Below are 454,458 nucleotides of genomic sequence, written 5' to 3'. Positions count from 1 at the left end.
ATATCGAAAAGCTTGGCCGGACCGCGCACGACGACCGGCACCGCCGCACCGTCGAGGATCGCCTCGCGCAGCAGAACGGCAAGATTTTCGGCAGCTTTCTTCGCGAGCGCCTCGGTCATCACAGGTGCGATTGCCGCCGCGGTCACTTCGCTGACGAGCGTAGCAATCTCTTCGGCCATGTCGCGGATGCGGGAGGCGATCACCGCAGCCGCTTCGATTTCGTAGCGAAGCCTCAGTTCCTCGATCTCACCGGCATGCGCCTCGGCGGCGGCCCGGGCCTCGCTTTCGTATTTTTCGGTCAGGTCCGCAGTGGCTGCCGCGAAGCCCTCGGAAAAGGCCTCGCGCCGCTCTGCCTCGACGTCGACCTCCGGCTCCTGCGGCAATTCCGCAAACGCGGAGGCGGTTTCGGTCGCGAAATCATCTACATCGATGATCGGTGCCGAGGGACTCGGCTCACCGAAATCCTTCAAATACCGGGAAAGCATAATGCTCATAAAAAACCGTCCAGTATTCGGGATGCACGCGGCATGCCCCCGCTTGAAAATGACCATGTCCTTGCCGGCATGCCGTTCCGGTTCGGAAGAGGCCTGGGGCCTGTTGCCGGCATGGATTCGGACGCTGCCTTCATGCCGGAAACTAGAAACCCAAACTTGCGCGAGGATGAATGGTACCGCCCTCGCGCCGATCGTTATTCGAGCAGGATCAGAATTTTGCTGGCGGACGTATTGAGGATGGAGATCGCTTCAACTGCCATCTGCTTCTGAGTTTCAATCGCCTTCTGGCGGGTCGAAGCCTCGTCCATATCGGTGTCGACGAGGGCACCGACACTCTTGTCGATAGCGTCGGACAGGTCGGCGGTGTAGTCGATCTGGTCGTCGATGCGAGCCTTCATGATACCAATCCCTGCCGCCGAATTCGTGAGCTGCTTGAGCATGGAGTCCGTAGCCGTCAGCATATCCATGAGCTGCGAGTCGGTCGTCGACTTGCTGATCGAGATTGCCGTGCCCGTCGCCGGCGTCCCGGAGTTCGCATTCAGGAGATAGTAGTTGCGCACCGGCGTGCCATCGACATTGCCGTTGACATCCTTGGTAAACAGGCCGCCACTGGCATTAGTCTTGTCGATCAGGATGGTCTGGGATGACGGAAAGTCGACGGTCTGGGCCTGATACTCGCCGGTCGGGGCGCGTACGAAGCTGCCGATGATCTTCCATTGCGGGGGCGCCGCAGGCTCGCCGTTCAACAGCCAGTTTTCGCCGGCGAAGGCCGTTCCCTCCACCATCGTCTGAAGCTGGTTCTTGTATTCCGTGATTTCCGCATTGATCTTGTCCTTGTCGGCGCCTGGCTCACGCGCGGCAACCAGCTTGGCTCTGAGATCGCCGAGAAGATCGATGGCGGAGTTCATCGCCGTATAGGTCGAATCGACCTTCGCCGCGCCGAGGCCGAGCGCATCGCCGATGGTGCCGAGATTGGTGCTGTCGCCGCGCATGACGCTCGCGATCGACCAATAGGTCGCATCGTCGGACGCGGTCGCGACCCGTTTTGCCGTGGAAATCTGCTGCTGTACGTCGCTTGATTCTTTATTGATGCTGCGCAGCACTGCAAGCGCACTCACCGCGGCCGCGTTGGTAATCTTGACGGTCATCGACATGGTCTCGGAAAGGTGAAGGGATCAGGCCGGTTTGCCGGCAGCGACTGAAATGGCATCATGCCGCCGGCGGGTCCCCCACGCCGGTGTGTCGCAAAACAAATCAACTCCCGGCAACGTTAACCTGATATCAACCACTTCCGCAAGAGCGGAAACGGGAATAAAGCAGCGTCGCCGAAGATCCCACAAGCCATTGAAAAAAAACGAAAACCGCGCCGTTTTGGCGCGGTTTCCAGGCTGCCGCGAAACGGCGGCACAAGGTTTGGTCCAGCTTCAGCCGCCGCCTTAGCTGCGGAAGAGCGTGAGGACGTTCTGAGCGCTGGAATTTGCGATCGAAAGCGACTGGATCGCCAGCTGTTGTTGCGTCTGCAGCGCCGTCAGCCTGCTCGATTCCTCTTCCATGTCGGCGTCGACGAGGCGGCCGACACCCGAGTCGATCGAGTCGCCGAGGGCCGCGACGAAGTTCTCCTGCAGCTCGATACGGTTGGAGATGGAGCCAAGCTGAGAGGCTGCCTTCGTCATTGCCTCCAGGCCTGCTTCGATTGCCGTCAGCGCCATGGCGATTTCCGGCTGACCGAAGGAGGTGATGTTCATGGTGTAGATCGAGCCGATCGTACCGTTGGAGGTACCGATAATGCCGGTGCTCGAGTCGATTGTGCCCGTCGTGGTCATGCCGAACAGGACGTTGCCGTTGGAAGACGAGTCCAGGACATAATCGGTCGTCTTGACCGAGACATTGCCGTTGCCGTCGCGGACGAAGGTGGAAACGACGCTCTTGGTCGTGTTGCCGGCAACCCAGTTTTCACCGGAGAAGGAAGCCGACTGGGAGATGCTCATGAGCTGAGCCTGGAGCTGGCTGATTTCTTCCTGGATCTTGGTCTTGTCGACACCCTTTTCAGTTGCCGCGACGATCTTGGACTTGATTTCGCTGACGACGTCGATGGCGTTGTCCATGGCCGTGTAGGCCGTGTCGACCTTTGCAGCGCCGAGACCGAGAGCGTCGGAGACTGCGGAAAGAGCCTTGTTGTCCGAACGCATGGTCGTTGCGATGGACCAATAAGCTGCGTTGTCTGCTGCCTTTTCAACGCGATAGCCGGAAGATACGCGATTTTGAGTATCCTGAAGATTATTGCTGATGCCGCGGAGTGTCTGGAGAGCGGCCATGGCCGCGACGTTGGTCAAAATGCTGGTCATGAAATGATTGCCCCTTGTTGGCAGACATTAATAAAAGGGACATTCGGGAATAGCGCCCGGGAACGACGATCAGCCTTCATGCCTGTTAACCCGTTCTTAAATTTGGTTAACTCGTCGTCTCGTTGAGACGCAGAAAATAGCAATATGGTTAATCAATCGTTAACGGAAATTAAAAAAAGCCGCGCTCCATCGAAGCGCGGCTCGATTTCGATAGGACCCGCCGGTTACCCGACGGGTTATATTTCGAGATCCTATTAGCCGCGGAAGAGCGACAGGATGTTCTGCGAAGAAGAGTTGGCGATCGAGAGAGACTGGATCGCGAGCTGCTGCTGCGTCTGGAGAGCAGAGAGCTTGGAGGACTCTTCTTCCATGTTGGCGTCGACGAGGCGGCCAACACCGGAGTCGATCGAGTCGGAGAGCGAGTTGACGAAATCGTCCTGCATGGTGATGCGGGTGGAGATCGAACCGAGCTTTGCACCGGCAGAGGTCATGGCCTTCAGAGCGTTTTCAACGGTCGTCAGAGCCGTGCCGAGGTCGCCGAGGGTCATGCTGGTGATGTCGAGGCCGTAGACCGAGCCGGTCGGGCCGTAGGAGGTGCCGAGGATACCCGTGGAGGTTTCGACCTGACCGTTGGTCATGCCGAACATGACGTTGCCGACCGAGCTGTTGTCCAGGACGTAATCGGTCATCTTGACGGATACGCCGTTCGAGCCATCGCGAACGAAGGAAGAAACAACGCTCTTCGTGCCGCTGGCGCCAGCAACCCAGTTTTCACCGGAGAAGGAAGCCGACTGAGCGATGCTTACCAGCTGGTCCTGCAGCTGGTCGATTTCTTCCTGAACCTTCTTCTTGTCGACGCCGTTTTCGGTAGCGGCAACGATCTTGGCCTTGATTTCGCCGACGACGTCGATAGCGCTGTCCATGGCGGTGTAGGCAGTGTCAACCTTTGCAGCGCCGAGGCCGAGGGCGTCGGAAACAGCCGAGAGCGCCTTATTGTCCGAACGCATGGTCGTTGCGATCGACCAGTAAGCAGCGTTGTCGGAAGCCTTGGCGATACGGTAACCAGAGGAAACGTGGTTCTGCGTCGTGTTGAGGCCCTGGTTGATGCCGCGCAGCGTCTGGAGAGCAGCCATTGCTGCGTTATTGGTGTTGATGCTGGTCATAGTTTTCTTGCCCCTTTTGGCAGATTTGAAGAAGGGACATTCCGGATTTGGGCCGGCCCACAGCGATCAGCTTCATGCCTGTTAACCATTCTCGTCAGGGTTAACTCGCCGTTTCGATGGGCTTAGAAAACACCAAGATGGTTAAAGAAAACTAAATTCAAAAATGGAATTTCGTAAAAATATCTGATAGTTAGAAAGGTTTTCATTAACCGAAAATTAAAACATTCGAGGCCGGGGGTTACCCGGCCTCGACGTTTTTGGCGATGTTGCTGGACCGCTCTTAGCGGAAGAGCGACAGGATGTTCTGCGAAGAAGAGTTGGCGATCGAGAGAGACTGGATCGCGAGCTGCTGCTGCGTCTGGAGAGCAGAGAGCCTGGAGGACTCTTCTTCCATGTTGGCGTCGACGAGGCGACCGATACCGGAGTCGAGCGACTTGCTGAGCGAGTTGACGAAATCGTCCTGCATGTTGATGCGGGTGGAGATCGAACCGAGCTTTGCACCGGCAGAGGTCATGGCCTTCAGAGCGTTTTCAACGGTCGTCAGAGCGTTGCCGAGGTCGCCGAGGGTCATGCTGGTGATGTCGAGGCCGTAGACCGAGCCGGTCGGGCCGTAGGAGGTGCCGAGGATACCCGTGGAGGTTTCGACCTGACCGTTGGTCATGCCGAACATGACGTTGCCGACCGAGCTGTTGTCCAGGACGTAATCGGTCATCTTGACGGATACGCCGTTCGAGCCATCGCGAACGAAGGAAGAAACAACGCTCTTCGTGCCGCTGGCGCCAGCAACCCAGTTTTCACCGGAGAAGGAAGCCGACTGAGCGATGCTTACCAGCTGGTCCTGCAGCTGGTCGATTTCTTCCTGAACCTTCTTCTTGTCGACGCCGTTTTCGGTAGCGGCAACGATCTTGGCCTTGATTTCGCCGACGACGTCGATAGCGCTGTCCATGGCGGTATAGGCAGTGTCAACCTTTGCAGCACCGAGGCCGAGGGCGTCCGAAACAGCGCCGAGAGCCTTGTTGTCCGAACGCATGGTCGTTGCGATCGACCAGTAAGCAGCGTTGTCGGAAGCCTTGCCAACGCGGTAACCCGTCGAAACGTGGTTCTGCGTGGTGTTGAGGCCCTGGTTGACGTTACGCAGCGTCTGGAGAGCGGCCTGGGCGGAAGTGTTCGTGTTAATGCTCGTCATAAGTGTGTCCCCTAGAAAAACTAGATACAAAAAGGAGGACATACCGGACTATAAATACCGGCGATGACGGACCAGCTTCATGCCACTCGGTGCCTTTATCTCTTGGCCCAAACCCGTCATGTCGAGGGCAATCTCGCAGCCAATACTTGCCAACTTCTTAAAAGCCGAGGGGTCGGCCAAGTCGCTTCAATTCCATGGTTAATGTTACTTGAATTTGTCTTCCAGGAAGCAGCTTTCCCGGAAAGCGGGTGTGCGACTGCACCGGTTTCAAGCAAGCTTCGAATGCCAGTATGGCAGAAGCCGGGATAGTATCGTCGGGCAACCTGCTTTTAGCGGGACGGTCCGATTGCGCGCCCGTCGATCACCATTTCATGCCGGAACATTTCCTCACGGAGTTAGGTTTTGAACAGCAAAGTTTCGTTCTCGGCGGCATCCCGCGACTATCAGGCGGGCCGCTATACACAATCTCTGGCGACGCTCAACCAGCTCATCGACACTCAGAAGGACGCCAAGACCTACGCCCTCCTGGCCAAGAACCTGTTGCAACTGGGCTTCAAGTCCGATGCAGCCAAGGCCTATGGCCTCGCAGCCGACTGCGCCGGGCAAGGCGGGTTCGAATTCCTGAAGACTGCCGCCAAACTCCACCTGGAAGCCGGCAACGACGACGACGCCCTGCTGATCGCGATGCGCAATCTCGGCAAGGCTCAGGAAGATGCCGAACTCGCATTCATTATCTCGACAATCTATGTACGCCGGCAGCGGCGGGATCTGCTGCGCCCGTTCAAGAAAATCCTGTCCGAGAGCATGAACCCGGATCATATGCGCCTTGCCGCGCTGCTGCTCAACGACGACCTCATGGACGAGACGAACCAGCAGCTCGCCCGCAACCTCTTCCGGCGCTTCCCGGGCAACCTCGCCTTCCGTTTTCTGTATCTCGTCTGCGTGCGCGAATTCAACGAATTCGATGAGGCGAACAAACATCAGGCGCCTATCGACGCTGCCCTTGCCAAGGGCGACATCGATACGCTGAGGAAGGACAATCCGTTCTATCATCTGCATTGGTGCGGCGACGAGGATTTCAATCGCTATGCGACGATCGGCACGCAGCCGCTAGACCCCGTGCGCGTGGGTTATCGACGCGGTCTGCCGCATACCTGGTCCGACAAGATCCGCATCGGCTACATGTCCTCGGACTTGTGGGACGGTCACGCGACGATGAAGCTGCTGCAGCGGGTTCTCGAGCTTCATGATCGCAACCGGTTCGAAATCACGCTCTTCGATCACACCCAGCCCGAGTTTCTGGAGAAGAACGTCGCCGATCGCAGCCGCTGGGGCAAGATCGTCAATACATACGGCCTGTCGGACGCCGCTGTCCTGAATGCCGTTCGCGCCGAGAACATCGACATCATGGTCGACCTCAAGGGCCACACCTCGGGAAGCCGCGCGTCGTCCTTCAATCAGCCGCTGGCGCCGATCCAGGTCGCCTGGCTGGGCTTCCCCGGCAGCACGGTCAATATCGACCTCGACTACGTCATTGGCGACCACTCGGTGCTGCCTGACGTCGCCAAGCCTTTCTATCACGAGAAATTCCTGCGCATGCCGGAAAGCTACCAGCCGAACGATCCGGCAAACCGCCCGCGGCCGCAGCCTGTCACGCGGGCAGAGCTGGGCCTCCCGGAAGATGCCTTCATTTTCGCCTCGTTCAACGGCAACCGAAAGATCACCTCCGAGGTCGTCGACAGCTGGTCCAGGATCCTCAAGCGTGCGCCCGACAGCGTGCTCTGGCTGATGGCAAATACGTCCCGCAACAAGGACAATCTGCTGGCGCGCTTCCAGGCCAATGGTATCTCGGCGAAACGGATCATCTTCTGCCCGCGTGCGCCCTATGAAGTGCATATCAGCCGTCAGCAGGCGGCCGATCTCGGCATCGATACATTCCCTGTCAATGGACACACGACCACTTCGGAACAGCTCTGGGGCGGTCTTCCTGTTCTGACGATGAAGGGCACGAACTTCGCCTCACGCGTCAGCGAAAGCCTGTTGAGGGCAATCGATCTGCCGGAACTCGTCGCCGACGATCTCGGTGCCTACGAGGATCTCGCCGTCGAGCTCGCGCTCAATCCGGAACGTGTCGCGGGCTACAAGAACCATCTGAAGGACAAGCGCTATATCGCGCCGCTCTTCGATGCGGAACGTTTCTGCCATCATCTCGAGCGCGGCTACGAGCTGATCATCGAGCGGCGGAAAAACGGCCTCACCCCTGACCACATCGACGTTCCCGCCCTACCGTCGCGCACCGAGCCTTTCGGCTCGAACGACTGAAGCCGTCGTCATTACAAACACGAAGCCCGCCGGAGCGATCCGGCGGGCTTCGTGTTTGTGAGAAAGGGAATGCGGCAAACTGACTGGGAGCCTGACCTTGCCCGTCAGCTGAAGGAGCGCACCAGACTTCCGACCAGAAGGTTCCAGCCGTCGATCAGCACGAAGAAGAGAATCTTGAATGGCAGCGAGATCGAGGTCGGCGGCAGCATCATCATACCCATGGCCATGGTGATCGTCGCAACGATCAGATCGATGACGAGGAAGGGCAGGACGATGAGGAAGCCGATTTCGAAACCGCGCCGAATCTCCGAGATCATGAAGGCAGGCAGCAGGATGCGGTAGTCGATCGGGTCTGTCGTCTGGATATTCTGGCCGCGCTCGCGGGCTAGGTCGGCAAAGAGCGCGAGATCCTTGTCACGCGTATTGGCAGACATGAACGTGCGGAACGGTTCGGCGATGCGTTGAACCGCCGTTGATTCATCGATCTGGTTTGCAAGCAGCGGCTGGACGCCGTCCTGCCAGGCCTTATCGAACGTGGGCGACATGACGTAGAAGGTCATGAACAGCGAGAGCGAGAGAAGGATCATGTTCGACGGGGTCGAAGACAGGCCCATGCCCGTACGCAGGATCGAAAAGGCGATGATGAAGCGCGGGAAGCTCGTCACCATGATGAGGATGCCCGGCGCGACCGAAAGCACGGTCAGAAGGCCAAATGTCCTGATGATCCAGGCGGCGGCAGAGCCGTCGACGGGGATATTCAACAGATCAGTCGGAAGCTGCTGTGCTACCGCCAGTTCCGGCACCGCCATCATGGCGGCAAGGAAAACTATGAGTCGAATCATTCGATGACAAAGGTCCTGAACATGACCTTCGATACGCGCCCTTGAGAGCGAAGGTCAACACGTTCCTGGATGTCATCCTTGAGATATTGAAAGCCCCGCGGCCCTTCGATCTGCTGAAGGGAAATGGTCCTGATATAAGCGAGGATATCCTGGTGAATATCCTCGGCGACCTTGACATCCGGCGGCCCGTTGAACATCAGCGCCACCTCGAGTCGGATCCAGTTTTCCGAGGGGTAAGCCAGGTTCGAGGTGACCGGGTCCAGCACGACGATGTTGTTGGCTTCCGTGGCGATTTTCGGAAGGCCGCCCTCGGCCTTCTTCTTGGCCTCGGCCTCCTTCGCCTGTTCGGCCTCGGTGGCGCTGCGGATGTTCGGCGCTACCATGTTGCCGACCGCCCAGCCGCCGCCGGCGCCGACAAGCGTCAGGACGGCAATGCCGATGATCGTCATCACCGTGCCCGACTTCTTCTTTTTGCCTTCGTCCGTTTCGTTGTCTGCCATTTTGGTTCAGCCTCAAAGCGGCGAGAAGAGATCGACGGCCTGCTGGCCGCGCGGCGGCTGCTGCACTTCCATCAGGCGGCCGCGGCCACCGTAGGAAATGCGGGCTTCGGCGATCTTGTCATACGAGATCTGGTTGTCGGAATTGACGTCCTGCGGACGTACGATACCGGCGACGTTGAGGATGCGCAGTTCCTGATTCAGGCGCACTTCCTGCGAGCCGCTGATGACCAGGTTGCCGTTTTCGAGGATGCCGGTAACGACCGCCGCCACCAACAGGTTGAGCTTGTCGGTGCGCTCGATCTTGCCCTTGCCGTCCGTGCTCGTGTCGGAACCGTAAGTCAGATCCGTCTTGGACTGTGGCGTCCAGCCGAAGACCTGCGCGTTGACGTCCCAGTTCATCCCGCTTGAATTCTTGCGGCTGCGGTTGGTCTCGTTGTCGAAGGAGCCCTTGTCGTTGATCTGGATATCGACCGTCAGGATATCGCCGACGTTGAGCGCGCGCGCGTCCTTGAAGAGCGCGGCCTGCGAATCGCTCCACAGCGAATAGCCCTGCGCAACCGCGCGCGGTTGCTTCGGATAAAGCGCCATCTGCGGCGTTTGGCCATAGGCAAGACCGCTGCCGATCGGGCTCATGGAAGGCGCGCGGCCGATCTCGTTGACTGCCGTGGATTGGCAGCCAGCAAGGAGGGCAACAGCGGCGATCACAGCCGGTAAACGCTTATTCATGAAGGATCCTTCGAGGTATTGGGATCAGATGCACTTGCGATGATGCTGGCGATGTTGGCAGCCTTGGTGGAATCCATCTCGTTCAGGATCAGGCTGGATTGGCGCGGCCCAAGCCGCATGATCACGGCTGCGGCCAGTTCTGGCTTGACGTCCTGCAGCTGAAGGGCTGCCGCATCCGGCTTCATCTTCTTATAGATGTCCGTCAGCCCGGCCTCGGCCTGCTTGAGGAAATCATCGCGCCGCTTCAGCCAGTCCTGGTATTCGGCCTTGCGCCTGTCCATTTCGGCAACGCGGCTGTCGATATCGGCGCGCAGCTTTTCGAGCTCCTGCTTCTGCAGGAGATAGCGCTGATCGCGAGCCGGATCGGCGATATTCGTGCAGAACTGCTTGACCTCGTCCGTCGAGGTGATGTCGCCTGCCGGCGCCACTTCCTGGGCGAAGGCGCCGGGAATGGAAAGTAGTACGAGGCCCGCGGCCGGCAAGGACAGCCGGCGCAACAGCTGGACGACAGGATTCTCGCTCTTGACCTTGATCATTGCAGCACAAGCTCCGCTTGCAGGGCGCCTGCAGACTTGATGCCCTGGAGAATGGCGATGATGCCATCCGGTTTGACGCCGATATTGTTGAGACCGGCAACGAGGGTGCGCAGGTCAGGACCGTCGATGATCGCAACCCGGCCGCCCGTTTTCTGGGCCTGGATATCCGTCTGCGGCTGGACAGCCGTCTCGCCGCGAGAGAACGGCTCCGGCTGGATGATCTGCGGCGTTTCGGTCACCTGCACGGTCAAAGTCCCATAGCTGACGGCGACCGGCGAGACGCGGACATCCGAGCCGATGACGATCGTGCCGGTGCGTTCGTTGATGACCACCTTGGCCGGCGTGTCGGTTTCGACCACGAGATTTTCGATATCGGCCATCAGGCGCGTGAGGTCTGCCTCACGCGGCTTCTCGATGACGACTTCCTGCGAATCCTTGGCTTCCGCGACCGGGCCGCCGAAGCGAGCCTTGGCATAACCATTGACGATATCGGCGATGCGGATCGCGGTGGAGAAGTCGGGGTTGCGCAGCTGCAGGACCAGATTGACCGAATCCTTGAAGCGGGATGGCAGCTCGCGTTCGATGATGGCACCGCCTGGCACGCGGCCGGCCGTCGTCACACCTTCGGTCACGGTCGCCGCCTGTCCCTGGGCCTGGAAGCCGTTGACGATTGCTGCACCCTGAGCGACGGCATAGATCTGGCCGTCGGCGCCTGAGAGCGACGTCATGACGAGCGTACCGCCGCGCAGCGACGTCGCGTCGCCGAGCGAGCTGACCGTCACGTCGATCCGGCTGCCGGGGCTTGCGAAAGGCGGCAGGTTGGCAGTGACCATGACAGCCGCCGTATTCTTGGCATTCGACTGGCTGCCCTGGGTGGAAATGCCGAGGTTCTGCAGCATCGCGCGCATGGACTGCTCGGTGAAGGGCGAAGCACGGAAGCCGTCGCCTGTTCCCTGCAGGCCAACGATAAGGCCATAACCGATAAGCTGGTTGTCACGGCCGGCCTGCAGCGAGGCAATATCCTTGATGCGGGACGTCAACGCCCAGGCAGGCGCGACATCGGTCAGGCTCATCGCCAGAACCGCAACCAGGCTCAGAATACGAAAGAAGAAACTCATTTTGCCCTCACATGGACCGTACCATCGGCGAGCACGGTGCCGCTGACGATGACGCCGGAGTCCATATTGCGTGCACGGATCATCTGGCCGGTCGCACCATCTTCAAGGGGCGAACCGGCAGCGGAAATGGTCATCTGGCCGAGCTGGAAGACCAGGCGGATGTTGGAACCGCGCGTCACGGTATAGGGTTCGCGCAGGGCGGAGATCGAAATCGTCCGGCCCGGCAGGAGCGTGCGCTTGGAAACGAACCCCTCGACCTGGGAAATGGACTTTGCGTAGTCTCCGGCGAGGTTGGGATTGGTGACCTCGACTTCCTGAAGCTGAGAGTTCGAAATCGTGTCGCCGGGGTAAATGATCGTCGTCGGGACGACGGCATAACCCATGCCGGCATCCGCTGCGACCGGCACGAACATGCCGGCGATTGCGATCGTGGCCGCAGCCACCCATCCCTGGACGTATCCTGCCCGGCGAAACATCATGTTCGGCCCTTCCCTCTTACTTCAGGTTCTTGCTGACGATGGATGCCATTTCGTCAGCGGTGGTGATCACCTTGGAGTTCATTTCATAGGCGCGCTGGGCCGAGATCAGTTCGGTGATTTCTTTCACCGGGTCGACGTTCGACGATTCCAGGTAGCCCTGCTTGAGGTAGCCCATGTTGTCTTCATCGGGATTGCCGATGACGGCATCGCCGGATGCCGGGGTTTCCTGGAAGAGGTTGTCTCCGATCGGCTTCAGGCCGGCCTCGTTGACGAAGTCGGCAAGCGTGATCTGACCGAGCGTCGTCGGATCGGTCTGGCCGGGCAGCTTGGCGGTCACTTCGCCGGATCGGCTGATCGTCAGTTCGGTGGAACCCTGCGGGATGGTGATGCCGGGGATGACCTCATAACCGTCGATGTTGACCAACTGGCCCTGGTCGTTCTTGTTCAGCGCACCGGCGCGGGAATAAAGCGTCGTGCCATCGGTCGACTGGATCTGGAAGAAACCCTTACCGACGATTGCGACGTCGAGGTCGTTACCGGTCTGGGTCAGCTCACCCTGGAGATGCAGATTGCGAACGGCAGAGGTCTGAACGCCGAGGCCGATATTGGCACCTTCCGGCACGATGGCCTGGTTGGCGCGGTTGGCGACACCCTTGGCGCGCTCCGTCTGGTAGAGAAGGTCGGTGAATTCTGCGCGGGCGCGCTTGAAACCGGTCGTATTGATGTTCGCGATGTTGTTCGCGATGACTTCCAGGTTGGTCTGCTGGGCATCCATGCCCGTTGCTGCGATGGCGAGCGCTCTCATGTGTTCGTCCTCAAATCAGTTACATCTGCATCTTGGTGACTTCGAGGAAGGCCGAAACGACCTTGTCGCGAATGGCGATTGCAGTCTGAAGGGTCTGCTCCGCCTGCAGCATCGAATCGACGACTTCGCGCGTGGAAGCCGTGCCCTTGATGCCGGCGAAGGACATGTTTTCCGCACCCTTCAGGCTGCTGACGGCTTGGGTCGCCATGTTGCCCATGACGGAAGCAAAGCTCAGGCCGCCGGATGCACCAGCCGCAGCAGACGAGGCCGCAGTCGCGGAGGAGGCAGAATTTTCGGTATCGATGGCGCCGAGGGCGCGGGTCATCGAAAGATTGCTGACATTCTGTACGCTGCTGATCATTATTGTCCGCTCTTCAGGAGATCGATCGTCGAGGAGATAAGGTCGCGAGTCTGCTTGATCGTCTGCAGATTGGCGTCATACGAGCGGTTGGCTTCACGCATGTCGGCCATCTCGATGAGGATATTGACGTTCGGCATCTTGACGATGCCCTTGTCATCCGCAGCAGGGTTGCTCGGGTCGTATTCCTTGGTGAAATCGCCTTCGTCGGTCCCGATCTTCTTGACGTTGACAGTCTCGACGCCGCTGGTGCGATCGAGCTGCTGGCCGAAGGTGATCGTCTTGCGGCGATAGGGATCGGCACCCGGCGTGTCGCCGGTCGAACGGGCGTTGGCGATGTTTTCCGAGACGATACGCAGACGTGTCGACTGCGATTCGAGCCCGGAGCCTGCGATTTTCATTGCTGCTGAAAGCGGATCCATCCGTCTACTTCCTTACCGTCATCAACATCATTCGATGAAAGGAACTGACGAGCGAGGTGTTCAGGTCATACTGACGCTTGATCTCGCCCGACTTGGAGAGTTCTTCGGCGATACCAACGGTGTTGCCGGATTCCTGGACACCGATTTCCTGATCGAGCGCGGCGTCCTTGACGTCGATATCGCCGCTCGTGCTGAAATCGTTGCCGCTCAGATGCATCGGATTGGTGCGCGCCATGGTCACGTCCGACTGGTCGAGCACGGCCTGGAAAGGCGTCACATCCTTTGCACGAAACTTCGGCGTGTTTGCATTCGCGATGTTGCCGGCAACAACCTCCTGACGGATCGTCAGCCATTCCGCCTGCTTTGAAGCCAAGTCGAAAAGTTGAATCGGTTGCATGAGAACTCTCCGTTTTTACTAGGCCGAACCTAGGGCGGTAATCTTGCGTGGGACTTACGGTAAATGCAGGATTTGCAGGCCATTGCTCGAGGCTACTTGCAGACATCGACCAACCGTCGCCCGACCGTTTCTCCGACACGGGCCTGCAGCGATTCACCTTCTGTCTGAACTGAAGCGCGTCACGATCCTCAGGGTTCGCCACCAACACTTCAGGCTTTGATTTCGCACGTCTTTGTCGCAGAACCGCTGCCCGGTTTTGCGCGGCATGCTTTAGTTGTTCTGGTAGATCTCACCCTTGGAGGTAACGATCACCCACTTGCCATCGCGCTGTTCCAATGTGGCAAGGCGGCTTTCGTCAGGCAGGATCGAGCCGACGCGCACGACATACATGCCGGAGGGATCCTCGATGAGGGCCCGGCCGTTGGCCACGTGCAGCAAACGGAAAGAACCCTTGCCGGGGAAAGGCTGGTCCTCCATCAAGGCGTCGCCGTTGCGCTCCTTGCCGAGCTCGGAAACGGTTGCCGTCGTCAAATTGTCGATCGGCGGGACTTTCTTGCCCTCATCGTTCTTGTTGACCATGGCGAGCGGCGACACGCTGAAGACGTTGCGCGCCGGCCAGTCCGGCAAATCGCGGGAGGCATTGCTGTCGGCGACGTTGATGCCGAACTTGTCCTCGTTGAAGAAGACGTACCAGGGGAAGAAGGCGGACGCACCGGCAAGTGCCAGACCCAAAAAGGTCAGCGCGCGATCGAGCAGCACGCCCTTGTTGCGCTCTTTCAGTGCGGCTATCCGTTCGTCTTCGAAATCGGCCATGATCAGGCCCTCCTTTGAATAGGCGCACTCGGAGTGGGCACGCCGGCCGCGGCCTTCAGAGCACCGGCAAGATCCGCAAAGGCATCGAGCGATTCTCGGTCTCCGGGAGACTGTTTCAGGACGTCATAGATGATCGGCACCTGTCTGACCGCCATGTCGAGATCGGCATCAGCGCCCGGACGGTAGCCGCCGATAAGGCGCAGGTCGCGCGTTTCCTCAAAGCGATGGATCAGCACCTTGAGGCGCGAAACCAGCTTCTCCTGATCCGGGGTCCAGGCCTTGCGGGCAAGACGCGAGATGGATGCGAGTGGATCGATCGGCGGGTAGCGCCCCTCCTCCGCCAGGCTTCGCTGCAGAACGATATGACCATCCAGAATACCGCGCGTGGAGTCGGCGATCGGATCGTTATGATTGTCGCCATCGACAAGGATGGAAATGATGGCGGTGATGGTGCCCGCACCTTCCGCACCGGGACCGGCGCGCTCCAGAAGGCGCGGCAGCTCGGTAAAGACGGAGGCCGGATAGCCGCGCGCAATCGGCGGCTCACCGGAGGCGGTCGCGACTTCGCGGATTGCATGGGCAAAGCGCGTAACGCTGTCGACGATGAACAGGACGTTTTCACCCTTGTCTCGGAAGTGCTCGGCGATGGTTACGGCCGTCAGCGGCGCCATCTTGCGCAGCATCGGGCTCTCGTCACTGGTGGCAACGACCGCAATCGCCTTCTTCATATCGCTGCCGAGCGTATCCTCGATGAATTCGCGGACTTCACGACCACGTTCGCCGACCAGCGCGATCACCACCTTGTCGAAAGCATCGGCACGAGCCAGCATCGATAGCAGCGTCGATTTGCCGACACCGGAGCCGGCGAAGATGCCGAGGCGCTGGCCGAGGCAGAGCGGCGAGAAAATATCGATCGCGCGCACACCGGTCTTGAACCCTTTTTCGACGCGCTGGCGCGTCATCGAAGGCGGCGCAGTATTCGAGATCGAACGGCGGTCCAGGCCTTCTGTGATCGGGCCGAGCCCATCGATCGGCTCACAGAGGGAATTGATGGTGCGACCACACCAACTGTCCGACGGGGAGATGCGGAAGGCACCCTTGCGGATGACGACGTCATGGATGCCGATCGGCTCGCCCGGTTCGATCGGGCAGACATAGATCAGATCCGGCTCTACCCGGACAACTTCGCCAAGATGGATACCCGTCGCGGATTTATGGGCGACGAACTCGCCAAGACGCACATACCTCGAAAGGCCGCGCACGGTATAGTGACCGGCTGCGATCGTATGAACGCGGCCGCCATGCGTCACAGAGAATTCTGGCGAGGCATAGCGTTCTGCAAGGGCGCCGAGATGCGTCAGCTTCGGCGAGAGTGCGTCTTCGGTCAACAGCGTGGTGTTCATGCTTCACGCCCTGCCTTAGCGGCTGCCGCCCAACGTCTGAACCGCTTCCTTGAAGGAATCTTCGCTGTCGCGCATCAGGGACGAGACGCTTTCGAAAGCGCGGTTCACTTCGATCAGCTGCGTCATCTCATGCATCGCATTGACGTTGGAATTCTCGAGGTAGCCCTGCTCGACACCGACATCGAAGCGATCGACGACGGCACGCGGCTGCTCTGTCGTCATGACGCCGCTATTTTCGTAGCGCAGGAAACCCTTGTTGAGATCCGCTTCGAAGAGGCCAAGCGAACCGACCTGGCGGTCGTTCTGGTAGATGATGCCGTCGGTGCCGACCTTCGGTTCGCCGCCGGCTGTGTTGAGGACGATGGGCGCACCACCCGCATCGAGAACCGGATAGCCGCGGGTGGAAACCAGTTCGCCGGTATCGCGCATCGTGAAGCGGCCGTCCCTTGTCAGAACGCGGCCCGCCGGTGTGTCGAGAGAGAACCAGGCATCGCCCTTGATGGCGAAATCGAGCATGTTGCCGGTGTGCTGCATCTCACCATGGGAAGTGTCCATGTAGTCGTTGCCCTGGGAGACGAAGGCGACCTTGGTGTTCGTCTTGTTCTCGTTGTTCGCCATCATTTCGTCGAACTTTACCTCGGTGCCGCGAAAACCGGTCGTGTTCACGTTGGCCATATTGTCGGCGATCGTCGTCAGGCGTTTTTCGAGAGCCATCTGGGACGACAGGGAAACGTAAAGACCGGATTGCATGTCGGTAAGCTCCACATTGGCGATAAACGGGACGAAACACCTGGCTCCTTTTCGTTCGGCCACGGGTTCCGCTGAGCGGCATCTCAGACATGGGCGCGCATAGGCCCACTCGTCACGTCCAATATGAAGGCAAATCCTTGCGCGAAACTGGCAGCGCAAATGCATACGCCAAAACGGCATTCATCAGCCTCACGCAAGGCACAAATCCTATCCGTCGCAAAGAAAAGCAACGTTCAGATTGGGCTGACGATGAATATTATTATCGGATTTGTAGTTGTCTGCGGCTGTATCGTCGGTAGCTTCATGGCCATGGGCGGCGAAGTCGATGCTCTTTTTCAGCCCTTCGAATTCCTGATCATCGGCGGCGCCGGCCTCGGCAGCTTCATCATGGCGAACCCCATGAAGGTGGTGAAGGACTCCGGCAAGGCGCTCGGCGAAGCCTTCAAGCACTCCGTTCCCAAGGAGCGCAACTACCTCGACACGCTCGGTGTGCTCTATTCGCTGATGCGCGACCTACGTACGAAATCGCGCAACGAAATCGAAGCGCATATCGACAACCCGGCCGAATCGACGATCTTCCAGCAGGCCCCGACAGTTCTGAAGAACAAGGAACTGACGGCCTTCATCTGCGACTACGTGCGCCTGATCATCATCGGCAATGCCCGCTCACACGAGATCGAGGCGCTGATGGACGAAGAAATCAACACCATCCTTCATGACAAGATGAAGCCTTACCACGCGATCCAGATCATGGGCGATTCGTTCCCCGCCATCGGTATCGTCGCGGCGGTTCTCGGCGTCATCAAGGCCATGGCGCATATCAATGACTCGCCGGAAGTGCTCGGCCACCTCATCGGTTCGGCACTCGTCGGCACATTCCTCGGCATTCTGCTTTCCTACTGCGTCTGCTCCCCGCTGGTCTCCCAGATCAAGGTCGTCCGCTCCAAGCAGCACCGCCTCTACGTCGTCGTCAAGCAGACCCTGCTTGCCTACATGAACGGCTCGGTGCCGCAGGTCGCCCTCGAATACGGCCGCAAGACCATCTCGGCGTATGAACGCCCGTCGATCGACGCAGTGGAACAGGAAATGATGAACCCAGGTGGCGAAAACAAGGCAGCTTAAATGACTATGAGCAATGCTTCGCATGACAACCAGACAATGGATCCCGCCCTTCTTGCCAAATTGACCGGCGGTCTCGGCGACAGGGGCAGGGTTGCCAAGCTCTGCAGTTCCTTCGGCGACATATACAGCGAATTCTTTCCCGACGTCCTGAAAAGCGAAACCGGCCTCGATGTGACAGTCGGCTATCTTGGCTGCGAGATCGGCTACAAGAATCACCTGATCGACGATCTCAGCACCAACATGACGCTGGTCGATGCGACGCTGCGCAATTGGTCGCAGAACATCACCATCGGCTGTGGCAACGGTTTCATCATCACCCTGATGGAGCACCTGCTTGGGGCCACTGCCGAAACGATCGAGGAGCCGGCCGACCGGCTTCTCTCCATTATCGAACTCGATCTCGCCGGCATGGTGTTCGACAAGATTTCCAAGGTGCTGCGCTCGGCCGTGAACGCGCCAGGCGGATTCGAGCCCAGCCTCTCGGCGCCCTTCGCGCATGAGGCCCGTGTGCGTCCGCCGGAGGATCGCACCGACGAATTTGCCGCTGCGATCAACATGTCGATCACGCTTGCCGGCATCGTTTCCGAATTCAGCCTGATCGTGCCGCAGACGGCACTGCTCAAGACGACGGTTTCGGCCCCGAAGCCGAAGAAGCAGCCCAGCAAATCGCCCGAGTTCACCGAGCAGATCGGCGACCAGGTTCGCCGCTCGCAGGTCACCCTCGAAGCGAAGATCCATCTCCAGGACCTGACATTGCGGACGATTTCCAAGCTAATGGCTGGCGATGTCATTCCTTTCCGGGACAGTGGCGACGTGCGCGTTGAAGTCAGCGCCAACAGCCGGGAATTGTATGTGTGCGAGTTCGGGCGTTCAGGCGACAACTACATGGTGCGCGTGAAAGACACCATGAATTCGGATGACGAGCTGATCCGGCACTTAATGAATTAATCGGTTCTCTCGCTCTCAGCGCCACAAAGGCAGTTTGAGGCAAGTTTCAACTGGAATAGTGATTTCATGGCTACGAAGAAGACACAGCAGAATAGTGACCTCTCCCTGGACATGCCGGGCAATGAAGCCGATCTGGATCAGGCTATCGACGATCTGCGCGGCGTGTTGAAGAAAGATACGGACGGCGACTTTCCGCAGTTCGGCGACGACCTGCAGAACGATGCTTTCGCAGCAGGAACGGATCTCTCGCCATTCGGCGGTGATGCCGGCGAAACATCCTTCGGCGGTGCCGATTTCGCAGGAAGCGATTTCGGGGGCGGCGATTTCGGCGACGATGCTGCCGGCAGCGGTGCAGCAGGCTTTCCCAGCCTCGAAGCTGCGCCGAGCTTCGGCGGCAATTCCTTCCAGTCCGCTCCGGCACCGCTCGGCAGCGCGCTGAACTCGAACTTCGACCTGATCATGGACATTCCTATCGATGTCCAGATCGTGCTCGGGACGAGCCGCATGCAGGTTTCCGGCCTGATGAACCTCACCGAGGGTGCCACTATCGCGCTCGACAAGAAGATCGGCGAGCCGGTCGAAATAATGGTGAACGGCCGCAGGATTGCACGCGGCGAGATTACGGTTCTTGATAACGACGACACGCGATTCGGTGTAAAACTGATAGAAGTTTTGAGCACGAAAAAAGCCTGATCCCTGTGTGGGACGGAGAGGTTAGACCATGATGGACTTTGACGATTTCGGCGGCGCACTTGCCGGGAAACCGTTGACCCAGGCTGAAAAGGCGGCGGCAGTTCTTCTCGCTATGGGGAAGGGGGTCGCCGGCCGGCTGCTGAAATATTTTACGCAGGCCGAGTTGCAGACCATTATCGGATCTGCCCAGGCGCTTCGTGCGATCCCGCCGGACGAGCTCCTCCAGCTCGTCAGCGAATTCGAAGATCTCTTCACCGAAGGCGCGGGTCTGATGGACAACGCCAAGGCGATCGAGGCCATCCTCGAGGAAGGGCTGACCCCTGACGAAGTCGACAGCCTTCTCGGCCGCCGCACCGCTTTCCAGGCCTACGAAACCTCCATCTGGGATCGTCTGGCCGAGGCGGAACCTGCTTTCGTCGCCCAGTTCCTGTTGCGCGAACACCCCCAGACCGTTGCGTATATCCTGTCCATGATGCCCTCGTCCTTCGGCGCGAAGGTATTGCTGCAGCTTCCCGACAACCGTCGTGCCGACATCATGAACCGTACGGTCAACATGAAGAGTGTCAGCCCGAAGGCTGCACAAATCATCGAAAACCAGGTGATGACGCTGCTTGCCGAGATCGACGCAGAACGCAACGCATCGGGCTCCACCAAGGTCGCCGACCTGATGAACGAGATGGACAAGCCGCAGGTCGATACGCTGCTCACCTCGCTCGAATCGATCAATCGCGAAGCGGTCAACAAGGTTCGTCCGAAGATCTTCCTTTTCGAAGATCTTATGTTCATGCCGCAGCGCAGCCGCGTCATGCTGCTCAACGACATCTCGACCGACGTCCTCACAGTCGCCTTGCGTGGCGCATCGGCGGAAATCCGCGAATCGGTTCTTTCCTCCATCAGTCCGCGCCAGCGCCGCATGATCGAATCGGATCTTCAAAGCGGCATGGCCGGCGTCAATCCGCGCGAGATCGCGATTGCACGGCGCGCCGTGGCGCAGGAAGCGATTCGCCTGGCCAATGCCGGCCAGATCGAGCTCAAGGAAAAGGAAGGCGGTCCGGCGGCCGCCTAAATCATCGCAGCTGTTGACAATTCGACTGGCCGGCAAGGCGGCGGTTGATCGACAAGACGCACACGTCTACCCTTCCTGGAAACGGGCCGCGCTTTAGCAGCGGCCTTTTTCTTTGACGGAGGGCCGCAGACTTGGCCGATGAAGACAAGGACAGCAAAACAGAAGCCCCTACCGCGAAAAAGCGGTCTGATGCTGCCGAAAAAGGTAATACCCCCCACTCGCGTGAAATTTCGATCTTCACGACGATTCTCGCGACCTTCATCTACCTCGTCTTCTTCCTTCCCAGCGCAACGTCGCACATGGCCGAGACCCTGCGCGACATCTTCGAGCAGCCAGACCAGTGGAAGATCGAAACCGGACCTGACGTCATCTCGCTCTTTGTGAAGCTCGGCTGGGCCGTTGCGGCGCTTCTTGCCCCGGCCTTCATCATGTTCATAGTGTTCGGTATCGCCTCATCCGTCTTCCAGAACCTGCCAACACCGGTTCTCGAACGCATCCGTCCTCAGGCTTCGCGTATTTCGCCCGTCAAGGGATGGTCGCGGCTCTTCAGCGTCCAGGGGCTCGTCGAATTCGGCAAGTCGCTGTTCAAGGTGGTCGTCGTCGGAGTGATTCTCTTCTTCGTCCTTAGAAGCGAATATTTCGGCTCGATCGATGCGATGTTCTCCGACCCGCAGACGATCATGGTTCGCATGATGACGGCCATGCGCAAGATCATCATCGTGATGCTGATCGCCACCGCCATCGTCGCCATCGCCGACGTGTTCTGGACGCGCTACCACTGGTTCACCGAACTGAAGATGACGAAGCACGAGGTGAAGGAAGAAAACAAGCAGTCGCAGGGCGACCCGTTCGTCAAGAGCAGACAGCGCTCCGTCATGCGTGACCGCGCCCGCCGGCGCATGATCGCCAGCGTTCAGCGCGCCACCCTCGTCATCGCCAACCCGACGCACTATGCCGTGGCGCTGCGCTACGTGCGCGAGGAAAACGATGCGCCGGTCGTCCTGGCCAAGGGCCAGGACCTTATTGCGTTGAAAATCAGAGAGATCGCCGAAGAGAACAGCATTCCCGTGTTCGAGGATCCACCTCTCGCACGCTCCATGTTTGCGCAAGTCTCGGTGGATAGTGTCATACCGTCAGTCTTCTATAAGGCCGTCGCGGAACTCATTCACCGGGTTTACGCCGCGGAGGCCAAGAACAAACGGGTAAGATAAGTCGAATGAAAAAATGCCCCTACTCTGCCCAGCGTGAAAAAATCCTTGCAGAAGCAATCAGCCCGGTCGCAAGCGAGCTCAGGCTCCTGGACGCATCCGATCTGATTTCTCTGCTGCGCTTCGAGTATTACGGCAATCTCGCCGACCTCGTCGCATCCGCAGCGGAACTGTTTTTCCATCCCGGCACCGTCAACTTCGGCCTGGGGGGAAATTATACGCTGGAATGGGGCGGCAAGCCCGAAGTCGTACTCGATCTGGAAATCAAGCCGCGCGGCGTGACCGTCTATGCGCAGCTGACGCTGGCCGAGGACCATGCCGGTATCGAGATCAATCATATTTCCTTCCAGAACGCTTCCAGCGATCCGGACGCAAACACGGCTTTTCTGCAAAGAAGCCTGCACGAAGCGCGCTATATCGTGGCAAAGCCACAGGCGCTCGCCGGCTAAAGCAGTTTACGCTTGGGAATATCAGGCCCGGCCCGCAAGGCGCCGGGCTTTGCCGTTCTTTAGCTGATGTAGCCGAGCCGGATCGCCTTGGCGATCGCCTGGATACGGTTGACCGAATCAAGCTTGATGGTGGCCGAGCCGAGATAGGCGTTCACCGTGTGGACGGAAAGGCCGAGCTTGTCGGCGATTTCTTCGCTGATACGGCCGTCGCCGGCAAGCTGAAGGCAGGCGATCTCACGCTCGCTCAGCGCTTCCGTTGCCGCCGCACGACGTTCGTCAAGCGACAGCAGGTCCATCATGACATTGCAGCATCGGCCGTGCAGCTCGATGATCGTGTCGCTCAGGGGATCGAGATCGTCGCCCGTGAAGAGCACGAAGCCGTTGCCGATAGCGCCGAGACGCACCGGAAAGGCAAGACCGGAGAAAGGAACCACCCCGTCTTTCAGCCTCACCATGAAAGGTGAGAAGTCGGCAGGACCCGGAGCCGCGCGATCATGGCTGCCCGCCCAGAACAGCGGCAGCAGCGAACGATCGATGTGATCGAGCAAAGCCTCGCCATGGGCATCGACGAAGGCCTTGCCGAAGCCGGCATTCGAGGGACCCCAGTTTTCCAGCTCGCAGATCAGTCGCTGCTTTGCCGGCACGCCGGAACCCGTGACACGAAAGACAGCGAAACCTTGCGCATCCGCGAGCTTCTGCATGGCAATCAGGCGCGGAAAAAGGTCAGACCGGCTGGAAATCCTGTTCACGCGCACCATGCGCATCTGGTCCGTATTGCCTATCGCCCTGCCTGGTTGATGCCCCATAATTCCCCTCAAACGAGATTGTTGCGAACGGCGAAGGCTATCGCCTCGGAACGCGTCTTCGTTGCAGTCTTGCGCATCACGCTGGTAATATAGTTATTGATGGTATTCCGGGAGATACCGAGGATCATGGCGATCTCGTCGCTTGTCTTGCCTTCCGCGATCCAGAAGAGACATTCCAGCTCCCGCTCCGTCAGCTCGAAATCGCGATCGACCTTCGTGCCCCCGCACCGAAGGAAGCTTGCGAAATAGCCTGCAAGAAGGCCCACGTCCCGGAGACGTTCCGGCGAAAGCACGAAACCTTCCCTGAACAGGAACATCAATGCCAGCCGAGATCGGCCGACATTGAAGGTCAGAGAACAATATTGCCGGCTTGCGCCGTGTGGCACTTCAACGCTGTCGGGCAAAAGCGCGAAGCCCGGCTGCAGCACCTGCATGCATTTTTCGAATTCGGTCGAGCGCGCATAGCCGGATACCAGGTCATTGGCGACCTCCTTCACCAGATCGAAAGGCCAGTCGGACGACACGATAAAGTCCAGACCGCTTTCCTGGATGAGGTCACAGCGCGCCATCAGATAATGCATGGCACCGACATATTCGGTCAGCGCCTGCAAGCCGGCTTGCAACTTGCCGGTTTCGGCGATGATGCGCAGACGATTGATCAGCTCGTGGCGCGGCAGAAGATCCGGCACATTGGCGCCGACGAAGTTCGCCATTTGCTTCTCGCCTCTATTCGCCTGAAATGTGTCCATATCCATTAGCAGTGACCTGCGGCTGAGAAACTATCGATTCTCGCAAAGAAGTTCTGTTTTAGGAAAAGGATTCAAACACATGCCCCACGCGAATCCCATTTCGAATCACTTAAGGGTAAGCCAACCACCGCAAATCACCATCTCCGACTTCTGGGGATTTACTTTTGTGGCCTTCCATGCGGTGATTCGACCACCACTCCACTCTCGCGAATATAGATAAAGTAGGATGATTCTGGCTTTGGCCGCAATGTTCCTCGCCTTATGCGCGAGTGGGGCTGCGCGGAATTATCGGTCTGAATGGCGTAATTATCACAGTTCTGGCTAGGGACGCGCCGAAACCGATCGCCCAACGGAAGCAAATATCAAACGCGTGAAAGCAACGACCTGTTGTTCTATTGGAAGCATACTTACGTCGTCCGCCTTATTCAGGGCTTCAGCGTCGCGAAGACGACGCCATCTCTTTGCCGCAGGATCTCTACATCCGAATTCTTCGTTACAAAGTAATCGGGTCCTTACGGGCCGGCTACCGGTGCCGATAACGTTTCCGTTACTGATCGGTCTATCCACAGCTGAAAAAGAAAAAGGCCGGTTTCCCGGCCTTTGTTATCATGCAGCTTCGTCGATGGCCCATTTTCTGAGGATCTTCGCAGCGCGTTCCTCGTTGATCTCCACCATACGGGCAAGCTTGCGTTCCGGACCTTCCTTGACGCGGCGGTTGAAGTTGCCGTCGTCGTCGCCGAGACTGAGCAGATCCTCGGTGCTGTCGAAGCCGAAGTCGGAGCCGAAGCCATCCATGAGAGCACCGCCCGCCGCAGCACCCGCCGGTGCGAAGTCGGGAAGTTCCAGGCCGGCCGATTCCGGAGTGGCGTCGCCGAAGACTGCGGCGGAGGATGTACCCGAGCCGCTGACGGTGCGGATGAGAGGACGCACGCCCAGCCAGATCACCACGAAGGCTACCGCAACGAAGGCCAGCGAGTTGATGATGCCGGCGAGGTTGCGGCTCAGCATATCCATGACATGGACACCGCCGTTGGCATCGTCGAGCAGCTGGTTTTCGAGGAAATCCATCGGGGTGACGGTGATGACGTCGCCGCGGTTCGGATCGATGCCGGCCGCCGAGGCGACGATCTTCTGCATCTCCGCAACATAGGCGTCAATCTTGGCCTGGTCGGCGGGCTCGCCTACCATTTTGGCGATACGGCCCTTGTTGACGACGACGGCGACCGAGAGCTTTTCGACCCGGTAGCTGTTGCGCGTGGTGGCCGTGGTCTTGCTGTTGATTTCGTAGTTGGTCTGTTCTTCCCGCTTGTCGGACTTGTCCTGCGATTGCGGACCATTTGCGCCGCCGGCCTGCGGGGCCGCCTGCGGAATGTTCTGCTCGACCGTCGTCGCATTGTCGGACTGATTCTGCTGCGACTGCTGTGCTTCCTTCGTGGAGCGAACGGAGCGCTCGACCTTGGATTCCGGGTCGTAGGTGGTTTCCTGGATCTGCTGGGCGTCGGTGTTGAGATTGGCCGTGACGCTGGAGCGGAAGTTGTCCATGCCGAGGAAAGGTGCGAGCGCCTTGTCGATGTTGGATTCGACTTCCTGCTGAACATTCTGGACGATGTTGAGCGAGCGGTTCAGCGTGCCATTGGCGGCATCATCGCCGGAAGCGAGAAGCTGGCCGGCCGAGTCGAGGATCGTCACGTCAGCGACGTCGAGCCCCGGCACGGCCGAGGCGACGAGATGGCGGATCGAGGTGGCCGCGTTTCGTCCCGTCGCCGCGCTGGCGCGAATCATGACGGAAGCCGTCGGCTTCTGTTCGGCCTTCCGAAAGTTGCCGACCTCGGGCATGACGATGTGGACGCGTGCGGCGGTAATGCCTGAGATCGACTGGATGGTGCGGGCGATTTCACCTTCGAGCGCACGGACGCGGGTCACTTCCTGCATGAAGGAGGTGAGGCCGAGCGAGCCGACATTGTCGAAGAGTTCGTAGCCGGCATTGGCGCTGTTCGGCAGGCCGCGCTCTGCAAGCAGCAGACGGGCCTTGCCGGTCATGCCGGCCGGTACGGTGATGCTGGAGCCATCGGTCCCAACCTGGAAGTCGACATTGCTTTCAGCGAGCGCCATGCTGATCTGATTGAGATCAGTCGTCTCCAGGCCGACATAAAGCGTTTCCTGGGCCGGTTTGTTGACGAAAATTGCGGCCGCCAGGATGATTGCGATGGAAGCGGCGCCGACCCCACCAAGGATCATCAAACGCGTCCGCCCAAGGGAACCAAAGTTCTTAATAATCTGAACTAATTGATTTAACAGATTCATTCTGTTCTCGCACGATCCGTCAAAGACAAAGCAGGCTTATTGCCTCATTTGACGAATAGACGCCGAAACTTGTGCGAGCGTTTCGTTCAGCGCATCTAGGAGAATTGCAGTATCAGAAGAAATCGAAGTCGCCGGCAGCCTTGCTGAGCGGCTGGGAGTGGCCGTGGCGCGTACCGCCGCCGAGCGCTTTCTGCATCTCGGCAAGCTTGACGAGGCTGAGTGCGGTCGCGACATCGATCGACCAGTTATGCGGAATTTCACCGGTGATGGTGTCGATGAACTCGGCGAGACCGCGCGATTTCTGCACTGCGAGATCGATACCCTGCATCACCTTCATGCTATCGGGAGAATTGAGGATTTCCGAGCCGCCCAGTTCGATCAGCTGAGGTTCGATCCGTTCGATCAGGTAGGCAACGTCGTGAAGCTCGGAGACAATGCGCATCAATACGTCGCTGAGCGCCTCAACCGGCGATGGCGGCTCGATCATCGGTGTAAAAGTCATATAAAAATCCTCGCCATTAAAAGAATTCGATACTGGTCTCGGCGGGCTTTTGCGGAGCGGCGGGGCGCTGCTCGAGAGCGACAGTTCTCTGGGTTTCGGCGCCGGTCAGGGGGTATTGCCGGGCACGGCCGGACACCGGCCAGTATTCGATCTTGCGTCCATGCTCACCGCCCGTGCTGGAGCTGACCACCGGAATGCCTTCATCTCGAAGGAACTGCATGGCGAAGGCTGCGTTCTGCTCGCCGACATTCGAGAATGTCGAGATCGTCTTCGCGCCTCCGAAGATCTTGGCCTCCAGCCGGTCGCGCCGCGCGCCCTTTTTCAGGAGGCCGTTAATCAGCAGTTCCATGAGATGCACGCCGTAGCGCGTGGCATCGCCGCCGGTCATCGGGGTGTTGCCTGTCCCCGGCAGCAGGAAGTGGTTCATGCCGCCGACACCTGCGACGGGATCTCTGAGGCAGGCTGCCACGCACGAGCCAAGGATGGTCGAAAGCACCGCATCCGGATCACTCAAGACCTTGTATTCACCCTGAATGATGTGCACGCGGCGGGCCGCACCCTCAGTGATCATTTCAGGGCTCCAAACACGGCTTCGATGGCCGCTTTCATCTTTTCGATGGTGAAGGGCTTTGCCAGAACGTTGTTTGCGCCAAGCTGCGCTGCCTTGGTCACCAGCGCACGGTCGCCCTGTGCGGTGAGGATGATGAAGGCCGCCTTCTTGGTGTTCGGGTTGCTGCGCACGGCCTGAAGGAAGCCGATGCCATCCATCTTCGGCATGTTGAAGTCGGAGATGACGAGATGATGGGGCTGCTCCGCCATGATCTTCATGCCCTGCTCGCCATCGCCGGCAGAGGTGATCTGCTTGAAGCCCAGCTGCGTCAGAGCGTCGCTGAGCAGCAAGCGGCTTGTAACCTGATCGTCAACGATCAGAACTTTGATTTTCTCCGCGATCGACATTATTCTGTCCCTTCCTTTCGGGCGGCTGTCATTTTCAGTATCTCTTCGCCGATAGCAGTCAGCGGTAGCTGCTGCTCAACTGCGCCAAGTTCGTAGGCAACTCTTGGCATTCCGTAAACAACGCAGGTTTTTTCGTTCTGACCGAGCGTTCTTGCCCCTGCGTGGCGCATTTTCAACAGCCCGGCGGCGCCATCGCGCCCCATGCCGGTAAGGATAACGCCGACGGCATTGCGCCCGGCGAGTTCAGCAACCGAATCGAAGAGCACGTCGACCGACGGGCGATGGCCATTGACCGGCGCCCGTTCCACTAGCCGGCAGCAGGGCGCCGATGCATTGGAGACCTGCAGATGACGTTCGCCACCGGGTGCCAGATAGACCTTGCCGATCTCGAGACGAGCGCCATCGGTCGCTTCTTCCACGACCGGCGCACAGAGGCGATTCAGCCGTTCGGAAAAGCTCTTGGTGAAGGTCGGCGGCATATGCTGAGTAATGACGGTCGGCGGGCAATTCGCAGGGAATTTCTGCAGCACGGCGATCAGGGCTTCCACGCCACCGGTCGAAGAACCGATCGCGACGATCTTGCGGCCGACGCGGAAATCGGCCACCGCTGTCGGCGTGACGGCGGCGGGCGTGGCGGGCTTGGCGAAATTGCGCTGTGTGCGGGCGGCGGCCTTCACCTTCTCGATGAGGTCTCCGAATGGGCGCGGTTCACCCGGTTGCGGTTTGCCGACGCAATCGAAGGCACCGATTTCGAGGGCGGCGAGTGTCGCCTCCGCGCCGCGATGCGTCATGGTCGAGACCATGATGACGGGCATGGGGCGCAGGCGCATGATTTTCTCGAGGAACTCGAGACCGTTCATGTTCGGCATCTCGATGTCGAGCGTCACCACATCCGGGTTCAGCCGCTTGATCGCCTCGCGCGCCTCCAGGGCATCGCCGGCCTGGCCGATGACGTCGACTTCGGGATCCGAGCTCAAAACGGCCGAGATCAGGCCGCGCATGGTCGGCGAGTCGTCAACGACGAGAACTCTTGCCGGAGCACTCATGCCTTCCTCCCGATACCCTTGGTCGTATAGCGATAGGTGGTGATGCCGATATTGTCGAAGACGTTCTTGGCTTCGCCCGAGACTCGCTCGGAGTGGCCGATGTAGAGATGCCCCCCTTCCGGCAGCAGGCCGGCGAAGCGCTGCCAGATCTTCATCTGCGTCGGCTCATCGAAGTAGATGACGACATTGCGGCAGAAGATGACGTCGAACTTGCCCTTGAACGGCCACTGGGCCATCAGGTTCAGCTCGTTGTAGGTGATGAGACGCTTCACGCGTTCGTCGACCTGGTACTTGCGGCGCCCCTGCATCTCCACCTCGGTAAACCATTGCTTACGCATGGCAGGTGAGACGGTTTCCAGCGCGTTTTCATCATAGGCACCGGTACGGGCGACAGCGAGGATCTTCGGGTCGATGTCGGTCGCGAGAATCTTGAAGTCATAGTCGGCGACATTCGGCATCATTGAGAGGACAGTCAGCGCGATAGAATAGGGCTCCTGCCCATCCGAGGAGGCAGCCGACCATATCCGCACACGGCCGCCGGCACGCGCCCGGTTCAGAAGATCGGGCAGCACGTGGTCGCGCAAGTGATCGAAATGATGGTTCTCGCGGAAGAAACGCGTGAAGTTTGTCGTCAGGTGCGACAGCATCTCGCGCCGGGCGGCAGCACCGGCCGGCGAGGCGACAAGATCGCAATATTCGCGAAAGCCCGAAAGGCCGAGATTGCGGATGTGCTTCGACAGACGAGAGTAGACCAGCGAAGCCTTCGTCTCATTGAGAAAAATGCCGGCATCCGCATAGATCATGGCGGCGATTTCCGAGAGATCGCGGCGCGTCAGCGGGTATTCGCCGCTCGCCAGAACCTCTTCGGCACCAGGCTGCCTCTGATCTTTTACGCCAAGTGCATTCATGCGGCTTCGCTTTCGGTATCTGGGAACAGGGCTTCGAGTTCGATCAGGCAGATCATTCGCTTTTCGATCGAGAGAATGCCGCGAGCGAACTGACGCTGAAGGTCCGAGGAGATCTCGGGTGTCGGCTGAATGTCATCGTCAGTGACGGTCAGGATGTCGGAAACAGCATCGACCAGCAGGCCCACCACCTTGTGGTGGACCTGGGCGACGATGATGACGTGACGGGCACTCGGATCGGTCGGCTTCATGCCGAGCCGGGCCGACAGATCGATGATCGGCAGCACTGCACCACGCAGATTGATGACGCCCACCATATAGGATGGCGAGTGTGGCATTCCGGTCGCCGGGGTCCAGCCCCGGATCTCGCGGACCGCCATGATGTTCACGCAGAATTCCTGATCGCCGATGCGGAATGCGATAAGCTCGTTTCCGCCGAGGGTCAGATTTTTCGCCGTGTACGACATTGCCTCTTATCCTACTGCCGCCAGAGACATTTCCGCCTTAAGGGACTGTCCGCGCGAGGCGCCGACCACCGCGTCCACGTCCAGGATGAGGGCCACGCGGCCGTCACCGAGGATGGTTGCGGCAGCGATGCCCGGAACGTGGGTGTAGTTCGCCTCGAGGCTCTTGATGACGACCTGACGCTGCCCCTGGATCGCATCGACCATGAGGGCGCGCTGACCGCCGCCTTCGGATTCGACGAGAAGGGCGACACCTTCGACCGGGTTTGCCTGGGTGGCGCGGAAGTTCAGGATGCGACCGACATCGACCAGCGGGCAGAAGGAATTGCGGATCGAGATCAGCCGGTGGCTCGCACCGAAGGAGTGGATCGCGGCGGCTTCCGGCTGCAGGGTTTCGACGATGGCCGTCAGCGGCACGACCAGCGTCTGGCCGGCGACCGTGACCACCATGCCGTCGAGGACGGCGAGCGTCAGCGGCAGGCTCATCGTGAAGACCGAGCCATGGCCCGGCTTCGAGGTGATGTTGATGCGACCGCCGAGCGCCTGGATCGAGCGCTTGACGACGTCCATGCCGACACCGCGGCCGGAAATGTCGGAGATCTTGTCGGCCGTAGAGAAGCCCGGCAGGAAGATCAGGTTATCGATTTCCTCATCCGACAGGTTGGCGTCAGGCGAAATCAGCTCGTTGGCGATCGCCTTCTGGCGGACCTTTTCGCGGTTGATGCCGGCGCCGTCGTCAGCCAGTTCGATCAGGATGCGGCCCGAACGATGTTTTGCCGTCAGGCGGACCGTGCCTTCGGTGTTCTTGCCGGCAGCAGCACGCTTTTCAGGCGTTTCGATACCGTGGTCGACGGCGTTGCGGATCATGTGCGTCAGCGGCTCGGCCAGCTTGTCGATGACCGTCTTGTCCACTTCGGTGTTTTCACCTTCAGTGATCAGGCGGATCGACTTGCCGGTCATGTCGGCGATTTCGCGGACGATACGCGACATGCGCTGGAAGACCGGCTTCACGGGCTGGGCGCGGATCGCCATGACCGAGTCCTGGATCTCGCGGGTGAGCTGCTGAAGCTCTTCGAGGCCCATATTGATCGAGGACGTGCCGGTCGTATCGTTTTCGATGACGCTCTGGGAGAGCATCGCCTGGTTGATGACAAGCTCGCCGACGAGGTTGATCAGGCGGTCGACGCGATCGAGATCGACGCGGATCGTCTGGCCGGCGCTGGCAGCGGCATTGTTCTGGGCGGCAGCACTTGCTGCTGCAGCCGCAGCGGCGGCAGCCGATTCCTTCTTCTCGACACGGGCGGCAGCAGCAGCCATCTGCGTGACGTTGGTCGCCGTTTCGGCAGCAGCAACGGCCGCAGCCGTATCGTCGGCCGTGGTCTCGGCAGCAGCCGGTGCCTCAGAGGCACCGCCATCATCCAGGATCGAGAGATCGAACGGGACCGGGATCATCGGCAGTTCTTCATTGGTGTCGCCGGGCTTGGTGTCCTCTGCCGGCCTCACGGTCAGATCGCAATCCCATTCGGCGAATTCGAAGACCGAGCGGATGGCGTCTTCGCCCTTGTCCGTCTTGATCGTGATGTTCCAGAAGAAATAGGCGCCTTCCGGATCGATCTCATCGAGGCCGGGCAGAGCATCGGTGTTGCAATAGATGCTCATCTCGCCGAGGCGGGAGAGATCACGCAGCAGAAGGGTGGCGTCATTACCCTTTGAATATAGTTCGAAGCGCGGCTTGAAGATGATTTCATAGGCCGGCAGATCGATCGGCTTCTCTTCACCGCCGAAATCGTCGAAGGAGAAGGGGATCGGCTGGAAGCCGCTATCGTCGGTCGGCTTCGGAGTCGGGGCTGCGGCGGCCGGAGCAGCAGCGGCCTTGGGAACCGGCTTCGGTGCGGGCGCCTCGGAAACTGCCGAAGGAGACGGCATCTCGCCGTGGGCAAGCGCTTCCAGTTCCTTGACCAGGCCGCGGCTTCTGCTTTCATCGACGCTGCCGCCATCGCGGGCAGCATTGGTCAGGTCGGCGAGCACGTCGGCCGACTTCAGCATGACCTTCAGGACGTCCTGGTTCGGCTCAAGCTTGTTGGAACGAACGCAATCAAGTGTGGTCTCGAAGACGTGGGCGAAGGCGACGAGGTCATCCAGACCGAAGGCACCGGCACCGCCCTTGATCGAATGGACCGCGCGGAAAACCGCATTGACGGTTTCCGGGTCGCGATCGCCATCATTCATTTTCAGGAGACCGGATTCCAGTTCGGCGAGCTGTTCCTCGCACTCCTGGAAAAAGATCTCTTTGATTTCGTTCATATCCATAGGAGCAAATCCTGGGCTTTTTAGGCGGTTACACGCTCGATGGCATCGATCAGCTTGGCGGGGTCGAAGGGCTTGACGATCCAGCCGGTGGCACCAGCCTGGCGGGCACGGTTCTTCTTTTCCGCGTCGCTTTCAGTGGTCAGCACCAGGATCGGGATCGCACGGTACTTCTCGTTGCGACGGACACCTTCGATGAAGCCGAAGCCGTCGAGGCGCGGCATGTTGATGTCGGTGACAATGACGTCAGGATTGGACTCTTCGAGAACCTCGAGGCCTTCAACGCCGTCTTCAGCCTGGATCGTCTCGAAACCCGCGTTGTTCAGGGTTACGAGAAGCATGTTCCGGATGGTACGGGAATCGTCCACCGTCAATACTTTCTTCTTCATTGCCGGATCTCCTTGGCAAGCAGATGGTCGATGTCGACGCCAACCAACTGCATGGTTTTCGTGAATGCGTCGGACACCTTCGAGAAGGTGATCGACTGCTTGTCCTGGTCCCAGGTCTTCTCGGCGGCCATCAGAACCTGGGCGCAAAGAGCGCCGATGCGTTCGACTGCCGAAGCATCGATCGCCAGAGGGTTTCCGCGCATGGAGAGAAGCTTGTCGCGCAATGCGGACGCCTCATTGAGATCAAGAACCGCTGGCAACTCCAGCGTCTTGGCACTCTTCTTTGCTGCCATCAGCTTTTCCTTGTCCCCTTGTCCCCAACCCGCGAAAGCGAGCCGGCGTCATAATCCGATAGGTTAGTAAACATTCCGCCCACCTCCCGCTCTCGCGACAGGCAACGGCATGGTAAAATCGTCGTTTTCGTATTCGTCTTCGACCGCTTCCGGACGCGCCGCGATCGCAACCTGCCGGGGCTGGGCGGCACGTGCCGGCTGCAGCCGCGTTGCATAAGTGTTTTCACGGGCAATGCGGAATTCACGGATCGTCTGGCCAAGCTCGAGAATGACCGTGTAGAGGTGATCGGCGCCTTCGGCAGAACGCTCGGCGAAGCTTGCATTGTCTGCCACTTCGCCGCCGAGACCCTTTACATCGGCAGTCGCGGCTTCGAGGCCGGCGGCATGTTCACCGGTCTCGCTGGCGATATTGGCGATCGCGGCGTTGATGTCAGTCACCTGGCGGACGATGCTGGCAATCGAATCCTGCGTGCGTCCGACCATCTGCACGCCGGCATCGACCTGCGTCTTGGTGGTGGTCACCAGCGTCTTGATTTCACGGGCCGCTTCCGCCGAGCGCTGGGCAAGTGCCCGCACTTCCTGCGCCACGACGGCAAAGCCGCGGCCAGATTCGCCGGCGCGTGCGGCTTCGATGCCAGCATTCAGGGCAAGCAGGTTCGTCTGGAAGGCGATCTCGTCGATCGCGCCGATAATCTGGCCGATCTTCTCCGCAGACTGTTCGATATCAGCCATGGCGTTGATTGCGCGGCCGACGACCTCGCCGCTTTCCTCGACGGCGGCACGCGTGGCTGCGGCCGCCTTTTCAGCAGCCCGGCTGCCCGCTGCACCCTCGCGGACCCGCTCGGCAATGCCGGCAAGGGCGGCAGCGGAAAGCTGCAGGCGTCCGGCCTGACCGGAGGCATTGCCGGCAAAGCTGCGGGATGCGCCGGCAAGCGATTGTGTTGCGGCTTCCGCCTTCGCATTGCGCTCGGCAATCGCGGCAAATTCCGCCTGGAGGTTGTCGAGGGCCGCGTTCAGCGCGGCAGCAATGTCGGCGTGAGCGCCATCGACCGGTGCGCGCTGCGTCAGGTCCCGGGCTGACAGGCTTTCTATGACGTCACTGAAGATACGGGCGATTTCCGCCTCACCTTCGGCACGCTGATCGGCGAGTGCGCGCTGCTGCGTGGCGCGCAGCGCATTGAAACGCAGTGAGACGGCGATTTCGACATCGACCATCACGATGCGGATGATCGATGTCATCAGGTCGGTGATCTCGCGAGCACGACGCTTGGCCGATGGCAGGACAGGGCGGCCGGCCAGTTCATCGGCGAGACCGGAAATCACATGCTCCAGCATGACGCCGTGGCCTGCCACGTGCCAGCGGGGATCCAGGCCGATCTTGCTTTCGGTATCGGAGAGAACCTTGACGCGTTCCGCGTAGAGGCTGTCGAAACGTGCATCCGTCAACACATCCCAGTGTGAGGATTGCAGGTCGTGAAGGCGCTCGATCTGACGCTCGCTTTCGAAATTGCGCGCGGCATCCGGGAAAGACTGGAAACGATGGAAGAGATCGCGCAGGCCGGCCTTCAGATGAGCTTCAAGGGCAGGCCGATTACGGCGGACCATCTCGCACTGGTCGGTGTCGAGACCTGCAAAGCGCAGGCGATCACGCAGGCTGCCTGCCTGTGCTCCCCGAGCCTGATCTGATGGCATATCCTGCCCCAACGCCTGTCCCCAACCACTTTCCGGGCTAACCCGGCCAAAAACTTTTGACGTTTCCGAAGAACGCTACGCACGGAGACCGTCTTCGCCATCGGTAACGACCGACGGACTGAAGCCTCCTGATCAGCAATTCTGTTTCGGAGCTGCCTGAAGAGATGGATACCGGATCGACCCGGTACGGCGGGGCGGCGTCATGCCTGGTGGGAACGAGTGCATCTTCCCATTCCGACGTGTAACCCAATGTTTATGGTTAATTCCTTGCTTGAAGGTTAATAAGCCCTTCGCGTCGATAGCTTTTGAAACAATTCGCCAGACTTGACCTAGTAAATACTGGCACAGAGTTGCATCGCTGCTACAAGGCACACGCAAGCTCTATGTTATAGAGCCGATTTGAAGAGCCTGACATGATGTCAACAAGGAAAGAGAAATGATAGTTCTCGGAATGGGTTCCTGCCTGATCGCGATTGCGATCGCCGCGGCCATCACCCTCCTCGATGTGATCGCGGCACACCGCGACAGCCGCACTCTTCGCGTCTTCTAAGACGCCGCCCTCCGACGCTCCTTACCTTTCCCGTTGGCAGCCCGATACCGTTGGTGTATCGACACGCGCTCCTGTGTCAGCGGAAGTAACCAATTAATGTCAGCTCGGACCGGCCTCTTCATCATTCTGGCGTTCACGATTTTCCGCCTCGTGACGCTTCATTTTGATACAACGGATCTGTTCGTCGATGAGGCGCAATACTGGTTCTGGTCTCAGAATCTCGATTTCGGCTATTATTCAAAACCGCCCATGATTGCCTGGGTGCTCAGGATCTTTACCGAGCTTGCCGGCTCCAGCGACATTTACTGGCTGCGGTTTCCCGGCCCTCTCTTCCACATGGCAACCGCGCTGGTGCTGATGAAAATGGCGAAGCGCTTCATCGGGCCGGAGATCGAAGGCTGGGTCGGCGCGACCTATATCACGCTGCCGGCGGTTGCGCTTTCCTCTGTCTTCTTTTCCACCGACGTCATCCTGCTCTTCTTCATAGGCATTGCGCTCATTGCCTATTTCGAGTTGATGCGGCGTCGCTCTGTCGGGCTGGCTCTCCTGATGGGTGTCGGCGTCGGGCTGGCGTTCCTGACGAAATATGCCGTGCTCTTCCTTGTGCCGGGCGGCGCGATCGCGATGCTGCTCATTCCGGCGGCGCGCATCTCGGTGCGCGATTTCATCATCGGGGTCGTTACATCGGCAGTCGTCGCCGTCCCGAACCTCTGGTGGAACCTCCAGAACAACAATACGACGGTGCGCCACACGCAGGATATCGCCCACTGGAGCGATCTCGGCATCAATATCCGCGGCGGGCTGGAATTCTTCTCTGCGCAGTTTGGCGTCGTCGGCCCGATCGTCTTCTTTGCCATGCTCTGGGCCGTCTGGAACATGATCCGCGGCCGCAGCGAGCCGCGCGAGAAGATACTCGTCTGGCTGTCGATCCCGGTCGTGCTGCTCATTACCTTGCAGGCGACAATTGCCAAAGCCTATGCCAACTGGGCCGTAACGGCCTATGTGGCAGGCATCGTGCTTGCCGTCTGGGTGCTTTATCGCCTGTGGCCGAAGGGGCTCAGAACATCGCTCACCATCAATGGCATTGCCTGCCTGCTCTTCCCTTTCGCAACGATCTTCTCGCATCAACTGGTGCTGCCCAACGGCAAGGAAGTCATGGAACGCTATCTCGGCCGGTCCGAAGTCAGCCGTGAAGCTGCCGATCTTGCCGCGCAGGCCGGCGCCGGCATCATCGTTACCGACAACAGGGACATGGTCGCCGACCTCTTCCACACTCTGCGGGATACGTCCTACAAAATCTATGCCCGTCCGCCGGCCGATCTGCCGGACAGCTATTATGAGCAGGAATTCGCCCTGCCGGCCGATACCAGCGGGCAAGTCCTATTCCTGACTTCCAAGCCGCTGACCTGCGCACACGAAACGCCGGAAATGCTGAAAAGCTGGCAGCCGGAAAAAGGTAACTACAAAGGCGATACGATCTATGTCTACAAGGTCGGCGCGGCCTGCCTGATGCGGCCCTGAGGAAGTTCAGTTCACGGAGCCGGGCAGGCAGAGACCGGTTCCGCAGCCTTCTATTTCAATAAATTTTACGCCGCCCTCCTCGAAGGCAAGGCGCAACTGTGCCTCCGTCGCGCGATGGATTTCGTGATGACGGCCTTCATAGTCGCGGATCGTGCTGCGGGAGACGGCTGCCTTGTCAGCAAGATCCGTCTGCGTCCAATCAAGCAGCCCACGAGCCGCTCGGCACAAAGCGGGCGTCAGAATTGTTTCTTTTGCACCTTGACCCATAATTCCAAGCCGCCCATATTGGTCGATATAAATCATATATGTCATGTTTTGAACAGGATTTCCAGACCGGGAGAGAGCGATGCCTCACGATACGCCTTTGATTTCGACAATCGTCGGCGGCCTCGTGCTGGCATTTATTCTAGGCGCGATCGCCAATCGCCTGCGCCTTCCTCCACTTGTGGGATATCTTGTCGCGGGCGTTCTCGTCGGCCCCCATACGCCGGGTTTCGTTGCCGATCAAAGCCTTGCGCCGGAGCTTGCGGAAATCGGCGTCATCCTGCTGATGTTCGGCGTCGGCCTGCACTTTTCCCTTAAGGACCTGCTCTCCGTGCGAGGCATCGCGGTGCCGGGTGCTGTCGTACAGATCGGCTTTGCCACGCTGCTCGGCTGGGGTCTCGGCGCCTTTCTCGGGTGGCCGACGGGGGGCAGCCTCGTCTTCGGCCTTGCGCTGTCCGTCGCCTCGACGGTGGTGCTGCTGAAAGCCCTGCAGGAGCGGCGTCTTGTCGAAACGGAACGCGGGCGTATCGCCGTCGGTTGGCTGATCGTCGAAGACCTAGCCATGGTGCTGGCTCTGGTGCTGATCCCGGCGGCGGCCAGTATCACCGGCGATGGTCATGGCCCGGTCGAACCTCTTTCGGCGGGCCTCAACCGGCTTCTCGGCCTCGATCTCGGCGTCGGCGGCATCATCGCCATGACGCTGGTCAAGGTCGCGCTGTTCGTCGCGCTCATGCTGGTCTTCGGCCGCAAGCTCATTCCCTGGACGATGCATCGCATCGCCCATACCGGCTCGCGCGAGCTTTTCCGCCTCGGCGTGCTGGCCATCGCACTCGGCGTCGCCTTTGGCGCATCCAAGCTTTTCGGCGTGTCGCTGGCACTCGGCGCCTTCTTTGCCGGCATGGTTCTCGCCGAAAGCGAACTCAGCCATCGCGCCGCCCAGGAAAGCCTGCCGCTTCGCGATGCCTTTGCAGTGCTCTTCTTTGTTTCCGTCGGCATGCTGTTCGATCCGAACATCCTGATCGAACGGCCGCTGCCGGTACTTGCGACCGTCTTCATCATCGTCATCGGCAAGTCCGTGGCGGCGTTCCTGATCGTCCTGCTTTTCAGGAAGCCGGTCGGCACGGCGCTGACGATCTCCGCGAGCCTCGGGCAGATCGGCGAATTTTCCTTCATCCTCGCCGCCCTCGGCGTCGATCTCGGCCTGCTGCCGGAGGAAGGCCGAGACCTGATCCTTGCCGGCGCGATCATCTCGATCATTCTCAACCCCCTGCTCTTCTTCGTCTGTGACCGCATGCGGCCGCTCCTCGAAGCCAAGCGCGAGGAGCCGGCGGAAGCTCCAGTTCCGGCAACGGATACCGTCACAGCACATGTGGAAGAACACGTTGACGCGGACGACGTTCACCCGACGGCACTGAGCGGCCACGCAATCCTCGTCGGCTATGGCCGCGTCGGCAGCATTGTCGGCCAGAACCTCAAGTCCGCAGGCACTCCTTTCCTTGTCATCGAGGATTCCGACAAGCGCATTGCAGAGCTGCTTGCGCAGGGAATCGAAGTGCTCTCCGGAAATGCCGTCAGCCGCGAAACACTCGGCCTCGCCAATATCGCCGGCGCCCGCAGCCTCGTCATCGCCATTCCGAATGCCTTCGAAGCCTGCAGCATTGCCGAGCAGGGCCGCACCATCAATCCATCGATCCTGATCGTCGCGCGCGCTCATTCCGACGCCGAGGTAGACGAACTGCGGCAATACGGCGCCGATACCGTGATCATGGGTGAGCGGGAAATTGCGCTTGGCATGGTTGACCGGCTCGCTCAAGTGCATCATGACAGTGCACCCTATGAAGACGGACCTTCGGCTGGTACAATCGTGCCGTCGGTGGAGCCTCCGCCGGAAAAAGAATGAGAGATTGGCGCGCCTTTGAGCCGATTTGGGAGTGAAATCGCTGAGACAGAGGAGACGGAGCTGGGTCAGCGCCGTCTGGCAAGTCGTATTGCCGCTTCCGTTGTCGTCGCGTTTCTCGCCTATCTCGGCCTGCTCTTCGGCGGCAATATCGTCATCAGCCCGTCGTCGGCGCCGAACAGCCTGTCGTCTTCCAGCCGGGATTCGCAGCAGACGCAGGTGACTGCGCGCGACGCCATTCGCGGCTTGCTGATCAGCGACCGCAAGATGGCACCGAAACAGCAGGTCCACGATGCCGGCCCGGCATCGCTGAACGCTGCGCCCGCACTGCATATTGCCGACTGGCGCCAGGCCGCCCCGGCACCTGAGTTCGAAGCCCCGCTGCGGCCTGCCACAGCCCGGGCTCACCAGCCCCGCGCACCGCCGCAGGCTGCCTGAATCACGTCGCCTTCGGGTGCTTCTGATCAAATAGACATGTAGACATGCCGCAGCGCGGTCGCGCGGGCCAAAGCATTATCCAAGGACTTAAAACATGCGCAATTCACCATGGCTGGTGTTCACCTATACGGTGATCATCGTGCTCGGCCTGTTGATCGCCCTTCCAAACGCGCTGCCGCCAAGCGTGCTCCAGCGCATTCCTGCCTGGCTGCCGCATAGCCAGGTCTCCCTCGGTCTCGACCTTCGCGGCGGTTCGCACCTCGTGCTCGAAGTCGATGAGGCCGATCTCACCAAGGAGCGCCTGAACTCGCTGCTGCAGGACGCGCGCCGCGTGCTGCGCGAAAAGAACATTCAGCCGAAGTCGATCGTCCGCAACAATAACAATATCGTTGTTTCGCTCGCCGATCCCCAGCAGAGCGATGCTGCCGTCACGCAACTTCGCACCCTTGGCAATGTGATCTCCAGCGGCATCAGCGCCGGCCAGTCCGACCTTGCGGTCACGGCCGATGGCGGCAATATCACCATTGGCTTCTCGCCGGCCGGTATTGCAACCAATGTCGACAATGCCGTCGCACAGAGCCTTGAAGTCATTCGCCAGCGCGTCGACCAGGTCGGCGTTGCCGAGCCGACGATCCAGCGCATCGGCTCCAACCGTATTCTCGTCCAGCTTCCGGGCGCACAGGATCCGTCCCGCCTTCGCGAACTTCTTGGCTCCACCGCCAAGATGTCCTTCCATATGCTCGCCCCGAACGGCCAGGCCGGCCCCGGCGTGACGATCATGAAGGACGACGAAGGCAACTCCTATCCGGTTCTCGACCGCGTCGAAATTTCCGGCGACCGCCTCTCGGATGCCCGCGTCAGCTTCGACCAGAACCAGCAGCCGGTCGTTACCTTCCGCTTCGACAGCGCCGGTGCTACCCGCTTTGCGGATATTACCCGTCAGAATGTCGGCAATCCCTTCGCCATCGTGCTTGACGACAAGGTGCTGAGCGCGCCTGTCATCCGCGAGCCGATCACCGGCGGTTCGGGGCAGATCTCCGGCAACTTCACGACTGAGAGCGCCAATACGCTCGCGGCCATGCTGCGCGCCGGCGCCCTGCCCGCCAAGCTGACCGTCATCGAAGAACGCACCGTCGGCGCCGACCTCGGCGCGGACGCGATCAAGATGGGCCTTTATGCCGGCGTCGTCGGCTTCGTGCTCGTCGCCGCCTTCATCTTCGTGCTCTACGGCACCTGGGGCATTCTCGCCAATATCGCGCTTCTGATCCACACGATCCTGACCTTCTCGGCACTGACGCTTGTCGGGGCGACGCTCACCCTGCCCGGCATCGCCGGCGTCGTGCTCGGCATCGGCCTTGCGGTCGACGCGAACGTCCTGATCAACGAACGCATCCGTGAAGAAACGCGCAAGGGCAAGAGTGCCTTTGCGGCTATCGACACCGGCTTCCGCCGTGCCTACTCGACCATTATCGACGGCAACATGACGGCGCTCATCGCTGCCGCCATCCTGTTCTGGTTCGGCTCCGGCCCGGTTCGCGGCTTTGCCGTGACCATGGCGCTCGGCCTGATCATCTCGATGTTCACCTCGGTCGCCTTCGTGCGTGTCACGATGATCGAGATCGCCCGTCGTCGGAAGTTGAAGGTCCTGAACATCAGGCCGCTGATCCCCTTCAGCCCCTACGACAAGCATATCCAGTTCATGAAAGCACGCTTCTTCGGCGTGACCGTCTCCGCGCTGCTGTCGATCGCTTCGATTGCCCTGTTCATCTATCCGGGCCTCAACTACGGCGTCGACTTCCGTGGCGGTATCCAGATGTCGGTGAAGACGCAGGACGCTGCCGATCTCGGCCGCTTCCGCGAAGGTCTGAACGGCCTTGGCCTCGGCGAAGTCGCGTTGCAGTCCTTCGGAGACAACAAGACCATGCTGGTGCGCGCGCAGCGCCAGGACGGTGGTGAGGAAGCACAGACGGCCGCGGTGACCAAACTGAAGGCCGAGATCGTCAAGATCGACCCGTCGGCGACCGTGACCGGTACCGACGTCATCGGTCCGAAGGTTTCCGGCGAGCTTGCCTGGGCCGGTATCCTGTCGGTCGTCGTCGCAAGCCTTGCGATGCTGTTCTACATCTGGTTCCGCTTCGAATGGCCGTTCGCGGTCGGCGCCATCGTCACTCTGGTGCTCGACGTGACCAAGGCGATCGGCTTCTTCGCGTTGACGGGACTGGACTTCAACCTGACGGCCATCGCAGCCATCCTGACGCTGGTCGGCTATTCGGTGAACGACAAGGTCGTCGTCTACGACCGCATGCGTGAAAACATGCGCCTCTACAAGTCGATGCCGCTGCGCGAAATCATCGACAAGTCGATCAACGAGACGCTGGCCCGAAGCCTCTATACCAATGCGACGGCCTTCCTCTCGCTGCTGCCGATGGCAATCTGGGGCGGCAGTGCCGTGGAAAGCTTCGCGATCCCAATGGCCTTCGGCATTCTCGTTGCCGCTGCATCGTCGATCTTCATCGCAGCGCCGATCCTGCTCTTCCTCGGCGACTGGCGCCGCCGCCATGCCAAGGCAGTCGCGGCTTCGAACGATGCAGCCGTGGAAATCATTCCGCCGGATGCAGGCCAGCCGCGCAAAACGGCAGGCTAAACCGCCGATATTTAAGGTGACTTGGAGAGGGCGCCGGTTGCACAGCCGGCGCCCTCTTTCTATGTTCGGTTCAAAGAGATCGGGAGCACCGCCACATGTCTTCCAACCCGACGGCGAAAAAGCCGGAAACCGGTTCCACTGACAATCAGGAGGAGCGTATCAAACGTTTCCTCGCGACCGCTTCGCACGACCTGCAATCACCGCTCCGCCATATCGCTATGTATGCGGAAATGCTGCTCGACGATCTTGAACCGACGCTCGACAGCGAACAGCTGCAGAGCTTGAGAACGATCATGGACAAGGCCCAGACGGCACAGCGGCTTACCAAGGCATTGATCAGCCTTGCAGGAACGACACCCCAGATCACCATCAGCGACGTGCGCCTCACCGATGTTGCGCAGGAGGCCTGGAAGCAATCCGTGGAGGAATTTCCCGTGAGCGGCGCTGCACTCGATGCCGACAATCTGCCCCTCATCCGCAGCGATGCGGCAGTTCTGACTATTGTTTTGAGACACCTCTTCTCCAATGCGCTGACATACCACGGCGCCGCCGCGCCGCATGTGATCGTGACGGCCGCACGGGAAGCTGCTGACTGGCGCATCGTCGTCACCGACAATGGCTGCGGCATCGAGCCTGCTTATCGGGAGAAGATCTTCGATGCCTTCTGGAAGCTGCCGAAAGCAGGCAGCGTGCCCGGCCCGGGGCTTGGCCTCACGACCACGCGGGATCTGCTGGCCGCATTCGGCGGCGACATCAGGCTCGACCATTCCGATGAGAGCGGCAGCCGCTTTGCGATCCGCCTGCCCGCATAGAGCTTCCTCGTCAGATGCTGTAATCATCCTTCCAGAAATCCGGGACATCATATGTCACGTATTCGCGGATGATGTGCTGCAGCGTCTGGACGTCGATCTCGTCTTTGCCGATACGGAAATCGACACCGTAATCGGGAAATTCCTGGAAATAATTGCCTGATATGTCGGTCGAGATGACGCCAATCGGGCCGGTATAGCCAATACCCCGGAGTTCAGGCACCGTCTCGCGAAAATCAGCGTTTGGCAGCAGGCGGTTGTCGAGAAGGACGAGATCGAAGCGAGCAGTCCTTATCTTGTCCAGCGCATCACCGATCGATTGAGAATATTCGACGTCGACGGGCGGTTCGGAGAGGTCTGCGATCTTCTTTTTGAGCGAACGGAACTCGATGAACTCGTCATCGACGAACAATACCTTCACCGCATTCCTGCGCGTTGCTTCCGCACTCATCGTTTCACCTTTCCCCGACGTGAAACCGGCTCACGAAACCAGACCGTTTCGCAACGCAATCGCCACCATATGAACGCGGTTGACGGCATCAAGCTTCCGGACTGCGGCCGTAATATGGGAATTGACCGTGTGTTCGGAAAGGCCGAGGATGATGGCGATCTCCGCGGAAGTCTTGCCTTCGCTCGTCCATTTGACGATTTCGGTTTCGCGCTGCGTGAGCCGACCGGACATTTCCTGCGTCAGGATTTCCTCATACAGCTTGTCGAAGATGCGCATGGCATCGAGCAGAATATCCGCCACCTCGCCCTGGTCCGGCTCCGGTCGCGGGCCGCTGAGCACCAGGCTGTAGCGACGTCCTTCCGGCGTAAACAGCGGGATGAAAAGAAATGTGCTGCCGCTGAATTCGTTGAAAACCAAGTCCGGAGGGTAGCCTTCTATCGCTGCACTTTTCCCATGTACCGGCGTCGTCAGGAACTGCGCCGTCCGCGCCTTGGCAGTTCCCAATGCTTCCTTGAGAGTCTTGACAAAGAGGCTCATGCGCCGTTCGGCGACATTGGTGATGACGACATCGCGTTCGCCGAAAGGCGCTGCAGCCTCCGAGATACGCGCCAGGGTAAAATTGTCGAAATTGTAATGCTGCGCGGCCGCCTTCAGCAGGCGAAAAAAATCCGTGCGATTGATCGCCCGGCTCAGTTCCGGACCCGCATGAAAGGGAACTGCGGCAGCACTGGTCATTCCGACTCTTCCTCCTCCCCAATTCTCATTCCGGCGATCCCGAAATCTTGGGATATACGTCTAAAACGCGAACAGCTACAAAAATTGCGAGACGGTTGATGATCGATAGCGAAATGGGGACTTTCAATATCGCAAGCGGAGACATCTCAACTACAGGTGATGCATAGGGCAGTTTACTCGAATAGTAGCTCTTACCTAGGTATCGCAATCTCTCTGCATTCAACATCCATGGATGCGGAAGACAGTGCCGGAAGTAAGCGCGGGAGAGCCGGTCGGGCCATTCAGCTAAGGGGTTGGCTGACGTTCGTGGCGGCGAACATGGATCGGGCGGCTCTCTCAGTGCTTTTTGATTTTCTTCTCTTGGGTTGCATTTTGAAATGCGCTGCCGGGCTTGTCAATTGTGCTTTGTCGCACAGATCGGGCACTTCAGGGATGCAGATCCGCCGCATTTCCGCAATCATCGATTGCCGGTGATGCTGGCAAAATCCAACGGTTTCTCAAGGTAGAAATCGGCACCAGCGGCAAGCGCCCGTTCCCGGTCCTCCGCTGCATCAGAACCACTGCAAACGCCGAGCCGCATGGCTGAAAAGCGGTCCTCTCCCCGCAGCCGCGCGATCAGCCCGCTGCCGCTGTCAAGAGGCATATAGAGGTCAGCGATGAGTATATCCGGGACGCCTTCGCCTCTTTCCAGCCGCTCCTCGAGCGCCTCGAATGCCGACTGTGCGGTGGAGAAGCAGAATAGATCAACATCCACCTTCTGTTTCTTTCGGATATAGTCGATATAGAAGAGATCATCCCTGCTATCGTCGACGTAAAACAAGATCGGCATCTGGCACCACAATCGGGATATTGTTTCGGCGGCTCTATACTGTCCTTGGCTGAGACTTTAACGCCACTTCGCTAAAATTCGATATCGACCTTTGATGATTTGTTGTCGAAAAAGCATGTTTTGCCCAACAATCTGGCTATTGAGTATTCGTCGATTTCGGAAAAGATGGCTTGCCAACAAGGACATGGCGGAAAGGTGGTGCAGGTGCGGGATGCTGGCAATGCGGGACGGGACGGGACGGAAAGCGGTCACTACCGCATGGTCGCGATCGTCATCGGCTACCTGCTGGTCCTGCTTGGCCTGACGGTGGTAGCCGGGTGGCTGCTCGAGATCGAAATCATCATATCGATCGTGCCCGGCTTTCCTTCCATGGCATTCAATACCGCCATCTGCTTCGTTCTGTCGGGTATCGGGCTCGCCGCTTCGATGGGAAAAAACAAGCCCACCCGCATCGTGCCCCTCATCGCTTGCGGCCTCGCCGCCCTGCTTTCCGCGGTGCGCCTGACAGAGATCATCACGCTCGGCCGCACGATACACAATGTCGATGTGTTCCTGACGCAATTTCTCGTCTCTCCAAGCTTTGCCGAACAGATCGGCGGCGGCATGGGGCCGAACACGGCGCTGATCTTCCTGATATCAAATCTTTCCATTCTCCTTGCGCTCTATGGGAAGGAGCGGCGCGGCCAGCTCGTACAGGAACTCACCAGCTATATCGTGATCACGCTCGGCATGATCGCGCTTGCCGGATATATCACCAATGCCGAACAGGGATATCGCTGGGGTCCCTATGCCGCGATGGCCCTGCCGACGGCTATCGGTCTGGTGGCTTTGGGTTGCGGGCTTCTCGCCAGATCCTGGTGGATGTTGCCAACCAACCGGGGACAGATCCCCCTCTGGATACCGGCGTCGATCTGCTTTACCGGCCTCATTGTCGATCTCTACACGCCGCTTGGCGTGGCAAGCGGCATTCTCTATGTCCCGCTTGTGCTGACAGCGCTCTGGTTCGGCAATCGTAACGCGCCGATCTTCTTCGCTTTCGTCTGCACTGTGCTGATCCTGCTCGGCTTTTTCGCCGTCAACCATGCTGAGAACGAATTCTGGCGCGAAGCCGCCAATCGGTCGATCACGGCAGCGACGCTCTGGCTGATTGCCATTTTCGTCTTCTATTTCATGCGCAACAACCAGCGTCTGGAAACCGAACGCATCCGGTTCAGCGCGCTCGTGCGCAATACGCCCGACGCGGTGATCGCCATCGACGAGGCGGGGCGGATCATGAGCTTCAATCCGGCCGCCGAGACCATGTTCGGCTATACATCGCAGGAAGCGATCGGCAACAACATCAAGATGCTGATGCCGGAACCCTATCATTCCGAACATGACGCCTATCTCGGCAACTATCGGCGCACCGGCGAGGAACGGATCATCGGTACGACGCGCATGGTCTCCGGCCGGCGCAGGAACGGCGTCGTCTTCCCGATCGACCTCTCGGTCAGCGCCGTCGTCGCCGGTTCGAGCAAGACCTTCGTCGGCATCGTGCGCGATATCAGCGAGCGTGTGCGGCAGGAAGAGCGGATGAAGACGACGCTTGCCCAACTTGAGGAATACACAGCCGATCTCGAACGTTCCAACCACGATCTCGACGAGTTCGCCTATATCGCCTCGCACGATCTCAAGGAGCCGCTGCGCGGCCTGCACAATCACTCGCGTTTCCTGCTGGAAGACTACGAAGAGAAGCTCGACGATGACGGTGTGCGCCGGCTCAACCGGCTGGTTCGACTCAGTCAGCGCATGGAAAAGCTCGTCAACGATCTTCTCTATTTCTCGCGCATCGGCCGCCAGCAGCTCGCGGTCAAAAGAACCGATATCGGTTCGATCGTCCGCGACGTAGCCGCCACGATGGAGCTTTTTCTCGAGGAACGGCATGCAAAGGTCGTCATCGACGGCCTGCTGCCGGAAGTCGTCTGCGATGCGCCGCGCCTGACCGAAGTGTTCCGCAATCTCGTCACAAATGCGGTCAAATACAACGACAAGCCCATGCCGCTCATCAGCGTAGGTTATCTGGAACGTTATGTCGGCAGGGACGGGACGACAGCCCGCAACGTCTTCTACGTGAAGGACAACGGCAAGGGCATACCCCAAGAATTCTACGAGGATATTTTCCGCATTTTCAAACGGCTTGAAAAATCGCAGGATTCCGAGGACGGCACCGGCGCAGGGCTCACCTTCGTGCGCAAGATCATTGGGCGTCACAATGGTGAGATATGGCTGGAGTCGGATATCGGCATCGGCACGACATTTTATTTTACCCTGGGAAGGAAGCGCGAGGGCCAGAATGCAGCAGCGTGACACGCAACCGATCCTCATCGTCGAGGATAGCGAGGATGATTTCGAAGCGACGATGCGCGCCTTCAAGCGCACCAATCTGCGCAACTCCATCCGCTGGGCCGCCTCCGGCCAGGAAGCACTCGGCGTGCTCGCCACCATGACGCCGAAGCCCGGCCTCATCCTGCTCGACCTCAATATGCCGGGCCTAGACGGGCGCAAGACCCTTGAGGCGATCAAGTCCAATCCGCATTGGCGCAAGATCCCCGTCGTGATCCTCACGACATCGGACGACGAGCGCGACATCGAGGGCTGCTATGCGCTCGGTGCCAACACCTATGTACAGAAGCCGGTCGATCTCGATGGACTATTCGCCGCTATCCAGCGGCTCAAGGAATACTGGTTCGAAATCGCAATCCTGCCTTTAGAGGACTGACGTTTGGCGGAAGACTGCTGCGTTCTCATCATCGATGACAACATAGACGACCGGGAAGTCTATCGCCGCATGCTGGCACGCGTCTCCGGCACGAATTATACCGTGATCGAGGCCGAGACCGGTGACGAGGGTCTGGCCCTCAGCAGCCAGAGGCACCCTCACTGCATCTTGCTCGACTATTCGCTTCCCGGCCGCGACGGCCTTGGCGTGCTCTCGGAAATCCTCGCCCAGGATGCCGCCGCCAATGTGGTCATGCTGACCGGCCAGGGTAACGAGACCGTCGCCGTTGAAGTGATGAAAAGCGGTGCGCGCGACTATCTCACCAAGGATGCGCTATCGCCCGAAACCCTGCACCGCTGCATCCAGAATGCGATGATGCATGGCGCGCTGGAAGCAAAGCTCGAGCAGAAGCGGCAGTCGCTCGAAATCTTCACCCGCGCCATGGCGCATGATCTCAAGGAGCCGCTGCGAACGATCAAGTCCTTCAGCCGCATCCTGCATGGCTCGGCCGAATTGCCGGCCGAAGACCGCGAGCTTCTCGATTATATACTGAGCGCCGCCGATCACATGGAAGACCTGATCGTCAAGGTCTCGGGCTTTACGAGGCTGGAGGTTTCGAGCGAACTCGAACTCAAGCCCGTCCCCTTGTCGGCAGTGCTCGATCAGGTGGAGCACAATCTGCACCAGCAGATCGAAAGCCGGCAGGCGATCCTTATCCGCGGCCATCTGCCGGAGGTGATGGGCGACGCGACGCTGCTGATCCAGCTTTTGCAGAACCTCGTCTCCAATGCGATCCGCTATTGTGAGGATACCGTTCCGGAAGTGCGCATTTCGGCCATCGCAGACAGGGGAGTCTGCCGCCTGACGATCGACGACAACGGGCCGGGTATCGACCCCGACCATCGTGAGCTGATCTTCCAACCCTTCAAGCGCCTCGTCGGCCGCGGCATCGAAGGCACGGGGCTCGGGCTTGCCATATGCCGCCGCATCGCGCAGCTGCATGGCGGCTCTATCTGGTGCGAGGCGAAGACCGGCAGAGGTGCGACCTTCCTGCTCGAAGTACCACTCGCGGAGACATCGGGCGGACAGCCGATCACTCGCAAACAGTCCCCGACGGCAAAAGCACCCGACCATGCGAGCGAAAGCCGCGGCAGGCTCGCCGAAGTGCTGCTGGTGGAAGACAGCCCGGCCGATATCCAGCTTCTGAAGATCAAGCTGATGCGCCGCGAGAAGGTGAACTTCAACCTGCATGTGGCGACCAACGGTCGTGAGGCGATGCGGCTTCTGGAGCAACGCGCAGGTATCCCCGACGAACCGCAGATCGACCTGATGCTGCTCGACATCAACATGCCGATCATGGACGGTTTCGAAGTGCTGAATGCGCTCTCATCCGATCAACGACTGAACCGGATTCCAGTCTGCGTGCTGAGCACATCAAGCGACGAAAGCGACATGCAACGGGCAAAGGATCTCGGCGCACTCGCCTACATGGTCAAGCCGCCGACACTGCAGCAACTCGAGGAAGCGTTAGAGGAAGTCGAGACGCTGGAGCTCCTGCCGCGTGGTGACGCACTTGTACTTTTTGCGGAACAAAATTAGAGAGAAGGCCATTGGCAACGGCATGACGCTAGCAACGACCCTCATACTCGCGCTCCTGGCCTCGCCTTTTCAATTCGGGCTTTCATTCATGGCTTCAGGCATACACCATATCACGCTGATCACCCGCAAGGTGCAGGCGAACGTGGATTTCTACGCCGGATTCCTTGGTATGCGGCTCGTCAAACAGACGGCCGGTTTCGAGGACGCCACACAGCTTCATCTCTTCTATGGTGATGCCGAAGGTACTCCGGGCTCGCTCGTGACTTTCCTCGTCTGGGAGGACGGAGCGCCCGGCCGCGCCGGCTACGGCCAGATCAGCGAAATGTCGCTGGCGATCGATCCCTCCAGCATCGGGTACTGGCTGACGCGCGCGATGCGCTTCGGCTTCCGCTCGGAAGGTCCGGCAGATGAATTCGGCGAGCCGGTTCTGCGGCTGAAGGATCCCGACAATGTCATCGTGAAGCTCGCCGGCGCCAAGGATCTGAAATCGCCAACCGTCTGGGATGGCGGCGAGGTGCCGATCGAGCATGCCGTGCAGCGCGTGCGTGGTGCGACCATGCTGACTGAAAAGCCGGCGGAGAGCCGCCATTTCATCGAAAGCCATTTCGGCTACAGGTTCCAGGCAAATCGGGGCACGATCGATCGCCTCGTCTCGCAGTCGGGCGACGTGATCGACGTGCGCGATGCGCGTGGCTTCTGGGGCGGCGCGCCGGGCACCGGCACGTTCGACCATGTGGCCTTCCGCGCCGATGACGACGAAGCCGTGCTTGCCGTTCACACGGCGCTCGAAAAGGAAAATGCTTCGGCGACCAACCTGCACGATCGCAAATACTTCCGCTCGCTCTATGCCCGTGAACCCGGCGGCACGCTCATCGAGCTTGCCACCAACCAGCCAGGCATGATGGTGGATGAGCCGAAGGCTACCCTCGGCAGCAAGCTTTTCATCCCACCGAAGGATTCGATTACCAGTCTCAGCGACCTCAAGGTCGTGCTGCCGCAATTTTCCATGCCCGGCCAGCCGCGTATCAATTACCGCGACCTGCCTTTCGTCCATCGTTTCTATACGCCACCGGATCCGGACGGCAGCGTCTTCGTGCTGCTGCACGGCTCCGGCGGCAATGAGACGACACTGATGCCGCTCCTGAACAAGGTCGCTCCACGCGCCACACTCCTCGGCGTGCGTGGTCGTGCGACCGAAGAAGGCTTCCCACGCTGGTACAAGCGCATCACGCCTTTCTCCTTTGACCAAGACGACATCAAGAACGAGGCCGAAGCCTTTGCCGCCTTCATCGAAGGCGCGGTCAAATCCTACGGCCTCGATCCGAAGAAGGTCGTCTATGTCGGCTATTCCAACGGCGCGAACCTTTTGAATTCGCTGCTCTACCTGCACCCGAACCTGGTGCACAAGGCTGTGCTCCTTCGCTCCATGCCGGTGCTCAGCACCTATCCTCATGCCGACCTGAAGGGCACGGACCTGCTCGTCATCAGCGGCAAGATGGATGCCTATGGCAAATATGCGAGCGAACTGGAAACCCGGCTGAAGACATCGGGGGCGACTGTCGATTCCGACGTCATCCCCGGCGGTCACGATCTCGGCGATGCCGACGTGCCGATCATTCAAAAATGGCTGCTGCAGGAAAACAAACTGCAGGAAACCCAGTAAGCTACCAATGGAAACTGTCTGGGCATGATGCCGGCACGGCCTCCAGTGCCGCCGGCGCCTTGCGATCGATCGCGTAAAGCCTCGCAAAGCCAGCGTCTCGCAGAAGGCGGGTGCCTGCCGGCATGACGTCGCCGACATTCTGATCGACGGTATCGGCATTGACGACCATGATGAAATCAAACTTGCTGCGCCAGTCGACGAGATAGGGCGTGAAGCTGGCAGCCTCCGCCATCAGGCCCGGACAAGACAGAACACCGGTTGAAAAGAGATTTCCTTCCGGTACCGAACGGTCCGACCAGGAGGGCAGGACGGCAAGAGGCTGCTTGCCCTGCGCGCTGAAGAGCGTCGGGACAAAAGCATGCGCCAGAGGCACCGCCAATGTCGGCAGATGCCGAAATGTATCCTCGGTGAATGCGTAATGCCGCTGATCGAGTTTTATCTCGGCAAAGGCCGGATCGTGCTGCAGCGGCAAGATCGCTGCGCCGGGAGGAACAGCTTCAAGCACCTTCTCAACGCTGGCAACATCGGCCTGCCCCTGCCACCAGTTGAAGCCGATCCAGGCGGTTCGGCCAAGGACAGCGATATTCAAGGCGATGAACAGGACGATGGCCTGACGCCGGCCGACTTTTTGGAAAGGGCAGATCATCACCATGCCGACAAGGGCAGCCATGATGGGAAAGCGCCAGCTTATCCAGCCGGTACCGAAGGCATGCCGTGGTGAAAGGATGGCTAGAACAAGAAGACCGGCCGCGGTGATCACAAGCCCCGCATGAACGCGCATGTCCTTTGCGGCAACCGCCCTGCTGCAGACGAGCAGAATCGGTACAAGCAAAATGACATCGACGATCGCAACATAGGTCCAGACGGCCGACAGCAGGTTGAAAATCAGCAGTACCGGCCCGTCGTTCCAGGCCGCCAGGATGCCGCCAGCATGACTGCCCGGGAGCTCTGCGGCGGTCAGTGCCAGCACAAGCGGCGGCAACAGGCAGGCAGCCATTGCAGCGGCAAGTCTGCCGGCGAGACGCAACACCGCCGTGCGCGATGTGAGAACGTCAAAGCGCCAGGAAAATTCCAGCCCGCAGACGATCGCCAGGAAGAAGCCTACCGAGAAGATATGCACGACGGTGAGAAACAGCGACGCGGCCACCCGCCAGAGGAAGCGCCTGACCGCAGAACCGGACTGCAGCCGGTGATCCATCGTTGAAAACAGTAACGCAAGGCCGAGGCCGATCTGGAAATTGATGAAACCGCCGATCAACGTGGCGCACCAGGCGAAATACAGCATGCCGATCTGCCAATAGTAGCTGCCGCCGAACAAGCGGCGATGCAGAGCGATTGCGCCAAGCGGCGGCAGAACAATCGCCAGGAACAGCAGGGTACGGGCGAGCAGCGAGACGCCGATGACAGGACCGATGAAACGGGCAAGCAGATCGATGCCGACATTGGTGAAGGTGCGGTTCCACTCGATCGCGTAGATCTCGGGGAATGGTGCTTCCCTTATGCCGCCGGCAAGCAGCCACATCCGGGCATAATGGTTGGCGTAATCGAGCAGCGGCGGAAATTTGAACAGGCCGACAAGGATGGCGACAAGCCCCATGAAGACGAGCAGAGGTGCCGTCGACGCCTGCCGGACAGTCACGTCCTGCAGCTTTGCCGCGTCGTGGACTTCAGCTGAAAATATCTGACCAAGGTTCGCCATAGCCAATCCTGTCCGAACTCCTGGACAGGTTTAGCAGCCAATGGTCAAACTTCCTTTAAGCGGGTCACCCTCGCCTGGCGATCATGATGCCTGCAAGCACGATCAGGCCCCCCAGGGCCTGCATTGCGGTGATCGACTCGTTGAGCAGCGCCCAGGCGAGAATGGCCGCCACGACCGGCTGGAGAAGCAGGGTCAGCGAGGAGAACGCGGCCGGCAGGTAAGCAAGCGCATAGGCGATCGCCACTTGCCCGCCCGCATGGCTGACGAAGGCAAGGCCTGATACCACCGCCCAGCCGTAAAGGCTTGCCGGCAGCATGTGGCCTTCGAAGAAGAACGCGAGCGGAAAGACGCCGACCGCGGCAGAGGCTGTGCTCCACAGCATGATGCGGATCGTATCGAAACGACTGCGCAGCGCGCCGATTGCCAGGATGTAGCAGGCGTAGAAGAAGGCGGCGATCATGGCGACCCCATCACCACGCAGATCGCCGTTTCCAAAGGCAGCAGGCCCGCCCTTCAGCACGATTACGCCGGCCAATGCCAGGACCAGACCGAGCACGAAGACGCGGGTAACCTTGGCGCCCAAGAATAGAAATCCGATAGCGGTGACGAAGACCGGAGCAAGGTTTGCAAGCAGTGTCGCATTGGCGACGGAGGTCATGGTGATCGACAGATGCCAGGCCGACAGATCAAGCGCCAGCACGGCGCCCGGCAGGATCAGCATACCGTAATCGGCAAGGCGCTTCGGCTTGGGACCGGTATCCTTGCGCAGAAGCGAGAAGATGAAGATCGGGATCAGCGCCAGCGCCACACGCCAGAAGGCCGTTGCCATCGGCCCGACCTCGGAAAGCCGTACGAAGATTGGCGATCCGCCGATCGCCGCACCACCGATAATGAGGGCGATGAGCGGGAGGCGGCTGGAAGACGGAGTTTCGGAAACGGGGGAAGCGGCCTGCGACATGATCTCGATGCTTTCTGCACGGCTGATCTCGCAAGCCGCGACTGACGCAGCGACTATCAGAAGTCGCGCCTCGATGACAGTCGGTGAACGACGGATCGATCAGAAATAGATCGTGATTATCCCTCGGCCGCGGCTTTCAGCTTTTCTGCGATCTCGCGGGCGACGAAGACCGCATGCTCGGTGATTTGCGGCAATCCCATCAATTCACCGAAGGTGCCGCGTGCAAGCGGACCGGAAATGAGCAAGGTGGGTATCACCTGACCATGCGCTCCGAGCGCTTCGGAATGCTCGGAACAAGCAAGCCCGAGACCGGCCGGGTCGAGGACGAGACAGCCTTCGCGCGCGAGTTCTCCCAGCCAGGGCTGTGTCTGCAAGATGCCGCCATGCGCCGGACCAGTCGTGACGACGACGGCGTCGAACGTCCGTTCCAATCTTTCGCGGGCGTGCCGCGGCTGCAGGGTGACACGGATCGTTTCACCCTCGACCTTGGCGTCGGCAACGGATGCCGCAAGTACTTCCAGCCGGCCGGCTTCGATTGCCGAATCGAGCACAGCCTCCACCTGCGGGGCGATGCGGAAACGATGAACATCCCAATATGGTCTGAGATGTCGGACGATGCGCCGCCGCTCGGCGACAGGCAGAGCACGCCAGAGATCGTGACCCTGGGAGCGCACCTGATCGATGACAGCATGCCAGCTCAAGCCCTGCTCAGCCGCCTGGCGAATGGTCAGCCGGATCCTGCGCAACAACGCGACTGCAGAGTATCCCGGATCGGCGATGAAATCGCCGAAGGGCTCCTGCGGAGCCGCAGCATGGCCGCGAGAGCGCAGGCCGCGGCGGGAAATCGCGACGACAGGACCTTCATGGCCGTTGCGTGCAAGCGAGGCGATCACATCTGCCGCCGTCAGACCGTTGCCAATAACGAGAACCCTGTCCTTCGGCCGCACGATCTCCAGAGAGCCGGGTTTCGTGGTATCGGCGACGAAACGAGGATGGCTTGAAAGAATAGCAGCGAGCCTGCCCGGTGCAACCGGGGGTGGATGGCTGGTGGCGATGGCAACGATATCGGCTTGCGTCCGACCACCCTTGGCGTCGAGGATCACCCAGCCATCACCCTTGCGGCGGATGGCCGTCACCAGGGCACGGCGATGCGTGATGGCACCCGACTTCAGGAAGGGTTGCAGAAGCGAGCCGACATAATCGCCAAAGACACGCCGGCGCGGGAACAGCTGGCCATTCTCGCGCGCGGCCTCGGGATCGTCGCGCACGGCATTGTTCATCTCGATCCAGCGCTGGAACTCTTCCACATCGTCCGGCTGCAGGCTCATCTTGGCGGCCGGAACATTGATGCGGTGCGCCGGATCGACAGTGTCATAGGCAAGACCGCGGCCCAGCATGGGGCGCGGCTCGAAGACCACAATCTCGGGCACATCGTTGCCGGCAAGCTTCAACAGATGATAGGCGACACCCGCTCCTGAAACACCGCCGCCGATAATGGCGACAAGCGGCCGCCGGGATTTCTGTTCGGTCGAAAGTTCTGTCTGAAACTGCATCTCAGCCGGCATCATTTCAATGGATACCAAAGCATATGTGGAGCACGACGGCCACGCAATGCTTCGGTCCCATTGTCTATAATTTTTATGCAGAAATCTGCGGCAATGCGATCATCCGGAAATCGTGGTTGCGAATTCCGGCGTGCCCCGGATGGTGTTGCTGACCGTGCAGATTTCGTCTTCGGCCATATGGGCGATCTTGCGACGCGTTTCCTCGTCAATATCGCCCTTGATGGAGAAAGCGATGTTGAATTTCGCAACGCGGGACAGCCCTTCCACAGCCTTCTCGCCGGTCACATCAGCGGTGATCTCCGTGACCTTGTCAAGGATGCCGAGCTGGCTTGCCGCCATGCGGGCGCTGAGCACGAGACAGGCCGAAAGCGAGGAATAGAGCAGATCGAGCGGATTGAAGCCCGGCTGCGACGGACTGGTGACGATATCGATCTCGCCGCCGGTAACCGAGGTGACATGCGGGAAACCGAGACGGCCGAGAACAGCCTTTGCACCGGTGGGACGGGGACGAGCCTTGAGATCGGCCATTTTGAAATCCTCTATCGAATATAGCTTTCAGATAGTGGTTCCGGTCCAGAGCCGCAATGCGATGATTTGATTTTCACTCAGCGCTGCCGAACGGAACTTTTCTACTTCTCAGCAGTTTTTTTCCAAAGCAACCTCATGAAGAGGCACGGTTTCTCCATGCCCAATGCTCGCCACATCGACCGCAAGCACAAAACTATGGATGCTCGCGACCGGCTGATCGTTGCGCTCTACGCCCAACTCAAGGCCGAGCGGGAAACACGCGAGATGTTGGAATGGGCAATCCGCAACGGTGCAGTATCCAAGGAAGTACTGGAGGCGATTGCCGGCGATCCGGTTCAGGTCGTGACCAGCGAGGATATCGCATCGCTCGAAAAGATCATCGCGCTTGACGAGCGGCGTAGCCGCCCGTCCCGGCAATGAATGACCCGAACGGTTGACAAGGAGGAAAGCATATGGCCGACATCACCTATCAGATCGTTCCCCACGACAATGGTTGGGCTTACAAGCTCGGCGACACATTGTCCGAACCCTACGCTACCGCTGAACAGGCAATGGATCGCGCGAGAAACGCCGCTGCTCGCCAGAAGATCGGCAACGGCGATGCGCTGCTCGCCTATCCAGCGCCAGATGGAAACGGCTGGAAATTCCAGCCGCTTGAAACCGACAAAGGCAACGGCAGGCTCTGAACGGAGGGGGCGATGGCAGCACGCGCAAGCTGGAAGGGCCATCTGAAGGTCGGCGATCTTGCTTGCGCCGTCGGCCTTTATACGGCCGTCTCCTCTTCAGATCGCGTCTCCTTCAACATCATCAACCGCAGGACCGGCCACCGCGTCGAGCGGCAGTTCGTCGACAGCGAAACCGGCAAGCCGGTGGAGCGGGACAACCAGGTCAAAGGCTACCGAATGGAGAGCGGCGACTACATTCTCATCGAAGGCGATGAGATTGCCGAGATCATGCCCGAAAGCGACAAAGTGCTGAATGTGCAGGGCTTCATTCCCTGCGATGGGATCGACAAACTCTATTTCGACCGCCCCTACCATCTTGCGCCGGTCGACGCGCACGATGCGGAAGCGCTGGCGCTGATTGCGAGGGTCATGCTTGACGGCAAAATGGCAGCCCTTGCCGAAGCCGTGCTCTTCCGCCGCAACCGCACGCTGCTCATCCGCGTACAGGACGACCACGTCATCGCGACCATGCTGAACTTTGACTATGAGGTGCGCTCGGCAAGCTCCGTCTTCAAGGACATTCCCGATATCAAGTTCGACAAGGAGATGCTGGAGCTTGCGGGGCACATCATTGCCACCAAGCAGGGCAGCTTCGACCCGAGCCAATATCACGACCGCTACGAGGCAGCACTCGTCGAGCTGGTAAAAGCCAAGATCGAAGGCCGTGCGCCGCCGAAACGCAAGCGCGAGCCCGAGCGCAAGGTGGTCGATCTCATGGAGGCATTGCGCCAAAGTGCGAAAATGGGCGGCAAGACGCCAACGAAGAAGCCCGCCGCCCGCAAGACCGCCGATAGAAGCAGCAGGAAGGCAAGCTGATCATGGCGCTCGAAACCTATCAGGCCAAACGGGATTTCAAGATCACGCCAGAGCCGCGCGGCAAACAAGGCCAGGCGAAGGGCAACAGCTTCGTAATCCAGAAGCATGACGCCACACGGCTGCATTACGACTTTCGGCTCGAGATGGACGGCGTGCTGAAAAGCTGGGCCGTTACCAAAGGGCCGAGCCTCAATCCCGAAGACAAGCGCCTGGCCGTTCATGTCGAAGACCATCCGCTCTCCTACGGCGATTTCGAGGGCATCATTCCGAAGGGCCAGTATGGCGGCGGTACCGTGATCGTCTGGGACCGCGGCACCTGGACACCGCTTGGCGACGCGCACAAGGCCTATCGCAAGGGCCACATGGAATTCGAGCTCGACGGTGAGAAGCTGAAGGGGCGCTGGCACCTGGTGCGCATGCATGGAAAACCCGGCGAGAAACGTGAGAACTGGCTGCTCATTAAAGGCGACGATGAAGAAGCCCGGCATGAGGGCGGACCCGATATCCTTGAAGAGCGTCCCGAATCCGCCAAAACCGGCCGGCAACTCGAAGAGGTGGCCGAAAATCCAGACGCAACCTGGCACTCCAGACCGGAGGGCGGCAAGGCTGTTGCCGCAAAAGCGAGGGCGCCGGCCAGAAAGGCCAAGCCTGCTGTCGCGCAGAAGCGGGATTGGCCGAAGGGAGCGAAAAAGACTGTCATGCCCGGCTTTACCGAGCCGGAGCTTGCCAAACTCAAACCGAAGCCGCCGACCGACGAGGGTTGGATTCATGAGATCAAGTTCGATGGCTACCGGCTGCAGGTTAAGATCGAGCACGGACGTGTGACGATGCTGACACGCAGCGGGCTGGACTGGACGGAAAAATTCGGCAGGGACATTGTCGATGCCTTTGGCTCCGCTGCGGTGGAAACGGCTGTTCTCGACGGCGAACTCGTGGTCGAGCGTGATACCGGCGCATCGGATTTCTCCGCCCTGCAGCACGACCTCAGCGAAGGCCGTTATGATCGCTTCGTCTTTTATGCTTTCGATCTGCTTTATCTCGATGGCTACAGCCTGCTGAACGTAAGCCTCCTCGAACGCAAACATTTGCTCGAAAGCCTGCTGCCTGATGATAGCGGCAAACTGCGCTACAGTGCGCATTTCAACGAGGATGGCGGGCTGGTGCTGAATCACGCCTGCCGGCTCAGCCTCGAAGGTGTCGTATCCAAGCAGCGCGACAGCAAATATGTCTCCGGTCGCAACGGCGAATGGATCAAATCGAAATGCTCACAACGGCAGGAATTCGTCATCGGCGGCTACGTGCCCTCGACCGCGATGAAAAATGCCATCGGCTCGCTCGCCATGGGCTTTTACGAGGACGGCGCACTGAAACATGTCGGCCGCGTCGGCACCGGCTATACGGTCGCGACGGCACAGATGCTTTACGAGCGGCTGTCGGCCATGGAGATGAAACAGAATTCCTTCGACGACAAACTGACCGCGGAGGAGCGGCGCGGCCTGCACTACGTCAAGCCGCAGCTTGTTGCCGAAGTGGAGTTCCGCGCGTGGTCGGCCGATGGTAACCTGCGCCACGCAGCCTTCCGGGGATTGCGGGAGGACAAGCCGGCAAAGGATGTTGTGCGCGAGATGGAAAAGACGACCGCAAAAAACCTGCCAACATCGGCAGTGCAGCTCACCCATCCCGACCGTATCTATTGGCCTGATGAGGGTGTCACCAAGGAGGGCCTTGCCAATTATTATGCGCAGGTCTGGCGTTTCATGGCGCCCTATGTCGTCAATCGGCCGCTGGCGCTCCTGCGTCTGCCCGATGGGATTTCCGGCCATCAGCGCTTTTTCCAGAAACATGCCTGGAAGGGCATGAATGACCATATCGAGCAGATTACCGACCCCAAGGACAAGGGTGGCGAGAAGCTGCTGCGTATTGGCGATTACGATGGCGTCGTGGCACTGGTGCAATCGGCAGTGCTGGAAATCCATCCGTGGGGCACGACGACGGACAACTGGGAAAAGCCGGACATGATCACCATGGATCTCGACCCCGGCGAGGACGTGCCATGGGAAAATGTGATAGCAGCCGCTTACGAACTAAAGGATCGCATCGAAGGCGAAGGCCTTGCAGCTTTCGTCAAGACTTCCGGCGGCAAGGGCCTGCATGTCGTGGCGCCGCTTGAGCCGAAGGCCAGCTGGGTGGACGTGAAGGGCTTTGCCAAATGGCTGGCGGACAGCATGTCGAAAGATGATCCCGACCACTACCTTGCGACCGCAACGAAGGCGAAGCGCAGCGGCAAGATCTTCATCGACTATCTCCGGAACGGCCGCGGCAACACCGCCGTTGCCGCCTATTCCACGCGTGCCCGGCCGGGTGCCGCCGTCTCCATGCCGCTGGAGTGGAGTGAGCTGACCACCGAAATGGGCCCCGCCTATTTTACCGTCGACAATGCGCCGGCGCGGCTCGATGCGCTTAACAAGGATCCCTGGGACGGGTTCTTTGCGGCTGCCAAGCCATTGCAGAAGCGAAAAAGATAGGCGCGAGCCTATGCACAGACCGACAGCCCTCCCCTTCCGGGGAACGGAATCCGAGAAGCCCTATCGCGACTTTCCGCGATCGCCCTCAGCGGCGAGGCTCTTCTTCAACGCATCCATGATGTTGATGACATTGCCCGTCGATTTCACCGGGGCCGGCTTGCGAGCTGGGGCTGCCTTCTTGAGGCTCTTTTCTTTACCGCGGATCAACGCCTTCAGCCGCTTCTGAACCGGATCCTGCACCATCGAAGGGCTCCATTCCTTCGTCTCTTCCTTGACCAGCTTCTTCATCAAGGTCAGCAACTCGCTGTCGACCTTCGCCTTCATATCGAGGTCGGCGGCCGGTTCGCGCACCTCGTCGCCATAACGCAATGTCCAGAGAACGATGCCCTTGTCCTGCGGCTCCAGCAGCACGGCCCGTTCGCGTCGGTAGAGCACCAGCCGCGCAATGCCGACCACATCATTGGCCCGCATCGCCTCGCGGATCACGCAGAAGGCTTCCATGCCGACCTTGTCTTCCGGCGCCAGGAAATGCGGCTTGTCATACCAGATCCAATCGATCGATCCACGCGGTACGAAACTGTCGATATCGATGGTGCGGGTGCTTTCCAGCCCTACCTCCTCGATCTCCTCGTCTTCGAGCAGGACGTAGCCGTCCTCGCCGCGCGGATAGCCCTTCACCTGATCTTTCTCAGAAACGGGCTTATGCGTGACGCTATCGACATAGCGGCTTTCGACGCGATTTTTCGTTGCGCGGTTCAACACATGAAACCGCACCTTGCTCGACTCCGTCGTCGCCGGCGTCAGTGAAACGGACGCTGTGACAAGCGAGAGCTTGAGGTAGCCTTTCCAGAAAGTTTGACGGGCCATGCGCCATAAACGGAAATTGTCCCGAGAGGTTCCGCCCGGGAGGGCTTTGGACGCGAAAAATTCCCTCCGCCGGCGAAGTTTCGACGTGACAGCCAAGGGTTCACGGCCGCAATCACATATTCGTTTCGACAATTTCCTGACACGATTTTCGTACCAATGGTTCGATGTCGTTATGAGCAGGCAAGCACATGCATAAAGAAGATGTCTCCCGAGCCAAGAAAGTCGCTTTCGTCCTCACGCTGTTCTTTGGTGTGATGATATCCTACGCGAAGTTTGCCGGACTTTTTCCGCCGCCTAATTTCAGCGACGAAAGCAAGTATGGCCCGGCGGGCTGGTTCTCAAGCTTCGACCTCGGACCGCCACCATTCTTTCACCCAAAGGATTTCCGTCCGATTGAAGAACCGCGCGACATTTCCGTTTGAGTGATGTGGTGCGGACTGTTGCAGTCCGCTCCCTCCAGCATGTTTACACGTTCTCCGCCGCCGCAACATGTTGCGATCTTCACTGCCTATGACGTGACGGGCGGGCCCCCGCTTTATCAATCAGCTTTGCAAAACGCGCCCGCCATATAGACCATATTCCTGGTCGCGAACTTAGGCGCCATTCTTAGGAGTTTTTGGCGAATTTGGTACTTCAGCCACCCCTTCGCCCGTCCGGCTAGGTACTGTTCGTATTGAATGTCATGAGCGAAAACCATTAGCCGTTCGACCTTTAGACCACACGTCTTCAGCAAGTTTTCGAAGGAGCCTGGCGTATAAAAGTTGATGTGACCGTAGGGGCCGGACTCGCGGATGGATTTCGGAAGATCGTTCGTCAGTTCGAGCGGAACTTCGACGTAGAGATTTCGGCTGACACGTTTGGCCTCCCGCAGAAACATTCGTTCATGCTCGACATGTTCAAGGACATGGATGGCAAGCCCGAGATCGAATGCCTTGTCAGGATGTGGGATTGAATAACCGTCGAATTGGTCCGCTGCCGCCAGGCTTTTAATTTGGCGTGCGCGTATGGCCTCGATGCCTGATCGAGATAGCTCTACTGCAGCGAAACGATTGGCAAAGCCGTTGCCGGCAAGTTCCGAAAGGACCGCCCCTTCTCCGGCGCCAATGTCGATTACCGACTGAAAGCTGTGATCCGCTGCAACTTTCTTAATGTGTCCCACAGACTGCTTTGCTGCGATCGCGCGTTTCTGAACGACTTCGCCATCAGCGTAGTAGTCTGAATACATTTCAACAATTTCGGCGCTACTGATCATCCCCGTTCCTCCCTAGGCGATTATGCGTATCAGCCACATATAAGCAAGTTAGAATCATCTAACTACACACAAAAGTTGTGCTTACTAGCGTGCGGGGACGTCTACACTTCTTGATTCTGGCCAGCAAAAGCGAGGCGTTCGAGCCTCATATTCCCGCTGGCGCCGGACGTTGAAGCTAATCTCGGCGAGTGTCCCGGGGGCTATGTCTACGACAGGCGACCCGATCCCGAGACCGATCATCTTTTTGCAGACATTCGGTTTTCTCCAAGGAAGGACGCTGGCGGCTGCTCAAGCAACCCCCACGGCGAGACCGAGACCAAACAGGATGCTAGGTGCCCCCAAGACGGACAGGCAAGGCGCATATTCTACGTGTAGCGGTGGCTTAAAGTGGGCGAGGCTATTGTCGACGAGGAGATGCGTCGAAGAATGCCTCGGGCGAAAGGTGGCCGCGGTACATCCAATGAAAAATGAAGGTGGACAGAAAGGTGGACTGGCTTGGCGCGCGTCTATCCAAGCAACCGAAAACAAAAAATAGTTTGAAATGCGATGGTGCCCAGGACCGGAATCGAACCAGTGACACGCGGATTTTCAATCCGCTGCTCTACCAACTGAGCTACCTGGGCTAACCACGCTTCTCGAAAAACATTCCGGCTTGGAATGTCAGGGCCTTGGTTCGCCCCGGAAGCGAGCGGGGTTATAGCATCTTGTTCGCCCATGGCAAGCATCAAATGATAGTTTTTTGACGGTCCAGCAGATTTTGGCAATTTGCGAGAAAAAATAAGGGCTTCGCGGTGGAAAACCTAGTTTTCCTCGTCGGGGTAGTCCGCCTTGGTCTCGTCGTCGGCCACGGGAATGGCGTAGGAACCCGTCAGCCAGCGCGACAGGTCCACCTCGCGGCAGCGGTTGGAACAGAAGGGATAGTGCTCGCGGTTCGACGGTTTGCCGCATTCCGGGCAGGGACGCGTCTTGCGCAGGGGCTCGACCTTGCCTCCGGTCTTCATTTCATCGGACATATTTTCCTCCTACAGCATGGGTCCGAAAATCGTTGCGATTTTCAGAAAGCCTGATGCGTAGATTCAAAACGCTAAAGCGTCCCCTGTGCGTCCGAAAGGACGCACGGCGCTCTAGCTGAAGATCAACCCTCGGGCCAACGGCTGTGGACATCGAAGCCCTCGCCGGTCAGAAGCAGGATGGTTTCATAAAGCGGCAGTCCCACGACATTGGTGTAGGAACCCACCATTTTCTGCACGAAGGTGCCCGCGAGCCCCTGGATGCCGTAGGCACCCGCCTTACCGCGCCATTGGCCTGACGCAATGTAGTTTTCGATCTCGAAACTCGACAGGCGCTTGAAGCGCACCTTGGTCTCGACGATCTTCTGGCGCACCTTGCGATCGGGTGTGATGAGGCAGATGCCCGTATAAACCACATGGTTGCGGCCGGAGAGCAGATGCAGCGAGTTTGAGGCTTCGTCGGCAAACTCTGCCTTGCCGAGGATGCGACGGCCGACGGCGACCACGGTATCGGCGGACAGGATATAGCTGCCCTTCCAGGTGATGTCACCCTTGATGGCGGCAAGTGCCGCTTCTGCCTTTTCGCCCGATAGGCGACGGGCCAGAGAGCGCGGATGCTCCGACTTCTTCGGCGCCTCGTCGATATCCATCGGCATCAGGCGCGAGGGCTCGATGCCGGCCTGATTGAGCAGGTCGACGCGGCGGGGCGAGCCCGAGGCCAGAATGAGCTTGTATTTCAGCGCCATGGAACCTCGACCATCGGCAGGCGGGAGCGAAAGCTCCGGGGAGCTTCGCAGACCAAGCTTACTTGAAGCGGTAGGTGATGCGGCCCTTCGTCAGGTCGTAGGGCGTCATTTCGACCAGAACCTTGTCGCCGGCGAGAACGCGGATGCGGTTCTTGCGCATGCGGCCGGCGGTGTGGGCAATGATCTCATGCTCGTTTTCGAGCTTCACGCGGAACGTCGCATTCGGCAGAAGTTCGGTCACGATGCCCGGGAATTCGAGGACTTCTTCTTTCGGCATATAAGGGTTTTCTTCCTGTGTGTTGGGTAAAAAGGCGCAAGGCGCCTGAAAATTTGCGCGGAAACTACACAATCAACGGGGATTTGTGAACCTCGTAGATCGGGCTTTCTGACTTTTGTTTCACGCCGATTGCGCGGCGATGCCATTTCTCTTGAGTAGCCGGCTTTCGATGAGGCCGGCGAGGTGATCGCGAACCTCGCGGTAACCGTCCAATATCTGCTCACGCGTGCCGGTCGCGACCGTCGGATCCATAGTCGGCCAGTAGACCACGTCGACAGCGCTGGAGCGGGTCAGCTCGAGGGCTGCGTGATGGGCCGGCGGCGAGAGCGTGATGATGAGGTCGAAATAATCGTCCTCAAGCTCCTCCAGCGTCTGCGGCTGCCGACGGCCGAGCGACAGGCCGATTTCCTCCAGCACGACATCGACGAAGGGATCGCGTTCGCCGGCGCGAACACCGGCAGATCGTATATAGGTATTGGCCGGCAGAATGCTACGGGCGATCGCTTCGGCCATCGGCGAACGGATAGCGTTCATGCCGCACATGAAGAGGATGGCGCCCGGCCGCTTTCCACCCTCGGTTTCAACATGCGGCTCCATCGCCGTCATCCACGCCAGTAGAGCACGCAGACCAGCGTGAAGAGGCGCCGAGCGGTGTCGAAATCGACGTCGATCTTGCCGGAGAGACGATCCTTCAGCGTCTGCGAACCCTCGTTGTGAATGCCGCGCCGGCCCATGTCGATCGCCTCGATACGGCTTGGAGACGCCGAACGGATAGCCTCATAATAGCTTTCGCAGATCATGAAGTAGTCCTTCACGATCCGCCGGAAGGGCGTCAGGGAGAGGATATGGGTTGCGACATCCTCACCCTTTTCCGTGGTGATCGCAAAGACCAGTTTGGAATCGACCAGCGAAATGTTCAGCCGGTAAGGCCCGCCGGCATGGCCTGACGGCGCAAACGAGTTCTCCTCGATCAGATCGAAGATCGCGACTGCCCGCTCATGCTCGACATCGGGCGTCGAACGGCCGATCGTATCGTCAAGGACAACGTCGCAGAGCCGGAAGTCGTCCTTCGCCATTCCCTCACCTTTCGAGGTTGAGGCGGATCGCGACCGATCGCGCATGGGCATCGAGGCCTTCGGAAACGGCGAGCGCAATCGCCGCCGGGCCGAGGTCGCGAAGCTGCTGGGGACCAAGGCGCAAGATCGAGGTGCGCTTGACGAAATCGAGAACCGAAAGGCCGGAGGAGAAGCGGGCCGAACGCGCCGTCGGCAGCACGTGGTTGGAGCCGCCGACATAATCGCCGATCACTTCGGGCGTATGGGCGCCGATGAAGATCGCGCCCGCATTGCGGATCTTCTCCACAAAGGCATCAGGATTGGCGACGGCGAGTTCCAGATGTTCCGCGGCGATGCGGTTTGCGAGCGGGATGGCATCCTTGAGGTCGGAGACAAGGATGATCGCGCCGAAATCGCGCCAGCTGGCAGCGGCAGTTTCCGCGCGGTTCAGCGTCTTCAGCTGCCGTTCGACGGCTGCTTCAACCGCCTTGCCGAATTCCTCGTCGTTCGTGATCAGGATCGCCTGAGAGCTCTCGTCATGCTCGGCCTGTGCGAGCAGATCGGCGGCGACCCAATCGGGATTGTTATCCTTGTCGGCGATGACGAGCACTTCCGAGGGGCCGGCGATCATATCGATGCCGACAGTGCCGAAGACATGGCGCTTGGCGGCGGCCACATAGGCATTGCCGGGGCCGGTGATCTTGGCGACCGGGGCGATCGTCTCCGTGCCGTAGGCAAGGGCAGCAATCGCCTGCGCGCCGCCGACGCGGTAGATCTCACTGACGCCTGCAAGCTTGGCTGCAGCCAGCACCGCCGGATTGACCGAACCGCCCGTGGCTGGCACCGCGATAACGATGCGATCGACCCCTGCGACCTTCGCCGGTACGGCGTTCATCAGCACCGAGCTCGGATAGCTCGCCGTGCCACCCGGCACGTAGAGGCCAACGGCTTCGATCGCCGTCCAGCGCGAACCGAGGCCGACCCCCATATTGTCTTCGTAGATATCGTCCTTGGGAAGCTGACGACGATGGTGGGATTCGATGCGGAGAGCCGCGACCTTCAAGGCGCCGAGCACTTCCGAGGGGACGACCTCGACGGCGTTCTCGATTTCTTCCTCGGTGACGCGCATCGGTACCGTCGCGTAATCGATGCTGTCGAACCTCTTCGAATATTCGGCGAGAGCGACATCACCACGGGCGCGCACATCATCGATGATGCCGCGCACCACGGCGTTGACGTCTTCGGAGACCTCGCGCTTGGTGGTCAGAAAGGCCGCGAAGCGCTGTTCGAAACCGTGGGATGTCTGATTAAGCCAGATTGCCAAGGCCGGAATTCCTTCTTGCTCGAACTGTTGGGCTCAGGTGCCGGGATGACGCGGCTTGGAACCCGTTTCCCAGGCGCCGCCGACATCGGCAAGCTGCATTTCAATGCATTCGACATCGAGAATGATGGAGGCCGCGCCGGACAGCGAGAGCTCGAGCGTGCCTTCCGGCCCTTCGCCCTTCTGCTCGAATTGCAGGGCAAGCAGCGACAGCACGTCATCGCGGCGGGCGCGGTCGATGCCGATCGAGCGGACGGATAGCACGCGCTTGAATACGAGGGCCGCACGACGGCGCTCAAAACCTTTGCGTTTTCGGGCCGCTTCTTCCCAGACGAACCGGTTGGCGGCAATTGCGAACTGCTTGTCGCGCGGCGACCAGTCTATATCGGCTACCTTGAAGACACTGTCCTGCACATGTGCGGAAATGACCACCAGGTCCTCGGCATCGAGCGCAACAAGTTTCAGGTCGGTCATCCAGCCTCTATCCCGTATCTTTCGGCCGCAGGTGCGGCGATCTGTCAGACAACGGAAATAAGGCGCGGCGGCCAAATACGCAACCGGGATAAAGGGCGCATGTGCGCCCTTTTCTTACTCGCTGACGCGTTCGACGATGGCGCCGCAGCGGGTCAGCTTTTCTTCCAGCCGCTCGAAGCCGCGATCGAGGTGATAGACGCGGGACACCGTGGTTTCGCCTTCGGCGGCAAGGCCGGCGATGACGAGGGAGACGGAAGCGCGAAGATCGGTCGCCATGACGGGGGCGCCCTTCAGCCGCTGGACACCTTCGATCTTGGCCGTCTGGCCGGAGAGCGAGATCTTCGCGCCAAGGCGGGCGAGTTCCTGCACATGCATGAAACGGTTTTCGAAGATGGTCTCCGTGACATGCGAGACACCGGAAGAGCGGGTCATCAGCGCCATGAACTGCGCCTGCAGGTCGGTCGGGAAGCCCGGGAAGGGATCGGTGACGATATCGACCGGCTGGATGCCGGCGCCGTTGCGCTTGATGCGCATGCCATTGTTCGTCGACGAAATCTCCGCTCCGGCGCGGCGAAGCGTTTCGAGAGCCGTTTCCAAGAGGCCAACATCGGTATTTTCAAGCACGACGTCGCCGCCGGCCATGGCGACTGCCATGGCGTAGGTGCCTGTCTCGATGCGGTCAGGCAGGACACGATGGCGGGCACCCGAGAGCGAGGTGACGCCTTCGATCGTAATGGTCGAGGTGCCGGCGCCGGAAACCTTGGCGCCCATGGCGTTCAGGCAGTTGGCAAGGTCGACGACCTCAGGCTCGCGTGCGGCATTGCCGATCACGGTCGTACCGCGGGCAAGTGTTGCCGCCATCATCAGCACATGCGTTGCGCCAACGGACACCTTGGGGAAGGTGTAATGCGTGCCGATGAGACCGCCCTGCGGCGCCTTGGCATTGATATAGCCGCCATCGATTTCCATCGTCGCGCCGAGCGCGGTCAGACCGTCGATGAAGAGATCGACCGGACGCGTGCCGATGGCGCAGCCGCCCGGCAGGGAAACACGGCAATGGCCTTCGCGGGCGAGAAGCGGACCGATGACCCAGAAGGAGGCGCGCATCTTCGAGACCAACTCATAGGGCGCGGTGGTATCAACGATGGTGCGGCAGGTAAAATGGATCGTGCGGGCGTAGGAATCTTCCTGGCGCTCGCGGCGGCCGTTGACGGCCACATCGACGCCGTGATTGCCAAGGATGCGCATCAGCAACTCGACATCGGCAAGATGCGGTACGTTTTCCAGCGTCAGCGTATCGCTCGTCAAAAGCGAGGCGATCATCAGCGGCAGCGCGGCATTCTTGGCGCCGGAGATCGGAATGATGCCATTGAGCTCATTACCGCCGACAATTCTGATACGATCCATGTGCACTTACGGGCGAGGCCCGCCTTTCCTCAAAAAGTTTTTGCCTGTGGGGGCAGGGCAAGAAGTCGGGGTCTTTAGAGCAAATCCCCGTACGCTTCAATTCGTCGCGGACCGAACATTACGATTCGTCCATTTTTGCGGCAGCAGTCTTTGCCGCGGGCAAGCCATCCGTCTCGTCCGCCTGGCCGGAGCGGCGAGCACGTACCTGCTGTTTGCGTCTGGAAAGATTTTCTCTCAGCTTTTCGGCAGCCCGCTCGCGCCGCAATGCCGCCTGGGCTTCCATGGCCGCTTTCCGGCTCTGCCGGGCCTTTTCAGTCTCTTCGTTCATGTCCCAGAAGTAACCGAATTCGCGCCATTCCAAAAGTGCTCCGCACGTTATTCCCAGAGAAGTTGGAATTTGCGGCTTGCACTCCTGCCGAACCTGTGGCAATAGCCGCCCCGTTCACGCGAGTTGAGCGTTTTCGCTTCACGCGTCTGGTCCTGCTGCCGTAGCTCAGTGGTAGAGCACACCCTTGGTAAGGGTGAGGTCGGTGGTTCAATCCCACTCGGCAGCACCAGTTTTCTCTAAGAGAATCAATCGGATACAGCGCAGATACTCGTGCGCCGGCTGCTTAAACCAGCATGAAAGCGCGGAACAGAACGCGAATTGCGCAGAAAATCCGTGCAAAATCCGTGCAGCATGTTCTCTTGTCGTTCCAAACGACTCGATGGAGAACCTGATGAATCGCTATATGATCTATCTGCCGGACGACAACACGTGGATGGAAGCGGTGGTAGCACTCCAGTCTCACGGCAAACCTCAATCGGACAGCTTGTATTTAGTCACCCTGGCGAGTGATAGCGGCATGTCGGAAATTGAGGCAGCACTTAAGGCGACCGGAAAGCACTTCGTTTTGACTAAGATCGAAGACAATTTTCTCTCCTACCACGTGACCGGCCAGACGCTGTCGGCAGTCCGCGCTCTCCGGTAGAACGCGGACCCCGTCGTCAGCGAAAAGTGCAGAGAGTTTTTTCGTTGGGAGCGACGATGATGCGTTCGCCGATCAAGCCCGTCACGATCGAGCGCATTGAGAGCGCTCTTGATCTGCTTGCTGAGTTCATCGTTCGGAAAGGCCGCGAGGGGTGGAAATGGGTGCCTGTCTACAAGAAGCTCGACGAAGAGCTCACGCGGCTCAAAACACTGGAAGACGATAGGCGCGCAATTCGCGAGCGCGCTCAACGTTCGAAAGAAAGACGAAAACTAGCTAAACCGGCCAGCACCACATGACCTCAAGGGACCAGTCAGATAAGCCGATTACTGCGAAGCGTATCGAACATGCTCTCGATCGCTTGGCAGAGGTGACGGTGCGCCTTGGTGCAGAAGGATACAAATGCATACCCATCTATGAACGGCTCGAGCGAGAACTTGCAGACCATCGAGCGCGCGAACAGAAGATGCTGGAGATACGCGAGCGCGCTAGGAAATCAAAGGCGGCCCGAACAAAGAAGGGGGGAAAGCCTATGAACGATTCTTATCTGGATTCAGCTCGAAAACAAATCGATGAGTGGATCAGCTTCCATGAGGCTGAGATCGACGCAATCGAGGCCGGTCGCCTGAGGCACCAGAGCAAAACTGGCGATGAGCCGTGGCGCGACACGACCGACCAAATATTGAATCATCATAAACGATCGAAAGAGATGCATGAGCGACACCGCAAGCTCTTAGATGAGTTGTAGTAGACGAGTAGGGACACCATGGTCACATCCGACACCGCCACCCGCCTCGAAGATGCCGCTGATCGGATCGGCGACATTTCCAGGGCCGACGTGCAGATATTGCTCCGCCGCGCCGCGTTGCTCTTACGCAACTCCGGATCGATCGCCTTCGACGACGAGATAGAAGAGGCTCTTCGGGATCTGTCTGACGAGTTCGGCAAGACGCGCAATGATACCGTTCGCATCATCGTCCGGGAGTGGATGGAAAAGAACACCTATCTGCCGGTGCATATGCTCGACGAAGATGGCGATGTTGATGGGAAAGCCTGATTGAACGAAGACAATATGTGGCTCTGGATCGGCCTATGTCTGGTGGGCAGCTTTTGCGCCTACACTTGGTACTGGTACGTTAGATCCATCATCTTCTACCGCAGGAACGGTTTCGATTTCAGCAAAGATTTCGGGCCTGACTATTTTTCGCGAGACGAAGGTCACCGGTTCTTCTCGTCGCCGAAAGCGAAGTTCTACTTCGGCATGCCTTTCGTGCTGGCCGTAACCTCCCTGCTGTCGATCCTGACGCTCTCAATGCTGTTGGGGATCGTCAAGCGATGCATTGAATGCGGAGGCGACGGGTTTCCTATTTAGGCCAATAATGCGCCGTGTTGCCTTTGCAATGTCGATGGGGAGACGTGATTGAGCGACAATGTTGTGCTTTGGATTCTCGCGTGCTTCGTGGGCGGATTTTGCGCCTATAGCTGGTATTGGTATATCCGGTCGTTCATATTCTATTTCAGAAATGGATTTGATTTCCGCGAAGATTTCGGCCCCAAGCTCCAGCGATCTGACTTTCCAGATCATGATGAGGACTGGGCAACGCCGAGACAGAAGTTCCTCATCGCCTGGCCTGTTTGGGTGGCAACGACGTCGTTCATCCTGCTCGGCATCGTGTTCGCCTTGATCGGCGTTCTCAAGCCTTGCGTCGATTGCGGATAATAGCGGCAGATGAAAGACGCCACCAAGAAAGCTCAGTGCCCCGGGATCTCCGCGTCCATGGCGGGTTGAACTGGCCTAGGGTGGACCGCACAGCCGACTTTAGTGGGGTCAGGGTCAGATCCCCGACTGCACGGCCCACGTATGAACCCGGGCGGCCGAGCAAAGTTCCGGCAATGTGCTCGGTTGGAGGAATCATCGTCTCCAAGATGTGAAGCTTCGCAGAAAGTGCCCCGATTCAGCACAAGCCATCGATGGCAGGTAAAACCTGGCCTGGGAGGGCAAGCAGGATAACACCGGCTATGATGGGGAAGAGAATGTGGGCCGTATTCAGGTCGATCAAACCACATCGGGCAAGGAAAACCAGTGGCGCTGGAACGGCGGCTTTGCTTCTTGGTGCGACAGTGGATCCTGCCGCAACAAGGGTGGGAGGCGACGGCGAGAGAGCATCGCGGCTGACCGAGGGGCATTGCGACAGGCTAAGAGAGCTTCACGGACGCGGTCGAGCTCTTCGCGTGGTACCTGCGCGTCGCGAAGGTCCTTCACCGCGGCGTCGGTCCGGGCTCTATCCTCCGCCGATCGAGCAGTACGCCATTCCAGTTCCTGTTGAGTGACCATCTTGTCAGCCAGGATATTGACGGACGCCTTCAGATCGCTGGTTGCCTCTCGGATCGGTAGGTATGCCAGACCGCCGAGCATTGCCGCGAATGTCAATGCCACACCAAGGGCCTGCCATTGCGGCTTGTTGCGCTCCGCAAGGTTCGTAGACAACGCCGCGATCGATGCACGCGTTTCGTTCGCAAGAGAGGTGACGGCAGTGTCGATGTTCTTGAAGCCGGATCGGACCTCGGTCTCGAGATCCGTTTGCCGGCGCCCGAGATTAGTGACCCTCTCGCCGAGCTGGGCGGTGATGGCATCGGTATAGACCCGATGGGCGTCATTGTTGTTGCTCATGTCGTCTGACATCCTTTTCGTTGCCCTGCCCTTTCAATGCGAATGCTATGCTCATGCGAAAAAGCCGTCCAAATGAATGGGCGGCGGGGTGATTGACGACCGGAGACCGGGATTGTACTCGACCCGCGCCACGCTCACCCTGACGAGGTGGCAAACGGGGAGGCCCGATCAACACGAGGGATCGGGCCTCTGCCTATCATATTAAAACCTGGGCGCGGGCACTTGAACGCCTATGATCGGACCAAATGCTAATGCTGCGTCGCATTTAACTTTTTAAATTGCCGGCCTGGACACGCGTACTAAAATAATCCCCGCGATAACAAATGGAGGGAATATATGAGCCAGGAGAAAAGCGACATCCACCTATCCATTTGGGACATACCGGTTTATGTCAGAATTGGTCGCGGGATGACCGAGACAATCGACGGCCCACAGGAAGCCTTGAATTATCTTTCCAACAGATGGCCAGCCGAACGTGGCCCGCACTACGAACGAGCTCGGAGTGCTTGTGACCTTGCCATCACGCGATTTGGCTCATTGGGAGAGGCCCGCGAGGCCTTCGTCGCGGCCGCAATCGAGGTCAATATATTGGCGCGATAGGATCGGCGCCCTCTTCCTGGAACTTTTGGCGGGGCATTGGCAGTTATGGGCTCATGGACCGTGCGGCTGATGCGCACGCCCACTAACCCTTCTACAGCATCGGTCGTGCGGTCCCTCCTTTCCACTTGGACCTGCCCGCTTCGGCGGGCATCTTTTTGCCCCCTCACATGTGCGACTAGATCGAAAGCCGCACGCCGTGATGTCCTCCTGTCGAACAAGAGGCTGTCATGAAGTCACTAGCTGTGCGAATTGGACGCGGGCTTTGGCTCGTCACCTTCATCAGCGAGCACGACTATCTCGTCACGAAAGACGAGGCCCATCGCGTGCGGTGAGGAGGAGCCGCTTACATCAAGCTAAAAACTTTAGTATTTACGAAAATAAAAAAATATTTTTCAGAAAACGGTGATACGGTACGTTTGTAGAATGAATTTTTAAGTAGGAAAAATCATGCGATATTATTTTCCAGACTTCACAGGACGGCAAATCACCGTCTTTCTCATCGAGACATCAGTGCTCACAGCCGCGCTCATTGGCATCCTCGTGGTTACCATACCTTTGATATGAGCCACGATGAGGAGCGTAATGGTGTCTAGGCATGAACCTCAGCTCCGGTCACCGTTCGCCCTGCCAAACAAACCTTATCGGACTGTAATGTGGACCCTCTGCCAGACAAAGAACTAGACCGGTTACTTTTTGACCGAATTTGGGCTCTCGGCGCCAGGGCTGTGAAAGACAATCGCATTTCTGCGCTCGCTGATGCCACCCTCACTACCCCTACCCTGGAAGAATATCAGAATAGCCGTGGCGAGCGGATGAGCGATTTTATCAAGGTCATCAAACTCGGAATCGCGCAACTCCGCTAACGCCCATTGCTGATCCGTCTGTTCAGAAATCGCCATTCGCCAACTCACACTTCAGGAAGTCTTTGAGATGAATGACCGCAGCAAAACGGCTTTCACGCGGATCAAGCAGGTGAAAAGTTACAGTTCTCGAAAGAAAGAACTAAGGTTCGCCGAAGACAGGGTCGACAAGATAACAAAGCTTCTTGTCAGTCAGACGGCGATTGTCAGAGCGCGCCGGGCCAGCCGCGCTTCAGCGGAAACGGATAACGCGTTTCTGGCGAGGATTTGTGATAGCAGGCGTCGCGCTATGGAATACCTGTTGCGTGTTCAGGCTTTTTGCTAAGCCACCATTCCATCGATGTCCGAAATGGTGATGGAGCTGGCGATTTCCCTTGCTGTTTGTTCTGAGTATACGCGCGGGGAGACGTCATGTCGAAACTCAATCGGGTATTGTTGGTCGCAATAGTCGCCGCCCAGCCCGTCAGCGCGCGAACCGAGCCGCTCGAAACCCTCCACCTCCATGATCGAATCGATGTCGTCGGGCAATCGTTGGGAACTAGTCGTTCCTACAAGATCACCACTGGCACATCGCGGACAATACTGTTCTCCGTTGTGATCGATGAATCCTGTCGCTACACGTTGCAGAAGGGAGGACATCGAAACATCCAGCCACGCGCCGAAAACGTTCCCATCGAATTTTCGGACAGAGCGTCAATTGCTGAATTTTATATTCTCTCCTTTTCTCAAACTCGCCCCGCCTGGCAGGCAAGCCGACCTTGCGGGTATTCATTTTCGCTCAAATGAGGTCGGCCTTTGAGGATCAGCCGAATTGATTCGCTAATACACGAGCTGTGTGAGCCTACTGTCTAGCTTGGCCGTTTGGTACCTGTTCCGGCATCTAAGCTTCTTGGAGCCCCCCACACTCGGAGGGCTCCTTTTGATGTGGGGCGGCGGGGTGCGCCGAGGTACTAAATCCAAAGGCTTGTAGCAACCAGCGAACGCCCTACTTGAATAACAAGCTCATCCGGAGAATGGTTGTCGCCACTTCTCGGTCATCTTTCGGACAGCCCCCTTTATGGAGCGTGCCATGTCCACCCCCAGATCGACCCTAGGGCGTATGAGCGCTGAACGGCGGGAGTCGGTCCTGCGTTCGCTCGCATCGATGCTGCAATACTCTGCGGGAGTAGCTAAGCTTCAACAGTATCCGAGTTGGAACGAGATGGAAGTTTTGGCTGCAGAGATATTGCAAGACGCGGCCGCCACTGCACGGGAGAACTCGGAGACCGGGGAAACGTTTGTCGCACGGGCCATCAGGCTCTTGAGTGATTTCGAGTTGTGTCAGCCCTCCGGTGATTTTAGGTATCACTAAAGGATTGAGTGGCGGGGTTAAGCCAGATTAGTAACTTGTCCTCGGCAGCGTGCCTCGATCATATTCCAACGCTTCGGCGTCATCACCTCGGGTGCTGAACGTTAATTCCAACTCCAATGCGACTGATGCCAATCGGCGCCAGGATAGGTACTCTCAACCTTTTTGTGCTGGAAAGAACTGTTGAAGCGCGCGTTCTGCCTTCGACATCAATGGGCTGCGTCGTCCCGCCGAAGAAGGTGTCACGGCCGATGATCCGTTCCGGATTCGGTCAGGTTCGAACGTGGCGGATGCGCGTTCCGATACAGGATCTCCAGGTGGAAAACCGGCTGCCCGCAATGCTCGCTCAGCCTTCGATAGTGGTTCGGCTTTCGGCGCTGGCACCCTCGACGCCGCGGAACTGCTTGCGGTCATGGTCTCTTCCTTTGGTGTGGTGAGGTAGGAGGCAGAAGTGTGTCCTGAGACAGGCCCACGAGGCGAAAAACCGGCATGCCGCAAGGCCAACTCGGCCTTTGAAAGCGGCGGGGCTTGCACCACAGGCGCAACGATAGCCGATCCGGTCTGCCCGTTTCCAATCATGGTGCCTTCCTCCGGAGTGGAAAGGTATGCCGCAAAGTTCACGGCAGCGTCGTCGATGGTCCCGATCTTGTCGGCCAGGCCCAATGCAAGCGCTTCATCGGCGCCAAATGTAAGCGCCTCAGTATCCCGAACCGCTTGCGCATCAAGCTTTCGATTCCGTGCCACCGTCGATACGAAAAGCTCACCAAAGCCATCGATGCGAGCCTGGATCCTGTCCCTGACGTCGGCCGGCAACGCCTGATAGCCATTCCCGTCGACCTTATGCTGGCCATAGTGGATGAAGGTCACCTTCAAACCCGCGTTATCCATGGCCTTGCTAACGTCCAGATGGATGGTGACGACGCCGATCGAGCCGACTCCTCCGGTCCTGGCGACCGTCACCGTCTTGCAGGCCGACGCGATCGAATAGGCGGCCGAGTAGGCATTTTCGGCAGCAAAAGCATGAATCGGCTTCTGAACGCGGGCGGCAAAAATCTTGTCAGCCAGATCGAAATTGCCGGCGACATGGCCGCCAGGAGAGTCAACTATGAGCGCGATACCTTTGACATTCGGGTCCGCTAGGCCGCGCTCAAGCGCCTTCGTGATGTAGACATAGCCAGTAGCGTAGTCCCCTATCGCGTAACCGACACCGAACAGAAGCACGCCTTTGACGGGGATCATCAGAATCCCGTCTTTCACGACATAGGGGCGATAGGCTGCAAGCCAGCTGTCCGGCGCCGGCCAGAAGTCATCCTGCATCGCGACTTTGCCTTTCGGCGTCTCTATCTGGGTGAGCGTGGTTTGCGCGGATCGGAGGAATGCTTCAAACATGGCTTGCATGCCGGGGTTCACCATGGCCGGCATATCATGGAAGGTCGCAAGCAAAGCGTTGGTATCCGTCATCAGGCGGCTTTCTGCTGGTTCGTGGAGTCGGTCGGGTTCTGAAGGATCTTGTAGAAGTCCTTCCACTCCATCTCGCGCTTCATCTGACGCATGCGCTTGCGCCAGTCGGCGCCGAGGCGGGCGTTCTCGGTTTCGAGATCGGACAGACCATTGTTGATGCGCAGGATCGCGGCCGGCGTTTCTTTCAGCTCGTCGACCTGGCCACGGCTCGCGCCAACCCAATCGCAGGCGGTGTAGGCATCCTTGAATTGCTTCTCGTAGAAACTCGGCATGTTGCGCCGGACGGACGTGATCTCACCCTTGTTGAGGGCTTCCTCGAGCCAGAGCGTGTAGACGCTCGACGCGAACCGGTCGGCGACCATGCGCTTGATCGACAGCATCGCCTTGTAAGTCTCGGTCATCGCGGCGCGAGCAGACGAGTAGTTCGTCTTGCTATAGTCCTTCGACAGCTGCTCGTAGGAAACACCGAGCGCAGCAGCGATATGGCGAAGGAGCGACTGCTCGAACTCACTGCCGAGCGGACCACCCTGCCCTGGTGCCTGCATTTTGAACTTGGTGCCGGGCGGCAGGTGCGGGATCTTCAGACCGTTCACGTGCAGGTTCTTTGCACCGGTCATGAACTGGTCGAGCGTCTGGTAATGACCGCCCATATAGCCTGAAAGCGCTGCCTGGATTCGCTCCGGTGTCACGTCACTGCCACCGAGCTGCGCGAAGATGGCTTCCGTCGGAAGCTCAGATTCGATCGTCGCGGCGTAGCTGGCGTACATGACCGCCTGCTGAAGAACCATCTGACGATAGTTCTTCGTCATCTTCATTTCGGAGAGCGCGGCGACCATGGCGGAAATACCGCGGCTCTGGTCGGGCCGAAGCTGCTCGAAGATATGGATCATCTGCAGGCGGCCCCACGGCTTGCGAATGTCGATCGGCTTCCACTTGTAGGAATCCGTCGTCATCCAGTCGCTCGGATGGGCCATGCGAACGTAATAGGTCTGGGGTGCGCCGTACTGATTGCGACGGATGCCGCCGCGCACCATGGGATCTCCCGTCAACTCGGGAGGCGTCGACAGGCGATCGGTGTCGATCATCTGGATCGCGGTGCTGAACATGCGCGGCTGATCACGCAGCCACTCGACCGAGGCCAGTGCTTCACCGTAGACGGTGTGCGTATCGACGGCCATGCGGACTAGGCCGGTCAACGTGTTGGTGCGAGCGGCGTCGGGCCAGTTGTCGAGGGACTCGGCCCACAGACCGAATTTCTCTTCAACCTCTTCCTGATACTCGTCTTCCCACTTGTCGTCTTCCTTGCCGAACAGAACGGTCGTCACCGGCTTGGCGTTCAGCATGTAATAGGAGCCGACGATGTTGTCCTTGCGCAGGGTGGCGCCGCCAGCGACATAGGCGTCATTGCGCGTGGTGTCGCGCGTGCGGGCATCGGCCAGTTGCTTCGCCGGAAGCAAGTCGGCATCGGCCGAGCGGACTGCCGGGCTGTAGGAGGCGAGCTCTTTCGAGAAGCGGGAGGCACCGTCGTAAGCATCCGAGGCCATAGCTTTGACGCTAAGACCAAGGAGTTCGGCGCTTTCGGAATCGTAGACTGCTGACATAGGGGCTCGATCGCTGAAGAGCGCCCATTATGCCAATTCACACATTAATGACAATACCAGGTTGAATGGTCAACATTCCATTCAACATCAAGTTGAACACTGCGGACCCAGTCAAAAAGGTCGGGACCTGTCAAATTTCGTTTTAATTTTCCGCGGGCGTGTGAGTAAAAAGCGCTTCGGTCTCGTCTGACTGGCAGCGGTTAGAAAATTTCACGCACGCTACAGATGGATTCGTGTACGTTGAATCTGTCGAAAACGGCAAACCAAATCCCGAAATAAACAGGGCGCGAATAATACAGCGAGGCCCGCATCAACGCTACAATTAGACGCAAATTTCGAGGGTCAAATTGGCAAGTTGCGCGCACTTTTTTTGTGTAGCGATGCCGGAATGTCGGCCATGTCTTATTTCCGCCGAGGAGGACCTTGATCTTTCGGCAGATTGGTCTCCCAATATACATAGCGACTAGACAAGACAGTGACTCCGTGGCTGCAGTCCGTGAATGTAATTGCACACTGAGAGGAATGAGTATTTTCCTACCTATGAGGAATACACAACTTGCCGCAATAGAGTTGGAGCGGCGTGAGAGCTTCGATCCAGGTGTCCTTCACCATCTCGGTCGGGGAAGAGACTGAAACAAGGAACGATTGTGAGGTAAATGACTTTGATCGCAGAAACATCCCTGGCCATCCTGCTGGTGGCCGCGCCGATAGTGATAGCACTGCCGGCATCCTTCTGGGCTACGCTCCAGATCTACGATCGGCTCCGACGAAAGAGAGAGCCGCCCGCTTGAGACGTTGACAAATAAAAGCCCGTCAGGCCTTCACACCTGACGGGCTTTCGAATTGAGATCAAATGACTTTGATCGCAGAAACAACTTATGTATCGGTCAGAATGACGACAGCGTCAAATTAATTCAACGAACACTCAGCCTAGGCCCGTTACAGTGGATAAGTCGGATAGCGCATCTAAGCAGACACTTTTATACGCCCTGCGCAATCGTTCTGGATCCGCCGAGAGCCCGCATGGATGGTGGCGAGTTCACGCGTCGACCGCTCTCGTGAAGATGCAGTGTCGATCGATCGACGACAGCGGATACTGAGGTCAACTGCGCCTAGTATCAAGGCTGAGGTAAGACTGCAGCTTGGCGATGGCTTGATCAAGAATTGGCCCATCTCTCTCCGCTTTGATTTTCATAAAGAGGAACCAAGCTGCGGTTGCGGCCGAAGCAACTCCAGCTGATGCAAGGCTGCCTCCCGCCAGTAAGAGCAATCGAGGTCCGATGCTAGCGGCGGCATCCGCCACAACTGCGGCAGCCAATCCAGATGCTAAGGAAATAATCGCAAGCAGAGATGCCCTCACCTCGGCGAATTTCTGTGAACGCTTGGTCTGTGCTTCAAGATCTCCGAGTGCACTTTCTAAGGAAGCCATCGCAGCGGTTAATGCTTCGCCGTCAATGTCTCTCAGAAGGTGCACTGCATCCGAAATCTCACTCCGAAGCACCTCATCTTCTTTCAGATGCGCCTCTAATCGGGAAAGTTCGTCAATCAACTCAATCCGAGAGGTTTCAACCACGTTTCGCCTCCTTCGTGTAGGTCGAAAGCAAACCCGACATCCCTAGACCAGCGACTATTGATTGCTTCGCCGTTGAAGGTTCAGCCAAAACTACTACTATAGCAGAGCCGAGCAATGTGGATAAAACAAGGTCAACAAAAATGGCGTGTGGCTTCCCGTTGTTACTTACATCGAAGTTCATGGCTCCGAGCACCGACAACGGAACTCGATCCTGAATTCGGGTCATTATCAAAAGACTAAACGCTCCAAGGCAACACATCGGGAAAGGAGTTATTGACCAAGCAAGAAGATCTTTGAGCATTATCTGATTCACCAAGTTGGATGGCGGTAATCGATTTAACTATTTCAATCTCTGATCGCAAGTGGGTATACTTATTCGATCTGGGGTCAAGGTAGGAGACAAATCCTGGCGCTCCTTTTAGGCTATTTCAAAATTTTGAAACCCGTGGAAACAGGTGCTCGTAGACCAACCGACCTTTGTCCGTAAATTGAACCATTGTCGGCATATTGGTTGGCCCGTCGACTGACATAGCTACCACTCCGGTCGGAGCGCCCCTCACCTCGGAAATCAATCCCATATTTATCAGGTCATCAATAAGCATCGCATTTATGCGAACGAGATACCCGTCGATGAAGCCGTCGTCACCGGAGACTACACGTTGTGGCTGTCTCATGTCGGTATCTGTTGGCAGCGTAGGAACGTCATACATTGTCAGTGACGATTTGCTTGGCCAGGCTGACTGATGATGTTGATTAAACTTATCGATCAAAGCTTGCAGCAAGTTGAGGTGGCCTTCCGTCAGACGGTCGAGCAACGAAAAGACCATTACAGACAGGTCGAACGCGTATCCTCTCTCAAAAATCCCTTGCGCTGCCGCATTCTTCAGAGCCTCAAGCTTTTTCTCGCCAACTGATTTGCTCGCAGCGTCAAATGCGTGCCGCAACAATGGCTGAGTTTCCGGCCGGGCCAACGCCTCGGCTACATCAATTTCGGCCTTGCTTTCAAGAGCCACAACTCGTTCAGCTAGTGCTTCGGCAAACCGCTTCAGCGCAGCGTTTCTAGGATCCTCCCATACTTCTGCAGTAATCAGCTGCGCGAAGCCCGCAAGGATCGGGATCGTACTGATAAATGCCATGGCAAGATCTCTGACCTTCGCCGATGGAGGATCATTGAGCGATGGAAGATTGGTCAAACTAGCCCCTCACGCTCCATCACTGCACGGACTTCTTCGAATGTCGCTTTAATGTTCCCTTTCGGAAAACGGATCTGTCCCAACCCATCGATGTTCGAGAACATTTTACATCCTTCCTCGACGAGCACGATGGCCCTTGAAAACCCTAGTCGTCCCTGAAATAGGCCGACCTCATGGATCACGTTCATTCTGGCCTGCAATTCACCATCGGCCAATTCGTCTTCGGCCGTCATGATGACCAAAGCAATTGCCGCGCTTTCAAGCATTTCCGAGAGCCTGGCAATGTTTGTCATTCCTGCAACAGGGATTCGATTGAATTCGTTCCAAGGGAGGTGCAGTCGATCGGAGACGAAATCCTTGAGCTCGCGCCACAAAAGCGAGCGACCGTGACCAATAAAGACGTCTGTGCCCACTCGGCTCTCCCTGCGCAGTTTGCGTTCGCGGCGTTCGATGTGCGACGCTGCCTTTTTGGCAATCGCAGCCGCCTTCTTGCAGATGTCAAAAGTGTTTTGAATGGATATCGCCTCGGCGCGAACGAGGACGTGTGGCGGCGCGATATTCCCTTGGCTTACGGCGGTTGAGTCGCGGGTCATTATCTGCCCCTTTGGCGCCCACTGATCAGCGACTTCGAGCGTAGTGAAGCGGCGCAGGCATTCGGCATCTTCCAATAGTTTGTCGATGAATCTGTCAGAAGGAAGGGCGTCATGCTCTTGATGCAGAATTGACGTCAACGTCGCTATCAATTCGTCGAAACTCTTACTTGCGTCACGCTCAGCCTCCCGCAGCCTATCTAGGTTCGGATTACCCGCTTTTTTCAGGACAGCTTCCGTCACGGTTTTAGCCGGCATTTCCTCCCAAGGGCTCCCACCCCTTGAAGCCCGCACTCTCATCAGCCCCCATTCTTGGCTGAAATGGCGTCCTGGTTGGGGCTCGCGAAATCCGTCATAGTAGACCTTGGAGTGGTAACCGAGCCACGACCCAGAAAACGACTTTCCGATTTCATCCGCAGCCTTTGTCAGTGCATCAAGTTTCTGTAGCTCAATTTCACTGTTAGGGAACTCAGAGCAATGCTCGAACTTCTCGCTCAAGTTAAGTAGTTCTTTCGTATTTTCCATCTGAATTCTGACTTCTGTAAAATGCTGCTGTCACTTCGAGCAGGCGGCTACAATCTTGTGAGCATACGTTCCTTGGATCGGCATATTCAGCCCGTCTATGGCACCCGAGAAAGATAGTTGACACGCTTGAGGGCACCGGCATCCATCACGACCGGCAAGCGCGTGTTGCGATCCATGAAGATATAGTAACGATCAGTCGCCAAAAGCGGGTACCAAGAGATCAACGGAAACTCCGCTCCATCGAACAGAAAGTCGGCTTGAACCGAATCCGGTGAGATGGGTTTATTGTATCGATCCACATAAGACGCCGCTATCGTTCCGGTATAAAGCCAAATGGCCGCGGCGCACACCATAGCTACTGACACGAGATTGAAACGTATCGGCACCAAAACGTGTGAGACGAAGACGAGTCCGAGAAACACAAACAGGCCAGAGAACGACCGAATAATTCCGAGCGGTTGAATGGTGTGCGTAGGCGTCGAAAAATACGTCGCACCAGCGATCAAAATGAGCACCAGCAAAACTACCGCTGCAGCAACGATGCTGATGCCGATCGCATGACTCAAGCCTTTCGGCTTCTCTCCTTCGAATTGAAGGGCGTGAGTGAGATTGCCGGCAAATGGTATTGCCAGAAAAAGCACGCCTGGAGATGCGCCATGGGCGACATAATCCGAGATCGTGAAGTACAAAGGCGTGGTGATGTCAGCCATGTACAAAATCACGTAAATCCAAATGTACCCGCTGACGATCGTAACAATCGAAAGCCAGGCGCAAAATTCGATAATTGTCGATAGGGTAATAGATGTTTTGGTATTGGCGCTTTCCACCACGAAATCCATCTCCGACTCAGTGTGAGTTGTAGCTTCGAATGTAATTCGCGTAAGATTTCGCCGCTATATCCTTTGGTTTTTCGTTGAAGATTTTAATGCTCGCTTGACGTGAAAATGATCGCTCACAAGACTAGGTGTATGAAGCAAAAGCAAACCGATTCACCGACATCCTCCTGGCCATTCTCTGAAGTGATCGAGTTGATGGGAGGCCTGACCGCCACCGTCGTCAGCATCGGTCTCTGTTTCGGCATCGCTCTCATATTTGGGAAATGCTTAGCGATCGGCCGATCAGCATTTTCTTACATTACTGTCGCAGACGTTGCCGCAAACGCGCTGATCATCTCGCCTGTGGTTTTTGCTCTCCTTGCCGCTATTACGCTGCACAGATTAAGCCGGCCAGATCCGGTAGTTCAGAGTACTGCAGACGATGGACTGAAGCCCACTTCGCGGCTCGTCATTATACCGCTCCTTGTCGTATGGGTTGTTGCCTGGCTTTTCCTACCGCCCTCGCGTTACTCAGTAGCGGAATTCGGCGTCGCTACCCTCCTGATCATTTTGATTTTTGATACTGTTCGTTTTCACGCGCGTAAGCATAGTCGAGCGCTGACTTTGGTACCATTTGCTGCGATATGCGCGTTCTTCGCGACGATCGCGCAAGCAAGCTACTTCCTCACCAGCTTCGCGCTTCTTTCAACTCCAGCACCAAGCGGTGATTGGACGGGTCAAGAAATCTGCCTCGACCCTTGTTTGGAGGCGAGAGTGGTTGCCCGATTCTCAGAAGTAACCGTCATCAAGTTGAGGCAGGATGGCAAAATCGCTTTTGTTTCGAATAGCGAGATCAAGAGCGTGACGGAATCCGCACCCCGGCACGACACGCCGCTGATCGACCTCGGATTTTGAGGTCAAAGCTTATCTTGCAAATGTCCCTTGGGAGACATCAACACTCTCCCCTGTCGGTGCTCTATGTGGTCTGCCTGTGCCCACCTCTTGGCCACGCCACGACCAATGCGCGCGAAACCTTTTCACCTTCTCGATCGACTCCTTTCGTGTGAACCTTGGCACGAGAGCATCGCTCTGAACGATAGAATGGGTTGGTGACTTTTTGGATCACTCGCACAATTCGCGCTGCACAACAGACAGTATGGCCGATCCTCTGCACGATGGGACCCCATAAACTGAATGTCTCCACAAGCGACAATGCAAAATAGGCGTCGACATTTGTAGGCCTGCACAACGCTTGCAGGACATCTTAAAGATGTGCCAACAATTTGCACGCTTCATCTGAAGCTGCATGGGGGAATTTGATGCTATTTCGGATTTTGTTACGACTGTTCGTCGGAAAGCGCGGATGGAAATCCCAGCCGCGACCGCCTGAAGCGCCCGTTATCATCGTAACGCCATCCAATCCCTCAGTTCCAGTGCCCCCGCCCGCAACAGTCTTGCAGGGCAAATGCTGGGTGGTCGATGGCGACACCATTGTCATTAATGACGTTCGCATTCGCTTGGCAGGAATAGACGCACCGGAGCTCGATCACCCTTTCGGCAAACAGGCCAAATGGGCGCTGGTCCAATTGTGCAAGGGGCAGATCGTGACGGCTCGGATCAGGCCAGAGCTCTCTTATGACCGCGTGGTAGCCGAGTGCTTTCTCGCGGATGGGAGCGATTTGTCAGCCGAACTCGTTCGCCGCGGCCTCGCCCTAGACTGGCCGAAGTTTTCGGGTGGGAAATATCGGCACCTTGAAACGGCAGATGCACGCCGAAAGCTATGGCGCGCCGACGCTCGCCAACGCGGTAAGCTGCGTATTCAGACCGATGATTAGTCCGCAGCAGAATGTTCGCCGAGCTTCTGCACAATAGACATCAACATCTGTAGGTCTGCACAAGAGACAGCGTTAACCGCTCATCCGCACAAGGGACATTGAGCCGGATCGCTACGGGTCCCATTCTGTGTAACAGTGCATGGCGAGGGGCGCTGAGCCCCGCTCCATAAAAATTTTTTGCCAGAATTTTTCTGGATTATGTCCCTTGTGTATTCAACCTTTTTCGAAAATCTAGGGACACTAGGGACAAAAAGGTATTCACTAGGGCCGGATTTTTCTTCTAAATATCAATATTATAACAATGGTTGTCCCTAGTGTCCCTAGTGTCCCTAGTGTCCCTAGTGAAATAATCACATGTAGAAATAACGAAATTCAATGAACACTGCACAATGGACATTCAACTTAACCACCGGCTGTTCACTTACGCATTATAAGCGATTGAGATTTCACTAGGGACTCTAGGGACACTAGGGACGGCACAAATTTTACTGAACGAAATTAGATAGATGAGCTGTCCCTAGATGGAAGGCCCACTCAATGCGTGTCCCTAGATGGTCTGGGGACAGTTGAATAAAATCCGCTGTGAAAGCTGTCGCGACCTTCTACTGGTCGGATTTTGAAAGACCCTCAGCAGCACGCCTTTCGATCTCGTTTTCCACTGCCTCGCGGATGAATTTCGCACGGCCATAGGTCCCGACCAGCGAGTCAATCTTGGCGATTGATTCCTCTGACAGGCGAATAAGTATCGGTTTGTTGTTTAGCGGCGGTCTACCCATGGTTATGGAATAAAATATATCGTTTATTGAGTCAACGCAGAGCCACCATTGAATAAACGATATAGTTAATTGACACATTAAACGATATCATTTAATGTCTTGCTTATGGTGCTCAGTTGGGAGCGCCGGCAAGAAAGGATCTTCCCATGAGCAAACTGACTACCACCCTCTCCTTCGCAAACCAGGCATGCGGCGAAATCAATCTCTGGGCTCCGACCGAAACCGGCGATTGGGCCACTGACAACGCTGCGGGCCGGGCATATGCTCTCGAACTGATTTCCGTCATGAAGGACAATGAGGCGCCGATGTTGCTTGGTCACGTGGTTAAATCGATCGCCGTTCGCCGTAAACATGGCGGTGTTGAGGTTGGCTTCTGCCAGCAGATCGCTGAGAGCTTGATCCGATAGGTCCACAGGGGGTCAAATCCATGCAACATGAGAAAGAAGTGGCGCCGGTCGTGCCGCTTCACCATATCGCCACCCTTGAACATCTCTCAGGAGAGGCACGCGAGGCTGTCCAGCAACTTCAGACGGAAGAAGGTTCGATCGAGATCGACGACACCATGACCGAGGCTTCGGCGTTGCTGGAAATAGCGACCATCCTTGTCGAAAACAGACTTTTCGATGCTCACAAATCGCTAATCAACCGCATGATTGCTGTAACGGCGAATGCCACACGTCTGAGCTTGCAAAAACAGAGGAGTGCGAAAGGCAAAAGGGGACCGCAAGATCCCTTTTGGACGGCGAAGCGTCACAGGTTGCTTGTCGCGATCCACGACAAAGTGGTCGAAAACTCTAGTAGCGACAAGCTGAAGGCGCCCAAATTTAACGAGCTCAAAGATCGACGTGACGTTGTGAAAACATTCTACCAAATGGAGGGTTATCCCATGGAAGAGTGTGAGAAGCGGGATTCTCGGGATCGTCAAGCTTGGGCAGAACAACAGATCGACAAGCGGTTGCGACGATTGTTGGCGTCACGCCGCAGTTTGGAGCTTCACCAGTCGCTCTTTGGGGATCTGTTGGGGGACCTTATGCCGTACTGAACGAACTAGGTTTTGTCACAGTTTTTACCGCTTGAAACTGTGACAAGAGATGGTTTGCCGAAGAGGCCCGTTTCGTATGTCATGTTGGCAACTGACATCGAAAGGCAGTCCCGATGGCGATTTCCGAAACATTCGTTGACCACCCCGCACCGCTTCCTAAGCCACAACCGTTTGCTCTGGCAAAGGAGCCGAACGAGATGCCGCGCAGTTTCGTACCGGCGCGCTTGCCGGATCTTGCGCCCATTCAAGCCCGCAGAGAGCAAATGATGCGGATGATCGCTAATCTCGACCACGAGCGCGATCAATATGGCGCAAAAATCGCGCGCGCCGCAAAAACGCTTCAGGATCGCGACAATCGGCTCGAAGAGATCGACGAGACCAAGGCGAAGATTACCGAGGCGGAAGCGCTAAATATTATCAACGCTAGCTCGTCAGTTGATTTGGATCAGCTCAAGGAAGCTCTCAGCGCACTGCAGGAGCAGGTTTCCGCCTCGGAGCGGGATTGTGCTGCGGCAAATCGGGCGATCGACATTATTCGTGAGAAAGTCGATGAAATCGAGTCGAAGAAAGCCACAATTAAGCTGCGGTTGAAGAGTGCGACCAGGGATTGGCTTATCGCGCGGCGTCTCCACCGATACGACGCGATCCGCTATCATTTTCACCAACTTTACGATGAAATGGCCGCACTTCTAGCTATCGAAAACCACTCGGGTTTCGATCATAACGACACTCCCATGGGTTTGAGATTTATCGAAAGCTTCAGGAGCGCGGTTCGGTTCGATTCTCCGATCCGTCCAACGTGGTTCAATGTTGTCACATCGAAAGAGTTCCCCGGCTTTGCTGAAGCTTGTCAGCAGCTTGCTTCCGAAATGGCAGGGGATTCACTATGAGTGGCCTGTCCCCCACATTTGAGCGTTTTCGGCGTCGGCGTAAGCGCGAGCTCATGGAGCTAGGCCTCAACAAGAATGAGGCTTATTCGGCTTCCAAGCGCGAGGCGCGCAGTCGTCAAGCTATGGTGTCTCTAGTAGGCAAGGAAGCCGCGCTGAACTCGGAAATCCTCACTAAGATCAGGTTGGATGGCACGTACTCGCAACTCCTCATGGTTCCGGAAACTGAAATAGCTCCGGATCTTCGCGACCGCGCCGAAGCTTGGGCGGATTCGTCCGACCGGCCGCAAGCGGGCTCGCCGATCCACTAACCGCGGATCTCAAAACCGAAAATCATCAGCGCGTCCTTGCGGCGCCACGGTCGAACTCGGCCTCCTGATCAACCGAATGTGGAATAGCAAATGACTGCAGCCCTTCCCCCGAAAATCGAGCGCCTGGCGAAAGCCGGATTCGCTCTGCAATGGCTGCACCCAAAATCAAAAAGGCCGATCGGAAACGATTGGGCTGCCAAGCCCGTCGCATCGCTCGCAGATCTCAAGCGCACATATCGCGACGGCAATAATGTCGGCGTCCGTCTCGGCAAATGGTCTGTGGTCTCAGGCCTCTACCTGCACATCATTGATTTCGACATCCGCGTGCCGTCCAAGGTCGACGAAGCGCGCGAAAAACTCCTTGAACTGCTCCCCGAACTCGATCTGGAATCAGTCCCGACCGTCATCTCGGGCTCGGGTGGTGAGAGCCGCCACTTCTATATCCTCACAGACAAGCCGTTCCCGCCCAAGAAGTTCGCTCACAGCGACGGTTTCGCCCTGGTGTGGGATGAAAGCAAGCAGCGCGACGTCAAGAAGTGGGATTGGGAGCTCCATCTCCTCGCGACCGGCGCGCAGGCGGCTATTCCACCCTCCATACATCCTGACACCGGACAGCCGTATCGCTGGCTGCGCGAGTTCGACTTTGATTTTCTGGATATGGGCATCGGGCCAATCCTGCCGTCAGGGGCAGTCGCCCGAATCGCCGAGGACAGGGAAGAGACCGAGGCCAATCCGGAGCGCCAGCAGCCTCTCGGCCTAGAAGATGATGAGATTATTGCCGTCCTCGACGACTTGCCGGCAGCGGAATGGTTTGAAGACCGCGACCAGTGGATGCGAGTCGGCATGGCTCTGCATCATGAGACCGATGGTTCGGATTTCGGCTTCGAGACGTGGTGCAAGTATTCCAAGATCAGCGAGAAGTTCGACGAGAAAGACCAAAAGCGTGTCTGGAAATCGTTCAGGAACCGGGCACAGGCGCCGTTCCGCATGGCCAGTCTCGTCGCGGTCGCGCGGGAAATCAGGGCAGAACGCGCGCTCGATTCGATCGAGGATGACTTTGACGATGTCGAGGAGATCGACGACAGCCGAACAGACATGTTCGACGATCTCCTTGGCGCCGGGAACGGTCCCGAGAAGTCAAAGCTGTCGAAATCACAGCTGAAGCTGAAGAAAGCTGAAGTCGAGTTCGAGCTCGGCCGCGGCGCACCGCCGAAGATCGCCAGGATGAACGAACGATTTGCTGTGGCACGTGTCAGCAGCAAAACCGTGATCCTGGACTTTCATGCTGACAACACCGTCACTTACGGCTCCGTCAACGACCTACATAATTACCACGAAAACGACCGCGTACCCAAAGACAAGACAACCGAGCCTCTGTCCAAGCAGTGGATGCGCTCGAAACATCGTCGATCATATCCGAACGGCATTGTTTTTGCACCGAACCGCGTAGTCGAAGGTGCCTATAACCATTGGCAGGGCTTCTCGGTCGAGCCCGACGGCAACAGATCCTGCGCGCTCTTCCTAGATCACCTGCTGACGATATTCTGCAATGGTAATGAGGAGCATTTCTGGTACCTGTTAGGCTGGCTTGCTCACATGGTCCAGAAGCCCGAGGAGAAGCCGGGCGTTGCGGTCATTGCGATCGGCAAGAAGGGCGCTGGCAAGGACACTGTCGCGGACTACGTGGGCAGTCTCTTCCAGAATCACTACATCACGATCGGCAATCAGGAGCAGATGACGGGCAAGTTCAACGCTCATCAGGAGCGCTGCTTGCTGCTTAGCGTTCAAGAAGGCTTCTGGGCCGGCGACAAGAAGGCTGAAGGCCAGCTTAAATATCTTATCACATCCAACAACGTGATGATCGAGCCGAAGGGCATGAATGCATTCCCGATCAAATCGGTCCTGCGCCTCTTCATCTCGTCGAATGAGCGGTGGGTGGTCCCGGCAACTCAGGATGAGAGGCGCTTCTTTGTCCTGAATGTCTCGTCTCAACGCTGTAACGACCACAAGTATTTCGACGCCCTGCACAACGAGATGAATAACGGCGGGCGCGAGGCGCTGCTGCACTATCTCCTAACCTACGATATTTCCGATTTCCAGGTCCGTGCCGTTCCGGACACCGAGGCTCTCGCAGAGCAGAAGGTGGAGGGCCTTAAGAACGTCGAGCGCTGGTGGCACGGGGTGCTTTACCAGGGTGCCTTCGATGGCATGGGCCACACAATGGCAGATGCGTGGCCGGCCGAGCCTATACGCGTAATCAAATCAGAGTTCCGAGATGCCTATGGCCGCTGGTTTCACAAACAGCGTTATCAGGGGCTGGAGGCCAGTGAGGTAGCATTCTCCAAAAGTTTGAAGGCGATGCTCCCACAATTCGAACCGGTGAGAGTCCGCGACGAAGGCAGACGACTCCGGCTTTGCGTAGTCCCTCCCCTTCCCGACTGCCGTGACGAGTTTGATCGCTGGATAGGCGCCGAAATCAACTGGCCGGATAACGCCATTGATCTTCCCATTGATTCCCGCAATACTTTCAATGATGACGATCTATTCAACTAAATGTTGAATAGACTAGACGAAGGTGACCGAGATGCTTGATATCCTTACAGCGTTCCTCGCTCCGAATACCAGAGCTCTAACTGAGATCGAGGTAAACGCGATCGTCGACGAACTCGGTCCCGGCAATATCGCGGATATCGTTGACGCATATGCCGCACAGGCGGCAGCAACCGGTCTTGATCCCATCGCCGATCATATTGCGGGCCGAGTTTTCGAGCGGTGCGGACCTGTCATCGACGCCATAGCTGCAGTCGGCACCGGAATCGCTCGTGAGAAGATCGCGAAATCAGGCCACCTGTTTCGGATCGCTTGCGCACATCAAACGATAATCGCCACCTTCCCTGGACGCTCGCTCGAAGAAATTCTCGCACACATCGTCAATTTGGCAGTCGCGAAAGCTCGTGAAACCTCGGTCTTCTCAACCGGCAGCGATCGGAGACACTGACAATGGCCGGTAAAGATATCGATCTTGTTATCAGGGCGAAAGACCGGGCTTCCGGCGAACTCGACAAAATCTCGAAGGCGCTGAAGAAGAACGTCGGTGATATGGACGACGTTGCCAAGGGAGCCGGGAAAACCTCGGATGCCCTTGGCAAGATCGCCTCCCAAGCTCAGAAATTTGAAGGCGAACTGAACAAACTTCAGGCGGCCGGGAAAGTCGCTGCCGAGCTCGACAAGGCAACGGCTGCCGTCACCCGCATGGAAGGCTCACTGCGCAGCAATGCCGGTGAACTCGCAAAGCTTGCGCGCGACAGTGATGCAGCAGCGCAGGCAGCCACGCGGCTGAAGGCCCAACTGGCTGCCGAAGAAAACTCGCTTGCCTCGAACAAGAATGCCCTTGCCGCCAGCCGCAAGGAATTGGCCGAGGTCAACAAGCAAGTTCGACAGGCGGAGCAGAACCAGGCCCGCTACAACAAGCAGCTTGGGTCGACTCCCGATCATTTCGTCAGACCGGCTGCAAAGTCTGCCGGTGCTTTCATCTCTGCCGATCTGCCGGCACAGAAAAATGCTCAAGCTCAGGTCATCAAGCAGGTCCAGGAATACCAGGACGCGATCAAGCAGTCCTCTGATGCTATCAAGAACCTGCGCCCGCAGGTGTCGGCCGCAACATCGTTGCAGAACCAACTTGGCAACGAGGTGGCACGAACTGCCATTGCGCTTAACGCCGAGCGCGACGATCTCGGAAAAGCACGCACCGAACTCGACTCCATCCGTGGCGTGTCGGCGAAAGCCGGTGAAGCGCTTGGCGGTGTCGCGATCTCGCAGGAAAATGTCAGCGCCGCGGCTCAGCGGATGGCAGCCAATCTTGCGGCAGCCAAGGCGCGCATTGAGGGTTTGTCGAACGTAAAGACGATCAGCGGCGCATCAGATACCGCGACGGCTGCAGGTGGCATCGATGTTCAGGCTCTTGCCACGCAGCGCCGAGCCGTCCTCGAGGCCCGTCGCGAATGGGTCGCCGCACAGACTGACGTCAAGGCACTGGCGCAACAGATGCGCGCTGCCGAAGCTCCGACCGAAGAGTTGGGTGCCGCCTTCGGTGCTGCCCAGGCGAAGGCACGTCTAGCCAAGCAAGAATATGAGTCGCAGCGCCAGGCGCTCGCAAGCCTTGGCGGGTCTGCAAATGCCACCTTCAAAGAGTTCAGTCGATCAGCCAGTGCCATCCGGCAGATCGCGCCAGCCGCACAACAGACCAGCGCGGCAATGGCGAGCGCGTCAGGCCAGACGTCTGCATTCGCACGAGCACTCGCGACCGTGGGCAAGGAAAATGCCCGCACTGTTTCGGTGCTTCAGTCGATCCGAAGCGAGATCCTTGGACTGACCGCGAGCTACATCGGATTCCAGGCAGCACTCGGACAGGTGTCCGGTGCCGTCGACTCTTTCCGCCAACTCGAAGCTGTCCAAAGCCGCCTTGGTTCAGTGTTCAATCAGGACACCGGAAAGGTTGCGACCGAAGTCGCCTTCTTGCGTGACCAGGCCGATAGGCTCGGTATTAGCTTCGGCACACTGGCAGACGAGTACGGCAAGTTCGCTGTTGCCGCGCGGGCTGCCAACTTCACCACCGAAGACACCCGCAAGATTTTCATTTCTCTTGCTGAAGCAGCGCGCGTCAATCAGCTGAGCGTTGCCGAAACGTCTGGCGTTTTCCTCGCCCTGACTCAAATGATCTCGAAGGGCAAGGTTTCCGCCGAAGAGTTGCGTGGTCAATTGGGCGAACGCCTACCGGGCGCCTTTAACATCTTCGCTACGGCAATCGGCAAATCAACGGCCGAACTCGATCAGATGATGCAGAAGGGTGACGTCCTTGCCGATCGCTCCACTCTTCTCCGGTTCGCCGACGAGCTGACGAGGCGTTTTGGCCCTCAGCTTGGCGCTTCGCTGCAAAGCTTGACGACGGATCTCGGCCGCTTTCAAAACGACGTTCAGTCCTCTCAGATCGCAGTGGCAAACGGCTTTGTCCCGGCGCTGCAATCAGCCCTTCAGTCCTTCCATTCTTTCGCTCAGTCGAGCGACGGCCAGAATACCTTTACTGCGATCGGCAAAGCTGTTGGCGAGGCAATTAAAGTCCTCGCTGAGGTACCGAAATATTTTGACCTCATCGCCGCGGCCCTGAAGGTATTTGCAGCGGCGAAAGTCGCCGAGCTCTTCGGAGGCCTTGCTGGCAAAATGCTGCAGGCAGTGTCGGCGATGCAGGCTTTCAATCGCGAGCTGACACTTGTCGGCCCTCGAACCCAAGCAGCAACGAACTCGCAAACTATGTTCGGGCGAGCTCTGGCGCAAAGTGTGAGCTCACTCGGCAGCTTCCGGCAAAACCTCCTCGCCTCGACGAGCCAGAGCGCCCTCGCCCGTACAGGCGTTGTCAGCTTGGCTAGTGCCGTTGGCGGTTTGCAGACTGCTCTTGTCGTGACGGCTACTGGCTTTCGCGCACTGCTGGCAGCGTTCGGCGGCCCGATCGGCATCGCCCTGACCGCGGTGACCTACGCGGTTGGCACCTGGCTGACCAGCATTGGCAATGCCACCTCGGCCGTTGAAGAGCACAAGCGCCAAATCGACATCGTTGTTGCCGCTTACAACGCGGCCGGCGATAAGGCAGGTGATTGGGCGAAAAAGATCAGCGGCGTCACCATGGCTCAGGCCATCGCGAGCGTCCAGGATCTCAAGAAGCAGTTCGATAAAACCGCGGCGTCCGCGGAAGAATCGAGCAGGAGGCTCACCTACGCATTTCAGGATTTCCCATCGGATTCTCCACAGGTGCGCCAACTTGCTCAGTTCCAGGACGCCCTAAAGGCCGCCCGCTCAGGCGCGATTTCCGTCAAAGAGCTTGAAAGCGCCCTCAACGATATCGCGCTGAATCCGGCCGATGAGCAGCTGAAGCAAATCGCGCTCGAGATCCTGAACATCGTCAACAATGCCGGCGAAGGCGAGACGAGTCTAAAGGATCTTGGTGATGCAATTGCCAGTGCGGAAGCGTTGGTTCGGCAGATGAACGGGGCCGCGACTGACGCCGACAAGGCGCTCCTTGGCCTCGGAAAATCTGCACAAGAGACATCGCAGAACCTCGACTATCAGGGCAAGGCAACAGCGTTCAACAAGCTATTGCTTGATATGCAGGAGAACATTCCCGGCGTCGGCGAAGAGCTTAAAAAGCTCGAGGCACTCAAAGGTCTCGAGAAACAGTACAAGGATGCGATGAATCTCGCGACCACGATGGGTCAGGTTCTCGACGCTACGAAGGCGTACAGTGATGCAGTCGCCGGCATCAATCAGTCGTTCATGCAGAAGCAGTTCGACTCTCTCCCCAATATCAGCGGCAACCTCATCGATCGCATCATCCGCCAGGAAGGCGGTCAGGACGGAACAGGACCGTCGACATCGAGCGCACGCGGGATCGGCCAGTTCACCGAAGGCACCTGGCTGCCGATCTTCAATCGTCTGTTTCCTGCACTTCAGCGGCTGACGGACGCTCAGAAGCTTGGTTATCGAAGCAGAGACGAATTTGCGCGGCCTGTTCTTCAAGAATTCACCAAGCAGAACCAGATGCAGCTCGCGAACGCGGGAGTGGCGCCGACGGACACCAACACCTACCTCGCGCACTTTCTCGGTGCCGGCGATGCGATCAAGGTTGTGCTCGCCAATCCCGACGAGCTAGCGAAGAACCTGGTTGATCCGGCGTCGGCAGCGGCCAATCCGACAGTAATCAAGTCTGACACCACTGCGCGCGACCTGATTAATTGGTCCTTCCAAAAAATCGGCAGCGGCTCGCCAATTATGGCTGGCGGCCAGACCAAGCAGGAATCTTTCGACCAGGGCATCACCGGCCGGGTGAAAGCCTGGAAGGACGAAGCCGACGCGCGCAAGGACTCCAACAAAGAAGCCAAGGTAGCGCGTGAACTCGCTCAGGCTGAGAACGAAGCAATCAAGGAAGGCGTCACCCTTAGCCAGGCGCAACGCGATGCGATCAAGGAAGCAGCCGCGGCGAAATACGACTCTGCGCATGCTGACGAGCAGCTGAAAGCCAATCAGCAGGAAGCCCGTGAGCAGCTTAACGACATCATCGGCCTCGACCAGCAGCGCAAGAACCTGCTGCAAGAGATCAACATGGCGCAGAACGCTGGTGACAGCGGGCGCACTCAGGAACTGGTAACGCAACTTCAAGGAGTCAACGACCAGCTGAGCGCAGCTGTTCCCAAGGCATTGGAGCTCGCGCGAGCGCTCGGCGACGAGAAAATGGTCGCGCAGCTTCAGAAGGTGCAGCTGAACACCGCTAAGGTTGGCAGCGGCCTGACCGCGTTCGGTCTCTCAGCATCGAACGTGCAGGAACTGGTCGGATCTTTCGCCAATGGTCTCGTCGGCGCCTTCGACAATTTCGCGCAGTCGGTTGCCAATGGCGCCAACGCTTTCCAGGCGCTCGGCCAGGCCTTCTTGCAGTTTGCCGCCGATTTCCTGCGCCAAATTGCGACGATGATCCTGCAGCAGATGATCCTCAATGCCCTGGCCGGTTTCGGAGGGCCAATTGGTCAAGCCGCTCAGGGTCTCGGCGGTGTTGCCAAAGTCATCACCGGACATACCGGAGGCCTGGTCGGATCGGCAGCGATCGGCGGCGGCAACATGTCGAGGCAGCTCAACTTCGATTGGGTCGGGAACATCATGCGCTATCACTCGGGCGGCATTGCGGGCTTGCGCCCTGATGAAGTGCCGGCCGTTTTGAAGAAGAATGAAGAGGTCCTAACGGAACAGGATCCACGTCATCGCTTCAATTCCGGCCAAGAAAAGCCATCAGAATCGAAGGGTGGCCAGCCGATTAAGCAGGTCTTGGTTCTCAACGAACGCGATCTTTCGAACGCTGTTGCCAGCTCGCACGGCGAGAAAGTCGTCATCACCCACATCAAGAACAACGCTCAAACCATTCGTAAAGTGTTGGGGGTCTGATGATGAGCCCCGTCGGCGATATCTACACCCTCCAGGAAGTAGCCGAGCGCCTGCGCATGACCACCAGGGCTGTTGCCAAGGTTGCCAGGACATATGGATTGTGCACCATTGTCGGCAGAGAGTTCCTTTTCTCCGAAACCGATATCCTCGCCATTTGGAATGTTTTGCGATGCCCCTCAAACTCATCCAGCGTCAAGGCTCCGAAAACTTCTACATCCGTGGCACGATCAGAGGACAGAGCGTTTTCGAATCTACTGGCACTAGCGACCGCAAGACAGCCGAAGAAATCCGGATCCAGACAGAAGCGCGCCTCCTGAAGGAGAGCGTGCACGGCAAGAAGGCGCTTATCAGCTTCACCGAAGGAGCTGAAAGCTATGTTGCCTCGGGCGGTTCGCCGAAATATTTGGTCAAGAAAAACAAGAAGACCGGCAAAGTGACAGGCGTTGTTACCCAACTGCGCGGCAAGTTGCTGAAGGACATTACGCAGAGCGACCTAGATCAGGGCGCCGCGGCTTTGTATCCCACCGCCAATGCGGACACCAAAAACCGACAATTTTTCACCCCGTTCATTGCCGTCTGGAACCACTGTGCTCTCAACCGGTGGGCTGAGGAGAGGAAATGGCGCCGCCCGCGTAAGCCAAAAGGCACTAACGTGGCCGTACTGAAGCGCAAACGTGCTGGCACGACTCCCACAAGCTACGATCGTGCCGCGACCTTCGTCGGCGAGATGTCGCCCGCAGCAGCGCAGATCATGACAGCGCTTTTTTATACGGGCATGCGGCCGATCGAGATGTTTACGTTGGAGGCCCCGCAGATCGATATTCCCGGCCGATGGATCACCCTGGACGCCTCGAAGACCGGTGAACCCCGTGGGGTGCCGATGCATGAATTTCTCGTGCCGCTATTCACCTCACTGCTCGAGAAGCGCAAAGGCATTGTGTTCCTATCCCACAAGGGTGAACCCTACCCGCCTTCTGACGACTTCGGTGGCCAGATCTCCGGAGCCATCGAGGGAGCACGCAAGCGCCTCGCCAAGCGCAAGATCGATATCGTTGATATCGCGGCTTATACCGGGCGCCATAGCGCCTCAACACAGCTGGTGGTCAACGGCGTGCATCCTTACATCAAAGATCAAATCCTCGGTCATGCTGCCGACGACATGAGCCGTCATTATACGAACGTGCCGCAGCCTGCTCTCATTGAGGCAATCAATACCCTGCCTGTACCGCAGATTTGGCGCGATTTATGGTGGTGGGAAGATCCCGCATATTGGTCCCGTCGGCTTATCCCTGCAAAGAAGAAAGTTGCCGTCGCCGGCAAATTGGCTTAGGCGGATCCGTGCAAAATCCGTGCAGTGCAATTCTCAAAAGGCAGAAAATGAAGATTTGCCATGAGGATACAGATACCCCCTTCCACCCTTGGTAAGGGTGAGGTCGGTGGTTCAATCCCACTCGGCAGCACCAGTTTTCTCCTTTAGCATTATCCACCGCGCCAATCGGCGCCATTGCTGCCGGCAAAAATCTCGCTAGAATATTAGCATTCTGAAGTCTTTGCGGAGGAACCGGGAGGCTTCAATCACTGTTTCTATCGAGACATGCTGGAGGAGCGTCGATGGCAACTGAACGATGGAATGGTCCGATCAAGGTAGGTTTCGAAGGGGCCGGAGCACGCACGGTTAACGGACCGTTCGACGCCTTGGCGTGCCTTGCCGAGCACTGGCCTGCCATGCGCGGACTGAAATACCTCAGGGCACGGAGCGTCTGCCGCGCGGCACTCGATGGAAGAAAGACCGTCGAAGAGGCTCGCGCGGAGTTTATGGCAGCGGCCGAGGAAGCAAAGCTTAAGGTGCATTAAGTCTTCAGCGGCGGTTCGGACAAATAAAGTCCAATCCGTTCCGAAACGGAGCAATGCTTTATTTTCACTTAACCCTGCACGGAGCTCGCGCAGGGCTTTGTTTCGAAAGATATTGCGCCGCTCGTCTGTTCATCAATAGAACGACGCCAGCCATCATGATGATGGTTAGAGGCTCGTCACCCTCTGTGGGAGACTGCAGACGAGCCTCGTCCGCAAGAAAAATGGAATATTCGATCAGCAGTCCGAAGTATTCTCATCCTGGACCTGAATATATCCCACACCGACGATTGTGCCATCTGCGACACGAATGAAGGACGGCAGGTAATGCGGCTCGGCGGGCTCGCAGACGGCAGCGCTGGTATATTCATTCAGCGCGATTTCGTCCTTCGGCAAGGCCGAATAATCCATATCGGTTTCGAGTGAGGCATAGGCGGAGCCGGCAAAGGCGCCGCACCCAATAAGAAGGCCCCAGGCCCAGAGGCGTATAGGCGTTTGCATTATTGTCTCCAGCATTGAAATCAGCTTTTCAACACCGAAGGCAGGGCGTTGGTTCCTTGAAAATCTTCAAGTGGACGGTGAATTATTTCACCAGCATGCGGCAATGGACGTAACCGCTTCCGACAATAGCCTCGGCAATCGCCCGAGCCCGCTCACTGTCGCTCCATTGGCGCACGAAACCTTCGAGAATGACGCAGGAACCGATGGTGGAGACGATGATTTCGGCTGCATCGAAATCGCCCGCAGCATGCAGGGCGCTTTCCACGGACGCGCGCATGGCGGCCGTGTTGCGGCTCTTCATCCAGGCTTCCTCGTCAGTCGGCGAGTTGTGAAATCGCAGCACCATGGTCGTTCCTGACATTGGCTAATAGGGATTTAACGCTGGAAGACGACGTTTGTTGCGGTGCGCGGTCGGCCCGATGCATAGTCATCACGATGGTGGTGCTGAAATCTTGCCGGAAGTGTCGGCAGCCGCCGCAAACAATTGCAGCCGAGGAAAAGACGATGAAAGCGCTGGTGCCTGCCCTTCTTGCGACGACCCTTTTGGCCACACCCGCTCTGGTCGGCTGCTCCGCCGCGGACGCGCCTGCGCTAGAGCCAATTCCCGGCAGCATCACCTATGGCGGGCAGCCGCGCACGAAGCTGACGAAGTCGCCGATCGGCAGCGCAGTGTACAACGACTTCTACGATCAGCAGGGCCAGCGCGTCTACGAAACCTATATTCTTCAGCCCGACCGCAGCCTGAAGCTGGTGCGGCGCCAGATCGTGCCGGATTTTCCGCAATAGTGCGTGGCAGCCCCTGCCTGCTTGACACCGGCGCCAATCGAGAACATCCAAGGAACATCTGATTTTATTCGCGGGTGCTGATTCTCCCGTTAAGCCCAACCGGACGGCTGGATGTATCTCGAGAGACTCAACCCCCAGCAACGCATGGCCGTTGAACACGGCACGCTCGCAGACGGCAGTCATGTGGCAGGTCCGCTGCTGGTCATCGCCGGGGCCGGCTCCGGCAAGACGAATACGCTTGCGCACCGCGTTGCCCATCTGATCCTCAAAGGCGCCGATCCGCGCCGAATCCTGCTCATGACCTTTTCCCGCCGGGCAGCAGCAGAAATGGGCCGCCGCGTCGAACGCATCTGCGGCGAGGTTCTCGGCAAGAATTCCGGCATCATGGCGGATGCACTTGCCTGGAGCGGCACGTTTCACGGCATCGGCGCACGCCTCTTGCGCGACTATGCCGAACAGATCGGCATCGATCCGGCCTTCTCCATCCATGACCGGGAAGACAGCGCCGACCTGATGAACCTCGTGCGTCATGATCTTGGTTTCTCGAAAACCGAGAGCCGGTTTCCGACAAAGGGAACCTGCCTGGCGATCTATTCGCGCGCGGTAAACTCGGAAATGGAACTGCCGCTCGTGCTGCGCGACGCCTTTCCCTGGTGCGCCACCTGGGAAAAGCAGCTTCGCGAGCTTTTCGCCTGTTACGTCGAGTCCAAGCAGAGCCAGAACGTGCTCGATTACGACGACCTGCTGCTCTACTGGGCGCAGATGGTGGCCGAGCCGATGATTGCCGAGGATATCGGCAGCCGCTTCGACCATGTGCTTGTCGATGAATATCAGGACACCAACAAGCTGCAGTCTTCCATACTTCTGGCGCTGAAGCCGACCGGCCAGGGCCTGACCGTCGTCGGCGACGATGCGCAGTCGATCTATTCCTTCCGCGCGGCGACGGTGCGCAACATCCTCGATTTTCCGGCCGCCTTCAGCCCGGCCGCCAACATCGTCACGCTTGACCGCAACTACCGCTCGACGCAGCCGATCCTGGCCGCCGCCAATGCCGTGATTGACCTTGCCTCCGAGCGTTTCACCAAGAACCTCTGGACGGAACGTGAATCGCCGGAACGGCCGCGACTGGTGACTGTGCGCGACGAGAATGATCAGGCACGTTACGTAGCCGACAAGGTTCTCGACAATCGCGAAGAGGGTGTGAAGCTGAAGAGCCAGGCCGTGCTCTTCCGCGCGTCGCATCACAGCGGCCCGCTGGAAGTGGAGCTGACCCGCCGCAACATTCCCTTCGTGAAGTTCGGCGGCCTGAAGTTCCTCGACAGCGCGCATGTGAAGGACATGCTGGCGGCACTGCGCTTTGCCCAGAATCCGCGCGACCGGGTGGCGGGCTTCCGGCTGATGCAGATCCTTCCGGGGGTCGGGCCTTCTACGGCGCAGAAGGTGCTGGACCATATGGCTGAGGACCCGAGCCCGGTTGCGGCGCTCGCCGCCATGCCTGCGCCGCCACGCTCGGGCGACGACTGGACCTCCTTCGTTTCGACCATGCAGGAGCTGAAGACCGGCAAGGCCGGCTGGCCCGCAGAGATCGAACTGGTGCGGCAATGGTATGAGCCGCATCTGGAACGGCTGCATGAAGATGCGAGCGCCCGGCTTGCCGATCTCATCCAGCTCGAACAAATCGCCGGCGGTTATGCTTCTCGCGAGCGCTTTCTGACCGAGCTTACGCTCGATCCGCCGGATGCAACCTCGGATCAGGCGGGCGTGCCGCTGCTCGATGAGGATTATCTCATCCTTTCGACCATCCATTCGGCCAAGGGACAGGAATGGACCAAGGTCTTCATGCTGAATGTCATCGACGGCTGCATTCCCTCCGATCTCGCGGTCGGGACGACGGCGGAAATCGAGGAAGAGCGGCGCCTCCTCTACGTGGCAATGACCCGCGCCAAGGACAATCTCGACCTCGTCGTGCCGCAGCGCTTCTTCACCTATGGTCAGAATTCGCAGGGCGATCGGCATGTCTATGCGTCGCGCAGCCGCTTCATTCCGGCCACGCTGCTGCAATTCTTCGAGGTTTGTGGCTGGCCTCAGGTCAAGACCGATACGGCAGCCGCCCAACAGGCGCGGCAGGTACGCATCGATGTCGGCGCGCGCATGCGGGGCATGTGGCGCTAGAGCCTTTCCCGATCAAACACTGTCAGAGCGAAAGCGGCGGCTTGGGCGATTCGAAGAAGCGGCCGATCATTTCATCATTGACCAGGGCGATCGTCGGCGGCGACCATTTCGGATTGCGGTCCTTGTCGATGACGGCTGCGCGAACGCCCTCGTAGAAATCCGGACCGTGCAGCACGTGCATGCAAGCCCCGAGTTCGCGGGCCAGGCATTCGCCAAGCGTGCGGCTCTGGCGGCCGGCTCTCAACAGCCGCAAGGCAAGCTTGAGACTGGTCGGCGAACGTGTGAGCATCACACGGCGGGTTTCTGCGGCGAATTCACCCTCCTCCGTAGCGAGTGCGGAAGCGATGTCCTCTACGCGGTTGAAATGGAAGGCACGGTCGATCATTGCGGCATTGGCCTGCAACCTGCCTTCGTCCACTTGCTCCGAGAGACCGCGCAGCACCGCATCCACATCGTCAGACGAACTTCCCGCAGACAGGTTCGTCAGATGATGGACTGCCTCTTCGAGGCGCGAGGAAGACATATAGACGTCAGCGAGGCCGGTATAGATTGCATCGGAGGCATTGATATCGAGCCCGGTCAGGGCCATCCAAGTACCGCTTTCACCCGGCGTGCGAGGCAACAGCCACGTAGCGCCGACATCTGGAAAATAGCCGATACCGGTTTCCGGCATGGCAAGGCGGGTACGCTCGGTGACGATCCGATGGCGGCCGTGGCTGGCAAGCCCGACGCCGCCGCCCATGGTGATGCCGTCCATCAGCGCCACATAGGGTTTCGGATAGCTGGCAATCCGGTGATTGAGGCGGAATTCCTCGCGCCAGAAGGTTTCCGCCAGGCCGTCGCCGGAACGCCCGCTCAGGTGAATGGCGCGGATATCGCCGCCGGCGCAGAAGCCGCGCTCGCCCTCCCCCATCACGACGACGCTGGCCACCGCTTGGTCACCGGCAAACTCGTCAAGTGCGGCGGCAATCGTACGCACCATCGGGATCGTCAGGCTGTTCAACGCCTTTGGGCGGTTCAGCCGGATAAGGCCCGCCGTGCCACGCCGTTCAACGATAACTTCGCTTTGATTGCTATTGTCCATGGTCCACCTCGCTCCTTCCCTAGGAATAAACGGGGTCGGGCCTAGGTTCCAGTGGCTGGCTGATCAATCAGGCCGAAAGGGGCTGAGAAACAGTGGCATCGCGCCTGACCGCGTAGTCGATCGCCAGTTCCAGCGGCAGCGGCCGGGAGAAATAATAGCCCTGCGCCAATCTTACGCCGATGCCTTTCAGCGACTCCGCCACATCCTCGCTTTCGACACCTTCGGCCACGGAAGCGATGCCGAGGTTCTGGCAAAGATTGGCGACGGAACGGGTGATGTTCATGCAGCGAGCATCGCGGTCGAAATTCATCACGAAGGCCTTGTCGATCTTCAGCTTGTCGAAGGCCAGGCGATGGATATGGCTCAAGCTTGAATAGCCCGTGCCGAAATCATCAAGCGCAATCGAGATGCCGGCGGCGCGCAGCATGCCGATCACCTGATCGGCAGTATCGAAGTCAGACAGCAGCGCCGTCTCGGTGATCTCGAATTCGATACGTTTTGGGTCGACGCCCGACCGGTTGATCATGGCGAGCAGGGCCATCGAGGTTTCGTGATCGCAGATGTCGCGGGCCGACAGGTTGAAGGAGACGCGCAGATGCGTCGGCATGATCTTCAGGGCGTCGAGCGCCTGGCCGAAGAGAATGCGCGTCACGCGGCCGATCACGGCGGTGCGTTCGGCAGCCGGAATGAAAGCATCGGGGCTGATGCGGCCGAAGCGGGCGCTGTCCCAACGCGCAAGCGCCTCAAAACCGACGACACGGCCGCTGCGCAGTTCGACGATCGGCTGATATTCGAGCTTCAGCTCGCTGGCGAAATTCTCGGTCTGCAGTTCGAGCTCGATCAGGTAGCGTTGTGTCAGGATCTTTTCGTGCTCCGGCGAGAAGAATTCCACACCGCCGACACGCTTGCTCTTGACCTGATAGAGCGCGAAGTCCGCTTTCTCGTAGAGGTCTTCGGCCGTGTACTCGCCCGCTTCAGGATAGACGATGCCGCAGGAGCCGGAAACACGGACCGAACCGTCGGGGATGTCATAGGGTTCGCGCACGGCCGCGCATAGCGCCAGGCCGAGATCGGAAATTGCCCTGAGCGTCATGTCAGCGGGGAAGATGATGCCGAACTCATCGCCACCAAGACGCGAGACGATGCCCTGATCGCCCAATAACGAGACGAAGCGGCGCGCCGTCTCCTTCAATACGACGTCGCCAGCCGCGTGGCCGAAGACGTCATTGACTGGTTTGAAGCCATCGAGATCGACGATGCCGATGACCGGTGGCGCGGCGGGATCCTTCAGCAGCATCTGTTCCAGCGACAGGAAGAAACTGCGACGATTGGCAAGGCCAGTCAGTTGGTCCTGCAAGGCATTGCGACTATTGACGCGATTCAGTTCCTCGGCTTCAGCCTGCTTCTGCTTGAGCTCTTCTGCAAGCCGCACGAGGTGCGCGAAATTCTGGAAGTAGCTGTTGATGACACGCAGGAAAGGCAGCACCAGGAACAGGCCGCTGACGGCCGTTGCAACGAAAACCGGGTTGCCGGAAAAGAGAAAGGTCACGATCATGGCCGTAAAGGTGATGACCGTGGTGATTGCCGCGGCGAGCGGCAGATGCATCAGGCAGAAAACGCAGGAAATGCCGGTTACAACCAGAAAATAGGCGATCTGCCCCTGCTGCGAGGCATCGCCATATCGATAGAGCGCGATAGCCCAACCGCCGAAGCCGATGGTGAGGATGACTGCGCCTGCTAGCGTTATCTTCATCAGCCGCAGCGCGCGCTCCGGCGTGACATTTTCCTTGCCTGATATTTCCCACCAGCAGAGGCGAAAGACGCAGACAATGCTGAGCCCGACGGGAATGTAGAGCGAAAGCCAGAGAGGCGCCGACCTAATGTGAGTGATGGCCACAGCCAGCGCATTGATGACAAGAAGAACGTAGAGAATCGGAATCTGTGACGACAAAGCCTTGAACTGTGCCACCAGAAACTTCGGATTATCTTTTTGCAGCCGCAACGAGGCTATGAAGTTCTTCATGATCCCTATTCCCTTGGCTGAAGTTGGCCAGAGAAAGCTTGATTATTCCTTATTCACGTAACGTCGGGCCACCCGTATCTACGCCGGAATGGCAAGTTGTTCGGCTGCATCTCAGAAAGAAGCTGCAGCCAGTGCGCGATGAATGCTGTGCAGATCGTCGACGCTCTTGTTCATCAGGAAGAGCTCCCAGTCGAGCGAGCTGCGGACGATGGTTTCCAGTGAGTCATATCTCGGCGCCCAATCCAGCACGCGGCGGGCAAGCGTCGCATCGGCGACGACGCTTGCGGCGTCACCCGGGCGACGTGCCGCCATGTTGATTTTGAACGAATGACCGTTCAAGCGGGTGACCATGTTCAATACGTCGAGTACGGAATAGCCGTTGCCATAGCCGCAGTTGGCGACAAGTGGCCCCCTGCCCTGGCGCAGATGCTCGAGTGCCTTCAAATGCGCCGCCGTCAAATCACTGACATGGATGTAGTCGCGCACACCGGTGCCATCATGGGTCGGGTAATCGAAACCGTAGACGGTAATGCTGCCACGCTTCCCGAGCGCAGCCTCACAGGCGACCTTGATGAGATGGGTCGCACCCGAGGTCGACTGGCCAGCGCGCAGCTGCGGGTCGGCGCCCGCGACGTTGAAATAGCGGAGCGCCACATAACCGAAGTCATAGGCGGCCGCGGCGTCACGAAGCATCATTTCGGTCATCAGCTTCGACTGGCCGTATGGATTTTCCGGATTGAGGGGTGCCGTTTCCTTCACGGGAGCGGAGCTCTTCTGCTGGCCGTAGACAGCGGCCGTCGAGGAGAAGACGAAGTTGCGGATACCGGCCTTGATCGAAGCGCTCAGCAGCGCGCGCGTTTTGCCTGAATTGTTATCGTAGTAGGAGAGCGGATCGGCAACCGAAACAGGGACGACGGCAGAGCCGGCGAAATGGATGATTGCCTCGATATCGTTCTCGATGAAGATCTTCTTCAGCACATCCGGATCGGAGACATCGCCAAGATAGAAGCGCGCCGCCGGCGCCACGGCCCAGCGAAAGCCGGTAGAGAGGTTGTCGAGCACGACGACGTCTTCACCGGCATCCAACAGCGTCCAAACCATGTGGCTGCCGATATATCCAGCCCCACCTGTCACCAGAACCGCCATGTCTGCATTCCCTGTTTTATGTTTTTTCGGGAACATCAGAACGGTGTTTTCCTTTCCGATTTTGTTATCAAACAGCCTCGGAAAGCCTTTGCGGCCGGTATGTTTCGACATGTGGTTAGAGGCGGATTTCCGGCTTTGCTACAATTTTAGCGACCGGCCGATTTCGAAACGAAAAGGCCTCCTGCCCCTCTCTTTCAGCGCTCATTGACATCACGCATGCGGCCGGGCAAACTCAGGCCATGAACAACTTCGCGTTTCAGGCTATGACGATGGGCATGACGACCACCCTTTGCGGTGGGGGCGTCGGCTTGTGACCTGAAACTATTCACATTACCCGATCCAACCCCGCCGGACGCGCGGGGTTTTTTGTTTCTGCCCCGATGTCCGCCCCATGCAAGGACTTCTCGTGGCACAATATCTTCTTTCCATATCTCGTGACCTGCCCCTCTCCAACAGGGAGCAGCAATGATGAGACTCTACCTGTCATCCTATCGGCTCGGAGCGAGCGCCTTCCGGCTCAAGAAGCTTCTCAATGGCGGGCGGCGCGCCGCAATTATCCAGAATGCGCTGGACTTCATCCCGTCCGAGGCGCGTCGCGCCTATGAGGCCAATGTCTATGATCCCAAGGAGGAGCTCGCCGATTGGGGGATCGAGGCGGAAGAACTGGATCTGAGGGATTATTTCGGGGAGCCGCGTGTTCTTGAAAAAGCGCTCGCCGGTTTTGATCTCGTCTGGGCCGTCGGCGGCAATGCCTTTCTTCTAAGGCGCGCCATGCGGCAGAGCGGTTTCGATCAGATCATAGGGGAGTTGGTGCGCGGCGATGCGATCGTCTATGGCGGGTTCAGCGCCGGGGCGGTCGTGGCGACGCCCTCGCTCAAGGGCATCGACATCATGGATGATCCGCGGCAGTGTGCGCCAGGCTATGACGAGAGCGTTCCTTGGGAAGGCCTTGGCCTCGTCGACTTCTCCATCGTTCCGCATTATCGCTCGGCTCATGATGAGGCAGAAGCGGCCGAAAAGGCAGCCAACTTCCTTGACGAAACCGGCATGCCCTTTCAGCCGCTCAGGGACGGCGAAGTTATCATCGTCGAGGGTCGGAACGTGACGCTGCTTCCGGTCTTGCCGGAAGCGATGCGCCGTTCCGCTTAAATCTTGAGGATGTAGTCGGCGAGCCGTTCGGCAGCGACCGCCACCTGTGCCGGATCGCGCAGAAAGCAGGCGCGCAGGAAAAGTGCGCCGCCCGGTCCGAAGGCTGTGCCGGGCGCAAGGCCGACGCCGGTTTTGTCGACGATATCGATCGCGGCCTTGCGGCTGTCGGTAACGCCGTCGATCTTGAGGAAGGCGTAAAGCGCACCGTCGGGCTTCAGCGTTTCAACGCGGTTGGTGGCGATCAGCGTCTCGCAGAGGATATCGCGGGAGCGGGTCGCCTTCTCGATATTCGACTGCACGAAGGCGTCACCTTCGTTAAGGGCCGCAACCGCACCCTTCTGCATGAATTGTGCTACGCCGGAGGTTGAATACTGGATGAGATTTTCCAGCACCTGTCCGGTCTCCGGCGGGGCGACGATCCAGCCGACGCGCCAGCCGGTCATCGACCAGTTCTTGGAGAAGGAGTTGACGAAGATGACCTTGTCGCCCGGCTCCATCACATCCAGGAAGGACGGCGCGCGACCGCCAGCGTAGAAATAACGCGCGTAGATCTCATCTGCCATGATCCAGAGATCATGTTTACGAGCAAGCGCCAGGATATCGGCCAGGTCCTTCTTCGTCGCGGTCCAGCCCGTGGGGTTCGACGGCGTGTTGATGAAGAGGCCGCGCGTCTTCGGCGTAATGGCTGTTTCAACGCGGTTGAGATCGACCGCCCATGTGCCGCCTTCAAACTGGAGCTCCACGCCAACCGACCGCGCGCCGGCGATTTCGAGGGCGGCGGCAATGTTCGGCCAGGCCGGGGTGAGGTAGACGAACTCATCGCCGGGTGAAGTCAGCGCCTGGACGGCGATCTGGATCGCCTGCATGCCGGAACCGGTCACATAGAAATGCTCAGGTGCCAAACGGATACCGAAATGCCTGAAATAGTAATCCGACAGGGCCTGGCGCAGCTCGGGGATCCCGCGCTGCCAGGTGTAGAAGGTCTCGCCGGCGGCGAGCGCCTGCATGGCCGCCTGATTGATGAAATCGGGGGTAGGAAGATCGCCTTCGCCAACCCAGAGCGGCAAAAGGCCTTCACGGCCGCGGGCATAATTGACGACTTCGACGATCCCGCTTTCTGGCGCTGCGACGGCGCGCGGGCTGAGGCTGCTTATAATCGACATGCATATCTCCGGTTCACGCCTTCATAACGGATTTGCAGGCGCAAATCCCATGACAAAGCGTGATGGCATATCGATTTTCGTGATGGATGAGCCCGGCCGGAATGGGCGGGCCCTCACCCGGATCAGACCGTCAGATCAGACGGCCGGGCGCTTGGCGAGAAGGTCGCGGATTTCGGTCAGCAATGCGACATCGGCCGGCGGCGGCGGGACCTCTGCCGGTGCGGCCTTTTCCTTGCGCTCGACCTGCTCGCGCAGGATGTTCACAGCCTTGATCATTAGGAAGATGATCCAAGCGAGGATCAGGAAATTGATCAGGACGGTGATGAAATTGCCGTATGCGAAAACGGCCCCACCTTTGCGGGCTTCGTCAAGGGTTGGCCCAACGGCTTTGTCCGACAGCGAAATGTAGTAGTTGGAAAAATCGAAACCGCCGAAGATCGCGCCGACGATCGGCATGATGATATCCTCGACCAGCGACTTGACGATCCCGCCGAACGCGCCGCCGATGATGACACCGACTGCGAGATCCATGACATTGCCGCGGGCGATGAACGCTTTGAACTCATTGAGCATCAGATCTGTCTCCCCTCGATGCATTTTTCAAAGACATGCCATTGTTTTCATTAGCTACACCTTCATCTCAATTAATCAATCGGCAATTGGAAATATTCGGACATCATCCCCTTCCGCGTAGAACTTAAGACCAAGACCGCGGGAATTTTCAAACCTGCTGAATTGCCCTAATCTTCAAACCGTTCCGGGAGGACGGCGGATAGTCCGCCGGCGGAGGGTCAATGCTTCCAGGCTGGGTCATATTTGCGTTTGCCTTGGGCTATCTTCTGCTGCTTTTTGCAGTGGCAAGCTATGGCGACCGCCGGAGCCGAAAATTCGGCGTGCCGGAGGGCGGCCGGCCTGTTGTGTATGCGCTCAGCCTTGCGATCTACTGCACGTCCTGGACCTATTTCGGCGGTGTCGGCCTTGCTGCGCATCACGGGCTGGAATTTGCCGGCATCTATATCGGGCCGATTCTCGTCTTCACACTCGGCATGCCGCTCTTGAAGCGCATTATCGAACTCGCCAAGGCCGAGAAGCTGACATCGGTGGCCGATTTCATTGCGGCGCGCTACGGCAAGAATTCCACTGTCGCAACCATCGTGGCGCTTATCTGCCTGATCGGCACCATTCCCTACATCGCGCTGCAGTTGAAATCCATCTCCGCGACTGTCACGGCCATGGTCAATCCGTCCGACTACGGTATCGGCAGCGGCAATCTCTATTTCCTCGACCTGCCGCTGATCGTGACGCTCGTGCTTGCCTGCTTCGCCATCATGTTCGGCACCCGCCACACCGATGCGACCGAGCATCAGGACGGGCTCATCCTCGCGGTATCGATGGAATCGATGGTGAAGCTCGTTGCCTTTCTGACGGCGGGCATATGTGTCATCTGGTTCCTGTTCGACGGACCGAGCGACCTGTGGCGGAAAGGATCGGAGAATGCCCTGGTCAGTGCCGCCCTCGACTATCAGACGCCGCTCAGCCGATGGATCACGCTGACACTGCTTTCGGCCTTCGCCATTATCATGCTGCCGCGCCAGTTCCACGTCACAGTGGTCGAAAACCGAACGGCAAAACAGCTCCGGCTCGCCGGCTTTCTCTTCCCGCTCTACCTGATCGCCATCAATCTCTTTGTGCTGCCCGTCGCCATCGGCGGGCTGCTCATCTTCGGCGGCAACGGTAATGCCGATCTCTATGTTCTTACCCTGCCGCTTGCAGGGCAGATGCCTGTCGTCTCGCTGATCACCTTCATCGGCGGCTTCTCGGCGGCGACCGCCATGGTGATCGTCGATTCCGTGGCGCTTTCCATCATGGTGTCGAACGACATCGTCATGCCGTTCTTCCTGCGCCGGAAGCTCGCGGGCCTTGCGAGCCAGCGTGACGACTTCGCAAAGAGCCTGCTCAATATCCGCCGCAGCGCCATCTTCGCCGTGCTGCTGCTCGGCTACGCCTATTATCGTTCGACCGACAGCACTGCGGGGCTTGCCTCGATCGGCCTGCTCTCCTTCGCCGCCATCGCGCAGATTGCACCTGCCCTCTTCGGCGGCATGATCTGGCGGCGGGCAAATGCGCGCGGCGCCATTCTCGGCCTGACCTCCGGTTTCACCATCTGGGTCTACCTGCTTTTCCTGCCCTCCTTCGGTGGGCCGGATTATTCCTATGTGGCAAGCAGTTTCCTCGGTTTCATCTTTCCCGGCACGACGCTCTTCACCGGTCCGGATGCCGATCCGCTGGTCAATGCGACGGCGATGAGCCTGCTCGTCAATACTGCCGCCTTCGTCGTGGGCTCGCTGACGCGCAATGCCAAGCCGCTGGAACGCATCCAGGCCGGCATTTTCGTCAAGCGACATTCGCGCTCGCAATTTGCCACGCGCGGCTGGAAGACCCGTATCAGCGTCGGCGATCTCAAAACGGCCATCGCCCGCTATCTCGGCGAAGAGCGCATGCAGCGCTCGCTTGCGACCTATGAACAGACCTCGGGGCGCAAACTGGAGGACGATCAGCCGGCCGATATGGCGCTCATCCATTTCACCGAGCAGTTGCTCGGCAGCGCTATCGGTTCTTCGTCCGCACGGCTGGTGCTGTCGCTGATCCTGCAGAAGATCGAGGATGCCTCTTCGGATACCGCATGGCTGCTCGACCAGGCGAGCGAAGCGCTGCAATATAATCAGGACATGCTGCAGACGGCACTGTCGCAGATGGATCAGGGCATTGCCGTCTTCGACAGTTCCAACCGGCTGACGATCTGGAACCGGCGTTTCCGTCAATTGCTGGACCTGCCTGAAAATGCGGGCCAGGTCGGCTTTCCGCTATCTGACATCGTCAGTATCCTTAGCCATCGCGGTGACATCGCGCCCGGTGACCAGGGCCAAGCGGTGCGGCATTTCCTGACGCTCGACAAGCCTTTCCCGCTGGTGCTTGCCGGCGGCGAGCGCATCATCGAAGTGCGTTCCAATGCCATGCCGGACAAGGGCATCGTCGCGACCTTCACCGACATTACCCAGCGTGTGGCCGCCGACCAGGCACTGAAACAGGCAAACGAGACGCTGGAACAGCGCGTCGCGGAGCGCACGGCGGAGCTGACGCGCGTCAACAAGGAATTGGCGGAGGCACGCGCGGCGGCGGACGAGGCCAATATCGGCAAGACCCGCTTCTTTGCCGCCGCCGGCCACGATATCCTGCAGCCGCTCAACGCAGCGCGGCTCTATTCTTCCGCACTGGTCGAACGCATGGCGCAATCGGAAAACAGCCCGATCGTGCGCAACATCGATTCCGCGCTGGAATCGGTTGAATCCATTCTCGGCGCCGTGCTCGATATTTCCAGGCTTGATACCGGCGCCATGCGCCCGCGGCTGGCATCCGTGCCGCTTTCCGACCTGCTCGAGCGTATCGAGACCGATTTTGCGCCGATCGCCCGCGAGAAGAAGCTGAAGCTCAAGGTCATGCCGACCTCGCTGCGGGTGCGCTCCGATCCGAACCTGTTGCGCCGCCTGGTACAGAACCTCGTTTCCAACGCCATCAAATATACGGTCAACGGCAAGGTGCTGATCGGGGTCAGGCGACGCGGCAATCAGGTGATGATCCAGGTGATGGATTCGGGCATCGGCATTCCGCCTTCGAAATTCCGGACGGTGTTCAAGGAATTCGCGCGGTTGGACGAAGGCGCCAAGACCGCATCGGGTCTCGGGCTCGGCCTCTCCATCGTCGACCGCATCGCCCGCGTGCTCGGCCACAAGGTCGAACTTCAGTCGACACATGGCAAGGGAACGGAATTCCGCGTACTCATGCCGCTCGACATCTCGAAGAGCGCCGAAACAAATGCTGCCGTGGTTCCGGTCGATCGCACAGCCGAGCCATTGAAGGGATTGCGCATCCTGTGCATCGACAATGAAACCAAGATCCTTGAAGGCATGCGGCTGCTGATCGATGGATGGGGCTGCAACACGCAGGCGGCGGATTCGCTTTCCGCTGTCCAGACGCTTTCGATGCGTCAGCCACCGGATCTTGTCATCGCCGATTATCATCTTGCCGACGGAACCGGGGTCGAAGCGATCCTGCATCTCCGCCAGCATTTCGGCGTTGAGATTCCCGCACTGCTCGTCACAGCCGACAGGACGCTGGAAGTGCGGGCAGAGGCAGAAAAGCACGGCATCGCGGTGCAGCACAAGCCGGTGCGCCCTGCGGCACTGCGCGCCTATATCACCCAGATTTCAGGGCTGAAGCGCGCCGCCGCCGAGTGAAGATCAGGCCACCTTGCGCCGGTCGAAAAGGTGGTCAACAAGCTCCCGTACGCGAGCAGAGTTCGGAGCATCGCCGAAGAGGGTGCGGTACATGATGGGTGCAACGACACTATCCATCACCGTATCGACATCGGGAAAGGCCTCGCCCCTCCCCTTCGCCCTTCCGGCGATCGCTTCAATCTGTTGACGGGTGAAGTTGCAGCACTTGTTGGCGTTATCACCGGTCTGGGCAGCGAGCACGTCGCGGATATATTCACGACCGGGGCCAGAGGACATTTCCTCTGCATATTGTTCGGCCCAGGCTTCCAGATCGCCGGCGCCGGTACCGGTATCAACCGGTTCCATGTCGGGACGCAGACGTTCGACGGCGACGTCGGCCAGTAATTCCTGCAGATCACCCCAGCGGCGATAGATGGTGGAAGGCGTGACACCCGCCCGCGTCGCGATCAGCGGAACCGTGATCTCCGTTCGGCTCATCTCCGCAAGAAGCTCACGCACTGCGGCATGCACCGAAGCCTGGACACGTGCACTTCTGCCACCCGGACGGATATTCTCTTTGACTGCCATTTCAACCCAACTTTCTCAGCCCTGAAGCGCGCCGCGACCTTTCGGTTGCCTAGCATGCTTCTGGTCCCGTTTTAACATGCCGTGGTCGCAGACCGCTCCCCACTTTTGCGGGACATGCTCTCTTTGCTTGCCCACAAGTCCGGGCGTTGCACACCTTGCTGGAATTGCTCCGGCCCTAATAGTTCAGAAACTTTCATCGATCCATTAACGCAAATTATTTGCTTTTATCTGCGGCTCCACCTAGATGGAGCTAACGCAACGATTTAGCTTTAATGGATCAATATATGGTCGCCGCTCCTGAATCCATCAAGAATTCGTCTCCCATGGGCTTCCATGCACTGACGCTGGCCATCTTCTTCGGTGCATCGGCTGCGCCGACGCCGCTTTATCGCATCTATCAGGAAGTCTTTGCCGTTTCGCCCATCCTCATCACCGTCATCTTCGCCGTCTATGCCTTCGCTTTGCTTGCCACTTTGCTGATCGCCGGTTCCATCTCCGATCATCTCGGACGGCGACCTGTCATTTTTGGCGCGCTCGTGCTGGAGATCATCGCCATGGCGTTATTTTCCATCGCCAGCGGACCGGAATGGCTGATCGCGGCGCGCATCGTGCAGGGTATCGCCACCGGTATTGCCGGCGCCTCCCTCGGTGCAGCTCTTGTCGATGTCGACCGGGCCAAGGGGCAAATCGTCAACTCCATTGCACCGCTTTCTGGCATGGCGATCGGCGCGATCGGAACCAGCGCGCTGATCCAGTTCGGGCCGGAACCACTGCATCTCGTCTACGCCCTTCTTCTCGTCGCCTTCACCGTGCAGGCCTTCGCGCTGTGGTTGACGCGAGAAACCGGCGGCACGCGCCCCGGCATCTTCACTTCGCTGAAGCCGACGATTTTCATCCCGCAACAGGTGAAGAAGCCGCTGTCGCTGGTGACGCCGATCAATATCGCCAACTGGACGCTCGGCGGTTTCTACCTGTCGCTCGTACCTTCGCTGGTCGTCTCCACTACCGGCAGTCGCGCACCGCTGACGGGTGGCACGGTCGTGGCAGCGTTGATGTTGTCCGGCGCAATCACCGTTTTCTTGCGCCGCAGCCGCAGCCCGAAGGGCAATCTCGTCTTCGGCGTCGCCTCCCAAACAGCGGGTATCGCAACGGTCGTCGCTGGCGTGCATCTTGCCAACGTGCCGCTGCTGCTCGTCGGCACGCTTTTGACCGGCGCCGGTTTCGGTACCAACTTCCTGGGCTCGATCGGCACGATCATGCCTCTCGCCAAGCCGGAAGAACGGGCCGGCCTGCTTTCGGCCTTTTATATCCAGAGCTATCTCGCCTTCAGCCTGCCAGCCATCCTTGCCGGCTTCCTCGTCAAGTCGATCGGCTACGGCATGACCACAGACATCTACGCAACCGGCATCGTCCTCGTCAGCCTTGCCGGGCTGGTGATGATGCGCTCGACAAGGGATACGGCGACGGCTTAAAGCGTGCCGCGATCTTTCGGATACGCCACGCTTTAAGCTCCTGTTTTCTCACGTCGTTATCGTAAAACCGCACGCACTTTTGCGCGACACGCTATGTGATCACCGCCAGCCGAGCGCCGGCGCGATATATTTCATGATCGATTCAATAACGTGGGCATTGTATTCCACGCCGAGCTGGTTGGGGACGGTGAGAAGCAGCGTATCTGCCTCGGCGATCGCCTCGTCCTTCTTCAGCTCCTCGATCAGAGCATCAGGCTCGGCGGCGTATGAACGGCCGAAGATCGCCCTCGTATTCTCGTCGATGAAGCCGATCTTGTCCTGCCCTTCATTGCCATAGCCGAAATAGGAGCGGTCGCGATCGTTCACCAGCGAGAAGATGCTGCGGCTGACGGAGACGCGTGGCTCACGCTGATGGCCGGCGTCCTTCCAGGCCTCGCGATAGGCTCGGATCTGTTTGGCCTGCTGGATATGGAAGGCCTCGCCCGTCTCATCATCCTTCAAGGTCGAGCTCTGCAGGTTCATGCCGAGCTTGGCGGCCCAGACGGCGGTAGCGTTCGAGCCGGCACCCCACCAGATGCGCTCACGCAAGCCGGCGGAATGCGGTTCGAGCCGCAAGAGGCCGGGCGGATTGGGGAACATCGGCCGCGGATTGGGCTCGGCGAAGCCTTCGCCCTTCAATACTTCGAGGAAAACCTCGGCGTGGCGGCGGCCCATATCGGCATCGCTCTGGCCTTCCGGCGGATTGTAGCCGAAATATCGCCAGCCATCGATGACCTGCTCCGGCGAACCGCGGCTGATGCCGAGCTGCAGGCGCCCGCGAGCAATCAGATCGGCGGAGCCGGCGTCTTCCGCCATGTAGAGCGGGTTCTCGTAGCGCATGTCGATGACCGCGGTGCCGATCTCGATGCGGCTGGTCCGGGCGCCGACAGCGGCCAAAAGCGGAAAGGGCGAGGCAAGCTGGCGGGCGAAATGGTGGACGCGGAAATAGGCGCCATCGGCACCGAGTTCTTCAGCTGCAACGGCAAGATCGATCGACTGCAGCAGCGTATCGCCGGCGGAGCGCGTCTGGGATTGCGGCGAGGGCGTCCAATGCCCGAACGAGAGAAAACCGATCTTCTTCATGATTCCATCGCTTAAACTGAAGTGTGCCTGCACGCTTCTTCTCATGATTCCTGACAGGCATATAGGCGCGCACGGGAGATTTCTGAACCTGGTGACTGATCAAATGCGAATTCGGCACCGGTCAATTGCAACACGGAGCCCTGCTTCTCCTGACACTTCCAAAAACATGAGGAAAAGTTTGTTCCCGGCCACACTCTTAAGACAATTCTTAATTAGTCATATAAATAGCCGCCGCAAGATTGTGAAGGGAATGCGATGAATACAGATAGTTTTGAAAAGAAAGCCGACCTGCTACTGGTGATGGCGAATGCCCATCGACTGCGGATGCTGAAGACGCTTGCCGAGCGCGAAGTGGCGGTCAACAATCTCGCCGATATTATCGGAATCAGCCAATCGGCCCTCTCCCAGCACCTCGCCAAGCTCCGCAGCAGGGATCTCGTCAAGACGCGGCGCGATGCGCAGACGATCTACTACTCGGTCAAATCCGAGAAGGTCCATGTGATCCTTGAAATGCTGAGCGAGATGTTCGACGAGGGCCAGACAACGGATCACCGACTGGCAGGTTAAGCGATCCGTGTCACCCGGCGTTCTCCCGCCGTTCCCAGTTATCGCCTTAGCCCGGCCGTTATACCGGGCATGAGTTTTCTTTATTTCTCCACCAGCTTTGCCAGCTGCGCGGCGACCGTGCCCCAACCGTCATGGAAGCCCAGTTCTTCATGCGTGCTGCGGGTCTCCTTGTCCTTGTGCATGACGACGGCACTGTAGTCGGTCCCTTCGGGATGATCGGCTAGGGTGATGATGGCTGTCATGAAGGGGGTTGGCGCAGGGCGCCAGCCGCCAAGGAGCGCATTGGTGAAGACGATGCGACGACCCTCCTGAACATCCAGATAGCAGGCACTGAGATGGTGTTGAAAGGGACCGCCATCCTCGCTCATTTCGGTTACAAGGGCGCCGCCGGGTTTGACGTCCATGGTGGCGACACGGCAGAGCGCCGGCGCGGGTATCCACCATTTTTCGAATTGTGCCGGGTTGGTCCAGGCGCTCCAGACGGCGGACGGTGGTGCTTTGATGACGCGCGAAATGGTCAGATCGAGATCGGGATTCACATTTGGCTTCATTGGGATTTCTCCTCCTTCGATTGCGTGGCAGTGACGAAAGCTTCGAGCCTGTCGGTGCGGGCCTCCCAGATGGCGCGCTGAGCCGAAAGCCAGCCTTCGACCATTGCGAAACGCTTCTTCTCCAGCGTGCAGGTGCGCACACGACCCTGCTTCTTCGTTTCGATAAGCCCTGTCTCTTCGAGCAGGTGGATGTGCTTCATGAAGGACGGCAAGGCCATGGCGAAAGGCTTTGCAAGATCGCTGATGCTCGCCGGACCGGTGCCGAGCCGGCCGATGACGGCACGGCGCGTGGGGTCGGCGAGCGCCAGGAAGATGCTGTCGAGCTGATGCGAATAGTAATCCATGAGGCTAAGTATCATGATGCGATACTTAGCGCAAGAGCTAAGTGTTTTTGGCCCAGAGTGTCCGGCATAATTGTGAGTAACTGAAATTGCGCGGTCGCCTGGAGCCCACTAACCCTCTCCCCGGTGGGTAGAGGGGACGTGGGCTACGACGCCTTTGAGAGCGCGAAAACAGTGTGGCAAAACCCCTTCTCCCTCTGGGAGAAGGTGGCCCGAAGGGTCGAATGAGGGGCTCCGGACGTTCCCGCCTCGTTTAAGCAGCCTTATCGGCTGCCGGATAGGGATCGAAACGACCGTAGAAGGTTTCGCCCTTGGCGGCCATGTCCTTCAAGAGCGGCGTGGGCTTGAAGTGGTCGCCGTAGCTGGAGGCCAGTTTTTCGGCGAGGTCCACGAAAGCATTCACGCCCATGCCGTCGATATAGCTCAGCGCACCGCCGGTATAGGGCGCGAAACCGAAACCGAGAATGGAGCCGACATCGGCTTCACGCGGATCGGTGACGATGCCTTCCTCCATGGTGCGGGCGGCTTCGAGAGCGATCGTCACCAGGAAGCGCTGCTTCAGGGTGTTGACGTCGACCTCAGCGGTCGGTTTTTGCGGATAGAGGGTCTTCAACTCGGGCCAGAGGAATTTCTTGGCGGGCTTGGCCGGATATTCGTAGAAGCCCTTGCCGTTCTTGCGGCCGCGGCGGTCGAGTTCGTCCACCAGCTTGTCGATGAGGGCGAGGTGGCGCTCGTCGACAGCCTTGGGGCCGAGATCGGCGACGGTGGCCTTGAGGATCTTCTGCGAGAGGTCGATTGCCACTTCATCATTCAGCGACAGCGGGCCGACCGGCATGCCGGCCATTTTGGCGGCATTTTCGATCATCGCCGCCGGCACGCCTTCGATCAGCATGTCATAGGCTTCGTGGATATAGCGGAAGACGCAGCGGTTGACGAAGAAGCCTCTGGTATCGTTGACGACAACAGGCGTCTTCTTGATGGCAGCGACATAATCGAGCGCCACGGCGAGCGCACGGTCACCGGTGCTCTTGCCGAGAATGACCTCGGTCAGCATCATCTTTTCGACCGGCGAGAAGAAGTGCACGCCAATAAACTGATCCGGGCGCTTCGAATTTTCTGCAAGGCCCGTGATCGGCAGGGTGGAGGTATTGGAGGCAAAGACGGTCGTCTCCGGGATGACGGCTTCGACCTGCTCGATGACCGCCTTCTTGACGGCGCGATCTTCGAAAACCGCTTCGATGACCAGATCAGCGTCTTTCAGGTCTGTATAGTCGGCAGACGGCGTGATGCGGGAAAGAAGGGCGGCGCCCTCCTCCTGCGTCAGCCGGCCCTTACCGACGGAATCCTTGACGAGGCCTTCGCCGACGCCCCTGCCCTTGGTGGCGGCTTCGATATCGCGGTCGATGAGAGTGACCTCGAAACCGGCGGCGGCGGTGACATAGGCGATGGAGGCGCCCATGAAGCCGGCGCCGACGACGCCGACCTTCTTCAGTTCGGTCTTCGGCACACCGGCCGGGCGGCGGGCTCCCTTGTTAAGCTCCTGCATGGAGATGAAGAGCGAGCGGATCATCGAGAAGGCTTCGGTCGTCTGCAGCACCTGGGTAAAATAGCGCTGCTCGATCTTCAGGGCCGTATCGAAGGGAACCTGCAGGCCTTCATAGACGCATTTCAGGATGGCGAGCGCGCCGGGATAGTTACCCGAGGTTTCGCGGCGCAGGATGGCGGGTGCAGCCGGCCAGAGCTGGGCCGCGGCCGGCGTCCAGATTCCGCCGCCGGGAACCTTGAAGCCCTTTTCGTCCCAGGGGGCGACGGGCTTCAGGCCGTCCTTGATCATCTGCTTGGCAGCCGGGATCAGCTGATCCGGCTCGACCACCTGGTGGAGGAGGTTCATGGCCTTGGCGCGCGAGGCGTTCAGCGACTGGCCCGTCGTCATCATCTGCAGGGCGGACTGGGCATCGGTGAGGCGCGAGATGCGCTGCGTGCCGCCGGCACCCGGGAAGATGCCGACCTTGACTTCCGGCAGGGCGATCTTGACGCTCTTCGCATTGGAGGCGACACGGCCATGGCAGGCGAGCGACATTTCCAGCGCGCCGCCCATGCAGGTGCCGTTGATGGCGGAGACCCAGGGCTTGCCGCAGGTTTCGAGCTTGCGGAAGAGGCCAGTCATAAGGCCGACGAGGTCGAAGAGCTTTTGTGCCGCGCCGTCAGGATTTGCGGCTTTCTCCTGCTGATAGAGTGTGAACATAGCCTTGATCATCGAGAGATCAGCGCCGCCGGAGAAGGAAGACTTGCCCGAGGTGATGACGACGCCCTTGACGGCACTGTCGGCAACGGTGGCATCGATGATCGCATCGAGTTCGCTCATCACCTCTTCGGTGAAGACGTTCATCGACTTGCCGGGCATGTCCCAGGTGACCAGGGCAATACCATCCGCATCGGTCTCGACGGTGAAGTTGATGTAGCTCATCGTCTCTCTCCCTTAGACGCGTTCGATGACGGTTGCCGTGCCCATGCCGGCGCCGATGCAGAGGGTGACCAGTGCGGTGTTGAGATCGCGGCGCTCCAGTTCGTCCAGCACAGTGCCGAGGATCATGGCGCCGGTCGCACCCAGCGGATGGCCCATGGCGATCGCGCCGCCATTGACGTTGATCTGGTCATGCGGGATGTCGAAAGCCTGCATGTAGCGCAGCACGACGGCGGCGAAGGCCTCGTTGAGCTCAAAGAGGTCGATATCGGCAAGCGTCATGCCCGTGCGCTTCAGCAGCTTTTCTGTGACATCAACGGGGCCGGTCAGCATCAGGGCCGGATCGGAGCCGATATTGGCGAAGGCCTTGATGCGAGCGCGCGGCTTGAGGCCCATGCTCTCACCACCCGCCTTGGAACCGAGCAGGACGGCGGCGGCGCCATCGACGATGCCGGAGGAATTGCCGGCGTGGTGGACATAGTTGACGCGCTCGACTTCCGGATGGGCCTGGATGGCGACGGCTTCGAAGCCGCCCATTTCGCCTGGCATCTGGAAGGACGGATTGAGGGAGGCGAGCGCCTGCATATCGGTGCCGGGGCGCATGTGTTCGTCATGGGCAAGGATCGTCAGGCCATTCTGGTCCTTGACCGGGATGACGGAATTCTTGAACCAGCCATTGTTCCAGGCGTTTGCCGCCCGCTTCTGGCTTTCGACAGCATAGGCGTCTACGTCGTCACGCGAAAAACCGTATTTGGTGGCGATGAGATCGGCCGACACGCCCTGCGGCATGAAATAGGCCGGGAAGTTCACCGAGGGGTCCATGAACCAGGCGCCGCCGGACATGCCGAGGCCGACGCGCGACATGCTTTCGACGCCGCCGGCGATGACGATATCGTCAGCGCCCTGCGCGATCTTGCCGGCGCCGAAATTCACGGCGTCGAGACCGGAAGCGCAGAAGCGTGAAATCTGCATGCCGGGCGCTCTGGTCGAATAACCGGCTTCGAAGGCAGCGGCCTTGGGGATGACGGCGCCGGCATCCATGACCGGGTCGACACAGCCCATGATGATATCGTCGACTGTTTCGGTGTCGAGACCGTTGCGGTCGCGGATCGCTTCCAGCGTCTTGGCCGCAAGGCGCACGGAGGGCACTTCGTGGAGCGAGCCATCCTTCTTGCCGCGGCCGCGGGGCGTGCGGACGTGATCGTAAATGAAAACCTCGGTCATTGTCTCGTCTCCCTGGCGGCGCAGACGCGCCGGTGAATTGTTCTTCCGGCAGGAAGGAGCCAGAGAGGGCCGCGCTTGCGGCCCCCTCATCCGGCCCTTCGGGCCACCTTCTCCCCGCGGGGAGAAGGGGTAGTGATCAAAACGCTTCGGCGGCCAGTTCCATCATCGTGTCGGCACCAGTTTCGATGCGGGCCTTGCGCAATGCGGTTTCGGGCATCACACGCTCCATGAAGAATTTCGCCGTGGTGAGCTTGTTCTTCAGATAGTCTTCTCTGGCATCGCCGGCGGCAAGACGTTCATTGGCGGCTTTGGCCATACGCGCCCACATATAGCCGAGAATAACAAGGCCAAAGAGGTGCATGTAATCGGTGGAGCCGGCACCGGCGTTATCGGGCTTTGCCATGGCATTCTGCATGAACCACATGGTCGCGCCCTGCACGTCGTTCAAACCCTTCTTGAGGTGCTTGGTGAAGAAGCCGAGCTCTCCGTCATTGCGGTTTTCCTCGCAGAAATCACCGATCTCCTTGAAGAGCGCCATGGCCGCGCGACCGCCATTCAGTGCCAATTTGCGGCCGACCAGATCGAGTGCCTGGATGCCGTTTGCGCCTTCATAAATCATGGCGATGCGGGCATCGCGCACATACTGGCTCATGCCATGCTCTTCGATATAGCCGTGGCCGCCGAAGACCTGCTGGGCCATGACGGCATGATCGAAGCCCCTGTCGGTCATCACGCCCTTGAGGATCGGGGTGACAAGGCCGAGAATGTCGTCGGCCGTCTGGCGTTCCTTCTCGTCGCTAGCGCGGTTGGCGATATCGGATTTTAGCGCGGTCCAGAGCAGGAAGGCGCGGCCGGCCTCGTTGAACGACCGGATGGTCATCAACGCGCGGCGGATATCTGGGTGGACGATGATCGGATCGGCCTTCTTGTCCGGCGCCTTGACGCCCGACAGGGAGCGACCCTGGATACGATCGCGGGCATAGTTTGCGGCGTTCTGATAAGCGATCTCTGAAATGGCGATGCCCTGCAGGCCGACCATCAGACGGGCCTCGTTCATCATCACGAACATAGCGTTGAGGCCGCGGTTTGCCTCGCCGATAAGATAGCCGGTCGCGTCGTCATAGTTCATGACGCAGGTGGCGTTCGCGTGAATGCCCATCTTGTGTTCGATCGCGCCACAGGTAACGCCGTTGCGCACCCCGGTACCGCTATCGTCAGCGGCCAGAAATTTCGGCACGATGAAGAGCGAAATGCCCTTGGTGCCTTCGGGGGCGCCCTCGATACGGGCGAGCACAAGATGGACGATATTGTCGGCCATGTCATGTTCACCGGCGGAGATGAAGATCTTCTGGCCCGAGATCCGATAGCTGCCGTCAGCCTGCGGCACAGCTCTGGTGCGCAACATGCCGAGATCTGTGCCGCAATGCGGCTCGGTGAGGTTCATCGTGCCGGTCCAGGCACCCTCGACCATCTTTGGCAAGTAGGTGCGCTTCTGCTCTTCGCTGCCGTGAACGAGGATGGCAGCAATCGCGCCCTGGGTCAGGCCCGGATACATCATCAGCGACATATTGGCGGCCGAGGTATATTCGCCGACGGCGACGTGCAGCGTATAGGGCAGGCCCTGGCCGCCGAATTCCTCCGGCACGGCGAGGCCGATCCAGCCGCCTTCGCGATAGGCCTTATAGGCTTCCTTGAAACCCTTCGGTGTCGAAACCGTGCCATCCTCTTGACGCTGGCAACCCTGCTGATCGCCGGAATAGTTCAGAGGAAACATAACCTCCTCGGCCACTTTCGCCGCTTCGCCCAGAATAGCCTCCACCATGTCAGGCGTGGCATCGGCAAAACCCGGGAGATTGTTGTAGCGCTCGAGACCCAGCACGTCGTTCAGCACGAAGAGCGTGTCGTTCACCGGGGCCTTGTAGACTGGCATCGTTCGAATTCCTCCAATTCGGCAACCGGATCGCTCCGGCGTTGACACTCTCTTACAAAATATTGACGTTTGCGTAAACGTCAAATCCGGAGTGCGCGCGATTTTGTGAGGTGGCGTGGAGAGAGGTGAACCATGCACGCGCATTGTCACAGAATGGTAATAGTCCGTTGCTTCTCCGGCCAAGCGCGCTACACTCCATCCTGCGACCTTGGAAAAGCCTGGGAGGAGCTGTTCATGAAAAGAGCGTGGCCTGCGGAGTTCAATTCCATCTTCGATACGGCGGAACTTGTGACCATCGAGCCTGTGACTGTGGAACCGGTCAATGGCGAAAGAGTGGTTGCGCATGACGAGCCGCCGGCTCCGCGCAGGGCGCTGAGGGTGCGCATTCCCATGGAAACCTATGAACGCATCTGGCCGCTTGCCGAAATGCGTTTCCGGCCGGCCGAGGGGCCTTATGCCGGCAAGGCGGTGACGCTGATCGCCACCAATCCACACTATCATCCGTGGCACCCCGCCGATGGCGGCTGCGAAGAAAAAGTCGGCGACAGCGGGCGCCATTACAAGACCGACTATCTGGTCGTGCATTTCCTGCTCGACGACGTGCGTGAATCCGTCGCCGCCTGAGCGGCAATCTTGAAGCCAAACGGCTTGAAGACACGGTCGCTCCCGGACTAGGCTTGTGCCAGCAATGTCTATTTCGGGAGCCTAGCCTTGAGCGATTTCGATATAATCCGTCTGCGCGCCGAGCAGAGAAAAGGCGGCGCCGACGCGCTGAAGGCGATGCTCCCGGCCATTCCTGACCATGAGGCGCTGCGTGCCCTGCCGGATGACCGCATCCTGTCGCAGATGACGAAGCGCGTCTTCTACAGTGGCTTCGTCCACAAGGTCATCGATAATAAATGGCCAGGCTTTGAAGAGGCTTTCGACGGCTTCGATCCTGCCGCCCTCAATATCGCTCCCGACGAATTTTGGCATGACCTGACGAGCGATGACCGCGTCGTCAAGAACGGCGCGAAGATCATGTCGGTGCGCGCAAACGCCGCCTTCGTACGCGAGATGGCGAACGAGGCGGGCAGCGCCGGCGCCTTTTTCGCAAACTGGCCACGTGAGGATCATATCGGCCTGCTCGACGTGCTTGCCAAACGCGGCAACCGGCTGGGCGGAGCCACCGGTCAATATTTCCTGCGCGGTATCGGTCGCGACGGCTTTATCATGACATCAGACGTGCTCGCGTGCCTGAGGGATGCGGGCGTGCCGCTCTCGGCATCCGGAACCGGCAAGAAGGATCAGCAACTGATCCAGCAGACTTTCAACCGCTGGGCCGAGGAGACGGGTCTGCCGCTCGCCCATCTCTCGCGCATCTGCGGGCTTTCGATCGACGCTCCCCAGGAATGAAATATTTCCGGCCGGCGGTTTTTTGACAGGCTGCGACTGCCTACCTCTCCGGAAGGTTCATCCGAAGGAGAAGATCATGGCCGAATTTCCCTATCGCAGCGCGCTCATCGTCGGTGCCGGTTCCGGCATCAGCGGCTCGCTTGCCCGCAAGCTTGCAGAGCGCGGCGTCAAAGTGAGCCTTGCGGCGCGCAATATCGGCAAGCTCGGGCCTCTGCTCGATGAAACCGGGGCGAAGGCTTTTGCGACCGACGCTTCACAGCCCGCGGCGGTTTCTGCCCTCTTCGAGCGCGTCGATGCCGAAATCGGCGAGCCCGATGTCGTCATCTATAATGCCAGCGGCCGGGTGCGAGGGCCGATTGCCGAACTCGATCCCGCAGAGGTGCAGCAGGCGATCGCCACCAGTGCCTTTGGCGGCTTCCTTGTGACCCAGCAGGCGGCCAAACGCATGATCGCGAAAGGTCGCGGGGCTATCCTGCTGACGGGGGCGACGGCCAGCATCAAGGGCTATGCGCAATCGGCGCCCTTTGCCATGGGAAAATTCGCGCTGCGGGGTTTGGCGCAAAGTGCTGCCCGCGAACTTGGGCCGCGCGGGATCCATGTGGCGCATTTTATCATCGACGGCGCCGTGCGTTCCGCCGCGAGGCCGGATAGCAAAGACAAACCCGACGGTACGCTTTCGCCTGATGCGATCGCACAGTCCTATATCGACGTGCTGCTGCAACACCGCAGCGCCTGGTCGCAGGAAGTGGAGTTGCGGCCCTGGACGGAAAACTTCTGATCCAGACGGTCTCGATCGCGCATAGATGCTTTCCCGAAGGCGTCGAAACCGGTAGGATCGGACCGGCTTCGAAAGCCTGGGAGGGAACGATGCTGCGTCTGGACCATGTGACGATCGATACCCGCGATGCGCCTGCCATGATCGCTTTTTTCGAAGACATTCTTGGCGTGAAGGAAGGCTATCGGCCGCCCTTTCCCTCGCGCGGTCACTGGCTTTATCTCGACGACAAGCCGGTGATCCATCTGAGCCTGACGGAGCGGGCGGGCGATTTTCCGCCCGGTATCTTCAATCATGTGGCCTTCAGCCTCTTCGAATTCGAACCGGCACTCGCCCGCATCAAGGCGAGCGGCTATCGCCATGAATATCTCGACATTCCGGATACCGATCTCGGCCAAGTCTTCATCTATGGGCCAGAAGGCGTGAAGATCGAGTTGCAGTACAAGCGACCGATCTGAAGATTTGCGCGCGCCAAATTAGCACGAAGAGCGCAAAAGTTAAAAAATTCTCATCCGGGTTAACGAGTTCTTTACCACGTTTCGTGAAAGGTGCGCGGTGAGCATTGGCGATCTGCATTCCTTTTCTTTGTCTCGCGTTTCAGGAGTGCCGCCAAAATCTGTCCAGCTTGAGGAAAGTCTAATTGATTATTTCCTCATGGATGGCGCTCTCCGCTGCGTGCCCCGGTACGCTTCGGAAAAGGCAATGATCGGGCCCGGACCGGGCAATCGAAGCGAGCAAGAACATGAACGGATCGCGATCACATTCTTCCCGGCATTCCGACAGAACCTCGCTCGACGCGTTGAACCGCACGATCGAAGGGCTGGAAGCGCGGATCGAAGGCTTGATGGGCAGCGGACGCGAACAGCGACCCAGCAATCCGACGCCAGACCGCGATCCCTACGTCAGTTCCTATACGCCGCGCGCTGCCGATCCGCTGGCGGAAATCCGCCAGCGCCAGCGCGCGCTTGACGCTACCAGAGAGAACCGCGAACGCGCCTATACGCGCGAAGCGGCACCGGCCCTTCTGCGTGAACCGGCACTTGCGCCTGCTCCGCAGCGCGCGCCGGCACCGCAGCCGCCCGCACCCGCTTTCCGCGCCTCCGGCGACACGATGACCGAAATCGCCCAGGCCCTCGTCAACCTGCGACAGGACCTGAAGCGCGACATTTCCGAAGGTGTCACGCGCGAGATGAATGCGCTGCGCACGGAACTGCGAGAGATCAAGGCGAGCGCGCAGGACAGGCATTTCGCCGACGACATCCGCGCCGACATGGGTCGCCTGTCGCAGAGCATCGCGCAGCTCACCAGCCGCTCGGCTGGTCCGGAGGCTACCGGCCTGCGCAACGAATTCGAAGAGCTGCGTTCGCTGATGGACGGGCTGGCGCGCGAGGATTCCATGCGCCATATGGAACAGCGCTGGGACAATGTGGAAAACCGCCTGGCGGAACTCGACACGGCCGGGCTGCAGGAAGAGCTGGTGTCGCTCGCCTACCGGCTTGACGACATCAAGCGGCATCTTGGCGGCATGGGCGAAAGCCCGGCCGTGCACGCACTGGAAGACAAGCTCATCACCATCGCCTCTGCGGTCGAGCAGTTCGGCAACCTCATCCAGCCGCACGACCGGATCATGTCCGAGCAGTTCGCCGCCATGGATACGCGGCTCGACGAGATCAGCCGCGCGATCGCCGCCAGCGGACGCAGTGCTGCAGGCGGTGATCCGGCACTGATGCAGCGGCTGGAAAATCGCCTTTCCGCGCTTGGCGAGCAGATCGAGCTGATGGGCCGGGCCGCCATAAACCGTCCCAACCCGACCGACGAGATGGCCGGCCGGCTGGAAGCATTGACGGCGCGCGTCGAGGACCTTGCCAAGGCCGAGGCGACTTCGCGTCTCGACGAGCGGCTGGAGCACCTTTCCTACTTGCTCGAGCGCACGCAGAAGGCCGCCCCGCAACAGGACCTGACCGGCGCGCTTTCCGACATTTCCCGCAAGATCGATGCGCTGGAAAGCGGCTCGGTCAATGATGCGCTCGCCCAGAGGCTCGACTATCTCGCACGCCGCATCGACGAGATGGAAATCCGCCCCGTCCCGGCGCCTGTTATCGACGACAGCGCCTTTCAGCGTATCGAAGGGCGGCTTAGCGACATCGCCGCAAGGCTGGAGGAAAGCACTGCAGCTGCGCCGACCGACACGCGCGCGCTGAAGAACCTCGAGGAGCAGATTGCAAATCTCTCCGAGCTCCTGAATACGCCGCGCGAAAATGCGGAAGTATCCGCGGATCTCGACCGTCGCATGGGTGCAATCGAAGATTATATCGCGACGAACGACGAATATATCATCGAGGCGGCACGGCAGGCAGCGGAAGCCGTGGTCGATGCCTATTCGCGCAACGGCGGAGCACAGGGCGCTGCACCCGCAGAGAGCGACATGTCAGCCCTCATCGCACTCGCCGATGATCTGCGGAACCTCGAAGATTTGAGCCGCGACAGCGAGGAGCGCACGCACAAGACCTTCCAGGCCCTCCACGAGACGCTGCTGCATATTGCCGACCGGCTGGATACGATGGAGGAGCGGGTTCGCCCGGCCGCCCGGATGCCGGCGGCGGAAGTCGATTTCGACGTCGACCCCTACGCACTCGTCGATGCGGGCAGCGAGCCAGCCAAGGCGCCGGTGATGCAGGCGCCGAAGGCCTCGCCTGTGCTGCGCACGACCGACATCGCCGAAGAGACGGCGGTGCGCATGCCGGAACCGGCTTTGGCCGACAGCACCAGCGCGATCGCCATCGAAGCCACGAACCAGTCGGAAAAGCCTGTCGTTCCTGCCAAGGGTAGCCTGCTTGCAAGCCTTGGCCGCAAGCTGATGCCATCGCGCAAGACGGAGGCAAAGGCCGCTGCCGAGCGCACGGTCATCGATCCCGCACCGTCAATCGATCCCGTCGATGTCGTGCCGGCAGAGGCGGCAAACGAATTGCTCGAACCGGGCTCTGGCGCACCTGATGTCAAGAAGATCCTGGAGCGCGTGCGCGCCAGCCAGAATGCCCAGCGCGGCAAGCCGGCCACCGAAAACGATCGGGCCGACTATATCGCCGCCGCGCGCCGCGCCGCGCAGGCCGCCGCCATGGAGATCGACAGCAACGCAAAGCCCGCGACCCGCGCCGAGCGTCGTGCTGCGAAGCCTGAAAAAGCCGGCAAGGGTGGCGCCTTCTCGCGCTTTCGCCGGCCGATCCTGCTCGCGGTCGGGGCCGTGCTGCTGGCCATCATGGCTTTCCCGCTTGCCCGCACGTTGACCACGGGCGAAAAGGCCCCGCCTCCGGCTGAAGTCTCGGTTCTGACCGACGCGACCGAAACGCCGCAGGCCAATATGGCAGCCCCGGCACCGGTTGCGCCGGAAGCAGCCGCGCCCGAAACCAGCGCTCCGGCGCCGATGATGACGCCGGACGCAGCACCTTCCGAGCCGACCGCGCCCGCAGAGTCGCAGGCAGCGACACCCGATCACCTCACCGATGCCACGCCGCTTGACGGCGAAGGCGCAGAGGATTTCAGCCAGGCGCCCGCGCAGAATACGTCCGGCTTTGTTCCGAACGCTCCCGCGGCGCCGACGACGATACCTGCCGCATCCGCTGCCGCTTCGATCATCGTTCCCGATACGATCCAGCCGCAGCCGCTTGCCGATGCAGCGCGCAATGGCGACGCGCTGGCGCTCTTCGAGATCGGTGCGCGTTATACCGAAGGCCGCAATGGCCTTGCCGCCGACCAGAAGCAGGCCGCGAGCTGGTATCAACTCTCGGCCGACAACGGCTTCGCACCGGCACAGTACCGTCTCGGCAGCATGTATGAGAAGGGCAACGGCGTCGACCGCGACGTGCAGAAGGCCAAGAGCCTCTACGAGCAGGCTGCGGGCCAGGGCAATGCCAGCGCCATGCACAATCTCGCAGTGCTCTATGCCTCAGGCGCTCTCGGCCAGCAGGATTATGCGACGGCCGCAACGTGGTTCCAGAAGGCTGCCGACCTCGGCATCACCGACAGCCAGTTCAACCTCGCCATCCTGTGCGCCCGCGGCAATGGCGTACCGGCGGATCTGGAAGAATCCTACAAGTGGTTTTCGATCGCCGCCAAGTCGGGCGACAAGGATGCTGCCCAGAAGCGTGACGAAGTCGCAAATGCCATGAAGCCGGACCAACTCGAGCGCGCCCGCGCCAAGGCCGAGCTCTGGAAGCCGCAGCCGCTCGACAACAAGGCGAACGGCATCGAGGTTCCCGATGCATGGGCAAGTGCCGCCGCACCGAAGACGGCCACCGTCGACATGAAGAAAGCGATCCGCAACATCCAGGCGATCCTCAACAATAACGGATTCGACGCTGGCCCAGCGGATGGAGAAATGGGCGCCAAGACGGTGACTGCCATCAAGAACTTCCAGAAGTCGATCGGACAGGAGCCGACCGGCAAGGTCAACGACGATACGGTGAAGGCGCTTCTGGAACGCAACAAACCGGGCGCCAAGGCTATCTGAGATCGCCCGGCGGCGCTCTGCCGCGGGGCTTTTCGCCTTTTCGAGCCACCTGTCACAAAACCTGAAAAAAGCCGGATTATGCGGGACATATCGAGACCCGCATCCGGCTGATCGCGCTTTTTTCCTTCGAAAGCCTCTGGCAACGATTTCACAGTAGGATGCGCCATTCGAACGGGGACGTGAGACAGGCCGCCGCGGCGGGCGCGGCGATAATCGGGGTCGGCTGTGACAATCTATCTGCCCATCGCAGAATTGTCGGTGAACATCTTCATCATTCTCGGCATGGGGGCCGCCGTTGGCTTCCTGTCGGGCATGTTCGGCGTTGGCGGCGGCTTTCTGATCACGCCTCTCCTGATCTTCTATAACATTCCGCCGGTCGTCGCCGTCGCAACCGGGGCCAACCAGGTGGTCGCTTCCTCGATCTCGGGGGCGATCACGCATTTCCGGCGCGGCACGCTGGATGTGAAGCTCGGATCGGTGCTGCTTGTCGGCGGTCTTTCGGGCGCGACTGTTGGTATCTGGATCTTCTCGCTGCTGCGCGCGATCGGTCAGCTCGACCTCTTCATCTCGCTGCTTTACGTCGTCTTCCTCGGTACAGTCGGCGGACTGATGCTTTGGGAAAGCGTCAATGCCATGCGCCGGGCGGCCCGCAACGAGGCACCGGCGCCCCGCAAGCCCGGCCATCAGCACTGGGTTCACAAGCTGCCGCTCAAGGTGCGGTTCAAGAAATCGAAGATCTATCTGTCGGTTATTCCGATCGTGACGCTCGGCTTTGCGATCGGCATCCTGACCTCCGTCATGGGTGTCGGCGGCGGCTTCATCATGGTTCCGGCCATGATCTACCTGCTGCGCATCCCGACCAATGTCGTCGTCGGTACCTCACTCTTCCAGATCATCTTCGTGACCGCCTATACGACGATCGTGCAGGCGGCGACCAACTATTCCGTCGATATCGTGCTCGCCTTTTTCCTCATGCTTGCCGGGGTCATCGGTGCGCAATATGGCGTGCGTGTCGGCCAGCGGCTGCGCGGCGAGCAGTTGCGCGCGCTTCTCGGTCTGCTGGTTCTAGCCGTCGGCCTGCGCCTTGCCGTCGCGCTGATCGTAACACCGCAGGATATCTATTCGGTGGTCATGGGATTGGGGAACTGATGTTTCGGCTCCTCCTGCTTCTTGTCCTTCTCATGCCTGTGACCGCGTCGGCGCAGATGATGCTGCCCGGACAGGGAACGACGCAGGCCGAACGCGAATTGCTGGAAATTGGCACTTCGACCAGCGAGATCGCCATCACCTCGGATTTCCGCGGCGCGGACCTGACGATTTTCGGTGCAGTGACCAATACGGACGACCTGCTGCTCGCCATCGGCCAGTATGATATCATCGTGGTTCTGGAAGGACCGCGCGAGGATGCCACCGTGCGCAAGAAGGAGCGGGTCTTCGGCATCTGGATCAACACCTCGTCGATGACCTTTGCCGACGTGCCGCATTCCTATTCAATGTCGAGTTCGCGTTCCATCGACGACATCACGACGCCGCTGGACCTCACGGGCGAGGGGATCGGCATCGACCATATTCCGCTGCGGCCGATCGATTTTGCCGGTAATTTCAACAGTCTCAACGAATTCCGCACCGCCTTCCGGCGGATACAGCAGGTGGGCGGGCTCTACGAGCGCGATCCGAGCGGCGTGCGCTTCGTCTCCTCCAACCTCTTCAAGGCAAGCCTGCGGCTGCCAGCCAACATTCCGAACGGCGTGCATACGGTGCGCGCCTATCTGTTCAAGAGCGGCAAGTTCGTGACGCAGAAATCGCAGCCGCTGCGTGTCATCAAGACGGGTATCGAGCAGACGATTACCGATGCTGCGCACGAGCAACCGATTTTCTACGGCTGTTTTGCGGTGCTGCTGGCCGTGCTGACGGGATGGGGCGCCAGTCTGATCTTCCGCAAGGATTGATCCGCGGATCTCCGCCACCGGTCGACAAGTTTCAGATAGGTTTTCGTCAAACATTCGACGGCCATCACGTAGCGGACGGCAGAAGCGTGTCCCGATGCCCGCTGCTGCCGCCTTTCAAACTCCCCCATTTTTAACCGCTTGCATTTTGCTATCAGTTGGACTAGTTTCAAAACTAGTTGTTATTAGCAACTGGTTTTGAAGAGGACACAGTCCAAGGAGGATGAGATGAGGAAGCTTGTTGTCTGGAACCTGATGACGCTGGATGGCTACTTCGAAGGGACGAAACCGTGGGACATCGAGTTCCACAACCTGGCCTGGGGGCCGGAGCTCGAAAAATATGCCGAGCAGTTCGGCGAGGAAGGCGACCTTCTGGTCTTCGGACGCAAGACCTATGAGGGCATGGCGGCCTATTGGCCAACCGCGGAGAGCGAGGACAAGATCAAGGCCTATATGAACGGCATCGCCAAGATTGCCGTCTCGCGGAGCATGGCAAAGGCGGACTGGAACAATACGCGCGTCGTCAACGACCCGGTACCCGAACTGAAGCGGCTGAAGGAGGAGCGCGGCAAGACGATCTTCATCTTCGGCAGCGCCGAGCTTGCCGATGTCCTCTTGAAGGCTGGACTGGTGGATGAAATCCGTATCTGCCTCGTGCCGGTCATCCTCGGCGGTGGCAATCCGCACTTCAAGCCCGCGGAAAACCAGAGGGCGCTGAAGCTGCTCGATTCCTCGGTGACCAAGAGCGGTGCGGTGATCCTGCGCTATGAACCCGGCACCGCAGAATGATCATTTTCCGGCTGCAGCCACGAGGGCTGCAGCCGCTTCGCCGGCCGTTTCCATATAGGTCGGATCACGATGCAGGAGCACGGCGGCAAAGGAGCCGTCGAGCAGCAGTACGATCTGGCGGGCGAGTTTATCCGCGTCAGCACCATGCTCAGCCGCGAAGAGCGTCACCAGCCACTGCTCGACATTCTTCTTATGCGCGGCGCCGACCTTGATCGCGGGATGGCCGGGCATGTTTGCAAGTTCCGCCGAAGTTCTGAGATATCCGCAGCCCTTCCATTTCGGGTGCCGTGCAGAACGGGCGAGATTGTCGAAAATGCCTTTTACCTTCGCCGCGAGATCGCCGTCCGTTTCCGCAAACCAGCGCCTGTAGACAGCGAGATTGGGCTGATCCCGGCTTTCCAGATAGGCGGCGATCAGATCGTCCTTGCTGTCGAAATGATAGTAGAGGGTGCGCTTGGTGACATCTGCCTTCTCCGCAACGGCATCGACGCTCACGGCGCGGATGCCGTCGCTGTAGAAGAGTTTCGCGGCGGCTGCGACGATGCGCTCCCGCGTGTCTGATGCGGATCTGACCATGACAGCAATGTATACCGACTAGTGAGTGTCATCAACACGGCTTGACGGCTAATGTCCTGCAGGGTCAGGGACGAAGGGGACGACAGATGCCGGCTGCAGGCAAACGCAGGGAGAGTGATCTTATCAAGGAGGCGGAAGCCGTCGTGATCGAGTGCTCCGATGGTGTTGCGCTTCACGGCCACATCTGGAGTGCGACCAGCAAACGCAGCAATGGCAACGTCGTCATCAATCCGGCAACCGGCGTTGCGGCGCGCTATTATCACTATTATGCGCGCTTTCTCGCCGAACACGGTTTCGATGTACTGACCTATGACTATCGCGGCATCGGCCTCTCGCGACCGGAGCGGTTGCGTGGCTGCGGCTATCGCTGGCGGGACTGGGGCGAGCGGGATTTCGACGCAGCGCTTGGCTTCATGGAGGCCCAAAGGCCCGGTCGAGAGCTCTTTGTCGTTGGGCATAGTATCGGCGGCTTCCTGCCGGGCCTTTCGGCGCATGGCGACCGCGTTACCCGGATGCTGGCGGTCGGGGCACAATATGGGAATTGGCGGGACTATGCGCCTGATCATCGCGGGCGGCTGTTCGCGAAATGGCATCTTCTGATGCCGGCGATAACGTTGATTGCCGGCTATTTTCCCGGACGGCGTCTCGGCTGGCTCGAAGATCTGCCGAAGGGCGTGGCTCTCGACTGGGCATTCCAGCGGGGATGGGACAATCCTCGGTCGGCGGCAAAAAAAGACGCCTCAAAATCCTTCGAAAATTTCCATGCGCCGATCCTCGGCCTGACCGTCACCGATGACGAGATTGGCACGGTGCGGGCCATTCGCCGCGGGCTTTCCCACTATCGCAATGCCAGACTGGAGGAGGTGCTGCTGGCGCCAGACGATCTCGGATTTCCGAGGATCGGACATTTCGATCTTTTTCATGCACGCCATGCCGCCGGCTTCTGGCTGGATACGCTGCTCTGGCTGCGGGACGGCACCAATCCCTGGCCTCACAAAAAGCCGCCAGAACATCTCGTATTCGCATAAAAACCGCTCTTTAACGTTTACGAGTTAGTAATCTCTCGGAAACGAGAGGTTTGTATCATGCGTACTCGTATCGTGCTTGCGGCCATCGGGCTGGCCCTGCTTGCCGGCTGCGCGACAGCGCCCCGCCAGACGAGAAATATCTGCGCCGTCTTCGATCAGAAGGACGGTCTCTTCACCAGCTGGCAGGGCGCCGCAGAGCGTGCCGAGAAAAAATACGGCGTGCCGGTGCCGATCCTGATGGCGACCATGTATGTCGAATCCGGGTTCCAGCCCTATGCGCGTCCGCCGCGCACAAAACTCTTCGGTTTCATTCCCTGGACGAGACCGTCGACGGCCTATGGCTACTCACAGGCGCTGAACGGAACCTGGGATCACTACCAGTCCGAAACCGGCAACTGGTCCGCGCGTCGCACGAACTTTGGCGACGCGATCGATTTCATCGCTTGGTACCACTACAGCAACGCGCAAACGACGGGCATTCCGCTCAACGACGCCTATAACCTTTACCTGGCCTATTACTCCGGCCCGACCGGCTACAAGCGCGGCGACTGGCGCAGCAATGGTCAGCTGCAGCAGACGGCACAGAAGTTTGCACGGATGGCCGGCACCTATCAGCAGCAGTTGCAGGGATGTAATTAAGCCTGTTCAGCCGCGCAGATTGCCGTAGCGGACCGAATAGATCCGGTCGCGACCGAGCAGATGGGCAATCAGCGAAGCCTTGTCGAAGAGGCCTTTCATCGCCTTGTGGCCAAGGTCGAGGCCACCGCTCATGACGCCGAAGGCTGGCATCAGCAGACGCGCGCCGTCGGTCGCAAAGCAGGGACGGCGGACGGATTTTTCGCGGCGGCGGACGGTGGCCGCCGGATGCAGATGGCCGGCGATCTCGCCCTTCTGCAGACCCTCGCGCGGCTCGTGGCGGAAGGTCAGGCCGGCGTAAAAAAGTTCATCCGAACAGGTGCCGGGCAAGTCGACGGTACCGTCAGGGTCGTGGTTACCGTTGATCCAGATCCATTCGCGGCCGCGGGCCATTTCGACGATCAGGGTGCGGAAGGCATCCGGCAGGTGCTGCGAGCCGACGCGGTCGTGGAAATTGTCACCAAGGGATATGACGAGTTTCGGATCGTAGCGGGAAATGACGGCGGCGAGCACGGTCAGTGTCGCCAGCGTATCGTAGGGCGGCAGCATCATGCCGCGGCGGGCATAGGCTGCGCCTTTTTCCAGATGGAGGTCGGAAACGACGAGAATGCCGGCATCCGGCAGGTAGAGCGCACCAAGCGGATCGCAGACGGCGGCAACACCGTGAATGGCGGTTTCGACGCCCGGTATTGCAGCAAGGCTGATCATGTCGCGCGCGAGCGCCAGGCGGTTCATCACTCTCGTATTCCCAATAATTCAGGCCCGATTTCTCAGGACATGGCCTCGGCGATCAGATCGTCGGCGGCTTCGGCAAGCAGCGCATCATGGGCCTGACCCGGCACCGATTCCCGGCCGATTTCCAGCATGACCGGCACGGCGAGCGGCGAAATATGGTCCAGCGCCCGGTGGGTGATATGGCCCTTGATTCGCCTCAGCATATCGCCAAGGCGGGAAATATCCAAAAGTCCGGTCGAAGCATCCTGCCGTGTTGCCTGCAGCAGGATGTGATCGGGCTCGTGGGTGCGCAGCACATCATAGATCAGATCGGCGGAGACGGTGATCTGCCGGCCGGTCTTTTCCTTGCCCGGATGGCGTCGCTCGATCAAGCCTGCAATCACGGCGCAATTGCGGAAGGTGCGCTTCAGAAGGAAGGATTCGTTCAGCCAGGATTCCAGATCGTCACCCAGCATGTCCTCGTCGAAGAGATCTGAGAGGCTGAGGCGCCCATTGGCGATCATCAGGCCGAGGTCTTCCAGACCCCATATGGCAAGGGAATAATCCGTCGCGACAAAGCCGAGCGGTTTTGCCCCTGCCCTGTCCAGTCGGCGGGTGAGCAGCATGCCGAGCGTCTGGTGCGCAAGCCGGCCCTCGAATGGATAGATGACCATATAGCCGCGGCTGCCGCGCGGGAAGGTTTCGATCAGCAGCTCGTCGCGCTTCGGCAACAGCGATTTTTCCTTCTGCAACGACAGCCAGTCGCGCACCTGATCCGGCAGACGATGCCAGCGGTCGGGATCATCGAGCATCGAGCGGACCTGATCGGCGAGATAGGTCGAAAGCGGGAATTTGCCGCCGGCATAGGAGGGGATTTTCGGATCGAAGGAATAGGCCTGGCTGACCAGCGCCTCGTTTTCCCGGATACCTTCGAAGCGAAGAACCTTGCCTGAGAAGATGAATGTGTCGCCAGGGGCGAGCTGTTCGAGGAAATATTCCTCGACCTTTCCGAGCACGGCGCCGGGACGGCCGAGCCTGCCGCTCTCACCGCGCTTGGCCATGCGGATATTCAGCATCGGATCTTCGACGATGGTGCCGAGGTTTAATCGATATTGCTGGGCGACCTGCGGATTGGAGACGCGCCAACGGCCTTCCTTGGTCTTGCGGATGCGGGCATAGCGCTCATAGGTGCGCAGGGCGTAACCGCCGGTCGCGACGAAATCGACAACGCGCTCGAAGGTCTCCCAGGCAAGATCGGCATAAGGCGAGGCGCTGGTGATCTCGTCATAGAGTTCCAGCATGTCGAAGGGTTCGGCACAGGCCATGCCGAGCACGTGCTGGGCCAGCACATCGAGCCCACCTCGGCCTACGGGCGGCGTATCCTGCGCGCCGATGTAATTCGCATCGAGGGCAGCCTGACACTCCATGACCTCGAAGCGGTTGGCGGGAACGAGGATTGCCTTCGACGGCTCGTCCATGCGGTGATTGGCCCGGCCGATGCGCTGCGCAAGGCGCGAGGCGCCCTTCGGCGCACCGACATGAATGACCAGATCGACATCACCCCAGTCGATGCCGAGGTCGAGGGTCGATGTGGCGACGACGGCCCGCAGCCGATTGGCGGCCATTGCGGCTTCGACCTTGCGGCGCTGCGCAACATCCAGCGAGCCATGGTGGAGCGCGATCGGCAGGTTCTCCTCGTTAACCGTCCAGAGCTCCTGAAAGAGCATCTCGGCCTGCGAGCGGGTATTGACGAAGAGCAGCGTCGTCTGATGGTCGATGAGCTGGCGGTAGACATCCGGGATGGCGTATTTGGCGGCGTGGCCGGACCAAGGGATGCGCTCTTCCGTATCGAGAATGGAAATATCGGGCTTGGCGCCACCTTCGACGAGTACGAGGCCAGCGTGATTCTCCCTGCCCTCCTGCTGCGCCACCAACCATCTCTGCAAATCCAGGGGTTCGGCGACGGTAGCGGAGAGGCCGATGGTCTTCAGATCGGGCGCCAGCCGACGCAGGCGGGCAAGGCCAAGCGAGAGCATATGGCCACGCTTTGACGTGACGAGCGAGTGGAGCTCGTCGAAGATGACGTATTTCAAATCCCCAAAGAAACGCTCGGCTTCGCGGTTTGCAAGCAGCAGCGCCACCTGTTCCGGCGTCGTCAGCAGGATATCCGGCGGGTTCAGCTTCTGGCGCTGGCGCTTGGCGTTCGGCGTATCGCCGGTGCGGTTCTCGATCGAGATCGGCAAGCCCATCTCGGTAACGGGCTTCATGAGATTGCGCTCGATGTCGACAGCCAGCGCCTTCAGCGGCGAGACATAGAGTGTATGGATGCCTGTGAAGGCCGAGCCCGGCGGGATTTTGCCGCGGCGTGTGAGGTCGGTCAGCGACGGAAGAAAGCCGGCGAGCGTTTTGCCGGCGCCGGTTGGCGCGATGAGTAACGTGTTTTCGCCGGCTTCGGCGCGGGCCAGCAATTCAAGCTGATGCGCGCGCGGGCGCCATCCCTTTTCCGCAAACCAGCGGAGGAAGGGTGGGGGCAAGGCAAGGCTGGTTTCGGCATCGATCTGATCCACGGGGCAAATGTAGTTCAAACATCGGCGAATAGAAGCGCTATTGACTCCTTGTCATAATCATGGATAAATTATATCCACGATAGAGGAGATTGGCCATGAAGCTTGGTGACGGCGTCGAACAGGGCATTCATTGCACGGCATTGCTGGCCGGGCTCTCCGAAGGCGGCGTGTTATCGGCTGCGGCCCTTGCCGAATATCACGGTGTCTCCACGAGCTACCTGCTGAAGCATCTGCAGGCGCTTTCAGGGAGCGGAATTCTGGAAACAGTGCCCGGTCCCAAAGGCGGGTATCGACTGGCGAAGAAGCCGGAGGATATTTCGCTGCTCGATATCGTGCTCGCGGTCGAAGGGCCGGCACCGGCCTTCCGCTGTTCGGAGATCCGCCAGCGGGGGCCGAACCCGCTGCCGCAGCGCTATTTCACGAAACCCTGCCAGATCACGGCGGCAATGCTCAGAGCAGAGCGCGCCTATCGCGCCGAACTCGCAAACACAAGTATCGCCGAAATCCTGGCCGAACTTTCCGCAGATGATGACGGCGGGATTGCTGCCAGAGGCTGCGCCTTCATGGAAATGCACGAGAGAAAAGCGGCTCGCTGAGCCGCAACAACAAACCCCAACCCAAGGAGAATACCATGCAAGCACGTTTCAACTTCGGCAAAGCCGCCCCGGATGCCTACAAGGCCGTCGCGGCGCTGGAGCAATATGTCCAGGAATCCGGACTGGATAAGCGCTTCATTCACCTGATCAAGCTTCGCGCCTCGCAGATCAACGGCTGCGCCTATTGCGTCGACATGCATTCGAAGGAAGCGCGCCACCACGGCCTTTCCGAACAGTGGATCAACCTCATGTGCGTATGGCGGGAATCGCCGGTCTATGACGCCCGCGAACGCGCTCTGCTCGCCTGGGTCGATGCGGTGACGAAGATTGCCGAGACCGGTGCACCGGATGCAGATTACGAGGCGCTGAAGGCGCATTTTTCAGAGGAAGAAATGACCAAGATCACGGTTGCGATCGGCACGATCAATATCTGGAACCGGCTTGCCGTTGGCTTCCGCAGCCAGCATCCGATCGATGCGCCGCAGAAGGCAGCCTGATAGATTCTGTCTGTAGGGAATTCATCCTGTGACCGACCCGAAGTATCGGGTCGGTTAACTATTTGGTCACTTGTGACCCGTCATTGCCCGTGCGGCAACGGCTGCAGGCCATTTGCCCGACAGGTCGACGCTGTTGAATATGTCGCGAATGACCTTCGTTATTTCCTCTGCGGAAGAACCCTTGGTGTATTCTTCCTGCATGCGGCGTCTGACAAGCTTTTCCAGATCTGACATAGCTCACCTCATCAATTCCGGCGCGGGGGAAAGTTTCACGCCGGGATCCATCACAGGCAAGTTACGTTTTGTTTATAACGGATTACCAATTTGTAAGGTTGAGTTTCCGGTTAGATCAGCTGGGAGAATGTTATAGCGCGATGTAGCGGTCGGCGCGATGATTGATCGCGACGAAGAGGTTGAGCACGACCGCGCCGAGCACGGAATAGAAGACGACCGGCGGCGTGGTGACGAAGAAGGCGGCTGCCAGCACGCACATGTCGATCGCGAGCTGTACGATGCCGGCGCGAATGCCGAAACGCTCCTGCATATAGATGCCGAGGATGCCGACGCCGCCGAGGCTGGCGCGATGGCGGTAGAGAGCAAGAAGCCCGTAGCCAAGCAGCAGACCACCGAGAAGGGCTGCCCATGCCGGATGGATGGCGGCGATTTCCATGACCTTCGGCTGCAGGCTGGTGAGCAGCGACGTCAGGCCGATGGCGATGAAGGTCTTCATCGTAAAGGCTGTGCCGAGGCGTTTCCACGAGAGGTAGAAGAAGGGCAGGTTGAGCAGGAAGAAGGCGAGGCCGAAGTTCACGCCGAAGGCGTAGTGAAGCAGGAAGGCAACGCCTGCGGTGCTGCCTGTCAGGAGTCCGGCGCTAGCGAGCACATAGAGGCCGAGCGCGGAGACGAGGCTGCCGGAAAATATGCCCTGCACATCCTCGACCGGCGTGTGGCGCGTCGCGGTGGTATTCCAGAAACCGAGGGCACTGATGATCTGGCTCATGTCGCGATCTCCAATAGCGGCTGTTCCGGACCGGCCGGAGGTAGGGGCAATGTAGGGATAGATGCGGCGCGTGCTGCGCTTTTGGAGCGCGTCGCTGTCTCGCGGGATGGCCGGATTATCAGGCCTTGCCCGGTTGTGCGCAAGCGAAATACGTAAGCAATGCTGACCTATTTTAAAATCGCAAGAAATATGCGCTTAAGCCGCCTTGCGCGTAAGGAACAGAATGCCGGATATCGGTTTGCCGCCATCTTTGCGAATGGTGGTTTTGACGATATCGAGAATTTCGAGACCGTGGGCTGACGCCAGTCCCTCGATGTAGGTTTGCGAGTGGGCATAACGCAGCGACGGCGCCAGGCTGAAGCCGTCGCCCTCGCCGCCATCCTCGACCGAAAAGACGATGTCAGCACCTGTTGCGGCGAGGTCATCGACGATCGCAAAGACGCTTTCGAGATTGCCGAGATACATCAGCACATCGGCGGCCGTGACGAGATCGGCACGGTGCCGCGCGCCATCGGAGAAGATGCCGGAAGCTTCAGGCGCCAGCGACAGGTCCGCCTGGGCAAGATGATCATAGACCTGTTTTTCGGCAGCCTTCGCGAGCATGTTCTGCGACAGGTCGAAGCCCTCAAGGCTGACCACATGGGAACGGATCTCAGGGCCGAGCAGGCCCGTGCCACAGCCGAGATCGACGGCAAGCTGGTAGTGCCTGCCGGTGGATGCGACGAGGGCGGCAAGCTTCTGCGGGACGGAATAGTCCAGCTTCTCCACCAGCGATGTTTCGAAGCGATCGGCATAATCGTCGAAAAGGCGTTCGACGTAGCGGCTCGACGGCTGGGCCGGTGTCTCCGCATCACCAAGCAGCGCGAGCTTAAGGCCCGCGCCGAAAATATCGTCGGGATCAAGCTCCAGCGTGCGGCGATAGGCTTCGATGGCGGCCTCCGTCTTGCCCGCCTTCTCGTGATAGGTGGCGAGGCGATACCAGCCGGCGGCCCAGGCCGGAGCAAGTTCCAGCGCCTGCTCCATCAGCTCGGCCGCCGCTTCCGCTTCGCCGCCCTCGTCGAGCATCTTCGCATAGTCGGCACGGCGGTCGGCGATGACGTCGCCGGAAGAAAGCTGGCTTGGCTGCATGATCGGACCCTTTGGCTGGCGGCATTTGGCTGCGGCCACAAAAAAACTCAAGTCCTATTTCAGAGGCGGTGCTGCCTTGGCGGAAAAGGCTTGCGGCCGGTCCGCCGTGACCGTATCTCAAGGCAAACAGGAGATGGCGCATGTCCGATCAGGTAAACAGATTCCTCGGCGATTCCATTGGCCGCACGATCATCAAGCTTCTGGTGGTCTCGCTGATCGTCGGCTTCGTCATGGCCATATTCGGGCTTACCCCTTGGGAGCTCATCTACAATTTCCGCGATTTCGTGGTGCATCTGTGGCGGCAGGGTTTTTCGGCGCTCGGACGCGTCGGCGACTATCTGATGCTGGGTGCGACCATCGTCATCCCGATCTTCATCATCATCCGTCTTTTCAGCTATCGCAAATAACATGAGCTCAATCATCCTTTCACGCCGCGGCATTCTTCAGCTTTCGGGCCTCGCACTGGCCGCCGGCATTGCCGGCTGCACGACCACGCCGAAAATGGCGAGCACTCCATCCGACGGCGTCGATCAGACCGCTTCGGCGCTGCCGCTCGTCAACCAGCTGCGCGCCAAGAACGGCCTGCCGCCGCTCAGCGTCGATCCGCATGCAAGTGCCGCCGCGATCTTCCAGGCCAAGCGCATGGCAAGTGCGGGCAAGATGAAGCATCTGATGGGCATGACGGACAGTTTCGGCGCCCGCGTGAAGGCGAGCGGCGTTTCCCTTCCGGCCGCCGAAAACATCGCAGCGGGCCAGCAGAGCGTCGATGCGGTCGTCACTGCCTGGATCAATTCCCCCCACCATCTGGAAAATATGCTCGGACGCTATAGCGGTCTCGGTGTTGCCGTTGCACATAATACGTCTTCGAAGAATCTGCCCTATTGGGCGATGGTGCTTTCCAACTGAGGCGACACCGCCTCTCTCCCCAAGAGGCGGATATGGATACAGGCGGCAGCAGAAATATATCGGCCTTCGACGTGACGCACCGGCTGGTGCTGTCGATCGCCATTCCGATGACGCTCGGTTTCATGACCACGCCGCTGCTCGGCATCACCAATACTGCCGTCGTTGGCCACATGGGCGATCCGGAAGCGCTGGCGGGGCTTGCCATCGGTGCCATGCTGTTCGACCTCATCATGGGCAGCTTCAACTTCCTGCGGGCGTCCACGACCGGATTGACGGCGCAAGCGCTCGGGCGACGTGATCAACACGAGCAGCAGGCCGTCTTCTGGCGAGCGATGGTCTCCGCACTCGGCTCCGGCCTGGCGCTTCTGGTGCTGTCGCCGCTGCTGATTGTTGTCGGGCTGAAGCTGATGGGGGCGGAAGGCCGGATTGCCGAGGCAACCAGCACCTATTTCTCGATCCGCATCCTCGCGGCCCCGGCAGCCCTTGCCAATTACGCGCTGCTCGGCTTCGTGCTTGGCCGCGGACAAGGCCGGACGGGACTGCTGCTGCAGGCGGTGATCAACGGCATCAACATCCTGCTCTCCATCTATCTCGGCCTGTCGCTCGATTGGGGTGTTTCGGGTGTCGCCTGGGGCACGATGGCGGGCGAAACGGTGGGCGCGCTTGCCGGTCTCTTCATCGTGCTGCGCAGCTTCGATCGGGCACATCGGCCAAATCGGATGGAGATCTTTTCGCGCAGCAAGCTTGCCGAGCTTTTCGCGCTGAACCGCGATATCCTGATCCGCACCTTCGTGCTGATCGGCTCCTTTGCGATCATGACCCGCATCGGCACCAGCTTCGGGGCCATCACCCTTGCAGCCAATGCGGTGCTGATGAATTTCTTCCTCTTGTCGGGCTATTATCTCGACGGTCTTGCCAATGCCGCCGAACAGATCACCGGGCGGGCGATCGGAGCGCAATATAAGCCCGCCTTCGATCGTGGCCTGAAGCTCACGACGCTCTGGTCCTTCGGGCTTGCGGCAATCATTTCCGCCTTCTTCTATTTTGCCGGTCCTGCCCTCATCTCCGGACTGACGAGTTCGCCGGAAGTACAGGCAGCCGCCGAGACCTACCTGCCCTGGGCGGCGGTGACGGGACTGACAGGCGCACTCGCCTTCCTGATGGATGGCGTCTTCATCGGCGCGACATGGTCCGTCGACATGCGCAACCGCATGCTGATGTCCTTTGCGGGCTATCTTGCCATGCTTGCCGTCTTCGTGCCGCTCTTCGGCAATCACGGCCTGTGGCTGGCGATGAATGCCTTCCTGCTGTTTCGCGGTTTCTTCCTGGTCGTGCTGGTCAAGCCGCGCGCGGCTCAGACCTTTCGCGCTGCCCAGTAGTCGAGCCTGCTATCCCTGAGATCGCGGATCGAGGCGACCTTTTCGCGGTCGAGCAGCTTTGAGAGGCCGCGTACAACGGTGCCGGGCAGGCCCGGACCTTCATAAACCATGCAGGAATAGAGCTGCACGAGATCGGCCCCTGCCCTGACCTTTTCCAGCGCAGTCTCGGCAGAAGAGACGCCGCCGACGCCGATGATCGGCAGAGCGGGACCGACGCGCTTGCGCATCCTGGCGAGTACGGCCGTCGATTTTTCGAACAGCGGCGCGCCGGAAAGGCCACCGGTCTCCTTCGCCTGGACCTGATCCTTCAGGCCGTCGCGCGAGAGCGTCGTGTTAGAAACGATGAGACCATCGAGTGCATGTGACAGCGCCTCTGCAGCAATGTCATCCATGCCTTCTTCTGTGAGATCGGGGGCGATCTTCAGGAAGACCGGGATTTTCCGTCCGGCCTTTTCCGCTTCCTCGTCACGCGCCGTCAAAACAGCCGACAGAAGGGCCGCGAGGCTTTCGCGCGCCTGCAGGTCGCGCAGGCCCGGCGTGTTGGGCGAAGAAATATTGGCGGTGAAATAGCGGGCGACCGAATAGAAGCGGCGGATTCCGGCAACATAGTCGGCAATGCGGTCCTCGCTATCCTTGTTGGCACCGATATTGACGCCAACGACACCGGCGCAACTGATCTGCTGAAGGCGGCGGAAAGCTGCATCATGGCCCTCATTATTGAAGCCGAGGCGGTTGATGACCGCATCGTCTTCCACCAGACGGAAGATGCGCGGGCGCGGATTGCCTGATTGCGGCTTCGGGGTGACGGTGCCGATTTCGGTAAAGCCGAAGCCGAGCTTCAAGAGCGCTTCCGGCACCTCGGCATTCTTGTCATAACCCGCCGCCATGCCGAGCGGATTGGGAAAATCGAGCCCGGCGACGGTCTGGCGCAGGCGCGGGTCCGGCGCAATGCGACAGGCGGGCACGACGCCTGACTTCAGCGCCGCAATCGACATGCCATGCGCGGTCTCCGGATCGAAGAGGAAGAGGCCGCGGCGGGCGATGCGCTTGAAGGGGTCGATCACGCTGAGAGCTCCGGAAAGATGTGAAGGCCGGCATTATCGAGCGGCAGGGCGGCCTCCCAGAGCACGGCCGAAAGCGACAGGTCGGCATAGAGATGCGGGAAGAGCGCGCCGCCGCGTGAGGGTTCGAAGACCAGCTTGTCGCCAAAACCGCTCCCATCGATCGCGACGAGGACGAGACCGGCCTGGCCGGCGAAATGCAGGGCCGCGGTCTGCCTGACCTGGTCCGCGGTCGAGAAATGGATGAAGCCATCCTTGATATCAATGCCGGCGCCATGAAAAATGCCGGTTTGTCTGGCCTCCTTCCAGAGTGCCTCCGGCACGATCTTGTAAAGGGTCGGTGTCGCGGTCATGATGATCCCGTTGGCTGGCCTTGTTAATGAGGGCTTTGCCCCAAAGAGACGGCGATGTCCACGCCTGCGGGCGCAAAAACGGACGGGTATCACGCTTTGCGGAGGATGAGACGATGAAGGCATTTGCAGTACTGCTTGCCGCCGGTCTTCTGCCATGTGCGGCACTGGCGGCCGAGCCGGATACCGCCCGCTTCCAGCTCGAACGCAGCGGCGACCATTTCGTGCGCCTCGACAGGCAGACGGGGGCGATGTCGCTCTGCACCGAGAAGGATGGTGCCCTGGTCTGCCGCATGGCCGCCGATGAACGCGCGGCTTACGAGGACGAACTCGATCGGCTCGCTGATCGCGTAAGCGCGCTGGAAAGGAATTCAGGCGCCCGGCCCGCCTTGCCGACGGATGCGGAAGTCGACCGATCGATCGGCATCATGGAGCGGATGATGCGCAGTTTCATGGGTATAGTTCGGGAATTCCGGGCGGAAGACGAGGCCAATCCTCTTCCGCAGCGGAGTTGATCTGGTTATATTCATATAAGTAGGGAGTCATGTTCGCGCGGGGGAGCCGGACAGGGCTGACGGGATCGAGCTCTTGGGAGGGAGTTTTCGATGCAGGAACAGACCATCATCATCGCTGACGATCACCCGCTTTTCCGCGACGCGTTGCGGCAGGCGGTGACCGGGATGGACGGACACCAGGCAATCGTCGAAGCCGGTGATTTTGCTGCTGCGCGAACAGCGGCATCGGAGCATCCCGATGCGGACCTGATGCTGCTCGATCTTGCCATGCCAGGGGTCAGTGGTTTTTCCGGCCTAATGGCGCTGCGCTCCGAATTCATCAGCCTGCCGATCGTCATCATATCCGCGACCGACGACACCACGACAATCCGCCGGGCGCTGGAACTTGGCGCTTCCGGCTTCATTTCGAAATCTTCAGGCATCGAGGATATCCGCCGCGGCATCCTGACAGTGCTCGCGGGCGACATTGCGACACCCGAGAGCTATCGCGACGGACAGGAACAGGACCCCGATGTCGCCGACCTCATCCATCGCCTGCACACGCTGACACCGCAGCAGAGCCGGGTGCTGACCATGCTCGGCGAAGGCCTTTTGAACAAGCAGATCGCCTACGAGCTCGGCGTTTCCGAAGCAACGATCAAGGCACATGTCTCGGCAATCCTGCTGAAGCTCAATGTCGACAGCCGCACGCAGGCGGTCATCCAGCTCGGCAAGATCAACATGGCCATGGTCGCCTAAAGCGTGTCGCGATCTTCGGACTCGCTTGCCACGCTTCAGGCTTTTGTTTTCGCATGTTCGTTATCGCAAAACCGCTGCGCACTTTTGCGCGACATGCTTTAGCCTGCGACAGACGAGACAGGATTTTATTCCTCATTTTCGCTTTACTCGGAGAAATGCCTCGGTTAATCTGCCGGCGATAGAAAGCGGCCGGATGGACCGCGGAACCGGACGCATATGCTGTCACATGACCAGATCTGGGGAGCGATCGACAGGCTTGCCGAACGGCATGACCTGACGCCGTCTGGTCTTGCGCGGCGAGCGGGTCTCGATCCGACCTCCTTCAACAAATCCAAGCGGCTATCGGCAGACGGGCGCCTGCGCTGGCCTTCGACGGAATCCATCGCGAAGGTGCTGGAGGCGACGGGGGCGAGCATGGAGCAGTTCCTCGGCTTCATGCGGCCGGCGGGGGCTGCGGCCGCAAGCCTGCCGGAGGGAATTTTTGCCTCACAGGGGAACTCATTTCCGCTGCTCGGCTTTGCACAGGCGGGCGCCGGCGGCTTTTTCGACGATGGCGGCTTTCCTGCCGGCCAGGGCTGGGATGTTGTGGAATTCCCGGCCGGCCCCTCGCAGAAGGCCGGCGTCTATGCGCTCGAGATACAGGGCGAAAGCATGATGCCGCTCTACCGCGACGGCGATGTGCTGATCGTGGAGCCCGGCGCGCAAGTGCGCCGCAACGACCGTGTCGTCGTCAAGACACGCGAGGGCGAGGTCATGGCCAAGGTGCTTCTGCGGCAGAGCCCGCGCTCCATCGAACTTTTGTCGCTCAATCCTGAACATCCCAACCGGACGATCGAGCTTTCCGACGTCGAATGGATTGCCCGTATCATCTGGGCCAGCCAATAGGAAAATAATCATGCGCCCTGCAGCCTTGATCACAGGTATCGCGGGGATGGCGGTCGTGGTCGGCCTGCTCTTGGCCGGGCAAGCGCGGCTCAATGGCGGCGGGGGGCTGGCATCTGACGCCGATGCCGGAAATGTCGCCGCAGCGCTGCCCGATGCGACCGCCGATGTGGCAAAGCCGCCTGCATCGCTCACGGATGAAGATGCCGAATTGATCGCCCGGGCAACGGAGCCTGCGCCAACCGAACCGGCAGCGGCTCCATCCGAAACCCCAGCAAGAGCTTCCTCCGAGAATGCGCCAGCGGGGGCAACCGCGCAAAGCGCTCCAGCGCCGACGGAGACGCCATCACCTATCCCTGCCGGAAAGGACAGCGTGGAACTGCTGCGACCGACGGTGGAGAGCGCCGGTATTCTCTCCTTCGGTAAACGCAGGCTGCAGATTGCCAATATCATCGAGACGCCCGCCGACAAGAGCTGCGGCTCGGATGGCAAGCAGTGGCCGTGCGGCATGATGGCGAAGACGGCGCTGCGGCTCTACCTACGCAACCGCACGATCGATTGCGACCTGCCTTCCGACGCATGGGAGGACATGGCAAGTGCTGCCTGCCGGCTGGGGCAGCAGGATATCGGCACGTGGCTGGTTGAAAACGGCTGGGTGGAGGCGCAGTCGGGTTCACCGCTTGCTGCTGCCGGCGAAAAGGCAAAGCAGGCAAAACAGGGCATTCACGGCGAGGATCCGCGCCGCAGGCCGGCGGCTGCAGTCCGGCCCGAAACCGCCGCTCCCTTGTAATAGAGACCGCCAATTCCTAATCTCCGCTCATCGAAGAGGGAATCAGACATGAACAAGCCGCTTTCCGCCCATGACGCGCTGATCTATGTGATGGTGATGGCATCCGCCGTCGACAGCACCATGAACGACCGGGAAATGGAGAGGATCGGTCAGCTCATCGGTTTCCTGCCGGTTTTCCGCGATTTCGACGACGACAATCTGATTTCCATCGCCCGCGATTGCGCCTCGCTGCTCGCCGGCCCTGAAGGGCTGGATGTGGTACTGGAAACCGTTCGCGATACACTGCCTGCCCGTCTCTATGACACGGCCTATGCACTGGCAGTCGAAGTCGCCTCGGCCGACCTTTCCGTCAAGGCAGAAGAACTGCGGCTGCTCAGCCTGCTGCGCGACCGTCTCGGCCTCGACAAGCTGACCTGTGCCGCCATCGAGCGCAGCGCGATCGCCCGCTTCCGCAAGGGCTAAAGCTTTCTGCTTTTTAACGCAATTCCGGACGCAAAACCGCTGCACACTTTGCTGGAATTGCTCTAGTAGAGCCCGTAAGGGAAATAGCGCAGATAGATTTCCTGCAGGCGGCCATTGCGCGAGAGCGTTGCGAGCGCATGGTCGATTGCTGCCGTCAGCACGCTGTCGTTCTGGCGCAGCATGATCGTCATTCCCTCGCCCAGGAAATGCTCGGACATATAGGGTCCGTCGAACAGAGCGCAGCATTTGTCCGAAGCTGACGAAGCGACCCAGAAGGAAAGCTGCAGTGCATCGGCAAAGGCAGCATCGATCTTGCGCTCCTTCAAGGCCGTCAGCAGCGCTTCCTTGTTGTCGAAGGGCTGAGCCTTGATGGCGGGGAAGAAGGCAGCGAGCATCGCCTCATGCACGGTGCCCTTGACGACGCCGACGGAGTGGCCGGCGAGGCCGGTGGCCGTCGTTCCGGTCACGGACGCGGTCGTGTTGCGGACGAAGCGGGCCGGCAGCATCAGATAAGGGCGGGAGAAGAGAAACTCGCGGCGCAACTCGGGCGTGACGGCAAGGCCGGCAATGACGGCGTCACCCTGTAGGCCGGCGAGCGCCTTCTGCAGGTCGGCAAAGGGCAGCGCCTGGATCTGGCACTTATCGGCGATCTCCAGCTCGGTGCAGATCTCGCGGGCGAGATCGACGTTGAAGCCGGCGAGCTTGCCGTTCTGGTCGGTGAAATTGAAAGGCGGGAAGTCCACCGAGGTCAGGAAGCGCAGGCGCACGAGCGAGGAAAGGTCAGGCTTTGCCAACCGTTCGCGGGAATCGAAGAGCAGAGGCACGGACAGGCCCGGTTGCTGCGCAAAAGCGGAAAAAACCGACAGCACGACAGCCGAAAAAAGGCAGAGGATGAAAATCCCTGCGCGAGCCATAAACGCCGGTTTAGATTGCACCATTATGACCTGCCTCGAGATTACATGCGGGTTTGCCGCTTCCCCGAGCTGTAACAGAATCATCCTTTGTGGGGAATATGGCCGAGCCGTTCTGCCAGCTGCTAGAGGCGTAAACAGAAGGTCTGTTCTGCCTTCAAAGCTGACTATTCAAGAGCGCCATCCAATACAGGTCACTCCGGCATTCTGCGCGGAGCGGTTTTGCGATCTCGGCGACGAGGGCGGCCCGCCCCCCTGAAATTAACAGCAATCGCATGCCCTCGTTAGCGCGGAATTAAGCAATATCCGGTCTTATTTGGCGCGACGACACCGACCTCACCGGCCGACCGCATGATGCGCATGTCGAACCTCTCAAGGTATCTCCCGCCACCGAAATACCGAAGAATTGTTCTGCAACAAATGATTTCAAAAGCGCCGGGTTCGCAACACACCCGGCCAATCGGGTGACATTCCATGCTGAAACATCTGAAAATCCGTACAAAAGTCATATCGGTCGTGGCGCTCCTGGGGCTGATCACCATGGCCGGACTGGTCTATGTCATGTCGGAGTTCCGCCAGGCGGACGCGACCTACAGCGCCTTCATCGATCATGAGGCGCTGGCCTCGATGCAGAGCGCTCGCGCGAGCGCATCGGTCGTCGCCTCGGTGCTGCAAGTGAGCCTGCTTGCCGACATGAAGCCCGATACGCCAGCATTCCAAACGGCACTCGCCACTCCGAGCAAGCTGCCGCAGGCACGCGACCGCATGAAGCAGGCGCTGGAGCTTGTGCCCAGCCGCAAGGCCGCGATCGATGAAATCCAGGCTGGTATCGATGAAATCGAAACGCTGGCGAACAAGATCATCGAACAGAGCAAGGCCAAGGACAGCGCCGGCGCCCTGGCAAATGTCGCTCTGATCAACGCCAAGCTCAACGCATTGACGCCGAAGATGATCGCCAACAACGATGCGATGATGACAATGCTCAACGACGGCGGGGACGCGCTTTCGGCTTCCGTCAATGAGCGGATCTTCTTCTGCTTCATTCTAATCGGCATTGCGGTTCTTGCAGCCGTCGGCATCAGCGTGGCCGTGGCGCAGATCGGTATCGCCGGCCCGATGATGCAGCTTCGCCTGCGCATGACGCGGCTTGCCGAAGGCGATACCGCAAGCGACATCAGCGGGCTCGACCGCGGCGACGAGGTCGGCCAGATGGCCAAGGCCGTCTCGATCTTCCGCGACAACGCGATCGAACGCGCCCAGATCGAGGCACGCGCCGAAGCCGACCGCAGCCTCGGCGACAACGAGCGCCGGGAACGCGAAGCGCAGAGAGCTGCGGAAGCCGCCGATCTCGAGCGCGCGGTCAACGCGCTCGGAGACGGCCTGCGCCGACTCTCTGCCGGCGATGTCGCATCGCATATCGAAAGGCCTTTCGTCGCGCATCTCGACGCGCTGCGCCAGGACTTCAACAATTCGATCGAGAAGCTCAACGAGACCCTGCACACGGTCGGCTCCAATGCCCGCGCGATCAGCGCCGGCGCTAACGAGATCCGGTCGTCTGCCGACGAGCTCTCGAAGCGCACCGAACAGCAAGCCGCCTCAGTCGAAGAAACGGCAGCAGCGCTCGAAGAGATCACCACGACGGTAAGGGACGCGGCAAAGCGGGCCGAAGAGGCAAGCCAGCTCGTCGCCCGCACCCGCCTCGGTGCCGAAAAATCCGGCGACGTCGTCCGCAAGGCGGTCGCCGCCATGCAGCAAATCGAGCAATCCTCCGTCGAGATCGGCAATATCATCGGTGTTATCGACGATATCGCCTTCCAGACGAACCTGCTGGCACTGAATGCCGGTGTTGAAGCAGCGCGCGCCGGTGAGGCCGGCAAGGGCTTTGCGGTCGTCGCACAAGAGGTGCGTGAACTCGCACAGCGTTCGGCAAACGCCGCCAAGGAAATCAAAGCGCTGATCACCACGTCAGGCACGCATGTGCAGACCGGCGTCAGCCTTGTCGGCGAAACGGGCAAGGCGCTCGACGCAATCGTCCACGAGGTGCAGGAAATCAACCAGCACGTCCACGCGATTGCAGAAGCAGCCCGCGAGCAATCGACCGGCCTGCAGGAGATCAACACAGCCGTCAACACCATGGACCAGGGCACGCAGCAGAATGCCGCCATGGTCGAGGAATCCACTGCAGCCAGCCATGGCCTTGCCACGGAAGCGGCGGCACTCAACAATCTGCTCGGCCAGTTCCGCCTGACGGGCACCGGCGGCTTCGTTGCAAGCGCGTCGATCCCGACGGCACCGGCCGCGCCACGCGCCGCCACACGCCCAGCCGCCAGAGCGCCGGTCCGCGTTGCCGAAAGCACGACACGCCCGAAGGCTTCGCCTGCCCGCGCGCTCGGCCAGAAGCTCGCCAGCGCCTTCGGCGTGAGCAATGCCGCTGCCCCGTCCAGCAGCCAGGAAGCCGACTGGACAGAGTTCTGAGCAAGCGACAGATTGAATGAGGATGGGCGGCTTCGGCCGCCCATTTTCGTTACAAGTCTCTGTTCAGACTGGTGGACGCCAGCCGACTTCGACAAGAATGTTACCGGGCGCGGTGCAATAGAAGAGCCAGCCGCCGCGAATGGCGGCAGGCGGCCCTGATACAGCGGCGCCGTCCACTGCCAGGCGGCCATGAAGCACATCGACATCCGACCTTTCAGCAAGAATAAAGCCGATATGATAGGTTTGTCGCTGCAGTTCGACCTGATCGGCACCGCCGAATTTTGGCAACGGGCGACTGAGAACGACCTCCGTGCCTTGGTCGTCGTAGAGGATCGCCCGGCCGATCCGTTCGCTCATCTCCCGCAATTCGAGAGCGAAATACCGCAGGAAGAAATCCGTCGTAGCGGCAATATCGGGCACGTAGAAATCAAGATGGTTCAAACGCATGATTGTCTCCTTTGAGAATAAATCCCGGAGGAGTGCGTCTTCCAACGCTCCGCATGCCGCCGGGACCCCGCATTCGCATGCGGGCCACGTCGCGGGTTCTCGTGTGAAACACGGAGCAGAGCTTCCCATGATGGGAGGGACCGGGCTTACCTTATCCGGTCCTGCCTTTTTCGACATTGCCGCTCTAGCAGATCGGCCCAAGAGCGGCAACATCGCCGGGCGAGTCACTTTCGCCAAGCAGCAGGCTGTTGGTCGTAAGCCTCTTCCCGAAGGGTTGAAGACACCGGTGCCGTTTGTGTCGTGAGCTTTCGGCGATTTGAGGTAGAATGGCGCCGTGCTGCGGAAAGAAAGGCATCCAACATGAAACTGATCGCACTTGGCCTGATCAGCGCCCTGGCGCTCGCCGGCTGCACCACTGTCGAGTATAACGGTCCCGGCCTCGAACCCATTCCCGGCAGCATCACCTATAGCGGTCAGCCGCGTTCGAAGCTTACCAAGTCGCCAATCGGCTCGACCTTCCCGCACGATTTCATCGACCAGTACGGCCGGCAGGTCGAGGAAACCTATATCATTCGCCCGGATCGCTCGCTTGCGATCGCGCATCGTCGATATCGGCCAATCACAATTTTCGGAAGAGATTGAGGAGGGAAGCTGGAGCGGGTGAAGGGAATCGAACCCTCGTATTCAGCTTGGGAAGCTGCTGCTCTACCATTGAGCTACACCCGCCAACCGCTTGAGACTTCCAACAGATGGCCGCCGCTGTCAAGTCGCGGCGTCACCGCATATCAGATGCGGAAATGCTTCGAGAGCTTCAGGCCCTGGGCCTGATAGTTGGAGCCAAGACCCGAGCCGTAGAGGCTCGAGGGCTGTTCCTGCATGTGTTCGTAGATCAGGCGGCCGACGATCTGGCCGTCTTCGAGGATGAAGGGCACTTCGTGGCTGCGCACTTCGAGCACCGCGCGGCTGCCGCGTCCGCCTGCCGGAGCGTGGCCGAAGCCCGGATCGAAGAAGCCGGCATAGTGGACGCGGAATTCGCCGACGAGTGGGTCGAAGGGCGTCATTTCCGCCGCGTAGTGCGGGGGAACGTGTACGGCCTCGCGCGAGACCAGGATATAGAATTCATCGGGATCGAGGATCAGTTCGTTGCGGCCGCGGCTGTAGAGCGGCTCCCAGAAATCGTAGATATCGTGCTGGGCCTTCTTGTCGACATCGACGACGGCGGTGTGATGTTTGCCGCGGTAGCCGATCAGGCCGTCCTTGTCGCCCGTCAGGTCGATCGACAACGCGATGCCGCCGCCGGAAATGTTCGGCTGCTTGGCTGCGACCAGGGTTTCCGATTCATGCAGTTTCAGAAGGTCCGGCTCACCGAGTACCGATTGGCCGACGCGGAAGCGGATCTGCGAGAGACGCGAGCCGCGGCGCACGACGATCGGGAAGGTGCGCGGGCTAATTTCGAGATAGAGCGGCCCGGAATAGCCTGATGGGATCTTGTCGAATTCCTGCGCGTAATCGGTGATGACACGCGTGAAGATATCAAGGCGACCGGTCGAGCTCTTCGGATTGGCCGAGGCAGACATATTGGCCGGCAGATCGAGATGTTCCATCAGCGGCACGATATAGACGCAGCCGGTTTCCAGTACCGCGCCCTCGCTGAGGTCGATGACGTGCAGGCTCAGCCGATCGAGCTTGTCGGAAACGAGATGGGACGGGCCAGGCATGAAGCTGGCGCGCACCCGGAAAGCCTTGGCGCCCAGCCGCAGATCCAAGCTTGCCGGCTGGATCTGGTCGCGATCCAGCTCGCGTTCGCTTTGAAGGCGCCCGGTTTCAAACAGCGCGGCAATTGCGCGGTCAGCCAAAATTCCAGTTTCGCGAGCCATCATGCTCCATCCATATACTCGCGGAGACAAAACCAAAGTCGGGGAATTGACGCAAGCTTAGAACGGCAGTATTGCAAATTTATCCCGTGGTGATTTGGCCGGTCGGCTTGCAGCCACGTTAAACAAGTGGCTAAAAAGACCGGGTTGAAAACCGGTCTGCATTTGCGGCCGGTTTTTTTGTTGTTTGAAAGTGGTGATGGCATGAGCAAGACCTGGCGCCCAGCAACCCAACTCGTCCACGGCGGAACGCTCCGTTCGCAGTATGGCGAGACTTCAGAGGCAATCTATCTCACGCAGGGTTTCGTCTACGATACGTCCGAAGCAGCCGAAGCGCGCTTCAAGGGCGAGACGGACGGTTTCATCTATGCGCGATACGGCAGCCCCACCAATGACATGTTCGAAAAGCGCATGTGCATGCTGGAAGGCGCTGAAGACGCCCGCGCCACCGCTTCCGGCATGGCCGCTGTTACTGCTGCCATCCTCTGCCAGCTGAAGGCCGGCGATCATATCGTTGCTGCGCGCGCCCTCTTCGGCTCCTGCCGCTGGGTAGTTGAGACGCTTGCGCCGAAATACGGGATCGACTGCACGCTGATCGACGGTCGCGACCTCGAAAACTGGGAAAAGGCTATTACCCCAAAGACCAAGGTCTTCTTCCTGGAAAGCCCGACCAATCCGACGCTGGAAGTTGTCGACATCGCAGGTGTCGCCAAGCTCGCCAACCAGATCGGCGCAAAGGTCGTGGTCGACAACGTGTTTGCAACGCCGCTCTTCCAGAAGCCGCTGGAGCTCGGCGCCCATATCGTCGTCTATTCCGCGACCAAGCACATCGACGGCCAGGGCCGCTGCCTCGGCGGCGTCGTTCTCTCCGACAAGGAATGGATCGACGAGAACCTGCACGACTATTTCCGCCATACCGGCCCGGCCATGTCGCCGTTCAATGCGTGGACACTCCTGAAGGGCATCGAGACGCTGCCGCTCCGCGTCAAGCAGCAGACCCAGAATGCCGCGAAGATCGCCGATTTCCTCGCCGATCAGGGCAAGGTCGCCAAGGTCATCTATCCCGGCCGCAAGGACCATCCACAGGCCGATATCATCGCCAAGCAGATGTCGGGCGGCTCGACACTCGTCTGCTTCGAGCTGAAGGGTGGCAAGGAAGCTGCCTTCGCGCTGCAGAACGCGCTTGATATCGTCAAGATCTCCAACAATCTCGGGGACTCCAAGAGCCTGATCACGCATCCGGCCACGACCACGCACAAGAACCTGACGGACGAGGCTCGCGCCGAACTCGGCATCTCGCCGGGCACGGTACGCCTCTCGGCCGGTATCGAGGACACGGACGATCTCATCGAAGATTTCGCCCGCGCGCTGGCCAAGGTTTCGGCCTGACATCAAGGCACGGCCGCCGGCAAACGCCGCGGCCGTCGCATTTGCCTTGAAATTAACACTGAGAGTTAGGCTTAATGAACGAAAGGCGGCCCAACTGAAGGTAGTGAGGCCGCGATCACTGTACCGTTTCTTGACGGAAGAGGCCTCGTATAAGATACGGGTAACGTATCCTGACTAAGGTGTAAGGCATGTACCGCGCCCTCACACGAGATATCGAAGTCGTTGTCGAGCCGTTTTATCTGGAGGAGCAATCCGATCCGGAAGACGATCGCTATGTCTGGGGTTATCGTGTGGTGATCAGCAACAACTCCGATATCGCCGTCCGTCTCGTCAACCGCTACTGGAACATTACCGACCAGAACGGGCAGATCGACGAGGTCAGCGGCCCCGGCGTCGTCGGCGAGCAGCCGCGGTTGCAGCCGGGCGATACCTATGAATATTCCTCCGGCTGCCCGCTGGATACGCCATCCGGCCTGATGTTTGGCCACTACCAGATGGAGACGGACGAAGGCGAGATGTTCGATGTCGACATACCCGCCTTCTCGCTCGATTCACCCGGCCTGCTCAGGGTGCTGAACTAAAGCGTAGCCTCGCTGTTCGCGACGATGCGTCAATCTTGAGCTTTCAGTCGTCAATCTCTGTTAAAGTTCAAACGGATCCGAGGCGGTCTGAGCATCCGGTTTTGCATCGAATGGATCCTTTGATTGTGGCGGTTTCGGCTGTTTGGCCAGGACAGCGTCAACGGCCTTCTGACAGGCGATCATCTCATCAATAGCCTTGACGGAGTTTTTCAGACTAAGGGCGACTATTCGCTTGCCGTTAAAATCGGCGCGAAAACCCAACTTGACGGCAAACTCGCTAACCAAGTTAGTATCTTTAAAATCAATGCGTAGTCCCTTTTCACCGTTAAAGACCACAGCGCTTGCATCGACAGTCCATTTGGAGCGGTCCAGATAGAGTTCGATCGGGTATTGCTTGCCTTCCTCCAACGATTTCCAATTGTCATTGACCATCAGAATATAAAAGGGATGGTCCTTATCGAGGAAATTGAAGCCAAGACGGAAAAGTGTACGATCCTCAAAGGCCGTCGCAACAAAGCAGGCGCTGCCCAAAGTCAGGTCGGCAGCCACCGTCCAGCCGCCGACTTCTTTCCATAGCATTGTCTCGTCACTGGCGAAGCTCGTTTGCGGCACCGCAGCTATCAGCGCGAGAAGCAAACACAACAGCTTCATTGGCACCCATCCCGTTTTCATAGCCCAACCAATGAAACGCATAGGCACACAGTGACTACCAAAAGTCGAGTCACTGTGCTGCACCATCGCCTGTTTATTGCTTCTCGTCTCTTCCAGTCAGGAAGACTAGATAAGCTGAGGCGTCAGTTCCTGCACCGGGAAGCGATAGGTCGTGGAGCAAAATTCGCAGGTCACCGCGATCTCGCCGTTTTCCTGGCTCGCCTCGATTTCCTCCGCGCTGAATCCCTTCAGCACGCCGCCGATCTTTTCGCGCGAACAGCTGCAACGATCGAAGACCGCCCGCGGATCGTAGACACGCACGCCGCGTTCGTGGAAGAGGCGGAAGAGCAGGCGTTCCGTGCCGACCTGCGGATCGGTCAGTTCATCGGCATCGACCGTTTCAACGAGCGAGCGGGCCTCCGTCCAGGCATCATCCTCAACGTGGGCGCGCGTAGCCGTGTCGCCATCGCCGCCATGAAGATCGGGCTGGCGCATACGCTCCGGCGCTTCCGGCAGGAACTGGGCGACGAGGCCCCCTGCCCGCCAGCGGTGACGCGGCTTACCGTTTTCGTCGCGGTCGAAGAGTTCGGCAGCGGCAAGGCGCACACGTGTCGGGATCTGTTCCGACTGGCGGAAATAGACACCGGCAATGTCTTCCAGCGAAGTACCGTCAAGCGCGACGATGCCCTGATAGGGCTGGCTGAACTTGCCTTGGTCGATGGTGAAGGCGAGCACGCCCTTGCCGAGCAGCTGTTCCGGCTCCGTTTCGCCTGCCGCAATCGCCTTGTCGAGCAAGGCCTGATCGAAGCGGGCGTAGGCCCGGACATTCTCCGGCGTCGAAAAATCGGCGACCAGTAGATCGACGGGACCGTCGCTTTTGGTCTGGACCGTGAATTTGCCCTCGAACTTCAGCGAGGTGCCGAGCAGCACCGTGAGCACCACCACTTCCGCCAGAAGGCGGGCGACGGGCATGGGATAGTGATGGCGCTCGAGGATCGAATCCAGCATCGGGCCGAGCTGGACGGCGCGACCGCGCACATCCAGCCCTTCCACCTGGAAGGGGACGACATGATCATCGCCGGCGAAATCGAACTCGCCGAGGGCGGCGGCAGCTTCTGCCATGGCTTTCACTCCTGTTTTGTCAGAGCAGCCGGCTAGCGCACCGGCTGCTTGCGCAGCCGCGAGTTTTGGACTCGCGACATCCGATTATGGTTCAGATCGCGCCCAGGCACCAAGCAAGAATCGACTTCTGCGCATGAAGACGGTTTTCCGCCTCATCGAAGACCACGGACTGCGGGCCATCGATCACCTCATCCGTTACCTCCTCGCCGCGGTGGGCGGGAAGGCAATGCATGAACAATGCATCTTTGCCGGCCTGCGCCATCAAATGCGCATTGACCTGATAAGGCTGGAAGACATTGTGACCACGGGCCCGATGTTCCTGATTCATGGAGACCCAGGTATCGGTCACCACGCAATCGACGCCGGCGACCGCACGGTCAGCATCATGGTAAAGCATGATTTCGGCGCCCTCATTGCGGGCCCAGTTCAGATAGTGATCCTTCGGCTCGGAACCAAGGGGTACGGCCATGTTCATGCGGTAGCCGAAACGGGCAGCCCCTTCCACGAGGGAATGCAGCACGTTGTTGCCGTCGCCGGTCCAGGCGATCGTCTTGCCCTTGATCGGGCCGCGATGCTCTTCGAAGGTCATGATATCGGCCATGATCTGGCAGGGATGGGTGTCATCGGTCAGAGCGTTGATGACGGGCACCGTTGCATGCTCGGCAAGCTCCAGCATCCGGCTGTGCTCGGTCGTGCGGATCATGATGGCATCGACATAGCGCGACAGGACCTTGGCCGTGTCGCCGATGGTCTCGGCGCGGCCGAGCTGCATTTCAGTACCCGACAGGAACAGCGTCTCGCCGCCGAGCTGGCGCATGCCGACGTCGAAGGAGACGCGGGTGCGGGTCGACGGTTTCTCGAAGATCATGGCCAGCATCTTGCCGGCGAGCGGCTTGTCGGCGGAACCGGCCTTGAATGCCTGCTTTCGCACCTTGGCATCGTCCATGATGGTTCTGAGGTCGGATGCGGTGACTGCGGAGAGATCGAGAAAGTGTTTGGGGGAAGCCATTGTTCGTTACCTGCTACGCCCGCCAGCGGGCGGGGCAATGTCCTATCAAGCGGTCTTCTTGACCTTGGCGGCACGGATGCTTTCGGCAGCGCGTTCGAGACGGGAAAGCCCCTCGCGCGCCTCCTCGGCGGTTACGACCAGCGGCGGCAGCAGGCGGATGACATTGTCGCCCGCCGGGATCGCCAGAAGGTGTGCTGCGCGAATTTCCTTCAGCAGTTCTGCCGAGGGGATGGCAGCCTTGACGCCGAGCAGTAGACCTTCGCCCCTGATATCTTCGATCACATCGGGATAACGATCCTTGAGCGAGGCAAGGCCCTGACGGAAGACGAGGGTCACATCTCGCACGTGCTGCAGGAAGCCCTCGGCCAGGATGACATCGAGGACCGCGTTGCCGACGGCCATGGCCAGCGGATTGCCGCCATAGGTCGAACCATGCGTGCCGGCCTTCATGCCCGAGGCTGCTTCTGCGGTCGCAAGGCAGGCGCCGAGCGGGAAGCCGCCGCCGATGCCCTTGGCAACAGCCATGATATCGGGCGTGACACCCGACCATTCATGGGCGAAGAGCTTGCCGGTGCGGCCGACGCCGGTCTGAACTTCATCGAGAATGAGGAGCAGGCCATGCTCATCGCAGAGCTGGCGGAGCGCCTTCATGAATTCAGGCGTCACCGGGCGCACGCCACCTTCACCCTGCACGGGTTCGATAAGGATGCCGGCCGTCTTGTCGGTAATCGCGGCACGTACCGCCTCGACATCGCCGAAAGGAACCTGGTCGAAACCGGGGGTCTTGGGGCCGAAACCTTCGAGATATTTCTCCTGGCCGCCGGCAGCGATCGTCGCCAGCGTGCGACCGTGGAAGGCGCCTTCGAAGGTGATGATATGGAAACGCTCGGGATGACCCTTGGAGAACTGGTAGCGGCGCGCTGTCTTGATGGCGCATTCGAGCGCCTCGGCGCCGGAATTGGTGAAGAACACCTTGTCGGCGAAGGTGGCCTCGGTCAGGCGGTTGGCAAGCTTCTCCTGGCCGGGGATCTCATAGACGTTGGAGAGGTGCCAGACCTTGTCGGCCTGATCCTTGAGAGCGGCCACGACATGCGGATTGCCGTGTCCGACAGAGGTAACGGCAACGCCCGCGCCAAAATCCAGATATCGCTCGCCGGTTTCGGTGATCAGCCATACGCCTTCACCTCGCTCGAACCGCAGCGGGGCACGAGAATAGGTGTCATAAAGCGGCGAGGCTTCAGCCATGGCGCGATCTCCTTCAATCAGGCTCAGAGGCAACGGACTCCGGCTAAGAAAACCAGGTCCGAAAAATTAAAAATGCCGCCTTTCGGCGGCCTGAAGCACTATTTACTTTTCGCACTGCAATGTCAACAAAACTGAGGATTTAGCGCATGCGTCAAGCCTGCAATCCGCATTACAGGTCTATCAACAGCTAATGTTGCAGAAATGACTCTCTCGGGAAGCAAGTTGGGGAAAACTACGAATTCGGATTCATCGGATTCCTGCGACTCTTGTCACAGAGTCAGGCTCACACTAGGTTAAAGTTCAATTACTAGACTGCATGCGGCGGAACTAGTCACCAAAATTGATCAGGCGTTTCTTGCTTCGGAGGCTTCCGAGGCAACGGTGAGGGATTCTGCCATCACCAACGCGAAAGGTGGAGACAGGGCATGAACTGGACAGACGAGCGTGTCGAAAAGCTCAAGAAGCTTTGGTCGGAGGGGCTGAGTGCCAGCCAGATCGCTGCGCAACTTGGCGGAGTAAGTAGAAACGCTGTTATCGGCAAGGTTCACCGGCTCAGTCTTCCCGGCCGCGCCAAGGCCGGCGGCACCGCAACCACGGCGCGTGCGCCCAAGCGCAACACCTCTGCGCCCCGCGCCCCGAACTATGCATCTCGCATCGCCACCCGCACCGTGACGCGCCAGCAGGGCGCAACGATGCTGAAGGAAGAGATCGAGATCGAAACGGTCGAGGAAATGGAATACGTGCCGGCCAAAAACGTGGTCGTGCCTATTTCGCGTCGCCTCGGCCTGACGGAACTGACGGAGCGCACCTGCAAGTGGCCGGTCGGCGATCCGCTGAAGGACGATTTCTACTTCTGCGGCTGCGACTCCCCGGATTCATCGCCCTATTGCAACTACCACCAGCGTCTCGCCTATCAGCCGGTGAGCGAACGCCGCAAGGCCGTCCGCGTCGCCTGATCCGCGATCTTCCAACAGATGCAACGTATCATCACCCCTCCTCGCCTCGCGCGGAGGGGTGATTTTTTAGCCGGCACAGGAACGGCGGAAAACGGCTCCTGACCGCGATCTGCGGAAGGCCGATCTCGGCCTGCATCCACCTGCCTGACAATGCGAACTTATTTGGCCATGACCATCGATGCGTTTCAGCCCCAAGGCTGGCATAGACCGATGGTCATGGCGCTGTAGCGCGATTTTCTGATACAGATGCGGTATTCTGGTCGAGTAGCACGGCGCACATAGTCGCTTGGGGGTGCCAATGGAGATCGATCCAAAGCGGATGACAATGGGGTTCGTCGGGGCGGGCACGATTACCGAGGCTGTCGTCACCGGATTGGGCAAGACAGCGTTTCGCGACACACCCATCGCGCTGTCACCTCGTAACGCAGGCGTCGCCTCTCGGCTCGCGGCGGCAAACGGGAATGTGTCTATCGCTGTGGGCAACCAGGATGTTCTCGACCGCTCCGATCTCGTATTTTTGGCAGTGAGGCCGCAAATTGCCGAGGAGGTCATCCGCTCGCTCCAATTTCGGCCGGGCCACCATGTCATCAGCTTTGTCGCGGCTACGCCAATGGATCAACTGCTGGCCTGGATCGATCGGCCGGTTCGCCTGAGCCTGGCAATTCCACTTCCGTTCGTCGCCGATCTCCAGGGAGCGACTGCGATCTACCCGCCCGACGAGGTCTCCCACACCCTCTTTTCGGCGCTCGGAACGGCGATCCAGGTTGAAGACAAGCAGGAGTTCGAACTTCTCGCCGTAGCGAGCTGCCTGATGGCCAGCTATTTCGGCATCCTGGACGCGACGTCGACCTGGCTGCAGAGCAAGGGGCTCTCGGGAACGGCTGGCGATGCCTACCTCCGTCAATTGTTTTCCGGCCTCGCCCATGCCGCCCGTTCGAAACCTGTCGCGAGTTTCGATGAACTCATCGGCGAGCATTCGACCAAGGGCGGATTGAATGAACAGGTGCTCGAAGACTTTCGCGCGTTTGGCGGGACTGCGGCTCTGCAAAAGGCTCTTGATCGAATTCTTGTGCGCATCCGTCTGTAGAAAGCAGATCCTCTCGAGGTTCGCTTTCGGCGCCTCGCGTCGGTTTTCATAAGGAGCTAGGGGTGCCAGATAGACAAACGGGCCGCCCGGCAAGCGAGCGACCCGTCTGGACCTCCGATCACTCGGATTAAGCTTAAGCTTCCATGGAATATCCCGCGCCGCGCACGGTGCGGATGACATCCTGCATGTTGGAGAAATTCAGCGCCTTGCGCAGGCGGCCGACATGGACGTCGACGGTGCGCTCGTCCACGTAGATATCATGGCCCCAGACGCCGTCGAGAAGCTGCGAGCGGGAGAAGACGCGGCCCGGCGAGGACATCAGGAATTCCAGCAGGCGGAATTCGGTCGGGCCAAGGCGGACTTCGCGGCTCTTGCGATGGACGCGGTGCGTTTCGCGATCGAGCTCGATATCACCACATTTAAGAACGGTGGAGAGCACCTCGGGACGGGCGCGTCGGAGCATCGCCTTGACGCGGGCGACGAGTTCCGGCGTGGAGAAGGGCTTGACGACATAGTCGTCCGCGCCGGTCGAAAGACCTCGAACGCGCTCGCTCTCTTCGCCGCGCGCCGTCAGCATGATGATCGGCAGGCGCTCGGTTTCCGGCCTCATTCGCAGCCGGCGGCAGAGCTCGATGCCGGAAACGCCCGGCAGCATCCAGTCAAGGATGAGCAGGTCCGGCGTGCGCTCCTGAAGCCGGATTTCGGCTTCGTCGCCACGAAGGATCGTATCCACCTCGAAACCTTCGGCTTCGAGGTTGTAGCGGAGAAGCACGCTCAGCGCCTCTTCATCTTCAACAACTGCAACTCTTGGGATCATGCGTGTCAGTCTCCTAATGCATGATCCTTAAACCGGGGGTGATTTAAGCAAGGGACCATGCAAGAACTCGGAATTGGCTGCGACCCTTGCGCGCCCCCGACGGGCGCGCACGCAATCGGCAGGTCCGGATTACTCCGTGACCGCACCAACGGTATTGGAGCTGTCGTCCTTCGGACGCTCGCCCTCCGGCTGGGCGCCGGTTGCCATGTAGTAGATCGTCTCGGCGATGTTGGTCGCGTGGTCGCCGATGCGCTCGATGTTCTTGGCGCAGAAGAGAAGATGCGTGCAGCTCGTGATGTTGCGCGGATCTTCCATCATGTAGGTGAGGAGTTCGCGGAACAGCGAGGTGTACATCGCGTCGATCTCGTCGTCGCGCTCGCGGATGGACTTGGCCTTGTCGGCCGAGCGATTGGTGTAGACGTCGAGCACTTCCTTGAGCTGGACCAGAGCCAGTTCGGAGAGATGCTCGAGACCGCGGGCGAGCTTGCGCGGAACGCCGGTGCTCTGCACCGCAATGACGCGCTTTGCCGTGTTCTTGCCGAGATCGCCGACGCGCTCGAGGTCGGCGGCAATGCGGATCGAACCCATGATCTCGCGAAGGTCGGAGGCCATCGGCTGGCGGCGGGCGATCGTGACGATCGCCTTGTCGTTGATTTCGCGTTCAGCGTGATCGAGGATCACGTCGTCGGAAATGACCTTCTGAGCGAGTGCGGTGTCACCGTTGACCAGCGCGCGAACTGCGTCGGCGCCCATCTGTTCGGCAAGACCACCCATCTCGGAAATGCGCCGGGACAGGAACTTCAGATCGTCGTCATAGGCGGAAAAAATATGTGTCGATGCCATGGGGCTTTGTCCTCGAAAATCGGGAAGGCTTCACATCGCCAAAATCAGCCAAACCGGCCCATGATATAGTCCTGGGTGCGCGGATCGTCCGGATTGGTGAACATCTTGTCAGTATCGTTTTCCTCGACCAGGTTGCCGAGGTGGAACATGGCCGTACGCTGTGATACGCGGGCGGCCTGCTGCATGGAATGCGTCACAATGACGATGGTGTAGTTTTCACGCAGCTCGTGGATCAGCTCCTCGACCTTTGCAGTCGCGATCGGGTCGAGCGCTGAGCAGGGTTCGTCCATCAGGATGACTTCCGGGCTGACGGCGACAGCGCGTGCGATGCACAGACGCTGCTGCTGACCACCGGAGAGGCCGGTGCCGGATTCATGCACGCGGTCCTTGACCTCGTTCCAGAGGCCGGCGCGCTGCAGGCTGGTCTCGACGATCTGGTCGAGGTCGGCCTTGGACTTTGCCAGACCGTGAATGCGCGGGCCGTAGGAGACGTTTTCATAGATCGTCTTCGGGAACGGGTTCGGCTTCTGGAATACCATGCCGACGCGGGCACGCAGTTCGACGACGTCGATATCGGGATCGTAGATATCATCCGTGTCGAGCGTGATCTTGCCGGTGACGCGGCAGCCGTCGATCGTGTCGTTCATGCGGTTCAGCGAACGCAGGAAGGTGGACTTGCCGCAGCCCGAGGGGCCGATCAGCGCGGTCACGGTGTTTTCGCGGATGTTCAGATTGACATCGAAAAGCGCACGCTTCTCGCCGTAATAAACGGAGACATCCTGACCGATCATCTTATACGGGACGTTGCTCATTTTCTGGTCCAGCGCCTTCTCGACTGCGGCTTCCGTCAACATGTTCATGATCTTTACTCCGTTTACCAGCGGCGCTCAAAGCGACGACGCAAGAGGATAGCTCCGATGTTCATGACGATCAGGAACAGGAGCAGGACGATGATGGCACCCGAGGTTCTTTCCACGAATGCGCGCTCGGCTTCGTTGGCCCACATGTAGACCTGAACCGGAAGTGCCGTGGAGGGATCGAGCGGAGTGGCCGGCGCCTGGGCGACGAAGGCGACCATGCCGATCAGGAGCAGCGGCGCAGTTTCGCCGAGTGCGTGGGCAAGACCGATGATCGTGCCAGTCAGGATGCCGGGCATTGCAAGCGGCAGCACATGGTGGAACACCATCTGCATCTTCGAGGCGCCGAGGCCGAGGGCTGCCGAGCGGATCGACGGCGGTACGGCGCGCAGTGCCGCACGCGTCGCGATGATGATCGTCGGCAGTGTCATCAAGGTCAGCACCAGGCCGCCGACCAGCGACGCCGAACGCGGCAGGCCTGCGAAGTTGATGAAGACCGACAAGCCGAGCAGACCGTAGACGATCGACGGAACGGCGGCGAGGTTGTTGATGTTGACCTCGATCAGATCCGTCAGCCTGTTCTTCGGCGCGAATTCCTCGAGGTAGATCGAGGCTGCGACGCCGATCGGCAGCGAAAGGGCAAGCACGATGAGCATCAGGTAGAGCGAGCCGATGAGGGCGACGCCGAGACCAGCGGCCTCCGGACGGCTGGAATTGCCGTTGACGAAGAGGCCGGTGTTGAACGTCTTGTGGAGAGCACCGCTCGCCTTCAGCTCGTTCATCCAGGCAACCTGCTTGTCGTTGACCTTGCGGTTCTTCTCATCGACCGAAAGGTTGATCTGGCCTTTGTTGGCGCTGTCGATATTGGCATCTGCAAGCACCGTGACATTAACGGTCTTGCCGATGATCGAGGGGTCGGCAACGACCATGTCGCGCAACTGGATCGGCGCGCCCTTTGACAGCATGGCGGATGCGTCGCGCACGTCAGGACGGCTCGATGCATTGATGCCCAGCTGCTTGACGATCGCGTCGCGCAGCAGAACCGGATAGTTGGCAGCAACCAGCACCGAGGGGTCGGTTGCACGCTTGTTGTCCGGGTCGAGCGTCTTCTCGGCGAACTCGATCGGCAGCGTGATCGACGTTTGCTGGAAGGCCGTATAGCCGTTGCTGATGACCGTCCAGAGCAGGATGAAGAGGAAGATGAGGCCGAACGCTATGGCTGCGATGCCATAGGCCTGGAACCGGCGCTCGGCGGCATAGCGGCGCTTGATGCCGATATCGCGACGCGCGGGCGCCTTGGAAACGGTGACGCCAGCGACGGGGGAAACAATATTCGTCATTCGTACTGCTCCCGGTATTTGCGCACGATGTAGAGCGCGTAAATGTTGAGGCAAAGCGTGATGCAGAACAGCGTGATGCCAAGTGCGAAGGCGACCAGCGTCTGCGGCGAGGTGAACTCAAGGTCGCCGGTCAACTGGTTGACGATCTTGACGGTCACGGTCGTCATCGGCTCGAAGGGATTGATCTGGATACGGGCGGCGACGCCGGCGGCCAGAACCACGATCATGGTTTCGCCGATGGCGCGGGAAGCCGTCATCAGCAGCGCGCCGACGATACCGGGAAGAGCTGCGGGCAGGACGACCTTCTTGATGGTTTCGGAGCGCGTGGCGCCGAGGCCGAGCGAACCGTCGCGCAGGGCACGCGGAACGGCGGTGATGATGTCATCCGACAGCGAGGAAACGTAAGGGATCAGCATGATGCCCATGACGATGCCGGCGGTGATGACGCTCTGCGCCTGGATGAAGTTCGTATAGTTACCGGTCAGGAGACCGCTGATCTGCGACGAGAAATCACGCAGGAACGGCCCGACGGTGACGAGCGCGAAGAAGCCGTAAACGATGGTCGGAATGCCGGCGAGCACTTCGAGAAGTGGCTTGGCGATCGAGCGGACCTTCGGAGAGGCGTATTCGGCCATATAGATGGCGGCAAAGAGGCCAACCGGCACGGCGACCAGCATGGCGACCAAGCCGATATAGAGCGTGCCGAGCAGGAGCGGGATGAGTCCGAACTGGCCGAAGGAGGAGCTGCCCGCACCGGCAAAGCGCGGATCCCAGACCGTTCCGAAGAAGAAGTCGACGAAGGGAACGACGGAGAAGAAACGTGCCGCTTCTGACAGCATCGAGAGAACGATGCCGATCGTCGTCAGAATGGCGATGGAGGATGCAACGAGCAGCGCCCAGAGCATGACACGCTCGACACGATTGCGGGCGCGGAAGCGCGGAGCAACCGAGCGCAACGCATAGAAGGCGCCTGCGACGGAAATGAGCAGAACGATCGCCGTCATGATGGTGCGGCTCGTCATGCTCTCAGAGTTCAGGGTCTTTGCGGCATCGATCATGTAAGGCTGCGGCTCGCCGGCGAGCGGCACACCCTTTTCACTGAGCTTTGCCTGCAAGCCCGCGGGATTGCCCGAGAGGGAGGAAACCTCATCCGAGGTCAGCAGGTTCATGCCGCGGGCAATGGTGGCGACCATGCTGTAGGCGAGATCCTGCTGGACGGCCGGCTGCGCCTTCACGTCGTCAGGAAAGGCGCCGCGAACAGAAGAAGAGATGATGCCCGGGCTGACAGCCAGCCAGACACACAGAACGATCAGGGACGGCAGAGCAGCCCAGATCGCGGCATAGGAGCCATAATAGGCCGGCCGCGAATGCAGGGCAGCAGATCTGCCTCCGGAAAGTGCGCTAGCGCGGCTGCGCGCAGCCACATAGGCAACGGCGCCGATCACCACCAGGCACAAGAGTATGATGGATGTGCTCATTCGTTACGTCCCCAGGCCCACAGCCCCCAAAGAGCCCGGCAGCTCCAGGAGCGTGCCATCGGCTTCATTATCATGGAGAAGAAGTTCACCCGTCCGGCGCCCCATTGGAGCCGGATGGATAAGGCGATGCCGGCGCGACGCCCCCGAGCGTCGCGCCGGCAAAGTTCATTACATGGTCTTGCCAGCCTCTACGTCCTTGCGGATCGCGTCGCGCTCTGCGTCCGGAGCAGCAACGAGGCCGTATTCGACGAGCGGGCTGTCAGGGCCGATCATCTGGTCGGATACGAAGAAGTTGACATATTCCTTCAGGCCGGGAACGGCGCCGAGATGTGCCTTCTTGACGTAGAAGAACAGCGGGCGGGAAACCGGGTACGTGCCGTTAGCGATCGTTTCCGTGGACGGAACGATGCCGCTCATGGAAGCAACCTTGAGCTTGTCGGCATTGTTTTCGTAGAAGGAGAGGCCGAATACACCAACGCCGGTCTTGTTGGCAGCGATGCGTGCCAGCGTTTCCGGATAGTCGCCGTCGATGTCAACAGCAGCGCCGTCCTTGCGAACTGCGACGCATGCCTTGGCCTGGGCAGCCTTGTCGGTGATTTCCTTGGCGATGACGTCCTGAGCGCCGGAAGCCTTGCAGCCAGCAGCGAGAACGTTCAGTTCGAAGACTTCGCGGGTGCCGTGCTTTTCGCCCGGGATGTAGGCAGCGATATCAACAGCCGGAAGCTTCGGGTTGACTTCGGACCACTTCTTGTAGGGGTTGGCAACGAGCTTGCCGTCAACAACGACCTGTGCTGCGAGAGCCTTGTAGATGTCCTGCGGAACGTAGGCAACGTCAGGGTTGGACGAGTCGGTTGCGAAGACGATGCCGTCATAACCGATCTTGACTTCCTGGATGTCGGTCACGCCGGCAGCCTTGCAGGCTTCAGCTTCGTTCTTGTTGATCGGACGCGAAGCATTGGCAACGTCGATCGTGTCTTCGCCAACGCCCTTGCAGAATTCCTTCAGGCCAGCGCCCGTACCGCCGGACTCGACGACCGGAGTCTTGAAGTTGGTGAAGGTTTCACCAAAGGACTCGGCAACGATCTTTGCGTACGGCAGGACGGTGGACGAACCAGCAACCTGGATCTGGTCGCGGGCGACAGCAACGCCAGCGAAAGCGGCGGTTGCAGCGAGCGCGGCAACAGTAAGTTTAAAGGTGTTCATTTGAATCTCCCGGCATTTGGGCTTGTGTGAGTGCGGCCTCAAAGAGGCCCTCGCATTGCCTTTTTTCATCGGCAGGACTCTCTTAGCGCCTTAAGCACCGTCCTTTTATGTCAAATCGGTGAAACATTTATGACAGATTAAGTCATTGATTATTAAATCAAAAATATGACACTTCAAAATAGTGTGCGACATATTGCGTCAGAAGCGCACCGTGAACTCGGTTCCCTTGCCCACCTCGGATTTAACGATCAGCCGTGCACGATGGCGCGTCAGAATATGCTTGACGATGGCAAGCCCGAGGCCGGTGCCCTTCTTCGAACGGCTGTCTTCAATGCTGACGCGATAGAAGCGCTCCGTCAGGCGCGGCACGTGTTCGGCGGGAATGCCAGGCCCCTTGTCGACAACGCTGACCTCGACGGGCTGGCCCGACCCGTTCTTCAGCCAGACATCGACGATCTCGCCCTCCTGGCCGTATTTACAGGCGTTTTCCATCAGGTTTTCAAAGACCTGAACGAGCTCGTCGCGATCGCCCAGCACCTCGACCTTGCCCTCGGGCAGATGCAGGTTGATCGAGACGCCGACATCCCTTGCAAGCGGCAGAAGCGAGTCCCTGACGTGGCCGAGAAGCGGCACGAGATCCACCTTCTCGTCGGGGGCGATGTGCGATTTGAGTTCAAGCCTGGAGAGGGACAGGAGATCGTCGACAAGCCTGCTCATGCGTGTCGTCTGATCGAACATGATGCCGAGGAAGCGAGCCTGCGCCTTCTGATCGTTCTTTGCCGGACCCTGGATGGTTTCGATGAAGCCGCGCAGCGAGGCAAGCGGCGTGCGCAGCTCGTGGCTGGCATTGGCGACGAAATCCGAGCGCATGCGATCGATGCGGCGAACCTCGGAAATATCGCGGAAGGAAAGGATATAAAAGCGCTCGTTGCGGCCGTCATCATCCTTGAATTCGACAGGAGCGCTGCGAACGATATAGACGCGCTCCGAAGGCAGCCGCTCGGAATGCTCGATCTGGTTCGGGGCGTTGGTGGCGATGGTCTCGCGCACCATGTCCAGCACGCCAGGCGAACGCAACCGTGCCGATATATGGGAGCCGAGCGTCGCCTCGCCGAAGGCTTTTTCGGCCGCCCGGTTCTGGAACAGCACCGAGGCATCTTCCGAGAGCACCATGACCGGGATATCGAGGCCGGCGAGCGTAGCGGAGACTTCAGGCAGGCGGCTCGGAAGCACTTCAGGCTCGGGTTCGACCGGTTCGACGACATCGGGCCTGATGACCGGGGCCTCGTTGAAGAGCGAGGTGACGATCATGACCAGCAGCAGGGCGAGTACGATCCATTTGTTCATGCCCGCAGCAAGCGCGACAAGCGCGCTCATCAGCGTCGCCAGCAAAACCGGACGTTCGCGCCGGATGCGCGCCAACAGGCTTTTTGTCCACGGCATTTGGTCTTCCAAACGGCCCCTCACGGCATCGATTCGTTTTTCTTCACATTCAAACTCTGCCTGATAGCCGCGTTTCATGACAGAAGTTTTCCGTTTCCGAAACTTGTACGAAAAGCCGCAGCACTCAGCACCGGATTATGCTCTGCTCACGCATCGGATTTGATTTTCAACGATAAATATGTTCGCCTGCCGAAAGGCGAAAGCATCAAGCGCCGGAGGAGATGATGGCCGAAGACGTCGAAAGCAGAGCCGTGGAGCTGGAGATCAGGGGCAAGAAACGCGTCTTCGATATCGATGATCCCGTGCTGCCCGACTGGGTGGACGAGCATGCGCTGGAATCCGGCGACTATCCCTACAAGAAGAAGCTCAAGGAAGACGAATATTTCGAGGAGCTGAGGAAGCTGCAGGTCGAGCTCGTGAAAGTGCAGTTCTGGCTACAGGCGACCGGCAAACGGGTGATGGCGCTCTTCGAAGGACGTGATGCGGCCGGCAAGGGCGGCGCGATCCAGGCGTCCTCGGCTCACATGAACCCGCGCCTTGCCCGCGTCGTGGCGCTCGCCAAGCCCACGGAGCGGGAACAGGGCCAATGGTACTTCCAGCGCTATATCGCGCAGTTTCCGACCTCTGGCGAATTCGTGCTCTTCGACCGCTCGTGGTACAACCGTGCCGGCGTGGAGCCGGTCATGGGCTTCTGCACGCCGAAACAATACGAGGACTTTCTCAACCAGGCGCCGCAGGTGGAGAAGGTCATTGCCCATGAAGGCATCTTCTTCTTCAAGTTCTATCTGGATATCGGCCGGGAAATGCAGATCAAGCGGTTCCATGACCGGCGCCACGATCCGCTCGCCGTCTGGAAGCTTTCCTCGATGGATATAGCCGCCCTGACCAAATGGGACGACTACAGTGAGAAGCGCGACCGCATGCTGAAGGAAACCCACACCGAATTTGCGCCCTGGACCGTGATCCACGCCAACGACAAACGTCGGGCACGGCTCAACCTCCTGCGCCACATGCTGAAAACCATCGACTATGACGGCAAGGACAAGAACGCTATCGGCACAATCGACGACATGATCATCGGCTCCGGCCGAGGCTTCCTGAAATAGAGGTCGCTACAGCCTCGGACGCACGGCGCTCTGGCAAACCCTGCCGCTTATTGGCCGGGCAGAATCCGTACGGCGAAGAGATTGATGCCGCGAGCCTTGCCATCGACATCACTGTTGATCATCAGCCGGCCCGCGGAATTCGGGGCCAGCGAACGGTCGAAGCGCACCTGAAGCAGCGCGTCCGATTTTTCACGCGTGACGTTGAAGCGGTGGCGGGCGCAATTGCCGAGTGACTGGAAATCGCATTCGACGGTGATCTGCGTGGGCTCGTCCGTGGTGGACTGCAAGGTCAGCGCGATGGTCGAGGATTTGCCGGCGAGCTGCTGCAGGACATTGGCCGGGATGGTGATGGAGACGTTGCCATCCGTATTGCCGCTCTGGGACGTCAGGCGAACGGCCTGACCTTCCGTTTCGGTGACATTTTCCGTGCGGGCACGCGCACCGCTCTCGATCTTGTCAGCATCGGAGGGCTTGAAGACCTCGATCCAGTCTGCCGAGAAGCTGTTTTGCGGGTCGATCGTCACAGGCTGGTCGTCATGCGAGGGGGGGCTGTTGGCGGCACTATCCTCGCCATCGAAATCTTCCGGCTGGGTGCTCGCGGGCGGATTGGCGACGCTCGTGTCACGCTCGGCCGCCGTCAGCAGCAGGCCGGAACTATAGGCCCACCAGGCACCGGTGCCGATGAAAGCGAGCAGCACGCACCAGACGAGCAGACGCGAGAAGAACTTGCGCGGCTTGCGGCGGACAGCTGCCCGCTCGGGGCGAAAATCCATGCCGCCGCGCTTTTCCGGCGCTGCGCGCATTTCGCCGCGCATCTCTCCGTGGGGTGCCGCCCCCAGCTGATCAACGCTGCTCGCGTGAACGTCATCCAGGCTCGCATCATCCGAGGTCCGGGAGGCGGCATGGTGGCCGCGCGTTTCACCGGCGACGACCGGATCGTGATCTTCCTGCGCAGGGTAAGCGGGCTCTGCCGCGTGATGGACGGGCTCGGGCATTTCTACGACAGGGGGAACCGGAACCTCCGGAGGCCCCTGCCGCGGGTGAAGGCGGGCGCGCTCTTCGCTCTCGATGGTGTGGATCGTCGTTTCGAGACGGTGGCGATGATGGGCGACCACATCGGCATCGGTGATATCCTGCTTGCGCAGGCCGGCTTCCAGCGCCTGACGCGCGGACTGATAGATGCGTGCACGAACTTCCGCACTGTCGCGGTCTGAATTATCCAACGCAGTTCTGATAGCCGTTTCTAGTCCGCTCACATCAGGCCCTTCACGTTTCCTGCCGGCATCGAGCTCAAAGATCACATGCCTGTCAAAATTCGGTAGCGGCAAGTGCGGCAAACCGCAAGCCTTGCAACCTTACCGGAGCGCATCGGCGGGGGATAAGCGACGCCGCGCTGTGCTTCAAATCTCCATTAGATATTCTGAAACTAGACGGGATTACGGAAAAGAGCACGCGTTCCCTCTCTTGCCCTTTTCCTCAGGCACCGGCTCTGATAATCAATTGACGTTTTCGTAAACGTCAAAATCGGTGAAAGCATGGCCCTGCCCGCGATACTCAGAGATAATCTGCGACTGCCGGTCATCGGCTCTCCGCTTTTCATCATTTCCCATCCGGCGCTGACGCTGGCGCAATGCAAGGCCGGCGTGATCGGCGCCTTTCCGGCCTTGAACGCGCGGCCGGAAAGCCAGCTCGACGAGTGGCTGGCCATTATCACTGAAGATCTTGCCGATTATAATGCCAGGCATCCGGAGCGGCCGGCAGCCCCCTTCGCGGTCAACCAGATCGTCCATATGTCGAACAAGCGGCTGGAGCACGATCTGATGCTCTGCGTGAAATACAAGGTGCCAATCGTCATTTCCTCGCTGGGCGCCGTGCCGGAAGTGAATGCGGCGGTGCATTCCTATGGCGGCATCGTGCTGCACGACATCATCAACAACCGCCATGCCAATTCCGCGATCCGCAAGGGCGCGGACGGGCTGATCGCCGTTGCCGCGGGTGCCGGCGGACATGCGGGCACGCTTTCGCCCTTCGCGCTGGTGCAGGAAATCCGCGCATGGTTCGACGGCCCGCTTCTGCTTGCCGGCTCGATTGCAACCGGCGGCGCCATTCTGGCCGCAGAGGCCATGGGCGCCGACATGGCCTATATCGGCACCCCCTTCATCGCGACGGAGGAGGCGCGCGCCTCCGATGCCTACAAGCAGGCGATCGTCGAGGGCGCCGCCGCCGATATCGTCTACTCGAACTATTTCACCGGCGTACACGGCAACTACCTGAAACCCTCCATCCGCGCCGCCGGCCTCGACCCCGACAACCTGCCTGATGCCGACCCCTCGAAGATGGATTTCGAACAGGCGACCGGCGGCGCAAAGGCCTGGAAGGACATCTGGGGCAGCGGCCAGGGCATCGGCGCGATCAAGGCCGTGGAGCCGGTCGCCAAGCTGGTAGACCGGCTGGAAGTGGAATATCGGGCCGCCCGCACGCGGCTGGCGCTGTGAAGTGCGGGCCTTTCCATTGAAAGGGGGCCTTTCCACAGGCTTCAGCTTTTTTGCCATGGGGCATAAGAGGGTGCTTGAAATCTTCAGACAATGCCTGTATCAGCCCCATGCAAATCGCGGGCGACAAGCTTCGCCCGCCGGATTGCCGCTTTAGCTCAGTCGGTAGAGCACATCATTCGTAATGATGGGGTCACGTGTTCGAGTCACGTAAGCGGCACCATTAGCCTCTTGATTGTAGGCATAAATTCTCGACGTCTTCAGATACTACCTGCCGACGACGCGCTCAAGTTGCCGCGCGTGTAGCGCCTAGGTGTACCGCGCTCCAAGCTCGCAGGTCTTCCATCACGGCCCGAAATCACAAAGGCGGGAGTGTACTTTCTGCTTGGCCCCAATCCGGACGCCGATGGTCAGACGTTCGTTGGCCATATAGCGCCTTGGCACCCCGCCGAAACAGCCTAAGTCGGCGAAGGCCCTCGTGTCAAAAGGACCACGACGACTGCGAGCGACAGGAGCACTCCGAGTACATAGAATGTGTCGGAAAACGCCATGACGAAGGATTGTTGCTGGACGAGCGTGCCGAGCAAGATCTCGGCCTCATGATGCGCATGACCGACATCACCGGCGCCATGCGCCATAAAATACTGCTGCATGTTCGTCAGAAACTGCCCGACGTTGCTTCCATAGGGCGTGACCGACTGGCCGATGATGTTGGAATGGAATTGTTCACGTTTGGTGATGATCGTTGCCAGTGTGGCCGTTCCCACTGCGCCACCGAGGCTTCGCATCATGTTGAACAGCCCGGATGCCGCTCCTGATTGCTCTCTGGGGATCCCAACAGTTGCGATACCGATCAACGGCGCGATCACCACGGCCTGACCAATTGCACGCACGATGTTGGTAATCATGAACTGGGGACCACCGTCGTCGAAGCTCAAATGCGTGTTCAGAAAGCAGCTTGCTGCGAAGATAGCCAAACCGACAGAGACGATGGCACGCCGATCGAAGTGTTTTTGCAGCAAAGGTACGAAGGGGATGATCAGAAGCTGGGGCAGGCCGGCCCAGGCCAGCACCAAGCCGGTTTGCTCGGCATTGTAGCCTTGAACGCCGTTCAGGTACGCAGGCAGCACGTACACCGAGCCATAGAGAGCAAAGCCAACGAGGATATTGGCGAGCGTACCCAATCCAAAATTTCGGTGCGCGAGCAGACGTAATTGGACAGCAGGTTTCTCGACGACCAACTCGATAATGATGAAAATCGTCAGTGCAATGGCTGCCAGGATGGCCAAGTGCACTATGTAGGGTGACCCGAACCAGTCGTCCTTGTTGCCTTCATCGAGCACTGTTTGCAGCGACGCCAAGCCAACCGCCATGAATGCGATGCCGAGCCAATCGCCGTCGCGGAGCAATGCGAGGTTCATCTTGGATCGTTCCAGCGTCGGATAGAGCAAGCCAAACATCAACGCCCCGGGGATAAGATTGATGAAGAAAATATACTGCCATCCGTAGTTTTCGGTCAGGTAGCCGCCGATGGTCGGCCCGATTGCTGGTCCGAAGGTCGCAGTCAGCGCGAAAGCCGCTAACCCCGTCGGCTGCTGGCGCAGCGGGATCGTCGTCAACACGCGAGTGAAGGCCATCGGAATCATCACCCCGCCCGTGAGGCCCTGCAATCCACGGAACATGATCATTTCCGATAGGTTCGTGGCAAAGGCGCAGCAGATGGAAAACAACAGGAACAGGCCGAGATTGCCGAGCAAGGCGCGGCGGAAGGTGAAGACGCGGCTGAGATAGTCCGTCAGCGGGATCATGATGATTTCGCCGATCAGATAGGCGGTCGAGATCCAGGTGCCGTTGTCGGAACCGGTACCGATACCGCCTTCGATCTGTGGTAGCGAGGAATTGGTGATCTGAATGTCGAGGACGGCAATCAGTGCCCCCACCATACAGCCGCCAACCGCGATCCAAGTGCGTACGCTGGCGCCCGCCTCGCGCTCAACGCCGGATGTTTCCATGCCCGCCATCGCCGTAACCTCCCAAGGATTACTTGCCTGTGTTCCCGGGAGGGTTGCCATCAACGGCCGGTCCAACCTTGATTGTGGTCGTTACCGACATCCCCGGAAGCAGGCGACCGGCAAGTGGATCCGACTTGTCGATGGTGATCTTGACCGGAACACGCTGGACGATCTTGGTAAAGTTGCCGGTCGCGTTGTCGGGCGGCAGCAAGGCGAACTCCTGACCGCTTGCCGGCGCTAGGCTGTTGACGATGCCGCGCACGGTGATACCTGAAAATGTATCCACGTCGATCCTGACCGATTGGCCTGGCTTGACGTTGGCGAGCTGAGTCTCCTTGTAATTGGCGACGACATAGGCCGCCTGGAGCGGCACTACGGCCAGCAACAGTTGACCAGGCTGGGCGTAGAGGCCAACCCGGACTGCCCGCGCGCCGACTACTCCGTCGACGGGTGCTCGCAGCACCGTGTATCCGAGATTGAGTTCGGCCTGAGCCAGCGCGGCACGATTGTGACCAAGAGTCGCTTTTGCTTCGGACTCTTGAGCATCGAGCGTAGCGATCTGCTTCTGCGCGGCGACCAGTGCAGCCTTGTCCTTGACTACGACGGCCTTCGCCGAATCGGCCTGCGACGATGCCTGTTGGGCCTCTTCCACTGTTGCCGAACCCGTTTTTGACAGGGTCATGAAGCGCTGGTTGTTCTGTTCAGCGAACACTTCCGATGCCTGATCGGTATTGATCGTCGCTTGCGCTTCATCGATCAGGGCCTTTTGTTCGCTGAGTTGGGCGGCAATACTGACGATGGCCGCTTCGGCCTCGGCGACATCCGCCTTGGCCTGATCGACCGCCGCCTGAAAGTCGCGCGGATCAATCGTAGCGAGAATGTCACCGGCTTTGACCGGCTGATTGTCATTGACAAGAAGCGTCTGGATATAGCCCGCCACCTGTGGCGCTATCGCGACCACGTCGGCCTGCACATATGCATCGTCCGTCGATTGTTCGAATTGCCACACCGTCCAGTATTTCCAGCCGCCATAGGCCGCTGCACCAAGCGCCACCATCCCTATCGTACCCAGCACCAGCATTCGCCATTTCGGCTTTCGCGTCGGCGGAACAGGTGTCCCTGTCTCCGCTTGATCGCTCTCATCTGAAGTTTTCAGGTTTGTGTTCGCAGGATGATTGGTGACATTCATGGTCATGGGGGCTCCTGCCCCTGAAGCGCCAACTGGCGGTTTGGGCTGCACCGGGATTTAGCGATTCCAGCAAAGTTAGGTTCAGCCAGCCGGCCGACCCGACCGGGGAAGGCAGTGATGCGATGGATGAAAATTATCCCGTTAGTGTGTGTTTCATAACCATACGTTGGTGTAGGCTATGTCGTGCTTTCTGGTCACGGATTTGAATTCGGGCTTGCGACGTAGACCCACTGCAGCACGTCGTTGATCTGGCTGTTTGGATGCCCGCTTACCGTAAGCGGCGGGCCGCCCCCCTTGACCGAGATCGTCGGGAGATTTGCTACTCGCCGCATGAGCTACACTCTGGTATCGCGGCACACGCTGACATTTCGAGTTTCGCGCCCCCTGACGGCCATAATCTTACCGGCAGCGCAGCCGTTCGAGGCGATGAGACGCGGCCGTCCCCGACACCCGTATCGGACCGGGAAACTTGCGATCCCTGACTCGTGCTCGACAGTGTGCAGGTGATTGCGCTGCCAGTCATGGTCGTTCCGCTGCGACCGATCAGAGGCAGAATGCGCGACGACGGCTGTTCATAACAAATGCGATGCAGTTCGACGCAGGGCGACGTTCACTCTATCGGCGGCTCGCCGCACCGAAGGCAATGTGGGCCGGCCCGGCACGGCAGCCGTCGTCCGTGGAGGTCCTTAAGCGGGCTGAACCTATGGCCCATTCCGGAACAGGCGTTTTGAGTCAAGGTTCCTGATCATGCTGAACTGCAGCACGTTATCAGCTTCGAGCTGGGCTGCCGGCGCCGGCCTTCCTATGAAATAGCCTTGAATCTGGTTGATCCCGTACTGCTGCATCAGCCGCTGATGTTCGATGGTCTCGACGCCTTCAATCAGGATCTGCACGCCGCGATTGCGCAGCAGGCTGATGATGTCGAGCAACATCCTCTTGCCTCTTTCCGTATTGCAGTCATGGAGGAACGATCGATCGATCTTGACGGTGTCGAACTCTATGAGACGGAGCCACGAGAGACCTGCGAAGCCTGTGCCGAAATCGTCAAGCCAGACCTGAGCGCCGAGCTTTCTCAGGTCGCTGATGCAACGAACGACGTCCTGGTCGATTTCCAACTCCACGCCCTCGGTAATCTCGAAAGCAAGCCGGGCACCCGTCACACCGAATTCTGCCAGCGTTGCCGCCACATAGGTGGCGAAACCCGGCGTCTTGAGTTCGATCGGGGAAACGTTGACGCTCGCGACCTGCACGAGGTCGGCCGCCAGCAAGTCCCGGCAAACAGTGCGGATTGCCCACCGGCCGAGTTCGACGATTGAACCCGTTCTTTCGGCGACCGGGATGAATTTGACAGGCGGTACGGACGTTCCATCCAGCATGCTCAAACGCATCAAGGCTTCGACAGCGTCCGTCTTGCCCGTCTGGACGTTGCGGATCGGCTGGTACACGAGAGAGACAAGGCCATGATCGAGCGCGATCTTCAGGGTCGCAGCTATATCCTCGCTGTCATCGCTGCTCTCGGGATCTTCCGGATCGAAGACCACCAGGGTATTGCGGCCCGCAGCCTTGGCGGCGTAAAGCGCGCGATCCGCTTCGTGAATGACCTTCTCGACCTGCTTGCTCTCTTCCCGCGTATAGGACACGCCGACGCTCACCGTGATGACAGTGGTCCCGTCCCGCCTGTGTTCGTGTGGCCAGGCCAAGGCCCTAACGGCAGCACACATCGCTTCTGCAAGCTCGACCATTCGTTCTGGATTCGGCATCGGTGTGATGACGATGAATTCCTCACCGCCGTATCGCCCGATGATCGAGCCCCAGGACTCGGCCACGCTTCGAAGAAGCTCGGAGACAGCGATGAGACAGCGGTCACCTTCCTGATGGCCGTAGCAGTCGTTATAGCGTTTGAAATAATCCACATCGATCAGGAGGACGGCAAAGGGCGCGCTGTCGTCCTGCCAGTGTTGCCAATGATCACGCAGACGTTGATCGACGGCCCGCCGATTTTCGAGGCCGGTCAGCGAGTCCGTGTTCGAGAGATGCAAGAGAGCCTTGCCTCTTTCGTCCGCGGCAGCTTGCTGCAAACTGGCTTCAAGAGCATTCAGGAAGACTTTGTAGCGTTCCCTATTGAGCTGAAGATTCACGTAGGACGTGAAAACAAAGCAGGAAAAACAGAACGCGCCGAGAATGAGCTTGTGCAGCAGCAACATCGGCGCGAACAGATAGAGGGCGCCAGTGAATATGAGCACGTTCGATGCGGAGGCGGCAAGAGCAACCGGAAACCGGAAACTGAAGAACAGATTGACGCTCATCATGAAGATCGCGCCAAACACCATATAATAGGAGAACGCATCCCTGACCGCAGTCATCTGGCCAGTGAGAAGCCAGACGAGATAGGCTGCGAGCACCGACAACGCCGCAGCCATGTCGACCGTATCGGCTTTTGCCTTGCGATAGAGCAGGAATTCCAGCACGCATAGTGCAGCGATGCCGACCACGAGCCGGCCGGCGACCGTGTACTGGACGACATCGCCGATAAAAAGATAATCCGTGAAGGAATATGCAAGGTAGGCAGCGACCGCCGTCCAGAGGCCTTTGCGCGTCGCGTTCTTTCGGCTGCTCTCGCTATTCTGCTTGTATAGGCAACGCAACTGTTCTGGCGACAGCGTCGGCCGCACGGTAGCAGCTGCGGTCTCGGCTAACACGTGCATCATGCCCCTGCCACCCAACATCTTGCAGCAGTTGCCCTTCGCAGACTGCCAAGTGACGCTGGATAGCCGTAGGCAGACTCCACATCAACCGATAATGCCCAAACGGTCCCGAAGCGGGCGGGCTATCGCTCGGTTTCACTAATATTTTCTAAAGCCAGACGTGCATTTGCCCCGCAGTCCAACCTTAACGCTTGACCTCCGTGTAAATGATGAGGATTTTACCCAATGTTTTAAATCCTTGTTTACCAGTGAGGTTTCCGTGGCCCAGCCGCTCTTTTCTCTTGATGGCCAAAGCTTGATTACGCCGCAGTCCTTCAGCAATACGCTTCCCTCACCGAACCGAGATAACGAGACAGACCATCTGCGAACTGCGGAGGCAGAGTTTGCGATCGTCATCAACATTGCCATGCAACGGTTCTCCGCGGGCAGGAACCTGCCTGATGCCGTCAGGTGGTTGATCGGCCAGCTCCATGAGGTCCGTCATAAGTTCGGCGCTGCCGTGTGGCAGAAGCTCATCCCGATCATTCAGGCCCATCCCTCGGCAAAGATCCTCCAGCAATGCCCGTTCACCCGTTGGTCCTTTGACAAACCTCGCGGCTATTCCGGCGATGCCAGTCTCATAGACTTCATTTATGGGCATCCGGCAGTGGCCGAAGAAGTGGCCAGATCCACCCGTCTGGGCCTCGATATCTTCGACTACACGATAAATGCCCCCGGCCCGGTCGCCGTCAGGGAACGCCGCGACATCCTGACCCTCTATGTCGACGAGACCGCTGCGCGAACAGGTCCGGATACCGAGGTGCTGGCCATCGCTGCCGGTCACCTGCGGGAAGCGGAGGCATCGAAGGCCCTTGCGGAAGGCCGCCTGAAACGCTGGGTAGCCCTTGATCAGGATCCGGAAAGCATCGACTCCGTCTCGAGCCAATTCCATGGAACGTCCGTCGAGCCCATCAATGGATCCGTGCGCGGCTTGCTTGCACGAAAGCACCGGATCGGCACGTTCGATCTGATCTACGCGGCAGGATTATACGATTATCTCACGGACAAAGTGGCAATCCGGCTCACGCAGATCTGCATGGAAATGCTGAAGCCCGGCGGCGTCTTCCTATTTGCCAACTTTTCCGACGAGATGGCCGATGACGGCTACATGGAATCCTACATGAACTGGGAGCTTCTCCAGCGCTCCGAAGCCGACATGTGGCGTATTTCCCATCGCAGTGCGCCGGGAGACACTGACAAGACAGTCTGGTTCGGTGCCAACCGCAACATCATCTACGCCACCATCAGGAAGCAGTGATAGGTTCCGACTGGCGGGCGCATCACAAAATCCGGGCATGCTCACCGCCGCTGCAGATCGATCCTGCTTGTCACCACCGATCGGCCCGAGGCAAGGTCGCGATCAACGGTCTGCAGGCGAAGCCCGTTCTGGCCCACCTTCTCAATCATCATGTTTGCGCTCCGATCGCCGTTGGTGACGCGCGCCCAGGTGACATTGAAGTTGAGAGCATCGCCTTTCCTGCTGCCGACAAGCCTGGAGGGCTGGCCCGATGGGCCCGTATAGTTGCCGGTATAACGTTGACCGACAGCCTTTACATTTGCCGAGAAGCTTCTTGTGACGACGGCGAGACCGCGGCAGTTGCCGTTCATGGCCACTGTCGTGGCGCTGGCGTCGGATTTCAGATTGCAGGACACGTTGACCTTCATGCCGCCGATCCTGGTCAGGACCATGCCGCTTCCACTCCAGTTACCCTCGAGCGAATTGAGGAAATCCGCCTCGGACGCGTTTGCGCCGGCGGCAAGGCCTGTGAGCGAGAGAAATGCTGCGTATAGAAGAGGACGCATGGGAACACCCGGAAGTTTTCCTCAGCCGACAACAGTCAAGGCGAGAAATAGTTCCGTTCTGCTGCCGAACTTGCGCTCTTATTCATGCCAGTGATCCGCTACCCACGGCGTCGGGAGAATATAGTGGCGCAGATAGCGGAAGGGTTTCTTGTTGCCGCGCTTGCCGGCGTCGAAGACGCCCCTGATATGATCGATCCTCGTTTCGGCCCGGCCTTTCGGGCCGAATTTCCCGTCGATGGCATTCTGCGGGTGGAAGCCGCGCGGGAAGAGGACGACGCGGGCACTGGAGGGCAAGCGCGGCGTCAGGAAATAGTTCAGCGGAAAGGCCCAGTGGCAATCCTGCCGGAAATGCAAGACCCAGCTCCGCGGGAAGAACTTCACGCCACCCGGCGCATTGCGGGTGACGAAGCGCTGTTCATACTGATATTCATCGGCCACTTTCTGCGGGTTGGCCCTGAACTCCTCCTGCAGCGGCAGGAGCTTGCCGACCGGGAAGCGAAAAAAGCGAGCTCTGGCCGAGCTTTTCGAAAGGCGTCGTCTGGTTGCGGGCCATGACGACATCCTCAGGCTCTCCAACCTCGAAAAACGCATCGAGGGAGGCGACGATCACCAGGTCGAGGTCCAGATAGAGGACCGGCCCGCTCAGGCTTCCAAGCTTCGGTCCCCAAAGCCTTGCCTTCGGCCAGATGCCTCTCGTATTGACAGGCATTTCGACATCCAGAGGCGGCAGATCCTCACACAGGATGCCGGAATGCAGGTCGTCCCGGCAGTCGGTGAAACAGGTGAAGGTAAAGGGCGGCGTGATGTTGCGTTTCACCATCGCAAAGAGACGGTTGATGAAGGTCGGCCCGTATCTCGTGCCCCAATTGATGCAAATTACCTGTCTAACCCCGCCGCTCGCAGCCAAAACATGCGTCATCATAGCTCGCCATTTCCCTGCCCGGATCCGAACCCCTCGCATCCGATGGAGCGGTTCGCAGGCCTGCATCAGATTTTCAGTTGGGAATAACCTGGCGGAAATGCAATCCTGACATCCGAGAGCCCTGGCCTGCCAGACCTCGTGTTTCGGCGAAAACCCACCGAAACCTGCTTTGTAAAATGCCTTGTATTTGAATTTTGCCGGGGTCGGAAGCGGTTTAAAGCGTCGACACAAAAGAAAGCATATCACTTGCGCTTTACCTGCTATCAGCGGGAGCATAAAAGACTGCCGACACTCCGCGTTGCACTTGCCCCGCCAAGCCGAGAGCAGTTTTCTCGCCACGGAGAAAGCTCCGAAAGGTTCATCATGTCCGCCACCGCTCAGCAATCCAACCGCACGCTCGTGGTTGCCACGATCATGCTCGCAACCTTCATGGTGGCGATCGAGGCCACCATCGTGGCGACCGCCATGCCGCGGATCGTCGGCCAGCTCGGCGGCTTCACCTATTACAGCTGGGTCTTTTCAGCATTCCTGCTAGCGCAGTCGACGACCACCGTCATCTACGGCAAGCTTTCGGATATTTTCGGCCGCAAGCCGGTCTTGATCGGCGGCATCATCGTCTTCCTCATCGGCTCGCTCTTCTGCGGACTTGCGTGGTCGATGGCCTCGCTGATCGTCTTCCGCCTGGTGCAGGGGCTGGGTGCCGGCGCGATCCAACCGGTGACGATGACAATCATCGGCGACCTCTTCAAGCTGGAGGAACGCGGCAAGGTGCAGGGCGTGATGGCGACGGTCTGGGCGACTTCGGCCGTCGTCGGGCCGCTCGCCGGCGGCATCATCGTCGATACGATCTCCTGGGCCTGGATCTTCTGGATCAACCTGCCGATCGGCATCTTCTCGATCATCGCCTTTCTGCTCTTCCTCAAGGAGGACGTGGCGCACAAGGATGCGAAGATCGACTATCTCGGCGCCATCCTGTTTTCGATCGCCATCATCGCGTTTTTGACGATCCTGACGGAGACGGATGCGCCGGCCTGGGTGCTCATTTCGCTTGCCGCCGTTTTCGTCGTGACCGGCATCCTATTCGTGCTGCAGGAGAAGCGCACGCCGGAACCGATCATTTCGATCGCGCTCTGGAGCCGGCGGCTGGTCGCCACCAGCAATGCCTGCATGCTGCTTGCCGGCATGGCGCTGATCGGGCTTTCGACGATCCTGCCGATGTATGTGCAGGGCGTGCTTGGCCGCTCGCCGATCGTCGCCGGTTTTACGCTCACCATGCTCGTCGTCGGCTGGCCGCTGTCGGTGATGCTGTCCAGCCGGTTCTTCAAGGCATTCGGCATCCGCAATACGTTGCGGGTCGGCAGCTTCATGTTTCCCTTCGGTGCCTTCTTCCTCCTGTTCCTGACACCGGAAAGCCATCCGGCCGTCGCCGGCGCCGGCTCCTTCTTCATGGGCTTCGGCATGGGGCTGATCAACCTCACCAGCATCGCGCTGGTGCAGGACAGCGTCGAATGGTCGATGCGCGGCAGTGCGACGGCCTCGATCATCTTTGCCCGCAGCCTCGGCAATACGCTCGGCGCCACCGTACTCGGCGCGATCCTCAATGCCGGCATCGACCATTATGCAACGGGGGATGCGGCAGACAGCCTGCACAATGTCCTGAACGAGCCGACCGGCCTTTCGGCACTTGCAGGTGATCCGGCAGTGCGCGGCATCTTCGATGCGGCGCTGCACTGGAGCTTCTGGGGTGTCGTTGTCGTGGCGGTACTGACCTTTGCTACCACCTGGCTCATTCCGATCGGCCGCGGTGTGAAGACCGGGGGCGCTGGCAGCGCTGCGAGCGAGGCTGCGTCGCACTAGAGATCATGCTGATCGGCTGGGATCACTGAGTGTGGGCTCCTAATCCGCCCTTCGGGCACCGACGTCTCCGCTCAGGCGCTTTCCGCAACACTCTGCGGGGTGGACTGCAGCAGCGTCTGGCGGGCCGAGCGGAGGTGGATGCGACAGGCGGCCTGGATCCTGGCCTGATCGCGGGCTTCGAGTGCTGCGATATAATCGAGATGCTCGTGTATCGCCCGCTCGTTGCGTTCGCGGGCCGCCGTCTTGTTCCACTGATAGTGATAGTGAAAGATGATGGCGATCGCGTCATAGAAATCGGCGATGAAACGGTTCTTCGAGGCGCGGTGGATCAAGAGGTGGAAGCGCTCGTCGAGGACTGAGAATTCCTTGAAGCGGTTGTTGATGTCCGAGAGCATGGAGAGGTGCTCTTCCTTGATGGTCGCAAGGGCAGCCCAGGCCTGATGGTCGGCAGGAAGCTTGCCGAACTCGGCGGCCGAATGCAGCTCGAACATTTCGCGCACATCGGCAAGTTCCAGCGCAAATTCACGGGTAAAGCCCTTCAGCGTCCAATGGCTGTTCGGCCGTTTTTCGATCAGGCCGAAGCGCGAGAAGCGGATCAGGAATTCGCGCACGCTGGTCGTGCCCGTGCCGATCTCGCGGGCAAGCTCCAGCTCGTTGATCTGCATGCCCGGGGCAGCCTCATCGGAGAGGATGCGCTGCATGAAGCTGCGCTCGATGATGTCGTGCAGCGAATCCGTTTCCTCCGAGGGGAAGAAGTCGCGGTCGACAGGCTGGCGCAGCACGATCTTCTGGCGCTTGTTCCAGCGGATGATGCCCTCATCGCTGAGGCGGGTCAGGATGGCGCGCGCGGTGCTGCGGCTGACGCCGAGCTGGGCGGCGATTTCCGGCTCCGAAGGCAGCGCCGTGTCCATGCGCAATGCTGCCGCATATCGGTTATAGGCTTCCTTGAAGACTGTATTCTGCCGTGCCATCAGACCCCGCTTTCCGCTCAAACCCGACGGCTCTGGCGACACGGCGATAGTGCCCGCCGCCAAGAACGGGCACAGCCGGACCAGGAGCCTCTTCAGGCGACCTTTATCTTATTTTCGGTCGCATGCGGCTGTTTGCCTCCCTCGTCCACAGGATCAATATTCCCGTTGACTTGAAAATGTTTATTGTAGATAAAAAACAAAATCAATGCGCATTCGTCGATGTAACGGGCGCAGAAGCGAACGTTTCGTCAGGGAGATGAAATTGGACAGACAGCCTTGGATCATCCTGTCGGCCGGAGACAATGTCGCGGTCGCAACGGCCCCGATTGCCGAAGGAGCGACCGTTGCCGGCGTTACGACGCGCCAGAAGATCGACCCCGGCCACAAGGTCGCCATATCGGACATTCCGATCGGCACAGCGGTCGTGAAATACGGCCAGGCGATCGGCCGCACCACGGCTGATGTGAAAGCCGGCGACCACGTTCACAGCCACAATCTGCATTTCGAAAACGACCGCCTCGCGGCGACCGCCAATTCAGCGCCTGAAGAAGCAAGTGCTGAGGACAGGGCGCGGACCTTCATGGGTTACCGCCGCGCCGACGGCCGGGCGGCGACGCGCAACTATATCGGCATCATTGCCAGCGTGAACTGTTCCACCACGGTCTGCCGGGCAATTGCCGACGAGGCCAACCGCACCATCCTGCCGCACTATGACGGCATCGACGGCTTCGTGCCGATCGTCCACGACCAGGGCTGCGGCATGAGCTCGACGGGTGACGGCATGAACGTGCTGCACCGGACACTTGCCGGCTATACGCGCCATGTGAATTTCGGCGGCGTGCTGATGATCGGCCTCGGCTGCGAGGTCAACCAGCTCACCCTTTACGGCCAGAGTGGCGCGGGCGCCTCCAAGCGGCATTTCAACATTCAGGACGCAGGCGGGTCCCGCCGCGCGGTCGAGCGCGCCATGGGTGTGCTACGCGAAATCGCCGCCGATGTCGGCCGTGAGAAACGCGTGCCGATGTCGATCGGCGAGATCATCATCGGTCTGCAATGCGGTGGCTCGGACGGTTTTTCGGGCATCACCGCCAATCCGGCGCTTGGTGTTGCTGCCGACCTCCTGGCGGCTGCCGGCGGTACGGCGATCCTTTCGGAAACCTCCGAGATCTACGGTGCCGAGCATTTGCTGCGCAGCCGCGCCGTCAGCGACGATGTCGCTAAAAAGCTCGATGAGAAGATTGCCTGGTGGGAAGACTATGTCGCCCTCCACGGTGCCTCGCTCGACAACAATCCGTCTCCGGGCAACAAGCGCGGCGGCCTGACGACCATTCTCGAAAAGTCGCTCGGCGCCGTCGCCAAGGGCGGCCGCTCGCCGCTGACCGCCGTCTATGGTTATGCCGAGCGCGTCACCGCCCCCGGCCTCGTCTTCATGGACACGCCCGGCTACGATCCGGTTTCAGCCACCGGCCAGGTTGCCGGCGGCGCGAACATGATCGCGTTCACGACCGGTCGCGGCAGCTGCTTCGGCTGTCGTCCCGCGCCCTCGCTGAAGCTCGCCAGCAATTCCGCGCTCTATACCTCGATGGAAGAGGATATGGATATCGACTGCGGCTCGATCGTTACAGGTGACGCGACGATCAGCGGCAAAGGCCGCGAGATCTTTGAACTGATCGTCGATACGGCCTCCGGCAAGAAGACGAAAAGTGAGATTTTCGGCTACGGCGACAACGAATTCGTCCCGTGGCATCTCGGAGCCACGCTCTGAATAATATTTATTGAATTTCAGGTCTTCACGAGGAGGAATGATGAAGACGAGGAGAATTGGCAAGACGGCGCTCGAGGTAACCGAAATCAGCTTCGGCGCCGCTGCCCTCGGCGGCCTTTACCGCGCCTGCCCGCGTGAGCAGGCAATGGAAACGCTGGAAACGGCATGGGATCACGGTATCCGCTATTATGATGTGGCGCCATGGTATGGCCTCGGACTTGCCGAACGACGCGTCGGCGATTTCCTGCGTGACAAGCCGGAAAACGATTATGTTCTGTCCACCAAGGTCGGCCGTCTGTTGCGCCCGGTGCCGACAGGCACGGTTCCCGACTACAGCTATGTCGATCCGCTCTCCTTCGATGCCGATTACGATTATTCCTATGACGGCATCATGCGCTCGGTCGAATTCAGCTATGCGCGCCTCGGCCTGAACCGCATCGATATCCTCTTCGTTCATGACATCGGCGCCTATACGCATGGTGCGGCCAGGAATGCCGTGCATCTGAAGAATTTCCTCGATAGCGGCGTCAAGGCGCTGGAGCAGCTGAAATCCTCGGGCGCGATCAAGGCTTTCGGCCTCGGCGTCAACGAGGTGCCTGTCTGCCTCGACGTGATGCGCAACGCCGATATCGACACGATCCTGATGGCCGGCCGCTACACCCTGCTCGACCGTTCGGCCGTTGCCGAACTGATCCCGCTCTGCCGGCAGAAGGGAACCTCGTTCGTCGTCGGCGGCGTCTTCAATTCCGGCATCCTCGCGACCGGCCCGGTGCCGGGCTCGCATTTCGACTATATGCCGGCGAGCGAGGAAGTCCTCGCCAAGGTGGGCGCAATGGAAGAGGTGGCCAAGCGCCACGGCGTACCGCTGGCGGCCCCTGCCCTGCAGTTTCCGCTGCACGACCCGGTGGTCTCCTCGGTGCTGATCGGCACCGCGCGTCCGTCGAGCCTGACGCGCAACATGGAAAATTTCGAACCGCGGCTTCCTGCCGACATCTATCCCGAATTCGAACCCTATACGCTTGTCGCCGCGCCGCTCGGCGAAGAGGCCGTGCGGGTCTGAGGAGACACCATGCTTAAAGGTATTCACCCGCTTCTCGGCCCCGATCTGCTCTATGCGCTGAAGAGCATGGGGCATGGCGACGATATCGTCATTGTCGATGCCAATTTCCCTGCAAGCAGCATGGGGCCCGACGTCATCCGGGCTGATGGCGTCAGCGCCACTGCCATGGCCGAGGCGATCCTCACCCATATGCCGCTCGATACGTTCGTGCCGCAATCGGCATGGCGGATGGAGGTGGTCGGCGATCCCAAGGCGGTGCCGGAGGTTTGCGCCGAATTCCAGGAGATCGTCACCCGGCGCGCCGGCGATTTTTCCATCGCATCCGTCGAACGCTTCGCCTTCTACGAGATGGCACGGAAGGCGGCCTATATTGTCGCGACCACCGAGTTCCGGCTCTACGGCAACCTGATTTTGAAGAAGGGCGTCGTGCACCCGCACGAGGTGCAATTCGACTGAGGACCGTATTTTAGGTTCTTATGTATTGGAAACGAAAACAATTGCTTGGCAGACAATTTAGCGGGTAAAAAAGCGAAATCGGCACACTTGCAATTTGCTTTCGCCTCGGCTAGCTTCACATCGTAAATGTTTTTTATCGATAAAAATCGTCCGCCTGCGTTCAGCGGTCCGGTTTCATTGGAGGAGAACGCACCCTGAGAGGAGAACCCTTATGAATATCGTGAAATCCATTCTGTCTCGCCGCGCCTTTACGGCACTTGCAGGCGCCGCTGTCATTGCAACGGCAATGCCGGCCGCGTCCTTTGCCGCCGAGGTAACGATCCCGATCATCGTCAAGGACACGACGTCCTTCTACTGGCAGATCGTTCTGGCCGGCGCACGCAAGGCCGGCAAGGATCTCGGCGTCAACGTGCCGGAACTCGGCGCCCAGGCTGAATCCGACATCAACGGTCAGATCAGCATTCTCGAGAATGCCGTTGCCGGCAAGCCGGCCGCCATCGTCATCTCGCCGACCGAGTTCAAGGCACTCGGCAAGCCGATCGATGAAGCCGCCAAGTCGGTTCCGATCATCGGCATCGACTCCGGCGCCGACTCCAAGGCATTCAAGTCGTTCCTGACGACCGACAACGTCCAGGGCGGCCGTATCGCCGCTGACGGCCTTGCCGCCGCCATCAAAGGCGCCACCGGCAAGGAAGAGGGCGAAATCGTCATCCTGACGAACCTTCCGGGCGTCGGCTCGCTGGAACAGCGCCGCGAAGGCTTCCTGGATCAGATCAAGACCAAGCATCCCGGCCTGAAGGTGATTGCCGACAAGTACGGCGATGGCCAGGCAACGACCGGTCTCAACATGATGACCGACCTGATCACGGCAAACCCGAAGCTCGTCGGCGTCTTCGCCTCGAACCTGATCATGGCGCAGGGTGTGGGCCAGGCGATCGCTGAAAACAAGCTCGGCGACAAGATCAAGGTCATCGGCTTCGACAGCGACGACAAGACGGTCGGCTTCCTCAAGGATGGTGCGATCGCCGGCCTCGTCGTTCAGGACCCCTATCGCATGGGCTATGACGGCGTGAAGACCGCTCTTGCCGTCTCCAAGGGCGAGAAGGTCGAGCAGAACGTCGACACCGGCGCAAACCTCGTCACCAAGGCGAACATGGCCGAGCCGAAGATCGACGCGCTCCTGAACCCGAAGATCAAGTAAAAACAACAGGCGGCCGCGCCGGCTTCAAAAGCCGGCGCGGCCTTTCTCATCCGTGGTATGGTTCACCAGGGATGGAGCAGACGTGACAAGAGGAGGAGAGGTCCATGGTCGGACTGGAAGAGGTCAGTCATCGCCACGATGACAGCGCCACGCTGAAAGAAGCCAATCGAATTCCCGCCGGATCGCCTATCCTCGAACTGAAAGGCCTGCAGAAGAATTACGGTCACGTGCAGGCGCTGAAACCGGCGACGCTGACCTTCCTTGCCGGTGAAATCCACGCCATCGTCGGCGAAAACGGCGCCGGCAAATCCACCCTCATCAAGTTGCTCACCGGCGTCATCACCCGCACGGCAGGCGAAGTGCTGTGGTGCGGCCATCCGGTGGGGCTGTCGACGCCGAACGAGGCAATTGCCCGCGGCATCAACGCCGTTCACCAGGAAGTCGTGCTCTGCCGGCACCTGACCGTGGCCGCCAATCTCTTCCTCGGCGACGAGGTCAACCGCTACGGGCTGATGCGCAGGAAGCAGATGGAGAAGATGGCGCAGTCCGTCCTCGACGATCTCGGCTTCGGCCTGCCGGCCGGTGCGCTTCTGAGCTCGTTGACGATCGGTCAGCAGCAGCTCGTCGCCACCGCGCGGGCGGCCATGCGCGGCACGCAGTTCCTGATCTTCGATGAGCCGACCGCCTACCTCACCCGCCAGGAATCCGCACAGCTCTTCAAGCTGATCCGCCGCCTGCAGAGTGAAGGCGTCACCATCGTTTATATCAGCCACCGCATGGAAGAGGTTTTCGAGCTCGCCGACCGTGTCTCGGTGCTTCGCGACGGCACGCATGTCGGTACGCGCCTGATCGGCGAGACCAACGAGGCCGAGCTGATCGCGCTGATGATCAACCGTTCAATCGAGCAGATCTACCACAAGGAAGACATTCCGACCGGCGAGACGATCCTCGACGTCAGGGGACTTACAGGCCCGGGCTTCGAGGACGTGACGCTCTCCGTCAAGGCAGGACAGATCGTCGGGCTCTACGGCCTGATCGGCGCCGGGCGCAGCGAATTCGCGCTCGGGCTTTATGGTCGCCAACCGACAAGTGCGGGCGAAATCCACTGGATGGGCAAGCGCGTCGACATCAAGAACGAACGCACCGCGATGGAGCTCGGTATTGCGCTGGCGCCCGAAAGCCGGCGCGACCAGGGGCTTTGCCTCAACCTGCCGATCGGCCTCAATATCAACCTGCCGGTGTTCGGACGCCTCAGCAACGGCCCGGTTATCAATCACGCACGCGAATCGACGAATGCCGACAAGCAGATCCGCGATCTCAGCATCAAGACGCCGAGCCGGCGCGTTCCGGCGTCCAGCATGTCGGGCGGCAACCAGCAGAAGATCGTCATCGGCAAGTGGCTGAGCCACGGCGCCCGGCTTTTCATTTTCGACGAGCCGACCGTCGGCGTCGACGTCGGCACCAAGGCGGAAATCTACCGGCTCTTCGCCAAGCTGCTGAAGGAGGGGGCAGGCATCATCCTGATCTCCTCCTACCTGCCCGAGGTCTACGAACTGGCCGACCGGCTGCACGTCTTCCGCAGCGGCAAGCTCGTTGCAAGCCATGATTTCCACGCGGCGACGCATGAAGAAGTGCTCAGCGAAGCGATCGGCGTCTGAGCCAAAAGAATAAGAGGGAGAAAATTCATGACTGTCACCCCCACCGAAATCGTCGCGCCGCCGCCGCGCCGGAAGATGAACATCCTGTTCGGCCTGACGCTGATCGGGCTGCTGATCTTCCTCTGGGTCGTGCTCGGCTTCGTCACCGAGAGCTTCTGGACGCCGCTCAACATTTCCAACCTGCTGCGCCAAGGTGCGATGACGGCGATCCTGGCGCTCGGCCAGACCTTCGTCATCATCACCGCCGGCATCGACCTTTCTGTCGGCGCAATCGTCGGCTTCTGCACCGTCATCATCGCCTGGCTCTTACAGGCGGGTGTGCCGCTCTGGGCGGCAATCCTGCTGACGCTGGCTATCGGTGTCGCGATCGGCTCCTTCCATGGCTTCGGCATCGTGCATATGGGCCTGCCGCCCTTCATCATCACGCTTGCGACGCTGACGTCGCTGCGCGGCATCGGCCTCTTGATCACCAACGGCTCGACGATCAGCATCACCGACGAGGGCTTCAGCAATTTCGCCCGCGCCGATTTCCTTGGCGTTCCAAGCCTGTTCTGGATGGTCATCCTGGTGGCGATCCCCTCCTTCGTCTTCCTGCATCTGAGCCGCTGGGGCCGCTACCTCTTCGCCGTCGGCTCTAATGCCGAAGCGGCGCGCCTTTCCGGCGTCAACGTCAAGGGGATGATCTACCTCGCCTATATCCTTTCGGCTTCCTTTGCGGCTTTCGTCGGCGTGCTGCTCGCCTCGCGTATCGCAATCGGCAACGCGACACAGGCCGACGGCTGGGAACTGCAGGCGATCGCCTCTTCGGTCATCGGCGGCACGTCTCTCTTCGGAGCTGTCGGCTCCGTGCATGGCCCGCTGATCGGCGCGTTCATTCTGGCGACAATCAACAACGGCGCAAACCTTCTGAACGTCAACTCGTTCTGGCAGCGCATCATCACCGGCCTGCTGATCATCGTCATCGTCTACTTCGATCAGCTTCGCCGGCGCCGGGCGGGCTGAGCGAAATACAAAACAAAGCCGGCCCGCGGGCCGGCTTTCTTCATTTCAGCAATGCGAGAACCGTCATGAGAGCAGTCCTTTGCCGCGAACCCGGCGTCCTCGATCTCGTCGAGCGCCCCTCCCCCGAAAAACCGGCACCCGGCTGGGTGCGGCTCGCCGTCAGCCATGTCGGCATTTGCGGCACGGATTACCACATCTTCGAAGGCAAGCACCCGTTCCTCGAATATCCGCGCGTGATGGGACACGAGATCTCGGCGACCGTGCTGGAAGCAGGCGACGGCGTGGCTATGGCGACGGGCACACCTGTGATCGTCAATCCTTACCTTTCCTGCGGTAGCTGTGTCGCCTGCCGGCAGGGCAAGCCGAACTGCTGCACCAATATCAAGGTTCTCGGAGTTCATACCGACGGCGCCTTCTGCGAGGAGATCGTGGTGCCTGCGGGCAATCTCTATGCCGCCAAGGGCCTCAGCCTGGAGGCTGCCGCGACCGTCGAATTCCTGGCGATCGGGGCGCATGCTGTACGCCGCTCCATGGCGGCTGCAGGTTCCCGCTCGCTCGTTATCGGCGCAGGCCCGATCGGCCTTGGTGCGGCAATCTTCTCGCGTATTGCCGGTCATGATGTGACATTGCTCGATACGAGTGCGGAACGGCTGCAGATGGCCTCCGAGCGCTTCGGCTTCACGTCAGGCATCGTCGCCAATGATGGGACCACAGATGCCGTGAAAGCCAGGACGGACGGCGATGGTTTTGATGTCGTCTTCGACGCGACAGGCTTCGGGCCGTCGATAGAGAAGGCTTTCAGCTTTGTCGCCCATGGCGGCGCGCTGGTGCTCGTCAGTGTCGTGAAAGACGATATCCGCTTCTCCGACCCGGAGTTTCACAAGCGGGAGATGATGGTCATCGGCAGCCGCAATGCAACGCGCGCCGACTTCGAACATGTCGCGGATTCGATCGCCAAGGGCCTCGTTCCGGTCGACAAGCTGATCACGCATCGCACGACGCTTGCCGACGCGCCGCGTGATCTTGCCCGCTGGGCGCATGAGAAGAGCGGCCTCATCAAGGCCGTCATCAAGGTTGCTGATTAAAGCGTTGCGATCGCGGCGCGCATCTGCCTGACGACCGCGGCATCGGTCCGGTTCGAGCTCGGCACATCGAAGCCGAAAGAGACGGCGCGCGGATCGGCGCTGGCAACGGGTGAGCTGCAGGAACCGTGGATTTCGTGAGCACCCGTCACCCGCAGGATTTCGACGGCATTGGTCGGGCGCACGCCGCTGCCTGGCATGATCGAGATACGACCGGCTGCCTTGGCGGAGATGCGCTTCAGCGTTTCCAGTCCATCGAGCGCCTTCGGCACACAGCCTGAAGTGAGGATGCGCTCGCAGCCGAGTTCGACCGCCTGCTCCAGTGCCACATCCGGGTCCGGCACGAGATCGAAAGCGCGATGCAGGGTCGAGCCGAGGCCGGCGGCATGCGCCTTCAAGCGATGAATGAGCGGCATGTCGAGCGTGCCGTCCGACCGGTTGGCGCCGATGACGACGCCGGCGAGGCCGGCGGCCCTGACGGCATCGATATCGGCCAGCATCGCCTTTTCATCCGTGGCATCGAAGATGAAGGGACCGGCGTGAGGGCGGATCATCGCATAGACCGGGATCGGTGCTTCGGCGGCAATTCGCATCAGGCTCGGCAGCGGCGTCAGCCCGCCAAGTTCCAGCGCCGAGCAGAGCTCGATGCGGCCGGCACCACCCTCGATCGCCGCCGCAAGGCCTTGAGCGCTATCGACGCATACTTCCAGCAAAACCGTCATCGTCCGAATCCCTCTTCTTCCGCCGCAGCTTATTTATGCGAAGGCGGCATCTTTCGCGACAGGTCTTGGGACGATTTTTGCAGCAGTCGCGATCAGCAGGTCGCAAGCGTCAGCGGCCGCTTTCCGATGATTGAAGGCCACGTGGTAGGACATGGGCATCGGCTCGGCGAGTTCGACGATGCGCACCCGGTCGGCAATCGGCATGGCGCTGACGCGGCCGAGGAAGGAGACGTAGCCGTGATTGGCGACGAGATCGACGATGACAGGCAGCGAATCCGCCGCGGTGATATCCCGGTCGCGGAGGCGGCGATGCAGGGTACGGTCATAGCCGAATGTCATGGCGGCATGGCCGATGCCGGTGCGCGGGCTCGGCGTGCAGATCGGATGACTGGCGACAAGCTCCGTGGCAGTTGCTCCCATGCTGTCGAGCGGAGCGATCGCCACCATGTCGGTGCGCAGCAATTCGCGATGACGGAAGCTTTCCAGGCCGAAGACGGAATCGAGGATCGCGACATCGATACGCCCGGATTTCAGCGCCTCGCGCAGATCGTCCGCAGTCATCGAGACCAGCGATAAGGCATTCTTGTTGCGGCCGGTATTCCACTCGGCGACGAGGCTCCCCAGGCAACGTGCGACCCAGCTTTCCGAGCCGGTAGGGATGATGGCGCCGATGCGCAGCGAGCGGGCGGTGCGCTGGTAGCGTTCGTCCGCAGCGGATTTCAGTTCGTTCCAGGCAAGGCTGATGGTCGAAAAGACCGCATAAGCAAAGCGGCCCTCCTCCGTCAGCGCAGAGCCTTGTGCCTGACGTTCGAAGAGCCGGTCTCCGAAGAATTTCTCAAGATTGGCAATCTGCAAGGAAAGCTGCGGCTGACCAAGACGAAGGCGGCGTGCTGCCCTGTTGATACTGCCTTGATCGGCAACCTCCAGATAACGCTCCATGGTGACGAGCTTGACAGGGATGCGGGCGGCCCATTGTCCGTAAGCTTCCGGTTCACGATGAGCGAGCCGGTCTCCAAGCTGCCCTGTTGCAGCAAGGATCGGCGCCAATCCCTCCAGGACTCTGCCTCCGGCAAGCAGAATGACCAGTTCGCCTGAGGAACGCTCGGCGAGCTTCAAGGCAAGCTCCGTCTCCAGATTGTCGATCGCTGCCGACACGGTCGAGACGGAGACGTTGAAGCGGCGCGCCGTCTCGCGCATGGAGCCGGAAGAGAGAACGTGACTTGCGATGAAGAGGGCGCCGAGATGCAAGGCTTTCTCCGGAAACTACTGAAAAGGCGGAGGATATGACGTGTTCGTGAAAAAAGATATCCCTGCTCGCGAAGGTGCAGGCTATCGTTCATCCCATAGAAATCCGGGCGGCGAAAGAACCGATCAAAAGCACCGGAACATCGTGGAAACACGCAAGGGGACAAAAACAAATCGCGCCGGCCTTGGAAAAGGGAATGCAATTCCGCGCAACGGTCTGCATTCGCCGCCATAATCGCGCCGCGACAGCGGATACTGGAGGGGGGCTGCTTCGATTTTCGGGCATCGATTTTTCGGGCATGCACACTATTTCCATGACGCACGTATTTCCGGCATGATGGCCTGATGGCTGACCATGCCGGCTGGTTTTATGCGCGCAGGCTTCTCGTCCGGGGCTTTCGCGACGTTTAACGGTGTTCAACCAAGGGGATAATCATGCTGAAGAAATTCGCACTTGCCGTTTCGCTTGCCGCCTTTGCGGCCGGCGCGGCCCACGCCGCAGACGTCGTCGTTTCATCGAAGATCGACACCGAAGGCACGCTGCTCGGCAACGTCATCGCGCTCGCGCTCAATGCCAACGGAATCAAGACGCAGGACCGCATCGCGCTCGGCGCGACGCCCGTCGTCCGCAAGGCGATCACTGCTGGCGAAATCGACATCTACCCGGAATATACCGGCAATGCCGGCTTCTTCTTCAACAAGGCCGATGACGCAGCCTGGAAGAACCTCGAGCAGGGTTACCAGGAAGCCAAGAAGCTCGACTACGACGCCAACAAGATCGTCTGGCTGACGCCTTCGCCGGCCAACAACACCTGGGCGCTTGCCGTGCGCAACGATGTTGCCGGCCCGAACAACCTCAAGAGCATGTCCGATTTCGGCAAGTGGGTTTCGGGCGGCGGGGCCGCCAAGCTTGCAGCTTCGGCTGAATTCGTGAATTCGGCCGGCGCCCTGCCCGCCTTCCAGACCACCTATGGCTTCACGCTGAAGCCGGATCAGGAAGTCGTGCTTTCGGGTGGCGATACGGCCGCTACGATCAAGGCGGCGGCCGACCAGACCAACGGCGTCAACACCGCCATGGTCTACGGTACGGATGGTGCTATCCAGGCCGCCGAGCTGACGGTTCTCGAAGACGACAAGGGCGTGCAGCAGGTCTATGCCCCGACCCCGATCATCCGCGAGGCCGTGCTGCAGGCAAACCCGAAGATCCAGGAAATTCTTGCTCCGATCTTCCAGAGCCTGACGGCAGACGAGTTGCGCAAGCTCAATGCCAAGATCCAGGTCGATGGCGAACCGGCGAAGTCCGTTGCCGAAGCCTACCTGAAGGAAAAAGGCTTCCTGAAATAATTGGCTGATGCGCCCCGCCCGTTCAGGGCGGGGCTTTCTCCCACAGGGTAGGATCGATGGAAGAAACCTTAGCGGTCCGCAAACTGGACCGGCTCGGCGTGGTACTCGTGGCAGGCGGCATTCTGGCAACGGCGCTTCTGCCCTTCATCTATGTGAAGGCAAACCGTATCGCCGCCGGCAAGCCGATGCTCTTGACGCAACTTCTTCCGCAACCTTCCGTCGTCATCCTGCTGGTGCTGCTGGTTGCCACAGCATTGGCAACTCTCTTCCTGCACAATGCTTTCATCCGGCTCGCCCTCGGCACGCTCTGCCTTGCGGCGCTGATCGCCGCCATTGGTCTCACCGCAACGGCTGCCACCCCGCCCGGCAGTACGGTGGCGCGCATGACGCCAGGTGGCAGTTTCTGGGTGCTCTTCGGGGTGATCGGCCTCATCATCTCCGACGCGCTAGTGAAGATCCGGCTGACGCCCTGGACGCGTGTCGCTGTGCTTGCCGCCTATACGGCGCTTCTCGGCCTCTGCCTCTCCTCCGGCCTGCTCGATAGCCTGTCGATCCTCCGGGAATTCTCCACGCGCTCGGCGCAGTTCTGGACGGAGGCCTATTCCCATCTGCTTCTGGCCTTCGGATCGCTTGCGGTGGCGATCGTGCTTGGACTGCCGCTCGGCATCCTCTGTTTCTGGGTGCCCAAGCTGCGCGCCATCGTGCTGCAGACGCTAAGTCTGATCCAGACCATTCCAAGCCTTGCGCTATTCGGCATATTGATGCTGCCGCTCGGCTATCTCGCGACGCATGTGCCGCTCGCGGCCGAAATCGGCATTCGCGGTATCGGCACGGCGCCGGCGCTGATCGCGCTCGTGCTCTATTCGCTGCTGCCGATCGTCGCCAATACGGTCGTCGGCCTTGAAGGCGTCGACCCCTCGGTGCGCGATGCGGCGGCCGGCATGGGGCTGACGCGCCGGCAGATCCTCACCGGCATCGACCTGCCGCTTGCCTTCCCCGTCATCCTCACCGGTATCCGTATCGTGCTGGTGCAGGCAATCGGCATGGTGACGATCGCCGCCCTGATCGGTGGTGGCGGCTTCGGCATCTTCATCTTCCAGGGGCTTGGCCAGACGGCCATGGACCTCGTTCTGCTCGGCGCCGTGCCGACCGTTTTCTTCGCCTTCTCCTCGGCCGTCATCCTCGATGCGGTCATCGAAAGCATCCAGGGGCCAGCTGCATGAGCAAGATCGAGATCAGGAACGTCACGAAGCGCTACGGCGCGGCCACCGTCGTCGATGATGTCTCCATGAGCGTCGAGAAGGGCTCGATCACCGTCATCGTCGGCACATCGGGCTCCGGCAAATCGACGCTGATGCGGATGATCAACCGGCTGGTGCCGATCACCGAAGGTGAGATTCTGGTCAATGGGCAGAATATCATGGACGTGCCGGCGACAGAGCTTCGCCGCAAGATCGGCTATGCGATCCAGGGACACGGCCTCTTTCCGCACCGGACGGTGGCGCAGAATATCGCGACCGTGCCGCAACTGCTCGGCTGGGACGCAACCCGGACCGACAAACGCGTGAGGGAACTGCTCGGCCTCTTCAATCTCGATCCGGCAGCCTTCGCGGAGAAATATCCGCATCAGCTGTCTGGCGGTCAGCAGCAGCGCGTCGGCGTTGCCCGGGCGCTCGCGGCCGAACCGGAACTGCTGCTGATGGACGAGCCCTTCGGCGCGCTCGATCCCGTCATTCGCGGCAAGGCGCAGGACGATCTGCTGGCGATCCAGAAGCAGTTCGGCACGACGGTCGTGCTCGTCACCCATGACATGGACGAGGCCTTCCATCTCGGCAACCAGATCGCCGTGATGAGCGGCGGCAAACTCCTGCAGTGCTCGACGCCGGAGAAGATCCTGACAGAGCCTGCAGACCCCTTCGTGCAGCAATTGACCGGCACATCCGACCGGGCGCTGAAGCTGATGTCGCTGACACCGCTGAAGGACAGTATGGAGCCAGCCAAGCCGGGCCTGCCCTATTCGCTGGCGCAGTCGCTCAGCCTTCGCGACGCGCTTGCCGAAATGATCTGGCAGGGCGTGGATGAGGCAGCCGTGCAGAATGCCGACAAGACGGCTGTCGGTTCGATTTCGATGGAGCGGCTCATCGAACTGGGCCGCAAGGCATGAAGTTTCTCCTCGCCAATCTGTTTCGCGCGCTGGCGCTGGTGATCCTGCTCATCCTGATCTTCAGGACGGAGTGGCTCTCCTTCATGCTGGTGCCGCTGACCAACAACAATGCGCCGCCGGTCTATATGCAGAACAGCCTCGCTTCACTGGCGCTCGGCCATCTGGAGCTGGTCTTCGTTTCGATTATCGGCAGCGCGGTGCTTGCCGTTCTCGGCGGTATTTTCGTTACCCGGCCAAGCGGCGCCGACTTCTTGCCTTTGTCACGCGCCATCGCCAATGCCGGCCAGACCTTTCCGCCTGTCGCGGTGCTGGCGCTTGCCGTTCCCGCTACCGGCTTCGGTGCTGCGCCGACGCTGATCGCACTCTTTCTCTACGGCCTGCTGCCGATCTTCGAAAATACGGTCGCAGGCCTCAAGCAAGTGTCACCGCAGGTACTGGATGCAGCAGACGGAATGGGCATGAACGGGACGCAGCGCCTCTTCCAGGTCGAGCTGCCCCTCGCCCTTCCGCTGATCCTCGAGGGGCTGAAGGTCGCAACCGTCATCAATATCGGCACGGCGACGATCGGCTCGACGGTTGCGGCAAAGGGTCTCGGCGAAGTGATCATTGCCGGTCTGATTTCCGACAATACCGCCTTCATTCTGCAGGGCGGCCTGATCGTCGGCCTGATGGCGGTGCTGATCTATGATGTCGTCGGCATGCTCGAAGGCGCGATCACGCGCAGAATGGGCTTGCGTCCGGCTTGAGAGGACGGCTACCAAGGCTGCCTAGGGCACGTTCGTTTTCTTCGAATCACGAAAGTGCTCTATCTGCTCGTTTTTACGCAATTCCGAACGCATAACCGCTGCACGCTTCTGCTGGAATTGCTCTGGATATCAGCGATTGGGAGACCGCCTTGGCCAAGATGATCCATTCCATGATCCGCGTTCTGGACGAGGCGCGCTCGGTCGAATTCTACAGCAAGGTCTTCGGGCTCAAGATTGCCGACCGTGTCGATTTCGAGACTTTCACGCTGATCTACATGAGCAATGACGAGAGCGGTTTCGAGCTGGAACTGACGGTCAACAAGGGCCGTATCGAGCCCTACAATCTCGGCGATGCCTACGGCCATCTCGCCGTCTCCGTTCAGGAAGTGGAGGTCGAGCACAAGCGGCTGACCGATCTCGGCCTCAATCCCGGCAAGCTCGTGGAACTCAACCGCGACGGCAAGCTCTTCGGGCTGTTCTTCTTCATCGCCGATCCCGACGGCTACAAGATCGAAGTGCTTCAGCGCCACGGTCGTTTTCAATAAAATACAAGAGGCTGACATGATTGGGAGGAGAGACCTTCATAACGGCTGGACGCTTTCCTGTAACGATACAGGAAGAACCAGTCTGCCGGCGTCCATTCCGGCAACGGTGCCTGGCTGCGTGCATCTCGACCTGCTGACAAACCGGCTTATCCCCGATCCCTATCTCGATATCAACGAGATCACCAATGACTGGATCGGCAAGACGGAATGGGTCTACCGGCTCAATTTCGAAGCCGCGGCCGATGCCATCAAGATGCAGGAACTGGTCTTCGACGGCATCGATACGATCGCGACGATCCGACTGAACGGCGAGGAGATCGGCCGCACCTTCAACATGCACCGCACCTATCGCTTCGACGTTTCGTCTCTCCTGCGGTCGGGCACGAACGAACTCAGCGTCACCTTCCATTCCGCCTATGCCTACGGTGCGGAAATGGAGAAGCACTACGGCTACCGCCCAAACAACTATCCGGGGCCGGGCAACCTGATGCGCAAGATGGCCTGCAATTTCGGCTGGGACTGGGGCCCGACGCTTGTGACGGCTGGCCTCTGGAAGCCGGTGCGGCTGGAGAGCTGGGATCGGGTGCGGCTTGGCGAAACCCGCGTCTCGGCAACGCTTGCCGGCGGCGATGGGCTGATCAAGGTTCATGCGCGGCTGGCAAGACATGGCGAGACCGGACCGGCGAAGCTGACGGCCGAGATCGGCGGCGTGACGCAGACGGTCACGATCGACGCAGATGCGGATGAGGTTTCGCTCGAGATGCGCGTGCCCTCGCCGCAGCTATGGTGGCCGCACCATCTCGGCGCGCAGCCACTCTATCCGCTGGAGATCCGGCTGGAGGACGAGAGCGGCGATATCCTCGACAGCTATTACAAGCAGATCGGCTTCCGCTCGCTGCGGCTCGATACTTCACCGGACGCACATGGCTCTGCCTTCACCTTCATCATCAACGACGTGCCGATCTTTGCCTGCGGCGCCAACTGGATTCCGGACGATTGTTTCCCGTCCCGCGTGACGGCGGAGCGCTATGCGGCGCGGATCGACGAGGCGAAGGCCGCCAATATCAATCTGCTGCGCGTCTGGGGCGGCGGCATCTTCGAGCGGGACGAGTTCTACGAGGCCTGCGACCGGGCCGGCATGCTCGTCTGGCAGGATTTCCTCTTTGCCTGCGCCTCTTATCCGGAGGAAGAGCCGTTGCGCAGCGAGGTGATTGCCGAGGTTCGCGACAATGTCGTGCGGCTGATGCCGCATGCTTCGCTCATCATCTGGAACGGCAATAACGAGAATATCTGGGGTTTTGACGAGTGGGGCTGGCGGCCGATCATCAAGGACGGTGTCAGCTGGGGACTCGGCTATTATCTCGATGTGCTGCCGAAGCTTTGTGCTGAACTCGATCCCGACCGGCCCTACTATCCCGGCAGCCCCTATTCGGGCTCCATGGATATCGAGCCGAATGACGACAGGCATGGCTGCAAGCATATCTGGGACGTGTGGAACGACGTCGGTTACGAGGTCTACCGCAATTACATCCCGCGCTTCTGCTCGGAATTCGGCTGGCAGGCCCCGCCGAACTGGGCGACGTTGCAGGAGAGCGTGCATGACGACCCGCTGACGCCGGAATCGCGCGGCGTCTTCCATCATCAGAAGGCGACGCAGGGCAATGACAAGCTGATCAAAGGCCTTGCCGGACATCTGCCTGTGCCGCAGACGATGGATGACTGGCATTTTGCCACCCAGCTCAATCAGGCCCGCGCGATCCGTTTTGCCGTTGAGCACATGCGCTCGCATCGCGACATCTGCAAGGGCGCTGTCGTCTGGCAGTTCAACGATTGCTGGCCGGTGACGTCCTGGGCAGCGCTCGATTCCGCCGGCCGGCGAAAGCCGCTCTGGTATGCGATGCAGCAGGCATTCCACCCTCGCCTGCTAACGATCCAGCCACGCGGCGAAGGCCTTTCGGCAGTGGCGGTCAACGAGCAGACGCTGTTCTGGCGCTCGAAGATCAGCGGCAAGCGGGTGCGGCTCGATGGTACCGTGCTGGCGGAGTTCGAATTCTGGCGGCTGCTCTGCGACCGGTTCGAAGCGAAGGAATTTCCTCTGCCTGCGGATATCGCAAAAGCCGGTGCAGCGGATGAGGAAGTCATCGTCGTCCAGATGCTGGACAAGCGGGCCTTCCACTATTTCGTCGAGGATATCGACCTTAAGCTTCCGGCACCTGATCTCAGCATATCGTTGGCAAAATCGGCCGGCGGCTACGATGTCACGGTGACGGCGCGGAATTTCCTGAAGGATCTCTGCCTGATGGCGGACCGGCTCGACCCCTCGGCTGTGGTCGACTCGATGCTGGTGACGCTGCTGCCTGGTGAAAGCCACGTCTTCCGTTTAACGACCGAGAAGTCCTTGTCGGCCGAACAAATCGTCGTTGGAACGGTGCTTCGGACCGCCAATGACCTTGTGAACAAAAACTGAAAGGCCCCGCTCTCGCGGGGCCTCTACCGGCTCATCTGCGCGGGCGACGTTACATCCAGTAGGGCGGCACGCCGTAATAATCATACACGCGGCGGCCATTATCGTTGTACCAGGTGTCGTCATCATCCGCGTAGCTCGGCGCGCCTTCGATCTGCTCCTTGGTGAGATCGATGCGGTAGCCGTCCAGCTGGGTATCATAGCTCAGCTTTGCCCAGGGCAGCGGATAGTGGTCGTGGCCGATGCCGAGGAAGCCGCCAAAGCTCAGGACAGCGTAGGCAACGCGGCCATCCTGCTTCCCGAGGATGAGACGTTCGATGGAGCCGATATGTTTGCCATCGGCGCCATAGACGCGGGTGCCTTCAACGCGGTCACTGGCGATCAGCGTCGGCGTATCCTTCACATTCGGGTCGCGGCGTGTGGCGTCGGTATCCTGATTGAGCATTGTGCACCTCCTTTATCGTTTCCTCGTGGTTCATCCACACCGACAAAACGTACCCTATGCTTCAAAGTTCCCGGCCACATGATGTTCGCAGGCACCGGCTGCGATATTGACGTTTACGTCAAGGTTATTGTAGCCTCAAGTTGCTTGAACCGTTCAAGCAATGGCATAAGCTGCCTTGACGGAGGATGGAGGAATCTTCCGATCGATCCCGGCGCAAATCCGGTTTCGGCGGCCGAATGGGAGAGAGAAAATGAACAGCATTTCCGTCCACCCAAGCGGTGAGAAACCGGAAAAACCATGGCTTGCCACCTATCCGGACATCGTTCCGGCCGAGATTCCCCCACTGGAATTCACATCGCTTCCCAACCTCCTGGAAAAAAACTGTGCCCGCTTTGCCGATCGCAAGGCTTTTTCCAGCATGGGCAAAACGATGACCTATCGCGAACTCGAGGCCCAGACCCGAAAGGTGGCTGCGTGGCTGCAAGGTGCGGGTCTGCAAAAGGGCGATCGTGTCGCCGTGATGATGCCGAATGTGCTGCAGAACCCGGTCGCGGTCTATGGCATCCTGCGCGCCGGGCTCGTCGTCGTGAACGTCAACCCGCTCTATACGCCGCGCGAGCTTGAGCACCAGCTCAACGATTCCGGCGCCAAGGCAATCTTCGTTCTGGAAAATTTCGCGCGCACCGTCGAACAGGTCATCAACAAGACGGACCTGCGCCATGTCGTCGTCACCTCTCTCGGCGAAATGCTCGGGCCCAAGGGGCATATCGTCAATTTCGTCGTTCGCCGGGTAAAGAAGCTCGTTCCTTCCTGGTCCATCCCGCAACACAAAAGTTTCAGACAGGTCCTGGCCGAAGGCGCGCACAAGACCCTTGCTCCCGTTGCGCTCACCGGCAGCGACATCGCCTTCCTGCAATATACGGGTGGGACGACAGGCATTGCGAAGGGCGCGGTGCTGACGCATCAGAACCTGCTCGCCAACAAGCTGCAGCTGCAACTCTGGCTGAAATCCGCCTTCGACAAGAAGAGGCAGCCTGATGTCCTGAACTTCCTCTGCGCGCTGCCGCTTTATCACATCTTCGCACTGACGGTGAATTCGCTGATGGGCATGTCGCTCGGCGCCCATAATGTGCTGATCGCCAATCCACGCGACATTCCGGGGCTGGTCAAGGAATTCCAGAAGTCGAACATCCATATTTTTCCGGGCCTCAACACGCTGTTCAACGCGCTGCTCAACAATGCCGACTTCGCCAAGCTCGATTTTTCCTCGCTCGTCATGTCGCTCGGCGGCGGTATGGCAGTGCAAAGACCGGTCGCGGAGCGCTGGCTGAAGGTGACCGGCTCGCACATTACGGAAGGCTACGGGCTTTCCGAGACATCGCCTGTCGCGACGGCCAACCGTTTTGATTCCCCTGAATTCACAGGATCGATCGGCCTTCCCATTCCTTCGACGGAACTCGATATCAGAGACGAAGACGGCAATTCGCTGTCGCTCGGCGAGATCGGCGAGATCTGCATCCGCGGGCCGCAGGTCATGGCCGGCTATTGGAACAAGCCGGAGGAAACGGCGAAGGTGATGACGCCGGACGGCTATTTCCGGACCGGCGACATGGGCTTCATGGACGGGCGCGGCTATACCAAGATCGTCGATCGCAAGAAGGACATGATCCTCGTCTCCGGCTTCAACGTCTATCCGAACGAGATCGAGGAAGTGGCGGCCATGCATCCCGGCATCCTGGAGGCGGCGGCCATCGGCGTGCCGGACGTGCATTCCGGCGAGGCGGTGAAGCTCTTCATCGTACGCAAGGACCCTGGGCTGACAGAGGCCGATGTGAAGGCGCATTGCGCCGCCAATCTCACCAACTACAAACGACCGCGTTTCATCGAATTCCGTACCGAGCTGCCGAAGACGCCCGTCGGCAAGATTCTGCGCAAAGACCTGCGCGGCTGAATTTGACGGTCTCATGAAATTGAGAGCCATCCGCTTGTCGCGGGTGGCTTTTTTCATATTTCGACAGATGGCTGAACTTGATTTGACCAGGAGAAAGGGAATAGTTTCCGCAGCCCTCTCCGCCTCCAAAGGAGCCTTCCATGAATGCCATCGTCGAACAATTGAAGAGCACCGCTGCAGCCACCAAGGCCACCGACCTGCGCGCCGCCTTCGCCGCCGATCCGCAGCGCTTCCAGCACTTTTCCGTATCGCTTGACGACCTGCTGATGGATTTTTCCAAAACGGCCGTCAACGACGAGATCCTCAAGCTTCTGGTGAAGCTCGCCGAAGAAGGCGGTGTCGAAAAGAAGCGCGAGGAGATGTTCTCCGGCAAGGCGATCAACTTCACAGAAAACCGTGCCGTTCTACACACGGCGCTGCGCAACCGCTCCAACACGCCCGTGCTGGTCGATGGCAAGGACGTCATGCCTGACGTCAATGCCGTTCTCGCCGCCATGGGCAAGTTCGCAGACGGCGTGCGCTCCGGCGCGCTGAAGGGCGCGACCGGCAAGAAGATCACCGATGTCATCAATATCGGCATCGGCGGCTCGGATCTCGGCCCGGTCATGGCGACGCTGGCGCTTGCCCCCTTCCATGACGGCCCGCGCGCCCATTTCGTCTCCAACATCGATGGCGCGCATATTGCCGATATCCTGAAGCTGGTGCAGCCGGAAACAACGCTTTTCATCGTCGCCTCCAAGACCTTCACCACCGTCGAGACGATGACCAACGCCCAGACGGCGCGCAAGTTCATCGCCAGCGCACTTGGCGAAGCTGCTGTTCAGCACCACTTCGCCGCCGTTTCGACGGCGCTCGACAAGGTCTCGGCCTTCGGCATCGAAAGCGAACGCGTCTTCGGCTTCTGGGACTGGGTCGGCGGCCGCTACTCGATCTGGTCGGCAATCGGCCTGCCGCTGATGATCGCCGTCGGTCCGGAGAATTTCGGCAAGTTCCTCGACGGCGCGCATGCCATCGACAATCATTTCCGCAAGGCGCCGATTACCGAAAACCTGCCGATGCTGCTCGGCCTTATCGGTTTCTATCACCGCAATGTCCTGGGTTACCCGACCCGCGCCATCCTGCCTTACGACCAGCGCCTGTCGCGCTTTCCGGCCTATCTGCAGCAGCTCGATATGGAATCGAACGGCAAGGGTGTCACCATCGACGGCACGCCGGTCGAGGGCAATTCCGGCCCTGTTGCCTGGGGTGAGCCCGGCACCAACGGCCAGCACGCCTTCTACCAGCTCATCCATCAGGGCACGAGCATCATCCCGGCCGAATTCATGATCGCCGCGAACGGCTTCGAGCCGGAGCTGCGCCACCAGCACCAGCTCTTGATGTCCAACGTTCTCGCCCAGTCGGAAGCGCTGATGAAGGGCCGCACCTTCGCGGAAGCCAAGAAGCAGCTGACCGACAAGGGCATGGACGACAAGAAGGCCGATTTCATCGCCCCACACCGCGTCTTTACCGGCAACCGCCCGTCGATCACCTTCGTGTACGACAAGCTGACGCCCTATGCGCTCGGTCGCCTGATCGCGCTCTACGAGCACCGCGTCTTCGTCGAAGGCGTGCTCTTCCGCATCAACTCTTTCGACCAGTGGGGCGTGGAACTCGGCAAGGAACTGGCGACCGGCTTGTTGCCCGTCGTCGAAGGCAAGGAAAGCGCTGCCGGCCACGATTCCTCGACGCAGGGGTTGGTTGCCGCGCTGGCAAAGCTCGCCAAGTAAGTTTGGCGATCCGCAAACGGTCGCCGGGTTCAGTTCTCGAGCAGATTTTTATCGAACCAAACGTCCTGATAATCATCTGCAATCAAGAATCGCCAACCCGGCGCCAAAGCAAGATAAGGTTCAATTGCAGGCGCCCAGCTGCCTATATGACTTACATGCAGCGGTCTGAAAAAATCATCCGCCGCATTATATTCACCAGCCCAAATATACCATCCCGATGTTCCTGCCCCCGGTGGATGGCGAAGACCATTCAACGGCATGACTCCGGACTTTACATTTAGCGCTGCCCCGACAATTTCGCTGGCAGAAGGAGCGAATACAGGGGATCCAAAGCGGTTGCAGATCTCTTGTTGGCTTACCTGGAGGCTACTCACCAAACCCATTTTCCTTCTTCAACCGACGAGAAAATGCTGAGGGAGCGACTTTTCTCAGCTGTGGGCTGGACAACGTCTACATCACGCGTGCGAGATTTGTCGATTGATACGCTCATGGAAAGCCCGCACAAGTGAGATCTAAGCCCATCCGTGATGCGGGTGGGCTTTTTTATTTGACGCTGTCGAAATGCAGGGCATCTCCTCGTCTATAGAGAAAGCGCTGGAGGAGCCGATGACTGCAACGGATGACGAGCTGGTGAAATTCGAAGCCGAGGGGGCACTGCCATTGCCGCCCGCGAACGATGAGGGTTTCGTCGAGAATGAAGGCGCGCGCATTTGGTATGCGAGTTATGGAGCCGGCCCCGCCGTCATCCTGCTGCATGGCGGGCTCGGCAATAGTGGCAACTGGGGCTATCAGGTTCCCGATCTCGTCGAGGCCGGCCACCGGGTCGTGGTGATTGACAGCCGCGGACATGGCCGCAGCACGCGTGACGACCGTCCCTATACCTATCACCTGATGGCATCGGATGTGCTGGCCGTGATGGATCATGCCGGGATTCGGGAAGCTGCCTTCGTTGGCTGGAGCGATGGCGCCTGCACATCGCTGATCCTCGCCGACCAGAATCCGGAGCGCGTCTGCGGCGTCTTCTTCTTCGCCTGCAACATGGACCCCGGCGGCACCAAGGAATTCAAGATGACGCCCGTTATCGATCGCTGCTTCAGCCGCCACAGGCAGGACTATCAGGCCCTATCGGTAACGCCCGACCAGTTCGAGGCCTTTGTCGGCGATGTCTCGAAGATGATGGCGACGGAGCCCAACTACTCGGCGGAGCAGTTGGTTGGCATCAAAGTTCCAGTTTCCATCGTGCTCGGCGAGCATGACGAATTCATCAAGCCCGAACATGCCGACTATCTGACAAGGACGATCCCAGATGCGGAATTCGTGCTCATGCCAGATGTCAGCCATTTCGCGCCGCTGCAGCAACCGGACCTCTTCAATCGCGAGGTCCGAGCCTTTCTCGACCGGATCGAATAAGGTTCAGAGGCCAATTTCGTCTACCCAGGGCGGATTGGCACCGTTACAAGGGGCTTCGGATAGGGTGACGCGCTTCAACCCTCGTCTTGGCGCAATCATATGGGGGAGCCTGATCGCCGTGGCCAGACCGAGCCGTTCCAGCAGCCGGATGAAATACCAGCCCAGATCCAGCTGGCCCGGTTCGATGCCGAGCCGCGCGGATTCCGGAAAGGCGTGATGGTTGCCGTGGAAACTCTCGCCGAAGGTCACCAACCCGAAATGCGGCAGGTTATACCCCTGCACCGCGACATCATCGATACTCCAGCCCTGATGGCCATCCCGATGGGCAAAATGACCGACCAGCCAGTGTCCGGTCAGCGACACCGCTATCCGCACGGCAATGCCCCAGACTAGCCACGGCAATCCGCCGAGCATGAAGAGCATGAGGACTAGGGGGATTTGCTGTGCCATCCACGTCGTCTCCACGAAGCGATAGAAGCGATCGTGCCGCTCCCGCTCCCCGATGACGAAATGCGGCGGATGATCCAGCACCACTGCACAATGCATCTGCCAGAAGGCGTCGATGAAAAACGACCGCCTGTGTGCAAAAAGGTCATGGCACTCTCGCTGTCGCTGAGCCCAATCGCGAATATCGTGCGCATAGATCATGCCGAAGGGGCCGGCCATTCCAACCAGCGTACCAATATAGACGAGAAAATGTTCGATCCAGATATGGGTGCTGAACGACCGGTGGATCAGCAGCCGGTGCATGCCGACCGAATGACCGAGGCAGATCGTGACCGCGGTCAACAGGATGAAGACGGCAAAGGCACTCCAGGTGAAAGTCAGCGGTCCGCCAATAATGGCAATCAAGGTCATCGTGGTAATCCAGATCGACTTCGCGGGCATCCAGACCACCCTGCCCTTCACTGGATCGCTTTTGTCATCAATCATCCGTCCGGTGGAAATGCTGCTCATGGCAAACTCCCTCCCTTCGGGCGCATTCAACACTTGAACACCGCCCGTCAATTCATTATTTAAGGAATTACCTAATTACTTTGCGGCAAGAGTAACAATTAAGCAATGCATTAATTGCTTAATTATTTAATGGATCGATGCAGCGATGCCTCGGGCACGGAGACAGGACTTGGAAGAAGAGATGTTCGATGACGCTGCGGAAGACGGTTCCGTCAGCGCCGCTCAGCGGGTATTCCACGCACTTTCCAGCGCGCCACGTCGGAAGATACTCGCCTATCTCTCGGCATCGGGCCTGACCGCCGGCGAGATCGCCGACCGCTTCAGCATGTCCAAGCCGGCCGTATCGCAGCATCTTTCCGTCCTTGAGACAGCGGGTTTGATCCGGCGAGAGAAGCAGGGTCAGTTCGTCCATTACTCCCTGATCGAGAACAATCTCGTCAACACACTCAACGGCTTCGTGCAGGAAGTCTGTCCGGTCGGTCGGCCGATCAAGAAGGAAAGCCAGGCGCGCGCCCGCGCGAAAGACGCGAAGGAATTGCCTTGAGTTTCAAGGCAGCGGTCAAGCCTGGCTGAAAGTCTTATAGTCCAATCTCATTTGCCCAGGGCGGATTGGCGCCGGCGCGGGAGACGGTGACAGCCGCAGCCTTGGCGCCAAGTGCCAGGGCGTTGCGGAGCGCCTGTTCATCAAGGTTGGCGACCTGCTCCTTGGTCAGCAGGTTATCCATCTTCAGCGAGGCGAGGACGCCGGCGTCGAATGTGTCGCCGGCGCCGACAGTATCGACGACGGTGACACGCTCGCTCGGTACGGTGACCTTGCGCGCGCTTGTGTAGCCGGTTGCGCCTTCAGCACCCTTGGTGATGACCACGAGCTTGGCGCCGTGGTTCAGCCAGTGAGCAGCCAGTGCGTCATGGTCGCCGTCCAGGCCGAACCATTCGAGATCCTCGTCGGAGAATTTCACGATGTCGGACTTGGCGGCCATGCGCTTGATGCGGGCCATGTGCGCAGGCTTATCCTTGATGAAGCCCGGGCGGATGTTCGGGTCGAGCGAGATGACGCGCTTTGCGGCTTCGCGATCGAGAAGCGCTTCGTAGGTTTCGCCGCAGGGGCTCGGGATCAGGCTGATCGCGCCGAAATGCAGCGCTTCGCAATCATCGCCGAGAACAGGCAGATCATCCGTGGTGATCATGCGGCCGGCAGTGCCTTCGTCGTAGAAGGCATAGGTCGCCTGACCGTTGACGAGCTTGACAAAGGCGATCGTCGAAGGGCGCGAGGTGATGGCGCACGGGCTGTAATCTACATTGCTCGCCTTCAGCGTTTCGAGCAGGATTTCGCCCATCATGTCATCGGCAATGCCGGTGAAGAAGGCCGTCGGGATGCCCAGACGACCGAGCGCAATCGCCGTGTTGAAGATCGCGCCGCCGGCATAGGGCGCAAAGCCCTTTTCGCCAAGGGTCGTATCCCTCGGCAGCATGTCGATCAGGGCCTCGCCGCAGCACAAAATCATCGAATTCCTCCCAACAGGACTTACGCGTTTCTCAATCGATTAAGCGAGCTTTTGTCAAAAGGCTAGAGCGAAAGCTCACTCACGCCACCATTCCTTGCCGACCAGGCCAGCGGCGCATCGAGGAAGGCCTCGACTTCCTGCAGCGTCTTTTCATCGAAGAGCTTCTGCTCTTTGGCGATCGCCAGAACCTCACGCCAGGTGGCGATATGATGGAACTGGACCTTGCCATTGGCAAAGCGCTGATGCGCCTCCTGGAAGATGCCGTAGAAGAAGAGCGCCATGCCGTGATCGACGATGCCGCCGGCGGCCCTTATGGCATCGATGAAGGTGAACATACTGCCGCCGGCAGTGGTCAGATCCTCGATGATGAGAACGCGGGCGCCTTCCTTCATGTCGCCTTCGATCTGCGCATTGCGACCGTGGCCCTTCGGCTTCTTGCGGACATAGATCATCGGCAAGCCGAGACGATCGGCAAGCAGTGCGGCAAAGGGAATGCCTGCGGTTTCGCCGCCGGCGATGCAATCGAACTGTTCGAAGCCGGCATCGCGCAGCAGCGTGCTGGCGGCAAAGTCCATCACCGTCGAGCGGACGCGTGGGAAGGAGAGAAGCTTGCGGCAGTCGATATAGACCGGGCTCATGATGCCGGAAGCATATTTGTAGGGCGTCTCGGCATTGAAATGAACAGCCTTGATCTCCCAGAGCATCTTTGCCAGCAGCTCTGCCATGACGGCGCGGTCAGGAAATGTGGTCTGGATCATGCGGCTTCTCCTTCGGCTGACGTTCCAGCGGCAATAGCAGCAAGAGCGGTCGGTTTCCAGACGGAAGACGGCCGTCAACCGAGCAGGCGGCCAATATCCGCAACCTGCATCTTCCTGAAGAGCGCGATTGCCTGCGCGCCCTCTATCTCATCCAGCGAAACAGCGTAGCGGACAGCCGCCGCCAGGAGCTGCATGGTCAGTCGGGCAATGGCCAGAAGCTCCGCCCCGGCACGCTTTGGCCATAGTTGTTTTAACACCGAAAACAGGGCCTGCGCGTGGAATTCCATATCTTCGGCATCGACCTGCTGAAGAAGCTTGTCCGTATGGGTCGCGTGCCAGATATCGCGCATGACAGGCTCGCGGCGGAAGAAGGCATAATATTCATCGGCGATGACGCCGAGGGCTGTCTGCAGATTTTCCGCGTCCGTCACCTTCGCCAGTTCGTCTGCCACGCATTGCCGGCCCTGCTCATTGAAGCGCTCGGCAAGTGTGCGGATGATCGAGGTCTTGTCCGGGAAATATTGATAGAGGGCGCCGAAGGAAATCTCGGCCTTTTCAACGATTTCACTCATCTTCAGTGCATCGCTGCCGTTCTTTTCGATCAGCGCGGAGGCGACCGTCAAGATCCTTTCGAAGCGTTCGCGGCCGCGCTGCTGGCTCGGGATACGGCGCGGCTGGCCGGTCGGCTCCTGCTGGCGCCTGCGTCGTGCGATCACCTCTTCTGCCATCTTCCGCTTCCCTCGACTGTTGACAAAGAAAATAAGAGAGTTTATCTCATTTTGCAAATGAGAGAGTTTCTCTTATTTTTGAACCGAAGAGGAGTTTCGATATGCAGAATTCCGAAATCGTTCTGATCGGCGGATCGGGGAAAACCGGCGGCCGCATTGCCAACAGGCTGGAAGAGCTCGGACTTGACGTTCGCAAAGCATCCCGCTCCACGGTACCGGCCTTCGACTGGGAGGATCGCACGACCTGGCGCAATGCACTCACGGGTGCGACGAGCGCCTATGTCGCTTTCCAACCGGACCTTTCCGTCTCCTGGGCGGCAGAGGCTATCGAGGCGCTTTCAAGACTCGCAACGGAGTGCAGGCTGCAGCATATCGTGCTGCTGTCCGGCCGTGGCGAAGACGGGGCGCAGCGGAGTGAGGAAGCGCTGCGGGCGACCGGGATCGACTACACGATCCTGCGCGCCTCGTGGTTCTGCCAGAATTTCAGCGAGGGCGCTTTCGTAGAGTCGCTCATTGCCGGCAGGCTGGAACTGCCGGCCGGCGATATCAAGGAGCCCTTCATCGATGCCGATGACATTGCCGACGCGGCAGTGGCGGCGCTGACCGATATCAGGCATCGCAACAGGATCTACGAGCTGACCGGTCCTCGCGCGCTGAGCTTCCGCGAAGCCGTGGCCGAGATTGCGGCTGCCTCGGGCCGGTCTATCGACTACGAACAGGTATCGATGGCGGACTTCCAGGAGAGCCTCTCCGTAGCGGGAACACCGGAGCCTGTCATCGCGCTGCTGGAAGAGCTCTTCGGCCAAATCCTCGACGGGCGCAATTCCGAGGTGATGGGTGGTGTGACAGAGATACTCGGCCGCCCGGCAAAGGATTTCAGCCAATATGCGCGGGAGACCGCGGCGACCGGATTGTGGAGCGCCTGACCATGCAGATCGTTCTCGTCATTTCCCTTATTGCCGCCGCGATCGGCAGCGGCCTTGTCGCCGGCATCTTCTTTGCTTTCTCCACCTTCATCATGACTGCTTTTTCGCGCATCCCGGCCGAACAGGGCATCGCGGCGATGAATTCCATCAACGTGACCATCGTCCGCTCGCCTTTCATGCTGCTCTTCGTGCCGACGGCGATCCTCTGCGTCGTCATCGCAGTGCTGGCCTTCGTGAACTGGCGCGGCGGCGCCTCTTCGATGATGCTGGCCGGCGCGGCACTCTATGTCATCGCGTCCTTCCTCTCGACCATCGTCTTCAACGTGCCGATGAATGATGCGCTGGCGAAAGTCAGCGGCAACGGGCCAGACGCGGTGCAGCTCTGGACGACCTACCTCAGGGACTGGACGTGGTGGAACCATGTGCGCACGATCGCCTCGCTGTTGGCCTCGGTCGCTTTCGTGCGGGCGCTCATGATCATTTGAAAAGGGCGGAGGGAATAGCCCTCCGCCCTTCGCTGTTCCGCGCAATTCCGGACGCAGAACCGCGGCACACCTTTGCTGGAATGCTTTAGCTCTGCTGGCAGAAGGTGATGCGGTTGTTGAAGGGGTCGATGACGCCCATTTCGAGGCCCCAGGGCGCTTCTTCGACACCCGGGTTCATATAACGATAGCGTTTGGCGGCGAGTTCTGCCTGATAGGCTCGGACATCCCTCACCCGTACGAAGGCTCGCGCGCCTGGGCTGGCATCGCCGGAATGTTCGCTCAGGTGCAACTGCATATTCTCGCGCGAGACCTGGCAATAGAGCGGGGAGTTTTCGCCGAAACGATGCTCCCAGTCGAGCGTGAAACCCAGGAAGCCGCAGTAGAATTCCATGGCTTTCTCGACCGAGAAGATGCGGAAGATCGGCACAGGTGGTTCGATACCGATAGCAGATTTCGCTCCTTCGGCCTCATCCAGCTTTGCCGAGAGAATATTCCACTGGTCGAGGCCGAATTGTCTGGCGACAATCTCCAGGGTTTCGCTATGGGTGAGGGAAATATCGCGGTCGGCAAGCGCCTGCCGCAGGGTTTTTGCCATAAGCTTGGCATCGCGAAAATCACGCATGGTTCATCCTTCTCCGTTGGCGGCAAACAGGGAGATCAGTGCCCGCGTCTGCTGACCCGTTCGCCATCGATTGCCAGAGCAAGGATGTGAAGGTGGAGTTGGACGCATTCACCATAATGCTTGCGCATCGCGGGGCGGCTGGCTGCATCCGGCCGATCTCAGATTACGAAAGGTCAGGAGACGGATCAAGAGGCCGAGCGCGCAACACCTGCCGGCACCGAATGAAGGTGGCTGGCGAGTTCAACGCGGTTGCGGCCGGCGCGTTTTGCAGCATAGAGCGCCTTATCCGCCTCGTTCAGCATGGCATCGAAATCCAGCGGCTCGGATCGTCCGGGCGCGACGCCGACGCTGACAGTGCATTTCAGCACTTCGTCCTCGATATAGATGTCGCGCTCCTCGAAAGCCTTGCGAATGCGCTCGGCGGCAAGCTCGGCGCGGCCGGGCATGATTTCCTTCAGCACCAGCGCGAATTCCTCACCACCGAGGCGGGCGGCCGTATCGCCGCCGCGGCAATTGGCGGAGAGTTCGCCGGCAAAGACTTTCAGGACGTGATCACCGGCCGCATGGCCGTAGCGGTCGTTGACCGATTTGAAATAATCGATGTCGAAGACGATGACGGCGGTCGAAGCATCCATGGAGCGGACGCCATATTGGTCGAACAGAGCGCGGCGGTTCACTAACCCGGTCAGCGGATCGGTGATCGCATCCATGCGGTGACGGGCGGCAAGCCGCCATTGATGCAGTGCCAGCGACAAGGCGCCGATGCCGGTCATCCCGGCGATGCACACGGCGATACTGAGGTCTTCGGCCCAATTGCTGGGTGCGGCCCCGAGCACCAGCTTGCCGTCCCAGATCAAGACTGCGGCGCAGAGGACGAAGGAAATCGCCGTCAATGTGTAGAGGGCGGTAATGCCTGATATCGGCGCAGGTGCTTCTGCGCGGTCAAGCCAATATTGCCGGGCAGTGGTGAAGAGCAGGAAGGCGATGGCGAGATTATCCGCCATGAAGGCCAGACCATCCAGCCCGGCGATCATCGGCGGAATGGATGCGGCCATGGCGACAAGTGCACGCACGACGATGCCCGATTTCGGGAGCCGACCGGTGCGGAACTGATAGCCCGCGCCCCAGATCGTGGCAAAACCGGCATGAAACAGCACGAAACAACCCGCACCAAGCAGGCGCTCGGGCTGTTCCACATAGTGGGCATAGGCTAAGATGCCGGCGACAACGAGAACGAGGCCGAATGCTCCGGTGAGAAGAAAGGTTTCAGCCCGGCGCGCGAGCCAGCTTCCCATGAGCGTCACGGCAAGGCAGGTTGCTGAAACGCCAAGCGCCAGCAGCAATGAATTATAGTCAAGCATCATGCTTTAAATCTCCGCGGCTCTTGCCGCGCCGATAACGTTTTTAAAATCTATCTCGTCATTGCTGACGAATGTCTTACGCATTCCGTTAAAAAACATAGGTTTCGCAGCCGAGCGTTACAAAATCAACGTTCGACAGCAACTATAAGAAGAAAAATATTTAAGCCTGTACAGCTTCTCAGGCTTTGATCTGCCAATGCAATGCAAACATCGGATCGAAGACGGTAACCGGCCCGACGCCGGTTTCGATCCTGGCGGGGAAGACCACGGGGTCGGCCTGCCGCTCCAGCGTGATACGTTCCTCGTTCGGCTCGAGCCCATACCAGGCCGGACCATTCAAGGAGGCAAAGGCCTCCAGCCTGTCGAGCGCGCCATCCTGCTCGAACACATGGGCAAGGCAGCTCATCGTGTTGATCGAGGTATAGATCCCCGCGCAGCCGCAAGCACATTCCTTCAACGGGTCGACATGAGGCGCGGAATCCGTGCCGAGGAAGAACCTGGCATCGCCGCTGGTCGCCGCCGCCCTCAATGCCAGCCGGTGATTTTCGCGTTTCGCGACGGGCAGGCAGTAATAATGCGGGCGAATGCCGCCGACGAGGATGGCGTTGCGGTTGATGATCAGGTGATGGGTGGTAATGGAGCCGGCAAGATTGGCCCTGGCCGACTTGATATAGTCGATGCCATCTGATGTCGTGACATGTTCCATCGTCACCTTCAGTTCCGGCAGGCGCTTGCGAAGCGGGTCGAGCACCGTTTCGATGAAGACGGCTTCGCGGTCGAAAATATCGACGTCGGGCGTCGTCACCTCGCCGTGGACGCAGAGCGGCAGGCCGATCTTCGCCATGCGCTCCAGTACCGGCATCGCCTTTTCCATATCGCGCACGCCGCCGTGCGAGTTGGTCGTGGCGCCGGCCGGATAGAGTTTTACGGCGGTAATGAGGCCGCTCTTCTTGCCCTCTTCCACATCGTCGGCGCTCGTGTGCTCGGTGAGATAAAGCGTCATCAGCGGCTGGAAGCGATGGCCGGCCGGAAGCGCCTTCATGATACGCTGGCGATAAGCGGCCGCATCCGCGGTCGTGACGACCGGCGGGACCAGGTTCGGCATGATGATGGCGCGGGCGAAGGTGCGGCTCGTATCTCCAATCACACCTTCCAGCATGGCGCCGTCGCGCAGATGCAGATGCCAGTCGTCAGGACGGCGGATAGTGATCGATTGCATGGGAGCCTCCGAAGCGATGCGGGTTTCGCCTCGATAGCATCAAGACCGGTGCAGAAACAACTGCTCAGGCCAGCGCGATTTCCAATGTGATGTCGGCGGGCCGACGATTTTCGAGAATGAGCCGGCCGTTCGGCAGGTCGTTGCCGTAGACTTTGGCGCTCGCTTCCTCCTCGGTCAGTCTATAGCCGCGCCAGCGATCCCAGAGGCGCTCTTCCAGAACTTCCATCGGCGGGGCGAGCATGATCGTGTAATCGAAGATGCCGTCGAGCTCGGCCCATTTGCCCTGCGTGAAGAGCAGATAGTTGCCCTCGATGATGATGAAGCGGTCCTGCGGATCGATCGGCCTGGCCGACGCGATCGCAAGCTCGCGCGAACGATCAAAGACGGGAACGAGGACTTCCTGATCGGCGGGCCGCACGGCTCGGACGATATCGAGGAAGCCGCGTACATCGAAGGTTTCCGGAATGCCCTTGCGAGCCAGCAGACCACGCTCGATGAGAACCGTATTGTCCATATGGAAGCCATCCATGGGCAAAACGGCAGCACTCTCGCCCAGCACCTTCAAGGCGTCGGCGATATTGTCGGCCATGGTGGATTTGCCGGCGCCGGGTGGCCCCGCAATCGCAATCAGGAAGCGCCTGGAATCGCCGGCGCGGTTCAGGACCTCGCCGACGATTTCGCCTATTCTCGCATTCATGCCGCAACGGGCTCCGCAGGGGCTGCCTTGGCGCCGGTCATGAAGGCGACGGCATCGGACATCGTGTATTCCTTCGGATTGATGACCGTCAGGCGGCGTCCGAGACGGTGGATGTGAACGCGGTCCGCGACCTCGAAGACATGCGGCATGTTGTGCGAGATGAGCACGATCGGAATGCCACGGGCGCGCACGTCGAGGATCAGCTCCAGCACGCGGCGGCTTTCCTTGACGCCGAGGGCGGCAGTCGGCTCGTCCATGATGATGACCTTGGAACCGAAGGCCGCCGCACGGGCAACGGCGACGCCTTGGCGTTGGCCGCCGGAGAGCGTTTCCACCGCCTGGTTGATGTTCTGGATAGTCATCAAACCGAGTTCGGACAGCTTGTTGCGTGCCTGCTTTTCCATCGTCGGCCGGTCGAGCATACGGAACCACGAGCCCAACGGACCTGGCTTACGGATCTCGCGGCCGAGGAACATGTTGTCGGCAATCGACAGCGCCGGCGAAAGGGCGAGGTTTTGATAGACGGTTTCGATGCCTGCTTCGCGCGCTTCCATCGGTGATCTGAACTGTACCTGCCGGCCTTCCAGGGTGATCACTCCGTCATCGGGCGTGATTGCGCCCGATATCGCCTTGATGAGCGAGGATTTGCCGGCGCCGTTATCGCCGATGACAGCGAGGATTTCGCCCGGATAGAGGTCGAAATCGGCATTGTCGAGCGCAGTCACGCGTCCATAACGCTTGACGAGGCCACGGGCAGTGAGAATGGGTTCGCCAGCCATGGTCACACCGAAACCTTTCTGATCCATTGATCGATCGCGACGGCGGCAATGATCAGCACGCCTGTCAGCAGGACTTTCCATTGCGGGTCGGCACCGAGCATGTTGAGCCCCATGGAGACGACACCGACGATCATGGTGCCGAAGAGCGTGCCGAGAATGGAGCCTCGGCCGCCGAAGAGCGAGATGCCGCCGATGACGGTCGCGGTGATCGCTTGCAGATTGTAGTCCGTGACGGCCGAGGACGGGGAAATCGAGCCATTGCGGCCGATCGAGACCCAAGCGGCGAAGGCAGCGATGACACCCGATATGGTGTAGACGGTCAGCAGCACCTTCTTGGTCTGGATGCCGGAGAGCTTGGCAGCTTCCGGATCATCGCCGACAGCATAGACATGCCGGCCCCAGGCGGTGTGATTGAGGACATACCAGAGCAGCACGACGAGCAGGACCATGGCGATAACGCCGAGGGTCAGCACCGCGCTGCCGAGCTTGAAGCTCGTGGCGAAGAGATGGAGCAGCGGCGCCTGTTCATCGACATCGGTATCGCGGATCGTCTCATTGGCGGAATAGATGAAATTCGTCGCCATGACGATGTTCCAGGTGCCGAGTGTCACGATGAACGGCGGCAGCTTCATGAAGGCGACGAGGAAACCGTTCAGCAATCCGCAGAGACCACCGACGACGAGGCCGGCTGCGACCGCGATCGGTGTCGGTATGCCATAGGTGATGGCGACATTGCCCATGATGACGGCCGAAATGACCATGATGACGCCGATCGAAAGATCGATGCCGGCGGTCAGGATAACCAGCGTCTGGCCGGCGCCGAGAATGCCGACGATGGCGATCTGCTGCAGGATCAGCGTCAGCGTATAGGACGAGAAGAACCGTCCGCCGATCGCTATTCCGAAGATCACGATCGACAGTATCAGCACGATCAGCGGCACGGCGGCCGGTGTCGAGTGCAGAAAATGCTGCGCGCGTTTGATCAGCGAGACATTCTCGTGCTCGAACGAGGCGACACTCTTGTCGCTTTCGTCGAGGACGCGTTCAAATTCCTGTGCTCCGGTCATTGTTCCTCCTTCGCAGCCGCGCGCCGAACTCACGCGAAAGCCGTCGCCGATAGTCTTCCGGTCTTTGTTCAGCCGGTTTGTCGGGCGACGGCATATGGTCCGCCCAAAACGGCCGGGGATCAAGCCCCGGCCACTTCTCACACTTATTCAGGCAGGGCTTAGCCCCAGCACTTGTCCGTGCCTTCCTTCGTGTCGATCGACTTGACGCCGGAAACCGGCTTGTCGGTGACGAGGGAAACGCCGGTGTCGAAGAACGACTTGCCTTCGGTCGGCTTCGGCTTTTCACCGCCGTCAGCGAACTTCTTGATCGCCTCGACGCCGAGCGATGCCATCATCAGCGGATATTGCTGCGAGGTCGCACCGATGACACCTTCCTTGACCGACTTCACGCCCGGGCAACCACCGTCGACCGATACGATCAGTACGTTCTTCTCCATGCCGACGGCCTTCAGGGCCTGATAGGCGCCGACCGCAGCCGGCTCATTGATCGTGTGGATGACGTTGATGCTCGGATCCTTCTGGAGAAGGTTTTCCATGGCCTTGCGGCCGCCTTCCTCGTTGCCGTTCGTCACGTCATGGCCGACGATGCGCTTGTCGTCTTCGTCGCCGATCTTGTTCGGGTCCTTCGGGTCGATGCCGAAGCCCATCATGAAGCCCTGGTCGCGCAGGACGTCGACAGTCGGCTGCGACGGCGTCAGGTCGAGGAAGCCGACCTTGGCGTCCGTTGCCTTGTCGCCCAGCGTTTCCTTGGCCCACTGACCGATCAGCTTGCCGGCGAGCAGGTTGTCGGTTGCAAACGTAGCGTCTGCGGCATCGGCCGGCTCAAGCGGCGTATCGAGTGCGATGACCAGCAGGCCGGCGTCGCGAGCCTTCTTGACCGAGGGCACGATGCCCTTAGTGTCCGAAGCGGCGATCAGAATGCCCTTTGCGCCATCGGCAATGCAGCTTTCGATTGCTGCGACCTGGCTTTCGCTGTCACCGTCGATCTTGCCCGCATAGGACTTCAGCGTGACGCCGAGTTCCTTGGCCTTGGCTGTCGCACCTTCCTTCATCTTCACGAAGAAGGGGTTGGTGTCGGTCTTGGTGATCAGGCATGCGGAAACATCCGCCGCCATTGCCGGAGCGGAAAAGGCGACGCCGAGCGCGAGCGCGCCGAAAGCGAGAACTGATTTCTTCATGAACTCCTCCCAGATTAGCCGGCCCGCCCCCAAGGCGGCACCGGAATTCATGCACGGCGAGACTTGCGGAATGTGACATGAGCCCCTCCCAAAGCCGTCCCGTGCCGTTGACGCTGGCAATTAAGAGCGAAAGAAAACCGCTTGTCAATAAATAAATCCAATTGAATTATTAATTCGATGTGGCATGCTGGCGAGAAATCGGGCATAGGCCGTTAAACGGGAGGAGTGGCCAATGTCGTCCTTGGATGGTCCGGATTCCATGCCGGCCCCACCACCAATTCTAAATCCGTCGGGAGGTGCGAACCAGATCAGGGTGCGCGCCTATAACGAACGGCTCGTGCTGTCGCTGGTGCGCCTATACGGCGCGTTATCGAAGGCCGATATCGCACGCCGCAGCGGGCTTTCGGCCCAAACCGTCTCCGTCATCATGCGCGCACTGGAAAAGGAAGGCCTGCTTTCGCGCGGCGAACCGATCCGCGGTCGCGTCGGCCAGCCATCCATTCCGATGCGGCTTAATCCGGATGCCGTCTATTCCTTCGGCGTGAAGATCGGTCGGCGAAGTGCCGACCTCGTGCTGATGGATTTCGTCGGCAACATCCGGCTGCAATTGCACAGGATCTACGCCTACCCCCTGCCGCACGAAATCCTGTCCTTTGTCACCAAAGGGATCAGGGAGCTGGAAGGGAGGCTCGACGAACGCGAGCGCAGCCGTATAGCCGGGCTCGGCATCGCGGCTCCTTTTGAGCTTTGGAACTGGGCGGACGAAGTGGGTGCGCCCGAGGGTGCCATGGAAGTCTGGCGCGACTTCGACCTGCAGGCAGAGATTGCCGAACAGGTCGCCTATCAGGTCTTCCTGCAGAACGACGCCACCAGCGCCTGCGGTGCGGAACTGGTCTTCGGGATTGGTCCGTCCTATCCGGATTTCGTCTATTTCTTCATCGGTTCCTTCATCGGCGGCGGGATCGTGCTCAATTCGGCGATCTTTTCCGGCAAAACCGGCACAGCAGGCGCCATCGGCCCACTGCCCGTGCGCGGCAAGAATGGCGAAACGCTGCAGCTCCTGGAAATCGCTTCCATCTTCGTACTGGAAAACATGCTGCGCGAGCGCGGCATAGATCCGCAACCGCTCTGGTATTCGGCCGACGACTGGGTGGATTTCGGCGAACCAATGGAAACCTGGATCCAGGATACGGCCAAGGCGTTGGCACAGGCGATCGTGGCAGCCGCCTCCATCATCGACTTCAGCGCCGCCGTCATCGATGGCGGCTTTCCGGACTGGGTGCGCCGGCGCATCGTTTACGCGACGATCCACGAAGCTGAAAAGCTCGACCTGCAGGGCGTCGTCATGCCCGACATCGTGGAGGGCCTGGTCGGCGCGCAGGCACGTGCCATCGGAGGCGCCAGCCTGCCGATCTTTGCGCGCTATCTTACTGACCAGAATGTACTCTTCAAGGAGATCGACAATGCTGAAAGGGCTTGACCCGCTCTTGAGCCCGGATCTGCTCGCGACATTGCGCGGCATGGGCCATGGCGATGAAATTGCCATCGTCGATGGCAACTATCCGGGTATCGAGCATGCGCGGCGGCTGATCCGGCTCGACGGACATCATCTCATTCCGGTCCTTGATGCCGTTTTGAGCGTGCTGCCAATTGACGACTTCGTGGCAGAAGCAATTTTCCGCTCAACGGTGAAGGCCGAACGCGACAAGCTCGACCCCGTTCATGAGGAAATGATCGCCTGCTGCGCCAGGCATGAGCCGGATCGAGAGGTCGTTCCACTTATCGGCCAGGATTTCTATGGCCGCGTGCGCGCGGCCCATGCGGTCATCCAGACCAGCGAACCGCGGCTCTATGCCAATATCATCCTGCGCAAGGGCGTGATCTATCCCACGGCCGCCGACGAACCCGTCAAGGCCGAAGTCGATCCCTTCGTTTATTGATAGCTGTGACGCGAAATCAGATCTCGCCGGCCGAAGGCCCCCAGACATCCGTCAGCGCAAAGCCGAGAGGATGCGGGTCGAAGGGGTCGAGTGCGACCTGCGACAGGCCGAAGGTGAAACCGCGGCCAGTGATCGTCGGGATGACGGCAGGCTTGCCGGCGACCTCCGTCACCGCCTGGAGGCCGACTTCGAATTCCGAGCCGATGATCGACTTCGACTTGAATGTGTCGCCGACTTTCGCTTTTCCGCGGGCGTAAAGGGTTGCCAGATTGGCCGAATTGCCGGTGCCGCAGGGCGAACGGTCAGCACGTCCAGGCCACATGGTCGTGCAGGTGCGCACCGTGCCATCGGCCTCGATATCGCGAAACATGACATAGGCGACGCCCGAGATTGCCGGAATTTCCGGATGGACGACGGGCATCTGCCGGTTGATGAGGTCCTTCAGCACCATGCCTGCCTGGACGAGTGCTGCGGCATTGGCCTTTTCGATCTTCGAATTGATCTGGCCGACATCGACCAGCGCATAGAAGATGCCGCCATAACAGATGTCGGCCTTGATCGTTCCCCAGTGCGGCGTGTCGATCTCGACATCCAGCTCGTGGACGAAGGACGGCACCATCGTCAGTTTCACCTTCTCGCAGCGACCGTCGCGGCAAGTGGCGGTCGCCTTGACGAGACCGGCTGCAGTTTCCAGTGTGACGATGGTTTCGGGCTCCTTCATCTCGACGATGCCGGATTCCAGGAGAGCGGTCGTTACGCAGATGGAGTTCGAGCCGGAGCTCGCATGCGCCTGATCAGGCTGTAGGATGATGAAGGCCGCATCCGCGTCCGGATGCTTTGGCGGCAGCAACAGGTTGACCGACCCGATCGGTGCACCACGCGGCTCGAGGCAGAGGAAACGACGAAGCTCCTGCCCCTTGGGGTCGGTGTTCAGCCAGTGAAGCTGGGCGGCGACCGTCTCGCCCGGAATTTTGGGCACGCCACCGATTGCGACCTTGCCGATCTCACCTTCGGCGTGAACATCCAGAAGCTGGATCGTGCGCTTCCATCTCATCTCTCAAGCTCCCAATCAGATATGATGCGCGATGGCGCCATCGACGCGGACATTATTACGGGTGACGAAGGTTCCGGCCATGACCAATGCTAGTATCGGTTGATGCGGAATGGCTTGATATCAACTGATGTTTTGACACCTGCCACCATATCCGCGATCAACCGCGCCGTCGTTGCCGAATAGGTCAGACCGAGATGGCCGTGGCCGGTGGCATAAAAGACGCCAGGCATTTTCGACGAAGGCGAAACGATCGGGATCGTATCCGGCAATGCCGGGCGATGGCCCATCCATTCGCTGGTGTCCTGGACCTTGAGACCGGGAAGGATGCGTTGCGCGTGGCGCACCAGCACGCGCGGACGGCGGAAATCGGGGGCGGCCGTAAGCCCCGCCAGCTCGACATTGCCGCCGACACGGATACCGCCTGCGGTCGGCGTCACCATGAAGGCGCGATGCGGCCAGATCACCGAATAGCGCATGGAAATGCCGGGCTGCATGATCTGCGTATGATAGCCACGTTCGGTTTCGAGCGGGATCGGCTCACCGAGGGCCTCGGCAAGGAACCGCGTGTGGACGCCGGCTGCCAGGACGACCTTGTCGGCTTCGATGCGATTGCCGTTTTCGAGAAGAACGGCGGTCCTGCCATCGCTCTTGCGTTCGACGGTTTTCACTTGCCCGGACACGAAGTTGGCGCCGGCGGCCTTTGCCGCATCTGCAAGCTTTACAACCAGCTTATAGGGATCGCGGATCGACTTGTTGTCCGGCAGCAGCACGGCCTTGGCGATTTTCGGCGAGAGGGTCGGCTCGTAATACTGGATCGCACCGTTGCTCAGCACCTCGAATTCCATGCCGTAGCGCCGCATCAGGTCAAGGTGGCCACGGTCCGCATCAAATTCGGCCTCGGTCTCGTAGATCGCAAGGCAGCCCTCTTCGGTCATCAGGTCGGGCGCGCCGATCGCGTCGAGCATGGCGCTGATATCGCCGAGAGCGATCCTGGAGAGACTCATGCCCGCATCCTCGATCTCTCTCAGACGTGCCGGACGGCCGGCCGCGAGAAACCGCAGGAACCAGGGCAGGATTTTTGGTGCATAGCCTGGCCGCAGCCAGACCGGACCTTCCGGATCGATCAGCCAGCGCGGCAGCTTCTTCCAGGTCGAGGGACCGGAACCGGCCGCGAAGTCGAGCGCGATGCTCGCCATATTGCCGTAGGAGGTTCCCCTGCCCGGCTCGCCCTTGTCGATCAACGTGACTTGAAAGCCGCGCCGTTGCAGTTCGAAAGCAATCGAAGCACCGATCACACCGGCGCCGACGACGGCCACCGTCTCATTCGTTTCATTCGCCATATCTTGTCCACCGCACGGCAGAGTCGGTGCCGTCGGAGATGTGATATATCACCGCGAGGCGAATGCCTATGATTTTTTACTGCGCATCTTCCGGCAGGCCGGCACCGACGCTATCGCCCACGGACCCCACCGTATTGTTCATTGACTGGCCGAGGCGGCGAACCTGGCTGTCATAGTTGCGGCGAGTGCGAGGATCGAAAATGGCGATCGGTGTGCTGACTGCGAGACTGACTGCGCTGCCCGCCGTCTGTGCAGCACCCATAGCGACTGCGCCAACGGCCTCGCCGAGCCCGACTTCGGAATCGGTGATGGTCTGGCCGGCAATCAGACGGTCGCCGATGAGCTTCACGACTTCAGGGCTTTCGGCAAACTTGCCGTGGTTCAGGCGATCGCCGGTCTTCAGCTTGGTCAGGTCAAGCACGGTGATACCGGCAGCTTCCAGCTTGCTGCGATAAGGCTCGGCCGAGGGATCGATCTGGCCGAGACGATCGACATTGCCGGAGATGCGGCGCGAGAGCGCCAGTGCCCGGTCGTCCTGGGATACGAAGATGGTGAAATGCGGCTTGTCCTTGCCGAGGCTCTGGAACTGACGACCGAACACGTCGACATCGAGATCCGGCGAGGCAAGAATGATGTTGTTGATCTTGGAGGCGACGCGGCCGTCGCGGATCGCCATCTGACGCAGCGCCTCCACCGTCAGCCATGTGCCCATGGAGTGGGCCATGACGGTGATATCGCCAACAGCCGGATTGTTGGCCGTGCGCCGCAGCAACTCTTCCAGCGCATCACGCGAATAGTTGGTGCTTTCCTTGTCGTAATTGTAGTCGAAAATGCTGGCGCGCGAGGGCCAGGTGAAAACGACGGGCGCAACGTCGGCATGCGAATCATGGACGATCTGCGCAAAACGATAGACCGCATCCTCATAGCGATTGTTGAAGCCATGCACGAAGATGAGCACGCGCTTGCTCTTCGGCATGTGCGTCCTCAACCAGTTCTCGCCCGCCTTCTCGCCATCGAGCGGGTCGACTGCGACGGTGACGAAATCCTTGAGAGGATCGGCAGGCAGGCGACGCGGCCATTGCACTTGGCCAGCCTTGCGGTTGGCTTCCGGCGGAATGGAGACATCGACGGCATCAACCATCAACCCGGTGCCGCGCTCGCCGGAGAAGAGCACCGCCGGATTTTCATCCGCGGCACGCGTGGTTGCCACCAGAAGGTCGACGCGCGAAGTACCCGGCGGAACGGTGCCGGCTGCCTGCATGACGCCGATCGGCCGCCCGCAGGAAACAAGACCAAAACACAGGACAAGCAGGGCTGCGAGGGCTTTGCGAGAAACGCCGCATCCGCCGATCATGACATCTCCGCAGGTTCAGGCGTCATCGCGCCAAGCCACCGATATGCGCTTGCGGCGCGCTTCCAGATAGTCCGAGCCCGCGAGCCGAGTCAATTTCACGAAGGTTTTACGAGAGATTTGATCCGGAAAAGAAAAGAGCCCGACGCGGGAGGAGGTGCGTCGGGCTCTTGATCCTGACTGACAACTGGGAGGAGGAGTGTTGTCAGTCCGATGAAAGGGAGCGCTGGGAGGAGGAGTGCGCTGCCTTCGGGATTATTAATACCCAATTCATTTGATGGAGAATAGCGAAATTACCGCAATGCAGCAATGCATTGGGCGCAATGCTTGCCTAGTTAGCGTCACACACGCGCCTCATTTTGCGGCATCTTTTATCAACTGATCAAAATTATTCCGCACATTGCGGCGGATAGGACCAGATGCCGCCGCCCTTCCCCTTGTCCCTTGCCTTTATTATTGGCGAAAGGCACGCATCATCAAAGCTGCGCGTCTTTCTGGGCACTCTCCGGGAAACAGCGGCGCAAGGCGGAAAACGAAAACGGCCGCGACTGAGATCGCGACCGTTCAAATGCCGGTCCTATTCCAATCAGGCAGCCTTGAAGAGCTTCTTGCCTTCGGCGTCGAGAGCGGTGAACTCGTCGTCGGACAGAGTAATGTTCACGGCCGCAACGTTTTCTTCGAGATGCTTGACCTTCGACGTGCCGGGGATCGGCAGCATCACGGGGCTGCGCTTCAGTACCCAGTCCAGCGCGATCTGGCTGGGGGCAGCATTGTGTTTTTTGGCAATCGTATCGAGCAGCGAGCCGGGCTTGGCGAGATCGCCGGCTGCCAGCGGATACCACGGGATGAAGCCGATATTATGCTTGGCGCAATAGTCGAGCACATCTTCGCTGGTGCGGTCGACGAGATTGTAGCGGTTCTGGACCGTCGCGACCTTGAAGACCTTAGAGGCCGCCTCGATATCGGCGACCGAGACTTCGCTGAGACCCGCATGGCGAATCAGGCCGGAATCGAGCAGCGACTTGATCGCGTCGAACTGTTCCTTGGCCGGGACCTTCGGGTCGATACGGTGCAATTGCCAGAGATCGATCTGCTCGACGCCGAGATTGCGCAGGCTCTTGTGCACCTGCTGGATCAGATATTCCGGGCGGCCGAGCGGCAGCCAGATATTGGGACCGTGGCGCGTGAGGCCGCCCTTGGTGGCGACGACGAGGCCCTTCTTATAGGGATGGAGCGCTTCCTTGATGAGCCACTCGGAAACATCAGGACCATAGGAATCCGCGGTATCGATGAAGTTGACGCCCAATTCCGGCAGGCGCTTCAGCGTGCGGATCGATTCATCGTGATCGGCAGGATTGCCCCAGATACCGTCGCCGGTAATGCGCATGGCGCCGAAGCCAAGGCGGTTAACCTCCAGATCGCCACCGATCTTGAAGGTGCCGGATTTCGCTGCATTGTAATCAGTCATCGTCTCTTCCTCTCTTGGTCAATAAAATCACTCAAAATCGGCGGAGCCGGAGACCTGCCCTCGAGTGTCGAATATGGTCTTGAGAGACTCCAGCCTTTCGCGAACGGAGCTAATCGCCTCACGCCCAAGCAACAGATGGGCCGGCGGATCGTCGGATGCAATGAGCGTCAGCATTGCAGACGCTGCCTTTTTTGGTCGCGCAGCTCGACGACCATCACCTGGATGACAAAGCTCCCGCCCCATTTGCCGAAGTTCTCGGAAATGCCTTCGCGGGCGAACTTGCTGCCATGATGAAAAGCGATGCCCGGCATGGTGATGATCCCGTCCATCGAGATGACATTGAGGATGTGGCCGCTGCTGCGTTTGCAGCATATAGGGCAGCACTGCTTGCATGACAGCCACCGGCCAAGAACATTCATCTTGAACTGGCGGCAGAGCTCACGCGTCACCAACATCCAGAAACGGCATCGATCCGAAGCACCGCGACGACAAGAAGGGTCATCGTCCAGGCGTGAAACTGCCTAGAACCCGGACTTTGCTTCTTCACCGAATTCGGCCAGCATCTTCCAGAGGTCGCCAAGGATCTCGCGTGCGAAGGCTTCCATCGCGACACTTTCGGTCGAAGTACCTGGCACGCGCCGCTCCCAGAGCTCACCGCCAACGCGCAGCGCGCCGATGACAACAGCCGAAAGCAAGCGCATGTGTGTCCGCACATCAGGATCGCCGCCCTTGCGGGCGATCAGCGCCTCTGTCAGCTTCTGCTCCAACTTGGCATATTTAAGCTGATCGCGGGCCTTGAGGGTCGGCGTGCAATGGATCAGCTCACCGAGCGCCAGAGCGCGCTCGTCAGCCGAGGCGGTTACGGTGACGATAAGGGCCTCTTCTACAGCCTTGACGGAGGATTCGGCAGCCGGACGTGCGGCAATCGCCGCCATCAGGCGGTCAGCAAAAGAATCCTGCCAAGCGAAGACGACCTCTTCCTTCGACGGGAAGTAATCAAAGAAACTACGCTTCGAGACATCTGCGGCTTCGGTGATTTCCTCAATCGTCGTGGCGTCGAAGCCGCGCTCCAGAAAGAGGGTCATCGCTGCCTGCTCGATGCGCTCGCGGGTCTGGCGCCGCTTGCGCTCGCGTCTGCCCTCTACGGCTTCTGGCTGTTTCTTCGCTGTCATTTCCATCAGGTGTCATTCAGTCATCCGCTTCGGGGAAAGCAGAGATCTCCATATCCGCTCCGCTACTGCGATATTTGAAACGCTCACGCGAAAGCTCCAGCGGCTTTCGGCGCGAGATCCGGTAGACGGAGGCCGGCGGCAGATTGCGTACCGTGCCGCCGATGCGCGTGGCCTTCAGGCCCAGGCGGTCAAGGATCGGGCGCGGCACGGGACAGCGCGGCCCATAGGTGAACTGATAGAAGGCGCCGCCGGCCCGCATATAGACGAAGGCACCGGCTAGGATCGAGGCGATCTTGCGCGGCGACATGGAAAGCAGCGGCAAGCCGCTGACGACTGCGCCGACAGGTTCACCCTCGAATATATCGGCCTGCGCCAGCTGAGCGGCATCCATCTGCAGGATGCGTGCATCGGGAAAACGCTTCTGAAGCGACCCGATGAATTCCGGACCATACTCGATCAGCGTCAGATCGGATTCGCTGATACCACGCGCAAGCAGCGCGCGGGTGAAGACGCCGGTGCCCGGCCCAAGCTCGATAATCGGACCATCCAGGGCCGCGATCTCGCTGGTCATGATCCGCGCGAGCGAATCGCCGGAGGGCGCAATGGCCGCAACCCTCAGCGGGTTGCTCAGCCAGGAGCGGAAAAAATGCAGGAAATCCGAGCATGCAGTTCTAGCGATCATGATTATCCCACCTGTCTGAAATGCGATTGACCATTGATGCGACGATCTCTCGCAGCATGGCAATTCCAAGGCAGGCCCGTCAATCCATCGTCTTTGCGCACGTCCTTCTCCATAAACATCTTGTGTATTCTTGTATTTATTGCATTTTTGCACTTAGTGCAATATATCATATCAAAACAGCAACTCGGCACGTGCCGCACCGCAAAGGGAACTTCCATGACAGACTGGATGACGAAGGACATACCGGACCAGACGGGCTGCATCGCGGTCATCACCGGCGCGACGAGCGGTATCGGATATGAAACGGCCAAGGCGCTTGCCGGGGCGGGTGCCCGCGTCATTATCGCATCGCGCAATGTGGAAAAGGGCAAGCAAACGCTCGCGGATATCCGTGCGGCGCATGCCGGCGCCGAGGTGAGTTTCGAAACGCTCGATCTAGCGAGCCTGACATCGGTGGCAAACTGCGCCACCCGTCTCTCCGCCTCGCTTCCACGCATCGACCTGCTCATCAACAATGCCGGCATAATGGCAATCCCGACGCGCCATGTCACCGAAGACGGGTTTGAAATGCAGCTCGGTGCCAATTACATCGGCCATTTCGCCCTGAACCTGCGGCTATTGCCCAAAGTATTGTCGGGCAGCGCCCCGCGCATCGTTACGGTCAGCAGCCTGGCCCACCGCTCCGGCAGGATCAACTTCGACGACCTGCAATGCGAGCAACGTTACGGATACTGGTCAGCCTACGCGCAGTCCAAGCTTGCAACGCTGATGTTCAGCCTGGAACTCGATCGTATGGCCAGAGCGCAGGGCTGGAATCTGAGGAGCAACGCGGCACATCCGGGCTACGCGGTGACCGGATTGCAGAGCACTGGTCCGCGCATGGGACGTACTGGCCCGAGCTGGCAGGAGCGTTTCAGCAAGTTGCTGGAACCCCTGCTCTCCCAATCGGCTGCCGCCGGCGCATTGCCGACGCTGTTTGCCGCGACTTCGCCGGATGCGAAAGGTGGCGTCATGTACGGTCCCGATGGATTTTATGAGCTGAACGGCTCACCTGCGCTCGCAAAGATCGTTCCTGCTGCGCAGGACAAGGCGGTCTGGCGCAGGCTGTGGCAGGTCTCGGAATATCTGACCGGCCTTTCCCTCGACGGCGTGGCCGAAGCGTCTGCGGAACGAAAAAGGCAGCCGTAGCGGCTGCCTTTTTCGGGGTGGAGACCTCAGTCCCTCCCCTTCGCCCATGCCATCAACTGCTTTTAGTAGTTGCAGCCCGAGCTACTGGTCGGGTTGAAGCGCAGGCCGCAGGCCATGTTGAGCGACTTCTTCCGACCGTACTGGTAAGGGTCGGAGCTGTTGGACGCACCATTGACGGATCCGGTGGTGCGCGGCTCGTTGCGAGCGTTCGTGTTCTTCTGCTGCTTTACGACCTGCTGCTGCTGTTGCGCCGGGGCCGCGTTGGCAGATGCGAAAGCCGAAACGCTGACGATTGCGCCAAAGGCTACGGCGACGAGGACATTCTTCACGATATTGATCATTTCTTGTCTCCTTGGGAGGATGTTTGGGATTTACGCCAAGGAGCTAGGGAGCAGATCTGTCACATTCCACTGCACCAGATAGCAATCACGACGACGTGAGATCCAATTGCGGGCAAGAAAAAGGCGGCTTTTGGCCGCCTCTCTCTTTGCCGGCTCAATAGCCGTTGTCGCATGGCATGCTGCCGGGGCCGATCGTTCCACTAAATGCTGGGTTGCACATAGTCTTAGGCTCGGTCCGATTGAGGGGTTGGCGGACAATCGCGCCCGTGGTGCGGGCTTCAACGCCGAACGCAGCAAGCGGATACCAGTAGCCATCGGAGTGACGGCGGGTACCGGGGCGTTCCGTGCGGAAACCATGGTAGCCATGCCAATAGCCGGCATGTACCTTATATTGCACCATTTCTTGGTTTGAGGCGACCGGATTCCGGGCCTGCTGAACGGGCGCCGCCAGCGCGGGAACGATAGACGAGAGGGCGAGAAGAGCGCTGAGCGCAATGGCGGACGGGACTAGAGTGAACATTTTCATGATAAACCCTCCTTCCTGGATTTATCTATGAAAAATGCGTTCTACGCGCGTGAAGTTCCATCATCACACGCAGCTTCCTACACTTGTGATTGCAGGCGATCCGCCGCGACTGAAAGACACAAAAAATCAAAATTTGCGATTTTGCGGAAGCCGCTCGAGCGGGCTCCTGGGACATTTATCGAATGTGTGAATTCACCGTTCTTGATATGCGTACAAAGGACGGTAGCCTTGGCCAGCGATGCAGGAGACATATTGCCGATGAGCGGCACTGCTCGCATTCGTCTCCCGCTCCACCGGATCGCGGTGGCCGGTCAACTGCGCCCGCAAGTCGTACTGTTTGTTGGATTCGTCATACATGGCATTGGCATCGGACATGCAGAGGCTGTGAGCGACGCCAGGCGGATTGACGGGCGAAGCGACAGCCACGAGCACTGGCGCATTGGCACGATCGACGCATCCCGCAAGGGCCGCCATCATCGCGACGAGACCTACGACACCAACAGTTCCCGTCTTCATGCAATCCTCCGGCTTCTCGCCTGCCATAATCCATCGCTTCCGCAGATAGACGTCGAAGGTTGCGCGAAACTAGGCTTGGATGGGGGAACTTCACCGCCGACCAGGAAGCGCGGTCTTATATGGGCTTTCTCGGCATCGGCGGCAGCGTGCAGAAGACCTGAACCGCTTCCTTGCCAGCACGGCGAAATACTCGATGGCGTCAAAGAGCCCAGGAAGTCACATCATCCGGTCGGCTCGGCAACGGCTACTAGGAGATCGAAAAACTCAAATAGCCGCCTGCTCCATAGTCATAGAGCTGCGCACTAGACCCATTGACAGTGCATTCGAATGCGAGCCGGCATCATAGTCGGGCTTCGGCAACAACCGACCACGAAGCAGCTCAATAACTGATCATCGGAATTTGGAGAGGAAATGGCGCACCCGAAGAGATTCGAACTCCTGACCCCCAGATTCGTAGTCTGGTGCTCTATCCAGCTGAGCTACGGGTGCGTCTGCAGTGGCGGCCGTGCCGCTTGCGTGGGCGGTTCTCTAAAGGGTCTTTTCGGGCAATGCAAGAGCAATTCGAAAAAAATCGCGACTTTGGTTCAGGAAGGCTCCATTGCAGAAATTGCATCACTTTTCGGCGTGCGACCGGCTGCGATAATCTTCCAGTGAAACCGGGCGATCCGGAATTTCGATACGGAACTGAGTGCCGACCGAGGGCTTTTCCACAAGTGCGATGGTGCCGCCATGGGCCAGCACCAGCTCACGGGCAATGGTGAGGCCGAGACCGGTGCCGCCGGAGCGGGCCGAGCCGCGGAAGGCGGCAAAGAGGTTCTGCCGCGCCTTAAGCGGCATGCCTGGGCCGGTATCATCCACGGTGATGCTGACGACGCTCCCGACGCGCTGGGCGGCAACGGTGATGCGCCTGACGATCCCTGCCCCCTCTTCTCCCGGAGAGGTCAGCGCCTGCAGGGCATTGCGGCATAGATTGTGGATGATCCGGAACAATTGCTCACTATCGGCATCCACTTCCAGATCCGGCCCCATCTGCTCGACGAATTCGACGCCGGTCTGAGGGTCGATGGCAAGGATGTCCTTCACGTCCTGTATCAGCTCATAGAGGCGGAGGCGGCGGCGGCGGGGCGCCGATTCGGTCGCCTTGCCATAGGAGAGCACTTCGGTCGTGTAGCCCACGGCGCGGTCGATGGTGCGCAACAGCTTCGGCGCGAAGCTCTTCACCATGGGATCATCGACATCGACGAGGCGGTCGGACATGAGCTGGGCGGATGCCAGGATATTGCGCATGTCGTGATTGATCTTCGACACCGCGAGACCGAGTGCCGCGAGATTTCTCTGCTGCTTCAATGTCTTCTGCAGTTCGAGCTGCATGGATGTCAGGTTGCGGCCGGCAACAGCCAGTTCGTCGCGGCCGCCGTCTCCGACATAGACATGGAGCGGATTTTCGGGGTCGGAGGCAAATTGCTGCATGCTGCCCGTGAGCTTGCGGATGGGGCGAATGAGGATGCGATTGATGGAGAAGAAAATCAGTGTCGCGGTAAAGAGCGAAATCAGGATCGACAGCAGCAGAACGTTGCGGGCATAGACGAACATTGCCTTGCGTAGCGGCCTGTCCTTCATCACCACTTCGACGCCGGTATTCGTCTCGCCCACCGGTCCGTAGACGCGGATCATGCGGTTGCCGCCGAAGATCAGAGTGTCCAGCGCATCGCGCATGGCGGTCAATGGCGGGATATCCGTGAGGTCGTATGATTCGTCGACCGAGGTTGGCATCTCGCTCATGGCAAGCAGGCGGGAGGTGCCATCCTTGCGCAGCACGATCGCCTTGGTGCCGGTCGCCTCCAGCGTCTCTTTCTGCAGCGCCCGCGGCAGCTCCACGGGCTGCAGCCCGTCGATGACGATTGCGGCAGCGGCGGCCGTATTCAGGCGATCCTCGAGCCAGCGGACACGCATGCTTGCGATCGAGGGAAAGAAGATCAGGATTTCCGCCAGCATGATGAAGAAGACGGTGAGCCAGAGCAGCTTGCCGGACAGTCGGCTGAACATGCCGGCACGCGGATAGGAGCCCTTTGCAGCCTCGCCGGCCGCGATGTTTTCCGCCTTGGAAGTCTCGCCCTGGTCTTGAACCGGCATCTCATCTTGTCCGTGCGGCGAAAGGCCGCCATCAGAATGAGCTTCTATATTAGAGCAGAATGCTCCGCTTTCAAATCTTTGCGAGGAGCGGCAAGTCGTCACAAACAAAAACGCCGCCCGCAGGCGGCGTTCCGATCCTGATTACAGAGGCTGTCAGAACTCTTCCCAGCTCTGCTCCGCAGCGGCTGCATTGCCGCCGAAGGCCCGGGCGACGCGGCCGATAGCGCGGCGCGCCGGAGAGGCGACTGGCTGGTGATGCTGCTGGCGCGCAACAGCAACCGACGCCTCGCTGGAAAGCTTGAAGCGGGAGATGAGGCGCACGAGACCATCGGCTTCGGCCGAGAGCTTGTGGGTCGCAGCCGAGGTCTCTTCCACCATCGCGGCGTTCTGCTGAGTGACCTGATCCATCTGGTTGACGGCGGTGTTGACTTCCTTGAGGCCGGTCGACTGTTCCTTTGCCGCTGTCGCGATCGAATGGATATGATCGTTGATGGCGATGACCCGCGTCTCGATCTCGGACAAGGCCTCACCCGTCGCCTGAACCAGCTTCACGCCGACCTGCACCTCGTCGCCCGACTTGGTGATGAGCGCCTTGATATCCTTGGCGGCGGTTGCCGAGCGCTGGGCGAGTTCGCGCACTTCCTGCGCGACGACAGCAAATCCCTTACCGGCTTCACCGGCACGGGCAGCCTCGACGCCGGCGTTCAGCGCCAGCAGGTTTGTCTGGAAGGCGATCTCATCGATGACGTTGATGATCTGGCTGATTTCGCGAGACGCCTGTTCGATGCGGCCCATCGCATCGACCGCGTTGCGAACCACGACGCCGGAGCGGCCAGCATTTTCCTTTGCCTCGGAGACCATGACGGTCGCTTCCTGCGCACGTTCGGTCGAATTCATAACAACAGCCGTGATCTCGTCGAGAGCAGCGGAGGTTTCCTCCAGTGCGGCGGCCTGCTGTTCCGTACGCTTGGAGAGATCGTCGCTGGCGTTCCGAAGTTCGTTGGTATTGCCGTTGATCGCTTCAGTCGTTTCGCGCACTTCGCGCATGGTCGTCTGCAGCGTCACGAATGTGCTGTTGACGTTATTCTGCAGTTCGGCAAAGGCGCCCTGGAATTTGCCGCGCATGGTCTGCGTCAGGTCGCCTTCGGCAAGGCTTGCAATGACCCGGCGGGTTTCATCGACGCCGGCATCGACGCTCGACAGGAGCAAGTTGATGTTGCCGGCGAACTGGTTGAGGCTTTCGTCCTCATAGTCCTTGTCAATGCGATGGCTGAAATCGCCGGCGGCTGCGGCAGCGACGACGACCGACATGCTGGACTGCAGGTCGTCGCTCTTTGCGCGCATCGCCGCTTCCTGGGCATTCATGCGCTGGATAACGAGGCCGTTTTCCTTGAAAACTGCGACGGCTGCGGCCATTTCGCCGATTTCGTCCTTGCGGCCGGCAAAGGGCACTTCGACCTGGAAATTGCCGTCTGCGACCTCCTTGATCGCATCCGTCACCTTCTTGATCGGCCGGCTCAGGTGGCTGGTACCGATGTAAAAGCCCATGCCGACGCCTGCCGCGATGCCGATGCCGGTAATGCTGAGCACCAGCATCAGGATCCAGCTGCGGAAGTCTTCGATCTCGTCATTGACTGCCGTCAACTCCGCCTTGTCGGTGGTGACGATCGCGTCGATCTCGGCCTGGAACGCCTTGCGGTTGGCGCGGTTGGCGTCGTTGTTGCCCTGCTCGTTGGCCGCCTGCGGGCTGACCTGCGTACCGAGACGGGCCGTCTCGCTGCGGAAGGTGCGGAATTCCTTGGCGCGGTCAACGAGCTTGGTGAAGGAATCTTTCTGGCTGTCAGGCACAAGCGTCGCCCAACCGGCGATGACCTTGTCGATCTCATCCAGATCGGCCATCAGCCCCTTGGCGAAAGCCGGCGTCTGGTCGAGGCTCTTTGCAGCATAGATGCCGCGCGATTCCATGACGACGGCGGTGACAAAGCGGTTCAAGCGTTCGCCTGCATAGGCACGGGCCGCGGCGTGTTCATACGCCGTCAGGTTCGCGTTATACTTGGCCATCGCCGACAGCGCGGTGGCACCAATCAAAAGCGCAACGCCGCCCATGACAGACACAAGAAGATTGATTTTGCCGCGAATTTTCAACGAACGCTCCTCGCCTCACAATGCCTGGAAAACACACTCCCAGCCGATGCATTGGAAGATCGGGTAAATTCGTTAATGTTGTATTTCGAATATTAACAATATCGACTACAGGAAATTACCCATATTTACTGTTAGCCGCGTTATGTTTCGTCCAGAACCGAGCATCTTCAAGAAAGAAAAACTCCGGCTGAAAGCTTTCCGAAGCCTCCAGACGAAATATACAACCATATATTGAACCGCCGCATTCGTTAACACCGAAGTGCGAAATCTTGCCATCCGCCGTGTGTATTCAGGAATCTGCCTGCCATAATTGACTTTGAGAGGCTTCATCCGTATAAGCCGCCGCACGTCCGGTCGTTTCAGGTCTTTTGCGACCTCGTCCGTTCGAAAAACCACGCTCCTTGCATTATGCAAATTCAAGAAGGGCCGCACTCCGCGGTGTTTAAATAAATGAAGCGTACCTATCAGCCCTCGAAGCTTGTTCGCAAGCGCCGCCACGGTTTCCGTGCGCGTATGGCCACTAAGGGCGGCCGCAAGGTCATCGTTGCTCGCCGCGCACGCGGCCGCAAGCGTCTTTCGGCCTAAGGCCGGAATTGCCCGATAGAAAATGACGGGCGAATTGAAGACCGAAGAAGACAAACAGATTGTCGGGCGGCTCTTGAGCCGCCCGCAATTTCTTGCAGTCCGCGAAGGCGAAAAGCGCCGCGGCCCTCTCTTCCTTCTCGAGGTCCTGAACCGCAAGGAAGAAGAAAGCGAAGCCCGCGTCGGCTTCACAGTCACCAAAAAACATGGCAACGCGGTCGAAAGAAACCGCATGCGGCGGCGCCTTAAAGAGGCGGTGCGGCTTCATGCAGGGTTTGCAATGCAGCCCGGACACGACTATGTGGTTGTCGCCCGCAGGGACGTTTTGACGGCGTCCTTCGATGAACTGGCCGCGGAACTGAAAGCCCGCGTGGAAACCAGGCCGAAACACCGGCGCCCGAAAGACGAGCGCCCCAGGAACGTATGATGCAAAACAACCGCAATTACTTCATTGCGATCGCTCTCTCGGTGCTGATCGTCCTTGGCTGGCAGTTCCTCTACATGAACCCGCGCATCGAAGCTCAGCGCAAGGCTCAGGAAGCGCAGAAGGCACAGCAGCAGACCGAGCAGACGCAGCAGCCTGCCGCAAGCAGCAGCCCGAGCGCCCAGACGAATGGCGCCGCCCCGACAGGCCAGGCAGTTGCGACCGCTACCCGCGAAGAAGCGCTTGCAAAGACGCCGCGTGTTGCCATCGACACCGCCGCGCTCTCCGGCTCCATCAACCTCGTCGGCGCTCGCCTCGATGACCTGAAGCTCAAGGCCTATCACGAGACGGTCGATGACTCGAGCCCGATCATCACGCTGTTCTCGCCAGCTGAAACCAAGGATGGTTACTTCACCGAACTCGGTTATGTTGGCAGTGACACGACAGGCGCCGTTCCGGGCCCATCCACCGTGTGGACCGCACCGGAGGGCGCAAAGCTCACCGAAAAGACGCCGGTCACTCTTACCTATACAAATGACAAGGGCATCACTTTCGCCCGCACGATCTCCGTCGACGAGCATTACATGTTCACGGTCACGGACAAGATCCAGAACGCCGGCCAGGCACCTGTCTCGCTTTCCTCTTACGGCCGCGTGACGCGCTACAACAAGCCGACGACGCCGTCCGTCTACGTTCTGCATGAAGGCTTCATCGGCGTCATCGGCGACGACGGTCTCATCGAGAGCAAATATACGGCGGTCGAGAAGGAAGCCGTTACCCCGCCAAAATCCACCGGCGGCTGGCTCGGGATTACTGACAAGTATTGGGCCGCGACAATCATCCCGCCGCAGCAGGCACCCTACGACGCGCGTTTCTCGCACTTCACCGACGGGCAGCCGCGCTACCAGGCGGACTATAAGGAAGATGCCTTTACAATTGCGCCGGGTCAGTCGGTCGAACTCAAGAATCTTGTCTTTGCCGGTGCGAAGGAAGTTCCCGTCATCGACGGCTACGAACAGAGCTACAACATCCCGCGCTTCGACCGCCTGATCGACTGGGGCTGGTTCTATTTCATCACCAAGCCGATGTTCAAGCTGATGGATTTCTTCTTCCGCTACTTCGGCAATTTCGGCGTGGCGATCCTCTGCACGACCATCGTTGTCAAGGCGCTGTTCTTCCCACTCGCCAGCAAGCAGTATGCTTCGATGGCGAACATGAAGCGCATGCAGCCGAAGATGGAAGAGCTGAAGGCCAAGTTCGGCGACGACCGTATGGGCCTGCAGCAGGCGACGATGCAGCTCTACAAGGAAGAAAAGATCAACCCGATCGCCGGCTGCTGGCCGGTGGCGCTGCAAATTCCAATCTTCTTCTCGCTCTACAAGGTGATCTACATCACCATCGAAATGCGCCATGCGCCGTTCTTCGGCTGGATCAAGGACCTTTCGGCACCCGATCCGACGTCGATCGTCAACCTGTTCGGCCTGCTGCCGTTCGAGGCCCCGACCCTGCTGCATCTCGGCGTCTGGCCGCTGATCATGGGTATTACCATGTTCTTCCAGATGCGCATGAACCCGACCCCGCCGGATCCGACGCAGGCCATGATCTTCAACTGGATGCCGCTGGTGTTCATGTTCATGCTGGCGAGCTTCCCGGCAGGTCTGGTGATCTACTGGGCCTGGAACAACACGCTCTCGGTCATCCAGCAGTCGGTCATCATGAAGCGCCACGGCGTGAAGATCGAGCTCTTCGACAATCTGAAGGGCCTGTTCAAACGAAAACCGGCACCATCGAAATAGTCGAAAAGCCCTGCTTCGGCAGGGCTTTTTGTTTCCGGCCGCCGAAGCGCTCAACCGCGCGAAGCTTGACAACACGCCTTAAAAACATGAAGCCGGTTTCATTACCGAACCCGGAGATTGCAGAATTCATATGACTGAAATCGCAAAGCCGCTCTTCGGCCACCCCTGGATCTTCATCCGCGGCGTGCCTTCCCTGAAATTCCTTCCGCCGGAAGGTCCCCTGGAAGTCGCCTTCGCCGGTCGATCGAATGTCGGCAAATCGTCGCTGATCAATGCGCTGGTCGGCCAGAAGGGTCTGGCGCGCACCTCCAATACGCCGGGACGCACGCAGGAGCTCAACTACTTCGTTCCGGATGGCTATTCCGGCGAGGGCAGCGACCTGCCGCCGATGGCGCTTGTCGACATGCCTGGCTATGGCTATGCGCAGGCGCCGAAGGAGCAGGTGGATAACTGGACGAAGCTCGTCTTCGACTACCTGCGCGGCCGCGCGACGCTGAAGCGCGTCTATGTGCTGATCGACAGCCGCCACGGCATCAAGAAGAACGACGAAGACGTGCTGACGCTGCTCGACAAGGCGGCCGTCTCCTATCAGATCGTTCTGACCAAGACGGACAAGATCAAGGCGCCGGCCGTGCCGAAGCTGCTTGCCGAAACATCGGAAAAGATCCGCAAGCGGCCGGCCGCCTATCCGGCCGTGCTTTCAACGTCTTCGGAAAAGAACGAAGGACTGGACGAACTACGCCAGGCGATCGCCGAAACAGTCGGCATCAACCACTGGAAATAAAGAGGCGCCCCGAAAGGCGCCTCTGACAGCCGATACCTGGAGTTACATCTTCGGCAGCAGCACCTCGTCGACGACGTGAATCACGCCGTTCGACTGCTTGACGTCAGCGATGGTGACGTGGGCGACATCGCCATTTTCGTCCGTCAGCGTGATCTTGCCCATGCTTTCCTTTGCCTTGAGCACGCAGCCGCCGACCGTCTTGATATCGTGCTCGCCGCCATCGTCCTTGATCATCTTTGCGACGGTCTTCGACATCGCGTCTGCGGCAACGACATGGCACGTCAGGATCTTGACGAGCTTAGCCTTGTTTTCCGGCTTCAGCAGCGTATCGACAGTGCCTTCCGGCAGGGCAGCAAAGGCTTCGTTGGTCGGCGCGAAAACGGTGAAGGGCCCTTTGCCTTCCAGCGTGCCGACGAGGCCGGCGGCCTTCACGGCAGCAACAAGGGTCGTATGATCCTTGGAGTTGACGGCATTCTCGACGATGTTCTTGTTCGCATACATCGCGGCACCGCCGACGATCGGGTTCTTTGCCTGAGCAGCGAAAGCGATAGCGGAAAAGGCGGCGGCGACAGCTGCAACGCGCAATGCGGACTTGATCATGATTTTTCTCCTCTGCATCCGGTCGCAGCCGCCGGCTTTATGCCCTGCGCCGCCCGGATATCAGGAACTACGGAAGGCGCTGCAGAAGAGTTTCAGGAAAATGATCCGATTTTCACGGTCTGTGGATCGAACCGCTGGCGATGACGGGGCCTGACGGCTGATGTGTAGGCGAGCCGCCGAATGGCTCCAGGCTGACGGCCAGCGTCGCGCCATCGGAAATCTGGCCGCGCATATCCGTCGGTATCTGCAATTCGCCGTTCATACCGCGCTGGAAGACGCCGAGAGAACGGGGCGTGCCGCTGCCCGGCACCAACCAGAGCTCCAGAGATTTCTCCTCCGGCTTGCCGGCAGCGACCGGCACGATCTTCAACCGGCCTGTCTGGATCTCGTAGGAGGCGGTCAGATTGACCTGATTGTTCTGCCCGGAGAGATCGGCCACCAGCGGCGGCGATACAGGGGGCTGAGGCACGAGACCGGAGGTAAATGCGATGACGCCCAGGGTGACCGCAAGGGAGGCAAATGTCAGCGAGCGCCAGAAACCGGCGGAATTCCAGAGGCCGTGCGAAAAGCGCGGCGCACTTTCTGTATCGGCGAAGAGACGCGCCTCGATCTGCTTGAAGGTCTCGTGGCTCGGAGAAGCCGTGCCATATTCGTCGTTGAAGCCGGAGAGGTTGACCTCCCAGCGGCTGACGATCGCGGCAAACTGCCGGTCGCGGCGCATGCGTTCCTCAACGATCTTGCGATCCTGAAGAGAGAGGACGCCCAGCACATATTCGCCGGCGAGAACCTCATCCCGGGAGCGGTCTCCCTTGCTTTTGTCGGGCGATGTCATCGTTCCATGCACTCTCTCAGTTTCAGCAGGCTGCGTCTAAGCCATGTCCGCATCGTATTCAGCGGGACACCAAACTGATCGGCCAGTTCCTGATAGCTCAGCCCTTCGACATAAGCCCGTTTCACTGCGACCGCACGATCAGCTTCCAACTCTTCCATGCAGGTGTCAATCCGCCTTCCTTCATCCTTAATCACGACTTGCGCTTCAGGATCGGGACCGGCATCGGCAAGATCAAGCGCTTTGTCGATTTCGTCGGCTACAGGCTTGCGCGAACGCAAGGCATCGATCGACTGATTGCGGGCAATTGCCGCAAGCCACGCGGCCGACGTCGCGGAGCCCGCCGTAAAGGCGCCGGCGCGCTGCCATATCTTGATATAGACCTCCTGCAACACCTCTTCGGCCTCGTTCCTGTTTCCAAGAATACGAAGGCAGATCGCCAGAAGTTTCGGGCCGGTCTGGTTATAGAGCGCGGCGAAGGCCCTGCGGTCACCCAACGCGACACGGCCGATTAAATCTGCAAAATCCCCAGTCATGTCGCCCTCGAATGAACGATTTCCGGTTCAATAGTTTCAATATGAGCTGGCCGGCTTCCAGGTCGGCCTTAGATACGAAAAACTATTGCGTGCCGGATTATTCCCTCTGTTAAAAACTTGAGATAAAAGGCCGCGATCAATTCCGCGGGGTCCCCCATGAACGAGTCCGAAAGCGAAATCCAGGCACGTCTTCTCGCACAGGCGCTGCCCTTCATGCAGCGCTATGAAAACAAGACGATCGTCGTGAAATACGGCGGCCATGCCATGGGCAATCCCGAGCTCGGCAAGGCTTTCGCCAGCGATATCGCGCTTCTGAAACAGTCCGGCGTCAACCCGATCGTCGTTCACGGCGGCGGCCCGCAGATCGGCGCCATGCTGACGAAGATGGGCATCGAATCGAAGTTCGAAGGCGGGTTGCGCGTCACCGACCAGAAGACGGTCGAGATCGTCGAAATGGTTCTCGCCGGCTCGATCAACAAGGAAATCGTCGCACTGATCAACCAGACCGGCGAATGGGCGATCGGCCTCTGCGGCAAAGACGGCAACATGGTCTTCGCCGAAAAGGCCCGCAAGACCGTCAAGGATCCAGATTCCAACATCGAGCGTGTGCTCGATCTCGGTTTCGTCGGCGAAGTCGTCGAAGTCGACCGCACGCTGCTCGACCTTCTCGCGCGCTCCGAGATGATCCCGGTCATCGCCCCGGTTGCCCCGGGCCGCGATGGCGCGACCTACAACATCAACGCTGATACGTTTGCCGGCGCGATTGCCGGAGCGCTGAACGCCACCCGCCTGCTTTTCCTGACGGATGTGCCCGGTGTTCTCGACAAGCAGGGCAAGCTCATCAAGGAGCTTTCCGTTGCCGAAGCGCATGCGCTGATTGCCGACGGCACGATTTCCGGCGGCATGATCCCGAAGGTCGAGACCTGCATCGATGCCATCAAGGCCGGCGTGCAGGGCGTCGTTATCCTCAACGGCAAGACGGCCCATTCGGTGCTGCTCGAAATCTTCACCGAGCACGGCGTCGGCACACTGATCGTTCCCTGATCGAAAAAGACGCCCTTGCGGGCGCCTTTCTCATGCTCCGGCAAAGTTTGTCGAGAGCGTCAGATCTTCCCAGGCATCAATTTCCGAACTCATGCTCTTGAGCTTGTCGCGGACGAGCGTCAGCGCATCGGCGCCGAGCAGCAGATGGACCGGCGGATCTTCAGCCTCGACCAGTGCCAGCACAGCGGCCGCCGCTTTGCGAGGATCGCCTGACTGTCTGCCGCTCTTTTCCTCGCGTGCCCTGCGGATGGGATCGAAGAGCGCATCGTAATCAGAAATGCTCCTGTCGGTGCGGATCATCGATCGTCCGGCCCAGTCGGTGCGAAATGAGCCAGGAGCCACAGCAGTGACTGCAACATTAAATGGCTTCACTTCCTTCGCCAAAACCTCGCTGATGCCTTCGAGCGCAAATTTGCTGCCGCAATAATAGGCGATGCCCGGCATGGTGATGAACCCGCCCATCGATGTGATGTTGATGATATGGCCCGCCCGCCGCCGGCGCATGAACGGCAGAACGGCCTTCATCATTCCGACGGCGCCGAAGACATTGACCTCGAATTGCCGGCGCATTTCCTCGATCGGCGATTCCTCCAAAGTTCCTTCATGTCCATAGCCGGCATTGTTGATGAGAACGTCCACCGGACCAACGGTTCCCTCGATGCCGGCAACGGCCGGTTCGATTGCCTCTATATTGGTAACGTCGAGGCGGACTGCCGTCGCCCGACCCGGCGCCAGACTCTCGAACGACGCTATTGCATCATCGTTTCTCACCGTTCCCACCACGCGGTGGCCCTTTTCCAATGCGGCCTGCGCAAAGGCGCGGCCAAAGCCAGAGCTGACACCGGTAATGAGAAACTGCTTTTCGATTGAACTCATCGTGAACTCCTTTCCTGGCGCACCCGTCATATGAAGGCTGCGCGTTCCGTCATGTGGCGGCGCAGGTGAGATAGTTCCAATATATTGCAGAGGTGAATGTGATATCTTAAACGTATAGCATGGAACTTCGTCATCTTCGTTATTTCATCGCCGTCGCAGAAGAACTCAATTTCACACGCGCCGCACGGAAGGTCGGTATCGGCCAGCCGCCACTCAGCAATCAGATACGCGATCTTGAAAACGAGATTGGAGCGGCTCTTTTCCGCCGCCTCTCGAACGGCGCGGAACTGACGGAGGCGGGCAAGGCCTTCCTGCCGGAGGCGCAGGCGATTTTGCTTCAGGCGGAGCAGGCCAAACAATCTGCGCTGCGGGCGGCGCGCGGAGGGAGCGGGCGGCTGCGGGTTGGCTTCACCAGCTCTGCGGTGTTCAATCCGGTCGTGCCCGGTATCGTGAACGCCTTTCGCGAGAAATATGCGGCCGTCGAACTCGGCCTGGGGGAAGCGCCGACGGCGCAACTGCTGCAGCGTCTCGACGGGGACGAACTCGACGCCGTCTTTATCCGCCCGGGCAGCAGTGATGTGCTGCAGGCCCGATGTCAGCTGCTGGCCGAAGATCCCATGGTCATCGTGCTTCCAGCAAGGCATCCGCTGTCACAGGCGCAGACTTTACCCCTCGGCGCCCTGGCCGAAGAGAGCTTCGTCCTCTTTCCACGCGAGGCGGGTGTCGGCTTCTTCGACGACATCATCGCCGCATGCCGGCGAGTGGGATTTGAACCGCGGCTCGGCCAATCAGCGCCGCAGATCAATTCGATTGCCAGCCTGGTCGCAGTCGGTCTCGGCGTTTCGATCGTGCCGGCGGAAATGGTGAAGATCAAAGTTCCCGGTGTTTGCTACATCGCATTTGACGGCGAAGCGCCAGCGGCACGGCTGGCACTCGCCACCCGGCGTGACGAGCGCTCCCCCACCGTTCGCAATTTCATTGCTCAGGCCATCGCCATGCAGCGAAACTCCACCGGCAACGATCAGTTGGCCGAATAGATCGCAGCTGCTGCTTCCTTCAGCTTTTCCATCATCGCCCGATAAGGCCCCGGACCATAGCTGATGCGCGAAACACCGAGCCTTCCAAGATCGGCCGGTTCGGGCGCACCGGCCTTCATCATGATATTGACCGGCAGCGAGGATGCGGCGCAGACCTTTTCGATCAGGGCCGGCTCGATCAGACCCGGCACGAAGAAGCCGCTGGCGCCTGCCGCTGCATAGGCCTTGCCACGCTCGATCGCTGCATCCACCAGTCCTGCGTGCCTGGAGCCGTCACCTTCCTGAAGGAAGAGATCAGTGCGGGCATTGAGGAATAAATTGATGCCTCGCGCCTTCGCCATTTCCCTGATGGCGCGGATGCGAGCCGCCTGCACTTCGATAGAATGAAGGCCGGCCTCGCCGACGCGCTGGTCCTCGAAGTTGATCCCTATAGCGCCAGCCTCGATGAGCTTTGCGACATTGGCCGCGGCGCCGGCGGGTTCGGTGGAATAGCCGCCTTCGAAATCGACCGAGAGCGGCAGGTCGTTGACGGCGGTGATCGTGCGCGCCGTCTCGATCAGCACATCCATCGGCAGCTTCTGGCCGTCGCCATAACCATTGGCAGCCGCGACCGACCAGCTTCCGGTCGCGAGCGCCTTCGCGCCCGCCTCCGTCACGGCCTTGGCCGTTCCGGCATCCCAGATGTTGTATAAAATGACGGGCGTGCCCTTGCGATGCAGCGTACCGAAATACTCGGCTTTCTCAGTCTGATTCATGCTGTCCTCTCCATTTTATATCCGCTGATCTTTTCCTCGTGCCGCAGCAGCCATTGCTTGCGCCACAGCCCGCCGCCGTAGCCGGTGAGTGAACCATCCGCACCGAGGATACGATGACAGGGCACGATGATGGCGAGCTGGTTGGCGCCGTTGGCACGGCCGACGGCACGCACCACCTCCGGCCTTTCCATCTCTCTTGCGAGATCGCCATAGGCGCGCGTCTGGCCAACTGGGATTTCGATGAGCTTTGCCCAGACATGTTTTTCGAAAGGCGTGCCGCCAAGCGCCAGCGGCGTCTTGAATGTGGTCAGCCGCCCTTCGAAATAGTCCCTGATCTCCATCTCGATCTGGTCGATAGCAGGCGTGCGGCCGATCGCGACCGAGGAACGGACACGCTTCTGCAGGGCTTCGAGTTCGGTCGGCAAAGCCTTGCGATCGTGAAATTCGAGGAGATGCAGATGCGTCTTGTCGGCGACTGCTATCATCGGTCCGAGCGGTGTATCGAACCAGTCGGCAAAGAGCAGTTCGCGGTTTTGCGAAAGCGCCGGCGCCTTGCCGACCAGCCGCTGAAAAGCGGCGCGAAAGCCGCTCGGGGATTCATATCCTGCATCGAGCTGCACATCGATCACCCGCGCACCATCGGCAAGCTGCCGTGCTGCTTCGCCAAGCCGACGATAGCGGACGATATCGTGGAAGGTCATGCCGAGCGCCCGCTTGAAGGCGCGGCGCACGGTCGAAGGATCATAGCCCCGGCGTACGAGCTCATCTTCGGTCCAGCGCACCTCCGGTTCGCTGTCGAGCCGCGTCAGCAGCGTGTCGACGATCGGCTCGCGGCCCGGCTGCTCCAGCGGCCTACAGCGCTGGCATGGGCGGAAGCCCGAATGCATGCAGGCGGCGATCGTGTCGAAGAAGATGGTGTTTTCCCGCTTCGGCTTGCGCGCCGGACAGGTCAGACGGCAGAAGATGCCTGTCGTCTTCACGCAGACATAGGCCTGGCCCTCATAATCGGCGCTGCGGGCGATCAGGGCATCATAGAGAGTGTCATCGTCGGGGCGTTCGAAAAGCATGTCGGCTTTCTAGCACTCCGCGCCTCAGCCGTCCGCCGAAAATCGGGCGTCTATTTTATTCCGCAGCGTCGAGGCTCTTCACATGCCGCGGCGGACGCAGCATCGATTCCTCCTCTGCATCCTGGGGAGCGCCCCAGAATGTCTCAAGGGTCGGGCCTTCCTTGAGATGGCGGCGGCGGAAGAAGAATTCGAGTATCTCGTGAAACCAGACGCGGCGGCCCATCTGCGTATACCAGCGCATGGAATGGCGCTGCTGCGGATCGCGGTGGAAGAGAATACGCAGCAGCGCCTTCGGGCGCGCCTGGACTGCGACCTCGATCAGCTTGACGCAGGCGACCAGCACGATCGGGTTGAGATAGCGCATCTTCAGGACCTGATGCTTATAGTCCCATTTGCGGATATCGGCCTCGATCACCTGCCGCTCGCGAGCGATGCGGAAGAAGGGCGTCCAGCGATGCGGCGTCACATAGAGCGCCTGGATCTGGTCGGGATCATAGGAGAGCAACTGCCGGAAGCCGCGCCAGAGATCGCTCAGCTTCTCCTCCTCGAAACCGACGACCCAAGTCGCCATGGAGAGGATATCGTGCCGGCGCAGGTGGCGGATCGCTTCCCGGTCGGTTGTCTTGGCACCGCCCTTCTTGATCAAGGCAAGCGTCGCCTCATCGGTGTTTTCCATACCGAGCAGCCAGCGGACGATGCCAGCCCTGCGATAAAGGTGCAGGATATCGGCATCGCGAACGATATCGTCGGCCCGCGTCGAGCCGACGATCTGCACGGGCACATTCTCGGCGATCATCGCTTCGAGGAAAGCCAGCCAGGCTTTTCGCGAGGATGTCGGGTTTTCATCGGCGAGGTTGATGAGTTCGACGCCCTTTTCGCGATAGAGCCTGGCAATCTCTCGGGCGAAAAGCTCCGGCGAGCGATGACGCCAGCGGGTCCAGAAACCACGCTGGCCGCAATAGTTGCAAAGATGCGGGCACCCCCTGGAAAACTGCATGACGACGGCACGCTTGCCGCCCCAGTAGCTATAGTTGCGATGGTCGATCAGTTCCCAGCCGACGCGATAGGCATCGAGATCGGCGATCGCCTGTGCTGGCTGCGTTGCCAGGATTTCGTCATGGCCATCGCGAAAGGCAATTCCGGGGATCGTGGCGAACGGACGGTTCGTCGCTAGCGCATCCGCAAGACGCCGCATGGTTTCCTCACCCTCGCCGCGCACGAGGACGTCGAATGCCTCGGTCTCGGCCAGCACCTCCCGCCAGTGATAGGTTGGAAATACGCCGCCATAGATGATGGAGATTTTCGGATTGCTGCTCTTGATAGCCTCTGCAATCACTCGAGCAGTCGGATGGGCCGACGTCGAGCCCGAATGGCCGATCAGCACCAGATCGGGACTGTCAGCCACCACCCGGCTGACGATGTCCGCAACCGTCATCGGCCCGAATTCGGCATCGATGAGGCTTACGGCATGACCATCGTCGATCAGAGGACCTCCAACCGAAAGAAGGCCGAGCGGCGGAAGATGATCATCGGGAATACGGCTGCCGATCGCGGTATGCGGCGGGTTTATCAGAACGATCTTCATGCGACTTTACCCTTGCGGGTCCCCCTGTCTGACGCAGGCAGAGATCACCAGTTATCGATGGCGAAAGTCGGCCAAAATCTCTCTAAAGTTGTGAAAATCCGGTGTCTTTTTTGGGAGGACCTCGCTGGGCCGGACCTGCTAGCGAAAGCCTTTGGTTTCCCGCCGCGGCCATGCGATAAGAGCGGCTATGACAAAGATCGACCGCACGCCTACCAAAAATGATTTCGAGCACGTGACCGAATGGGTCTTCGACCTCGACAACACGCTCTATCCGCATCATGTCAATCTCTTCGCGCAGATCGACAAGAACATGACGGCTTATGTCTCCGCGCTCCTGCAGATGGAGCACGACGAGGCGCGCAGGCTGCAGAAGCAATATTATCTCGATCATGGCACGACGCTACAGGGGCTGATGATCCATCACGGGGTCGATCCCAACGATTTCCTCGAAAAGGCGCATGCGATCGACTATTCATCGCTGACCCCGCATCCGGACCTTGCCGACGCAATCAAGGCCCTGCCGGGCCGTAAGTTCATCTTCACCAATGGCAGCGTCCCGCATGCACAGGCAGCTGCCGGCGCACTCGGCATTCTCGATCATTTCGACGATATCTTCGACATCGTCGCGGCAGACTACCTGCCGAAACCGGCGCAGGCGACCTATGACAAGTTCATGGCGCTGAAGAAGATCGAGACGAACAAGGCTGCGATGTTCGAAGACCTGCCTCGCAATCTCACCGTGCCGAAGGCACTCGGCATGCAGACCGTTCTGCTGGTGCCGCGCAACCTGGAAGAGACCGTCGTCGAATGGTGGGAAAAGACCAGCGGCGAAGATGACCACATCGATTTCGTCACCGACGATCTTGCTGATTTCCTTAAGAAGATTACGGCCTAGCTTACCAAAGTTTCATCCATCTTACAGATGTTTAACTGGGTCCGGGCGCGGTTCGGACCTACCTTTCGTGGTCGAGGGACACCCTACGAAAGGATGCAATCATGCACCGCAACAAGCTTATTCTGACGGCTCTTTCCTCTGTTCTTCTCCTCGGCGCCGCTGCCGGGGTGAGCTTCGCCGCACCAAGAGACCGGCCGGATCGACCCGACCGTCCGGGACATCATGGCCAGATGGGCTGGGGCATGATGGGTGGTCCGCGTGGTGCTGCCTTCCGCGACATCGTCTTCGTGCGCATGCTGAAACAGTTCGACACCAACAAGGACGGAAAGATTACCAAGCAGGAGGCGACCGATGGCATGGAGAAGATCTTCGCCGCCATCGATACCAACCATGACGGCTCGCTGACGCCAGGCGAAATCCGCGCGTACCGCGAAGCACAGTTCAAGGCGCGTCGTGAAGCGGTCTCAGCCAAGCAGGGCGATGGGGATCAGAATGCGGCGCCGCAGGCCGGCGACGACAAAAACCATGGCCGTCATGGCCGCGACGGTCACCACTGGATGCATGGCAATGACCGCTTCATGGCAATGATGATGGGCCGCATCGACACCGACCAGAACGGCCAGATCAGCAAGCAGGAAGCGGAAACCGCCTTCAACAAGTTCTTCGATCGCATGGACCGCAACAAAGACGGCGTGATCTCGATCGACGACATGCCGGACCAGCCCTTCCTCTGAAGGGATGACCGAACCGCAAGCAGTTCATCGCGAGGGGTTTGCCCCTCATCAGGAGCCCTCTTCCCACCTTATGGGAAGAGGGTTTTTCGTTGCCAGGAGTCAGAGCCTAGTGGCCTTCCCGGTGCTCGTAGAATTCCTGGACGATCTTCCAGGCCTCGTCGGCAGTATCGACGAAACTGATCAGGTTCACGTCCTCGGGGGCGATCGTTCCGAATTCGGCGAGCGCATCGAAATTGATGATGCTGTGCCAGAATTTCGAGCCGAAGAGCAGCAGCGGGATGCGCTCCATGCGGCCTGTCTGGATCAGCGTCAGGCATTCGAAGAATTCGTCCATCGTGCCGAAGCCGCCCGGGAAGACTGCAATTGCCTTGGCGCGCACCATGAAATGCATTTTGCGGATTGCAAAATAGTGGAAATTGAAGCTGAGTTCGGGCGTCACATAGGCATTCGGCGCCTGTTCGTGCGGCAGCACGATATTGAGGCCGATCGAAGGTGCTCCTTCATCCGCCGCGCCCCGATTTCCCGCCTCCATGACGCCGGGACCGCCACCGGTGACGACGACATATTCGTGGAAATCGAAGCCGGCAGCATAGCGTGAGCAAAGGCGGGCGAACTTGCGGGCCTCATCATAATAGACCGATGCGGCTTCGAGGCTTGCGCGCTGGGTTTCGTTGCGGGCGGCCCAGGCGCTCTGGCCGGGGGCCGGAATGCGCGCGCCGCCGAACAGGACGACCGTCGACTTGATGCCGCGCTCGGCCATCATCATCTCGACCTTGAGGAGCTCGAGCTGCAGGCGGATCGGGCGCAGCTCCTCGCGGCAGAGGAAATCCTCGTCCACATATGCAAGGCGATAGGCCGGCGAGAGCGTCTGTGGCGTCTTCGGAACCGCTTCCGCACGCTGCCTGTCGCTCGAACTGCTCTTCAACGGGTCCCAGACGCCATCCTTGCGCCGTCCGCCGCCGTTTCTTGCCTTTGCCATATCGAAATGCCTTTCAGTATCACCGGCCATAAGTGACCGGATATGTCGCTATAACGCCTTGAATCCAGATATGATCTTGTCCGAAAAATCATTCCATTTTACGGGCGCATGCTATAGATCGGGTGAAAACCCGCCAACCGCAATTCCGGAGACTCCGTCGTCTCCACGATAAAGATCGAAGTTTAAGGAATTCTCATGAGCGCCACCGACCTCGCATCCCTCGAAAAGACCCTCGAAACTGCCTTCGACAATCGCGACAATGTGAACACGTCGACGAAGGGTGAAGTGCGCGATGCGGTCGAGGCGGCTCTCAACCTGCTCGACGAGGGCAAGGTGCGCGTGGCCGAGCGCGGCGCCGACGGCGCCTGGAAAGTCAATCAGTGGCTGAAGAAGGCCGTGCTGCTTTCCTTCCGCCTCAACGACATGGAAGTCGTCAAGGGCGGTCCTGGTCAGGCAACCTGGTGGGACAAGGTTCCCTCGAAGTTCGAAGGCTGGGGCGAGAACCAGTTCCGCGCCGCCGGCTTCCGGGCCGTGCCGAACGCGGTCGTGCGCCGCTCGGCCTATATCGCCCCGAACGCCATCCTGATGCCGTCCTTCGTCAATCTCGGCGCCTATATCGGCGAAGGAACGATGGTCGACACCTGGGCGACTGTCGGCTCCTGTGCACAGATCGGCAAGCATGTGCATCTTTCCGGCGGCGTCGGCATCGGCGGTGTTCTGGAGCCGATGCAGGCCGGCCCGACGATCATCGAAGACAATTGCTTCATCGGCGCCCGTTCGGAAGTGGTCGAAGGCTGCATCGTGCGTGAAGGCTCGGTGCTCGGCATGGGCGTCTTCATCGGCAAGTCCACCAAGATCGTCGATCGGGCCAGCGGCGAGATCACCTATGGCGAAGTGCCGCCCTATTCGGTCGTTGTTGCGGGCTCGCTGCCATCCGACAAGACGATGGCGAACGGCCAGCCGGCGCCGAACCTCTATTGCGCCGTGATCGTCAAGCGCGTCGACGAGCAGACCCGTTCCAAGACCGGCATCAACGAACTGCTCAGAGATTGATGACAGCCCGATATTGATTCGGTAAACAATCGGCGTCTTTTTGGGCAAGGCGAGCTCACGCCTTGCCACGTCTTTGCCATTCCCACCGGATAATTCCACCGCCATGACCGCTACGAATCCTGTTGCCAACCTTCAGACATTGATCCGCTGCCCGTCCGTGACGCCGGCGGAAGGCGGAGCGCTATCTGCGCTGGAAGCCATGCTTTCGCCGCTCGGTTTCAAAGTCGACCGGATGGTTGCGAAAGAGGCCGGCACGCCCGACGTTGAGAATCTCTATGCCCGCCTCGGAACCGAGGGGCCGCATCTGATGTTTGCGGGGCATACAGACGTCGTGCCGGTGGGAGATGAAGGCGCATGGACCCACCCGCCCTTTGCCGCCGAGATCGCCGATGGCGAGCTTTTCGGCCGTGGCGCAGTGGACATGAAGGGAGGCGTTGCCTGCTTTGCAGCAGCCGTTGCCCGCCATGTCGAAAGACATGGCCCGCCGAAGGGCTCGATTTCCTTCCTGATCACAGGCGACGAGGAAGGCCCGTCGATCAACGGTACGATCAAGCTTCTGCAATGGGCAGCCGAACGCGGCGAGACCTGGGATGCCTGCGTGGTCGGCGAGCCGACCAATCCCAACAAACTTGGCGACATGATCAAGATCGGCCGACGCGGCTCCCTCTCCGGCAAGATCATCGTGCATGGCGTGCAGGGCCATGCCGCCTATCCACATCTTGCTGACAATCCGGTGCGAGGGATGCTGCAGCTGACGCAGGCGCTGATGGACCCACCGTTCGACGCCGGGACCGACGATTTCCAGCCGTCCAACCTCGAAGTGACGACCATCGATGTCGGCAATCCGGCGACCAACGTCATTCCGGCCAAGGCTTCCGCGAGCTTCAATATCCGCTTCAACGATACGTGGACGGCCGATACGCTGCAGGCCGAGATCATCAGGCGGCTCAATGTGGCAGCCGCAGACGGTGCATTGCGGCCGGGCCGCGAGCCGGTGAAATACGAGATCATATGGGCGGATCGCCCGAGCCATGTCTTCCTGACACGCAACAATGCGCTGATCGCCTCGCTTTCCTCCGCAGTCGAAGCCATCACCGGCGCATCGCCGGCGCTCTCGACAACGGGCGGCACTTCGGACGCGCGCTTCATCAAGGACTATTGCCCGGTCGTGGAATTCGGCCTTGTCGGCCAGACCATGCACATGGTCGACGAACGCGTCGCCGTTGCAGATCTGGAGACGCTGACGGCGATCTACGAGACCTTCATCGAACGATGGTTTGCGAATGCCGGGCTTTAGAGAGGTTCAATATTATCTCGCCGGCATCTGGCTGCTGATCAAGCTCGATCCGCGCGGATTCCGCTTCCTCGACATATCGGATCGCGGTGTCAACCGTTCCTTCTGGGCGATCCTCTGGTGCCTGCCGCCAACGGGAATCACCTGGCTTACGTTGCGCGACGGCTATCTCAGATCGATGCCGCCAGAGGCTGATGTCGGTTTTACCTTCTATTTCCGCCTAGGGCTGATCGAACTCAGCAGCTGGATCGTGCCGCTGATCATTGCTGGCCTGCTATTGTATGCCTTGCGCATGGGGGAGCGTTTCGCGCCTCTCATCGTGGGTGTCAATTGGCTCAACGTGCCACTCGCTTACATCAACGGATTGCTGCTGGCGCTTGTCTTTTTCATGCCAGGTTCAATCGACATCGTACGATTGCTGCTCCTAGTTAGTGCACTCGCACAAATCTTCGCGCTGGCGCGTGTTCTGCGGATGATCTGCCCCGGACAAGTTCTAACGGTCGGCGGTCTCACCTTGGCGCTTATGGTGCCGCCGATGATAGTGTCAGAATATCTGTTCAGCTTCCTCGGCATCTCTGCGGGGTAATCAGCACGGGTTGACGAGTCCACCGTCTTCTTTGACGAAGGTCCCGATGCGCGCCACAGGCCGGATCATGATAGATCGTCGTCGTTATCGTTTTCATCCGCGTGTTTGCGCCGGTCGATGATCACTTCCGGATAGTCCACCTGCATGAAATAGAGCCCATCGGGCGGGGCCACGGGGCCACAAGCCTTGCGATCACGCGCCTCAAGTGCTGCCCGCACGTCCTCAGGCGTCCACTTGCCCTCGCCTGCAAGCTTCAGCGTTCCAGCGAATGAGCGGATCTGGTTGTGCAGGAAGCTCTGGGCCGTGGCGCGGATTTCGATCAGCTCGCCATTGCGGGTCACATCCAGTCGGTCGAGCGTGCGCACAGGGCTGTTTGCCTGGCAGTGTGCCGAACGAAAGGTGGAAAAATCATGTTTGCCGACAAGCGTCTGGGCGGCCGCATGCATGAGCTCGTGATCGAGCAGCTTCGGCACCCACCATGCCTTGCCCGCCTCCAGCGCCAGCGGCGCGCGCCGGCTGATGATGCGGTAGAGATAGTGCCGGCGCAGCGCCGAGAAGCGGGCATCGAAGAATTCGCTCGTGGCCTCCACGTCGAGGATCGCCACTTTCTCGCCGGCGAGCCTCAGATGGGCGTTCAGCGCATTCTGCAGCTTGAAGGGGGACCAGTCCTTCGAAAGGTCAGCATGGACGACCTGCCCCATAGCGTGGACGCCGGAATCGGTGCGTCCCGCGCCGCGGATGGATACGGCATCGCCCGATGCCGAGAAGATCGCCTTTTCGATTGCGCCCTGAACCGATGGTCCGTTGTCCTGCCTCTGCCAGCCGACATAGGGGCCGCCGTCATATTCGACGATCATACGGTATCGCGGCATCAGGCGAGCCTTGTGCCGGCAACAAGAGGCGTGCCGCGCAGGAAGTCGGACGCGGCGAGCGGTTTGCCCCCGGCCTTCTGAAGTTTCGTGAGGCGAACCGCACCGATACCGCAGGCGACGACGAGATCATCCGTCACAAGCGTTCCAACCATACCCTCGCCCGTCGCAAGTTCCGAGCCCAGCACCTTCACGCGCTCCGCCTTGCCTTGGCTGACGAGCTCGAACCAGGCGCCTGGGAAAGGTGCGAGGCCGCGGATATGGTTGTGAACGTCCTTGGCATCGCGGGCGAAATCGATGCGCGTTTCCGCCTTGTCGATCTTGGCGGCATAGAGCACGCCTTCGGCCGGCTGCGGCGTAAGTGGTAAATCGTCCATCTCCAGCTTGACCATGGCCTCGGCCATCGCTTTGGCGCCGACATGCATCAGGCGGTCGTGCAATACGCCTGCCGTCATGTTCGGGCCGATTTCAACTTCACGGGTCAGCGCCACATCGCCGGTATCGAGGCCCTTATCCATCTTCATGACCATCATGCCGGTCTTGGCATCGCCAGCCATAATCGCCCGCTGGATGGGAGCAGCACCCCGCCAGCGCGGCAGCAGCGAGGCATGGCCATTGTAGCAGCCATAAAGCGTGCCGGTCAGGATAGCCTCGGGCAGCAGCAAGCCATAGGCAACGACGACGCCGACATCGGCACCCAAGGCGCGGAAGCGCTCACGTTCTTCGGGATCCTTAAAATTGATCGGTGTGAAGACCGGCAGACCGAGCAGCTCGGCCGCCTGGTGCACCGGCGACTTCTGAAGATCAAGCCCGCGCCGTCCGCCCGGCCGTGGCGGCTGGGTATAGACGGCGATGATCTGATGGCCAGCCTCGACGAGCAGGCGCAGCGTCGGGACGGAAAAGTCGGGCGTTCCCATGAAAACGATACGAAGAGACATTCTATCTCGCCAAATGAGGATCAACCGTCTTCAAACGGGTTTGCGGGCTCACCAGCAAGCCCGCTCGAATCTTTCGTTTGTCGCTGCTGTCGGTCCTCTCAGAGCACCTTCGACTTTGCAGCCTTGGTGAACTTCTTGATCACCATTTCGCGCTTCAACCGCGAAATATGATCGATGAAGAGCACCCCATTCAAGTGATCGATCTCGTGCTGGAGGCATGTCGCCAAAAGACCATCAGCCTCGACGCTCTGCTCCTTGCCTTCGCGATCAAGATACTTGACCGTGACATTCGCGGGGCGCTCGACTTCCGCATAATAGTCGGGAATGGAAAGGCAACCTTCCTCATAGACGGAGCGTTCGTCCGAAGAGCGGACGATCTCCGGATTGATGAAGATGAGCGGCTGCTTTTCCTCGCCTTCCTTCGACAGATCGATAACGAGCATGCGGCGCGGCACGCCGATCTGGATCGCGGCAAGGCCGATGCCCGGCGCATCATACATGGTTTCCAACATGTCGTCGGAAAGGCGCTGCAGGTCGGCGTCGACCCGCTCGATCGGCTGGGAAACCTGACGGAGAAGGGGGTCGGGAAGAATGATGAGTGGCTTGATGGTCATGGCGTTCCCATAACGCATCTTTTCACACTAGGGAATCATCCGCCGGGCAGGGATTGCGTTTTTTGCAGCGCCTGCCCGGTTTTCGTCGAGATTATCAGGCTGCGCGGCGAGCGGCAGGGGCAGCCTGACGGCCTTCGGCACGTGCACGGAAACGCTGCAGAAGCTCGATGAGGTTCTCGACCTCATCCTTCAGCCTGCGGGTTTCGGCAGACGTACGCTCCACCATGCCGGAATTCTGCTGCGTGATCGTGTCCATATTGCGGATTGCGATGCTCACCTCATTGACGCCGGTTGCCTGATCGCGGGCGGCGGCGGCGATATCGGCGACGAAACTGTTGATGATGTCGATGCGGCTGATCATGTCGCTCAGCGCTTCACCGGTGCTGCTGACAATGTTGACGCCCTCGTTCACCTGCGTCGAGCTTTCGGAGATCAGGTTCTTGATCTCCTTGGCGGCATCGGCCGTGCGCTGGGCAAGCTGACGGACTTCCTGAGCGACGACCGCGAAGCCCTTGCCGGCATCACCGGCACGCGCAGCCTCGACGCCGGCATTCAGTGCCAGCAGGTTGGTCTGGAAAGCGATCTCGTCGATGACGCCGATAATCTTGGCGATTTCGGTAGAGGACTTCTCGATACCTGCCATGGCCGAAACGGCGCTGGTGACGAGTTCGCCGGAATTCTTGGCCTTCTGCTGCGTTTCGCGCACGGCGCCAGATGCCTTTTCGGCATTGGCGGCGGTCTGGCTGACGCTGACGGAGAGCTGCTGGAGGGCGGCCGAGCTTTCCTCAACACCTGCGGCCTGCTGAGCAGTGCGCAGGGCGAGGTCGTCGCCCGCCCTGGAGATCACATCGGCGCCTTCGAGAATGTGGCGGGACGTCGTGCGAACGGAGGTGAAGGAATCGCGCAGTGCGCTGACGGCCCTGTTGTAATCCTCGGCCATCCCGCGAAAATTGCCGGGCAGATCGGAAGGAAGCGTCGCTTCAAGGTCACCACGCGAAAGAGCTTCGAGGCCACGACGCAAATGCTCCAGCGCCAGTGCCTGATCGGCTTCGGCCCGGGCGCGTTCTTCTTCCAGAACACGGCGCTTCTCATCAAGCGCTTCCAGATAGACCGAAATCGAATAGTCCATATCGAGCATCGCCGCCTTGATGACGGCGGTCAGTTTTTCGGCGAGCGTCTTTCCCTGCTGGCGGGCAAAGAGCGAAGGCCACTGCTTTTCCATCAGACCACGGACGAGCTCGGACATGACAAGCGCATAGCCGCCTATATACCAGCGCGGCTCGAGGCCGATGCGGGCATGGGTGCGGCCGACGGCTGTGACGCCATTCACATAGCTCTGGTCGAAATTGCCGCCGGAGAGATTGCCCCAATGTTCCTGCTGGCGCTTCTTGGCATGACCCATGTGGGCCTTGTCAGAAAAGAAGCTCGCGACGGCCGGGGTCTTGGCGAGCTTGCCATAGAACTTGTCCAGCGCGCCGCCGAGCAGCTCCGAGATTGCCGGGCGCAGTTCCCGCAGGTTCTTGCGTGCCTCATCGTCGAGCTCAATGAAGTCAAGGCGCTGCCTGAGGGCATTATCGGTCTGCTGGGAAGTCATGGGGATCTCTATCTGGCGGGGATGCGGAGGGAAATTGCCGCGCCAGATTTGGCGAATATGGTTTAGCAATGGTTAAGTGTAGTCGCTAATTTTTCTTCCATTCCAGTGGGGTAGCCCGACAACATCCCAGAGGACAACGGGGATTGTTCACGTTTTGATCTAGATATCGACGGTTATTTTGTTATGGTGCGGCATGACCATGACATCCGACTCACTCACCATTTCCCTGCCCGTGCTGAGCCCTGGCGTGCTTGCGTTTGCCGGTGGCACGCTCGCCGTCTTCATTCTCGTGACGATCGTGTTTGCGTTGCGCAATGCCGGCATACGCCGCGAAGAGGCCGAAGAGGCCAATCTTCGTGCTGCCGAAAGCGACGCCCGTATGGCCGAGCTTCTGAAAATCCAGGCGGAGATGCAGGGACGCATTTCGACGATGGCCGAGGTTTTCGGTTCAAGGCAGGCAGAGCTCAACCATGCGATCAACCAGCGGCTCGATGGCATGACGCAGCGCATGAGCTCGACGCTGACCGAGCAGACGAAATCGACGCATGACAACCTGCAGAAACTACAGGAACGGCTGGCTGTCATCGATGCCGCCCAAAGCAATATCCAGACACTCGCCAAGGATGTCGTCGGGCTGCAGGCCATTCTTTCCAACAAGCAGACGCGTGGAGCCTTCGGCCAGTCGCGCATGGAGACGATCGTCGCCGACGGCCTGCCCATGGGCGCCTATGCTTTCCAGCAGACGCTTTCGAATGGCTCGCGACCGGACTGCACGATCCGGATGCCGAACGGTGCACCGCCGCTGGTGATCGACGCGAAATTTCCGCTCGAAGCCTGGAATGCGATTCGCGATGCCGGCGGGCCGGATGCGGGCAAGCTCGCCGCACAGCAGTTTCGCCGCGACATGGAAGTCCATATCAAGGATATTTCCGAGAAATATCTGATTCAGGGGGAAACACAGGATACGGCTTTCCTCTTCGTTCCCTCGGAATCGATCTTTGCCGAAATTCACGAAAATTTCGAGGCAATCGTGCAGAAGGCTCACCGCGCGCGGGTCGTCATCGTCTCGCCCTCGCTCCTGATGCTGTCAATCCAGGTCATTCAGGCCGTACTGAAAGACCAGCGCATGCGGGCGCAGGCGCATGTCATCCAGGGAGAAGTGGCCCTCCTCATGGACGATCTCGGCCGGCTCGACGAACGCGTACGCAAGCTGCAGGGACATTTTTCCCAGACGCAGCGCGACGTGGACCAGATCATCACCTCGGCGGACAAGCTCACCAAGCGGGGTGCGAAGATCGAAGCGCTGGAATTTGAGGCAGGCGGCGACGGCAAGCCGGCGCGCGAGAACGAGGTGCCGGCCAAATCTGTCGAAAGCCGTACTGGACTGCTCAAGCTCAGGGTAGTTGACGAGGAATGATCGCTTCGGCAGTGTCGCGGCCCGAAGCAAGGGACGGACATGCCATGATTACAGTTTTCGGCTCCATCAACATGGACCTCATCGCCACGACCGAACGCCTGCCGAAGCCCGGCGAAACGGTTGCCGGCAACAGTTTTGCAACGGCTGCCGGCGGCAAGGGCGCCAACCAGGCGCTCGCCGCCCGGCGGGCAGGACGTTATGTCCATATGGCGGGTGCTGTCGGCAAGGACGCGTTTGCCGAAGGTGCGCTTGAACTTCTCGACGGCGCCGGCACCGATCTTACCCGCGTCAGGCGTGTCGAGGGACCGACTGGCACTGCCCTCATTCTCGTCGGCGGCGATGGTGAGAACATGATTGCCGTTATTCCCGGCGCAAATGGCAAGGTCGACGGCGCCAATGCCGAGGCTGCCGTCAATGCCATGAATGAGGGCGATATCCTGATGCTGCAGCTCGAGATTCCGGTTGAAGCGGTCGAGCGTGCGCTTGCTACCTCTCGCGCCAAAGGCGTCACGAGCATTCTCAATCTCGCTCCACTCATTCCAGATGCACCGCGCCTTGGGCGGCTCGCCGATATCGTCATTGCCAACGAGACCGAATTCGAGCGGCTGGCGGGACGGGAAAACATGAGTGCCGGGGACCGTGAGGCTGCTTTGGAGCGTCTTCACGCGGAGACCGGCCAGACCCTGATCGTCACACTCGGCGGTGATGGCGTCATCGCGATCCGGGATGGTCAGATCGCCCGCGCGCAAGGCCTCGTCATCGAACCCGTCGATACTGTCGGCGCCGGCGATACGTTCTGCGGTTACTTCGCCGCAAGCCTTGATGAAGGGCTGGATTTCAACTCGGCGCTCCGCCGCGCAGCGGTCGCCGGCTCGCTCGCCTGCCTGAAGCCGGGTGCACAACCGTCTATACCGCTCGCGGCCGAAGTCGCAGACAGAATATAGTCCAGTCCAACTGCGAATAACTCTTGAAACGCCACCCCTAGTTTTGGGGCGGCGTTCCGGTTTTGCGGCCGAAACATAGCAAATTTCATTCAAATTTAAGAGGTTTCTGGCGATCTTTCTCGAGATCGCACCTCGTCCATCTTCGAGGCGGTTCAACCCCTGTGGCTGCTCCATGACGAAGCATGCCTTACCCGCTGTGCCGAAGAATGGCCCTTCGGCGCGTCCTGCCCGAGGAACACATGTTCATTTTCAGAATGAAATCGCTTGCGGCGAAACTCATTGTCATTACCGGTGCCGCCATCGCACTGGTGCTCGTCGTTTCAAACCTCTTCCTCATCGACCAGACCCGTAGCCGCGTTCAGACCCTCACGCTGGATCAGGCCAATTCGGAAGCCAAGTCGATCGCCAACGAGATTGCCGCCAATGTCGGCGAGCTTGCGAGTGCTGCCCGTACCATGTCGGGCGTCGTCGGGCGCGGACACGAGGGCAAGATCCTCGACCGCAAGGGCATCATCAATATTCTGAAAGCCAACCTCGAACAGAATGCTTTCGCCTTTGGCAGCTGGTTCTGCGAGCAGCTCGGCGCATTCGACGGCAAGACCACTGAGATCGCCAACAACAACGACCAAGGCACCAACAAAGTCGGCGCCTTTACGCCCTACTGGTCGAAGACCAGGACCGGTGACATCCAGTTCTCGACCTTCGACAACGATTATACTGCCGAATGGTGGAAACTTGCTGCCGATAGCGGCAAGGGCGCGATCACTGCGCCGTACCTCGCCGAGGGTACCGACGTTCCGACCTTGCTGACGTCGATTGCCTATCCCGTCATGTCCGGTGGCAAGATGATCGGTGTGGAAGGCGTCGATATTTCGTTGAAGTCGCTCACCGACAAGGTGCAGGCATTGCGCCCCTTCGGCTCCGGTCGCGTGACGCTGATTGCCCAGAACGGCAATTGGATCGTTGCCCCGAGCCCCGAGCTCATGTCCAAACCCTACGGCGACAATCCTGGCTCGGCTGACGTAAAGGCTGCGCTTTCGTCCATGAAGGTCGGCCTCGTCAAGAATCTCAGCTTCGATGGGCTCGATCCGTTCGACCGCGTCGTCTATCCCTTCCCAGTTCCTGGCCTGAATGCCAACTGGGTCGTGCTGGTCGACGTTCCGCATGCGGCGATGAATGCGCCGGTTCAGGACCAGACCTTCATGATGATCGTCAACGGCATCATCGTGCTCGGCGCTGTACTGCTCGCCCTCTACTTCGCCGTCCGCTCGTTCGTTCAGCGTCCGCTCGCTGGCCTTGTCTCCAGCGTCAAGGCGCTGAGCGACGGTAAATACGACGAAACGGTCGCCGGCCAGAACCGCGCCGACGAAATCGGATCGGTCGCCAAGGCTCTCGAAGGTTTCCGCTTTGCCCTTGCCGATACACGGCGTCTCGAAGCCGAGGCGGACAATCAGCGCCTCGCCGCCGAAACCGAACGCGGCCGCTCGGAATCGGAACGCCAGCAATCGGTCAACCTGCAGCGTCATATCGTGTCGATCGTCGGCGCGGGCCTTTCCGAACTGTCGCAGGGCAATCTCGGCCACCGCATTACGGAGGAATTCCCCGGCGAATACGGCAAGCTGAAGCAGGACTTCAATGCCGCTCTGGCGAGCCTCGAGGAAACCATCAATACGATGAGCCTCAGCGTCGTCAATATCGGCTCTGGCACCGGCGAAATCAGCAACAGCGCGTCCGACCTTGCCAAGCGCACCGAGCAGCAGGCGGCGAGCCTGGAAGAGACGGCAGCGGCACTCAACGAGCTGACTGCCCAGGTCAATTCCAGCGCCGAGAATGCCCGTACGGCGGCTGACAACGTCAATCTCGCCTGCGAAGACGCCGAGAAATCAGGTGAAGTGGTGCAGAAGGCGATTGCCTCCATGCACGGCATCGAACAGTCTTCGACGGAAGTGTCGCGCATCATCGGCGTCATCGACGAGATCGCCTTCCAGACGAACCTTCTCGCTCTGAACGCCGGTGTCGAAGCGGCCCGTGCCGGGGAAGCAGGCAAGGGCTTTGCGGTCGTCGCGCAGGAAGTGCGCGAACTCGCCCAGCGTTCGGCAAATGCCGCCAAGGAAATCAAGACGCTCATCAACACATCGGCCGTCCAGGTCAAGGAAGGCGTCGATCTCGTCGGTCGGGCCGGCGAGACGCTGCACAAGATTGCCGAGCAGGTGATGGGCATCAACGGCCTCATCCGTCAGATCTCAGCTTCTGCGAGCGAACAGGCTATTGGCCTGAAGGAAATCAACCAGGCCGTGAACCAGATGGATCAGGTCACGCAGCAGAACGCAGCGATGGTCGAAGAAACCACCGCCGCCAGCGTGACGCTGAACGACGAGGCCCAGACGCTGAAGACACTGGTCAGCCGCTTCCGCGTCGCGGGCCAGGGAAATGCCGCGGCAGCACTGCGAGCCACCGGGCAACAGATGCGCGCACCGGCCGCTCAGACACCACGCGCAGCCGCTCCGGCACCACGTGCGGCTGCTCCTGCACCGCGACGGGCCGTTACTCAGTCTCGCGGCTCAGCGGCTGTTGCCCAGGACAATTGGGAAGAGTTCTGATTGCTTATCGCCGAACAGGAAAGGCGCCTGATCGATCAGGCGCCTTTTTGCATTCGGACGGACAGTCAGGCGTCAGGCAGCGTTCGACGTCTGCTCTTCATTGAGGAAGGCATAAATCGCCGAAGCGGAATCGGTCGCGCGCAGCTTGGCGACCAGATCGTGGTCGCGCAGGACGCGGGCGATGCGTGAAAGCGCCTTAAGGTGATCAGCGCCGGCGCCTTCCGGCGCCAGAAGCAGAAACACCAGATCGACCGGCTGGTCATCCAGCGCTTCGAAATCAACGGGCTGTTCCAACCGAGCGAAAATACCGACGATGGAGTGGATATTGACGAGCTTGCCGTGGGGAATGGCGATGCCGTTGCCGACACCGGTCGAGCCCAGGCGTTCACGCTGCAGGATCACATCGAAGATTTCCCGCTCGGAAAGCCCCGTGGTCCTGGAGGCTTTTGCTGCCAATTCCTGAAGCAACTGTTTCTTGGAATTTACCCTGAGGGCGGGAATGATCGCATCCTGGTGCAGCAAATCTGCCAATGCCATTTCTTTTTCCTTCTGTCACCGAGATCACGCGTCCGAAGGAGCGGTACATCGCATCGCTCCTTCGTCCGGATCTCAGCTTTTGATATTGGCTGAATCGATCCAGCCAATATTTCCGTCGTGACGACGGTAAACGATGTTGAGCTGTTCCTTGCCGGGGCTGCGGAACAGGAGAAGTGGCTCATCGGTCATGTCGAGTGCCATGACGGCGGTTGCGACAGACATCGTCTTGAGCTGCTTGGTGCTTTCAGCGACGATGGCCGGAGCGAAATCGTCCGGGACCTCGTCTTCGTGATCGGGAACCGCGTCCATGACGGTGTAGGCGACTTCCGCGAAACCGTTCAGGTGATTACCAGCGTGGTGATCCTTGAGCTTTCGCTTGTAGCGGCGCAGGCGCTTCTCGATACGCTCGGATGCCGCATCAAAGGCAATCTGCGGGTCCATCGCCTCACCTGCCGCATGCAGCACGACGCCGCTGTCGAGATGAAGCTTGCAATCGGCGGAAAACCGAGAGTTCGATTTTTCCACGATCACCTGCCCGGAATATCCCCCGTCGAAGTATTTCGTGACGGCCACACCAATTTGGTCCTCGATCTTTTGACGGAAGGAGTCACCAATTTCCATATGTTTACCGGATACACGCACACTCATGGAGTTTCCCTTCTTATGGTAGTTTGCGAGTATCAGTTTACGCCAAGCCTCAAGCTCATCCAAGCACTTCGCGCAATCTCAAGCAAGATGAGGCTCAAGTCTGCGTGTCCCTGGTGCCGTAAGGATGATGGGGATAATGCCCGGATGCCCTTCGCTGCTCCGATTGCGGCGGGCTTCTAGCGACAGGCTCCCGGAAAGTCAATAGCCCGGCACAGCGAGGCCTAGTATACGCGGAAAACGTGCAGTGAAAATCCCATGAAATGGGGAGGCATCCGCGATCTGCGGTTCGTAACGACGAGCGTTTGCTCGCCCTTGCGTTGCAACTCAGAAGCCGGCGACCTTGGCTAGTGCACGCTTTTCCCTGCGGCGCTGGACCGAAGAGGCAATGTTCATCGCCTCCCGGTATTTGGCCACCGTTCGACGCGCAAGATCGATACCGCCTTTCTTGAGCATATCGACGATGTCGTCGTCGGAGAGCACCGCGTCGGGGCTTTCCTGCATGATCAGCGTGCGGATCTTGTGGCGAACCGCCTCAGCCGAATGGCTGTCCCCGCCCGCGACGGCGCTGATCGAAACCGTGAAGAAATATTTGAGTTCGAAAAGACCGCGCGGCGTCAGCATATATTTATTCGAGGTGACGCGGCTGACCGTCGATTCATGCATCTTGATCGCTTCGGCAACCGTCTTGAGGTTCAGCGGCCGCAGATGATCGACGCCATGTACGAGAAAGGCATCCTGCTGGCGTACGATCTCGCTTGCCACCTTCATGATGGTCTTGGCGCGCTGATCCAGACTGCGCGTCAGCCAGTTGGCGCTCTGAAGACATTCGGAGAGGAAGGCGTAATCCTCTCCGTTCTTCGTAATGTGCGAAAAATAGGACTGGTTGACGAGGACCCGCGGGAGCGTATCCGGATTGAGTTCGACCAGCCAGGCGCCGTCCGACGAAGGGCGGACCACGACGTCGGGCGTGATGGCCTCTGAAACGCCGGCCTCGAACCCGCTGCCGGGTTTCGGATTGAGCTGGCGGATTTCGGCGAGCATGTCGAGCAAGTCTTCCTCATCGACGCCGCAGAGGCGCTTCAGGCTGACGAAGTCACGCCGTGCAAGCAATTCGAGATTTTCGACCAGTGCCTGCATGGCAGGGTCGAAACGATCCTTCTGGCGCAGTTGAATAGCCAGGCATTCGGCAAGGGTACGGGCAAAGACGCCGGGCGGATCGAGCGTCTGCAACGCTGCGAGCACGCGCTCGATATCTTCTGCATCTGTACCGAGACGCTCACCGGCTTCGGCGACATCTGCCTGCAAGTAGCCGGCATCGTCGAGCTGATCGACCAGGTTCTGGGCAATCAGGCGATCGGCCATATCGGGCAATATGAAGGGTATCTGCTGAGCAAGATGATCGCGCAACGAGACCTGGCCGGCAACGAAATCATCGAGATCATAATTGTCAGCACCTTCGGCGCTGCCCGGCATCGATTTCCACTGGCTGACGAGTTCCGGTGCGTCGAGACGCTGCGGCGCCCCATCATCGGGGAAAACATTGCTGTAATTGGCGTCCAGCTCGTCACTCAGCCGGCTTGGGCTGCCGTTGTCGTACCAGTCGCCGGACAGCGTTTCGCCACGGGCCTCATAATCGCCGTCGCCCGCGTCCTCTGTCTGCTGGGAGTATGGTTCGTCCGCGGCCTCACCACGTTCGCCGGCGTCGCCATCGCCATCGCTCGACGGGATTTCGAGCAGTGGATTCTTCTCCACTTCCTGAGCGATGAACTGGGTGAGTTCGACATGCGTCATCTGCAGCAACTGGATGGATTGCATCAGTTGCGGTGTCATCACCAGGGACTGGTTCTGTCTTAGAAAAAGGTTTGCAGACAGGGCCATGGCGGACGCTAAACTCCCTCGACTCCTCCTGGAAACCGCGTCCGATCAAGGCTTCAGGCCACGGAAATCCGAGTTGGCCCAAAAATTGCTTTTTTATCCTATTTGGTCAAGCGGAACCTATGCCGCAACGATAATTTTCTGTCGTCCAGGACTGGTTCAGAGACTGAAATTGTCGCCCAAATAAAGCCGGCGCACTTCGGGATTGTTGACGATATCGTTTGCGCGCCCGTGGGTCAGCACTTCGCCTGCATGGATGATATAGGCCCGGTCGATCAATCCCAGCGTCTCGCGCACATTGTGGTCGGTGATCAAGACACCGATGCCGCGTGCCGTCAAATGATGCACGAGGTTCTGAATATCGGCAACCGAGATCGGGTCGACACCGGCAAAGGGCTCGTCGAGCAGCATGAAGGTCGGGTCGGTCGCAAGCGCGCGGGCGATTTCCAGGCGTCGGCGCTCACCGCCCGAGAGTGCCACGGCGGCACTCTTGCGGAGCTTCGCGATGTGAAATTCCTCAAGCAGTTCGTCGAGCTTGCGCTCGCGCGCCGCCTTGTCTTTTTCATGCACCTCGAGAACGGCTCGGATATTCTCCTCCACCGTCAGTCCACGAAAAATCGAGGCTTCCTGCGGCAGGTAGCCGACGCCGAGGCGGGAGCGACGGTACATCGGCATCGTCGTCACGTCATTGCCGTCGATTTCAATCGTTCCCTCGTCAACCGGCACAAGACCGGTGATCATGTAGAAACAGGTGGTCTTGCCGGCGCCGTTCGGGCCTAGCAGGCCCACGGCCTCGCCGCGTCGCACGACCAGCGAGACGCCGTTGACGACACGCCGCGTCGCATAGGTCTTGGTTAGACCGCGTGCAATCAGCGTTCCCTGATAACGGGCCTTATCGACGGGAGCAGCTGCGGCTTCCGTCGCAGCTCTGCCGGACTTGGTGGATAAGGAGAATAGCTTCACGTGAAAGGCCGACTCTCAGTTCTGCTTTGGCTGCTGGCTCGGCTGCGATTTCGGATCGAGCTGAATTTGGACACGGCCGCCACAGCTTTCAAGCTCTGCCTGGCCTGTCGTCATGTGAACGGTGAGCTGGCAACCGGTAAAAACGTTCGGGCCATCCGTCAGCACGACCTTCTTGCCGGTGAGGATGAAGACCTGCGAGGTCATATCGAAATTGCCATCGTCGGCTGTCGCCGTCTGCGTCCCCGAGGTGAGGTAGACCTTGTCGGTCACCAGGATCTTGTCGATGTCTGCGCTGCCCGAGGCAAGGGAATTGGACTGCTCAGCGGCTGCCTGCGCCGGCTGGGCTGCAGGTGCTGCTGCGCCGCCTGCCTGGGGCTGCTTTGCCTTGTCCTTGTAATAGACGGTCATTTTGCCGGCCTGCAGGGTCGTCGTACCCTGAACGACCTTGACGTCACCGGTGAAGAGCGCCGTGTGTTCCTGATCATGGATTTCCAGCTTGTTGCTTTCGATCTGGATCGGCTGATCGCTTGAAAGCTTCATGCCAGGCATCGTCGTCGACTGAGCGGCCGCCCCCGCGACCGACAGAACGAAGGCAAGCGCGCCAGTGATGAAAGCTACGCCAGTCTTGCAAGTTGAAATGCGACAATCTTTAGTCATGTGACCCGGCTCTTTAGGTACCCTGTTTGTGGATAGCGGATGATTCAACATTCATGCGAACATTCCCCTCGAATGTGATCACGCGCCCCTTATCGGTTATATTGAGGGTCTGCGCAACAATCGAAGCGTTGTCCTTGGTAATTCTGACGGGATCGTCGGTCGTCAAGTTTCCGCCCTTGATATCAAGGTGGGCGGACTGAAAATTCGCAACGAGACCGCTGCTCAGGACAAGGGTGAACGGTGCGGTCATATGCAGGTTGTCGGTGGCGCGGTTGAAATCCGCGGTCGCCGCCGTCACGCGAGCCATCAGGCCGTCATTCATCGGCACGGCCGCCTTGATTGTCTCCAGCGTGATGAAGTCGGGATTGCGAATATCCTGCAGCGCGCGTTCGGCCAGCATCGAATAATTGATGCCGTCGGAGTTACGACCGGCAATGGCCGGCTTTTCCATCACGACTTTGCCGTTCTCGATCTTGGCGCCCTCGATCTTGATGGTTTCAGGCAGGTAAGTGCGGATCACAGAGACGGCAATGAAGGTGAGGGAAACGACGAGAGCTGCGACCGGGAGCAAAAATTTCAGGCGGCGGACACGTACGGAATGAAACCGGGCAACGCCATAGGCGCTGTCCTTTGGCCCTGCGTATGCGGGCTTCCCGTTATTCCTGAGGGTATCGAGCATATGCCTGGTCCGTGTGTGATGATCGTGCCGCTTATATAGCAATACCGGGCGCCAATCACAGTTCGTTTCGCATTATTACATTGGCTTGCCAATATGGATTTTTTTCTGCAACAAGCAACTAAACCGAAAATAGCAGGTTTCCGGGCATTTTCTCGAAGGAGCTTGCGCCTTATTTCCCAGCGGCGGAAACCGCTGTTGGGTTTCGTTTCTGGAGGTTGGAATGGACAGCTCGATCATCGCAGACCGCCGGCTGCTCCGCCGCAGGCTTGGTTTCTGGCGCCTTGCTGCGGTCGTGCTGCTCGTTGCGCTGGGCTTCGCGCTTTATAATTTTGCCTTCAGCGAAAGCAGCACGGCGCGGCCGCATATCGCCCATGTGACGATCTCCGGCCTCATCACCGATGATGACGAACTGCTCGAGCGACTGAAAAAGATCAAGGACAACGATCAAGTCAAGGCAGTCGTGGTCTCGATCTCCTCGCCCGGCGGCACGACCTATGGCGGCGAAAAGATCTTCAAGGCGATCCGGGCGATTGCGGAGAAGAAGCCCGTCGTCTCCGACGTCAGGACGCTCGCAGCTTCCGCCGGCTACATGATTGCAACGGCCGGCGATACGATCATCGCCGGCGAAAGCTCGATCACCGGCTCGATCGGTGTCATCTTCCAGTACCCGCAGATCCAGCCACTGCTCGACAAGCTCGGCGTCTCGCTGCAGGAGATCAAATCTTCGCCGCTCAAGGCCGAGCCGTCGCCGTTCCACGACACGAGTGAAGAAGCCAAGGCCATGATCCGCAACATGGTTCTCGACAGCTACGACTGGTTCGTCAACCTTGTTGCCGACAGGCGCAAATTGCCGCATGACGAGGTGCTCAAACTGGCCGACGGCACGATCTATACGGGCCGCCAGGCGCTCAAGGTGAAGCTCATCGACGCCGTCGGTGGAGAAGCGGAAATCAAGGCCTATCTGACCTCCCGAAACGTTAGCGACAAGCTCCCGGTCGTCGACTGGGACAAGAAGAGCAACACGCCCTTTTTGCTCGCTGGAGCTGTTTCGCGATTGATTACGATCTTTGGTTATGGTGATCTGGTCAAAGGTCAGGATATGAACAGCATCCTACCCCCAAAGTTGCTCCTTGACGGGCTGCTTTCAGTTTGGCAGGTTGGCCAGGATTGAATAAGAAATCAATAATTTAAGGGGGCAATCGTGATCAAGTCCGAACTGGTGCAGATCGTTGCGGCACGCAATCCGCATCTCTACCACCGCGATGTTGAAAATATCGTCAATGCGGTCCTCGACGAGATCACGGATGCGCTTGCTGCCGGCAACCGCGTCGAACTGCGCGGCTTCGGCGCATTTTCCGTCAAGAACCGCCCATCCCGCTCCGGCCGCAACCCGCGCACCGGCGATACGGTATTCGTCGAAGAGAAGTGGGTCCCCTTCTTCAAGACCGGCAAGGAACTGCGCGAGCGCCTGAACCCCGGACAGGCCGACGAAGAGGATTGATCCTCGGCATCGCGCATCAAGCCACACTTGAACTTCGCCGCCGCCCTTCTATTCTGGCGTCCATGAAGCTTGCCTTTGGAAGACCGGCGCGGAGAACCATATGACCAAGAAGATCATCAACCTTTTGATTTTGCTGCCACTCGGCGTCATCCTGATCATCTTCTGCGTCGCCAACCGACAGAATGTGACGCTTGCCTTCAATCCGTTTCGCCCGGAAGATCAGGTTCTTTCCCTCGCCGCGCCTTTCTTCGTCTTCCTGCTGATCGCCTTCATCATTGGCATGCTGGTGGGTTCTGCTGCGACCTGGTTCAATCAGGGCAAACATCGCAAGCGCGCACGCGTCGAAGCCAAGGAAGCAATCCGCTGGCAAGGCGAAGCTGGCCGCCACAAAACACGGGCGGAGGAAATCGCCGGACAGTTACCCTCGCGGTGATTGCAGCTATCCCGTCGTGGCGGGAATGAAACTCAGTTCTTCATAGTCGCCTTCCGTCGAGGCGCCCCTGCCGGTGACCTGAAAGCCATGCGCCAGATAGAAGGCTTTGGCCCTGCTGTTGTTGACCAGGCATTTCAGCCGATACCTGTGCTCGGGCCAGGCAGGAAGCGATTGCAGCAAGGCAGTTCCCGCGCCTTTGCCCTGGAATTCGGGCAGGATGTAGAGCATGTGGATAAAATCATCCGCCGCCCAGATCGATATGAAGCCAGCTATCTTCCCAGCGGGTCCCTCGCAGACGGAGATCATTTCGCCGTTGGTATGGGCGGCAAAATCCTCCCGATGAAATTTGCCGGGGTCCACCCATGTGAAGGTTCGGCGTCGGACGGAGAGGTAGATCTCAGCGAGCTGCATCGCATCTTCGGGACGGTTCGGTCGGATTTTCCAGCTCGTCGATCCTGCTTGGAAGGGATTGTGCATGATGCCTAACCTGCAGCCTTTTCGACGACGGCCGCATTGAAGCTGCCCCAGAAGCGTCGCGCGAGCTTTTCCAGCGTCGTTCGGATCAGCCTGCCGCCGAGTTCGGCGACCCGGCCACCCGTATCACCGTCCGCCTTATAACACAGCAAGGTATGCAGGCCCTCGTCCACCAGGGTCACATCGGCTTCGCCTCTTGCAAAGCCGGCAATCCCGCCCCGCCCTTCCGCGGCGATGGTGTAACTGCGCGGCACATTGACATTCGAAAGCCTGATCTCGCCGTTGAACGTGACGGAAAACAGTCCGAAACCGACTTTGACCGTTGCCAGGAATTGTGTCGGCGACAGCTTTTCGACGCTCTGGCAGCCGGGAATGCATTGCCTGATGATATCGGGATCGTTCATGGCCGCCCATACGACATCCCGCGGCGCGGCGATGCGTTCCTCCCCGATCAGTTCCATCAGCAATTCCCCATTTCCATGAGCGAACCATATCATAACGGGAAAGCGCTTTGCCAAGGTCGGACAGGATGCTATTTGCACTGGCTCAATTGATTTTTGGACGCGGAAGACCACGTTGAAACAGAGAGAACGCCGGCCCGGCGCGAAGACGTCGGCAGGCCCTTCGGGCGGACGCCGCACCGATGCGCGACCTGCAATGCCGGAGAAGACGGCCGCAAAACCTGCACCTCAGCGCGAACAGCGCCCACCGGCAGCTATTCCGGCAGCAATCGACCGCCCGCTCATGGTGCGCAATGGCGAGCGGCCGGCTGAACGCGTCCCCGTCATCCTCGATTCGACGGGCGCCGGCGATTTCCATCTGATCGACAGCGGCAACGGTCAAAAGCTGGAGCAGTACGGCCCCTACCGTATCGTGCGCCCTGAGGGACAGGCACTGTGGCAGCCAACGCTGCCCGCCCATGCCTGGGAGAAGGTCGACGCTGTCTTCACCGGCGATACGGATGAGGAAGGCACCGGCCGCTGGCGTTTTCCGAAGGAGGCGCATGGCGAGACCTGGCCCCTCAACCTGCTCGGCGTCGATTTCTTCGGTCGCTTCACCTCCTTCCGGCACGTCGGCGTTTTTCCCGAGCAGATCGTGCATTGGAGCTGGATGAAAGAACAGGTGGAACGGGCTGGGCGACCTCTGAAGGTGCTGAACCTCTTCGGTTATACCGGCGTCGCCTCACTGGTCGCCGCCGCCGCCGGTGCGGAGGTCACGCATGTGGACGCGTCGAAGAAGGCGATCGGTTGGGCCCGCGAAAACCAGGCGCTGGGACGCATGGAGAAATTGCCGATCCGCTGGATCTGCGAGGACGCCATGAAATTCATCCTGCGCGAAGAGCGCCGCGGCAGCCAATACGACATCATTCTCACCGACCCGCCGAAATTCGGCCGCGGGCCGAACGGCGAGGTCTGGCATCTCTTCGAACACCTGCCGCTGATGCTGGATATCTGCCGCGAGATCCTATCGCCTAGAGCCGTCGGCCTGGTGCTGACCGCCTATTCGATCCGGGCGAGCTTCTATTCGATCCACGAATTGATGCGCGAGACAATGCGCGGGGCCGGCGGCGTGGTCGAATCCGGCGAACTCGTCATCCGCGAGGCAGGCCTCGACGGCAAGACGCCGGGTCGGGCGCTCTCCACTTCCCTCTTTTCCCGCTGGGTGCCGAAATGAACGAATTCCACGATCGCGGCCCCCGCAGGGTTGGGCAGGTGAAGGAAGTCACCTCGCTTGCCAATCCGATCATTAAAGACATCAAGGCGCTGACCAACAAGAAGTCGCGTGAAGAGAGCGGCACCTTCATGGCTGAAGGGCTGAAGCTCGTCATCGACGCGATCGAGCTCGGCTGGACAATCCGCACGCTCGTCTACGCCAAGGCAGCCAAGGGCAAGCCGCTGGTCGAGCAGATGGCGGCAAAGACCGTAGCGTCCGGCGGCCTGGTGCTCGAAGTCAGCGAGAAGGTGATCTCCTCGATCACGCGTCGCGACAATCCGCAGATGGTGGTCGGCATATTCGAAACGCGCTGGGCAAAGCTCAGGGATATCCGGCCGAAGGATGGAGAGACGTGGGTGGCGCTCGACCGCGTGCGCGATCCGGGCAATCTTGGAACGATCATCCGGACGGCTGACGCGGCCGGCGCCTCCGGCGTCATTCTTGTCGGCGAAACGACCGATCCTTTCTCGCTAGAAACGGTGCGGGCCACCATGGGCTCGGTCTTTGCCGTTCAGGTCGCCCATGCAACTGCGGAGGAATTCATCGCCTGGAAGAAGCAGGCGGGCGTTTCCGTCGTCGCGACCCATCTTGCCGGCTCGGTCGACTATCGCACGATCGACTACAAGAAGAAGCCGGTCGTGCTTCTGATGGGCAACGAACAATCCGGCCTGCCGGACCAGCTTGCCAGGGAAGCGGACGCGCTTGCCCGCATTCCGCAGCAGGGCCGCGCCGATTCCCTCAATCTCGGCGTTGCCACCGCCGTCATGCTTTTCGAGGCACGCCGCCATCTCCTCTCACTATCCGAGGGCAAATGACCGATCTTGCGACCGCACGCCCGGCGCTCTTTTCACGACCGCTGCCGATCTTGATCTTCATCGTGATCGCCGTCATCCTCGACCAGATCGTCAAGATCGCCGTCGACCATTATCTTCCGCTGCAGGAAGCCGTGCCCGTCATTCCGATGCTGGCGCTCTACCGCACTTACAATCTGGGCGTCGCGTTCTCGATGCTATCAGGCATGGATGGCTGGTTCATCGTCGGCATGCGCCTGATCATCGTCGCTTTCGTTCTTTATCTCTGGCATCGCACGGCCAAGGACCGCTGGCTGGCGCATCTCGGTTACGCGCTGATCATTGCAGGAGCGATCGGCAATCTCATCGACCGTTTCGCCTATGGCCATGTGATCGACTATATCCTCTTCCACACGGAAACCTGGTCCTTCGCCGTGTTCAATCTCGCCGACAGTTTTATCACCGTTGGCGCAGGCTGCGTCATTGTCGATGAGATGCTGCAGAAGCCGAAAAAGACGGATCATTAAATTTTTAGCGGATTCCTGAAAACATTCGGAACGGGCAATATGTTAGCTGGACTGCATGCAGAGTCTGGCGCAGTTACAGGACCGATTGTCCGCCGCATTCGGCGGTACCGCCGTCAGGGCCTACCGAGGCCGGACGGCGGGTGAATTATCGTCGCCGCCTCCCCTGCGCTCTCTGTATCCTCTGCTCTTTTACTGGCTCGGCGGAGCAGGTCTCATTTCGGCGATCCTGCTGCTGTTGCTTTCTCACTGGGGCGGGCCACTCGTTGCAGGCCTCGGCCTTGTCCTGATCGCCGCGATTGCAGGCTATCTTGCCACGCTTTTGAAGAACGGCGTCAGGCCCGGCGGGCGAAGCCCGGATATATCTGAACGTGTCGATACTACCGGCCTGCTCGGTGAGGTCCATGACGTGCTCGGCGACATCGTCGTCACCCGGACGATGGACCGCCGCATCATCGGCGCCAATGAGACGTTCCGCCGGCTGACCGGGCGCGTCAAACCCGAAGGCCAGACTTGCGAGGAGATCGGCCTTGCCTTCCGCCCCGGCCCTCAGCCGCACCGCTATGATGTCGAAATCTCGACATCGACCGGCCAGCGCATCTTTCTCTGGCAAGATGTGGTGACCCGCGATCCGGCAAATGGACGCCTGCTTCTGCAGAGCATCGCGCGCGACGTGACCGACGAGCGGCTTGCCGCCGAAAGCCGTGAGGAGGCTCGGCAGAAGGCCGAATATAACAGCGCCGCCAAATCGCGGCTGCTTGCCACGGTCAGCCACGAAATCCGCACGCCTCTGTCAGGCATTCTCGGCATGGCGCATCTGATCGCAGAAACGAAGCTCACGCAGGAGCAGCAGAACTACCTCACCAGTATCCGCCAGTCCGGTCAGGCGCTGACGCAGCTGGTTGAGGATTTGCTCGACTTTTCCACTATCGAGGTCGGCCGCTTCCAGCTTCATCCGCGCTCGGAATCCCTGCGCAAGCTGGTCGAAAGCGTTGTCGAGATGCTCGCCCATCGCGCCCATGAGAAGGGTATCGAGATCGGCGCGACAGTTTCCTCCGACGTACCGGAGCTCATGAACTTCGATCCGGCGCGACTGCGGCAGGTGCTCTTCAATGTCATCGGCAATGCCGTCAAGTTCACCCAGGCCGGCGGTGTCTTCATCCGCGTCTCCCGAGCTGCCGGTGAACTGGTGATATCGGTGACCGATACCGGGCCCGGCATGACGGCGGAGGAGCAGGCGCGCATATTTGGGGAATTCGAACAGGGCGGTTCGCTTGCCCAGAAGAGCAACGGCACGGGCCTCGGCCTTGCAATCTCCGCCCGTATCATGCGCGAATTCGGCGGTTCGCTGACAGTCGCAAGCGAGAGGGGCAAAGGCAGCCAGTTCACCATCCGCTTTCCTGTCGAATTTTCGGAAGAGGATACAGCCACCCGGAATGCATTGCTGGCAGGAAACAGCATCGTGCTGCTCGCCCCGGCGGGCGCAGCACGCACGGCGATCGCCGAAACGATCACGACGCTTGGCGGACGCTGCCACCTTGTCGCCGGTGGCGAGGCGGCGCGCGAAAGTCTGCTGTCGCTAGCCCGCAGCGGCGACCGACCGACCGATATTATCGTCGATCACCGCATGTCCGACGATTTCTCGCTGCACATCGCTGATCGCACGGAGATCGCGGCACTGGGCCTGCGCAAGGTGCTGCTCGTCAATCCGGAAGAGCGCAACTCCTATTCGCTCGACCTCTTCGATGCGTGGCTGATCCGGCCGCTGCGCGAGCAGTCGCTGATCGACGTGCTGCGTGGACGTATGCGCGGCATGGAAAAGCGCGATGCGCTGAACGACAACCAGCCCGGGCTCGGCCCGTCCATTGCAGAACGGACGGCGATGGGTGGCGGTCTTTCTGTCCTCCTCGGCGAGGACGATCCGATCAACGCCATGCTGGTGCGCGTCATGCTGGAAAAAGGCGGCCATTCCGTCAGGCACGTGGATGATTTCGAAACCCTGCTCGATTATGCGCTGGGTGACGACAGGCCAGATATCATCATCAGCGATCTCTCCATGCCCGGCGGCAATGGCATCGACATGCTCGGACGCCTGCGCGGACACGAACGACGGCTCGATCTTCAGCCCGTCCCGGTCATTGTCCTGACTGCCGACAAGAGTGACGAATCGCGGCGACAGGTCTTGCTCAACGGCGCCAATCGCGTCATGGTGAAGCCGGTGGATCCAGTCAGGCTGTTGACCGAAGTACAGGCGGTTGTTGCGCTTTCGGCACGCCGGGCTGAGGCGCGCTGAAGGTGGGGAAATCGGCACGTTTCTTGCGTGCACAAATTCGATATGTCACTTTCCTGTCGTACATAAGTGTTTTATGGCGTGTGGTAGGCCGGAGACGGGAGAATCGCCATGTCTGTTGACATCCTTAATTGTGACGCTGTTGCCGAGGCCGCTCGGCCGTCGACGGCTGCCGCCCCGAAGGAAGACGATGTTCTCGGTCGCATCGGCAATCTGGAGACTCGCCTTGCCCGCAGCGCGCGTGAAATCGATGCCGCGCAGGCTGTGCGTTACCGCGTTTTCGTCGAGGAAATGAAGGCCCAGCTACCGGCAGACGCCATGCGCCGCGAGCGGGACTTCGACGCCTACGATGCCTTCTGCGATCATCTTCTCGTTCTCGACCGCTCGATCGAGGGAGACGCTGAAGACCAGATCGTCGGGACCTACCGCCTGCTGAGGCAGGATGTCGCCATGGCCAATGGCGGTTTTTACTCGGCTTCGGAATTTGCGATCGACGAGCTCATTGCCCGTCATCCTGACAAGCGCTTCATGGAACTCGGCCGCTCCTGCGTGCTGCCGGAGTACCGTACCAAGCGTACGGTGGAACTGCTCTGGCAGGGCAATTGGGCCTATGCGCTGAAGCACGGCATGAGCGCCATGTTCGGCTGCGCCTCCTTCCCCGGCGTTCACCCGGAAAGCCATGCGCTGGCACTCTCCTTCCTCTATCACAGCGTGCTCGCCAAGAACGAATGGGCCGTTGGCGCCCTGCCGCATCTCGCGCGCGACATGGACCTGATGCCGGCTGAAGGCGTCAATCCGAAAAAGGCGCTGATGGCGTTGCCGCCGCTCATCAAGGGTTACCTGCGCCTCGGCGCGATGGTCGGTTCCAGCGCGGTCGTCGATCAGGCGTTCAATACGACCGACGTACTGATCGTGCTACCGATATCGAGCATTTCCGACCGGTATCTCAATTATTACGGTGCAGACGCAGGTCGCTTCGCAAGCTGACGGCCATCGCTTGACGGCGATGTCTCATGCATCCATTCTTATTCGGCGTTTTCAGTAGGGCGCATCGGCAATGGTGCCGGCTGGGCTATGCCCGCCTACAAGATCAAACCTTGCGCCATGCCGAATCTCGAAAATCTCCGGAAGAAAGCCAAGCAATTCAAGCGCTGGCATCAGGATCGTTATTATCCTGTCGCCGCAGAGATTCGCCATTGGCTTGCCCGCTACCGCCATCTCAATGACCGGCAAATCCTCGAGCTTGAGTTCAAGCTTGCGGATGCACAGGAACTGGTGGCCGCACAGGAGGGATTTGAAAGCTGGGAGGCGCTGAAAAAAGGGCTCACGGAGGTGAGTGCAACCGACCAACAGAAAGCCGCTTGCCAACCGACATTGCTGGACGCTCAGCCGCAGCTTTTTGTGGACGATATCCAGGCCGCCTGCGATTTCTACTCACAGAAACTCGGCTTCACGATTGCCTTTACCTACGGCGAACCGCCCTTTTATGCGCAAGTCGTTCGCGATGCAGCCAGGCTCAATCTTCGCCACGTCGACATGCCTGCCTTTCATCCCGAACTTCGTCAGCGCGAGAGGGATATCCTGTCAGCAACGATCACACTTGATGATGTGAAGGCGCTTTTTCTCGAATACACCGCAAATGGCGTGTCGTTTCATCAGCCGCTGAGGCTGGAACCCTGGGGCGCCAGAACATTCATCGTATGCGATCCATATGGAAACCTGATCGCCTTCGCGGGCTAGGCTGCGTGAGGCCGGACCGCAGTGATCCGGCCTCTTTTATCTATCAGGAGCCGGCAGCGTAGGCCGCGATGGCAGCCATGTTGACGATATCGCTGTCCTTGGCGCCCATCGAGGTGATCTGCACCGCCTTGTCTAGGCCGACGAGGATAGGGCCAATGACTGTCGAGCCGCCGAGTTCCTGGAGCATCTTGGTCGAGATCGATGCCGAGTGGAATGCCGGCATCACGAGGACGTTGGCCGGGCCGGAGAGGCGGCAGAAGGGATATTGCTCCATCACCTTGCGGTTCAGGGCAACATCGGCGGCCATTTCGCCATCATACTCGAAATCGACGCGACGCTTGTCGAGGATCTTTACTGCTTCGCGGACACGCTCGGAACGCTCCCCCGAGGGATGGCCGAAGGTGGAATAGGCGAGCAACGCGACGCGCGGCTGGTAGCCCATGCGGCGCGCCAGACCTGCGGCCTCCTCGGCAATATCGGCAAGCTCCTCTGCCGTCGGCATGTCGTGGACCGCAGTGTCGGCAACGAAGACCGTGCGGCCGCGACAAAGCGCGATCGACACGCCGATCACGCGATGGCCCGGCTTATGGTCGATGCAGCGGCGCACATCTTCGAGTGCCGTCGAATAGTTGCGGGTGATGCCCGTCACCATGCCATCGGCATCGCCAAGCGCCACCATGGTGGCCGCGAAATGGTTGCGGTCATTATGGATCAGGCGCTGCGCGTCGCGGTGCAGGTAGCCTTTGCGCTGAAGGCGGGCATAGAGATAGTCAATATAGGCCTCGACGCGGGTCGAGATACGGGCGTTGACGATCTCGAGGCCTGGGCGATTGAGGTCAATCCCGGCGCGTTCGGCCGTTGCATGGATCAGGTCCTCGCGGCCGAGCAGTATGGCGGTGCCAAGCTGCTGATTGGCGTATGACATGGCGGCGCGCAGCACCTGCTCCTCTTCGGCCTCGGCGAAAACCACCCGCTTCGGGTGACGGCGCACACGCTCATAAAGGCTGGCGAGCGTGGAGGCGATCGGATCGCGGCGGGCCGACAGCTCTCGCTTGTAGCCAGCCATGTCGGTGATGATCTTGCGGGCGACGCCGCTTTCGATCGCCGCCTCGGCAACGGCGGCCGGAATGGCGGAGATCAGGCGCGGATCGAAGGGAACCGGGATGATGTATTGCGCGCCGAAACGCGGACGATTGCCCTGATAGGCAGCCGCAACATCGTCGGGCACATCTTCACGGGCGAGGCTGGCGAGTGCGTTTACAGCGGCAATCTTCATTGCATCGTTGATGGTCGTAGCACGAACGTCGAGGGCGCCGCGGAAGATATAGGGGAAGCCCAGCACGTTGTTGACCTGGTTCGCATAGTCCGAACGGCCGGTCGCCATGATGGCGTCATCACGGATACGGGCGACTTCCTCCGGCGTGATTTCCGGATCGGGATTGGCCATGGCGAAGATGATCGGCCGGTCGGCCATGGAGTGGATCATCTCTTCGGAGAAGGCACCCTTCTGCGACAGGCCGAAAACCACATCGGCGCCCTGCATGGCTTCTTCCAGCGTGCGGGTATCGGTCTTTGCCGCATGCGCCGACTTCCACTGGTTCATGCCTTCGGTGCGGCCCTGATAGATGACACCCTTGGTATCACAGAGGATGATATTTTCCGGCGCAAATCCCATCGACTTGATGAGTTCGACGCACGCGATGGCGGCAGCACCCGCACCGTTGCAGACAAGTTTGGTGGTCTTGAGATCACGCCCGGTGAGTTCCAGCGCATTGATGAGGCCGGCGGCAGCGATGATTGCCGTGCCGTGCTGATCATCATGGAATACGGGAATATCCATCAGCTCGCGCAGGCGGCTTTCGATGACGAAACAGTCCGGCGCCTTGATGTCTTCCAGATTGATGCCGCCGAAGGACGGGCCGAGGAAGCGCACGCAATTGATGAATTCGTCAATGTTTTCGGTGTCTACCTCGAGGTCGATGGAATCGACATCAGCGAAACGCTTGAAGAGAACCGATTTGCCTTCCATGACCGGCTTGGAAGCCAATGCTCCGAGATTGCCAAGGCCAAGGATGGCGGTTCCGTTGGAGATGACGGCGACCATATTGCCGCGGGTCGTATAGTCGTAGGCAGTGGCAGGATCGGTGGCGATGGCTTTGACGGGCACCGCGACGCCGGGAGAATAGGCAAGCGAGAGGTCGCGCTGTGTCGCCATCGGCTTGGTCGGGTTGATCTCCAGCTTGCCTGGCCGACCCATCGCGTGAAATTCGAGCGCTTCCTTGTCGGTAACAGAGGTCACCGGCCGTTCTTTCTTCTCCATCTGGGACATGCCTCCTCCAAACGTCTGTGGGTGACGTTTTCCTCTTTCCCAATTGCTGTTGTCATCTATAGCGGCGCGCGGATAGGGTTGGCACCTGTTTTTTTGGGAAAAACTGCACCTCCGTGAACGCACGAATAGACAGCAGAAACGAAGCCTTCTCGGCAGCCGAGCTCGCGACTGAGGAAAGTCGCGCCTCGGCGACGCCGATGATGGAACAGTATATCGAGATCAAGGCGAACAATCCGGATTCGCTGCTCTTCTATCGCATGGGCGATTTCTACGAGCTGTTCTTCGAGGACGCGCTCGAAGCTTCGCGCGCGCTCGGCATCACGCTCACCAAGCGTGGCCAGCACATGGGGCAGGACATTGCCATGTGCGGCGTGCCTGTGCATGCGGCCGACGACTACCTGCAGAAGCTGATCGGGCTCGGCTACCGCGTTGCCGTCTGCGAGCAGGTGGAAGATCCGGCAGAAGCCAAAAAGCGTGGCTCGAAATCCGTCGTCAAGCGCGATGTCGTCCGTCTTGTCACCCCAGGCACGATTACCGAGGAGAAGCTGCTTTCCCCCTCGGAATCGAACTATCTGATGACGCTGTCGCGCATCCGCGGTTCTTCCGAGCCGGCACTGGCGCTTGCCTGGATCGATATTTCCACCGGCGTCTTCCGCTTGGCGGAAACCGAAGCATCGCGACTGCTCGCCGATATCCTGCGCATTGATCCGCGCGAACTCATCGTTCCCGATACGATGTTTTATGACGGCGAACTGAAGCCGGTCTTCGACATACTCGGTCGCACTGCCGTTCCGCAGCCGGCCGTGCTTTTCGACAGCGCGACAGCAGAAACGCGTATAGCGCGCTATTTCGAGGTTTCGACGCTCGACGGTTTTGGAAGTTTTTCGCGCGCCGAGCTGGCGGCCGCCGCCGCAGCCGTCGCTTATGTGGAAAAGACACAGATTGCCGAGCGGCCGCCGCTCGGGCGGCCCGAGCGGGAAAGCGGCGCGTCGACGCTGTTCATCGATCCGGCAACACGCGCCAATCTGGAACTTGTGCGCACGCTCTCTGGCGATCGCAATGGCGCCCTGCTCAGAGCGATCGACCGCACGACCACCGGCGGCGGGGCGCGACTGCTTGCCGAGCGGCTGATGTCACCGCTGACCGATCCCATCCGGGTCAACCAGCGCCTGGATTCGATCGGCTTCCTGATGCAGGAACCGTCGCTCTGCGGCGACTTACGCGACGCGCTGAAACACGTTCCGGACATGCCGCGGGCACTCTCCCGCCTGGCGCTCGACCGCGGCGGTCCGCGGGATCTCTGGGCTATCAGGCAGGGGCTTGGTGCTGCGGCTCAAATCGCCGATCTGCTGGGAAGCGCGATGCTGCCGGAGGAGCTGGAGCAGGCGCGCATGGGGCTGCAGGCTCTTCCGTCCGAGCTGGAAACACTCCTCGCCGAAAACCTCGCCGAAGAATTGCCGCTCCTGAAACGCGACGGCGGCTTCCTGCGTGACGGCGCCAATGCCGATCTCGACGAGGTTCGGGCGCTGCGCGACCAGTCGCGTCGGGTCATTGCCGGCCTGCAACTGCAATATGCCGAAGAGACCGGCATCAAATCGCTGAAGATCAAGCACAACAATATTCTCGGCTATTTCATCGAGGTCACCGCTGGCAATGCCGGGCCGATGACCGATACATCAGAGGCGAAGGCCCGCTTCATCCATCGCCAGACGATGGCGAATGCCATGCGGTTCACTACGACCGAGCTTGCCGATCTCGAAAGCCGGATTGCCAACGCCGCAGACCGCGCGCTGCAGATCGAGCTCGAAGGTTTCGACCGAATGACGGAAGCGACCGTGGCCGAGGCCGAAGCGATCAAGGCCGGGGCGCGCGCACTTGCCGTCATCGATGTCGCGGCAGGGTTGGCACTGCTTGCTGAAGAGCAAGCCTATTGCCGACCGCTGGTCGACGGCTCGAAGATGTTTGCAATCGAGGGCGGGCGCCACCCCGTCGTCGAACAGGCGCTGCGGCGGCAGTCCACCGGCCCCTTCGTCGCCAATAATTGCGATCTCTCGCCCGTTTCCGATGGGAAGGATGGGGCGATCTGGCTGCTGACCGGCCCGAACATGGGCGGCAAGTCGACCTTCCTGCGGCAGAACGCGCTGATCTCGATTCTCGCCCAGATGGGTTCCTTCGTGCCGGCAACATCAGCGCATATAGGCATCGTCGACCGGCTGTTTTCGCGCGTCGGCGCTTCCGATGATCTGGCGCGCGGGCGTTCCACTTTCATGGTGGAAATGGTCGAGACGGCTGCAATCCTCAACCAGGCAACCGATCGTTCCCTCGTCATTCTCGACGAGATCGGCCGCGGTACTGCAACCTTCGACGGCCTTTCCATCGCCTGGGCGGCTGTCGAGCATCTGCATGAAGCCAATCGCTGCCGCGGGCTTTTCGCCACGCATTTCCATGAGCTGACCGTGCTTTCGGAAAAGCTTGCTCGGCTATCGAATGCGACGATGCGCGTGAAGGAATGGGACGGCGATGTCATCTTCCTGCACGAGGTCGGTCCAGGTGCGGCCGACCGCTCCTATGGTATTCAGGTCGCGCGGCTCGCCGGTCTGCCCGCCTCTGTCGTGGCCCGCGCGCGCGATGTGCTGACCCGGCTTGAAGATGCCGATCGCAAGAACCCGGCGAGCCAGCTGATCGATGACCTCCCGCTTTTCCAGGTCGCAGTGCGCCGCGAGGAAACATCGCGCGGGCCTTCCAAGGTCGAAGAAGCCCTCAAGGCAATGAGCCTCGACGACATGACGCCGCGCGAGGCGCTCGATGCGCTTTACGACCTTAAAAAGAAGATGAAATAGGAGCAGCACCCCGTGTTCATGGAAAAACTGCTTCAGGAAACCCAGCGACTCTCCGTCATCGTTTCGATGCTCGAAGTCATGAAGCAATCTGATGGTAATCTGGAGGCGCGTGGCTGGAACACGCCGATCGGCATGGCGAAGATCACCGGTTCCTGCCTGAAGATCGGCGAACTCAGCGGCGCGATCGTCGATGCCGGCTACCGCGAATGTGACAAGGCGACGCTTAACGGCATCATGAGCGAGACGCGGCAGGTTCTCGATACGCTGCTGACGCAGACATCAGCCTGAGGGCTTGCGGCAAAGCGTCCGTCACCTGCGGCTTGCCAACACCATTTCGCCAAATTTAAAGGTTCATGGAATATGAAGACCCGTGTCAATCCGCGGGCAAAGAGGCTATAGCGCATGCAGATCAAACAAGAGGCGCGCCATGAGCAAGCGGCTCGGACCGAAGAGACAACCGCCCGGCCGATGGTGACGCACGACATCGATTTTTCCGAAATCCTCGATGTAGAACTGCTGCAGGGGCAATGTAACGCCATTGCCGAAGCCAACCGCAACCGTCCGGACGTGCTGCGGAACGATCTTCTTGCCGTTCTGAAGAAAGCCAGCGTCGAAGGGCGCAGGAAGGCGCGCGAACTGCTCGATGCCCAAGGTGGCGGACTTGATTGCGCCCACCGCATTTCCTGGCTGCAGGACCAGATCATCGCCGTTCTCTATAATTTCGCCACCGAGCATGTTTTCCCGAAGCAGAAGGACAAGTTTTCGGTGACCGCCGTCGGCGGCTATGGCCGTGACACGCTCGCGCCAGGCTCCGATATCGACCTGCTCTTCCTCTTCCTGCCGAAGCCGGCGGAAGAGACGCATAAAGCCGTCGAGTTCATGCTCTACATGCTCTGGGACATGGGCTTCAAGGTCGGGCACGCGACGCGTACCGTCGAGGAATGCATCGCGCTTTCCAAATCCGACATGACCATCCGCACCGCCATTCTCGAGATGCGCTACATTTGCGGCCTGAAGTCGCTGGAGGCGGATCTGGAAGGCCGCTTCGACAAGGAAATCGTCACCGGCACGGGGCCGGAATTCATCGCCGCCAAACTTGCCGAACGTGACGAACGCCACCGCAAGGCCGGCGATACGCGCTACCTCGTCGAACCCAACGTGAAGGAAGGCAAGGGCGGCCTTCGCGACCTGCATACGCTCTTCTGGATTTCGAAATATTACTACCACGTCCGCGACCCGGCCGATCTGGTGCCGCTCGGCGTGCTGTCGAAGCAGGAGTACCGGCTTCTCAAAAAGGCCGACGATTTTCTCTGGGCCGTGCGCTGCCACATGCATTTCCTGACCGGCAAAGCGGAGGAGCGTCTTTCCTTCGACATCCAGCGCGAGATCGCCGAGGCGCTCGGCTATCATTCCCGCCCCGGCCTCTCGGCCGTCGAGCGCTTCATGAAGCACTATTTCCTGGTCGCGAAAGATGTGGGCGATCTCACTCGCATCCTCTGCGCGGCACTCGAAGACCAGCAGGCGAAATCGATCCCGGGACTGACGGGGGTCATCAGCCGCTTTACCCACCGTAATCGCAAGATCCCCGGCAGCGTCGAGTTCGTGGAGGACCGCGGCCGCATCACGCTCGCCAACCCCGATGTCTTCAAGCGCGATCCGGTCAGCATCATCCGTCTGTTCCATGTGGCCGATATCAACGGACTGGAATTCCATCCCGATGCGCTGAAGCGCGTCACCCGTTCGCTCGCCCTCATCAACAACGACCTGCGTGAGAATGACGAGGCCAACCGGCTTTTCCTGTCGATCCTGACGTCCAAGCGCGATCCGGCGCTGATCCTGCGGCGCATGAACGAGGCTGGCGTGCTCGGCCGCTTCATTCCCGAATTCGGCAAGATCGTCGCGATGATGCAGTTCAATATGTATCATCACTATACGGTCGACGAGCATCTGATCCGCGCGATCGATGTTCTCTCCGAGATCGACAAGGGCAAGGCGGAGGAATTGCATCCTCTCGCCAACAAGCTCATGCCGCATATCGAAGATCGCGAGGCCCTCTACGTCGCCGTGTTGCTGCACGATATCGCCAAGGGCCGGCAGGAAGACCATTCGATTGCCGGCGCACGCGTCGCCCGCAAGCTTTGCGCCCGATTTGGCCTGTCACAGAAGCAGACCGAGATCGTCGTCTGGCTGATCGAGGAACATCTGACCATGTCGATGGTCGCACAGACGCGCGACCTGACCGACCGCAAGACGATCACCGATTTCGCCGACCGCGTTCAGTCTCTCGACCGCCTGAAAATGCTGATCATCCTGACGATCTGCGACATCCGCGCTGTCGGACCAGGTGTCTGGAACGGCTGGAAAGGCCAGCTTCTGCGCACGCTCTATTACGAGACGGAACTGCTGCTTGCCGGCGGCTTCTCGGAAGTGTCGCGCAAGGAGCGCGCGCAGGCCGCGGCCGAAGCGCTCTACGCCGCGCTTTCCGACTGGAGCCAGAAGGACCGCCGCACCTATACCAAGCTGCATTACCAGCCTTACCTGCTCTCCGTGCCGTTGGAAGACCAGATCCGCCATGCGCATTTTATCCGCCAGGCAGACAAGGCGGGGCAGGCGTTGGCGACGTCAGTGCGCACGGACAGCTTCCATGCCATCACTGAAATCACCGTTCTCTCCCCCGACCACCCTCGCCTGCTCGCCGTCATTGCCGGCGCTTGCGCTGCGGCCGGGGCCAATATCGTCGATGCGCAGATCTTCACCACCTCCGACGGACGGGCACTCGACACGATCCATGTCAGCCGGGAGTTTCCGAACGATGAGGACGAGCTTCGACGCGCCGGCACCATCGGCCGCATGATCGAGGACGTGCTTTCCGGCCGCAAACGCCTGCCCGAAGTGATCGCGACCCGCACGAAGAACCGGAAGAAGAGCAAGGCCTTCGTCATTCCACCGTCGGTGACCATCACCAACAGCCTGTCGAACAAGTTCACCGTCATCGAGGTAGAATGCCTCGACCGGCCGGGCCTGCTGTCGGAAATGACTGCCGTTCTGTCCGATCTGTCGCTCGACATCCAGTCGGCGCGCATCACCACCTTCGGTGAGAAGGTCATCGATACCTTCTACGTCACCGATCTCGTCGGCCAGAAGATCTCCGGCGACAGCAAGCGTTCCAATATCACTGCCCGCATGAAAGCGGTCATGGCCGAGGAGCAGGACGAACTGCGCGAACGCATGCCGTCAGGCATCATCGCCCCTGCCGCTACTGCCGCCGAAAAGAAAGCCGGTTCCCCCGTATGAGCCTCGTCAAGAAATTCGCCACGGTCGGCGGCGCCACGCTCGGAAGCCGCATCTTTGGTTTTGCCCGCGAAACGCTGATGGCAGCGGCGCTCGGCACCGGACCGATGGCCGACGTCTTCTATGCCGCCTTCCGTTTCCCGAACCTGTTTCGCCGGCTGTTTGCCGAGGGCGCGTTCAATGCGGCCTTCGTGCCGCTCTTTGCCAAGGAGATCGAGGCGAACGGCATTGATGGCGCAAAGCGCTTTTCGGAAGAAGTCTTCGGCGTTCTGTTCTCCGTACTGCTGCTCATCACCATCGTGATGGAGCTTTGCATGCCATTGCTGGTGCGCTTCGTGATCGCACCGGGCTTTGCAGACGATCCGGAGAAGTTCGACATTACCATCCGCATGGCGGCGGTGATGTTCCCCTATCTCATGTGCATGTCGCTCACGGCGATGATGAGCGGCATGCTGAATTCGCTGCATCATTTCTTCGCGGCAGCGGTGGCGCCCGTCTTCCTCAACGTGGTGATGATCGGCGCGCTCTTTTATGCGCTCTATACCGGCGCCGAACCGCTCGCGACCGCCTGGTATCTGTCATGGGGCGTGCTGGCAGCGGGCGTCCTGCAGCTCGCCGTCGTCTATCTGGGCGTGCTGCATGCCGGCATCAGCATCGGCTTCCGCTTTCCGAAGATGACACCCAACGTCAAGCGGCTGCTGATCCTTGCCGTTCCGGCGGCCGTGACCGGCGGCATTACGCAAATCAACCAGCTGATCGGCCAGGCGATCGCCTCCTCGCGCGAGGGCGCCATCGCCGCCCTGCAATATGCCGACCGTATCTACCAGCTTCCACTCGGCGTCGTCGGCGTCGCCGTCGGTGTGGTTCTGCTGCCCGAGCTTGCCCGCGCGCTGAAGGGCGGCGCGTTACGCGAGGCCGCCTTCCTGCAGAACAGATCGATCGAATTCGTGATGTTCCTGACGATCCCCGCCGGTTTCGCGCTGTGGATCCTGTCGGACGAAATTATCCGCGTGCTCTATGAGCGCGGCGCCTTCCATGAGCAAAATACCCTGATCGTCGGCTCGATCCTTGCGATCTACGGCATCGGGCTGCCGGCCTTCGTGCTCATCAAGGCGCTGCAGCCGGGCTTCTATGCCCGCGAAGATACCAAGACGCCGATGCGGTTTTCGGCAATCGCGGTCGCCACCAACTGCGCGACCGCGCTGACGCTCTTTCCCTATATGGGCGCACCCGGCATTGCAGTGGCGGAAGCGACCGCAGGCTGGATCAGCACCGTGCTGCTCTTCACCACGCTTCTGCGCCGCGGCCACCTGACATGGGAATGGGCACTTGCCAAGCGCACCGCGCTGCTGATCGTCGCCTCTGCCGTAATGGGCGTTGCGATCATGTATCTCAAACATTACTGGGCGCCTTCGCTCGCCTCGGGCGCGCCGCTTCTGACCAAGGTCAGCACGCTTGGCCTGCTGATTGCGATTTCGATAGTCATCTATTTCGCGACCGCCTTCCTGATCGGCGGCGCGGATCTCGGCATGATACGGCGCAATCTCAATCGCAAACCGGCACCCGCGAAGGACGTATAAGGCTCTCTTTACGCAATTACTGACGCAAGCCGCTGCGCATGTTCGCTGGAATTGCTTCAGCAATCCACCCATCGTCGCTGCGGGCCGACATCGACATGGACGATGCCATTGCAATAGGTGCCGATCCCACCGATGCCGGGAGCGCTTTTCGCAGCGGCGATGATCGTGCGTTCCGGCACACCGGGGATCCGGATATCCGCCGCCAGGCATTTTCCATGCATCGACCCATGGCGACGGGGGTGCGGGCGAAAGCCCGAGGTTATCATCAGCCGTCGCCCGGTCTTTGCCGCGATATACGACAAGACCGCTCGCAATCGCTCAGGGAAACAGCTGGCACGAACGCTGACGGTCTGAACCGTATAGGCAACGCGCAGTTCGTGTTTTGGAAGATTGTTGGTCTGCCGTCGGCCATCTTGACCGACGGCGGTGGTTGCTGATTGTAGGGCAAAGAGGCCCGCCACAGCGAGCAAACTGGCGTTTTGCATAGTCCCTCCGATCGGTTACACAGACGGCTCAATGCGGCCGTCACGCCAGTCGAGGGATTTTCAGTTCAAAAAAAGCTTTTCTGTGAAATTTTATACTCAATTTTAGCTAAGTCTTCTGATCAATTTGGCGTAAAATAGGACGTTTAGCAGCACCAAAAGAGAACAAATTCCCAAAAATCGGAGATCTTATGGCCCAATCCCTGTTCCTCGTCACCCTCGTCATCAATGACTATGATCGCGCCAAAGCCTTCTATTGTGAGGCGCTTGGCTTTGAATGCCTGCAAGACGAAGTGCAGCCCGAAGGCAAGCGCTGGGTGGTCGTGAAGCCAAAGGGCGGAGATGGGGCGGCCTTTCTGCTCGCGCAAGCGGCCAGCGAAAGCCAGCAAGCCGCCATCGGCAACCAGACCGGTGGGCGCGTCGGCTTTTTCCTCAGGACCGACGATTTCGCACGTGATCATGCGGCGATGCGTGCCGCCGGCGTGCGCTTTCTGGAAGAGCCGCGCCATGAGGTTTACGGCACTGTGGCCGTGTTTTCGGATCCTTACGGCAACACCTTCGATCTCATTCAACATGCCGCGCCCGAGGCCTCTTGATTGCGACCGGGAGCCCGTGCATAAGCGCCCGCGTTAGCAACATGGGCCTTTGGCCCTGGGGCCCTCCACCAGCCTAATCGAGGACAGCATCATGGGTGAATTCAAGCCGCTCGTATTCTCCGGCGTTCAGCCGACGGGCAATCTGCATCTCGGCAATTATCTCGGCGCGATCCGCCGCTTCGTGCAGCTTCAGGACGGTAACGATTGCATCTATTGTGTCGTCGACCTGCATGCACTGACCGCGCAGCTCGTCCACGAGGACATGCTGTCGCAGACGCGCTCCATCGCAGCCGCCTTCATCGCTTCCGGCATCGACGCTGAAAAGCATATCGTCTTCAACCAGTCCGCCGTACCGCAGCACGCCGAGCTCGCCTGGATCTTCAATTGCGTCGCCCGCATCGGCTGGATGAACCGCATGACGCAGTTCAAGGACAAGGCCGGCAAGGACCGCGAGCAGGCCTCGCTCGGTCTCTACGCCTATCCGAGCCTGATGGCTGCCGACATTCTCGTCTACCGCGCCACGCATGTGCCCGTCGGCGAGGACCAGAAGCAGCACCTTGAGCTGACACGCGACATCGCGATGAAGTTCAACCTCGATTACGCCTCGCATATTGGCAAGACGGATTATGGGATCGACATCACCGTCGGCAACGAGCCGGTGCATGCCTATTTCCCGATGGTTGAACCGCTGATCGGCGGACCGGCGCCGCGCGTCATGTCGCTGCGTGACGGCACGAAGAAGATGTCGAAGTCCGACCCGTCGGACCTTTCGCGCATCAACCTGATGGACGACGAGGACGCGATCTCCAAGAAGATCCGCAAGGCCAAGACCGATCCGGACGGCTTGCCGAGCGAAGTGGCCGGCCTCGAAAGCCGACCGGAAGCCGAAAACCTCGTCTCGATCTATGCTGCACTCGCCGACAAGACGAAGGAGCAGGTGCTCTCGGAATTCGGAGGCCAGCAGTTCTCCGTCTTCAAGCCGGCGCTGATCGATCTGGCCGTTCAGGTGCTATCGCCGATAACGGGCGAAATGCGCCGCCTGATGAACGATACGAGCCATATCGATGCGATCCTGCGTAACGGCAACGAACGCGCAAGGGCACGCGCCGACGTGACGATGCGCGAACTTCGCGAGATCATCGGCTTCCTCTACTAATCCCATCGACATGCAGAGCTCCCGTGCAAAACGGGGGCTTGCAAATTTTCGGTCACAGGTGTCAGAGTCCGCGCCATGGTATCAAAGCGACTCTCACGGCTCGAAGGTCATCGCCGCAAATTCATGGCGGTGATAGACGGGACACCCGAATGCCAACGTGCCGTCCATTATGCCGGGCGGCGCGCCAAGAATTCCAATGGCGGCCTCATTCTTCTCTACGTGATCCCGGAAGGCGATTTCCAGCAATGGCTTGGCGTCGAGGAGATCATGCGGGCGGAAGCTCGAGAGGAGGCGGAAGCCACAGTTGCCAAGGCTGCGCAGATCGTGCGCGAGACGATAGGCATCGAGCCTGAGATCGTCATCCGTGAAGGCAATTCGGCCGAGCAGATCAACGCCGTGATCGAGGAAGACCGGGACGTTGCCATCCTCGTGCTTGCGGCAAGCTCGGCCAAGGAAGGACCAGGACCGCTGGTTTCTTCTGTCGCAGGACGCGGCGCGGCCTTTCCAATTCCAGTTACCGTGCTTCCCGACACGCTGACCAACGAGGAAATAGACGCCCTCTGCTAAGGCATTTCTTGAGTATCAGTCTCTTGAATCGGCCGGGCAATAGGCTTATTTTCTTTTGAAGAATTCTAAAGACGGTAGAGGCTGAAGCCCGCCGCATGGAGAGCGAGATGTTCATTCAGACCGAAGCCACGCCGAACCCCGCCACGCAGAAGTTCCTTCCCGGCAAGGTCGTGATGGAAAACGGTACGGCCGAATTCCGCAATGCCGATGAAGCCCAGGCTTCGCCGCTCGCTGCCCGCCTCTTCGAGATTCCGGGCGTGACCGGCGTCTATTTCGGCTACGACTTCATTTCCGTTTCCAAAGACAATGCCGAATGGCAGCATCTGAAGCCAGCCATTCTCGGCTCGATCATGGAGCATTTCATGTCCGGCAAGCCGGTCATGGGTGACGCCTCGATCCTGTCGGAAGATGTCGATGCCGGCGATGAATTCTTCGATGAAGGCGACGAATCGATCGTGCTGACCATCAAGGAACTGCTGGAGACCCGCGTGCGTCCGGCCGTTGCTCAGGATGGCGGCGACATCACTTTCCGTGGGTTCAAGGACGGCAAGGTTTACCTGAACATGAAGGGTTCCTGCTCCGGTTGCCCGTCTTCGACGGCAACGCTGAAGCACGGCGTCCAGAACCTGTTGCGCCATTTCGTTCCAGAAGTGCAGGAAGTGATTGCCGCTTAAAAAAGCCGGATACGCCGGGCCGTTCATCCGAGGTTCGGCCAGACGGATTTATGGATAGGCGACAATAGTTTATTCGGATATTGATGGCATGATCGTTCTGGCGCTCGACACGGCAGGTGTGGATTGCGCTGCCGCTATTTATGACAGCGGCAGGAATACGGTGCTGGGGGAGGCATCGGACATGATCGGCAAGGGGCATGCTGAACATCTGATGGGTATCGTCGACCGCGCGCTGGATCAGGCGGGCGTCGCACTCTCGGTTGTCGACCGCCTTGCCGTCACCATCGGTCCCGGCTCCTTTACCGGCATCCGTGTCGGCGTTGCAGCCGCCCGCGGCTTTGCGCTTTCCCTCGATATTCCGGCCGTCGGCATAACCACGCTCGAAGTCATGGCAGCCGCCCAGCATGAAAAGACGCCCGGCCGCGCAGTGCTCGCGGCGATGGATGCCAAGAGGGAAGAAATCTATCTCCAGTCTTTTGCGGCCGACGGCGTCGCGCTCGACGAGGCACGCGCGGTTAGCATCGCCGAGGCTCAGGCTTTTGCTGCCGGTTTCAACGGCGAGATCACCGGTTCGGCGACCCCGATCCTGAAACCGGATGCAACGGGCGAATACGCCAACTCCTTCCCGATCTCCATCGTGGCGCGTCTCGGTGCTGCCGCGAACCCGAATACCGGAAAGCCGAAGCCACTTTATCTGCGCGGACCCGATGCCAAACCGCAGGCCGGATACGCGATTGCAAGAGTATGACGATGCTGGAAGCCTATCTGACGCTGAAACCGGAATTCGAAATCGTCACCATGCAGCCGGAGGATTGCCTCGACGTTTCCGTCCTGCACGGCGAGCGCTTTGCCCGCCCCTGGGGTGACGGCGAATTCCACAGCCTCTTGTCACAGAACACTGTGTTCGGCTTCGTCGCCCGCCAGACCAATGCGATCCTGAAAAAGACCCTGCCGGGCTTCATCCTTGCGCGCCAGGTGGCGGGCGAGGCGGAAATCCTGACGGTTGCCGTACAGGCTAAGGTCGCGCGTTCCGGCCTCGGGTGGCGGCTGATGCAGGCCGCCATACGCGAAGCACGGCTCCGTGGCGGCGAGAGCATGTTCCTGGAAGTCGATAACGGCAATACCGCCGCCCTCGGCCTTTACCGCAAGCTTGGCTTCGAGCAGGCCGGCGAGCGCAAGGGCTATTATAAGGATGCCAACGGAGCTACCTCCACGGCGCTTGTCATGAAGCGCGTTCTTCGGTAGTTCCCTTCTCGGCAGGAATAGCGAGAAGGCAGCCATGACTGAGGTAGCCAAAACCCTTGAGGAGCTTTGCGCTGAACGCGGCATGCGCATGACCGAGCAGCGCCGGGTAATCGCGCGCATCCTCGAGGACTCCGAAGATCATCCGGATGTCGAGGAGCTCTATCGCCGCTCCGTGAAGGTCGACGCCAAGATTTCGATTTCGACGGTCTATCGTACGGTTAAGCTGTTCGAAGATGCGGGGATCATCGCCCGACACGATTTTCGCGACGGCCGCTCGCGCTACGAGACGGTGCCCGAAGAACATCATGACCATCTGATCGACCTGAAGAGCGGCGTCGTCATCGAGTTCCGGTCGCCGGAAATCGAGGCGCTGCAGGAGCGGATCGCCCGCGAGCATGGCTTCAAGCTCGTCGATCACCGGCTGGAACTCTATGGCATCCCGCTGAAGAAAGACGAACTCTGACATCATGGCAGTCCGGGAGCGCCACATTTGATCGTCCGGCTGCGCATCTTCTTCGCGCTTACCATCATCGTAGTCGTCAGCATCCTTCTCATGCCGCTGCAGATCCTGGCGCTGCATTTCGACTGGAAACTCCGGCGTACCCTGCCCCGCCGCTGGCACCGTATCGTCTGCTATTGTCTCGGCATCCGCATCCGCGTGCGCGGCGAACTCGAGGGCCGCCGGCCGCTGATGCTCTGCTCCAACCATTCCTCGTGGATGGATATCATGGTCATGTCGGCGGTAGCCGACGTTGCCTTCATCGCCAAGATCGAGGTTCGCGACTGGCCGATCTTCGGGATGCTTGCCAAGCTGCAGAAGAGTGTCTTCGTGGTGCGGGAGGAAAAACGGCGCACCGGCGATCAGGCGAGCGAGATCGCAGGCCGCATGGCCGACGGTGAAATCGTCGTGCTGTTTCCCGAGGGAACGACGTCGGACGGTAACCGCCTGCTGGAGGTCAAGTCGTCGCTCTTCGGTGCAGCCGCCATGGCCGTGCCCCATTCCCCGACCGGCGCGGTGATGGTGCAGCCGGTGGCGATTGCCTATACTCAGGTGCACGGCATCGCCATGGGCCGCTACCATCGTCCACTTGCAGCCTGGCCCGGCGATATAGAGCTTCTGCCGCATCTGAGCGACATCCTGAAATGCGGTGCTATCGATGTCGAAGTCTCGTTTGGCGAGGCGGTCGAATATGGCGAGAAGACCAATCGCAAGACAGTCAGCACCACGATCTCCGCCCGCATCCGCAACCTGCTGAACAGCAGCTTGCGCGGCCGTAATATCGGCTGAACCGAGAGTCCCTTTTCTCGCGCGGTAAAAACCACTAAATAGCCGCCATGACCCAGGACAACGCCCTTCTTCAGGCCCCGGAGACCTCTCTCCGCGATGGCTCCAACAGCCGCAAGGTTTTCATCAAGACCTATGGCTGTCAGATGAACGTCTACGACTCGACCCGCATGAGCGATGCTCTTGCCCGCGACGGCTATGAGCCGACCGAGGACATGGAAGAGGCCGACCTCGTCCTGCTCAATACCTGCCATATCCGCGAGAAGGCGGCCGAGAAGGTCTATTCCGCGCTTGGGCGCCTTCGGGAGATGAAAAAGCGCAAGGCTGCCGACGGCCGCGAGATGATGATTGGTGTCGCCGGCTGCGTCGCGCAGGCCGAAGGCGAAGAGATTCTTCGGCGTGCGCCGGCGGTCGATGTCGTCATTGGCCCGCAGACCTATCATCGCCTGCCGGAAGCGCTCCGCCGCGCCAAGGAAGGCCACCGCGTCGTCGATACGGAATATGCGATCGAAGACAAGTTCGAGCATCTGCCGATCGCCGAGGCACCGAAAATCCGCGCCCGCGGCGTAACAGCCTTCCTGACCGTTCAGGAAGGCTGCGACAAGTTCTGCACCTTCTGCGTCGTGCCTTATACGCGCGGGTCGGAAGTGTCGCGGCCGGTGTCGCAGATCGTCGAGGAGGCGATGAAGCTTGTCGAAGCCGGCGTGCGCGAAATCACACTGCTCGGTCAGAACGTCAATGCCTGGCACGGCGTCGGCCCCAAGGGCGAAGAGTGGAGCCTCGGCGACCTGCTCTATCGGCTTGCCGATATCCCCGGCCTTGCGCGGCTTCGCTACACGACGAGCCACCCGCGGGACATGGACGATCGGCTGATCGAGGCGCATCGCGACCTTCGGACGCTGATGCCCTATCTGCACCTTCCGGTTCAGGCCGGATCGGACCGAATTCTGAAAGCCATGAACCGTCGCCACACGGCAGCGGAATATCTTTCGCTCATCGAGCGCATCCGCAAGGCCCGCCCTGACATTGCGCTTTCAGGCGACTTCATAACCGGCTTTCCGGGGGAGACAGACCGGGAATTTGAGGATACACTAAAACTCGTTGAGGAGGTTCGTTATGCACAGGCCTTCTCGTTCAAATATTCGACGCGGCCGGGTACGCCCGGTGCGGAATTGAAGGACCAGGTGCCGGAAGATATCAAGGCAGAACGGCTGGAACGCCTGCAGGCGCTGCTTCTCAAGCAGACGCAGGATTTCAACGAATCCTGCATCGGCAAGGAAATCGATCTTCTCCTGGAAAAGCCGGGCCGCATGCCTGGTCAGCTTATCGGCAGATCGCCGTGGCTGCAGTCCGTGAATGTTGATGCAAAAGCATCGCAAATCGGTGACATTATTAAAGTGCGAATCACAGGAACCGGAACCAACAGCCTGTTTGCCGAACGCGCAGAGGCTGAGGTTTAACCCAGGGAGCTCGACCGCTTGAACGGACAGGAATTGGTTTCTTCTTCACCGCGCCACCCACGCATTGCGAGCGACGCCAATCACTTCGTCCTGACGTTCGAGAACAACCGGTTCGCCAGCGAACTCTTCGGGCAGTTCGATCAGAACCTGAAGCTTCTGGAACAGCGGCTCAATATCGATGCGCGAGCGCGAGGCAACTCCGTCGTGATCACCGGCGATGTGCTGGCCACCAATCAGGCGCGACGCACACTCGATTACCTCTATGAAAAACTCCAGAAAGGCGGCAGTGTGGAGCGTTCAGACGTTGAAGGGGCAATTCGCATGGCGGTTGCCGCCGACGACCAGCTCACGCTGCCGACGATGGAGAAAAAAGCCAAATTGACGATGGCGCAGATTTCGACGCGCAAAAAGACGATCATCGCGCGCACGCCGACACAGGATGCCTATATGCGGGCGCTCGAGCGCTCGGAGATGGTGTTCGGCGTCGGCCCAGCCGGTACCGGCAAAACCTATCTCGCCGTCGCCCAGGCCGCCCAGCTTCTGGAACGCGGCGCGGTCGAAAAGATCATCCTTTCGAGACCGGCCGTCGAAGCCGGGGAACGTCTGGGCTTCCTGCCTGGCGATATGAAGGAAAAGGTCGATCCCTATCTGCGCCCGCTTTATGACGCACTCTACGACATGATCCCGGGTGACAAGGTCGAACGGGCGATCACTGCCGGCGTCATCGAAATCGCGCCGCTCGCCTTCATGCGTGGCCGTACGCTTGCCAATGCCGCCATCATCCTCGACGAGGCACAGAATACCACCTCGATGCAGATGAAGATGTTCCTGACGCGTCTCGGCGAAAACTCCCGCATGATCATCACCGGCGACCCCAGCCAGATCGACCTGCCACGCGGCGTCAAATCCGGCCTTGTGGAAGCCCTTCATCTGTTGAACGATGTCGAGGGTATCTCGATCACGCGGTTCAAGGATGTCGACGTCGTTCGCCATCCGCTCGTCGGTCGCATCGTCAAGGCCTATGACGCGACCTATACTGCGGCAAACGAAGAGGCCAGCCGGCAGGACTGATGGCCGAGCTCGACATACAGATCAGCATCGAGGACACGGGCTGGCCCGCCGAAGATGTATTGCATGCCCTTGCCGAACGCGTGTTGGGCGCGGCTGTCACTTATCTGAGGGAAGAGGAAAAACAACCCTTCCCGAAGATGCCGCCGGAAGTTTCGCTCGTCTTCACCGACGATGCCTCGATCCAGGACATCAATGCGGAATGGCGCGGCAAGGACAAGCCGACCAACGTGCTGTCGTTTCCGGCTTTTCCGGTCAAACCCGGCAAAATGCCGGGCCCGATGCTCGGCGATATCATCATCGCCCTGGAAACGGTGGAGCGCGAAGCGCAAGAGCTCGAAAAGAGCTTTGACGATCATCTGACCCACCTTATGGTGCATGGTTTCTTGCATCTGCTCGGCTACGACCATATGAATAATGACGAAGCCGAAATTATGGAGGGGCTGGAGACTCGCATTTTGGCAGTACTCGGCCTATCTGACCCCTACGAGGGTCAAGACCTTAAAATGGAACCATGAGCGACTTTTCAACGAAGCCGGCGTCAGACGCCAAGGACTCCGACCAATCCTCCTCTTCCGACGAGGGTGGAAGTAGTCGACACCGACCGCAATCCTTCTGGTCACGCGCCGCGCGCATCTTGAGACCACAACAGGGCTCGCGTCTGCGCGAAGATATTGCCGACGCGCTGATGACCGACCCGGCTGCAGCGGACGCGTTTTCGCCCGACGAACGGGCAATGCTCCACAATATCCTGCGCTTCCGTGAGGTGCGCGTTGCCGACGTCATGGTGCCGCGCGCCGATATCGAGGCGGTCGACCAGAACATCACGATCGGCGAACTGATGATCCTCTTCGAGGAAAGCGGTCGCTCGCGCATGCCGGTTTATGCCGAAACGCTCGATGACCCGCGCGGCATGGTGCATATCCGCGACCTTCTTTCCTATGTCGCCAAGCAGGCGCGTAACAAGCGCCGCGGCGGCACGAAGCCGGCGGCGGGCGCGCCGACGATCGAAGTCTCTCTGGAGAACCTCCAGAAGGTGGCGCGCTCGGCCAAGCCGAATTTCGATCTCGGACGCGTCGACCTGCAGAAGACGCTCGCCGAGACGGGCATTATCAGACAGATCCTTTTCGTGCCGCCTTCCATGCTGGCATCCGATCTCCTGCGTCGCATGCAGGTGAACCGCACACAGATGGCGCTGGTCATCGACGAATATGGCGGCACGGACGGCCTTGCCTCGCATGAAGACATCGTCGAGATGGTGATCGGCGATATCGATGACGAGCATGACGATGAGGAAGTCATGTTCAAACGTGTTTCGGAAGACATGTTCGTTGCCGATGCCCGCGTCGAGCTCGAGGAGATTGCCGAGGCCATCGGGCCGGATTTCGACATCAGCGAGCAGATTGATGAAGTCGATACGCTGGGCGGCCTGATCTTCTCCGCACTGGGGCGTATCCCCGTGCGTGGAGAAGTCGTCCAGGCCTTGCCGGATTTCGAATTCCACATCCTCGACGCGGATCCGCGGCGCATCAAGCGGGTGCGCATCACCCGCAAGCGCCAGGCAATCCGCCGTCGCGCCAAGGCAGATGGTGACGGACCGTCCATCGGCGACGGCAACGACGACCGGCCTGCGGAATCGACTGCAAACTGACCCTTCCCAAGAACGCAGTGTCGGGCTTTCCGAAAGCGGATTTCGATTTTCTGTCCGATCCCGCAAGACGACAAGCGCGCGCTTTTTTGAAAGACTGCGATTGGATTGATTCGCGGCTTTGATGGGAGTGCGCATGGAGCGGCTTGCGGACAGGATTATCCTCGTCTGGGGGTTCAAACGGTCATTGCTTGCGATCGCCGCCGGCGCCTTCGGTGTCCTGGCGCTGCCTCCGATCGGCTTCTTCGCCGCGATGTTCGTCTCCTTCACGCTGCTCGTCTGGCTGATCGACGGGGCGGCCGCCTCGCCCGAAAGCAGCCTTGCCGGCAGGCTCTGGCCGGCATTCGCCACGGGCTGGCTGTTCGGCTTCGGCTATTTCGTTGCCGGGCTCTGGTGGCTCGGGCATGCCCTGCTGATCGATTCAGATGAATTTGCCTGGGCGTTGCCGCTCGCGATCCTCGGGCTTCCGGCCTGTCTTGCCGTCTTCTACGGCTTGGCCGCGGCTCTTGCGCGTATCTTCTGGTCCGACGGCATGGAGCGGATTGCAGCACTTGCTGCCAGCTTCGGCTTGCTTGAGTGGGCGCGCAGCTTCATCTTCACAGGCTTTCCATGGAACGCCATCGGCTATGCCATGATGCCGATGCCTATCATGATGCAGTCGGCGCATGTGATCGGCACCATGGGGGTGACCGCGCTCTCGGTCTTCGTCTTTGCTGCCCCTGCCCTCATCGGAACCCGACAGGGAGCGAAACTCGGCGTCAGCCTCGCGGTGATCCTCTTTGCAGTGCATCTCGGTTACGGCGCCTGCATTCTCTATCTAGCGCCGAAGCCCGAAGCATTACCCGAGGACAAGCGGCCTGTGGTACGCCTGGTCCAGCCGGCAATCGACCAGACGGCCAAGATGGACAATGATGCGGATCGCGAGGCTATCTTCGAGACCCATCTCAAGCTCTCAAGTGAGCCTCCCAAGGACGGTGGCAAGAAGCCCGACATCATCGTCTGGCCGGAAACCTCGATCCCCTTCATCCTCACGGACAACCAGGATGCATTGACCCGGATTGCCGACACGCTCGATGACGACCAGATCCTGATCGCGGGCGCCGTCCGCGCTGAAGAACTCGGCCCCGGCTATCCTACCCGCTACTATAATTCGATCTATGTGATCGACGGGCGGGGGCAGATCGTCGCCGCCTCCGACAAGGTGCATCTCGTTCCTTTCGGTGAATATCTTCCCTTCGAAGACATGCTCAACGAACTCGGCATCCAGAATGTGGTGGAGATGCCGGGCGGCTTTTCGGCAGCCGCCAGCCGTCATCTGCTCGAACTTCCGAGCGGGCTGAAATTCTATCCGCTCGTCTGCTACGAGATCATCTTCCCGGACGAAATGACCGGCGACATCGGCCAAGCGAACGCCATTCTCAACATCACGAATGACAGCTGGTTCGGCTCGACGCCGGGTCCTTACCAGCATTTTCAGCAGGCACGCGTACGGGCGGTCGAGACCGGTCTGCCGCTGATTCGCGATGCGAATAGCGGAATTTCGGCGGTTGTAGACGCACGCGGCGAAATCGTTGCAGGTCTTAAATTGGACGAAATGGGCTTTATTGATGCAACTCTCGATGGATTGCAAAAAAACACCGGAAGCCCATATCCCCGCCAAACGTACTTCTGGTTGACTGAAACGTTACTGATGGCCATTGCGCTAATTTCACGCAGGGGTTTTATTTCCAGGTTGAATTGACCAAAAACCCCTAAAATTGCATAGTGGTCGCAATCGGCGTTAGTAACGTATGCTTCAAGGTGGGTTATCGCGACTTGCAACGTGGCGTTACGGAATGAGGTCAGGGCATGCCGGTTAGAACAGGGTTGAATTTTTCTTTGCTAGGGCACGACCATGATTGAAAATAAGAAGAAGCCGAATCCTATCGACATCCATGTCGGTAGCCGCATTCGACTTCGCCGTACCATGTTGGGCATGAGCCAGGAGAAGCTCGGCGAAAGCCTCGGCATCACCTTTCAGCAAATCCAGAAATACGAGAAGGGCACCAACCGCGTTGGCGCCAGCCGCCTGCAGAACATTTCGAGCATCCTCAACGTTCCGGTTTCCTTCTTCTTCGAAGACGCTCCCGGTGAACATTCCGGTGCCTTGACCGGCATGGCGGAAACCTCGAGCTCGAACTATGTCGTGGATTTCCTCTCCTCTTCGGAAGGACTCCAGCTCAACCGCGCATTTGTGAAGATCACCGATCCCAAGGTTCGTCGCAAAGTCGTCGAACTGGTGAAGGCACTTGCGGCGGAAGCCGATTCCGACTGAGCGTCTCCACGCTCGGAAAGCTTAAGGCGGCTCAAAAGGCCGCCTTTTTGCGTTTTTGGGGCAAAATTTGTCATTTCGCCGCAGATATAAAGATATATTTATGTCCTTCTGTGCTTGTCATCAGAGCACGAAGTGAGTACCTACTAGACCGCTTTTATTCTTTGAGGGGAATCCCGGAATGCGCGCGAACTATTTCTTTACCAGCGAATCTGTTGCCGAAGGTCACCCGGACAAGGTGTGTGACCGCATCTCCGACGAGATCGTCGATCTGGTCTACCGCGAAGCGGCAAAGACCGGCATCAATCCGTGGGGCGTGCGCATTGCCTGCGAAACTCTGGCGACCACCAACCGCGTCGTTATCGCCGGTGAAGTTCGCCTGCCGCCGAGCCTGATGAAGAAGGACAAGGACGGCAACGACGTTATCAACCCTTCGAAGTTCAAGGCTGCGGCCCGTCGCGCCATCAAGGACATCGGTTACGAGCAGGACGGCTTCCACTGGAAGAAGGCCAAGATCGACGTGCTCCTGCATTCGCAGTCGGCCGACATTGCCCAGGGCGTGGACAGCGCCGCCGACCAGCAGGGCGATGAAGGTGCCGGCGACCAGGGCATCATGTTCGGCTACGCCTGCAAGGAAACGCCTGACCTCATGCCTGCGCCGATCTACTATTCCCACAAGATCCTGCAGCTGCTTGCGGCCGCGCGCAAGAAGGGCGAAGGCGAAGTTGCCAAGCTCGGCCCCGATGCCAAGAGCCAGGTGACCGTGCGCTATGTCGACGGCAAGCCGGCAGAAGCCACTTCGATCGTTCTTTCCACCCAGCATCTCGACGACAGCTGGGACTCGCAGAAGGTTCGCAGCGTCGTCGAGCCCTATATCCGCGAAGCCCTCGGCGACCTGAAGATCGCCGACGATTGCAAGTGGTACATCAACCCCACCGGCAAGTTCGTCATCGGCGGCCCGGACGGTGACGCCGGCCTCACCGGCCGCAAGATCATCGTCGACACCTACGGCGGTGCGGCTCCCCACGGCGGTGGCGCATTCTCCGGCAAGGACACGACGAAGGTCGACCGTTCGGCTGCCTATGCTGCCCGCTATCTCGCCAAGAACGTCGTTGCCGCCGGTCTCGCCGACCGCTGCACGATCCAGCTCTCCTACGCCATCGGCGTCGCGCAGCCGCTGTCGATCTATGTCGACCTGCACGGCACGGGCAAGGGCGTTTCCGAGGATCAGGTCGAAGCGGCGATCCGCCAGAACATGGACCTGTCGCCGTCGGGCATCCGCCGTCACCTTGACCTCAACAAGCCGATCTATGCGAAGACGTCGGCTTATGGTCACTTCGGCCGCAAGGCCGGTCGCGACGGCTCGTTCTCCTGGGAGCGCACGGACCTCGTGAAGGCGCTCAAGGAAGCCGTCAAGACCAAGGCTGCTGCATGACGGACATGGAACGCCGGGGTCGGGCGACCGAAGCCTTTTTCGGTCGCCGCAAGGGAAAGGCTCTGCGCGAGCAGCAGGCCGAAAGGCTCTCTACCCTGCTCCCGGCATTCATCGTCGATCTCTCGGCGGCTCCGCCGGAGCCGCTGAAGGCGCTTTTCCCCGATGGGGTCGAAAGATTGCGGCTGGAGATCGGCTTCGGCGGTGGCGAGCATTTGATCCACCGCGCGCTGGAAACGCCTTCGACGGGCTTTATCGGCGTCGAGCCATTCATCAATTCCATGCAGAAGCTGCTTGCACGCGTCGATGAGACCGGTGCCCGCAACGTGCGCGTCTACAACGACGACGCCACACAGCTCCTCGACTGGCTTCCCGATCATTGCCTCGACCAGATCGACCTGCTCTATCCGGACCCTTGGCCGAAACGGAAACACTGGAAGCGACGCTTCGTCTCCAAGACCAATCTCGACCGTTTTCATCGCGTGCTGAAGCCGGGCGGGCTATTTTGCTTCGCCTCCGACATCGACACCTATGTGAACTGGACGCTCCTGAAATGCCGCGACCATGGCGGCTTCGAATGGATGGCGCAGAATGCGGCTGACTGGCTGACGCCCTATGAGGGCTGGCCGAGCACCCGCTATGAAGCCAAGGCCCGTCGTGAGGGCCGCTCTTCGGCCTATCTCACCTTCAAGCGCGTCTAACCCGCGTAGACGGATCAATTTCGACGGCGTTGTCGCTGAGTGGAATTTTTCGAGAATAGGGAAATGCTGCAAAGCAGCTAGCGTATGGGCAAGGGACTGACGTCAGTCCCTTGCATCGCCCATTACGATCTTCACACATCCATTCGGCGGCCGGCCGTGCTCGGCAGGCCGGTTTCGATCAATGCAGGCTGACCGTTTTCAGTTCGTCTTCAGCTGCCTTGAAGAAGGTGCTGGACCGATTGTCGGTCAGCAGGATCGGCGTACCATCGGCGCCAAACAGTGCCCAGAGATCAACGCTCGGATCGATATCCGGCGCCTCGGGGAAGCATTTGGAGACCTCTTCATTGCGAATTTTGCGGATATAGGCGACCTCGCCATTGCCGATACCGGCAAGTTCAGACTTGGTCAGACGCGACGTGGCTTCTTTCATCAACATTCCTGTTCCTCCGAGAGAAGGGACCAACGGTTCAACAAACCGTTGTGCTACTGTGAAACCGAAATGTTAATTTTCTTGACCATACGCGCCGGTTCCGGGCGAATTAGATCAACCGAAAGCAGGCCGTTCTTAAGGATTGCGCCCAAGACCTGCATGCCATCGGCGAGAACGAAGGTGCGCTGGAACTGTCTGGCGGCAATGCCGCGATAGAGGTAATCGCGCTCGCCCTGATCGACCTGGCGGCCGCGGATCAGAAGCTGGTTTTCCTCGATTGACACATCAAGCTCTTCTTCGCTGAAACCAGCGACTGCAAGCGTGATGCGAAGCCGCTCGGGCGCGTCGTGACCGGCGGCGATGCGTTCGATATTGTAGGGCGGATAACCGTCGCTGGCCTTGGAAATCCGCTCGAGCGTCTTTTCCATGGCATCGAAGCCCAAAAGCAGCGGGCTGGCGAAAGGGGTAATGCGGCTCATCTTCCAAAGTCCTTGATGCAAGCGACCTTCCCGGACCTCACATGCAGCATCCGGGTATCGCTAATATGGGGACGACGCTTGCCTGCTGCAAGGCATGATGGCCGCCGGCCGGGCCTCCCGCATTTTGATCGCTTCCTTGACAAAGGGCGCAGCGCCCCGCATCAAAACATGCTCCGGCGCGCTGTGTTGATTTGCGACGGGAGCGTAAAGACAATGAAAAGGTGCATGCCAGGCGTCGCGCACCAGAGGATGGAACGATTCGGATGGCAGAACCGAGAAAAATCATTATCGACACCGACCCCGGCCAGGACGATGCCGCCGCGATCATGCTGGCCTTCGGTAGCCCTGAAGAGCTTGAGGTGTTGGGCATCACCACCGTTGCCGGCAATGTGCCGCTGTCGTTCACCAGCCGCAACGCGCGCATCATCTGCGAATTGTGCGAGCGGACCGATATCAAGGTCTTTGCCGGCGCCGACCGACCGATCGCCCGCAAGCTCGTCACCGCCGAGCACGTGCATGGCAAGACAGGCCTCGATGGCCCGACGCTTCCAGAGCCCACGATGCCGCTGCAGGCGCAGCATTCGGTCGACTTCATCATCGAAACGCTGCGACGCGAGCCGGGAGGCACCGTCACGCTCTGTACGCTCGGTCCGCTGACCAATATCGGCCTGGCCTTCCAGAAGGCGCCGGATATCGTCCCGCGCATCCGCGAACTCGTCATGATGGGGGGCGGCTTCTTCGAAGGCGGCAACATCACGCCGGCTGCCGAATTCAACATCTATGTCGATCCGGAAGCCGCCGATATCGTGTTCCGCTCGGGCGTGCCGGTCGTCATGATGCCGCTCGATGTGACGCACCAGTTGCTGACCCGCAAGGACCGGGTGAAGCGCATGGCCGATATCGGCACCGCGCCGGCCAAGGCGATGGTCGAGATGCTGGAATTCTTCGAGCGCTTCGACATCGAAAAATACGGCTCGGACGGCGGTCCGCTGCATGATCCGACGACCGTCGCCTATCTGCTGAAACCGGACCTCTTCAAGGGCCGGGACTGCAATGTCGAGATCGAGGTGACATCGGAACTGACGGTCGGCATGACCGTCGTTGACTGGTGGCATGTGACCGACCGAAAGCGTAATGCAAAGGTCATGCGCTATGTGGATTCCGACGGTTTCTTCGATCTTCTGATCGAGCGTTTCGCGCGGATCTGATCCGTTACTCTCCAACGGACACAAAAAGGCCGCTGACGCGGCCTTTTTAATTGTTAGATGTCCTGGCCTCTCAGGCGTCTTTCTCGTCCAGCACCGAGTTGGCCTCGGCTTCGACGAGTTTCGGACCACCCTTGGCGACGCCGACCATGGCCGGGCGCAAGACGCGTTCACCAATGCTGAAGCCGGCCTGTACGACCTGTACGACCGTATTGTTCGGCACTTCGGTATTCGGCACTTCGAACATCGCCTGATGGAAATTCGGGTCGAACTTCTGGCCGACCGGCTCCAACTTGCGAACGCCGTGACGCTCGAGAGCCGAGAGCATGGAGCGTTCGGTCATCTCGACACCTTCGATCAATGTCGTCAGGCCAGCGTCGGCGGCAGCCCTGGCTTCCGGCGGAATGGCATCGATCGCACGGCGCAGATTGTCCGAGACGGCCAGCATGTCGCGGGCGAAGCCTGCGACGGAATAGGACTTGGCGTCCTTGACCTCGCGCTCCGTGCGGCGGCGCAGATTATCCATTTCGGCAGCGAGCCGCAGGTAGCGGTCGCGCAATTCCGTATTCTCGGCCTTCAGAAGCTCAAGCGCATCCGGTTCGCCTGCGGCTGCTTCCTTCACGGCTTCATTCTCGACGTTTGCGGCGGCGTCGGCTGTGGCTTCCGCCGCAGCCGCGTCAGGTCCGTTCTTCGTCGTTTCATCAGTCATGACGGTCTCCGGTTCGTGTATTCTCAGATGCGCCCGATATCGATGTTTGGCCGGAAAAAATCAAGTCTGCGTTACGAAGAAGCTAAAATTCCGCCTGTTTTGCGCAAGGGATCAGAGAGATCCGCGCGAAAGGCGCGACACGAGCTGCGCCGTATAGTCCACCATCGGCACGATGCGGGAATAATTGAGCCGCGTGGGACCGATCACTCCTACCGCGCCAACGATGCGGTCGTCGTCATCGCGATAGGGCGCCACAATGAGCGAGGAGCCGGAAAGTGAGAAAAGCTTGTTTTCCGAACCGATGAAGATGCGTACGCCCGGCCCGCTTTCGGCAAGGTTCAGGAGCTCGATCAAGCTGTCCTTCTTCTCCAGATCATCGAATAGCAGACGCAGCCGGTCGAGGTCTTCCGCCCCGCCTACGCCTTCCAGCAGGTTTGCTCGGCCGCGGATGATGAGCTGTGCCGGCTTGGTCTCGTCCGAGTTGCCGGCCCACACGGCGACGCCGCGCTCCACGAGGTCGCGCGACAGTGCGTCGAGCTCATGGCGAACTTCATCTTTCAGCCGGCTCAATTGCAAGCGCAATTCCGGCAGCGTCTGCCCGGTCATGTGTGCATTGAGGAAATTGGCAGCCTCGGTGAGCTGCGACGAGGTAACACCTGCGGGCAGTTCTATAATGCGGTTTTCGACCTGATCGTGATCACCGACAAGAACAGCCAGCGCCTTGGTAGGTTCCAGGCGGATGAACTCGACATGCTTCAGAACCGGGTCGCTCTTTGAGGTGATGACAAGGCCGGCGCCGCGCGAAATGCCCGAGAGCATGCGACTCGCCTCATTCATCATCGATTCCACCGGATTGTCGCGGCTTCCGGCCCGCACCTGGCGGTCGATGCTGGCACGTTCTTCTGCCGAGAGGTCACCGACCTGCATGAAGGCATCGACGAAGAAGCGCAGCCCGATCTGGGTCGGCAGGCGCCCGGCGCTGACATGCGGCGAATAGATCAGACCAAGCTCTTCCAGATCGCTCATGACATTGCGAACGGAGGCAGGCGACAGAGACATCGGCAGAAGACGCGAAAGATTGCGGGAGCCGAGCGGCTCGCCGTGCTCCAGATAGCCTTCGACGATGCGCCGGAAGATTTCCTTCGATCGTTCATCCAGCGCAGCCACGGCATCCGAAATTGATGTCGACCTGTAGCTCATGAACTTTTCGCACCCGCACTGAATGATATCAGGGAAATATAGCCAATCTGCCCCCCGTGGCAAAAGGGAATTTGCAAATGCACGCAGCCAATCGTAGAAGCGGGCGACGATACAATGCATGCAAAGACATTGCCTGAAAGCGCTCACGTTTTCGGCATCATGTTTCAGGAGAAGAGAATGCGGCCTTCAGGCAGAAAAACCGACCAGATGCGCAAGGTCTCCTTCGAGCGCAATTTTTCCAAGCATGCGGAAGGCTCCTGCCTGGTGAAGTTCGGCGATACGCACGTACTCTGTACGGCGAGCCTGGAAGACAAGACGCCGCCGTGGCTGCGCAACACCGGCAAGGGCTGGGTCACAGCCGAATATGGCATGCTGCCGCGCGCGACAGGCGAGCGCATGAAGCGCGAAGCTGCCGCCGGCAAACAGGGCGGCCGCACGCAGGAAATCCAGCGCCTGATCGGCCGCTCGCTGCGTGCCGTGGTCGATCTTACTGCCCTCGGCGAACGGCAGATCACGCTCGACTGCGACGTCATCCAGGCCGACGGCGGCACGCGCACGGCCTCGATCACCGGCGGCTGGATTGCGCTTTACGATTGCCTGCGCTGGATGGAAACCCGCAACATGATCAAGGCCGACCGCGTGCTGAAGGACCATGTCGCGGCGATCTCTTGCGGCATCTTCGCCAACCAGCCGGTCATCGATCTAGACTATCTCGAGGATTCCTCGGCCGAGACCGACGCCAATTTCGTCATGACGGGCGCCGGCGGCATCGTCGAGATCCAGGGCACGGCGGAAGGCACGCCTTTCAGCGAAGAGGAGTTCTCCTCGCTGATGGGTCTCGCCAAGGCGGGCATTGCCGGGCTGGTGGACCTGCAGAAGCAAGCCATCGCCTAGGCTTTCATTCAAGCCTCGCCAGTGAATTTCCTTGTCCCTGCCTACGGGGGCAAGGCCTAGAAAGGGCGGGCAATGGCACAACCCATCGAAGGCATTCTTGAAACTGCGCTCTACGCAACCGATCTCGATGCGGCAGAAGCCTTTTACGGGAGTGTACTGGGCCTCGAGAAGATCGCACGGTCTGGCAACCGCCATGTATTCTTCCGCTGCGGACCGGGCGTGCTCCTGATCTTCAACCCGGAGGAAACCGTGAAGCCGCCCGCACCGGACAGCCTGCAGGTTCCGCCGCATGGCACTATCGGAAGGGGCCATGCCTGCTTCAGGGTTTCGGGAGACAATCTCGATGCGATGGTGCAAAAGCTGAAAGCTGCCGGCATCGGCATCGAATCCGAGGTTCAATGGCCGCAGGGCGGCCGATCGATTTATTTCCGCGACCCTTCAGGCAATAGCCTGGAATGCGCGGAGGCCAAAATCTGGGGCATGGGGTAAGGATATTTTATGCGTAAGCTCGAAACCAAAACTATTGTCGTCGCCAGCCACAACCAAGGCAAGATCCGCGAGATCCAGGATCTGATCGGTCCGCTTGGTTTCACCGCCAAATCGGCCGCCGAACTCAATTTCATCGAACCCGAGGAAACCGGGACGACCTTCGAGGAAAATGCCACGATCAAGGCACTTGCCTCGGCTCAAGCCTCCGGCATGCCGGCGCTTTCCGACGATTCCGGCCTCGTCGTCGATGCGCTCGGCGGCGATCCCGGCGTCTACACCGCCGACTGGGCGGAGACCGGCAACGGTACCCGCGATTTCTTCATGGCCATGGAGAAGGTCGAGAAGGCATTGGAAAAGGCCGGCGCCACCAAGCCCGAGCAGCGCTCTGCCCGTTTTGTCAGCGTGCTCTGCCTTGCATGGCCGGATGGTCACACGGAGCTTTTCCGCGGCGAAGTGGAAGGTAAAGTCGTCTGGCCGCCGCGCGGGACGCAAGGTTTCGGCTATGATCCGATCTTCCAGCCTGAAGATTATGATGTGACCTTCGGCGAGATGAGTGCGGAAGAAAAACATGGCTGGAACATCGGCAAGCCGCAGGCTCTCTCGCATCGCGCCCGCGCCTTCAAGCTCTTCGTCGAAACCTGCCTGGAAGCATAGGCCGAGCCTTGAACATGATCGAACCGTCTGCGCTGACGCGCGATGCAAAGCTTCTGCCCGATACCGGCGAGCCCGGTTTCGGGGTCTATGTGCATTGGCCTTTCTGCGCGGCGAAGTGCCCCTATTGCGATTTCAACAGCCATGTCCGGCATCAGCCAGTCGATCAGGAGCGCTATGTCGCCGCTTTCCTGAAAGAGATCACCAATGCCCGCCTGATGAGCGGGCCGAAGACGGTAACCAGCATCTTCCTCGGCGGCGGCACGCCGTCGCTGATGAAGCCGGAAACAGTCGATGCGATCCTCGACGGCATTGCGCGGCATTGGAATGTGCCTGACGGTATCGAGATCACGATGGAGGCCAATCCTTCCAGCGTCGAAGCAGACCGTTTCCGTGGCTACCGCGCCGCCGGTGTGAACCGTGTCTCGCTCGGCGTACAGGCACTGAATGATCGCGACCTCAAATTCCTTGGGCGGCTGCATGACGTCGCCGATGCGCTGAAGGCGATCAGGCTCGCGCGTGACATCTTCCCGCGCATGTCTTTCGACCTGATCTATGCGCGGCCGAACCAGACGGTCGAGGAGTGGGATCGCGAGCTCAAGGAAGCCATCTCCTATGCCGTGGACCATCTCTCGCTCTATCAGCTCACCATCGAGGAAGGCACGCCCTTCTACGGGCTGCATAAGGCCGGAAAGCTGATCGTGCCGGATGGGGACCAGTCCGCTGCCCTCTATGAAGCCACGCAGGAGATCACCGAGCGCGAAGGATTGCCGGCCTATGAGGTATCCAATCATGCCCGGCCGGGTGCGGAGAGCCGCCATAACCTCACCTACTGGCGCTATGGCGACTATGCCGGCATCGGCCCCGGCGCGCATGGTCGCCTGACGCGGGGCGCAGAGAAAGTCGCGACCGCTACGGAGCGCAAGCCTGAAGCCTGGCTGGACCTCGTCGAACGCGACGGCCATGGTATCACCGAGCACGAGCGCCTCGGTTTCGATGAGCAGGCCGATGAATTGCTGCTGATGGGACTGCGCCTGAAGGAAGGTGTCGATCTTGCCCGCTGGCAGCAGCTTTCCGGCCGCGATCCCGATCCGAAACGCGAGGAATTTTTACTGGAACACGGCTTCATTGAGCGGATCGGCAATTCCCGCCTGCGCTGCACGCCGGCAGGCATGCTGATCCTTGATTCCGTCGTGGCGGACCTCGCCTGCTAGAGTATTCCCATTGTTCTTCGAAACAAGGCTAAGCTCTATCTCCCTTGTTTCACTCAGTTCCGGGCGCAAACCTGCCGCTCACACTTTTTCCTGAATCGCTTCAGGTCCGCCTCAAGCAGCCCGTCTTCTTGCAAAATTGACGAGCCTTCCATCGATTGCCGCAAGGCCGACCGCGATCAAAGCCATGCCGACCAGATGTTTGAGCTGCAACTGCTCACCGAGTGCTCCGGCGCCAAGCAGGATCGCGCTGACGGGGATCAGGAAGGTCACCAGCATCAGATTGGTGGCACCTGCCGTCGCCAGTATGCGGAAGAAGAGCACATAGGCCACGGCCGTCGAGAGGATCGCGAGGCCTGATAGCGCCAGCCAGGTCTCGACGGAGGGCATCGCGAGCGTCCAGGGCTGGTCGACAATCAGCGCGATTGGCAGCATCAGAAGGGTGGATGCCGTCACCTGCCCGGCGGCAGGAATAAGCGGGGCAAGGCCCATCCGGCGGAATCGCCGTCCCCAGATGCCGGCCAGCGAATAGGAGAAGGCAGCACCGAGAACTGCGAGTTGGGCAAGCACGTTCGAGCCAAGATCCTTCAACGCGTCAAAGCCGATCATGTAAGCAACGCCTGCAAAGCCAACGATCACGCCGAAGAGACGGTTTGCCGTCAGCTTTTCATCCGCCGTCAGGACATGAGCAACCACCACAGCAAAGAGTGGCGTCGTGGCGTTGAGGATCGAGGCAAGACCGCTCGCAATATGTGTCTGGCCCCAGACGATGAGGCAGAAGGGGATCATGTTGTTGAGAAGCCCCATGCCGAAAAAGGCGATCCAGCTCTGCCTGTCACGCGGCATGGTATGGCCCATGGCGCGCACGATCAGATTAAGCGCGATGGCGGCAAGCAGGACACGCCCGGTCACGATTGTGAACGGCGGCAGCGCCTTCACGAGAATGCCGTTGAAGAAGAAGGAGCCACCCCAGAGAAGCGACAGCACGATCAGCATACCCCATTCTGCGGCTCCCATGGTCTTCTGGATGGACATGACAATCTCCTCGCCGAGTTCTGCTAAAGTGTTTCCTCCGGCTCACCTGCGTGGATTTGCCAGATCTACCTGTTTCTATTAGTATTCCTTACCGCCTGACAAACGAGCATTTCTGCTCGCATGATTGAGCTGAGCTAAAGCATGACAGATCCTTTGCCGTCATTGTCGGCCCTGCGCGCCTTTGAGGCCACGGCGCGTCATCTGAGTATGACGCAAGCGGCGCGCGAGCTGCACGTCACGCCTGGCGCTGTCAGCCTCCAGATCCGCGATCTCGAAGCCTCGCTCGGCGTATCGCTGTTCGAGCGGCGCACGCGGCAAATTCTGTTGACGCCGGAAGGCCGGGACTATTTCGCGACATTGCGCACGGCCTTCCAGCTCGTGCGGGAAGCGACGGCATCACTGACGGCACGGCGGCGGGGCAATGCGCTGGCGCTGACCTGTACGGCAGGTTTTGCAACACATTGGCTTTTGCCGCGCCTGCAGCGCTTCGAGGACATGCATCCTGATATCGATGTCCGCATCAGCGCGTCCCATCGCATGTTCGATTTCGAGCGCGATGGGATCGATCTCGCCATCCGCCACGGGCTTGGCGGTTATGAGGGATTGATCAGCGAGCGGCTGGTGGATGACGAACTGGTGCCGGTCTGCACGCCGGCGATCGCCGCGATCCTCGGCGAAAATCCCTCGCCTGATCAGCTTGCGGGATATCAGCTCATCCACGACGTCTACCGCCGCGACTGGCAGCTCTGGTTGGCCGCGGCGGGCGCCACCAAGGTGGATGCCTCCCGCGGCCCGATCTTCAGCGACGGCAATGGCGCCTTCGATGCGATGAAATCAGGCTTCGGCGTGGCGCTGATGCGCCGCTCCTTCATTGAGAAGGAACTTGCCGAGGGAAGACTCATCGCGCCGTTTCCACTGGGGCTGACAAGCAAACTAGCCTACCATCTCGTCTATCCGGGCACAGCGCTGGAACGGCCGGCGGTCGCGGCCTTCCGGCGCTGGTTGCTTTCAGAAGCGAAAACCTAGTCGTGGCTGGTAGCACCTGCCTTGAAAAGGCTGCCTGTCGGCGTCTTCAGGAACATCTCGAGCGGAATATGCTCCTGATGCAGAAAGCCGCTCACCGGCAGCAGACCGTCGCGGACCATTTCGATGACGGCAACCACAGAGGCCGACGTCGTCCAGGCGATCGCGGTACGCCGGGCTCCTGCAATCTCGATCGGATAGTAGGCGCGGACAAATTCCTTCCGGCGCAAGGAGCCGTTGATCGTGCCTTCGGCCGCGACATGGACGTAGACGACGTCGTCATCGACAGGCGGCTTGGCGTTGGTCAGGATTTCGCCGGCGAGATGGCGCTTCTCACGCATCAGAAGCTCATGGAAGAAGAAGTTCATCAGCTCCATATGGCCGGGATAACGCATCGTCTTGTAATCGAGGTTATCGACCTTGCCGAGCATGGTGTCGCACATGGTCCCGAGGCCGCCGGAGGTGGTGAAGGCCTCCAGCTTGACGCCGCCGACATAGATCGTTTCGTGCCATTCCATCGGCGAGACGAGCTTACGCACGCCGCCCTCGATGACTTCGCAATCGTTCAGATATTCATTGACCACGCCTTCCGGCGACCAGTTGAAGGCATAGCCCAGAAGTCCGGTCGGGTGCTGCGGCAGGGCGCCGACACGCATGCGGATCGAGCGGCAGCGATCAAAGCCATCGGCAAGGCTTGAGCCGACGATGCCGACGAAGCCGGGCGCCAGGCCGCATTGCGGCGCCATCAGGCCGCGGGCGGTCTTGGATAGCTCGATAATGAAATTGGTGGTCGGCACATCCTCGGTCAGATCGAAGTAGTGGATGCCGGCGAGATGGGCCGCCCGTGCCAGCTCGATGTTCAAATGATATGGCAGGCAGGACAGCACCGCCTCGACGCTCGACAGCAGCTCTCCGATGACGGAGACGTCGGTGATATCGCCAGCCCGGCATTGGAAGGGCAATTCGTCCGTGGGCAGTTGTGCATCGACACCGACAACCTCAAAGCCACCCTCATGCAAAAGCGTTGCCGCCAGCCGCCCGACCTTGCCAAGGCCGATCACGGCAATCCGTTCAAAACTCATTGATGTCCTCCCGAACGCCGACGTTCGTCACCGGCGTATTTTTCTCACTTGCGGGTGTATAGAATAAAATGCTCATAAAAGAAAACAGCCGGGATTGCTCCCGGCTGTTGAAACGTGGTGGCTGTGCACCGCTTATTCGTTGATGAGACGCTTCAAAAGCTCGATCTCATGCGACAGCTTCGTGTCTCCCGAGATCAGTTCCTCGATCTTGCGCACGGCGTGCAAAACCGTCGTGTGATCGCGTCCGCCGAAGCGGCGACCGATCTCCGGGAAAGAGCGTGGCGTCAGCGTCTTCGACAGATACATGGCGATCTGGCGCGGTTTGACGATGACGCGCGTGCGACGGTTCGAGACCAGTTCCTGGCGCGAGACGTTGTAGTGACGTGCGACGATGCGCTGGATATCCTCGATACGCACACGACGCGGCTCGCCGGAACCGACGAGATGGGCCAGCAGCTCATCCACGCGCTCGATCGACAGGTTCGGCTCGAAGGAGCGACGGAAGATCAACTGGTTGAACGCGCCTTCCAGTTCGCGGCCGCTTGCCGTGATGTTGCGGGCAACGTGCTGCAACAGGTCGGTCGGGATCTCCAGTGACGGATCCTCCAGACGGGCCGCCGCGAGACGACGATTCAGGATTTCGAGACGCATCTCGTAGTCGGGACCATCAAGTTCGATCGCAACGCCGCCCTGCAGACGCGAACGGACGCGCGGATCGAGCGATTCCAGTTCCCACGGCGCTCGGTCGGCTGCGACGACGACCTGCTTGGCGCTGTCGAGCAGCATGTTCAGCAGGTGGCAGAACTCGTGCTGGATCATCTTGCCCTGCAGGAACTGCATGTCGTCGATGATCAGAAGGTCGATGTTGCGCAGCGAATCCTTCAACGTCAGCGCGTCATTGTCACGGATCGCCGTCGCGAAACGCCACATGAAGTATTCGGCCGTCAGATAGACGACGCGCAGGCCACGTGGGTTCTGCACCGCAGCATTCGCGATCGCCTGCAGGAGATGGGTCTTGCCGAGACCGACGGTCGCATGGACGAAGAGCGGGTTGAAGCGCACAGCGCCCTGACCTGCTTCCGCAATGGTTTTCGCGGCGGCAAGCGCCACGCGGTTGGAGCTGCCCTCAACGAAGGTGTCGAAGGTGAAGCGAGAATCCAGCGGCGAGCCAAAGAGCGGCGAACCGACACTAGCCGGGCGCGCCGCAGCGGCGGCCGAAACGGCCTGCTGGACGATATGCCCCGCCGGCTGGGCAGATGCCGGACGACGAAGCTGGGTGGGCTGGGCAGCCGGCTCGATAGCGACCGCCTCGTCGACCGCCTTCACGCCGGTGCGCGTTGCCGTGCGCACAAGGATCTCGACCTTCAGGATTTCAGGATCTTCGGCCTGAAACAGCCCGACAATGAGATCGAGATACCGGTTGTTGATCCACGACTTCAGAAAGGTCGTGGGAACGGTGAGACGGACGACACTCTTGGAAACCGAATGAAGCTTGAGCCGTGCAAACCAGCTTGCATAGACGTCAGGACCAACTTGCGCCTTCAGACGCGCGCTGACGCGGTCGAAGAGAACGCCATGCTTCATATCGCCCTTTTCTTCCGTTGCACTCAGGTGAATGGAACCGAAAGACTGCGGTGCAGCTTCCCCGTTATCCAGCGCACCCGTCGTCATCGAATTCATCTGCATAATGCCGCCTTTCATTTCCTCGGGCGGTCATTCGTTGACAGCCGCCCGATCATTCCCCGCTCTGGCAAAACCAGCGACATCCTCATGAGCCGCCTGCATGCCGGTTCACTCAAACACTGCCCCTTTCGGGACTGACACAGAGACCCTGCGGTGGTCGCGATCATGCGACAACCGTCTCAACGGCTCTGTGTCAGGCTGGCGGCCGATCCTCGTTTTTCGCCCGCAAGCCCGCACGCAATGTTACACTTTCCCCTGCCCTTTTCCGGGCCTCGCGCAAAGCGTGTGGCCGCGGAGCGCACAAAACGTCCCCGTCCCGTGACAGCCACGTCACGGTACAATGCCGTCGAGTGCGTGAGAAAACGGAAGCTGTCCGCTCCGTTGCAAGCGACACAGAGCCATCATCCTGCCGACGTGGCAGTTTGGACTGACTTCTGCAGGTGATGTCCGCGCCCTTTGCTGGACGCCATTTAGGCAGGATCAAATGGCAAGATCAACGATGAATTTTACGCAAAATTAAGATGCGGCCATTGACTCCCGCTGCCCTTTTAGGGCGTCACACCACCGTCAAAAAAGAATCGCTTTTGAATCAAGGAGATTCCCCGAGTGGGCTATTTTGGACACGCATAAAAAGAAAAAAGAAAAAATGTTCTTGACTCATTTGGTGCCCCGGGCTGGGTGACCAGAGTCGCAAGTCTTAAAAAGATCCTTGCGTAAGTTATTGTTTTAAAACAATTTTTCCTGTCATGCCTCTGACACGAAATCGTCGTTAGATTAACCATAGCCGGAGCGGGCGACGGAATCGAAAAAGCCCGGTAAAATTACCGGGCTAATCATAACGAGCAATTCGTTAATGAGATATTTACGCTGTCGCAGAAGCCGACAGGGCCTTCACACGAGCGGCAAGGCGCGAGACCTTGCGGGATGCTGTGTTGGCGTGCAGGACGCCCTTGCTTGCGGCACGCGCCAGCTCGGGTTCAGCTGCGATGAAGGCTTCCTTTGCCTTGGCGGCATCACCAGCGGCGAGTGCCTCTTCGACCTGGCGAACGTAAGTGCGAACGCGCGAACGGCGAGCCTTGTTGACTGCGGTACGGCGAGCGATCTTGCGGGTCGCCTTTTTCGCCGAAGTTGTATTGGCCATGGATGCCTCTCTCAAGAATTCGAACAAACTCCGCCATTGCCGCGCTGGCCCTGCGGCCACTCAATTCAGCAATACGGGAGCATTTGCGGAAAACCTGAGCGGCTTTCCGAACCGTGGGCGGGCATATAACGCTAAACCTCACCCGCGTCAACGCGCATTTTCAAGGAAAAGCGCCTTTCCCGGCCGCATCCGCTCACCTGTTCTTGAAGGCAGGTTTGCGCTTTTCGATGAAGGCGGCCATGCCCTCTTTCTGATCCTCGGTCGCAAAGAGGCTCTGGAAGAGGCGGCGTTCGAAACGCAAGCCCTCCTCCAGCGTCGTCTCGAAGGCGCGGCTGACCGCCTCCTTTGCCATCAGAACCGACGGCCGAGACAATGATGCGATCTTGGTTGCCGCCTCCAGCGCTTCATCCAGCAGCCTTTCCGGTGCCACCACACGCGAAACGAGTCCCGCGCGCTCGGCTTCGGCTGCGTCCATCATCCGGCCGGTCAGGATCAGATCCATCGCCTTGGCCTTTCCGACCGCGCGCGTCAGGCGCTGCGAGCCGCCAATGCCTGGAATGACGCCCAGCGTGATCTCCGGCTGGCCGAACTTTGCCGTCTCCGAGGCGATGATGAAATCGCAAAGCATGGCAAGCTCGCATCCGCCGCCGAGCGCAAAGCCGCTGACAGCTGCGATGATCGGCTTACGGGCCTTGGCGATCTCGTCCCAGCCGCTGATGAAATCGCTCTTGTAGACTTCGGCGAAATCGAGCGGCTGCATTTCCTTGATGTCGGCACCGGCGGCGAATGCGCGCTCCGAGCCGGTCAACACGATCGCGCCTATGGTCTCATCGGCATGAAAAGCCGCATAGGCTTGCTTCAGCTCCTTGAGCACGGTCGAATTCAGCGCGTTCAGCGCCTGCGGCCGGTTCAGCGTAATGAGGCCGACATTGCCGCGGGTTTCAACAAGAAGTGTTTCATAGGCCATGGCGCTCTCCTATTTCTGGCAGGTGGCGCAATAGAAGGTGGACCGGCCAGCCTGCACGATGCGCGAGACCGTACCGCCACAGCCCGGCGTGCGGCAAGTTAGACCTTCGCGATCATAGACGGAAAAGGAATGCTGGAAGTAGCCGAGCGAGCCGTCCGTCTGGATATGGTCGCGCAGCGACGATCCGCCCGCAGCGATCGCATCGGCGATGACATCGCGAATAGAGTTGACCAGCAGGTTCAGCGCTTCCTTCGGCTTACCCACCTTGGTCACCAGCGTGCCGGCTGCGCGCGTCGGCAACAGATGCGCCCGCCAGAGCGCCTCGCAGACATATATATTGCCGAGCCCGGCGATGTTCTTCTGATCGAGCAACGCGCTCTTCAGCGGCTGTGCCTTGCGTTGGAAACGTTCGGCCAGATAGGCGGCCGACAGCTCGTTGCCAGTCGGTTCCGGCCCCAGACCGAACAGAAAGGGGTTGGCGTCGAGTTCAGAGCGGTCCGCAATGTCCATGAAGCCGAAGCGGCGCGGATCATTGTAGATGACGCGGCGCGGTCCGCCTTCGCCATCCAGATGAAAGATGGCGTGATCATGCTTCTCATCCTTGGAACGCTCGTGATGGAAGTCGCCAGGCGTGCCGCTGACGGCGCCCTGTTCGATCCGGAAGGAGCCGGACATGCCGAGATGGGAAATGATCGTCTTGCCGCTGTCGAGGTCGATCAACAAGTACTTGGCCCGCCGTCCAAGGCCGATGATCTTGCGGCCGGATACCTGCTGCTCGAAGCCCTGAGGAAAGGGAAATCGCAGATCGCCGCGGCGCAATTCCAGCCTCTCGATGCGCGCGCCCTCCATTGCCGGCGTCAGACCGCGCTTCACCGTTTCGACTTCTGGCAATTCCGGCATCTTAACCCATCTATATCTAACGTGTTTCAACCGCCCGCGATGTGCGCTATAGCGCCAACGTGCCGCGGGCAGACCGTGGCCCACAGATAGCGCCGCTCCCTCGCTTTCGCTATGGTCGCCGCGCCGAATTCTTGATGTGAACGGAGTAGCTTGATGTCAGACAGCCGGACCTCCGCCGATGGCGGCATGGAAACGTCCTACGGCTTCCGTGAGGTGCCGACCGGTGAAAAGCAAGGCCTCGTCAACGAGGTCTTCCACAAGGTCGCCAAGCGCTACGACATCATGAACGACGTCATGTCGATGGGCATGCACAGGGCCTGGAAGGACGCCATGATCGCGGCACTCAACCCGCGCAAGGAGCCGGGCTACAAGGTGCTCGATGTTGCCGGCGGCACGGGCGACATTGCCTTCCGCATCATCGAAGCTTCCAACCGCCAGGCGCATGCGACCGTGCTCGACATCAACGGTTCGATGCTTGGCGTCGGCGCCGAGCGAGCGGAAAAGAAAAAGCTTTCCGACAATCTGACCTTTGTCGAGGCCAATGCCGAAGACCTTCCCTTCGAGGCAAACAGCTTCGATGCCTATACCATCGCTTTCGGCATCCGCAACGTGCCGCGGATCGAGGTAGCACTCTCGGAAGCCTATCGCGTCCTGAAGCGCGGCGGGCGGCTGCTGGTGCTGGAATTTTCCGAAGTGGACTTGCCGCTGCTCGACAAGGTCTACGATGCCTGGTCCTTCAACGCCATTCCGAAATTCGGCAAGGCGATCACCGGTGACGCAGAGCCCTATCAGTATCTCGTGGAATCGATCCGCAAGTTCCCGAACCAGGAGAATTTCGCGGCGATGATCCGCACGGTCGGCTTCTCGCGCGTGACCTATACCAATTATACCGGCGGCATCGCAGCGCTGCATTCCGGCTGGAAGCTCTGATCCGCATGAGTGCTTTCGGGGCATATTTCAGGCTCGCAAGAGTCGGCTGGATTCTGGTGCGTGAGGGCGTCATCTCGGCACTGCCTTCGGAAGGCCTGCCGCCATCGGTCAGCCTGGCGAAATCCTTTGTCGGCATGTTTGCGCGCAAGCGCAGCAAATATCAGAAGCGCAGCGACCGGCTGGCACAGGCTGTCGAGCGGCTAGGGCCATCCTATGTGAAGATCGGCCAGTTCCTTGCAACGCGTCCTGACGTCGTTGGTGTCGAGTTTGCCGACGATCTGTCCCAACTCCAGGACCGGATGGCCTTTTTCCCGGCGGCTGCCGCCAAGGCCAATATCGAGGGTTCGCTCGGGCGGCCGATCACGGATCTCTATGCGAGCTTCGGTGATCCGATTGCCGCAGCCTCCATCGCGCAGGTGCATGCAGCAGAGGTCGGCACACCTGATGGACCCAAGAAGGTTGCGGTCAAGGTTGTGCGGCCCGGCGTGAGAGCGCGGTTTGCCCATGATATCGAGGCGATGTATCTCGTCGCCCATATGCAGGAACGCTTCATGCCGGCCAGCCGGCGCCTGCGGCCGGTCGAGGTGACGAAGACGCTGGAGCAGACCACCAAGGTGGAGATGGACCTGCGTCTTGAGGCGGCTGCGCTTTCCGAGATTGCCGAGAATACCGAAAAGGACCCTGGCTTCCGCGTCCCGAAGGTGGACTGGGAGCGCACCGGCCGTGACGTCATCACCATGGAGTGGATCGACGGCGTCAAGATGTCCGATGTGGAGGGGCTGCGGGCTGCCGGCCACGACCTCAACATGCTTGCCGATACACTGATCCAGTCATTCCTGCGCCATACGCTGCGCGACGGTTTCTTCCATGCCGACATGCACCCGGGCAACCTCTTCGTCGATTCCGACGGCATGATCGTTGCCGTCGACATGGGCATCGTCGGACGTCTCGGGAAGAAGGAGCGTCGCTTCCTCGCCGAAATCCTCTACGGTTTCATCACACGCGATTATATCCGGGTGGCGGAAGTGCATTTCGAGGCGGGCTATGTACCCGGCCACCACAATGTCGAGAGTTTTGCCCAGGCGATCCGGGCGATCGGCGAGCCGATCCACGGACAGCCGGCCGAGACGATCTCGATGGGCAAGCTCTTGACGCTGCTTTTCGAAGTCACCGAACTTTTCGACATGCAAACGCGTCCCGAGCTCGTCATGCTGCAGAAGACGATGGTCGTCGTCGAAGGCGTCTCGCGCATGCTCAATCCGCGCTTCAACATGTGGAAGGCGTCCGAGCCTGTCGTCGGCGACTGGATCAAGAACAATCTCGGCCCCAAACGCATCGTCACCGATCTCAAGGACGGGCTGAAGGCCGCCGTGAAGCTTGCCGAAGCCGCGCCGGAGATCGCCGCCCAGACCGAGAAATTCCACCATCAGCTTCTGCATATGAGCGAACACGGATTGCGCTTTGACGAGCAGACAGCAGAAGCCATCGGCAAGGCGGAAGCCCGTCATAACCGTTCGGCAAAAGTGGCCCTCTGGATCATTGCGCTCACGCTTCTCTATATTGCCTGGATGGTGAGCTGATCGGAAAGCAACAAAAGCATGATGTGTTCGGCATTTGGGATATCCCGCCAGACGTGAGGCTCGCTTAGTCTCGCCTCCATGGAGATGAGCACATGAAGCATGAACGCCCCGGAATCGAACTGAGCGGCCAGCCCTTCAGCTTTGCCGAAATGGTGAGGATCGGCTCCGGCAGGGTTACGCTTTCGGCCTCGGAGATCGGTATGCAGCGCGTGAGGATCGCGCGTTCGATCGTCGAGGATGCCATCGAATCCGGCATGCCGGTTTACGGCGCGACCACGGGTGTGGGCGCCATGAAGGATGTCGAATGGTCGCCCGAAGATCTCGACGCCTTCAATCTCGGTCTGGTACGCGCCCACCACTTCGGCACCGGCACGCCTTTTTCCTGCAATGTCGTGCGCAATGCCATGGCGATGCGCGTCAACACGGCGCTGACCGGCCAGGTCGGCTGTACGCCCGATCTCATCGACGCCTATATGCGCATGCTGAGGGCTGACCTCATCCCGGTCGTGCGCCGCACCGGCTCGATCGGTTGCGCTGATATCGGCCTGATGGGCCAGATCGGCGCGGTGCTGACCGGCGTTGGCGAAGCGATTTATCGTGGTGAGCGCATGCAGGCTGCCGACGCCTTCCAGGCCGCCGGCATGGAGCCGGTGAAGATGGCGCCGCGCGACAGCCTCGCCTCGCTCAGCGTCAATGCCGTCAGCTTTGCCGCCGCTGCGGAGACGACGCGCAATGCCGCTGCCTCAATTCGTGTGCTGCTGGCGACCGGCATGATGGCCTCAGGTGCGCTCGGCGGGTCGCGCGATCCCTGGCGGGCTGTGCGCCATGTCGGCACCGCGCGGGAAGCGCTGATCGGCGCCTGGCTGTGCAATGCCTCCGACGAATGGGAATGGCCGGTCGCGACCCATGTGCAGGATGCGCTCAGCTTGCGCATGATCGCCCAGGTCTTTGGTGCCGTTATCGAGAACCTGCTTTCGACGGGCCACAAGATTCTCGCCGCTACCGGGCGTTCCGATGACAATCCCGTCGTCGTCGAGGGACGGGTGATGACATCGGGCGGTTCCCTGCCGCTCGACGTGACCATTCTGCTGGAATCGGCAGCGCTCTGCATGGCGCATGCAGCGCGCAACGCCTTCAACCGCTGCGTCCTGCTCGGCAACGGCCAGCGGCGCGGCCTGCCGGTCAATCTCGTGCCTCCCGGCCGCATCGCGACCGGTTTCGGCCCGATCATCAAGCTTGCAGGCGAAATCTTTTCGCGCGTACTCTCCATGTCGAACCCTGTTTCGGCGCAATCGCTCGTCGTAGCGGCGGGGCTTGAGGACGAGGCGGCCTTCCTGCCGCTCGTTATCGAGCGTTTCGACCGGCAGATGCGGGCGCTGAAGCGTCTCGCCGCACTGGAAGCCCTGCTTTCGGCACAGGCGATCGATATTATCGGCGACACGCCGAAGGGTGTTGCGGGTATGCTCTATGAGGTCGTGCGCAAACATGCGGCCTTCTACACGGTGGACCGGCCGCTTTCGGCCGAGGTCGAGGCAATCGAAGAGGAACTCGGCTCGGATGCATTCCTCTCCAGGCTGATCGAGCAGGTGCCGATCGCCTCCTTCGACGATTTCTTTGCACTCGGTTCGCTCGAGCGCATCGAAGAACGGCTGACGCGGGAACCGGCTATCATCTGATTTTCGACCTATCGAGGGAGACGCGGCATGGATTTCGATCTCGTTCTGCAGGGCACTGTGGTGCTGCCGGAGCGCATTGTCGAGGGCGGCTATGTCGCCGTTTACGATGGAAAGATCGCCGAAGTCGGTATTGGCGTGCCGCCGGCGGCCAAAGAACGGCACCTGCTTGGCAAGGCACTGATCCTGCCGGGCGCGATCGATGCGCAGGTCCATTCACTCTCCCAGAAGGACCAGGAGGACTTCGTCTGGTCGACGCGCTCGGCTGCGGCCGGTGGTGTCACGACCATCGTCGACATGCCCTATGACGAAGGCAATCTCGTCTGCTCGGCGGCAGCCGTGAAGAAGAAGGTCGATCATGCCGGTCCGCAGGCCCGCGTCGATTTTGCGGTCTATGGTACGGTCGATCCCGAGGAAGGCGCGACACGCATCGCGGAAATGGTGGAAGCGGGTGTCGCCGCCTTCAAATTCTCCACGTTCGGCACCGATCCCAAACGCTTCCCGCGCATCCCACCGGCCCTGCTCGACGCCTGTTTTGCGGCGATTGCGCCGACCGGGCTGACGGCCGGCGTGCACAACGAGGATGACGAGGCGGTCCGCACCTATATGGAACAGGTGAAGGCAAGCGGCATCACCGACTGGCGGGCGCATGGCCTGTCACGCCCGCCGATAACCGAACTGCTTGCCATGCACACGATCTTCGAAACAGGCGCCAATACCGGCTGTCCGTCGCATGTCGTGCATTGCTCGCTCGGGCGCGGTTACGACATCGCGCGGGCCTATCGCCGCGACGGTTTCGAGGCGACGGTGGAATGCTGCATTCACTACCTGACGCTCGACGAGGAAACCGATGTGAAGCGGCTGGGCGGCAAGGCGAAGATCAATCCGCCAGTGCGGCCGCGCGCCGAAGTCGAGACGCTGTGGCGCAAGGTTGCCGAAGGCAACGTCTGGCTGGTGTCGACGGACCATGTGAGCTGGTCCGAAAACCGCAAGACCAATCCCGACATGCTGGCGAATGCGTCAGGTGTTCCAGGTCTGGAAGTGATGGTGCCGCTTTTCGTCAAGGGCGCGCTGGAACGCGGCGTACCGCTGACCTGGGCGGCTAAGCTGATGGCCGAAAACCCGGCCAGGCATTTCCGCCTCGACCATATCAAGGGAGCGCTCACACCGGGCAAGGATGCCGATATCGTCGTGCTGGAGCCGAAGGAAATGGTCTACGACGCTTCGTCCAGCGGCAACAATGTCGTCGGCTGGAGCCCTTATAACGGTATCCGCCTGCCGTGGACGGTTTCAGCCGCATGGCTGCGCGGAGAGAAGATCACCGAGGGGTCGAAGGTTCTGGCCGAACCCGGTACCGGCCGCTTCGTGCGACCGCTTGCCAGACAGGTGCTGGCATGAGCCGCAACCTGCCCGTCAATCCCGGCCGGATATCCGCGGACATCGAAGCTCTCTCCAATATTACCGAGCCGGGGCATCCGTGGACACGGCGGGCTTTTTCGCCGCTTTTCCTTGAGGGCCGCGCCTATTTGGAGGCCCGCATGCAGGCGATCGGCCTGGATACCCGTATCGACGCATCCGGCAATCTTATCGGCCGGCGCGAAGGCGCAAAACCCGGTTCAGGCATCATCATGCTGGGCTCGCATTCCGACACGGTACCCGATGGCGGGCGTTTCGACGGCATTGCCGGTGTTGCCGCAGCTCTGGAGGTTGCGCGGGCGTTGCGGGAACAGGAGATTCACCTCGATCATGATCTGGAGATCGTCGACTTCCTGGCCGAGGAGGTCAGCATTTTCGGCGTTTCCTGCATCGGCAGTCGCGGCATGACGGGCCAGTTGCCGCAGGCATGGCTTTCCCGCACGGTCGACGGCCGCGATCTTGGCGAAGCGATTGCCGAGGTCGGTGGATCGCCAGGGGTTCTGACCCACGAGAACAAGCCCGATATTGCCGGCTTTCTGGAACTGCATATCGAACAAGGCCCCATCCTTCAAAACGAGCGCAAGGATATCGGCATCGTCACCGCGATTTCAGGCATTACCCGCATCGAGATCACCGTCGAAGGCCGCGCCGACCATGCAGGGACTACGCCGATGGATCTGCGCTCAGATGCGCTGGTTGCCGCTTCGCAGCTGGTGCTCGATATCCGCAATGCGGCGAGCGAACTTGCCAAGACACCCGGTCATTTTGCGGCCACCGTCGGCGAATTCCGCATCGAGCCGAATGCCGCCAATGTCGTGCCGTCGCGGGTCGTGCTGCTGATCGATGGACGGGCCGAAATCCGGGCCGACATGGAAGCGTTCTGCCGCTGGCTGGATGGCCATGCTGAAAAGCTCGCTCTGGCATTCGGCGTGACGATTGCTTCTCCGAACCGCATTTCCGACAATTTCCCGACACCGAGCGACAAAGGCCTGCTCTCGACCCTGGAACGGGCCTGCGAGACAGTCGGCGCCAAACACCGCTTCATGGCGTCGGGCGCCGGCCACGATACGGCCTGGATTGCCCGCGTCGCGCCGGCTGCGATGATCTTCGTGCCTTGCAAGGAGGGCCGAAGCCATTCCCCGGATGAATGGGCCGAAAATGATGACATAGCGCTCGGCGCCGCCGTGCTTTTCGAGGCAGTGCGCGAGATGGACAGGACACTTACGACGGAGAAGGATAATGGGACGCATACTGGTTGAGAAGGACGTGGAAGCCGCCGTCAAGGGCGGTTCCGTCTATGCCGCCGGCGGCGGTGGCTGGGCCGATCATGGCCGCATGCTCGGTTATGCCGCCGTCAACGTCGGCAAGCCTGAACTCGTCTCCATCGAGGAACTCGGCGATAACGACTGGGTCGCGACGGCGGCGGCGATCGGGGCGCCTGCCTCCACCACGCCCTGGGAGATGCAGGGCATCGATTATGTGAAAGCCGTGCAGCTGCTGCAGGAGTCGCTCGGCGAAAAGCTCTCCGGTCTCATCATCGGCCAGAACGGCAAGTCCTCGACGCTGAACGGCTGGCTGCCTTCAGCGATCCTCGGCACCAAAGTCGTCGATGCCGTCGGCGATATACGCGCACATCCGACCGGCGACATGGGCTCGATCGGCATGGCAGGATCGCCGGAACAGATGATCCAGACGGCTGTCGGCGGCAACCGGGCCGAAAACCGCTATATCGAGCTGGTCGTGAAGGGTGCTACGGCGAAGATCTCGCCGGTGCTGCGGGCGGCCGCCGACCAGTCCGGTGGCTTCATCGCCAGCTGCCGCAACCCGCTGCGCGCCTCCTATGTCCGCAAGAATGCCGCGCTTGGCGGGATCTCGATGGCACTGAAGCTCGGCGAAGCCATCATCGAGGCGGAAAAACGCGGCGGATCGGCGATCATCGATGCGATCTGCAAGACGACGGGCGGCCATATCCTGGCCGAAGGTACGATTACCAGGAAGGACGTCGTCTATACGAAGGAAGCCTTCGACATCGGAACGATCACCGTCGGCGCCGGCGACAAAGCCGTCACCCTGCATGTGATGAACGAATATATGGCAGTCGAAGATGCCGGCGGCACGCGCCTAGCGACCTTCCCGGCCGTCATCACGACGCTTTCCGAGGAGGGCGAGCCGCTTTCGGTCGGCCAGCTAAAGGGTGGCATGCATGTCTTCATCCTGCATGTACCGAAGGAGATCATACCGCTATCCGCCAGCGTGCTCGATCCAACCGTCTATCCGTTCGTCGAAAAGGCGATGGGCATCGAGATAGCACGCTATGCACTGGAGACGAGGGCCTGAGCCATGGCGCGCGATCCCGGCCTGGAAGAACTGATGCGCGAAGAACTCGGCGACCGGACGGGCCTGAGCGAAAAATCCATGTTCGGCGGCTGGGCCTTCATGCTCAATGGTAACCTGCTCTGCTGCGCACGCCATGACGGCATGTTGCTGCGCTTGGGCAAGGGCAATGATGGCTGGGCGCTGGCGCAGCCCGGCGTGATCCAGATGCTGTCAGGCGAGCGGATCATGCATGGCTGGGTGCGGGCCAATGCCGATGTCTATGGCGACGACACCATGCGCCGTCGCCTCATCGACGCCGCGCTTGCGTATGTGGAACCGCTGCCTGCCAAGTGAATGAACCGGTGCTGCATGTGCCGACGACGAAAGACGAGGAACCCAAGATGCCGAAGGCCAATCCACGCCATCCGAAATTTCCGATTCCCGGCGGACCGGAGCTACGTGCCAGGGGCTGGCGGCAAGAGGCGTTGCTGCGGCTTCTGGAAAACGTTCTCTCGGTCGGCGAAGACCCTGACAATCTCGTCGTCTATGCAGCTCTCGGTAAGGCGGCGCGCAACTGGGCAGCGCATCGGGGCATCGTCAAGGCGCTCACCGAAATGGACGAGGATCAGACGTTGCTCATTCAGTCCGGCAAGCCGATTGGCCTCGTGAAGACCCATGCCAAGGCGCCGCTCGTCATCATGGCAAATTGCAACATTGTCGGCCAGTGGGCGAAGGCCGAGGTCTTCTACGAGCTGCAACGCAAGGGGCTGATCTGCTGGGGCGGGCTGACGGCCGGCGCTTGGCAATATATCGGCAGCCAGGGCGTCATTCAGGGCACCTACGAAATCTTCATGCGCATTGCCGAGCGTCGATTCGGCGGTGATCTCCAGGGGCGCTTCGTGTTGACGGCAGGGCTTGGCGGCATGGGTGGGGCGCAGCCGCTGGCGGGCCGCATGGCCGGCGCTGCCATCCTCTGCATCGACATCGATCCGGAACGCGCCCGCAAGCGCCAGCAGATCGGTTATCTGCAGGAGATCGCGCCCGATCTCGACAGCGCGCTCGCGATGATCGATGCCGCGGTCAAGGACAAGCGGGCGCTTTCCGTCGGGCTCGTTGGCAACGCCGCTGAGATCTATCCGGAAATTGCCCGGCGTGGCATCGTGCCCGATATCGTCACCGACCAGACCTCGGCGCATGACCTTGTCTATGGCTATGTGCCGAAGGGCATGAGCATCGATCAGGTGAAGGGACTGCGCGACGATGGCCAGGGCCAGTTGATGGCTGCCAGCCGTGCCTCGATCGTCGAGCACGTCACCGCTATGCTGGAATTCCAGAAGCGCGGCGCTGAAGTCTTCGACAATGGCAATCTCATCCGTACGCAGGCCCGCGAGGGTGGCGTTGCCAATGCTTTCGACATCCCGATCTTTACCGAAGCCTATCTGCGCCCGCTCTTTGCCCGCGCCATCGGCCCGTTCCGTTGGATGGCCCTTTCCGGTGAGGAGAGCGATATCGCCCGCATCGACGACCTGCTCCTGGAGATGTTTCCCGACAACAAGATCATCACCAACTGGATCCGCCTGGCGCGCGAGCATATTCCCTTCGAGGGGCTGCCGGCGCGTATTGCCTGGCTCGGCCATGGCGAGCGCACGGCGCTGGCGCGCCGCGTCAACGAACTGGTCGCCAATGGCGAACTCAAGGGACCGATCGCCTTCTCGCGCGACCATCTCGATGCCGGCGCCATGGCGCATCCGAACATCATGACGGAACGCATGAAGGATGGCTCCGATGCCATCGCCGACTGGCCGCTCATCGACGCGATGATGCTCTGCTCCTCGATGGCCGATCTCGTCGTCGTCCATTCCGGTGGCGGCGGTTATGCCGGTTACATGACGAGCTGCGGCGTGACCGTCGTTGCCGATGGCTCTGATGCCGCCGATGAACGGCTCGACCATTCGCTGACCAACGATACGGCACTCGGCGTCATGCGTTATGCCGATGCCGGTTATGAAGAGGCGCTGGACGAGGTGGCGAAGAAGGACGTGCCCTATATCCGGCTTGGCTGACAGCCGCCGTCAAAGATGCCGCGTTTCGGCAGGTGCTGCGTCATAACGATCATGCATGCCGTCGAAATAGGCGATCGGGGCGGCGGCAAGCTCTTCTGCGCTGGCGTCGTCAAGGCAGCTGACGGCGACGGCGATGAAGGGGCCGATCGTCTCATTGTCATTGCGGGCAAAGGAAGCCACGCCGCAATTTTCGCAGAAGAGATGCTGGATCGAGCCGGAAGCGAACTGATATTTGCGCAGCCGGTCACCGCCCGAAACCAGCCGGAAGTCATCGGTCTGCACAACAGCCAGCCAGCTGCGCTTCTTGCGGCAGATCGAACAATTGCACTTGAAAGTGCCTGCCGAAAGATCGAGCCCGGCTTCATAGGCAACGGCGCCGCAATGGCAGCTTCCATGATAGATTTTCTTCAAGGTGGTCCTCCGACTCGTATTTAACCTAGAAGTTAAATTAGTCGTCGCAGGGCGGAAGTCAAGGGAGGAGACGGGCGAGACGGCGCGCGGTCAGCGCGGACAGAAACGCGAGCGCCATCATCGTCAGCGTGAAAATCACGATCGCAGACCATCCCTCCACCGCCCAGAACCATCCGCCGGCAGAGCCCATGACGCTCGAGCCGATGTAATAGGCGAGCATGTAGAGCGAGGAGGCGTGACCCTTGGTGCCGGCAGCAAGTTTGCCCACCAGACCGCTTGCTACCGAATGCGTCATGAAGAAGCCGCTGGTCAGTACGATGATGCCGGTGATGATCAGCGGCAGCGAGGCCGAAAGCGTCAGAGCACAGCCTGCTGCAGTGATGACGATACCCGCCAGCAGCACCGTAGAATGGCCGAGCCTGTCGCCAAGGATGCCGCCGACCGAGGACGCGCCGATACCGAAGAGGTAGACCGTGAAGATCAAGCCGAGTTCGGTCTGGTTGAGATCATAGGGAGGTGCCACGAGGCGGAAGCCGGCATAGTTGTAGATCGTTACGAAGGAACCCATCGCGAAAAAGGCGATCATGAAGATGAAGGGTAGCGCCGGGTTGCTGAGGTGTCCGGACCACGCCTTCAGATGAAATTGCGGATCGAAGCCGGCGCGGCGCACGAAATTGCGCGAGGGCGGCAGTAGAGCAATGAAGCCGATCGCGGCGGCCAGGCCGATGGCGCCGATCAGGAACAGGGCCGGTCGCCAGGAAAGATATTCGGCGAAGATACCCGTCAGCACCCGGCCCGACATGCCGCCGAAGGCCGTGCCGCCGACATAGAGACCCATGGTGGCGCCGAGACCGCGCGGGTCGATCTCCTCCGCGAGATAGGCCATGGCAACGGCCGGAACCCCGCCCAGAACGAAGCCCTGCAGCGCGCGGATAATCAGCATCAGATGCCAGTTCGGTGCAAAGGCGGTGGCGATCGTCAGCACGGCGGCCCCAACCAGCGAAATCGACATGAGGCTGCGCCGGCCAAGCCCTTCGGAGACGGCAGCGGCACAGACGATGGCGATCGCCAGGAAGCCGGTGGAGAGGGACAGCGACAGCGAACTTTCAGCCGGGCTGACGGCAAATTCCTGCGAGAAGATCGGCAGGAGCGGCTGCACGCAGTAGAGCAGCGAGAAGGTGGCGAAACCCGAGAGGAAGAGTGCCAGGCTGGCGCGGCGATAAGCGCCGGTGCCACGCGTGAGATAGTGTTTCCGGTGGTTTTCTTCGGTCGTTTCAAGGCCGGCGACGTCTTGGATTGCAGAGTCGGACATTATCATTCCTTCCTGCCTCCCGATCTAGTCAGATCGCCTCCATTTGTCCAATATATGAGACAGGCGTTCTTGATAGCTTTTGGAGATAGCAATGGAGCTGCGGCATCTCAGGTATTTTCTGGCGGTGGCGGAAGAGGGCAATTTCACGAGGGCGGCTGCGCGCCTCGGCATCGGCCAGCCGCCGCTCAGCCAGCAGATCCGGGATCTTGAAACCGAAATCGGCGCCATGCTCTTCCATCGCGTGCCGCACGGGGCGGAATTGACCGCAGCCGGCGCCGCCTTTCTGCCGGAAGCGAAAGCGTCGCTCGCGGCAGCCGAGAAAGCACGGCTGGCGGCGCAAAGCGCCAATCGCGGCGAGACTGGCCGGTTGTCGCTCGGCTTCACCGCCTCCTCCGCCTTTAACCCCGTGGTCAGCACGACGATCCGCCGCTTTCAGGCCCGCTGGCCGGATGTGCAGTTGTCACTGACGGAAATGAACACGCTAGGCCTGATGCAGAAGCTGCAACATGGCGAACTGGATGCGACCTTCTTCCGCCCCGGCCGCGACGATCCCGATGGCATCAGGCTGAAGCGCCTGCCGGATGAACCAATGGTCGTCGCCCTGCCGGCAAGCCACGCGCTGGCAAAACGAAAGACGTTACCGCTGGCTCTGCTGGCGAAGGAGCCATTCATTCTTTTCCCGCGTCTCGTTGGCCTCAGCCTATATGATGACGTGGTGCGGGCCTGCCGCGAGGCGGGATTTGAGTTGAAGGTCGCTCAGGAGGCACCGCAAATTTCCTCGGTCGTCAACCTCGTTGCAGCCGATCTCGGTGTATCGATCGTTCCAGCGTCGATTTCACAGATCAAACTTGCCGGTGTTGCGTACCGGCCGATCGAAGGCCCGCCCGCCGTGGCGCGGCTGGCGCTTGCGGTGCTGCGCAGCCAGCGTTCTCCCGTGACCGAAAACCTGATGAGCCTTCTGAACTAGCAATCCGGATCCCAATAGGGCGGATCACCAAACGTCTTTTTCAGATGATCGGCGATGGCGCGCAGCTTGGCGGAAGGATTTCGGCCTTCGGGATGAGCCATGTAGATGAATTCCGGTTCGGGCTTGGCGCCGACGTCGATTTCCATGAGTCGTCCCTCGCGTATGGCGGGACCAGCGATGAAGGTCGGCAGCAGCGCGATGCCGAGGCCCTCGATCGCAGCATCATGCAGCATATCGCCGTTATTGATGCCGAGACCGAGCATCGCGCGGATGACGACGGTGCCCTCCTCTGTCTGGAAGCGCCAATCCGCAGCGCCGCGATTGGTATAGAAAATACCGCGATGGCCGTTGAGATCGGACAACGAAGCCGGCGTTCCGTGGTGTTCGACATAGTCGGGTGAGGCGACCAGCAGCCGGCGGCTGCGGGCAAGCTTCCAGGCGACCAGCCGTGAATCGGCGATGGCACCGTGGCGGATGATGGCGTCATAGCCGTCCGAGGCGGGATCGACGCGCCTGTCGTCCATATCGAGCGTGAGAGCGATCCGCGGATGCGCCTTCAAAAATGGGTAGAGCGCAGGACCGAGATGCAGGCGGCCGAAGCTCACGGGTGCTGCGATGCGCAGCGGACCGGAGAGTGTGCCGCGACGTTCGGCCATATCTGCCTCGGCATCCTCCATCTCGCGGACGATGCGCCCGGCGCGCTCCATAAAGGCTGCCCCATCCTCGGTCACGGTAAGCTTGCGCGTTGTGCGGTGGACGAGCATGGCGCCCAGCGTCTTTTCCAGCTCGGCCAGCCGTTCGCTGACAACCGACTTCGACAGGCGCAACCGCCGCGCGGCTTCGCTGACAGAACCTGCCTCCACTACGGCGACGAAAGCCGCTATCCCCTCAATCTTCATCATCGTTTGGCTCTATCATCGTTCGGCTTTTCCGAATTCGAACTCCGTGATCGGGAGACTAATCCGAACGAAAGAAGAATGCCATCTTCCAGTCATCGAAACGGGACGGCGTCGCCGATCCAACCCAGACTCAGGAGATGGAACTATGAATCGTCTGATCAACAAAGTGGCAATCGTTACCGGCGCAAGCTCGGGCATCGGTCGTGTGACTGCCAAGCTTTTTGCCGCCGAAGGCGCCAAGGTCGTCGTCGGTGCCCGCCGCCAGGCCGAGCTTGAAAGCCTGGTTGCGGAAATCAAGGCTGCCGGTGGCGATGCTGTTGCCGTGGCCGGCGACGTCCGCTCGGAAGACTATCACAAGGCGCTGGTCGCAGCCGCCGTCCAGAACTACGGCAAGCTCGATATCGCCTTCAACAATGCCGGCACGCTCGGCGAAGCAGGCCCGAGCACCGACGTCTCCGGAGCGGGCTTCAGCGATGCGCTGGCGATCAACCTGACGGCTTCGTTCCTTGCTGCCAAGCACCAGATCGCCGAAATGGTCAAGCACGGTGGCGGCTCGGTCGTCTTCACTTCGACCTTCGTCGGCTACAGCTTCGCTTTCCCCGGCGTTGCGGCCTATGCCGCCAGCAAGTCCGGCCTCATCGGCCTCACACAGGCGCTCGCCGCCGAATACGGCCCGCAGAACATTCGCGTCAACGCGATCCTGCCGGGTGCCGTCGATACGGACATGTATCGCGAGATGAACGATACGTCGGACAAGCAGGCCTTCATCACCAACCTGCATGCGCTGAAACGCGTTGCAGCGCCGGAAGAACTGGCCCGGTCGGTGCTGTATCTCGCATCCGACGATGCAAGCTTCGTCACCGGCACCGCGACGCTGGTTGATGGCGGCGCCTCGATCACCCGCACCTGACGGCTATGGTGCGATTATCCGCTGCAGTTGATGATTTCTGCCGAAAACAGCGGGTTATCGCGCCGGCCTTCCTCCCGCATGATCCCATCATCATCCCAGATATCCAGGGGAATAGGACAATGACTCGCCTTGCAAACAAGACAGCCCTGATTACCGGCGGCACCAGCGGTATCGGCCTTGAAACCGCCCGCCAGTTCATCGCCGAAGGCGCTCGCGTCGCCATTACCGGCAGCAGCGCCAAAAGCGTCGACGCCGCCCGCGCGGAATTCGGCGACAAGGTTCTCGCCATCCAGGCCGATGCCGGCAATGTCGCCCGTCAGGCTGGGGTTGCCGAAACGGTAAAGAACGCTTTCGGCACGCTCGACATTCTCTTCGTCAATGCCGGTATCGCGGAGTTCGGCCCGGTCGAGAGCTGGAGCGAAGCGGCTTTCGACAAGTCCTTCGCGATCAATGTCAAAGGCCCCTACTTCCTGATCCAGGCTCTGCTGCCGATTTTCTCGAAGAAGGCTTCGATCGTGCTGAACACCTCGATCAACGCCCATATCGGCATGCCGAATTCGAGTGTCTACTCGCTGACGAAGGGCGCGCTGCTGACGCTGGCCAAGACGCTGTCAGGTGAATTGATCGGTCGCGGCATCCGCGTCAATGCCATCAGTCCCGGCCCCATCTCTACACCGCTCTATGACAAGCTCGGCATGTCGGAAGCCGATTCCAAGGCGATGGCTTCCCATATCCAGTCGCAGATCCCGGCCGGCCGCTTCGGCGATGTCAGCGAAGTCGCCAAGACCATCGTGTTCTTCGCCTCTGACGAGGCTGCATATATCGTCGGCAGCGAACTCATCATCGACGGCGGCATGAGCAACCTCTGAGATTTCTCCTGCACATCAGAGGTATCGAGCAAAGGCCGCGGTGACGAGACGGCGGATCGCCGTTTCGATCGTCGTCGTGCCCTTCAGCGATTTCTCGCGGCCGCCCTCGAAATCGATCCAGCCCTCGTTGAAACCATCGAGCATGCGCATCCGTGGCTCTGGGTTCATCATGCCCTGGGTCCGGAACAGTTCCTCCCAGCTCTCACGCGGCACGATTTGCGCGGATACCGGTTTGCCAAGCGCCTTGGCAAAGGCTGCCGCGATCATGGCCGGGCTGACGCGCTCGCGGGCTTCCAGCTCTTCAACGCGTACGCCCTGCCAGTCTTCACGCAGCATCTTCGCACCGAGCGCGCCGATATCATCAACTGCAATCATCGGCACGGTGCGGTCGAGAGGCTGAAGGAAGCTTGGAATGATGCCGCTTTCGCGGGCTGGTGCCACATCCCAGGCAGCGTTTTCCATGAACCAGGCAGCGCGCAGGAAAGCGACCGGGATGGAGAGCGTCGAAAGCTCCTTCTCCACGATGCCCAGCTGGCTCAACAGGTTCGGCTGTTTCGCCTGTGCGCCGACGGTCGACAAGCAGACAAGTTTTTCTGGCCGCGCCGCCTCGAGCGCGGTCTTCAAGGTTGCCAGCATGCCTTTCACCTCCGGAAAACCCGGTGTGGGATCGAAAAGCGGTGGGATGACGAGAAAGACGCCTTCGGCGCCTCTGAACGCCGATGTCAGAGATATCGCGTCATTCATGTCGGCGACAGCAATATCGCAGTCCCGTTCCTTCCAGCCGGCGGCCTTTTCGGGGTTTCTTACGACCGCGCGAACCTCGGCGCCATCCTTCAGCAGATGATCGGCAACAGCGGCGCCGACCTGACCTGTCATTCCTGTTACAGCAAACATGGGGCAACTCCTTTACTGGGGTTGGCCCACTATGCCGATGCGCCATCTTTGACTGAAGTGCGCTTACGTCACATGATTAGTGACACCAGCGCAGCAATTCGCGATCTGCGTTCCGACTATCATCCGGATGTCGCAGACAGGCCTTGTTTCGACGCCCGATAGGGCATATCGGCTAGGAACATCTTTCCGCGTGACCGCTCCCTACCCCTTTCCTGTCGGAGCCTCGCCTCGTCTCTTCGGAGTTTTACATGCTGATCGGCATCCTGTGCGGTCTTGCCACCTGTGCGCTACGGGGGCTCAGCTTCGTTGCCCCGCGCGTCGTCGCACCCTATACGGCGATCGACCTGACGGTGGCGCGCTACGGGCTCTTTGCCGTCGTCAGCCTTATCCTGATGATCAATCCGCGTTTTCGCCCAGCGGGCTTGCGACGCTCGCTTGTTCTGACCGGCATCGCGCTCGGCAGCGTCGGCTATGTCGGTTATTTCATGAGTATTTCCTATGCCGTGCGCTACGCGGGCACGGCCATCCCCCCGCTCGTCATCGGCACCATGCCCGTACTGCTTGCCATCATCGCCAATCTCAGGGAGAAGGTCATTGGCTGGAGAGCGCTGGCCATACCGCTGATCCTGATAGCCATCGGCATCGGCTGGGTGAATGTCTCGATCTTTGCCACGACATCCGCCGGCGATCAGACCGAGATCCTGCTCGGCATCGCCGCCGCTCTGATCGGACTGGCGCTCTGGGTCACCTATGGCATGATGAGCGCTGCGGTCATGCAGTCGCAGGATGCGCCAAGCGCCATGCATTGGACCGCTCTGCAGGGGATCGGCGCCGGCATCGGCTCAGTCGTCCTCCTGCCCTTCACCTCGCTCGGGGAGGCAATCAGCTTCACCGGCGCGCAGACCTTTCACTTCGTGCTCTGGGCGGCCGTCATGGGCATTGCCGGATCGTGGCTTGCCACGCTGTGCTGGATGATTGCCTCGCGTATTCTGCCGCTGGCACTCGCCGCCCAGCTTATTGTTGCGGAGACGGTCTTCGGCCTGTTCTATGGCTTCCTGTTCGAGCAGCGCATGCCGACAGTGCCCGAAGCCGGCGGCGCGATCCTCCAGCTGATCGGCGTCGGAATGGCGATTGCGATCTTTACCCCGAAGCGGCCCAAGCCGGCCTGAGCATCGGCGATTGCATGTTTTCCGCCAAAGGCTTAGGGTTTTGCCCAATCAAAGAAGCGGCGGGAAAAACCATGGCTCTCAGCGGCAAACGCATCCTTCTCATCATCACAGGCGGCATCGCGGCCTACAAGAGTCTTGATCTCATCCGCCGCCTGCGGGAACGCGGCGCTTCCGTGCGTCCGATCATGACGAAGGGTGCGCAGGAGTTCGTGACCTCGCTTGCCGTCGGTGCGCTTGCGGCAGACCATGTCTTCACCGATCTCTTTTCCAGGCAGGATGAGCAGGATGTCGGGCATATCCGGCTGGCGCGCGATTGCGATCTGGTGCTGATCGCGCCCGCCACCGCCGACCTGATGGCCAAGATGGCGCATGGGCTTGCCGATGATCTCGCTTCCACGGTGCTGCTTGCCACCGATAGGCCGGTGCTTGCCGCACCCGCGATGAACCCTAAAATGTGGACGCATCCGGCGACGAAACGCAATATCGAGACCCTGCGGCGCGACGGTATCCGCTTCATCGGCCCGGTCGCCGGCGAGATGGCGGAGAGCCGCGAGGCCGGCACGGGCCGGATGGCGGAGCCGCTGGAGATCGTTGCGGCTGCCGAAGCACTGCTAGACGACGGGCCGAAGCCGCTCGCCGGCAGGAAGGCGATCGTCACATCAGGTCCGACGCATGAGCCAATCGATCCGGTGCGGTACATCGCCAACCGTTCCTCCGGCCGGCAGGGTCATGCCATTGCCGCGGCCCTGGCGCGGCTCGGCGCGGATGTGACGCTGGTGTCCGGCCCGGTGACGATCCCCGATCCGGCCGGTGTCAGGATGGTGCATGTCGAGCGCGCGGAAGAGATGCGCGACGCCGTGCTTGCCGCCCTTCCCGCCGATGTCGCGGTCATGGTGGCAGCCGTCGCCGACTGGCGGGTGGCTTCGGCCGCCGACCAGAAGCTTAAGAAGCATCCGGGTGAATCCATTCCGACACTGGCGTTGACCGAGAACCCGGATATCCTCAAGACCGTCGGCCATCACACGACGCGACCGAAACTCGTGATCGGGTTTGCGGCAGAGACACAGGATGTCGAGGCCAATGCCAAGCTGAAACTGGATCGCAAAGGCGCGGATCTGATCGTCGCCAACGACGTCTCGCCATCCACCGGCATCATGGGGGGTACGCGCAACAGCGTGAAGCTCATCCGGCGCGACGGCATCGAGCAATGGCCGGATCTATCCAAGGACGAGGTGGCGGTACGGCTGGCCGCGCTGATCGCCGAACAGCTTATGCGGGGATAGAAAAAGGTTCCGGCCTCGCAGCCGCAGGCTTTTCCGGCCGGAAAGACGTGATCTCAAGACCCTCGGCGCTGACGATCACAGCACTCCCATCAGGGATTTCCCGCCAGGCATCACCGTCATCGTTCAGCGGCTCGGAAACGAGGCAGTACCCCTTGGCAAGCGGCGAGGCATAGAGGGTGGGTGCCTTGCGGTCAGTGGCATAGCGAACCGCGTAAAGAGACTTTCCATCCGAGAAGGCCGCGGTGAAGCGCAGCAGCACGGATCCCAGAATATTCTCCGCCAGGCCTTCGACGAACGCGATTGTCTGCGCCATCGCAGCGATCGGTGCATCCCGAAGACCGAACTGCAGAGCGAGCAGGAACAGGAGTTCGGAATCCGTCGTGCCGCTGCGGGCATTGAAGAGTTCGTCATCCAGCATGGTTTCCATCGGCCGACGCAGACGCTCGAAACCGGAGATCTGGCCGTTGTGCATGAAAGACCAGGTTTCATGCGTGAAGGGATGGCAGTTGTCGCGGCGCGTGCCGCCGCCGGTCGCGGCCCTGACATGCGCGAGGAACAGTGGCGAGCGGATCTGCCGGGCCAGGCTCTTCAGATTGCAGTCGGACCATGCCGGCAGGATATCGCGGTAGCGGCCCGGCTCGGCCCGGTCACCATACCAGGCAATGCCGAAACCATCGCCATTCGTCGCCGTCTTGGCGCGGGTGGCGCAATGGGATTGCTCTATCAGGGAATGGGCGGGAGAGGATACCAGCTCCTCCAGATAGAGAGGGTCTCCGCGATAGGCTGCCCAGCGACACATGCTCTTGCTCCGGCCCGCCGCCTGCGCGGCAGGAATGCTGAAAACGTCTTCGATTGTCTGACGCTACGGCTAACAACAACTTAATGACTATCCGATTTGCCAGGCCAAGTTGACGAATTCTTGACGCTGATCGAGATCACTTTCCGCAAAAACAATAGGGATTTGCGTGATCGCAGCCATGGAAAATCAGACAGTTGCGCGACATAACCCAACGCCGGCTAAAAAACAGCCATGCGATTTTTTCTTGCATCTCCGGGGAATCGGCTTACGTTTAGATCATTATCAACGTAACGAAAGGAAGGTGATCCAATGTCTAATGAGTTTTCGGACCTCGTAACGGGCATGGAAGTGGTGATGGAAGCGAGGCAGCCCTCGCACTAAACCCCACCTTCCAGGGACCGCATAAGACGGTCCGGCCAATTACAGGCCAAACCTCATGGAAAGGGTCGCGAAAGCGGCCCTTTTTTATTGCCGCGGTGGCAATTGACGCTGGAACGAAAGCAACCTATTCATAAAGTCATCCGATGACTTTATGAATAGTGCCATGCAACCACTCAACAAAACAAACCTTGCCGATACGGCAACCGAAGCAATCCGCAGCGAGATATTCGCCAAGCGCTGGGCTGTCGGCGAGAAGCTGCCGAACGAGGCCACGCTTTCGGCCATGCTTTCGGTCAGCCGCGGCACGGTGCGCGAGGCTGTGCGCGTTCTCGTCTCGCAGGGTCTTCTGGAAACGCGGCAGGGCTCCGGCACTTATGTGCTTTCGACCACCGACAACAGCCGACCGCTCACAATGGCACGGCGCGCCAGCCTGCGCGACCAGTTCGAGGCGCGCTGTGCGCTTGATGTCGAGGGCGCACGGCTTGTCGCCATCCGCAAGACGCCTGATATCATCGCTGGGCTTCGCAGGCTGCTTGCCGAGCGCGGCAACTATGAAGGCGGCGATCCCGCAGGCTTTATCGAACGCGATCTTGCCTTCCACAAGGCCGTCATCGCCGCTTCGGGCAACCGGGCGATGATTGAAATCTACGATTTCTTCTCCATCTCCATCGCGGAAACCATCGCCGCCACGCTCGACAGGACCATTCCTGAGCCTGACATGCAAGCGCATCAGGCGATCGTCGACGCCATTGAGACGGGCAGCCCTGACAAGGCCGATGCTGCCGTGCGCGCCTTCATGGCACCCATCCTTTCCGCTCTCGACCGGATGCTTCTTTCATGACCATGACCGTACAGAATGTCACGTCCTCGTTTGACGCCGCCGACGAGACAATGATCGATGCCGAAATTGACAGCGTGCCTTCACCGCTGCCTCCGCAGAAGCAGAGCACAACAGCCCGCTTCCTGCTTGGCGCCAGCCTCGTGCTGATCGCCTTCAATCTGCGCCCGGTCTTTTCCAGTGCTTCCGCCCTGTTGCCGGAAATCCGTGGGGAACTCGGCCTGTCGCCACTCGGCGCCAGCCTGCTAACGACCTTGCCTGTCGTTTGCCTCGGCGCCTTTTCTCCGCTTGCTCCGCGGCTTGCCCAGCGCATCGGCTCGGAGCGAACGCTGCTCGGTGTGCTCCTGCTGCTGACGCTCGGTACGGCACTGCGTGGCTTTTCCTCTGTGCCTCTGCTCTTTTTCGGTACCGCTCTTGCCGGTGCTGCGATCGCCGTCGGCAACGTGCTGCTGCCCGGACTGGTGAAACGCGATTTCGCCGCGAATACGGCTCTGATGACCGGCCTTTATACGATGGCGCTCTGCGCGGGGGCCGCCAGTGCCGCCGGCCTGACGCTACCGATCGAACATGCGCTCGGCGGTTCGCTGGACGGCGCGCTCTCCGTCTGGGCGCTGCCTGCGCTCTTGGTCGGGCTCATATGGCTGCCGCAGGTCTTTGCGAGCAGCCGACAGGCCCGGCGCAGCGGTTTTCGCGTCGAAGGTCTGTGGCGGGATAAGCTTGCCTGGCAGGTCACGCTCTTCATGGGCCTGCAGTCGGCGCTCGCCTATTGCGTCTTCGGCTGGCTGGTGCCGATCCTGCGTGAGCGTGGTCTCGACGGCATTGTGGCCGGCGGCATAGTCTCGGTCTCCGTGATGGTGCAGGCCGCCGCCTGCCTCTTCGTGCCGCACATCGCCGTCCGAGGCAAGGATCAGCGACTCATCAACGTGACGCTCTGCGCTTTCGCTGTCGTCGCACTGCTCGGCCTGCTCTTTGCCCCGCTTTCCACCGTCTGGATCTGGGCCGTGCTGCAGGGCATCGGTCAGGGCGGGCTGATCGCAGCGGCGATGACCGCCATCGTGCTGCGTTCGCGCGACCCGCATGTCGCCGCTCACCTTTCCGGCATGGCACAATGCGTAGGCTATCTGCTTGCCGCCGTCGGCCCGTTCATCGTCGGCCTGATCCGCGGCTGGACTGGAAGTTTCGCATGGTGCGCCGTGCTGTTCGTCGCGCTAGGCCTTGGCGCCGCCTTCAACGGGTGGCGGGCCGGCCGGGCGCTGCATGTGAATGCGCGCACGGTCGAGAAAGGCGAATGAGCCAGCTTCACCTTCGCATCACCATCTCTTGATCTCCATCGAAGGGGTTCGGCTGCTACCCTATCTCAGCCGCATTCCGACCCGCCGGAGGAAAAATCCTTGCACTTCCGATCCCTGCTTCTGTTCGCCGCGCTGACCGCTACGCTCGCACCCGCGTTCTCCTTTGCGCAAGAGGCCGGTGAACGACGGGCTGCGTCAGCTCAGGGTTCCTCTCGCGAAGGCGTGCTCAAGCTGCTGCCGGGAGATTCCGTAACCGAGCACGAGATGACAACGGTCGACGGACGCAACATCGCCTACACGGCCACGGCTGGTACGCTCGATCTTTTCGGCCAGGATGGCGCGCAGAACGCCGCGATCTTCTACACCGCTTATATCGCCAAGGATGCCGGGCCGAACCGGCCGCTGACGTTCGCCTTCAATGGAGGCCCGGGCGCGGCTTCCGCCTTCCTGCATCTTGGACTTGTCGGCCCGCGCATACTCGATTTCGGGCCCGATGGCCGTGACGGCGCAAACGCGAAGCTCGTCGACAATCCCCACAGCTGGCTCGATTTCACCGATCTCGTGCTGATCGATCCTATCGGCACCGGATGGAGCCGTACGGTAAAGGCGGACGACGCCTCGAACTATTACAATGTCGGCAGCGACGCGCAGACGATGGCGAAGGCAATCGCCCTCTATGTCGCGCACAATAATCGTGCCAATTCGCCGAAATATCTGCTCGGCGAGAGCTATGGCGGCTTCCGCGCCGCAAAGGTCGCCTCGGCGCTGCAGCAAAACCAAGGCATCATCATTGCCGGCACCGTCATGCTTTCGCCGCTGCTCGAAGGCCAGCTGATGTTCAATGCCGACCAGTTCGCTTTGGGGGCTGCGCTGGAATTCCCCTCATTGGCAGCCGCCGAAGCCGACCGGCGCAAGAGCTTCAGCGAATCCGGCCAGCGCGATGCGGAGAAGTTTGCGCTTGGCGACTACCTCACCACGCTCGCCGGCCCGGCACCGACAGGGGACGCGGCAGCAAGCTTCTATAGCAGGATCTCCGGTCTTACAGGCATCCCTCAGGATATCGTCACCCGCAATCGCGGCTTCCTCGGCAATGCCTACGCCAAGCATTCCGGCAAGCAGGCGGGCGAGGTGATGAGCCCATACGACGCGGCCTTCGCAACGCCCGACCCCTATCCGGAATCCGATTACGACCGAGGCGACGATGCGATCCTCGACGGCTTTACCAGAGCCTATGGCGGCGCCTTCGCCGACTACGCCCGCAACGAGCTCGGCTTCAAGACAGAGATGACCTACACGCTGCTCGAAAACGATATCAGCCAGCGCTGGGAGTGGGGCGGCGGCCGCGGCGGCGGTTCACGTTTCCAGGCGAGCGCAACTGATGATATCAGGCAGATGCTTGCCTCCAACCCGTCCTTCCACCTGCTGATAGCCCACGGCTACAGCGATCTCGTAACACCCTACGGCGTCAGCCGCTATGTGGTCGATCACCTGCCGCCGTCCCTGGCGGGAAATCGCGTGTCGCTGAAACTCTATCGCGGAGGCCACATGTTCTATACGACAGCTGGCCAGCGCGCCGCATTCACGACGGATGCAAAAGCCTTTTATGCCGAGCATCCGGTGAGCCCGCCAGCGGATTGAACGACGATCGAGGGTTGCCGGAGGGCTGTGCTGACCTAGTTTCCCCGGCATGGCAAACAGCAATCAGCTATCAGAAGCTCCGCCGTCCGGCAGCGCTTCCCGGCAGGATGAAACCCTCTCCACACTCTCTTCCTATCTTCAAAACGGTGCATTCTTCCTCGATATAGACGGCACGCTCCTCGATCTCGCGCCGACGCCGGATGAGATATTCGTGCCGCCGTCGCTTCCCGCGCAGCTCGATACGCTCTCGCAGAGGTTCGGCGGGGCACTAGCTCTGGTGACCGGACGAGGCCTTACCTATGCCGACCGGCTCTTCGCTCCCTTCCAGTTTCCAATCGCCGGATTGCATGGAGCCGAGCGCCGCAGCCCTGACGGCAGCATCTTCAAAGTAGAGCCCACGGGCGAGTTCGAGAGACTGAAGATCGAGCTTCGGGCAGAAACGGCCAGCTGGACCGGCATCCTGATCGAGGACAAGGGCGCAGCCGTAGCCGCCCACTATCGCCTGGCGCCCGAGCGGTTGGCGGAACTTACCGTGCTGATCGAGCGTTTCGTGAACCGCGCAGGTCCGGACTGGACCCTCCAGCGCGGCAAGATGGTTCTGGAAATCCGGCCCGCCAGAGCCAACAAGGGCGATGCACTGGAGAGTTTTATCGCAACCCCGCCCTTCCTTGGCCGTCGTCCGATCGCCATTGGCGACGACATTACCGATGAGTCAATGTTCCGCGCCGCAAACAGGCTTGGCGGTTACTCCATCCGCGTCGGTGCACCTTCGCACGAGACAGACGCGCGCGGCATCCTGCCCTCCGCAGCGGTGGTCCGCGAGATCGTCGCGCGTTTTGCCGGCTGATTGCGTTTTGCAATTATTTCTAATGAAAGGAATTTGCCATGAGCCGCCTTGTCGTCGTTTCGAACCGCGTGCCCGTTCCGGAGAAGAAAGGGGCGGCATCTGCCGGCGGGCTCGCAGTGGCACTGGAGGCCGCCCTTGAAAAACGGGGGGGCGTCTGGATGGGCTGGTCGGGCAAAATCAACGACGCGGGCGAACCCGGACCGCTTGCGATCGAGCAGCGCGGCAACATCACCTATGCGCTAACCGATCTGACATCCAAAGATGTCGACGAATATTACTTCGGCTTTGCCAATCGCATGCTCTGGCCAATCTGTCATTATCGACTCGACCTCGCAGAATATGGGCGCACGGAAATGGCCGGCTATTTCCGTGTCAATCGCTTCTTCGCCCATCGGCTGGCGCCACTGATCAAGCCTGACGATATCATCTGGGTGCACGACTATCACCTGATCCCGCTTGCCGCCGAACTTCGACAGATGGGCATCAGGAACAAGATCGGCTTTTTCCTGCATATCCCCTGGCCGCCCGCCGACGTCCTCTTCGCCATGCCTGTCCATGACGAGATAATGCGGGGGCTCGCCGCCTACGATCTCGTCGGCTTCCAGACTGATCACGATCTGGAGAACTTCGCAGGCTGCCTGCGTCGGGAAGAGATGGGTGACATGATCAGCGAAGGGCTTTTCGTCGCCGGCGAGCGCAGGTTCCGCGGCGGAGCCTATCCGATTGCCATCGAGACGGCTGCCTTCGCGGAATTCGCGAGGAAAGCCGGCACTCACAGCATGGTCCTGAAGGCACAGCAGAGCATCGAAAACCGCAGCCTCATCATCGGCGTCGACCGGCTGGATTACTCCAAGGGCATCACCCAGCGCATCGACGCGTTTGAAAATTTCGTCACCAACAACCCGGCGCATCAGCGCAAGGTCACTTACCTGCAGATCACACCGAAATCCCGCTCCGAGGTGCCCGAATACGAGGCGATGCAGCGCATGGTCGCCGAACAGGCGGGCCGTGTGAACGGTGCACTCGGTACGGTCGATTGGGTGCCCATCCGCTACATCAACCGCTCCGTGAGCCGGCCGGTGCTTGCCGGCCTCTATCGGCTTGCCAAAGTCGGGCTTGTTACCCCATTGCGCGACGGCATGAACCTTGTCGCCAAGGAATATGTTGCCGCCCAGAACCCCGATGATCCTGGCGTTCTGGTCCTCTCCCGGTTCGCCGGTGCGGCGCGCGAGCTGAACGGCGCTCTGCTTGTGAACCCCTACGACATTGTCGGCACATCCAATGCGCTGGCGCGGGGGCTCAACATGCCGCTTCAGGAGCGCCAGGATCGCTGGCGGCGGATGATGGACCATCTGCTGGAACGCGACGTCTCGCGCTGGTGCAATGACTTTCTTGGTGATCTTGCCGCCTGAACGGTTTGACGGGCGCATCTGCCAGAAGATAATCTCGCTGACAACACGCGGAGGATTCCATGAAGATCAGTGCACGCAACCGCCTGAAGGGTAAGGTCGTGGAAGTGGTGAAGGGTGCGACGACGGCACATGTTCGCATCGATATCGGCAATGGCACCATCGTCACGGCCTCGATTACCAATGAAGCCGTGGACGAACTCGATCTCAAGGTCGGCGCCGAAGCCTATGCGGTCGTCAAGGCCTCCGACGTGATGGTGGCTGTCGACTGAGCTTCATGCCTCGGACATATCGCCGGTCTGAAAGTCGCCCGGCTGCGGCGGCGCAATGGGCGTGAAGAGCGTCCGATCCGGCTTCAGATCGAGGAGCGGCGTGCCATCGAGGCAATCCATGCCGCGCACAAGCAATGTATTACCTTCGACAGCTTCCAGCTTGACGATGGAGGTGCCGATCGGGTTCGGCCGAACGGGTGACCGCAGTGAGAAAGTACCATGCGTCTTGCCGTTGCGAGCCGGGCTCTGCAGCAAGAGGTCGCGCCGTGACTGGTGCAGCCAGTAAAGCACTTCGAGCCGCTCGAAACCCGCAACGCCCTGCAAAGCCGGCACCCAGGGGTCGAAGATCTCAATGCGGCAGAGCGGCCCGTCATGCCGGCCCTGACGCGGCGTCTCCATGCGCGAGGTCCACGGTGTGAAAATCCGACCGATGAAGACGAGGCCGGCGTCGGTTGCATCAGGCGGATTGTCCAGCAGCAGCTCGTTTTCGCGGATCTCGTTTTCTCGAACCATCATATGCTCTCCTTGCAAGACGGCACTATGCATGACGATGTGGTGGCTGGACTACACCGCATACCTTCAGGCCGGCAACGGATTTTCTGGCCAGTCCGCCGTCATATCCGCCTGAACGGGCCGCTCCATATAGGTGGAAAGTGCCACATAGCTTTTGGTAGAGGTCACGCCGGGAACGGAATGGACCTGGGACAGAAAAGCTTCCAGCGCGCGCGGGCTCTCGGTGCGCACCTTGAAGATGACGCTGGCGTCGCCGGCAACCGAATGCATTTCCTCCACTTCGGGAAAGCGGCAGAGCTGCATCAGCCTTTCACTTTTGCCCCAGCCTGCGGCCTCGACATGCACGAAGGCCAGCAATGGCTTGCCGAGCGCGGCGCCATCAAGTGCAGCATGCGCACCTTTCATGACGCCGGACCGGCGCAGCCGCTTGACGCGCTCGTGCACTGCAGGCGGCGACAGGTTGACGGTTTTTCCCAGGGCCGCATAGCTCTGCAGGGCATCCTCCGCCAGGGCGCCTAATATCCTTCGGTCGAAGAGGTCCAGTTGTTCGGGCCTTTGCCTGCTGCTTCGAATACCATTCGTTTCTTTCGTCATTCGGAAAATCTGCCTTATCGCCGAAGAATATTCGGCAATAATAGCGCCAAGCTTTCAGATATTCGAGGAGATCTTGAAATGGAACTGGTGAAGCACAGTCCTAGCGCCGGCATCTATGCGGCAACATCGGATTATATTCACGCGATGGAGGTCAGGAACCCCACCCGCTTTCTGTTCGTGAGCGGCACAATGGGCCTCGAGGCGGAGGGCGCGCCGGGCAAGGATCTATCGGTCCAGCTCGACCTTATCTGGTCGAACCTGCGGGCGATCCTTGCGGATGCCGGCATGGGGGTTCGCAATATCGTACGGTTGACCAGCTATCTCGGGGATGCTGGCCATGCCGAAGCAAACCAGGATGCACGGCTGGCCGCACTCGGTGATCATATCGTGCCGACCACCGCTATCGTTGTTCAAACGCTCCAGAAAGACTGGCTGGTGGAAATCGAAATCATCGCAGCCGCATGAGAGAATACCGCCCAGCATGGGAGAATGCCGCCCCGCGGGACAGGGCGGCAAAGGACGATCAGGCAGCCTGGCGGAGCAGGCCAAGGGCTTGGTCCAGGTCGATCTCTCCCATGAAGCTGCCGGTGCTTTCGGCCTTCTCCTGATGCTCGATCGCAAGCGCGAAACGAACAGCGGGCTCTTGCAGCATGCGCTGATAGAGATCATTTACCGCCGGAAACCGTCCGATATCGACGGTCTTGTGGAAGTCGTTCCAGCGGGCGATGCCGGTGAAATAGGCGTCGGCGAGGCCAGGCCGGTCGCCCAGCAACCATTTCCGGCCGGCAAGCAGGCGCTCCAGCGTCCGGTGAGCCTTCTCCACCTTGGCCTTGCCATAGGCAACGAGAATCTCCTTCTCCGCAGGCTCCAATTCATGCTCTACCGAGTGCCAGAGCGGGCTGAACGCGTTGAAGAAGCTCGTGTTCAGATAGGCGAGCATCTGGTTCAGACGATCGAAACCCACGGTGCCCTGCGCAAAGCCCAGTCCTTTGTCGATCGACTGCGCGCCTATATTGTTCAGGATTGCCATGCTTTCGCTGATCAGCCGGCCGTCCGGCAAGAGCAGCGACGGCGTTTCGCCGACCGTATTGATATGCCGGTATTCGTCCCCGGAGACGACCTCGGGCATCTGGATGCGGCAGAGGCGATACGGCAGGCCGGACCATTCCAATGCAACGATCGAACCGAAGGAGCAGCCTTCCGGCACGCCATAAAACAGTATGAGGGACATTATCGGGTCCTTTCCATGAGGATTTATTGACCCGCGCAATATGATTTCGTGGACGATGAAGCAGCAGACGACGATAATGCATCTTAAAGTCCACAGGCATGGAAGATGATATGGCGGCCTTCAATCTCAACGATCTTCAGCTATTTGTGCAGGCGGTTGAAAGCGGCAGCTTTACGGCTGCAGGGCGCCATCTCGGCATTCCGAAATCAACGATCAGCAAACGCGTGGCGGAACTGGAAGAAAGGCTTGGCGTGCGGCTGATCCAGCGCACATCACGAAGCTTCGCACTAACGGATATTGGCGGGGAGTTCTTCGAGCACGCGCAGGCCTCGATCATCGAAGCAGAAATGGCCGAGGGCATCGTCCGCAGCCGCCTTGCGGAGCCGAGCGGCACTGTCAGGCTGACGGCTGCCGTGCCGACCGCGCAGTTCATGCTCTCCAAACATCTGGCCGAGCTGACGGCGCGCTATCCAAAACTGAAATTATCGCTGCATGTGACGGACCGCTTCGTCGATATCGTTCAGGAGGGCTTCGATATTGCGCTGCGCAGCCACCGCTCGCCACTCGACGATTCCACGCTCGTACAGCGCCGGATCACCACCCACCCGTTCCTGCTCGTAGCCTCGCCCGATTATATCGCGAAATATGGAAAGCCCGAGCGACCCCAGGACATCGCCACCCACAAGGGGATCATGCCGAGCCTCTCCGGGGAGCAATGGCGACTTATTTCAGATGACGGCGCGGAAGTCGTGATAGGGCCCCAGCCTGTCATGGCCGCGGACGAACCGATGGTGCTGCTGAAAGCCGCTGCCGCCGGGATCGGGATAACCATCCTGCCTACCTCGGTCTGCGACGACGCGCTGCAAGATGGCCGGCTGATACGCCTGCTATCCGGCTGGACAGCAGGCAGCATCACGACGACGGCACTGATGCCGCACAGGCGCGGGCAGTTGCCATCCGTGCGCGCGGTTGTCGAGTTCCTCGTCGAGCGGCTGGCAGGATGATCAGGCGGCTTTGGCCGCGTGATACTCCTTGATCGCCACCATCCTGATGGCCGGATAGCGCTCCGCCTCATAACGGAGCGAGAAACCGTCCTGCGCCAGGAAGACCGGGTCACCGTCCAGGTCACGGGCGATATCGCCGCGCTTGACGGTCAGGAACTTGTCGAGTTCCGCAGCCTGGTCGGACGAAATCCAGCGGCAGACGGAGAAGCGCGACATTTCGAAGGAGACGGGCAGACCGTATTCGGCCATTAGCCGCTCCTTCAAGACATCGAGCTGCAGCGCTCCGACGACACCGACGATGGCCGGCGAGCCGTCTTCCGGCTGGAAGAGCTGGACCACGCCTTCTTCCGCCATTTGCTGCAGGGCCTCCTTCAGCTTCTTGGCCTTCATGGCGTCTTCCAGGCGGACACGGCGCAGGATTTCAGGCGAGAAGTTCGGCACACCCTGGAATACCAGGCTTTCGCCCTCCGTCAGCGTGTCGCCGATGCGCAGCGTGCCGTGGTTCGGGATACCGACCACATCGCCGGCGAAGGCCGTATCGGCCAGCTGGCGCTGCGAGGCGAAGAAGAACTGCGGCGCCGTCAGGCCGAGCTGCTTTCCTGTACGTGCCAGGCGGGCTTTCATGCCGCGCTCCAGCTTCCCGGAGCAGATTCGGGCAAAGGCGATGCGGTCGCGATGGTTCGGGTCCATGTTTGCCTGAATCTTGAAGACGAAGGCCGTCATCTTGTCTTCGGCGGCATGCACGGTTCTGATATCGGCGACCTGGTCGCGCGGCGGCGGCGCGAAATCGCCGAGCGCATTGATGAGATCGCGGACACCGAAATTGCGCAGCGCCGAGCCAAAGAAAACCGGCGTCATGTGGCCTTCGAGGAAGGACTCCCGGTCGAAGGGACGGCAGGCTTCGATTGCGAGCCCCACTTCTTCGATAAAGGCATCGCGCTCGTTTTCCGGCAGCCGGTCGGCGACACTCTGCGGTCCGTTGACCGGCGTAACGGCGACTTCCGTATCGGAGCCGCGCACGGTGTTTTCCTTCAGGTGGTAAGAGCCGCAGAAGGTCTTGGAGCGACCGATCGGCCAGGTGATCGGGGCTGTGTCGAGCGCCAGCTTCTCTTCGACTTCATCGAGGATTTCGAAGGGATCGCGGCTTTCGCGGTCCATCTTGTTGATGAACGTGATGATCGGAATGTCGCGCATGCGGCAGACTTCGAACAGTTTCAGCGTACGCGGCTCGATACCCTTGGCGGCGTCGATGACCATCACCGCGGCGTCCACCGCCGTCAGCGTGCGGTAGGTATCGTCGGCGAAGTCTTCGTGACCGGGTGTGTCGAGAATGTTGAAGACATTGCCTTCATATTCGAAGGTCATGACCGAGGTCACGACGGAGATGCCGCGCTCGCGCTCGATCTTCATCCAGTCCGAGCGGGTCTGCATGCGGTCCTTCTTCGCCTTCACCTCACCGGCGAGCTGAATGGCGCCGCCGAACAGCAGCAGCTTTTCGGTGAGCGTCGTCTTACCCGCGTCCGGGTGCGCGATAATAGCGAATGTGCGGCGGCGGGAGACCGCCTCGGCGAGACTTTCGGCCATAGTGTGAATCCTGTGGAATTGCGGCGTATCTAGCGATTAAAGCGCGCCATTGCAATTGACCTTGCTGCTTGCGGCGCGAAGTAATGCCGCATGACCATTCACACAGACACCCGCCCCACCCTCAATCTGATCCGCCTGCCGAATGGCCAGGGCCTGGATCTGCCCGCCTATGAAACGCGTGGTGCAGCCGGCATGGACCTGCGCGCGGCCATCGACGAGGACAAGCCCCTGGTGCTGGCGCCTGGCAGACGCGCGCTTGTTCCGACGGGCTTCGTCTTTGAAATCCCCGAGGGTTTCGAGGGCCAGGTACGCCCGCGTTCCGGCCTCGCCGCCAAGAATGGCGTCACCTGCCTCAACGCGCCCGGCACGGTCGACTGCGATTATCGCGGCGAAGTGAAGGTCATTCTCGTCAATCATGGCGAAGAGGATTTTACCATCACGCGCGGCATGCGCATCGCGCAGATGGTAATTGCACCCTTCACCCAAACCTTCATCGCCGAAGTCTCGGAGACCACCGAAACCGCGCGCGGGGCCGGCGGCTTCGGCTCGACTGGGGTATGAGCGCCGCGAATACGACCGGTCTCAATTTCCGACAGGACTATTTCAGCGACCCGGCAGCCTGGGCCGCCCTCGTCTCGCTTCTCGACGATACATTCGGCATCGATATCGATCCGTTGCGCGATCTCGGCGGTCCGGACCCGACAAGCATGCCCTTCGGCTGGTTTACCGATGAGGGTGTGCTTGCGGCCAATCTTTCCGCCTTCGCCATGCCCTTCGTCCTCAATGGCCGGCTCGTCAACGCGGCCGGGCTTCAATCCGGCGCAGTCCGTCCGTCGTGGCGCGGCCGAGGCCTCTATCGCGATGTGACGCAGAAGGCACTTGCCTGGTGCGAGGCACAAGGCTTCGAGGCAGTGATCCTCTATACGGACAAGCCCGCACTCTACGAGAAATATGGTTTCCGTCCGCTGCCGCTTCACAAATATGTCGGACAGGCGCCCATCGCCATGGATCATAGCGGATCACGGTCGCTTCAGCCTCGCGATACCGAGGATCTTGCCCTGCTCCAGGGTCTGCTTGCGACCCGCAAACCGGTATCCGAAACGCTTGCCGTCGCCAGCAGCCCGGCCATGTTTCTGATCAATACGCTTCTCGATACCGACGTCCGGCTGAGTTATCTCGAAGAGTACAAGGCAGCCGTCGCGTGGAAAATGCCGGCGGATGGCCATTTCGCTCTTCTCGATGTGGTCGCGGCAGAAATCCCCTCATTTGCCGCAATCCTTGCCGGCCTCGGCATTCTGGCGACGACAGTCGAAACGCACTTCCGCCCGGACAGGCTTCAATGGTCCGGCAAAGCAGTGCCTTACGAAAGCGGAACGCGGCTGATGGTGCGCGGGCTGAAAGAGATAGGTCTCGACCATCCCGCCATGCTCTCTCCACTGGCGGATTTCTGAGGCTATTTTTTCCGTATCAGGGGCGGCAGGCGACGCTTGACCGGCGAGGATTTGATCATCGACGTATTGGTCTCCGCCCGCTCGGCGACCTTGTCGAGAATGCTGTCCAGCTCTCCCATAGAGCGGACCACGAGCCGGGCGATAAAACAATCGTCTCCGGTCACCTTGTCGCACTCGATGAATTCGGGCGTGTCCTGGATAATACGCTCGACGATGTGAAGCTGGCCGGGCAGCGGACGCACCCGGACGATCGCCTGAAGCGGGTAGCCTATCGCCGCCGGATCGAGATCGATGGTGAAAAGCGTCACCACGCCGCGATCCTCAAGACGTCGCAGACGTTCCGCCGCACTCGGCGAAGAAAGTCCGACAGCCTGGGCGAGCTCTTTTAGGGAAATTCGCGAATTTCCGGCCAGTGCCTCTATCATTGCACGGTCAATATCGTCGACTGCCTGCATCTCGTTAGCCAACATGGCAAAACTCCTAACAAGATTAGGTTCATCCAGCCTTTCCCCTCTTTCAACTTATAGAAAATGCTGCGATGCCGCAATACAATTTCCCGCTAACGAACGGAGATGGCGATGCAGGATGAAATCAGAAGGGGTACAGCGGAGATGACGGGGGCGATGCTGATCTCGGGAACGATCGGCTGGTTCGTCGTCATGTCGGGTCAGCCGGTTAGCGGCGTGGTCTTCTGGCGCTGCTTCTTCGGGGCGCTGACACTGCTCGTGATCTGCACCGCGCTTGGCCTGCTGAGGCCTGGTATCATCAGCCTGCGGTCGCTCGCTATTGCCGTCTTCGGCGGCGTCGCGATCGTCTCCAACTGGCTGCTGCTGTTCGCCTCCTATTCGCACGCGTCAATCTCGATTGCGACGACGGTCTACAATACTCAGCCTTTCATGCTGCTTGCGCTCGGCGCACTCTTTCTGGGTGAGAAGATCACAGGCACCAAGCTGTTCTGGCTCGGGCTTTCCTTTGCCGGCATGGCGGCAATTGTCGAGGCGAAGCCGCAGGCCGATGCCGCCTCCGGCAGTTACGGTGTCGGCATTCTGTTGGCGCTCGGCGCGGCCTTCTTCTATGCGCTGGCCGCGCTTGCCGCCAAATGGCTGCGAGGCACGCCACCGCATCTAATCGCGCTGATCCAGGTTTCGACCGGCATCGTCATGCTGGCACCCATGACCGATTTTACCAACCTGCCGGCCGATAGCGGATCATGGCTGATCCTGATCACCGTCGGCGTTATCCACACCGGTCTCATGTATGTGCTGCTCTATGGTGCGATTCAGAAGCTGCCGACACATCTGACCGGCGCTCTGTCCTTCATCTATCCGGTCGCCGCGATCCTGGTCGACCGTTTGGCCTTCGGCCACGCATTGCAGCCGATGCAGATTGCCGGCGCGGTCGTCATTCTGCTTGCTGCGGCCGGCATGAACCTCGGCTGGTCGCCGGGCAGGCTTATCCGCCTGCCGGCGACCAGAAGCTGAGCTGTAACTTCAGCTTGTCTATTACTTCGCCTGACGCGTCGTTTCGAACAGGAACCAGGTGCGGCGTTCGCTCTGGTCGATCCAGTTCTCGATGAGGCTTGCGGTCGCCACGTCATTGTGCTCGTCGCAGACCTCATGCACTTCGCGCAGGATGGAGACGAGGTGAAGGTTGTCTTCGCGCAGTTCGGAGAGCATGTCTTCGGGGGTGACATAGTCTGCGTCATTGTCCGGGATGCGCTGCTGGCGGGCGATCTGGCCGATCGAGCGCAGCGTCGTGCCGCCGATCTTGCGAGCGCGTTCGGCAACCTCGTCCGTCATGTCGAAGATCTGTTCCGCCTGCTCGTCGAGCAGCAGATGGTAATCGCGAAAATGCGGGCCGGACATATGCCAGTGAAAATTCTTGGTCTTCACATAGAGCGCGAAGACATCAGCGAGCAACGCGGTCAACGCGGCCGAAATATCGGTGATCGCATTGGTCGGAAGGTCCGAGGGGGTCTTGAGCGGCGAACGTCTGCGGGCTTCGGCTGAGGTAGGCGACATGCATTCTCTCCTTGGTGATGAAAACCTTCTGCGCCGACGACTGGGGAAAGCCTCGGCGGGCCGTGTCTGCGGCCGCTTGCAAGGGGAAAATAGCAAGGCGGATTTCGTTTCCAAGTAGATCATGGTTCAGCCGACCTATTCTTTATGGTTATGGACAGATCAGCGCCCGGCGATTGATGGAGCATGCCTCATGCGCCTATAGAAAGACGACGCAATCTCCTGGATCCAAAGATGAGCCTTACCGCCCTGATCGCCTATGCTGGCGCCTTGTTCATCGCCGCCGCCATTCCCGGCCCGGGGATCACGGCAATCGTGGCGCGCGCCCTTGGTTCGAACTTCCGCGAAACCTTCTTCATGGGTCTCGGTCTCGTGCTCGGCGATATGAGCTACCTGACCGCCGTTATCCTTGGCCTTGCCTTCGTGGCGCAGACCTTCACCGAGATCTTCCTCGTCATCAAGATCGCTGGCGCGCTCTATCTTGGCTATATCGCATGGAAGCTCTGGACCGCCGGCCTGCTGCCGCAGGATATTGCCGCGAAAAAATCCAGCAGCGCCGGCATGTCGTTCCTGTCTGGTCTGCTGGTGACACTCGGCAATCCGAAGACCATGCTCTTCTATGTGGCGCTGGTGCCGACCCTCATCGATCTCAACAGTATCGGAATGCGCGATTATCTCATGCTGCTTGCCGTCACCTTCGTCGTACTGATGATCGTGCTCATTCCCTACATGCTTCTCGCATCGCGCGCCCGCACGATGCTGAAGCAGCCGCGCGCGTTGCAGGCCCTGAACCGCGTCGCAGCCAGCATCCTGGCGGGCACGGCAGCCTTCATCGCAACGCGTGCCGCCTGAAATAAACATTCGACAACGAACGGTTTTCAAAGGATTTTTTCTCTGGCTTGCACGGCCGACGGGTGAAGCCACTCTGGTCTCACCGCCACTTTGACCCTATTCTCTCCCCAGATTTCAATATGGATTTCAAAGGGAGAGCACCATGTCGCACAAACCGGGCCGCGGCCGCATCTATTCCTCCATTACCGATACAATCGGCGACACGCCGCTCGTTCGCCTCGACAAGATCGCCAAGGAGAAGGGCGTCGTGGCGAACATTCTGGCAAAGCTCGAGTTCTTCAATCCGATCGCCTCGGTGAAGGATCGTATTGGCGTCGCCATGATCGAGAGCCTGGAAACGCAGGGCAAGATCTCGCCCGGCAAGACCGTGCTGATCGAGCCGACTTCGGGCAATACCGGTATCGCGCTCGCTTTTGCTGCCGCTGCCAAGGGTTACCGGCTGATCCTGACCATGCCGGAAACCATGTCCGTCGAGCGCCGAAAGATGCTGGCGCTGCTCGGCGCGGAGCTGGTGCTGACCGAGGGGGCGAAGGGAATGAAGGGGGCGATCGCCAAGGCCGAGGAGCTCGCCGCCTCGCTGCCCGACGCTGTTATTCCGCAACAATTCGAAAATCCCGCCAACCCGGAAATCCACCGCAAGACGACGGCGGAGGAAATCTGGAACGACACCGACGGCAACGTCGATATCTTCGTGGCCGGTATCGGCACCGGTGGCACGATCACTGGCGTTGGCCAGGTGCTGAAGAGCCGCAAGCCGGATATTCGGGTCGTGGCCGTCGAGCCGACCGATTCACCGATCCTTTCAGGCGGCACGCCTGGCCCGCACAAGATCCAGGGCATCGGAGCCGGTTTCGCGCCCAAAATCCTCGACACCAGCATCTATGACGAGGTGGTTACCGTCAGCAATGACGACGCTTTTCAGCAGGCTCGGCTCGTCGCCAGGCTCGAAGGCGTGCCGGTCGGCATCTCCTCGGGTGCGGCATTGACGGCGGCGATCGAAGTGGGTCGTCGTCCGGAAAATGCCGGAAAGAACATAGTCGTGATCATTCCATCCTTCGCTGAGCGCTATCTTTCGACGGCGTTGTTCGAAGGTCTTGGAAGCTGATTGGATTTCGGCACTTCGTGTCTCCGTTCGTGGGGCGCTTCGGCGCCCCTTTTATCATGCTGCCGGTGTCAGCCTTACATTACCGACGCGATGTGCGGTCGCGGATACATCCTCACGACACCCAGCCGATGATCAGTGGTGATCGCCGCAATGCCAGCTTCATATGCTGCACGGACAATCGCCTGGTGCAGCTTTTCGGGTTCGGTCTTTCCGGTAATGACGTCCAAACAGGTTTTCACCGCCACCAGGAATTCCTCTCCCTCCTCGGTCGGCCATTCCCTCAGCAATACTTCGGCCGCCTCGCGAGCTGTACGGACGACCCTGCGCTCTCTCCTTTCTGCAAAAACGAGAACTATCGGCTCGAATCTTTTTGACGTGTCCCACTTCATTGCGTCTGAACTCCACAGGAGAGGCTATGATGGTATCTGACAATTCTACGTTCAATTCATAGGGCAAGAACGGCGCGTGGTTTCCGGACGTGGTCCGGATCGAGAATGACCAAACATGATCATCAAACATCTGCCGTGCCAATGAGGGAAACGGCGTCCCCCGTTCGTTGCAAAGGGGTATGCATTTCCGTTGACCAGCCCCTCGCACCTGTATTCAGACAATTATCCAGCTTAGACTGCCAGTTGCGGGCCGCCGCCTCAAGCAATTGCCTGAAGTCTTCTAGTTTCACGCCGTCGGCATGCATCAGCACGGCAATAAGAGGATCGCGAAGGCATTCGGATATTGTCAGATCAGTGCTCTTAATCAAGGCCAGCCCCTTTCATTGACAACCGCCTGTATTCCGCCGGTTCCTCGGTTGTCCGTCCTTGCGGCTATTACCGCCCGCAGGCCTTCGAACTCTTCGCAAGCACCAGCGCAAAGCTGTTTCAGCGCGGACACCTGCTCCTCGGCCTTGGCTGCATTATCCGGCCGCGACACAGAACTCGCCGAGATATTCGCCTGCTCAGATGCCCTCATAGATCGCCGTGACCTCGATACATTTTTGTAGAAACCAGCCGTTGGTTCCCCGATTGTCCCAGCAAGTGCCGGGGTAACGAATTCAGGCTTCGGCGACAGGCTAAACGCGGCCACAGCAGCCGATCCCGGGACGACGCGAAGTGACATGGCATACCTCCCCTCCTTGATGGCGTTTCGAGTGGCGAAAGCAGTAAATCATCCACGCTCTCGCTGACGAACTAGATCGTGGGCGAAGCACAGTTATTCCCAACTCGATCAGGATTTTCGACAAGCATATGGAAACGCTTGCTTATTTCATACACCGCAACCTGGCTGCTCTTGAGGCGGGAAGAAGCTGCGAGCCTATTCTTTCAGGTTATGCCAACTGCCTCGGCACTGCATCTGACCTCGCCAACATCTTGAATTGCGTCGTTCGCTGCTACGGTTTTGGCTTGCCGCATCTCTGCGGTTCCCAAGGCCAGATCACATCGTGCGGATGTGTCCAGCGTAAAACAGATCGCACCAGCAATGGCGAGCTCGAGCCTGGCCCTGTCTTCATCCACACCGGGATCTTGTCTCTCACATACCGGTCATTTTATGCAGCGGCGGTCAGCCTTTCGCCCGCGACGCGATAGGAGATCGCCTCTGCCAGATGGATACGGCCAACCGTATCCTTGCCGTCGAGATCTGCGAGCGTGCGAGCGACCTTCAGGACGCGATGATAACCCCGCGCCGAGAACTTCATCTTGTCCGCGGCATCGCGCAACAGCTGCAATCCGGCCGCATCCGGCTCAGCAAATTTCTCGATCATCGAAGTAGAGCAGCCGGCATTGGTCGAAATACCTCTTGCGCCTGCAGAAGCATACCGTTCGCGCTGGATATCACGGGCGCGGGCCACGCGCCGGACAACATCGGCGCTCGCTTCGGCTGCCGTCGGCCGGATAAGATCGGCCGCAGAGACCGCCGGCACGTCGATGCGGATATCGATACGGTCCATCAGCGGACCGGAAATGCGGGCTTGATAGTCCGTCATGCAGCGCGGCCCGCGGGCGCAGGTATGGCCGGGTTCACCCGCCATACCGCAACGGCACGGATTCATGGCCGCGACGAGCTGGATCCGCGCGGGATAGGAGACGCGGTGATTGGCCCGCGCGATGACGCATTCGCCGCTTTCCAGCGGCTGGCGCAGGGCATCGAGCACCTGTGGTGCAAATTCCGGGAATTCATCGAGGAAAAGCACGCCGTGATGGGCAAGCGAGGCTTCGCCCGGCCGGGCGCGCAGGCCGCCGCCAATGAGGGCTGCCATCGTCGCCGAATGATGCGGCGTGCGAAATGGCCGCCGGTCGGAGAGCTTGCCCCCGGAGAGCTGACCGGCGATGGAGTGGATCATCGAGACTTCCAGCAATTCGGCCGCCGAGAGCGGCGGCAGGATGGACGGCAGCCTGGACGCCAGCATCGACTTGCCGGAACCGGGCGGCCCGACCATGATGAGGTTATGGCCGCCGGCAGCGGCCACTTCCAGGGCCCGCTTGGCGCTTTCCTGGCCCTTGATTTCGGCGAGATCGGGCAGATTAGCGGCATTCGGACGAATGGATGGTTCCGGGCGCGACAGGATCTGCGTACCGCGGAAATGATTGGCGAGTGCTATCAGGCTGCGCGGCGCCAGGATATCGACGTCCGAACCGGCCCAGGCGGCTTCCGCTCCGCTTTCGGCAGGGCAGATCAGCCCTTTGCCCGTCGCGTTGGCGCCGATGGCGGCCGGCAGAGCGCCGGCGATCGCGGCGATCGTACCGTCGAGGTTGAGTTCGCCGACGACGACGTAATCGGACAAGGCATCCGCAGGAATTGCGCCGAGTGCAGCCATTAGTCCAAGTGCGATGGGGAGATCGAAATGGCTGCCCTCCTTGGGAAGGTCGGCAGGCGCAAGGTTGACCGTCACGCGCTTGGACGGCAACGCCAGGCCAGAAGCGTGCAGGGCTGCCTGTACCCGCTCGCGGCTTTCTGCCACCGCCTTGTCAGGAAGCCCGACGATCTGGATCCCCATCTTGCCGGGAGCGACCATGACCTGGACCTCGACCGGAACACCTTCAATGCCCTGAAATGCAACCGTACTGACGCGCGCGACCATGCCCCTGCCTCGTGACCCCGATACCCAACCTATGAAGGCGGTCACAATCTGGCATGGAAGCCGGAATAAAACAAGAACGATAAGCGAACGAATTCAGCTATCCGCTGCAATCGAATTGCAGCGGGTTGCAATCCTGGAACGGAGGCGATCAAAGGCGGAACGACAAGAACACTTTTTGTAGTCCGGAAGTATTCCTGGCTTTGCTTTAGCCGCGCTTGCGCTCGATAGCATCCCACAAAAGGCTTGCGATATCGGCGCCGCCGAACTTCTTTACTTCGCGAATGCCAGTTGGCGAGGTCACGTTGATTTCGGTCATGTAGTCGCCGATGACATCTATGCCGACGAGCAGGAAGCCGCGTTCGCGCAGGGCCGGGCCGATGCGGTCGCAGATTTCCTTTTCGCGCGTCGTCAGTTCTGCCGGCTCAGCACGGCCGCCGACATGCATGTTGGAGCGGCTGTCATGCTCGGCGGGAACACGATTGATGGCGCCGGCAAATTCACCATCGACGAGGATGATGCGCTTGTCGCCCTTGCGCACGTCGGGCAGGTACTGCTGGGCGATGAAGGGCTCGCGGAAGAGCTGGCCGAACATTTCGAGCAGCGAGGACAGGTTGCGGTCATCCTTGGTGGAATGGAAGACGCCTGCGCCGCCATTGCCGTAGAGCGGCTTCAGGATGATATCGCCCAACTCGTCGCGGAAGCGGCGGATCTCAGCGGGATCCTTGGTAATCAGCGTCTTCGGCATGAGGTCGGAAAATTCCGTGACGAAGATCTTTTCGGGTGAGTTGCGCACCCAGGCCGGATCATTGACGACAAGCGTCTTCGGATGGATGCGCTCCAAAAGATGCGTCGAGGTGATGTAGGCCATGTCGAAAGGCGGATCCTGGCGCAGCAGGACGACATCCATGGTCGAGAGGTCGACGCGTTCGGGCGCACCAAGCTCATAATGGTCACCCTTGACGTCGCGCAACACCATCGGCTCGACGGAGGCATAAAGCTTGCCGTCGCGGAAGCTCAGTCGATCAGGCGTGTAATGAAAGAGCTTGTAGCCACGCGCCTGCGCCTCGATGCTCATGGCGAAGGTGGAATCGCCCGCGATGTTGATGCCGGAGACATGGTCCATCTGGACCGCTACGTTCTTGATCTTGGCCATTTCGGTCCCTTGAGCTGATGCCGCCCAGATGTAGGTCGGTCAGGCATCAAACGCAACGGCAATCAATGGCTTCGGACGTTTCGGAATGCGCAATATTCAGGCCGCGATACCGGTGCCACCGCTGTTGCGCAACAGGTTGCGCAGGCGGTAGGCGATGGCAAGCGGCTTCGGGAAGGGCTTGCGCAGGAAGGCGACCTTGCGGACGTAGTTGTCGACCCTCCAGTTGGCCCAGGTGCCACCGGCAAAGAAGGCGACGTCACCGGCCTTCAGCGTGCGTTCCGTTCCGTCTTCGGTGGTGACATGCACCTCGCCTTCGAGGATCATGACCGTTTCGTCCCAGCCGAAACGCCAGCGGAATTCACCCGATGTGCAATCCCAGATCGCCGTCAGCGACGCCTCGTCATGGCCGCGGGAGTGTTCTGCCGTGCGTGCCTGCGGGTTTCCGCTGATGATCCAGTCCGGATTGATCGGCGTCGGTTTCAGAACCAAGCCATCGCTTGCGTGAGCGATGAATATTTTCCCCGATGGTTTCAGCGCCGCATAAGGCACGGACCGCGCCGCCATGGCGACGGCTGTCGCAAGCATCATCTTCCAGGCCATGCATAACCCCCAATTTGCTACCCCTAGCTCAGCCGTGGATAACAAAAGAGTCGTAAAGGGCCGTTCAAGCAGGCGCTAAAATTTTAATGAAAGCTTGCTCGTCGCCGACGACTTGCGGATACCGTCACTGCCGCCAGAACAAACTCGGCGAGAGATCAGAAGGCATCCGGGAAATGACGAGGCAGTTTCCCGGGCACTATCGCAACGATATCGTACCGCTGCGATAGCCGCGCGTAATCGCGCTGACGGGCCAGCCAGAGATCGCTTGCAGCCCGGATCCGATTTTGTGACGTGTAGGAGACGGCATCTATCGCACCTGTTTCGTCGGCGCGCGCCTTGACCTCGACGAAGACGGCCAGGTCCCTCTTTCGGGCAATGATGTCGATCTCGCCGAGCTTCGTTTTGTAGCGCATGGCAAGGATGCGATAGCCTTTCAGCATCAGGAAAACGGCGGCAATATATTCCGCGGCCGAGCCCCGGCGCAGCGCCTTTCTCCTGCGGAGCGTCGCTTCGCCGTCAGCCATTCGCCGCCTTCATATCGAGAAGCTTCTGGTAGAGCACCTTGCGTGGCAGGCCGGTCAAGCGGGCAGCCTCAGTCGCGGCCTTGGCCGTTGGTAGGGATTTCGCGAGATCGGTGAGAATCGCGTCGACATCGGCTTCGGTGGCGGGCTGCTCTTTCGGCGGGCCGATCACCAGCACGATCTCGCCCTTCACATTGTCATGCTCTTCATAGTGGACCGCAAGATCGGAAAGCGTGCCGCGGCGGAACTCCTCGTAGGTCTTCGTCAGTTCGCGGCATACAGACGCCTGACGCGCACCGCCAAGCACATCGGCTGCGGCAAACAGCGTCGCACCGATGCGGTGGGGCGATTCAAAAAAGATCAGTGTCGCCGGTGCGTTTGCGAATTCCGCGAGACGGTCTCGGCGAGCCTTGTCCTTGGTCGGCAGGAAGCCCGCAAAAAGAAAGGCGTCGTTTGGCAGGCCTGAACCGACGAGGGCAGCAAGCGGCGCCGAAGCGCCGGGAATGGGGATAACGCGGTAACCTGCCTCGATCGCCTGCTGCGCAAGACGATAACCGGGATCAGATACAAGCGGCGTGCCGGCATCGGAAACAAGCGCCACCGACTTGCCCGCGTCGAGCGCCTGAAGGAGCCTCGGCCCTGCCTCATCGGCATTATGTTCATGATAAGCGAAAGGCCGGTTCTGGATGCCGTAGCGATCAAGCAGGACGCGGGTAACGCGTGTGTCCTCGCAGGCCAGGACGTCGGCACCGGCAAGCGTTTCCAGTGCCCGCAGCGTAATGTCGCCCAGATTGCCGATCGGCGTGGCGACAAGATAGAGGGCCGGTTCGAGCGGGCGTGCCGGCACCGCAATATTATGCAGGCGAAAGCCGCGTCGGGCGCCGGTTTCCGCTCTCACCTCTTCCGTCATGTCACTCGCTTTCGTCCCGCCAGCCTCTTGCCTTTATGGGCGAGCGGTGCTGCTTCGACAAGAGCAGCAATTTCTGTGAGCATTGCGCTGCAAAACGGCATTTGCGAGCTAGTGGACGGCCATGCCTCTTGCAATCGCTGGCAAAGTTCTGCCATTTTGCCCGTCCACTCCCCTCTCCCGAAGGGGAAACAGTGACGCGGCGCTTTTTGCGCCCGGGCAATAAAGGTCGAAAGCGGTAGCATCCCATGCGTATTACTATTGAGCGGTCAAACCTTTTGAAGTCGCTGAACCACGTCCACCGCGTGGTCGAACGCCGCAACACGATCCCGATCCTGTCCAACGTGCTGCTGAAAGCAGATGGTCAGAGCCTCGACATGAAGGCAACCGATCTCGATCTGGAAATTACCGAAGCCACACCTGCCAATGTCGAGCAGGCGGGTGCCACCACCGTTCCGGCCCATCTTCTTTACGACATCGTCCGCAAGCTTCCCGATGGCGCAGAGGTCCTGCTTGCCACCACCCAGGATGGCGGCTCGATGAACGTTCAGTCTGGCCGCTCGAAATTCTCGCTGCAGTGCCTGCCGGAATCCGACTTCCCCGACCTGACCGCCGGCACTTTCACGCATTCCTTCAAGCTGAAGGCAAGCGACCTGAAGATGCTGATCGACCGCACGCAGTTTGCGATCTCGACCGAAGAAACACGCTACTATCTGAACGGCATCTTCTTCCACACGATCGAGAGCGGCGGCGATCTGAAGCTCCGTGCTGTCGCCACCGACGGTCATCGTCTGGCGCGCGCCGATGTCGATGCGCCCTCGGGCTCTGAAGGCATGCCGGGCATCATCATTCCGCGCAAGACGGTCGGCGAACTGCAGAAGCTCGTCGACTCGCCTGATGCGGTCGTCACCGTGGAAGTTTCCGACGCCAAGATCCGCATCACTATCGGCGGTATCGTCATGACCTCGAAGCTCATCGACGGAACTTTCCCAGACTATCAGCGCGTTATTCCCACCAATAACGACAAGGAAATGCGCGTCGATTGCACGAGCTTCGCCCAGGCCGTCGATCGCGTTTCGACCATTTCCTCCGAGCGCGGACGCGCCGTAAAGCTTGCCCTTTCCGACGGCCAGCTTCTGCTCACCGTCAACAATCCGGATTCCGGCAGTGCGACGGAAGAAGTCGCAGTCGGTTATGATACCGACCCAATGGAAATCGGCTTCAACGCCAAATATCTGCTCGATATCACCGCGCAGCTTTCCGGAGACGAGGCAATCTTCCTTCTGGCCGATGCGGGCTCGCCGACACTTGTGCGTGACACCGCAGGTGACGACGCTCTCTATGTGCTGATGCCGATGCGCGTTTAATCTCGCGTCGCTTTTGTCGTCGAAACTTTCCTGATCGCGACATCGCCTCTTGTTTTTGCTTCATCCTCCTGCAATTAAGGGAGGGTTTAACGGCAGGCATGGGAGGACGGCATGGCACTGCGGCTCAAGGAACGGCTCGGCAGGAAGTTTGACGAGGAAATCCGCTTCTTCAAGGGCATGATGCAGGGGCCGAAAACCGTCGGCTCCATCGTTCCGACTTCCTCGATTACCGCCCGCAAGATGGCGAGTGTCGCAAATCCGCATTCGGACCTGCCGGTGCTCGAACTCGGGCCTGGCACGGGCGCCATCACCAAGGCGATCCTCGCGCATGGCATAAAGCCGGAAAAGCTCGTCGCCATCGAATATTCGACGGATTTCTACGAACATCTCGTACGCCTCTATCCAGGCGTGAACTTCATCAACGGCGATGCCTTCGATCTCGACCGGACGCTCGGCGTGTTCAAGGACCAGACGTTCGATTCTGTGATCTCAGGCATACCGCTTCTGAATTTTCCCATGCAAGCGCGCATCGCGCTCCTGGAAAGCCTGCTCGATCGCATGCCGGCGGGCCGGCCGGTAGTGCAGATCTCCTATGGCGCGGTCTCGCCGATCGTTGCCAATGCCGATCGCTACAGCATTCATCATTTTGATTTCATCGTGCGCAATATTCCTCCAGCTCAACTCTGGATCTATCGGCGCGGATAAATGTTTGGACTTTATATTACTCATCCCCAGGTCAAGATCGACCCTGAGGTTCCCGTTCCCAAGTGGGGGCTTTCCGACATTGGCGCAGAACGCGCCCGCAAGGCTGCTTCAAGCGACTGGGCGAAACGGCTGACCCGTATCGTCTCCAGCGACGAGACGAAAGCGATCGAGACGGCGGAAATCCTTGCAGCGGCGTCAGGCGTGAAAATCGAGATCGTGCATGGCATGCATGAGAACGACCGCTCCGCCACCGGTTTCCTGCCACCGGACAAGTTCGAAGAGGCCGCCAACTGGTTTTTCGCACACCCGGAAGAGAGCTTCAGGGGCTGGGAACGGGCCACTGATGCGCAGGCCCGCATCGTTTCTGCCGTCGAAACCATCCTATCCTCTCATGACCGGACCGCGCCGATCGCCTTCATCGGCCATGGCGGCGTTGGAACGCTGCTCAAATGCCATCTGGCCGGAGCCCCCATTGCGCGTGATCGCGACCAGCCGGCCGGCGGCGGCAATCTCTATGCTTTCGGCCTTGCGGATCGGCGCTTATCATGCGACTGGACACCCATTGAAGACTGGCGGGGATGATTTGAGATGGACGCACGCGAGCGGTTGATCGTCGGACTGGATGTTCCAACGATCGGCGAAGCGGAAAGATTGGTTTCCACGCTCGGCGACGACGTTCTCTTCTACAAGATCGGCTACCAGCTCGTTTTTGCCGGCGGGCTGGAATTCGCCCGCGACCTTGCCGCTAGCGGCAAGAAGATCTTCCTCGACATGAAACTGCTCGACATCGACAACACGGTCGCATCCGGCGTCGAAAACATCGCCAAGATGGGCATGTCGATGCTGACGCTGCATGCCTATCCGAAAGCGATGAAGGCCGCAGTCGAGGCGGCAAAAGGCTCCGGTCTCTGCCTGCTCGGCGTGACCGTGCTGACTTCGATGGATGCCGAAGACCTCGTCGAGGCCGGGTATCAATATGATCCGCAGGCACTGGTCGCGCGCCGCGCCGAACAGGCGCGTGCTGCGGGTATGGGCGGCATCGTCTGCTCCGCCGAAGAATCCGCTGCCGTCAGCGAGATCGTTGGACCTGATATGGCGATCGTTACGCCAGGCATCCGCCCGACGGGCGTCGAAAAGGGCGACCAGAAGCGGGTGATGACGCCTAGGGATGCACTGAAGGCCGGGTCCACGCATCTCGTCGTCGCGCGCCCGATCGTCAAGGCACCGGAGCCGCGGGAAGCTGCGCGTGCAATCCTCAATGAAATGGTCGCCGCGCTCTGGCCGGCGAACCGCTGAACCGGGAGACAGGAATGGCCAAGGGATACTGGATCGCCCGCGTCGATGTACGCGACCTCGAGCGCTACAAGGATTACGTCGCGACCGCAAAGCCGGCCTTCGAGAAATACGGCGCGAATTTCCTCGCCCGCGGCGGTGCAATTACCGAGCTTGAAGGCAAGGCGCGCGCCCGCAACGTGGTCATCGAATTTCCCTCGATGCAACATGCCGTCGACTGCTATAATTCGCCCGAATACCAGGCTGCCGCAAAAATCCGCCATGAGGTGGCTGACGCGGAAATGGTCGTGGTCGAAGGCGTCTGAGCCAGTTTTGAACGGGTAAGAACTGCGGCGCGATGGCCCTTTTCGTCGCGTCGGTATTGGGCTAAGACGAAAACAATCACAGCATTCCAAAGCCTTTCGAGGAGCCTGCCATGACCCTTGCCAACCTGCCGCCGCTCGTCACCGTGTTCGGAGGGTCCGGCTTCATCGGCAGACATGTCGTGCGGGCGCTCGCCAAGCGCGGTTACCGCATACGCGTTGCGGTGCGCCGCCCCGATCTCGCAGGCTTCCTGCAGCCACTCGGCAATGTCGGCCAGATTTCTTTCGTCCAGGCCAACCTGCGCTACCGCAATTCGATCGACCGGGCCGTCGAAGGTGCCGACCATGTCATCAACTGCGTCGGCATTCTCCACGAGAGCGGCCGCAACACGTTCGATGCGGTGCAGGAATTCGGCGGTCGCGCCGTTGCCGAAGCTGCCCGCAACGCAGGTGCGACGCTCACCCACCTCTCGGCTATCGGTGCAAATTCCGGCTCCCAGTCCAGTTACGGCCGCACCAAGGGCCGGGCGGAAGCCGCCATCCTGTCGATCAAGCCGGACGCGGTGATCTTCCGCCCGTCTGTCGTCTTCGGTCCCGAAGACAGCTTCTTCAACAAGTTCGCCGACATGGCGCGCATGTTTCCTGTTCTGCCGCTCGTGGGCGGCGGCAAGACAAAATTCCAGCCCGTCTATGTTGAAGATGTTGCCGAGGCTGTTGCCCGCGCTGTCGACGGCAAGGTCGAAACTGGCAAGATCTATGAACTTGGCGGTCCTGAAGTGCTTACCTTCCGCGAATGTCTCGAGACCATGCTCAAGGTCACGGTCCGCAAGAATCCGTTCGTTTCCATGCCGTTCGGCATCGCATCCATGATCGGCAGCATCGCCTCGCTGGTGCCTTTCATCGCGCCGCCGATCACGCCGGACCAGGTCAAGCTGCTGAAGCACGACAACGTCGTTTCAAAGGAAGCCGAAGCTGAAGGCCGCACGCTGAAGGGCCTTGGCATCAAGCCGACGATGGCGACTTCCGTGCTCGACTCCTATCTGGTGCATTACCGCCCGCACGGTCAATATACCGGCTCCGGCAAGGCTGCCTGATAATCGACAGACGGTCGTTCAAGCGCCACTCGTGAACATTCACGGGCGGCGCTTTGTTTATGTGCGATGCAAATCCGGCGCAAGCCTGGCGAGTTATGAGGCGTTTCATAATGTGTGACGTTGCATAAAAGACGCATAGGAAATTTAGTGGAATTAACACCAAATTTAGCAGGAACATTTATTGCTATTTGCCATTCCACTGACTAAACACCCCCGCGCGTCTTCAGACAGACTCAAGCGCCTCGCAGGCGTGCGGCAATCACTGTGAAAGGCTATTTCTAATGGGTAAGTCAATCGCGCTTCTTTTTGCGTGTGCGGCACTGGTCATCCTCGCAGGCTCCTTCATTGCGCCGGGCTCCGTCGCAGCGGTGAAGGGCGGTTGCTCGCCGGCCTATGGCGTCGATCCCTGCTCGACGGCCTCCATCACCCACTAATAAAGAAGCCGGTCCTTTCGAACCGGCTTTTATTTTTGCCTTGATGCGAGCGACCAATGTTCGATCGCTCACCTTTTCAGCCTATCAGCTGATCATGCCGGCCATCGCCATGCCGAGCAGGACGACACCCAAAATGATGCGATAGATCGCAAAGACCGTGAAGCGGTTGCTCCTGATATAGGCCAGCAACCATTTGACGGCGACGAAGGCGACGATCGTGGAGACGACGAAGGCGATGCCGAGCGCTGTCCAGTCTTCATTGGCCGCGCCGCCATCCTTGAAGGTCTTCAGCAGCGAGAAGGCGCTTGCGGCATACATGGTCGGAATGCCGACGAGGAACGCAAATTCGGTTGCCGCTGCGCGATTGGCCGTACCGGCCAGCATGGCGACGAAGATCGTGGCGCCGGAGCGGGACGTGCCCGGGAAGACACCGGCGACGACCTGGGCGATACCGACCAGAATGGCAACGAGCCAGGTGATGTGGGCGCTCGGCGGGCGGCGGGCGGCGGCCCATTCGGCAAAGATCATCCAGATACCGCCGATGATCAGGGCCCAGGCAACCGGCGTCGCGGTCTCAGGCAACTCGAAACCCATCTTCTTGACGAGAAGGCCGAGCACTGCCGTGATCAGAAAGGCGACAATCAGTTTAAAGGCATAATCGCGGTTCTGAGGATCGCGCCAGCCAAGCAGCAGATCAAGCAGGCGACGCCAGTAGATAATGGTGACGGCGAGGATCGCTCCCGCCTGAATGACGATGTTGAATGTATCGCTGCGGGCACCAAGCCACTGTTCGGCAATGATCAGATGGCCGGTGCTCGAAATCGGCAGGAACTCTGTGATCCCTTCTATAATGCCCAGAATTATAGAGTTTATGTAGTCCATAAAGTGTCTCCGGTTTGGGGTTCGGTCGGACTGGAGTGGCGGTCAGGCTTATATTGCACTGCACAATCATCATTCGCCAGAGCGGGAGGCAAGAAAAGGCGAGCGGGGAGTTGCGATCGTTCAGGCAGCCATGTTTTGTCCCTTGTCAGGCAGATGAGCCCGATTCGCTTGTATTGGCGGGGGCAAGCTCCTATAGCTTCAACTAATGAGTCATGACTAGGGCGGTATAAGTGGCGAGCCCTTGAGCCCATGCACCACAATCAAAAGTCCGAGTATCGATGCCCACGCTCTATCATCATCCCATGTCGTCCGCATCCCGCTTCGTCAGGCTCATTCTGGCGGAATACGGCTATCAGGCGGAGCTGATCGAGGAACAGACCTGGGAGAAGCGCCGCGACTTCCTGGCGCTCAACCCGGCCGGCACGCTGCCTGTTTATGTCGACGACAGCATGCGGGCGCTCTGTGGCGCGACCGTCATTTCAGAATATCTCGACGAGACGCATGGCGTGCTGAAGCGCGACCGTCGGTTGCTCGCCGAAGATCCATTCCAGCGTGCGGAAATCCGCCGGCTGACGGAATGGTTCATGCAGAAGATGGAAAACGACGTCACCAAGCCGCTGGCGCGCGAGCGCGTCTATAAGCTTCAGATGACGGCCGACCAGGGCGGAGGCGCCCCGGATTCCAAGATATTGCGCACTGCGCGTGCGAATATCCGCCAGCACATGCGTTATCTCACCTGGCTTGCAGGCTCGCGTCAGTGGCTTGCCGGCGACCGGATGAGTTACGCCGATCTGGCCGCCGCAGCCTCCATTTCCATCCTCGATTATCTCGGGGAAATCGACTGGTCGGAATCGCCACTCGCCAAAGACTGGTACCAGCGGCTGAAATCGCGCCCCTCCTTCCGGCCGATGCTCACCGAGCGCGTGCGCGGACTGACGCCGGTTTCCCATTATGCCGATCTGGATTTCTGACGAGGGCTTTTGATGCCCGAAGCGAAAACCGACGATACCAGGGAGCAGAAGCGCCGCGACAATTTGACCGCCTTCCTGAAGGCGGAATCGGCTGCCCTTGGCTTCGATCTCTGCCGCGTCACCCGTCCCGATTCGATCCCGGAAGCAAAGGTACGGCTTGGACAGTTCATCGATGCCAACAGGCACGGGACGATGGAATGGATGGCGGAAACGCGTGAACGCCGCAGTGATCCGCGCACGCTCTGGAGCGATGTACGCTCGGTTGCCGTCTTCGGTCTGAACTACGGGCCTGACGAAGACCCGCGTGGCATCCTTGGCAAGGCGGAAAAGGCGGCAATTTCCGTTTATGCACGAAACCGCGACTATCACGATGTCATCAAGGGCCGGCTGAAAGAGATTGCGACCCGCTTCGCCGCCAGGGCAGGCGCGGATGTAAAAGTCTTCGTCGACACTGCACCCGTCATGGAAAAGCCGCTCGCGGCAGCCGCCGGTCTCGGCTGGCAGGGCAAACACACCAATCTTGTCAGCCGCGAACATGGCTCCTGGCTTTTCCTCGGTTCGATGTTCACGACGGCCGATCTCAATATGGATGCGCCAGAGACCGACCATTGCGGCTCCTGCCGTGCATGCCTCGACGCCTGCCCGACGGCTGCCTTTCCTGCCCCCTACCAGATCGACGCGCGCCGCTGCATCTCGTATCTGACGATCGAACATAAGGGGCCGATCGATCCCGAATTCCGGCCGCTGATCGGCAACCGCATCTATGGCTGCGACGATTGTCTTGCCGCGTGCCCCTGGAACAAGTTCGCAAACGAAGCGTCGGAAATGAAGCTGAAGGCAAGGGAGGATCTGAAGGAGCCTTCGATCGCCGTCCTCTTGTCGCTCGACGACCCAAGCTTCCGCACGTTCTTCAGCGGTTCGCCGGTCAAGCGCATCGGGCGTGACCGCTTCATTCGCAATGTGCTGATCGCCGCTGGCAATTCCGGCGAGCGGAGCCTGATCGAGCGATGTCGTGCGCTTGCCGCCGATGCCTCGCCGGTCGTGCGCGGCATGGCGGTTTGGGCGCTGTCGCGGCTCATGGAGGCTGGCGAATTCAAAGCCTTTGCCGCACAAAAGGAAAATGAGTCGGACGATGACGTCCTCAACGAATGGCGATTGGCAGGGGTGAGCTGATGCATGTGATGATCTTTGGCTGCGGTTATTCCGGCACGGCTATCGCCAAGGCGTTCGGCGACAGCGGCATTCGCGTCTCCGGTACGACCCGTTCGGGAGAGAAAGCCGATGAGTTGCGCAAGATCGGGATCGAAGCCTTTATCTTCAACGGAGAGGACTTGAGCGACGACCTGCGTGCGGCGATGGCCACTGTCACGCATCTCGTTCAGTCGATCGCTCCGCGCGATGCCGACCCGCTGCTTGCATTACTTGGGAAGGACGGCACGGTGCTTCTGCCTGACCTGCAATGGATCGGCTATCTCTCCACAGTCGGCGTCTATGGTGACCACAAGGGTTCCTGGGTGACCGAGGAAACGCCCTGTATACCGGTCTCGGGCCGCTCGAAGGAACGTCTCGACGCCGAGGATGCCTGGCTTGCGCTCGGCCGTTCCCGCGAAACGCCGGCCGCCATATTGCGACTTTCCGGCATCTATGGACCGGGACGCAACGCCTTCGTCAATCTGGACCGCGGCACAGCGCGCCGCATCATCAAGAAGGACCAGGTGTTCAATCGTATCCGCGTGGAAGACATCGGCGCTTCCACCCGGTTTCTGTCAGAACATGCGCTCGGCGGCATCTATAATGTCACCGACGACCAACCCGGTCCGCCGCAGGATGTCATAGTCGAGGCAGCCAACCTGATGGGCGTCACGCCGCCGCCGGAGCAGCCTTTCGAGACCGCCGAGATGACGCCGATGGCGCGTTCCTTCTATGGAGAGAACAAGCGCGTTTCCAATGCCAAGCTGAAGGCTGCAGGCTTCCGGTTTGCCTTCCCGAACTATCCGATGTCGCTCGCCCAGTTATGGCAAAATGACGGTTGGCGCGGCTGACGAACCCCTCTCATTCGGGTGATAGGGTTATAATCCATAAAGAGTAGGAATTTCCTACTTTCTGATTTTTGCGAACTGAATTTCGCTCCGTATTATGGTTAACGGCCTCTAAATTTGCGCAAATGTGGCGACAAATATGGCGCCCTGAGAAAAAAATTTTTGTGATTTCCAACGGCCATCAATTGTTTACCGTTTATGCGAAAAAATCGTTCGGATTTTAACTGATTTCATTAGGCTTTTTCCAAGAATTGCCAAAGCGGTGTCCTGCTACCGCAATGTTATCGGAATCACAAATATTACAGACTGTAATGTTCCGTGATCGTGTTCGGCACTTTTTCGCCACTTTTCCCCGGATTTAAGCCCCGCCGCCTGTGAAGGCGCAAGTTCAATAGTTGAGGGACAATCCGTTTTGAAGAAAATTTGCCGTTCTCTAATCACTACCGCAGCCATTGCAGCCTGCTCTTTCATCCTTCCGGCTGAAGCATTTGCTGCCAACGGATGTGGCGGTGCTTCGTGGTACGCACTTCGCTCCAAAACTGCTTCCGGGGAACGCATGAACCCTGCCGTCTACACTGCCGCACATCGCTCTCTGGCGTTCGGCACAAAGGTGAAGGTCACCAACCGCAACAACGGCCGCAGCGTCGTCGTTCGCATCAATGACCGTGGTCCGTTCATCCGCGGGCGCGTGCTCGATCTGTCGCGCGCTGCCGCACAGAATATCGGCATGGTCTCCTCGGGCACTGCGAAGGTCTGCTACGAAGTCATCAGCTGAGGCCAAGTCCTCCGCACAATCCCTGCGCCGGATGCGGCGCTTGCTCTTGCCGTCAATCGCGGGTACCACGCGGTTGAGACTTGTGAACAATCCGCCCGGCCGAACAGCTTTGCTGGGGGTTCTTTCTTGCGCGGATCGTTCACCAGCCAAGGCAACAGGAGAAGTTTGAATGCGTTTGGGCGGCCGCCTCGAAGGGGCGATCTCGGTTCTGGCTGATATCGATGCCCGTAAAAGGCCTGTCGCCGATGCGCTGAAGGACTGGGGCCTCGCTCACCGCTTTGCCGGCTCCGGCGACCGGGCGGCGATCGGCAACATTGTCTACGACGCGCTGCGCATGCGATTGTCCCATGCCTATCTGATGGACGATGACAGTGCAGTTGCCATTGCGCACGCCGTCATGTTCCGCCAGTGGGGTTTTACGTCGGAAACACTGGCTGCGGAACTTGCAGGCGACAAGTTCGCGCCGACGCCGCTTTCCGCAGAAGCGCTCGCAGCCTTTGCGAGCCGCTCTCTTTCCGATGCCTCCCCACATGTGCAGGGCGATATTCCGGAATGGGTACAGCCCTCCTTCGAACAGGCTTTCGGCGGCGCGTGGCTTTCCGAGGCGCAGGCACTTGCCGGGCGCCCGACCCTTGATCTGCGCGCCAATATCCTGAAGGCCACCCGTGAAAAGGCCTTCAAGGCGCTGGAACGCGCCGGCGCGAACGAGGCGAAGATCGCACGCTACGGCATCCGGATTCCCGCCGGCGAAGGCGCCTCACGTCTTCCTAACGTCACGGCCGAGCTTTCGTTCCAGAAGGGCTGGTTCGAGGTTCAGGACGAGGGATCGCAGATCGTCGCCGATCTTGTCCTGCCTGGGGATGGCGAGCAGGTGCTGGATTATTGCGCCGGCGGCGGCGGCAAGACCCTCGCGATGGCGGCCGCCATGCACAATAAGGGTCAGGTTCACGCCTATGACGCCGATCGCAAGCGGCTTGCGCCGATCATCGAGCGTCTGAAGCGCGCCGGGACGCGCAACGTCCAGGTCCATGACGATGCCAAGGGCTTGTCCAACCTGCGCAACCGCTGCGACAAGGTTCTGGTCGATGCCCCCTGCACCGGCACCGGCACATGGCGCCGCCGCCCGGACACGAAATGGCGGCTGACGGCAAAGAACCTCGACGAGCGCACCGCCCAGCAGCAGGACGCCCTGAAGCAGGCAAGCAGCTTCGTGCGCCCTGGTGGCGACCTCATCTACGTCACCTGTTCGGTGCTGCCGCAGGAGAACGAAGAGCAGGTGCGGCGCTTTGCTGCCGAGAATGGCGATTTCAAGATTGAAAGCGCGCTGCCGGCCTGGGACAGCCTGTTCGGCAAGGACAGCGCGCGCCCACGCTCTTCCGATGGCAAGACGATCACGCTGACGCCGGCGTCGACGGATACGGATGGCTTCTTCTTCTGCCGCCTGAGAAGGGACGGCTGAGAAGCGCTCTGCAGAGGAAATCGAAAACCCTGCATGATCCGCGTTGATCACGAGACCCAGAGGTGGCAAGGGCGATCCGTCGTGCAGGTGATCCTAGAATTTGCGGTCAGATAGTCTTCAAACGACCAGTTAAATACAGTCATCCATCCTTAAAACCATTCCAAACTAGAGTGTTTGACACCAGTTTGCTTTTGCGCGAAGAGACGATTGCCGGATTCAGACGGAAATCCGTCACAGGAGAGGATTATGAAGCTCAACCGCACATTCCGCGCAGCCGCGCTGGCGATCGCCCCCGCCGCCCTGCTCGCCCTTCCCGCCTATGCGGCGCCCGATGCTGCTCAAGTCGTGAAACACTATGCCGAAGTCGCCCATGCGAAGTACGAGGACTCGCTGACGACTGCGAAGGCGCTCGACGCGGCCATCGATATATTCCTGAAGACGCCCAACGATACGACGTTGAAGGCTGCCCGGGATGCCTGGATCAAGGCGCGCGTCCCCTATCAGCAGACGGAAGTCTACCGCTTCGGCAACCCTGTTGTCGATGACTGGGAAGGCAAGGTCAACGCATGGCCGCTGGATGAAGGCCTGATCGACTATGTCGATCCTTCTTACGGTACGGAAAGCGACGAGAACTCGCTCTATGTCGCTAATGTCATTGCCAACAAGACGATCAAGATCGATGGCAAGGATATCGACGCCTCCAAGCTGACGCCGGAATTCCTCTCGGGCACGCTGGCCGAAGCCGGCGGTATCGAGGCCAATGTCGCGACCGGCTATCACGCCATCGAATTCCTGCTCTGGGGCCAGGATCTGCATGGCACGGGACCGGGTGCCGGCGAGCGCCCCGCAACCGACTATGACCTGAAGAATTGCACACACGGCAATTGCGACCGCCGCGCCGAGTATCTGAAGTCCGCCTCCACGCTGCTCGTTTCCGACCTGCAGGAAATGACCGACAACTGGGCGCCCGACGGTGAAGCCACCAAGCATGTCGAAGCTGATCCGAAGGCCGGTCTCGCCGCCATCCTGACAGGCATGGGTTCGCTCTCTTATGGTGAACTGGCCGGAGAGCGCATGAAGCTCGGCCTGCTGCTGCACGATCCGGAAGAAGAGCATGACTGCTTCTCCGACAATACTTACAACTCGCATCTGAACGACGCGATCGGCATCGCCGCCGGCTATACGGGCGAATATACCCGCGTCGACGGCACAAAGATGACCGGCCCTTCGCTGCACGACCTCGTTGCCGCCAAGGACAAGGCACTGGACGCCGAGATGACCGGCAAGCTCAATACGACGCTGGATGCCATGCACGCCATGGCCAAGCGCGGCGAGACAGTCGAGAAATACGACCAGATGATTGGCGAGGGCAACAAGGAAGGCAACGCCGTCGTCCAGGCTGCTATCGATGGTCTCATCGACCAGACAAAGTCGGTCCAGCGTGTTATTGCCGCACTTGACCTCGGCACCGTGGAGCTTGAAGGTTCCGACAGCCTGGATAATCCTAACGCTGTCTTCAAATAAGCAAAAAGGCGGGCCGTTCCGATCGCGGAACGGCCCGGACCCTTGAAATGTCGCATGACCCTGCCCGTCACCTTCTTGTCAGCGCAGCTTTCTGCGCCTTGCTTGCCGGGCTTCCCGTCGCCATCGCCGGCGCTTTCGATCTTCCCACCAGACGGATCGATCTTTCCGATGCAGACCTGAAGCGCGTCGCCGATATCACAAGGCCGACCAGCGATTTCAGCAAGGCGGAGCCTTACGAGGCCATGCAAGCGGGTGCGGCGACCTCCGTCGATCCGGTTACCGAAGACAGTTTCTCGCATATCTCGGCCAATATCCCCTTCGAGGAAGAGCAGAATTTCCGGCTTGGCAATGCGCTCTTCCGCAAGCTTTGGGTTTCGGCGCCATCCTCGACGCAAGCTTCCGACGGGCTCGGCCCGCTCTTCAACGCCCGTTCCTGCATGAGCTGCCACGCCAATGACGGTCGCGGCAAACCGCCGGAGGGTGGTCCGAGCACTACCTCGACGGTCTTGCGTATTGCCCGTGCAGCGAAGACAGCGGAGGAAGAAAAAGCAATCGCCGGCGCCGATGTCGTCAACTTCCCCGATCCGGTTTATGGGCACCAGCTTCAGGACCTCGCGGTTCCGGGGCTTGCCGCGGAAGGCAAGGTTGCTGTCACCTATACCGAGGAGACTGTCACGCTTGCGGGCGGGGAGACGGTTAGCCTGCGCAAACCCGCCTATTCCGCCAAGGACCTCGCCTACGGCCCGCTCGATCCGGCAACAACGATCTCAGCGCGGGTCGCCCCGGCGATGATCGGCCTCGGCCTGATCCAGGCGATCCCCGAGGCGGATATTCTTGCCCATGCCGATCCTGATGATCTCGATCATGATGGTATCTCCGGCAAGGCGGCGATCGTACGCGACCACCGCAGCGGCAATATTGCACTGGGGCGCTTCGGCTGGAAGGCGCAGAATGCCAATATACGCGACCAGAGCGCTGACGCCTTTTCCACCGATATCGGCATTTCGACGCCGGACGCGCCAAATGCCTACGGCGACTGCACCGGCGCTGAGACAAAGTGCCTCGCCATGCGTGATGGCGTGCAGAAACGCCTCGGCGAGCAGGAAGCTCCTGGCCCGGTGCTCGACCTGGTGACCTTCTATTCCGAAAACCTCGCCGTGCCTGCCCGGCGCAAAGCAAGTTTCGCTGAAACCTTGCGCGGCAAGCAGCTGTTCTATGAATCGGGCTGCATTTCCTGCCACGTGCCGAAGTTCGTCACGCGCCGCGATACCGCCGAAAAGGCGCAATCCTTCCAGCTCATCTGGCCCTATTCCGATTTTCTGCTGCACGACATGGGCGACGGTCTTGCCGATGGGCAGCAGGTAGGACTTGCAAGCGGACGGGAATGGCGCACGCCACCGCTATGGGGTATAGGACTGACCCGGACTGTCAGCGGACACAGCTTCTTCCTGCATGACGGCCGCGCCAGAAATCTCACCGAAGCAATCCTCTGGCATGGCGGCGAAGCGGAAAAAGCCCGTAGCGCATTCTCCTCTCTATCAAAAGGCGATAGAGAGGCCCTGATTACATTCCTGGAGTCACTTTAATGCGCCCCTGGCACACCCTCCTCTGCCTCGCCGTGACCGGCCTTGCCACATCGGCTGCCGCCCAGAGCGCGGCGACGCCCGCTGCGGGACTGAACGAGGATGCCGTGCCGTCGGTCATGCAGCGCGCCGTCGATGAGGTCATCCGCCCAGGCTATCGTAACATGCAGCAATCGTCCGCGCGCCTGACGACCGCCATGAACGATCTCTGCGCCTCCGGTACACAGCAGACGCTCGACCGCGCCAAATCGGCATTCGACGATACGATCCGCTACTGGTCGACGATCGAGATCGTCCAGACCGGCCCTGTCATCCAGGACAATCTCTTCGAGCACATCCTCTTCTATCCCGACCGCAAGGGTGTCGGCCTGAAGCAGGTGCAGGCGCTGATCGCCAAGGCCGATCCGAAGGACGCGACAGTCGACGCCATCGCCGGCAAGAGCGTCGCTCTGCAGGGTCTGACCGCACTCGAATATGTGCTCTACGGCAACGGGTCCGAGGAACTGATCAAGCAGAAGGGCGGTTTCCGCTGCCTGTATGGCCAGGCGGTTGCCGGCAATATCCAGCGTGAAGCCGGCGAAGTGGTCGCCGCCTGGGAAAAGCCTGACGGTGTGCAGGCGGGCTGGAAACATCCTGGCCCGCAGAGCGACGATTTCATGGATAACAAGGAGGCCGTGACCGCCCTCCTCGGCATCCTCGTCCACGGCGCGGAGAATGTCCGCGACCAGCGACTGGAGCAATTCTACAAGGGCAAGGATACGCCCGCCCGTCCGCGCATGGCGATCTATTGGCGTTCCAAGAATACCTGGAAATCGATGGCCGCCAATCTCGAGGGCATTCGTACCCTCTGGCAGAAGGCCGGCATGGCCGAACTGCTGCCGCCCGAAAAGAAGGCGGTTGCCGATTCAATCGACACCAAGTTGAAGACGATCATAGACAGCGTCTCGAAGCTGAACCCGGATATCGAAGTCGCGGTCAGTGATGCGGAGAGGGGCAAGCTCGATACGCTGCTTAGCGAAAGCCGCGATCTCATCACCACGATCAGCGATCAGTATGGAGCGGCAATCGGTCTTTCGGCCGGCTTCTCCTTCTCGGACGGAGACTGACCGATGTGGCGCAGCGCCGCCATCGACCGCCGTGGCTTCGTCAAGGCCGCCGGTATCGGCTTTCTGGCTGCGCTGAAACCTGAAGCGCTGCTGGCTCTCACGCGCGCCGATGCTGTCTACGCATCCGGTATCCGCGCTGCCAACGGCTCCTTTGCGGTCGCGACCGTCACCGAACGCGGGGAGATTGTCGATCAGGTGGCGCTGCCCGCCCGCGCCCATGGCATGGCCCATAGTGTTGCCACCGGCCACACCGTCGCCTTCGCCCGCAGGCCGGGTACCTTCGCGATGATCTTCGACCCCCGGAACAGGGGCGAACCGATCGTCATCACCTCACCGGAGGGCCGCCATTTCTACGGCCACGGTGCGTTTTCGCCGGATGGGCGGTTGCTCTATGCCAGCGAGAACGACTTCGACAACAACAGGGGCATGATCGGCCTCTACGATGCGACGAACCGTTTCGCCCGTATCGGCGAATACGAAACCTATGGCGTCGGCCCGCATGACATGACGGTTTCGGATGACGGCCGCATGCTTGTTGTCGCCAATGGCGGTATCGAGACCCACCCGGATTTCGGCCGCACCAAGCTCAATCTCGGCAACATGCAGCCGTCGCTGGCGCTGATCGATGCGGCGACCGGCACGCTGATCGAAAAGCATACGCTACCGCCGCAATGGTCGTCGGTCTCGACACGCCATGTCGATCTCGAGGCCAACGGTCGCATCTGGTTCGCCTGCCAGTATGAGGGCCATAGGAAGGACCTGCCGCCGCTCGTTGGACATTTCGCCAGGGGTGAGGATCTTGTTTTCATCGATTTGCCCGAGGAAACGACCCGGCGGCTTGCCAATTATGTCGGGGCGATCGCAGTCAATCGAAAGGAAGGTCTGGTCGGCGTCACTTCGCCGGTCGGCGGCGCATCTGTCACCATCGATGCGAAAACCGGCAATGTGCTGCGCGAGGACAGCGTTCGCGATGCCGCGGGAATCGCGCCTGCTCCCGGCGGTTTTGCCGTTTCCTCTTATGATGGCGATTTCCTGTCGGCTCATAGCGATGTCGCCTGGGATCAGCATATCGTGCGGATCACTCAGCCGGCACTCGTGCGGTAGTCTTTCCATTCCTTTTCAGTGACTTCGGCGGCTGCCCGCGCCGCCTCATAGAGCCAGTCCTCACCGCGGGAATGCAGGTCATTGCGAATAGCCGCAGCACTTGCCGCGTCATCCGAATGGCAGTTGGCGATCTCGAATCCCATCAGTTCCAGCATGGCGCCATCCAAGAGCGTCTTCGCATCGCTCTCGATCTCGATCTTGCGGCTGTTCGGCGAAAGCCGGCGGACAAGAATTCGGCCCGACACAGCGAAATGAGGATCTGGGCTGCGCATGCGCCCGGCGGCGATGACGCCTGTTCTGATGACGTGATCTCCCGATCTTGCGAGCGACCATGCCGAGGGCACGAGCGCCTTGGCTTCACGCAGCACAGGCCCACCACGCCATTCCTTCACATAGGCGACGAAACGTGGCCGCCCGAGGCTGCCCGTTCCCTTCTTCTTCACGGGCAAGGGCGTAGAACTTCCTGCGCCTCTCGGCAAAGCATTCCTCAGTGCATCAACAAAACGGCCGGGGGCTGGCTTTTCGCCGGGCTTGTGTTTGTCCCATTTCTTCCAGAATTCCTTCCGCTCATCCTCCGAAAGCAGCAGCTTGTCGCGCAGCCAGGGATGATCGCGCTCCAGGACGATCGGGCTCGCATGTTCAAGTCCGCGCACATATCCAGCGAGAGTGAGTTCGGCGATCGCCCTGCCGGAAATCCCGGCATCCGGCTGAGCCAGAATGGCGCTTGCGACCAGCCGGACAAGATCCAGGCCATAGGGCATGATCGCCGCGTCGTCGAAATCATTGGCGCCCCAGACCAGCCGCCCCTCGATATCGCGCCAGGTACCGAAATTCTCCAGGTGGGTATCGCCGATCGACAACACTTGCGGCATATCGGCAAGCTCCGGCCTCACGGCGTAGATGATTTCCGCCCAGCGCCAGTAGGTAGCGCGCAGGAAGGAGAATGCCTCTTCGCGCATCTTCCTGTGTTTCTCGTCGATACCCTCCTGTACGAGCTCGCCCTGCAGCTCGTGTCCCAGCCACGCCTCGTAATCGCTCATAGATTGAGAAAATGTCTTCATCGGCTCGCCCTCAGGTTTGCATGATCATAAACCTGGGGCGCCTTATTCAGAAGCGGTTTTGAGGCAATCTAAGGCGGGCGCGACGAGACCAAAATCCAGCCATCGCAAAGGCGGCTTGCGATGGCCGCCGCTGCTTCCCAGAGCGACTCCGTGTCACGCTGTGATCAGGTCTGATGTGGCAGTGGCGGATGAAGTGCTGCAAACCGTTGGCGAAACATCGGCGCGGCGACAGGACGGGAACGACCCATCTCGAATAGATTGTTCGAGATGGACGCATTTGGAGTGGCAGCGGAAGACAAAAACGCCGTGAGCCGGATTGCAACCTTGTCGAATCCGGCGGGCCATGCCACTTTCGCGGTCGCGAGAGGGCTGCGATGAACGATACCGACAGAGGCGATTTCCGGGAGCGGATCCGCCAGAGTTTTGCACGACAGGCCGCCATGCACACCATCGGCGCGGAGCTGACGCGTATCGAGCACGGCATGGTGGAAATCGAGCTTCCTTTCGACGTCAAACTGACACAGCAGCACGGCATTTTGCACGCAGGCGTCATTTCCGCAGCGCTCGATTCGGCCTGCGGTTTTGCAGCTTACAGCGTCATCGATGCCGAAGCCTCGATCCTCACGATCGAGTTCAAGGTCAACCTCATGTCGCCGGGGCGCGGCGAACGCTTCCTCTTCAGGGGCGAGATCACCAAGCCCGGCTCCAACATCATCGTCGCCGACGGGCGAGGTTATGCGATCAGCGATGGGCCGGCCAAGCTCATCGCGTCCATGACCGGGACGATGATGGTCATTCGCGGAAGAGAGGGAATTACGGGATGAAATTCGAACTGAAGTCGGTTGCAGGCAAGTCCATCCTGTTTGTCATGGCCGCGGAGGCCGAATATGGCCCGTTCCTGCGCTCGCGCATCGAACCGCTGATGACTGGCGTGGGGCCGGTCGAGGCAGCAATCGCGATCACCAAGTCACTCTCCCGTCTCGATGCTTCCGACGATCTGCCCGACCTCGTGGTTTCGCTCGGCTCGGCCGGTTCGGCGCGCCTGCAGCAGACCGAAGTCTATCAGGTCACCTCCGTTTCCTATCGCGACATGGATGCCTCGCCGCTCGGTTTCGAAAAGGGCAAGACCCCCTTCCTCGACCTGCCTGCGGATCTCGAGCTGCCGCTACGCATTCCCGGCATTCCCGAAGCCACGCTTTCGACCGGCGGCAACGTCGTTTCCGGTGCCGCCTATACCAATATAGCAGCCGACATGGTCGACATGGAGACCTATGCGGTGCTGCGCGCCTGCCAGGGCTACAAGCTGCCGCTGATCGGCCTTCGCGGTATTTCCGACGGCGCGGTCGAGCTGCAGCATATTTCCGGCTGGACGGAATATCTGCATATCGTCGACCGCAAGCTTTCCTATGCCGTGGACAGCCTTTTCACTGCCCTGGAGGACGGCGTTTTCTGGTTCTAGAGCATATCGCGCAAAAGTGTGCAGCGGTTTTGCGATAACAACATCCGAAGACAAAAGCTTGAGGCGCGGCAGCGAATTTGAAAGATCGCGACACGCTTCAAGCGCTGAAAACAGGGACAATCGGGACAATAAAACCCTGATACGGCCGAATTCCCGCATTGCAAGAAGAGGCGCTTTTCATTAAAGGCTCGCCATGACCCAGACAGCACATCCCGACAGCGTTCTCATCGTCGATTTCGGCAGCCAGGTGACCCAGCTCATCGCACGTCGCGTGCGTGAAGCCGGCGTCTATTGCGAGATCGTTCCTTTCCAGTCCGCCGAGGAAGGCTTCAAGCGCCTCCAGCCGAAAGCCGTGATCCTGTCCGGCAGCCCGGCCTCGACGGTCGATGAGGGATCGCCGAGGGCGCCGCAGATCATCTTTGACAGTGGTCTTCCGGTGTTCGGCATCTGCTACGGACAGCAGACGATGTGCATGCAGCTCGGTGGTTTGGTGGAAAGCGGCCATCACCGCGAATTCGGCCGTGCCTTCCTCGAAGTCGATGAGGACTGCGTACTTTTCGAGGGCCTCTGGTCCAAGGGCTCGCGCCACCAGGTCTGGATGAGCCATGGCGACCGCGTCACCAAGCTGCCCGAGGGCTTTGAAGTCGTCGCGACGTCGTCCAACGCGCCCTATGCTTTCATCGCCGACGAAAAGCGCAAATATTACGGCGTGCAGTTCCATCCTGAGGTCGTGCATACGCCCGACGGCGCCAAGCTGATCGCGAATTTCATCCATAACATCGCCGGCATCAAGGGCGACTGGACCATGTCGGCCTATCGCCAGAAGGCGGTCGAGGACATTCGCAAACAGGTGGGTGACAAGCGCGTCATCTGTGCGCTTTCCGGTGGTGTCGACTCCTCCGTCGCAGCGCTGCTGATCCACGAGGCCGTTGGTGATCAGCTGACCTGCATCCTCGTCGACCACGGCCTGATGCGCAAGGACGAGGCGGCTGGCGTCGTCGCCATGTTCCGCGAGCACTACAATCTGCACCTGATCCATGTCGACGCTTCCGATCGCTTCATCGGCGAACTCGAGGGCGTTTCCGACCCGGAAACCAAGCGCAAGATCATCGGCCGCCTGTTCATAGAGACCTTCGAGGACGAGGCCAAGAAGCTCGGTGGCGCCGATTTCCTCGGCCAGGGCACGCTCTATCCCGATGTGATCGAGTCCGTCTCCTTCACCGGTGGTCCCTCCGTTACCATCAAGTCGCACCACAATGTCGGCGGCCTGCCGGAGCGCATGAAGATGCAGCTCGTCGAGCCGCTGCGCGAACTCTTCAAGGACGAGGTTCGTGCCCTCGGCAAGGAACTCGGCCTGCCCGACAGCTTTATCGGCCGCCATCCCTTCCCGGGTCCAGGCCTTGCCATCCGCTGCCCCGGCGGCATTACCCGCGAGAAGCTCGAGATCCTGCGTGAGGCCGACGCGATCTATCTCGACGAGATCCGCAAGGCCGGCCTCTATGACGCGATCTGGCAGGCTTTCGCCGTGCTGCTGCCCGTCCAGACCGTTGGCGTCATGGGCGACGGCCGCACCTATGAATTCGTCTGCGCGCTGCGTGCCGTCACCTCGGTCGACGGAATGACGGCGGATTTCTACCACTACGACATGGAATTCCTCGGCCGCGCAGCCACCCGCATCATCAACGAGGTCCGCGGCATCAACCGTGTCGTCTACGACGTGACCAGCAAGCCGCCTGGCACGATCGAGTGGGAATGAAGATCCCGGAACCCGACACGGGTTCCCGTTTTGCCTCTGCTCCAGAGGAGCGTGAATGATAGGCAAAACAGCTGAACAGTGGGTGTTTCAGCATCTAGATCCGGCCAGAGCTAGAGTACTCAATTCTACTTATGAAAAACCGCTGCCGGTTTTATAGGGCTGCGTGCTGATCATCTCAGGCGTGGCTCTCCTGAGGCCCGACCCTCATTGATTGCCCCCAAAAAAATCAACCTCGGACAGCATGTTGAGACAGCGCCACGCAAGGTTGCTGTTTGACCTTTTCGTCTCATCACTGTGAAAGCTGCTGTTCCTAAAATCCGAGACGCACCTCTCCCAGGATGATGCCGCCAACTCATCAACCCGAGGTATCGATGCCAATACTTACTTTTGCGAATACGAAAGGAGGCGCCGGCAAAACGACGGTCGCTCTCGTTCTCGCCACAGAACTGGCTCGCCGTGGCCATCGCGTTTCCGTTCTGGATGCCGATCCCCAGCAATGGGCCACACGCTGGCATCGCCTGACTGGTGACGCAGCGGAATTCGCTGTCGTCCCCGGTGTCAGCGAAAATACGATCGAACAGCAGGTCAAGGACCTGAAAAAGCGTGGCGGCTACATCATCGTCGATCTGCCGGCCGGTCTGAGCCCGGCTATGGCGAAAGCCATCGGCTTTTCCGACCATGTGCTGGTTCCGGTCCAGGGATGCGCAATGGATGCCGCCGGCGGTGCGCAGGTGCTTGAGATCATGAAGCAGCTTGCTGCCCAGCATGATATCCGCATCCCGCATTCGGTCGTGCTGACGCGCATCAGTTCGATCATCACCACTCGCGCGCTGCTCGCGGTCAAGGGCCTACTCGCAAAGCAGCAGGTCAATATCGTCGACACGGCACTGATCGAGCGCGCCGCCTATCGCGACATGTTCGTTTCCGGTGGCAGCCTCTATACGATGGATCCTGCCCGCGTCAGCAATCTCGATAAGGCGCAAGACAATGCCCGTATGCTGGCAGACGATGTCCTTCGTCTCGCACCGCCGAAGGCAGCCCGCGCCAAGTCTGCCAGGAAGGTGGCCGAGGTCGTCAAGAACGCTGCCTAATCCATGCCTTGATTGACACCAACAGACGGCTGCCGCAAAGGTGGCCGTTTCGGTTCTGAATATCCTCTCAGTAGCGTTTGTTCGTGTTTTGTTCTTGACCAGGCCGCCGATACCAGTATGCTCCTGCTTGTAAAAACAAGGAGGCGGGCGATGTAGTCCGTAGTTCAAATGCCTCATTTTCCACTCGATCCGAATAGCGCAGGCCCCCAGAAGAAATCCAATCTCGTCGGGGAATTTCACGACAGGATTTTCTTCGCGCTTCGTCCAACTATCGAAGCGGCGTCCGAGGCGCTGGACATCGCGCGAGTGTATCGCGATAAACACTCTCTGCCCGGGCCCTCGCGGCCCAACGCACTGCTTCATGTCACCCTGAACGGCATTGGCGCCTACCGTCGGCTGCCGGATGATATCGTATTCAGCGCTGAACAAGTCGCCGCGACAGTGCGCGTCCAACCGTTCGAAATTGTTCTCGACGAAGCCATGAGCTTCACCCATCCGGGCCAACCGCAAGCCTTTGTCATCTGCGGCAGGCAAGAAAACGAAGGCCTGCTGGATCTTCGCAACCAAATCCAGGAAGGTCTCTACGAGGCCGGACTACCCTATAATGTCGGCGGACATCTGACGCCGCACATGACGATGCTCTATGATCGCAAGACCGTTCTGCCCGAAAAGCTCGACCGACCCGTGCGCTGGATGGTTCAGGAATTCCTGCTGATCCATAGCATCTACGGGAAGAGCGAGCATCGCGTCGTCAACCGATGGCCCCTGATCGGCTGAGCTGCGCTTGCACCGCGGGTGGGGATTCTTGTAAAACTCCCCACTCAATATGCACATGCGGAGCAAGACAGTGGACGTTTCAGAGATCATCCTCCCCGGCGATACACCAGGTATCGAATGGCGCTTGCCAGTCATGCGCTTCAATGGAAAGGATCCTGCGGCACCCAAGGTCTATATCCAGGCTGCCTTGCACGCCAACGAACTGCCGGGCACGGCGCTCGTGCATTTTCTCTGCGGCAAGCTGCGCCAGGCTGGAAGCGAGGGGCGGATCGCGGGCGACATTACGCTCGTGCCGCAGGCAAACCCTGTTGGAGCGGCACAATCGCATTTTGGTGAATTGCAGGGTCGCTTCGATCTGGGGTCACGAACCAATTTCAATCGCGATTTTCCGCTGATCTCGATCCGTGATCGGGCAGAGCTGCTTGACGGATCCGATAATTACCCGGCTATAGATCGGTTGAAACGAGAGCTGATATATATGGCGCTCGGGGCCGATCTGGTGCTCGACCTGCATTGCGATGATGAATCGCTGCAATATGCCTATATCGACGAAGCCTTCTGGCCGGAGGCTGCTGACCTTGCCAATGCGCTCGACATGGAAGCGGTGCTGCTTTCAGATGGCGAAAGCTCCGCCTTTGAAGAGGCAGTCGGTTTTGCGTGGAAGTACGAGGTGCCGGGCGAGCGTAAGGCCAAGCTTCCCGGCAAACTTTCGGTGACTGCGGAACTGCGCGGCCGCCGTGACGTCTATCCCGATATGGCCGAGAAAGACGCCGAGGGGCTGCTGCGCTTCCTCATCGGGCGCGGTGTCGTCAACGGCAAACCTTCCGGAGACAAGACCTTCGCCGGACCTGCCGTGCCGCTCGACAATGTGGAGATCGTGCGTGCGCCGCAGGGTGGTACCGTGCTCTTCCACCGCAATGTCGGCGAGCATGTCTCGGAAGGAGAGCTTCTGGCGACGATCGTCACCCGGCCCGGCTTTGCCGAAGGGGATATCGATATCCGGGCGCCACAGGATGGGCTGTTTCTCACACGGACATCTGATCGCCTTGTGCGCCGGCGCGGCGACCTGATGAAGATCGCCGCCGACAAGCCAAGCCGGGCGACGCGAAAGGCCGGCACGCTGGAAGACTGACCGGCGTTCTTTTCAACACGCGAATGTAAAGCTCGCGCAACTGTCACACAGGCTTCAAGAAAATCCGCCAAGCCGTTGCAGACATGTTGCGAAGGAGCTTTCATGCCGCATTACGACATTGCGATCGTCGGCGCGGGAATTGTCGGGCTGGCGCATGCGCTGGCGGCGGCAAGGCGCGCCAAACGGGTCGTCGTTGTTGACCGCGACGCCCAGGCAAATGGCGCCTCGGTGCGCAATTTCGGCTTTGTGACGGTGACCGGCCAGCAGGCAGGCGACTGCTGGAACAAGGCACGCCAGGCCCGCGATATCTGGGCCGAGATCGTCGATGACGCCGGCATCGACGTGCTGCAGCGCGGGCTGCTCCTTGCCGCTAGGCTCGACGAATCCGAAGCCGTCATCGACGCCTTCCTACGCACGGAAATGGGTGAAGGCTGTGAAAGGCTGACGCTCGACGAAGCACGCCGGCTTGTGCCGGCGCTGCGACCGGAAGCGGGGCGCTTCACACTCTATAGCCCGCATGAACTTCGTGTCGAATCCCGCACAGCCATTCCGCTGCTCGCCCGCTATCTCGAAGTTAAATATGGCATCGAGTTCCGCCGCTCCACAGCAGTGAATGCCGTCGAACCGCCGCGGATAGAGACGTCAACCGGTCTGATCGAGGCGGAGACCGTGGTTGTTTGCCCAGGCGACGATTTCAAGAGCCTGTTTGCGGATCGCATTGCTGCCTATAATGTCACACGCTGCAAGCTGCAGATGATGCGTGTCGTGCCGGCCCAGCGGGTTTCGCTGAGCACTGCTGTCATGTCCGATCTCGGGCTTGGGCGTTATCTCGGCTATGCCGAATTGCCTGAAGCGACGGCCCTGAAGGCGCGGCTCGACCGTGAGTTCAAGCCGGAGCGGGAAAACGGCATCCACCTGATCGTCACACAATCGGAAGATGGCTCACTGATCGTCGGCGACAGTCATCATTATTCCGAAACGCCCGATCCTTTCGGTCTCGAGCGGGTCGACCGGCTAACCCTCGACGAGATGGACGCCGTGCTCAATCTGCCGGGACGTTTCATCACCGAGCGCTGGATCGGCACCTATGCCTCCGGCCCGGAGCGCTGGCGGTTCACCGACAAGCCTTCCGACGCGTTACGCATTGTCGTTGTGACGGCAGGCTGCGGTGCTTCGACCGCCTTCGGCATCGGCGAGGAAACCATCGAGGATCTCTACGGGAGCGCAGCATGACACAATTCAAGGCAGTGGTCTTCGACTGGGCCGGCACGGTCATCGATTTCGGATCCTTCGCACCGATGGGCGCCTTCGTGGACACCTTCGGCAAGTTCGGCGTCGAGGTGACGATTGCCGACGCGCGCAAGCCGATGGGGCTCCCGAAGCGCGCGCATATCGCCGCGATGCTGGCCGAGCCGCATATCGCCGCCCGCTGGCAGGCGGCAAAAGGCACGCTTCCGGACGAGGCGGCCATCGACCGTGTTTACGAACTCTTCGTGCCGCTGAACGAAGCCGTCGTGACCGATTATTGCGCGCTGGTGCCCGGAGCGATCAAGACGATCGAATATCTGCGCGAGCGGCAGATGAAGATCGGCTCGACCACAGGCTATACACGCTCGATCATGGAGCGCGTGCTGCCGCTTGCCGCCGAACAAGGTTATGCGCCCGACAATCTGATCTGTGCCGATGATCTGCCGCTTGGCCGACCGACGCCGATCGGCATGTATAAATGCTTCCTCGACCTGATGGTCTATCCGGCCTCTGCCGTGCTGAAGGTCGATGATACCGAACCCGGCATTGCCGAGGGTGCTGCCGCAGGCTGCGTCACCGTTGGCGTCACGCTCTCGGGCAACGAGGCGGGACTGACATCTGAAGAGCTGGACGCGCTTTCGCCAGAGGCGCGAGCCGCGTTGCACAAGCGGATCGGCGAGAAGCTGATTGCTGCCGGTGCCGACTACGTTATCGAAACGGTGGCGGACCTGCCTGCCCTTATCGAAGAGCTTGAGGGATAAAGGACCGACGGCGTTTGCAGCGCTGATACAGCGTGGTATCTCCCTCCGGAAACAGGGAGATCGAACCGGCATGGCCGTCACCATCTACGGTATCAAGAACTGCGACACGATGAAGAAGGCCCGCAACTGGCTGGACGATCATAACGTCGCCTACGACTTTCACGACTACAAGGCCGTCGGCATCGACCAAGCGCATCTGGAACGCTGGATCGACGAGGCGGGCTGGGAGACGGTGCTGAACCGCGCCGGTACGACATTCCGCAACCTGCCTGACGCCGCGCGCGAAAATCTCGACCGCGATAAAGCCATCGCGCTGATGCTCGACCAGCCGTCGATGATCAAGCGGCCAGTACTGGAAACTGGCGGCAAGCTGCTGATCGGCTTCAAGCCGGATATCTACGCGCAGGCGTTCAAGGGCTGAGCCATGTCCAAGACCACTCGCGCCACTCAGGTCCTCACACAAGCCGGCGTCGCCTTCACGGTTCACACCTATGACTATGATCCGAACGCCGAGCGCGTGGGGATGCAGGCAGCCGAAGCGCTCGGCGAGGAGCCGCATCGCGTGTTGAAGACGCTGATGGCGGAGGTGGACGGGAAGCCGGTCTGCGTGGTCGTGCCTTCCGACCGCGAGGTCAGCATGAAGAAGCTCGCGAGCGCCTTTCATGGCAAATCGGCCAACATGATGAAACCGGCCGATGCGGAGCGGCTAACGGGATACCATGTCGGCGGCATCAGCCCGTTCGGGCAGAAGAAGATCGTATCGACGGCGATCGAGGAAACCGCTCTTGCCGAACCGCTCGTCTATATCAATGGCGGGCAACGCGGGCTGCAGGTGCGGCTCGATCCGAAAGAGGCGTTGAAGGCACTGAAGGCCGCCGCCGCACCGCTGATCGCCTGATCAGAGAAAGCGGTCTAGCAGGCCGGCGATCGTCCTCGCCTCGCCTTCTGAAAGCTTGCCGCCGATATGAGTTTCGATTGCTTTGCCATAGACGGTCCACATGCGCTCCCGAAGCTGCCGGCCGGCATCAGTGATCACAACCCAGCGGCCGCGACCATCTTGTGCGAAGACCTCGCGACCGACGAGGCCCTCCCTTTCCAGCCGATCGATCAAACGGGAAAGATTGTACTGCGCCAGCAGTGTCCGCTCCTCGAGCTCATAGGGGCGCAGCCTGCCTGATTGCGAGCGCGCCAATTCCCAAAGCACGTCATACCAGGCAAGTGGCGGCATGCCGGCTGTCTTCAAATCGGCTTCGATCAAGCCCAGCAGCCGCTCGCGGGCACGCATGAGGCGTGTCCAGGCAGAGACGACGGCTTCGTTCGGATTTGGCATATTCTCAGACATAAATGCAATTACATCTATCTTGAAACTCAACACAAGCGATACTAGATGCATTTGCATGCATACGAAACCGACGATGCCTCGCGAAACCCCAGGAGACTTTCATGAGCAAGCTTACCCTCATCAGCCATCATCTCTGCCCCTATGTGCAACGCGCCGCGATCGCGCTCCTCGAAAAGGGCGTACCATTCGAGCGGATCAATATCGATCTTGCCGACAAACCGGATTGGTTCCTGAAAATCTCACCCCTCGGCAAGGTGCCCTTGCTCCGGATACAAGAGGACGACGGTCGCGAAGAGATGTTATTCGAAAGCAGCGTGATCTGCGAATATCTGGAGGAAACACAGACAGGTACGGCGCTGCATCCCGCCGATGCGCTGACCCGCGCCCGCCATCGCGGATGGATGGAGTTCGGCTCATCCGTGCTTTCCGATCTCTGGGGCTATGAGACGGCGCAGGATGGGGCGCAGCTGGAGGCCAAGCATAAGGCGCTTGTTGCCAAATTCCTGACGATCGAGCGCGCGCTGGCGGACGGACCTTATTTCGCAGGGACGAGCTTCAGCCTCGTCGACGCGGTCTTTGGGCCGATCTTTCGCTACTTCGACCTATTCGATACGCTCGGCGACAGCCCCATCTTCGATGGTCTCGAGCGGGTCGAGCGCTGGCGCAAGGCGCTGGCCGAGCGGGCAAGCGTCAGGAACGCCGTCGGCGAAGACTATCAGCAGCGGCTGATGGAATTCCTCGAGAAGCATAATTCGGTCCTACTCCGGCTGCCCGCCGCCGCTTGACGCGCGCGCACCAGCGGCCGGACATGCTTCGGCCGCGCTCAAATTGGAGCCGGCACGCTTCATTTTCGCCGTAAAGGGGTCTAAGTCTTTCACCTCCCGTCGCAGATATCAGAAGGCAGGTTGACCCATGACGTTTATGCCCCAGAGCCACAGCTCCGTCGATCCCGGCAAACTCGAGAAGCTCGCAGAAGTCGCCATCAAGGTGGGCCTGCAGCTTCAGCAGGGGCAGGATCTCGTCATTACCGCGCCGGTCGTGGCGCTGCCGCTGGTGCGACTGATCACCAAGCACGCCTATCTCTCGGGTGCCGGCCTGGTTTCGACCTTCTATTCCGACGAGGAAACGACGCTTGCCCGCTACCAGTATGCCAGCGACGAAAGCTTCGACCGGGCTTCCGGCTGGCTTTATGACGGCATGGCGAGAGCCTACGAAAAGGGTGCTGCCCGCCTCGCGATTGCCGGCGACAACCCGATGTTGCTGGCGGAGCAGGATCCGAGCAAGGTCGGCCGCGCCAACCGCGCCAATTCCACGGCCTATAAGCCGGCGCTGGAGAAGATTTCCAACTTCGACATCAACTGGAACATCGTTTCCTACCCCAATCCTTCCTGGGCGAAGGTCGTCTTCCCGGACGATCCGGAAGCAATCGCCATTGCCAAACTCGCCAAGGCGATCTTTGCCGCATCGCGTGTCGATGTGCCCGATCCGGTCGCCGCCTGGGCCGAGCACAATGCCAATCTGCGCAAGCGTTCTTCCTGGTTGAACGGCGAGCGTTTCGCTTCACTGCATTTCAGCGGGCCGGGCACGGACCTGACCGTCGGCCTCGCGGACGGCCATGAGTGGCACGGCGGCGCCTCTACGGCGAAGAACGGCATTACCTGCAATCCGAATATTCCAACCGAGGAAGTCTTCACCACGCCGCATGCGCTGCGCGTGGAAGGCCATGTGTCCAGCACCAAGCCGCTCTCACATCAGGGCACATTGATCGACAATATCCGGGTTCACTTCGAAGGCGGCCGCATTGTCGAGGCCAAGGCTTCACGCGGGGAGGAAGTGCTGAACAAGGTGCTCGATACGGATGAAGGCGCTCGCCGGCTGGGCGAAGTGGCATTGGTGCCGCATTCCTCGCCGATTTCAGCGAGCGGCATCCTCTTCTACAACACGCTGTTCGACGAAAACGCTTCCTGCCATATCGCACTCGGCCAGTGCTATTCGAAATGCTTCCTCGACGGCGCATCGCTCAGCCAGGAGCAGATCAAGGCGCAGGGCGGCAATTCCAGCCTGATCCATATCGACTGGATGATCGGCTCCGACAAGGTCGACATTGACGGCATCAAGCCCGATGGCTCGCGGGTACCGGTGATGCGCCAGGGCGAGTGGGCATAGTACCGGCCTTCGGCATCAGGCTGCGCTGGCTGAGCCAGACGCTGACCAGCACCATGGCAAAACCTGAAAGCTGGATCGGTGTCAGGCTCTGGCCGAGCGCCAGCCAACCGAGCAGGGTCGCGACAACCGGGCTCAGAAAGCCGAGCGACGCAGCGGCCGAAGGCTCTATGCGCGAGAGCCCTCGGAACCATAGCAGATAGGTGAAAGCAGCACCGACGAGGCCAAGCCAGGCAATGCCGAGGATATTGGCTGTCGTCGGCACGGGAAGCGCCGGCTCCAGGAAAAAGGCCACGGGCACGAGCAGAATGCCGCCTGCGGTCAATTGCCAGGAGGTAAAGGTGAGGCTGGAGACGGGCGGCTGCCAATGGCGGGTCAGCACCGTACCAAAGGCCATGGAGACCGCGCCAGCGAGACCTGCGACGACGCCAACGGGATCGAGGGCCGCTTTCGGCGTCAGCACCAGAAGTGCGACGCCTGCGATGCCGATCAGGCCGGCCATAACGGCAATGAAGCGGATCGGCTTGCCAAGGAAGATGCGCGAGAGCGCAATGACGATCAGCGGCTGTACGGCGCCGACCGTCGCGGCCACGCCGCCGGGCAGGCGGTAGGCTGAAACGAAGAGCATCGCCCAGAAGAACGAGAAGTTCAGTGCGCCCAGAATGAAGACGCGGCTCCACCAGATGCCCGTCGGCAGCTTCCGGACAATCAGCAGCAGAAGCAGCCCCGCCGGCAGCGCCCGCAGCATTGCAACGGTCAGCGGGTAGCCATGCGGCAGGAAGGATGTGGTGACGAAATAGGTGCTGCCCCAGATGGCGGGTGCAATCGCGGTCATCAACACATCCGTCGCGTATCGAATATTTGTCTTCATCTCAAGAATCTCTACATCAAGATAAATTCAAGATAATGCATTTTATCTTGACGTCAAGATACCTGCTGATATCGATGCAGCATGGACAAGGTGAAATCGGATCACGTCGACAGGATCCTGGCACAATGGCGGCGCGAGCGGCCGGAGCTGGATGTCGAGCCCATGGGGATCTTCGGCCGGCTGAAGCGGCTGACGACGCATATCGGCCGCGAAGTGGACGCGCTTCTGCTCAAGCACGGCCTTTCCTCTTCCTCCTTCGATGTGCTGGCCACGCTTCGCCGTTCCGGCGCACCCTACCGACTTTCGCCCGGAGAGCTGCTCGGCATGACGATGGTGAGCTCCGGCACGATGACGAACCGGATCGATCAATTGGAAAAAGCGGGCTTGGTGGAGCGCCTGTTCAATCCCGAAGACCGGCGCAGCGTGCTTATTGCGCTGACCGAGAAGGGTTTGGCAGCGGTGGAAGAGGCGGTCGGCGCGCATGTCGCCAACCAGCAGCGGCTGACACGCAACCTGACGGCAGAAGACAGAGCCGAACTCGACCGGTTGCTCAAGAAATTCCTGTCCGATTTCGAATAGTCAGACGGCAGCGAGCGCCTTTCCGACGCGCTCCAGATGCGTCTTGCGCTTGGCGTCCGTCGTGCGGTCCATGTCGTGCAGGTTCAGCATCCGGAACTTCACTCGCTTGGCACAGAAATTGGCGATGCCGCGCTTCAGGAGGCGTCGGACGGGATTGCCCATATAGAGATGCACCAGCCACCAGGGCGAACCAGTTGTCGTCAGCGCGTAGAGCAGCTTGATATTGGTCAGTTGCGGCACGATACGGCCGCCGGCAGCATCATGGGCAAAGGCGACGCCCGGTGCAAAGACGCGATCGATGAAGCCCTTCAATATGGCCGGGAAGTTGAACCACCACTGCGGAAAAACCAGAATGAGGCCGTCTGCCGCTTGCAGCCGCGCAACGATACCGGAAACGGACGACGTATCGTAAGGCATATCGAAATAGCCGCCCCGCTCGGCCCTGGACAGCCTCGGGTCGAAATCCTCCGCATAGAGATCCAGGAGATCGACAGTATGGCCGGAGGTTTCGAGGGCCTCGCGAGCGGTCCGCGCCACAGAAGCGGCGAAGCTTTCGGGCAGCGGATGGGCGAGCACCAGCAGAATGTGCATTGCTAGAACAGGCTTCCCTGCTTCGGTGGCTCGCCGGCCTTGATCGTGCGCTTCCTGCCCCCTGATGGCGCAGCGCCGCCTTCCGTCGTCATAGCGCCGACGCGGCCGTCGGCGAACTCAATGGCGATGCCCATGCCGTCGGAGAGTGCCGATGCCTGCGAGACCGGCCTGTTCTCCTCATCGCGAATGACGGCATAACCTCGCTTCAGCACGTTCTTGTAGGAGAGAGACTGAAGAACGCGGTCTTGCGCTGCCAGAGCTGCGCGGGCGCGAGCGAGCTGATGACCAATGGCGCTGTCGGCATGGCGGGAGAAATTGGCAAGGCGGTCCCGAGCACGACCCGTCTGTGTGGTCAATCTAGTCGGCACGGATGACAGAACGACACCGAAGCGTTCGACACGGGCTTTCAGATTGTCGATGCGGCGTTCGACGACACGCTCGGCCCGCGCCATGCGTTCGTTCAGAAGCTGCCGACGCTCGGTGATGCGGTTGGAGAGCACGTCCGGCCGCAGATGCGAGGCAACACGCTCGAAACCGCGGCGTTTGTTGATGGTGTTGAGCTCCAGGCCGCGACCGAGACCGGCAGCGGCCTCATCAAAGCGGCGTCGGGGCAGCGCCAGCAGCTGATCGAGCGACGGCAGGGCGCGCATCAAGGCGCGGACGGACTGGCGGCGCTGATCCATCTGGCGGCTCATGCAGCCCTGCAGACGGGCAGTGAGACCTGCGACCTGGGCCTCGAGCTCGGCCTTGACGGGCACGGCCATTTCAGCAGCACCGGTCGGTGTCGGGGCGCGGATATCGGCTGCGTAGTCGATCAACGTCCAGTCGGTCTCGTGGCCTACAGCGGAGATCAGCGGAATCCGGCTATCGGCTGCGGCCCGCACGACGATTTCGTCGTTGAAGCTCCAGAGATCTTCGAGGCTGCCGCCGCCGCGGGCGACGATCAGCACATCAGGGCGCGGGATCTCGCTGCCATGCTCCAGAGCGTTGAAGCCGTTGATGGCGTTTGCCACCTCCTCGCCGGAGCCCTCCCCCTGCACCTTGACCGGCCAAACGATGACATGGACGGGGAAACGATCGGAGATGCGATGCAGGATATCGCGGATGACGGCGCCCGTCGGCGAGGTCACGACACCGATCACCTTGGGCATGAAAGGCAGACGCTTCTTGCGCGAGGGATCGAACAGGCCTTCGGCACCGAGACGGCGCTTGCGCTCCTCGATCAGCGCCATCAACGCGCCGGCGCCGGCGGGCTCGAGCGTCTCGATGACGATCTGGTATTTGGAGGAACCGGGAAAGGTCGTTACCTTGCCGGTCGCGATCACCTCCATGCCCTCTTCAGGGCGGAATTTCAGTCGGGAAAAAGTTCCCTTCCAGATGACCGCATCGATCCGCGCGCGATCGTCCTTCAGCGAGAAGTAAGCATGGCCCGAGGAATGCGGACCACGGTAACCCGAGATCTCGCCGCGCACACGCACCTGATCGAAGGCTGTCTCGACGGTCCGCTTGATGGATCCGGAGAGCTCAGAGACCGAATATTCCGCAAGATTGGTAGGCGAATCGCCGTCAAAGACATTGCTCATCCCCTCTTTCTATTTTGATCGCCCTTAAACTGAAAGGTCGGGGCCGGGGAAGGGCGAATTTTTATTCAAAAAACGGTGGGAGACCCAAGAAATAGGGATATCGCTACTCTAAAAAAAATCTTAGTATCATTCATGTTCGTAGGGAGTGGCGAACACCCGACCCGAAAATGAGCATGTTGGTGACAGTGAAAATTCCCCGTCGATGAGCGACGCGGGAGCGGTCGCTTCTATCATCGTCGCCCTTGCTCAACCTTATAGGTTTCGGCTCGCCCTCTTTCCGAACAACTGGTCGATCAGGCGCGATCGAATTGACAGCATAATGCTGCTTCGTGCGAACGCGGATGTTGTAGCCGGAGAGTTCCGTTTACGTAAATGGAAAAGTAACGGAACTTTTCAGCCTGTAACAGAGTTGAACTGTATCGAAACACGTACCCGGCGGAAGCCGGAGGAAATGCCGTCAGGTGAACGCATCCGTAACCATGGCTGCAAGTGCAGCTTTCATTAAGGGTGGCCAATAAACTTTTGTTAGCGGAGGACCCCTAGGTTCCTCGCAAACGACCTGAAGAAGAGGTGACAACATGATCATCCTGACAGCAACCACCCTGGGCCTCACCGCTGGCCTTATGCGCTCAGCCGGCGTCATTGCAATCGTCGCCATGCTGATCGCTGTAACCTTTGCCATCGCCGCGATTGTCTCTGGCGGTGCGGTTTCATTCCTGGCGCTTTTCTACACGATCATCGGTTACAATGCCGGCCTGCTGCTTTACCTCGGCGGCCTCTTTACCACCGATCGCCTGCGGGCTGTACTCGTCCACTCCTGAAAGACGGGACTCAGTCCGACGTCGGCCGATAACGGAAGAACTGGACGCCGCTGTCCGCAGCTTTTGGCAGCGGATCGAGATACCCAGGAATATTGCCCTTGCCAAGTTGTGCATAAAGCCCGTCGGGCTTCAATTTGGCGATTTCGCTCGTCTGCAGATCATCCGGGCAGAAGGCAAGAACAGTAACGCCCGCTCCCTTCAGAAAGGCCTCTGCTTCCTGCGGCTCGGCCAGACCTATATGCATCTCGGTCAGCATGCCGCCTTGGTTGCGATGATAGGGCGCCGATAAAACACGGTTAGCGGTGTAGCGCAGGATCGGCACACCCATTTCCGACGGCGCCGAGACGAGACCCGCAGGCAGGCCGCCAAGCGGCGCGAGCGCCTGCTTGGAGGAACATGACGGTCTATCCGCCACCTCCGTATTCTTCGTCTTGTTGACCTGCATTCCGACAAGCGCACCGCCGACGGCCCATACCGCCGGCACGCTTGCCAGGACCGTCACGATATAGATGAGGGCAGCCGCGGCGTTTTCGCTGTCGCCGTTCGACACGCGGCGCACGTCGATGATCAGCAAGGCAAGCGGCAGGATGGATAGCAGATTTGAAAAGACGGCTCCCCGGACCTGAACCAGCGCAACCGCCCAACTGACGCTCAAGAGTGCCAGAAGGACGAGATGGATTTGCACGCGATCGCCCTGCACGGAGCGGAAAATACAGACGGCGATCGCGAGCAGGCCAGGCGCATAGAATGCGCCAAGGGAAAAGGGATCTGTCCTGCCAAGAGCGAGGATGGATTGCGCTTCCGAGACATTGCGCAGCCAGAGTTCGACCAGCATGGGATCGAGGTCGGCAAGCGGATTGCGCAGGCATTCCGGGGCAATAACTATGGCGGAGCCGAAAACAGCGGCGCCGACAGCCGCAATCACGGCAAGACGCAGGCCGCGGCCGAGACGGCTCGCAAAGATCGCGGCGACGAGCAGCAGACCACCGCCAATGGTTGCCAGGCTGTAGAAGCCGAGCGAAAGATTGTCGCAAGTCACCGCTGAATAGTGCTGTGGCGGTACCGTTGCAAAGAAGAGGATGCTGATCGCAACAGCCAGGCTGAGGCCGAAAGCTTTGGTGGCGGCGGCGAGCGGCTCGCCTTCCCAGACCCAACGCAGCGCTACGACAAGGCAATAGATGGCAACGAAGGGCGTGGTTTCCGCGCCGATCGCGATCGCCAGGGCGGCTGACGCGCCAGCAATGATGTAGTTCCAGGCGCGCTGCTTTTCATCGAAGAGCATCGCCACCATGGTTGCGACGAGCGCGAGCTGAGCGTTGTGGTGATCGATGGCGCCTGGCGCAAAGCGATTGCCGGTATAGACCGCCATGCCGGCAAAGCAGAAAGACAGGTGCATGCCGGCAAGGCCGCCGACACGCCGTCCGGCAAGACCCATGGCAAGCATGGCGGGAAAAACGAGCGACAGGGGCCAGACCACGAGTGCAGCAGCTTCCGCGGCATCATGGCCGAGCAAGAGGCCGAAGAAGCGGATCAGTGCAGCGATCGGCAAGTCGATCAGCCGCGACCAGTGCATGAGCGTGCCTTCGCCGAGGCCGAGCCGATACTGCATCAGATCGAACCAGCCCTGCCCGTTCACAAAGTCCCTGACCTCCACGAGGCGCATGCCGTCATCATTGTCGGGGCCGACATAATCGACCGGACCCCCGGCGTATTTCATGACGACGATAATGCCGATCAGAACAAGGCTGTAGATGAGGGCGGATGGCAGGAGACGCGTCAGCAGCTGCCGAATATTGCCGATGATCCCAGTCCTGACTGATGTGGCTTGCGCCTTGGCGATCGGCTGCACTGCGTTCATCATGATAGCCAGGTCGTTGCGTGATGGGCGAACCTTAGCCTTGGCTTATCAAGAAAGTGTAAACCACAGGACGCGACAGCTTTCGCTTCTTATAGGGGCTTGTTAACGCAGCATGGCGTAAATTCGCCGCGGTTTCTTTGTAACGAGTGTAACCCCATGGCGCGATCGCTCAGCGAAAGTCCTGATATTGCCGTTCTGCTTCCCTGCTACAACGAAGCGGCGACGATCGGGGCTGTCGTCAGGGGGTTCCGGGCGGCATTGCCCGATGCGCATATCCATGTCTACGATAACAATTCCACTGACGGCACGGCATTGCATGCCATGCTCGCCGGCGCGCATGTCGTGCGCGAGCGGCGTCAGGGCAAGGGCCATGTGGTGCGGCGCATGTTCGCCGACATTGATGCCGACATCTATATCATCGCCGACGGTGATGGGACCTATGCGCCCGAGGATGCCGAAGAGCTGGTGCGGACACTGCTGACGGAACGGGCCGATATGGTGGTCGGCACGCGGCGCGGTGTGCATGACGATGCCGGAAGGCAGGGACATGCCCTCGGCAACCGGCTGTTCAACATCCTCTATCGCGCAATCTTCGGACCCGACTTTACCGACATCTTCTCCGGCTACCGGGCCTTCTCGCGCCGTTTCGTCAAGAGCTTCCCCGCGGTTTCCGGCGGTTTCGAGATCGAAACGGAAATGTCGGTGCATGCGTCGCGGCTGAAACTGCCTGTCAGTGAACTGGAACTGCATTACGGGCGGCGCCCGGAGGGCTCGCATTCGAAGCTCTCGACCTTCCGCGATGGTGGCAAGATCCTCTGGATGTTTGCGATGCTGATGAAGGAGACGCGGCCCTTCGCCTTCTTCGGCACGATCAGCGCGTTCTTCATGCTGGCAAGTCTCGGCTTCATGGGTCCGGTGCTGGCGGAATATTTTGCGACCGGCCTCGTCAGCCGCATGCCGACCTGGGTGCTTTCGACGGCACTGGCGATGATCTCCATCATGCTGTTTACTGCCGGCGTGATCCTCGATTCCGTTGCGCGGGCACGGGCTGAGCAGCTGCGTATCCATTATATGAGCCTTGCAGCACCGGTTTCGGTAAAGGATAAAACCTCAGCCATAACGCTCGATGGCAAGAAGGCGGATGCCGCATGAAGAAGCTCATTCGTTTCGCGATCGCCGGTGGCCTTGGCTTCATCGTCGATGCGTGCGTGCTTGCTGCCCTCCTACACCTGACGCCACTCGGCCCCTTCATTGGCCGGCTGATTGCCATTGCGCTCGCAATGGCGACGACATGGGCCTTCAACCGGACATTCACTTTCGACCGGTCAGGCCGATCGCTGGCAGCAGAAGGCTTCCGCTACGGCTCAGTCGGCGTGACGGCAGCCCTCGTCAATTATGGGCTTTATTCGGCGCTGCTTCTGTCATTACCGGCGCTGCAGCCGCTCGTCGCGATGGTGCTCGCGACCGCAGCGTCGATGTTCTTCAGCTTCTTCGGCTATTCCCGCTTCGTCTTCCGCGGCAAAGCCGAGAAAAACTAGACGGCTTCCCAACCATCCTTCTCGCTGGCGCGGTAGATGGCGTCGATAGCCTTCTGATTGAGCCTGGAATCTTCCAGCGTGACGATTTCTTCCTTTTCGCCTGCGGCAGCGCGGGCAAAAGCTTCCGCCTGGCACCTGTACTGGCGGCTATCCTGAAAGCGAATGATGCGGGATTCGCTGTGACCGCGATCGGTCACTTCGATCTCCTCCGGGCCCCAGCGATTGGCGTTGAACGGCGACTTGACCTCGATATAGCCGTCGGTGCCGTGGAAGACCATGATCTGGCGGCCGGCCATCTGGGTGGAGATATAGAAGCTCAGTTCGAAATCGCCGAAATCGGCCTTGACGCTGGAATAGATATCGGTGCCGAACTCGGCATCGCGCTCGGTGATCGCCTGGACCCAGGACGGCTCCTTGCCGGTGGAAAAGCGGGTACTGATAACAGGATAGACCCCGATATCAGGCAGGCCGCCGCCGCCAAGCTCAGGGATGTTGCGCATATTGCCGGGGTCGCGGTTGTAATAGGTAAAGGCGCCCTGGACATGACGAAGCTCGCCGATCGCACCCTCCTGCAGCAGCGAGCGAACCTTCCGCCAGACCGGCGAATAGGTGACCATGAAGGCCTCACTGATGATGACCTTGTTGCGGTCGCGCGCGGCGATGAGATCGTCGATCTCGGAGGCTTTCAATGCAATCGGCTTTTCGCAGAGCACATGCTTGCCGGCATTGGCGGCCTTGATCGACCATTCGACATGCTGGGAGGTCGGCAAAGGAATATAGACGGCATCGATCGTGTCGGACGCCAGCATTTCCTCATAGGAGCCGAAGGCATGCGGCACGGAGAAGCGGTCCGCCATCTCCCGGGCACGCGCAAAATCACGGCTGGCAATCGCGGTGATGACGCAGTTTTCCGCGTCCTGAATGGCGGGAACGACATTATCCCGACCGATCTTGGCCGTTGAAAGTATACCGAAACGCAACATGAAAGGTCCTCCTGCAATCGATCGGGCGCACCTTATTCAGCCCTCTCATGCGGCGCAATGGCGCGACGGGCGATCACGGAAGTTTGGTTTCCTTCGAAGGGAGTCCACGCTAGGTTAGTGATGGACGGCGTTCTGCCGTTTCCTCCGATTTCAATCACTTCAGCATTTTGGGAGAGCGCCATGGAAATGCGCCGGCTTGGAAAAACAGGTCTTTCGGTCTCGCCGATCGTCTTCGGCGGCAATGTGTTCGGCTGGACGGCCGACGAAAAGACATCCTTCGACATTCTGGACGGCTTTTTCGACGCCGGTCTCAACACGATCGATACGGCCGACGTCTACTCCGCCTGGGTGCCGGGCAACAAGGGCGGCGACTCCGAAGAGATCATCGGCAAGTGGTTGAAGAAGGGAAAGGTTTCCCGCGACAAGGCGGTCATCGTCACCAAGGTCGGCTCGGACATGGGCCAGGGCAAGACGCTGAAGGCCGGCTATATCCTGAAGGCAGTCGAGGATTCGCTGCGCCGGCTGCAGACCGACTATATCGATCTCTATCTGTCGCACTGGCCGGATACGGACACGCCGCATGAGGAATCGCTCGGCGCCTATGCGAAGCTTCTGGAACAAGGCAAGATTCGCTCCGTCGGCTGCTCGAATTATGATGCGAGCCTGCTGCAGGCCTCCTTCGATGCCGCCGACAAGGCCGGCCTGCCGCGCTATCAGGCGGTGCAGCCGGAATATAACCTCTATGAGCGTTCGAGCTTCGAAGGCCCACTTGCCGATCTCTGTGTGAAGGAAGATATCGGCGTCATCACCTATTTCAGCCTCGCAGCCGGCTTTCTCTCCGGCAAATACCGCAGCAAGGCGGATACGGAGGGCCGCGCTCGCGAAGGCCGCGTTTCGCAATATCTCAACGACAAGGGCATGCGCATCCTTGCCGCACTCGACAAGGTCTCGGCCGAGACGGGCGCCAAGCCGGCGGAAATCTCGCTCGCCTGGCTTCTGCGCAAGAAGGGCGTGACGGCGCCGATCGCCAGTGCTACGAGCCTGTCTCAGCTTGAAAGCCTGGTGAAATCGGCAACGCTCGCGCTCTCCGACGAGGCGATGGCGCTGCTCGACGAGGCCGGCGCCTGAAACGAGGTGATGGCATGACCGTGACGATCCGCGATGCGAGACCCGAGGATGAGGCGCGCTGGCGTGCGCTCTGGGCGGACTATCTCGCTTTCTACGAGGTCGCCGTCGATGCCGATATCACCGATTCCACCTGGCGCCGGGTCTTCGATCCGGCGTCCGCAATCTTCATGCGGGTAGCGGAACTCGACGGCGAAGTCGTGGGCTTCACACTCTGCCTGACGCATGAAGGCACCTGGATCCGCGGTAAGGACTGCTATCTCGAAGACCTGTTCGTATCAGAGGATGTGCGCGGAAAGGGTGTCGGCCGGGCGCTGATGGACGATCTCGTGGCCCTCTGCAAGAAGAACGGCTGGTCGCGGCTCTACTGGCATACGAGCGAACAGAACAGGACGGCCCGTGCACTCTACGACACTTATGTCGAGAGTGATGGCCACATCCGCTACCGCATCAATTTCTGAGTTGCGGAAAGCCTTCATACCATTCGGAATGATCGCCCTCCCAATTGGCCATGCCCGGCTTGGTCAGGATGCCGCGCGGACGCACGTAGCTCTGGATCACCCGCTTCGGCCGCTCGTGCCACTGGATATTGAAAGCCCATAGTTTCGGGAAGAAGCAGAGCGAGGCATAGGGCAGGTGGTCATGGATCCACCAGGCGAGCCTCTGCCAATCGCTTTCATCATTGTAACGATCGACCATCCAGGGCACGGCAATGCAGACGGCAGCGCCCATGCAGCCGTCGAAATCGCGCATGTCCCATATGTGATGGGCGGCAGTCGCGGCATTGGTCGAGCAGTTGAGATTGTTTTCATTGCCGAAGCGGTTGACCTCGGGCGCCCGGTAGCCGGAGCGGATATGGAGGCGCCCGAAGGTTGCTTCCAGCGGCTCCAGAAGTTCTTCGCAAAGCCGCCTGCCTGTCTCGATGGCGAGATCAGGATTTTCGGGAATATTCGGAATACGGTAGAAATCGGCGATTTCGGAATGAAGGAAATCGCGGAAGAAGAAGTTCTTCGACAGGCGCACCCGCCCGAGATCCTCCAGCCCTTTCATCGATCCCGGTTTCTTCATGTTCCGCCCTCCCCGATCCCTCCTGATATCATTGCCAGGAGGACCAAACCGCGCCACCCGATTTCCACGGGAACAATTAGCATAGTGAATGCTTCTATGCAGTGTCGCCGCAAGGGCGGAAATCTCCCAACAAGGAACGGAACAATGGCCAAGGAAAAGACGCTGGAAGATCTGTTTTACGATACCCTCAAGGACATCTACTTCGCCGAACGCCAGATACTACGCGCCCTGCCAAAAATGGCGCGCGCCGCCCAGTCGCAGGAATTGAAGGCGGGTTTTGAAAAGCATCGCGAAGAGACCGAAGGTCACGTCGAGCGACTGCAGCAGGTCTTCGAAATCATCGGCAAGCGCGCCCAGGGCAAGACCTGCGAAGCAATTCAAGGCATCATTGCCGAGGGCGAGGAAATCATGGAGGAGTTCAAGGGGACGGCAGCTGTCGATGCTGGCCTGATTTCCGCGGCCCAGGCCGTCGAACATTATGAGATCGCCCGCTACGGGACACTGAAAACCTGGGCGCAAACGCTGGGCTTCAAGGACGCTGTTACGCTTCTCGACCAGACACTGCAGGAAGAAGGCAAGACCGACCAGATCCTGACGAAGCTTGCGACATCTGCCGCAAACCAAAAGGCTTCACGCGCAGCTTAGCGCATGCAAGAAGAGCAGCCGTCACGCGCTGCTCTTCTCCCTCTGATCTTGTCTTCGCCCGACACGCCCCTATCCTTTCCGCTGGGAATATGGGACGAGGTATCGATATGGCCGACAGGCAGGCAATCGAAGCAACGGTTCATCTCTATGTCGAGGGTATGGCCTTCGCCAATGAGGCGGCCTTGAAGAAGGCCTTTCACCCGAAAAGCTCTGTTATCGGGCACTATCAGAACGCAGTGGAATGGCTCTCACGCGACGAATTCATCGCCGCTATTCTCGAAGAAGGGGCCGCGCCGCCCGGCACCCAACCTTACATGGATATAGACAGCATCGATATATCAGGTGACGCGGCAACCGTGAAAGTGACCGACGATTTTGCCGGCATGCGCTTCACCGACTATCTGTCGCTGCTGAAAATCGATGGCCGCTGGACGATCGTGAGCAAGCTCTACCATCTCCATCTATGAAAAGACCGGCAGCTTACGCCGCCGGTCACGACTTTATTAGCCGGATCAGCTTCTAAGGACACCACCGGTGAACTTGGCTACGCTGGCCACGATCTTCTGCGTCAGTGCTTCGAAATCCTCGTCGGTAAGCGTGCGCTCGGCCGGCTGGATCTGCACTTCGATTGCAACGGACTTCTTGCCTTCGCCGACCGAAGCGCCTTCGAAAATGTCGAAGACATTGACGCCGGTTATCAGCTTGCGATCAACGCCGGTCGCCGCTTTGATAATCGCGCCGGCCTCCACCGTCTTGTCGACGACAAAGGCGAAGTCGCGCTTGACGGCCTGGAAAGGCGAGAGGTCGAGCGCCGGCTTGGTGCGGGTCGCCTTCTTCTTCGGCTCGGCCATCGCGTCGACATAGACTTCAAAGCCGCAAAGGGCGCCGGAGACGTCAAGCTTTTCGAGCGTGGTCGGATGGAACTCGCCGAAGTAACCGAGAATGATCTTCGGACCCATCTTGATCGTTCCGGAACGGCCGGGATGATACCATTCGGGACCGCCCTGCTCGATCTGGATATTGCCCATCGGCAGGCCGCAGGCTTCGATCACGGCGAGCGCATCGGCCTTGGCGTCGAAGACATCGACCGGCTTGCCGCCGCCCTTTGCTGCGTTCGACCACATCCGGCCGGCACCAGCCAGCGATGCGGTGCCACGGCGGATGCCACCGGCCACGCGACGCTGGCCTTCCGGCCTGTCGTTTTCGTACGTGCCTGACACTTCGAAGATCGCTACGTCGCCATAGCCCTTGTCGGCATTGCGCTGGGCTGCCGTCAGCAGACCCGGCAGCAGCGAAGGGCGCATGTCCGACATTTCAGCGGCGATCGGATTGGCAAGCTTGAGGGCTGCCGAACCACCGCCGAAGAGCCTTGCCTGATCTTCCGGAATGAACGACCACGTGACTGCTTCAAGCATGCCACGCGAGGCGAGTGCACGCTTGGCGGCGCGGGTGCGGATTTGCAGCACCGTCAGGATGCGGCCATTGACGGCTGCATGGCTTTCGAGCGGCGCCGGCTTGATATTATCGACACCATGAATGCGCATGATCTCTTCAACGAGATCGGCCTTGCCATCGACATCGGGGCGCCAGGAGGGAACGGCGACCGAGACGCGCTCGCCCGAACCCGAAACCTTGAAGCCAAGGCGGTTCAGGATCGTATTGCTTTCTTCCGTAGAGATCTCGAGGCCGGTCAGGCGCTTGACCTCCGAATAAGGGAAGTCGACGATCTTCGGTTCGTAGCCCTTGTAGCCGACGATCTCGGACTTGGCCGGCTTGCCGCCGCAGAGTTCGAGAACGAGTTCCGTCGTGCGTTCGAGGCCGGGAACCATATATTCCGGATCGACACCGCGTTCGAAACGGTAGCGGGCATCGGTGATGATGCCGAGCGCGCGGCCGGACTTGGCGATGTTCATCGGATCCCAGAGAGCGGATTCGATCAACACGTCGACGGTGTTCTCGTCACAGCCGGAATGTTCGCCGCCCATGATGCCGCCGATCGATTCAATACCGTCCTCGTCGGCGATGACGACATTGTTCGGACCGAGCTTGTATTCGCGCTGATCGAGCGCCAGCACGGTTTCGCCTTCCCTGGCGCGACGCACAGTCAGGTTGCCCGTGACCTTGGCGGCGTCGAAGACGTGCATCGGCCGGCCTTGATCGAAGGTCATGTAGTTGGTGATATCGACCAGTGCATTGATCGGGCGCAGACCGATGGCGAGGAGCCGCTGCTGCAGCCAGCGCGGGCTCGGGCCGTTCTTGACGCCGCGCACGAGCCTGAGGCCGAAGCCCGGGCAGAGCCTGGCATCGTCGAGGTCGAGCGTCAGCTTGACCGGCGTTTCGCCTTCGACGGCGAAGGACGGCGCGGGCCGCGTCTTCAGCGTACCAAGGCCGGAGGCGGCGAGATCGCGGGCGATGCCATAGATCGAGGTGCAATCCGGACGGTTCGGCGTGAGGTTGATCTCGATGACCGGATCGTCGAGATGGGCATAGGCGGCGTAGCTCGTACCGACAGGCGCATCGTCAGGCAGGTCGATGATGCCGTCGTGACTGTCGGAGATCTGCAGTTCCTTTTCCGAGCACATCATGCCGCGGCTTTCCACACCGCGGATGTTGCCGACGGACAGCGTCACGTCGATGCCCGGGACGTAGGTGCCGGGGGCGGCAAAGGCGCCGACGAGGCCCGCACGCGCATTCGGCGCGCCGCAGACGACCTGGACCGGAGCGCCCTGACCAGTATCGACCATCAACACCTTCAGGCGATCGGCCTGCGGATGTTTTTCCGCGGAGATAACCTTGGCAATGACGAAGGGCCTGAAGGCCGCCTTGTCATCGACATCTTCCACTTCCAGACCGATCTCGGTCAGGCGCGTGCAGATTTCATCGAGCGTGGCATCCGTTTCCAGATGATCCTTGAGCCAGGAAAGCGTGAATTTCATTGGTCCAATCCTCCCTTAGACGCTGAGACCGCCGAACAGTGTCGGCATGTCGAGCGGGCGGAAGCCGTAATGGTTCATCCAGCGGACATCGGCATTGAAGAAGTCGCGCAGGTCGGGCATGCCGTATTTCAGCATGGCGATGCGATCGAGGCCCATGCCCCAGGCAAAGCCCTGATATTCATCGGGATCGAGACCGCCGTAACGCAGCACGTTCGGGTGGACCATGCCGCAGCCGAGGATTTCCATCCAGTCCGTGCCTTCACCGAACTTGACGATGGGACCGGAGCGATCGCACTGGATATCGACCTCGAAGGAGGGCTCGGTGAAGGGGAAGAAGGACGGGCGGAAACGCATCGTCACACTGTCGACCTCGAAGAAGGTCTTGCAGAACTCTTCGAGCACCCAGCGGATATTGGCGACATTGGCCTTCTTGTCGATGACGAGGCCTTCGACCTGATGGAACATCGGCGAATGCGTGGCATCCGAATCCTGGCGGTAGGTCTTGCCGGGAATGATGATGCGGATCGGCGGCTTCTGCGATTCCATCGTTCGGATCTGCACCGGCGAGGTATGCGTGCGCAGAACTTTGCGCTCGCCCTTCTCGTCCGGATTGAAGAAGAAGGTGTCGTGCATCTCACGGGCCGGATGGCCCTCCGGGAAGTTCAGAGCCGTGAAATTATAATAGTCGGTCTCGATGTCGGGACCTTCTGCGATCGAAAAGCCCATATCGCCGAAGATGGCGGTGATCTCGTCAACGATCTGGCTGATTGGATGGATGCGGCCGCGCTCGGCAGGCGAGGAGCGGACCGGCAGGCTGACGTCGACCGTTTCGGCCTTCAAGCGGGCGTTGACGGCGGCTTCCTTCAGCACCGACTTGCGTTCGGCAAGCGCGTCCGTCACCTCGTTCTTCAGGGCGTTGATCGCGGCGCCACGGGTCTGCCGCTCTTCCGGAGTCATAGCACCGAGCGTCTTCAGGAGCTCGGAAATCGAGCCCTTCTTGCCAAGCGCGGAAACACGGACGGCTTCGAGCGCAGGCTCATCATTGGCTGCGGCAATTTCGGCAAGCAGAGAGGATTTGAGCTGGTCGATATCTGACATTGTCTTCTTTCCGTCCGGATCAGGCGGCGTTCGAAAGGCGGGCTCGGCAAGGCCGCGCCAGCAGTATAGAGAAAGAAAAACCCGCGCTAGCCCAAACCAGCGCGGGTTTCCCAAAATTCAAAAAAGCGTCAAGCTTGGGAAGCGCTGGTTAACGAACCGCGCCTTCAAACTCGTTAGCCGTGCCGGTGTCCTTGAGGTACTCAAGGGCCTTCTTGGCGGCAGCAACCAGGGCGCCGAATGCTTCCGGCTCGTGGATTGCCATGTCGGAGAGAACCTTGCGGTCAACTTCGATGCCAGCCTTGTTCAGACCGTCGATGAAGCGGCCATAGGTCAGACCGAATTCGCGGACGGCAGCGTTGATACGCTGAATCCAGAGGGCGCGGAAGTTGCGCTTGTTAACCTTGCGGTCGCGGTATGCGTACTGCTTGGCGCGGTCAACGGCAGCCTTGGCGGTACGGATGGTGTTCTTGCGGCGGCCGTAGAAACCCTTGGCCTGCTTCAGAACCTTCTTGTGCTTGGCGTGGGCGGTGACGCCTCTTTTTACACGTGCCATTTCATGATCTCCTTAAATCTAACGCGTTACCGGAATAGTCTCAGAGACCGTTCGGCAGATAGTTCTTGATGACCTTGCGGCCATCCGGTTCTGCCAGAACCATCGTGCCACGTGCATCGCGAATGAACTTGTTCGTGCGCTTGATCATGCCATGGCGCTTGCCAGCGGCAGCCGCCTTGACCTTGCCGGTAGCGGTGATCTTGAACCGCTTCTTGGCAGAGGACTTCGTCTTCATCTTGGGCATTTTGCTACTCCGTTCTGATAGCTCCTCACCCGCTTCGTTAAAGAAGCCCTTCTGCGAAAGCCCGGTTTACCGGTCTTCGCCAAAGGCGCGGGAGCGTTTGTTGTTGATCTGCGGGTCCAGTGACGAAACCTGCCCGCAAGCATTCGAAACTGCCACGGCATGCCCTGCCGGTCAGTTCGGACGCGCGCTTATAACCGCAGCGTCATGAAAGTGCAACGGGGCGGATGACGAATCTTCCGCCCCCGGAAAACACAAAAGCCGCCCTGTCGGACGGCTTTGAGCGAAAGAGTGCGGCACCGTCACTTCGGCGCCAGCACCATCATCATCTGGCGGCCTTCGAGCTTAGGCTCGGCTTCAACCTTGGCAATCTCGAGCGTGTCGGCCTTGACCTGTTGAAGAAGCTTCATGCCGAGTTCCTGGTGGGCCATTTCACGGCCACGGAACTTCAGCGTCACCTTTACCTTGTCGCCTTCGTCGAAGAAGCGACCCATTGCCTTCATCTTCACCTCATAATCATGGGTGTCGATGTTCGGACGCATCTTGATTTCTTTGACTTCGACAATCTTCTGCTTCTTGCGCGCCTCGGCGGCCTTCTTCTGGTTGGCATATTTCAGCTTGCCCAGATCGAGGATCTTGCACACAGGCGGTTCGGCATTGGGTGAAATTTCGACGAGGTCGAGGCCGGCTTCTTCCGCCATTTTCAAGGCCTGGTCTGTGGGCACGATGCCCATATTCTGTCCGTCAGCAGCAATCAGCTGAACTTTCGGAATGCGGATCTCCCGGTTCGAGCGCGGTCCATCCTTTACGGGCGCGTCGGTTTTAAAGGGTCTGCGAATGGTCGTATTCTCCTCGCGTTGTTCGGAACGTTGCAGCTTCGTGTCCCAGTTCGAAAAGGGGGCACAAACGGGTCACGCCATCACTGCAACGGATTCAATAACACCCTATAGCGGAAAAATCACCTGCTGTCAGCCTGTCAAGAATCTGTTTTATAGACCGAAACAACAGGAGTTCCGCCCGATGTCCGTTCTTCAGCCTCAGTTCCTCACCGTTGGCGCAGGCGAGGCCGCGCGGCAGATCGCCATGCTGGTGCGACCGGCACGAGCGGACCGCGATCTTCCAGCTCTCGTTTGGCTATCCGGCTACCGATCTGACATGAGCGGCAGCAAGGCCGTCGAAATCGACAGGCTGGCGGAAGAACTGGGGACCGCCTGTATCCGTCTCGACTATTCCGGCCACGGACTTTCCAGCGGCGCCTTCACCGACGGCACGATTTCGCGCTGGCTGGAGGAGGCGCTCGCGGTGATCCGCGACGCCGCCCCCAAACGGATGATCCTCATCGGTTCTTCGATGGGCGGCTGGATCGCGCTCAGGGTGGCGCAGGAGCTTGCAAAGGCTGGTGGACCCAAGCTTGAAGGCATGGCGCTGATTGCGCCGGCACCGGACTTCACCTCCGATCTCATCGAACCAAACCTCAAGAAGAAGGAGCGCGCCTCGCTGGAAGAGCGCGGCTATTTCGAGGAACGCTCGCAATATAGCCCCGAGCCCGACATCTATACCCGCGCGCTGATCGAAGATGGCCGCCAGAACCGGGTGCTGACCGGTATTATCGAAACGGGCTGCCCGATCCATATCCTGCAGGGCATGAAAGATGCCGACGTGCCCTATCTGCATGCGATGAAGCTCGTGGAACATCTTCCTGCCGACGACGTGGTACTGACGTTCATTCGCGATGGCGACCATCGGCTGTCGCGCCCACAGGATATCGAGCGGCTGCGCGGCGCAATCAAAGGCCTCATCCAATAGACTGAGACCAGTTGTTCGCCAAAGAATATGCAACCACCCTAATAGAGGGCCTTGGTTGAGTAACTCACGCCCGACTATCCCTAAGGTTATGTCGCATTTTAACCATGTCTACGAGTTGCAACGCCCTCCCAAGAAGTAACGATTGACTCCTTTCGGCCCTCTCCGTTAACTGTTTGTTAATAAATGAAGGGCGATGCAGGGAAGTAGGGCGTGCGGATCAAGGGTTTCCTCGTGGCCATGATGGCCGTGTTTGCAATGGCGCCGGCCGCTATTCCGGCTCCGAGCAAAAATGCCTCGATGGTGACCGGCAATGCGACATCGCAGCCGGTTGGTCATTACGATTTCTGTCAGACGCACCGCAGCGAATGCGGTGCCAACCGCAATAGCGGTCCGGTTGCCATGACCGGCGCCAAGTGGGCCACGGTCCGTTCGGTCAACGCGACCGTCAACCGCACGATCACGCCGATGACGGACAAGGAAATCTACGGCAAGGACGAGGTTTGGGCCTATCCGACCACGGCTGGCGACTGCGAGGATTTCGCGCTTCTGAAGCGCCGTATTCTCATCCAGCGCGGCTTCTCGCCCGCGGACCTGCTGATGACAGTCGTTCGCAAGCCTGATGGTGAAGGCCACGCCGTGCTGACGCTGCGCACTGCCGAAGGCGATTTCGTGCTCGACAACCTGGCTTTCGACGTCAAGCCCTGGTTTGCGACGCCCTATAGCTTCATCAAGCGCCAGTCGAGCTTCAACGCCGGCCGCTGGGTTACCATCGAGAACGGCCGCGACGTTCTGGTTGGCGCTCTCAAGTAAAAGGTTTCGTGGGGGGACTGTGAAAAAGCCGGCGACAGCCGGCTTTTTCATTTTTCGGTACTGGGAGCTCGCCGCAGCGACGACCGGGACTTTCGCTTCGGAGTGAGGCGTCGGTGCCGCAATCGATTGATTGGGCCGGTTGCTCGGGCTTTCCCCGACCGATCAATTACGCCGGGTGTGACGCTACCGGCGCCCGGCCCTTCGCTTTGGCTCAGGGCGTTCGTCGCTGCAATCGATTCACTGGATCGATTGCTCGGCTGTGCCGACCGCTCCTCACCCATTCCCAATCAGAATACCGGCTGCGAGGACGAGGCTGCCGCCGACGACGACCTGGAAGGCCGCGCGCAGGAACGGCGTCTCCATGTATTTGTTCTGGATGAAGGCAATCGCCCAGAGTTCGAAGAAGACGATGACGGCGGCGGTGATCGTCGCGGTCCAGAATTGCGGGATAAGATAGGGCAGCGCGTGGCCGAGGCCGCCAAGCGCCGTCATGATGCCGCAGGCAAGGCCACGCTTGATCGGCGAGCCGCGGCCGGAGATCTTGCCGTCGTCGTGAGCGGCCTCTGTGAAGCCCATCGAAATGCCGGCGCCGACCGAGGCCGAGAGACCGACGAGGAAGGTCTGCCAGGTATCCTGCGTGGCAAAAGCGGCGGCGAAGATCGGCGCCAGCGTGGAAACCGAGCCGTCCATCAGACCGGCGAGGCCCGGCTGCACATAGGTCAGTACGAACTGTCGGCGTGCCGTCTCGTCCTCTTCCTTCTTCACATCCTCGGGCGTGTGCTTGTCGCCGAGCATGCGGGCAATATCCTCGTGGCCTTGCTCGGCAAGTGCGAGATCACCGAGAAGCTGGCGAGTGGAGGCGTCAGAGGTCTGCTTGATCGCCTCGACGTAGAAGCGATAGGCCTGCTCCTCCATCGCTTCGGCTTCCTGCCTGATCGCATCGAGGGAAAGATTGGCGCGCAGCCAGTCGGGCTTGCGCTCGTAGAAGCCTTCGACATGCTCGCGGCGGATGAGGGGAATACGCTCGCCAAAGCGCTGGCGGTGCATTTCGATCAGGGACCGGCGATGCGTGTCCTCGACCTCGGCCATATCCTCGAACACCTTGGCGGATGCCGGAAACTCCTTTCGCAGGTGCTCAGCATAGGCGAGATAGATCCGCGCATCATCTTCTTCCGAGGCGATGGCAAGCGCCAGAATTTCCTGCTCGGAAAGGGATCGGAAGGAACGTTTCGGTGATCTGAAAAAACGCGCCAGCATGTGTATTCTCCAATAATTTAGAATTATTCTAAATTTAAAGAGGCGTGTGGCATGGGTCAAGATCGAAACCCCGCCAGATTGACAGATTGCCACGGTCCCCTCACCGCAGTTTTGCGAGAACGTGCGCGAACCTATATGAGAGCTGCCAGCTGGAAGTAGCGCCGGGGTTTGAGATGGATAACGAGATACAAGGGCGGGCTGCGCATATTGCCGCGATCCGCGAAAAGGCCGAGGCCGAAATGGCAGCGATCGGCATCGATGACGCCTTCATTTCGAGGCTTGTGGAAACCTTCTATGGGCGAGTGCTGCAGCATGCCGAGCTCGGCCCGGTCTTCGACGCCAGGCTTTCCGGCCGCTGGCCGGAACATATCGCCAAAATGAAAAGCTTCTGGTCATCCGTCGCCTTCCGCAGCGGCGCCTATGGAGGCAAGCCGGTTCAGGCGCATCTCGGCGTTGCGAACATGACGCCGGAGCTCTTCCCGAAATGGCTTTCTCTGTTTTCGCAAACGCTTGACGATGTGGCGCCGACGCCGGAAGCCAAGGCGTGGTTCATGGCCACAGCGGAACGGATCGCAAAGAGCCTGACGCTGTCTCTCTTCTACAATCCGGCACTCGACGATCCCACGAAGAAGACGGTCTGACGCGTTACTGCCTCGCCGAAAAGGTAGCGCCGGCGCTTGCGGCGACGACCAGGGCCGTTCCTGCCATCTGCAGGAAGGTCATGGGCTGCGCCAGAATGACAAAGCCGGCGAGTGCTGCAATGGCAGGCTCCAGGCTCATGAGAATACCGAAGGAAGCCGTCGGCATCCGGCGCAGCGCAATCAGTTCCAGCGTATAGGGCAGCAACGGCACCAGAATGGCGAGGCCCGCCATTTCAATCAGGCCGTAGGCATCAAGCTTCGGCGCGGCGCCGGCAAAGCCGAAGGGCGTTGCGACCACGGCGGCAACCATGAGCGACATGGAAAGTCCTTCAAGGCCCTTGAAGCTTGCACCGATCTTCTTCGTGAGCACGATATAGATCGCCCAGCCGGTTCCCGCGCCAAATGCAAAGAGAACACCGAGGGGATCTCCGACCCAGCCTTCTCCGTCATGGGCGAGGGCCAGAACGCCGAAAGCGGCAATGAGCGGCCAGATGAGGCGCCGGCTCAATCCGTAGCCGATGGTCGCGACGGAAAGTGGTCCGAGAAAATCGATCGCGACGGCGAGGCCGAGCGGAATGCGCTCGATCGACGAGAAAAAACTCATCGTCATCAGCGCCGTCGTCGTGCCGAGAACCAGGGCACTTGTCCATTGCGCGCGGCTGTAGCTGAAAATGCGCGGGCGCACGGCGATTGCCAGGATGATGGCGGCAAAAGCCAGGCGCAACCATGTGGCGCCGACTGGCCCATAGGTGGCGATGGCGGAGGAGGACAATGCCGCACCGAACTGGATGGAAGACATCGACATGAGGCACATCAGGCCGCCGGCAGCCACGCCGCCGAATGCAGTCGATGCTTCAGCAGTCAGCGCATTCGCTCCTGCATTCGTTCTGTCTTCCATAGATGCCTCCGATTGTGCGCTCTTCATACGAAGCCGATCCGCAGGCGACAAATTCAAACTTCTGATCGTGCCAGCAAAAGCCTTGATGGCATCAGAGGCGGCCAGCGAAGATGATCTCCTCAGCATCTTCGAAGGTCATCTCGAAGACCTTTCTGCCGATTTCGAAGCTGAAACCGTTGCGGGCGAAGGCGGAAAGCTCCTTCGCCTTGCGTTTCTCGTCCAGTTCGACACGGCGAAAGGGGCCGAAGTTGCGTTTGCGGGCGAATATCGCTGCGGCGTAGAGATCGTCGGTTTCCTCGAGCGCTACCTCCACCTTATCGGTGGAGACGCCTTTGACCGCAAGCTTCTGAGCGATCGCTCGCTTCGACTTGCCGCTGCGCACGGCCGATCGCGTGGCAATCTCGGCATAGGCGCCATCGTCGATCGCCTTGTTGTCATAGGCGAATTTGACGGCAAAATCAGCAACGGCCTTGAGTTGGGCTGCGCTGATGTCCTCGAACTTTTCTTTCGCCTTGCGGGTGATGGCGTCAAAGAGCTGCTTTTCGGTCATCATGCGCCGCTCGAGGCGATAGATGGTCGAGTTGCGCGCCCAGCTCAGCATGCGGGGCGTCGGAATATCGGATGGAGTGCTTTCGTCAGTCATCGGCAGCAGATCAGGCTTCCAGACCCTTGAGCACATTGGCGACATTGAGGCCGATCTCCGGCACACCGTAGCCGCCCTCCATGCAGGCGACGACCGGCAAGCCGGCGGCGGAGATCAACTCGCCCATGCGAATGAAGTCCTCCGACTTCAGCTTGAAGAAGGAGATCGGATCGCGCTCGAACGTATCGACGCCAAGAGCGACAACGACGGCTTCGGCACCGAAAGCCTTGATGCGGGAGAGCGCATCGGCAAGAGCTGATGACCAGACATCGAATGTGGTGCCATAAGCCAGCGGGTAGTTGCGATTGGCGCCTTCGCCCTGCCCTTCGCCGTCCTCGTCGGCATGGCCAAGAAAATAGGGAAAGGCGTGGATTGGATCGCCGTGCAGCGAGGCGGTGAAGACATCGCCGCGGCGATAGAAGAGATCCTGCGTGCCGTTGCCATGATGGAAATCGACGTCGAGCACGGCGACCCTCTTCGCGCCATGATCCAGCAGTCGCTGGGCCGCCACACCGGAATTGTTTATGAAACAATAGCCACCGAAGAGATCGATGCCGGCATGGTGGCCGGGCGGGCGGCAGAGCGCGAAGGCGAAGCGGTTGCCGGCGTTCAGCCAATCCGCGCCCGTCATCGCACAGCGCATCGAGGCAACGGCTGCCTCGTAGGATCCTTTGGTGATGGACGTATCGGCGGCATTGGCATAATGGCCGATCGCGCCGACGATGTTTTCCGGTATGCGCTGGCTGCTGCGGCGGATTGGGAAGGAATTGGCGATCGCCTCGCCCTTATATCCAGCCGCCACCCAGCGATCCCACACCGTCGCCAGGAACTCCAGATAGGCGGGATCGTGTACCTTGCGCGCAGTTTCCAGGCCATGCGCCTGAGGCGCAACAACATCCGTGAAACCTGCATCCTTCACCGCGGCAAGAATCCATTCCGCCCGGAACGGCGCCTCGAAGGGCGTCACAAGCTGGCCATCATGCAGTTCTGTCTTCGCATCACGCAGCTTGTGGTCTTCGGAATAGATGACGCGCACGAGTGTCCTCCGCAAATCAGCTTGTCAAAATCAAGCCTTACACAGGCCCGCCCAAAGAAAAAAGCACCGAACACGGCTTGATCACCGCAAGAGGCGACGCCACGTTCTAGCCGATTTCAGAACACGTTCCTTTTCCTCAAGAGTTTAAGCCCATGAAAATCCTGATGGTCGATGTCGATGGGGTGCTGGTCCACGACGGCCGACAGACGGCCTGCCGCTCTTTACCTATCTCGAGCGCGACCTCGGCCTGCCTGCGCCGTTGCTTCAACAGGAGTTCTTCAAGCCTTACTGGGTCGGAATCGTCACGGGCCAGGAGCCGATCGAACCCCGTCTGACGGAAGTACTTGGCCGGATTGCACCGCATCTCAACGCTCAGATCCTGCTCGACTACTGGTTCGAAAACGACTCCCGCCTCGACCGGCAATTGCTCGACGATCTCGCCCGCCTGAAGGACAAGGGCACGCTTCTTTACCTTGCCACCAACCAGGAGCACCAGCGCGCCGCCTACCTGCGCGACGTGCTAGGGCTCGGCGCGCTTTTCGACGGCATGTTCTACTCCGCCGCACTTGGCGCGCGAAAGCCTTTCAGCGATTTCTTCCGGCTTGCGACGCAAGAAGTCGGCGCCGCCCCTGATGACATCGGCTTCATCGACGATGTCGAGGAGAATATTTCGGCGGCCAAAGAGTTTGGCTGGAAGGCCCTGCATTGGACGCCGGCCTCAAGACTGGCTGACGCGATAGACGCCTTTACGCACGGCCATCAGGCCACGCGCTTGTAAAAGAAGGTTGTGGCGCACAGGCCACCTTCAGGCCAGAGCGCATAATCGGGAATGACACCGACACGCTCCCAGCCGAGACGCGGGTAGATGGCTTCAGCATCGCTGCCGGTTGCCGTGTCGAGGACGAGAATCGTCTTGCCGCGACGGGCCGCTTCTCGTTCGGCCATGTCCATCAGCAGACGCGCCAGGCCATGGCCGCGAGCGGAGCGGTGAACAAGCAGCTTTTTCAGATCGCCGCGATGCGGCTGGTTCGGCATCTGGGCAGCGCCGACCTGCACCGTGCCGACGATTTTGCCATCAACTTCAGCGCCGAAGAGCAGGGTGGCGCCATCGGCCACGGCTTCGGCGACACTACGCCAGTAGGGTTCGGCATCCCCAGGTGTATAGGGCTGCATGAAGCCGACCGAGGCGCCGCCATTGACGCAATCGGCAAGCACCTCGCAGAGGTCGGGAATAGCAGCGTGTGCCTCGGCGGCAGAGAGAAGACGGATAGTCGGCATGATGGTCCCCTGATAAGTGAGCGCGTGATTTAGTGGTCGCCGCGGGCCAGCACGACGCAGTAGCGTGCCGGCGCATGACCCGGATTGTGAAAGACATGGCCGTCACCGACCGGCATGAAGAGACAGTCGCCGGGCTTGAGACGATGAACGATCTCGCCGACGGTCATCTCCAGCTCGCCATCGAAGAGCCAGACATGCTGGGTCATGCCGCGGCTGGCGGCATGCGGCGGGAAGCTGACGCGCGCACCGGCCGGAAATTCGACATCAACGATATCGACATCCGAGGATGTACCCGGCGGCGAGACGGCGCGGCGCATATAGCCGGTTTCGGGATCGCGCCAGACCTGCTGATCCTGGCGACGCGATAGCGGCGACGCTTCCTGCCCTTTATCGGCAAAAAACTCTGAAAGCGACAGGCCAAGCGCGGCACAGACCCTCGCCAACAGCGAAGCCGTGGGGCTCGCTTCCGCCCGCTCGATGCGGGAGATCATCGCGCGGCTCACGCCGGAAGCAGTAGCGAGATGATCCAGTGTCAGCCCTTTTTCCGTCCGCAGCGTGCGAATGCGAAGGCCGATTGCCTGCTCGAGTTCCTGTTCCACTTTTCAATCCACGATTCCACTATAGGAGAAATACAGGATCTGATGATGGAATCAAGTCCTCGCGAGCAGCCTTGCTTTCACCATGGCGGCGTCGATATATGGCAGCGGCATTCAAGAGCGGAGAGCAAGATGGACGGTATTGCGCAAGGCACTGAGACGGCGGAAAGCTTCACAACTGCCGCCTGGGACCGGATCAAGCCGATCATGGCCGAGATCGAGCGATTGCCGCTGCTGGAGCGGCTTTCGGATGGCACGCTGCCGCCGGAGGTTTTCCGCCACTATATCCTGCAGGACGCGATCTACCTGAAGCATTATGCCCGCTGCCTTGCGATCGTCGCCGCCAAAGCGCCCGATAATGCGCAGGTGCTGCGCTTTCTTGGGTCGGCGCAGAAGGCGATCACCGTGGAGCAGGGCCTGCATGCCGGTTTCCTGACGCAGTTCGGCATTTCCAGCGCCGATGTGACGGCGGCCGAGCCCTCGCCCTCGTGCTTTGCCTATACGAATTTCCTGCTGGCGACGGCCTATCACAGCTCTTACGCGGTGGCGCTTTCGGCCATCCTGCCCTGCTTCTGGATCTACTGGCATGTCGGCGAAGGCATCAAGAGCCGGCCGGCGATCGAGGGCAATGTGTTCCAGGCCTGGATCAACACCTATGGCGATCCGCAATTTGCAGCCGGTGCGCGTGAAGTGATTGCCTTGACCGATATCGCCGCGCGGGCTGCCTCGCCGACAGAGCACCAGCAGATGATGGACGCCTTCGTGCGCGCCTCCCAATATGAATGGATGTTCTGGGATTCGGCCTGGCGACTGGAGACCTGGCCGGTCTGAGCCGCACGTCACAGTCTGCAAAATAGGGTAAACCCCGGTATAATTACCGCTTTGCGGGCGATCTGCGCGCTGCTATATGGCGCGCATGAGCACCAATTCGACGACTCCGCTATCCCATATCCGCAACTTTTCGATCGTGGCCCATATCGACCACGGCAAATCGACGCTTGCTGACCGCCTGATCCAGACGACCGGCGGCCTTGCCGAGCGCGAAATGTCCGAGCAGGTGCTCGACAATATGGATATCGAGCGCGAGCGCGGCATCACCATCAAGGCCCAGACCGTGCGCCTGCACTACAAGGCGAATAACGGCGAAACCTATGTGCTGAACCTCATCGACACGCCCGGCCACGTCGACTTCGCCTACGAAGTCTCGCGGTCGCTGTCGGCCTGCGAAGGTTCGCTTCTCGTCGTCGATGCGTCGCAGGGCGTGGAAGCCCAGACGCTCGCCAACGTCTATCAGGCGATCGACAACAATCACGAGATCGTCACCGTTCTCAACAAGATCGATCTGCCTGCGGCCGAACCCGACCGCATCAAGGAACAGATCGAGGAAGTGATCGGCATCGATGCGTCCGAGGCCGTGCTGATCTCGGCCAAGACCGGCCTCGGCATTCCCGACGTACTGGAAGCGATCGTCCACAAGCTGCCGGCGCCGAAGAGCCCGGGCGGCGAGAAAGCACCGCTCAAGGCGCTGCTCGTCGATAGCTGGTACGACACCTATCTCGGCGTCATGGTTCTCGTGCGCGTTATCGATGGCGTGCTCTCCAAGGGCCAGACTGTCCGCATGATGGGCACTGATGCCAAGTATCAGGTCGAGCGCGTCGGCGTGCTGACGCCGAAGATGGTCAATGTGGACAGCCTCGGCCCGGGCGAGATCGGCTTCATCACCGCCTCGATCAAGGAAGTGGCCGATACACGCGTCGGCGATACGATCACCGAAGACAAGCGCCCGACCGCCGAGGCCCTGCCGGGCTTCAAGCCGGCACAGCCGGTCGTCTTCTGTGGCCTGTTTCCGGTTGATGCGGCCGATTTCGAAGACCTGCGCGCCGCGATGGGCAAGCTTCGCCTCAACGACGCCTCCTTCTCCTTCGAAATGGAAAGCTCGGCCGCTCTCGGCTTCGGCTTCCGCTGCGGCTTCCTCGGCCTGCTGCATCTCGAAATCATCCAGGAACGCTTGGAGCGCGAGTTCGACCTCGACCTGATCGCGACGGCGCCTTCCGTCGTCTATCAGCTGACGATGACCGACGGCAGCGAGCGTGAGCTGCACAACCCGGCCGACATGCCCGATGTCGTCAAGATCGCCGAGATCCGCGAGCCGTGGATCAAGGCGACGATCATGACGCCTGACGATTATCTCGGCGGCATCCTGAAACTCTGCCAGGACCGTCGCGGCATCCAGACCGAGCTGACCTATGTCGGCACCCGCGCGATGGTGACTTATGATCTGCCACTCAACGAAGTCGTCTTCGACTTCTACGATCGCCTCAAGTCGATCTCGAAGGGCTATGCGTCTTTTGACTATCACCTCGAAGGCTACCGCGAAGGCAATCTCGTGAAGATGTCGATCCTCGTCAACGGCGAGCCGGTCGACGCGCTCTCGATGCTGGTGCATCGCGCAGCCGCCGAAAAGCGCGGTCGCGACATGTGCGAGCGGCTGAAGGAGCTGATCCCGAAGCACATGTTCAAGATCCCGATCCAGGCGGCGATCGGCAGCAACGTCATTGCCCGCGAAACCATCTCGGCGCTGCGCAAGGACGTGACGGCCAAATGCTACGGCGGCGACGCCACCCGCAAGCGCAAACTTCTGGAAAAGCAGAAGGAAGGCAAGAAGCGCATGCGCCAGTTCGGCAAGGTGGAAATCCCGCAGGAAGCGTTTATCGCGGCGCTCAAGATGGGTGACGAGTAAACACCTCAGCTTTTTGACGGACGCGCATAATCGGGCACGCGAAACCGGCGGCGATAGCTGCCGGGCGTCAGGCCCGTCATGCGCTTGAAGAGCCTGCGGAAAAAAGCCGGCTCTTCATAGCCGACCTGCCAGCTGATCTCATCGACCGGCGCATCCGTGCGCTCCAGCCGGCGCTTTGCATCCTCCACTCTCAACCGCTGAACATAGGCGATCGGGCTGACACCGGTTGCCTGGGTGAAGCGGCGCTTGAAGGTGCGCTCCGTCAGGCCAGCGTGACGGAACATTTCCTCGATGGGATTGGCGACCGAAAAAATGGCCGGAAAGCCATTCCTGCGCCGTCTGGATCGCTGTATCGCCATGATCCCTGCGGCCCTCGAAAACGATATAAGGCGCCAGCCCATCCTGATGCCATTGCAACGCGAAGAAACGGGCAATAGCCTGCGCGGCTGAAGCACCCGCATGGCGGGCGATCAGGTACAGGACGAGATCATGCCAGGTCATGGAGGCACCGGAGCTGATCAGCTCTTCTCGCCTGCCACAAACGACGAGCACACGCTCGGGATGGACGGGCACCTGCGGAAAGCTTGTCCGGAAAGCCTCGGCATAGCCGAAATGCACTGTCGCATCCATGCCGTCGAATAGCCCGGTCTCTGCCAGCAGAAAGAGCCCCGAACAGGCCGAGCAGATCAGCGCGCCACGCGAATGCATGGCGCCAACCCATTCGACAAGTTCCGGATAACGCCCCTTCTGCCATCCACGCGATGGCAGCAGAACGGAGGGCACGATGACGATATCCGTGTGGTCGAGAGACGAGATGCTGCGCTGGACGGTAATCGGCAGACGGCTTGCAAGTTCCAGCGGCTCGGCGGATGTACCGACAATTTCCACCTTGAAGGGCGCTCGGCCGCCGAGGACATCGCTGGCTGCCGGCAGAACAGCAAAGGCATTCATCACATCGAAAATGCCACTCAGGGTCGATACCACCGCCTCGGGAATGGCCACGAGGCTGACATGAAGCGGCCTGGAAACGACTTGATCGGCGCCGGATTGCATCTCATCCCCCCGGAAGAAACAGGTCCGCTATTCGTTTCTTTTGCCTACACCGGCATGATGATTGGCGCAAATGGCCCGCTTATGGCCCATGCCGCTCTGCCGCAAGACTCCGTCTGCTGTCATTCCATTTCCATTCCTAACATTTCGACAGGAGAAGGAAATGGACCAGATAAGAAGCAACACGATCGATGCGGCCAAGCTCGACCTCATCGTCTCACGAGCAATCGGCGATCTCTCAGCCGGCTATGGCGGCGTGATGGTGAGCATCGGGCACCGGCTCGGCCTTTATAAGGCAATGGCGAAGGCGGGGCGGATCAGTTCGCACCAGCTTGCGGCAATCACGGGCTGCGCCGAGCGCTATATCCGCGAATGGCTGGGCTCACAGGTGGCAGGGGGCTATGTGATCTATGATGCGGCAAGCCACAGCTACGAATTGCCGCCAGAACATGCGCTAGTGCTGGCACAGGACGACAGCCCGGTTTTCATGGCTGCGGCCTGGGCAATCCCCGCCTCGATGTGGGCTGACGAGGACAAGGCCCTGGATGCATTTCGCACCGGCGCCGGCATTCCCTGGGGCGATCACGATGGCAGGCTCTATTGCGGCGTGGCATCGCTCTATCGCAATGCCTATAAGGCAAGCCTTGTTGCCGAATGGCTGCCGGCGCTCGATGGCGTCATCGAGAAACTGAAGGCTGGCGCACTGGTGGCCGATGTCGGCTGCGGCCATGGTCATTCGACAGCGCTGATGGCCGAAGCCTTTCCGTCGTCGCGGTTCCATGGCTTCGATTCGCATCCGGAATCGCTCGATGAGGCCCGGCAGGTTGTTGCTGCGGCGGGAGGAACAGAGAGGGTCACATTTGAAACCGCGAGAGCGGACGCCTATTCTGGTTCAGGCTACGACCTTATTTGCTTCTTCGACTGCCTGCATGACATGGGCGACCCGCTCGCTGTCGCAAGACACGCAGCCAGAACCATCGCCCATGAGGGAACGGTAATGCTGGTCGAGCCCTATGCGAAGGATGGTGTGGAAGACAGTATCTCGCCGGTCGCGCGCATGTATTATGCCGCCTCGACGACGATCTGCTGCGCTCATGCGATCTCTGATGGCGGCCATATCGTGCTTGGCGCACAAGCCGGTGAGAAAAGGCTGGCCGAGATCTTCCGGAAGGCCGGTTTCACGCGGTTCCGTCGGGCGATGGCAACCCCGTTCAACCTCGTACTCGAGGCGCGACTCTGATCCTTGCGGTCGAAGCCGAATGCCGCAGGGCTGATATCGTCAGTTCTGCGGCATCTTCTGTGCGGAGTGATATTCCTACAGCCCCGCTACCCAGCGGTGCCATTCTTCTTCGCTTCCGCGGAAGGCATTGAGGTCGATTCGGCCTTCGACGCCATGAGAGAGGCCAGAGCCGGAATATTGCCAGAAGAGCCATTTGCGGTTCGGATAGACCTTCGAAGGATGTTCGGCGACCGCGCGTAGCCAGAAGTGATAGTTCTGGAAGGCGCCTTCGAGATTATCCGCGTAGAAATCCGGGGCCGTATAGATGATAGGTCGCTTGCCGTAGTGCTGCTCGATCTTCTCCATGAAGACCTGCATTTTTTCCAGCACGCGGGCGCGGGAGAGCTTCACTTTGCAGCTCGATTCGCCGTTCCATTCGACATCGATGACCGGCGGCAGGGCGTCCGGATCGCGCGGCACGTTGCGGATGAACCAGTCGGCCTGCTCACCGGCCGTGCGGCACCAGTAGAAGAAATGATAGGCGCCGCGCTTGATGCCGGCCTCTTTGGCGCGCCGCCAGTTTGTCTTGAACATCGGATCCAGATGATCGCCGCCATCCGTTGCCTTGATGAAGGCGAAGTTGGCGCCGCGGGTCCGGAGCGTTTCCCAGTCGATGTCGCCCTGCCAGCGCGAGACGTCGACGCCGTGGACGGCCAGTTTGCGCGGAGAGACCTTGCCGAAGTTGATCGGCTTTGCATCGCGGAAACCATAACCATAGACGCGCGAGCGGCCACGGGTCGGCGGTTCTATGGCAGGTGCCGCCGCCATGGCGAATTCGACGGGGCGTTCGCTCGGAATCGGCATACCCGGCTGCGATGTGGCTGAAGGCGTCACTGCCGAGAAGGCGCGGGACTCCGGCAGGGGCGCTTCCCAGGCGAGGCTTGCCTGCGGAGTGGCATCGGCTGCAGCAACTGTAGACTGGGGCATAGGTGCCGGCGGCGGCGTGACAGAAGCCGTGATTTCCTTCGAAGGCTTCGGAGCAACACCAGCCGAAAGATTTTCCGGACCGGAAGCCGAAGAGCAGCCTGCCAGAGCAAGGCAGGCGACGAGGATCGCTGGGATAGCCGTGGAACGCATGGGCACCGTGACGCAAAACAAGAACCAGGGTGCCTCACCAGATCCGTGAAAACACCAATCCGGAATAGCTAATGGAAAATTATCAAAAAAGACTGAATCCGAACTTTCCGTCCGCAGATTCGGTGCCAGGCGCATTGCAACGTCTTTTGCGAGCTTCTAGATCCCTCGGATTAAAGGAGATTCCCATGACCGAGAAAGCCCGTGTGACGATCCTCTACTGCACGCAGTGCAACTGGCTGCTGCGCGCCGCCTGGATGGCGCAGGAACTGCTGCAGACCTTTACCGACAGCCTCGGCGAAGTGGCGCTCATTCCCGGCACCGGCGGCAATTTCGAGATCCGTGTCAATGGCGACCTGATCTGGGAGCGCAAGCGCGACGGCGGCTTTCCCGGACCGAAGGAACTCAAGCAGCGGGTGCGCGACATCATCGAGCCTGACCGCGATCTCGGCCATACCGACCGCGCATCGCTGGAGAGCTGACGTTCAATTATAAGGCGAATTGCAGGTCTTGTAGATGCCTTCATAGGTCAGGAAGCGATCGGTGCGCGGATTGTAGGATCGATATTCGTTCCGGCACCATTGCTGATGGCGGACCTGATTATCCGCCGAAGGCTGCACGCGCGGTGCCGGCGGCGGACCGTAGGTCAGCCGTGGCGGCAATTGCCCGGGCGGCTGATAATAATTCGGCCCGGCTGCATTCGGTGGGAGATAGTTCGGCTGGACGTAGGCAGGGCGATGCCACTGCTGCGGACCGAAGCCGAAGCAGCCGCGATAGTCGCAGATCGTCGACTGCGTATTGAGAGGCCCAAGCGACGGCGAGGCGGCATTGGCTCCCATCAATGGCAATACGGCAAACAGACCAGCAAGAAGGATAGAGCGAAGGTCGAACATGGCGCGTTCCTTTCCAATACCCATTATATAGGGTTGAGAAATGAGCCATGCCATCCATTGATCCGTTGGGTTCGACCACAGCTTTGTGAAGCTTTTTCACAGACTGTCAGGAAAACTTCAAAAACCCTGTTGACAGTAACGAGCCGCCCCCGTACATGGCTCTCCGTCGCCCAGATGGCGGAATTGGTAGACGCGCCAGCTTCAGGTGCTGGTACCCGAAAGGGTGTGGAGGTTCGAGTCCTCTTCTGGGCACCATTCCCATTGATCCTCAATGAGATCAAACAGATACGGGATCTCCCTGTTATCTGTGCCCACCGTTGTGGTGTTCGTTCTCTGCGTCTTTATTCACCGATAATAATTGATCTCGAGCAATGCTTCGCACTGCCATATAAATGCCGATATGCCGCACTTTGATAGAACTATGCGCATCCAAGTTTACATCATCGCGTTTCTCCTCAGCGCCATCATGTGGGGCGTGACATTCGATGCTGCGAGGAACGCGTATCGCGCCGCACATACGGCTGGGTTGATGCCGAATCTGCATATTCAGCATAAGATCGACCGGATTCTCTAGGCTATTCGATCCCGTGGAGGCCTCTCCGCCCGGATCGCCGCCATGTCCCTCCAACTCATTGGCAAAAGAGCCGAAGCAGCACGCAAACGCCTTTTTCCTGCGTCACCTTCGGCGACCATTCGAAGCGTTCGAGGAATAGACTAACGTCAAACCGCAGACTTTTCAGGGGAGCGGGTCGAACCCACCCTCGGAGGGAAAAGCGTTCCCGCTGGCGGGACCAACTCACCGAAATTTTAGGAAAATTTAACCTTAAAACGTTAGAAATATTCCCAGATAGGCAAGAGCGAAACCACCTGACATGTCATCCGTAAACGAGCAGATTGAACAGTTGAATGTGCAGAAAGAACTCCGCCGAAAGGCCTTTTCTGAGAGCATGAAACTGCGCCGACAAACGCAGATCAGGTTGAGCGAGGGGATCTTCAGCAAGGCCGAGAAGACAGACCAGATCTCGTTGGTGAACCTCAAGGCCATCGAGCAGTTCGAGCCCGACACCATCTACATACTGAACAACAATGACATCGCTCAGATTGGGCAGAAGTATGTGGGCATGTTCGCCAACGAACCGCGTGCCCATGTCTGCATCTGGGATTTCGACAATCATCATGATGTCGCGATGTCCCTGAATTTTGCGATGCTGTCCGACTTTTACGTGCCGTGCCATCCGCACAATAATGAGACTTACGCGCAGGTGACCAAGGCGATGGGGCGCCCTGTAAGTGCAGCGGTCATCCAGTGGTCACGCGACTATCTGAGCGAACATCGCGATCGCCTCCTGGCCGCCACGCGTGATCCGGAACCCCTTGGACGACATATCCTCTATCCGCAATTCCCCGAGCGCAATGCGTTGCTCCAGACGCTGAACACGCATTTCAAACATGTCGGTCCGGCGGCGCGGACATATCATGACCGCACGGAGTTGGACCGGTTAGACGAATGGGCGGCGCATATGAGCCATTGGATCGTCCCGGTCCGTGGCGATCTGCCTATCCGTGTCTTTGATGCGCTGATCACCGGGGGCGTGCCGATCCTTCCAGCCAGCCTGAGGGATCTTCCCGCGCTGGCCGCTCTGCAGGAGCATCTGTTCTATTTCGAGCCGAGCGATGTGGCGGCCCCGCAGGCCATTGTCGAGGCGGCGAACGCACATTTCCGCAAGCAGGGCGAGGCCGGCGTACTCGCGCGTCACGAACTGGCCATGGCGACCAGCCACCTGGACGCGCGCGTTCAGGAAATCCTCGCGCAGATTTACGGATACCTCAATCCGGCCAATTGATCGCGACCGGGGCGCCGTCTGCTGCTGCCGAACGTTCGATGGCATCCAGGCTGCGAAGGACTTCCTCTGCCGCATCAAGTGGAGAGGGGTTGTAGCGCACGCCACGGATCAACTCGACAAAGACGCGCAGTTCGCGGGTTAGAGGCAGCTCTGGCTCATAGGTAAGGGCAACACTGTCGCCTTCGCGGATGAGCGTGACTTTCTGCGCGGCCTTGTCATCAAAGATGAGACGTCCCTTGGTGCCTGCGGCCGTGATCCGAAAGGCTGGATCAGGCGAAAGCCAGCTGGCCTCAAGGTCGAAAGGTCGCCCTTCGTAGGACAATTGTGCAGCCACGCGAAGCGGGCGCGCTCCGCCTTCAAGCGACCGGGCCGTCGCGCGCTCTGCCGGAGTGGCGAAGATCCGTGCTGCCAGCGATAGCGGGTGCGGCAACCAATCCCAGATCACGGACGTATCGTCGCGCGGTTTGCCATTGGCGCAGAGCGCAGTTGCCGATTGGATCGGGCCGATCTCCGGCAGGGCAGCACAAAAAGCCTCTGCAGCCGGGTTGAACCGGTGCAGGTGCCCTGCAAAGATGTGGCCGCCGGCTGCACCAGCCGCCGCCTTGAGGCGCAGGAAGTCCTCGAGGCATGTGGCCAGAGGTTTTTCAATAAAGCACGGCACCCCCGCCTCAACGAAGGGGAGCGCCGAGGACACGTGATCTTTGCTCCTGTTGGCGATGATGACGCCGTCAACAGAAGCGCCGGGGCCGTTCAGCGGCACCCAGCGCACTTCGGGCAGGCTGTCCAGAGTGGCGCCAATGATGCGCGCCCAGGCACCCCGCCCGATGAGGCCCAGTGTTACCACCTATTGTTATCCGGCCTTTTTGAGCGCCGCTTCCGGCTCGAAATCGATATAGTTCCGCTCATTGCGAGCCCAGTCGATGAAGCGCGCGAGACCATCTTCGACATCCACCTCGGAGGTATAACCAAAGGTTTCCCGCGCCTTGGTGATATCCGGGCAGCGACGGTTAGGTTCTCCCGCCGGATAGGTGTCCGGATAGTCGATGCGGGTGAAGGAGGCGCCCGGCAGCAGCTTGGGATACATCTCCGCCAGCTTGATCATCGAGATTTCGTTGTCCGGGTTGCCTATGTTGTAGGCCTCGCCGCACTTGCCCTCAAGCAGCGTCATCAGGAAGCCGTAGATGGCGTCGGTGATGTAGCAGAAGGTGCGCGTCTGCAGGCCGGTGCCGTGGACCGGGATCGTACGGCCATTGAGCGCCTGATAGGTGAACATCGGGATCACGCGGCGGTCGTTGTGACCCATGCCCGGACCAAAGACGTTGAACGGGCGCACGATCTTTGCCGGCACGCCGTGGTGCTCTTTGTAGATCGTGCAGAGCGTCTCGCCCAGGCGCTTGGATTCGTCGTAGCAGGCGCGCGGCCCAACGGTCGAAACGTTGCCGTGGTAATCTTCCTTGATCGGCACCGCGCGGGGGTCGGGATCGCCGTAGATCTCGGAGGAGCTGAAGAACAGGAAGCCCTCGAGGTTTTTGTTGCGTGAAGCCAGGTCCAAGAGGTTGCGGGTGCCATGCACCGCGCTCTCGATGGTCTCGAGCGGATAACGCATGTAGAAAACGGGCGATGCGATGCCCGCAGCCTGGATGATGAAGTCGATATCTTCGCGCACGGGCAGCGGATGGGTCACATCGGCCCAGACCTGCATGATGTTGGGATCGCGCACGATGCTTTCATCGAGGTTCTTGGTGCCGGTGATGTAGTTATCCACCGAGATGACCGAGCAGGGCTTGTCCAGCACGTCGTTATTCAGCTTCTGAAACACCTTGACGAAGTGCTTCCCAAGAAAACCCGCCCCCCCTGCCAGCAGGACAGTCTTCCCGGAAAACCGATGGGCATTAGCACCAAGCCGCTCGACAATACGTTGAATTTCTTTCGACATTTCTTTCCCCATTCCAGTGATCAGGAAGCTATGAGTTCAACAAGCGGAATTGGCATGTAGTAGTCATATGCATTGCTAGTCTTTTTCCGAATGTCGTCGATGTATTCGTAGGCGAAGACCAGCAGCACTTCGGGCTGATAGGTCTCAAGTTCAGAGGCAGACACAACCGGGATATGCGCGCCGGGCGAGGTGCGTCCCTGTTTCAGCGGGCTGTCATCGATCGTGAAAGGCAGCAGCTCTCTATCGATGCCACCAAAGTTTGTGATGGTCGAAAGCCGGGCAGGCGCGCCGTAGCCTGCCACCTTGACGCCCTCTTCCCGCCAGCGCTTCAAGCCAGCGACCAGCCTGTCGGTCAGATCGCGGCAGCGCTGGCCAAAATCTGTCAGTGCAGCAGTGTTCAGCACCTTCAGCTCGGTCGCAATCAGCTCCGCCAACTCCGGGGCCTCGGTGCCGGCCGCCTCGCGCATCAATGTGAACCGAAGGGAGCCGCCATGCTGGGCCACAGGCTCAAGCCCGGTGATCACCATGCCGTGCTTGCCGAACAGCTGCTTCATCGACGAGATCGAGTAGTAGAAGATCCGGTCGAGGTAGAATCGCTCGAACTGCACCTGGCTGATCATGTTGAGGATATACTCGACCTCGATCACCAGCTTGCCGTCTTTCGCCATCAGGATGTCGGCTGCGCGGATGAACTGATCCGGTGCGTCGAGATGCGTGAAGACGCTGCTGGCGACGATCACATCCGCCGGGCCGTGGCTGTCCAGCACTTGCCGTGCCGAGGTTTCCTCGAAGAAGGCGCAGAGCGTTTCCAGCTCCTCGTCATTGGCGAGCTTGGAGACATTGATCGAAGGTTCAACCCCCAGCGCCCGAACTCCGAGACCTTTGAGCGGACGCAGCAACACGCCATCGTTGGAGCCCACGTCGACGACGAATTTCGCTTCCTTCAGTTCCTCGGCGAGCGCCTCGAAATGGCGGACGAGGCCCCCATTGACCGAACTCAGGTAATAGTAATCCTCGAACATGAGGGATCGCGGGACCATCTCGCCAAGCTGAACATTCTTGCAGGTCTCGCAAAAGAACACCTCGAGCGGGAAGAATTTCTCTTCCTGAAAATCACTCGGTTTTGGGTATTTGTTCGCGAGGGGCTGGCGCCCCAAATCCAGAAATTTGTTCAAGATCTGTCCGTCGCACAGAGAACAACATTTCAACATTGGGAATCCTTACCGTTCGCTGCGCCATCGTGGGGAGCATGCGCATCCCGCTGCGTTCCGGCTGCCGCGTTCGAGCTCATCGACGCCAGGCCATCACGCCTTCCGATAGCTATGTTTCTAGAGATTTAAGCTTGTGGGAAGCTTTCGAGCACCCCATCCAACTCTCGCAATATTTGCGCCTCGCTCGGAACAAAGCGGGACAGAGATCCGCGCAGCCAGGAACGGTCATTGAGGTAGTTGGCCATGAAGCCCTGCTTGGTGATTGCGAAACTTGCCGGCGACAGAATGGCTTTCGCGGCAAGAAGGAAGCGATACAGGCCCATGAATACGTCCGTCCAATCCTTGGGGGTGCCGTCGGAGGTCGCATCCGCGGCAAAGTAATTCAAGGGATAGTCGAAGAACATCGCCCTATTCTTCTCGAGTGCCAGCAGGAAAGGCACGGCATAGAGATGCAGCGTGTCTCGGAAGGCAGCAAGCTTCCCGAGGCTTTCGATGATCAAGTTGCTCCGGTAGAGAAGGCCGACATGTCGGGGAACGTGGCCGAGGAAGTGCCGGCGAAACGTTTCCGGCTCGTCCATCAGCTTGGGATTGGTATAGAATGGCGGCGACAGCGTATATGTCAGCTCGGTCGCGAGCATGTCTGCCGATCTGTATTCGCAATGATTGAACAGAACGGCATCGTGCTCCTGCCTGGCAGCGAGTTCCAGCAGATCAAGCGGATTGACCTGACCGCAGCTGAAAACGTCGGCATCGCCTATGCTGAAGATGAAGTCGTAGTTGCGAGCATGATCGGCGTAAAAGTGAAACAGGTTGTCGTCGAAGCCTGACCCCTTGTTGGTTACATAGAGATCACAAAGCGGCTCGAGAATGTGTCTGGCGGCGTTGTCGGGATCGGAGTCGGCCACGACTGTCTCGAAGACGACGAGGCCGGTATATTTGCTTCGCAGATCGATGATCTGGGAAAGCAGACGCACCAGCTGGATATCGCGCCTGTACGTTGTTATCAGGAGGCATATTTTCATGATGTTAAAGCTTTCCCGAGTGTTGTCGTAGGCAACTCGACCGGTTCTTCTGGTCCAGGCGTGCATCAGTTCGCTGGTTCCGCGCTCTCAATTTTCGCGCCTATACAGGAAACTTTGATAGGTTTGCTCGAGACCGGTCGTCAGCGGACGGGCATTGTTCCAGCCGAGCTCGCGCAGACGGCGAAGATCGGCAAGTTTGCGCGGCGTCCCATCCGGCCTCGTGGTGTCGAAGGTGAGCGAACCATCGAAGCCAATCATCTTGCTCACGAGACGGGCAAGCTCGGCAATCGACAATTCCTCACCAGAGCCGATATTGATCGGCACCGGGCCGGAGTAATTGCGCAGCAGGAAGATCACAGCATCGGCAAGGTCATCCACATGCAGGAATTCCCGCAACGGCGTACCGCTGCCCCAGATCGTCAGGGATTCCGCACCGTTCACCTTGGCTTCGTGAGCCTTACGGATGAGGGCCGGCAGAACGTGGCTTGTCTCGAGGTCATAATTGTCGCCCGGCCCATAAAGATTGGTCGGCTGGGCCGATATGAAATCGCGTCCCTGCTCCTGACGATAGGCCTGGCAAAGCTTGATGCCGGCAATCTTGGCGATAGCGTACCACTCGTTGGTCTTTTCAAGCGGACCGGTGAGCAAGGATTCCTCGCGGATTGGCTGTTCGGCGTCGCGCGGGTAAATGCAGGTGGAACCGAGGAGAAGAAGCTTGCTCACGTCAGCACGAGCAGCCGCTTCGATGATATTCGCCTCGATCATCAGATTGTCGTAGAGAAAGGCAACCGGCGAGGCGCTGTTGGCGGCAATGCCGCCCACACGCGCAGCGGCGACGATGACGGCATCCGGCTTGTTGTCCTGCAGCCAGCGTCGCGTCGCGGCCTGATCGGTGAGATCGACCTCACTGCGAGGTGTTGTCAGTACCTCGCAGTTCAGCTGCGAGAGCACCCGGACCAGGGCCGAACCGACCATACCGCGATGGCCGGCGACCCAGATCCGTTTTCCCTCTATCTGAAAAGCCGGGTTCATCCGTTAGTCCTTGTCTCGCTGATGAACCGCGCTTTGAGCCGTATTCGTCATGTGTCTTCGCTCTTAGCAGGGGCGGGCAACAGAGGCGAAGGCGTCGGCCACACGCGCAATGTCCGCTTCATTCAGGTTGTGATGATTCGGCAGATAGATGCCGTAGTCGTGCACCTTATCGGCGTTCGGAAGGTCGAGCCGTGGATGGTCGCGGAGCCAGAAGGGATGGCGCGCGATGTTGCCGCAGATCAGCGGCCGGCATTCGATGTCGAGCGCGTTGATATGTTTGTAGGTTTCGAGCCGGTTCTCGATGAAGGTGCCGTAGGCGAAGGACGACAGAACCTCGGTATCTCCCGACTGGGAGAAGAAGTCCGGCAGCGCCTTGCGGTAAAGGTCGAAATTGATACGGCGGCGTTCGACGATCTGATCGAGCTTCCTGAGCTGCGACCGACCGAGGAATGCCTGGAGGTCGGTGGAGCGCAGGTTATAGCCGGCATGGTAGAAGGTGTAGAGGTTCTTGAACTCATCGACCCCGTTCTGTTCCGCCAGAGATTGGCGCAGCTCCGGCTTGAGATCGCGGCTCCAGCCGTGCGAGCGCAGGGAAAGCATAAGCTGGTGCAGATCGGGATCGTCGGTGACGACCATGCCGCCCTCGATCGTCGAGATGTGATGGCCATAATAGAAGGAGAAGCTGCCTGCCGTGCCGATCGTGCCGAGCTTGCGGCCCTTGTAGGTCGAGCCGAGCGCCTCGCAGGAATCTTCCAGCAGGATGACGTCGTAACGCTGGCAGATGTCCCTGACAGCATCCATGTCACCGGCATGGCCGAGAACGTGGACCAGGATCAGCAGCGCCGGCGGATCCGTGCGGCAAAGGTCTTCCAGATGGTTGAGATCGATACCCAGCGACTTCGAATCGCAATCGCAGAGACGCACATCGAAACCAAGCTGGAGCAGCGGCGAAACGGTGGTGACCCAACTGACGCCGGCGGCAATCGCCTTGTTATTGCGCAGGCGGCCCGCTTCCTTGAGCGCGGCGATCATCAGGAGGTTCGCCGAGGAGCCGGAGTTGACATAAACTGCGTGACGGCAGTTCATCCAGACAGCGAATTCCTGCTCGAAGGCGAGTGTCTGCTCAGCCTTGGTCAGGCGGTTGCCGGCGAGCATCCATTCGGAGAGCGCCTCGAGCTCACCCTGGTCGATGGTTTCCTCTGCGAGGCGGATTGGACGATCTTGAGTAACTAAGCGGATTGGACGCCCTACGGTCATTACGATGCCTCCCTGATACGCACAGCGCGCATCACTTTCATTTCGAGATAGTGGCGGGTAACTTCTGCGTAAGCGGCGCGCAGTCGCGCGGTCTTCTCGCCGGAAGCGAAGGCGTCGATGGTGATCGAACCCTCGTGGAAGCGGAAGAAGGCAAGCGGTTCACGCACGTAGCCGATCGCTGGATAGCGCAGCATTGAAAGCAGCGAGACGAAAGCATCCGGGCCGACGCCGCGATATTCGTTGATCTGAAGCGGCAATCGCCCGGGATAGAGCGCGTCGATCAGAATTTGCCGGCGATAGAGCGCTGCGCCAGGCGAGATCAGCGAGCCGAGAATCTGTCTCTCCAACGCATCGACCGGATAGGTGCCAGTCGCGGGCAACCAGTCCATAAACTGGCGAAGTTTGGTGGGCAGGCCTGGGCCATCCATAACGTCGGCGCCGGTAAAGGCGAAGCCGGTTTCCGGAGTGATGACGGCAAGGCACGCCTCGATGAAGGTCGGTGCGATCCAATCGTCGTCATATTGCAGGTGGACGAATTCTCCGGTGGCGTGGAGTGCGCCTTCAAGCCAGCAGAAATGCGGCCCGAAATCACGCTCACGGCGGATGTAGAGGATGCGGTCGCCATAAGCCTCGGCCACCTTCGGCGTATCGTCGGTCGACCCGTGATCGACGACGATAACCTCGCACGCCTTCGTTTGGTTCAGGGCGCTGTCGATGGCGACAGGCAACATCCCTGCCCTGTTAAAGGTCGGAATGACGATGGAAACAGTCTCAGACATCAAAGTCTCCTAATAATTGTCTAAGCCGTGAGATATCGGCGACGAGAGTGTCCGAGCCGCCGGTCGCCCTGATATCGAGGGGCTGGGAGCTGAAACCCTGAACGAAATCGCGGATGGTTGTGCCACGGCCGGAGCCGACATTGACCGGCCCCGTTGCGGAGGAAAGGGCGAGGCGCACGACAAGCTCTGCCGCATCCTCAGCCGGCAGAAAATCCCTGACGCTGTCACCGCCCGGAAGCATGAAGGGTCGGCTCAGGTCCTCTTCTGCCAGCCGACGCTCGATGGACGGCCGAAGGAACGAACCGGTTTGCGCTGGATCGTGAATCGAGAAAACACGTGCCGCACAGAAAGCGCGGCCGGATGCCTCGCAAATGTCGGCCGCAACGCTCTCGCCGACCCATTTTGTCCTTCCGTAGAAGGAAGGTGGCGCCTTTTCGGCGTCCTCAGCTATCGGCAGGTCCGACGGCGCATAGATATGGCTCGATGAGCAGTAGAGGAACGTTGCCGGGTGCGCCTCGAGCGCCGAGAGAAGATTGATCGTACCGCCGACATTCACGGCATAGGCACGGGCAGGGTCTGCCTTGACCGATGCCACCGGCACCAAAGCTGCCAGATGAACAACCTTATCGATCGGCTGAAGGGCAGAGATCGCCGCTCGCAACGCTTCGATATCCGTGAGGTCCGCCTTATTGGCGATCACATCGGCGCCTGGCGCAAATTGGGCGAAATGCCTGATAACATGCCTGCCCAGAATGCCGCCCGCCCCGGTTACCAGGACCCGCATGGACGCACCTCTCGATGAACTGCGCACCCTGCCGGGAGCCTTCGGCTGGCAGAGGTCAGGTCGCGCTTTTGCTGCATCCAATTTCCTTATTTCCCGCTGGGGCGCGTCCCTTCGCGACACAACGAACACGTTAAAAAGCCGACTTCAGATGACCGGGTGGCCGCCCCCAGGATTTCCAACCACGGCAATTGACGCGAATGCCCGGCTCATGCCATCTCCTTCATGGTTAACACCAATGCCGCCTCTGCCATGCGCGAACCTTGCGCGAAAGGAATTGCCTGAGATGCATTTTATTAAAGCAAGGACGCAGAGTGATCATGGGACCGCGCTGGTGACCGTGTTCTGCGCGGTATGGCACCGCCAGAACAACAAGCTGGACCTGCTGAAGTCGCACTACATCAACCTGCGCCAGCAAAGTGTTGACGTGCGCATCATCTATATTTTCGACAATGGTGATATGCCGCCCGAATGGCTGGACGCGGACTGTTACGTCTTTTCCCAACCGCTCTCGATCTATGAGGCCTGGTCGGCAGCGGTGGCATTGAGCAATTCATTGTTCGTGATGAACCTGAATATGGACGACCGCCTGGCCACAAATGCGGTCGAGCTCCTGGTCGGAGCGGCGTGCGCATCTTCTGCCGGAATGGTTGGAGGCGAGTGGCTGGTCTGCTTTGACAATTCCCATCTGGATGAGCCTTTCAAAGCGCCGATACTGACGGCATCCGAATTTGCGCCGGACTGGCCTCCGAGGCCACGTGAACGCCTGAGGCTTGGATCGGGCACTGGCGAGCGCGGCACTTTTGGTCCGGCTACGCTGTGGAGCCCGAAGATGGTCGGGAAATATTATCCGAGCTATTTTGGCGACGGATCCCCGATCAGATCCGTCGGCGATGCGCTGTTCTGGCATGTATTCCAGCAAAAGAATCTTAAAACCATTCGCCTGCCGCTGCTGATCGGGAAATATTTCTCTTCACCGTCCGATCAGGCGGAATTCCGGGCAAATCAGGACAATGAGCTGTATCAACGATACGGTCTGTCCAGTCTGTCGTTCGCCGACCGCATCGTTGGTGGCGAGGTACCGCAATTGGCATTTCGGCCCGCTGGCTAAGGTGTAGTGCTGCAGGAAGATTGCTCGCAATCGCCGTCAAGTCGCTGAACGATTATGACGTCGTCAGGATCTTCGGACACAATCGCAGCGCAGAAACCGCCCGGCTTTCAGCGCACCGGCTGGTAATGGCCGCGCAGCGGCACGCGGCTATCCATCGAAATCACGCCGTCGCGTTCGCAGACATACATCAGCGTCGGCATGCCGCCGGAGCGGAAGATCTCGTCGTAGCGGCGGCGAATCTGCACCGTTTCGGTGTGGCAGTCGTAGGATTCTTCCACCTTCTTGTCTGGCCGCGCCTTCACGCCCGGAAGATCCTTGTAGGGATAGAGCGGCTGCACGGCCTGCTTGCCGGAATTCTGCCAGTCTATGGCAGACGCGGGCGCAGCGGACGCGCCGGCAACAAGCGACAGCAGGACAATCGCAGCGAACCGCATCATAACCTCTCTCATGGGCACACTTCTTACGGTGCCCATATTCTGGATGTAGGAAGATTGGAGGCTGCCATCAAGCGGACGCGCGGACGGGCTTGCGGAAATAGCTTCTGATGGTCGGATGAGAAAAGAGGCCGGCGAGGATCGCAAAACCGGCGCCGACAGCAAAGCCTGCAAGCAAGCCACCGATCATGCCAGCGACCATGATGACTTTCTTGCTCGGCCCATCTGCCTTCACGGGAACTTCTGCGGGGGAGACGACGCGGATATTGCTCTGGCTGAGGTTCTGCTCTTCGCTGGTCTCGCCGGAACGCTTCAGAACTGATTCGTAGAGTTCGCGGGCGGCCGTCGCCTTGCGCTGCAGCTCGTTCAACTGCACCTGCTTGTCCGAGGTCGTGGCCTGCAGGGCTTTCTGTACCGCCAGCTCCTTGGCGATATCGTCCTCGGCCTTCTTCGCCTGTTCGTATTCTGCCCTTGCCGAAGTCGCGACGCGTTGGAGTTCGTCTTTGATTTCCGCTCCGATGCTACCCAGCGAAGAGCGCGCAGCCTGAAGGCGCGGATGGCGCGAACCCATCTGGCTCTGCAGACTGCCGACGACTGCGGCCTGGGCGGCGTATTGCTGCCGCAGGCTGACGAGCGGTGATGTACCCGTGGCGCCATCCGTCTGGCTGCCTGCGACGACATCTTCGACCCGCAGATTTGCAGCGGCATCGGCGCGGGCCTTAGCCTGAATAGTCTTTTCCTGGGCGGTAACGAGCAGCGTATTCAGGGACGAAAGACGCTGATCGGAAATCAGATTGCCCTCGGTCGCCGCCATGTCGTTGTCGGCGCGGAAGGTTTCGACCGCCTGCTCCGCTTCCTGCACTTTCCGGCGCAGATCGTCGAGGCGACCGTCGAGTGCTGACGAGGTAGTTTCGTAAAGACCGGTCGATGCGCTGCTTTCCTCCTGCATGAAGGAGGTGACGACCTGATTGGCGAGCTTTGCGGACTTTTCCGGGTCCCGCGTCGTTGCGGCGAGCGAGACGACGTAAGTATTGTTCTCGCGCGTGATCAGCAGAGCCTTCTGAAGAGTGCCGATGATGGCAGCACCGTCTGTCCTGCCACCGGTGAATTCCGGATCCTGATCGAGCTTCATAGCATCGGCTACGCGACGCAATACGTTGCCCGAGGTCAGCAGTTGAACCTGGCTGTCGATCAGCGTCGAAATCATTTCCGGCGACGGCGCTGCATTCTGTGAGCCGCTGTCGGCAAGACCGATCTGGCGTGGATCGAAATAGAGGGCGGCAACGGCGGTGAATTTCTGCGGGATACGAGGCGCGATCACCGCACCGGCAGCGGCACCGACGAGGCAAAGACCGGCAATAATCAGGCGCCGGCTCCAGATGGCGGCAACCGCAGATCTGATATCCAGCAAGGGTTCGGCGACAACAGATGTCTGCTCGACAACGGGTTCCGGCGTTGAAACGGTTTCGGGCACGACAGGAATATCGCCGCGGAGCGGCCCGGCAGGACGGCTTTCCGACGCTGCCGGCCGAACCGGAGGCGGAGCGGGCTCGGGAGGCGGTGGGGGCGGAACGAAATCTGTCGGCCGGATGATCGGGCTGCGCGCACGAGTGCCTTCAGGCGCAGGCTGAGACGACTCATAACTGCGCCAGGCAGGCAAGCGGCTCACCCTGTTCCCGTCATATTGTTTCATAACACCGCATCCGCCCGGCGAGAAAGCATGGCCAAGCAGGAGCGACTTTAGAAATTCTTAGCTAACGGACCGTTAAGATGCAGGCATCGAAGCCGACGTGGCGACCTGCCGCGACCCCGCGAGGATAGCCATGAGACGGAAAAGACTGCTGCACGGGCTGCTGGTTGCCGCCGTTACGGCCGTTTCGTCCATCGCTCATGCCACCGAGGCACCGCTTTGCTATTACGGGGTCAATCTCTCCGGCGGCGAATATGGCGAACGCGGTGGCGTCTACGGCACGAACTACACCTACCCGACCGAAGAAACGATCAGCTATTTCGCGAAGAAGGGCATGACGATCATCCGCCTGCCCTTCCGCTGGGAGCGGCTTCAGCCGAAGCTCGGTGCACGGCTTGACGATGATGAACTGCAGCGCTTGAAGGATACGGTCGCGCTGGTTCGCAAGCACAAGATGAGTGTGCTGCTCGATCCGCATAATTTCGGCTATTACGACAAGGATCAGATCGGCAAGCCGCCGGCGACGAACGCAGCCTTCGCCGATTTTTGGGCTCGGCTTTCCGTCGAATTTGCCAATCACGATGGCGTGCTCTTCGGGCTGATGAACGAGCCGCATGACATTCCCGCGGCCGATTGGCTGAAAGCCGCCAATGCTGCGATCCGCGGCATTCGGGCGGTAGGCGCACGCAATCTCATCCTCGTTCCCGGTACGGCCTGGAGCGGAGCTGCAAGCTGGGAAACCGATGTGATCGGCGGCGCGAACGGAACCGTCATGCTCGGCGTGCGTGATCCGCTCGATTTCTACGCCTATGAATTTCATCAGTATCTCGACGCGGATTCTTCGGGCACGCACGAGACCTGCGAGGGCGCAAAGGCCGCGACCGATGCCATCACCAACGTGACCAGTTGGCTAAAGAAGAACGGCAAACGCGGCTTCCTCGGTGAATTCGGCGCGTCTGCCAATGCAGATTGCCTCGATGGCCTGAAGACGATGCTCACCACCATGTCCGACAATAGCGATGCGTGGATCGGTTTCTCCTACTGGGCGGCTGGAGAATGGTGGCCGGCCACCGAACCGTTCAACGTACAGCCGCGTGACACGCCCGAGCGCCCGCAAATGCGTCTGCTTGAGCAGATGGTACCCAAACATGCGCCCGACTGCGCGGCGGTAAAGCCGGCGGAGAAGTGACATGGCAGCAGTCGGAGAGACAGGTACAAGATTCGAAACGGTTGCCGATGCAACCAGCCCGGCTTCGCGTCTCGATTATCCCGTTCTGATCCTCGGGCTGCTCTCGGTTCTCTATAACGGCATCCTGGCCTTCATAAATCACAACGTCATGCCGCTTTCGATGACGCATGTGGCGGCCAGCGAAGGCCTGATCATGGCAAGCGCAATCATCTACATCCTGCACAAGGGGATTTATGAGGAAGACCTTCCAGCCTTCCTGTTCATGCTCTTCACGCTGATCGTGACGATCTATGTCAGCGCGATCAACCGCATGGCCTTTATCGATCATCTCCGCAACGTCCTGATCATCTTCTGCTTCACGGGGCTTGGCGGCTGGTGCAACGAGCGGACGCTCAAACTGATCTTCCGGGTGGCCTGTTTCATGGTGCTGCTGTTCCTGATCTTCGAGATCATCAGCGTGCCCTTCTATGTCAGTATCGTGCATCCCTCGGACTATTTCGCAAACACGCGCGGGCTGAAGCCGCTCAGCTTCAACACGACCGGCCTGTTTCAGAATGCGCTCGGTTTTCCCGGCCGATTCTCCTTCGGCATCATCGACCACCGCTCCTCGTCGATCTTCCTGGAGCAGGTGTCGCTTGCCAATTTCTGCGGCGTGATCGCGGTCTACCTTATTTCGATGTGGGACCGGCTGACGCGGCTCGACCGGGCGCTCGCCATTGCGACAGCGCTGCTGATCCTGACGACCAACGATACCCGCACGATGCTCATCTTCTGCATCTGCTGTATCGGCGGTTATTTCGTCTTTCCGAAAATCCCCAAGGCCTTCAATCTGGCGCTGATGCCGCTCATCGTTTGCGCCGGCTTCCTCGTCTACACAAAGGACCCCAATGCGATCGGCGACAATTTCACCGGGCGCATCAATCTGACGATGAAGAAGCTGATGGATCTCGATCCGCTGGCGATCCTCGGGCTTTCGGTCGATAAAGTCGCCGAATTCGCCGACAGCGGCTACGTCTATCTCGTCTACGGCGCCACGGTCTTCGGAGTCATCGCCTTCTGGCTGTTCGTCTGTCTGTTTCCCGCGGGCACCAGCCCGGCGCAGAAGCGCTGCGCCCATTCACTTTCTCTTTTCATTTTTCTGAATATGATGATCGGGGGAACGGCAATCTTCTCGATGAAGATCGCCGGCCTTCTCTGGCTTGTCATCGGGTTCATGCGTTTCCGCGACACGCCACGCATCCGGCAGGATCGTCCGGCAAATGTATTGAGTTGACGAAGCGGCTGCCCGACGGGCGATCCGCAAAGCCTGTGGGAGCAAGACATCAGATGCTTGTCCAGCTGCAATATCTGCGTGCCATCGCGGCGCTGATGGTCGTTTTTTTTCCATGCCATTCTGCAGCTTGCCAAGGTCAATCCCGCCATCGACGCGACCTCGTTCATTTATGGCGAAACGGGTGTCGATATCTTCTTCGTGCTCAGCGGCTTCGTGATGTGGCTGACGACAAGCGGACGAAACATGACGCCGGCCGATTTCGCCCGCAAGCGCGCCAAGAGGATCGTGCCGCTCTACTGGCTGGCGACGCTATTTTCGGCGGCTGTCGCGCTTATCGCACCGTCGCTTCTCAAGTCTACCGCTTTCGATCTGCCGCATCTCATGGCCTCGATGCTGTTCCTGCCGTGGATCAATCCGGTCGACCCGACGATGATCGCTCCCGTCATCGTGCCCGGCTGGACGCTGAATTATGAGATGTTCTTCTATTTCGTCTTCGCGCTGCTATTGCCGATCCGCGAGGACTATCGGCTGCCTGCTCTGTTCGGCGCCTTTGCAACCATCCTGATCGTCTGCCATTTGCTGCCGGAAACGACCGCCACCAAATTCTACGGCCAACCCATCATCCTGGAATTCCTGGCCGGTGCGGCGCTCGGCTGGCTCTATGGCCAGAAGCTGCTGCTGCCGCAGCACTGGGCCTGGGTTTTGCTTGCCGTCGGCTTCGCCTTCCTCTTCATCAACGAGGATCTGGTGCGGCCCGAGGATCGTTATTATGCATGGGGCATACCGGCAGTCTTCATCGTCTATAGCGCTGTTTCGATCGATTTTTCGAAACTTCCCTTTGTCCGCTGGCTCAACTATCTCGGCGACGCCTCCTACGAGATCTACATCACGCATGCCTTCACACTGGCGTTTCTCCGGATCATCGCCAATCATTTCCCGATCGGCGTGCTTCAGCAGCCTGTCATCTTCGTGATCCTATGCCTCGTGCTCTCTTCCATCGTGGGAGCGATCATTCACGAAATCATCACCCCACGCAGAAAAGTCCGGATCGCCAGCCGGCCAGCCACCTGACCTCAAAATATCAGAAGGCGAGGACGGGATTTCGAACGGCGCAGGCAGAACGGAGTTCTGCGTGGCGTGTCATAAGCTTGCGGTCATGAAAGCAAATGCCACAGGCATGAAGGTTCGGCTTGCAATTTATTGCAGAAATGAAAGCTTGCCGGCCTGTTCGAGGCTGCGGCTTTGATCTAAGCACGGCCGGCGGCTGGAGAGAGGGAAGAGGACATGACGGACTATGTATTGACGGTAACCTGCAAGTCGACGCGCGGCGTCGTGGCGGCGATTTCGACCTACCTCGCCGAAAAGGGTTGCAACATCATCGATAGTTCGCAGTTCGACGACCTCGATACCGGCAAGTTCTTCATGCGCGTCAGCTTCATTTCGGAAGAGGGTGTGTCGCTTGCCGAGATCCGCGAAGGCTTCAAACCGATCTACGAGAAGTTCGGCATGGACGCGCAAGTACATGACGGGAGCGAGCGCCTGAAGGTGCTTCTGATGGTCTCCCGCTTCGGCCACTGTCTCAACGACCTGCTCTACCGCTGGAAGATCGGCGCGCTGCCGATCGATATCGTCGGCGTCGTCTCCAACCATTTCGAATACCAGAAGGTTGTGGTCAACCACGACATTCCCTTCCACCACATCAAGGTGACGAAGGAAAACAAGCCGCAGGCCGAAGCCCAGATCCTCGACATCGTCGAGCAGACGGGCACCGAACTCATCGTGCTTGCTCGCTACATGCAGGTTCTCTCCGATGCCATGTGCAAGAAGATGTCAGGCCGCATCATCAACATCCACCACTCCTTCTTGCCGAGCTTCAAGGGCGCCAACCCCTACAAGCAGGCCTATGAGCGCGGCGTAAAGCTGATCGGTGCCACGGCGCATTACGTGACGGCCGATCTCGACGAAGGCCCGATCATCGAGCAGGACACGGCCCGCATTACCCATGCACAAAGCGCCGAAGACTATGTCTCGATCGGCCGTGATGTCGAAAGCCAGGTACTGGCGCGCGCCATCCATGCGCATATCCACCGCCGCGTCTTCCTCAACGGCAACCGCACGATCGTCTTCCCGGCGAGTCCCGGAAGCTACGCCTCCGAACGCATGGGTTGAACCAAGGACCCCTCCTTCCAATCCTCGGCTGGCACAATCTTCCGTTGCTTGTCGGCAAGTGCTTGATTATCTGTTTCATTAGGTAATCGAATCATGCCGCGGAGGGGTGCCATGACCGACGAAGCGCTTCTTGACCGCATGGCGCTACCGCGCCCCGATGTTACCGCTTCCGAGGCCGCGGATATCCTCCTTACTCATTACGGGCTTTCCGGCACGCTGTCGGAGCTCGGCAGCCAGCAGGATCGCAATTACCGGCTCGACACGGAAGACGGCCGCTATGTGCTGAAGATCTGCCATGCCGCCTACGAGACCCAGGAGCTCGAAGCGCAGAATGCGGCGCTTCGTCATCTGCGCGCCAAGGCGGATGCGCCACGTGTTCCAAACGTGATGGCTTCCACCGAGGGCCACGAGATCGTCCCCGTCAGTGTGCGAGAGCAGGATTACCAGGTCCGGCTGCTCGAATTTCTCGAAGGAGATGGCCTGACGCACCGCGCCTATCTGGCGCCGGCCTCGGTCGCTGCCCTCGGCGCGCTCTGCGCGAGATTGGCGGCAGCACTTGCCGATTTCACCCATCCGGGACTGGACCGCAGCCTGCAATGGGATTTGCGCCGCGCCGGACCCGTGGCCGTGCAGTTGTTGTCCTCCATTAGCGACAGCGCCGCTCGTGACAGGATCGCGAAGACGATGGTCATGGCCGTGCGCCGCATCCAGCCACTTGCTCCGTCGCTGCGGCTTCAGGCGGTTCATCATGACGTGACGGATGACAATGTCGTCAGCCGTCCCGATGCGCATGGGCGGCCTGTTCCCGATGGTGTGATCGACTTCGGCGACATCATTCGCGGCTGGCTGGTCGGCGACCTTGCCGTGACCTGTGCCTCTCTGCTGCATCAGGCAGATGGCGATCCCTTTCACATCCTGCCGGCGGTGAAGGCCTATCACGAGATTTACCCGTTGATCGAGGAAGAGCTGAAGGCACTCTGGCCGCTCATCGTGGCCCGCGCCGTCATCCTCGTCGCCAGCAGCGAACAGCAGATCTCGATCGATCCCGACAATGATTATGTCAGAGGAAATCTGGAGGGCGAACGGCACATCTTCGATACGGCAATGTCCGTGCCGTTCGAACTGATGGAAGCGGCCATCCTGAAAACAGCCGGTCTTCATATTGCCGATGTCGATACGGCAGACTGGCAGCCGCTCCTGCCAGAGATCGATCCCGCGTCGATTGCCTATGTCGATCTCGGCGTGCAGAGCCCGCATTTTTCCGACGGCAACTGGCTGGCGGCCGACATGGACTGGCGTCTGCTTGCGCGCGCAGCGGCGGAATCGGGAACCGCGGCAACCCGCTACGGTGAATATCGCCTGTCCCGCGCCGGCCTGCACCATGCAAAAGCCCAGGCAACCTATGCGCTACATATGGATGTCTGCCTCGCAGCCAGCAGCGTCGTTGCTGCACCCTTTGCCGGTCGGATCACCTGGTACGACCAGCATCTCGTCCTCACCGGCGGGGACATGAAACTACACATCGATGGCATCGACCTTTCCGTCGAGGATGGAAGCGAGATCGCCGCTGGTCAAACACTCGGTACGGTCTCCGGCGAGACGTCTTCGCTCGGCGGATTGCGCCTGCAGCTTTGCAGCATCGCTGGCTTCGAACCGCCACTCTTTGCCACGCCGGAACAAGCCGAAGCGTGGTCCGCGCTCTGCCCCTCGCCTTCAGTGCTGATTGGTCCGGGCGCCGATGCGCCAAAACCTGAAACATCGGCTCTTCTCGAACTGCGGCGGGCGCATTTCGCCAGTCCGCAGAAGAATTATTATGCGCATCCGCCACGGATCGAGCGCGGCTGGAAGGAGCATCTCTTCGATATCGAGGGACGCGCCTATCTCGACATGGTCAACAATGTCACGATCCTCGGCCATGGTCATCCACGCATGGCGGAAGCGATCAGCCAGCAATGGCTGATGCTGAACACCAACTCACGCTTCCACTATGCCGCAGTCGCGGAATTCTCCGAGAGCCTCGCATCGCTGGCGCCCGACGGGATGGATGCCGTGTTCCTCGTCAATAGCGGTTCGGAAGCCAATGATCTGGCGCTGCGGCTTGCCTGGGCGCATAGCGGCCAACGCAACATGCTATGCCTGCTGGAAGGTTACCATGGCTGGTCGGTGGCGAGCGACGCAGTCTCCACCTCCATCGCAGACAATCCGCAAGCGCTGACGACAAGGCCGGACTGGGTTCATGCCGTCGTTTCGCCCAATACCTATCGCGGCCAGTTCCGCGGGCCGGAGTCGACTGTGGATTATCTCGGCACCGTGACGCCTGTGCTGGAGGCTATCGATGCCAAGGGCGAGGGACTGGCCGGCTTCATTGCCGAATCCGTATACGGCAATGCCGGTGGCATACCCCTGCCCGACGGCTATCTGACGGAAATCTATCGGCAGGTGCGCGAGCGCGGCGGGCTCTGCATCGCCGACGAGGTGCAGGTGGGCTATGGACGGCTCGGCCATTATTTCTGGGGTTTCGAGCAGCAGGGCGTCGTGCCCGATATCATCACCATCGCCAAGGGCATGGGCGACGGCCATCCGCTCGGCGCCGTCATCACGACGAAGGAGATTGCCGCTTCGCTGGAAAAGGAAGGCTATTTCTTCTCTTCGTCCGGCGGAAGCCCGGTCAGTTGCGTTGCCGGCATGACCGTTCTCGACGTTATGGCCGAGGAGCGATTGCAGGACAATGCCCGTGAGGTAGGCGACCATCTGAAGGCACGGCTGGCGGCACTGATCGACAGTTACCCGATCGTGGGCGCAGTGCATGGCATGGGCCTCTATCTCGGCCTCGAATTCGTGCGCGACAGAGTGACGCTGGAGCCGGCGACCGAGGAGACGGCGGCGATCTGCGACCGGCTTCTGGAACTCGGCGTCATCATGCAGCCGACGGGCGATCACCTGAATGTGTTGAAGATCAAGCCGCCGCTCTGCCTGACCGAAGGAAGCGCCGATTTCTTCGCAAACATGCTGGAAAAGGTGCTTGCAGAAGGCTGGTAGGCGGGAGGTTCGGCCGTTAACCAATTCGGTCTTTTCGAGGCTTTCCGATTTTTGACCAGATGTCCCATTGCCGGAATCAGACAGACTTCCTATCTCTGCCTCGGCGATGACGAGAGACCCTCGAACCGTCACACGGGTTGCACGAAAGCGTGATAGAATTCTTTCTAGAAACCGGGATGTGATGGAATGAAATTTTTCGGATCGTCGATATTTTGACACGTTTCGGAATATGTTTCTTATAGGCTATCGGCTATTTTCTACTAAGTTTGTAGACTATAAAGATGGCTTCAACGGGTCCCGGGCTCTTCCGGGATCATGCAAGTGCAACGCCAACATAAGGATCGAGACATGATTGATATCGAAATTCTCGCACGAGTCCTTGGGCGATCTGTGCTTGGCAATGACCGTCCGGGCGCGCTCTCCCGCCCGAACTGTCGAATGTGACGATCGTCCCCCTTTCAACGGTACCAGACAAGTCAATTCGCCATAGCCTGCGCATCCGCGCGGCAGGAGTTCTATGTAATGAAAAAAGAAGTTATCGAATATGCAGGCATCCCTGTTGGGATCGTCATTCCGGATGAAGACCGGCTGAAATTCATCGCCGTCAAATTCCATGTCCATGACCTCGACGAGCAGCATTTCAGCTCGCCCGCCGAGGTGAAGCTGGCCATTCACGATCTGATGACCCGCCGCCACCCGAAGCCCCTTCATGCCTGACGCAGAACGCGGCTTTAATACTATCAGAGGATTTCCGACCGGCCCGGCAAAACGGGCCGGTCTTGTTTTTGCCCATCTTGTTTTTTGAGGGCATTTGACTTCCTATCGGCGCGCTTCCCTCAAGACAGGAGCCGCGCTTGTCCGATCTTCTCAATCTCCTCACCGATATCGAAGGCGTCTCCGTCGGTCACGCAACCGACCTGCCGCTTGGCTCCGGTGTCACGACTATCATTTTCGATGAGCCGGCAGTTGCCTCCGGCAGCGTGCTTGGCGGCGCACCAGGCGGGCGCGATACGGCGCTGCTCGATCCCTCCATGGTCGTCGATGCCGTCGACGCCTTCGTACTGTCGGGCGGATCGGCCTTCGGTCTCGATGCGGCGGGCGGCGTGCAGGCGGCATTGCGCGAGATGGGGCGCGGATTCCAAGTCGGCCCGGTTCGTATCCCGATCGTACCGCAGGCGATCCTGATGGATCTGCTGAATGGCGGCGACAAGGGTTGGGGCATACATTCGCCTTACCGCGAAATGGGCTATGAGGCCGCGAGGGCCGCACGCAAGGGTGCGTTTGATCTCGGCACGGTTGGAGCCGGCACGGGTGCAACGACTGCTACCTTCAAGGGCGGCCTTGGCTCGGCAAGTGCAGTCAGCAGCACCGGGCATCGCATCGCGGCAATCGTTGCCGTCAACGCTGTGGGCACGGCGACTATCGGCGAAGGCCCGCATTTCTGGGCGGCCCCATTCGAGCAGAATAATGAATTCGGCGGGCTCGGCATGCCCACGGAAATCGATCATCGATTGCGGCTCAAGAGCGTGAAAACGACAGCCACGACGATCGGCGCGGTTGTCACCGACGCGTCGCTCATCAAGGCGGAAGCGCACCGGCTTTCCATTGCCGCCCATGACGGACTGGCCCGCGCGGTCCTGCCAGCCCACCTGCCACTCGACGGCGACACGATTTTTGCAGCCTCCACCGGCAAACAGAAGCGCAACGACATGGCAAGCCTGATGGAATTGTGCCATCTGGCGGGGATCGTGATGGCGCGGGCGATTGCGCGCGGGGTCTACGAAGCAACGGCGCTTCCGGTGCCGAGCGCGCTGCCTGCATGGCGCGACCGCTATGCGGCCGGACATTGATTACCTAGACTACGAAAACTGAGCCTGACGGCGGAGAACAGGTAAATGCAGATTCGGGCGCTGATGTATTTTGACGAGCTGGTGCGAACCAACTCCATGCGTCAGGCGGCCGAAAACCTGAATGTCGCCCCGACGGCCATCAGCCGGCAGATCGAGAACCTCGAATATCATTTCGGTGCGCCGCTGGTGGAACGCAGCGCGCGTGGCGTGAAGCTGACGGCGGCGGGCGAGCTGCTGGCGGCCCGTGCGGGTCGGACGCTGCGCGAGCTCGACCATGTGCAGCAGCTGATCGAAGACCTGAAGGGGCTACAGCGCGGGCGCGTCAACATTTACGCGAACGGCGCGACCGTTGCCAATCTGCTTGCGCCGGCGCTGGCAGAATTCAGCCTGAAATATCCCAAGCTGCGTTTTGCCGTGACGATCACCAGCGCACGGGCCGCAGTCGAAGCGGTCAACAGCGCCGAGGCCGATATTGCGGTGACCCTGTTTGCGCCGCCAATGTCGGGTACCAAGGTGCGGCTGCGTTCGGAGATCACTTACGATCTTATCACAGCGCCAAACCACCCGGCAGCATCACGCCAGGATATTCCGCTCAAGGAGCTCGCCGACTACGCTCTGGCACTGCCCGATCAATCCTTTGGTTTCCGCCAAGCTTTCGACGCGCTCTTCGAGAAGGAAGGGCTGAGCCTCGATCCGGTGTTCGTGACGAGTTCGCTGGAGATGCTGAAGGAGCTGGTTCTGAGCGGCGCAGCCGTGACGCTGCTGCCGGCACTGACCGTTCGCCGCGAGATCGAGGCCGGCCAGCTTTCAGCCATTCCGCTTGCCGGCAAGACCGGCATTCGCACTCATGTGGATCTCTGTGTGGCGCCTGACCGGCAGCTTTCCTTTGCTGCAACGAAACTTCTCGATTTCATCGAACGCTTCATGCGTGAGCGGTCGAACAGCAAGGGCGGTCAATAAAGAGTAAGGCCCGCGGGCTTGCATCAGATCAGAAATTACTGTGTAGCTTTTTCGGCTACACTGAGCACACAAAATCGTCATTGTGTGTGCACCCTCGTAGTGCCACTCTACTCGCAAAAGGGATCTGCCAAGCAGCGGAGCCAGACAGGGGAACAGGATGATCAAGGTTTCGCTCGCGCCGTCAGCGCGTCTCATGCGGCGTCTTTCCATGGGTGTCGCGCTTTCAGCCGGCATCATGATGCTGGCGCTGACACCCGCCGAAGCCGCCAAAACAACGCTCAATCTCGGCATGAGCGTCGAGCCTGCTGGACTCGACCCGACGATTGCCGCACCTGTCGCCATCGGCCAGGTGACCTGGCAAAACATCTTCGAAGGGCTGGTCAGCATCGACGAGACCGGCAAGGTGCAGCCGCAACTCGCCAAAAGCTGGGACATTTCCCCCGATGGCCTGACCTATACGTTCAAGCTGCAGACCAGTGTCAAATTCCACGATGGCGAGGCCTTCGATTCCACCGCCGCCAAATTCGCCCTCGACCGCGCCCGCGGCAAGGATTCGGTCAATCCGCAGAAGCGCTTCTTCGCCTCGATCGCCTCCATCGAAACGCCCGATGCCGAGACGCTGGTGCTGCATCTTTCCAGCCCGACCGGCAGCCTGATCTACTGGCTCGGCTGGCCGGCCTCGATCATGGTCGGTCCGAAGTCTGCGGCCGACGACAAGACCACGCCTGTCGGCACCGGGCCGTTCAAATTCTCCACCTGGGCCAAGGGCGACCACGTGGAACTCATCAAGAATGCCGACTACTGGAACAAGGATGGCGCGGCCAAGCTCGAGAAGGTGACCTTCCGCTTCATCAACGATCCTCAGGCACAGGCAGCAGCACTGAAATCCGGCGATCTCGACGCCTTTCCGGAATTTGCCGCACCGGAGCTGATGAGCTCCTTCGATGGCGACGCGCGTCTTGCGACCAAGGTCGGCAATACCGAGCTCAAGGTCGTTGCCGGCATGAACAATGCGCGCAAGCCGTTCGACGACAAGCGCGTACGCCAGGCGCTGATGATGGCGATCGACCGCCAGACTGTCATCGATGGTGCCTGGTCCGGTCTCGGTACGGCGATCGGCAGTCACTATACGCCGAACGATCCGGGCTATCAGGATATGACCGGCGTACTGCCCTATAATGTCGAGAAGGCGAAGGCGCTGCTAACCGAGGCCGGCTATCCCAACGGCTTCACTTTCACGATCAAATCGCCGCAGATGGCCTACGCCCCGCGCAGCGCACAGGTCATGCAGGCGATGTTGGCCGAGATCGGTGTGACTGTTAATATCGAGCCCACCGAATTTCCGGCGAAATGGGTGAAGGATGTCATGACCAGCCGTGACTACGACATGACCATCGTCGCCCATGCCGAACCGATGGACATCGATATCTATTCGCGCGATCCCTATTACTTCAATTACAAGAATCCGGCCTTCAATGACCTGATGAAGAAGGTGCAGGAGACGGCCGATCCATCGGAACAGGCCAAGATCTATGGCGAAGCCCAGAAGATCCTCGCCGAGGACGTGCCGGCGCTCTATCTCTTCGTCATGCCCAAGCTCGGTGTCTGGGACAAGAAGCTGAAGGGCCTGTGGGAGAACGAGCCGATCCCCTCCAACGTTCTCAGCAATGTTTCCTGGGACGAATAAACTGCTGATGCGGGCGGCGGACAGGGTGATGAAGACGATATGATCGCACTGCTTTCCCGCCGCCTCGCCGGTCTAGCCATCACCCTTCTCGTCGTGTCCCTGGTGATCTTCGCCGTCATGGACCTTCTGCCCGGCGATCCCGCGTCGATCATGCTCGGCACGTCGGCCAGTCCCGAAACACTGGCGGCACTGCGCCACGAACTCGGCCTCGACCAGCCACTGCTCATTCGCTATGGCCAATGGCTCGCCGGCGTCTTCTCCGGCAATCTCGGGCAATCCTATACCTATGGCGTACCTGTCGCCGGGCTGATCGTCGAGCGGCTGGCGGTGACGCTGCCGCTTGCGATGATTGCCATCGTCCTCTCAGTGGTGATCGCATTGCCGCTCGGCGTGCTGGCGGCGGCGCGACGTGGCGGGATCGTCGATGCGATCGCCACCGTCTTCTCGCAGATCAGCATCGCCGTGCCGGCCTTCTGGGTGGCGCTGCTGCTTATCATCCTGTTTTCCACCACGCTCGGTCTGATGCCGGCAGGTGGTTTTCCCGGGTGGGATGCCGGACTTCTGCCGGCATTGCAGGCCTTATTGATGCCCGCTGTCGCACTCGCCCTGCCGCAAGCCGGCGTGCTGACCCGCGTGGCGCGCTCCGCCGTGCTCGACACCATGCACGAGGATTTCGCGCGCACTGCCGTCGCCAAGGGGCTGTCGCGCAGCACGGTGCTGTGGCGGCACGTCGTGCCGAATGCGCTGGTGCCGATCCTGACCATTCTCGGGCTGCAATTCACTTTTCTCGTTGCCGGCGCAGTTCTGGTCGAAAACGTCTTCAATCTGCCGGGTCTCGGACGGCTTGCCTTACAAGCCTTGTCGCAGCGCGACATCATCGTGATGCAGGATGTCGTGCTGTTCTTCGCGGGCCTCGTCATCGTCATGAATTTCATCGTCGATCTCTCCTACCTGGCGATCGACCCGCGCATGCGAAAGGCGGCATGATGGCTCCCATCGTCTCCTCCGCCATCTTTCCACGGCGCCGAAGCTTCCGGCTTAGCCGGCGAAAGAACCTCATCACCGGAACCATCGTCATCGGGCTCCTGGCTGCCATTGCCCTGCTGTCGCTCTTCTGGACGCCGCTGCCGCCGGCCAAGATGCAGATCATTCACAAGCTGCAGCCGCCGCTTGCCTTCGGCCTGCTCGGCACGGACCAGTTCGGCCGTGACGTAGTTTCCATGCTGATGGTCGGGTGCTGGAATTCGCTGTCGGTCGCCGTCAGCGCGGTCGCCATCGGCGGCACACTCGGTTCCATTGCGGGGATTTCTGCGGCTGCCATCCGCGGCCCCTACGAGGCGCTTTTGATGCGCGCCTGTGACGTCATCTTCGCACTGCCGCCCATCCTGTCCGCTATGCTCCTCGGTGCCTTCCTCGGGCCGGGACGCTTTACAGCGATCACGGCCATTGCCGTCTTCATGGTGCCGGTCTTTGCGCGCGTAACGCTCGCGACCTCGCTGCAGGCCTGGAACCGCGACTATGTGCTGGCGGCGCAGGCGATCGGCAATAGCCGTTTCACGATCTCGGTGCGGCACGTGCTGCCGAACATCATGAGCCAGATCATCGTGCATGCGGCGATCCAGCTCGGTCTCGCGATTCTGACGGAGGCCGGCCTTTCCTTCCTCGGCCTCGGCATGGCGCCGCCGGCGCCGACCTGGGGACGCATGCTGGCAGACGCCCAGACCTTCCTTTCGCTTGCTCCGTGGCTGGCCATCCTGCCCGGCCTTGCCATCGCGCTCACCGTCTTCGGCTTCAACATGCTGGGTGATGGGTTGCGCGATCTGCTCGACCCGCGCGAAGCGAGCCGCTGATGTCCTCCCGAGACGAACCGCCCGAAAGACCAGACCATGCCAGATACCAATTTCACCATCCGCGAGCTCAGGCGACGCTTCAGCGATAGAACCCTCTCGCCGCTCGAATACTGGCTTGCGCTCGAAAGGCATATCGATGCCTGGGAGCCGTCGATCGCAGCGCTTTATCTCTACGATCCGGAAGCGGCGCGCGAGCAGGCAAAGGCATCGGGCGAGCGCTGGATGAAAGGTGAAACGCTCGGCCCGCTCGACGGCATTCCGGTTACGCTCAAGGAGTTGATCGCCACCAGGGGACAACCGGTGCCGCTCGGCACGAAGGCGGTCGAGCTGAAGCCAGCGGAAGCGGATGCGCCGGCGGCGGCGCGGCTGCGGGAGGACGGCGCTGTTATCTTTGCCAAGACCACCTGCCCCGACTACGGCATGCTTTCGTCGGGTCTTTCGAGCTTCCATCATCTGAGCCGAAACCCTTGGAATATCTCACAGAACCCCGGTGGCTCCAGCGCCGGCGCTTCCGCAGCGGCTGCTGCCGGCTACGGGCCATTGCATATCGGCACCGATATTGGCGGTTCGGTGCGGCTGCCGGCCGGCTGGACGGGTGTGTTCGGCTTCAAACCGAGCCATGGGCGCATTCCGGTCGATCCCTATTATGTCGGCCGCTGCGCGGGACCGATGACCCGGACGGTGGAGGATGCCGCCTATTCGATGGCGACGCTTTCGCGCCCAGACTGGCGCGACGGCACCAGCCTGCCGCCGAATGATTTCGACTGGATGGATCTTGCCATCGATCTCACCGGCATGCGGATCGGTCTGATGCTCGATGCCGGCTGCGGTCTTGCCGTCGATGACGATGTGAGGATATCGATCGAAGAAGCGGCCAGGCTTTTCGAGAAAGCCGGGGCGACGATTGTTCCTGTCGGACCGGTGCTGACGCGCGCCATGCTGGATGGGCTGGACAATTTCTGGCGCTCTCGTTTCTGGGGCGACATTGCCGGGCTCAGCGAAGAGCGCCGTGAGAATATTCTCCCCTATATCCATGAATGGGCGAAGGGCGGTGCCGACGTCAGCGGTGTCGATGCCGTGAAGGGCTTCAACCAGACGATCGAGATGCGCAAGACCTGCGGGCGCCTGTTCACCGAGGTCGATGCGGTGCTCTCTCCGACCAATCCGATCGTCTCCTATCCGGCTGAATGGGCTTCGCCCACCAATGATCCGAAACAGCCCTTCGAGCATATCGCCTTCACCGTGCCGTGGAACATGTCGGAGCAGCCGGCATCCTCGATCAATTGCGGCTTTTCGGCATCGGGCATGCCGATCGGGCTGCAGATCGTCGGGCCGCGCTTCGATGACATGCGGGTGCTGAAACTCTCGAAAGCATTCGAGGATTGGACGGGTGGCATCAAGGACTGGCCGAAGCCGCCCGTGGCCTGAAGGCAATCTCAGAACGGGCGGCGATAGCCTGTCGGCTGCTCGTAGAGCCAGCCGATGCGCTTGACGGCCGCCTCGAAATTCTCGCGCGCAACAGTCATCGTATGGCCGTTGGCGTGGATGATGGTTTCGGGATCTTCGAAAACGGCAACATGCCCTTTCCAGAAGACCAGATCGCCGCGGCGCACTTCCGAGCGCTCGATCGGCTCGCCAAGGCCTGCCGCCTGCATGTCGGTATCGCGCGGCGCGCTTCTGCCGGTCATCTGTAGGGCAAGCTGGAGGAGGCCGGAGCAATCGATGCCAAGGCCGGAGCGGCCGCCCCAGAGATAGGGCACCTCCAGGAAGCGGGCGGCGATATCGACATAGTCCTGGCCATCCAGCGCTCCAAGCGGCTGGAGATGCTTGGAGAAGATCGCAGTGCCATCGTCGAGCACCAGATAATGATTGCCGCGCGCTTCCGCTTGACCGGCAATGTGGACTCGGCTGCCCATCGACAGCACTGTCTTATACGGTTTGCGCAATTCCGGTTCCTCATAAAGGAAAGTGCGCTGCGGAACGACGATGTGAGTCGGGGCGTTGGCTGCCTCTGCAACTGCGCTTGCTGGCAGGTAACCGACATAGCCATCGGATGTAGCCTTGACCCAGCACCAGCCGTCAGCGCGATCGAATATCGTGACATCCTCGCCATAGAGCAGTTCCGTATCGATCCCGCGGGCAAGGTCCGGTTCGGGGCGCAGGGCGATGACCGGGACACGGACGTGGGCCGGCGTGCCGCTCACAAAGCGCGCCGCTTCGACCTTGCCCTCAAGGCCGGCTTCCGCAAGATCCGGGCGATAGGCATGGAGGCGGCGGTCGAGCATCGTCATGACATTCCTTTCAGCGTGGCCTTTTGAGCTGGCCTTTCAGACCGGAAGCTTGCGGCCCTGCTCGCGCACGAGGTCGCCGAGCTTTTCGAGATAGAGCGCCCCGCCAACGGTGCGCTTGATGATGACGTTGCGCCGGTCGGCATCGTCACGGACGCGATCGACGAGGCCCATGTCCCCCATCGTATCCAGCGCCCGGGTGATGACCGGTTTCGTCACGTCCAGCGTCGCGGCCAGTCCGCGCACGGTATGCGGTGGCGGCACAAGATAGATATGCAGCAGGATCGCCATCTGACGCAACGTCAAATCTCGGTCGTCGTGGCGGACCTGGTTGAGCGCCACGCCATGCCAGAGGCCAAGCGCCTGCGAGGCGGTCAGTTCAATCGGCACGGCCCCTCCGGAAATCGTTACGCTAACGTTTCATTTTCCGGCAGTTACAGCGAGCAAGCAAGAGGCGGCACAGAATGCCGCCTCGCAAGGTGAATAAAATTTTAACGATCGGGTCAGCGATGGCCTTGGCGGTTCAGCGCATGCTGTGACGGATATGATGATAGAGCGCGCGGATAGCCTGCGCCTCACCGCCTCCAGGCGAATGTGGGCGCTCGTTCGGCGCCCAGCCGTAGATATCGAAATGCGCCCAGCTCTTCGCCTTGCTGACGAAGCGCTTGAGGAAAAGCGCGGCGGTGATGGCGCCCGCCATGCCCCCCGCCGGAGCATTGGTGATATCGGCGAATTTGGTGCGGATATCTTTCTCGTAGCCGGCATAAAGCGGCAGCCGCCAGAGCGGATCATCCGTCTCGAGGCTTGCTTCCATCAGGTCGTGGGCAAGATTCGCATCATCCGTGAAGAAGGGCGGCAGATCGGGGCCGAGAGCAACGCGGGCAGCGCCTGTCAGGGTTGCCATATCGATCAAGAGATCAGGTTCTTCCTCGTCGGCATAGGCGAGCGCATCGGCCAGGATCAGGCGACCTTCGGCATCGGTGTTGTCGATCTGGACCGTCAACCCCTTGCGGCTCTTGTAGATGTCGCCGGGACGGAAGGCATTGGACGAGATGGAATTCTCGACGACCGGGATGATGACACGCAGGTCCACCTTCAGCTTGGCATCCATGATCATGAGCGCCAGGCCCATGACATTTGCCGCGCCGCCCATGTCCTTCTTCATCAGCAGCATGGAGGAAGCCGGCTTGATGTCGAGGCCACCCGTATCGAAGCAGACGCCCTTGCCGACCAGCGTGACCTTGCGGTGTCCCTTCTTGCCCCAGCGCAGCTCCAAGAGGCGCGGCGCATCGGCACTGGCGCGACCGACCGTGTGCACGAGCGGGAAGTTTTCCTTGAGCAGGTCGTCGCCAATGATAACCGACATCTCTGCCTTGTAGTGGGCAGCGAGATCGCGGAAAGCCGCTTCGAGCTGTTCCGGTCCCATGTCGTTGGTCGGCGTATTGATGAGGTCGCGAGCGAGGAAAACGCCGGCGAGCTGACGCTTGATCTCATTGCCGTCGGCATCGCGCGGGATCATCAGCGTCGCCGCCGGGATTTTTTCAGACTTGTAACGGTCGAAACGGTAGCTGCCGAGGCCGAAGCCGAGCGCCAGGCGATTGGCTGTCAGCGGAGCCGTTTCGATGTGCCAGTCGCCGGCCGGAAGTGCGCGGGCAAGCCTGCCCGTGATGTAAGGCTGCTCAGACGGATTGGTCCCAAGGCCGAAGAGCGCGCCGCCGAGGTGACCGTCGGCTGTCGGGATCAGAAGCAGCGAACCGCTTTCTGCCTTGTAGCCGGCTTTGCGTGCCCAATCGAGGGCGATCGGATCGATTGTCGCGGTGTCGATATGGGCGGGCGTGACAGCAAAGATCGGCAGCGTCGACCCACCCTTGGTGTTGAAAGGCGTCGGTCTTTCGGTGAACTGGAAGGGGGCCATGTTTGTCCTTAGAGGCGGGGGGCAGAATCACTTCTTAACGGTCTGTTAGGGTTAACAGACTATTGCTGGAGCGAAGATTGCGTCAAAACCTTTCCCTGTTCCGTTTTGAGGTCAGGCGCCGATTTCATTCAGGAACGCGCAATGCCCGTCTCGGCCTCTACTCCTCTTAAAAAGCGTGTTTTTCAAGGAACCGCCGCTGTTCTCGTCATGCTCGCGCTGGCCGGCTGCTCGACAACGGCAAAGGACCGGATGACAACCGGTTCCATCCCCAAGCTCGACAAGCCGGTCGAGCAGATGGACACCAACGAGTTGCGGGCCGCCACCAACCGTGTCGGCCAGGCCTATGAGAAGAACCCGCGCGATCCGGTCAATGGCGTAAACTATGCCAACCTGCTACGGATGAACGGACGCGACGCGCAAGCGCTTGCCGTCATGCAGCAGGTCGCGATCGCCAATCCCGGTGATCGCAACGTGCTGGCAGCCTATGGCAAGGCGCAAGCGGCCACAGGACAGCTTCAGCAGGCGCTCGATACGATCGGCAGAGCACAGACGCCCGACCGTCCCGACTGGCGACTGATCTCGGCGGAAGGCGCGATCCTCGATCAGATGGGCAAGCCGAACGACGCACGACAGCGCTATCGCGATGCGCTCGACATCCAGCCGAACGAACCTTCGATCCTTTCCAATCTCGGCATGTCTTATCTTCTGACAGGCGATCTGCGCACGGCGGAAACCTATCTGCGCTCGGCCGCCGGCCAGCCTTCCGCCGATAGCCGTGTGCGCCAGAACCTCGCTCTCGTCGTCGGCCTGCAAGGCCGCTTTCCCGAGGCCGAGCAGATCGCGCGGCGCGAACTCTCGCCGCAGCAGGCCGATGCGAATGTCGCCTATCTGCGCGGCATGCTTTCCCAGCAGAATTCCTGGCAGAAGCTCGCGGCGAAGGACTCCACACCTTCCGCCAGCAATACCAACTAAGTCATCTGCTGCTCAATCCGGACAGGATGAGACGCAGGCCGAGACCCGCCATGACCGCGCCCGCGGCCCTGTCGATCCAGGCCTTGGCAGCAAGATAGACTTTGCGCGGCTGCTGGGCCGAAAAGGCGAGCGCAACGATCGCATACCATCCCGCTTCGACCAGGAACACGCCAATCGGCAGTGCCAGCAAAAGCTCCACCGGCACCGTCTTGGGCAGCAGCGCCGCGAAGATACTGGCGTAGACCACGATCGTTTTGGGATTGCTCAACTGCGTCAGCATCGCTGCCGTGAAACTCCGCGCCGGCGTGCTTTTACCGGCTATGTCGCCTGAAAGCGCCAGCGGTTCGCTGGCGCCCTTCCAGATCGCGACAGCAATATAGATCAGATAGGCGCCGCCCGCGATCTTGAGAACGAGGTAAAGCCACTCGAATTGCGAGAGCAGCGCCGTCAAGCCGGCAAGGGCAAGGATGGCGAAGGTCACGCCGCCGATGCCCATGCCGAGTGCAGCAGCAAGCCCGTCAAAGCGGGAACGCGAAATGGCGATGCGCGAGACGACGACGAAACTCGGGCCGGGGCTCATGGCGCCGATCATCAAAGCGCTGATGATGCTGATAAAGATGCCCAGAGAGGACATGGCAAAACTCCATTCTCACACAATTCCGGATGTAAAACCGCCATGCAATTTTGCTGGAAATGCCCACCCGATCAAGGCCGCTCGCCGATGATCGCCGTTTGTTTTGCCGTTCTTGGCAAAAGCGGGGTTTCCGGATCTCTTAATCAGAACCGATCGGCGACCTGGATGCCGGCAGGGCCGAGGATGACGGCGATCAGCACGGGCAGGAAGAAGAGGATCATCGGAACGGTCAGCTTCGGCGGCAGGGCAGCAGCCTTCTTTTCCGCCTCGTTCATGCGTTCGTCGCGGCCCTCCTGGGCAAGGACACGCAGAGCTGTCGCAACGGGCGTGCCGTAGCGGTCGGCCTGAATGAGCGCCTGGGTGACGGAGCGGACCAGATCGATCTGGGTGCGGGTCGCGAGATTCTCAAGGGCGACGCGGCGATCCGGCAGGAAGGAGAGCTCAGCGGTCGTCAGCACCATTTCTTCGGCGAGCGGCGGTGACTGTTCGCCGAGTTCTTCGGAGACCCGGCGCATGGCTGCCTCGATGGAAATACCCGATTCTACGCAGATCAGCATCATGTCCAGCGCATCCGGCCAGGCGCGCTTGATGGATTGCTGACGCTTGCCCATACGGTTGGAAATATAGATGTTCGGCGCATAGAAGCCGATATAGGCGATGCCGATGACGATGAAGATCCGGATCGGCAGGCCCTTGTCGGCAAGATTGCCGAGACCGAACATCCAGAATGCGGCAACCGCCAGAAAAAGAAACGGCAGAAGAAAGCGCGCGACAAGGAAAGTGTTCAGCGCATTTTCCGAACGCAGACCAGCCGCGCGCAGCTTGTTCATCGTGTTGTCGTCGACAAGCGCCTTGCGCAGATTGAACCGCTCGACAATTTGACGGACGGATCGATTGTTCTGGTTTCTGAGCGTCGCCTTACTGCCAGTGTCGGCATTCATACGGGCGCGCTCGCGGGCGCGGATCTGCTCACGCTCGGTCGAGACGGCCTTCATGCGCTTGTTGAGATCACCACGCTCGAAAAAAGGAACGGCAAGCGTGTAGAAAGTGGCAAAGACAGCGATGGCGACGAGCACCGCCACGATCATGGCGGGATCGGTCAATGTTGCGGCGAGTTCCTGCGACATGTGCCTTGCTCCCGCTAGATATCGAAATTGATCATGTTGCGCATCACGAAGATACCGATCGACATCCAAACCGCCGAAAAGCC

447 protein-coding genes, 6 tRNA genes, 4 pseudogenes and 1 riboswitch (2 of these 458 only partly in view) are annotated in these 454,458 nt (G+C 59.9%); of the genes and pseudogenes, 237 read left to right on the top strand and 220 right to left on the bottom strand.

The window, feature by feature from the left end:
• The 5 genes from LVY75_12860 to LVY75_12840 all read right to left on the bottom strand — a co-directional run.
• A protein-coding gene (locus LVY75_12860; protein ID XAZ24109.1) for a hypothetical protein crosses the window boundary here: on the bottom strand, nucleotides 1–494 show its 5' portion. It extends 145 nt beyond the left edge of the window; only the first 494 of its 639 coding nucleotides appear in the window; it begins with the start codon at nucleotides 492–494; its stop codon lies off the left edge, out of view.
• A gap of 194 nt (nucleotides 495–688) precedes the next feature.
• Nucleotides 689–1,642 carry a flagellin gene (locus tag LVY75_12855; GenBank protein ID XAZ24108.1) on the bottom strand — a complete coding sequence of 318 codons (954 nt, stop codon included), beginning with the start codon at nucleotides 1,640–1,642 and terminating at the stop codon, nucleotides 689–691.
• Between the two features lie 288 nt (nucleotides 1,643–1,930).
• A complete protein-coding gene (locus LVY75_12850) occupies nucleotides 1,931–2,839 on the bottom strand; it encodes a flagellin (protein ID XAZ24107.1) in 909 nt (302 codons plus the stop codon).
• 254 nt (nucleotides 2,840–3,093) lie between these two features.
• A complete protein-coding gene (locus LVY75_12845) occupies nucleotides 3,094–4,002 on the bottom strand; it encodes a flagellin (GenBank protein XAZ24106.1) in 909 nt (302 codons plus the stop codon).
• Nucleotides 4,003–4,282: 280 nt separating this feature from the next.
• Nucleotides 4,283–5,188, bottom strand: a complete 906-nt coding sequence (locus LVY75_12840) for a flagellin (GenBank protein XAZ24105.1) — start codon at nucleotides 5,186–5,188, stop codon at nucleotides 4,283–4,285.
• Between the two features lie 402 nt (nucleotides 5,189–5,590).
• Between LVY75_12840 and LVY75_12835 the strand changes: the two genes are divergently transcribed.
• A complete protein-coding gene (locus tag LVY75_12835; GenBank protein XAZ24104.1) occupies nucleotides 5,591–7,510 on the top strand; it encodes a glycosyl transferase in 1,920 nt (639 codons plus the stop codon).
• Between the two features lie 104 nt (nucleotides 7,511–7,614).
• Here the strand turns inward: LVY75_12835 and fliP are convergent, their stop codons facing one another.
• The 13 genes from fliP to flgF all read right to left on the bottom strand — a co-directional run bounded on the left by fliP (nucleotide 7,615) and on the right by flgF (nucleotide 16,659).
• Complete coding sequence (fliP, locus tag LVY75_12830) at nucleotides 7,615–8,352, bottom strand: flagellar type III secretion system pore protein FliP (protein XAZ24103.1); 738 nt, start codon at nucleotides 8,350–8,352, stop codon at nucleotides 7,615–7,617.
• A complete protein-coding gene (locus LVY75_12825) occupies nucleotides 8,349–8,852 on the bottom strand; it encodes a flagellar basal body-associated FliL family protein (GenBank protein ID XAZ24102.1) in 504 nt (167 codons plus the stop codon). Before LVY75_12825 ends, fliP begins: the two co-directional genes overlap by 4 nt.
• Nucleotides 8,853–8,864: 12 nt before the next feature.
• Nucleotides 8,865–9,578 (bottom strand): flagellar basal body L-ring protein FlgH, encoded by a 714-nt coding sequence (locus LVY75_12820; protein ID XAZ24101.1) that lies wholly within the window; start codon nucleotides 9,576–9,578, stop codon nucleotides 8,865–8,867.
• On the bottom strand, nucleotides 9,575–10,114 hold the full coding sequence (locus LVY75_12815; protein ID XAZ24100.1) for a MotE family protein: 540 nt from the start codon (nucleotides 10,112–10,114) through the stop codon (nucleotides 9,575–9,577). The genes LVY75_12820 and LVY75_12815 overlap by 4 nt, the downstream gene beginning before the upstream one ends.
• Nucleotides 10,111–11,232, bottom strand: coding sequence for a flagellar basal body P-ring protein FlgI (locus tag LVY75_12810; GenBank protein XAZ24099.1), 1,122 nt, complete (start codon nucleotides 11,230–11,232; stop codon nucleotides 10,111–10,113). Before LVY75_12810 ends, LVY75_12815 begins: the two co-directional genes overlap by 4 nt.
• On the bottom strand, nucleotides 11,229–11,711 hold the full coding sequence (gene flgA, locus LVY75_12805; GenBank protein ID XAZ24098.1) for a flagellar basal body P-ring formation protein FlgA: 483 nt from the start codon (nucleotides 11,709–11,711) through the stop codon (nucleotides 11,229–11,231). Before flgA ends, LVY75_12810 begins: the two co-directional genes overlap by 4 nt.
• Before the next feature lie 16 nt (nucleotides 11,712–11,727).
• Nucleotides 11,728–12,516, bottom strand: coding sequence for a flagellar basal-body rod protein FlgG (flgG, locus tag LVY75_12800; protein ID XAZ24097.1), 789 nt, complete (start codon nucleotides 12,514–12,516; stop codon nucleotides 11,728–11,730).
• A gap of 19 nt (nucleotides 12,517–12,535) precedes the next feature.
• A complete protein-coding gene (fliE, locus tag LVY75_12795; protein ID XAZ24096.1) occupies nucleotides 12,536–12,877 on the bottom strand; it encodes a flagellar hook-basal body complex protein FliE in 342 nt (113 codons plus the stop codon).
• Nucleotides 12,877–13,296 (bottom strand): flagellar basal body rod protein FlgC, encoded by a 420-nt coding sequence (flgC, locus tag LVY75_12790; protein XAZ24095.1) that lies wholly within the window; start codon nucleotides 13,294–13,296, stop codon nucleotides 12,877–12,879. Before flgC ends, fliE begins: the two co-directional genes overlap by 1 nt.
• 4 nt (nucleotides 13,297–13,300) lie before the next feature.
• Nucleotides 13,301–13,693: a flagellar basal body rod protein FlgB gene (gene flgB / locus LVY75_12785; protein XAZ24094.1), complete on the bottom strand. Its 393-nt coding sequence runs from the start codon at nucleotides 13,691–13,693 to the stop codon at nucleotides 13,301–13,303.
• 270 nt (nucleotides 13,694–13,963) lie between these two features.
• Complete coding sequence (locus LVY75_12780; GenBank protein XAZ24093.1) at nucleotides 13,964–14,506, bottom strand: flagellar protein; 543 nt, start codon at nucleotides 14,504–14,506, stop codon at nucleotides 13,964–13,966.
• A 2-nt stretch (nucleotides 14,507–14,508) separates the two neighbouring features.
• Nucleotides 14,509–15,909, bottom strand: a complete 1,401-nt coding sequence (gene fliI, locus LVY75_12775) for a flagellar protein export ATPase FliI (protein XAZ24092.1) — start codon at nucleotides 15,907–15,909, stop codon at nucleotides 14,509–14,511.
• Nucleotides 15,910–15,924: 15 nt separating this feature from the next.
• Complete coding sequence (flgF, locus tag LVY75_12770; protein XAZ24091.1) at nucleotides 15,925–16,659, bottom strand: flagellar basal-body rod protein FlgF; 735 nt, start codon at nucleotides 16,657–16,659, stop codon at nucleotides 15,925–15,927.
• Between the two features lie 249 nt (nucleotides 16,660–16,908).
• Between flgF and motA the strand changes: the two genes are divergently transcribed.
• The 6 genes from motA to LVY75_12740 all read left to right on the top strand — a co-directional run bounded on the left by motA (nucleotide 16,909) and on the right by LVY75_12740 (nucleotide 22,145).
• Nucleotides 16,909–17,781, top strand: coding sequence for a flagellar motor stator protein MotA (gene motA, locus LVY75_12765; GenBank protein ID XAZ24090.1), 873 nt, complete (start codon nucleotides 16,909–16,911; stop codon nucleotides 17,779–17,781).
• The gene (locus LVY75_12760; GenBank protein XAZ24089.1) at nucleotides 17,782–18,729 is read left to right on the top strand and encodes a FliM/FliN family flagellar motor switch protein; all 948 of its coding nucleotides are present in this window, start codon (nucleotides 17,782–17,784) and stop codon (nucleotides 18,727–18,729) included. It begins immediately after the preceding gene.
• A 66-nt stretch (nucleotides 18,730–18,795) separates the two neighbouring features.
• Entirely contained in the window at nucleotides 18,796–19,422 is a 627-nt protein-coding gene (gene fliN, locus LVY75_12755; protein ID XAZ24088.1) for a flagellar motor switch protein FliN, read from the top strand.
• A 28-nt stretch (nucleotides 19,423–19,450) separates the two neighbouring features.
• Nucleotides 19,451–20,488 carry a flagellar motor switch protein FliG gene (fliG, locus tag LVY75_12750; protein ID XAZ24087.1) on the top strand — a complete coding sequence of 346 codons (1,038 nt, stop codon included), beginning with the start codon at nucleotides 19,451–19,453 and terminating at the stop codon, nucleotides 20,486–20,488.
• Between the two features lie 131 nt (nucleotides 20,489–20,619).
• Nucleotides 20,620–21,699, top strand: coding sequence for a flagellar biosynthesis protein FlhB (gene flhB, locus LVY75_12745; GenBank protein XAZ24086.1), 1,080 nt, complete (start codon nucleotides 20,620–20,622; stop codon nucleotides 21,697–21,699).
• A gap of 5 nt (nucleotides 21,700–21,704) precedes the next feature.
• Entirely contained in the window at nucleotides 21,705–22,145 is a 441-nt protein-coding gene (locus LVY75_12740; GenBank protein XAZ24085.1) for a hypothetical protein, read from the top strand.
• 59 nt (nucleotides 22,146–22,204) lie between these two features.
• Here the strand turns inward: LVY75_12740 and LVY75_12735 are convergent, their stop codons facing one another.
• The 13 genes from LVY75_12735 to LVY75_12675 all read right to left on the bottom strand — a co-directional run bounded on the left by LVY75_12735 (nucleotide 22,205) and on the right by LVY75_12675 (nucleotide 34,559).
• Nucleotides 22,205–22,951, bottom strand: coding sequence for a helix-turn-helix transcriptional regulator (locus LVY75_12735; GenBank protein XAZ24084.1), 747 nt, complete (start codon nucleotides 22,949–22,951; stop codon nucleotides 22,205–22,207).
• 8 nt (nucleotides 22,952–22,959) lie between these two features.
• Entirely contained in the window at nucleotides 22,960–23,706 is a 747-nt protein-coding gene (locus LVY75_12730) for a helix-turn-helix transcriptional regulator (GenBank protein ID XAZ24083.1), read from the bottom strand.
• Between the two features lie 600 nt (nucleotides 23,707–24,306).
• Complete coding sequence (gene fliF / locus LVY75_12725; GenBank protein XAZ24082.1) at nucleotides 24,307–26,004, bottom strand: flagellar M-ring protein FliF; 1,698 nt, start codon at nucleotides 26,002–26,004, stop codon at nucleotides 24,307–24,309.
• A 112-nt stretch (nucleotides 26,005–26,116) separates the two neighbouring features.
• The gene (locus tag LVY75_12720) at nucleotides 26,117–26,506 is read right to left on the bottom strand and encodes a hypothetical protein (GenBank protein XAZ24081.1); all 390 of its coding nucleotides are present in this window, start codon (nucleotides 26,504–26,506) and stop codon (nucleotides 26,117–26,119) included.
• 16 nt (nucleotides 26,507–26,522) lie between these two features.
• Nucleotides 26,523–27,077 carry a chemoreceptor glutamine deamidase CheD gene (gene cheD, locus LVY75_12715; protein ID XAZ24080.1) on the bottom strand — a complete coding sequence of 185 codons (555 nt, stop codon included), beginning with the start codon at nucleotides 27,075–27,077 and terminating at the stop codon, nucleotides 26,523–26,525.
• Entirely contained in the window at nucleotides 27,074–27,463 is a 390-nt protein-coding gene (locus LVY75_12710) for a response regulator (GenBank protein ID XAZ24079.1), read from the bottom strand. Before LVY75_12710 ends, cheD begins: the two co-directional genes overlap by 4 nt.
• Complete coding sequence (gene cheB / locus LVY75_12705; protein ID XAZ24078.1) at nucleotides 27,463–28,509, bottom strand: protein-glutamate O-methylesterase CheB; 1,047 nt, start codon at nucleotides 28,507–28,509, stop codon at nucleotides 27,463–27,465. Before cheB ends, LVY75_12710 begins: the two co-directional genes overlap by 1 nt.
• Nucleotides 28,506–29,417 (bottom strand): protein-glutamate O-methyltransferase CheR, encoded by a 912-nt coding sequence (cheR, locus tag LVY75_12700; GenBank protein XAZ24077.1) that lies wholly within the window; start codon nucleotides 29,415–29,417, stop codon nucleotides 28,506–28,508. The genes cheB and cheR overlap by 4 nt, the downstream gene beginning before the upstream one ends.
• On the bottom strand, nucleotides 29,414–29,881 hold the full coding sequence (locus LVY75_12695) for a chemotaxis protein CheW (protein XAZ24076.1): 468 nt from the start codon (nucleotides 29,879–29,881) through the stop codon (nucleotides 29,414–29,416). Before LVY75_12695 ends, cheR begins: the two co-directional genes overlap by 4 nt.
• Before the next feature lie 6 nt (nucleotides 29,882–29,887).
• Nucleotides 29,888–32,188: a chemotaxis protein CheA gene (locus LVY75_12690; GenBank protein XAZ24075.1), complete on the bottom strand. Its 2,301-nt coding sequence runs from the start codon at nucleotides 32,186–32,188 to the stop codon at nucleotides 29,888–29,890.
• 20 nt (nucleotides 32,189–32,208) lie between these two features.
• On the bottom strand, nucleotides 32,209–32,574 hold the full coding sequence (gene cheY1 / locus LVY75_12685; GenBank protein XAZ24074.1) for a chemotaxis response regulator CheY1: 366 nt from the start codon (nucleotides 32,572–32,574) through the stop codon (nucleotides 32,209–32,211).
• On the bottom strand, nucleotides 32,571–32,867 hold the full coding sequence (locus LVY75_12680; protein ID XAZ24073.1) for an STAS domain-containing protein: 297 nt from the start codon (nucleotides 32,865–32,867) through the stop codon (nucleotides 32,571–32,573). The genes cheY1 and LVY75_12680 overlap by 4 nt, the downstream gene beginning before the upstream one ends.
• 63 nt (nucleotides 32,868–32,930) lie before the next feature.
• Nucleotides 32,931–34,559, bottom strand: a complete 1,629-nt coding sequence (locus tag LVY75_12675; protein ID XAZ24072.1) for a globin-coupled sensor protein — start codon at nucleotides 34,557–34,559, stop codon at nucleotides 32,931–32,933.
• Between the two features lie 646 nt (nucleotides 34,560–35,205).
• On the opposite strand from LVY75_12675, the gene LVY75_12670 reads away from it, so the two are divergent.
• Entirely contained in the window at nucleotides 35,206–36,630 is a 1,425-nt protein-coding gene (locus LVY75_12670) for a glycosyltransferase family 39 protein (GenBank protein ID XAZ24071.1), read from the top strand.
• Nucleotides 36,631–36,636: 6 nt separating this feature from the next.
• Here LVY75_12670 and LVY75_12665 read toward each other — a convergent pair whose 3' ends face one another.
• The gene (locus tag LVY75_12665; GenBank protein ID XAZ24070.1) at nucleotides 36,637–36,942 is read right to left on the bottom strand and encodes a helix-turn-helix domain-containing protein; all 306 of its coding nucleotides are present in this window, start codon (nucleotides 36,940–36,942) and stop codon (nucleotides 36,637–36,639) included.
• A 34-nt stretch (nucleotides 36,943–36,976) separates the two neighbouring features.
• Between LVY75_12665 and LVY75_12660 the strand changes: the two genes are divergently transcribed.
• The 4 genes from LVY75_12660 to LVY75_12645 all read left to right on the top strand — a co-directional run bounded on the left by LVY75_12660 (nucleotide 36,977) and on the right by LVY75_12645 (nucleotide 42,685).
• Complete coding sequence (locus LVY75_12660; GenBank protein ID XAZ24069.1) at nucleotides 36,977–38,794, top strand: Kef family K(+) transporter; 1,818 nt, start codon at nucleotides 36,977–36,979, stop codon at nucleotides 38,792–38,794.
• Nucleotides 38,795–38,809: 15 nt separating this feature from the next.
• Nucleotides 38,810–39,229, top strand: a complete 420-nt coding sequence (locus LVY75_12655; GenBank protein ID XAZ24068.1) for a hypothetical protein — start codon at nucleotides 38,810–38,812, stop codon at nucleotides 39,227–39,229.
• Nucleotides 39,230–39,323: 94 nt separating this feature from the next.
• The gene (gene secD, locus LVY75_12650) at nucleotides 39,324–41,873 is read left to right on the top strand and encodes a protein translocase subunit SecD (GenBank protein ID XAZ24067.1); all 2,550 of its coding nucleotides are present in this window, start codon (nucleotides 39,324–39,326) and stop codon (nucleotides 41,871–41,873) included.
• Between the two features lie 95 nt (nucleotides 41,874–41,968).
• Nucleotides 41,969–42,685 carry a HAMP domain-containing histidine kinase gene (locus LVY75_12645; GenBank protein XAZ24066.1) on the top strand — a complete coding sequence of 239 codons (717 nt, stop codon included), beginning with the start codon at nucleotides 41,969–41,971 and terminating at the stop codon, nucleotides 42,683–42,685.
• A 10-nt stretch (nucleotides 42,686–42,695) separates the two neighbouring features.
• On the opposite strand, the gene LVY75_12640 is transcribed toward LVY75_12645, so the two are convergent.
• The 3 genes from LVY75_12640 to LVY75_12630 form a co-directional block, all read right to left on the bottom strand.
• Entirely contained in the window at nucleotides 42,696–43,133 is a 438-nt protein-coding gene (locus LVY75_12640; GenBank protein XAZ24065.1) for a response regulator, read from the bottom strand.
• Nucleotides 43,134–43,163: 30 nt separating this feature from the next.
• Nucleotides 43,164–43,868, bottom strand: a complete 705-nt coding sequence (locus tag LVY75_12635) for a helix-turn-helix transcriptional regulator (GenBank protein XAZ24064.1) — start codon at nucleotides 43,866–43,868, stop codon at nucleotides 43,164–43,166.
• 457 nt (nucleotides 43,869–44,325) lie between these two features.
• A complete protein-coding gene (locus tag LVY75_12630; protein ID XAZ24063.1) occupies nucleotides 44,326–44,697 on the bottom strand; it encodes a response regulator in 372 nt (123 codons plus the stop codon).
• Nucleotides 44,698–44,955: 258 nt separating this feature from the next.
• Here LVY75_12630 and LVY75_12625 point away from each other — a divergent pair, with 258 nt between their 5' ends.
• The 4 genes from LVY75_12625 to LVY75_12610 are packed head-to-tail and all read left to right on the top strand — an operon-like array spanning nucleotide 44,956 to nucleotide 50,717.
• A complete protein-coding gene (locus tag LVY75_12625; GenBank protein XAZ25709.1) occupies nucleotides 44,956–47,043 on the top strand; it encodes a PAS domain S-box protein in 2,088 nt (695 codons plus the stop codon).
• Nucleotides 47,030–47,455 carry a response regulator gene (locus LVY75_12620; GenBank protein XAZ24062.1) on the top strand — a complete coding sequence of 142 codons (426 nt, stop codon included), beginning with the start codon at nucleotides 47,030–47,032 and terminating at the stop codon, nucleotides 47,453–47,455. Before LVY75_12625 ends, LVY75_12620 begins: the two co-directional genes overlap by 14 nt.
• 3 nt (nucleotides 47,456–47,458) lie before the next feature.
• The gene (locus LVY75_12615; GenBank protein XAZ24061.1) at nucleotides 47,459–49,054 is read left to right on the top strand and encodes a response regulator; all 1,596 of its coding nucleotides are present in this window, start codon (nucleotides 47,459–47,461) and stop codon (nucleotides 49,052–49,054) included.
• A gap of 22 nt (nucleotides 49,055–49,076) precedes the next feature.
• Nucleotides 49,077–50,717 (top strand): VOC family protein, encoded by a 1,641-nt coding sequence (locus LVY75_12610; GenBank protein XAZ24060.1) that lies wholly within the window; start codon nucleotides 49,077–49,079, stop codon nucleotides 50,715–50,717.
• Nucleotide 50,718: 1 nt separating this feature from the next.
• Here LVY75_12610 and LVY75_12605 read toward each other — a convergent pair whose 3' ends face one another.
• From LVY75_12605 to LVY75_12590, 4 genes are all read right to left on the bottom strand, one after another.
• Complete coding sequence (locus LVY75_12605; GenBank protein ID XAZ24059.1) at nucleotides 50,719–52,416, bottom strand: hypothetical protein; 1,698 nt, start codon at nucleotides 52,414–52,416, stop codon at nucleotides 50,719–50,721.
• 64 nt (nucleotides 52,417–52,480) lie between these two features.
• On the bottom strand, nucleotides 52,481–53,374 hold the full coding sequence (locus LVY75_12600; GenBank protein XAZ24058.1) for a DMT family transporter: 894 nt from the start codon (nucleotides 53,372–53,374) through the stop codon (nucleotides 52,481–52,483).
• A 116-nt stretch (nucleotides 53,375–53,490) separates the two neighbouring features.
• Nucleotides 53,491–54,942, bottom strand: coding sequence for an FAD/NAD(P)-binding protein (locus tag LVY75_12595; protein XAZ24057.1), 1,452 nt, complete (start codon nucleotides 54,940–54,942; stop codon nucleotides 53,491–53,493).
• 96 nt (nucleotides 54,943–55,038) lie between these two features.
• Nucleotides 55,039–55,467: an OsmC family protein gene (locus LVY75_12590; protein XAZ24056.1), complete on the bottom strand. Its 429-nt coding sequence runs from the start codon at nucleotides 55,465–55,467 to the stop codon at nucleotides 55,039–55,041.
• Nucleotides 55,468–55,623: 156 nt separating this feature from the next.
• Between LVY75_12590 and LVY75_12585 the strand changes: the two genes are divergently transcribed.
• From LVY75_12585 to ligD, 4 genes are read left to right on the top strand one after another with little or no spacing between them, the layout of a single operon-like run.
• Nucleotides 55,624–55,887 (top strand): hypothetical protein, encoded by a 264-nt coding sequence (locus LVY75_12585; protein XAZ24055.1) that lies wholly within the window; start codon nucleotides 55,624–55,626, stop codon nucleotides 55,885–55,887.
• A gap of 32 nt (nucleotides 55,888–55,919) precedes the next feature.
• Entirely contained in the window at nucleotides 55,920–56,153 is a 234-nt protein-coding gene (locus LVY75_12580; protein ID XAZ24054.1) for a DUF2188 domain-containing protein, read from the top strand.
• A 12-nt stretch (nucleotides 56,154–56,165) separates the two neighbouring features.
• A complete protein-coding gene (locus LVY75_12575) occupies nucleotides 56,166–57,008 on the top strand; it encodes a Ku protein (GenBank protein XAZ24053.1) in 843 nt (280 codons plus the stop codon).
• A 2-nt stretch (nucleotides 57,009–57,010) separates the two neighbouring features.
• On the top strand, nucleotides 57,011–59,533 hold the full coding sequence (ligD, locus tag LVY75_12570) for a DNA ligase D (protein XAZ24052.1): 2,523 nt from the start codon (nucleotides 57,011–57,013) through the stop codon (nucleotides 59,531–59,533).
• 60 nt (nucleotides 59,534–59,593) lie between these two features.
• Here ligD and LVY75_12565 read toward each other — a convergent pair whose 3' ends face one another.
• Entirely contained in the window at nucleotides 59,594–60,400 is an 807-nt protein-coding gene (locus LVY75_12565; protein ID XAZ24051.1) for a Ku protein, read from the bottom strand.
• A 188-nt stretch (nucleotides 60,401–60,588) separates the two neighbouring features.
• Here LVY75_12565 and LVY75_12560 point away from each other — a divergent pair, with 188 nt between their 5' ends.
• Nucleotides 60,589–60,822, top strand: coding sequence for a hypothetical protein (locus LVY75_12560; GenBank protein ID XAZ24050.1), 234 nt, complete (start codon nucleotides 60,589–60,591; stop codon nucleotides 60,820–60,822).
• A gap of 116 nt (nucleotides 60,823–60,938) precedes the next feature.
• Here the strand turns inward: LVY75_12560 and LVY75_12555 are convergent, their stop codons facing one another.
• The 11 genes from LVY75_12555 to LVY75_12505 form a co-directional block, all read right to left on the bottom strand.
• Nucleotides 60,939–61,652 (bottom strand): class I SAM-dependent methyltransferase, encoded by a 714-nt coding sequence (locus LVY75_12555; protein ID XAZ24049.1) that lies wholly within the window; start codon nucleotides 61,650–61,652, stop codon nucleotides 60,939–60,941.
• A 547-nt stretch (nucleotides 61,653–62,199) separates the two neighbouring features.
• Nucleotides 62,200–62,275, bottom strand: a tRNA-Phe gene (locus LVY75_12550).
• A 177-nt stretch (nucleotides 62,276–62,452) separates the two neighbouring features.
• Complete coding sequence (gene yacG, locus LVY75_12545) at nucleotides 62,453–62,665, bottom strand: DNA gyrase inhibitor YacG (GenBank protein ID XAZ24048.1); 213 nt, start codon at nucleotides 62,663–62,665, stop codon at nucleotides 62,453–62,455.
• Nucleotides 62,666–62,787: 122 nt separating this feature from the next.
• Nucleotides 62,788–63,408: a Maf-like protein gene (locus LVY75_12540; protein XAZ24047.1), complete on the bottom strand. Its 621-nt coding sequence runs from the start codon at nucleotides 63,406–63,408 to the stop codon at nucleotides 62,788–62,790.
• Nucleotides 63,409–63,466: 58 nt separating this feature from the next.
• A complete protein-coding gene (infA, locus tag LVY75_12535; protein XAZ24046.1) occupies nucleotides 63,467–63,685 on the bottom strand; it encodes a translation initiation factor IF-1 in 219 nt (72 codons plus the stop codon).
• A gap of 120 nt (nucleotides 63,686–63,805) precedes the next feature.
• A complete protein-coding gene (locus tag LVY75_12530; protein ID XAZ24045.1) occupies nucleotides 63,806–64,291 on the bottom strand; it encodes a low molecular weight phosphatase family protein in 486 nt (161 codons plus the stop codon).
• Nucleotides 64,288–64,761 carry a UPF0262 family protein gene (locus LVY75_12525; GenBank protein XAZ24044.1) on the bottom strand — a complete coding sequence of 158 codons (474 nt, stop codon included), beginning with the start codon at nucleotides 64,759–64,761 and terminating at the stop codon, nucleotides 64,288–64,290. Before LVY75_12525 ends, LVY75_12530 begins: the two co-directional genes overlap by 4 nt.
• Before the next feature lie 4 nt (nucleotides 64,762–64,765).
• Complete coding sequence (gene hisD, locus LVY75_12520; GenBank protein XAZ24043.1) at nucleotides 64,766–66,064, bottom strand: histidinol dehydrogenase; 1,299 nt, start codon at nucleotides 66,062–66,064, stop codon at nucleotides 64,766–64,768.
• A 33-nt stretch (nucleotides 66,065–66,097) separates the two neighbouring features.
• Nucleotides 66,098–66,535: a DUF2948 family protein gene (locus LVY75_12515; GenBank protein XAZ24042.1), complete on the bottom strand. Its 438-nt coding sequence runs from the start codon at nucleotides 66,533–66,535 to the stop codon at nucleotides 66,098–66,100.
• 114 nt (nucleotides 66,536–66,649) lie between these two features.
• Complete coding sequence (murA, locus tag LVY75_12510) at nucleotides 66,650–67,942, bottom strand: UDP-N-acetylglucosamine 1-carboxyvinyltransferase (GenBank protein XAZ24041.1); 1,293 nt, start codon at nucleotides 67,940–67,942, stop codon at nucleotides 66,650–66,652.
• Nucleotides 67,943–68,060: 118 nt separating this feature from the next.
• The gene (locus tag LVY75_12505) at nucleotides 68,061–68,270 is read right to left on the bottom strand and encodes a hypothetical protein (protein ID XAZ25708.1); all 210 of its coding nucleotides are present in this window, start codon (nucleotides 68,268–68,270) and stop codon (nucleotides 68,061–68,063) included.
• Nucleotides 68,271–68,424: 154 nt separating this feature from the next.
• Between LVY75_12505 and LVY75_12500 the strand changes: the two genes are divergently transcribed.
• The 7 genes from LVY75_12500 (at nucleotide 68,425) to LVY75_12470 (ending at nucleotide 70,630) form a co-directional block, all read left to right on the top strand.
• Nucleotides 68,425–68,499, top strand: a tRNA-Thr gene (locus tag LVY75_12500).
• Nucleotides 68,500–68,661: 162 nt separating this feature from the next.
• Entirely contained in the window at nucleotides 68,662–68,913 is a 252-nt protein-coding gene (locus LVY75_12495; protein ID XAZ24040.1) for a hypothetical protein, read from the top strand.
• Nucleotides 68,914–68,969: 56 nt separating this feature from the next.
• Nucleotides 68,970–69,209 (top strand): hypothetical protein, encoded by a 240-nt coding sequence (locus LVY75_12490; protein XAZ24039.1) that lies wholly within the window; start codon nucleotides 68,970–68,972, stop codon nucleotides 69,207–69,209.
• Nucleotides 69,206–69,658, top strand: coding sequence for a hypothetical protein (locus LVY75_12485; protein ID XAZ24038.1), 453 nt, complete (start codon nucleotides 69,206–69,208; stop codon nucleotides 69,656–69,658). The genes LVY75_12490 and LVY75_12485 overlap by 4 nt, the downstream gene beginning before the upstream one ends.
• 18 nt (nucleotides 69,659–69,676) lie before the next feature.
• Nucleotides 69,677–69,967, top strand: coding sequence for a CopG family transcriptional regulator (locus LVY75_12480; protein XAZ24037.1), 291 nt, complete (start codon nucleotides 69,677–69,679; stop codon nucleotides 69,965–69,967).
• A complete protein-coding gene (locus LVY75_12475) occupies nucleotides 69,968–70,282 on the top strand; it encodes a hypothetical protein (protein XAZ24036.1) in 315 nt (104 codons plus the stop codon).
• A 48-nt stretch (nucleotides 70,283–70,330) separates the two neighbouring features.
• A complete protein-coding gene (locus LVY75_12470) occupies nucleotides 70,331–70,630 on the top strand; it encodes a hypothetical protein (GenBank protein XAZ24035.1) in 300 nt (99 codons plus the stop codon).
• A gap of 336 nt (nucleotides 70,631–70,966) precedes the next feature.
• Here LVY75_12470 and LVY75_12465 read toward each other — a convergent pair whose 3' ends face one another.
• Nucleotides 70,967–71,581, bottom strand: a complete 615-nt coding sequence (locus LVY75_12465) for a hypothetical protein (GenBank protein XAZ24034.1) — start codon at nucleotides 71,579–71,581, stop codon at nucleotides 70,967–70,969.
• A gap of 336 nt (nucleotides 71,582–71,917) precedes the next feature.
• Here LVY75_12465 and LVY75_12460 point away from each other — a divergent pair, with 336 nt between their 5' ends.
• Nucleotides 71,918–72,181: a DUF982 domain-containing protein gene (locus LVY75_12460; GenBank protein ID XAZ24033.1), complete on the top strand. Its 264-nt coding sequence runs from the start codon at nucleotides 71,918–71,920 to the stop codon at nucleotides 72,179–72,181.
• A gap of 686 nt (nucleotides 72,182–72,867) precedes the next feature.
• Here LVY75_12460 and LVY75_12455 read toward each other — a convergent pair.
• On the bottom strand, nucleotides 72,868–73,080 hold the full coding sequence (locus tag LVY75_12455; GenBank protein XAZ24032.1) for a hypothetical protein: 213 nt from the start codon (nucleotides 73,078–73,080) through the stop codon (nucleotides 72,868–72,870).
• A gap of 31 nt (nucleotides 73,081–73,111) precedes the next feature.
• Here LVY75_12455 and LVY75_12450 point away from each other — a divergent pair, with 31 nt between their 5' ends.
• Both LVY75_12450 and LVY75_12445 read left to right on the top strand, forming a co-directional pair.
• Nucleotides 73,112–73,366: a hypothetical protein gene (locus LVY75_12450; GenBank protein ID XAZ24031.1), complete on the top strand. Its 255-nt coding sequence runs from the start codon at nucleotides 73,112–73,114 to the stop codon at nucleotides 73,364–73,366.
• Nucleotides 73,367–73,452: 86 nt separating this feature from the next.
• A complete protein-coding gene (locus LVY75_12445; GenBank protein XAZ24030.1) occupies nucleotides 73,453–73,827 on the top strand; it encodes a hypothetical protein in 375 nt (124 codons plus the stop codon).
• 718 nt (nucleotides 73,828–74,545) lie between these two features.
• Here LVY75_12445 and LVY75_12440 read toward each other — a convergent pair.
• The 6 genes from LVY75_12440 to LVY75_12415 form a co-directional block, all read right to left on the bottom strand.
• Entirely contained in the window at nucleotides 74,546–75,850 is a 1,305-nt protein-coding gene (locus LVY75_12440) for a S49 family peptidase (GenBank protein ID XAZ24029.1), read from the bottom strand.
• A complete protein-coding gene (locus LVY75_12435; GenBank protein XAZ24028.1) occupies nucleotides 75,850–77,451 on the bottom strand; it encodes a phage portal protein in 1,602 nt (533 codons plus the stop codon). The genes LVY75_12440 and LVY75_12435 overlap by 1 nt, the downstream gene beginning before the upstream one ends.
• Nucleotides 77,452–78,553: 1,102 nt before the next feature.
• Complete coding sequence (locus LVY75_12430) at nucleotides 78,554–79,024, bottom strand: hypothetical protein (protein ID XAZ24027.1); 471 nt, start codon at nucleotides 79,022–79,024, stop codon at nucleotides 78,554–78,556.
• Nucleotides 79,025–79,452: 428 nt separating this feature from the next.
• Nucleotides 79,453–80,217, bottom strand: a complete 765-nt coding sequence (locus tag LVY75_12425) for a hypothetical protein (protein XAZ24026.1) — start codon at nucleotides 80,215–80,217, stop codon at nucleotides 79,453–79,455.
• Nucleotides 80,214–81,332 (bottom strand): nucleotide-binding protein, encoded by a 1,119-nt coding sequence (locus LVY75_12420; GenBank protein XAZ24025.1) that lies wholly within the window; start codon nucleotides 81,330–81,332, stop codon nucleotides 80,214–80,216. The genes LVY75_12425 and LVY75_12420 overlap by 4 nt, the downstream gene beginning before the upstream one ends.
• 95 nt (nucleotides 81,333–81,427) lie before the next feature.
• Nucleotides 81,428–82,171, bottom strand: a complete 744-nt coding sequence (locus LVY75_12415; protein XAZ24024.1) for a hypothetical protein — start codon at nucleotides 82,169–82,171, stop codon at nucleotides 81,428–81,430.
• Nucleotides 82,172–82,300: 129 nt separating this feature from the next.
• Between LVY75_12415 and LVY75_12410 the strand changes: the two genes are divergently transcribed.
• From LVY75_12410 to LVY75_12360, 11 genes are all read left to right on the top strand, one after another.
• A complete protein-coding gene (locus LVY75_12410; GenBank protein XAZ24023.1) occupies nucleotides 82,301–83,062 on the top strand; it encodes a hypothetical protein in 762 nt (253 codons plus the stop codon).
• Nucleotides 83,063–83,619: 557 nt separating this feature from the next.
• Nucleotides 83,620–83,982 carry a thermonuclease family protein gene (locus LVY75_12405; protein XAZ24022.1) on the top strand — a complete coding sequence of 121 codons (363 nt, stop codon included), beginning with the start codon at nucleotides 83,620–83,622 and terminating at the stop codon, nucleotides 83,980–83,982.
• Between the two features lie 922 nt (nucleotides 83,983–84,904).
• On the top strand, nucleotides 84,905–85,165 hold the full coding sequence (locus LVY75_12400) for a hypothetical protein (GenBank protein ID XAZ24021.1): 261 nt from the start codon (nucleotides 84,905–84,907) through the stop codon (nucleotides 85,163–85,165).
• Between the two features lie 20 nt (nucleotides 85,166–85,185).
• Nucleotides 85,186–85,800: a hypothetical protein gene (locus LVY75_12395; GenBank protein ID XAZ24020.1), complete on the top strand. Its 615-nt coding sequence runs from the start codon at nucleotides 85,186–85,188 to the stop codon at nucleotides 85,798–85,800.
• A 113-nt stretch (nucleotides 85,801–85,913) separates the two neighbouring features.
• Entirely contained in the window at nucleotides 85,914–86,690 is a 777-nt protein-coding gene (locus LVY75_12390) for a hypothetical protein (protein XAZ24019.1), read from the top strand.
• Nucleotides 86,687–86,998, top strand: a complete 312-nt coding sequence (locus tag LVY75_12385; protein XAZ24018.1) for a hypothetical protein — start codon at nucleotides 86,687–86,689, stop codon at nucleotides 86,996–86,998. The genes LVY75_12390 and LVY75_12385 overlap by 4 nt, the downstream gene beginning before the upstream one ends.
• 90 nt (nucleotides 86,999–87,088) lie before the next feature.
• Nucleotides 87,089–89,551, top strand: a complete 2,463-nt coding sequence (locus LVY75_12380) for a DUF5906 domain-containing protein (GenBank protein ID XAZ24017.1) — start codon at nucleotides 87,089–87,091, stop codon at nucleotides 89,549–89,551.
• A gap of 31 nt (nucleotides 89,552–89,582) precedes the next feature.
• Nucleotides 89,583–89,996, top strand: coding sequence for a hypothetical protein (locus LVY75_12375; protein XAZ24016.1), 414 nt, complete (start codon nucleotides 89,583–89,585; stop codon nucleotides 89,994–89,996).
• Between the two features lie 2 nt (nucleotides 89,997–89,998).
• A complete protein-coding gene (locus LVY75_12370; protein XAZ24015.1) occupies nucleotides 89,999–94,978 on the top strand; it encodes a tape measure protein in 4,980 nt (1,659 codons plus the stop codon).
• 169 nt (nucleotides 94,979–95,147) lie between these two features.
• Nucleotides 95,148–96,308 (top strand): tyrosine-type recombinase/integrase, encoded by a 1,161-nt coding sequence (locus LVY75_12365; GenBank protein ID XAZ24014.1) that lies wholly within the window; start codon nucleotides 95,148–95,150, stop codon nucleotides 96,306–96,308.
• A 281-nt stretch (nucleotides 96,309–96,589) separates the two neighbouring features.
• Nucleotides 96,590–96,832 carry a DUF982 domain-containing protein gene (locus LVY75_12360; protein ID XAZ24013.1) on the top strand — a complete coding sequence of 81 codons (243 nt, stop codon included), beginning with the start codon at nucleotides 96,590–96,592 and terminating at the stop codon, nucleotides 96,830–96,832.
• A gap of 234 nt (nucleotides 96,833–97,066) precedes the next feature.
• On the opposite strand, the gene LVY75_12355 is transcribed toward LVY75_12360, so the two are convergent.
• Entirely contained in the window at nucleotides 97,067–97,330 is a 264-nt protein-coding gene (locus LVY75_12355) for a hypothetical protein (GenBank protein ID XAZ24012.1), read from the bottom strand.
• A gap of 82 nt (nucleotides 97,331–97,412) precedes the next feature.
• Nucleotides 97,413–97,631, bottom strand: a complete 219-nt coding sequence (locus tag LVY75_12350) for a BON domain-containing protein (GenBank protein ID XAZ25707.1) — start codon at nucleotides 97,629–97,631, stop codon at nucleotides 97,413–97,415.
• Between the two features lie 203 nt (nucleotides 97,632–97,834).
• Here LVY75_12350 and LVY75_12345 point away from each other — a divergent pair, with 203 nt between their 5' ends.
• Nucleotides 97,835–98,116 (top strand): hypothetical protein, encoded by a 282-nt coding sequence (locus LVY75_12345; GenBank protein XAZ24011.1) that lies wholly within the window; start codon nucleotides 97,835–97,837, stop codon nucleotides 98,114–98,116.
• Between the two features lie 111 nt (nucleotides 98,117–98,227).
• On the top strand, nucleotides 98,228–100,288 hold the full coding sequence (locus LVY75_12340) for an ATP-dependent helicase (GenBank protein XAZ24010.1): 2,061 nt from the start codon (nucleotides 98,228–98,230) through the stop codon (nucleotides 100,286–100,288).
• 22 nt (nucleotides 100,289–100,310) lie between these two features.
• On the opposite strand, the gene LVY75_12335 is transcribed toward LVY75_12340, so the two are convergent.
• From LVY75_12335 to galE, 3 genes are all read right to left on the bottom strand, one after another.
• Entirely contained in the window at nucleotides 100,311–101,372 is a 1,062-nt protein-coding gene (locus tag LVY75_12335) for an enoyl-CoA hydratase/isomerase family protein (protein XAZ24009.1), read from the bottom strand.
• A gap of 67 nt (nucleotides 101,373–101,439) precedes the next feature.
• Complete coding sequence (locus LVY75_12330) at nucleotides 101,440–103,395, bottom strand: EAL domain-containing protein (GenBank protein ID XAZ24008.1); 1,956 nt, start codon at nucleotides 103,393–103,395, stop codon at nucleotides 101,440–101,442.
• A 111-nt stretch (nucleotides 103,396–103,506) separates the two neighbouring features.
• Nucleotides 103,507–104,541 carry a UDP-glucose 4-epimerase GalE gene (gene galE, locus LVY75_12325; protein XAZ24007.1) on the bottom strand — a complete coding sequence of 345 codons (1,035 nt, stop codon included), beginning with the start codon at nucleotides 104,539–104,541 and terminating at the stop codon, nucleotides 103,507–103,509.
• A gap of 465 nt (nucleotides 104,542–105,006) precedes the next feature.
• On the opposite strand from galE, the gene LVY75_12320 reads away from it, so the two are divergent.
• On the top strand, nucleotides 105,007–105,690 hold the full coding sequence (locus LVY75_12320) for a peptidase E (protein ID XAZ24006.1): 684 nt from the start codon (nucleotides 105,007–105,009) through the stop codon (nucleotides 105,688–105,690).
• Here LVY75_12320 and LVY75_12315 read toward each other — a convergent pair.
• Nucleotides 105,687–106,853, bottom strand: coding sequence for a pyridoxal phosphate-dependent aminotransferase (locus LVY75_12315; GenBank protein ID XAZ24005.1), 1,167 nt, complete (start codon nucleotides 106,851–106,853; stop codon nucleotides 105,687–105,689). The genes LVY75_12320 and LVY75_12315 overlap by 4 nt on opposite strands.
• A 135-nt stretch (nucleotides 106,854–106,988) precedes the next feature.
• On the bottom strand, nucleotides 106,989–107,426 hold the full coding sequence (gene mscL, locus LVY75_12310) for a large conductance mechanosensitive channel protein MscL (protein ID XAZ24004.1): 438 nt from the start codon (nucleotides 107,424–107,426) through the stop codon (nucleotides 106,989–106,991).
• A 221-nt stretch (nucleotides 107,427–107,647) separates the two neighbouring features.
• Between mscL and LVY75_12305 the strand changes: the two genes are divergently transcribed.
• Complete coding sequence (locus LVY75_12305; GenBank protein XAZ24003.1) at nucleotides 107,648–111,148, top strand: hybrid sensor histidine kinase/response regulator; 3,501 nt, start codon at nucleotides 107,648–107,650, stop codon at nucleotides 111,146–111,148.
• 3 nt (nucleotides 111,149–111,151) lie between these two features.
• Here LVY75_12305 and LVY75_12300 read toward each other — a convergent pair whose 3' ends face one another.
• A complete protein-coding gene (locus tag LVY75_12300; GenBank protein ID XAZ24002.1) occupies nucleotides 111,152–111,715 on the bottom strand; it encodes a TetR/AcrR family transcriptional regulator in 564 nt (187 codons plus the stop codon).
• A 284-nt stretch (nucleotides 111,716–111,999) separates the two neighbouring features.
• Here LVY75_12300 and LVY75_12295 point away from each other — a divergent pair, with 284 nt between their 5' ends.
• The gene (locus LVY75_12295; protein XAZ25706.1) at nucleotides 112,000–113,187 is read left to right on the top strand and encodes an MFS transporter; all 1,188 of its coding nucleotides are present in this window, start codon (nucleotides 112,000–112,002) and stop codon (nucleotides 113,185–113,187) included.
• Between the two features lie 99 nt (nucleotides 113,188–113,286).
• On the opposite strand, the gene LVY75_12290 is transcribed toward LVY75_12295, so the two are convergent.
• Entirely contained in the window at nucleotides 113,287–114,309 is a 1,023-nt protein-coding gene (locus LVY75_12290) for an LLM class flavin-dependent oxidoreductase (GenBank protein ID XAZ24001.1), read from the bottom strand.
• 255 nt (nucleotides 114,310–114,564) lie between these two features.
• Between LVY75_12290 and LVY75_12285 the strand changes: the two genes are divergently transcribed.
• On the top strand, nucleotides 114,565–114,876 hold the full coding sequence (locus LVY75_12285) for a metalloregulator ArsR/SmtB family transcription factor (GenBank protein ID XAZ24000.1): 312 nt from the start codon (nucleotides 114,565–114,567) through the stop codon (nucleotides 114,874–114,876).
• 80 nt (nucleotides 114,877–114,956) lie between these two features.
• Here the strand turns inward: LVY75_12285 and LVY75_12280 are convergent, their stop codons facing one another.
• The 5 genes from LVY75_12280 to LVY75_12260 all read right to left on the bottom strand — a co-directional run bounded on the left by LVY75_12280 (nucleotide 114,957) and on the right by LVY75_12260 (nucleotide 121,386).
• Nucleotides 114,957–115,427, bottom strand: coding sequence for an SRPBCC family protein (locus tag LVY75_12280; protein XAZ23999.1), 471 nt, complete (start codon nucleotides 115,425–115,427; stop codon nucleotides 114,957–114,959).
• A complete protein-coding gene (locus tag LVY75_12275) occupies nucleotides 115,424–115,771 on the bottom strand; it encodes a helix-turn-helix domain-containing protein (protein XAZ23998.1) in 348 nt (115 codons plus the stop codon). Before LVY75_12275 ends, LVY75_12280 begins: the two co-directional genes overlap by 4 nt.
• A 250-nt stretch (nucleotides 115,772–116,021) precedes the next feature.
• Nucleotides 116,022–118,235, bottom strand: a complete 2,214-nt coding sequence (locus tag LVY75_12270; GenBank protein XAZ23997.1) for a 3-hydroxyacyl-CoA dehydrogenase NAD-binding domain-containing protein — start codon at nucleotides 118,233–118,235, stop codon at nucleotides 116,022–116,024.
• 12 nt (nucleotides 118,236–118,247) lie between these two features.
• Nucleotides 118,248–119,456, bottom strand: coding sequence for an acetyl-CoA C-acetyltransferase (locus tag LVY75_12265; protein XAZ23996.1), 1,209 nt, complete (start codon nucleotides 119,454–119,456; stop codon nucleotides 118,248–118,250).
• 136 nt (nucleotides 119,457–119,592) lie between these two features.
• Nucleotides 119,593–121,386 carry an acyl-CoA dehydrogenase C-terminal domain-containing protein gene (locus LVY75_12260; protein ID XAZ23995.1) on the bottom strand — a complete coding sequence of 598 codons (1,794 nt, stop codon included), beginning with the start codon at nucleotides 121,384–121,386 and terminating at the stop codon, nucleotides 119,593–119,595.
• A 234-nt stretch (nucleotides 121,387–121,620) separates the two neighbouring features.
• Between LVY75_12260 and LVY75_12255 the strand changes: the two genes are divergently transcribed.
• The 8 genes from LVY75_12255 to LVY75_12220 all read left to right on the top strand — a co-directional run bounded on the left by LVY75_12255 (nucleotide 121,621) and on the right by LVY75_12220 (nucleotide 130,798).
• Nucleotides 121,621–122,010, top strand: coding sequence for a hypothetical protein (locus tag LVY75_12255; GenBank protein XAZ23994.1), 390 nt, complete (start codon nucleotides 121,621–121,623; stop codon nucleotides 122,008–122,010).
• A gap of 87 nt (nucleotides 122,011–122,097) precedes the next feature.
• Entirely contained in the window at nucleotides 122,098–122,781 is a 684-nt protein-coding gene (locus LVY75_12250) for a DNA-3-methyladenine glycosylase I (protein XAZ23993.1), read from the top strand.
• Between the two features lie 76 nt (nucleotides 122,782–122,857).
• The gene (locus tag LVY75_12245) at nucleotides 122,858–123,559 is read left to right on the top strand and encodes an SDR family NAD(P)-dependent oxidoreductase (protein XAZ23992.1); all 702 of its coding nucleotides are present in this window, start codon (nucleotides 122,858–122,860) and stop codon (nucleotides 123,557–123,559) included.
• An 89-nt stretch (nucleotides 123,560–123,648) separates the two neighbouring features.
• Nucleotides 123,649–124,014, top strand: coding sequence for a VOC family protein (locus LVY75_12240; protein XAZ23991.1), 366 nt, complete (start codon nucleotides 123,649–123,651; stop codon nucleotides 124,012–124,014).
• A 284-nt stretch (nucleotides 124,015–124,298) separates the two neighbouring features.
• Entirely contained in the window at nucleotides 124,299–128,063 is a 3,765-nt protein-coding gene (locus tag LVY75_12235) for a peptidoglycan-binding protein (GenBank protein XAZ23990.1), read from the top strand.
• A gap of 225 nt (nucleotides 128,064–128,288) precedes the next feature.
• Nucleotides 128,289–129,212 (top strand): sulfite exporter TauE/SafE family protein, encoded by a 924-nt coding sequence (locus LVY75_12230; protein ID XAZ23989.1) that lies wholly within the window; start codon nucleotides 128,289–128,291, stop codon nucleotides 129,210–129,212.
• Nucleotides 129,212–130,012 carry a TIGR02186 family protein gene (locus LVY75_12225; GenBank protein ID XAZ23988.1) on the top strand — a complete coding sequence of 267 codons (801 nt, stop codon included), beginning with the start codon at nucleotides 129,212–129,214 and terminating at the stop codon, nucleotides 130,010–130,012. The genes LVY75_12230 and LVY75_12225 overlap by 1 nt, the downstream gene beginning before the upstream one ends.
• Before the next feature lie 225 nt (nucleotides 130,013–130,237).
• Nucleotides 130,238–130,798: a dihydrofolate reductase family protein gene (locus LVY75_12220; protein ID XAZ23987.1), complete on the top strand. Its 561-nt coding sequence runs from the start codon at nucleotides 130,238–130,240 to the stop codon at nucleotides 130,796–130,798.
• Here the strand turns inward: LVY75_12220 and LVY75_12215 are convergent, their stop codons facing one another.
• On the bottom strand, nucleotides 130,799–131,374 hold the full coding sequence (locus tag LVY75_12215; GenBank protein XAZ23986.1) for a TetR/AcrR family transcriptional regulator: 576 nt from the start codon (nucleotides 131,372–131,374) through the stop codon (nucleotides 130,799–130,801).
• Between the two features lie 86 nt (nucleotides 131,375–131,460).
• Between LVY75_12215 and LVY75_12210 the strand changes: the two genes are divergently transcribed.
• Together LVY75_12210 and LVY75_12205 are read left to right on the top strand one after the other, a co-directional pair.
• Nucleotides 131,461–132,402, top strand: a complete 942-nt coding sequence (locus tag LVY75_12210) for an alpha/beta fold hydrolase (GenBank protein XAZ23985.1) — start codon at nucleotides 131,461–131,463, stop codon at nucleotides 132,400–132,402.
• Between the two features lie 57 nt (nucleotides 132,403–132,459).
• Complete coding sequence (locus LVY75_12205) at nucleotides 132,460–133,041, top strand: transglycosylase SLT domain-containing protein (protein XAZ23984.1); 582 nt, start codon at nucleotides 132,460–132,462, stop codon at nucleotides 133,039–133,041.
• Nucleotides 133,042–133,047: 6 nt separating this feature from the next.
• On the opposite strand, the gene pdeM is transcribed toward LVY75_12205, so the two are convergent.
• Together pdeM and LVY75_12195 are read right to left on the bottom strand one after the other, a co-directional pair.
• The gene (gene pdeM / locus LVY75_12200) at nucleotides 133,048–133,773 is read right to left on the bottom strand and encodes a ligase-associated DNA damage response endonuclease PdeM (GenBank protein ID XAZ25705.1); all 726 of its coding nucleotides are present in this window, start codon (nucleotides 133,771–133,773) and stop codon (nucleotides 133,048–133,050) included.
• Between the two features lie 35 nt (nucleotides 133,774–133,808).
• On the bottom strand, nucleotides 133,809–136,319 hold the full coding sequence (locus LVY75_12195) for a ligase-associated DNA damage response DEXH box helicase (protein XAZ23983.1): 2,511 nt from the start codon (nucleotides 136,317–136,319) through the stop codon (nucleotides 133,809–133,811).
• A 95-nt stretch (nucleotides 136,320–136,414) separates the two neighbouring features.
• Between LVY75_12195 and LVY75_12190 the strand changes: the two genes are divergently transcribed.
• Nucleotides 136,415–136,915 carry an Rrf2 family transcriptional regulator gene (locus tag LVY75_12190; GenBank protein ID XAZ23982.1) on the top strand — a complete coding sequence of 167 codons (501 nt, stop codon included), beginning with the start codon at nucleotides 136,415–136,417 and terminating at the stop codon, nucleotides 136,913–136,915.
• A gap of 35 nt (nucleotides 136,916–136,950) precedes the next feature.
• Nucleotides 136,951–137,412, top strand: coding sequence for a carboxymuconolactone decarboxylase family protein (locus LVY75_12185; protein ID XAZ23981.1), 462 nt, complete (start codon nucleotides 136,951–136,953; stop codon nucleotides 137,410–137,412).
• Nucleotides 137,413–137,478: 66 nt separating this feature from the next.
• On the opposite strand, the gene LVY75_12180 is transcribed toward LVY75_12185, so the two are convergent.
• The 3 genes from LVY75_12180 to LVY75_12170 form a co-directional block, all read right to left on the bottom strand.
• Nucleotides 137,479–137,646 carry a hypothetical protein gene (locus LVY75_12180; GenBank protein XAZ25888.1) on the bottom strand — a complete coding sequence of 56 codons (168 nt, stop codon included), beginning with the start codon at nucleotides 137,644–137,646 and terminating at the stop codon, nucleotides 137,479–137,481.
• Nucleotides 137,647–137,776: 130 nt separating this feature from the next.
• Nucleotides 137,777–138,412: a YitT family protein gene (locus tag LVY75_12175; GenBank protein XAZ23980.1), complete on the bottom strand. Its 636-nt coding sequence runs from the start codon at nucleotides 138,410–138,412 to the stop codon at nucleotides 137,777–137,779.
• Nucleotides 138,413–138,607: 195 nt separating this feature from the next.
• Nucleotides 138,608–139,540 carry a tetratricopeptide repeat protein gene (locus LVY75_12170; GenBank protein ID XAZ23979.1) on the bottom strand — a complete coding sequence of 311 codons (933 nt, stop codon included), beginning with the start codon at nucleotides 139,538–139,540 and terminating at the stop codon, nucleotides 138,608–138,610.
• Nucleotides 139,541–139,680: 140 nt separating this feature from the next.
• On the opposite strand from LVY75_12170, the gene LVY75_12165 reads away from it, so the two are divergent.
• From LVY75_12165 to LVY75_12155, 3 genes are read left to right on the top strand one after another with little or no spacing between them, the layout of a single operon-like run.
• Nucleotides 139,681–139,947, top strand: coding sequence for a DUF6460 domain-containing protein (locus tag LVY75_12165; GenBank protein ID XAZ23978.1), 267 nt, complete (start codon nucleotides 139,681–139,683; stop codon nucleotides 139,945–139,947).
• 1 nt (nucleotide 139,948) lies between these two features.
• Nucleotides 139,949–140,446: a CAP domain-containing protein gene (locus tag LVY75_12160; protein ID XAZ23977.1), complete on the top strand. Its 498-nt coding sequence runs from the start codon at nucleotides 139,949–139,951 to the stop codon at nucleotides 140,444–140,446.
• Nucleotides 140,447–140,478: 32 nt separating this feature from the next.
• Nucleotides 140,479–141,825 carry an MATE family efflux transporter gene (locus LVY75_12155; GenBank protein ID XAZ23976.1) on the top strand — a complete coding sequence of 449 codons (1,347 nt, stop codon included), beginning with the start codon at nucleotides 140,479–140,481 and terminating at the stop codon, nucleotides 141,823–141,825.
• Here LVY75_12155 and LVY75_12150 read toward each other — a convergent pair.
• Nucleotides 141,801–142,889 carry a quinone-dependent dihydroorotate dehydrogenase gene (locus LVY75_12150; GenBank protein XAZ23975.1) on the bottom strand — a complete coding sequence of 363 codons (1,089 nt, stop codon included), beginning with the start codon at nucleotides 142,887–142,889 and terminating at the stop codon, nucleotides 141,801–141,803. The two genes, LVY75_12155 and LVY75_12150, sit on opposite strands and share 25 nt — an antisense overlap.
• A complete protein-coding gene (locus LVY75_12145) occupies nucleotides 142,886–143,239 on the bottom strand; it encodes a DUF952 domain-containing protein (GenBank protein ID XAZ23974.1) in 354 nt (117 codons plus the stop codon). The genes LVY75_12150 and LVY75_12145 overlap by 4 nt, the downstream gene beginning before the upstream one ends.
• A 113-nt stretch (nucleotides 143,240–143,352) precedes the next feature.
• Here LVY75_12145 and LVY75_12140 point away from each other — a divergent pair, with 113 nt between their 5' ends.
• The 5 genes from LVY75_12140 (at nucleotide 143,353) to LVY75_12120 (ending at nucleotide 146,623) form a co-directional block, all read left to right on the top strand.
• Nucleotides 143,353–143,751 carry a hypothetical protein gene (locus tag LVY75_12140; protein XAZ23973.1) on the top strand — a complete coding sequence of 133 codons (399 nt, stop codon included), beginning with the start codon at nucleotides 143,353–143,355 and terminating at the stop codon, nucleotides 143,749–143,751.
• A gap of 90 nt (nucleotides 143,752–143,841) precedes the next feature.
• Complete coding sequence (locus LVY75_12135; GenBank protein XAZ23972.1) at nucleotides 143,842–144,489, top strand: response regulator transcription factor; 648 nt, start codon at nucleotides 143,842–143,844, stop codon at nucleotides 144,487–144,489.
• A gap of 216 nt (nucleotides 144,490–144,705) precedes the next feature.
• Nucleotides 144,706–145,374 carry a helix-turn-helix transcriptional regulator gene (locus LVY75_12130; GenBank protein XAZ23971.1) on the top strand — a complete coding sequence of 223 codons (669 nt, stop codon included), beginning with the start codon at nucleotides 144,706–144,708 and terminating at the stop codon, nucleotides 145,372–145,374.
• 10 nt (nucleotides 145,375–145,384) lie between these two features.
• Complete coding sequence (locus LVY75_12125; GenBank protein XAZ23970.1) at nucleotides 145,385–146,161, top strand: thermonuclease family protein; 777 nt, start codon at nucleotides 145,385–145,387, stop codon at nucleotides 146,159–146,161.
• A gap of 48 nt (nucleotides 146,162–146,209) precedes the next feature.
• Nucleotides 146,210–146,623: a tellurite resistance TerB family protein gene (locus LVY75_12120; protein XAZ23969.1), complete on the top strand. Its 414-nt coding sequence runs from the start codon at nucleotides 146,210–146,212 to the stop codon at nucleotides 146,621–146,623.
• Between the two features lie 62 nt (nucleotides 146,624–146,685).
• Here LVY75_12120 and LVY75_12115 read toward each other — a convergent pair whose 3' ends face one another.
• Entirely contained in the window at nucleotides 146,686–147,561 is an 876-nt protein-coding gene (locus LVY75_12115) for a transporter substrate-binding domain-containing protein (GenBank protein XAZ23968.1), read from the bottom strand.
• Between the two features lie 447 nt (nucleotides 147,562–148,008).
• Between LVY75_12115 and LVY75_12110 the strand changes: the two genes are divergently transcribed.
• Nucleotides 148,009–150,009 (top strand): methyl-accepting chemotaxis protein, encoded by a 2,001-nt coding sequence (locus LVY75_12110; GenBank protein ID XAZ23967.1) that lies wholly within the window; start codon nucleotides 148,009–148,011, stop codon nucleotides 150,007–150,009.
• Nucleotides 150,010–150,072: 63 nt separating this feature from the next.
• On the opposite strand, the gene LVY75_12105 is transcribed toward LVY75_12110, so the two are convergent.
• Nucleotides 150,073–150,456, bottom strand: coding sequence for a VOC family protein (locus tag LVY75_12105; GenBank protein XAZ23966.1), 384 nt, complete (start codon nucleotides 150,454–150,456; stop codon nucleotides 150,073–150,075).
• A gap of 360 nt (nucleotides 150,457–150,816) precedes the next feature.
• On the opposite strand from LVY75_12105, the gene LVY75_12100 reads away from it, so the two are divergent.
• Nucleotides 150,817–151,098, top strand: coding sequence for a hypothetical protein (locus tag LVY75_12100; protein ID XAZ23965.1), 282 nt, complete (start codon nucleotides 150,817–150,819; stop codon nucleotides 151,096–151,098).
• Between the two features lie 10 nt (nucleotides 151,099–151,108).
• Here the strand turns inward: LVY75_12100 and LVY75_12095 are convergent.
• Together LVY75_12095 and LVY75_12090 are read right to left on the bottom strand one after the other, a co-directional pair.
• A tRNA-Gly gene (locus LVY75_12095) sits at nucleotides 151,109–151,182 on the bottom strand.
• Nucleotides 151,183–151,241: 59 nt separating this feature from the next.
• Entirely contained in the window at nucleotides 151,242–152,336 is a 1,095-nt protein-coding gene (locus tag LVY75_12090) for a 2'-deoxycytidine 5'-triphosphate deaminase (protein ID XAZ23964.1), read from the bottom strand.
• Nucleotides 152,337–152,409: 73 nt separating this feature from the next.
• Nucleotides 152,410–152,488, top strand: a riboswitch (SAM riboswitch).
• Nucleotides 152,489–152,534: 46 nt separating this feature from the next.
• Here LVY75_12090 and LVY75_12085 point away from each other — a divergent pair.
• On the top strand, nucleotides 152,535–153,719 hold the full coding sequence (locus tag LVY75_12085) for an O-succinylhomoserine sulfhydrylase (GenBank protein XAZ23963.1): 1,185 nt from the start codon (nucleotides 152,535–152,537) through the stop codon (nucleotides 153,717–153,719).
• Between the two features lie 188 nt (nucleotides 153,720–153,907).
• Nucleotides 153,908–154,300 carry a Co2+/Mg2+ efflux protein ApaG gene (gene apaG, locus LVY75_12080; GenBank protein XAZ23962.1) on the top strand — a complete coding sequence of 131 codons (393 nt, stop codon included), beginning with the start codon at nucleotides 153,908–153,910 and terminating at the stop codon, nucleotides 154,298–154,300.
• 60 nt (nucleotides 154,301–154,360) lie between these two features.
• Here the strand turns inward: apaG and LVY75_12075 are convergent, their stop codons facing one another.
• From LVY75_12075 to LVY75_12060, 4 genes are all read right to left on the bottom strand, one after another.
• Entirely contained in the window at nucleotides 154,361–154,951 is a 591-nt protein-coding gene (locus LVY75_12075; protein ID XAZ23961.1) for a hypothetical protein, read from the bottom strand.
• A gap of 126 nt (nucleotides 154,952–155,077) precedes the next feature.
• A complete protein-coding gene (locus tag LVY75_12070) occupies nucleotides 155,078–156,073 on the bottom strand; it encodes an Hsp33 family molecular chaperone (GenBank protein XAZ23960.1) in 996 nt (331 codons plus the stop codon).
• Between the two features lie 91 nt (nucleotides 156,074–156,164).
• A complete protein-coding gene (argF, locus tag LVY75_12065) occupies nucleotides 156,165–157,082 on the bottom strand; it encodes an ornithine carbamoyltransferase (GenBank protein ID XAZ23959.1) in 918 nt (305 codons plus the stop codon).
• A gap of 45 nt (nucleotides 157,083–157,127) precedes the next feature.
• Entirely contained in the window at nucleotides 157,128–158,327 is a 1,200-nt protein-coding gene (locus LVY75_12060) for an aspartate aminotransferase family protein (protein ID XAZ23958.1), read from the bottom strand.
• Between the two features lie 425 nt (nucleotides 158,328–158,752).
• Between LVY75_12060 and LVY75_12055 the strand changes: the two genes are divergently transcribed.
• Nucleotides 158,753–159,283 carry a GcrA family cell cycle regulator gene (locus LVY75_12055; protein XAZ23957.1) on the top strand — a complete coding sequence of 177 codons (531 nt, stop codon included), beginning with the start codon at nucleotides 158,753–158,755 and terminating at the stop codon, nucleotides 159,281–159,283.
• A 298-nt stretch (nucleotides 159,284–159,581) separates the two neighbouring features.
• Complete coding sequence (locus LVY75_12050) at nucleotides 159,582–160,370, top strand: pyrroline-5-carboxylate reductase (protein ID XAZ23956.1); 789 nt, start codon at nucleotides 159,582–159,584, stop codon at nucleotides 160,368–160,370.
• A gap of 133 nt (nucleotides 160,371–160,503) precedes the next feature.
• Here LVY75_12050 and phoB read toward each other — a convergent pair whose 3' ends face one another.
• From phoB to phoR, 7 genes are all read right to left on the bottom strand, one after another.
• Nucleotides 160,504–161,187, bottom strand: coding sequence for a phosphate regulon transcriptional regulator PhoB (gene phoB / locus LVY75_12045; protein XAZ23955.1), 684 nt, complete (start codon nucleotides 161,185–161,187; stop codon nucleotides 160,504–160,506).
• Between the two features lie 129 nt (nucleotides 161,188–161,316).
• Nucleotides 161,317–162,030, bottom strand: coding sequence for a phosphate signaling complex protein PhoU (gene phoU, locus LVY75_12040; GenBank protein ID XAZ23954.1), 714 nt, complete (start codon nucleotides 162,028–162,030; stop codon nucleotides 161,317–161,319).
• Nucleotides 162,031–162,074: 44 nt separating this feature from the next.
• Nucleotides 162,075–162,890 carry a phosphate ABC transporter ATP-binding protein PstB gene (gene pstB / locus LVY75_12035; GenBank protein XAZ23953.1) on the bottom strand — a complete coding sequence of 272 codons (816 nt, stop codon included), beginning with the start codon at nucleotides 162,888–162,890 and terminating at the stop codon, nucleotides 162,075–162,077.
• Nucleotides 162,891–162,904: 14 nt separating this feature from the next.
• Nucleotides 162,905–164,227 carry a phosphate ABC transporter permease PstA gene (gene pstA, locus LVY75_12030; protein XAZ23952.1) on the bottom strand — a complete coding sequence of 441 codons (1,323 nt, stop codon included), beginning with the start codon at nucleotides 164,225–164,227 and terminating at the stop codon, nucleotides 162,905–162,907.
• Nucleotides 164,224–165,705, bottom strand: coding sequence for a phosphate ABC transporter permease subunit PstC (pstC, locus tag LVY75_12025; GenBank protein ID XAZ23951.1), 1,482 nt, complete (start codon nucleotides 165,703–165,705; stop codon nucleotides 164,224–164,226). The genes pstA and pstC overlap by 4 nt, the downstream gene beginning before the upstream one ends.
• A gap of 168 nt (nucleotides 165,706–165,873) precedes the next feature.
• Nucleotides 165,874–166,908, bottom strand: coding sequence for a substrate-binding domain-containing protein (locus tag LVY75_12020; protein XAZ23950.1), 1,035 nt, complete (start codon nucleotides 166,906–166,908; stop codon nucleotides 165,874–165,876).
• Nucleotides 166,909–167,106: 198 nt separating this feature from the next.
• Nucleotides 167,107–168,330, bottom strand: a complete 1,224-nt coding sequence (gene phoR, locus LVY75_12015) for a phosphate regulon sensor histidine kinase PhoR (protein XAZ25704.1) — start codon at nucleotides 168,328–168,330, stop codon at nucleotides 167,107–167,109.
• Nucleotides 168,331–168,575: 245 nt separating this feature from the next.
• On the opposite strand from phoR, the gene ppk2 reads away from it, so the two are divergent.
• Nucleotides 168,576–169,457 (top strand): polyphosphate kinase 2, encoded by an 882-nt coding sequence (gene ppk2, locus LVY75_12010; protein ID XAZ25703.1) that lies wholly within the window; start codon nucleotides 168,576–168,578, stop codon nucleotides 169,455–169,457.
• A 47-nt stretch (nucleotides 169,458–169,504) separates the two neighbouring features.
• Here the strand turns inward: ppk2 and LVY75_12005 are convergent, their stop codons facing one another.
• Entirely contained in the window at nucleotides 169,505–170,713 is a 1,209-nt protein-coding gene (locus LVY75_12005) for a regulator (GenBank protein ID XAZ23949.1), read from the bottom strand.
• 279 nt (nucleotides 170,714–170,992) lie between these two features.
• Here LVY75_12005 and LVY75_12000 point away from each other — a divergent pair, with 279 nt between their 5' ends.
• Together LVY75_12000 and LVY75_11995 are read left to right on the top strand one after the other, a co-directional pair.
• Nucleotides 170,993–171,952, top strand: coding sequence for a nitronate monooxygenase family protein (locus tag LVY75_12000; GenBank protein XAZ23948.1), 960 nt, complete (start codon nucleotides 170,993–170,995; stop codon nucleotides 171,950–171,952).
• A gap of 144 nt (nucleotides 171,953–172,096) precedes the next feature.
• Nucleotides 172,097–172,172, top strand: a tRNA-Thr gene (locus LVY75_11995).
• 235 nt (nucleotides 172,173–172,407) lie between these two features.
• Here LVY75_11995 and LVY75_11990 read toward each other — a convergent pair.
• From LVY75_11990 to LVY75_11980, 3 genes are all read right to left on the bottom strand, one after another.
• The gene (locus LVY75_11990) at nucleotides 172,408–173,970 is read right to left on the bottom strand and encodes a DHA2 family efflux MFS transporter permease subunit (protein ID XAZ23947.1); all 1,563 of its coding nucleotides are present in this window, start codon (nucleotides 173,968–173,970) and stop codon (nucleotides 172,408–172,410) included.
• A gap of 19 nt (nucleotides 173,971–173,989) precedes the next feature.
• Nucleotides 173,990–175,156 (bottom strand): HlyD family secretion protein, encoded by a 1,167-nt coding sequence (locus LVY75_11985; GenBank protein XAZ23946.1) that lies wholly within the window; start codon nucleotides 175,154–175,156, stop codon nucleotides 173,990–173,992.
• Between the two features lie 695 nt (nucleotides 175,157–175,851).
• Entirely contained in the window at nucleotides 175,852–177,855 is a 2,004-nt protein-coding gene (locus tag LVY75_11980) for an EAL domain-containing protein (GenBank protein ID XAZ25702.1), read from the bottom strand.
• 259 nt (nucleotides 177,856–178,114) lie between these two features.
• Here LVY75_11980 and LVY75_11975 point away from each other — a divergent pair, with 259 nt between their 5' ends.
• The gene (locus LVY75_11975; GenBank protein ID XAZ25701.1) at nucleotides 178,115–179,152 is read left to right on the top strand and encodes a class I SAM-dependent methyltransferase; all 1,038 of its coding nucleotides are present in this window, start codon (nucleotides 178,115–178,117) and stop codon (nucleotides 179,150–179,152) included.
• 41 nt (nucleotides 179,153–179,193) lie between these two features.
• Here LVY75_11975 and LVY75_11970 read toward each other — a convergent pair whose 3' ends face one another.
• Complete coding sequence (locus LVY75_11970) at nucleotides 179,194–179,697, bottom strand: hypothetical protein (protein ID XAZ23945.1); 504 nt, start codon at nucleotides 179,695–179,697, stop codon at nucleotides 179,194–179,196.
• A gap of 78 nt (nucleotides 179,698–179,775) precedes the next feature.
• Nucleotides 179,776–180,619, bottom strand: a pseudogene (locus LVY75_11965) (glycosyl transferase).
• Nucleotides 180,620–180,982: 363 nt separating this feature from the next.
• Here LVY75_11965 and LVY75_11960 point away from each other — a divergent pair.
• Nucleotides 180,983–182,476: an MFS transporter gene (locus LVY75_11960; protein XAZ23944.1), complete on the top strand. Its 1,494-nt coding sequence runs from the start codon at nucleotides 180,983–180,985 to the stop codon at nucleotides 182,474–182,476.
• Between the two features lie 71 nt (nucleotides 182,477–182,547).
• On the opposite strand, the gene LVY75_11955 is transcribed toward LVY75_11960, so the two are convergent.
• Nucleotides 182,548–183,447 carry a GntR family transcriptional regulator gene (locus tag LVY75_11955; protein ID XAZ23943.1) on the bottom strand — a complete coding sequence of 300 codons (900 nt, stop codon included), beginning with the start codon at nucleotides 183,445–183,447 and terminating at the stop codon, nucleotides 182,548–182,550.
• Between the two features lie 262 nt (nucleotides 183,448–183,709).
• Here LVY75_11955 and LVY75_11950 point away from each other — a divergent pair, with 262 nt between their 5' ends.
• The 7 genes from LVY75_11950 to LVY75_11920 all read left to right on the top strand — a co-directional run bounded on the left by LVY75_11950 (nucleotide 183,710) and on the right by LVY75_11920 (nucleotide 191,674).
• Nucleotides 183,710–185,212, top strand: coding sequence for an altronate dehydratase family protein (locus LVY75_11950; protein XAZ23942.1), 1,503 nt, complete (start codon nucleotides 183,710–183,712; stop codon nucleotides 185,210–185,212).
• Nucleotides 185,213–185,252: 40 nt separating this feature from the next.
• Nucleotides 185,253–186,272 (top strand): aldo/keto reductase, encoded by a 1,020-nt coding sequence (locus LVY75_11945; protein XAZ25700.1) that lies wholly within the window; start codon nucleotides 185,253–185,255, stop codon nucleotides 186,270–186,272.
• Between the two features lie 9 nt (nucleotides 186,273–186,281).
• Nucleotides 186,282–186,728: a ribose ABC transporter gene (locus LVY75_11940; GenBank protein XAZ23941.1), complete on the top strand. Its 447-nt coding sequence runs from the start codon at nucleotides 186,282–186,284 to the stop codon at nucleotides 186,726–186,728.
• 211 nt (nucleotides 186,729–186,939) lie between these two features.
• Nucleotides 186,940–187,929 (top strand): ABC transporter substrate-binding protein, encoded by a 990-nt coding sequence (locus LVY75_11935; protein ID XAZ23940.1) that lies wholly within the window; start codon nucleotides 186,940–186,942, stop codon nucleotides 187,927–187,929.
• A gap of 104 nt (nucleotides 187,930–188,033) precedes the next feature.
• Nucleotides 188,034–189,587: a sugar ABC transporter ATP-binding protein gene (locus LVY75_11930; GenBank protein XAZ23939.1), complete on the top strand. Its 1,554-nt coding sequence runs from the start codon at nucleotides 188,034–188,036 to the stop codon at nucleotides 189,585–189,587.
• Nucleotides 189,588–189,614: 27 nt separating this feature from the next.
• The gene (locus tag LVY75_11925; GenBank protein XAZ23938.1) at nucleotides 189,615–190,589 is read left to right on the top strand and encodes an ABC transporter permease; all 975 of its coding nucleotides are present in this window, start codon (nucleotides 189,615–189,617) and stop codon (nucleotides 190,587–190,589) included.
• Nucleotides 190,590–190,654: 65 nt separating this feature from the next.
• Complete coding sequence (locus LVY75_11920) at nucleotides 190,655–191,674, top strand: zinc-binding alcohol dehydrogenase family protein (GenBank protein ID XAZ23937.1); 1,020 nt, start codon at nucleotides 190,655–190,657, stop codon at nucleotides 191,672–191,674.
• Here the strand turns inward: LVY75_11920 and LVY75_11915 are convergent.
• Nucleotides 191,671–192,393: a copper homeostasis protein CutC gene (locus LVY75_11915; protein XAZ23936.1), complete on the bottom strand. Its 723-nt coding sequence runs from the start codon at nucleotides 192,391–192,393 to the stop codon at nucleotides 191,671–191,673. The genes LVY75_11920 and LVY75_11915 overlap by 4 nt on opposite strands.
• A gap of 33 nt (nucleotides 192,394–192,426) precedes the next feature.
• The gene (locus LVY75_11910) at nucleotides 192,427–193,641 is read right to left on the bottom strand and encodes a LysR family transcriptional regulator (GenBank protein XAZ23935.1); all 1,215 of its coding nucleotides are present in this window, start codon (nucleotides 193,639–193,641) and stop codon (nucleotides 192,427–192,429) included.
• A 46-nt stretch (nucleotides 193,642–193,687) separates the two neighbouring features.
• Here LVY75_11910 and LVY75_11905 point away from each other — a divergent pair, with 46 nt between their 5' ends.
• The 7 genes from LVY75_11905 (at nucleotide 193,688) to LVY75_11875 (ending at nucleotide 200,904) form a co-directional block, all read left to right on the top strand.
• A complete protein-coding gene (locus LVY75_11905; protein ID XAZ23934.1) occupies nucleotides 193,688–193,873 on the top strand; it encodes an acetyltransferase in 186 nt (61 codons plus the stop codon).
• A gap of 200 nt (nucleotides 193,874–194,073) precedes the next feature.
• Complete coding sequence (locus tag LVY75_11900; protein XAZ23933.1) at nucleotides 194,074–194,982, top strand: ABC transporter substrate-binding protein; 909 nt, start codon at nucleotides 194,074–194,076, stop codon at nucleotides 194,980–194,982.
• A gap of 56 nt (nucleotides 194,983–195,038) precedes the next feature.
• Complete coding sequence (locus tag LVY75_11895; protein XAZ23932.1) at nucleotides 195,039–196,205, top strand: ABC transporter permease; 1,167 nt, start codon at nucleotides 195,039–195,041, stop codon at nucleotides 196,203–196,205.
• On the top strand, nucleotides 196,202–197,146 hold the full coding sequence (locus tag LVY75_11890) for an ABC transporter ATP-binding protein (GenBank protein ID XAZ23931.1): 945 nt from the start codon (nucleotides 196,202–196,204) through the stop codon (nucleotides 197,144–197,146). Before LVY75_11895 ends, LVY75_11890 begins: the two co-directional genes overlap by 4 nt.
• A complete protein-coding gene (locus LVY75_11885; GenBank protein ID XAZ23930.1) occupies nucleotides 197,143–197,892 on the top strand; it encodes an ABC transporter permease in 750 nt (249 codons plus the stop codon). The genes LVY75_11890 and LVY75_11885 overlap by 4 nt, the downstream gene beginning before the upstream one ends.
• A gap of 149 nt (nucleotides 197,893–198,041) precedes the next feature.
• Nucleotides 198,042–198,437, top strand: a complete 396-nt coding sequence (locus LVY75_11880; protein XAZ23929.1) for a VOC family protein — start codon at nucleotides 198,042–198,044, stop codon at nucleotides 198,435–198,437.
• A gap of 16 nt (nucleotides 198,438–198,453) precedes the next feature.
• Nucleotides 198,454–200,904, top strand: coding sequence for a glycoside hydrolase family 2 protein (locus tag LVY75_11875; protein ID XAZ23928.1), 2,451 nt, complete (start codon nucleotides 198,454–198,456; stop codon nucleotides 200,902–200,904).
• A 49-nt stretch (nucleotides 200,905–200,953) separates the two neighbouring features.
• On the opposite strand, the gene LVY75_11870 is transcribed toward LVY75_11875, so the two are convergent.
• Nucleotides 200,954–201,346, bottom strand: a complete 393-nt coding sequence (locus LVY75_11870) for a PRC-barrel domain-containing protein (GenBank protein XAZ23927.1) — start codon at nucleotides 201,344–201,346, stop codon at nucleotides 200,954–200,956.
• A gap of 250 nt (nucleotides 201,347–201,596) precedes the next feature.
• Here LVY75_11870 and LVY75_11865 point away from each other — a divergent pair, with 250 nt between their 5' ends.
• Together LVY75_11865 and pgi are read left to right on the top strand one after the other, a co-directional pair.
• Nucleotides 201,597–203,297, top strand: a complete 1,701-nt coding sequence (locus LVY75_11865) for a long-chain fatty acid--CoA ligase (protein ID XAZ23926.1) — start codon at nucleotides 201,597–201,599, stop codon at nucleotides 203,295–203,297.
• Nucleotides 203,298–203,437: 140 nt separating this feature from the next.
• The gene (gene pgi, locus LVY75_11860) at nucleotides 203,438–205,063 is read left to right on the top strand and encodes a glucose-6-phosphate isomerase (GenBank protein XAZ23925.1); all 1,626 of its coding nucleotides are present in this window, start codon (nucleotides 203,438–203,440) and stop codon (nucleotides 205,061–205,063) included.
• 29 nt (nucleotides 205,064–205,092) lie between these two features.
• On the opposite strand, the gene LVY75_11855 is transcribed toward pgi, so the two are convergent.
• Nucleotides 205,093–205,446, bottom strand: a complete 354-nt coding sequence (locus LVY75_11855; GenBank protein ID XAZ23924.1) for a hypothetical protein — start codon at nucleotides 205,444–205,446, stop codon at nucleotides 205,093–205,095.
• Between the two features lie 223 nt (nucleotides 205,447–205,669).
• Here LVY75_11855 and LVY75_11850 point away from each other — a divergent pair, with 223 nt between their 5' ends.
• The gene (locus LVY75_11850) at nucleotides 205,670–206,473 is read left to right on the top strand and encodes an alpha/beta hydrolase (GenBank protein XAZ23923.1); all 804 of its coding nucleotides are present in this window, start codon (nucleotides 205,670–205,672) and stop codon (nucleotides 206,471–206,473) included.
• A 3-nt stretch (nucleotides 206,474–206,476) separates the two neighbouring features.
• On the opposite strand, the gene LVY75_11845 is transcribed toward LVY75_11850, so the two are convergent.
• Complete coding sequence (locus tag LVY75_11845) at nucleotides 206,477–207,430, bottom strand: acyl-CoA desaturase (protein ID XAZ25699.1); 954 nt, start codon at nucleotides 207,428–207,430, stop codon at nucleotides 206,477–206,479.
• Between the two features lie 169 nt (nucleotides 207,431–207,599).
• On the opposite strand from LVY75_11845, the gene LVY75_11840 reads away from it, so the two are divergent.
• Complete coding sequence (locus tag LVY75_11840; protein ID XAZ23922.1) at nucleotides 207,600–207,974, top strand: metalloregulator ArsR/SmtB family transcription factor; 375 nt, start codon at nucleotides 207,600–207,602, stop codon at nucleotides 207,972–207,974.
• 34 nt (nucleotides 207,975–208,008) lie between these two features.
• On the opposite strand, the gene LVY75_11835 is transcribed toward LVY75_11840, so the two are convergent.
• The 3 genes from LVY75_11835 to LVY75_11825 form a co-directional block, all read right to left on the bottom strand.
• Nucleotides 208,009–208,935 (bottom strand): carbohydrate kinase, encoded by a 927-nt coding sequence (locus LVY75_11835; protein XAZ23921.1) that lies wholly within the window; start codon nucleotides 208,933–208,935, stop codon nucleotides 208,009–208,011.
• Between the two features lie 62 nt (nucleotides 208,936–208,997).
• Entirely contained in the window at nucleotides 208,998–209,693 is a 696-nt protein-coding gene (locus LVY75_11830) for an orotate phosphoribosyltransferase (protein ID XAZ23920.1), read from the bottom strand.
• Nucleotides 209,694–209,767: 74 nt separating this feature from the next.
• Nucleotides 209,768–210,421, bottom strand: coding sequence for a TetR family transcriptional regulator (locus LVY75_11825; protein ID XAZ23919.1), 654 nt, complete (start codon nucleotides 210,419–210,421; stop codon nucleotides 209,768–209,770).
• A gap of 101 nt (nucleotides 210,422–210,522) precedes the next feature.
• Here LVY75_11825 and LVY75_11820 point away from each other — a divergent pair, with 101 nt between their 5' ends.
• Nucleotides 210,523–211,347, top strand: a complete 825-nt coding sequence (locus LVY75_11820) for an NmrA family NAD(P)-binding protein (protein XAZ23918.1) — start codon at nucleotides 210,523–210,525, stop codon at nucleotides 211,345–211,347.
• Between the two features lie 2 nt (nucleotides 211,348–211,349).
• Complete coding sequence (locus LVY75_11815) at nucleotides 211,350–211,832, top strand: DUF1772 domain-containing protein (GenBank protein ID XAZ23917.1); 483 nt, start codon at nucleotides 211,350–211,352, stop codon at nucleotides 211,830–211,832.
• An 85-nt stretch (nucleotides 211,833–211,917) separates the two neighbouring features.
• On the opposite strand, the gene LVY75_11810 is transcribed toward LVY75_11815, so the two are convergent.
• The 7 genes from LVY75_11810 to LVY75_11780 all read right to left on the bottom strand — a co-directional run bounded on the left by LVY75_11810 (nucleotide 211,918) and on the right by LVY75_11780 (nucleotide 218,755).
• Nucleotides 211,918–212,454 (bottom strand): VOC family protein, encoded by a 537-nt coding sequence (locus LVY75_11810; protein ID XAZ23916.1) that lies wholly within the window; start codon nucleotides 212,452–212,454, stop codon nucleotides 211,918–211,920.
• Between the two features lie 185 nt (nucleotides 212,455–212,639).
• Nucleotides 212,640–213,818 (bottom strand): GGDEF domain-containing protein, encoded by a 1,179-nt coding sequence (locus LVY75_11805; protein XAZ23915.1) that lies wholly within the window; start codon nucleotides 213,816–213,818, stop codon nucleotides 212,640–212,642.
• A 175-nt stretch (nucleotides 213,819–213,993) separates the two neighbouring features.
• Nucleotides 213,994–215,034 carry a dihydroorotase gene (pyrC, locus tag LVY75_11800; protein XAZ23914.1) on the bottom strand — a complete coding sequence of 347 codons (1,041 nt, stop codon included), beginning with the start codon at nucleotides 215,032–215,034 and terminating at the stop codon, nucleotides 213,994–213,996.
• Nucleotides 215,035–215,098: 64 nt separating this feature from the next.
• Nucleotides 215,099–215,731 carry a nucleoside triphosphate hydrolase gene (locus tag LVY75_11795; GenBank protein XAZ23913.1) on the bottom strand — a complete coding sequence of 211 codons (633 nt, stop codon included), beginning with the start codon at nucleotides 215,729–215,731 and terminating at the stop codon, nucleotides 215,099–215,101.
• On the bottom strand, nucleotides 215,728–216,510 hold the full coding sequence (locus LVY75_11790; GenBank protein XAZ25698.1) for an ATP-binding cassette domain-containing protein: 783 nt from the start codon (nucleotides 216,508–216,510) through the stop codon (nucleotides 215,728–215,730). Before LVY75_11790 ends, LVY75_11795 begins: the two co-directional genes overlap by 4 nt.
• Nucleotides 216,511–216,512: 2 nt before the next feature.
• Complete coding sequence (locus tag LVY75_11785) at nucleotides 216,513–217,577, bottom strand: ABC transporter permease (protein ID XAZ23912.1); 1,065 nt, start codon at nucleotides 217,575–217,577, stop codon at nucleotides 216,513–216,515.
• Between the two features lie 158 nt (nucleotides 217,578–217,735).
• Entirely contained in the window at nucleotides 217,736–218,755 is a 1,020-nt protein-coding gene (locus tag LVY75_11780) for a sugar ABC transporter substrate-binding protein (GenBank protein ID XAZ23911.1), read from the bottom strand.
• 232 nt (nucleotides 218,756–218,987) lie between these two features.
• Between LVY75_11780 and LVY75_11775 the strand changes: the two genes are divergently transcribed.
• Together LVY75_11775 and LVY75_11770 are read left to right on the top strand one after the other, a co-directional pair.
• The gene (locus LVY75_11775; protein ID XAZ23910.1) at nucleotides 218,988–220,235 is read left to right on the top strand and encodes an ROK family protein; all 1,248 of its coding nucleotides are present in this window, start codon (nucleotides 218,988–218,990) and stop codon (nucleotides 220,233–220,235) included.
• Nucleotides 220,219–220,695, top strand: a complete 477-nt coding sequence (locus LVY75_11770; GenBank protein ID XAZ23909.1) for a transporter — start codon at nucleotides 220,219–220,221, stop codon at nucleotides 220,693–220,695. Before LVY75_11775 ends, LVY75_11770 begins: the two co-directional genes overlap by 17 nt.
• A gap of 16 nt (nucleotides 220,696–220,711) precedes the next feature.
• Here LVY75_11770 and LVY75_11765 read toward each other — a convergent pair whose 3' ends face one another.
• The 7 genes from LVY75_11765 to LVY75_11735 form a co-directional block, all read right to left on the bottom strand.
• A complete protein-coding gene (locus tag LVY75_11765; protein ID XAZ23908.1) occupies nucleotides 220,712–221,749 on the bottom strand; it encodes a 4-hydroxyproline epimerase in 1,038 nt (345 codons plus the stop codon).
• 89 nt (nucleotides 221,750–221,838) lie between these two features.
• The gene (locus LVY75_11760) at nucleotides 221,839–223,089 is read right to left on the bottom strand and encodes an FAD-binding oxidoreductase (GenBank protein XAZ23907.1); all 1,251 of its coding nucleotides are present in this window, start codon (nucleotides 223,087–223,089) and stop codon (nucleotides 221,839–221,841) included.
• Between the two features lie 76 nt (nucleotides 223,090–223,165).
• Nucleotides 223,166–224,443: an alpha/beta hydrolase gene (locus LVY75_11755; protein ID XAZ23906.1), complete on the bottom strand. Its 1,278-nt coding sequence runs from the start codon at nucleotides 224,441–224,443 to the stop codon at nucleotides 223,166–223,168.
• Between the two features lie 583 nt (nucleotides 224,444–225,026).
• Complete coding sequence (locus LVY75_11750; protein XAZ23905.1) at nucleotides 225,027–225,908, bottom strand: aldo/keto reductase; 882 nt, start codon at nucleotides 225,906–225,908, stop codon at nucleotides 225,027–225,029.
• Between the two features lie 167 nt (nucleotides 225,909–226,075).
• Nucleotides 226,076–226,357, bottom strand: a complete 282-nt coding sequence (locus tag LVY75_11745) for an SDR family NAD(P)-dependent oxidoreductase (GenBank protein ID XAZ23904.1) — start codon at nucleotides 226,355–226,357, stop codon at nucleotides 226,076–226,078.
• Nucleotides 226,358–226,429: 72 nt separating this feature from the next.
• Complete coding sequence (locus LVY75_11740; GenBank protein ID XAZ25697.1) at nucleotides 226,430–227,080, bottom strand: TetR/AcrR family transcriptional regulator; 651 nt, start codon at nucleotides 227,078–227,080, stop codon at nucleotides 226,430–226,432.
• Nucleotides 227,081–227,096: 16 nt separating this feature from the next.
• Nucleotides 227,097–227,762 (bottom strand): methyltransferase domain-containing protein, encoded by a 666-nt coding sequence (locus LVY75_11735; GenBank protein ID XAZ23903.1) that lies wholly within the window; start codon nucleotides 227,760–227,762, stop codon nucleotides 227,097–227,099.
• A gap of 216 nt (nucleotides 227,763–227,978) precedes the next feature.
• On the opposite strand from LVY75_11735, the gene LVY75_11730 reads away from it, so the two are divergent.
• Nucleotides 227,979–228,950, top strand: a complete 972-nt coding sequence (locus tag LVY75_11730; protein ID XAZ23902.1) for an oxidoreductase — start codon at nucleotides 227,979–227,981, stop codon at nucleotides 228,948–228,950.
• A gap of 62 nt (nucleotides 228,951–229,012) precedes the next feature.
• Here the strand turns inward: LVY75_11730 and LVY75_11725 are convergent, their stop codons facing one another.
• The 6 genes from LVY75_11725 to LVY75_11700 form a co-directional block, all read right to left on the bottom strand.
• Entirely contained in the window at nucleotides 229,013–229,291 is a 279-nt protein-coding gene (locus LVY75_11725) for a hypothetical protein (protein ID XAZ23901.1), read from the bottom strand.
• A 154-nt stretch (nucleotides 229,292–229,445) separates the two neighbouring features.
• Entirely contained in the window at nucleotides 229,446–229,817 is a 372-nt protein-coding gene (locus LVY75_11720) for a cell surface protein (GenBank protein ID XAZ23900.1), read from the bottom strand.
• Nucleotides 229,818–230,009: 192 nt separating this feature from the next.
• Complete coding sequence (locus LVY75_11715; protein XAZ23899.1) at nucleotides 230,010–230,333, bottom strand: hypothetical protein; 324 nt, start codon at nucleotides 230,331–230,333, stop codon at nucleotides 230,010–230,012.
• A 412-nt stretch (nucleotides 230,334–230,745) separates the two neighbouring features.
• Nucleotides 230,746–230,822: transfer RNA gene (locus tag LVY75_11710), tRNA-Arg, on the bottom strand.
• Nucleotides 230,823–230,945: 123 nt separating this feature from the next.
• Nucleotides 230,946–232,466: a HAMP domain-containing histidine kinase gene (locus LVY75_11705; protein XAZ23898.1), complete on the bottom strand. Its 1,521-nt coding sequence runs from the start codon at nucleotides 232,464–232,466 to the stop codon at nucleotides 230,946–230,948.
• A gap of 153 nt (nucleotides 232,467–232,619) precedes the next feature.
• Nucleotides 232,620–234,611, bottom strand: coding sequence for a methyl-accepting chemotaxis protein (locus tag LVY75_11700; protein ID XAZ23897.1), 1,992 nt, complete (start codon nucleotides 234,609–234,611; stop codon nucleotides 232,620–232,622).
• A gap of 450 nt (nucleotides 234,612–235,061) precedes the next feature.
• On the opposite strand from LVY75_11700, the gene rpmH reads away from it, so the two are divergent.
• The 4 genes from rpmH to yihA all read left to right on the top strand — a co-directional run bounded on the left by rpmH (nucleotide 235,062) and on the right by yihA (nucleotide 238,197).
• Nucleotides 235,062–235,196: a 50S ribosomal protein L34 gene (rpmH, locus tag LVY75_11695; protein ID XAZ23896.1), complete on the top strand. Its 135-nt coding sequence runs from the start codon at nucleotides 235,062–235,064 to the stop codon at nucleotides 235,194–235,196.
• 22 nt (nucleotides 235,197–235,218) lie between these two features.
• Nucleotides 235,219–235,620, top strand: coding sequence for a ribonuclease P protein component (rnpA, locus tag LVY75_11690; protein ID XAZ23895.1), 402 nt, complete (start codon nucleotides 235,219–235,221; stop codon nucleotides 235,618–235,620).
• Nucleotides 235,620–237,413 (top strand): membrane protein insertase YidC, encoded by a 1,794-nt coding sequence (yidC, locus tag LVY75_11685; protein XAZ25696.1) that lies wholly within the window; start codon nucleotides 235,620–235,622, stop codon nucleotides 237,411–237,413. Before rnpA ends, yidC begins: the two co-directional genes overlap by 1 nt.
• A gap of 130 nt (nucleotides 237,414–237,543) precedes the next feature.
• Entirely contained in the window at nucleotides 237,544–238,197 is a 654-nt protein-coding gene (yihA, locus tag LVY75_11680) for a ribosome biogenesis GTP-binding protein YihA/YsxC (GenBank protein XAZ23894.1), read from the top strand.
• A gap of 42 nt (nucleotides 238,198–238,239) precedes the next feature.
• On the opposite strand, the gene LVY75_11675 is transcribed toward yihA, so the two are convergent.
• The 3 genes from LVY75_11675 to LVY75_11665 form a co-directional block, all read right to left on the bottom strand.
• Entirely contained in the window at nucleotides 238,240–238,797 is a 558-nt protein-coding gene (locus LVY75_11675) for a fasciclin domain-containing protein (GenBank protein XAZ23893.1), read from the bottom strand.
• Between the two features lie 112 nt (nucleotides 238,798–238,909).
• Nucleotides 238,910–239,629: an anti-sigma factor gene (locus LVY75_11670; protein ID XAZ23892.1), complete on the bottom strand. Its 720-nt coding sequence runs from the start codon at nucleotides 239,627–239,629 to the stop codon at nucleotides 238,910–238,912.
• Nucleotides 239,626–240,162 carry a sigma-70 family RNA polymerase sigma factor gene (locus LVY75_11665; protein ID XAZ23891.1) on the bottom strand — a complete coding sequence of 179 codons (537 nt, stop codon included), beginning with the start codon at nucleotides 240,160–240,162 and terminating at the stop codon, nucleotides 239,626–239,628. The genes LVY75_11670 and LVY75_11665 overlap by 4 nt, the downstream gene beginning before the upstream one ends.
• 156 nt (nucleotides 240,163–240,318) lie before the next feature.
• Here LVY75_11665 and argB point away from each other — a divergent pair, with 156 nt between their 5' ends.
• A complete protein-coding gene (gene argB, locus LVY75_11660; GenBank protein ID XAZ23890.1) occupies nucleotides 240,319–241,206 on the top strand; it encodes an acetylglutamate kinase in 888 nt (295 codons plus the stop codon).
• A gap of 30 nt (nucleotides 241,207–241,236) precedes the next feature.
• Here argB and LVY75_11655 read toward each other — a convergent pair whose 3' ends face one another.
• Complete coding sequence (locus LVY75_11655) at nucleotides 241,237–242,082, bottom strand: oxidoreductase (GenBank protein ID XAZ23889.1); 846 nt, start codon at nucleotides 242,080–242,082, stop codon at nucleotides 241,237–241,239.
• Between the two features lie 119 nt (nucleotides 242,083–242,201).
• Here LVY75_11655 and LVY75_11650 point away from each other — a divergent pair, with 119 nt between their 5' ends.
• Nucleotides 242,202–243,119 carry a LysR family transcriptional regulator gene (locus LVY75_11650; protein XAZ23888.1) on the top strand — a complete coding sequence of 306 codons (918 nt, stop codon included), beginning with the start codon at nucleotides 242,202–242,204 and terminating at the stop codon, nucleotides 243,117–243,119.
• On the opposite strand, the gene LVY75_11645 is transcribed toward LVY75_11650, so the two are convergent.
• From LVY75_11645 to bchE, 3 genes are read right to left on the bottom strand one after another with little or no spacing between them, the layout of a single operon-like run.
• On the bottom strand, nucleotides 243,104–243,874 hold the full coding sequence (locus LVY75_11645; GenBank protein XAZ23887.1) for an isocitrate lyase/phosphoenolpyruvate mutase family protein: 771 nt from the start codon (nucleotides 243,872–243,874) through the stop codon (nucleotides 243,104–243,106). The genes LVY75_11650 and LVY75_11645 overlap by 16 nt on opposite strands.
• The gene (locus LVY75_11640; GenBank protein XAZ23886.1) at nucleotides 243,871–244,941 is read right to left on the bottom strand and encodes a trifunctional transcriptional activator/DNA repair protein Ada/methylated-DNA--[protein]-cysteine S-methyltransferase; all 1,071 of its coding nucleotides are present in this window, start codon (nucleotides 244,939–244,941) and stop codon (nucleotides 243,871–243,873) included. Before LVY75_11640 ends, LVY75_11645 begins: the two co-directional genes overlap by 4 nt.
• Before the next feature lie 55 nt (nucleotides 244,942–244,996).
• The gene (gene bchE, locus LVY75_11635; GenBank protein ID XAZ23885.1) at nucleotides 244,997–246,526 is read right to left on the bottom strand and encodes a magnesium-protoporphyrin IX monomethyl ester anaerobic oxidative cyclase; all 1,530 of its coding nucleotides are present in this window, start codon (nucleotides 246,524–246,526) and stop codon (nucleotides 244,997–244,999) included.
• 187 nt (nucleotides 246,527–246,713) lie between these two features.
• Here bchE and LVY75_11630 point away from each other — a divergent pair, with 187 nt between their 5' ends.
• Together LVY75_11630 and LVY75_11625 are read left to right on the top strand one after the other, a co-directional pair.
• On the top strand, nucleotides 246,714–247,421 hold the full coding sequence (locus LVY75_11630) for a pyrimidine 5'-nucleotidase (GenBank protein XAZ23884.1): 708 nt from the start codon (nucleotides 246,714–246,716) through the stop codon (nucleotides 247,419–247,421).
• Between the two features lie 101 nt (nucleotides 247,422–247,522).
• A complete protein-coding gene (locus LVY75_11625; protein XAZ23883.1) occupies nucleotides 247,523–248,155 on the top strand; it encodes an EF-hand domain-containing protein in 633 nt (210 codons plus the stop codon).
• A 106-nt stretch (nucleotides 248,156–248,261) separates the two neighbouring features.
• Here the strand turns inward: LVY75_11625 and LVY75_11620 are convergent, their stop codons facing one another.
• Nucleotides 248,262–249,134 (bottom strand): LOG family protein, encoded by an 873-nt coding sequence (locus tag LVY75_11620; GenBank protein XAZ23882.1) that lies wholly within the window; start codon nucleotides 249,132–249,134, stop codon nucleotides 248,262–248,264.
• A gap of 195 nt (nucleotides 249,135–249,329) precedes the next feature.
• Between LVY75_11620 and dapD the strand changes: the two genes are divergently transcribed.
• The 3 genes from dapD to LVY75_11605 all read left to right on the top strand — a co-directional run bounded on the left by dapD (nucleotide 249,330) and on the right by LVY75_11605 (nucleotide 252,067).
• Nucleotides 249,330–250,187 (top strand): 2,3,4,5-tetrahydropyridine-2,6-dicarboxylate N-succinyltransferase, encoded by an 858-nt coding sequence (gene dapD / locus LVY75_11615; GenBank protein ID XAZ23881.1) that lies wholly within the window; start codon nucleotides 249,330–249,332, stop codon nucleotides 250,185–250,187.
• A gap of 103 nt (nucleotides 250,188–250,290) precedes the next feature.
• Entirely contained in the window at nucleotides 250,291–251,484 is a 1,194-nt protein-coding gene (gene dapE / locus LVY75_11610; GenBank protein ID XAZ23880.1) for a succinyl-diaminopimelate desuccinylase, read from the top strand.
• Nucleotides 251,471–252,067, top strand: coding sequence for a hypothetical protein (locus LVY75_11605; GenBank protein ID XAZ23879.1), 597 nt, complete (start codon nucleotides 251,471–251,473; stop codon nucleotides 252,065–252,067). The genes dapE and LVY75_11605 overlap by 14 nt, the downstream gene beginning before the upstream one ends.
• Before the next feature lie 65 nt (nucleotides 252,068–252,132).
• Here LVY75_11605 and truA read toward each other — a convergent pair whose 3' ends face one another.
• The 4 genes from truA to LVY75_11585 form a co-directional block, all read right to left on the bottom strand.
• Nucleotides 252,133–252,939 carry a tRNA pseudouridine(38-40) synthase TruA gene (gene truA / locus LVY75_11600; GenBank protein XAZ23878.1) on the bottom strand — a complete coding sequence of 269 codons (807 nt, stop codon included), beginning with the start codon at nucleotides 252,937–252,939 and terminating at the stop codon, nucleotides 252,133–252,135.
• On the bottom strand, nucleotides 252,939–253,874 hold the full coding sequence (gene fmt, locus LVY75_11595) for a methionyl-tRNA formyltransferase (protein XAZ23877.1): 936 nt from the start codon (nucleotides 253,872–253,874) through the stop codon (nucleotides 252,939–252,941). Before fmt ends, truA begins: the two co-directional genes overlap by 1 nt.
• 98 nt (nucleotides 253,875–253,972) lie before the next feature.
• A complete protein-coding gene (def, locus tag LVY75_11590; protein XAZ23876.1) occupies nucleotides 253,973–254,488 on the bottom strand; it encodes a peptide deformylase in 516 nt (171 codons plus the stop codon).
• A 94-nt stretch (nucleotides 254,489–254,582) separates the two neighbouring features.
• Nucleotides 254,583–256,082, bottom strand: coding sequence for a globin-coupled sensor protein (locus LVY75_11585; GenBank protein XAZ23875.1), 1,500 nt, complete (start codon nucleotides 256,080–256,082; stop codon nucleotides 254,583–254,585).
• A 193-nt stretch (nucleotides 256,083–256,275) separates the two neighbouring features.
• Here LVY75_11585 and LVY75_11580 point away from each other — a divergent pair, with 193 nt between their 5' ends.
• The 3 genes from LVY75_11580 (at nucleotide 256,276) to LVY75_11570 (ending at nucleotide 261,043) form a co-directional block, all read left to right on the top strand.
• Nucleotides 256,276–257,499 (top strand): DNA recombination protein RmuC, encoded by a 1,224-nt coding sequence (locus LVY75_11580; protein ID XAZ23874.1) that lies wholly within the window; start codon nucleotides 256,276–256,278, stop codon nucleotides 257,497–257,499.
• Between the two features lie 44 nt (nucleotides 257,500–257,543).
• Nucleotides 257,544–258,443: a ribokinase gene (locus LVY75_11575; GenBank protein XAZ23873.1), complete on the top strand. Its 900-nt coding sequence runs from the start codon at nucleotides 257,544–257,546 to the stop codon at nucleotides 258,441–258,443.
• Between the two features lie 239 nt (nucleotides 258,444–258,682).
• Entirely contained in the window at nucleotides 258,683–261,043 is a 2,361-nt protein-coding gene (locus tag LVY75_11570) for a methyl-accepting chemotaxis protein (GenBank protein XAZ23872.1), read from the top strand.
• 72 nt (nucleotides 261,044–261,115) lie between these two features.
• On the opposite strand, the gene ptsN is transcribed toward LVY75_11570, so the two are convergent.
• From ptsN to lptC, 6 genes are all read right to left on the bottom strand, one after another.
• Complete coding sequence (ptsN, locus tag LVY75_11565) at nucleotides 261,116–261,580, bottom strand: PTS IIA-like nitrogen regulatory protein PtsN (protein XAZ23871.1); 465 nt, start codon at nucleotides 261,578–261,580, stop codon at nucleotides 261,116–261,118.
• A 72-nt stretch (nucleotides 261,581–261,652) separates the two neighbouring features.
• Nucleotides 261,653–262,228 (bottom strand): ribosome-associated translation inhibitor RaiA, encoded by a 576-nt coding sequence (raiA, locus tag LVY75_11560; protein XAZ25695.1) that lies wholly within the window; start codon nucleotides 262,226–262,228, stop codon nucleotides 261,653–261,655.
• A gap of 324 nt (nucleotides 262,229–262,552) precedes the next feature.
• A complete protein-coding gene (rpoN, locus tag LVY75_11555; protein XAZ23870.1) occupies nucleotides 262,553–264,106 on the bottom strand; it encodes an RNA polymerase factor sigma-54 in 1,554 nt (517 codons plus the stop codon).
• A 156-nt stretch (nucleotides 264,107–264,262) separates the two neighbouring features.
• Nucleotides 264,263–265,066 carry an LPS export ABC transporter ATP-binding protein gene (lptB, locus tag LVY75_11550; protein ID XAZ23869.1) on the bottom strand — a complete coding sequence of 268 codons (804 nt, stop codon included), beginning with the start codon at nucleotides 265,064–265,066 and terminating at the stop codon, nucleotides 264,263–264,265.
• Between the two features lie 15 nt (nucleotides 265,067–265,081).
• Entirely contained in the window at nucleotides 265,082–265,723 is a 642-nt protein-coding gene (locus LVY75_11545) for an LPS ABC transporter substrate-binding protein LptA (GenBank protein XAZ23868.1), read from the bottom strand.
• Between the two features lie 13 nt (nucleotides 265,724–265,736).
• Nucleotides 265,737–266,402, bottom strand: coding sequence for an LPS export ABC transporter periplasmic protein LptC (gene lptC / locus LVY75_11540; GenBank protein ID XAZ23867.1), 666 nt, complete (start codon nucleotides 266,400–266,402; stop codon nucleotides 265,737–265,739).
• 220 nt (nucleotides 266,403–266,622) lie between these two features.
• Here lptC and sppA point away from each other — a divergent pair, with 220 nt between their 5' ends.
• The 3 genes from sppA to LVY75_11525 all read left to right on the top strand — a co-directional run bounded on the left by sppA (nucleotide 266,623) and on the right by LVY75_11525 (nucleotide 268,336).
• Nucleotides 266,623–267,573 carry a signal peptide peptidase SppA gene (sppA, locus tag LVY75_11535; protein XAZ23866.1) on the top strand — a complete coding sequence of 317 codons (951 nt, stop codon included), beginning with the start codon at nucleotides 266,623–266,625 and terminating at the stop codon, nucleotides 267,571–267,573.
• Nucleotides 267,574–267,603: 30 nt separating this feature from the next.
• Nucleotides 267,604–267,903, top strand: coding sequence for an integration host factor subunit beta (locus LVY75_11530; protein XAZ23865.1), 300 nt, complete (start codon nucleotides 267,604–267,606; stop codon nucleotides 267,901–267,903).
• A gap of 100 nt (nucleotides 267,904–268,003) precedes the next feature.
• Nucleotides 268,004–268,336 (top strand): LapA family protein, encoded by a 333-nt coding sequence (locus LVY75_11525; protein XAZ23864.1) that lies wholly within the window; start codon nucleotides 268,004–268,006, stop codon nucleotides 268,334–268,336.
• Nucleotides 268,337–268,342: 6 nt separating this feature from the next.
• On the opposite strand, the gene LVY75_11520 is transcribed toward LVY75_11525, so the two are convergent.
• Both LVY75_11520 and LVY75_11515 read right to left on the bottom strand, forming a co-directional pair.
• On the bottom strand, nucleotides 268,343–268,813 hold the full coding sequence (locus LVY75_11520) for a GNAT family N-acetyltransferase (GenBank protein XAZ23863.1): 471 nt from the start codon (nucleotides 268,811–268,813) through the stop codon (nucleotides 268,343–268,345).
• A 5-nt stretch (nucleotides 268,814–268,818) separates the two neighbouring features.
• Nucleotides 268,819–269,271, bottom strand: a complete 453-nt coding sequence (locus LVY75_11515; GenBank protein XAZ23862.1) for a carbon monoxide dehydrogenase subunit G — start codon at nucleotides 269,269–269,271, stop codon at nucleotides 268,819–268,821.
• A 115-nt stretch (nucleotides 269,272–269,386) separates the two neighbouring features.
• On the opposite strand from LVY75_11515, the gene LVY75_11510 reads away from it, so the two are divergent.
• The 6 genes from LVY75_11510 (at nucleotide 269,387) to LVY75_11485 (ending at nucleotide 275,868) form a co-directional block, all read left to right on the top strand.
• Nucleotides 269,387–270,484 carry a class I SAM-dependent methyltransferase gene (locus LVY75_11510; GenBank protein XAZ23861.1) on the top strand — a complete coding sequence of 366 codons (1,098 nt, stop codon included), beginning with the start codon at nucleotides 269,387–269,389 and terminating at the stop codon, nucleotides 270,482–270,484.
• Nucleotides 270,481–271,338 carry an RNA methyltransferase gene (locus LVY75_11505; protein ID XAZ23860.1) on the top strand — a complete coding sequence of 286 codons (858 nt, stop codon included), beginning with the start codon at nucleotides 270,481–270,483 and terminating at the stop codon, nucleotides 271,336–271,338. The genes LVY75_11510 and LVY75_11505 overlap by 4 nt, the downstream gene beginning before the upstream one ends.
• On the top strand, nucleotides 271,335–271,841 hold the full coding sequence (gene lspA / locus LVY75_11500) for a signal peptidase II (protein ID XAZ23859.1): 507 nt from the start codon (nucleotides 271,335–271,337) through the stop codon (nucleotides 271,839–271,841). Before LVY75_11505 ends, lspA begins: the two co-directional genes overlap by 4 nt.
• A gap of 55 nt (nucleotides 271,842–271,896) precedes the next feature.
• Entirely contained in the window at nucleotides 271,897–274,131 is a 2,235-nt protein-coding gene (locus tag LVY75_11495) for an ATP-binding protein (protein XAZ23858.1), read from the top strand.
• Between the two features lie 108 nt (nucleotides 274,132–274,239).
• The gene (locus LVY75_11490) at nucleotides 274,240–275,115 is read left to right on the top strand and encodes a GNAT family N-acetyltransferase (GenBank protein ID XAZ23857.1); all 876 of its coding nucleotides are present in this window, start codon (nucleotides 274,240–274,242) and stop codon (nucleotides 275,113–275,115) included.
• Nucleotides 275,116–275,232: 117 nt separating this feature from the next.
• Nucleotides 275,233–275,868, top strand: coding sequence for a VOC family protein (locus LVY75_11485; GenBank protein XAZ25694.1), 636 nt, complete (start codon nucleotides 275,233–275,235; stop codon nucleotides 275,866–275,868).
• Between the two features lie 43 nt (nucleotides 275,869–275,911).
• Here LVY75_11485 and LVY75_11480 read toward each other — a convergent pair whose 3' ends face one another.
• The gene (locus tag LVY75_11480; protein ID XAZ23856.1) at nucleotides 275,912–278,197 is read right to left on the bottom strand and encodes an NADP-dependent malic enzyme; all 2,286 of its coding nucleotides are present in this window, start codon (nucleotides 278,195–278,197) and stop codon (nucleotides 275,912–275,914) included.
• Nucleotides 278,198–278,310: 113 nt separating this feature from the next.
• Here LVY75_11480 and mutS point away from each other — a divergent pair, with 113 nt between their 5' ends.
• The 4 genes from mutS (at nucleotide 278,311) to murJ (ending at nucleotide 285,908) form a co-directional block, all read left to right on the top strand.
• Nucleotides 278,311–281,037, top strand: a complete 2,727-nt coding sequence (mutS, locus tag LVY75_11475) for a DNA mismatch repair protein MutS (protein ID XAZ23855.1) — start codon at nucleotides 278,311–278,313, stop codon at nucleotides 281,035–281,037.
• Nucleotides 281,038–281,049: 12 nt separating this feature from the next.
• A complete protein-coding gene (locus tag LVY75_11470; GenBank protein ID XAZ23854.1) occupies nucleotides 281,050–281,325 on the top strand; it encodes a hypothetical protein in 276 nt (91 codons plus the stop codon).
• Nucleotides 281,326–281,439: 114 nt separating this feature from the next.
• Entirely contained in the window at nucleotides 281,440–284,331 is a 2,892-nt protein-coding gene (locus LVY75_11465) for a [protein-PII] uridylyltransferase (GenBank protein ID XAZ23853.1), read from the top strand.
• Nucleotides 284,328–285,908 (top strand): murein biosynthesis integral membrane protein MurJ, encoded by a 1,581-nt coding sequence (gene murJ / locus LVY75_11460; GenBank protein XAZ23852.1) that lies wholly within the window; start codon nucleotides 284,328–284,330, stop codon nucleotides 285,906–285,908. The genes LVY75_11465 and murJ overlap by 4 nt, the downstream gene beginning before the upstream one ends.
• A 56-nt stretch (nucleotides 285,909–285,964) precedes the next feature.
• Here murJ and LVY75_11455 read toward each other — a convergent pair whose 3' ends face one another.
• Nucleotides 285,965–286,393 carry a DUF882 domain-containing protein gene (locus LVY75_11455; protein ID XAZ23851.1) on the bottom strand — a complete coding sequence of 143 codons (429 nt, stop codon included), beginning with the start codon at nucleotides 286,391–286,393 and terminating at the stop codon, nucleotides 285,965–285,967.
• Nucleotides 286,394–286,581: 188 nt separating this feature from the next.
• On the opposite strand from LVY75_11455, the gene LVY75_11450 reads away from it, so the two are divergent.
• From LVY75_11450 to LVY75_11375, 16 genes are all read left to right on the top strand, one after another.
• A complete protein-coding gene (locus tag LVY75_11450; protein ID XAZ23850.1) occupies nucleotides 286,582–286,986 on the top strand; it encodes a VOC family protein in 405 nt (134 codons plus the stop codon).
• 91 nt (nucleotides 286,987–287,077) lie between these two features.
• Complete coding sequence (trpS, locus tag LVY75_11445; protein ID XAZ23849.1) at nucleotides 287,078–288,142, top strand: tryptophan--tRNA ligase; 1,065 nt, start codon at nucleotides 287,078–287,080, stop codon at nucleotides 288,140–288,142.
• A gap of 75 nt (nucleotides 288,143–288,217) precedes the next feature.
• A complete protein-coding gene (locus LVY75_11440) occupies nucleotides 288,218–288,709 on the top strand; it encodes a universal stress protein (protein XAZ23848.1) in 492 nt (163 codons plus the stop codon).
• Nucleotides 288,710–288,816: 107 nt separating this feature from the next.
• Nucleotides 288,817–289,383 (top strand): NifU family protein, encoded by a 567-nt coding sequence (locus LVY75_11435; GenBank protein XAZ23847.1) that lies wholly within the window; start codon nucleotides 288,817–288,819, stop codon nucleotides 289,381–289,383.
• An 88-nt stretch (nucleotides 289,384–289,471) separates the two neighbouring features.
• Nucleotides 289,472–290,131 (top strand): tRNA (adenosine(37)-N6)-threonylcarbamoyltransferase complex dimerization subunit type 1 TsaB, encoded by a 660-nt coding sequence (gene tsaB, locus LVY75_11430; protein ID XAZ23846.1) that lies wholly within the window; start codon nucleotides 289,472–289,474, stop codon nucleotides 290,129–290,131.
• Entirely contained in the window at nucleotides 290,128–290,628 is a 501-nt protein-coding gene (locus tag LVY75_11425; protein ID XAZ23845.1) for a GNAT family N-acetyltransferase, read from the top strand. The genes tsaB and LVY75_11425 overlap by 4 nt, the downstream gene beginning before the upstream one ends.
• A 34-nt stretch (nucleotides 290,629–290,662) precedes the next feature.
• Nucleotides 290,663–291,091: a transcriptional repressor gene (locus LVY75_11420; GenBank protein ID XAZ23844.1), complete on the top strand. Its 429-nt coding sequence runs from the start codon at nucleotides 290,663–290,665 to the stop codon at nucleotides 291,089–291,091.
• A 27-nt stretch (nucleotides 291,092–291,118) separates the two neighbouring features.
• Entirely contained in the window at nucleotides 291,119–291,916 is a 798-nt protein-coding gene (locus tag LVY75_11415; protein ID XAZ23843.1) for a 1-acyl-sn-glycerol-3-phosphate acyltransferase, read from the top strand.
• Nucleotides 291,917–291,963: 47 nt separating this feature from the next.
• On the top strand, nucleotides 291,964–293,373 hold the full coding sequence (miaB, locus tag LVY75_11410) for a tRNA (N6-isopentenyl adenosine(37)-C2)-methylthiotransferase MiaB (GenBank protein ID XAZ23842.1): 1,410 nt from the start codon (nucleotides 291,964–291,966) through the stop codon (nucleotides 293,371–293,373).
• 18 nt (nucleotides 293,374–293,391) lie between these two features.
• Nucleotides 293,392–294,444, top strand: coding sequence for a PhoH family protein (locus LVY75_11405; protein XAZ23841.1), 1,053 nt, complete (start codon nucleotides 293,392–293,394; stop codon nucleotides 294,442–294,444).
• Nucleotides 294,444–294,959, top strand: coding sequence for an rRNA maturation RNase YbeY (gene ybeY / locus LVY75_11400; GenBank protein XAZ23840.1), 516 nt, complete (start codon nucleotides 294,444–294,446; stop codon nucleotides 294,957–294,959). The genes LVY75_11405 and ybeY overlap by 1 nt, the downstream gene beginning before the upstream one ends.
• Nucleotides 294,956–296,092 (top strand): hemolysin family protein, encoded by a 1,137-nt coding sequence (locus tag LVY75_11395; GenBank protein XAZ23839.1) that lies wholly within the window; start codon nucleotides 294,956–294,958, stop codon nucleotides 296,090–296,092. The genes ybeY and LVY75_11395 overlap by 4 nt, the downstream gene beginning before the upstream one ends.
• 133 nt (nucleotides 296,093–296,225) lie before the next feature.
• Entirely contained in the window at nucleotides 296,226–297,830 is a 1,605-nt protein-coding gene (gene lnt / locus LVY75_11390; GenBank protein XAZ23838.1) for an apolipoprotein N-acyltransferase, read from the top strand.
• Nucleotides 297,831–297,983: 153 nt separating this feature from the next.
• The gene (locus tag LVY75_11385; GenBank protein XAZ23837.1) at nucleotides 297,984–298,403 is read left to right on the top strand and encodes a helix-turn-helix domain-containing protein; all 420 of its coding nucleotides are present in this window, start codon (nucleotides 297,984–297,986) and stop codon (nucleotides 298,401–298,403) included.
• Between the two features lie 178 nt (nucleotides 298,404–298,581).
• Complete coding sequence (metK, locus tag LVY75_11380; GenBank protein ID XAZ23836.1) at nucleotides 298,582–299,835, top strand: methionine adenosyltransferase; 1,254 nt, start codon at nucleotides 298,582–298,584, stop codon at nucleotides 299,833–299,835.
• The gene (locus tag LVY75_11375; GenBank protein XAZ23835.1) at nucleotides 299,832–300,533 is read left to right on the top strand and encodes a tRNA (guanosine(46)-N(7))-methyltransferase TrmB; all 702 of its coding nucleotides are present in this window, start codon (nucleotides 299,832–299,834) and stop codon (nucleotides 300,531–300,533) included. The genes metK and LVY75_11375 overlap by 4 nt, the downstream gene beginning before the upstream one ends.
• A gap of 178 nt (nucleotides 300,534–300,711) precedes the next feature.
• Here LVY75_11375 and LVY75_11370 read toward each other — a convergent pair whose 3' ends face one another.
• Nucleotides 300,712–300,969 (bottom strand): DUF1150 family protein, encoded by a 258-nt coding sequence (locus tag LVY75_11370; GenBank protein XAZ23834.1) that lies wholly within the window; start codon nucleotides 300,967–300,969, stop codon nucleotides 300,712–300,714.
• Nucleotides 300,970–301,016: 47 nt separating this feature from the next.
• Complete coding sequence (locus LVY75_11365) at nucleotides 301,017–301,442, bottom strand: Hsp20 family protein (GenBank protein ID XAZ23833.1); 426 nt, start codon at nucleotides 301,440–301,442, stop codon at nucleotides 301,017–301,019.
• 263 nt (nucleotides 301,443–301,705) lie between these two features.
• Between LVY75_11365 and LVY75_11360 the strand changes: the two genes are divergently transcribed.
• A complete protein-coding gene (locus LVY75_11360; protein ID XAZ23832.1) occupies nucleotides 301,706–302,650 on the top strand; it encodes a nucleoside hydrolase in 945 nt (314 codons plus the stop codon).
• 70 nt (nucleotides 302,651–302,720) lie between these two features.
• On the opposite strand, the gene grpE is transcribed toward LVY75_11360, so the two are convergent.
• Together grpE and hrcA are read right to left on the bottom strand one after the other, a co-directional pair.
• A complete protein-coding gene (grpE, locus tag LVY75_11355; GenBank protein XAZ23831.1) occupies nucleotides 302,721–303,356 on the bottom strand; it encodes a nucleotide exchange factor GrpE in 636 nt (211 codons plus the stop codon).
• A 111-nt stretch (nucleotides 303,357–303,467) separates the two neighbouring features.
• Complete coding sequence (hrcA, locus tag LVY75_11350; GenBank protein ID XAZ23830.1) at nucleotides 303,468–304,556, bottom strand: heat-inducible transcriptional repressor HrcA; 1,089 nt, start codon at nucleotides 304,554–304,556, stop codon at nucleotides 303,468–303,470.
• 177 nt (nucleotides 304,557–304,733) lie between these two features.
• On the opposite strand from hrcA, the gene rph reads away from it, so the two are divergent.
• The 4 genes from rph to hemW all read left to right on the top strand — a co-directional run bounded on the left by rph (nucleotide 304,734) and on the right by hemW (nucleotide 307,804).
• Nucleotides 304,734–305,450 (top strand): ribonuclease PH, encoded by a 717-nt coding sequence (gene rph, locus LVY75_11345; GenBank protein XAZ23829.1) that lies wholly within the window; start codon nucleotides 304,734–304,736, stop codon nucleotides 305,448–305,450.
• Between the two features lie 72 nt (nucleotides 305,451–305,522).
• Nucleotides 305,523–305,939, top strand: a complete 417-nt coding sequence (locus tag LVY75_11340) for a VOC family protein (protein ID XAZ23828.1) — start codon at nucleotides 305,523–305,525, stop codon at nucleotides 305,937–305,939.
• A 9-nt stretch (nucleotides 305,940–305,948) separates the two neighbouring features.
• Nucleotides 305,949–306,593: an RdgB/HAM1 family non-canonical purine NTP pyrophosphatase gene (gene rdgB, locus LVY75_11335; GenBank protein XAZ23827.1), complete on the top strand. Its 645-nt coding sequence runs from the start codon at nucleotides 305,949–305,951 to the stop codon at nucleotides 306,591–306,593.
• A gap of 14 nt (nucleotides 306,594–306,607) precedes the next feature.
• The gene (gene hemW / locus LVY75_11330) at nucleotides 306,608–307,804 is read left to right on the top strand and encodes a radical SAM family heme chaperone HemW (protein ID XAZ23826.1); all 1,197 of its coding nucleotides are present in this window, start codon (nucleotides 306,608–306,610) and stop codon (nucleotides 307,802–307,804) included.
• 111 nt (nucleotides 307,805–307,915) lie between these two features.
• On the opposite strand, the gene LVY75_11325 is transcribed toward hemW, so the two are convergent.
• Complete coding sequence (locus LVY75_11325) at nucleotides 307,916–308,836, bottom strand: DMT family transporter (protein ID XAZ23825.1); 921 nt, start codon at nucleotides 308,834–308,836, stop codon at nucleotides 307,916–307,918.
• A gap of 141 nt (nucleotides 308,837–308,977) precedes the next feature.
• Between LVY75_11325 and gcvA the strand changes: the two genes are divergently transcribed.
• The gene (gene gcvA / locus LVY75_11320) at nucleotides 308,978–309,862 is read left to right on the top strand and encodes a transcriptional regulator GcvA (protein ID XAZ23824.1); all 885 of its coding nucleotides are present in this window, start codon (nucleotides 308,978–308,980) and stop codon (nucleotides 309,860–309,862) included.
• Here the strand turns inward: gcvA and LVY75_11315 are convergent.
• The 5 genes from LVY75_11315 to mutM form a co-directional block, all read right to left on the bottom strand.
• Entirely contained in the window at nucleotides 309,859–310,941 is a 1,083-nt protein-coding gene (locus tag LVY75_11315) for a saccharopine dehydrogenase NADP-binding domain-containing protein (protein ID XAZ23823.1), read from the bottom strand. The two genes, gcvA and LVY75_11315, sit on opposite strands and share 4 nt — an antisense overlap.
• Nucleotides 310,942–311,073: 132 nt before the next feature.
• A complete protein-coding gene (dnaA, locus tag LVY75_11310) occupies nucleotides 311,074–312,627 on the bottom strand; it encodes a chromosomal replication initiator protein DnaA (GenBank protein XAZ23822.1) in 1,554 nt (517 codons plus the stop codon).
• Between the two features lie 859 nt (nucleotides 312,628–313,486).
• A complete protein-coding gene (rpsT, locus tag LVY75_11305) occupies nucleotides 313,487–313,765 on the bottom strand; it encodes a 30S ribosomal protein S20 (protein ID XAZ23821.1) in 279 nt (92 codons plus the stop codon).
• A gap of 193 nt (nucleotides 313,766–313,958) precedes the next feature.
• Entirely contained in the window at nucleotides 313,959–314,732 is a 774-nt protein-coding gene (locus LVY75_11300; protein ID XAZ23820.1) for an enoyl-CoA hydratase, read from the bottom strand.
• 9 nt (nucleotides 314,733–314,741) lie between these two features.
• The gene (mutM, locus tag LVY75_11295) at nucleotides 314,742–315,632 is read right to left on the bottom strand and encodes a bifunctional DNA-formamidopyrimidine glycosylase/DNA-(apurinic or apyrimidinic site) lyase (GenBank protein XAZ23819.1); all 891 of its coding nucleotides are present in this window, start codon (nucleotides 315,630–315,632) and stop codon (nucleotides 314,742–314,744) included.
• A gap of 153 nt (nucleotides 315,633–315,785) precedes the next feature.
• On the opposite strand from mutM, the gene ubiE reads away from it, so the two are divergent.
• From ubiE to LVY75_11255, 8 genes are all read left to right on the top strand, one after another.
• Nucleotides 315,786–316,562 carry a bifunctional demethylmenaquinone methyltransferase/2-methoxy-6-polyprenyl-1,4-benzoquinol methylase UbiE gene (gene ubiE / locus LVY75_11290; GenBank protein ID XAZ23818.1) on the top strand — a complete coding sequence of 259 codons (777 nt, stop codon included), beginning with the start codon at nucleotides 315,786–315,788 and terminating at the stop codon, nucleotides 316,560–316,562.
• A gap of 5 nt (nucleotides 316,563–316,567) precedes the next feature.
• Nucleotides 316,568–318,142, top strand: coding sequence for a 2-polyprenylphenol 6-hydroxylase (gene ubiB / locus LVY75_11285; protein XAZ23817.1), 1,575 nt, complete (start codon nucleotides 316,568–316,570; stop codon nucleotides 318,140–318,142).
• Nucleotides 318,143–318,234: 92 nt separating this feature from the next.
• Nucleotides 318,235–319,818 (top strand): aromatic amino acid lyase, encoded by a 1,584-nt coding sequence (locus LVY75_11280; protein XAZ23816.1) that lies wholly within the window; start codon nucleotides 318,235–318,237, stop codon nucleotides 319,816–319,818.
• A 27-nt stretch (nucleotides 319,819–319,845) separates the two neighbouring features.
• Nucleotides 319,846–321,213, top strand: a complete 1,368-nt coding sequence (locus LVY75_11275) for an amidohydrolase family protein (protein XAZ23815.1) — start codon at nucleotides 319,846–319,848, stop codon at nucleotides 321,211–321,213.
• The gene (locus LVY75_11270; protein ID XAZ23814.1) at nucleotides 321,210–322,490 is read left to right on the top strand and encodes a Zn-dependent hydrolase; all 1,281 of its coding nucleotides are present in this window, start codon (nucleotides 321,210–321,212) and stop codon (nucleotides 322,488–322,490) included. Before LVY75_11275 ends, LVY75_11270 begins: the two co-directional genes overlap by 4 nt.
• The gene (locus LVY75_11265; GenBank protein XAZ23813.1) at nucleotides 322,471–323,568 is read left to right on the top strand and encodes a DUF917 family protein; all 1,098 of its coding nucleotides are present in this window, start codon (nucleotides 322,471–322,473) and stop codon (nucleotides 323,566–323,568) included. The genes LVY75_11270 and LVY75_11265 overlap by 20 nt, the downstream gene beginning before the upstream one ends.
• 3 nt (nucleotides 323,569–323,571) lie before the next feature.
• Entirely contained in the window at nucleotides 323,572–323,901 is a 330-nt protein-coding gene (locus tag LVY75_11260; GenBank protein XAZ23812.1) for a TfoX/Sxy family protein, read from the top strand.
• A gap of 47 nt (nucleotides 323,902–323,948) precedes the next feature.
• Entirely contained in the window at nucleotides 323,949–325,610 is a 1,662-nt protein-coding gene (locus tag LVY75_11255; protein XAZ23811.1) for a urocanate hydratase, read from the top strand.
• Nucleotides 325,611–325,619: 9 nt separating this feature from the next.
• Here LVY75_11255 and LVY75_11250 read toward each other — a convergent pair whose 3' ends face one another.
• Together LVY75_11250 and LVY75_11245 are read right to left on the bottom strand one after the other, a co-directional pair.
• Nucleotides 325,620–326,021: a GFA family protein gene (locus LVY75_11250; GenBank protein XAZ23810.1), complete on the bottom strand. Its 402-nt coding sequence runs from the start codon at nucleotides 326,019–326,021 to the stop codon at nucleotides 325,620–325,622.
• Between the two features lie 58 nt (nucleotides 326,022–326,079).
• Nucleotides 326,080–327,333: an MFS transporter gene (locus tag LVY75_11245; GenBank protein ID XAZ23809.1), complete on the bottom strand. Its 1,254-nt coding sequence runs from the start codon at nucleotides 327,331–327,333 to the stop codon at nucleotides 326,080–326,082.
• A gap of 91 nt (nucleotides 327,334–327,424) precedes the next feature.
• Between LVY75_11245 and LVY75_11240 the strand changes: the two genes are divergently transcribed.
• On the top strand, nucleotides 327,425–328,300 hold the full coding sequence (locus tag LVY75_11240) for a LysR family transcriptional regulator (GenBank protein ID XAZ23808.1): 876 nt from the start codon (nucleotides 327,425–327,427) through the stop codon (nucleotides 328,298–328,300).
• On the opposite strand, the gene LVY75_11235 is transcribed toward LVY75_11240, so the two are convergent.
• Nucleotides 328,297–329,202, bottom strand: coding sequence for a LysR family transcriptional regulator (locus tag LVY75_11235; GenBank protein ID XAZ23807.1), 906 nt, complete (start codon nucleotides 329,200–329,202; stop codon nucleotides 328,297–328,299). The two genes, LVY75_11240 and LVY75_11235, sit on opposite strands and share 4 nt — an antisense overlap.
• Nucleotides 329,203–329,344: 142 nt before the next feature.
• On the opposite strand from LVY75_11235, the gene LVY75_11230 reads away from it, so the two are divergent.
• Nucleotides 329,345–330,109 (top strand): SDR family oxidoreductase, encoded by a 765-nt coding sequence (locus LVY75_11230; protein ID XAZ23806.1) that lies wholly within the window; start codon nucleotides 329,345–329,347, stop codon nucleotides 330,107–330,109.
• 119 nt (nucleotides 330,110–330,228) lie between these two features.
• Nucleotides 330,229–330,978: an SDR family oxidoreductase gene (locus tag LVY75_11225; protein XAZ23805.1), complete on the top strand. Its 750-nt coding sequence runs from the start codon at nucleotides 330,229–330,231 to the stop codon at nucleotides 330,976–330,978.
• A 15-nt stretch (nucleotides 330,979–330,993) separates the two neighbouring features.
• Here LVY75_11225 and LVY75_11220 read toward each other — a convergent pair whose 3' ends face one another.
• Nucleotides 330,994–331,872: an NmrA family NAD(P)-binding protein gene (locus LVY75_11220; protein ID XAZ23804.1), complete on the bottom strand. Its 879-nt coding sequence runs from the start codon at nucleotides 331,870–331,872 to the stop codon at nucleotides 330,994–330,996.
• 248 nt (nucleotides 331,873–332,120) lie between these two features.
• Here LVY75_11220 and LVY75_11215 point away from each other — a divergent pair, with 248 nt between their 5' ends.
• Together LVY75_11215 and coaBC are read left to right on the top strand one after the other, a co-directional pair.
• The gene (locus LVY75_11215; protein ID XAZ23803.1) at nucleotides 332,121–333,041 is read left to right on the top strand and encodes a DMT family transporter; all 921 of its coding nucleotides are present in this window, start codon (nucleotides 332,121–332,123) and stop codon (nucleotides 333,039–333,041) included.
• A 71-nt stretch (nucleotides 333,042–333,112) separates the two neighbouring features.
• Nucleotides 333,113–334,324 (top strand): bifunctional phosphopantothenoylcysteine decarboxylase/phosphopantothenate--cysteine ligase CoaBC, encoded by a 1,212-nt coding sequence (coaBC, locus tag LVY75_11210; GenBank protein ID XAZ23802.1) that lies wholly within the window; start codon nucleotides 333,113–333,115, stop codon nucleotides 334,322–334,324.
• Here coaBC and LVY75_11205 read toward each other — a convergent pair.
• Nucleotides 334,311–335,123, bottom strand: a complete 813-nt coding sequence (locus LVY75_11205; protein XAZ23801.1) for a class II glutamine amidotransferase — start codon at nucleotides 335,121–335,123, stop codon at nucleotides 334,311–334,313. The genes coaBC and LVY75_11205 overlap by 14 nt on opposite strands.
• 544 nt (nucleotides 335,124–335,667) lie before the next feature.
• Here LVY75_11205 and LVY75_11200 point away from each other — a divergent pair.
• From LVY75_11200 to LVY75_11175, 6 genes are all read left to right on the top strand, one after another.
• On the top strand, nucleotides 335,668–336,345 hold the full coding sequence (locus LVY75_11200) for a FadR family transcriptional regulator (GenBank protein XAZ23800.1): 678 nt from the start codon (nucleotides 335,668–335,670) through the stop codon (nucleotides 336,343–336,345).
• Nucleotides 336,342–337,634, top strand: coding sequence for an MFS transporter (locus LVY75_11195; protein XAZ23799.1), 1,293 nt, complete (start codon nucleotides 336,342–336,344; stop codon nucleotides 337,632–337,634). The genes LVY75_11200 and LVY75_11195 overlap by 4 nt, the downstream gene beginning before the upstream one ends.
• A 99-nt stretch (nucleotides 337,635–337,733) precedes the next feature.
• The gene (locus LVY75_11190) at nucleotides 337,734–339,272 is read left to right on the top strand and encodes a carboxypeptidase (protein XAZ23798.1); all 1,539 of its coding nucleotides are present in this window, start codon (nucleotides 337,734–337,736) and stop codon (nucleotides 339,270–339,272) included.
• Nucleotides 339,273–339,321: 49 nt separating this feature from the next.
• Nucleotides 339,322–340,119, top strand: a complete 798-nt coding sequence (gene otsB, locus LVY75_11185; GenBank protein XAZ23797.1) for a trehalose-phosphatase — start codon at nucleotides 339,322–339,324, stop codon at nucleotides 340,117–340,119.
• Nucleotides 340,120–340,157: 38 nt separating this feature from the next.
• Nucleotides 340,158–341,531: an alpha,alpha-trehalose-phosphate synthase (UDP-forming) gene (gene otsA / locus LVY75_11180; protein ID XAZ23796.1), complete on the top strand. Its 1,374-nt coding sequence runs from the start codon at nucleotides 340,158–340,160 to the stop codon at nucleotides 341,529–341,531.
• A 59-nt stretch (nucleotides 341,532–341,590) separates the two neighbouring features.
• Nucleotides 341,591–341,800, top strand: a complete 210-nt coding sequence (locus LVY75_11175) for a molybdopterin-binding protein (GenBank protein XAZ23795.1) — start codon at nucleotides 341,591–341,593, stop codon at nucleotides 341,798–341,800.
• A gap of 3 nt (nucleotides 341,801–341,803) precedes the next feature.
• Here the strand turns inward: LVY75_11175 and tsaA are convergent, their stop codons facing one another.
• Both tsaA and LVY75_11165 read right to left on the bottom strand, forming a co-directional pair.
• Entirely contained in the window at nucleotides 341,804–342,313 is a 510-nt protein-coding gene (gene tsaA / locus LVY75_11170; GenBank protein ID XAZ25693.1) for a tRNA (N6-threonylcarbamoyladenosine(37)-N6)-methyltransferase TrmO, read from the bottom strand.
• 66 nt (nucleotides 342,314–342,379) lie between these two features.
• The gene (locus tag LVY75_11165) at nucleotides 342,380–342,907 is read right to left on the bottom strand and encodes an Lrp/AsnC family transcriptional regulator (protein ID XAZ23794.1); all 528 of its coding nucleotides are present in this window, start codon (nucleotides 342,905–342,907) and stop codon (nucleotides 342,380–342,382) included.
• Between the two features lie 78 nt (nucleotides 342,908–342,985).
• Here LVY75_11165 and LVY75_11160 point away from each other — a divergent pair, with 78 nt between their 5' ends.
• Entirely contained in the window at nucleotides 342,986–343,372 is a 387-nt protein-coding gene (locus LVY75_11160; protein ID XAZ23793.1) for a RidA family protein, read from the top strand.
• A gap of 58 nt (nucleotides 343,373–343,430) precedes the next feature.
• Here the strand turns inward: LVY75_11160 and LVY75_11155 are convergent, their stop codons facing one another.
• The gene (locus tag LVY75_11155; GenBank protein ID XAZ23792.1) at nucleotides 343,431–344,138 is read right to left on the bottom strand and encodes a glutathione binding-like protein; all 708 of its coding nucleotides are present in this window, start codon (nucleotides 344,136–344,138) and stop codon (nucleotides 343,431–343,433) included.
• Nucleotides 344,139–344,248: 110 nt separating this feature from the next.
• On the opposite strand from LVY75_11155, the gene LVY75_11150 reads away from it, so the two are divergent.
• A complete protein-coding gene (locus tag LVY75_11150; protein ID XAZ23791.1) occupies nucleotides 344,249–345,142 on the top strand; it encodes a LysR substrate-binding domain-containing protein in 894 nt (297 codons plus the stop codon).
• Here the strand turns inward: LVY75_11150 and LVY75_11145 are convergent, their stop codons facing one another.
• Nucleotides 345,143–346,726, bottom strand: coding sequence for a peptide chain release factor 3 (locus LVY75_11145; GenBank protein ID XAZ23790.1), 1,584 nt, complete (start codon nucleotides 346,724–346,726; stop codon nucleotides 345,143–345,145).
• A gap of 90 nt (nucleotides 346,727–346,816) precedes the next feature.
• Here LVY75_11145 and dut point away from each other — a divergent pair, with 90 nt between their 5' ends.
• Nucleotides 346,817–347,287, top strand: coding sequence for a dUTP diphosphatase (gene dut / locus LVY75_11140; GenBank protein XAZ23789.1), 471 nt, complete (start codon nucleotides 346,817–346,819; stop codon nucleotides 347,285–347,287).
• Nucleotides 347,284–348,177 carry a GNAT family N-acetyltransferase gene (locus LVY75_11135; protein ID XAZ23788.1) on the top strand — a complete coding sequence of 298 codons (894 nt, stop codon included), beginning with the start codon at nucleotides 347,284–347,286 and terminating at the stop codon, nucleotides 348,175–348,177. The genes dut and LVY75_11135 overlap by 4 nt, the downstream gene beginning before the upstream one ends.
• A 2-nt stretch (nucleotides 348,178–348,179) precedes the next feature.
• Here the strand turns inward: LVY75_11135 and LVY75_11130 are convergent, their stop codons facing one another.
• Complete coding sequence (locus LVY75_11130) at nucleotides 348,180–348,644, bottom strand: Lrp/AsnC family transcriptional regulator (protein ID XAZ25692.1); 465 nt, start codon at nucleotides 348,642–348,644, stop codon at nucleotides 348,180–348,182.
• A 111-nt stretch (nucleotides 348,645–348,755) separates the two neighbouring features.
• Here LVY75_11130 and LVY75_11125 point away from each other — a divergent pair, with 111 nt between their 5' ends.
• Complete coding sequence (locus tag LVY75_11125) at nucleotides 348,756–349,658, top strand: DMT family transporter (protein ID XAZ23787.1); 903 nt, start codon at nucleotides 348,756–348,758, stop codon at nucleotides 349,656–349,658.
• 21 nt (nucleotides 349,659–349,679) lie between these two features.
• On the opposite strand, the gene LVY75_11120 is transcribed toward LVY75_11125, so the two are convergent.
• A complete protein-coding gene (locus LVY75_11120; protein XAZ23786.1) occupies nucleotides 349,680–350,198 on the bottom strand; it encodes a DNA starvation/stationary phase protection protein in 519 nt (172 codons plus the stop codon).
• Nucleotides 350,199–350,429: 231 nt separating this feature from the next.
• Between LVY75_11120 and LVY75_11115 the strand changes: the two genes are divergently transcribed.
• The gene (locus LVY75_11115) at nucleotides 350,430–351,047 is read left to right on the top strand and encodes a LysE family translocator (protein ID XAZ23785.1); all 618 of its coding nucleotides are present in this window, start codon (nucleotides 350,430–350,432) and stop codon (nucleotides 351,045–351,047) included.
• A gap of 142 nt (nucleotides 351,048–351,189) precedes the next feature.
• Nucleotides 351,190–352,152, top strand: coding sequence for a cysteine synthase A (gene cysK, locus LVY75_11110; protein ID XAZ23784.1), 963 nt, complete (start codon nucleotides 351,190–351,192; stop codon nucleotides 352,150–352,152).
• A gap of 74 nt (nucleotides 352,153–352,226) precedes the next feature.
• Here cysK and LVY75_11105 read toward each other — a convergent pair whose 3' ends face one another.
• From LVY75_11105 to rsmI, 7 genes are all read right to left on the bottom strand, one after another.
• Nucleotides 352,227–352,541: a DUF982 domain-containing protein gene (locus LVY75_11105; protein XAZ23783.1), complete on the bottom strand. Its 315-nt coding sequence runs from the start codon at nucleotides 352,539–352,541 to the stop codon at nucleotides 352,227–352,229.
• Nucleotides 352,542–352,663: 122 nt separating this feature from the next.
• On the bottom strand, nucleotides 352,664–352,906 hold the full coding sequence (locus tag LVY75_11100) for a hypothetical protein (protein XAZ25691.1): 243 nt from the start codon (nucleotides 352,904–352,906) through the stop codon (nucleotides 352,664–352,666).
• 786 nt (nucleotides 352,907–353,692) lie between these two features.
• Nucleotides 353,693–355,225, bottom strand: a complete 1,533-nt coding sequence (locus tag LVY75_11095; GenBank protein XAZ23782.1) for a YifB family Mg chelatase-like AAA ATPase — start codon at nucleotides 355,223–355,225, stop codon at nucleotides 353,693–353,695.
• 205 nt (nucleotides 355,226–355,430) lie between these two features.
• Complete coding sequence (gshB, locus tag LVY75_11090) at nucleotides 355,431–356,378, bottom strand: glutathione synthase (GenBank protein ID XAZ23781.1); 948 nt, start codon at nucleotides 356,376–356,378, stop codon at nucleotides 355,431–355,433.
• 96 nt (nucleotides 356,379–356,474) lie between these two features.
• Nucleotides 356,475–356,978 carry a cupin domain-containing protein gene (locus LVY75_11085; GenBank protein ID XAZ23780.1) on the bottom strand — a complete coding sequence of 168 codons (504 nt, stop codon included), beginning with the start codon at nucleotides 356,976–356,978 and terminating at the stop codon, nucleotides 356,475–356,477.
• 155 nt (nucleotides 356,979–357,133) lie between these two features.
• The gene (locus LVY75_11080; GenBank protein XAZ23779.1) at nucleotides 357,134–357,502 is read right to left on the bottom strand and encodes a YraN family protein; all 369 of its coding nucleotides are present in this window, start codon (nucleotides 357,500–357,502) and stop codon (nucleotides 357,134–357,136) included.
• A complete protein-coding gene (gene rsmI / locus LVY75_11075; protein XAZ23778.1) occupies nucleotides 357,495–358,409 on the bottom strand; it encodes a 16S rRNA (cytidine(1402)-2'-O)-methyltransferase in 915 nt (304 codons plus the stop codon). The genes LVY75_11080 and rsmI overlap by 8 nt, the downstream gene beginning before the upstream one ends.
• Nucleotides 358,410–358,654: 245 nt before the next feature.
• On the opposite strand from rsmI, the gene dnaN reads away from it, so the two are divergent.
• The 7 genes from dnaN to LVY75_11040 all read left to right on the top strand — a co-directional run bounded on the left by dnaN (nucleotide 358,655) and on the right by LVY75_11040 (nucleotide 363,601).
• Nucleotides 358,655–359,773: a DNA polymerase III subunit beta gene (dnaN, locus tag LVY75_11070; GenBank protein XAZ23777.1), complete on the top strand. Its 1,119-nt coding sequence runs from the start codon at nucleotides 358,655–358,657 to the stop codon at nucleotides 359,771–359,773.
• Nucleotides 359,774–359,884: 111 nt separating this feature from the next.
• Entirely contained in the window at nucleotides 359,885–360,478 is a 594-nt protein-coding gene (locus tag LVY75_11065; GenBank protein XAZ23776.1) for a class I SAM-dependent methyltransferase, read from the top strand.
• Entirely contained in the window at nucleotides 360,479–361,060 is a 582-nt protein-coding gene (locus LVY75_11060) for a phosphoglycerate mutase family protein (protein XAZ23775.1), read from the top strand.
• Nucleotides 361,061–361,066: 6 nt separating this feature from the next.
• Entirely contained in the window at nucleotides 361,067–361,774 is a 708-nt protein-coding gene (gene pyrF / locus LVY75_11055) for an orotidine-5'-phosphate decarboxylase (protein ID XAZ23774.1), read from the top strand.
• Nucleotides 361,775–361,788: 14 nt separating this feature from the next.
• On the top strand, nucleotides 361,789–362,076 hold the full coding sequence (locus LVY75_11050; protein XAZ23773.1) for a DUF1330 domain-containing protein: 288 nt from the start codon (nucleotides 361,789–361,791) through the stop codon (nucleotides 362,074–362,076).
• A gap of 110 nt (nucleotides 362,077–362,186) precedes the next feature.
• The gene (locus tag LVY75_11045) at nucleotides 362,187–363,167 is read left to right on the top strand and encodes a complex I NDUFA9 subunit family protein (protein ID XAZ23772.1); all 981 of its coding nucleotides are present in this window, start codon (nucleotides 362,187–362,189) and stop codon (nucleotides 363,165–363,167) included.
• A gap of 281 nt (nucleotides 363,168–363,448) precedes the next feature.
• Nucleotides 363,449–363,601 (top strand): hypothetical protein, encoded by a 153-nt coding sequence (locus LVY75_11040; protein XAZ23771.1) that lies wholly within the window; start codon nucleotides 363,449–363,451, stop codon nucleotides 363,599–363,601.
• A gap of 84 nt (nucleotides 363,602–363,685) precedes the next feature.
• Here the strand turns inward: LVY75_11040 and LVY75_11035 are convergent, their stop codons facing one another.
• Entirely contained in the window at nucleotides 363,686–364,483 is a 798-nt protein-coding gene (locus LVY75_11035) for an undecaprenyl-diphosphate phosphatase (GenBank protein ID XAZ23770.1), read from the bottom strand.
• 278 nt (nucleotides 364,484–364,761) lie between these two features.
• On the opposite strand from LVY75_11035, the gene LVY75_11030 reads away from it, so the two are divergent.
• The 9 genes from LVY75_11030 (at nucleotide 364,762) to LVY75_10990 (ending at nucleotide 375,044) form a co-directional block, all read left to right on the top strand.
• Nucleotides 364,762–365,454, top strand: a complete 693-nt coding sequence (locus LVY75_11030; GenBank protein ID XAZ23769.1) for a glutathione S-transferase family protein — start codon at nucleotides 364,762–364,764, stop codon at nucleotides 365,452–365,454.
• A gap of 12 nt (nucleotides 365,455–365,466) precedes the next feature.
• Complete coding sequence (gene queG / locus LVY75_11025) at nucleotides 365,467–366,627, top strand: tRNA epoxyqueuosine(34) reductase QueG (protein XAZ23768.1); 1,161 nt, start codon at nucleotides 365,467–365,469, stop codon at nucleotides 366,625–366,627.
• Nucleotides 366,627–367,496: an SDR family oxidoreductase gene (locus tag LVY75_11020; protein ID XAZ23767.1), complete on the top strand. Its 870-nt coding sequence runs from the start codon at nucleotides 366,627–366,629 to the stop codon at nucleotides 367,494–367,496. The genes queG and LVY75_11020 overlap by 1 nt, the downstream gene beginning before the upstream one ends.
• A gap of 409 nt (nucleotides 367,497–367,905) precedes the next feature.
• Entirely contained in the window at nucleotides 367,906–368,268 is a 363-nt protein-coding gene (locus LVY75_11015) for a septal ring lytic transglycosylase RlpA family protein (GenBank protein XAZ23766.1), read from the top strand.
• A 169-nt stretch (nucleotides 368,269–368,437) separates the two neighbouring features.
• Nucleotides 368,438–369,727, top strand: a complete 1,290-nt coding sequence (locus LVY75_11010; protein ID XAZ23765.1) for an RsmB/NOP family class I SAM-dependent RNA methyltransferase — start codon at nucleotides 368,438–368,440, stop codon at nucleotides 369,725–369,727.
• 246 nt (nucleotides 369,728–369,973) lie between these two features.
• The gene (locus tag LVY75_11005) at nucleotides 369,974–371,251 is read left to right on the top strand and encodes an imelysin family protein (protein ID XAZ23764.1); all 1,278 of its coding nucleotides are present in this window, start codon (nucleotides 369,974–369,976) and stop codon (nucleotides 371,249–371,251) included.
• 47 nt (nucleotides 371,252–371,298) lie between these two features.
• Entirely contained in the window at nucleotides 371,299–372,837 is a 1,539-nt protein-coding gene (locus LVY75_11000) for a c-type cytochrome (GenBank protein ID XAZ23763.1), read from the top strand.
• Nucleotides 372,837–373,940, top strand: a complete 1,104-nt coding sequence (locus tag LVY75_10995; protein ID XAZ23762.1) for a hypothetical protein — start codon at nucleotides 372,837–372,839, stop codon at nucleotides 373,938–373,940. The genes LVY75_11000 and LVY75_10995 overlap by 1 nt, the downstream gene beginning before the upstream one ends.
• A gap of 3 nt (nucleotides 373,941–373,943) precedes the next feature.
• Nucleotides 373,944–375,044 (top strand): DUF1513 domain-containing protein, encoded by a 1,101-nt coding sequence (locus LVY75_10990; protein ID XAZ23761.1) that lies wholly within the window; start codon nucleotides 373,944–373,946, stop codon nucleotides 375,042–375,044.
• On the opposite strand, the gene LVY75_10985 is transcribed toward LVY75_10990, so the two are convergent.
• The gene (locus LVY75_10985; GenBank protein ID XAZ23760.1) at nucleotides 375,023–376,105 is read right to left on the bottom strand and encodes a DUF2252 domain-containing protein; all 1,083 of its coding nucleotides are present in this window, start codon (nucleotides 376,103–376,105) and stop codon (nucleotides 375,023–375,025) included. The two genes, LVY75_10990 and LVY75_10985, sit on opposite strands and share 22 nt — an antisense overlap.
• Before the next feature lie 374 nt (nucleotides 376,106–376,479).
• On the opposite strand from LVY75_10985, the gene LVY75_10980 reads away from it, so the two are divergent.
• The 10 genes from LVY75_10980 (at nucleotide 376,480) to ybaK (ending at nucleotide 385,227) form a co-directional block, all read left to right on the top strand.
• Nucleotides 376,480–376,929 (top strand): PaaI family thioesterase, encoded by a 450-nt coding sequence (locus LVY75_10980; protein XAZ23759.1) that lies wholly within the window; start codon nucleotides 376,480–376,482, stop codon nucleotides 376,927–376,929.
• Nucleotides 376,926–377,564, top strand: coding sequence for a 5'-methylthioadenosine/S-adenosylhomocysteine nucleosidase (locus tag LVY75_10975; GenBank protein ID XAZ23758.1), 639 nt, complete (start codon nucleotides 376,926–376,928; stop codon nucleotides 377,562–377,564). Before LVY75_10980 ends, LVY75_10975 begins: the two co-directional genes overlap by 4 nt.
• Nucleotides 377,565–377,757: 193 nt before the next feature.
• Nucleotides 377,758–379,320, top strand: coding sequence for a glutamine-hydrolyzing GMP synthase (gene guaA, locus LVY75_10970; protein ID XAZ23757.1), 1,563 nt, complete (start codon nucleotides 377,758–377,760; stop codon nucleotides 379,318–379,320).
• 371 nt (nucleotides 379,321–379,691) lie between these two features.
• Nucleotides 379,692–380,411, top strand: a complete 720-nt coding sequence (locus tag LVY75_10965) for a ParA family protein (GenBank protein ID XAZ23756.1) — start codon at nucleotides 379,692–379,694, stop codon at nucleotides 380,409–380,411.
• Between the two features lie 168 nt (nucleotides 380,412–380,579).
• Nucleotides 380,580–381,188 (top strand): 2'-5' RNA ligase family protein, encoded by a 609-nt coding sequence (locus LVY75_10960; GenBank protein XAZ23755.1) that lies wholly within the window; start codon nucleotides 380,580–380,582, stop codon nucleotides 381,186–381,188.
• Between the two features lie 70 nt (nucleotides 381,189–381,258).
• Nucleotides 381,259–382,320, top strand: coding sequence for a succinylglutamate desuccinylase/aspartoacylase family protein (locus tag LVY75_10955; protein XAZ23754.1), 1,062 nt, complete (start codon nucleotides 381,259–381,261; stop codon nucleotides 382,318–382,320).
• A gap of 102 nt (nucleotides 382,321–382,422) precedes the next feature.
• Complete coding sequence (locus tag LVY75_10950) at nucleotides 382,423–383,553, top strand: TIGR03364 family FAD-dependent oxidoreductase (protein ID XAZ23753.1); 1,131 nt, start codon at nucleotides 382,423–382,425, stop codon at nucleotides 383,551–383,553.
• Nucleotides 383,550–384,329: a phosphonoacetaldehyde hydrolase gene (locus tag LVY75_10945; GenBank protein XAZ23752.1), complete on the top strand. Its 780-nt coding sequence runs from the start codon at nucleotides 383,550–383,552 to the stop codon at nucleotides 384,327–384,329. Before LVY75_10950 ends, LVY75_10945 begins: the two co-directional genes overlap by 4 nt.
• Nucleotides 384,330–384,399: 70 nt before the next feature.
• Nucleotides 384,400–384,750, top strand: a complete 351-nt coding sequence (locus LVY75_10940; GenBank protein ID XAZ23751.1) for an ArsC family reductase — start codon at nucleotides 384,400–384,402, stop codon at nucleotides 384,748–384,750.
• Nucleotides 384,751–384,753: 3 nt separating this feature from the next.
• Nucleotides 384,754–385,227, top strand: a complete 474-nt coding sequence (gene ybaK, locus LVY75_10935) for a Cys-tRNA(Pro) deacylase (GenBank protein XAZ23750.1) — start codon at nucleotides 384,754–384,756, stop codon at nucleotides 385,225–385,227.
• On the opposite strand, the gene LVY75_10930 is transcribed toward ybaK, so the two are convergent.
• Nucleotides 385,228–385,671: a MarR family transcriptional regulator gene (locus tag LVY75_10930; GenBank protein ID XAZ23749.1), complete on the bottom strand. Its 444-nt coding sequence runs from the start codon at nucleotides 385,669–385,671 to the stop codon at nucleotides 385,228–385,230.
• 101 nt (nucleotides 385,672–385,772) lie between these two features.
• On the opposite strand from LVY75_10930, the gene LVY75_10925 reads away from it, so the two are divergent.
• Nucleotides 385,773–386,456 (top strand): glutathione S-transferase family protein, encoded by a 684-nt coding sequence (locus LVY75_10925; protein XAZ23748.1) that lies wholly within the window; start codon nucleotides 385,773–385,775, stop codon nucleotides 386,454–386,456.
• A 127-nt stretch (nucleotides 386,457–386,583) separates the two neighbouring features.
• Nucleotides 386,584–387,837 (top strand): aminopeptidase, encoded by a 1,254-nt coding sequence (locus tag LVY75_10920; protein ID XAZ23747.1) that lies wholly within the window; start codon nucleotides 386,584–386,586, stop codon nucleotides 387,835–387,837.
• Here the strand turns inward: LVY75_10920 and LVY75_10915 are convergent.
• Nucleotides 387,785–388,705, bottom strand: a complete 921-nt coding sequence (locus LVY75_10915; protein XAZ23746.1) for an EamA family transporter — start codon at nucleotides 388,703–388,705, stop codon at nucleotides 387,785–387,787. The genes LVY75_10920 and LVY75_10915 overlap by 53 nt on opposite strands.
• Nucleotides 388,706–388,786: 81 nt before the next feature.
• On the opposite strand from LVY75_10915, the gene LVY75_10910 reads away from it, so the two are divergent.
• Nucleotides 388,787–389,284, top strand: a complete 498-nt coding sequence (locus LVY75_10910; GenBank protein XAZ23745.1) for a MarR family transcriptional regulator — start codon at nucleotides 388,787–388,789, stop codon at nucleotides 389,282–389,284.
• Here LVY75_10910 and LVY75_10905 read toward each other — a convergent pair whose 3' ends face one another.
• Nucleotides 389,285–389,875 (bottom strand): NAD(P)H-dependent oxidoreductase, encoded by a 591-nt coding sequence (locus tag LVY75_10905; GenBank protein XAZ23744.1) that lies wholly within the window; start codon nucleotides 389,873–389,875, stop codon nucleotides 389,285–389,287.
• Nucleotides 389,876–389,877: 2 nt separating this feature from the next.
• Nucleotides 389,878–391,458 (bottom strand): exodeoxyribonuclease VII large subunit, encoded by a 1,581-nt coding sequence (gene xseA, locus LVY75_10900; GenBank protein XAZ23743.1) that lies wholly within the window; start codon nucleotides 391,456–391,458, stop codon nucleotides 389,878–389,880.
• A 578-nt stretch (nucleotides 391,459–392,036) separates the two neighbouring features.
• Here xseA and LVY75_10895 point away from each other — a divergent pair.
• On the top strand, nucleotides 392,037–392,279 hold the full coding sequence (locus LVY75_10895) for a hypothetical protein (protein ID XAZ23742.1): 243 nt from the start codon (nucleotides 392,037–392,039) through the stop codon (nucleotides 392,277–392,279).
• 10 nt (nucleotides 392,280–392,289) lie between these two features.
• Here the strand turns inward: LVY75_10895 and LVY75_10890 are convergent, their stop codons facing one another.
• Nucleotides 392,290–394,137 (bottom strand): hypothetical protein, encoded by a 1,848-nt coding sequence (locus LVY75_10890; GenBank protein ID XAZ25690.1) that lies wholly within the window; start codon nucleotides 394,135–394,137, stop codon nucleotides 392,290–392,292.
• Between the two features lie 156 nt (nucleotides 394,138–394,293).
• On the opposite strand from LVY75_10890, the gene LVY75_10885 reads away from it, so the two are divergent.
• On the top strand, nucleotides 394,294–395,289 hold the full coding sequence (locus LVY75_10885) for a glycosyltransferase (GenBank protein XAZ23741.1): 996 nt from the start codon (nucleotides 394,294–394,296) through the stop codon (nucleotides 395,287–395,289).
• A complete protein-coding gene (locus LVY75_10880; GenBank protein ID XAZ23740.1) occupies nucleotides 395,286–395,675 on the top strand; it encodes a GtrA family protein in 390 nt (129 codons plus the stop codon). Before LVY75_10885 ends, LVY75_10880 begins: the two co-directional genes overlap by 4 nt.
• On the opposite strand, the gene LVY75_10875 is transcribed toward LVY75_10880, so the two are convergent.
• Entirely contained in the window at nucleotides 395,672–396,658 is a 987-nt protein-coding gene (locus LVY75_10875) for a Gfo/Idh/MocA family oxidoreductase (protein ID XAZ23739.1), read from the bottom strand. The two genes, LVY75_10880 and LVY75_10875, sit on opposite strands and share 4 nt — an antisense overlap.
• 180 nt (nucleotides 396,659–396,838) lie before the next feature.
• Here LVY75_10875 and LVY75_10870 point away from each other — a divergent pair, with 180 nt between their 5' ends.
• Entirely contained in the window at nucleotides 396,839–397,786 is a 948-nt protein-coding gene (locus LVY75_10870) for an aldo/keto reductase (protein XAZ23738.1), read from the top strand.
• Nucleotides 397,787–397,800: 14 nt separating this feature from the next.
• Nucleotides 397,801–398,244: a GNAT family N-acetyltransferase gene (locus tag LVY75_10865; GenBank protein ID XAZ23737.1), complete on the top strand. Its 444-nt coding sequence runs from the start codon at nucleotides 397,801–397,803 to the stop codon at nucleotides 398,242–398,244.
• Here the strand turns inward: LVY75_10865 and LVY75_10860 are convergent.
• Complete coding sequence (locus LVY75_10860) at nucleotides 398,234–398,851, bottom strand: hypothetical protein (protein XAZ23736.1); 618 nt, start codon at nucleotides 398,849–398,851, stop codon at nucleotides 398,234–398,236. The genes LVY75_10865 and LVY75_10860 overlap by 11 nt on opposite strands.
• Nucleotides 398,852–398,995: 144 nt before the next feature.
• Between LVY75_10860 and LVY75_10855 the strand changes: the two genes are divergently transcribed.
• Together LVY75_10855 and LVY75_10850 are read left to right on the top strand one after the other, a co-directional pair.
• On the top strand, nucleotides 398,996–399,496 hold the full coding sequence (locus LVY75_10855; GenBank protein XAZ23735.1) for a ferritin-like domain-containing protein: 501 nt from the start codon (nucleotides 398,996–398,998) through the stop codon (nucleotides 399,494–399,496).
• A gap of 107 nt (nucleotides 399,497–399,603) precedes the next feature.
• Nucleotides 399,604–399,963 carry a nuclear transport factor 2 family protein gene (locus LVY75_10850; GenBank protein XAZ23734.1) on the top strand — a complete coding sequence of 120 codons (360 nt, stop codon included), beginning with the start codon at nucleotides 399,604–399,606 and terminating at the stop codon, nucleotides 399,961–399,963.
• 45 nt (nucleotides 399,964–400,008) lie between these two features.
• Here LVY75_10850 and pheT read toward each other — a convergent pair whose 3' ends face one another.
• The 5 genes from pheT to infC all read right to left on the bottom strand — a co-directional run bounded on the left by pheT (nucleotide 400,009) and on the right by infC (nucleotide 405,163).
• Nucleotides 400,009–402,432, bottom strand: coding sequence for a phenylalanine--tRNA ligase subunit beta (pheT, locus tag LVY75_10845; GenBank protein ID XAZ23733.1), 2,424 nt, complete (start codon nucleotides 402,430–402,432; stop codon nucleotides 400,009–400,011).
• Nucleotides 402,433–402,447: 15 nt separating this feature from the next.
• Entirely contained in the window at nucleotides 402,448–403,530 is a 1,083-nt protein-coding gene (gene pheS / locus LVY75_10840) for a phenylalanine--tRNA ligase subunit alpha (protein ID XAZ23732.1), read from the bottom strand.
• Nucleotides 403,531–403,678: 148 nt separating this feature from the next.
• Entirely contained in the window at nucleotides 403,679–404,083 is a 405-nt protein-coding gene (rplT, locus tag LVY75_10835) for a 50S ribosomal protein L20 (GenBank protein XAZ23731.1), read from the bottom strand.
• Between the two features lie 40 nt (nucleotides 404,084–404,123).
• The gene (gene rpmI / locus LVY75_10830) at nucleotides 404,124–404,327 is read right to left on the bottom strand and encodes a 50S ribosomal protein L35 (GenBank protein XAZ23730.1); all 204 of its coding nucleotides are present in this window, start codon (nucleotides 404,325–404,327) and stop codon (nucleotides 404,124–404,126) included.
• A gap of 299 nt (nucleotides 404,328–404,626) precedes the next feature.
• The gene (gene infC / locus LVY75_10825; protein XAZ25689.1) at nucleotides 404,627–405,163 is read right to left on the bottom strand and encodes a translation initiation factor IF-3; all 537 of its coding nucleotides are present in this window, start codon (nucleotides 405,161–405,163) and stop codon (nucleotides 404,627–404,629) included.
• Nucleotides 405,164–405,344: 181 nt separating this feature from the next.
• Here infC and LVY75_10820 point away from each other — a divergent pair, with 181 nt between their 5' ends.
• Both LVY75_10820 and LVY75_10815 read left to right on the top strand, forming a co-directional pair.
• The gene (locus tag LVY75_10820; GenBank protein XAZ23729.1) at nucleotides 405,345–406,130 is read left to right on the top strand and encodes an alpha/beta hydrolase; all 786 of its coding nucleotides are present in this window, start codon (nucleotides 405,345–405,347) and stop codon (nucleotides 406,128–406,130) included.
• A 210-nt stretch (nucleotides 406,131–406,340) separates the two neighbouring features.
• The gene (locus LVY75_10815) at nucleotides 406,341–406,940 is read left to right on the top strand and encodes a transglutaminase-like cysteine peptidase (GenBank protein ID XAZ23728.1); all 600 of its coding nucleotides are present in this window, start codon (nucleotides 406,341–406,343) and stop codon (nucleotides 406,938–406,940) included.
• A 273-nt stretch (nucleotides 406,941–407,213) separates the two neighbouring features.
• Here LVY75_10815 and LVY75_10810 read toward each other — a convergent pair whose 3' ends face one another.
• Nucleotides 407,214–408,197, bottom strand: a complete 984-nt coding sequence (locus tag LVY75_10810) for a rubrerythrin family protein (protein ID XAZ23727.1) — start codon at nucleotides 408,195–408,197, stop codon at nucleotides 407,214–407,216.
• Nucleotides 408,198–408,370: 173 nt separating this feature from the next.
• Here LVY75_10810 and LVY75_10805 point away from each other — a divergent pair, with 173 nt between their 5' ends.
• A complete protein-coding gene (locus LVY75_10805; GenBank protein ID XAZ23726.1) occupies nucleotides 408,371–408,838 on the top strand; it encodes a truncated hemoglobin in 468 nt (155 codons plus the stop codon).
• A 4-nt stretch (nucleotides 408,839–408,842) separates the two neighbouring features.
• Here LVY75_10805 and LVY75_10800 read toward each other — a convergent pair whose 3' ends face one another.
• The 3 genes from LVY75_10800 to LVY75_10790 form a co-directional block, all read right to left on the bottom strand.
• Nucleotides 408,843–409,736, bottom strand: a complete 894-nt coding sequence (locus tag LVY75_10800) for an EamA family transporter (GenBank protein XAZ23725.1) — start codon at nucleotides 409,734–409,736, stop codon at nucleotides 408,843–408,845.
• Between the two features lie 91 nt (nucleotides 409,737–409,827).
• Nucleotides 409,828–410,379, bottom strand: a complete 552-nt coding sequence (recX, locus tag LVY75_10795; protein ID XAZ23724.1) for a recombination regulator RecX — start codon at nucleotides 410,377–410,379, stop codon at nucleotides 409,828–409,830.
• 10 nt (nucleotides 410,380–410,389) lie between these two features.
• Nucleotides 410,390–411,415, bottom strand: a complete 1,026-nt coding sequence (locus LVY75_10790) for a histone deacetylase family protein (protein ID XAZ23723.1) — start codon at nucleotides 411,413–411,415, stop codon at nucleotides 410,390–410,392.
• Between the two features lie 152 nt (nucleotides 411,416–411,567).
• Between LVY75_10790 and LVY75_10785 the strand changes: the two are divergent.
• Nucleotides 411,568–412,193 (top strand): annotated as a pseudogene (locus LVY75_10785) (HAD-IA family hydrolase).
• Here LVY75_10785 and LVY75_10780 read toward each other — a convergent pair.
• A complete protein-coding gene (locus tag LVY75_10780) occupies nucleotides 412,175–412,693 on the bottom strand; it encodes a GNAT family N-acetyltransferase (protein XAZ23722.1) in 519 nt (172 codons plus the stop codon). The pseudogene LVY75_10785 and the gene LVY75_10780 overlap by 19 nt on opposite strands.
• 29 nt (nucleotides 412,694–412,722) lie before the next feature.
• Nucleotides 412,723–413,292 carry an XRE family transcriptional regulator gene (locus tag LVY75_10775; GenBank protein XAZ23721.1) on the bottom strand — a complete coding sequence of 190 codons (570 nt, stop codon included), beginning with the start codon at nucleotides 413,290–413,292 and terminating at the stop codon, nucleotides 412,723–412,725.
• Nucleotides 413,293–413,421: 129 nt separating this feature from the next.
• Here LVY75_10775 and tenA point away from each other — a divergent pair, with 129 nt between their 5' ends.
• Together tenA and lepA are read left to right on the top strand one after the other, a co-directional pair.
• Nucleotides 413,422–414,120: a thiaminase II gene (gene tenA / locus LVY75_10770; protein XAZ23720.1), complete on the top strand. Its 699-nt coding sequence runs from the start codon at nucleotides 413,422–413,424 to the stop codon at nucleotides 414,118–414,120.
• A 76-nt stretch (nucleotides 414,121–414,196) separates the two neighbouring features.
• The gene (gene lepA, locus LVY75_10765; GenBank protein ID XAZ23719.1) at nucleotides 414,197–416,029 is read left to right on the top strand and encodes a translation elongation factor 4; all 1,833 of its coding nucleotides are present in this window, start codon (nucleotides 414,197–414,199) and stop codon (nucleotides 416,027–416,029) included.
• A gap of 5 nt (nucleotides 416,030–416,034) precedes the next feature.
• Here lepA and LVY75_10760 read toward each other — a convergent pair.
• Nucleotides 416,035–417,082, bottom strand: a pseudogene (locus LVY75_10760) (helix-turn-helix domain-containing protein).
• Nucleotides 417,083–417,242: 160 nt separating this feature from the next.
• On the opposite strand from LVY75_10760, the gene LVY75_10755 reads away from it, so the two are divergent.
• On the top strand, nucleotides 417,243–418,319 hold the full coding sequence (locus LVY75_10755; GenBank protein XAZ23718.1) for a class I SAM-dependent methyltransferase: 1,077 nt from the start codon (nucleotides 417,243–417,245) through the stop codon (nucleotides 418,317–418,319).
• Between the two features lie 75 nt (nucleotides 418,320–418,394).
• Here LVY75_10755 and LVY75_10750 read toward each other — a convergent pair whose 3' ends face one another.
• On the bottom strand, nucleotides 418,395–419,435 hold the full coding sequence (locus LVY75_10750; GenBank protein ID XAZ23717.1) for a glycosyl hydrolase: 1,041 nt from the start codon (nucleotides 419,433–419,435) through the stop codon (nucleotides 418,395–418,397).
• Nucleotides 419,436–419,620: 185 nt separating this feature from the next.
• On the opposite strand from LVY75_10750, the gene LVY75_10745 reads away from it, so the two are divergent.
• Nucleotides 419,621–419,914 (top strand): SelT/SelW/SelH family protein, encoded by a 294-nt coding sequence (locus LVY75_10745; GenBank protein XAZ23716.1) that lies wholly within the window; start codon nucleotides 419,621–419,623, stop codon nucleotides 419,912–419,914.
• Between the two features lie 3 nt (nucleotides 419,915–419,917).
• Here LVY75_10745 and LVY75_10740 read toward each other — a convergent pair whose 3' ends face one another.
• Nucleotides 419,918–420,325 (bottom strand): BA14K family protein, encoded by a 408-nt coding sequence (locus tag LVY75_10740; protein XAZ23715.1) that lies wholly within the window; start codon nucleotides 420,323–420,325, stop codon nucleotides 419,918–419,920.
• 168 nt (nucleotides 420,326–420,493) lie between these two features.
• Between LVY75_10740 and LVY75_10735 the strand changes: the two genes are divergently transcribed.
• Nucleotides 420,494–420,580: transfer RNA gene (locus LVY75_10735), tRNA-Leu, on the top strand.
• 617 nt (nucleotides 420,581–421,197) lie between these two features.
• Nucleotides 421,198–422,169: a hypothetical protein gene (locus LVY75_10730; protein XAZ23714.1), complete on the top strand. Its 972-nt coding sequence runs from the start codon at nucleotides 421,198–421,200 to the stop codon at nucleotides 422,167–422,169.
• Here the strand turns inward: LVY75_10730 and LVY75_10725 are convergent.
• The 8 genes from LVY75_10725 to LVY75_10690 all read right to left on the bottom strand — a co-directional run bounded on the left by LVY75_10725 (nucleotide 422,153) and on the right by LVY75_10690 (nucleotide 430,190).
• A complete protein-coding gene (locus tag LVY75_10725) occupies nucleotides 422,153–423,013 on the bottom strand; it encodes a Gfo/Idh/MocA family oxidoreductase (protein ID XAZ23713.1) in 861 nt (286 codons plus the stop codon). The two genes, LVY75_10730 and LVY75_10725, sit on opposite strands and share 17 nt — an antisense overlap.
• A gap of 6 nt (nucleotides 423,014–423,019) precedes the next feature.
• Entirely contained in the window at nucleotides 423,020–424,105 is a 1,086-nt protein-coding gene (locus tag LVY75_10720; GenBank protein ID XAZ23712.1) for an NAD-dependent epimerase/dehydratase family protein, read from the bottom strand.
• Nucleotides 424,106–424,125: 20 nt separating this feature from the next.
• Nucleotides 424,126–425,280 (bottom strand): class I SAM-dependent methyltransferase, encoded by a 1,155-nt coding sequence (locus LVY75_10715; GenBank protein ID XAZ23711.1) that lies wholly within the window; start codon nucleotides 425,278–425,280, stop codon nucleotides 424,126–424,128.
• A gap of 161 nt (nucleotides 425,281–425,441) precedes the next feature.
• The gene (locus LVY75_10710; GenBank protein XAZ23710.1) at nucleotides 425,442–426,338 is read right to left on the bottom strand and encodes a hypothetical protein; all 897 of its coding nucleotides are present in this window, start codon (nucleotides 426,336–426,338) and stop codon (nucleotides 425,442–425,444) included.
• Nucleotides 426,339–426,425: 87 nt separating this feature from the next.
• Nucleotides 426,426–427,352, bottom strand: coding sequence for a GDP-L-fucose synthase (locus LVY75_10705; GenBank protein ID XAZ25688.1), 927 nt, complete (start codon nucleotides 427,350–427,352; stop codon nucleotides 426,426–426,428).
• A gap of 81 nt (nucleotides 427,353–427,433) precedes the next feature.
• Complete coding sequence (locus tag LVY75_10700) at nucleotides 427,434–428,627, bottom strand: DegT/DnrJ/EryC1/StrS family aminotransferase (protein XAZ23709.1); 1,194 nt, start codon at nucleotides 428,625–428,627, stop codon at nucleotides 427,434–427,436.
• Nucleotides 428,627–429,406 carry a glycosyltransferase gene (locus LVY75_10695; GenBank protein XAZ23708.1) on the bottom strand — a complete coding sequence of 260 codons (780 nt, stop codon included), beginning with the start codon at nucleotides 429,404–429,406 and terminating at the stop codon, nucleotides 428,627–428,629. Before LVY75_10695 ends, LVY75_10700 begins: the two co-directional genes overlap by 1 nt.
• The gene (locus LVY75_10690; GenBank protein XAZ23707.1) at nucleotides 429,399–430,190 is read right to left on the bottom strand and encodes an NAD(P)-dependent oxidoreductase; all 792 of its coding nucleotides are present in this window, start codon (nucleotides 430,188–430,190) and stop codon (nucleotides 429,399–429,401) included. The genes LVY75_10695 and LVY75_10690 overlap by 8 nt, the downstream gene beginning before the upstream one ends.
• Here LVY75_10690 and LVY75_10685 point away from each other — a divergent pair.
• A complete protein-coding gene (locus LVY75_10685) occupies nucleotides 430,189–431,298 on the top strand; it encodes a glycosyltransferase family 2 protein (protein ID XAZ23706.1) in 1,110 nt (369 codons plus the stop codon). The genes LVY75_10690 and LVY75_10685 overlap by 2 nt on opposite strands.
• Before the next feature lie 107 nt (nucleotides 431,299–431,405).
• Here the strand turns inward: LVY75_10685 and LVY75_10680 are convergent, their stop codons facing one another.
• Nucleotides 431,406–431,732 carry a hypothetical protein gene (locus LVY75_10680; GenBank protein ID XAZ25687.1) on the bottom strand — a complete coding sequence of 109 codons (327 nt, stop codon included), beginning with the start codon at nucleotides 431,730–431,732 and terminating at the stop codon, nucleotides 431,406–431,408.
• A gap of 70 nt (nucleotides 431,733–431,802) precedes the next feature.
• Complete coding sequence (locus LVY75_10675; GenBank protein ID XAZ23705.1) at nucleotides 431,803–433,425, bottom strand: GumC family protein; 1,623 nt, start codon at nucleotides 433,423–433,425, stop codon at nucleotides 431,803–431,805.
• Nucleotides 433,426–433,555: 130 nt separating this feature from the next.
• On the opposite strand from LVY75_10675, the gene LVY75_10670 reads away from it, so the two are divergent.
• The 12 genes and pseudogenes from LVY75_10670 to LVY75_10615 all read left to right on the top strand — a co-directional run bounded on the left by LVY75_10670 (nucleotide 433,556) and on the right by LVY75_10615 (nucleotide 448,867).
• Entirely contained in the window at nucleotides 433,556–434,611 is a 1,056-nt protein-coding gene (locus LVY75_10670) for a glycoside hydrolase family 5 protein (protein ID XAZ23704.1), read from the top strand.
• Between the two features lies 1 nt (nucleotide 434,612).
• The gene (locus tag LVY75_10665) at nucleotides 434,613–435,884 is read left to right on the top strand and encodes a hypothetical protein (GenBank protein ID XAZ23703.1); all 1,272 of its coding nucleotides are present in this window, start codon (nucleotides 434,613–434,615) and stop codon (nucleotides 435,882–435,884) included.
• A 53-nt stretch (nucleotides 435,885–435,937) separates the two neighbouring features.
• Nucleotides 435,938–436,955, top strand: a pseudogene (locus LVY75_10660) (acyltransferase).
• Between the two features lie 213 nt (nucleotides 436,956–437,168).
• Nucleotides 437,169–438,053, top strand: a complete 885-nt coding sequence (purU, locus tag LVY75_10655) for a formyltetrahydrofolate deformylase (GenBank protein XAZ23702.1) — start codon at nucleotides 437,169–437,171, stop codon at nucleotides 438,051–438,053.
• A gap of 111 nt (nucleotides 438,054–438,164) precedes the next feature.
• Nucleotides 438,165–441,092 (top strand): aminotransferase, encoded by a 2,928-nt coding sequence (locus LVY75_10650; GenBank protein ID XAZ23701.1) that lies wholly within the window; start codon nucleotides 438,165–438,167, stop codon nucleotides 441,090–441,092.
• 522 nt (nucleotides 441,093–441,614) lie between these two features.
• Complete coding sequence (locus LVY75_10645) at nucleotides 441,615–441,809, top strand: hypothetical protein (GenBank protein ID XAZ23700.1); 195 nt, start codon at nucleotides 441,615–441,617, stop codon at nucleotides 441,807–441,809.
• 137 nt (nucleotides 441,810–441,946) lie between these two features.
• Nucleotides 441,947–442,942 carry a P1 family peptidase gene (locus tag LVY75_10640; protein ID XAZ23699.1) on the top strand — a complete coding sequence of 332 codons (996 nt, stop codon included), beginning with the start codon at nucleotides 441,947–441,949 and terminating at the stop codon, nucleotides 442,940–442,942.
• A gap of 45 nt (nucleotides 442,943–442,987) precedes the next feature.
• The gene (locus LVY75_10635) at nucleotides 442,988–443,902 is read left to right on the top strand and encodes a LysR family transcriptional regulator (protein ID XAZ23698.1); all 915 of its coding nucleotides are present in this window, start codon (nucleotides 442,988–442,990) and stop codon (nucleotides 443,900–443,902) included.
• A 157-nt stretch (nucleotides 443,903–444,059) separates the two neighbouring features.
• Complete coding sequence (locus LVY75_10630; protein XAZ23697.1) at nucleotides 444,060–445,589, top strand: ABC transporter substrate-binding protein; 1,530 nt, start codon at nucleotides 444,060–444,062, stop codon at nucleotides 445,587–445,589.
• Between the two features lie 39 nt (nucleotides 445,590–445,628).
• Entirely contained in the window at nucleotides 445,629–446,576 is a 948-nt protein-coding gene (locus LVY75_10625; GenBank protein ID XAZ23696.1) for an ABC transporter permease, read from the top strand.
• Nucleotides 446,576–447,439, top strand: a complete 864-nt coding sequence (locus LVY75_10620) for an ABC transporter permease (GenBank protein XAZ25686.1) — start codon at nucleotides 446,576–446,578, stop codon at nucleotides 447,437–447,439. Before LVY75_10625 ends, LVY75_10620 begins: the two co-directional genes overlap by 1 nt.
• A gap of 36 nt (nucleotides 447,440–447,475) precedes the next feature.
• Nucleotides 447,476–448,867 (top strand): amidase, encoded by a 1,392-nt coding sequence (locus LVY75_10615; GenBank protein ID XAZ23695.1) that lies wholly within the window; start codon nucleotides 447,476–447,478, stop codon nucleotides 448,865–448,867.
• Nucleotides 448,868–448,875: 8 nt separating this feature from the next.
• On the opposite strand, the gene LVY75_10610 is transcribed toward LVY75_10615, so the two are convergent.
• From LVY75_10610 to LVY75_10600, 3 genes are all read right to left on the bottom strand, one after another.
• A complete protein-coding gene (locus LVY75_10610; GenBank protein ID XAZ23694.1) occupies nucleotides 448,876–449,730 on the bottom strand; it encodes an NlpC/P60 family protein in 855 nt (284 codons plus the stop codon).
• A 36-nt stretch (nucleotides 449,731–449,766) separates the two neighbouring features.
• Nucleotides 449,767–450,117 carry a MarR family winged helix-turn-helix transcriptional regulator gene (locus LVY75_10605; protein ID XAZ23693.1) on the bottom strand — a complete coding sequence of 117 codons (351 nt, stop codon included), beginning with the start codon at nucleotides 450,115–450,117 and terminating at the stop codon, nucleotides 449,767–449,769.
• A gap of 133 nt (nucleotides 450,118–450,250) precedes the next feature.
• Entirely contained in the window at nucleotides 450,251–451,642 is a 1,392-nt protein-coding gene (locus tag LVY75_10600; GenBank protein ID XAZ23692.1) for a M17 family metallopeptidase, read from the bottom strand.
• A gap of 141 nt (nucleotides 451,643–451,783) precedes the next feature.
• On the opposite strand from LVY75_10600, the gene LVY75_10595 reads away from it, so the two are divergent.
• Nucleotides 451,784–452,614, top strand: coding sequence for a tetratricopeptide repeat protein (locus LVY75_10595; GenBank protein ID XAZ23691.1), 831 nt, complete (start codon nucleotides 451,784–451,786; stop codon nucleotides 452,612–452,614).
• Between the two features lies 1 nt (nucleotide 452,615).
• Here the strand turns inward: LVY75_10595 and LVY75_10590 are convergent, their stop codons facing one another.
• The 3 genes from LVY75_10590 to LVY75_10580 form a co-directional block, all read right to left on the bottom strand.
• Nucleotides 452,616–453,248 carry a LysE family translocator gene (locus tag LVY75_10590; GenBank protein XAZ23690.1) on the bottom strand — a complete coding sequence of 211 codons (633 nt, stop codon included), beginning with the start codon at nucleotides 453,246–453,248 and terminating at the stop codon, nucleotides 452,616–452,618.
• A 143-nt stretch (nucleotides 453,249–453,391) separates the two neighbouring features.
• Nucleotides 453,392–454,375 (bottom strand): type II secretion system F family protein, encoded by a 984-nt coding sequence (locus tag LVY75_10585; GenBank protein ID XAZ23689.1) that lies wholly within the window; start codon nucleotides 454,373–454,375, stop codon nucleotides 453,392–453,394.
• A 14-nt stretch (nucleotides 454,376–454,389) separates the two neighbouring features.
• Nucleotides 454,390–454,458, bottom strand: the 3' portion of a protein-coding gene (locus LVY75_10580) for a type II secretion system F family protein (GenBank protein XAZ23688.1). 939 nt of this gene lie beyond the right edge of the window; only the last 69 of its 1,008 coding nucleotides appear in the window; the start codon falls outside the window, past its right edge; its stop codon occupies nucleotides 454,390–454,392.

It is taken from the genome of Sinorhizobium sp. B11 (genome assembly GCA_039725955.1).
GTDB lineage: Bacteria > Pseudomonadota > Alphaproteobacteria > Rhizobiales > Rhizobiaceae > Rhizobium.
This window is presented reverse-complemented; position numbering and strand designations above follow the sequence as displayed.

Coding starts and splice junctions, on each gene's coding strand:
- LVY75_12855 (XAZ24108.1), bottom strand. CDS start 1,642: ATGACCGTCAAGATTACCAACGCGGCCGCGGTGAGTGCGCTTGCAGTG.
- LVY75_12850 (XAZ24107.1), bottom strand. CDS start 2,839: ATGACCAGCATTTTGACCAACGTCGCGGCCATGGCCGCTCTCCAGACA.
- LVY75_12845 (XAZ24106.1), bottom strand. CDS start 4,002: ATGACCAGCATCAACACCAATAACGCAGCAATGGCTGCTCTCCAGACG.
- LVY75_12840 (XAZ24105.1), bottom strand. CDS start 5,188: ATGACGAGCATTAACACGAACACTTCCGCCCAGGCCGCTCTCCAGACG.
- fliP (XAZ24103.1), bottom strand. CDS start 8,352: ATGATTCGACTCATAGTTTTCCTTGCCGCCATGATGGCGGTGCCGGAA.
- LVY75_12825 (XAZ24102.1), bottom strand. CDS start 8,852: ATGGCAGACAACGAAACGGACGAAGGCAAAAAGAAGAAGTCGGGCACG.
- LVY75_12820 (XAZ24101.1), bottom strand. CDS start 9,578: ATGAATAAGCGTTTACCGGCTGTGATCGCCGCTGTTGCCCTCCTTGCT.
- LVY75_12815 (XAZ24100.1), bottom strand. CDS start 10,114: ATGATCAAGGTCAAGAGCGAGAATCCTGTCGTCCAGCTGTTGCGCCGG.
- LVY75_12810 (XAZ24099.1), bottom strand. CDS start 11,232: ATGAGTTTCTTCTTTCGTATTCTGAGCCTGGTTGCGGTTCTGGCGATG.
- flgA (XAZ24098.1), bottom strand. CDS start 11,711: ATGATGTTTCGCCGGGCAGGATACGTCCAGGGATGGGTGGCTGCGGCC.
- flgG (XAZ24097.1), bottom strand. CDS start 12,516: ATGAGAGCGCTCGCCATCGCAGCAACGGGCATGGATGCCCAGCAGACC.
- fliE (XAZ24096.1), bottom strand. CDS start 12,877: ATGATCAGCAGCGTACAGAATGTCAGCAATCTTTCGATGACCCGCGCC.
- flgC (XAZ24095.1), bottom strand. CDS start 13,296: ATGGATCCGCTTTCAGCAGCAATGAAAATCGCAGGCTCCGGGCTCGAA.
- flgB (XAZ24094.1), bottom strand. CDS start 13,693: ATGCAACCGATTCAACTTTTCGACTTGGCTTCAAAGCAGGCGGAATGG.
- LVY75_12780 (XAZ24093.1), bottom strand. CDS start 14,506: ATGGCCGATTTCGAAGACGAACGGATAGCCGCACTGAAAGAGCGCAAC.
- fliI (XAZ24092.1), bottom strand. CDS start 15,909: ATGAACACCACGCTGTTGACCGAAGACGCACTCTCGCCGAAGCTGACG.
- flgF (XAZ24091.1), bottom strand. CDS start 16,659: ATGCAATCCGGTCTTTACGTTTCCCTGTCGTCCCAGATGGCTCTCGAA.
- motA (XAZ24090.1), top strand. CDS start 16,909: ATGAATATTATTATCGGATTTGTAGTTGTCTGCGGCTGTATCGTCGGT.
- LVY75_12760 (XAZ24089.1), top strand. CDS start 17,782: ATGACTATGAGCAATGCTTCGCATGACAACCAGACAATGGATCCCGCC.
- fliN (XAZ24088.1), top strand. CDS start 18,796: ATGGCTACGAAGAAGACACAGCAGAATAGTGACCTCTCCCTGGACATG.
- fliG (XAZ24087.1), top strand. CDS start 19,451: ATGATGGACTTTGACGATTTCGGCGGCGCACTTGCCGGGAAACCGTTG.
- LVY75_12740 (XAZ24085.1), top strand. CDS start 21,705: ATGAAAAAATGCCCCTACTCTGCCCAGCGTGAAAAAATCCTTGCAGAA.
- LVY75_12735 (XAZ24084.1), bottom strand. CDS start 22,951: ATGGGGCATCAACCAGGCAGGGCGATAGGCAATACGGACCAGATGCGC.
- LVY75_12730 (XAZ24083.1), bottom strand. CDS start 23,706: ATGGATATGGACACATTTCAGGCGAATAGAGGCGAGAAGCAAATGGCG.
- fliF (XAZ24082.1), bottom strand. CDS start 26,004: ATGAATCTGTTAAATCAATTAGTTCAGATTATTAAGAACTTTGGTTCC.
- LVY75_12720 (XAZ24081.1), bottom strand. CDS start 26,506: ATGACTTTTACACCGATGATCGAGCCGCCATCGCCGGTTGAGGCGCTC.
- cheD (XAZ24080.1), bottom strand. CDS start 27,077: ATGATCACTGAGGGTGCGGCCCGCCGCGTGCACATCATTCAGGGTGAA.
- LVY75_12710 (XAZ24079.1), bottom strand. CDS start 27,463: ATGTCGATCGCGGAGAAAATCAAAGTTCTGATCGTTGACGATCAGGTT.
- cheB (XAZ24078.1), bottom strand. CDS start 28,509: ATGAGTGCTCCGGCAAGAGTTCTCGTCGTTGACGACTCGCCGACCATG.
- cheR (XAZ24077.1), bottom strand. CDS start 29,417: ATGAATGCACTTGGCGTAAAAGATCAGAGGCAGCCTGGTGCCGAAGAG.
- LVY75_12695 (XAZ24076.1), bottom strand. CDS start 29,881: ATGTCGTACACGGCGAAAAATCTGACCCTCGGCGGAAACGAGCTTATC.
- LVY75_12690 (XAZ24075.1), bottom strand. CDS start 32,188: ATGGATATGAACGAAATCAAAGAGATCTTTTTCCAGGAGTGCGAGGAA.
- cheY1 (XAZ24074.1), bottom strand. CDS start 32,574: ATGAAGAAGAAAGTATTGACGGTGGACGATTCCCGTACCATCCGGAAC.
- LVY75_12680 (XAZ24073.1), bottom strand. CDS start 32,867: ATGGCAGCAAAGAAGAGTGCCAAGACGCTGGAGTTGCCAGCGGTTCTT.
- LVY75_12675 (XAZ24072.1), bottom strand. CDS start 34,559: ATGCCATCAGATCAGGCTCGGGGAGCACAGGCAGGCAGCCTGCGTGAT.
- LVY75_12670 (XAZ24071.1), top strand. CDS start 35,206: ATGTCAGCTCGGACCGGCCTCTTCATCATTCTGGCGTTCACGATTTTC.
- LVY75_12665 (XAZ24070.1), bottom strand. CDS start 36,942: ATGACATATATGATTTATATCGACCAATATGGGCGGCTTGGAATTATG.
- LVY75_12660 (XAZ24069.1), top strand. CDS start 36,977: ATGCCTCACGATACGCCTTTGATTTCGACAATCGTCGGCGGCCTCGTG.
- secD (XAZ24067.1), top strand. CDS start 39,324: ATGCGCAATTCACCATGGCTGGTGTTCACCTATACGGTGATCATCGTG.
- LVY75_12645 (XAZ24066.1), top strand. CDS start 41,969: ATGTCTTCCAACCCGACGGCGAAAAAGCCGGAAACCGGTTCCACTGAC.
- LVY75_12640 (XAZ24065.1), bottom strand. CDS start 43,133: ATGAGTGCGGAAGCAACGCGCAGGAATGCGGTGAAGGTATTGTTCGTC.
- LVY75_12635 (XAZ24064.1), bottom strand. CDS start 43,868: ATGACCAGTGCTGCCGCAGTTCCCTTTCATGCGGGTCCGGAACTGAGC.
- LVY75_12630 (XAZ24063.1), bottom strand. CDS start 44,697: ATGCCGATCTTGTTTTACGTCGACGATAGCAGGGATGATCTCTTCTAT.
- LVY75_12625 (XAZ25709.1), top strand. CDS start 44,956: ATGGTCGCGATCGTCATCGGCTACCTGCTGGTCCTGCTTGGCCTGACG.
- LVY75_12620 (XAZ24062.1), top strand. CDS start 47,030: ATGCAGCAGCGTGACACGCAACCGATCCTCATCGTCGAGGATAGCGAG.
- LVY75_12610 (XAZ24060.1), top strand. CDS start 49,077: ATGACGCTAGCAACGACCCTCATACTCGCGCTCCTGGCCTCGCCTTTT.
- LVY75_12605 (XAZ24059.1), bottom strand. CDS start 52,416: ATGGCGAACCTTGGTCAGATATTTTCAGCTGAAGTCCACGACGCGGCA.
- LVY75_12600 (XAZ24058.1), bottom strand. CDS start 53,374: ATGTCGCAGGCCGCTTCCCCCGTTTCCGAAACTCCGTCTTCCAGCCGC.
- LVY75_12595 (XAZ24057.1), bottom strand. CDS start 54,942: ATGATGCCGGCTGAGATGCAGTTTCAGACAGAACTTTCGACCGAACAG.
- LVY75_12590 (XAZ24056.1), bottom strand. CDS start 55,467: ATGGCCGATCTCAAGGCTCGTCCCCGTCCCACCGGTGCAAAGGCTGTT.
- LVY75_12585 (XAZ24055.1), top strand. CDS start 55,624: ATGCCCAATGCTCGCCACATCGACCGCAAGCACAAAACTATGGATGCT.
- LVY75_12580 (XAZ24054.1), top strand. CDS start 55,920: ATGGCCGACATCACCTATCAGATCGTTCCCCACGACAATGGTTGGGCT.
- LVY75_12575 (XAZ24053.1), top strand. CDS start 56,166: ATGGCAGCACGCGCAAGCTGGAAGGGCCATCTGAAGGTCGGCGATCTT.
- ligD (XAZ24052.1), top strand. CDS start 57,011: ATGGCGCTCGAAACCTATCAGGCCAAACGGGATTTCAAGATCACGCCA.
- LVY75_12565 (XAZ24051.1), bottom strand. CDS start 60,400: ATGGCCCGTCAAACTTTCTGGAAAGGCTACCTCAAGCTCTCGCTTGTC.
- LVY75_12560 (XAZ24050.1), top strand. CDS start 60,589: ATGCATAAAGAAGATGTCTCCCGAGCCAAGAAAGTCGCTTTCGTCCTC.
- LVY75_12555 (XAZ24049.1), bottom strand. CDS start 61,652: ATGATCAGTAGCGCCGAAATTGTTGAAATGTATTCAGACTACTACGCT.
- yacG (XAZ24048.1), bottom strand. CDS start 62,665: ATGTCCGATGAAATGAAGACCGGAGGCAAGGTCGAGCCCCTGCGCAAG.
- LVY75_12540 (XAZ24047.1), bottom strand. CDS start 63,408: ATGGCGCTGAAATACAAGCTCATTCTGGCCTCGGGCTCGCCCCGCCGC.
- infA (XAZ24046.1), bottom strand. CDS start 63,685: ATGCCGAAAGAAGAAGTCCTCGAATTCCCGGGCATCGTGACCGAACTT.
- LVY75_12530 (XAZ24045.1), bottom strand. CDS start 64,291: ATGACGGCGATGGAGCCGCATGTTGAAACCGAGGGTGGAAAGCGGCCG.
- LVY75_12525 (XAZ24044.1), bottom strand. CDS start 64,761: ATGGCGAAGGACGACTTCCGGCTCTGCGACGTTGTCCTTGACGATACG.
- LVY75_12515 (XAZ24042.1), bottom strand. CDS start 66,535: ATGACCGACCTGAAACTTGTTGCGCTCGATGCCGAGGACCTGGTGGTC.
- murA (XAZ24041.1), bottom strand. CDS start 67,942: ATGGATCGTATCAGAATTGTCGGCGGTAATGAGCTCAATGGCATCATT.
- LVY75_12505 (XAZ25708.1), bottom strand. CDS start 68,270: ATGAACGAAGAGACTGAAAAGGCCCGGCAGAGCCGGAAAGCGGCCATG.
- LVY75_12495 (XAZ24040.1), top strand. CDS start 68,662: ATGAATCGCTATATGATCTATCTGCCGGACGACAACACGTGGATGGAA.
- LVY75_12490 (XAZ24039.1), top strand. CDS start 68,970: ATGATGCGTTCGCCGATCAAGCCCGTCACGATCGAGCGCATTGAGAGC.
- LVY75_12485 (XAZ24038.1), top strand. CDS start 69,206: ATGACCTCAAGGGACCAGTCAGATAAGCCGATTACTGCGAAGCGTATC.
- LVY75_12480 (XAZ24037.1), top strand. CDS start 69,677: ATGGTCACATCCGACACCGCCACCCGCCTCGAAGATGCCGCTGATCGG.
- LVY75_12465 (XAZ24034.1), bottom strand. CDS start 71,581: ATGAGCAACAACAATGACGCCCATCGGGTCTATACCGATGCCATCACC.
- LVY75_12460 (XAZ24033.1), top strand. CDS start 71,918: ATGAGCCAGGAGAAAAGCGACATCCACCTATCCATTTGGGACATACCG.
- LVY75_12455 (XAZ24032.1), bottom strand. CDS start 73,080: ATGGCGATTTCTGAACAGACGGATCAGCAATGGGCGTTAGCGGAGTTG.
- LVY75_12450 (XAZ24031.1), top strand. CDS start 73,112: ATGAATGACCGCAGCAAAACGGCTTTCACGCGGATCAAGCAGGTGAAA.
- LVY75_12445 (XAZ24030.1), top strand. CDS start 73,453: ATGTCGAAACTCAATCGGGTATTGTTGGTCGCAATAGTCGCCGCCCAG.
- LVY75_12440 (XAZ24029.1), bottom strand. CDS start 75,850: ATGACGGATACCAACGCTTTGCTTGCGACCTTCCATGATATGCCGGCC.
- LVY75_12435 (XAZ24028.1), bottom strand. CDS start 77,451: ATGTCAGCAGTCTACGATTCCGAAAGCGCCGAACTCCTTGGTCTTAGC.
- LVY75_12420 (XAZ24025.1), bottom strand. CDS start 81,332: ATGGAAAATACGAAAGAACTACTTAACTTGAGCGAGAAGTTCGAGCAT.
- LVY75_12415 (XAZ24024.1), bottom strand. CDS start 82,171: ATGGATTTCGTGGTGGAAAGCGCCAATACCAAAACATCTATTACCCTA.
- LVY75_12410 (XAZ24023.1), top strand. CDS start 82,301: ATGAAGCAAAAGCAAACCGATTCACCGACATCCTCCTGGCCATTCTCT.
- LVY75_12400 (XAZ24021.1), top strand. CDS start 84,905: ATGAGCAAACTGACTACCACCCTCTCCTTCGCAAACCAGGCATGCGGC.
- LVY75_12395 (XAZ24020.1), top strand. CDS start 85,186: ATGCAACATGAGAAAGAAGTGGCGCCGGTCGTGCCGCTTCACCATATC.
- LVY75_12390 (XAZ24019.1), top strand. CDS start 85,914: ATGGCGATTTCCGAAACATTCGTTGACCACCCCGCACCGCTTCCTAAG.
- LVY75_12385 (XAZ24018.1), top strand. CDS start 86,687: ATGAGTGGCCTGTCCCCCACATTTGAGCGTTTTCGGCGTCGGCGTAAG.
- LVY75_12380 (XAZ24017.1), top strand. CDS start 87,089: ATGACTGCAGCCCTTCCCCCGAAAATCGAGCGCCTGGCGAAAGCCGGA.
- LVY75_12375 (XAZ24016.1), top strand. CDS start 89,583: ATGCTTGATATCCTTACAGCGTTCCTCGCTCCGAATACCAGAGCTCTA.
- LVY75_12370 (XAZ24015.1), top strand. CDS start 89,999: ATGGCCGGTAAAGATATCGATCTTGTTATCAGGGCGAAAGACCGGGCT.
- LVY75_12365 (XAZ24014.1), top strand. CDS start 95,148: ATGCCCCTCAAACTCATCCAGCGTCAAGGCTCCGAAAACTTCTACATC.
- LVY75_12360 (XAZ24013.1), top strand. CDS start 96,590: ATGGCAACTGAACGATGGAATGGTCCGATCAAGGTAGGTTTCGAAGGG.
- LVY75_12355 (XAZ24012.1), bottom strand. CDS start 97,330: ATGCAAACGCCTATACGCCTCTGGGCCTGGGGCCTTCTTATTGGGTGC.
- LVY75_12350 (XAZ25707.1), bottom strand. CDS start 97,631: ATGAAGAGCCGCAACACGGCCGCCATGCGCGCGTCCGTGGAAAGCGCC.
- LVY75_12345 (XAZ24011.1), top strand. CDS start 97,835: ATGAAAGCGCTGGTGCCTGCCCTTCTTGCGACGACCCTTTTGGCCACA.
- LVY75_12340 (XAZ24010.1), top strand. CDS start 98,228: ATGTATCTCGAGAGACTCAACCCCCAGCAACGCATGGCCGTTGAACAC.
- LVY75_12335 (XAZ24009.1), bottom strand. CDS start 101,372: ATGGACAATAGCAATCAAAGCGAAGTTATCGTTGAACGGCGTGGCACG.
- LVY75_12330 (XAZ24008.1), bottom strand. CDS start 103,395: ATGAAGAACTTCATAGCCTCGTTGCGGCTGCAAAAAGATAATCCGAAG.
- galE (XAZ24007.1), bottom strand. CDS start 104,541: ATGGCGGTTCTGGTGACAGGTGGGGCTGGATATATCGGCAGCCACATG.
- LVY75_12320 (XAZ24006.1), top strand. CDS start 105,007: ATGATGAGACTCTACCTGTCATCCTATCGGCTCGGAGCGAGCGCCTTC.
- LVY75_12315 (XAZ24005.1), bottom strand. CDS start 106,853: ATGTCGATTATAAGCAGCCTCAGCCCGCGCGCCGTCGCAGCGCCAGAA.
- mscL (XAZ24004.1), bottom strand. CDS start 107,426: ATGCTCAATGAGTTCAAAGCGTTCATCGCCCGCGGCAATGTCATGGAT.
- LVY75_12305 (XAZ24003.1), top strand. CDS start 107,648: ATGCTTCCAGGCTGGGTCATATTTGCGTTTGCCTTGGGCTATCTTCTG.
- LVY75_12300 (XAZ24002.1), bottom strand. CDS start 111,715: ATGGCAGTCAAAGAGAATATCCGTCCGGGTGGCAGAAGTGCACGTGTC.
- LVY75_12295 (XAZ25706.1), top strand. CDS start 112,000: ATGGTCGCCGCTCCTGAATCCATCAAGAATTCGTCTCCCATGGGCTTC.
- LVY75_12290 (XAZ24001.1), bottom strand. CDS start 114,309: ATGAAGAAGATCGGTTTTCTCTCGTTCGGGCATTGGACGCCCTCGCCG.
- LVY75_12285 (XAZ24000.1), top strand. CDS start 114,565: ATGAATACAGATAGTTTTGAAAAGAAAGCCGACCTGCTACTGGTGATG.
- LVY75_12280 (XAZ23999.1), bottom strand. CDS start 115,427: ATGAAGCCAAATGTGAATCCCGATCTCGATCTGACCATTTCGCGCGTC.
- LVY75_12275 (XAZ23998.1), bottom strand. CDS start 115,771: ATGGATTACTATTCGCATCAGCTCGACAGCATCTTCCTGGCGCTCGCC.
- LVY75_12270 (XAZ23997.1), bottom strand. CDS start 118,235: ATGAGCTACATCAACTTCACCGTCGAGACCGATGCGGATGGTATTGCC.
- LVY75_12265 (XAZ23996.1), bottom strand. CDS start 119,456: ATGACCGAGGTTTTCATTTACGATCACGTCCGCACGCCCCGCGGCCGC.
- LVY75_12260 (XAZ23995.1), bottom strand. CDS start 121,386: ATGCCAGTCTACAAGGCCCCGGTGAACGACACGCTCTTCGTGCTGAAC.
- LVY75_12255 (XAZ23994.1), top strand. CDS start 121,621: ATGAAAAGAGCGTGGCCTGCGGAGTTCAATTCCATCTTCGATACGGCG.
- LVY75_12245 (XAZ23992.1), top strand. CDS start 122,858: ATGGCCGAATTTCCCTATCGCAGCGCGCTCATCGTCGGTGCCGGTTCC.
- LVY75_12240 (XAZ23991.1), top strand. CDS start 123,649: ATGCTGCGTCTGGACCATGTGACGATCGATACCCGCGATGCGCCTGCC.
- LVY75_12235 (XAZ23990.1), top strand. CDS start 124,299: ATGAACGGATCGCGATCACATTCTTCCCGGCATTCCGACAGAACCTCG.
- LVY75_12225 (XAZ23988.1), top strand. CDS start 129,212: ATGTTTCGGCTCCTCCTGCTTCTTGTCCTTCTCATGCCTGTGACCGCG.
- LVY75_12220 (XAZ23987.1), top strand. CDS start 130,238: ATGAGGAAGCTTGTTGTCTGGAACCTGATGACGCTGGATGGCTACTTC.
- LVY75_12215 (XAZ23986.1), bottom strand. CDS start 131,374: ATGGTCAGATCCGCATCAGACACGCGGGAGCGCATCGTCGCAGCCGCC.
- LVY75_12210 (XAZ23985.1), top strand. CDS start 131,461: ATGCCGGCTGCAGGCAAACGCAGGGAGAGTGATCTTATCAAGGAGGCG.
- LVY75_12205 (XAZ23984.1), top strand. CDS start 132,460: ATGCGTACTCGTATCGTGCTTGCGGCCATCGGGCTGGCCCTGCTTGCC.
- pdeM (XAZ25705.1), bottom strand. CDS start 133,773: ATGAACCGCCTGGCGCTCGCGCGCGACATGATCAGCCTTGCTGCAATA.
- LVY75_12190 (XAZ23982.1), top strand. CDS start 136,415: ATGAAGCTTGGTGACGGCGTCGAACAGGGCATTCATTGCACGGCATTG.
- LVY75_12185 (XAZ23981.1), top strand. CDS start 136,951: ATGCAAGCACGTTTCAACTTCGGCAAAGCCGCCCCGGATGCCTACAAG.
- LVY75_12180 (XAZ25888.1), bottom strand. CDS start 137,646: ATGTCAGATCTGGAAAAGCTTGTCAGACGCCGCATGCAGGAAGAATAC.
- LVY75_12175 (XAZ23980.1), bottom strand. CDS start 138,412: ATGAGCCAGATCATCAGTGCCCTCGGTTTCTGGAATACCACCGCGACG.
- LVY75_12170 (XAZ23979.1), bottom strand. CDS start 139,540: ATGCAGCCAAGCCAGCTTTCTTCCGGCGACGTCATCGCCGACCGCCGT.
- LVY75_12165 (XAZ23978.1), top strand. CDS start 139,681: ATGTCCGATCAGGTAAACAGATTCCTCGGCGATTCCATTGGCCGCACG.
- LVY75_12160 (XAZ23977.1), top strand. CDS start 139,949: ATGAGCTCAATCATCCTTTCACGCCGCGGCATTCTTCAGCTTTCGGGC.
- LVY75_12155 (XAZ23976.1), top strand. CDS start 140,479: ATGGATACAGGCGGCAGCAGAAATATATCGGCCTTCGACGTGACGCAC.
- LVY75_12145 (XAZ23974.1), bottom strand. CDS start 143,239: ATGACCGCGACACCGACCCTTTACAAGATCGTGCCGGAGGCACTCTGG.
- LVY75_12140 (XAZ23973.1), top strand. CDS start 143,353: ATGAAGGCATTTGCAGTACTGCTTGCCGCCGGTCTTCTGCCATGTGCG.
- LVY75_12135 (XAZ23972.1), top strand. CDS start 143,842: ATGCAGGAACAGACCATCATCATCGCTGACGATCACCCGCTTTTCCGC.
- LVY75_12130 (XAZ23971.1), top strand. CDS start 144,706: ATGCTGTCACATGACCAGATCTGGGGAGCGATCGACAGGCTTGCCGAA.
- LVY75_12125 (XAZ23970.1), top strand. CDS start 145,385: ATGCGCCCTGCAGCCTTGATCACAGGTATCGCGGGGATGGCGGTCGTG.
- LVY75_12120 (XAZ23969.1), top strand. CDS start 146,210: ATGAACAAGCCGCTTTCCGCCCATGACGCGCTGATCTATGTGATGGTG.
- LVY75_12115 (XAZ23968.1), bottom strand. CDS start 147,561: ATGGTGCAATCTAAACCGGCGTTTATGGCTCGCGCAGGGATTTTCATC.
- LVY75_12110 (XAZ23967.1), top strand. CDS start 148,009: ATGCTGAAACATCTGAAAATCCGTACAAAAGTCATATCGGTCGTGGCG.
- LVY75_12105 (XAZ23966.1), bottom strand. CDS start 150,456: ATGCGTTTGAACCATCTTGATTTCTACGTGCCCGATATTGCCGCTACG.
- LVY75_12100 (XAZ23965.1), top strand. CDS start 150,817: ATGAAACTGATCGCACTTGGCCTGATCAGCGCCCTGGCGCTCGCCGGC.
- LVY75_12090 (XAZ23964.1), bottom strand. CDS start 152,336: ATGATGGCTCGCGAAACTGGAATTTTGGCTGACCGCGCAATTGCCGCG.
- LVY75_12085 (XAZ23963.1), top strand. CDS start 152,535: ATGAGCAAGACCTGGCGCCCAGCAACCCAACTCGTCCACGGCGGAACG.
- apaG (XAZ23962.1), top strand. CDS start 153,908: ATGTACCGCGCCCTCACACGAGATATCGAAGTCGTTGTCGAGCCGTTT.
- LVY75_12075 (XAZ23961.1), bottom strand. CDS start 154,951: ATGAAGCTGTTGTGTTTGCTTCTCGCGCTGATAGCTGCGGTGCCGCAA.
- LVY75_12070 (XAZ23960.1), bottom strand. CDS start 156,073: ATGGCAGAAGCTGCCGCCGCCCTCGGCGAGTTCGATTTCGCCGGCGAT.
- argF (XAZ23959.1), bottom strand. CDS start 157,082: ATGGCTTCCCCCAAACACTTTCTCGATCTCTCCGCAGTCACCGCATCC.
- LVY75_12060 (XAZ23958.1), bottom strand. CDS start 158,327: ATGGCTGAAGCCTCGCCGCTTTATGACACCTATTCTCGTGCCCCGCTG.
- LVY75_12055 (XAZ23957.1), top strand. CDS start 158,753: ATGAACTGGACAGACGAGCGTGTCGAAAAGCTCAAGAAGCTTTGGTCG.
- LVY75_12050 (XAZ23956.1), top strand. CDS start 159,582: ATGGAGATCGATCCAAAGCGGATGACAATGGGGTTCGTCGGGGCGGGC.
- phoB (XAZ23955.1), bottom strand. CDS start 161,187: ATGATCCCAAGAGTTGCAGTTGTTGAAGATGAAGAGGCGCTGAGCGTG.
- phoU (XAZ23954.1), bottom strand. CDS start 162,030: ATGGCATCGACACATATTTTTTCCGCCTATGACGACGATCTGAAGTTC.
- pstB (XAZ23953.1), bottom strand. CDS start 162,890: ATGAACATGTTGACGGAAGCCGCAGTCGAGAAGGCGCTGGACCAGAAA.
- pstA (XAZ23952.1), bottom strand. CDS start 164,227: ATGACGAATATTGTTTCCCCCGTCGCTGGCGTCACCGTTTCCAAGGCG.
- pstC (XAZ23951.1), bottom strand. CDS start 165,705: ATGAGCACATCCATCATACTCTTGTGCCTGGTGGTGATCGGCGCCGTT.
- LVY75_12020 (XAZ23950.1), bottom strand. CDS start 166,908: ATGAACACCTTTAAACTTACTGTTGCCGCGCTCGCTGCAACCGCCGCT.
- ppk2 (XAZ25703.1), top strand. CDS start 168,576: ATGGCCGAAGACGTCGAAAGCAGAGCCGTGGAGCTGGAGATCAGGGGC.
- LVY75_12000 (XAZ23948.1), top strand. CDS start 170,993: ATGGCCCTGCCCGCGATACTCAGAGATAATCTGCGACTGCCGGTCATC.
- LVY75_11990 (XAZ23947.1), bottom strand. CDS start 173,970: ATGGCGGGCATGGAAACATCCGGCGTTGAGCGCGAGGCGGGCGCCAGC.
- LVY75_11985 (XAZ23946.1), bottom strand. CDS start 175,156: ATGACCATGAATGTCACCAATCATCCTGCGAACACAAACCTGAAAACT.
- LVY75_11980 (XAZ25702.1), bottom strand. CDS start 177,855: ATGCACGTGTTAGCCGAGACCGCAGCTGCTACCGTGCGGCCGACGCTG.
- LVY75_11970 (XAZ23945.1), bottom strand. CDS start 179,697: ATGCGTCCTCTTCTATACGCAGCATTTCTCTCGCTCACAGGCCTTGCC.
- LVY75_11960 (XAZ23944.1), top strand. CDS start 180,983: ATGTCCGCCACCGCTCAGCAATCCAACCGCACGCTCGTGGTTGCCACG.
- LVY75_11955 (XAZ23943.1), bottom strand. CDS start 183,447: ATGGCACGGCAGAATACAGTCTTCAAGGAAGCCTATAACCGATATGCG.
- LVY75_11945 (XAZ25700.1), top strand. CDS start 185,253: ATGAAGACGAGGAGAATTGGCAAGACGGCGCTCGAGGTAACCGAAATC.
- LVY75_11940 (XAZ23941.1), top strand. CDS start 186,282: ATGCTTAAAGGTATTCACCCGCTTCTCGGCCCCGATCTGCTCTATGCG.
- LVY75_11935 (XAZ23940.1), top strand. CDS start 186,940: ATGAATATCGTGAAATCCATTCTGTCTCGCCGCGCCTTTACGGCACTT.
- LVY75_11930 (XAZ23939.1), top strand. CDS start 188,034: ATGGTCGGACTGGAAGAGGTCAGTCATCGCCACGATGACAGCGCCACG.
- LVY75_11925 (XAZ23938.1), top strand. CDS start 189,615: ATGACTGTCACCCCCACCGAAATCGTCGCGCCGCCGCCGCGCCGGAAG.
- LVY75_11920 (XAZ23937.1), top strand. CDS start 190,655: ATGAGAGCAGTCCTTTGCCGCGAACCCGGCGTCCTCGATCTCGTCGAG.
- LVY75_11915 (XAZ23936.1), bottom strand. CDS start 192,393: ATGACGGTTTTGCTGGAAGTATGCGTCGATAGCGCTCAAGGCCTTGCG.
- LVY75_11900 (XAZ23933.1), top strand. CDS start 194,074: ATGCTGAAGAAATTCGCACTTGCCGTTTCGCTTGCCGCCTTTGCGGCC.
- LVY75_11895 (XAZ23932.1), top strand. CDS start 195,039: ATGGAAGAAACCTTAGCGGTCCGCAAACTGGACCGGCTCGGCGTGGTA.
- LVY75_11890 (XAZ23931.1), top strand. CDS start 196,202: ATGAGCAAGATCGAGATCAGGAACGTCACGAAGCGCTACGGCGCGGCC.
- LVY75_11885 (XAZ23930.1), top strand. CDS start 197,143: ATGAAGTTTCTCCTCGCCAATCTGTTTCGCGCGCTGGCGCTGGTGATC.
- LVY75_11875 (XAZ23928.1), top strand. CDS start 198,454: ATGATTGGGAGGAGAGACCTTCATAACGGCTGGACGCTTTCCTGTAAC.
- LVY75_11870 (XAZ23927.1), bottom strand. CDS start 201,346: ATGCTCAATCAGGATACCGACGCCACACGCCGCGACCCGAATGTGAAG.
- LVY75_11865 (XAZ23926.1), top strand. CDS start 201,597: ATGAACAGCATTTCCGTCCACCCAAGCGGTGAGAAACCGGAAAAACCA.
- pgi (XAZ23925.1), top strand. CDS start 203,438: ATGAATGCCATCGTCGAACAATTGAAGAGCACCGCTGCAGCCACCAAG.
- LVY75_11855 (XAZ23924.1), bottom strand. CDS start 205,446: ATGGGTTTGGTGAGTAGCCTCCAGGTAAGCCAACAAGAGATCTGCAAC.
- LVY75_11850 (XAZ23923.1), top strand. CDS start 205,670: ATGACTGCAACGGATGACGAGCTGGTGAAATTCGAAGCCGAGGGGGCA.
- LVY75_11845 (XAZ25699.1), bottom strand. CDS start 207,430: ATGAGCAGCATTTCCACCGGACGGATGATTGATGACAAAAGCGATCCA.
- LVY75_11835 (XAZ23921.1), bottom strand. CDS start 208,935: ATGATTTTGTGCTGCGGCGAGGCCCTGATCGACATGCTGCCGAGGGAT.
- LVY75_11830 (XAZ23920.1), bottom strand. CDS start 209,693: ATGATCCAGACCACATTTCCTGACCGCGCCGTCATGGCAGAGCTGCTG.
- LVY75_11825 (XAZ23919.1), bottom strand. CDS start 210,421: ATGGCAGAAGAGGTGATCGCACGACGCAGGCGCCAGCAGGAGCCGACC.
- LVY75_11820 (XAZ23918.1), top strand. CDS start 210,523: ATGCAGAATTCCGAAATCGTTCTGATCGGCGGATCGGGGAAAACCGGC.
- LVY75_11815 (XAZ23917.1), top strand. CDS start 211,350: ATGCAGATCGTTCTCGTCATTTCCCTTATTGCCGCCGCGATCGGCAGC.
- LVY75_11810 (XAZ23916.1), bottom strand. CDS start 212,454: ATGCGTGATTTTCGCGATGCCAAGCTTATGGCAAAAACCCTGCGGCAG.
- LVY75_11805 (XAZ23915.1), bottom strand. CDS start 213,818: ATGATGCTTGACTATAATTCATTGCTGCTGGCGCTTGGCGTTTCAGCA.
- pyrC (XAZ23914.1), bottom strand. CDS start 215,034: ATGCAATCGATCACTATCCGCCGTCCTGACGACTGGCATCTGCATCTG.
- LVY75_11795 (XAZ23913.1), bottom strand. CDS start 215,731: ATGAATGCGAGAATAGGCGAAATCGTCGGCGAGGTCCTGAACCGCGCC.
- LVY75_11790 (XAZ25698.1), bottom strand. CDS start 216,510: ATGGCTGGCGAACCCATTCTCACTGCCCGTGGCCTCGTCAAGCGTTAT.
- LVY75_11785 (XAZ23912.1), bottom strand. CDS start 217,577: ATGACCGGAGCACAGGAATTTGAACGCGTCCTCGACGAAAGCGACAAG.
- LVY75_11780 (XAZ23911.1), bottom strand. CDS start 218,755: ATGAAGAAATCAGTTCTCGCTTTCGGCGCGCTCGCGCTCGGCGTCGCC.
- LVY75_11775 (XAZ23910.1), top strand. CDS start 218,988: ATGTCGTCCTTGGATGGTCCGGATTCCATGCCGGCCCCACCACCAATT.
- LVY75_11770 (XAZ23909.1), top strand. CDS start 220,219: ATGCTGAAAGGGCTTGACCCGCTCTTGAGCCCGGATCTGCTCGCGACA.
- LVY75_11765 (XAZ23908.1), bottom strand. CDS start 221,749: ATGAGATGGAAGCGCACGATCCAGCTTCTGGATGTTCACGCCGAAGGT.
- LVY75_11760 (XAZ23907.1), bottom strand. CDS start 223,089: ATGGCGAATGAAACGAATGAGACGGTGGCCGTCGTCGGCGCCGGTGTG.
- LVY75_11755 (XAZ23906.1), bottom strand. CDS start 224,443: ATGATCGGCGGATGCGGCGTTTCTCGCAAAGCCCTCGCAGCCCTGCTT.
- LVY75_11750 (XAZ23905.1), bottom strand. CDS start 225,908: ATGACTGATTACAATGCAGCGAAATCCGGCACCTTCAAGATCGGTGGC.
- LVY75_11740 (XAZ25697.1), bottom strand. CDS start 227,080: ATGACAGCGAAGAAACAGCCAGAAGCCGTAGAGGGCAGACGCGAGCGC.
- LVY75_11735 (XAZ23903.1), bottom strand. CDS start 227,762: ATGATCGCTAGAACTGCATGCTCGGATTTCCTGCATTTTTTCCGCTCC.
- LVY75_11730 (XAZ23902.1), top strand. CDS start 227,979: ATGACAGACTGGATGACGAAGGACATACCGGACCAGACGGGCTGCATC.
- LVY75_11725 (XAZ23901.1), bottom strand. CDS start 229,291: ATGATCAATATCGTGAAGAATGTCCTCGTCGCCGTAGCCTTTGGCGCA.
- LVY75_11720 (XAZ23900.1), bottom strand. CDS start 229,817: ATGAAAATGTTCACTCTAGTCCCGTCCGCCATTGCGCTCAGCGCTCTT.
- LVY75_11715 (XAZ23899.1), bottom strand. CDS start 230,333: ATGAAGACGGGAACTGTTGGTGTCGTAGGTCTCGTCGCGATGATGGCG.
- LVY75_11705 (XAZ23898.1), bottom strand. CDS start 232,466: ATGCCGGTTCAAGACCAGGGCGAGACTTCCAAGGCGGAAAACATCGCG.
- rpmH (XAZ23896.1), top strand. CDS start 235,062: ATGAAGCGTACCTATCAGCCCTCGAAGCTTGTTCGCAAGCGCCGCCAC.
- rnpA (XAZ23895.1), top strand. CDS start 235,219: ATGACGGGCGAATTGAAGACCGAAGAAGACAAACAGATTGTCGGGCGG.
- yidC (XAZ25696.1), top strand. CDS start 235,620: ATGCAAAACAACCGCAATTACTTCATTGCGATCGCTCTCTCGGTGCTG.
- yihA (XAZ23894.1), top strand. CDS start 237,544: ATGACTGAAATCGCAAAGCCGCTCTTCGGCCACCCCTGGATCTTCATC.
- LVY75_11675 (XAZ23893.1), bottom strand. CDS start 238,797: ATGATCAAGTCCGCATTGCGCGTTGCAGCTGTCGCCGCCGCCTTTTCC.
- LVY75_11670 (XAZ23892.1), bottom strand. CDS start 239,629: ATGACATCGCCCGACAAAAGCAAGGGAGACCGCTCCCGGGATGAGGTT.
- LVY75_11665 (XAZ23891.1), bottom strand. CDS start 240,162: ATGACTGGGGATTTTGCAGATTTAATCGGCCGTGTCGCGTTGGGTGAC.
- argB (XAZ23890.1), top strand. CDS start 240,319: ATGAACGAGTCCGAAAGCGAAATCCAGGCACGTCTTCTCGCACAGGCG.
- LVY75_11655 (XAZ23889.1), bottom strand. CDS start 242,082: ATGAGTTCAATCGAAAAGCAGTTTCTCATTACCGGTGTCAGCTCTGGC.
- LVY75_11650 (XAZ23888.1), top strand. CDS start 242,202: ATGGAACTTCGTCATCTTCGTTATTTCATCGCCGTCGCAGAAGAACTC.
- LVY75_11645 (XAZ23887.1), bottom strand. CDS start 243,874: ATGAATCAGACTGAGAAAGCCGAGTATTTCGGTACGCTGCATCGCAAG.
- LVY75_11640 (XAZ23886.1), bottom strand. CDS start 244,941: ATGCTTTTCGAACGCCCCGACGATGACACTCTCTATGATGCCCTGATC.
- bchE (XAZ23885.1), bottom strand. CDS start 246,526: ATGAAGATCGTTCTGATAAACCCGCCGCATACCGCGATCGGCAGCCGT.
- LVY75_11630 (XAZ23884.1), top strand. CDS start 246,714: ATGACAAAGATCGACCGCACGCCTACCAAAAATGATTTCGAGCACGTG.
- LVY75_11625 (XAZ23883.1), top strand. CDS start 247,523: ATGCACCGCAACAAGCTTATTCTGACGGCTCTTTCCTCTGTTCTTCTC.
- LVY75_11620 (XAZ23882.1), bottom strand. CDS start 249,134: ATGGCAAAGGCAAGAAACGGCGGCGGACGGCGCAAGGATGGCGTCTGG.
- dapD (XAZ23881.1), top strand. CDS start 249,330: ATGAGCGCCACCGACCTCGCATCCCTCGAAAAGACCCTCGAAACTGCC.
- dapE (XAZ23880.1), top strand. CDS start 250,291: ATGACCGCTACGAATCCTGTTGCCAACCTTCAGACATTGATCCGCTGC.
- LVY75_11605 (XAZ23879.1), top strand. CDS start 251,471: ATGCCGGGCTTTAGAGAGGTTCAATATTATCTCGCCGGCATCTGGCTG.
- truA (XAZ23878.1), bottom strand. CDS start 252,939: ATGCCGCGATACCGTATGATCGTCGAATATGACGGCGGCCCCTATGTC.
- fmt (XAZ23877.1), bottom strand. CDS start 253,874: ATGTCTCTTCGTATCGTTTTCATGGGAACGCCCGACTTTTCCGTCCCG.
- def (XAZ23876.1), bottom strand. CDS start 254,488: ATGACCATCAAGCCACTCATCATTCTTCCCGACCCCCTTCTCCGTCAG.
- LVY75_11585 (XAZ23875.1), bottom strand. CDS start 256,082: ATGACTTCCCAGCAGACCGATAATGCCCTCAGGCAGCGCCTTGACTTC.
- LVY75_11580 (XAZ23874.1), top strand. CDS start 256,276: ATGACCATGACATCCGACTCACTCACCATTTCCCTGCCCGTGCTGAGC.
- LVY75_11575 (XAZ23873.1), top strand. CDS start 257,544: ATGATTACAGTTTTCGGCTCCATCAACATGGACCTCATCGCCACGACC.
- LVY75_11570 (XAZ23872.1), top strand. CDS start 258,683: ATGTTCATTTTCAGAATGAAATCGCTTGCGGCGAAACTCATTGTCATT.
- ptsN (XAZ23871.1), bottom strand. CDS start 261,580: ATGGCATTGGCAGATTTGCTGCACCAGGATGCGATCATTCCCGCCCTC.
- raiA (XAZ25695.1), bottom strand. CDS start 262,228: ATGAGTGTGCGTGTATCCGGTAAACATATGGAAATTGGTGACTCCTTC.
- rpoN (XAZ23870.1), bottom strand. CDS start 264,106: ATGGCCCTGTCTGCAAACCTTTTTCTAAGACAGAACCAGTCCCTGGTG.
- LVY75_11545 (XAZ23868.1), bottom strand. CDS start 265,723: ATGACTAAAGATTGTCGCATTTCAACTTGCAAGACTGGCGTAGCTTTC.
- lptC (XAZ23867.1), bottom strand. CDS start 266,402: ATGCTCGATACCCTCAGGAATAACGGGAAGCCCGCATACGCAGGGCCA.
- sppA (XAZ23866.1), top strand. CDS start 266,623: ATGGACAGCTCGATCATCGCAGACCGCCGGCTGCTCCGCCGCAGGCTT.
- LVY75_11525 (XAZ23864.1), top strand. CDS start 268,004: ATGACCAAGAAGATCATCAACCTTTTGATTTTGCTGCCACTCGGCGTC.
- LVY75_11520 (XAZ23863.1), bottom strand. CDS start 268,813: ATGCACAATCCCTTCCAAGCAGGATCGACGAGCTGGAAAATCCGACCG.
- LVY75_11515 (XAZ23862.1), bottom strand. CDS start 269,271: ATGGAACTGATCGGGGAGGAACGCATCGCCGCGCCGCGGGATGTCGTA.
- LVY75_11505 (XAZ23860.1), top strand. CDS start 270,481: ATGAACGAATTCCACGATCGCGGCCCCCGCAGGGTTGGGCAGGTGAAG.
- lspA (XAZ23859.1), top strand. CDS start 271,335: ATGACCGATCTTGCGACCGCACGCCCGGCGCTCTTTTCACGACCGCTG.
- LVY75_11495 (XAZ23858.1), top strand. CDS start 271,897: ATGCAGAGTCTGGCGCAGTTACAGGACCGATTGTCCGCCGCATTCGGC.
- LVY75_11490 (XAZ23857.1), top strand. CDS start 274,240: ATGTCTGTTGACATCCTTAATTGTGACGCTGTTGCCGAGGCCGCTCGG.
- LVY75_11485 (XAZ25694.1), top strand. CDS start 275,233: ATGCCGAATCTCGAAAATCTCCGGAAGAAAGCCAAGCAATTCAAGCGC.
- LVY75_11480 (XAZ23856.1), bottom strand. CDS start 278,197: ATGTCCCAGATGGAGAAGAAAGAACGGCCGGTGACCTCTGTTACCGAC.
- LVY75_11465 (XAZ23853.1), top strand. CDS start 281,440: ATGCAGATCAAACAAGAGGCGCGCCATGAGCAAGCGGCTCGGACCGAA.
- murJ (XAZ23852.1), top strand. CDS start 284,328: ATGAGCCTCGTCAAGAAATTCGCCACGGTCGGCGGCGCCACGCTCGGA.
- LVY75_11455 (XAZ23851.1), bottom strand. CDS start 286,393: ATGCAAAACGCCAGTTTGCTCGCTGTGGCGGGCCTCTTTGCCCTACAA.
- LVY75_11450 (XAZ23850.1), top strand. CDS start 286,582: ATGGCCCAATCCCTGTTCCTCGTCACCCTCGTCATCAATGACTATGAT.
- trpS (XAZ23849.1), top strand. CDS start 287,078: ATGGGTGAATTCAAGCCGCTCGTATTCTCCGGCGTTCAGCCGACGGGC.
- LVY75_11440 (XAZ23848.1), top strand. CDS start 288,218: ATGGTATCAAAGCGACTCTCACGGCTCGAAGGTCATCGCCGCAAATTC.
- LVY75_11435 (XAZ23847.1), top strand. CDS start 288,817: ATGTTCATTCAGACCGAAGCCACGCCGAACCCCGCCACGCAGAAGTTC.
- tsaB (XAZ23846.1), top strand. CDS start 289,472: ATGATCGTTCTGGCGCTCGACACGGCAGGTGTGGATTGCGCTGCCGCT.
- LVY75_11425 (XAZ23845.1), top strand. CDS start 290,128: ATGACGATGCTGGAAGCCTATCTGACGCTGAAACCGGAATTCGAAATC.
- LVY75_11420 (XAZ23844.1), top strand. CDS start 290,663: ATGACTGAGGTAGCCAAAACCCTTGAGGAGCTTTGCGCTGAACGCGGC.
- miaB (XAZ23842.1), top strand. CDS start 291,964: ATGACCCAGGACAACGCCCTTCTTCAGGCCCCGGAGACCTCTCTCCGC.
- ybeY (XAZ23840.1), top strand. CDS start 294,444: ATGGCCGAGCTCGACATACAGATCAGCATCGAGGACACGGGCTGGCCC.
- LVY75_11395 (XAZ23839.1), top strand. CDS start 294,956: ATGAGCGACTTTTCAACGAAGCCGGCGTCAGACGCCAAGGACTCCGAC.
- lnt (XAZ23838.1), top strand. CDS start 296,226: ATGGAGCGGCTTGCGGACAGGATTATCCTCGTCTGGGGGTTCAAACGG.
- LVY75_11385 (XAZ23837.1), top strand. CDS start 297,984: ATGATTGAAAATAAGAAGAAGCCGAATCCTATCGACATCCATGTCGGT.
- metK (XAZ23836.1), top strand. CDS start 298,582: ATGCGCGCGAACTATTTCTTTACCAGCGAATCTGTTGCCGAAGGTCAC.
- LVY75_11375 (XAZ23835.1), top strand. CDS start 299,832: ATGACGGACATGGAACGCCGGGGTCGGGCGACCGAAGCCTTTTTCGGT.
- LVY75_11370 (XAZ23834.1), bottom strand. CDS start 300,969: ATGTTGATGAAAGAAGCCACGTCGCGTCTGACCAAGTCTGAACTTGCC.
- LVY75_11365 (XAZ23833.1), bottom strand. CDS start 301,442: ATGAGCCGCATTACCCCTTTCGCCAGCCCGCTGCTTTTGGGCTTCGAT.
- LVY75_11360 (XAZ23832.1), top strand. CDS start 301,706: ATGGCAGAACCGAGAAAAATCATTATCGACACCGACCCCGGCCAGGAC.
- grpE (XAZ23831.1), bottom strand. CDS start 303,356: ATGACTGATGAAACGACGAAGAACGGACCTGACGCGGCTGCGGCGGAA.
- hrcA (XAZ23830.1), bottom strand. CDS start 304,556: ATGAGCTACAGGTCGACATCAATTTCGGATGCCGTGGCTGCGCTGGAT.
- rph (XAZ23829.1), top strand. CDS start 304,734: ATGCGGCCTTCAGGCAGAAAAACCGACCAGATGCGCAAGGTCTCCTTC.
- LVY75_11340 (XAZ23828.1), top strand. CDS start 305,523: ATGGCACAACCCATCGAAGGCATTCTTGAAACTGCGCTCTACGCAACC.
- rdgB (XAZ23827.1), top strand. CDS start 305,949: ATGCGTAAGCTCGAAACCAAAACTATTGTCGTCGCCAGCCACAACCAA.
- hemW (XAZ23826.1), top strand. CDS start 306,608: ATGATCGAACCGTCTGCGCTGACGCGCGATGCAAAGCTTCTGCCCGAT.
- LVY75_11325 (XAZ23825.1), bottom strand. CDS start 308,836: ATGTCCATCCAGAAGACCATGGGAGCCGCAGAATGGGGTATGCTGATC.
- gcvA (XAZ23824.1), top strand. CDS start 308,978: ATGACAGATCCTTTGCCGTCATTGTCGGCCCTGCGCGCCTTTGAGGCC.
- LVY75_11315 (XAZ23823.1), bottom strand. CDS start 310,941: ATGAGTTTTGAACGGATTGCCGTGATCGGCCTTGGCAAGGTCGGGCGG.
- dnaA (XAZ23822.1), bottom strand. CDS start 312,627: ATGCAGATGAATTCGATGACGACGGGTGCGCTGGATAACGGGGAAGCT.
- rpsT (XAZ23821.1), bottom strand. CDS start 313,765: ATGGCCAATACAACTTCGGCGAAAAAGGCGACCCGCAAGATCGCTCGC.
- LVY75_11300 (XAZ23820.1), bottom strand. CDS start 314,732: ATGGCCTATGAAACACTTCTTGTTGAAACCCGCGGCAATGTCGGCCTC.
- mutM (XAZ23819.1), bottom strand. CDS start 315,632: ATGCCGGAATTGCCAGAAGTCGAAACGGTGAAGCGCGGTCTGACGCCG.
- ubiE (XAZ23818.1), top strand. CDS start 315,786: ATGTCAGACAGCCGGACCTCCGCCGATGGCGGCATGGAAACGTCCTAC.
- ubiB (XAZ23817.1), top strand. CDS start 316,568: ATGAGTGCTTTCGGGGCATATTTCAGGCTCGCAAGAGTCGGCTGGATT.
- LVY75_11280 (XAZ23816.1), top strand. CDS start 318,235: ATGAAGCATGAACGCCCCGGAATCGAACTGAGCGGCCAGCCCTTCAGC.
- LVY75_11275 (XAZ23815.1), top strand. CDS start 319,846: ATGGATTTCGATCTCGTTCTGCAGGGCACTGTGGTGCTGCCGGAGCGC.
- LVY75_11270 (XAZ23814.1), top strand. CDS start 321,210: ATGAGCCGCAACCTGCCCGTCAATCCCGGCCGGATATCCGCGGACATC.
- LVY75_11265 (XAZ23813.1), top strand. CDS start 322,471: ATGGGACGCATACTGGTTGAGAAGGACGTGGAAGCCGCCGTCAAGGGC.
- LVY75_11260 (XAZ23812.1), top strand. CDS start 323,572: ATGGCGCGCGATCCCGGCCTGGAAGAACTGATGCGCGAAGAACTCGGC.
- LVY75_11255 (XAZ23811.1), top strand. CDS start 323,949: ATGCCGAAGGCCAATCCACGCCATCCGAAATTTCCGATTCCCGGCGGA.
- LVY75_11245 (XAZ23809.1), bottom strand. CDS start 327,333: ATGTCCGACTCTGCAATCCAAGACGTCGCCGGCCTTGAAACGACCGAA.
- LVY75_11240 (XAZ23808.1), top strand. CDS start 327,425: ATGGAGCTGCGGCATCTCAGGTATTTTCTGGCGGTGGCGGAAGAGGGC.
- LVY75_11235 (XAZ23807.1), bottom strand. CDS start 329,202: ATGATGAAGATTGAGGGGATAGCGGCTTTCGTCGCCGTAGTGGAGGCA.
- LVY75_11230 (XAZ23806.1), top strand. CDS start 329,345: ATGAATCGTCTGATCAACAAAGTGGCAATCGTTACCGGCGCAAGCTCG.
- LVY75_11225 (XAZ23805.1), top strand. CDS start 330,229: ATGACTCGCCTTGCAAACAAGACAGCCCTGATTACCGGCGGCACCAGC.
- LVY75_11220 (XAZ23804.1), bottom strand. CDS start 331,872: ATGTTTGCTGTAACAGGAATGACAGGTCAGGTCGGCGCCGCTGTTGCC.
- LVY75_11215 (XAZ23803.1), top strand. CDS start 332,121: ATGCTGATCGGCATCCTGTGCGGTCTTGCCACCTGTGCGCTACGGGGG.
- coaBC (XAZ23802.1), top strand. CDS start 333,113: ATGGCTCTCAGCGGCAAACGCATCCTTCTCATCATCACAGGCGGCATC.
- LVY75_11205 (XAZ23801.1), bottom strand. CDS start 335,123: ATGTGTCGCTGGGCAGCCTATCGCGGAGACCCTCTCTATCTGGAGGAG.
- LVY75_11200 (XAZ23800.1), top strand. CDS start 335,668: ATGCAACCACTCAACAAAACAAACCTTGCCGATACGGCAACCGAAGCA.
- LVY75_11195 (XAZ23799.1), top strand. CDS start 336,342: ATGACCATGACCGTACAGAATGTCACGTCCTCGTTTGACGCCGCCGAC.
- otsB (XAZ23797.1), top strand. CDS start 339,322: ATGGCAAACAGCAATCAGCTATCAGAAGCTCCGCCGTCCGGCAGCGCT.
- otsA (XAZ23796.1), top strand. CDS start 340,158: ATGAGCCGCCTTGTCGTCGTTTCGAACCGCGTGCCCGTTCCGGAGAAG.
- LVY75_11175 (XAZ23795.1), top strand. CDS start 341,591: ATGAAGATCAGTGCACGCAACCGCCTGAAGGGTAAGGTCGTGGAAGTG.
- tsaA (XAZ25693.1), bottom strand. CDS start 342,313: ATGGTTCGAGAAAACGAGATCCGCGAAAACGAGCTGCTGCTGGACAAT.
- LVY75_11165 (XAZ23794.1), bottom strand. CDS start 342,907: ATGACGAAAGAAACGAATGGTATTCGAAGCAGCAGGCAAAGGCCCGAA.
- LVY75_11160 (XAZ23793.1), top strand. CDS start 342,986: ATGGAACTGGTGAAGCACAGTCCTAGCGCCGGCATCTATGCGGCAACA.
- LVY75_11155 (XAZ23792.1), bottom strand. CDS start 344,138: ATGTCCCTCATACTGTTTTATGGCGTGCCGGAAGGCTGCTCCTTCGGT.
- LVY75_11150 (XAZ23791.1), top strand. CDS start 344,249: ATGGCGGCCTTCAATCTCAACGATCTTCAGCTATTTGTGCAGGCGGTT.
- LVY75_11145 (XAZ23790.1), bottom strand. CDS start 346,726: ATGGCCGAAAGTCTCGCCGAGGCGGTCTCCCGCCGCCGCACATTCGCT.
- dut (XAZ23789.1), top strand. CDS start 346,817: ATGACCATTCACACAGACACCCGCCCCACCCTCAATCTGATCCGCCTG.
- LVY75_11135 (XAZ23788.1), top strand. CDS start 347,284: ATGAGCGCCGCGAATACGACCGGTCTCAATTTCCGACAGGACTATTTC.
- LVY75_11125 (XAZ23787.1), top strand. CDS start 348,756: ATGCAGGATGAAATCAGAAGGGGTACAGCGGAGATGACGGGGGCGATG.
- LVY75_11120 (XAZ23786.1), bottom strand. CDS start 350,198: ATGTCGCCTACCTCAGCCGAAGCCCGCAGACGTTCGCCGCTCAAGACC.
- LVY75_11115 (XAZ23785.1), top strand. CDS start 350,430: ATGAGCCTTACCGCCCTGATCGCCTATGCTGGCGCCTTGTTCATCGCC.
- cysK (XAZ23784.1), top strand. CDS start 351,190: ATGTCGCACAAACCGGGCCGCGGCCGCATCTATTCCTCCATTACCGAT.
- LVY75_11105 (XAZ23783.1), bottom strand. CDS start 352,541: ATGAAGTGGGACACGTCAAAAAGATTCGAGCCGATAGTTCTCGTTTTT.
- LVY75_11095 (XAZ23782.1), bottom strand. CDS start 355,225: ATGGTCGCGCGCGTCAGTACGGTTGCATTTCAGGGCATTGAAGGTGTT.
- gshB (XAZ23781.1), bottom strand. CDS start 356,378: ATGGCCAAGATCAAGAACGTAGCGGTCCAGATGGACCATGTCTCCGGC.
- LVY75_11085 (XAZ23780.1), bottom strand. CDS start 356,978: ATGGCCTGGAAGATGATGCTTGCGACAGCCGTCGCCATGGCGGCGCGG.
- LVY75_11080 (XAZ23779.1), bottom strand. CDS start 357,502: ATGGCTGACGGCGAAGCGACGCTCCGCAGGAGAAAGGCGCTGCGCCGG.
- rsmI (XAZ23778.1), bottom strand. CDS start 358,409: ATGACGGAAGAGGTGAGAGCGGAAACCGGCGCCCGACGCGGCTTTCGC.
- dnaN (XAZ23777.1), top strand. CDS start 358,655: ATGCGTATTACTATTGAGCGGTCAAACCTTTTGAAGTCGCTGAACCAC.
- LVY75_11065 (XAZ23776.1), top strand. CDS start 359,885: ATGGCACTGCGGCTCAAGGAACGGCTCGGCAGGAAGTTTGACGAGGAA.
- LVY75_11060 (XAZ23775.1), top strand. CDS start 360,479: ATGTTTGGACTTTATATTACTCATCCCCAGGTCAAGATCGACCCTGAG.
- pyrF (XAZ23774.1), top strand. CDS start 361,067: ATGGACGCACGCGAGCGGTTGATCGTCGGACTGGATGTTCCAACGATC.
- LVY75_11050 (XAZ23773.1), top strand. CDS start 361,789: ATGGCCAAGGGATACTGGATCGCCCGCGTCGATGTACGCGACCTCGAG.
- LVY75_11045 (XAZ23772.1), top strand. CDS start 362,187: ATGACCCTTGCCAACCTGCCGCCGCTCGTCACCGTGTTCGGAGGGTCC.
- LVY75_11040 (XAZ23771.1), top strand. CDS start 363,449: ATGGGTAAGTCAATCGCGCTTCTTTTTGCGTGTGCGGCACTGGTCATC.
- LVY75_11035 (XAZ23770.1), bottom strand. CDS start 364,483: ATGGACTACATAAACTCTATAATTCTGGGCATTATAGAAGGGATCACA.
- LVY75_11030 (XAZ23769.1), top strand. CDS start 364,762: ATGCCCACGCTCTATCATCATCCCATGTCGTCCGCATCCCGCTTCGTC.
- queG (XAZ23768.1), top strand. CDS start 365,467: ATGCCCGAAGCGAAAACCGACGATACCAGGGAGCAGAAGCGCCGCGAC.
- LVY75_11020 (XAZ23767.1), top strand. CDS start 366,627: ATGCATGTGATGATCTTTGGCTGCGGTTATTCCGGCACGGCTATCGCC.
- LVY75_11010 (XAZ23765.1), top strand. CDS start 368,438: ATGCGTTTGGGCGGCCGCCTCGAAGGGGCGATCTCGGTTCTGGCTGAT.
- LVY75_11005 (XAZ23764.1), top strand. CDS start 369,974: ATGAAGCTCAACCGCACATTCCGCGCAGCCGCGCTGGCGATCGCCCCC.
- LVY75_11000 (XAZ23763.1), top strand. CDS start 371,299: ATGTCGCATGACCCTGCCCGTCACCTTCTTGTCAGCGCAGCTTTCTGC.
- LVY75_10995 (XAZ23762.1), top strand. CDS start 372,837: ATGCGCCCCTGGCACACCCTCCTCTGCCTCGCCGTGACCGGCCTTGCC.
- LVY75_10990 (XAZ23761.1), top strand. CDS start 373,944: ATGTGGCGCAGCGCCGCCATCGACCGCCGTGGCTTCGTCAAGGCCGCC.
- LVY75_10985 (XAZ23760.1), bottom strand. CDS start 376,105: ATGAAGACATTTTCTCAATCTATGAGCGATTACGAGGCGTGGCTGGGA.
- LVY75_10980 (XAZ23759.1), top strand. CDS start 376,480: ATGAACGATACCGACAGAGGCGATTTCCGGGAGCGGATCCGCCAGAGT.
- LVY75_10975 (XAZ23758.1), top strand. CDS start 376,926: ATGAAATTCGAACTGAAGTCGGTTGCAGGCAAGTCCATCCTGTTTGTC.
- guaA (XAZ23757.1), top strand. CDS start 377,758: ATGACCCAGACAGCACATCCCGACAGCGTTCTCATCGTCGATTTCGGC.
- LVY75_10965 (XAZ23756.1), top strand. CDS start 379,692: ATGCCAATACTTACTTTTGCGAATACGAAAGGAGGCGCCGGCAAAACG.
- LVY75_10960 (XAZ23755.1), top strand. CDS start 380,580: ATGCCTCATTTTCCACTCGATCCGAATAGCGCAGGCCCCCAGAAGAAA.
- LVY75_10950 (XAZ23753.1), top strand. CDS start 382,423: ATGCCGCATTACGACATTGCGATCGTCGGCGCGGGAATTGTCGGGCTG.
- LVY75_10945 (XAZ23752.1), top strand. CDS start 383,550: ATGACACAATTCAAGGCAGTGGTCTTCGACTGGGCCGGCACGGTCATC.
- LVY75_10940 (XAZ23751.1), top strand. CDS start 384,400: ATGGCCGTCACCATCTACGGTATCAAGAACTGCGACACGATGAAGAAG.
- ybaK (XAZ23750.1), top strand. CDS start 384,754: ATGTCCAAGACCACTCGCGCCACTCAGGTCCTCACACAAGCCGGCGTC.
- LVY75_10930 (XAZ23749.1), bottom strand. CDS start 385,671: ATGTCTGAGAATATGCCAAATCCGAACGAAGCCGTCGTCTCTGCCTGG.
- LVY75_10925 (XAZ23748.1), top strand. CDS start 385,773: ATGAGCAAGCTTACCCTCATCAGCCATCATCTCTGCCCCTATGTGCAA.
- LVY75_10920 (XAZ23747.1), top strand. CDS start 386,584: ATGACGTTTATGCCCCAGAGCCACAGCTCCGTCGATCCCGGCAAACTC.
- LVY75_10915 (XAZ23746.1), bottom strand. CDS start 388,705: ATGAAGACAAATATTCGATACGCGACGGATGTGTTGATGACCGCGATT.
- LVY75_10910 (XAZ23745.1), top strand. CDS start 388,787: ATGGACAAGGTGAAATCGGATCACGTCGACAGGATCCTGGCACAATGG.
- LVY75_10905 (XAZ23744.1), bottom strand. CDS start 389,875: ATGCACATTCTGCTGGTGCTCGCCCATCCGCTGCCCGAAAGCTTCGCC.
- xseA (XAZ23743.1), bottom strand. CDS start 391,458: ATGAGCAATGTCTTTGACGGCGATTCGCCTACCAATCTTGCGGAATAT.
- LVY75_10895 (XAZ23742.1), top strand. CDS start 392,037: ATGATCATCCTGACAGCAACCACCCTGGGCCTCACCGCTGGCCTTATG.
- LVY75_10890 (XAZ25690.1), bottom strand. CDS start 394,137: ATGAACGCAGTGCAGCCGATCGCCAAGGCGCAAGCCACATCAGTCAGG.
- LVY75_10885 (XAZ23741.1), top strand. CDS start 394,294: ATGGCGCGATCGCTCAGCGAAAGTCCTGATATTGCCGTTCTGCTTCCC.
- LVY75_10880 (XAZ23740.1), top strand. CDS start 395,286: ATGAAGAAGCTCATTCGTTTCGCGATCGCCGGTGGCCTTGGCTTCATC.
- LVY75_10875 (XAZ23739.1), bottom strand. CDS start 396,658: ATGTTGCGTTTCGGTATACTTTCAACGGCCAAGATCGGTCGGGATAAT.
- LVY75_10870 (XAZ23738.1), top strand. CDS start 396,839: ATGGAAATGCGCCGGCTTGGAAAAACAGGTCTTTCGGTCTCGCCGATC.
- LVY75_10865 (XAZ23737.1), top strand. CDS start 397,801: ATGACCGTGACGATCCGCGATGCGAGACCCGAGGATGAGGCGCGCTGG.
- LVY75_10860 (XAZ23736.1), bottom strand. CDS start 398,851: ATGAAGAAACCGGGATCGATGAAAGGGCTGGAGGATCTCGGGCGGGTG.
- LVY75_10855 (XAZ23735.1), top strand. CDS start 398,996: ATGGCCAAGGAAAAGACGCTGGAAGATCTGTTTTACGATACCCTCAAG.
- LVY75_10850 (XAZ23734.1), top strand. CDS start 399,604: ATGGCCGACAGGCAGGCAATCGAAGCAACGGTTCATCTCTATGTCGAG.
- pheT (XAZ23733.1), bottom strand. CDS start 402,432: ATGAAATTCACGCTTTCCTGGCTCAAGGATCATCTGGAAACGGATGCC.
- pheS (XAZ23732.1), bottom strand. CDS start 403,530: ATGTCAGATATCGACCAGCTCAAATCCTCTCTGCTTGCCGAAATTGCC.
- rplT (XAZ23731.1), bottom strand. CDS start 404,083: ATGGCACGTGTAAAAAGAGGCGTCACCGCCCACGCCAAGCACAAGAAG.
- rpmI (XAZ23730.1), bottom strand. CDS start 404,327: ATGCCCAAGATGAAGACGAAGTCCTCTGCCAAGAAGCGGTTCAAGATC.
- LVY75_10820 (XAZ23729.1), top strand. CDS start 405,345: ATGTCCGTTCTTCAGCCTCAGTTCCTCACCGTTGGCGCAGGCGAGGCC.
- LVY75_10810 (XAZ23727.1), bottom strand. CDS start 408,197: ATGCTGGCGCGTTTTTTCAGATCACCGAAACGTTCCTTCCGATCCCTT.
- LVY75_10805 (XAZ23726.1), top strand. CDS start 408,371: ATGGATAACGAGATACAAGGGCGGGCTGCGCATATTGCCGCGATCCGC.
- LVY75_10800 (XAZ23725.1), bottom strand. CDS start 409,736: ATGGAAGACAGAACGAATGCAGGAGCGAATGCGCTGACTGCTGAAGCA.
- recX (XAZ23724.1), bottom strand. CDS start 410,379: ATGACTGACGAAAGCACTCCATCCGATATTCCGACGCCCCGCATGCTG.
- LVY75_10780 (XAZ23722.1), bottom strand. CDS start 412,693: ATGCCGACTATCCGTCTTCTCTCTGCCGCCGAGGCACACGCTGCTATT.
- tenA (XAZ23720.1), top strand. CDS start 413,422: ATGGACGGTATTGCGCAAGGCACTGAGACGGCGGAAAGCTTCACAACT.
- lepA (XAZ23719.1), top strand. CDS start 414,197: ATGGCGCGCATGAGCACCAATTCGACGACTCCGCTATCCCATATCCGC.
- LVY75_10755 (XAZ23718.1), top strand. CDS start 417,243: ATGGACCAGATAAGAAGCAACACGATCGATGCGGCCAAGCTCGACCTC.
- LVY75_10750 (XAZ23717.1), bottom strand. CDS start 419,435: ATGCGTTCCACGGCTATCCCAGCGATCCTCGTCGCCTGCCTTGCTCTG.
- LVY75_10745 (XAZ23716.1), top strand. CDS start 419,621: ATGACCGAGAAAGCCCGTGTGACGATCCTCTACTGCACGCAGTGCAAC.
- LVY75_10740 (XAZ23715.1), bottom strand. CDS start 420,325: ATGTTCGACCTTCGCTCTATCCTTCTTGCTGGTCTGTTTGCCGTATTG.
- LVY75_10730 (XAZ23714.1), top strand. CDS start 421,198: ATGTCATCCGTAAACGAGCAGATTGAACAGTTGAATGTGCAGAAAGAA.
- LVY75_10720 (XAZ23712.1), bottom strand. CDS start 424,105: ATGTCGAAAGAAATTCAACGTATTGTCGAGCGGCTTGGTGCTAATGCC.
- LVY75_10710 (XAZ23710.1), bottom strand. CDS start 426,338: ATGAAAATATGCCTCCTGATAACAACGTACAGGCGCGATATCCAGCTG.
- LVY75_10700 (XAZ23709.1), bottom strand. CDS start 428,627: ATGACCGTAGGGCGTCCAATCCGCTTAGTTACTCAAGATCGTCCAATC.
- LVY75_10695 (XAZ23708.1), bottom strand. CDS start 429,406: ATGTCTGAGACTGTTTCCATCGTCATTCCGACCTTTAACAGGGCAGGG.
- LVY75_10685 (XAZ23706.1), top strand. CDS start 430,189: ATGGACGCACCTCTCGATGAACTGCGCACCCTGCCGGGAGCCTTCGGC.
- LVY75_10690 (XAZ23707.1), bottom strand. CDS start 430,190: ATGCGGGTCCTGGTAACCGGGGCGGGCGGCATTCTGGGCAGGCATGTT.
- LVY75_10680 (XAZ25687.1), bottom strand. CDS start 431,732: ATGCGGTTCGCTGCGATTGTCCTGCTGTCGCTTGTTGCCGGCGCGTCC.
- LVY75_10675 (XAZ23705.1), bottom strand. CDS start 433,425: ATGAAACAATATGACGGGAACAGGGTGAGCCGCTTGCCTGCCTGGCGC.
- LVY75_10670 (XAZ23704.1), top strand. CDS start 433,556: ATGAGACGGAAAAGACTGCTGCACGGGCTGCTGGTTGCCGCCGTTACG.
- LVY75_10665 (XAZ23703.1), top strand. CDS start 434,613: ATGGCAGCAGTCGGAGAGACAGGTACAAGATTCGAAACGGTTGCCGAT.
- purU (XAZ23702.1), top strand. CDS start 437,169: ATGACGGACTATGTATTGACGGTAACCTGCAAGTCGACGCGCGGCGTC.
- LVY75_10650 (XAZ23701.1), top strand. CDS start 438,165: ATGACCGACGAAGCGCTTCTTGACCGCATGGCGCTACCGCGCCCCGAT.
- LVY75_10645 (XAZ23700.1), top strand. CDS start 441,615: ATGAAAAAAGAAGTTATCGAATATGCAGGCATCCCTGTTGGGATCGTC.
- LVY75_10635 (XAZ23698.1), top strand. CDS start 442,988: ATGCAGATTCGGGCGCTGATGTATTTTGACGAGCTGGTGCGAACCAAC.
- LVY75_10630 (XAZ23697.1), top strand. CDS start 444,060: ATGATCAAGGTTTCGCTCGCGCCGTCAGCGCGTCTCATGCGGCGTCTT.
- LVY75_10625 (XAZ23696.1), top strand. CDS start 445,629: ATGATCGCACTGCTTTCCCGCCGCCTCGCCGGTCTAGCCATCACCCTT.
- LVY75_10620 (XAZ25686.1), top strand. CDS start 446,576: ATGGCTCCCATCGTCTCCTCCGCCATCTTTCCACGGCGCCGAAGCTTC.
- LVY75_10615 (XAZ23695.1), top strand. CDS start 447,476: ATGCCAGATACCAATTTCACCATCCGCGAGCTCAGGCGACGCTTCAGC.
- LVY75_10610 (XAZ23694.1), bottom strand. CDS start 449,730: ATGACGATGCTCGACCGCCGCCTCCATGCCTATCGCCCGGATCTTGCG.
- LVY75_10600 (XAZ23692.1), bottom strand. CDS start 451,642: ATGGCCCCCTTCCAGTTCACCGAAAGACCGACGCCTTTCAACACCAAG.
- LVY75_10595 (XAZ23691.1), top strand. CDS start 451,784: ATGCCCGTCTCGGCCTCTACTCCTCTTAAAAAGCGTGTTTTTCAAGGA.
- LVY75_10590 (XAZ23690.1), bottom strand. CDS start 453,248: ATGTCCTCTCTGGGCATCTTTATCAGCATCATCAGCGCTTTGATGATC.
- LVY75_10585 (XAZ23689.1), bottom strand. CDS start 454,375: ATGTCGCAGGAACTCGCCGCAACATTGACCGATCCCGCCATGATCGTG.